This is a genomic window from Marinobacter sp. MIT932201, assembly GCF_047123295.1.
In the GTDB taxonomy this organism is placed as follows: Bacteria; Pseudomonadota; Gammaproteobacteria; order Pseudomonadales; family Oleiphilaceae; genus Marinobacter; species Marinobacter salsuginis.
Map to the genome: position 1 here is coordinate 1,727,644 of NZ_CP138917.1, position 461,373 is coordinate 2,189,016.

General features: G+C 56.7%; 400 protein-coding genes, 11 tRNA genes, 1 pseudogene and 1 riboswitch (2 of these 413 cut by a window edge). Of the genes and pseudogenes, 241 read left to right on the top strand and 171 right to left on the bottom strand.

Annotated features, from left to right (window positions below; translation table 11 throughout):
• On the bottom strand, window positions 1-155 hold the 5' end (the start) of the coding sequence (nadC, locus tag SIC15_RS07860) for a carboxylating nicotinate-nucleotide diphosphorylase (protein WP_412537395.1). Its footprint begins 685 nt before the window's first position; only the first 155 of its 840 coding nucleotides appear in the window; its start codon is at window positions 153-155; its stop codon lies beyond the left edge, outside the window.
• A gap of 223 nt (window positions 156-378) precedes the next feature.
• On the opposite strand from nadC, the gene SIC15_RS07865 reads away from it, so the two are divergent.
• From SIC15_RS07865 to SIC15_RS07880, 4 genes are all read left to right on the top strand, one after another.
• Entirely contained in the window at window positions 379-2,688 is a 2,310-nt protein-coding gene (locus SIC15_RS07865) for a DUF1631 domain-containing protein (protein ID WP_412537396.1), read from the top strand.
• Between the two features lie 126 nt (window positions 2,689-2,814).
• Complete coding sequence (gene ampD / locus SIC15_RS07870; RefSeq protein ID WP_412537597.1) at window positions 2,815-3,384, top strand: 1,6-anhydro-N-acetylmuramyl-L-alanine amidase AmpD; 570 nt, start codon at window positions 2,815-2,817, stop codon at window positions 3,382-3,384.
• Window positions 3,385-4,272 (top strand): histidine kinase, encoded by an 888-nt coding sequence (locus SIC15_RS07875; RefSeq protein WP_412537397.1) that lies wholly within the window; start codon window positions 3,385-3,387, stop codon window positions 4,270-4,272.
• A gap of 120 nt (window positions 4,273-4,392) precedes the next feature.
• Window positions 4,393-6,423 carry a methyl-accepting chemotaxis protein gene (locus SIC15_RS07880; RefSeq protein WP_412537398.1) on the top strand — a complete coding sequence of 677 codons (2,031 nt, stop codon included), beginning with the start codon at window positions 4,393-4,395 and terminating at the stop codon, window positions 6,421-6,423.
• A gap of 40 nt (window positions 6,424-6,463) precedes the next feature.
• Here the strand turns inward: SIC15_RS07880 and SIC15_RS07885 are convergent, their stop codons facing one another.
• The 5 genes from SIC15_RS07885 to SIC15_RS07905 form a co-directional block, all read right to left on the bottom strand.
• The gene (locus SIC15_RS07885; protein ID WP_209398080.1) at window positions 6,464-7,021 is read right to left on the bottom strand and encodes a cob(I)yrinic acid a,c-diamide adenosyltransferase; all 558 of its coding nucleotides are present in this window, start codon (window positions 7,019-7,021) and stop codon (window positions 6,464-6,466) included.
• Window positions 7,022-7,040: 19 nt separating this feature from the next.
• Window positions 7,041-7,928, bottom strand: a complete 888-nt coding sequence (locus SIC15_RS07890) for a ketopantoate reductase family protein (RefSeq protein ID WP_209398078.1) — start codon at window positions 7,926-7,928, stop codon at window positions 7,041-7,043.
• Between the two features lie 5 nt (window positions 7,929-7,933).
• The gene (locus SIC15_RS07895) at window positions 7,934-10,786 is read right to left on the bottom strand and encodes a valine--tRNA ligase (RefSeq protein ID WP_209398076.1); all 2,853 of its coding nucleotides are present in this window, start codon (window positions 10,784-10,786) and stop codon (window positions 7,934-7,936) included.
• Window positions 10,787-10,869: 83 nt separating this feature from the next.
• Entirely contained in the window at window positions 10,870-11,382 is a 513-nt protein-coding gene (locus SIC15_RS07900) for a DNA polymerase III subunit chi (protein ID WP_209398066.1), read from the bottom strand.
• On the bottom strand, window positions 11,372-12,862 hold the full coding sequence (locus SIC15_RS07905; RefSeq protein WP_209398064.1) for a leucyl aminopeptidase: 1,491 nt from the start codon (window positions 12,860-12,862) through the stop codon (window positions 11,372-11,374). The genes SIC15_RS07900 and SIC15_RS07905 overlap by 11 nt, the downstream gene beginning before the upstream one ends.
• A 242-nt stretch (window positions 12,863-13,104) precedes the next feature.
• On the opposite strand from SIC15_RS07905, the gene lptF reads away from it, so the two are divergent.
• Together lptF and lptG are read left to right on the top strand one after the other, a co-directional pair.
• Window positions 13,105-14,214 carry an LPS export ABC transporter permease LptF gene (lptF, locus tag SIC15_RS07910; RefSeq protein ID WP_305966247.1) on the top strand — a complete coding sequence of 370 codons (1,110 nt, stop codon included), beginning with the start codon at window positions 13,105-13,107 and terminating at the stop codon, window positions 14,212-14,214.
• On the top strand, window positions 14,201-15,262 hold the full coding sequence (gene lptG, locus SIC15_RS07915; protein ID WP_069184565.1) for an LPS export ABC transporter permease LptG: 1,062 nt from the start codon (window positions 14,201-14,203) through the stop codon (window positions 15,260-15,262). The genes lptF and lptG overlap by 14 nt, the downstream gene beginning before the upstream one ends.
• Before the next feature lie 18 nt (window positions 15,263-15,280).
• Here lptG and SIC15_RS07920 read toward each other — a convergent pair whose 3' ends face one another.
• A complete protein-coding gene (locus SIC15_RS07920) occupies window positions 15,281-15,835 on the bottom strand; it encodes an RDD family protein (RefSeq protein ID WP_069184566.1) in 555 nt (184 codons plus the stop codon).
• A gap of 141 nt (window positions 15,836-15,976) precedes the next feature.
• Between SIC15_RS07920 and alaS the strand changes: the two genes are divergently transcribed.
• From alaS to SIC15_RS07955, 7 genes are all read left to right on the top strand, one after another.
• Window positions 15,977-18,607, top strand: coding sequence for an alanine--tRNA ligase (gene alaS, locus SIC15_RS07925; RefSeq protein ID WP_412537399.1), 2,631 nt, complete (start codon window positions 15,977-15,979; stop codon window positions 18,605-18,607).
• Window positions 18,608-18,712: 105 nt separating this feature from the next.
• Window positions 18,713-19,951: an aspartate kinase gene (locus SIC15_RS07930; RefSeq protein WP_069184568.1), complete on the top strand. Its 1,239-nt coding sequence runs from the start codon at window positions 18,713-18,715 to the stop codon at window positions 19,949-19,951.
• 189 nt (window positions 19,952-20,140) lie between these two features.
• Window positions 20,141-20,338, top strand: a complete 198-nt coding sequence (gene csrA / locus SIC15_RS07935) for a carbon storage regulator CsrA (RefSeq protein ID WP_008172808.1) — start codon at window positions 20,141-20,143, stop codon at window positions 20,336-20,338.
• 126 nt (window positions 20,339-20,464) lie between these two features.
• Window positions 20,465-20,554: transfer RNA gene (locus tag SIC15_RS07940), tRNA-Ser, on the top strand.
• 63 nt (window positions 20,555-20,617) lie between these two features.
• Window positions 20,618-20,694, top strand: a tRNA-Arg gene (locus tag SIC15_RS07945).
• 25 nt (window positions 20,695-20,719) lie between these two features.
• Window positions 20,720-20,796 (top strand) — tRNA-Arg (locus SIC15_RS07950).
• Between the two features lie 335 nt (window positions 20,797-21,131).
• Entirely contained in the window at window positions 21,132-21,323 is a 192-nt protein-coding gene (locus SIC15_RS07955; protein ID WP_069184569.1) for a hypothetical protein, read from the top strand.
• A gap of 75 nt (window positions 21,324-21,398) precedes the next feature.
• On the opposite strand, the gene SIC15_RS07960 is transcribed toward SIC15_RS07955, so the two are convergent.
• The gene (locus tag SIC15_RS07960; RefSeq protein WP_412537400.1) at window positions 21,399-23,255 is read right to left on the bottom strand and encodes a methyl-accepting chemotaxis protein; all 1,857 of its coding nucleotides are present in this window, start codon (window positions 23,253-23,255) and stop codon (window positions 21,399-21,401) included.
• A gap of 517 nt (window positions 23,256-23,772) precedes the next feature.
• Between SIC15_RS07960 and SIC15_RS07965 the strand changes: the two genes are divergently transcribed.
• Both SIC15_RS07965 and ltrA (SIC15_RS07970) read left to right on the top strand, forming a co-directional pair.
• On the top strand, window positions 23,773-25,482 hold the full coding sequence (locus SIC15_RS07965) for a choice-of-anchor F family protein (protein ID WP_412537401.1): 1,710 nt from the start codon (window positions 23,773-23,775) through the stop codon (window positions 25,480-25,482).
• Between the two features lie 437 nt (window positions 25,483-25,919).
• Complete coding sequence (ltrA, locus tag SIC15_RS07970) at window positions 25,920-27,287, top strand: group II intron reverse transcriptase/maturase (protein WP_053115127.1); 1,368 nt, start codon at window positions 25,920-25,922, stop codon at window positions 27,285-27,287.
• 112 nt (window positions 27,288-27,399) lie between these two features.
• On the opposite strand, the gene SIC15_RS07975 is transcribed toward ltrA (SIC15_RS07970), so the two are convergent.
• Both SIC15_RS07975 and SIC15_RS07980 read right to left on the bottom strand, forming a co-directional pair.
• Window positions 27,400-27,810 carry a hypothetical protein gene (locus tag SIC15_RS07975; protein ID WP_412537402.1) on the bottom strand — a complete coding sequence of 137 codons (411 nt, stop codon included), beginning with the start codon at window positions 27,808-27,810 and terminating at the stop codon, window positions 27,400-27,402.
• Between the two features lie 134 nt (window positions 27,811-27,944).
• Window positions 27,945-28,481, bottom strand: a complete 537-nt coding sequence (locus SIC15_RS07980; RefSeq protein ID WP_209398052.1) for a DUF2058 domain-containing protein — start codon at window positions 28,479-28,481, stop codon at window positions 27,945-27,947.
• A 106-nt stretch (window positions 28,482-28,587) separates the two neighbouring features.
• On the opposite strand from SIC15_RS07980, the gene dbpA reads away from it, so the two are divergent.
• From dbpA to ltrA (SIC15_RS08010), 6 genes are all read left to right on the top strand, one after another.
• A complete protein-coding gene (dbpA, locus tag SIC15_RS07985; protein WP_412537403.1) occupies window positions 28,588-29,961 on the top strand; it encodes an ATP-dependent RNA helicase DbpA in 1,374 nt (457 codons plus the stop codon).
• 223 nt (window positions 29,962-30,184) lie between these two features.
• On the top strand, window positions 30,185-30,436 hold the full coding sequence (locus tag SIC15_RS07990) for an OadG family protein (protein ID WP_008172126.1): 252 nt from the start codon (window positions 30,185-30,187) through the stop codon (window positions 30,434-30,436).
• A 41-nt stretch (window positions 30,437-30,477) separates the two neighbouring features.
• Window positions 30,478-32,265: a sodium-extruding oxaloacetate decarboxylase subunit alpha gene (oadA, locus tag SIC15_RS07995; protein WP_069184573.1), complete on the top strand. Its 1,788-nt coding sequence runs from the start codon at window positions 30,478-30,480 to the stop codon at window positions 32,263-32,265.
• Between the two features lie 14 nt (window positions 32,266-32,279).
• Window positions 32,280-33,614 (top strand): sodium ion-translocating decarboxylase subunit beta, encoded by a 1,335-nt coding sequence (locus SIC15_RS08000; RefSeq protein WP_410174156.1) that lies wholly within the window; start codon window positions 32,280-32,282, stop codon window positions 33,612-33,614.
• 428 nt (window positions 33,615-34,042) lie between these two features.
• Complete coding sequence (gene ltrA / locus SIC15_RS08005; protein WP_053115127.1) at window positions 34,043-35,410, top strand: group II intron reverse transcriptase/maturase; 1,368 nt, start codon at window positions 34,043-34,045, stop codon at window positions 35,408-35,410.
• 553 nt (window positions 35,411-35,963) lie between these two features.
• Window positions 35,964-37,355: a group II intron reverse transcriptase/maturase gene (ltrA, locus tag SIC15_RS08010; RefSeq protein WP_374964994.1), complete on the top strand. Its 1,392-nt coding sequence runs from the start codon at window positions 35,964-35,966 to the stop codon at window positions 37,353-37,355.
• Window positions 37,356-37,486: 131 nt separating this feature from the next.
• On the opposite strand, the gene SIC15_RS08015 is transcribed toward ltrA (SIC15_RS08010), so the two are convergent.
• The 3 genes from SIC15_RS08015 to imuA are packed head-to-tail and all read right to left on the bottom strand — an operon-like array spanning window position 37,487 to window position 42,723.
• Complete coding sequence (locus tag SIC15_RS08015; protein WP_412537404.1) at window positions 37,487-40,606, bottom strand: error-prone DNA polymerase; 3,120 nt, start codon at window positions 40,604-40,606, stop codon at window positions 37,487-37,489.
• Window positions 40,606-42,024, bottom strand: a complete 1,419-nt coding sequence (locus SIC15_RS08020; protein WP_412537405.1) for a Y-family DNA polymerase — start codon at window positions 42,022-42,024, stop codon at window positions 40,606-40,608. Before SIC15_RS08020 ends, SIC15_RS08015 begins: the two co-directional genes overlap by 1 nt.
• Window positions 42,025-42,033: 9 nt before the next feature.
• A complete protein-coding gene (gene imuA / locus SIC15_RS08025) occupies window positions 42,034-42,723 on the bottom strand; it encodes a translesion DNA synthesis-associated protein ImuA (protein ID WP_209398046.1) in 690 nt (229 codons plus the stop codon).
• Between the two features lie 128 nt (window positions 42,724-42,851).
• On the opposite strand from imuA, the gene SIC15_RS08030 reads away from it, so the two are divergent.
• The 13 genes from SIC15_RS08030 (at window position 42,852) to SIC15_RS08090 (ending at window position 69,042) form a co-directional block, all read left to right on the top strand.
• Window positions 42,852-43,199, top strand: a complete 348-nt coding sequence (locus SIC15_RS08030) for a 4a-hydroxytetrahydrobiopterin dehydratase (RefSeq protein ID WP_209398044.1) — start codon at window positions 42,852-42,854, stop codon at window positions 43,197-43,199.
• A 56-nt stretch (window positions 43,200-43,255) separates the two neighbouring features.
• Window positions 43,256-43,531 (top strand): YrhK family protein, encoded by a 276-nt coding sequence (locus SIC15_RS08035; protein ID WP_069184579.1) that lies wholly within the window; start codon window positions 43,256-43,258, stop codon window positions 43,529-43,531.
• 95 nt (window positions 43,532-43,626) lie between these two features.
• A complete protein-coding gene (locus SIC15_RS08040) occupies window positions 43,627-43,869 on the top strand; it encodes a type II toxin-antitoxin system Phd/YefM family antitoxin (RefSeq protein WP_069184580.1) in 243 nt (80 codons plus the stop codon).
• Window positions 43,866-44,129 carry a Txe/YoeB family addiction module toxin gene (locus tag SIC15_RS08045; protein ID WP_068440496.1) on the top strand — a complete coding sequence of 88 codons (264 nt, stop codon included), beginning with the start codon at window positions 43,866-43,868 and terminating at the stop codon, window positions 44,127-44,129. Before SIC15_RS08040 ends, SIC15_RS08045 begins: the two co-directional genes overlap by 4 nt.
• Window positions 44,130-44,948: 819 nt before the next feature.
• Window positions 44,949-45,308, top strand: a complete 360-nt coding sequence (locus SIC15_RS08050) for a VOC family protein (RefSeq protein WP_412537406.1) — start codon at window positions 44,949-44,951, stop codon at window positions 45,306-45,308.
• Window positions 45,309-45,645: 337 nt separating this feature from the next.
• Window positions 45,646-46,242: a hypothetical protein gene (locus SIC15_RS08055; protein WP_136629743.1), complete on the top strand. Its 597-nt coding sequence runs from the start codon at window positions 45,646-45,648 to the stop codon at window positions 46,240-46,242.
• A gap of 1 nt (window position 46,243) precedes the next feature.
• Window positions 46,244-56,071 (top strand): DUF6603 domain-containing protein, encoded by a 9,828-nt coding sequence (locus SIC15_RS08060; protein WP_412537407.1) that lies wholly within the window; start codon window positions 46,244-46,246, stop codon window positions 56,069-56,071.
• A gap of 57 nt (window positions 56,072-56,128) precedes the next feature.
• Complete coding sequence (locus SIC15_RS08065) at window positions 56,129-58,165, top strand: hypothetical protein (protein WP_412537408.1); 2,037 nt, start codon at window positions 56,129-56,131, stop codon at window positions 58,163-58,165.
• Window positions 58,162-59,124, top strand: coding sequence for a hypothetical protein (locus SIC15_RS08070; protein WP_039881919.1), 963 nt, complete (start codon window positions 58,162-58,164; stop codon window positions 59,122-59,124). Before SIC15_RS08065 ends, SIC15_RS08070 begins: the two co-directional genes overlap by 4 nt.
• Window positions 59,125-59,133: 9 nt before the next feature.
• Entirely contained in the window at window positions 59,134-62,928 is a 3,795-nt protein-coding gene (locus tag SIC15_RS08075) for a hypothetical protein (RefSeq protein WP_412537409.1), read from the top strand.
• Window positions 62,925-66,770, top strand: a complete 3,846-nt coding sequence (locus SIC15_RS08080) for a hypothetical protein (protein WP_412537410.1) — start codon at window positions 62,925-62,927, stop codon at window positions 66,768-66,770. The genes SIC15_RS08075 and SIC15_RS08080 overlap by 4 nt, the downstream gene beginning before the upstream one ends.
• A gap of 14 nt (window positions 66,771-66,784) precedes the next feature.
• On the top strand, window positions 66,785-67,501 hold the full coding sequence (locus SIC15_RS08085) for a sulfite exporter TauE/SafE family protein (RefSeq protein WP_069184588.1): 717 nt from the start codon (window positions 66,785-66,787) through the stop codon (window positions 67,499-67,501).
• A 311-nt stretch (window positions 67,502-67,812) separates the two neighbouring features.
• On the top strand, window positions 67,813-69,042 hold the full coding sequence (locus SIC15_RS08090) for a hypothetical protein (protein ID WP_412537411.1): 1,230 nt from the start codon (window positions 67,813-67,815) through the stop codon (window positions 69,040-69,042).
• A 62-nt stretch (window positions 69,043-69,104) separates the two neighbouring features.
• Here the strand turns inward: SIC15_RS08090 and SIC15_RS08095 are convergent, their stop codons facing one another.
• Both SIC15_RS08095 and SIC15_RS08100 read right to left on the bottom strand, forming a co-directional pair.
• On the bottom strand, window positions 69,105-70,145 hold the full coding sequence (locus SIC15_RS08095) for a succinylglutamate desuccinylase (protein WP_412537412.1): 1,041 nt from the start codon (window positions 70,143-70,145) through the stop codon (window positions 69,105-69,107).
• The gene (locus SIC15_RS08100) at window positions 70,142-71,626 is read right to left on the bottom strand and encodes a hypothetical protein (protein WP_412537413.1); all 1,485 of its coding nucleotides are present in this window, start codon (window positions 71,624-71,626) and stop codon (window positions 70,142-70,144) included. The genes SIC15_RS08095 and SIC15_RS08100 overlap by 4 nt, the downstream gene beginning before the upstream one ends.
• A gap of 256 nt (window positions 71,627-71,882) precedes the next feature.
• Here SIC15_RS08100 and cysP point away from each other — a divergent pair, with 256 nt between their 5' ends.
• The 6 genes from cysP to SIC15_RS08130 all read left to right on the top strand — a co-directional run bounded on the left by cysP (window position 71,883) and on the right by SIC15_RS08130 (window position 79,132).
• Window positions 71,883-72,917 carry a thiosulfate ABC transporter substrate-binding protein CysP gene (gene cysP, locus SIC15_RS08105; protein WP_008172090.1) on the top strand — a complete coding sequence of 345 codons (1,035 nt, stop codon included), beginning with the start codon at window positions 71,883-71,885 and terminating at the stop codon, window positions 72,915-72,917.
• An 18-nt stretch (window positions 72,918-72,935) separates the two neighbouring features.
• Complete coding sequence (cysT, locus tag SIC15_RS08110; RefSeq protein WP_008172088.1) at window positions 72,936-73,808, top strand: sulfate/thiosulfate ABC transporter permease CysT; 873 nt, start codon at window positions 72,936-72,938, stop codon at window positions 73,806-73,808.
• Window positions 73,809-73,811: 3 nt separating this feature from the next.
• A complete protein-coding gene (cysW, locus tag SIC15_RS08115; RefSeq protein WP_008172086.1) occupies window positions 73,812-74,642 on the top strand; it encodes a sulfate ABC transporter permease subunit CysW in 831 nt (276 codons plus the stop codon).
• A 9-nt stretch (window positions 74,643-74,651) separates the two neighbouring features.
• Window positions 74,652-75,743 carry a sulfate/molybdate ABC transporter ATP-binding protein gene (locus SIC15_RS08120; protein ID WP_008172084.1) on the top strand — a complete coding sequence of 364 codons (1,092 nt, stop codon included), beginning with the start codon at window positions 74,652-74,654 and terminating at the stop codon, window positions 75,741-75,743.
• Window positions 75,744-75,873: 130 nt separating this feature from the next.
• Window positions 75,874-78,273, top strand: coding sequence for a Lon protease family protein (locus SIC15_RS08125; protein WP_412537414.1), 2,400 nt, complete (start codon window positions 75,874-75,876; stop codon window positions 78,271-78,273).
• Between the two features lie 19 nt (window positions 78,274-78,292).
• Entirely contained in the window at window positions 78,293-79,132 is an 840-nt protein-coding gene (locus SIC15_RS08130) for a universal stress protein (protein WP_412537415.1), read from the top strand.
• 4 nt (window positions 79,133-79,136) lie between these two features.
• Here the strand turns inward: SIC15_RS08130 and ftsH are convergent, their stop codons facing one another.
• The 3 genes from ftsH to ggt are packed head-to-tail and all read right to left on the bottom strand — an operon-like array spanning window position 79,137 to window position 83,099.
• Complete coding sequence (ftsH, locus tag SIC15_RS08135; protein WP_412537416.1) at window positions 79,137-81,050, bottom strand: ATP-dependent zinc metalloprotease FtsH; 1,914 nt, start codon at window positions 81,048-81,050, stop codon at window positions 79,137-79,139.
• Window positions 81,047-81,295, bottom strand: coding sequence for a thiamine-binding protein (locus tag SIC15_RS08140; RefSeq protein WP_069184601.1), 249 nt, complete (start codon window positions 81,293-81,295; stop codon window positions 81,047-81,049). The genes ftsH and SIC15_RS08140 overlap by 4 nt, the downstream gene beginning before the upstream one ends.
• A gap of 40 nt (window positions 81,296-81,335) precedes the next feature.
• Window positions 81,336-83,099 (bottom strand): gamma-glutamyltransferase, encoded by a 1,764-nt coding sequence (ggt, locus tag SIC15_RS08145; protein ID WP_412537417.1) that lies wholly within the window; start codon window positions 83,097-83,099, stop codon window positions 81,336-81,338.
• A 143-nt stretch (window positions 83,100-83,242) separates the two neighbouring features.
• Between ggt and purU the strand changes: the two genes are divergently transcribed.
• The 12 genes from purU to pyrF all read left to right on the top strand — a co-directional run bounded on the left by purU (window position 83,243) and on the right by pyrF (window position 97,689).
• Window positions 83,243-84,097, top strand: a complete 855-nt coding sequence (gene purU, locus SIC15_RS08150) for a formyltetrahydrofolate deformylase (protein WP_069184603.1) — start codon at window positions 83,243-83,245, stop codon at window positions 84,095-84,097.
• Between the two features lie 126 nt (window positions 84,098-84,223).
• Window positions 84,224-86,845 carry a DNA gyrase subunit A gene (gene gyrA, locus SIC15_RS08155; protein ID WP_069184604.1) on the top strand — a complete coding sequence of 874 codons (2,622 nt, stop codon included), beginning with the start codon at window positions 84,224-84,226 and terminating at the stop codon, window positions 86,843-86,845.
• Window positions 86,846-86,896: 51 nt separating this feature from the next.
• Complete coding sequence (gene serC / locus SIC15_RS08160; protein WP_412537418.1) at window positions 86,897-87,979, top strand: 3-phosphoserine/phosphohydroxythreonine transaminase; 1,083 nt, start codon at window positions 86,897-86,899, stop codon at window positions 87,977-87,979.
• Window positions 87,980-87,981: 2 nt separating this feature from the next.
• Window positions 87,982-89,079: a prephenate dehydratase gene (pheA, locus tag SIC15_RS08165; protein WP_412537419.1), complete on the top strand. Its 1,098-nt coding sequence runs from the start codon at window positions 87,982-87,984 to the stop codon at window positions 89,077-89,079.
• Window positions 89,080-89,124: 45 nt separating this feature from the next.
• Complete coding sequence (gene hisC, locus SIC15_RS08170; protein WP_222464275.1) at window positions 89,125-90,249, top strand: histidinol-phosphate transaminase; 1,125 nt, start codon at window positions 89,125-89,127, stop codon at window positions 90,247-90,249.
• 1 nt (window position 90,250) lies between these two features.
• Window positions 90,251-92,479, top strand: coding sequence for a bifunctional prephenate dehydrogenase/3-phosphoshikimate 1-carboxyvinyltransferase (locus SIC15_RS08175; RefSeq protein ID WP_412537420.1), 2,229 nt, complete (start codon window positions 90,251-90,253; stop codon window positions 92,477-92,479).
• Window positions 92,479-93,159, top strand: coding sequence for a (d)CMP kinase (gene cmk / locus SIC15_RS08180; protein WP_136629720.1), 681 nt, complete (start codon window positions 92,479-92,481; stop codon window positions 93,157-93,159). The genes SIC15_RS08175 and cmk overlap by 1 nt, the downstream gene beginning before the upstream one ends.
• A gap of 130 nt (window positions 93,160-93,289) precedes the next feature.
• Window positions 93,290-94,984: a 30S ribosomal protein S1 gene (gene rpsA, locus SIC15_RS08185; protein WP_014576794.1), complete on the top strand. Its 1,695-nt coding sequence runs from the start codon at window positions 93,290-93,292 to the stop codon at window positions 94,982-94,984.
• A gap of 134 nt (window positions 94,985-95,118) precedes the next feature.
• The gene (locus SIC15_RS08190) at window positions 95,119-95,415 is read left to right on the top strand and encodes an integration host factor subunit beta (protein WP_008172061.1); all 297 of its coding nucleotides are present in this window, start codon (window positions 95,119-95,121) and stop codon (window positions 95,413-95,415) included.
• A gap of 59 nt (window positions 95,416-95,474) precedes the next feature.
• Entirely contained in the window at window positions 95,475-95,777 is a 303-nt protein-coding gene (locus SIC15_RS08195; protein WP_064230620.1) for a LapA family protein, read from the top strand.
• A complete protein-coding gene (gene lapB, locus SIC15_RS08200; RefSeq protein WP_136629687.1) occupies window positions 95,777-96,946 on the top strand; it encodes a lipopolysaccharide assembly protein LapB in 1,170 nt (389 codons plus the stop codon). Before SIC15_RS08195 ends, lapB begins: the two co-directional genes overlap by 1 nt.
• A 32-nt stretch (window positions 96,947-96,978) precedes the next feature.
• Window positions 96,979-97,689, top strand: a complete 711-nt coding sequence (gene pyrF, locus SIC15_RS08205; protein ID WP_136629688.1) for an orotidine-5'-phosphate decarboxylase — start codon at window positions 96,979-96,981, stop codon at window positions 97,687-97,689.
• A 483-nt stretch (window positions 97,690-98,172) separates the two neighbouring features.
• Here pyrF and SIC15_RS08210 read toward each other — a convergent pair.
• A tRNA-Asn gene (locus SIC15_RS08210) sits at window positions 98,173-98,248 on the bottom strand.
• A gap of 70 nt (window positions 98,249-98,318) precedes the next feature.
• A complete protein-coding gene (locus SIC15_RS08215) occupies window positions 98,319-99,503 on the bottom strand; it encodes a pyridoxal phosphate-dependent aminotransferase (protein ID WP_412537421.1) in 1,185 nt (394 codons plus the stop codon).
• Between the two features lie 183 nt (window positions 99,504-99,686).
• Between SIC15_RS08215 and uvrB the strand changes: the two genes are divergently transcribed.
• Window positions 99,687-101,747: an excinuclease ABC subunit UvrB gene (gene uvrB, locus SIC15_RS08220; RefSeq protein WP_412537422.1), complete on the top strand. Its 2,061-nt coding sequence runs from the start codon at window positions 99,687-99,689 to the stop codon at window positions 101,745-101,747.
• Here uvrB and rimI read toward each other — a convergent pair whose 3' ends face one another.
• Window positions 101,748-102,866: a ribosomal protein S18-alanine N-acetyltransferase gene (rimI, locus tag SIC15_RS08225; protein ID WP_412537423.1), complete on the bottom strand. Its 1,119-nt coding sequence runs from the start codon at window positions 102,864-102,866 to the stop codon at window positions 101,748-101,750.
• 201 nt (window positions 102,867-103,067) lie between these two features.
• Between rimI and SIC15_RS08230 the strand changes: the two genes are divergently transcribed.
• Entirely contained in the window at window positions 103,068-104,567 is a 1,500-nt protein-coding gene (locus SIC15_RS08230; protein WP_412537424.1) for a RimK family protein, read from the top strand.
• A gap of 18 nt (window positions 104,568-104,585) precedes the next feature.
• On the opposite strand, the gene SIC15_RS08235 is transcribed toward SIC15_RS08230, so the two are convergent.
• The gene (locus tag SIC15_RS08235) at window positions 104,586-105,746 is read right to left on the bottom strand and encodes a cation diffusion facilitator family transporter (RefSeq protein WP_069184616.1); all 1,161 of its coding nucleotides are present in this window, start codon (window positions 105,744-105,746) and stop codon (window positions 104,586-104,588) included.
• 409 nt (window positions 105,747-106,155) lie between these two features.
• Here SIC15_RS08235 and SIC15_RS08240 point away from each other — a divergent pair, with 409 nt between their 5' ends.
• The gene (locus SIC15_RS08240; RefSeq protein ID WP_412537425.1) at window positions 106,156-107,175 is read left to right on the top strand and encodes a quinone-dependent dihydroorotate dehydrogenase; all 1,020 of its coding nucleotides are present in this window, start codon (window positions 106,156-106,158) and stop codon (window positions 107,173-107,175) included.
• A gap of 172 nt (window positions 107,176-107,347) precedes the next feature.
• On the opposite strand, the gene rmf is transcribed toward SIC15_RS08240, so the two are convergent.
• Window positions 107,348-107,560: a ribosome modulation factor gene (gene rmf, locus SIC15_RS08245; RefSeq protein WP_069184618.1), complete on the bottom strand. Its 213-nt coding sequence runs from the start codon at window positions 107,558-107,560 to the stop codon at window positions 107,348-107,350.
• A gap of 318 nt (window positions 107,561-107,878) precedes the next feature.
• On the opposite strand from rmf, the gene rlmKL reads away from it, so the two are divergent.
• A complete protein-coding gene (gene rlmKL, locus SIC15_RS08250; RefSeq protein WP_412537426.1) occupies window positions 107,879-110,053 on the top strand; it encodes a bifunctional 23S rRNA (guanine(2069)-N(7))-methyltransferase RlmK/23S rRNA (guanine(2445)-N(2))-methyltransferase RlmL in 2,175 nt (724 codons plus the stop codon).
• 55 nt (window positions 110,054-110,108) lie between these two features.
• Here rlmKL and SIC15_RS08255 read toward each other — a convergent pair whose 3' ends face one another.
• Complete coding sequence (locus SIC15_RS08255) at window positions 110,109-110,717, bottom strand: outer membrane beta-barrel protein (protein ID WP_153634683.1); 609 nt, start codon at window positions 110,715-110,717, stop codon at window positions 110,109-110,111.
• A 104-nt stretch (window positions 110,718-110,821) separates the two neighbouring features.
• The gene (locus SIC15_RS08260) at window positions 110,822-111,310 is read right to left on the bottom strand and encodes a hypothetical protein (protein ID WP_136629376.1); all 489 of its coding nucleotides are present in this window, start codon (window positions 111,308-111,310) and stop codon (window positions 110,822-110,824) included.
• A gap of 120 nt (window positions 111,311-111,430) precedes the next feature.
• Between SIC15_RS08260 and SIC15_RS08265 the strand changes: the two genes are divergently transcribed.
• Window positions 111,431-112,720 carry a M18 family aminopeptidase gene (locus tag SIC15_RS08265; RefSeq protein ID WP_412537427.1) on the top strand — a complete coding sequence of 430 codons (1,290 nt, stop codon included), beginning with the start codon at window positions 111,431-111,433 and terminating at the stop codon, window positions 112,718-112,720.
• Window positions 112,721-112,776: 56 nt separating this feature from the next.
• Here the strand turns inward: SIC15_RS08265 and SIC15_RS08270 are convergent.
• Window positions 112,777-112,852 (bottom strand) — tRNA-Asn (locus SIC15_RS08270).
• Between the two features lie 72 nt (window positions 112,853-112,924).
• Between SIC15_RS08270 and SIC15_RS08275 the strand changes: the two genes are divergently transcribed.
• The gene (locus tag SIC15_RS08275; RefSeq protein WP_412537428.1) at window positions 112,925-113,890 is read left to right on the top strand and encodes a YheT family hydrolase; all 966 of its coding nucleotides are present in this window, start codon (window positions 112,925-112,927) and stop codon (window positions 113,888-113,890) included.
• Window positions 113,891-113,897: 7 nt separating this feature from the next.
• Here SIC15_RS08275 and SIC15_RS08280 read toward each other — a convergent pair whose 3' ends face one another.
• Window positions 113,898-114,527 carry an arylesterase gene (locus tag SIC15_RS08280; protein WP_153634680.1) on the bottom strand — a complete coding sequence of 210 codons (630 nt, stop codon included), beginning with the start codon at window positions 114,525-114,527 and terminating at the stop codon, window positions 113,898-113,900.
• Window positions 114,528-114,589: 62 nt separating this feature from the next.
• On the opposite strand from SIC15_RS08280, the gene SIC15_RS08285 reads away from it, so the two are divergent.
• Both SIC15_RS08285 and SIC15_RS08290 read left to right on the top strand, forming a co-directional pair.
• Entirely contained in the window at window positions 114,590-115,309 is a 720-nt protein-coding gene (locus SIC15_RS08285) for an ABC transporter ATP-binding protein (RefSeq protein ID WP_069184679.1), read from the top strand.
• Window positions 115,309-117,795, top strand: coding sequence for an ABC transporter permease (locus SIC15_RS08290; protein WP_412537429.1), 2,487 nt, complete (start codon window positions 115,309-115,311; stop codon window positions 117,793-117,795). Before SIC15_RS08285 ends, SIC15_RS08290 begins: the two co-directional genes overlap by 1 nt.
• 28 nt (window positions 117,796-117,823) lie before the next feature.
• On the opposite strand, the gene SIC15_RS08295 is transcribed toward SIC15_RS08290, so the two are convergent.
• The 4 genes from SIC15_RS08295 to SIC15_RS08310 all read right to left on the bottom strand — a co-directional run bounded on the left by SIC15_RS08295 (window position 117,824) and on the right by SIC15_RS08310 (window position 121,958).
• Complete coding sequence (locus tag SIC15_RS08295; protein ID WP_069184626.1) at window positions 117,824-118,606, bottom strand: substrate-binding periplasmic protein; 783 nt, start codon at window positions 118,604-118,606, stop codon at window positions 117,824-117,826.
• 168 nt (window positions 118,607-118,774) lie between these two features.
• The gene (locus tag SIC15_RS08300) at window positions 118,775-119,962 is read right to left on the bottom strand and encodes an iron-containing alcohol dehydrogenase (RefSeq protein WP_069184627.1); all 1,188 of its coding nucleotides are present in this window, start codon (window positions 119,960-119,962) and stop codon (window positions 118,775-118,777) included.
• Window positions 119,962-120,507 carry a hypothetical protein gene (locus SIC15_RS08305; protein ID WP_412537430.1) on the bottom strand — a complete coding sequence of 182 codons (546 nt, stop codon included), beginning with the start codon at window positions 120,505-120,507 and terminating at the stop codon, window positions 119,962-119,964. The genes SIC15_RS08300 and SIC15_RS08305 overlap by 1 nt, the downstream gene beginning before the upstream one ends.
• A gap of 173 nt (window positions 120,508-120,680) precedes the next feature.
• Window positions 120,681-121,958, bottom strand: a complete 1,278-nt coding sequence (locus SIC15_RS08310; RefSeq protein ID WP_412537431.1) for a M48 family metalloprotease — start codon at window positions 121,956-121,958, stop codon at window positions 120,681-120,683.
• Window positions 121,959-122,157: 199 nt separating this feature from the next.
• Between SIC15_RS08310 and SIC15_RS08315 the strand changes: the two genes are divergently transcribed.
• From SIC15_RS08315 to SIC15_RS08350, 8 genes are all read left to right on the top strand, one after another.
• Window positions 122,158-122,898 carry a DUF599 domain-containing protein gene (locus SIC15_RS08315; RefSeq protein ID WP_136629693.1) on the top strand — a complete coding sequence of 247 codons (741 nt, stop codon included), beginning with the start codon at window positions 122,158-122,160 and terminating at the stop codon, window positions 122,896-122,898.
• A gap of 18 nt (window positions 122,899-122,916) precedes the next feature.
• Window positions 122,917-123,387: a PaaI family thioesterase gene (locus SIC15_RS08320; protein WP_412537432.1), complete on the top strand. Its 471-nt coding sequence runs from the start codon at window positions 122,917-122,919 to the stop codon at window positions 123,385-123,387.
• A complete protein-coding gene (locus SIC15_RS08325; protein ID WP_069184632.1) occupies window positions 123,384-123,818 on the top strand; it encodes a PaaI family thioesterase in 435 nt (144 codons plus the stop codon). Before SIC15_RS08320 ends, SIC15_RS08325 begins: the two co-directional genes overlap by 4 nt.
• Before the next feature lie 336 nt (window positions 123,819-124,154).
• Window positions 124,155-126,047 carry a molecular chaperone HtpG gene (gene htpG, locus SIC15_RS08330; RefSeq protein ID WP_412537433.1) on the top strand — a complete coding sequence of 631 codons (1,893 nt, stop codon included), beginning with the start codon at window positions 124,155-124,157 and terminating at the stop codon, window positions 126,045-126,047.
• Window positions 126,048-126,053: 6 nt separating this feature from the next.
• On the top strand, window positions 126,054-126,272 hold the full coding sequence (locus SIC15_RS08335; RefSeq protein ID WP_008172004.1) for a DUF2835 domain-containing protein: 219 nt from the start codon (window positions 126,054-126,056) through the stop codon (window positions 126,270-126,272).
• A 365-nt stretch (window positions 126,273-126,637) separates the two neighbouring features.
• Window positions 126,638-128,812 (top strand): catalase/peroxidase HPI, encoded by a 2,175-nt coding sequence (gene katG / locus SIC15_RS08340; protein WP_069184634.1) that lies wholly within the window; start codon window positions 126,638-126,640, stop codon window positions 128,810-128,812.
• 137 nt (window positions 128,813-128,949) lie between these two features.
• Window positions 128,950-129,921 (top strand): tRNA dihydrouridine synthase, encoded by a 972-nt coding sequence (locus SIC15_RS08345; RefSeq protein WP_136629697.1) that lies wholly within the window; start codon window positions 128,950-128,952, stop codon window positions 129,919-129,921.
• 108 nt (window positions 129,922-130,029) lie between these two features.
• The gene (locus tag SIC15_RS08350) at window positions 130,030-131,022 is read left to right on the top strand and encodes an MBL fold metallo-hydrolase (RefSeq protein WP_412537434.1); all 993 of its coding nucleotides are present in this window, start codon (window positions 130,030-130,032) and stop codon (window positions 131,020-131,022) included.
• Between the two features lie 19 nt (window positions 131,023-131,041).
• On the opposite strand, the gene SIC15_RS08355 is transcribed toward SIC15_RS08350, so the two are convergent.
• On the bottom strand, window positions 131,042-132,055 hold the full coding sequence (locus SIC15_RS08355; protein WP_412537435.1) for a class I fructose-bisphosphate aldolase: 1,014 nt from the start codon (window positions 132,053-132,055) through the stop codon (window positions 131,042-131,044).
• A 161-nt stretch (window positions 132,056-132,216) separates the two neighbouring features.
• On the opposite strand from SIC15_RS08355, the gene SIC15_RS08360 reads away from it, so the two are divergent.
• Window positions 132,217-134,310, top strand: coding sequence for a dehydrogenase (locus SIC15_RS08360; protein ID WP_412537436.1), 2,094 nt, complete (start codon window positions 132,217-132,219; stop codon window positions 134,308-134,310).
• Here SIC15_RS08360 and SIC15_RS08365 read toward each other — a convergent pair.
• The 3 genes from SIC15_RS08365 to SIC15_RS08375 all read right to left on the bottom strand — a co-directional run bounded on the left by SIC15_RS08365 (window position 134,280) and on the right by SIC15_RS08375 (window position 137,169).
• Window positions 134,280-135,845 carry a glutamate synthase-related protein gene (locus SIC15_RS08365; protein WP_412537437.1) on the bottom strand — a complete coding sequence of 522 codons (1,566 nt, stop codon included), beginning with the start codon at window positions 135,843-135,845 and terminating at the stop codon, window positions 134,280-134,282. The genes SIC15_RS08360 and SIC15_RS08365 overlap by 31 nt on opposite strands.
• A gap of 110 nt (window positions 135,846-135,955) precedes the next feature.
• Window positions 135,956-136,681: an anti-sigma factor family protein gene (locus SIC15_RS08370; protein WP_412537438.1), complete on the bottom strand. Its 726-nt coding sequence runs from the start codon at window positions 136,679-136,681 to the stop codon at window positions 135,956-135,958.
• Window positions 136,678-137,169 (bottom strand): RNA polymerase sigma factor, encoded by a 492-nt coding sequence (locus SIC15_RS08375; RefSeq protein ID WP_412537439.1) that lies wholly within the window; start codon window positions 137,167-137,169, stop codon window positions 136,678-136,680. The genes SIC15_RS08370 and SIC15_RS08375 overlap by 4 nt, the downstream gene beginning before the upstream one ends.
• Window positions 137,170-137,296: 127 nt before the next feature.
• On the opposite strand from SIC15_RS08375, the gene SIC15_RS08380 reads away from it, so the two are divergent.
• On the top strand, window positions 137,297-138,619 hold the full coding sequence (locus tag SIC15_RS08380) for a S8 family serine peptidase (protein ID WP_412537440.1): 1,323 nt from the start codon (window positions 137,297-137,299) through the stop codon (window positions 138,617-138,619).
• A 10-nt stretch (window positions 138,620-138,629) separates the two neighbouring features.
• On the opposite strand, the gene SIC15_RS08385 is transcribed toward SIC15_RS08380, so the two are convergent.
• The 6 genes from SIC15_RS08385 to SIC15_RS08410 all read right to left on the bottom strand — a co-directional run bounded on the left by SIC15_RS08385 (window position 138,630) and on the right by SIC15_RS08410 (window position 145,541).
• Window positions 138,630-139,598, bottom strand: a complete 969-nt coding sequence (locus SIC15_RS08385; protein WP_412537441.1) for a surface lipoprotein assembly modifier — start codon at window positions 139,596-139,598, stop codon at window positions 138,630-138,632.
• Between the two features lie 72 nt (window positions 139,599-139,670).
• Window positions 139,671-140,144 carry a hypothetical protein gene (locus tag SIC15_RS08390; RefSeq protein WP_412537442.1) on the bottom strand — a complete coding sequence of 158 codons (474 nt, stop codon included), beginning with the start codon at window positions 140,142-140,144 and terminating at the stop codon, window positions 139,671-139,673.
• An 89-nt stretch (window positions 140,145-140,233) separates the two neighbouring features.
• Window positions 140,234-142,420, bottom strand: coding sequence for an OsmC domain/YcaO domain-containing protein (locus SIC15_RS08395; RefSeq protein ID WP_412537443.1), 2,187 nt, complete (start codon window positions 142,418-142,420; stop codon window positions 140,234-140,236).
• A gap of 111 nt (window positions 142,421-142,531) precedes the next feature.
• Entirely contained in the window at window positions 142,532-143,734 is a 1,203-nt protein-coding gene (locus SIC15_RS08400; RefSeq protein ID WP_412537444.1) for a cation:proton antiporter, read from the bottom strand.
• Between the two features lie 74 nt (window positions 143,735-143,808).
• On the bottom strand, window positions 143,809-144,507 hold the full coding sequence (locus SIC15_RS08405; protein WP_412537445.1) for an aspartate/glutamate racemase family protein: 699 nt from the start codon (window positions 144,505-144,507) through the stop codon (window positions 143,809-143,811).
• A gap of 14 nt (window positions 144,508-144,521) precedes the next feature.
• Window positions 144,522-145,541, bottom strand: a complete 1,020-nt coding sequence (locus tag SIC15_RS08410; protein WP_412537446.1) for a sodium:calcium antiporter — start codon at window positions 145,539-145,541, stop codon at window positions 144,522-144,524.
• Window positions 145,542-145,699: 158 nt separating this feature from the next.
• Here SIC15_RS08410 and SIC15_RS08415 point away from each other — a divergent pair, with 158 nt between their 5' ends.
• Complete coding sequence (locus SIC15_RS08415) at window positions 145,700-146,611, top strand: pirin family protein (protein WP_412537447.1); 912 nt, start codon at window positions 145,700-145,702, stop codon at window positions 146,609-146,611.
• 165 nt (window positions 146,612-146,776) lie between these two features.
• Here SIC15_RS08415 and SIC15_RS08420 read toward each other — a convergent pair whose 3' ends face one another.
• The 3 genes from SIC15_RS08420 to SIC15_RS08430 all read right to left on the bottom strand — a co-directional run bounded on the left by SIC15_RS08420 (window position 146,777) and on the right by SIC15_RS08430 (window position 150,773).
• A complete protein-coding gene (locus SIC15_RS08420; protein WP_412537448.1) occupies window positions 146,777-148,876 on the bottom strand; it encodes a TonB-dependent siderophore receptor in 2,100 nt (699 codons plus the stop codon).
• 90 nt (window positions 148,877-148,966) lie between these two features.
• Complete coding sequence (locus SIC15_RS08425) at window positions 148,967-149,632, bottom strand: DNA-3-methyladenine glycosylase I (RefSeq protein ID WP_136629713.1); 666 nt, start codon at window positions 149,630-149,632, stop codon at window positions 148,967-148,969.
• Window positions 149,633-149,645: 13 nt separating this feature from the next.
• On the bottom strand, window positions 149,646-150,773 hold the full coding sequence (locus tag SIC15_RS08430; protein WP_412537449.1) for a hypothetical protein: 1,128 nt from the start codon (window positions 150,771-150,773) through the stop codon (window positions 149,646-149,648).
• 263 nt (window positions 150,774-151,036) lie between these two features.
• Between SIC15_RS08430 and SIC15_RS08435 the strand changes: the two genes are divergently transcribed.
• Window positions 151,037-151,570: an N-acetyltransferase family protein gene (locus SIC15_RS08435; RefSeq protein ID WP_412537450.1), complete on the top strand. Its 534-nt coding sequence runs from the start codon at window positions 151,037-151,039 to the stop codon at window positions 151,568-151,570.
• Between the two features lie 25 nt (window positions 151,571-151,595).
• Entirely contained in the window at window positions 151,596-152,699 is a 1,104-nt protein-coding gene (locus tag SIC15_RS08440; RefSeq protein WP_069184652.1) for a histone deacetylase, read from the top strand.
• 22 nt (window positions 152,700-152,721) lie between these two features.
• On the opposite strand, the gene SIC15_RS08445 is transcribed toward SIC15_RS08440, so the two are convergent.
• Window positions 152,722-153,633 carry a histone deacetylase gene (locus SIC15_RS08445; protein ID WP_412537451.1) on the bottom strand — a complete coding sequence of 304 codons (912 nt, stop codon included), beginning with the start codon at window positions 153,631-153,633 and terminating at the stop codon, window positions 152,722-152,724.
• 39 nt (window positions 153,634-153,672) lie between these two features.
• On the bottom strand, window positions 153,673-154,869 hold the full coding sequence (locus SIC15_RS08450; protein WP_412537452.1) for a CaiB/BaiF CoA transferase family protein: 1,197 nt from the start codon (window positions 154,867-154,869) through the stop codon (window positions 153,673-153,675).
• A 166-nt stretch (window positions 154,870-155,035) separates the two neighbouring features.
• On the opposite strand from SIC15_RS08450, the gene SIC15_RS08455 reads away from it, so the two are divergent.
• From SIC15_RS08455 to SIC15_RS08480, 6 genes are all read left to right on the top strand, one after another.
• Window positions 155,036-155,689 carry an ABC transporter ATP-binding protein gene (locus SIC15_RS08455; protein WP_174805057.1) on the top strand — a complete coding sequence of 218 codons (654 nt, stop codon included), beginning with the start codon at window positions 155,036-155,038 and terminating at the stop codon, window positions 155,687-155,689.
• 31 nt (window positions 155,690-155,720) lie between these two features.
• Window positions 155,721-158,261: an ABC transporter permease gene (locus SIC15_RS08460; RefSeq protein WP_412537453.1), complete on the top strand. Its 2,541-nt coding sequence runs from the start codon at window positions 155,721-155,723 to the stop codon at window positions 158,259-158,261.
• A 309-nt stretch (window positions 158,262-158,570) separates the two neighbouring features.
• Window positions 158,571-159,389, top strand: a complete 819-nt coding sequence (locus tag SIC15_RS08465; RefSeq protein WP_136632295.1) for a transporter substrate-binding domain-containing protein — start codon at window positions 158,571-158,573, stop codon at window positions 159,387-159,389.
• A 153-nt stretch (window positions 159,390-159,542) separates the two neighbouring features.
• The gene (locus SIC15_RS08470; RefSeq protein WP_069184657.1) at window positions 159,543-160,208 is read left to right on the top strand and encodes an amino acid ABC transporter permease; all 666 of its coding nucleotides are present in this window, start codon (window positions 159,543-159,545) and stop codon (window positions 160,206-160,208) included.
• Window positions 160,208-160,861, top strand: a complete 654-nt coding sequence (locus SIC15_RS08475) for an amino acid ABC transporter permease (RefSeq protein WP_069184658.1) — start codon at window positions 160,208-160,210, stop codon at window positions 160,859-160,861. The genes SIC15_RS08470 and SIC15_RS08475 overlap by 1 nt, the downstream gene beginning before the upstream one ends.
• Window positions 160,858-161,580 carry an amino acid ABC transporter ATP-binding protein gene (locus tag SIC15_RS08480; RefSeq protein ID WP_069184659.1) on the top strand — a complete coding sequence of 241 codons (723 nt, stop codon included), beginning with the start codon at window positions 160,858-160,860 and terminating at the stop codon, window positions 161,578-161,580. The genes SIC15_RS08475 and SIC15_RS08480 overlap by 4 nt, the downstream gene beginning before the upstream one ends.
• Before the next feature lie 68 nt (window positions 161,581-161,648).
• Here the strand turns inward: SIC15_RS08480 and SIC15_RS08485 are convergent, their stop codons facing one another.
• The 8 genes from SIC15_RS08485 to SIC15_RS08520 all read right to left on the bottom strand — a co-directional run bounded on the left by SIC15_RS08485 (window position 161,649) and on the right by SIC15_RS08520 (window position 167,503).
• Entirely contained in the window at window positions 161,649-162,041 is a 393-nt protein-coding gene (locus SIC15_RS08485) for a hypothetical protein (RefSeq protein ID WP_412537454.1), read from the bottom strand.
• Window positions 162,042-162,071: 30 nt separating this feature from the next.
• Window positions 162,072-163,391, bottom strand: a complete 1,320-nt coding sequence (locus tag SIC15_RS08490) for a serine hydrolase domain-containing protein (protein ID WP_083231858.1) — start codon at window positions 163,389-163,391, stop codon at window positions 162,072-162,074.
• Between the two features lie 23 nt (window positions 163,392-163,414).
• Window positions 163,415-164,161 (bottom strand): SDR family oxidoreductase, encoded by a 747-nt coding sequence (locus tag SIC15_RS08495; protein WP_069184661.1) that lies wholly within the window; start codon window positions 164,159-164,161, stop codon window positions 163,415-163,417.
• A 113-nt stretch (window positions 164,162-164,274) separates the two neighbouring features.
• Window positions 164,275-164,694: a DUF4399 domain-containing protein gene (locus SIC15_RS08500; RefSeq protein WP_412537598.1), complete on the bottom strand. Its 420-nt coding sequence runs from the start codon at window positions 164,692-164,694 to the stop codon at window positions 164,275-164,277.
• A gap of 75 nt (window positions 164,695-164,769) precedes the next feature.
• Window positions 164,770-165,768 carry a serine hydrolase domain-containing protein gene (locus SIC15_RS08505; RefSeq protein ID WP_069184663.1) on the bottom strand — a complete coding sequence of 333 codons (999 nt, stop codon included), beginning with the start codon at window positions 165,766-165,768 and terminating at the stop codon, window positions 164,770-164,772.
• 89 nt (window positions 165,769-165,857) lie between these two features.
• Window positions 165,858-166,346 carry a GNAT family N-acetyltransferase gene (locus SIC15_RS08510; protein ID WP_069184664.1) on the bottom strand — a complete coding sequence of 163 codons (489 nt, stop codon included), beginning with the start codon at window positions 166,344-166,346 and terminating at the stop codon, window positions 165,858-165,860.
• A 27-nt stretch (window positions 166,347-166,373) separates the two neighbouring features.
• Window positions 166,374-166,706, bottom strand: coding sequence for a YnfA family protein (locus tag SIC15_RS08515; protein WP_412537455.1), 333 nt, complete (start codon window positions 166,704-166,706; stop codon window positions 166,374-166,376).
• Between the two features lie 47 nt (window positions 166,707-166,753).
• A complete protein-coding gene (locus tag SIC15_RS08520; RefSeq protein ID WP_412537456.1) occupies window positions 166,754-167,503 on the bottom strand; it encodes an NAD(P)H-dependent oxidoreductase in 750 nt (249 codons plus the stop codon).
• An 89-nt stretch (window positions 167,504-167,592) separates the two neighbouring features.
• Between SIC15_RS08520 and SIC15_RS08525 the strand changes: the two genes are divergently transcribed.
• Window positions 167,593-168,489 (top strand): LysR family transcriptional regulator, encoded by an 897-nt coding sequence (locus tag SIC15_RS08525; RefSeq protein WP_349343319.1) that lies wholly within the window; start codon window positions 167,593-167,595, stop codon window positions 168,487-168,489.
• On the opposite strand, the gene chaB is transcribed toward SIC15_RS08525, so the two are convergent.
• The 8 genes from chaB to SIC15_RS08565 all read right to left on the bottom strand — a co-directional run bounded on the left by chaB (window position 168,486) and on the right by SIC15_RS08565 (window position 172,423).
• Entirely contained in the window at window positions 168,486-168,710 is a 225-nt protein-coding gene (gene chaB, locus SIC15_RS08530) for a putative cation transport regulator ChaB (RefSeq protein WP_136632286.1), read from the bottom strand. The genes SIC15_RS08525 and chaB overlap by 4 nt on opposite strands.
• Window positions 168,711-168,768: 58 nt before the next feature.
• The gene (locus SIC15_RS08535) at window positions 168,769-169,236 is read right to left on the bottom strand and encodes a methyltransferase family protein (protein WP_412537457.1); all 468 of its coding nucleotides are present in this window, start codon (window positions 169,234-169,236) and stop codon (window positions 168,769-168,771) included.
• A gap of 63 nt (window positions 169,237-169,299) precedes the next feature.
• On the bottom strand, window positions 169,300-169,797 hold the full coding sequence (locus tag SIC15_RS08540; RefSeq protein ID WP_412537458.1) for a nucleoside deaminase: 498 nt from the start codon (window positions 169,795-169,797) through the stop codon (window positions 169,300-169,302).
• Between the two features lie 40 nt (window positions 169,798-169,837).
• Complete coding sequence (locus SIC15_RS08545; protein ID WP_412537459.1) at window positions 169,838-170,104, bottom strand: DksA/TraR family C4-type zinc finger protein; 267 nt, start codon at window positions 170,102-170,104, stop codon at window positions 169,838-169,840.
• Window positions 170,105-170,133: 29 nt separating this feature from the next.
• Window positions 170,134-170,595 (bottom strand): GFA family protein, encoded by a 462-nt coding sequence (locus SIC15_RS08550; protein ID WP_136632283.1) that lies wholly within the window; start codon window positions 170,593-170,595, stop codon window positions 170,134-170,136.
• Window positions 170,596-170,685: 90 nt separating this feature from the next.
• Entirely contained in the window at window positions 170,686-171,165 is a 480-nt protein-coding gene (locus SIC15_RS08555) for an acyl-CoA thioesterase (protein WP_412537460.1), read from the bottom strand.
• A 63-nt stretch (window positions 171,166-171,228) separates the two neighbouring features.
• Window positions 171,229-171,516, bottom strand: a complete 288-nt coding sequence (locus SIC15_RS08560) for a DUF1330 domain-containing protein (protein ID WP_412537461.1) — start codon at window positions 171,514-171,516, stop codon at window positions 171,229-171,231.
• A 61-nt stretch (window positions 171,517-171,577) separates the two neighbouring features.
• The gene (locus SIC15_RS08565; protein WP_412537599.1) at window positions 171,578-172,423 is read right to left on the bottom strand and encodes a LysR family transcriptional regulator; all 846 of its coding nucleotides are present in this window, start codon (window positions 172,421-172,423) and stop codon (window positions 171,578-171,580) included.
• A 145-nt stretch (window positions 172,424-172,568) separates the two neighbouring features.
• On the opposite strand from SIC15_RS08565, the gene SIC15_RS08570 reads away from it, so the two are divergent.
• Together SIC15_RS08570 and SIC15_RS08575 are read left to right on the top strand one after the other, a co-directional pair.
• Window positions 172,569-173,273, top strand: a complete 705-nt coding sequence (locus SIC15_RS08570; RefSeq protein ID WP_412537462.1) for an FMN-dependent NADH-azoreductase — start codon at window positions 172,569-172,571, stop codon at window positions 173,271-173,273.
• On the top strand, window positions 173,266-173,754 hold the full coding sequence (locus SIC15_RS08575) for a nucleoside deaminase (protein ID WP_412537463.1): 489 nt from the start codon (window positions 173,266-173,268) through the stop codon (window positions 173,752-173,754). The genes SIC15_RS08570 and SIC15_RS08575 overlap by 8 nt, the downstream gene beginning before the upstream one ends.
• A 99-nt stretch (window positions 173,755-173,853) precedes the next feature.
• On the opposite strand, the gene SIC15_RS08580 is transcribed toward SIC15_RS08575, so the two are convergent.
• The 5 genes from SIC15_RS08580 to SIC15_RS08600 form a co-directional block, all read right to left on the bottom strand.
• Complete coding sequence (locus tag SIC15_RS08580) at window positions 173,854-174,552, bottom strand: NrdJb (RefSeq protein WP_069184949.1); 699 nt, start codon at window positions 174,550-174,552, stop codon at window positions 173,854-173,856.
• A gap of 27 nt (window positions 174,553-174,579) precedes the next feature.
• Window positions 174,580-176,718 (bottom strand): adenosylcobalamin-dependent ribonucleoside-diphosphate reductase, encoded by a 2,139-nt coding sequence (locus SIC15_RS08585; protein WP_069185068.1) that lies wholly within the window; start codon window positions 176,716-176,718, stop codon window positions 174,580-174,582.
• Between the two features lie 398 nt (window positions 176,719-177,116).
• Window positions 177,117-177,911 (bottom strand): ABC transporter ATP-binding protein, encoded by a 795-nt coding sequence (locus SIC15_RS08590; RefSeq protein ID WP_305966164.1) that lies wholly within the window; start codon window positions 177,909-177,911, stop codon window positions 177,117-177,119.
• 9 nt (window positions 177,912-177,920) lie between these two features.
• Complete coding sequence (locus tag SIC15_RS08595; protein ID WP_069184952.1) at window positions 177,921-178,823, bottom strand: ABC transporter permease; 903 nt, start codon at window positions 178,821-178,823, stop codon at window positions 177,921-177,923.
• Between the two features lie 65 nt (window positions 178,824-178,888).
• Complete coding sequence (locus SIC15_RS08600) at window positions 178,889-179,863, bottom strand: ABC transporter substrate-binding protein (RefSeq protein ID WP_412537464.1); 975 nt, start codon at window positions 179,861-179,863, stop codon at window positions 178,889-178,891.
• 241 nt (window positions 179,864-180,104) lie between these two features.
• Here SIC15_RS08600 and SIC15_RS08605 point away from each other — a divergent pair, with 241 nt between their 5' ends.
• The 3 genes from SIC15_RS08605 (at window position 180,105) to SIC15_RS08615 (ending at window position 184,225) form a co-directional block, all read left to right on the top strand.
• Entirely contained in the window at window positions 180,105-181,772 is a 1,668-nt protein-coding gene (locus SIC15_RS08605; protein ID WP_412537465.1) for an AMP-binding protein, read from the top strand.
• A 433-nt stretch (window positions 181,773-182,205) separates the two neighbouring features.
• Entirely contained in the window at window positions 182,206-183,573 is a 1,368-nt protein-coding gene (gene ltrA / locus SIC15_RS08610; protein WP_053115127.1) for a group II intron reverse transcriptase/maturase, read from the top strand.
• Window positions 183,574-183,739: 166 nt separating this feature from the next.
• Window positions 183,740-184,225: a thioesterase domain-containing protein gene (locus SIC15_RS08615; protein WP_412537466.1), complete on the top strand. Its 486-nt coding sequence runs from the start codon at window positions 183,740-183,742 to the stop codon at window positions 184,223-184,225.
• 11 nt (window positions 184,226-184,236) lie between these two features.
• Here SIC15_RS08615 and SIC15_RS08620 read toward each other — a convergent pair whose 3' ends face one another.
• The gene (locus tag SIC15_RS08620; protein ID WP_291907570.1) at window positions 184,237-185,925 is read right to left on the bottom strand and encodes an ABC transporter permease; all 1,689 of its coding nucleotides are present in this window, start codon (window positions 185,923-185,925) and stop codon (window positions 184,237-184,239) included.
• 153 nt (window positions 185,926-186,078) lie between these two features.
• The gene (locus SIC15_RS08625; protein ID WP_349343310.1) at window positions 186,079-187,095 is read right to left on the bottom strand and encodes a Fe(3+) ABC transporter substrate-binding protein; all 1,017 of its coding nucleotides are present in this window, start codon (window positions 187,093-187,095) and stop codon (window positions 186,079-186,081) included.
• 190 nt (window positions 187,096-187,285) lie between these two features.
• Here SIC15_RS08625 and SIC15_RS08630 point away from each other — a divergent pair, with 190 nt between their 5' ends.
• From SIC15_RS08630 to SIC15_RS08640, 3 genes are all read left to right on the top strand, one after another.
• Complete coding sequence (locus tag SIC15_RS08630) at window positions 187,286-187,564, top strand: PilZ domain-containing protein (protein WP_069184958.1); 279 nt, start codon at window positions 187,286-187,288, stop codon at window positions 187,562-187,564.
• A gap of 73 nt (window positions 187,565-187,637) precedes the next feature.
• Window positions 187,638-188,231: a hypothetical protein gene (locus tag SIC15_RS08635; RefSeq protein ID WP_222464341.1), complete on the top strand. Its 594-nt coding sequence runs from the start codon at window positions 187,638-187,640 to the stop codon at window positions 188,229-188,231.
• A 176-nt stretch (window positions 188,232-188,407) separates the two neighbouring features.
• Window positions 188,408-189,715 carry an HD-GYP domain-containing protein gene (locus tag SIC15_RS08640; protein ID WP_412537467.1) on the top strand — a complete coding sequence of 436 codons (1,308 nt, stop codon included), beginning with the start codon at window positions 188,408-188,410 and terminating at the stop codon, window positions 189,713-189,715.
• Here SIC15_RS08640 and SIC15_RS08645 read toward each other — a convergent pair.
• Window positions 189,705-190,820 carry an organic solvent ABC transporter permease gene (locus tag SIC15_RS08645; protein WP_412537468.1) on the bottom strand — a complete coding sequence of 372 codons (1,116 nt, stop codon included), beginning with the start codon at window positions 190,818-190,820 and terminating at the stop codon, window positions 189,705-189,707. The genes SIC15_RS08640 and SIC15_RS08645 overlap by 11 nt on opposite strands.
• Before the next feature lie 262 nt (window positions 190,821-191,082).
• Here SIC15_RS08645 and SIC15_RS08650 point away from each other — a divergent pair, with 262 nt between their 5' ends.
• The 3 genes from SIC15_RS08650 to queF are packed head-to-tail and all read left to right on the top strand — an operon-like array spanning window position 191,083 to window position 193,636.
• A complete protein-coding gene (locus SIC15_RS08650; protein WP_412537469.1) occupies window positions 191,083-192,033 on the top strand; it encodes an ABC transporter ATP-binding protein in 951 nt (316 codons plus the stop codon).
• Window positions 192,030-192,803: an ABC transporter permease gene (locus tag SIC15_RS08655; protein WP_412537470.1), complete on the top strand. Its 774-nt coding sequence runs from the start codon at window positions 192,030-192,032 to the stop codon at window positions 192,801-192,803. Before SIC15_RS08650 ends, SIC15_RS08655 begins: the two co-directional genes overlap by 4 nt.
• Before the next feature lie 14 nt (window positions 192,804-192,817).
• The gene (gene queF, locus SIC15_RS08660; protein ID WP_412537471.1) at window positions 192,818-193,636 is read left to right on the top strand and encodes an NADPH-dependent 7-cyano-7-deazaguanine reductase QueF; all 819 of its coding nucleotides are present in this window, start codon (window positions 192,818-192,820) and stop codon (window positions 193,634-193,636) included.
• Between the two features lie 30 nt (window positions 193,637-193,666).
• On the opposite strand, the gene SIC15_RS08665 is transcribed toward queF, so the two are convergent.
• Both SIC15_RS08665 and SIC15_RS08670 read right to left on the bottom strand, forming a co-directional pair.
• Entirely contained in the window at window positions 193,667-195,010 is a 1,344-nt protein-coding gene (locus tag SIC15_RS08665; RefSeq protein ID WP_412537600.1) for an adenylate/guanylate cyclase domain-containing protein, read from the bottom strand.
• 97 nt (window positions 195,011-195,107) lie between these two features.
• Complete coding sequence (locus SIC15_RS08670; protein ID WP_153634647.1) at window positions 195,108-195,419, bottom strand: Mpo1-like protein; 312 nt, start codon at window positions 195,417-195,419, stop codon at window positions 195,108-195,110.
• Between the two features lie 167 nt (window positions 195,420-195,586).
• Here SIC15_RS08670 and SIC15_RS08675 point away from each other — a divergent pair, with 167 nt between their 5' ends.
• The 18 genes from SIC15_RS08675 to secF all read left to right on the top strand — a co-directional run bounded on the left by SIC15_RS08675 (window position 195,587) and on the right by secF (window position 213,448).
• Window positions 195,587-196,138, top strand: coding sequence for a nitroreductase family protein (locus SIC15_RS08675; protein WP_412537472.1), 552 nt, complete (start codon window positions 195,587-195,589; stop codon window positions 196,136-196,138).
• A 240-nt stretch (window positions 196,139-196,378) separates the two neighbouring features.
• Complete coding sequence (gene flgB, locus SIC15_RS08680; RefSeq protein ID WP_412537473.1) at window positions 196,379-196,777, top strand: flagellar basal body rod protein FlgB; 399 nt, start codon at window positions 196,379-196,381, stop codon at window positions 196,775-196,777.
• 34 nt (window positions 196,778-196,811) lie between these two features.
• Window positions 196,812-197,261 (top strand): flagellar basal body rod protein FlgC, encoded by a 450-nt coding sequence (gene flgC / locus SIC15_RS08685; RefSeq protein ID WP_412537474.1) that lies wholly within the window; start codon window positions 196,812-196,814, stop codon window positions 197,259-197,261.
• A gap of 18 nt (window positions 197,262-197,279) precedes the next feature.
• The gene (locus SIC15_RS08690) at window positions 197,280-197,957 is read left to right on the top strand and encodes a flagellar hook assembly protein FlgD (RefSeq protein WP_064226898.1); all 678 of its coding nucleotides are present in this window, start codon (window positions 197,280-197,282) and stop codon (window positions 197,955-197,957) included.
• 27 nt (window positions 197,958-197,984) lie between these two features.
• Window positions 197,985-199,901: a flagellar hook protein FlgE gene (locus tag SIC15_RS08695; RefSeq protein ID WP_412537475.1), complete on the top strand. Its 1,917-nt coding sequence runs from the start codon at window positions 197,985-197,987 to the stop codon at window positions 199,899-199,901.
• 76 nt (window positions 199,902-199,977) lie between these two features.
• Window positions 199,978-200,730: a flagellar basal body rod protein FlgF gene (locus tag SIC15_RS08700; RefSeq protein WP_069184970.1), complete on the top strand. Its 753-nt coding sequence runs from the start codon at window positions 199,978-199,980 to the stop codon at window positions 200,728-200,730.
• An 83-nt stretch (window positions 200,731-200,813) separates the two neighbouring features.
• Window positions 200,814-201,602, top strand: a complete 789-nt coding sequence (gene flgG, locus SIC15_RS08705) for a flagellar basal-body rod protein FlgG (RefSeq protein ID WP_069184971.1) — start codon at window positions 200,814-200,816, stop codon at window positions 201,600-201,602.
• A 19-nt stretch (window positions 201,603-201,621) separates the two neighbouring features.
• The gene (gene flgH, locus SIC15_RS08710; protein WP_227514610.1) at window positions 201,622-202,323 is read left to right on the top strand and encodes a flagellar basal body L-ring protein FlgH; all 702 of its coding nucleotides are present in this window, start codon (window positions 201,622-201,624) and stop codon (window positions 202,321-202,323) included.
• On the top strand, window positions 202,320-203,417 hold the full coding sequence (locus SIC15_RS08715; protein ID WP_136632093.1) for a flagellar basal body P-ring protein FlgI: 1,098 nt from the start codon (window positions 202,320-202,322) through the stop codon (window positions 203,415-203,417). Before flgH ends, SIC15_RS08715 begins: the two co-directional genes overlap by 4 nt.
• 8 nt (window positions 203,418-203,425) lie before the next feature.
• Complete coding sequence (gene flgJ, locus SIC15_RS08720) at window positions 203,426-204,412, top strand: flagellar assembly peptidoglycan hydrolase FlgJ (RefSeq protein WP_412537476.1); 987 nt, start codon at window positions 203,426-203,428, stop codon at window positions 204,410-204,412.
• Between the two features lie 5 nt (window positions 204,413-204,417).
• Window positions 204,418-206,457 carry a flagellar hook-associated protein FlgK gene (gene flgK / locus SIC15_RS08725; RefSeq protein WP_412537477.1) on the top strand — a complete coding sequence of 680 codons (2,040 nt, stop codon included), beginning with the start codon at window positions 204,418-204,420 and terminating at the stop codon, window positions 206,455-206,457.
• Between the two features lie 18 nt (window positions 206,458-206,475).
• Window positions 206,476-207,699 (top strand): flagellar hook-associated protein FlgL, encoded by a 1,224-nt coding sequence (gene flgL, locus SIC15_RS08730; protein ID WP_412537478.1) that lies wholly within the window; start codon window positions 206,476-206,478, stop codon window positions 207,697-207,699.
• Between the two features lie 82 nt (window positions 207,700-207,781).
• Window positions 207,782-207,868 (top strand) — tRNA-Leu (locus tag SIC15_RS08735).
• A 33-nt stretch (window positions 207,869-207,901) separates the two neighbouring features.
• Window positions 207,902-209,005, top strand: a complete 1,104-nt coding sequence (queA, locus tag SIC15_RS08740) for a tRNA preQ1(34) S-adenosylmethionine ribosyltransferase-isomerase QueA (protein WP_412537479.1) — start codon at window positions 207,902-207,904, stop codon at window positions 209,003-209,005.
• A 14-nt stretch (window positions 209,006-209,019) separates the two neighbouring features.
• A complete protein-coding gene (tgt, locus tag SIC15_RS08745; RefSeq protein ID WP_412537601.1) occupies window positions 209,020-210,141 on the top strand; it encodes a tRNA guanosine(34) transglycosylase Tgt in 1,122 nt (373 codons plus the stop codon).
• 29 nt (window positions 210,142-210,170) lie between these two features.
• Window positions 210,171-210,533, top strand: a complete 363-nt coding sequence (yajC, locus tag SIC15_RS08750; RefSeq protein ID WP_069184978.1) for a preprotein translocase subunit YajC — start codon at window positions 210,171-210,173, stop codon at window positions 210,531-210,533.
• A gap of 94 nt (window positions 210,534-210,627) precedes the next feature.
• Window positions 210,628-212,502 carry a protein translocase subunit SecD gene (secD, locus tag SIC15_RS08755; protein ID WP_412537480.1) on the top strand — a complete coding sequence of 625 codons (1,875 nt, stop codon included), beginning with the start codon at window positions 210,628-210,630 and terminating at the stop codon, window positions 212,500-212,502.
• Complete coding sequence (gene secF, locus SIC15_RS08760; RefSeq protein WP_209397874.1) at window positions 212,495-213,448, top strand: protein translocase subunit SecF; 954 nt, start codon at window positions 212,495-212,497, stop codon at window positions 213,446-213,448. Before secD ends, secF begins: the two co-directional genes overlap by 8 nt.
• Before the next feature lie 85 nt (window positions 213,449-213,533).
• On the opposite strand, the gene SIC15_RS08765 is transcribed toward secF, so the two are convergent.
• Window positions 213,534-214,334: an inositol monophosphatase family protein gene (locus tag SIC15_RS08765; RefSeq protein ID WP_069184981.1), complete on the bottom strand. Its 801-nt coding sequence runs from the start codon at window positions 214,332-214,334 to the stop codon at window positions 213,534-213,536.
• Window positions 214,335-214,517: 183 nt separating this feature from the next.
• Between SIC15_RS08765 and trmJ the strand changes: the two genes are divergently transcribed.
• The 13 genes from trmJ to der all read left to right on the top strand — a co-directional run bounded on the left by trmJ (window position 214,518) and on the right by der (window position 227,232).
• Window positions 214,518-215,381, top strand: a complete 864-nt coding sequence (gene trmJ, locus SIC15_RS08770; protein ID WP_412537481.1) for a tRNA (cytosine(32)/uridine(32)-2'-O)-methyltransferase TrmJ — start codon at window positions 214,518-214,520, stop codon at window positions 215,379-215,381.
• The gene (gene cysE / locus SIC15_RS08775) at window positions 215,374-216,147 is read left to right on the top strand and encodes a serine O-acetyltransferase (protein WP_064228158.1); all 774 of its coding nucleotides are present in this window, start codon (window positions 215,374-215,376) and stop codon (window positions 216,145-216,147) included. The genes trmJ and cysE overlap by 8 nt, the downstream gene beginning before the upstream one ends.
• A gap of 78 nt (window positions 216,148-216,225) precedes the next feature.
• The gene (iscR, locus tag SIC15_RS08780; RefSeq protein WP_412537482.1) at window positions 216,226-216,723 is read left to right on the top strand and encodes a Fe-S cluster assembly transcriptional regulator IscR; all 498 of its coding nucleotides are present in this window, start codon (window positions 216,226-216,228) and stop codon (window positions 216,721-216,723) included.
• Between the two features lie 22 nt (window positions 216,724-216,745).
• Window positions 216,746-217,894 (top strand): IscS subfamily cysteine desulfurase, encoded by a 1,149-nt coding sequence (locus SIC15_RS08785; protein WP_412537483.1) that lies wholly within the window; start codon window positions 216,746-216,748, stop codon window positions 217,892-217,894.
• A gap of 68 nt (window positions 217,895-217,962) precedes the next feature.
• Window positions 217,963-218,391 carry a nucleoside-diphosphate kinase gene (gene ndk, locus SIC15_RS08790; RefSeq protein WP_069184985.1) on the top strand — a complete coding sequence of 143 codons (429 nt, stop codon included), beginning with the start codon at window positions 217,963-217,965 and terminating at the stop codon, window positions 218,389-218,391.
• 63 nt (window positions 218,392-218,454) lie between these two features.
• Window positions 218,455-219,567, top strand: a complete 1,113-nt coding sequence (gene rlmN / locus SIC15_RS08795) for a 23S rRNA (adenine(2503)-C(2))-methyltransferase RlmN (protein ID WP_209397866.1) — start codon at window positions 218,455-218,457, stop codon at window positions 219,565-219,567.
• A 74-nt stretch (window positions 219,568-219,641) separates the two neighbouring features.
• Window positions 219,642-220,415, top strand: a complete 774-nt coding sequence (pilW, locus tag SIC15_RS08800; RefSeq protein WP_069184987.1) for a type IV pilus biogenesis/stability protein PilW — start codon at window positions 219,642-219,644, stop codon at window positions 220,413-220,415.
• On the top strand, window positions 220,405-221,436 hold the full coding sequence (locus SIC15_RS08805; RefSeq protein ID WP_412537484.1) for a RodZ domain-containing protein: 1,032 nt from the start codon (window positions 220,405-220,407) through the stop codon (window positions 221,434-221,436). Before pilW ends, SIC15_RS08805 begins: the two co-directional genes overlap by 11 nt.
• 35 nt (window positions 221,437-221,471) lie before the next feature.
• On the top strand, window positions 221,472-222,590 hold the full coding sequence (gene ispG / locus SIC15_RS08810; RefSeq protein WP_069184989.1) for a flavodoxin-dependent (E)-4-hydroxy-3-methylbut-2-enyl-diphosphate synthase: 1,119 nt from the start codon (window positions 221,472-221,474) through the stop codon (window positions 222,588-222,590).
• A gap of 76 nt (window positions 222,591-222,666) precedes the next feature.
• Window positions 222,667-223,920: a histidine--tRNA ligase gene (hisS, locus tag SIC15_RS08815; protein WP_412537485.1), complete on the top strand. Its 1,254-nt coding sequence runs from the start codon at window positions 222,667-222,669 to the stop codon at window positions 223,918-223,920.
• Window positions 223,921-223,972: 52 nt separating this feature from the next.
• Window positions 223,973-224,629 (top strand): YfgM family protein, encoded by a 657-nt coding sequence (locus tag SIC15_RS08820; RefSeq protein ID WP_069184991.1) that lies wholly within the window; start codon window positions 223,973-223,975, stop codon window positions 224,627-224,629.
• On the top strand, window positions 224,629-225,801 hold the full coding sequence (gene bamB, locus SIC15_RS08825; RefSeq protein ID WP_412537486.1) for an outer membrane protein assembly factor BamB: 1,173 nt from the start codon (window positions 224,629-224,631) through the stop codon (window positions 225,799-225,801). The genes SIC15_RS08820 and bamB overlap by 1 nt, the downstream gene beginning before the upstream one ends.
• A gap of 9 nt (window positions 225,802-225,810) precedes the next feature.
• Window positions 225,811-227,232, top strand: a complete 1,422-nt coding sequence (gene der, locus SIC15_RS08830) for a ribosome biogenesis GTPase Der (protein ID WP_069184993.1) — start codon at window positions 225,811-225,813, stop codon at window positions 227,230-227,232.
• 21 nt (window positions 227,233-227,253) lie between these two features.
• Here the strand turns inward: der and pta are convergent, their stop codons facing one another.
• The 3 genes from pta to SIC15_RS08845 are packed head-to-tail and all read right to left on the bottom strand — an operon-like array spanning window position 227,254 to window position 233,079.
• Window positions 227,254-229,416, bottom strand: coding sequence for a phosphate acetyltransferase (gene pta, locus SIC15_RS08835; protein WP_412537487.1), 2,163 nt, complete (start codon window positions 229,414-229,416; stop codon window positions 227,254-227,256).
• Between the two features lie 27 nt (window positions 229,417-229,443).
• Window positions 229,444-230,640 carry an acetate/propionate family kinase gene (locus SIC15_RS08840; RefSeq protein WP_412537488.1) on the bottom strand — a complete coding sequence of 399 codons (1,197 nt, stop codon included), beginning with the start codon at window positions 230,638-230,640 and terminating at the stop codon, window positions 229,444-229,446.
• Window positions 230,641-230,667: 27 nt separating this feature from the next.
• A complete protein-coding gene (locus tag SIC15_RS08845) occupies window positions 230,668-233,079 on the bottom strand; it encodes an EAL domain-containing protein (RefSeq protein WP_412537489.1) in 2,412 nt (803 codons plus the stop codon).
• A gap of 287 nt (window positions 233,080-233,366) precedes the next feature.
• Here SIC15_RS08845 and SIC15_RS08850 point away from each other — a divergent pair, with 287 nt between their 5' ends.
• Window positions 233,367-233,471: a hypothetical protein gene (locus SIC15_RS08850; RefSeq protein WP_412537602.1), complete on the top strand. Its 105-nt coding sequence runs from the start codon at window positions 233,367-233,369 to the stop codon at window positions 233,469-233,471.
• A 50-nt stretch (window positions 233,472-233,521) separates the two neighbouring features.
• Here SIC15_RS08850 and SIC15_RS08855 read toward each other — a convergent pair.
• The 3 genes from SIC15_RS08855 to SIC15_RS08865 all read right to left on the bottom strand — a co-directional run bounded on the left by SIC15_RS08855 (window position 233,522) and on the right by SIC15_RS08865 (window position 235,039).
• Window positions 233,522-233,597 (bottom strand) — tRNA-Glu (locus SIC15_RS08855).
• A gap of 99 nt (window positions 233,598-233,696) precedes the next feature.
• Entirely contained in the window at window positions 233,697-234,614 is a 918-nt protein-coding gene (locus SIC15_RS08860) for a TIGR01777 family oxidoreductase (RefSeq protein WP_412537490.1), read from the bottom strand.
• 50 nt (window positions 234,615-234,664) lie between these two features.
• Window positions 234,665-235,039, bottom strand: coding sequence for a sirohydrochlorin chelatase (locus SIC15_RS08865; RefSeq protein ID WP_412537491.1), 375 nt, complete (start codon window positions 235,037-235,039; stop codon window positions 234,665-234,667).
• A 132-nt stretch (window positions 235,040-235,171) separates the two neighbouring features.
• Here SIC15_RS08865 and SIC15_RS08870 point away from each other — a divergent pair, with 132 nt between their 5' ends.
• The 6 genes from SIC15_RS08870 to SIC15_RS08895 all read left to right on the top strand — a co-directional run bounded on the left by SIC15_RS08870 (window position 235,172) and on the right by SIC15_RS08895 (window position 240,328).
• Window positions 235,172-235,774, top strand: coding sequence for a DUF924 family protein (locus tag SIC15_RS08870; RefSeq protein ID WP_412537492.1), 603 nt, complete (start codon window positions 235,172-235,174; stop codon window positions 235,772-235,774).
• 146 nt (window positions 235,775-235,920) lie between these two features.
• Window positions 235,921-236,637 carry a murein L,D-transpeptidase catalytic domain family protein gene (locus tag SIC15_RS08875; protein ID WP_083231877.1) on the top strand — a complete coding sequence of 239 codons (717 nt, stop codon included), beginning with the start codon at window positions 235,921-235,923 and terminating at the stop codon, window positions 236,635-236,637.
• Window positions 236,638-236,695: 58 nt separating this feature from the next.
• Window positions 236,696-236,771, top strand: a tRNA-Gly gene (locus tag SIC15_RS08880).
• 136 nt (window positions 236,772-236,907) lie between these two features.
• A complete protein-coding gene (locus SIC15_RS08885; RefSeq protein ID WP_412537493.1) occupies window positions 236,908-237,702 on the top strand; it encodes an MOSC domain-containing protein in 795 nt (264 codons plus the stop codon).
• A gap of 8 nt (window positions 237,703-237,710) precedes the next feature.
• On the top strand, window positions 237,711-239,663 hold the full coding sequence (locus SIC15_RS08890; protein WP_412537494.1) for an ATP-binding cassette domain-containing protein: 1,953 nt from the start codon (window positions 237,711-237,713) through the stop codon (window positions 239,661-239,663).
• Window positions 239,660-240,328, top strand: a complete 669-nt coding sequence (locus SIC15_RS08895; protein WP_412537495.1) for a DUF6901 family protein — start codon at window positions 239,660-239,662, stop codon at window positions 240,326-240,328. Before SIC15_RS08890 ends, SIC15_RS08895 begins: the two co-directional genes overlap by 4 nt.
• A gap of 59 nt (window positions 240,329-240,387) precedes the next feature.
• Here the strand turns inward: SIC15_RS08895 and SIC15_RS08900 are convergent, their stop codons facing one another.
• Together SIC15_RS08900 and SIC15_RS08905 are read right to left on the bottom strand one after the other, a co-directional pair.
• Entirely contained in the window at window positions 240,388-240,819 is a 432-nt protein-coding gene (locus tag SIC15_RS08900) for a universal stress protein (RefSeq protein ID WP_069185002.1), read from the bottom strand.
• Between the two features lie 153 nt (window positions 240,820-240,972).
• Window positions 240,973-241,791 carry a hypothetical protein gene (locus SIC15_RS08905; protein ID WP_412537496.1) on the bottom strand — a complete coding sequence of 273 codons (819 nt, stop codon included), beginning with the start codon at window positions 241,789-241,791 and terminating at the stop codon, window positions 240,973-240,975.
• Between the two features lie 435 nt (window positions 241,792-242,226).
• Between SIC15_RS08905 and fadB the strand changes: the two genes are divergently transcribed.
• The 3 genes from fadB to topA all read left to right on the top strand — a co-directional run bounded on the left by fadB (window position 242,227) and on the right by topA (window position 248,498).
• Window positions 242,227-244,374, top strand: a complete 2,148-nt coding sequence (gene fadB, locus SIC15_RS08910) for a fatty acid oxidation complex subunit alpha FadB (protein ID WP_153634638.1) — start codon at window positions 242,227-242,229, stop codon at window positions 244,372-244,374.
• 33 nt (window positions 244,375-244,407) lie between these two features.
• On the top strand, window positions 244,408-245,583 hold the full coding sequence (gene fadA / locus SIC15_RS08915; RefSeq protein WP_069185005.1) for an acetyl-CoA C-acyltransferase FadA: 1,176 nt from the start codon (window positions 244,408-244,410) through the stop codon (window positions 245,581-245,583).
• A gap of 272 nt (window positions 245,584-245,855) precedes the next feature.
• Window positions 245,856-248,498 carry a type I DNA topoisomerase gene (topA, locus tag SIC15_RS08920; RefSeq protein ID WP_412537497.1) on the top strand — a complete coding sequence of 881 codons (2,643 nt, stop codon included), beginning with the start codon at window positions 245,856-245,858 and terminating at the stop codon, window positions 248,496-248,498.
• A 55-nt stretch (window positions 248,499-248,553) separates the two neighbouring features.
• Here topA and SIC15_RS08925 read toward each other — a convergent pair whose 3' ends face one another.
• Window positions 248,554-249,426 (bottom strand): NAD(P)-dependent oxidoreductase, encoded by an 873-nt coding sequence (locus tag SIC15_RS08925; protein ID WP_412537498.1) that lies wholly within the window; start codon window positions 249,424-249,426, stop codon window positions 248,554-248,556.
• A 116-nt stretch (window positions 249,427-249,542) separates the two neighbouring features.
• Complete coding sequence (gltA, locus tag SIC15_RS08930) at window positions 249,543-250,817, bottom strand: citrate synthase (protein ID WP_064228093.1); 1,275 nt, start codon at window positions 250,815-250,817, stop codon at window positions 249,543-249,545.
• A 477-nt stretch (window positions 250,818-251,294) separates the two neighbouring features.
• Between gltA and sdhC the strand changes: the two genes are divergently transcribed.
• The 13 genes and pseudogenes from sdhC to rluB all read left to right on the top strand — a co-directional run bounded on the left by sdhC (window position 251,295) and on the right by rluB (window position 266,393).
• Window positions 251,295-251,669 carry a succinate dehydrogenase, cytochrome b556 subunit gene (gene sdhC / locus SIC15_RS08935; protein WP_064228094.1) on the top strand — a complete coding sequence of 125 codons (375 nt, stop codon included), beginning with the start codon at window positions 251,295-251,297 and terminating at the stop codon, window positions 251,667-251,669.
• Window positions 251,663-252,007, top strand: a complete 345-nt coding sequence (gene sdhD / locus SIC15_RS08940) for a succinate dehydrogenase, hydrophobic membrane anchor protein (protein ID WP_064228095.1) — start codon at window positions 251,663-251,665, stop codon at window positions 252,005-252,007. The genes sdhC and sdhD overlap by 7 nt, the downstream gene beginning before the upstream one ends.
• Window positions 252,008-252,010: 3 nt before the next feature.
• The gene (sdhA, locus tag SIC15_RS08945) at window positions 252,011-253,783 is read left to right on the top strand and encodes a succinate dehydrogenase flavoprotein subunit (protein ID WP_064228096.1); all 1,773 of its coding nucleotides are present in this window, start codon (window positions 252,011-252,013) and stop codon (window positions 253,781-253,783) included.
• A gap of 14 nt (window positions 253,784-253,797) precedes the next feature.
• Window positions 253,798-254,502, top strand: a complete 705-nt coding sequence (locus tag SIC15_RS08950; protein WP_064228097.1) for a succinate dehydrogenase iron-sulfur subunit — start codon at window positions 253,798-253,800, stop codon at window positions 254,500-254,502.
• 312 nt (window positions 254,503-254,814) lie between these two features.
• Window positions 254,815-257,652 carry a 2-oxoglutarate dehydrogenase E1 component gene (locus SIC15_RS08955; protein ID WP_064228098.1) on the top strand — a complete coding sequence of 946 codons (2,838 nt, stop codon included), beginning with the start codon at window positions 254,815-254,817 and terminating at the stop codon, window positions 257,650-257,652.
• A gap of 25 nt (window positions 257,653-257,677) precedes the next feature.
• Window positions 257,678-258,907 (top strand): 2-oxoglutarate dehydrogenase complex dihydrolipoyllysine-residue succinyltransferase, encoded by a 1,230-nt coding sequence (gene odhB / locus SIC15_RS08960; RefSeq protein ID WP_209397840.1) that lies wholly within the window; start codon window positions 257,678-257,680, stop codon window positions 258,905-258,907.
• Window positions 258,908-258,942: 35 nt separating this feature from the next.
• Window positions 258,943-260,386, top strand: a pseudogene (gene lpdA, locus SIC15_RS08965) (dihydrolipoyl dehydrogenase).
• Window positions 260,387-260,422: 36 nt separating this feature from the next.
• Complete coding sequence (gene sucC / locus SIC15_RS08970; RefSeq protein WP_064228101.1) at window positions 260,423-261,589, top strand: ADP-forming succinate--CoA ligase subunit beta; 1,167 nt, start codon at window positions 260,423-260,425, stop codon at window positions 261,587-261,589.
• Entirely contained in the window at window positions 261,589-262,461 is an 873-nt protein-coding gene (sucD, locus tag SIC15_RS08975) for a succinate--CoA ligase subunit alpha (protein ID WP_064228102.1), read from the top strand. Before sucC ends, sucD begins: the two co-directional genes overlap by 1 nt.
• Before the next feature lie 159 nt (window positions 262,462-262,620).
• Window positions 262,621-263,796, top strand: a complete 1,176-nt coding sequence (locus SIC15_RS08980; RefSeq protein WP_069185072.1) for a tryptophan--tRNA ligase — start codon at window positions 262,621-262,623, stop codon at window positions 263,794-263,796.
• Window positions 263,797-263,855: 59 nt separating this feature from the next.
• The gene (locus tag SIC15_RS08985; RefSeq protein WP_064228103.1) at window positions 263,856-264,689 is read left to right on the top strand and encodes a segregation and condensation protein A; all 834 of its coding nucleotides are present in this window, start codon (window positions 263,856-263,858) and stop codon (window positions 264,687-264,689) included.
• 42 nt (window positions 264,690-264,731) lie between these two features.
• Window positions 264,732-265,370: an SMC-Scp complex subunit ScpB gene (scpB, locus tag SIC15_RS08990; RefSeq protein ID WP_064228104.1), complete on the top strand. Its 639-nt coding sequence runs from the start codon at window positions 264,732-264,734 to the stop codon at window positions 265,368-265,370.
• A 39-nt stretch (window positions 265,371-265,409) separates the two neighbouring features.
• On the top strand, window positions 265,410-266,393 hold the full coding sequence (gene rluB, locus SIC15_RS08995; protein ID WP_222464365.1) for a 23S rRNA pseudouridine(2605) synthase RluB: 984 nt from the start codon (window positions 265,410-265,412) through the stop codon (window positions 266,391-266,393).
• Between the two features lie 3 nt (window positions 266,394-266,396).
• Here the strand turns inward: rluB and SIC15_RS09000 are convergent, their stop codons facing one another.
• Window positions 266,397-267,323 (bottom strand): GGDEF domain-containing protein, encoded by a 927-nt coding sequence (locus SIC15_RS09000; RefSeq protein WP_064228106.1) that lies wholly within the window; start codon window positions 267,321-267,323, stop codon window positions 266,397-266,399.
• A 285-nt stretch (window positions 267,324-267,608) separates the two neighbouring features.
• Between SIC15_RS09000 and SIC15_RS09005 the strand changes: the two genes are divergently transcribed.
• From SIC15_RS09005 to SIC15_RS09025, 5 genes are all read left to right on the top strand, one after another.
• Window positions 267,609-268,292: a GntR family transcriptional regulator gene (locus SIC15_RS09005; protein WP_064228107.1), complete on the top strand. Its 684-nt coding sequence runs from the start codon at window positions 267,609-267,611 to the stop codon at window positions 268,290-268,292.
• Between the two features lies 1 nt (window position 268,293).
• Entirely contained in the window at window positions 268,294-271,788 is a 3,495-nt protein-coding gene (gene smc, locus SIC15_RS09010; protein ID WP_412537499.1) for a chromosome segregation protein SMC, read from the top strand.
• A 122-nt stretch (window positions 271,789-271,910) separates the two neighbouring features.
• Window positions 271,911-272,918 (top strand): cell division protein ZipA, encoded by a 1,008-nt coding sequence (gene zipA, locus SIC15_RS09015; protein WP_412537500.1) that lies wholly within the window; start codon window positions 271,911-271,913, stop codon window positions 272,916-272,918.
• 73 nt (window positions 272,919-272,991) lie between these two features.
• Window positions 272,992-275,028 (top strand): NAD-dependent DNA ligase LigA, encoded by a 2,037-nt coding sequence (gene ligA, locus SIC15_RS09020; protein WP_412537501.1) that lies wholly within the window; start codon window positions 272,992-272,994, stop codon window positions 275,026-275,028.
• A gap of 143 nt (window positions 275,029-275,171) precedes the next feature.
• On the top strand, window positions 275,172-277,922 hold the full coding sequence (locus tag SIC15_RS09025; protein ID WP_412537502.1) for a hypothetical protein: 2,751 nt from the start codon (window positions 275,172-275,174) through the stop codon (window positions 277,920-277,922).
• Between the two features lie 11 nt (window positions 277,923-277,933).
• Here the strand turns inward: SIC15_RS09025 and SIC15_RS09030 are convergent, their stop codons facing one another.
• The 3 genes from SIC15_RS09030 to SIC15_RS09040 all read right to left on the bottom strand — a co-directional run bounded on the left by SIC15_RS09030 (window position 277,934) and on the right by SIC15_RS09040 (window position 281,148).
• Window positions 277,934-278,566 carry a CBS domain-containing protein gene (locus SIC15_RS09030; RefSeq protein WP_412537503.1) on the bottom strand — a complete coding sequence of 211 codons (633 nt, stop codon included), beginning with the start codon at window positions 278,564-278,566 and terminating at the stop codon, window positions 277,934-277,936.
• Between the two features lie 73 nt (window positions 278,567-278,639).
• On the bottom strand, window positions 278,640-280,523 hold the full coding sequence (gene mnmC / locus SIC15_RS09035; protein WP_412537504.1) for a bifunctional tRNA (5-methylaminomethyl-2-thiouridine)(34)-methyltransferase MnmD/FAD-dependent 5-carboxymethylaminomethyl-2-thiouridine(34) oxidoreductase MnmC: 1,884 nt from the start codon (window positions 280,521-280,523) through the stop codon (window positions 278,640-278,642).
• Between the two features lie 4 nt (window positions 280,524-280,527).
• Complete coding sequence (locus SIC15_RS09040) at window positions 280,528-281,148, bottom strand: peptidylprolyl isomerase (protein WP_412537505.1); 621 nt, start codon at window positions 281,146-281,148, stop codon at window positions 280,528-280,530.
• A 218-nt stretch (window positions 281,149-281,366) separates the two neighbouring features.
• Between SIC15_RS09040 and SIC15_RS09045 the strand changes: the two genes are divergently transcribed.
• Window positions 281,367-282,116: a pilus assembly protein PilB gene (locus SIC15_RS09045; protein ID WP_412537506.1), complete on the top strand. Its 750-nt coding sequence runs from the start codon at window positions 281,367-281,369 to the stop codon at window positions 282,114-282,116.
• A 30-nt stretch (window positions 282,117-282,146) separates the two neighbouring features.
• On the opposite strand, the gene SIC15_RS09050 is transcribed toward SIC15_RS09045, so the two are convergent.
• From SIC15_RS09050 to flgA, 3 genes are all read right to left on the bottom strand, one after another.
• Complete coding sequence (locus SIC15_RS09050) at window positions 282,147-282,617, bottom strand: flagella synthesis protein FlgN (protein ID WP_209397802.1); 471 nt, start codon at window positions 282,615-282,617, stop codon at window positions 282,147-282,149.
• A 7-nt stretch (window positions 282,618-282,624) separates the two neighbouring features.
• The gene (gene flgM, locus SIC15_RS09055) at window positions 282,625-282,951 is read right to left on the bottom strand and encodes a flagellar biosynthesis anti-sigma factor FlgM (RefSeq protein ID WP_069185021.1); all 327 of its coding nucleotides are present in this window, start codon (window positions 282,949-282,951) and stop codon (window positions 282,625-282,627) included.
• A 175-nt stretch (window positions 282,952-283,126) separates the two neighbouring features.
• Entirely contained in the window at window positions 283,127-283,828 is a 702-nt protein-coding gene (flgA, locus tag SIC15_RS09060) for a flagellar basal body P-ring formation chaperone FlgA (RefSeq protein ID WP_412537507.1), read from the bottom strand.
• A 188-nt stretch (window positions 283,829-284,016) separates the two neighbouring features.
• Here flgA and SIC15_RS09065 point away from each other — a divergent pair, with 188 nt between their 5' ends.
• The 6 genes from SIC15_RS09065 (at window position 284,017) to SIC15_RS09090 (ending at window position 289,022) form a co-directional block, all read left to right on the top strand.
• Window positions 284,017-284,946, top strand: a complete 930-nt coding sequence (locus tag SIC15_RS09065; RefSeq protein WP_412537508.1) for a chemotaxis protein CheV — start codon at window positions 284,017-284,019, stop codon at window positions 284,944-284,946.
• Window positions 284,947-284,983: 37 nt separating this feature from the next.
• Window positions 284,984-285,811 (top strand): CheR family methyltransferase, encoded by an 828-nt coding sequence (locus SIC15_RS09070; RefSeq protein ID WP_069185024.1) that lies wholly within the window; start codon window positions 284,984-284,986, stop codon window positions 285,809-285,811.
• Between the two features lie 3 nt (window positions 285,812-285,814).
• The gene (locus SIC15_RS09075; RefSeq protein ID WP_412537509.1) at window positions 285,815-287,011 is read left to right on the top strand and encodes an MFS transporter; all 1,197 of its coding nucleotides are present in this window, start codon (window positions 285,815-285,817) and stop codon (window positions 287,009-287,011) included.
• Window positions 287,011-287,628 carry a flavin reductase family protein gene (locus tag SIC15_RS09080; RefSeq protein ID WP_136629469.1) on the top strand — a complete coding sequence of 206 codons (618 nt, stop codon included), beginning with the start codon at window positions 287,011-287,013 and terminating at the stop codon, window positions 287,626-287,628. The genes SIC15_RS09075 and SIC15_RS09080 overlap by 1 nt, the downstream gene beginning before the upstream one ends.
• Before the next feature lie 18 nt (window positions 287,629-287,646).
• A complete protein-coding gene (locus SIC15_RS09085; RefSeq protein WP_069185027.1) occupies window positions 287,647-288,546 on the top strand; it encodes a LysR family transcriptional regulator in 900 nt (299 codons plus the stop codon).
• Between the two features lie 110 nt (window positions 288,547-288,656).
• Window positions 288,657-289,022, top strand: a complete 366-nt coding sequence (locus tag SIC15_RS09090; RefSeq protein ID WP_412537510.1) for a hypothetical protein — start codon at window positions 288,657-288,659, stop codon at window positions 289,020-289,022.
• 28 nt (window positions 289,023-289,050) lie between these two features.
• Here SIC15_RS09090 and SIC15_RS09095 read toward each other — a convergent pair whose 3' ends face one another.
• A complete protein-coding gene (locus tag SIC15_RS09095; RefSeq protein WP_412537511.1) occupies window positions 289,051-289,710 on the bottom strand; it encodes a cupin domain-containing protein in 660 nt (219 codons plus the stop codon).
• A 66-nt stretch (window positions 289,711-289,776) separates the two neighbouring features.
• Complete coding sequence (locus tag SIC15_RS09100; protein ID WP_069185030.1) at window positions 289,777-290,307, bottom strand: isochorismatase family protein; 531 nt, start codon at window positions 290,305-290,307, stop codon at window positions 289,777-289,779.
• A gap of 205 nt (window positions 290,308-290,512) precedes the next feature.
• On the opposite strand from SIC15_RS09100, the gene SIC15_RS09105 reads away from it, so the two are divergent.
• A tRNA-Ser gene (locus SIC15_RS09105) sits at window positions 290,513-290,603 on the top strand.
• A 489-nt stretch (window positions 290,604-291,092) separates the two neighbouring features.
• Here SIC15_RS09105 and SIC15_RS09110 read toward each other — a convergent pair.
• The 3 genes from SIC15_RS09110 to SIC15_RS09120 are packed head-to-tail and all read right to left on the bottom strand — an operon-like array spanning window position 291,093 to window position 292,970.
• Window positions 291,093-291,788 (bottom strand): hypothetical protein, encoded by a 696-nt coding sequence (locus SIC15_RS09110; protein WP_412537512.1) that lies wholly within the window; start codon window positions 291,786-291,788, stop codon window positions 291,093-291,095.
• A 15-nt stretch (window positions 291,789-291,803) separates the two neighbouring features.
• Complete coding sequence (locus SIC15_RS09115) at window positions 291,804-292,538, bottom strand: HupE/UreJ family protein (RefSeq protein ID WP_412537513.1); 735 nt, start codon at window positions 292,536-292,538, stop codon at window positions 291,804-291,806.
• A gap of 48 nt (window positions 292,539-292,586) precedes the next feature.
• Window positions 292,587-292,970: a hypothetical protein gene (locus tag SIC15_RS09120; RefSeq protein WP_136629954.1), complete on the bottom strand. Its 384-nt coding sequence runs from the start codon at window positions 292,968-292,970 to the stop codon at window positions 292,587-292,589.
• Window positions 292,971-293,050: 80 nt separating this feature from the next.
• On the opposite strand from SIC15_RS09120, the gene SIC15_RS09125 reads away from it, so the two are divergent.
• Window positions 293,051-293,329, top strand: a complete 279-nt coding sequence (locus SIC15_RS09125) for a metal-sensing transcriptional repressor (RefSeq protein ID WP_136629953.1) — start codon at window positions 293,051-293,053, stop codon at window positions 293,327-293,329.
• A gap of 31 nt (window positions 293,330-293,360) precedes the next feature.
• Here SIC15_RS09125 and dmeF read toward each other — a convergent pair whose 3' ends face one another.
• Complete coding sequence (gene dmeF / locus SIC15_RS09130; RefSeq protein WP_412537514.1) at window positions 293,361-294,290, bottom strand: CDF family Co(II)/Ni(II) efflux transporter DmeF; 930 nt, start codon at window positions 294,288-294,290, stop codon at window positions 293,361-293,363.
• 150 nt (window positions 294,291-294,440) lie between these two features.
• On the opposite strand from dmeF, the gene SIC15_RS09135 reads away from it, so the two are divergent.
• The gene (locus SIC15_RS09135; protein WP_412537603.1) at window positions 294,441-295,751 is read left to right on the top strand and encodes an MFS transporter; all 1,311 of its coding nucleotides are present in this window, start codon (window positions 294,441-294,443) and stop codon (window positions 295,749-295,751) included.
• Between the two features lie 77 nt (window positions 295,752-295,828).
• Here the strand turns inward: SIC15_RS09135 and SIC15_RS09140 are convergent, their stop codons facing one another.
• The 9 genes from SIC15_RS09140 to SIC15_RS09180 form a co-directional block, all read right to left on the bottom strand.
• Entirely contained in the window at window positions 295,829-296,293 is a 465-nt protein-coding gene (locus SIC15_RS09140) for a DMT family transporter (RefSeq protein WP_291910449.1), read from the bottom strand.
• An 18-nt stretch (window positions 296,294-296,311) separates the two neighbouring features.
• Window positions 296,312-296,752 (bottom strand): acyl-CoA thioesterase, encoded by a 441-nt coding sequence (locus SIC15_RS09145; RefSeq protein WP_412537515.1) that lies wholly within the window; start codon window positions 296,750-296,752, stop codon window positions 296,312-296,314.
• Window positions 296,753-296,824: 72 nt separating this feature from the next.
• Window positions 296,825-298,294: an NAD-dependent succinate-semialdehyde dehydrogenase gene (locus SIC15_RS09150; protein ID WP_412537516.1), complete on the bottom strand. Its 1,470-nt coding sequence runs from the start codon at window positions 298,292-298,294 to the stop codon at window positions 296,825-296,827.
• A 29-nt stretch (window positions 298,295-298,323) separates the two neighbouring features.
• Window positions 298,324-299,481: an iron-containing alcohol dehydrogenase gene (locus SIC15_RS09155; RefSeq protein ID WP_412537517.1), complete on the bottom strand. Its 1,158-nt coding sequence runs from the start codon at window positions 299,479-299,481 to the stop codon at window positions 298,324-298,326.
• Window positions 299,482-299,490: 9 nt separating this feature from the next.
• Entirely contained in the window at window positions 299,491-300,147 is a 657-nt protein-coding gene (locus SIC15_RS09160; protein ID WP_069185036.1) for an ATP-binding cassette domain-containing protein, read from the bottom strand.
• Window positions 300,134-300,937, bottom strand: a complete 804-nt coding sequence (locus SIC15_RS09165; protein WP_069185037.1) for an ABC transporter ATP-binding protein — start codon at window positions 300,935-300,937, stop codon at window positions 300,134-300,136. Before SIC15_RS09165 ends, SIC15_RS09160 begins: the two co-directional genes overlap by 14 nt.
• Window positions 300,934-301,884: a branched-chain amino acid ABC transporter permease gene (locus SIC15_RS09170; RefSeq protein ID WP_412537518.1), complete on the bottom strand. Its 951-nt coding sequence runs from the start codon at window positions 301,882-301,884 to the stop codon at window positions 300,934-300,936. Before SIC15_RS09170 ends, SIC15_RS09165 begins: the two co-directional genes overlap by 4 nt.
• Entirely contained in the window at window positions 301,884-302,780 is an 897-nt protein-coding gene (locus SIC15_RS09175) for a branched-chain amino acid ABC transporter permease (protein WP_412537519.1), read from the bottom strand. Before SIC15_RS09175 ends, SIC15_RS09170 begins: the two co-directional genes overlap by 1 nt.
• Window positions 302,781-302,915: 135 nt before the next feature.
• Window positions 302,916-303,587 (bottom strand): ABC transporter substrate-binding protein, encoded by a 672-nt coding sequence (locus SIC15_RS09180; protein WP_412537520.1) that lies wholly within the window; start codon window positions 303,585-303,587, stop codon window positions 302,916-302,918.
• 96 nt (window positions 303,588-303,683) lie between these two features.
• Here SIC15_RS09180 and istA (SIC15_RS09185) point away from each other — a divergent pair, with 96 nt between their 5' ends.
• Together istA (SIC15_RS09185) and istB (SIC15_RS09190) are read left to right on the top strand one after the other, a co-directional pair.
• Window positions 303,684-305,225, top strand: a complete 1,542-nt coding sequence (gene istA / locus SIC15_RS09185) for an IS21-like element ISSpu5 family transposase (protein ID WP_053114397.1) — start codon at window positions 303,684-303,686, stop codon at window positions 305,223-305,225.
• A gap of 11 nt (window positions 305,226-305,236) precedes the next feature.
• Window positions 305,237-305,992 (top strand): IS21-like element ISSpu5 family helper ATPase IstB, encoded by a 756-nt coding sequence (istB, locus tag SIC15_RS09190; protein WP_008170042.1) that lies wholly within the window; start codon window positions 305,237-305,239, stop codon window positions 305,990-305,992.
• A gap of 89 nt (window positions 305,993-306,081) precedes the next feature.
• On the opposite strand, the gene SIC15_RS09195 is transcribed toward istB (SIC15_RS09190), so the two are convergent.
• The 5 genes from SIC15_RS09195 to SIC15_RS09215 all read right to left on the bottom strand — a co-directional run bounded on the left by SIC15_RS09195 (window position 306,082) and on the right by SIC15_RS09215 (window position 312,089).
• The gene (locus tag SIC15_RS09195) at window positions 306,082-306,798 is read right to left on the bottom strand and encodes an ABC transporter substrate-binding protein (RefSeq protein WP_412537521.1); all 717 of its coding nucleotides are present in this window, start codon (window positions 306,796-306,798) and stop codon (window positions 306,082-306,084) included.
• A 234-nt stretch (window positions 306,799-307,032) separates the two neighbouring features.
• Entirely contained in the window at window positions 307,033-308,322 is a 1,290-nt protein-coding gene (locus tag SIC15_RS09200) for an ABC transporter substrate-binding protein (protein WP_412537522.1), read from the bottom strand.
• A complete protein-coding gene (locus SIC15_RS09205) occupies window positions 308,319-309,707 on the bottom strand; it encodes a sigma-54-dependent transcriptional regulator (protein ID WP_412537523.1) in 1,389 nt (462 codons plus the stop codon). Before SIC15_RS09205 ends, SIC15_RS09200 begins: the two co-directional genes overlap by 4 nt.
• Complete coding sequence (locus SIC15_RS09210) at window positions 309,707-311,314, bottom strand: ATP-binding protein (RefSeq protein ID WP_412537524.1); 1,608 nt, start codon at window positions 311,312-311,314, stop codon at window positions 309,707-309,709. Before SIC15_RS09210 ends, SIC15_RS09205 begins: the two co-directional genes overlap by 1 nt.
• 175 nt (window positions 311,315-311,489) lie before the next feature.
• Window positions 311,490-312,089 carry a DUF938 domain-containing protein gene (locus tag SIC15_RS09215; protein ID WP_412537525.1) on the bottom strand — a complete coding sequence of 200 codons (600 nt, stop codon included), beginning with the start codon at window positions 312,087-312,089 and terminating at the stop codon, window positions 311,490-311,492.
• Window positions 312,090-312,116: 27 nt separating this feature from the next.
• Between SIC15_RS09215 and SIC15_RS09220 the strand changes: the two genes are divergently transcribed.
• A complete protein-coding gene (locus tag SIC15_RS09220) occupies window positions 312,117-312,710 on the top strand; it encodes a GNAT family N-acetyltransferase (RefSeq protein ID WP_412537526.1) in 594 nt (197 codons plus the stop codon).
• Here the strand turns inward: SIC15_RS09220 and SIC15_RS09225 are convergent.
• Window positions 312,707-312,982 carry an acylphosphatase gene (locus tag SIC15_RS09225; protein ID WP_209397755.1) on the bottom strand — a complete coding sequence of 92 codons (276 nt, stop codon included), beginning with the start codon at window positions 312,980-312,982 and terminating at the stop codon, window positions 312,707-312,709. The genes SIC15_RS09220 and SIC15_RS09225 overlap by 4 nt on opposite strands.
• Window positions 312,983-313,067: 85 nt before the next feature.
• Here SIC15_RS09225 and SIC15_RS09230 point away from each other — a divergent pair, with 85 nt between their 5' ends.
• A complete protein-coding gene (locus SIC15_RS09230) occupies window positions 313,068-313,841 on the top strand; it encodes a fructosamine kinase family protein (protein WP_412537527.1) in 774 nt (257 codons plus the stop codon).
• On the opposite strand, the gene SIC15_RS09235 is transcribed toward SIC15_RS09230, so the two are convergent.
• From SIC15_RS09235 to SIC15_RS09245, 3 genes are all read right to left on the bottom strand, one after another.
• A complete protein-coding gene (locus tag SIC15_RS09235; protein WP_209397751.1) occupies window positions 313,838-314,785 on the bottom strand; it encodes an AEC family transporter in 948 nt (315 codons plus the stop codon). The genes SIC15_RS09230 and SIC15_RS09235 overlap by 4 nt on opposite strands.
• Window positions 314,786-314,936: 151 nt before the next feature.
• Window positions 314,937-317,270 (bottom strand): molybdopterin cofactor-binding domain-containing protein, encoded by a 2,334-nt coding sequence (locus SIC15_RS09240; RefSeq protein WP_412537528.1) that lies wholly within the window; start codon window positions 317,268-317,270, stop codon window positions 314,937-314,939.
• Window positions 317,267-317,728 (bottom strand): (2Fe-2S)-binding protein, encoded by a 462-nt coding sequence (locus SIC15_RS09245; RefSeq protein WP_412537529.1) that lies wholly within the window; start codon window positions 317,726-317,728, stop codon window positions 317,267-317,269. Before SIC15_RS09245 ends, SIC15_RS09240 begins: the two co-directional genes overlap by 4 nt.
• A 161-nt stretch (window positions 317,729-317,889) precedes the next feature.
• Between SIC15_RS09245 and SIC15_RS09250 the strand changes: the two genes are divergently transcribed.
• Entirely contained in the window at window positions 317,890-318,294 is a 405-nt protein-coding gene (locus SIC15_RS09250) for a DUF1330 domain-containing protein (protein ID WP_069185051.1), read from the top strand.
• A gap of 11 nt (window positions 318,295-318,305) precedes the next feature.
• Here the strand turns inward: SIC15_RS09250 and SIC15_RS09255 are convergent, their stop codons facing one another.
• Both SIC15_RS09255 and SIC15_RS09260 read right to left on the bottom strand, forming a co-directional pair.
• Window positions 318,306-318,635 carry a branched-chain amino acid transporter permease gene (locus SIC15_RS09255; protein WP_069185052.1) on the bottom strand — a complete coding sequence of 110 codons (330 nt, stop codon included), beginning with the start codon at window positions 318,633-318,635 and terminating at the stop codon, window positions 318,306-318,308.
• Entirely contained in the window at window positions 318,628-319,332 is a 705-nt protein-coding gene (locus SIC15_RS09260; protein ID WP_412537530.1) for an AzlC family ABC transporter permease, read from the bottom strand. The genes SIC15_RS09255 and SIC15_RS09260 overlap by 8 nt, the downstream gene beginning before the upstream one ends.
• Before the next feature lie 148 nt (window positions 319,333-319,480).
• On the opposite strand from SIC15_RS09260, the gene SIC15_RS09265 reads away from it, so the two are divergent.
• The 4 genes from SIC15_RS09265 (at window position 319,481) to pgsA (ending at window position 322,927) form a co-directional block, all read left to right on the top strand.
• Window positions 319,481-319,732, top strand: coding sequence for a YheU family protein (locus SIC15_RS09265; protein WP_136632071.1), 252 nt, complete (start codon window positions 319,481-319,483; stop codon window positions 319,730-319,732).
• Between the two features lie 100 nt (window positions 319,733-319,832).
• A complete protein-coding gene (uvrY, locus tag SIC15_RS09270; RefSeq protein ID WP_069185056.1) occupies window positions 319,833-320,495 on the top strand; it encodes a UvrY/SirA/GacA family response regulator transcription factor in 663 nt (220 codons plus the stop codon).
• The gene (gene uvrC / locus SIC15_RS09275; protein ID WP_412537531.1) at window positions 320,479-322,341 is read left to right on the top strand and encodes an excinuclease ABC subunit UvrC; all 1,863 of its coding nucleotides are present in this window, start codon (window positions 320,479-320,481) and stop codon (window positions 322,339-322,341) included. The genes uvrY and uvrC overlap by 17 nt, the downstream gene beginning before the upstream one ends.
• Window positions 322,342-322,348: 7 nt before the next feature.
• Complete coding sequence (gene pgsA / locus SIC15_RS09280) at window positions 322,349-322,927, top strand: CDP-diacylglycerol--glycerol-3-phosphate 3-phosphatidyltransferase (protein ID WP_069185058.1); 579 nt, start codon at window positions 322,349-322,351, stop codon at window positions 322,925-322,927.
• Here pgsA and SIC15_RS09285 read toward each other — a convergent pair.
• Genes SIC15_RS09285 through SIC15_RS09300 form a run of 4 tightly spaced genes read right to left on the bottom strand, consistent with a single transcriptional unit; the run spans window position 322,860 to window position 326,453 of the window.
• Window positions 322,860-323,513: an ABC-type transport auxiliary lipoprotein family protein gene (locus tag SIC15_RS09285; RefSeq protein ID WP_412537532.1), complete on the bottom strand. Its 654-nt coding sequence runs from the start codon at window positions 323,511-323,513 to the stop codon at window positions 322,860-322,862. The genes pgsA and SIC15_RS09285 overlap by 68 nt on opposite strands.
• Window positions 323,510-324,448: an MlaD family protein gene (locus SIC15_RS09290; RefSeq protein WP_412537533.1), complete on the bottom strand. Its 939-nt coding sequence runs from the start codon at window positions 324,446-324,448 to the stop codon at window positions 323,510-323,512. Before SIC15_RS09290 ends, SIC15_RS09285 begins: the two co-directional genes overlap by 4 nt.
• A 2-nt stretch (window positions 324,449-324,450) precedes the next feature.
• The gene (locus tag SIC15_RS09295) at window positions 324,451-325,275 is read right to left on the bottom strand and encodes an ABC transporter ATP-binding protein (RefSeq protein ID WP_412537534.1); all 825 of its coding nucleotides are present in this window, start codon (window positions 325,273-325,275) and stop codon (window positions 324,451-324,453) included.
• A gap of 11 nt (window positions 325,276-325,286) precedes the next feature.
• Window positions 325,287-326,453, bottom strand: coding sequence for an MlaE family ABC transporter permease (locus SIC15_RS09300; protein ID WP_412537535.1), 1,167 nt, complete (start codon window positions 326,451-326,453; stop codon window positions 325,287-325,289).
• Window positions 326,454-326,605: 152 nt separating this feature from the next.
• Between SIC15_RS09300 and SIC15_RS09305 the strand changes: the two genes are divergently transcribed.
• The 7 genes from SIC15_RS09305 (at window position 326,606) to SIC15_RS09335 (ending at window position 337,182) form a co-directional block, all read left to right on the top strand.
• Window positions 326,606-326,681 (top strand) — tRNA-Gly (locus SIC15_RS09305).
• A 60-nt stretch (window positions 326,682-326,741) separates the two neighbouring features.
• Window positions 326,742-326,815, top strand: a tRNA-Cys gene (locus SIC15_RS09310).
• A 166-nt stretch (window positions 326,816-326,981) separates the two neighbouring features.
• Window positions 326,982-328,697 carry an NADH-ubiquinone oxidoreductase-F iron-sulfur binding region domain-containing protein gene (locus tag SIC15_RS09315; RefSeq protein WP_412537536.1) on the top strand — a complete coding sequence of 572 codons (1,716 nt, stop codon included), beginning with the start codon at window positions 326,982-326,984 and terminating at the stop codon, window positions 328,695-328,697.
• Between the two features lie 11 nt (window positions 328,698-328,708).
• Window positions 328,709-331,579 (top strand): formate dehydrogenase subunit alpha, encoded by a 2,871-nt coding sequence (fdhF, locus tag SIC15_RS09320; RefSeq protein WP_412537537.1) that lies wholly within the window; start codon window positions 328,709-328,711, stop codon window positions 331,577-331,579.
• Window positions 331,580-331,717: 138 nt separating this feature from the next.
• The gene (locus SIC15_RS09325) at window positions 331,718-332,839 is read left to right on the top strand and encodes a metallophosphoesterase family protein (protein WP_412537538.1); all 1,122 of its coding nucleotides are present in this window, start codon (window positions 331,718-331,720) and stop codon (window positions 332,837-332,839) included.
• Entirely contained in the window at window positions 332,836-335,484 is a 2,649-nt protein-coding gene (locus SIC15_RS09330; RefSeq protein ID WP_412537539.1) for an AAA family ATPase, read from the top strand. The genes SIC15_RS09325 and SIC15_RS09330 overlap by 4 nt, the downstream gene beginning before the upstream one ends.
• Window positions 335,485-335,952: 468 nt before the next feature.
• The gene (locus tag SIC15_RS09335; RefSeq protein WP_412537540.1) at window positions 335,953-337,182 is read left to right on the top strand and encodes a DNA cytosine methyltransferase; all 1,230 of its coding nucleotides are present in this window, start codon (window positions 335,953-335,955) and stop codon (window positions 337,180-337,182) included.
• Window positions 337,183-337,185: 3 nt separating this feature from the next.
• Here the strand turns inward: SIC15_RS09335 and SIC15_RS09340 are convergent, their stop codons facing one another.
• On the bottom strand, window positions 337,186-338,037 hold the full coding sequence (locus SIC15_RS09340) for a NotI family restriction endonuclease (protein WP_412537541.1): 852 nt from the start codon (window positions 338,035-338,037) through the stop codon (window positions 337,186-337,188).
• A gap of 485 nt (window positions 338,038-338,522) precedes the next feature.
• Here SIC15_RS09340 and SIC15_RS09345 point away from each other — a divergent pair, with 485 nt between their 5' ends.
• Genes SIC15_RS09345 through SIC15_RS09355 form a run of 3 tightly spaced genes read left to right on the top strand, consistent with a single transcriptional unit; the run spans window position 338,523 to window position 341,587 of the window.
• Complete coding sequence (locus SIC15_RS09345) at window positions 338,523-338,864, top strand: HIT family protein (protein ID WP_412537542.1); 342 nt, start codon at window positions 338,523-338,525, stop codon at window positions 338,862-338,864.
• On the top strand, window positions 338,861-340,168 hold the full coding sequence (locus SIC15_RS09350) for a DUF3883 domain-containing protein (RefSeq protein WP_412537543.1): 1,308 nt from the start codon (window positions 338,861-338,863) through the stop codon (window positions 340,166-340,168). Before SIC15_RS09345 ends, SIC15_RS09350 begins: the two co-directional genes overlap by 4 nt.
• 60 nt (window positions 340,169-340,228) lie before the next feature.
• Window positions 340,229-341,587, top strand: coding sequence for an NADH:flavin oxidoreductase/NADH oxidase family protein (locus SIC15_RS09355; protein ID WP_412537544.1), 1,359 nt, complete (start codon window positions 340,229-340,231; stop codon window positions 341,585-341,587).
• Here SIC15_RS09355 and SIC15_RS09360 read toward each other — a convergent pair.
• Window positions 341,574-342,392, bottom strand: coding sequence for an SDR family NAD(P)-dependent oxidoreductase (locus SIC15_RS09360; protein ID WP_412537545.1), 819 nt, complete (start codon window positions 342,390-342,392; stop codon window positions 341,574-341,576). The genes SIC15_RS09355 and SIC15_RS09360 overlap by 14 nt on opposite strands.
• Before the next feature lie 105 nt (window positions 342,393-342,497).
• Here SIC15_RS09360 and SIC15_RS09365 point away from each other — a divergent pair, with 105 nt between their 5' ends.
• A complete protein-coding gene (locus SIC15_RS09365; RefSeq protein WP_412537546.1) occupies window positions 342,498-342,938 on the top strand; it encodes a PAS domain-containing protein in 441 nt (146 codons plus the stop codon).
• Here SIC15_RS09365 and SIC15_RS09370 read toward each other — a convergent pair.
• Window positions 342,858-343,067: a hypothetical protein gene (locus SIC15_RS09370; RefSeq protein ID WP_412537604.1), complete on the bottom strand. Its 210-nt coding sequence runs from the start codon at window positions 343,065-343,067 to the stop codon at window positions 342,858-342,860. The two genes, SIC15_RS09365 and SIC15_RS09370, sit on opposite strands and share 81 nt — an antisense overlap.
• A 196-nt stretch (window positions 343,068-343,263) precedes the next feature.
• Between SIC15_RS09370 and rhuM the strand changes: the two genes are divergently transcribed.
• From rhuM to SIC15_RS09395, 5 genes are read left to right on the top strand one after another with little or no spacing between them, the layout of a single operon-like run.
• Window positions 343,264-344,259 (top strand): virulence protein RhuM/Fic/DOC family protein, encoded by a 996-nt coding sequence (gene rhuM, locus SIC15_RS09375; RefSeq protein WP_291908768.1) that lies wholly within the window; start codon window positions 343,264-343,266, stop codon window positions 344,257-344,259.
• Window positions 344,256-345,038, top strand: a complete 783-nt coding sequence (locus SIC15_RS09380) for a hypothetical protein (protein ID WP_412537547.1) — start codon at window positions 344,256-344,258, stop codon at window positions 345,036-345,038. Before rhuM ends, SIC15_RS09380 begins: the two co-directional genes overlap by 4 nt.
• Window positions 345,031-347,970 carry a hypothetical protein gene (locus SIC15_RS09385; RefSeq protein WP_412537548.1) on the top strand — a complete coding sequence of 980 codons (2,940 nt, stop codon included), beginning with the start codon at window positions 345,031-345,033 and terminating at the stop codon, window positions 347,968-347,970. The genes SIC15_RS09380 and SIC15_RS09385 overlap by 8 nt, the downstream gene beginning before the upstream one ends.
• Window positions 347,963-349,399 (top strand): hypothetical protein, encoded by a 1,437-nt coding sequence (locus tag SIC15_RS09390; protein WP_412537549.1) that lies wholly within the window; start codon window positions 347,963-347,965, stop codon window positions 349,397-349,399. Before SIC15_RS09385 ends, SIC15_RS09390 begins: the two co-directional genes overlap by 8 nt.
• Window positions 349,392-350,018 (top strand): condensin complex protein MksE, encoded by a 627-nt coding sequence (locus SIC15_RS09395; RefSeq protein ID WP_412537550.1) that lies wholly within the window; start codon window positions 349,392-349,394, stop codon window positions 350,016-350,018. The genes SIC15_RS09390 and SIC15_RS09395 overlap by 8 nt, the downstream gene beginning before the upstream one ends.
• A gap of 10 nt (window positions 350,019-350,028) precedes the next feature.
• Here the strand turns inward: SIC15_RS09395 and SIC15_RS09400 are convergent, their stop codons facing one another.
• Window positions 350,029-351,735 carry a putative bifunctional diguanylate cyclase/phosphodiesterase gene (locus tag SIC15_RS09400; RefSeq protein WP_412537551.1) on the bottom strand — a complete coding sequence of 569 codons (1,707 nt, stop codon included), beginning with the start codon at window positions 351,733-351,735 and terminating at the stop codon, window positions 350,029-350,031.
• A 196-nt stretch (window positions 351,736-351,931) separates the two neighbouring features.
• Window positions 351,932-352,024: riboswitch (glycine riboswitch) on the top strand.
• Between the two features lie 162 nt (window positions 352,025-352,186).
• Between SIC15_RS09400 and SIC15_RS09405 the strand changes: the two genes are divergently transcribed.
• The gene (locus SIC15_RS09405) at window positions 352,187-353,407 is read left to right on the top strand and encodes a D-amino acid dehydrogenase (protein WP_064228003.1); all 1,221 of its coding nucleotides are present in this window, start codon (window positions 352,187-352,189) and stop codon (window positions 353,405-353,407) included.
• On the opposite strand, the gene SIC15_RS09410 is transcribed toward SIC15_RS09405, so the two are convergent.
• From SIC15_RS09410 to SIC15_RS09430, 5 genes are all read right to left on the bottom strand, one after another.
• Window positions 353,388-354,947 carry an FGGY-family carbohydrate kinase gene (locus SIC15_RS09410; protein ID WP_412537552.1) on the bottom strand — a complete coding sequence of 520 codons (1,560 nt, stop codon included), beginning with the start codon at window positions 354,945-354,947 and terminating at the stop codon, window positions 353,388-353,390. The two genes, SIC15_RS09405 and SIC15_RS09410, sit on opposite strands and share 20 nt — an antisense overlap.
• Complete coding sequence (locus SIC15_RS09415; RefSeq protein WP_412537553.1) at window positions 354,937-356,538, bottom strand: glycerol-3-phosphate dehydrogenase/oxidase; 1,602 nt, start codon at window positions 356,536-356,538, stop codon at window positions 354,937-354,939. Before SIC15_RS09415 ends, SIC15_RS09410 begins: the two co-directional genes overlap by 11 nt.
• Before the next feature lie 26 nt (window positions 356,539-356,564).
• Window positions 356,565-358,169: an FAD-binding oxidoreductase gene (locus tag SIC15_RS09420; RefSeq protein ID WP_412537554.1), complete on the bottom strand. Its 1,605-nt coding sequence runs from the start codon at window positions 358,167-358,169 to the stop codon at window positions 356,565-356,567.
• Between the two features lie 122 nt (window positions 358,170-358,291).
• Complete coding sequence (locus SIC15_RS09425) at window positions 358,292-358,954, bottom strand: transglutaminase-like cysteine peptidase (protein WP_064227999.1); 663 nt, start codon at window positions 358,952-358,954, stop codon at window positions 358,292-358,294.
• Window positions 358,955-358,962: 8 nt separating this feature from the next.
• Window positions 358,963-359,613, bottom strand: a complete 651-nt coding sequence (locus SIC15_RS09430) for a type II secretion system protein N (RefSeq protein WP_064227998.1) — start codon at window positions 359,611-359,613, stop codon at window positions 358,963-358,965.
• A gap of 166 nt (window positions 359,614-359,779) precedes the next feature.
• Here SIC15_RS09430 and gspE point away from each other — a divergent pair, with 166 nt between their 5' ends.
• From gspE to gorA, 11 genes are all read left to right on the top strand, one after another.
• Window positions 359,780-361,288 carry a type II secretion system ATPase GspE gene (gene gspE / locus SIC15_RS09435; protein WP_153634632.1) on the top strand — a complete coding sequence of 503 codons (1,509 nt, stop codon included), beginning with the start codon at window positions 359,780-359,782 and terminating at the stop codon, window positions 361,286-361,288.
• Window positions 361,289-361,291: 3 nt separating this feature from the next.
• Window positions 361,292-362,503, top strand: coding sequence for a type II secretion system inner membrane protein GspF (gspF, locus tag SIC15_RS09440; RefSeq protein WP_064227996.1), 1,212 nt, complete (start codon window positions 361,292-361,294; stop codon window positions 362,501-362,503).
• Window positions 362,504-362,571: 68 nt separating this feature from the next.
• The gene (gene gspG / locus SIC15_RS09445; RefSeq protein WP_412537555.1) at window positions 362,572-363,024 is read left to right on the top strand and encodes a type II secretion system major pseudopilin GspG; all 453 of its coding nucleotides are present in this window, start codon (window positions 362,572-362,574) and stop codon (window positions 363,022-363,024) included.
• A 6-nt stretch (window positions 363,025-363,030) separates the two neighbouring features.
• Entirely contained in the window at window positions 363,031-363,561 is a 531-nt protein-coding gene (gene gspH, locus SIC15_RS09450) for a type II secretion system minor pseudopilin GspH (RefSeq protein ID WP_412537556.1), read from the top strand.
• The gene (gene gspI, locus SIC15_RS09455; protein ID WP_136632055.1) at window positions 363,558-363,932 is read left to right on the top strand and encodes a type II secretion system minor pseudopilin GspI; all 375 of its coding nucleotides are present in this window, start codon (window positions 363,558-363,560) and stop codon (window positions 363,930-363,932) included. The genes gspH and gspI overlap by 4 nt, the downstream gene beginning before the upstream one ends.
• A complete protein-coding gene (gene gspJ, locus SIC15_RS09460) occupies window positions 363,932-364,708 on the top strand; it encodes a type II secretion system minor pseudopilin GspJ (protein WP_412537557.1) in 777 nt (258 codons plus the stop codon). Before gspI ends, gspJ begins: the two co-directional genes overlap by 1 nt.
• Before the next feature lie 6 nt (window positions 364,709-364,714).
• Window positions 364,715-365,719, top strand: coding sequence for a type II secretion system minor pseudopilin GspK (gspK, locus tag SIC15_RS09465; RefSeq protein ID WP_412537558.1), 1,005 nt, complete (start codon window positions 364,715-364,717; stop codon window positions 365,717-365,719).
• A 2-nt stretch (window positions 365,720-365,721) separates the two neighbouring features.
• Window positions 365,722-367,026 carry a type II secretion system protein GspL gene (gspL, locus tag SIC15_RS09470; protein WP_412537559.1) on the top strand — a complete coding sequence of 435 codons (1,305 nt, stop codon included), beginning with the start codon at window positions 365,722-365,724 and terminating at the stop codon, window positions 367,024-367,026.
• A 4-nt stretch (window positions 367,027-367,030) separates the two neighbouring features.
• On the top strand, window positions 367,031-367,561 hold the full coding sequence (gspM, locus tag SIC15_RS09475) for a type II secretion system protein GspM (RefSeq protein WP_412537560.1): 531 nt from the start codon (window positions 367,031-367,033) through the stop codon (window positions 367,559-367,561).
• Window positions 367,562-367,617: 56 nt separating this feature from the next.
• Entirely contained in the window at window positions 367,618-368,289 is a 672-nt protein-coding gene (locus SIC15_RS09480) for a GNAT family N-acetyltransferase (protein ID WP_064227988.1), read from the top strand.
• A gap of 27 nt (window positions 368,290-368,316) precedes the next feature.
• Complete coding sequence (gene gorA / locus SIC15_RS09485; protein WP_069185274.1) at window positions 368,317-369,678, top strand: glutathione-disulfide reductase; 1,362 nt, start codon at window positions 368,317-368,319, stop codon at window positions 369,676-369,678.
• A gap of 39 nt (window positions 369,679-369,717) precedes the next feature.
• Here the strand turns inward: gorA and SIC15_RS09490 are convergent, their stop codons facing one another.
• The 3 genes from SIC15_RS09490 to SIC15_RS09500 are packed head-to-tail and all read right to left on the bottom strand — an operon-like array spanning window position 369,718 to window position 374,814.
• Window positions 369,718-371,661, bottom strand: coding sequence for an ATP-binding protein (locus tag SIC15_RS09490; protein WP_412537561.1), 1,944 nt, complete (start codon window positions 371,659-371,661; stop codon window positions 369,718-369,720).
• Window positions 371,654-372,631, bottom strand: a complete 978-nt coding sequence (locus SIC15_RS09495; protein WP_412537562.1) for an ABC transporter substrate-binding protein — start codon at window positions 372,629-372,631, stop codon at window positions 371,654-371,656. Before SIC15_RS09495 ends, SIC15_RS09490 begins: the two co-directional genes overlap by 8 nt.
• 32 nt (window positions 372,632-372,663) lie before the next feature.
• Window positions 372,664-374,814: a TonB-dependent receptor plug domain-containing protein gene (locus SIC15_RS09500; protein ID WP_412537563.1), complete on the bottom strand. Its 2,151-nt coding sequence runs from the start codon at window positions 374,812-374,814 to the stop codon at window positions 372,664-372,666.
• Window positions 374,815-374,945: 131 nt separating this feature from the next.
• Between SIC15_RS09500 and SIC15_RS09505 the strand changes: the two genes are divergently transcribed.
• On the top strand, window positions 374,946-375,590 hold the full coding sequence (locus SIC15_RS09505; RefSeq protein ID WP_412537564.1) for a J domain-containing protein: 645 nt from the start codon (window positions 374,946-374,948) through the stop codon (window positions 375,588-375,590).
• Between the two features lie 14 nt (window positions 375,591-375,604).
• Here SIC15_RS09505 and SIC15_RS09510 read toward each other — a convergent pair whose 3' ends face one another.
• From SIC15_RS09510 to SIC15_RS09525, 4 genes are all read right to left on the bottom strand, one after another.
• A complete protein-coding gene (locus SIC15_RS09510; RefSeq protein ID WP_069185271.1) occupies window positions 375,605-376,600 on the bottom strand; it encodes a bile acid:sodium symporter family protein in 996 nt (331 codons plus the stop codon).
• A 3-nt stretch (window positions 376,601-376,603) separates the two neighbouring features.
• The gene (locus SIC15_RS09515; protein ID WP_222464436.1) at window positions 376,604-377,281 is read right to left on the bottom strand and encodes a FadR/GntR family transcriptional regulator; all 678 of its coding nucleotides are present in this window, start codon (window positions 377,279-377,281) and stop codon (window positions 376,604-376,606) included.
• A gap of 81 nt (window positions 377,282-377,362) precedes the next feature.
• The gene (locus SIC15_RS09520; protein ID WP_412537605.1) at window positions 377,363-378,853 is read right to left on the bottom strand and encodes a flavin-containing monooxygenase; all 1,491 of its coding nucleotides are present in this window, start codon (window positions 378,851-378,853) and stop codon (window positions 377,363-377,365) included.
• Between the two features lie 90 nt (window positions 378,854-378,943).
• On the bottom strand, window positions 378,944-379,855 hold the full coding sequence (locus SIC15_RS09525) for a LysR family transcriptional regulator (RefSeq protein WP_069185268.1): 912 nt from the start codon (window positions 379,853-379,855) through the stop codon (window positions 378,944-378,946).
• Between the two features lie 100 nt (window positions 379,856-379,955).
• On the opposite strand from SIC15_RS09525, the gene SIC15_RS09530 reads away from it, so the two are divergent.
• Window positions 379,956-381,575, top strand: coding sequence for an NADH-quinone oxidoreductase subunit L (locus tag SIC15_RS09530; RefSeq protein ID WP_412537565.1), 1,620 nt, complete (start codon window positions 379,956-379,958; stop codon window positions 381,573-381,575).
• Window positions 381,572-384,025 (top strand): YbcC family protein, encoded by a 2,454-nt coding sequence (locus SIC15_RS09535; protein WP_412537566.1) that lies wholly within the window; start codon window positions 381,572-381,574, stop codon window positions 384,023-384,025. Before SIC15_RS09530 ends, SIC15_RS09535 begins: the two co-directional genes overlap by 4 nt.
• Window positions 384,026-384,062: 37 nt before the next feature.
• Here SIC15_RS09535 and SIC15_RS09540 read toward each other — a convergent pair whose 3' ends face one another.
• Window positions 384,063-384,332 (bottom strand): YebG family protein, encoded by a 270-nt coding sequence (locus tag SIC15_RS09540; protein WP_069185266.1) that lies wholly within the window; start codon window positions 384,330-384,332, stop codon window positions 384,063-384,065.
• 209 nt (window positions 384,333-384,541) lie between these two features.
• Here SIC15_RS09540 and SIC15_RS09545 point away from each other — a divergent pair, with 209 nt between their 5' ends.
• The gene (locus tag SIC15_RS09545) at window positions 384,542-386,098 is read left to right on the top strand and encodes a diguanylate cyclase domain-containing protein (protein ID WP_412537567.1); all 1,557 of its coding nucleotides are present in this window, start codon (window positions 384,542-384,544) and stop codon (window positions 386,096-386,098) included.
• A 1-nt stretch (window position 386,099) separates the two neighbouring features.
• Here SIC15_RS09545 and SIC15_RS09550 read toward each other — a convergent pair whose 3' ends face one another.
• Complete coding sequence (locus SIC15_RS09550; RefSeq protein WP_069185264.1) at window positions 386,100-387,068, bottom strand: beta-ketoacyl-ACP synthase III; 969 nt, start codon at window positions 387,066-387,068, stop codon at window positions 386,100-386,102.
• 167 nt (window positions 387,069-387,235) lie between these two features.
• On the opposite strand from SIC15_RS09550, the gene SIC15_RS09555 reads away from it, so the two are divergent.
• The 3 genes from SIC15_RS09555 (at window position 387,236) to SIC15_RS09565 (ending at window position 388,294) form a co-directional block, all read left to right on the top strand.
• On the top strand, window positions 387,236-387,487 hold the full coding sequence (locus SIC15_RS09555; RefSeq protein WP_136632255.1) for a YdcH family protein: 252 nt from the start codon (window positions 387,236-387,238) through the stop codon (window positions 387,485-387,487).
• Between the two features lie 168 nt (window positions 387,488-387,655).
• Complete coding sequence (locus SIC15_RS09560) at window positions 387,656-387,808, top strand: hypothetical protein (protein WP_167352733.1); 153 nt, start codon at window positions 387,656-387,658, stop codon at window positions 387,806-387,808.
• Window positions 387,809-388,042: 234 nt separating this feature from the next.
• Window positions 388,043-388,294 (top strand): hypothetical protein, encoded by a 252-nt coding sequence (locus SIC15_RS09565; RefSeq protein WP_069185262.1) that lies wholly within the window; start codon window positions 388,043-388,045, stop codon window positions 388,292-388,294.
• Window positions 388,295-388,297: 3 nt separating this feature from the next.
• Here SIC15_RS09565 and SIC15_RS09570 read toward each other — a convergent pair whose 3' ends face one another.
• The 7 genes from SIC15_RS09570 to SIC15_RS09600 form a co-directional block, all read right to left on the bottom strand.
• Entirely contained in the window at window positions 388,298-389,164 is an 867-nt protein-coding gene (locus SIC15_RS09570; protein WP_412537568.1) for a peptidoglycan-binding protein, read from the bottom strand.
• Window positions 389,165-389,280: 116 nt separating this feature from the next.
• A complete protein-coding gene (locus SIC15_RS09575; protein WP_412537569.1) occupies window positions 389,281-391,146 on the bottom strand; it encodes a methyl-accepting chemotaxis protein in 1,866 nt (621 codons plus the stop codon).
• Window positions 391,147-391,404: 258 nt separating this feature from the next.
• Window positions 391,405-392,370, bottom strand: a complete 966-nt coding sequence (locus SIC15_RS09580) for an ABC transporter substrate-binding protein (RefSeq protein WP_069185260.1) — start codon at window positions 392,368-392,370, stop codon at window positions 391,405-391,407.
• Window positions 392,371-392,657: 287 nt separating this feature from the next.
• A complete protein-coding gene (locus tag SIC15_RS09585; protein ID WP_069185259.1) occupies window positions 392,658-394,496 on the bottom strand; it encodes a protein kinase domain-containing protein in 1,839 nt (612 codons plus the stop codon).
• A gap of 9 nt (window positions 394,497-394,505) precedes the next feature.
• Window positions 394,506-396,107 carry a dihydrolipoyllysine-residue acetyltransferase gene (locus SIC15_RS09590; protein WP_069185258.1) on the bottom strand — a complete coding sequence of 534 codons (1,602 nt, stop codon included), beginning with the start codon at window positions 396,105-396,107 and terminating at the stop codon, window positions 394,506-394,508.
• Between the two features lie 26 nt (window positions 396,108-396,133).
• Window positions 396,134-397,111, bottom strand: coding sequence for an alpha-ketoacid dehydrogenase subunit beta (locus SIC15_RS09595; RefSeq protein WP_069185257.1), 978 nt, complete (start codon window positions 397,109-397,111; stop codon window positions 396,134-396,136).
• A gap of 1 nt (window position 397,112) precedes the next feature.
• The gene (locus tag SIC15_RS09600; RefSeq protein ID WP_153634628.1) at window positions 397,113-398,297 is read right to left on the bottom strand and encodes a thiamine pyrophosphate-dependent dehydrogenase E1 component subunit alpha; all 1,185 of its coding nucleotides are present in this window, start codon (window positions 398,295-398,297) and stop codon (window positions 397,113-397,115) included.
• Between the two features lie 273 nt (window positions 398,298-398,570).
• Here SIC15_RS09600 and SIC15_RS09605 point away from each other — a divergent pair, with 273 nt between their 5' ends.
• The 3 genes from SIC15_RS09605 to SIC15_RS09615 all read left to right on the top strand — a co-directional run bounded on the left by SIC15_RS09605 (window position 398,571) and on the right by SIC15_RS09615 (window position 402,486).
• Complete coding sequence (locus SIC15_RS09605) at window positions 398,571-400,040, top strand: malate:quinone oxidoreductase (protein WP_069185255.1); 1,470 nt, start codon at window positions 398,571-398,573, stop codon at window positions 400,038-400,040.
• A 29-nt stretch (window positions 400,041-400,069) separates the two neighbouring features.
• The gene (locus SIC15_RS09610) at window positions 400,070-401,806 is read left to right on the top strand and encodes an isocitrate/isopropylmalate family dehydrogenase (protein WP_069185254.1); all 1,737 of its coding nucleotides are present in this window, start codon (window positions 400,070-400,072) and stop codon (window positions 401,804-401,806) included.
• A 116-nt stretch (window positions 401,807-401,922) separates the two neighbouring features.
• Window positions 401,923-402,486 (top strand): pyridoxamine 5'-phosphate oxidase family protein, encoded by a 564-nt coding sequence (locus SIC15_RS09615; RefSeq protein ID WP_069185253.1) that lies wholly within the window; start codon window positions 401,923-401,925, stop codon window positions 402,484-402,486.
• Between the two features lie 13 nt (window positions 402,487-402,499).
• Here SIC15_RS09615 and SIC15_RS09620 read toward each other — a convergent pair whose 3' ends face one another.
• Entirely contained in the window at window positions 402,500-402,964 is a 465-nt protein-coding gene (locus SIC15_RS09620; protein WP_069185252.1) for a MarR family winged helix-turn-helix transcriptional regulator, read from the bottom strand.
• A 187-nt stretch (window positions 402,965-403,151) separates the two neighbouring features.
• On the opposite strand from SIC15_RS09620, the gene SIC15_RS09625 reads away from it, so the two are divergent.
• Window positions 403,152-404,132 carry a LysR family transcriptional regulator gene (locus SIC15_RS09625; RefSeq protein WP_069185251.1) on the top strand — a complete coding sequence of 327 codons (981 nt, stop codon included), beginning with the start codon at window positions 403,152-403,154 and terminating at the stop codon, window positions 404,130-404,132.
• Between the two features lie 76 nt (window positions 404,133-404,208).
• Entirely contained in the window at window positions 404,209-404,379 is a 171-nt protein-coding gene (locus SIC15_RS09630; RefSeq protein WP_167352732.1) for a hypothetical protein, read from the top strand.
• Window positions 404,380-404,444: 65 nt separating this feature from the next.
• Here SIC15_RS09630 and SIC15_RS09635 read toward each other — a convergent pair whose 3' ends face one another.
• A complete protein-coding gene (locus tag SIC15_RS09635) occupies window positions 404,445-405,314 on the bottom strand; it encodes an AraC family transcriptional regulator (protein WP_069185250.1) in 870 nt (289 codons plus the stop codon).
• 110 nt (window positions 405,315-405,424) lie between these two features.
• Here SIC15_RS09635 and SIC15_RS09640 point away from each other — a divergent pair, with 110 nt between their 5' ends.
• The 10 genes from SIC15_RS09640 to SIC15_RS09685 all read left to right on the top strand — a co-directional run bounded on the left by SIC15_RS09640 (window position 405,425) and on the right by SIC15_RS09685 (window position 413,532).
• A complete protein-coding gene (locus SIC15_RS09640) occupies window positions 405,425-405,895 on the top strand; it encodes a YHS domain-containing (seleno)protein (protein ID WP_069185249.1) in 471 nt (156 codons plus the stop codon).
• 84 nt (window positions 405,896-405,979) lie between these two features.
• Entirely contained in the window at window positions 405,980-406,264 is a 285-nt protein-coding gene (locus tag SIC15_RS09645) for a DUF2282 domain-containing protein (RefSeq protein WP_069185248.1), read from the top strand.
• Window positions 406,265-406,269: 5 nt separating this feature from the next.
• Window positions 406,270-407,181 (top strand): DUF692 domain-containing protein, encoded by a 912-nt coding sequence (locus SIC15_RS09650; protein ID WP_069185247.1) that lies wholly within the window; start codon window positions 406,270-406,272, stop codon window positions 407,179-407,181.
• Window positions 407,168-407,917, top strand: coding sequence for a DNA-binding domain-containing protein (locus tag SIC15_RS09655; RefSeq protein ID WP_069185246.1), 750 nt, complete (start codon window positions 407,168-407,170; stop codon window positions 407,915-407,917). Before SIC15_RS09650 ends, SIC15_RS09655 begins: the two co-directional genes overlap by 14 nt.
• Before the next feature lie 12 nt (window positions 407,918-407,929).
• Entirely contained in the window at window positions 407,930-408,397 is a 468-nt protein-coding gene (locus SIC15_RS09660) for a DoxX family protein (protein WP_069185245.1), read from the top strand.
• A complete protein-coding gene (locus tag SIC15_RS09665) occupies window positions 408,384-408,722 on the top strand; it encodes a thioredoxin family protein (protein ID WP_069185244.1) in 339 nt (112 codons plus the stop codon). The genes SIC15_RS09660 and SIC15_RS09665 overlap by 14 nt, the downstream gene beginning before the upstream one ends.
• Window positions 408,723-408,854: 132 nt before the next feature.
• On the top strand, window positions 408,855-410,255 hold the full coding sequence (locus SIC15_RS09670; protein ID WP_069185301.1) for a PLP-dependent aminotransferase family protein: 1,401 nt from the start codon (window positions 408,855-408,857) through the stop codon (window positions 410,253-410,255).
• Window positions 410,256-410,369: 114 nt separating this feature from the next.
• On the top strand, window positions 410,370-411,764 hold the full coding sequence (ccoG, locus tag SIC15_RS09675; RefSeq protein WP_069185243.1) for a cytochrome c oxidase accessory protein CcoG: 1,395 nt from the start codon (window positions 410,370-410,372) through the stop codon (window positions 411,762-411,764).
• Window positions 411,765-411,828: 64 nt separating this feature from the next.
• Window positions 411,829-412,797 carry a helix-turn-helix domain-containing protein gene (locus tag SIC15_RS09680; protein ID WP_069185242.1) on the top strand — a complete coding sequence of 323 codons (969 nt, stop codon included), beginning with the start codon at window positions 411,829-411,831 and terminating at the stop codon, window positions 412,795-412,797.
• Window positions 412,798-412,929: 132 nt separating this feature from the next.
• Complete coding sequence (locus SIC15_RS09685; RefSeq protein WP_069185241.1) at window positions 412,930-413,532, top strand: RNA polymerase sigma factor; 603 nt, start codon at window positions 412,930-412,932, stop codon at window positions 413,530-413,532.
• Window positions 413,533-413,582: 50 nt separating this feature from the next.
• Here SIC15_RS09685 and SIC15_RS09690 read toward each other — a convergent pair whose 3' ends face one another.
• Both SIC15_RS09690 and SIC15_RS09695 read right to left on the bottom strand, forming a co-directional pair.
• Complete coding sequence (locus SIC15_RS09690; protein WP_069185240.1) at window positions 413,583-414,053, bottom strand: DUF1348 family protein; 471 nt, start codon at window positions 414,051-414,053, stop codon at window positions 413,583-413,585.
• A 46-nt stretch (window positions 414,054-414,099) separates the two neighbouring features.
• Entirely contained in the window at window positions 414,100-414,696 is a 597-nt protein-coding gene (locus SIC15_RS09695; RefSeq protein WP_069185300.1) for an RNA polymerase sigma factor, read from the bottom strand.
• 193 nt (window positions 414,697-414,889) lie between these two features.
• On the opposite strand from SIC15_RS09695, the gene SIC15_RS09700 reads away from it, so the two are divergent.
• Window positions 414,890-415,459 (top strand): TetR/AcrR family transcriptional regulator, encoded by a 570-nt coding sequence (locus SIC15_RS09700; protein WP_069185239.1) that lies wholly within the window; start codon window positions 414,890-414,892, stop codon window positions 415,457-415,459.
• 27 nt (window positions 415,460-415,486) lie between these two features.
• Here the strand turns inward: SIC15_RS09700 and nrtS are convergent, their stop codons facing one another.
• Genes nrtS through SIC15_RS09715 form a run of 3 tightly spaced genes read right to left on the bottom strand, consistent with a single transcriptional unit; the run spans window position 415,487 to window position 417,464 of the window.
• Window positions 415,487-415,732 carry a nitrate/nitrite transporter NrtS gene (gene nrtS, locus SIC15_RS09705; RefSeq protein WP_069185238.1) on the bottom strand — a complete coding sequence of 82 codons (246 nt, stop codon included), beginning with the start codon at window positions 415,730-415,732 and terminating at the stop codon, window positions 415,487-415,489.
• Entirely contained in the window at window positions 415,719-417,140 is a 1,422-nt protein-coding gene (locus tag SIC15_RS09710; RefSeq protein ID WP_069185237.1) for a dihydrolipoyl dehydrogenase, read from the bottom strand. Before SIC15_RS09710 ends, nrtS begins: the two co-directional genes overlap by 14 nt.
• Window positions 417,141-417,170: 30 nt before the next feature.
• Entirely contained in the window at window positions 417,171-417,464 is a 294-nt protein-coding gene (locus tag SIC15_RS09715; protein ID WP_083231897.1) for a glutaredoxin family protein, read from the bottom strand.
• Between the two features lie 255 nt (window positions 417,465-417,719).
• On the opposite strand from SIC15_RS09715, the gene SIC15_RS09720 reads away from it, so the two are divergent.
• Window positions 417,720-418,550, top strand: a complete 831-nt coding sequence (locus SIC15_RS09720) for an alpha/beta fold hydrolase (RefSeq protein ID WP_069185236.1) — start codon at window positions 417,720-417,722, stop codon at window positions 418,548-418,550.
• A 70-nt stretch (window positions 418,551-418,620) separates the two neighbouring features.
• Here the strand turns inward: SIC15_RS09720 and SIC15_RS09725 are convergent, their stop codons facing one another.
• The gene (locus tag SIC15_RS09725; RefSeq protein WP_069185235.1) at window positions 418,621-418,872 is read right to left on the bottom strand and encodes a hypothetical protein; all 252 of its coding nucleotides are present in this window, start codon (window positions 418,870-418,872) and stop codon (window positions 418,621-418,623) included.
• Window positions 418,873-419,206: 334 nt separating this feature from the next.
• Here SIC15_RS09725 and SIC15_RS09730 point away from each other — a divergent pair, with 334 nt between their 5' ends.
• The 4 genes from SIC15_RS09730 (at window position 419,207) to SIC15_RS09745 (ending at window position 422,675) form a co-directional block, all read left to right on the top strand.
• Window positions 419,207-420,190 (top strand): lipid A deacylase LpxR family protein, encoded by a 984-nt coding sequence (locus tag SIC15_RS09730; RefSeq protein WP_227514629.1) that lies wholly within the window; start codon window positions 419,207-419,209, stop codon window positions 420,188-420,190.
• A 117-nt stretch (window positions 420,191-420,307) separates the two neighbouring features.
• Window positions 420,308-420,631, top strand: a complete 324-nt coding sequence (gene trxA, locus SIC15_RS09735; RefSeq protein ID WP_069185233.1) for a thioredoxin — start codon at window positions 420,308-420,310, stop codon at window positions 420,629-420,631.
• A 135-nt stretch (window positions 420,632-420,766) separates the two neighbouring features.
• A complete protein-coding gene (locus SIC15_RS09740) occupies window positions 420,767-421,720 on the top strand; it encodes a LysR family transcriptional regulator (RefSeq protein ID WP_069185232.1) in 954 nt (317 codons plus the stop codon).
• Window positions 421,721-421,916: 196 nt separating this feature from the next.
• Entirely contained in the window at window positions 421,917-422,675 is a 759-nt protein-coding gene (locus tag SIC15_RS09745; RefSeq protein ID WP_069185231.1) for a protein kinase family protein, read from the top strand.
• 114 nt (window positions 422,676-422,789) lie between these two features.
• Here SIC15_RS09745 and SIC15_RS09750 read toward each other — a convergent pair whose 3' ends face one another.
• Complete coding sequence (locus SIC15_RS09750; RefSeq protein WP_167352731.1) at window positions 422,790-422,933, bottom strand: hypothetical protein; 144 nt, start codon at window positions 422,931-422,933, stop codon at window positions 422,790-422,792.
• Window positions 422,934-423,107: 174 nt separating this feature from the next.
• Window positions 423,108-423,983, bottom strand: a complete 876-nt coding sequence (locus tag SIC15_RS09755) for a PhzF family phenazine biosynthesis protein (RefSeq protein ID WP_069185230.1) — start codon at window positions 423,981-423,983, stop codon at window positions 423,108-423,110.
• Window positions 423,984-424,097: 114 nt separating this feature from the next.
• Here SIC15_RS09755 and SIC15_RS09760 point away from each other — a divergent pair, with 114 nt between their 5' ends.
• Window positions 424,098-424,991, top strand: coding sequence for a LysR substrate-binding domain-containing protein (locus SIC15_RS09760; protein WP_069185229.1), 894 nt, complete (start codon window positions 424,098-424,100; stop codon window positions 424,989-424,991).
• A gap of 112 nt (window positions 424,992-425,103) precedes the next feature.
• Entirely contained in the window at window positions 425,104-425,514 is a 411-nt protein-coding gene (locus SIC15_RS09765) for an ACT domain-containing protein (RefSeq protein ID WP_069185228.1), read from the top strand.
• Between the two features lie 44 nt (window positions 425,515-425,558).
• Here the strand turns inward: SIC15_RS09765 and SIC15_RS09770 are convergent, their stop codons facing one another.
• A complete protein-coding gene (locus SIC15_RS09770; protein ID WP_264754188.1) occupies window positions 425,559-425,693 on the bottom strand; it encodes a hypothetical protein in 135 nt (44 codons plus the stop codon).
• 330 nt (window positions 425,694-426,023) lie between these two features.
• Here SIC15_RS09770 and SIC15_RS09775 point away from each other — a divergent pair, with 330 nt between their 5' ends.
• The 3 genes from SIC15_RS09775 to SIC15_RS09785 all read left to right on the top strand — a co-directional run bounded on the left by SIC15_RS09775 (window position 426,024) and on the right by SIC15_RS09785 (window position 428,417).
• Window positions 426,024-426,956 (top strand): AraC family transcriptional regulator ligand-binding domain-containing protein, encoded by a 933-nt coding sequence (locus tag SIC15_RS09775; protein ID WP_412537570.1) that lies wholly within the window; start codon window positions 426,024-426,026, stop codon window positions 426,954-426,956.
• A gap of 105 nt (window positions 426,957-427,061) precedes the next feature.
• Window positions 427,062-427,904: an NAD(P)H-binding protein gene (locus SIC15_RS09780; RefSeq protein WP_069185226.1), complete on the top strand. Its 843-nt coding sequence runs from the start codon at window positions 427,062-427,064 to the stop codon at window positions 427,902-427,904.
• A 276-nt stretch (window positions 427,905-428,180) separates the two neighbouring features.
• A complete protein-coding gene (locus tag SIC15_RS09785) occupies window positions 428,181-428,417 on the top strand; it encodes a hypothetical protein (protein ID WP_141697250.1) in 237 nt (78 codons plus the stop codon).
• Between the two features lie 150 nt (window positions 428,418-428,567).
• Here SIC15_RS09785 and SIC15_RS09790 read toward each other — a convergent pair whose 3' ends face one another.
• Window positions 428,568-429,185 carry an NADPH-dependent FMN reductase gene (locus SIC15_RS09790; protein ID WP_227514627.1) on the bottom strand — a complete coding sequence of 206 codons (618 nt, stop codon included), beginning with the start codon at window positions 429,183-429,185 and terminating at the stop codon, window positions 428,568-428,570.
• A complete protein-coding gene (locus SIC15_RS09795) occupies window positions 429,178-430,050 on the bottom strand; it encodes a pirin family protein (RefSeq protein ID WP_069185223.1) in 873 nt (290 codons plus the stop codon). The genes SIC15_RS09790 and SIC15_RS09795 overlap by 8 nt, the downstream gene beginning before the upstream one ends.
• Before the next feature lie 106 nt (window positions 430,051-430,156).
• Here SIC15_RS09795 and SIC15_RS09800 point away from each other — a divergent pair, with 106 nt between their 5' ends.
• The 4 genes from SIC15_RS09800 (at window position 430,157) to SIC15_RS09815 (ending at window position 436,232) form a co-directional block, all read left to right on the top strand.
• On the top strand, window positions 430,157-431,065 hold the full coding sequence (locus tag SIC15_RS09800) for a LysR substrate-binding domain-containing protein (protein WP_069185222.1): 909 nt from the start codon (window positions 430,157-430,159) through the stop codon (window positions 431,063-431,065).
• Between the two features lie 265 nt (window positions 431,066-431,330).
• A complete protein-coding gene (locus SIC15_RS09805; protein ID WP_167352730.1) occupies window positions 431,331-433,049 on the top strand; it encodes a diguanylate cyclase in 1,719 nt (572 codons plus the stop codon).
• A gap of 694 nt (window positions 433,050-433,743) precedes the next feature.
• Window positions 433,744-435,381: a hypothetical protein gene (locus SIC15_RS09810; protein WP_069185221.1), complete on the top strand. Its 1,638-nt coding sequence runs from the start codon at window positions 433,744-433,746 to the stop codon at window positions 435,379-435,381.
• A 200-nt stretch (window positions 435,382-435,581) separates the two neighbouring features.
• Entirely contained in the window at window positions 435,582-436,232 is a 651-nt protein-coding gene (locus tag SIC15_RS09815) for a hypothetical protein (RefSeq protein WP_069185220.1), read from the top strand.
• A gap of 139 nt (window positions 436,233-436,371) precedes the next feature.
• Here the strand turns inward: SIC15_RS09815 and SIC15_RS09820 are convergent, their stop codons facing one another.
• Both SIC15_RS09820 and SIC15_RS09825 read right to left on the bottom strand, forming a co-directional pair.
• Window positions 436,372-437,406 (bottom strand): patatin-like phospholipase family protein, encoded by a 1,035-nt coding sequence (locus SIC15_RS09820; RefSeq protein ID WP_069185219.1) that lies wholly within the window; start codon window positions 437,404-437,406, stop codon window positions 436,372-436,374.
• Between the two features lie 441 nt (window positions 437,407-437,847).
• Window positions 437,848-438,030, bottom strand: coding sequence for a hypothetical protein (locus SIC15_RS09825; protein WP_069185218.1), 183 nt, complete (start codon window positions 438,028-438,030; stop codon window positions 437,848-437,850).
• A gap of 400 nt (window positions 438,031-438,430) precedes the next feature.
• Between SIC15_RS09825 and SIC15_RS09830 the strand changes: the two genes are divergently transcribed.
• The 6 genes from SIC15_RS09830 to SIC15_RS09855 all read left to right on the top strand — a co-directional run bounded on the left by SIC15_RS09830 (window position 438,431) and on the right by SIC15_RS09855 (window position 448,332).
• A complete protein-coding gene (locus SIC15_RS09830; protein WP_412537571.1) occupies window positions 438,431-439,087 on the top strand; it encodes a tyrosine-type recombinase/integrase in 657 nt (218 codons plus the stop codon).
• A gap of 43 nt (window positions 439,088-439,130) precedes the next feature.
• Window positions 439,131-441,827 (top strand): hypothetical protein, encoded by a 2,697-nt coding sequence (locus SIC15_RS09835; RefSeq protein WP_412537572.1) that lies wholly within the window; start codon window positions 439,131-439,133, stop codon window positions 441,825-441,827.
• A gap of 107 nt (window positions 441,828-441,934) precedes the next feature.
• Window positions 441,935-443,476, top strand: coding sequence for an IS21-like element ISSpu5 family transposase (gene istA / locus SIC15_RS09840; RefSeq protein WP_053114397.1), 1,542 nt, complete (start codon window positions 441,935-441,937; stop codon window positions 443,474-443,476).
• Between the two features lie 11 nt (window positions 443,477-443,487).
• Window positions 443,488-444,243, top strand: a complete 756-nt coding sequence (gene istB / locus SIC15_RS09845; RefSeq protein WP_008170042.1) for an IS21-like element ISSpu5 family helper ATPase IstB — start codon at window positions 443,488-443,490, stop codon at window positions 444,241-444,243.
• Window positions 444,244-444,313: 70 nt separating this feature from the next.
• A complete protein-coding gene (locus tag SIC15_RS09850; protein WP_412537573.1) occupies window positions 444,314-445,390 on the top strand; it encodes a hypothetical protein in 1,077 nt (358 codons plus the stop codon).
• A gap of 809 nt (window positions 445,391-446,199) precedes the next feature.
• Complete coding sequence (locus SIC15_RS09855) at window positions 446,200-448,332, top strand: TonB-dependent receptor plug domain-containing protein (RefSeq protein ID WP_083231790.1); 2,133 nt, start codon at window positions 446,200-446,202, stop codon at window positions 448,330-448,332.
• A 14-nt stretch (window positions 448,333-448,346) separates the two neighbouring features.
• Here SIC15_RS09855 and SIC15_RS09860 read toward each other — a convergent pair whose 3' ends face one another.
• The 10 genes from SIC15_RS09860 to SIC15_RS09905 form a co-directional block, all read right to left on the bottom strand.
• Window positions 448,347-449,144 (bottom strand): hypothetical protein, encoded by a 798-nt coding sequence (locus SIC15_RS09860; RefSeq protein WP_069183650.1) that lies wholly within the window; start codon window positions 449,142-449,144, stop codon window positions 448,347-448,349.
• Between the two features lie 3 nt (window positions 449,145-449,147).
• Window positions 449,148-449,972 (bottom strand): citryl-CoA lyase, encoded by an 825-nt coding sequence (locus tag SIC15_RS09865; protein ID WP_069183649.1) that lies wholly within the window; start codon window positions 449,970-449,972, stop codon window positions 449,148-449,150.
• Between the two features lie 14 nt (window positions 449,973-449,986).
• On the bottom strand, window positions 449,987-451,723 hold the full coding sequence (locus SIC15_RS09870; protein ID WP_069183648.1) for a thiamine pyrophosphate-binding protein: 1,737 nt from the start codon (window positions 451,721-451,723) through the stop codon (window positions 449,987-449,989).
• A gap of 53 nt (window positions 451,724-451,776) precedes the next feature.
• Complete coding sequence (locus tag SIC15_RS09875) at window positions 451,777-453,468, bottom strand: putative bifunctional diguanylate cyclase/phosphodiesterase (RefSeq protein ID WP_227514504.1); 1,692 nt, start codon at window positions 453,466-453,468, stop codon at window positions 451,777-451,779.
• Between the two features lie 13 nt (window positions 453,469-453,481).
• Window positions 453,482-453,934, bottom strand: a complete 453-nt coding sequence (locus SIC15_RS09880) for a response regulator (RefSeq protein WP_069183647.1) — start codon at window positions 453,932-453,934, stop codon at window positions 453,482-453,484.
• Window positions 453,935-453,992: 58 nt separating this feature from the next.
• Window positions 453,993-455,441 (bottom strand): ATP-binding protein, encoded by a 1,449-nt coding sequence (locus SIC15_RS09885; RefSeq protein WP_412537574.1) that lies wholly within the window; start codon window positions 455,439-455,441, stop codon window positions 453,993-453,995.
• Window positions 455,438-455,968, bottom strand: a complete 531-nt coding sequence (locus SIC15_RS09890) for a YfiR family protein (RefSeq protein ID WP_083231789.1) — start codon at window positions 455,966-455,968, stop codon at window positions 455,438-455,440. Before SIC15_RS09890 ends, SIC15_RS09885 begins: the two co-directional genes overlap by 4 nt.
• Window positions 455,969-456,144: 176 nt before the next feature.
• Complete coding sequence (locus SIC15_RS09895; protein ID WP_069183645.1) at window positions 456,145-456,759, bottom strand: ATP-dependent zinc protease; 615 nt, start codon at window positions 456,757-456,759, stop codon at window positions 456,145-456,147.
• Entirely contained in the window at window positions 456,756-457,331 is a 576-nt protein-coding gene (locus SIC15_RS09900; RefSeq protein WP_069183644.1) for an ACP phosphodiesterase, read from the bottom strand. The genes SIC15_RS09895 and SIC15_RS09900 overlap by 4 nt, the downstream gene beginning before the upstream one ends.
• A 23-nt stretch (window positions 457,332-457,354) precedes the next feature.
• Window positions 457,355-457,897 (bottom strand): porin family protein, encoded by a 543-nt coding sequence (locus SIC15_RS09905; protein ID WP_069183643.1) that lies wholly within the window; start codon window positions 457,895-457,897, stop codon window positions 457,355-457,357.
• Between the two features lie 251 nt (window positions 457,898-458,148).
• Between SIC15_RS09905 and SIC15_RS09910 the strand changes: the two genes are divergently transcribed.
• A complete protein-coding gene (locus tag SIC15_RS09910) occupies window positions 458,149-459,561 on the top strand; it encodes a TrkH family potassium uptake protein (protein WP_174805027.1) in 1,413 nt (470 codons plus the stop codon).
• A 3-nt stretch (window positions 459,562-459,564) separates the two neighbouring features.
• On the opposite strand, the gene glgP is transcribed toward SIC15_RS09910, so the two are convergent.
• Window positions 459,565-461,373: the 3' portion of an alpha-glucan family phosphorylase gene (gene glgP, locus SIC15_RS09915; protein ID WP_069183641.1), read on the bottom strand. Its footprint extends 726 nt past the window's final position; the window shows 1,809 of its 2,535 coding nt (coding positions 727-2,535); the start codon falls outside the window, past its right edge; its stop codon occupies window positions 459,565-459,567.

Consider the following 461,373-nt stretch of genomic DNA (forward strand, 5'->3'; position numbering starts at 1 on the left):
GCAATCGTCGCGGTTTCCCGGGTAATCACGCGGCCCTTCGCCCGTTTGTCGGCGGGTATCAGCCTGGCCGTGATGTCACCATCACCAATGTCTTCCCGCAGGCTCTGGGCAACATTCTCAATTCGGGCCTGGCGAAGGAGTTCTGGGGAGATCATAGGGCAAAATGTCCGGTGCAGAGGGTTGTGAGCGTTTCAGGCTGCCAATTCTAAAGGGCTGCCAGAGAATCGCCAAACTCTTGAGTCCAGACTGCTAAACTGTGATGCACGTCAGGTCTACACAAAAGGTGACAAAATCTGACACAACCTGACGTGGGCAGCTCGTATCATGTGAAGTGGAGAAACCAAAAGGCATTATTGCAAGACAAGGCGGAGCAGCGACATGGTGCACGATAACAAGGTTGTCAGCTTTTCAGGCCAGAAGCCGCCCGCCCGGTTTTCATTGCCTGCGCCCCTCATTCGTCTGCGTGACGCATCGGGTCAGTCCCTGAAGTCCGTTCTTGCCAGTTTTTTCGATCGTGCCGATGATGCCCTGTTCGAACTCGCCGACAGAGCCGGGACAAATCTTGACCAGACCGCCTACTTTGACGCCATGCGCGAGCTCAGGCTTCGTCGCAAGTCCATGATGGTCTCGATTCTCCAGTACGTCAGCCAGGCGTTCAATGAAATTGGAAAGTTCCAACCCCAGCAGGGCGGCCGGTCCCTGGAGCACGTGGATGAGGACTCTCTCAGCCTCGTTGATCACTCCCAGTTGGAGCAGCAGGTTGCTGTGGACAACCTGATCAACAAGCTCCGGAACCGCTACACCGAACAGATCCGTCTGCTGACAGCGCGTGTCGGGCATCTGTTGCCGGGAATTGAGCTGAAAGACGCGCAGATGCCATTGAGTCCGGAGATCATCTGTGGCGGTGTTGCCGAAGCCTGTGCCGATCTGGATATTGATATCCGGGCAAAGCTGGTGGTTTTGAAGCTGTTTGATCGCCTGCTTGCCGATACTCTCGGTGACTTCTACAAAGAAGCGAACCGCACCCTGATTAATGAAGGGGTTATGCCGGACATGAAGCGTCCCCCTACCGGCAGGGTGCCCGCTCGCTCGGGTCAGCGCCCGGCAGGCGAGAGTTCGGCACCGGCAGGCGCGGGCGGGCAGGAAGGTTTTTCTTCAGAGAACCAGGGTATGTCTCAATCGCAGGCAACATTCTCGGAGCTCAGTGCGCTGCTGCACCGGGGCGATACCGCTCCTGCCAGCGGTACTGGCTCTTACGGTGAAGGTTACATTGATACTGATAGACTGATGGCGCGCCTCACCGAGGCGCAGTCTAACAGTCGTCAATGGGGCGACGATGCCGTTGTTCCGCTGAACGAGCAGCTTCAGCCGATCCTGCGCTCAGGTGATGGCAAAAGCCTGCACGTGGGCCAGGTGGACAGCGACGTGATCAACCTGGTTTCCATGTTGTTCGACTTCATCCTTGAGGATCGTCAGCTGCATCCTGTTATGAAGGCGTTGATTGGTCGCCTGCAGATTCCGGTACTCAAGGTGGCGCTGAGCGACAAGAACTTCTTCAATCGCGGCGGTCACCCGGTCCGTAAGCTGCTTAATGAACTGGCGCTGTCAGCCATCGGCTGGACTGAAAAGAAGGCCGGCCAGAGGGACCCGCTCAGGGAAAAAATTGAATCGGTTGTGGACAGGGTATTGGATGAGTTCACCACCGACGTCAGTTTGTTCGAAGAACTGCTCAAAGACTTCAGCCACTTCATGGATCTCGACCGAAGACGTCGTGAGCTCGTGGAGCAACGCCTGCGGGATGCAGAAGAGGGTCGAGCCCGGCAGGAGCGTGCCTCTCAGGCGGCGGACGGATTGTTACAGGAACTGATGGAGCAACGGGACATTCCCGAGCCGGTTGTCGGGCTCCTGAACGAAGCATGGGCCAAATATCTGCAATGGGTGGTTCTCCGTGAAGGTGAGGAAAGCGACCGCTGGCAACACGCCCGGAATCTCACCGAGCAGCTGGTGTGGAGTGTCGACCCTCGCCCGATCAATGACTCTACCCGTGGGGAGCTTCTCCGTGCGATTCCAGCCATTGTGGATGACCTTCGCAAGGCCCTCCAGGAAATTTCCTGGGACCCGTTTGCCACCGATGCGGCCATTCGTGACCTGGAACTGGCCCACGTAGACGTTTTCCAGCGGCTGGTGACCGCGCCGTCCCGTCCCGAACCTTTGGCGGAGCCTGAAGACTTGCCCGAGCCAGAGCCCGAGCGCTCGCTGCAAGCGCCTGTGGCTCCTCCGGCGCCAGACGAGGGGTTCAAGCAGACCCCGGCGCCGACCGAGCCCGAGCAGGCATCCTCTGAGCTGGCCAACGAGGCGCCAGAGGAAAAAGCGGGGATGGCAGAGACTGCGGATCCGGCTCAGGTATCGCCGCAATGGCTGGAAAAGGCGGAAAGCTTGCGCGTGGGTTCATGGATTGAGCTAACCCGAGACGAAACCAAGGTGCGCTGCAAGCTTGCGGCCTTTATCAAAGCCACTGGCAAGTACATCTTCGTCAACCGCAGTGGTGCCAAGGTGGCCGAGTATTTGCGTCTGGAACTCGCCGCCGACATGGAAGCCGGGAAGATCAGCATGCTCGATGATGGCCTCATCTTTGATCGGGCACTGGAGTCGATCATCGACAACCTGCGCAGCAGCCGCAAGGACTGATTCGTAGCAACCGTGGCAAGTTTGTGATTCAATCAGAGAGTGTAATCCTCTGATACATCTGGAATTACTTTGCCCGATACAGACGTTTTCGCCGAACGCCATACTGATTCCGGTACCGATGCAAGATTGCTTCGTGAAACCGGACGGATTTCCTTCGCCCGCTGGCGTCCCTCGCCAAATTTCGGGCCCCGTCCGGACGGGGTGCCCATCTCCCTGTTGGTCGTCCACAACATCAGCCTGCCTCCCGGGCAGTTTGGCGGTCCGGAAATAGAGGACTTTTTCTGCAACCGGCTTGATCACTCCGCGCACCCATATTTCCAGACCATCGAGGGCGTTCAGGTGTCCGCCCATCTGTTGATTCGTCGGGATGGTGATCTGGTTCAGTTTGTCAGTCTGCTGGAGCGCGCCTGGCATGCTGGCCGTTCGTGTTTCGAAGGTCAGGACGAGTGCAATGATTTCTCCATCGGCATAGAACTGGAGGGGACTGACGACATCCCTTACACCCCTGAACAGTATCGTAGGCTGGCAGAGGTGGCGGACCTGATTATGGCAGCCTGGCCGGCCATCACTGCTGACCGTATCACCGGCCACTGCGACATTGCGCCGGGCAGGAAAACTGATCCGGGGCCGGCCTTCGACTGGCAGTACTTCCGGGCGGGGCTGCACGCAGCGAGAGGTTCGGGGAGGAACGTCTGAATGGTGTTTGTTGTGTTTCTGCTGGCTTACATGGTTCGCAGGCGTCTGGATTCCCTTGATCTGCTCTCCGGTGACGAGGTCTGGCGTCGCTGGTTCAGGCATGGCAGCCGGGTCAGGGCAGGCCGTGAGTCCGGGATAGGTATCGGGCTGGCACTGGTTTTATTGCCGGCCTTTCTGCTCGGGCTTGCGCAATATCTCCTGGTCGCCTCCGGCTGGAGAATGGCTGCTTACCCACTGGAGTTCCTGGTTCTGGTCGTTCTCATGGGAACGCCTGGCTGGCGACAGATCCTCCGGGCCTACGCAGAGGCATGGCAGCGGGGGGACATGCAGTCAGCCTGGCATCATGTGAAAGATCTTTTGCCGGCTGATGAACGGGGAGCAGCGGTGTCTCCCGAGGCCATGCACCTCTCGCTGTCGAAGGCACTTATGGTGTCGGTGTTCCAGCGCTTCTTTCTGGTGGCTTTCTGGTACGTGGTTGGTGGTATCGGCGTTGCCGTTCTCGCCCGCGGTCTGGTTGCTCTTGCCGATCAGTGGCCCCAGGCTCCGGCAAGGCCGCGCTTTTCCGGGTTGGCGAACCTCGCCGGCTGGATCCCTGCCAGGCTTCTTTCCCTGACCTTCGGAATTGCCGGAGACCTGGCCGGCTGGCTGCGGGAAACCCGCCGCACGCTGACCGGTGTGACCAAAGAAGCCGGGGAGGTGCTCATGATTTCGGCCAACGGGTCGTTAACCGGGTATGCGCTGGATCCAGCCCGCTTTTCCCGGGTTCATCCGGATGAGTGGACAGCGTTCGGAGGACGTAGCCTGAGAGCAGTAAGGGATTTGTTGAACAGAAGCATGCTGGTCTGGATATGCACGCTCGCTCTGCTGGTCATTTCCGGGGTTGTCTGAGCCGGATTTTATAAAACATTACAGTTTAACAAGAAATAATGCTTAAGTTTTTAAGACTTTAGGCGACAATATAAGAAAAGAACATGAGTTCAGTTGTTTTTTGCCAGCACGAGGGTCCCTGTGAAGCAACTCATTAATCCCGCCATTGCACTGATGAACCGGCTGCCAATGGTTTACAAGTTCAGTCTCATCAGCATTCTGTTCCTGTTACCGATCGGTGGGCTGTCCTGGCTCGCCATTTCCGAGCTGAACCGTTCCGTCCAGACCATGACTCGAGGTGTCGAGGGGCTTGAGCAGCTTCAGCAGGTTGACCGGCTGGTGGACGCCGCGATGGATTATCGCGATTATCGCTCACCCGCGATCATCAAGGACGAGAGCGCTATTATGGCGGTGTCGGAAGAGGCTGCCAGTGAGATCGATAATACGCTGGCGGCCCTGACTGCCGAGGCTCGTTCTTTCGATACATCTGGCTCCTGGGCCGAGCAGGTCAACGACCTTCGGCAGGAGTGGGAGGCTCTGCGGTCTGAAGACAACTATCAGGGTAACTTCGATCCGCAGTTCAAGTATTACCAGGAATTTGTCCAGAAGGCTCAGGCCCTGCTTTCGGCCACCATTGAAATCTCGGGCCTGGGGCAGGGGACGTCCCGGGAAAATCAGTTGATTCTGGGACTTGTCCGCGACTCACTGCCGGCAGCCCGCACCGTGATTGGCCAGGCAAAATCCTACGGTATCTATGCCCTGGTCGAGGGACAGGTAGGCTATGCGCTGAGCGAAACGCTGAACGAAATCTATGACCAGTTGACCAATCGCAGTTCACTGCTCTCACCAGCGTTGGCCCTGGCCTCTGAGGCATCGCCGGCTTTGGCTGAGCGGGCGGGTAATGCCATCCAGCGGGTTGATGAGAGCCTGATGGTGGTTCGGGATCAACTGGATGTGAACGTGATTACGCCGATGCGCCTGGAAATGCCCTGGACTGAATACAACGACCTGATGTCCGGGCAACTGGCTCACTATGATCAGGTCAAGGCGGCGGCTTTCAACGTGGTCGACGAGAATCTGCAGGCGCGGCTGAACAGTGAGGTCAATCAGCGCCGGCTGATCGTCATCGCCCTGGTTGTTGTTCTTCTGGTGGTGGTCTATCTCTATATCGGCTTCTTCATGTCTGTACGCACCGCCATTAACCGGTTCAGCGAAGCGGCTCGCAGCGTCGCTGCCGGCGATATGACCACCCACATCATGCTGCGCAATCGCGACGAACTGGGCGAGCTGACCACGGAATTCAATAACATGACCGACCGGATTGCCGAGCTTATCCGTTCCGTCAGCCGGACTACGGCGGATGTGGACCAGCAGGCAACCCGGGTCAACGATACTGCGGCGGCCAACAGCGAAGCCGTGGCACGGCAGATGGAAGAAAGCGGCCAGATCAACGAAGCCATGAACCAGATGGTCGAGGCGGTTCACGAAGTTACCGAAAGCGCTCACCGGGTGGCAGACAGCGCCAGCAACGCCGAGCAGGACACCGAGACCGGTCGTGGCGTCGTTGCCGATACCGTAGAAACCATCAACAAGCTGGCAGGCGAGATCTCCGGCGCAGTGGAAGTGATTAACCGGGTCAGCAAGGACAGCGACAACATCAGCCAGGTGCTGATAGAGATCAAGGCGATTGCCGAACAGACCAACCTGTTGGCCCTGAATGCTGCGATTGAGGCCGCGAGGGCAGGTGAACAGGGTCGTGGGTTTGCGGTAGTTGCCGATGAGGTCCGCTCACTCTCTCAGCGTACCCATAAATCCACCGAAGAGATCGAAGGCATGATTTCCCGGCTTCAGAGCGGCGTGAAAGACGCGGTGTCGGCCATGACCAACAGCCGGGATGTTACCGAGACAACGGTGCAGAAGTCTGGTGAAGTGACGGAAGCTCTGGACAGAATCGCCAAAGGCATCTCGGTGATCGTGGATATGAGCCACCAGATTGCACAGGCGGCAGAAGAGCAGTCTGCCGTTGCGAAAAACGTGAATGCCAATGTCGAGCAGATTGGCGAACTGGGCCATAAAACGGCCGCCAATGCCGAGGAGACACTGGGATCCTCGAGGGAAATGTCGCAACTAACGGCCTCACTTCAGCGTCTGGTGGAGGCCTTTAAAGTCTGACTGGCGCCAGAACTGGAGCGAGACAACTAAAAATCCGGCCCTAGAGGCCGGATTTTTTTTGTTCCCAGAGAATTTCCTCACCGCCCTCGCGTCGGGCTAATACGCGGGCAATGACGAATAACAGATCAGAGAGACGATTCAGGTAGTGCCGGGAAGCAGTGTTGATGGAATCCTCGTGGCCGAGGGCGACGACAACCCGCTCTGCACGGCGACAGACCGCACGGGAAAGATGGCATTGGGCTGCAGCGGGGCTGCCGCCTGGCAACACAAAGTTCTTCAGTGGCGGTAGACCCTCGTTGTGCCGGTCCAGGGTGCCCTCCAACCACTCAATGTGTTCGTCGCCGATCACACGGCTGCCGGGAATGGCAAATTCGCCGCCAAGGTCGAACAGATGGTGCTGGATACGGCGCAGGCTTTCCACCAGTTCGTCGTCGCTGTCCAGTGTCTCGATCAAAAGCCCGATGTGGCAGTTGAGTTCATCAGCGGTACCCATGGCCTCGACCCGCTGGGCGTTCTTGGCAATACGGTTTCCATCGGCCAGGCCCGTAGAGCCGTCATCGCCGGTGCGGGTGTAAATCTTGGAAAGGCGGTTGCCCATCAGTCTGCTCCTGTTAACGTCACGACAGTTGTTGTACCCGTTCGGTCAGCATTTGGTTCACCGGAGTTTCGATGCCGAGCTCTTTTCCCAGTTTCGCCACGTATCCGTTTATAAAGTCTATCTCGGTTCGGCGTCCCCGTTGAACATCGGCACGCATGGATGACGTGTTGCCGGCGGTATTGCGTGCTACCTGCTCGATGCGTTCCCGTAGCGCGTCCGGTGTCTGTCGAATCCTGACGGCGGCGTCCATCAGCTGTGAAAGCTCCAGACAGAGCTGGTCGATGGTGCTCTGGTACAGGGGGGCATCCAGAATCTTGCCATTGGGGCAGTCCAGGATGGCGGTGTAGGGGTTGATGCCGGCGTTAATAATGAGTTTTTGCCAGAGGCGCTGAACGATGTCCGTCTCCGGATGAATGTTCAGGCCGGAGGTTGCCAGCATGGTAACGGCTTTCCTGACCGTTGCTTTGGCGGGGCTTGTCATCGGGCCTACCCAGGTGTCACCGGTACCGGCGTGAACGAGAAGCCCTGATTCTGGTCGGTTCGCGCCCTCTGTAGTGCTTGCGGCCAGGATTGGTCGCTCCGGCCACCGCTTGGCAACGGCTTGCTGGCTGCCAAGACCGTTCTGGAAAAGCAGGATGGGGGTATCAATTGCGAACTGGTTGATGACGCCGGCAACGGCGTCCAGGGTATCGCCGGCCTTGGTTGTAACCAGAATAAGCTCTGGCTCGTCGCCAGGCTGTAGAAAGGGAATCCGTACTTGTGATTCCGGCCCTTTAAAAGGCCGGAACCGGTAATCGACACTGGCGCCGGTCGGCTCACCGGGCCTGGCAATGAAGGCAATGCCCCCCGTAGGTAGCATTGCGCCCCAGAGCCTGCCCAGCGAGCCTGCGCCGAGAATGCCGATCATGCCGGTTACATGGCCTCGATGTCAGCCCTTTGCTGGCTCAGGCGGGCCTGGCTGCTCTGGGCGTCCCGGAGTTTCTCCTGCTCTTTCTCAACCACTTCGGCTGGCGCCTTGGCAGTAAACTTCTCGTTCCCCAATTTGCCCTCGAGGCGGCCAATCTCTTTCTGCAGGCGCTCCAGCTCCTTGTCCAGGCGCCTGAGCTCTGCATCCTTGTCGATCAGGCCGGCCATGGGAACCAGAACTTCCATGTCTCCTACCAGCTGGGTAGCAGACATCGGAGCTTTGTCACCTTCGAACCAGTCCAGGCTCTCCAATTTGGCGAGGGAGCCAAGGAACTGGCGGTTGTCGTTCATGCGTCGCTGGTCTTCGGCGTCTTTGCCGCGCAGCAGTACTGGAATCTTTTTCGCCGGCGAGATGTTCATTTCGCCCCGGATGTTTCGAACGGCAACGATTACGCCTTTCAGCCATTCAATATCGGCAGTGACCGCTGCATCCTGCTTGGTTGCATCCGGCTGTGGGTAAGCCTGCAGCATGATGCTGTCGCCGGTCTTCCCGGCCAGAGGCGCAATGCGCTGCCAGATTTCCTCGGTGATAAATGGCATCATCGGGTGCGCCAGGCGTAGAACCGCTTCCAGTACGCGTACCAGGGTTCGACGGGTTCCGCGCTTGGCTTCGGCGCTGGCGCTTTCATCATTGAGCACCGGCTTTGACAGCTCCAGGTACCAGTCGCAGTACTCGTTCCAGATAAATTCGTACAGCGCGTAGGCCGCCAGATCGAACCGGTACTGGTCCAGGTAACGGATGACATCCTGTTCGCAGCTTTGCAACTCGCTGATGATCCAGCGATCGGCCAGGGACAGCTCCACGGGCTCGTCATTTACGCCGCAATCTTCGCCCTCGGTGTTCATCAGCACGTAGCGGGCTGCGTTCCAGAGCTTGTTGCAGAAGTTGCGGTAGCCTTCCAGGCGTTTCATGTCCCAGTTGATGTCGCGGCCGGTGGTGGCCATGGCCGCCAGGGTGAAACGCAGGGCGTCGGTGCCGTGGGCGGCGATGCCCTCGGGGAATTCCTTCTTCGTGCGCTTACCGATCTTCTCGGCCAGCTTCGGCTGCATCAGGTTGCCGGTGCGTTTCTCCAGCAGGTCGTCCAGGCTGATGCCATCAATCATGTCCAGCGGGTCGATCACGTTGCCCTTGGACTTGGACATCTTGTCGCCGTGCTCGTCGCGGATCAGACCGGTGACGTACACGGTGTGGAAGGGCACCTGGGGCGTACCGTCTTCGTTCTTCATGAAGTGCATGGTCATCATGATCATCCGGGCAACCCAGAAGAAGATGATGTCGAAGCCGGTTACCAGCACATCGGTCGGATGGAAGGTCTTCAGGCGCTCGGTGATTTCCGGCCAGCCCAGGGTGCCGAAAGTCCACAGGGCAGAGCTGAACCAGGTATCCAGAACGTCTTCATCCTGCTCCAGGGTGACGTCGGCATCCAGGTTGTGCTTCTGGCGAACTTCATCTTCGCTGCGGCCAACATAGATGTTGCCCTCGGCGTCGTACCAGGCCGGAATACGATGGCCCCACCAGAGCTGGCGGGAGATGCACCAGTCCTGGATGTCGCGCATCCAGGCAAAGTACATGTTCTCGTACTGCTTGGGTACGAACTGGATACGACCGTCTTCCACCGCTTCAATGGCCGGTTTGGCCAGGGTCTTGGCGTCGGCAAACCACTGGTCGGTCAGCATGGGCTCGATAATCAGGCCGGAGCGATCACCCCGGGGCACGCTGAGTACGTGGTCCTCGATGTTCTCGACCAGCCCCTCGGCTTCCATGTCGGCAACAATCTGTTTACGGGCTGCTTCCCGGGTCAGTCTGGCGTAGGCGCTGGGCATGGTGCCGTCGAGTTCGGTGTTTTCGCTGCCATCGGCATTGAACACTTCGGCCACGTCCCGGATGTTGGCGTCCTGGGTCATGACGTTGATCATCGGCAGGTTGTTGCGCTTGCCCACGGCATAGTCGTTGAAGTCGTGGGCCGGAGTAATCTTCACGCAGCCGGAGCCTTTCTCCGGATCGGCGTGATGGTCGGCAACAATTGGAATCCGACGGTTCACCAGCGGAAGCATCACGTGTTTGCCAATCAGGTGCTGGTAGCGTTCGTCGTCCGGGTGTACGGCCACGGCGGTGTCGCCGAGCATGGTTTCCGGACGAGTGGTGGCCACCACCAGGTAATCTTTGCCGTCTTTGGTCTGCACGCCGTCAGCCAGCGGGTAGCGCAGATGCCAGAAAAAGCCTTTCTCTTCCTTGTTTTCCACTTCCAGATCAGAAATGGCGGTGTGCAGTTTCGGGTCCCAGTTCACCAGGCGTTTGCCGCGGTAGACCAGGCCTTCGTCGTACAGCCGAATGAACACTTCCTGCACGGCCTTGTAGAAGCCGTCGTCCATGGTGAAGCGTTCGTTGTCCCAGTCCACGGAATTGCCGAGGCGGCGGATCTGGCGGGTGATGGTGCCGCCCGAGTGCTCTTTCCAGTCCCAGATGCGCTTGATGAACTCTTCCCGGCCCAGGTCATGGCGGGTTTTGTCTTCTTCAGCGGCCAGTTTGCGCTCAACCACCATCTGGGTGGCGATGCCGGCGTGGTCGGTGCCGACGGTCCACAGTGCGTTGCGGCCCTGCATGCGCTTGAAGCGGGTGAGGGTGTCCATGATGGTGTGCTGGAACGCATGGCCCATATGCAGGCTGCCGGTGACGTTGGGCGGCGGGATGGCGATGCTGTAGGACTGGCCTTCACCTGTGGGGCGGAAGTACCCTTTGGCTTCCCAGTTTTCGTACCACTGGCGCTCGATGTTTTCTGGCTGGTAGGTTTTTTCCATGGGGTTCTGCAGTGACCGTTGGTTGATTCACAAGGGAAAATTGAGACGCTCGATTATACATGGTCGCCCTGTTTGCGGCGAACCTAACGCTTCCTCTGATCATGCACCCGGGGTTCAATTCCCAGTGCCCGCAACTGCTTGAAATGCGAGCGGGCCTGATTCAGCACATTCGGATCGTTATGGGCGACCAGAGCCAGCCGTTTGAACCGGTCTGCATCCGCCGGCAAGGTGGCCGAAAGAATGATCACGGTATCCCAGTCTTCGGCGACCGGCGGGCATAGCAGGATGCCGACAGGGTCGGTGCAGGTGGTAGCTGAATCGGGAACAACGCTGTGGGGAATGAAGGCGTCGGGGCTGAAGTTCCAGAGCAGGTCGTCCAGTTCTTCTGCGTGTTGCATGGTATCGCAGACGACACACACGCGGTCTCCCTGCTGCCAGGCTTTGTCCACGAGCTTTGCGGCGTGGAGGTTGCGGGCTGCGGGGGTGTTCTGGGCGAGGATGTGGAACCAGTAGCGTTGGTTGCGGTCCTCCTGGCCGGAAGAGCCGGCAGCGGCGCTGCCGGTTTCCGGAGAGGGCGCCGGGTTGTTATCCGGCATGGGACATCAGGTAGTCGACCAGCAGGGGCACCGGGCGGCCGGAGGAGCCTTTGGCCTTACCGGAGTGCCAGGCAGTACCGGCGATGTCGAGGTGCGCCCAGCGGTAGTCTTTGGCGAACCGGGACAGGAAGCACGCTGCGGTAATGGTGCCGGCCGGGCGGCCGCCGATGTTAGCCATGTCGGCGAAGTTGCTGTCGAGCTGGCTCTGGTATTCGTCCCAGAGCGGCAGGCGCCAGGCACGGTCCCCGGCACGCTCACCTGCGGCAAGTAGTTCGTTGGCCAGATCATCGTTGTTAGCCAGCAGGCCGGTGGCATGGTTGCCGAGGGCAATGATGCAGGCACCGGTGAGGGTGGCGAGATCGATCACTGCGGCCGGGTCGAATTTCTTGACGTAGGTGAGGGCGTCGCAAAGTACCAGGCGGCCCTCGGCGTCGGTGTTGAGGATTTCAACGGTCATACCCGACAGGGTGGTCACAATATCGCCCGGGCGGGAAGCGCCGCCGTCCGGCATGTTCTCCGCCGCGGCAATAACCGCCACCACGTTAATCTTGGGTTGGGTTTCGGCCAGCACTTTCATAGCGCCGAAGACGCTGGCGGAGCCGCCCATGTCGTACTTCATCTCATCCATGCCCTCGCCAGGCTTGAGACTGATGCCGCCGGTGTCGAAGGTGATGCCTTTACCAACGAGGACATGGGGCTTGTCTTTGGCCTTGCCGCCACGGTATTCCATCACGATCAGGCGTGGGGGTTGGGTGCTGCCTTTGCCCACGGCCAGGATGGTGTTCATGCCCATTTTTTCCATCTGCTTCTCATCAAGCACTTCGGTCTTGATGGAGTCGTAGTCCTTGGCCAGTTTCTTAGCCTGCTGGGCCAGCCATTCCGGATGGCAGATGTTGGGCGGGGTGTTGCCGAGATCCCGGGTGAAGTTCATACCGCGCCCTGTGGCCAGGCCGAGGTTGAAGGCATCCTTGAGGGCTTTGCCGGCATTCGACGCATGTACAACGACTTTGTTGAGCTTGCGATCGGCAGGCTTTTCGCTCTTGAAGTCGCTGAAGGTGTAGAGCTGGTCTTCCAGCGTCCTGCCAATCAGGCTCAGCCGGGCGGCCTCGGAGCTCACGGCTTCTTCGCCGGTTACCGGGGTATCTGCCAGCGCTATCGCGACACTTTTGGACGGACCGTCCTTGAGCGCGGTCATCATTGCAATCAGCGCTTTACGGTAGTTGGCGGGGGTGCGATCTGCATCCTTGCCCGTGCCAACCACGAGCAGACGGCTCCAGGGCTGATCGGTCAGCGGAATTGTCACTGTGGTGGCATTTTTGCCGGTGAGGTCACCGGCCTTCTGGAGTGTCTTGATCAGCCCGCCCAGAGCCTCATCGGCCTGATTGGTCGAATCGGGCCAGGTGCCTTTCTCAGGCAAGCCAATAACAAGGCAGTCTGCTTTGGTGCTGGCGATGGCTTTACTGCTCAGGCTGAAATTCATGGCAACTCCTGTTGATTGTTCACGAGGGTCCCGCCGCCGGCGGGAATCGTTCTTGATTGTGATCTAGTCTAGCATTGGGGCTTGCCGGGAAATTATCAAGCGATTGGCGCGGCTTCCGCGCCTGTTCGTGCCTTCACGCCGGTGTAATACCGCTACTCTGTCATTCGGCACCAAGGTTACATAGAATACGCGCAGTTCCCAGCGACCTCCACGTTTCAACGGATACGGCCAGAGAGACCGATTTGAGTATCATTTTCCGTTACCTCATACGCCAGATCATGATCAGCATGCTTGCCGTTTCCGGCATTCTGCTGCTGGTGTTCATGAGTGGCCGTTTCCTTAAATATCTGGACAGTGCTGCGCAAGGCAGTATTTCCGCCGGTGTTCTGTTCGAGATCATGGCGTACCGTTTTCCGGGATTTCTCGAACTGATCCTGCCGCTGGGTCTGTTTATTGGCATTCTGCTCGCCTACGGCCGCATGTACCTCGAAAGCGAGATGACCGTGTTGTTTGCCTGCGGTGTCAGCGACAAGGCACTGTTGGGTAAAACCCTCCTGGGCAGTCTGCCGGTGATGATCATCGTTGGCGCCATGAGTCTGTACGTCTCTCCCTGGGGAATGAACCAGGTTGAGGAAATCTTCAATGAACAGCGCAAGGCCACAGAATTCGAGATGCTGGCACCCGGGCGTTTCCAGGATTTCTCTTCGGGCGGGCGAGTTACCTACACCGAAGGCCTGAGTGAGGATAAACGCCGGCTTCAGGGGGTCTTTATCGCCGAGTACGCCGAAAACGGTCAGGGGCTGACGATTATCACGGCCGACTCCGGTTCCCAGCTGGTGGACCCGGAAACCGGGAGCCGCTTCTTGATCCTGGAAGAGGGTGGCCGCTTCGAGGGTGCCGCTGGGGAGCTGGACTACACCACCATCGATTTTGAAGCCTATGGCCTGAAGATCGAGAGTGGCAAGGCTGGCACCCGGGAGCTGGAGGAAGGGGCCAGTACCTGGAGCCTGATGCAGTCAGACCGGTTGGAGGATCGGGCTTTGTTGCACTGGCGCCTTTCACTGCCCCTGATTGTCCCGGTCGTGACTTTGCTGGCGGTTCGCCTGAGCCGGGTGAACCCGCGCCAGGGTAGGTTCTTCCATCTGCTTCCGGCGATGCTGGTGTACATCACCTATCTCGGCCTGCTGATTGTTGCCCGGGACTGGCTTGCCGAGGGCAAGGTTCCCGAGTGGGTCGGCATGCTCTGGGTCCATGCCCTGTTTATCGGTTTTGGCCTTTGGCTGCACTTTGGTCCTGACTGGCTGCATCGCCGGCGATTGATGCGGGAGGGGACTGCCCATGCGACGGATTGACGGCTATGTGATGCGCACTGTTGGCGGCGCCATGTTCCTGGTTATGGTGGTGGTGCTGTCGCTTGATCTGATTTTCGCCTTCATCGCCGAGCTCGAGGACACCCGCAATGATTACCAGACGCTTGAGGCACTCTGGTATGTCTTTCTGACCCTGCCGCGTCGGATCTACGATTACCTGCCGCTGGGCGCGTTCATGGGGTGCCTGGTGGGGCTGGGTTCCATGGCCAGCTCGTCGGAGCTGACGGTTATCCGGGCGGCCGGGGTCTCGCTCAAACGTATTGTCTGGTCGGCCATGAAGCCGGCTCTGGTTGTGGTCATTCTGGGCGTATTGATTGGTGAGTACGTGGCCCCGCCGGCAGAGCGGGTGGCGCAGAGCGACAAGGCCGTGGCACTGGGTGCAGGCACCAACGTCGCTTCGGCGTCTGGGGTCTGGCACAAGGAAGGGAACGTCTACATTCACCTGAACGCGGTGCAGCCCAATGGCGTGCTTCACGGCGTTTCCCGATTCCAGTTCAACGAAGACAGGCAGTTGCTGGCGGCGAGCTTTGCGGAGCGGGCCATCTATCAGGGTGATTATTGGCTGCTGGAGAAGGTGCGCACCACCGAGTTCGAGGAAGACAGAACCACCCGCTCTGAAAAGCAGGCCCTGAGATGGGATACGGGGCTTTCACCGAGCGTTCTGAGTGTCCTGATTGTAAAACCGGAAAACCTCTCCATGACGGGCCTGTTCACCTACGCCCGCTATCTGGGGGAACAGGACCTCAATGCCTCGCGTTATTGGCTGGCATTCTGGAAGAAGGCCCTGATGCCCCTGGGTACTGCTGTGATGGTGCTGGTCGCCATTTCCTTTATTTTCGGGCCCCTGCGCTCGGTTACCATGGGTTTTCGCGTGTTCACGGGCCTCTTGGTGGGGCTGCTATTCAAGTACATGCAGGATCTGCTGGGGCCGATGAGTCTTGTTTACGGTTTTAACCCGATGCTGGCGGTGTTGGTGCCAATTGCGGTCAATGCCGTGGTAGGCGCGATCCTGATGCGCAGGGCCGGCTAGCAGACCCTGACCCCGTCGTTACTTTGCCGCGCGCTTTTTAGTTGTGGTCTCCTTGGGAACCGAGACAACGACGCTGTCCGACAGCCGATCAGTGATAGAAAGACCGTTGATTGGATAGAACAAAGCGATAATCGCCGGTATGCCCAGAAACAGAGTGGCGGCTCCGAGGTAGTAGCTGCCTAGCAGCGTCAGGAAGATCACCGCCGCCGCCGTTACATACCGCCTGAGCGCCTTGCTCCAGCTCACCGACGTGCCATCAATGTTTTCAATGCGGATACGCCACACCTGCATTCCCAGGGTCTGGCCGATGCGGGTCCAGAAATAGCCGAAGAACAGGTAGAGGACCAGAAACAGGGTAAACGTCAGCCCCGGGTCGCCCGAAAGCTGGCCTGACTCGGCCATCTGTTCGTACCGGTCCCAGCCAGTAATCCAGCCGGCCACCATGGTGTATCCCCAGGTCGCGACAAGCAGCACGGCGATGCTGATCAAACCGTCGTAAATAATGGCAAGAGAGCGTTTCAGGGCGGTGGCTGGTGGGAATAGTTCCTCGGCGTCATGGAAGCGTCGGGGCATGGAATCTCCTGTGATGTTTCACGTTTTTCCTGTTCTCGGCGTGTGCTAGAGTAGCGGATTTGCACAAGCATGTAAGTATTCGTATTCAATCGCGGACCGGGCGGCACTCCCGCCGGGTTTCTGGAAAGGTATCAAAGGGCTATGAAAACCGCAGAGTTGCGACAGGCGTTCCTCGATTATTTCAAGCAGCAAGGCCACACCATTGTTCCAAGTAGTTCGCTGGTACCTGCGGACGACCCCACATTGCTGTTTACGAATGCGGGAATGAACCAGTTCAAGGACCTGTTCCTGGGCCGTGAAGAGCGTGACTACACCCGGGCAACCTCCTCCCAGAAATGCGTCCGCGCGGGTGGCAAGCACAACGACCTGGAGAATGTGGGCTACACCGCCCGTCACCACACCTTCTTCGAAATGCTGGGCAACTTCAGCTTCGGTGACTACTTCAAGCGCGAAGCGATCAACTACGCGTGGACATTTCTGACCGGCGAGAACTGGCTGAACCTGCCCCAGGAGAAACTCTGGGTGACCGTATACGCCGAAGATGACGAAGCCTTCGATATCTGGAACAAGGAAATCGGAGTTCCGGCTGACCGCATCGTCCGGATCGGCGATAACAAGGGTGGCCGTTACGCCTCTGACAACTTCTGGCAAATGGGCGATACCGGTCCCTGCGGCCCCTGTACCGAAATCTTCTACGATCACGGCCCGGATGTCGCTGGCGGTCCCCCTGGGTCACCGGAAGAGGACGGTGATCGCTACATCGAAATCTGGAACGTGGTGTTCATGCAGTACAACCGTACTGCAGATAGCGAAATGCTGAAGCTGCCCCAGCCCTCCGTAGACACTGGCATGGGCCTGGAGCGAATCACCGCGGTTCTGCAGGGCGTGCACAGCAACTATGAGATTGATCTGTTCCAGGATCTGTTGGCGGCCGCCTCCCAGGTTCTGGGCGGTGCCGCGACCACCGAAGCGTCACTACGTGTTGTCGCCGATCATATCCGCTCCTGCGCCTTCCTGATTGCCGACGGCGTGATGCCTTCCAACGAGGGCCGCGGTTTCGTGCTGCGCCGGATCATTCGCCGCGCGGCACGCCATGGCAACAAGCTGGGAGCAACCGGGCCATTCTTCTACAAACTCACCGGTGCCCTGTGTGAATTGATGGGCGACGCCTTCCCGCAGCTGGTTAGCAGCCGCAAGCAGATTGAAAAGGTGTTGCTGCAGGAAGAAGAGCAGTTTGCCAAGACCCTGGACAAGGGCTTGCGCCTGCTTGAGCAGGACATTGCTGAGCTCAACGGCACCGAGATTCCGGGCGAGACCATCTTCACCCTCTACGACACCTACGGTTTCCCGGTTGACCTGACCAACGACATCGCTCGTGAGCGGGGCCTGACGCTGGACTATGAAGGCTATGAGAAAGCCATGGAAGGTCAGCGCGAACGCGCCCGGGCAGCCAGCAAGTTCGGTATCGACTACAACGCCGCCGGTTTGCAGCTCGAGGGCAAGACTGAATTCACCGGATATGAGCATATCGATGGCCACGAGAAAATCCGTGCAGTCATCGTCAACGGCGAGGAAAAGACCGCAGAAGCCGGTGATGAGGCCGTTGTTGTGCTCGAGCGCACGCCGTTCTACGCCGAGTCCGGTGGCCAGGTGGGCGATACTGGCCTGCTGACCTGGAGCGGTGGCCGGTTCAAGGTAACGGATACGCGCAAGGAAGGGGATAACCACCTGCACCTTGGTACGCTGATCGAAGGCGAGTTGTTCCCGGGGCTGGAAGTCGACGCCCGGATCGATCACGCCCGTCGTGAGCGCACCAAGCGCAACCACTCTGCTACCCACCTGCTGCATGCGGCCCTGCGCAAGGTGCTGGGTGAGCATGTAACCCAGAAGGGTTCATTGGTGGATCCGGATAAACTGCGTTTCGACTTCTCCCATTTCGAGGCCGTGACGCCGGAACAGCTCCGTGAGATTGAGCGTCAGGTGAACGAGCAGATTCTGGAAAACAGCCCGGTGCAAACCGAAATCACCGACATGGAAAAGGCCCAGGAGAAGGGCGCCATGGCGCTGTTCGGTGAAAAATACGGGGATGTGGTTCGGGTACTCAGCATGGGTACCGACAACTACTCCGTTGAATTGTGCGGTGGTACGCACGTTTCTCGCACTGGTGACATTGGTCTTTTCCGTATTACCTCTGAAAGCGGCATTTCATCCGGTGTGCGCCGTATCGAAGCGGTTACCGGCATGGGCGCGCTGGACTGGATCGACGGTACCGAGCGCACACTGCGCGAAGCGGCTCGCCTGGTGAAAGGTTCCCGCGATTCGGTTATTGAGAAGGTTCAGCAGACCGTGGATCGCAATCGTCAGCTTGAGAAGGAAGTGGATGCGCTGAAAGCCAAGCTGGCTTCTTCTGCAGGCACCGACCTGGCCAGCACGGCAGTGGACGTCGCTGGGCTCAAGGTCGTGGCCTCCGAACTGGAAGGCGCAGACCGCAAAGCCCTGATGGAAACGGCGGATCAGCTCAAGAACAAGCTGGGCGAAGGTGTTGTGGTGCTTGCCAGCGTGGAAGATGGCAAGGTCACCCTGGTCGCAGGTGTTACCAAGTCTGCGACGAACCGGATCAAGGCAGGGGATCTGATGAAGCACCTGGCGGCCCAGGTCGACGGCAAAGGCGGGGGACGTCCCGATATGGCTCAGGGGGGGGGTAATGATCCATCCAAGCTTGAGGATGCCCTGGCAGGTGTCGCCGGTTGGGTCGAAAAAAATATCGCTTAAGCAACTGTTTTTGTGGGCGGGCTGGGGTTTATAATCCCGCCCGTTTGTTTTAATTGGCGGAGCGTTACTCCGCTGTGAGTCCCCGTTTCGGATATTGGGAAAATAATGGCTCTGTTGGTTCAGAAATTTGGTGGCACATCGGTTGGAACAACCGAACGTATTCAAGCGGTAGCCGACAAGGTGTGCCGTTTCCGCAAGGAAGGTCATGATGTCGTTGTCGTGGTTTCCGCCATGAGTGGTGAAACCAACCGGTTGATCGCCCTGGCGAACGACATCATGGAGGAGCCGACGCCCCGTGAAATGGATGTGTTGGTCTCCACCGGTGAGCAGGTAACGATTGCGCTCTTGTCCATGGCGTTGCAGAAACGTGGCTGTGAAGCGCGCTCTTACACCGGCTCGCAGGTTCGAATCCTGACCGACAGCAGTCACACCAAGGCTCGGATCAAGCAGATCGATGAACAGCGCATGCGCGAAGATTTGGATGCTGGCCGAGTGGTGGTGGTTGCCGGATTCCAGGGCATCGACGAGAGCGGCAATATCACCACTCTGGGCCGCGGCGGGTCTGATACTACAGCGGTAGCGCTGGCGGCGGCGCTCAGGGCAGACGAATGCCAGATCTATACCGACGTTGACGGTGTCTACACGACCGATCCCAGGGTTGTCGATACCGCGCGCAGGCTTGAGCGGATCACGTTCGAGGAAATGCTCGAGATGGCCAGCCTGGGCTCGAAAGTTCTCCAGATCCGTTCGGTAGAATTTGCAGGTAAATACAACGTTCCATTAAGGGTACTTTCCAGCTTCCAGGAAGGCGAAGGCACCCTGATTACTCTTGAGGATGAAAACGCCATGGAACAACCGGTTGTTTCCGGCATCGCTTTTAACCGTGATGAAGCCAAACTGACCATTGCCGGCGTACCGGATACCCCGGGCAGCGCGCTGCGCATTCTGAAGCCGGTGAGCGACGCCAATATCGAAGTGGATATGATCGTGCAGAACGTGGGTGAGGATAACCGCACAGCCTTCACGTTCACCGTTCACCGCAATGATTTCAAGCGTGCGAAAGAAGTGCTTCAGCGTGTGGCTGACGAACTGGGCGCCCGTGAAGTGGCTGGCGACAGCAAGATCGCCAAGGTCAGCATCGTGGGTGTTGGAATGCGTTCCCACGCTGGCGTGGCAACCCAGATGTTTGAAGCGCTGTCCAATGAGGGCATCAACATCCAGATGATCTCCACATCAGAAATCAAGATTTCCGTGGTGATCGATGAGAAATACCTTGAGCTTGCGGTTCGTGCGCTTCACAGTGCATTTGAGCTGGACAAGCCCGCGGTATCAGACGAGGCCTGAAAAACGCAGATAAAAGGTCGGTCTGCGGAGCCTCTGAAAAAAAGGGCATCATATGCTGAGCCTATGACAAACGTGAACCGTATAAGGGAATGTGCGTCTACAGATCAGTAAGTGATCCCACTATAAAAGCAATAAATAGATCAAAAACCATTTATCGGAACAGGTAGCTCTGGATAGGGAGTAAGGGATATGTTGATTTTGACTCGCCGTGTGGGCGAAACCCTGATGGTCGGCGACGATATCACCGTCACCGTCCTGGGTGTAAAGGGCAATCAGGTACGCATTGGCGTTAATGCTCCGAAAGAAGTAGCGGTACACCGTGAAGAAATCTACCAGCGTATTCAGTCGGAAAAAGGCTCTGAAGAGCCGGAACCCGGCAACAGCTGAGAGACAGAAAGCCGTTCATGGGAAACCTGAACGGCTTTTTTGATGATGGGCTGAAACGAGTCCGAAAAATCTCGTGTCAACCCTATGAAAACAGAAAAATTATGGTAGTATACGCCCCGTTCTCAAGGAGAGGTGGGTGAGTGGCTGAAACCAGTTCCCTGCTAAGGAACCGTACGAGCAATCGTACCGAGGGTTCGAATCCCTCCCTCTCCGCCATTTTCCTTTCGGGAAAAGCGAGACAGGTTGAGGTAGCATTCAACCAGAGCAAGTGATCAATGTGCGGCTGTAGCTCAGCTGGATAGAGTACCTGGCTACGAACCAGGCGGTCGGAGGTTCGAATCCTCCCAGCCGCGCCATCGATCAACCTGCCACAAGTTTTAAGCGGCTGTAGCTCAGCTGGATAGAGTACCTGGCTACGAACCAGGCGGTCGGAGGTTCGAATCCTCCCAGCCGCGCCATATTAAGATCAAGACGCCTCAGTTTGTGCACCCCACAGGCTGGGGCGTTTTGCTTTGTATAGCTGGGAGGATTTGAACCGATAAAAGGTTCGACCGAAACCCACGCAGTGGGTTGAGGAACACCGGAGCAAAGGGACGGTGACCCCGGAGGGGTGAGGGCCAAAGGCCCGAATAATCCTCCCAGCCGCGCCATATAAATAAAGAACCCCGCCTTGTGCGGGGTTTTTTATTTTGTCCCCGATCAATTTCAGGTTGATCAATATTTGCTCAACCATCCTTCTCGAACCTAATCTTAAGAGTGCAGGGAAATTTGATTTCAGGAAGGAGGTCTAACCATGAACAAGACACTCAATGGTAGCTACAGGGATCATGACCAGGCCAAGAACACCTGGGACGATCTAATTGCAACCGGTATTCCCCGTGACAACATTTTCATCGACGAGGAAGCCAAGGTTGTGAAAGTCAGTGTGCCTGCGGAGACTGAAAGGGAAATTCTGGAGATATTTGAGCGGCACCAGCTTCACTGATACCGGTCAATGCAATAAGGAGGGGGGGGCAGACAACCAGGATGTGTTGTCCGCCCCTTTTTTGTTTTGGTCAGCCTACAGCCGGAATCGGGAAACCAGGTTCTGCAGGTCGCTGCCGAGCCTGGCCAGCTCGCTGCTGGAGCTCGCCGTCTGGTTCGATGAAGCCGCAGACTGATCGGTAACGTCGCGGATGCTGGTGATGTTCTGATTGATCTCCTCAGCCACCGACGTCTGCTGCTCGGAGGCTGTGGCGATCTGGCTGTTGTACTGTTTGATGTCCTCCACGGCACGGGCAATGCGCTCAATGGTCGCCCCGGTTGCCGTGGCACGCTCCAGGGTGTTCGAGGCCATGGTTGTGCTGGACTCCATGGCAGAAACCGAATCGCCGGCACTGTTTTGAAGCGAGGTTACCAGTGTCTCGATTTCCTGGGCGGATGATTGGGTCCGCTGGGCGAGTGAACGAACCTCATCAGCTACGACGGCAAAGCCTCGACCTTGCTCACCAGCCCGGGCGGCTTCAATAGCAGCGTTCAGGGCCAGTAGATTGGTCTGTTCAGCAACCGATTTGATGACATCCAGGACGGTTCCGATGTTTGCTGTTTCTTTTTGCAGTCCCTGGATAGTTTCCATGCTCTGGCTGACTTCATGCGCCAGGCTGTTCACCTGATCAACCGTTTCCCGTACCTCTCGTTCACCATCGCTGGCCTGACTGGCAGCATCGGTTGCTACTGAGAAGGCCTGCTCTGCGCTGCGGGCAATTTCGCCAACGGTCGCCGTCATTTCGTTCATGGCCGTGGCAACCTGGTCGGTTTCCTGCTTCTGGCGGTTGATGCCGTCGCTGGTCTGGCTGGTGACGGTTGAGAGCTCCTCGGCAGAGGCGGCGATGTTTGATGCACCTGATTCGATACTCCTGACCAATTCCCGGAGGCTTGTTACCATCGTCGCCAGGGCGGCCATCAGCCGACCGATCTCGTTGGTACCGCTTGCCTTGATGTCCACGGTCAGGTTGCCAGAGGCAACCTCGGAGGCAATGTTCACTGCCTGATTAACGGGGGATACGATCGCGCGAGTGATCAGGTAAGCCATCAGGATGCCCAGCACCACGGCAATGCCGGTGGCGCCAAAAATCAGCCCGGACGCCTGCAGGCGGTCAGCCTCCATTTTCTCGGTCTGGAGTGCCCGAAGGTTGTTTGCCGATTCGATGGCTCTGCGAGCCGTGCTAACCATGTCATCGGATAGTTGCTCACCCGCGTTGGTCAGATCCACTACCGTTTGAAATTCGCTTACATAAGTCTCAAGTGCCTTGTTGATCTCTTCTTTTTCCTCGGCGGTGATCGCCGCCGATTTGAGCGGGCCCTGGACTCTTTTTGCATCTTCGAGATAAGCCTTGACGCTGGCAGTGTCCTGTTCGATGAGGAATTTGCGTTCAGACCGGCGCATATCCTCGAAAATGGCCGAGGCGAAAAATAGAGAGCTGTGTGCCTTGAGTGATGAGCCGAAGATGCGGGCGCTGGTTTCAAGCCGTTCGAGCGCTTCTTCCCGCGCCCCGATATTCGCCTCAACGTCGCCCATCAGCTGCTGGTAGTTTTTCACATCAGCCTGAATCCGGCCCAGTGTGTCGATATCTTCGGGGGCCTGAAGTAAGGGTTTGATATTACTGGTCAGTTCAAGAACGCGGTCACCCTGGGCCTGGGTTCTGGTGACTGCTTGCGCCTCACCGGTCAGGAGGAAGTTCTTCTCTTCAACGCGAGCCTCGGTGAGGTTGATGTTTACCTGCCCGAGCATGGCAACAATGTTTGACCGTTGCCCATAGCTCTCCAGTGCGCGGTCGCCAACCAGACCTACAAGAATGGTCAGTACGAGCAGAATGGCAAAGCCTCCGGCCAATCTGGTCCGGATGGTCATGTTAGTGAAGAAGCTGGAGAGTGCCATGGTTTTCCTTGTTGGTTGGGGCTGTATCGAAGATTTCTTTTGCCTCATTTTCTGCGTTATGCAGCGAATACAACTGATACACCGACGGGATTTCAGGTTTCTTATTTGAAGTTATTAACGCCATTTTTCTCGAAATAATCCAGAGGTATACCGTAACAGATAGTTTCCGAAGGGGGTGTTCTGATACGTAAGTGACGTCATGGATCAGAAAAACAAATCATTATCTGGCGATTTGACGGGCGCAGATGGGTGGGTCGTGCTCGGGAGCTCTCCACTGTCTTCAGTTTGAGGGGTGTGACAAAAAGTCGCACCTCGTGAGTCGCTTCCTTGTCGCTCGGTCCAGGATCGCTTGTGGTTGTCTGGCCTGGCTGCTATTTCGGTCAGATTGTGTTGTCAGGTTGTCCTACTCTCTAGGCTTTTTTGGAATTTGCTTATTGCGTTTGGTGCTTTATTCTTGTTTGTGAAGTGAAATCTGTATAAGCCTGTTTTGGCTTTTGAGGCACCCGAGGGACCTAATATGTTTTTTATACAGACAAAAAATTCGAAGAATAAGCTCGCTAGCGCGGTATTTTGTTCCATGATTGGTCTGCCGTATGTTGCTGTTGCAGCAACGATGGAAGCAGTGAACGAAGGCAATCTCGCGGTTCCGCCGGTTGACGGTAAAACCGTGGTGTATACCGACACTGAGGGGACTGCCAGTTTTGGCTGGCTCGATCCCGTTAACGATTTTGGCAATGTAGGTTTGGGGATAAAGGTCTACAACGAGCCGTTCACCGCCCAGCAGACATATGACTTTGCTGGGTGTCTGATGGCTCAGCCTGATCGTGCTCCCGGCGATAATTGCACAGCCCCGCCCGATTCCGGAAAGCGTTTCAAACTCAAAACAACCGAAACCAATGGGCCGATCGATATCGTTGTTGATGTGTCAGCCGATGATTCTGTAAGTCTCTATCGGGTGATTGGCAAGTTTTCCAATCTTACCGACGCCTCGAATTCGGTTGGCGGTGATTTGAATGCAATCCGTTTTGAGCTCGGTTTTGGGGTGGGAAGCGAGTTTATGCGGTCATCCGTTGGTGATGGCCTCGGCTTTGGTTTCGACGGTGAAGATAAGTTAAGTATCGGGCCCGTCGGGAAATACCCTGGCGGTCTTTTCGGCGGAAGCAAAGTTGAGGGGTTGCCTTTCTTCAGCACCGAAGTTGCGCCTTTTACTGAATCGGTCAGCACCGCTGATGATGGGGATATACTCGAAACCAACGGTACCATCGCCACGCAGTACAGCTCTCTTTTCGGTGACTGGCGCACATTGAGCCAGACGCCCACGGGATGGTTTATTGATCACGATGGTAATCCGGCCAACGATTCGATCCTGCTGGCTTACAACGCCGGAACAGTCGCCGCCCCGGATTGGCAGACCAATGAGAAGCAATTCAATGCTGCAGTGACCGTTGATCATGATGATGATGCCGCAACGCCTGAATTGTCAGTCGAACTATGGGATCCGAATAGCCTGAACTTTGACCCTACGGTGGCGGATAATGTGCTGCCGCTGGTGGACACCCTGGGCGAGGGAGATCCCGGCGATACGGTTACTGATGCGATTACCCTCAGTCCGTCGGCAGCATCCGCGCTCTACGATGGTAATTTTAACGTCCTGATTGATGGCCAGGCCGTTACCATTGACGACTTTGAAACCTGGGAGAATAAACCGGTCACGGTAGTTGATACCGCAAACGGCGACGCCCTCTATGCGACCTGGTACCCCGGAGAAGGAGAGGATGGGTTGTATCAGTTGGAGTCCGACTCCTCATGGGTAACGCTTTCCGAGATGGCAACGCTGATCGCGGCTGATGCGAACCTGGCCCGCGTGGCAGGCTATGTACAAGGCCCGATTGAAGACCTCGCAAACGTCAATATCAATCCGACAATTTCAGTGGGTGCGGCTGCCAATTGGCCTACCTGCTCCGGTGATGGTGTGAACACCACATGTAGCTTTACGTTCAGGGTTACCGGCCTGAATGGTGCGGTTGAAGAGCCGACTATCCCGGATACTCCAGTCGAGCCTGCACCTGAGCCTGAGGAGCTAGGAGCTTCCTCATCCGACGGTGATGGTCCTGTTTTCGGTTGCACCGCAGGCGGACCGGGTGCTCCGATCGATCCGGTTCTGCCGGGTTTGGTTCTGATGGCGTTGGGTGGCTTGTGGGCGCGCAAGCGTCTGAGCAACGCCTGATTGATCTGGTAAATCACGTAAAAGAAAAGCGGGGCTGACAATCAGCCCTGCTTTTTTGGTGCGCCCGGCATGGGCGCACTCCTGGAGGTGCAAGTCCTCCCGTGAGCTGGCCACAGCGAACGAAGTGAAGCGCAACTGCGGAAGGGTGACCGACCGTGGGGAGGAAGCGTGGAGCGTAAACCGTGAGCCGATGAACAAGAATCGGATATGAGGCACTGCCAAGCAGGGCGAGCGGGCCAAAAGCCGCGAAGCTCTTGTGGCCAAGGCGAAGTGGTGTAAATCCGGCGGTTGTGCGGCGAAGGAGTGTGTTCTTACCCGGGGAGATCTCGCCTCATGCCTGAAAGGGCGACGTGGCAACACGGAGCGAGAAGTCAGCAGAGGCCATAGTAACCGCTAACACAGGGCGAAGGGCCGAACGAGAAGGAGCGTCAAACGCCTTGTCGATGAGCACTGTACGGCATCAGATGCCCGCGCCAGCGGGGCGGATCGCGCAACGGACAGGTGAAGCCTTGCCGAAGGCGATGAGCGATGAAGCAGGACTCCCGCGACAAGAACCGGAAGGCGCAGGGCGAAGCCTGCTTGAGCAGGCGTTCGCACGAGAGAATATGCAGCGGGCATGGAAGCGCGTGAAGGCCAACAAGGGAGCGGCAGGTGTGGACGGGTTGGACATTGCCCAAACCGCGGAACACCTGCGATGGGCGTGGCCTGAGCTTCGCCAGCACCTGCTGAGCGGCGCCTACCAACCACAGCCCGTCCGTCGGGTAGGCATCCCGAAGCCGGACGGCAGTGAGCGGGAACTGGGCATCCCCACCGTCACTGATCGTCTGATTCAACAGGCACTGTTGCAAGTGCTGCAACCTCTGATTGATCCCACCTTCAGCGAGCACAGCTACGGCTTCCGCCCGGGCCGTCGGGCCCACGACGCCGTGTTGGCTGCGCAGCGTTACGCCCAACAGGGCCGCCATATCGTGGTGGACGTCGACCTGTCGAAGTTCTTCGACCGGGTCAACCACGACATCCTGATCGACCGCCTGAAGAAACGCATAAACGACCCCGGCGTTATCCGGCTGGTTCGTGCGTACCTGAACGCGGGCATCATGGACGGTGGTGTGGTCATGGATCGGCACGAGGGCACGCCGCAAGGCGGGCCATTGTCGCCGTTGTTGGCCAACGTTCTGCTGGACGAGGTGGATAAAGTGCTGGAACGCCGGGGGCACTGCTTCGCCCGTTACGCCGATGACTGCAACGTCTACGTTCGCAGCCACAAGGCGGGAGAACGGGTCATGCAGTTACTCCGCCGCTGTTATGGAAAGTTGCGTCTGGTGATTAACGAAGCCAAGAGCGCGGTGACCAGCGTGTTCGGGCGCAAGTTCCTCGGCTATGCCCTGTGGCAAGGGAGGAACGCTGAGGTTCGACGCGCGGTATCCACCAGGGCGTTACAGGCGTTCAAGCTCCGGATCCGGCAACTGACCCGGGGATCAGGGGGTCGCAGTATTGAACAGGTGGTAGAGCAACTCCGCCGATACCTGCTCGGCTGGAAAGGGTACTTCAGGCTGGCGCAAACGCCACGCATCTGGCGATCACTGGATGAGTGGATACGTCGTCGTCTGAGAATGCTCCACCTCCGGCAGTGGCGGCGGGGTAAGACGATCTACCGGGAGCTGGTCCGGTTGGGTGCCAGTTCCTGGGTGGCTGAATCTGTGGCGGCTCTGAGTCGCCGCTGGTGGCACAACAGTCGCTCTGCCATCCACAATGTCCTGACGATTGCCTACTTCGACCGGTTGGGAGTGCCGAGACTCTCGTGAACCCTCAACGTCTCGAACCGCCCGGTGCGGACCCGCATGCCGGGTGGTGTGGGAGGGGTGGAGCCTCATGGCTCCCCCCTATCCCGATTAGTCCGGTTAAAGTGAGCTTCCTCTACTGCTTGCCAGAGCCCTTCATCTTGTACTGCTGATTCTGACCTTTATCACCAGAACCCATGCCTTGGCCGTTCTTCTGGCCCATGCCCTGGCCATTTTTCTGGCCCATTCCCTGGCCCTGGCCTTTACCCATGCCTTGCCCGGAACCCTGTCCCATGCCGTTCCTGAGTTCCACGCCACGCTCTCTGGCTCGCTCCATCATCCGCTCGTGGTGGAGCTGGCGGTACTGCGCGCGCTCGGCGTCGGTGTTCAGGTTGCGCATGGTTTCCCGGTGCTGCTGCAGCTCTTGCTGGGTCATCAGTTCCCGTCCGAAAACCTGCTCTTCCGATTGGGCGGCAACCGGCATACTGGCCAGAGACGCCAACAGCGTGGCGCCAGCAATCAAGCTCAACGATTTATTCAGTCTCATAATCAATCCCCTTTCGTTCTATGGATATAACCAAAGTATAGGCCAGGATAGGCCCGTTGGGGTTATGAGAAGTACGTATCTTTTCTGCACATCAGGTTGCACTGCATGGAGGCGAACCTCTGGCGGGTAATGGTTCACCACATCAGATCATCAGGGATCTCGTAGCCTGCGTATGGATCGTCCTCACCTGCATCGTCCTGTTTGCGATCATGAAGTACGACTACGGCGCTCTCGTCCCGTTCCATGATTTTGCGGGCCACGCCTTCGGCCACAATCTCGTAATTGTCGTTCACGAAAACGATCGCCAGGCGGCCGCGGGATAGCTGATCGACCATCGTGTCGTCTACGAAGAGCTTCTTGATCTTCTTGTCATGGACGAACTGGTAGGAGGTTTCGCCCCGGCTCCGGTCCAGTCGGTTGGTTTCTACGAGCTGCCGGATCTGGGCCTGAATGGCTTTCTTCTCGGCGGCGCGCTGGCGCTCCAGGTTGAGCTGGCGATCCCGTTCGGCTTTTTCCTCACGGGCCTGGCGTGCTCGGACCTCGGCCTCGTTTACCTCGACAGCACCCTTGGGTTGTTGTTTTCTCTTCTTGCGTTTTTCGCTGCGAATAGCCTTGGCCTTTTTCTCGTCGGCCAGGCCGGCTTTCAGCAGTTGGTCCTGCAGGGATGCCATCAGTCACTCCGTTCTTTCGTTGCAGATTCTGGTACAATTCCGCCCTAGTATACGCCCTCATTATTGCCTTCATAACCAGCTTCCGCTGATTCCGGGATTTTCTTCTATGTCTTCTTTTAATGACTTTGGCCTGTCGTCGGCCATGCGTTCGAACCTCGACCAATTGGGTTTTGCTCAACCCACGGAGATCCAGGCGAAGGCACTTGCGCCGGGGCTGGCCAGCAAAGACATCATCGCCATGGCGAAAACCGGTAGCGGAAAAACGGCGGCCTTTGGCATCAGCCTGGTTGAGAAGCTCAATCCCCGGCTGTTTGCGGTGCAGGCGCTGGTGTTGTGCCCCACCAGGGAGCTGGCGGATCAGGTGGCTAAAGCGATCCGGGAGCTGGCACGGGCCCGGGATAACATCAAGGTGCTGACTCTGTGCGGTGGTGTGGCCATTGGCCCCCAGATCGGGTCGCTTAGCCATGGCGCGCATATTGTGGTTGGAACCCCGGGACGGATCCAGGACCACTTGCGCAAGCAGACCCTCTCGTTGGCACGGCTGAAAACCGTGGTGCTAGATGAGGCAGACCGCATGCTGGATATGGGCTTTCAGGAGGCGATGGAAGATATTCTTTCCCAGACACCGTCCTCCCGCCAGACCATGATGTTTTCGGCGACCTGGCCCGCGCCCATCCGTGATCTGAGCAAGCAGTATCAGAAGAGCCCGGTAGATGTTCGCGCGGAAGAAACCGGAGAGAATCCGGACATCGAAGAGTTGTTCTACGAAGTGTCGTCGCAATCCAAATCGGATGCCATTGTGGCGCTGCTTTCCGAGCAGCAGCCTGAGTCCTGTATCGTTTTTTGCACCACCAAGCAGCAGTGCGACGAACTGGCGCAGGAGCTTGGTGAGCGAGGCTTTTCCGCACTGCCTTTGCACGGGGATCTGGAACAAAGGGATCGAGACAGCGTGCTGGTGCGCTTTGGCAATCAGAGTTGTTCCATCCTGGTAGCCACCGATGTGGCTGCCCGAGGTCTTGATATCAAGTCTCTGCCTTTGGTGATCAATGCAGAACCTGCGCGGGATCCCGAGGTTCACACTCATCGCATCGGGCGCACCGGCCGGGCAGGTGAGCAGGGCCATGCCGTCACCTTCTGCACACCGGCCCAAGGCCACAAGATCAGTCGTATCGAATCCGAGAGAGGGCGCGCCGTGGAGTGGGGAGACACCGAGGCCCTTCTGGCGACGCCCCTGAAGCCCGTTACGCCCGCAATGAAAACCCTGTGCATTGCCGGTGGCCGCAAGGACAAGATTCGTCCGGGGGATGTAATGGGCGCCCTGACTGGTGAAGCCGGTCTGCCCGGAAAGGCCGTCGGGAAGATCGATCTGTTCGACCATCAGTGTTTTGTGGCGGTTGAAAAGTCGCTGGCAGGCAAGGCGTTGTCCAGGCTTGAAAACGGCAAGGTAAAAGGCCGTAAAATCCGCGTCCGATATGCCTGAATGAGAATTGCTTCGTCTGGGTAAATGCGTGTCTTTTCGGGCCGCGACGCTCGGAAACCCCGTATAGATTTTTGCATTTAGGTTGCCCGAGGGCCCTGAAAACGGTAAATTACGCAGGATTTTGCCCCCCGAATTGTGGCGGAAGGCTGTTAGACCTTAGTCTAACTGGTCAGTCCGGGCAAAGTTCGGGAGAAACATAAATCAATACAGGTAGCTGTTCGATATGAATGACCTGATGTCACAAGCCGTCGATCTGATGATTGCCGGAATGGGGTTTGTGTTCGTGTTCCTGATTATTCTGGTATTCGCGACACTCCTCATGTCCAAGCTTATAGGACGGTTTGCGCCGCCAGAGCCGGCAACCCCGGCCAAAACGCCACGTGCCAAGCCGAAGGCGCCCGCGTCGGTTGACCCTGACACCGCCGAGGCCATAAAGAAGGCGATTGCACAATTCCGGTCGCGCCACAAGAAGTGAGCCGGTAAAAGACTAGAACCTTTAAACAGAAGGCTGACACGATGACTGACACAAAGAAACCGCTGGGGATTACGGACGTTATCCTGCGTGACGCCCACCAGTCCCTGCTTGCCACCCGTATGCGGCTGGATGACATGCTGCCTATTGCCGAGAAACTCGACAAGGTCGGTTTCTGGTCCCTGGAGTCCTGGGGCGGCGCTACCTTTGATTCCTGCATCCGCTACCTGGGCGAAGATCCTTGGGAGCGCATTCGCGAGCTGAAAAAAGCCATGCCCAACACCCAGCAGCAGATGCTTCTGCGCGGCCAGAATCTGCTGGGCTACCGTCATTACGCGGATGATGTGGTTGACCGTTTCTGTGAGCGTGCCGCCGAGAATGGCGTGGACGTGTTCCGTATCTTCGATGCGATGAACGATCCCCGTAACCTGGATCGCGCCATCAAGGCTGTTCGCAAGACCGGCAAACACGCCCAGGGCACCATTGCCTACACCACCAGCCCGGTTCACACCATCGACATGTGGGTCGAACTGGCGAAAGAAGTCGCCGACATGGGTGCGGACTCCATCGCGATCAAGGACATGGCGGGCATTCTCAAGCCGTACGTGGCCTTTGATCTGGTCAGCCGTCTGAAGAAAGAGCTGGACATCCCGATTCACATGCAGTGCCACGCCACTACCGGCATGTCCACCGCTACCGCCATCAAGGCCGCGGAAGCCGGTATCGACAACGTGGATACCGCGATTTCTTCCATGAGCATGACCTACGGTCACTCGCCCACCGAAGCCGTGGTTGCGATTCTTGAGGGTACCGATCGTGATACCGGCCTGGACCTGAACCTGCTGGAAGAAATTGCCGCTTACTTCCGTCAGGTACGGAAGAAGTACGCCAAGTTTGAAGGCAGCCTGCGTGGTACCGATTCCCGCATCCTGATTGCCCAGGTACCGGGTGGCATGCTCACCAACATGGAAAACCAGCTGCGTGAGCAAAATGCCAGCGACAAGTTCGACCAGGTACTGGACGAGATTCCCAAGGTTCGTGAAGACCTGGGCTACATCCCGCTGGTAACCCCGACTTCCCAGATCGTCGGCACCCAGGCGGTGCTGAACGTTCTGACCGGCGAGCGTTACAAGTCCATCTCCAAGGAAACCTCTGCAATTCTTAAAGGCGAATACGGTGCTGCACCTGCGCCCATGAACAAGGAACTGCAAGAGCGTGTTCTGGATGGCAAAGAGCCTGTGACCTGTCGTCCGGCAGATCTGCTTGAGCCGGAAATGGACAAGCTGACCGACGAGCTCAAGAAGCTGGCCGAAGAGAAGGGCATCAAGCTGGCGGAAAATGTCGAAGACGACGTTCTGACCTACGCGCTGTTCCCGCAGATTGGCCTGAAGTTCCTGGAAAACCGTGACAACCCGGATGCGTTCGAGCCGGTTCCAACCGCCGAAAGCGCAGCTCCGGCCAAGAAGTCCGAAGGACCCGAGACCTACACCGTTGAAGTGAACGGCAAGAAGTTTGTGGTTGCCGTTTCCGAAGGTGGTGAGATCACCCAGATTCAGGGTGAGGGCGGTGCTGCTTCCGCACCGGCTGCTTCTTCGGCTCCGGCACCTGCAGCAGGTGAAGGCGAGCCTGTGGTCGCGCCTCTGGGTGGCAATATCTTCAAGGTCCTGGTTTCACCGGGTGACACCGTGGAAGAGGGCGATGTGATGATTATCCTCGAGGCCATGAAAATGGAAACCGAGGTTCGCGCGCCGAAAGCCGGCACTATCGGCGAAGTCTTCATCAAGGTCGGTGATGCCGTCTCTCCTGATGATGAAATGCTGACAATCGCATAAAGGGCCAGCATTCCATGGAAAAATTAATGACACTCTGGACAGGTAGTGGCCTGTTCAACATCGAGATCGGCCAGGTGATCATGATCGCCATCGGCCTCTTGCTCCTCTATCTTGCTATCAACAAGAAATTTGAGCCGCTGCTTCTGGTACCCATCGGGTTTGGTGGCATTCTGGCGAATATTCCGGAGGCAGGCCTGGCCCTGACTGCGGCGGAAAATGCCATCCACTTCGCTCTGAAGAACGAAGCAACGCAGATTCTGGCCGCATTGGCCGCGCCCCTGGATGTGGCTTATCAGGCCGGGCAGGCAGTAACGCCCGAGCTTAAGGAAGCCTTCAAGCTGGCGGTGAAAGAGGCCAGCTACTCCGAAATGGCGGCGGCAAACTCCCTTGCGCAGGACTTCGGTTATGGCAATGGCATGCTGTATAACTTCTACTCTGTGGTTATCGGCAGCACCATCGGGCCTCTGCTGATCTTCATGGGTGTGGGTGCCATGACGGACTTCGGTCCGCTGCTTGCCAACCCCAAGACCCTGCTGCTGGGTGCTGCGGCTCAGTTCGGTATTTTCGGTACTGTAATCGGTGCTGCGCTGCTGGACTGGACCGGTGTTCTGGAGTTCAACATCCTGGAAGCGGCTGCCATCGGTATCATCGGTGGTGCGGATGGCCCGACGTCCATCTACGTATCCAGTGTTCTGGCTCCGCACCTGCTGGGTGCCATTGCCGTCTCTGCCTACGCTTACATGGCACTGGTACCGATGATTCAGCCGCCGATCATGAAGGCGCTGACTTCGGCCGAAGAGCGGAAGATCAAGATGAGCCAGCTGCGCCCGGTCAGCAAGCAGGAAAAGATCATTTTCCCGCTGGTGGTACTGATTGCAGTGGTTCTGTTCCTGCCGGATGCGGCACCGCTGCTGGGTATGTTCTGTTTCGGTAACCTGATGCGCGAGTGTGGCGTGGTCGAGCGTCTGAGCGACACTGCCCAGAATGCCCTGATCAACATCGTGACCATTTTCCTGGGCTTGTCTGTTGGCTCCAAGCTGATGGCGGATAAATTCCTGGATGGCCAGACTCTGGGTATCCTCGGCCTGGGTATCGTTGCCTTCGGTATTGGTACCGCCTGCGGTGTTCTGATGGCGAAGCTGATGAACAAGCTGAGCAAAGAGCAGATCAACCCGTTGATCGGTTCTGCCGGTGTATCTGCGGTGCCAATGGCAGCGCGGGTCTCCAACAAGGTTGGTCTGGAAGCCAACCCGCAGAACTTCCTGCTGATGCACGCCATGGGCCCGAACGTGGCCGGCGTTATCGGCTCTGCGGTTGCTGCCGGTGTGATGATCAAGCTTCTGGGCTGATCTTCTCACTGCAGTACCGAAAACCCCGCCTTTGTGCGGGGTTTTTTTGGTGCGCCCGGCATGGGCGCACTCCTGGAGGTGCAAGTCCTCCCGTGAGCTGGCCACAGCGAACGAAGTGAAGCGCAACTGCGGAAGGGTGACCGACCGTGGGGAGGAAGCGTGGAGCGTAAACCGTGAGCCGATGAACAAGAATCGGATATGAGGCACTGCCAAGCAGGGCGAGCGGGCCAAAAGCCGCGAAGCTCTTGTGGCCAAGGCGAAGTGGTGTAAATCCGGCGGTTGTGCGGCGAAGGAGTGTGTTCTTACCCGGGGAGATCTCGCCTCATGCCTGAAAGGGCGACGTGGCAACACGGAGCGAGAAGTCAGCAGAGGCCATAGTAACCGCTAACACAGGGCGAAGGGCCGAACGAGAAGGAGCGTCAAACGCCTTGTCGATGAGCACTGTACGGCATCAGATGCCCGCGCCAGCGGGGCGGATCGCGCAACGGACAGGTGAAGCCTTGCCGAAGGCGATGAGCGATGAAGCAGGACTCCCGCGACAAGAACCGGAAGGCGCAGGGCGAAGCCTGCTTGAGCAGGCGTTCGCACGAGAGAATATGCAGCGGGCATGGAAGCGCGTGAAGGCCAACAAGGGAGCGGCAGGTGTGGACGGGTTGGACATTGCCCAAACCGCGGAACACCTGCGATGGGCGTGGCCTGAGCTTCGCCAGCACCTGCTGAGCGGCGCCTACCAACCACAGCCCGTCCGTCGGGTAGGCATCCCGAAGCCGGACGGCAGTGAGCGGGAACTGGGCATCCCCACCGTCACTGATCGTCTGATTCAACAGGCACTGTTGCAAGTGCTGCAACCTCTGATTGATCCCACCTTCAGCGAGCACAGCTACGGCTTCCGCCCGGGCCGTCGGGCCCACGACGCCGTGTTGGCTGCGCAGCGTTACGCCCAACAGGGCCGCCATATCGTGGTGGACGTCGACCTGTCGAAGTTCTTCGACCGGGTCAACCACGACATCCTGATCGACCGCCTGAAGAAACGCATAAACGACCCCGGCGTTATCCGGCTGGTTCGTGCGTACCTGAACGCGGGCATCATGGACGGTGGTGTGGTCATGGATCGGCACGAGGGCACGCCGCAAGGCGGGCCATTGTCGCCGTTGTTGGCCAACGTTCTGCTGGACGAGGTGGATAAAGTGCTGGAACGCCGGGGGCACTGCTTCGCCCGTTACGCCGATGACTGCAACGTCTACGTTCGCAGCCACAAGGCGGGAGAACGGGTCATGCAGTTACTCCGCCGCTGTTATGGAAAGTTGCGTCTGGTGATTAACGAAGCCAAGAGCGCGGTGACCAGCGTGTTCGGGCGCAAGTTCCTCGGCTATGCCCTGTGGCAAGGGAGGAACGCTGAGGTTCGACGCGCGGTATCCACCAGGGCGTTACAGGCGTTCAAGCTCCGGATCCGGCAACTGACCCGGGGATCAGGGGGTCGCAGTATTGAACAGGTGGTAGAGCAACTCCGCCGATACCTGCTCGGCTGGAAAGGGTACTTCAGGCTGGCGCAAACGCCACGCATCTGGCGATCACTGGATGAGTGGATACGTCGTCGTCTGAGAATGCTCCACCTCCGGCAGTGGCGGCGGGGTAAGACGATCTACCGGGAGCTGGTCCGGTTGGGTGCCAGTTCCTGGGTGGCTGAATCTGTGGCGGCTCTGAGTCGCCGCTGGTGGCACAACAGTCGCTCTGCCATCCACAATGTCCTGACGATTGCCTACTTCGACCGGTTGGGAGTGCCGAGACTCTCGTGAACCCTCAACGTCTCGAACCGCCCGGTGCGGACCCGCATGCCGGGTGGTGTGGGAGGGGTGGAGCCTCATGGCTCCCCCCTATCCCGATTTGGTGCGCCAGGCATGGCGCGTAGCGCCTTGACGGCGCTGTTCCGGTACAGGTGGTGCTGGCCGGATGACTTGGGGGTGCAAGTCCCCTGTGGGCCCGGCAAGGGGAACCACTAGCCGGACGGCAAGGGTGTCCATTGCGAGGTGGAATCTGAAGGAAGCCGCAGGCAAAGCACTGGCCCGACGAACAGGAATCGTATAAGGCGGTCACACCGGGCAAGGCGGCCAATATCGTCAAAGCCCAGTACTTGCACGGAAGGTGTGGACGTAGATGCGGCGAGCATAAGTGTGAAGGTCACGCGTCTTACCCTGGGAAGTCTGGTTCTCTGCCACTGTGCTACCTGCCCCGTGAGGGGCTGGGATGGGGAGCCAGAACTCAGCCGAGGCCATAGTAGGTGCGTTACCGCGTACTGAAGGGCCGAACATGGTTGGCCGCCAGTAGGCGGTGAGTTCTCGTGATGTGCTTATGAAGACAGAAGCGACCCGGATGGGTCAGGGCATTCAGGGAGAGGCCGGACAGTATCCGGTCGAGACTGAAGTCCGTGTCGAGGCAGACGCGGGGGCTCACTCGTGGACGAACGCGGAGCCGAACACGCTGATGGAACAGGTGCTTGAGCGCCAGAACCTGATGCGTGCGTATCAGCGGGTGGTGTCCAACAAGGGAGCTGCCGGTGTCGATCAGATGCCGGTGGCAGCCCTGAAAGGCCACCTGCAACAGCACTGGCCAACGCTGCGTCAGCGGCTGTTGGCCGGAGACTACCATCCTCAACTGGTACGCCGGGTCAGCATCCCCAAGCCGCAAGGCGGCGAACGGACGTTGGGCATCCCGACGGTACAGGATCGCCTGATCCAACAAGCGCTTCACCAAACACTGAGCCCGATGCTGGAGCCGACGTTCTCGGATCACAGTTACGGGTTCCGTCCCGGTCGGAGTGCCCATCAGGCGGTTAAGGCGATGCGGCAACACATCAATGATGGCCACCGTTGGGTGGTCGATCTGGACCTGGCTCAGTTCTTTGACCGGGTCAATCACGATGTGCTGATGAGCCTATTGGCTCGTCGCATCCCCGACCGGCGGGTTCTTGCCCTGGTCCGGCGTTACCTGCAAGCCGGCATGCTCGAAGGTGGGTTGGTCAGTCCGAAGCGGGAGGGGACGCCTCAAGGCGGCCCCCTGTCACCCCTGCTCTCCAATGTGCTCCTGACCGAACTGGATCGGGAGCTGGAGCGGCGGGGACACCGGTTCTGCCGTTACGCTGACGACTGTAATATCTACGTCCGAAGCGAAAGGGCTGGCCACCGGGTCATGGCCAGTATTACCCGCTTCCTGGAAACGCGCCTTCGCCTGAAGGTGAACACGACGAAAAGCGACGTGGATCGCCCCTGGCGTCGGAACTTCCTGGGATACAGCGTAAGCTGGCACAAACGGCAGGTGCAGTTGAGGGTCGCTCCTAAGAGCTTGAAGGCCTTCATGACCAAGCTGCGTCCGCTGTTCAAGCGGTCACGGGGCCAATCACTGGCCACGACCATCCGGACGCTGAACCCGATGCTCAGAGGCTGGGCGAACTACTACCGCCTGACCGCTTCGAAGCGCCCGGTGGAGGCCCTGGACGGCTGGATAAGAAGGCGACTCCGTCTGATCCTGTGGCGACAGTGGAAGCGAGCCAGTACGCGGGCTCGCTACCTGATACGGCTGGGTCTTACCGAGCTGAGAGCATGGGCGAGTGCCACTAACGGTCGCGGTCCCTGGTGGAACAGTGGTGCACCACACATGAATGCGGCGCTGCCCAGGAAGGTATTCGACCGTCTGTCCCTGGTCAGCTTGCTGGATACGATGACCCGGTGTCAGCAACAGTGCTAAAGGTCCGTAAAGGGGTCAATACTCACCGTTGTTGACACCGGCTTCAGAGCCATCCATGAACCGCCGTGGTACGGAACCGTATGCCCGGTGGTGTGAGAGGACGGGGGAGGTAACTCCCCCTCCTACTCGATCTAATGAAAATTCCGGGAGTGAACCGGCAACGACCGAATCAAATGGCTAAGATCCGAAAGCCTCCCCGCCATCACATGCACAATATCCCCCTGCCGCTCCAACACGCCCTTAACATGCAACAACCGCGCAGTCAGTAACGGCTTGCGCTGCCGCCGTGCCGTTTCCAGCCACACCACCACGTTTACGTTGCCGGTTTCGTCTTCCAGGGTCACGAAGGTAACGCCAGAGGCGGAACCGGGGCGCTGACGGCCGGTGACCAGGCCGGCGACCTGGACAGGGATGCCGGCTTTGGTGGATTTGAGCTGTTCGGCACTGAGGCAGAATTTCAGGTGGCCCTGTTCCCGCAGTAACGCCAGAGGGTGGCGCTGAAGGGTGAGACCCTGGCTGGCATAGTCGGCCAGTACGTTCTGGCCTTCCGAGGGTTCCGGCAATTGCTGGCAGTAGTCCGGTTGATAGTCGACTGCGGCCTCTTCGGCGAACAGTTCGGTGGGCTGTTCGTGATCGAGCAGTTGCCAGTACGCCTGGTGGCGGTTGGCGGTGAATGCCGGCATGGCGTTGGCGCCGGCCAGCAGCTCCATATCGCGTTGGTTCAGGGCAGCCAGGCGGCGAAGCTCGCTGGCAGAGTGGTAGCCCTCTGCTGGCCGGTTCTGATGGATGCGCTCGGCACCATTCACGGAGAGGCCCTGGATGATTCTCAGGCCCAGGCGCAGGTGGCGTGCTTCGCCTTCCAGGGTGTGATCCCACTGGCTGGCATTCACATCGGGCGGTAGCACGGTGACATTGTGCCGCCGCGCGTCTTGCACCAGTTGTGAAGGAGAATAAAACCCCATGGGCTGGCTGTTCAGCAGGGCACAGTAAAAGGCCGCCGGATAATGCCGCTTGATCCAGGCCGAAACGTAGACCAGCAGGGCAAAGCTGGCGGCATGGGATTCAGGAAAACCATAGCCGCCAAAGCCGCAGATCTGCTGGTACAGCCGCTCGGCAAAGTCGGCATCGTGCCCGCGCTCCAGCATGCCGGTAACCAGCTTCTCCCGGAACGGGGTCAGGTCGCCGTGGGATTTCCAGGCGGCCATGGCGCGGCGTAGCTGGTCCGCTTCGCCGGCGGAGAAGCCGGCCGCGACCATGGCCAGTTTGATCACCTGTTCTTGGAAGATAGGCACACCGAGCGTACGTTCCAGCACCTTACGTACGGCATCGTTGGGGTAGTCCACCGGCTCCAGCCCGTGCTTGCGGCGCAGGTATGGGTGCACCATGTCGCCCTGGATGGGGCCCGGTCGCACGATGGCCACCTCGATCACCAGGTCGTAATAGGTTTCCGGTTTCAGGCGGGGCAGCATGTTGATCTGGGCCCGGGATTCCACCTGGAATACGCCAATACTGTCGCCGGTCTGAAGCATGGCGTAGGTGGCCCGGTCTTCCTGGGGAATGTCCTGTATCCGGAAAGGCTCGCCTTTTTCTTCACTGATCAGCTCCAGCGCCTTTCGAATGGCGGAGAGCATGCCCAAGGCCAGCACATCCACCTTCATCAGCCCCAGGCTCTCGAGATCGTCCTTGTCCCACTGGATGACGGTGCGGTCGGCCATGGCGGCGTTTTCCACCGGTACCAGTTCGGCCAGTGGCCCGGCGCTGATCACGAACCCACCCACGTGCTGGGAGAGGTGCCGGGGAAAGCCCAGCAGGGTATTGACCAGGGTAAAGAACTGGTCCGCCACCTGGGGATTGCGGGTGACTTTCTTGTCGAGAATCTGCTGGCGCCAGTTGGTGGCCTTGTCTCGCCAGTCGATACCTTCCAGCAACTGTTCCACCAGGGCCGGATCAAACCCCAGGGCTTTGCCGACATCGCGGATGGCGCTCTTGGGCCGGTAGCGGATCACGGTAGCCGCCAGGGCGGCACGCTCACGGGTATAGCGCCGGTAGATATACTGGATAACCTCTTCGCGCCGTTCGTGCTCGAAATCCACATCGATATCGGGGGGCTCGTTCCGGTCTTTGGAAATAAACCGCTCAAACAACAGCTCTACCCGGGCCGGGTTCACCTCGGTGATGCCGAGGCAATAACAGACCGCAGAGTTGGCGGCCGAGCCCCGTCCCTGGCAGAGAATTCCCCGGCTGCGGGCGAAGTCCACAATATCGTGAATGGTGAGGAAGTAATGCTCGTACTTCATCTCCGAGATCAGGCCCAGCTCCTTGCGGATCAGGCTCTGTACCTGCAGTGGAGTGCCATCCGGGTAACGCCGACGCTCGCCTTCACGGGTCAGCCGTTTCAGGTAGCCGGCCGGGGTCTCGCCTTCCGGCACCAGATCCGGCGGGTATTCATAGCGCAGGCTGCCGGGCTCGAAGGTGCACTGGCTGGCGATGGCAAGGGTTTCTTTCAGCCAGGCTTCCGGAAACAGCCGCTGCAGAACGGGCAGGGGCCGCAGGTACCGCTCACCATTCTGGAACAGGCAGTGCCCGGCGTTCTCCAGATTGGTGTGATTTCGCAGGGCCGTGAGTACATCCTGCAGCGGCTGGCGTTCCCGGCTGTGCATGTGCACCTCGCCCACGGCGGCAACGGGTGTGCGCAGCTGATCGGCCAGCCAGTGTATTCGGGCCAGCCGCTGCTCCTCGCCAGATTCCAGGGTGCGGGCGGCAGCAATCCAGAGCCGTAGGTCAAAAAGTCGGGCCAGCCACTCGCCGCAGGCCAGTGCCTGATCAGAGTTTGCCTCGGTAGTCGAGGGGGGCAGCCACAGGCACAGGCAGTCATCCAGGGTGTGGGTTTCAATGTCCCGGTAAAACAGCTGGTACTGGCCTTTCTCGGCCCGGCGACGGCCGGTAGTGATCAACTGGCAAAGCTGGCCGTAGCCTTTGCGCGTGCGGGCCAGAAGGATAAAGCGGGGTAATGTGGCGCCGGCGGGGGCATCCGACAACTCAAACCAGCTGCCGGTAATGAGTTTTACCGGGCTCTCTGCCAGCGCCGCCCAGGCCCGGGGAATGCCGGCCACAGAACAGGCATCGGTAATGGCCAGGGCGGTGTAACCCAGCTCATGTGCCCGCTCAGCCAGCTCGTGAGGATGAGAAGCTCCAGTCAGGAAGGTGAAATTGCTGAAGCAGAACAGCTCTGCATAAGATTGTGTAGCCATCAGCCAAACCACCCATGCACAAACCAGCCTTCCCGGGCGTCCCGGAACACCCAGGCCAACTGGCCGCTGGTTAGCTGGGCAATGTAGTAATCCCGGTGCACACGCTGGCCATCCCACCAGCCACCGCTAATGCGCTCGGGCCCGGAAAACCAGGCAACGGGTGCTTCCGTCAGCGGCTGCGGGCCTTTCAACAGCCAGAGCGGCCGCCTGGGCAGTTCTGCCGCTGGTATGAGCGGCGTCCCGGTTTTACGCAGAACTTCGGAAGCCGACCAGGCCCGTTCGGGACGGTGATCCGCCTGGGGGGAAAGCTGCCTGAGGGCCTGATCGCCAAGACGCGCCTGCAACCGACTGATCAGGGTATGCCAGGCTTCATTCAGATCCTGGGTTTCCCCTAGCAGATCCTGCCCGGCAGGTGCTTCCCGGGACAGAAAACGCTTCACCATAAGTACCATCGAAATAACCGGGGAACTCAGGGAATGCTGCTCCAGCCTCAGGCGAATCAGGTTGAGGAAATTATCGGCCCTGTGCTCCGGCCCGGATGTGCGGATTTGCAGCCTGGTTGGCTCTGCATGCCGATGCCTCAGAACCAGCCGCAGGCTGTCGGTATCCTGCTGGCGCCAGCACAGATCCTCTTCCAGTTCGTCAAGCATGCGCTGGAGCGGAAACAGCAGCCCCTGGGTATGTTCGATTTCCTGCACAAAATCCGCCTGTTGCCGGAACGAGTGGGGCGGTTGCCAGGGTGTGCGGGGATCAGGCCGGGTGCCCTGGATTTTCTGGATGTAAGCCAGCAGTTCCGGAGACAGGCGCCGTGCCAGCTCCCCCGGCGGTAAATCAAACACCTCTCCCAGCGTATTCAGCCCCAGGCGCTGCAGCCGGGTACAGGCTTTCTCGTCGAATTCCGCTGCCAGCAGGGGCATCTGGCTCAGGTTCCGAAGAATGTGGCCTTTGTCTGCGGTGCATTCCCCCTTGCCAGCACGGGCAATCAGCCGGGCCGCCAACGGGGTATAGCCAATACCGATCCAGGCGTTCAACTGGCGTTCATTCAGGCCCTGTTCCACGGTTTGCCAAACAGCGGGCAGGCCGCCATAGAGTTTTTGCAGGCTGCCAATCTCGGCCAGCAGGCCATCGGGCGGCACCAGCACAATATGGGCGGCGTAGCGGTACAGCCAGCGGGCCTGATCTTCCAGAATCCTGGCTTCCTGGGTTTCATCGGCACGCACCATACCCAGATCCGGCGCCAGGCTGATGGCGGTTTTCAGGCGCATGCCGCTACGAATACCCTGGCTCCTGGCGTCGGGGCAGGCCTGAATCACCTTCTGGCCAGAGCCTTCAACCACCACCAGGGCGCCCTCATCTTCACGGGTGCGGCGAATATGGTCCAGCACCAGGTGCGGGAAATGCAGATACAGCCAGAGCATGGAGCGTTATTACCTGGTTGAACCCGACCAGGGGCCCCGGACAACCCGGGTGGTTTCACGGAATGCGAGATCGGCCCGCTGGGCCATGGCCAGTGAACAGCGTTGCCCGGGCCAGCTGCCCCGGCGTTTGAGCACATTCACCTTGAGAGCCTGCTGCTCATCGGGTTCCAGTTCCAAACGCAGGGCAGCCGGAGAATTCTGCTCGGCGTAGCGCCGCTCCCGGAACAGCACGCACACATTGCTGCCAGCTTCGGCGGCCAGTTGCAGGCGCCGGACGTCCCGCGAGGCCAGCTTCCCCGGCCAGGCCATCACCAGGCCTGTTACCGGTGAACGCAGGCAGTTTTCCAGTGTCCACAGGAAATCGCTCTCATCGTCGGTATGAATCAGTACCACCTGGTCCAGATTCACACCTTCCCGGGCCAGGGCGGGGGCGTAGGGCGTATGTGGCGGGTTCAGCCAGAACACGCTTTTGCCCTCTTCGCACACCCGCCGCATGAGCGGCAAAAGCAGATGCAGCTCACCAATACCCGGTGCATCCAACAGGCATTCGCTCAGTGCACCCCGGGGCCAGCCCAGGCCGCCAAGCTGGTTATCCAGCACCTGGTAACCGGTGGGTTCCGCCGGCTGTGAAGTCTGGGTATGACGATGCCCCTGCCAGACACGGGCATCCTGCATCAGCGTGTTCAGAAGCTCGCTCATGATGAAAACTCTCGAAATACTGTTTAAATATACAGTATTCTGAAAGTGCCCGGATTTCAAGAGAAGGGTTGATAAAGCGAAGGGCACGACCCACGCTTGTAGTACAGCCATCAACCACGGAGGTTGAAATGAGTGACCTGAAAGCACACAGCTGTGAAGCCTGCAGCCCGAACGCGCCCAAGGCGACCGAAGAAGAAAAGCAGCAGCTGCACAAAGATGTGCCAGACTGGGAAATTCTGGACATTGACGGTGAGGAGCGGCTTCACAAGGTCTACAAGCTCAAGAACTTTGTTAAGGCGCTCGAATTCACCACCAAGATTGGTGAACTTGCCGAAGAGGAAGATCATCACCCTGTGATTGTTCTGGAATATGGCAAGGTCGCCGTGAGCTGGTGGAGCCACGAAATAGGTGGCCTGCACAAGAACGACTTTATCCTGGCAGCGAGAACCGATGCTGCCTTCAACGACATGCAATAATCCCAATCGCGGCGGAATGAACATTCCGCCGCTTTCTAAAAGAGATCCTCAGCAGCATGGTTGAAGACCGCACTGACAGCCCACTGACCCTGAAGTTTGGGCACGAAGAGCTGATCATTCGCCGCCGCTACGAAGTAATCAGCATCATCAACGACTTCTTCATCGCCATCTGGTTCCTGGTGGGCAGCATCCTGTTTCTGTTCCCGGAATACGAGAAGGCAGCCATCTGGCTGTTCATCATTGGTAGCTTCCAGTTCCTGATCCGCCCCACCATCCGGCTTGTTAGCCATATACACGTTAAGCGAATTCCAGCCAGTAACTGGGAAAGTTAAAAGTCCTCTTTGTCGCTGCCACAAAGGCGTTCGTCTTGACGTACGTACCCAAAGGCGTACACTTGGTGAAAAATTGAACACGCAAGAGGTGCGTCATGACCGGAATCACAGCAACTGAGGCGCGTAGCAACCTTTATCGGTTGATTGACGAGACCGCTGAGTCCCACCAACCAATCGTTATCATGGGTAAGCGGAACAAAGCCGTTCTGGTATCCGAAGAAGACTGGTCTGCTATTCAGGAAACACTTTACCTGCTCTCCGTACCCGGTATGCGGGAGTCTATTCGGGAAGGGATGGATACCCCCGTGGATGCATGCGATGAGGAGCTGGACTGGTGACATGGAAGTTGGTTTACACCAAGCAGGCTCAGAAAGATGCAAAAAAGTTGGCCTCCAGCGGCCTCAAACCAAAAGCCCAAGAACTGTTAGCTCTAATAGCGGAAGATCCTTACCGCAAGCCGCCTCCGTTTGAGAAGCTAATTGGTGATCTTGCGGGGGCCTATTCGCGCCGCATTAATATTCAGCATCGCCTGGTCTACCAAGTACTGGAGGACGAGCAAGTGGTGAAAGTCCTCAGACTCTGGAGCCACTACGAATAATGCATAACCAGCCGCTGTTGCCGGACAATTTTTCCACCGCTTCGCGGTTCCAAAATAGCCGCAAAGCTTCGCGTTACGTGTAAATATGTTGGAAATTGAGCTAGACCCGTTAGAGAAAAACGAAGAGGGCTCCTTAAAGGTCAGGAAAGCTCCGGCTTGGCGATATGGCTTCCTGATAACTACCTTTTTACTTTGGTCTGCCTCTTTGCCAATAATCATCAACAGTGCAACATCGCCTTTATTGGGAGGCCTGACTGCAACCGGAGTGTTGGCGGCAATAGGCTTGGTCATTTGGTACGTTTTCTCTAATAGAGTAAGTGGCTTTCATAGCGCAGGTCTCAGTCAGATAGTGCTGAGTCGGGGCACGAAGTATCAGTACAGTATTGAGGACGGCCTCATTCGAAAAAACTCTGATGAGGGCAGTAAAAGCTGGAAGCCCTCAGAACTAGTGGGCTCCGAGATCGGGCATGGATACGCGATAATCATCTTTAAGACGGCAGTCTGTTACCTGCCGTTTCGCGGGGCAAGTAGGCAGCAGGTTGTTGATTTTGTGCAAAAGGTGGAGCAGTTAGCGCGTAACAAATAGCTCCAGTTTGTTCCGGGCAAGGATGATGATGCGTTTGCGAACCACGACCTTGCGTGTTGATTTGTGCCATGAATACTGAACACAGTTTTCGCCAGATCGATGCCGATGGTTGTAACATTCATGATGATTCTCCCTGCTTTTGGTTGAAGACGTCAGACATCCTCAATGTGGCACATTGATGCCGTGGGAGCAGGGGGAGTCCATATCATTCGCTACGCATCAAGGAGGAAGCTGTGAAAGAAACCGGTAAGATCAATTATGTTGAGATGCCTTCCAGGGACCTGGAAGCCACAAAAAGGTTCTTTGGTGATGCCTTTGGGTGGTCGTTTATTGACTATGGCCCCGAGTACGTATCGATCGAGAATGCTGGACTGGATGGCGGTTTTTTCAAGTCAGATAAGGTAGCCACGACGGACCATGGAAGTGTGCTGGTTGTCCTTTTAAGTACCGACTTGGAAGCTACTCTTGAAAAGGTAGAGTTATCTGGGGGAAAGATCGTCAAGGATATTTTTACTTTTCCAGGTGGCCGCCGTTTTCACTTCAATGATCCAAATGGCAATGAATATGCCGTGTGGTCAGAGCCAAAAGTATAACAATCGCAGGCAGGGCGACGGATTGTCCCTTGCGGTTTCGCCTCCGTTGCAAAGCCGTGAAACAAGCCCGTTACGGGGCAGAAAACGGCGCCACTGTGTATGATTTATGTGCATATATGAATTAATTTTCTCCAATTTTTTGCACCCTCCTTGTCCCTGCCTATACTCCTCTAAGTCATAGCTTGAATTCATGACGCTGTTTGCTGTTTCCATGGGCCTTTCGGCTCAAATTTACGCAACAGGGTTTTGATGCTGCAGTCCGGCTACCACGGAGAATATGGATGTTTTTCCGGCCGGTCTCGAAACCTGCGCAAGACAATCGCTGCGAGGGATCGCTATGGCAACTTCCGCCCGATTTACTACCGTCGATTTTTCCCAATTCGATTGGCTTAACCGCATAGATGCTGACGTCCTGCTTGATGTCGGCGACCTGTCTCCAGACCTGTTGACTGTTCCCGGCAAAGACGTTCAGCGTTTGCTTTCGGAAGTGGTTCGCCTTGTTCTGGACCTGCCAAGAAACAGCACGCCCCTGGTTGTCTGGACCAAAGGCGACAGCGAGCTGCTCATCCACAGCGATCAAACCCGTATTCAATTCTCCAGCGGCGTTATCACCGTAACGGTGACAGCGGAGTGCGAGGAGCATGGAAAGCTTCGCATTCCGGTACCGATTGGCGTTGGCACCAAACAGTCGCCGAGCGGTCTTGTAATGTCCACGTTCGAAGACCTGGAGGGCCCGGAAGAGCTGATATTGGCCTGGCGGGATGCAATTCAGGCGTTCGCCTGGGAATCCGTGCTCGAGGTAGCTTCCGTGCTCTGCGCAGAGGTTGGTAACGATAAGCGTGGATTGCCGCTTGTACCCGGTGCTATTGCCGCAGCGCCGAACAAAATGCTGGTGCAACCTGTTGCCCGGTTTTCACTGATGCCGGGAGTCTGACATGGGTGCTGATCAGAATCTCGACGTATTTGGCGCTCTGGCGGAAGCCGTTGGCCTGACCCGCGATGGCGAACTACAGGGTGATTGGTTCCAGGACCCACTGGGCAATCCCAACGGCAGCAAGCGCGGTCTCAGCTCGATGATGTACCTCGATGAGCAGCGAGAGGCATTGATTGCGTTTGTCGACGACGTGCTGGGAGCGCCAGACAGGGAAGAGCAAGGGAGTGCTGTCTGGGTCCCGCTTTTCAGGGACTCCGGTGCAACCATTTTCGTAGTGGTTGATGAGGCCGACAACGGTGCCAGAGTCGGGTTTGGCATTGAATACGACAGCGGTAGTTCGTTGCCTGCAATCTCTGTGAGCGCCCATGTTCCGGTGTTCCAGTTCGAACGTGAGGGCGCGGGAGCGCTGGATATTTCCGGGGCGCAACCCGATTGGCTGGTGTTGGGCCGGGACGACGCGCACATCGAACTGGCGATCCGAGTCATCATTTCCAACGATGCTCCTGCGCCGGGGGACCTCTATATTGGCGCCGTAGCCGTGGGCGTGGACGTTCCAACCAGCCCCTCTGATGATCTGGAATTCAGTCTCGGGTTTGAGCGGCTTCAGCTTCCTGGAACCAATGCACCCAGGGATTTTGAGCTCACCGTGGATAACATTAACGAGCTGGGCTCCGACTTTCTGGAATTCATGACGGGCCTGATTCAGGCCCAGGCCGAGGCGCTCGACACCACCAATCCGGCAACCGCACCTTTTGCGGCGCTCACTGGTTTGGCGGGTTTACGGTCTGTTCCGAATATTCCGCCATTTCCGCTGGAGTCCCTGATTTCAAATGGCGTGTCTGCGGTGACCGGCTGGATTGAATCCATCCTTTCTTCCGCGCCTGCTCGCAATGCCTGGCTCGGCCAGTGGGCCGCGCTGCTGGGCGGAACCGTCAATTCTGGCCAAAGCGCCATTGAGTTCAGCGACGGATCATTGGCCGGAGCAGTTGGTTTGCGTGTGGCGTCGTCAGCTGCCGGGGGATTGATCATCACGCCCTGGCTGGAGGGTTCGCTCAGACCTCAGGCCGGCGCGGAAGTGAAGGCGCAGGCGGACCTGCTGACCCTGGCAACCCTGGATGGCAGTATCAAAGCCGTGCCGAATTTGTCGCTTCTTGCGGTGTTCGGGCAGGCAGCGGGCATGGGGTCGCCGCTGCTTGCGGGCGATCCAGCAATTGGGTCAATCAAAACCGGTATTACTCTGGCCGCGGGCAAACCGGCTTTTGCATTGACCGCTCATAACGTTACGCTCGGCGGCACCAATCATGAGTTATTGGATCTGTCGTCTCCCGATGCTGCGCTGGACGCCGCCGAGAGCCTGGTGGACGGCGCGCTGGTTTCGGCCTTGGCCACTCTCGGTCGCCCCGGCGAAATCTGTTCCCAACTGCTGGGGCTTGATCCGCCCACCGGCATCTCCGGCCCTTCAGCGATCGAACTCCTGACCGACCCACTAGGCAAAACGGCCGCCTACTGGAATTCACTCTCTGCCTCGCCGGCAGCCATGGCGGTTGTTTTAACCTCAACCCAGGAACTCATCACCGGTAACTCAACCAGTGTTTCCGGCACTGGCACGGCAGCGGATCCCTGGAGTATTGATCTGGACCCTGTAGCGCTTGAGGTTTCGATCGACGGTGACTGGGTCAATTTTGATTTGGAAGCTCGCCTCGAAAACACTGTACTGGACGACAAGCGATCAGACGTTTTTGTCAGTGCAAGGCTGTTGCGGCTGAATTTTGCGGCGCCGAACGCGGAGTTCCTGAGCCGAATAAACGCGGGTACCCGGCTTCGGGAAGCCAATGGGTCTGATCTCAGGATGGATATGGGGCAGGTTGATGTCTCGGCCCGGTCGATTGGTGCCTCGGTGGTTTGGGGGGCTTCAACGGGCTTTGCCGTGCGTGTGGATGCGCCAGACCTGTCAGTCGAAGTTGAGGCGGTCGATGCATCCGACAGTTCAACCATCGAAGTTCCGTTGCCGCTGCCAGAGTTCAGTAGCGATGGCACGGTTCGCTTCAGCCCGGATTGGGGGGCCATCGAAAACGCCGTTGCCGCGTTGCTTCGGCGCCTGGGCTCGCCGATTATCACCGCGCTTACTGACCTGATTGGCTGGAACGGCGAGGGGGCCCGCCTATCCATTGAGCAGCTTTTGAGCGACCCGGAAGCCGCTCTGAAATCCTGGATGGGTGATCTGGTACTGAATTGCAGCAATGTTCGGGTGGCGATGAGTCCGCTCTCATACCTGTTCAGTGGCTTCCGGCAGTGGGCACCGCTGGGCAATGGTAATGAACGCACGCCCTATCGAGCCGCTATAGCCGCTGCCCCCGGGGCGCCGGGCGTTGCGGTGTGGCTGGACCCTGGATGCGACATCCACCGCGGGCGGTATCAACCTCCAGCCGGCAATTTCGATTCCAGTGAGCCGACGGAGTTGGCCTCCATTGCAGAAGCGATTCGGGCGGCAGGTACCGAGCTTCCGGACCTCGCCGATCTGATGACGGGCCGGAACCGGCTGGACGAGGGCTTTCAGGCGTTAATCGATCGCTTCACGGGCACCGACGGCCTGATCGGCCGCCCAGCGTCGCTGCCAACCGGTGTGAATGGCATCGACATTGAAGGCTTGAGCTATCGCGAGCTTGTGGCATTCGGTGCCATTAACCTGTTGCCCCAGGAAGCTTTCGGAAGCGCACCGGATGCGGTGGTTTACGTGGGCTGTGAGGACCTCTGGAGTACCTGTTTCGGGAGCGACAGCCTGGATGTTCGGGGAGAGGTCAGCGGGCCCGGCGTTCCGGCGTCCGCCAACGGACACTGGTCCATCTGCCTGCCGAATCCAACAACAGCCGCGGCAGCGAGACCTGATCGTGGTGCCATAGACGAGCAATGCCAGCGCCTGATCGAGGTGTTGCAGGATCGGGCCACGCCCATAACGGTTGTTGCCTTCGGTTCCGCCGGGGCGGCTGCCATCAAGGCGGCAAGTACGATCACTTCGATTGATCGGGTGGTAACGGTAGGCGCGCCCTGGGCGCCGGTTTCCCTGAATGGCTTGTTGTCGGGGTTGAGCGGCGACGCGTTGCGGCTCCTCTTGCAGCTCCAGCGACCAGAGCCCGAGACGATTAACGAAGAGGAGATTGCCGGAGAATCCAACGCCCTCTTGCAGTTTGGCTATGTTCTTGAGCGGGCGTCCCGGGCCGCCGGTTTAACACCCGACAGCCTTGATGAGCTTTTGCGGGCGGACCAGCAAGCGATCCGGTCCGGCCTTCCGGTAGACGCGGTATTCGGCGCCCTTGACGCCGAAGCCCTGGAAGCCGGTCTTGCTGCAACCGTTGCCGGTGCCATTGCCTACCGCCACGAAACCTATGAGCCTCCGGCAACGCCACCAACCAAACTGCACGCCGGTGTGGATCTGCCAGTTATTGATGCCAATCTCGGCGGCGTCTTCCTCGGGGCGGGGGCCATCCTGGAACTGGCGACCTGCGATCGAGGCCCCGGTGGCGATGGCTTTGAGGTGCAAACAGATAGGCAGGTCATCGTGGATCTGCATTTCGGCGTTCAGGATGGTTGGCTTGTTGGTGGCCCGGGCGCCGGCCAGAACGACATTGAGGTGCGCTGGGTATCTGCCCGGTTGTACCTGCCCTTGGCCGGTAGCACGCGGGTATCTGGCGCCCGGATAGTTCTGCACGAGGCCAACTGCTTCGGGGTGCGGCGGGACCAGTGGGTGATTGAAAGCGGGGCTGGTGTAGCCTCGCCGAGCTTGCCCACGTCTGAGGTTCATTTGATTCTGGCCGAAGTTGTGGGGCGCTTGGCTGCGGCATCTCCGGATCTCAGCCAACTGCTTGCCGACATCGGGCTGGTTGCCGGAGGTGGTTATGATCCGGAAGGTTTTGATCAGCTTATTCTGGATACCAGTGCCGCAATCAACGCGGCGGTAGATGCATCTCTGGCCAGCCTTGCCGGCGCACTAAGGGCGCTTGGCGGATTTGGTGGCGCAGGCGCCGAGATATCCTGGGCACTCGATGCGGCAACCATTGCCGTCGATCTGAACTCCCGCGCCTTTGCTCTGGACGTAAACCATGTGGCGGCAGACCTTGTTCCACTGGGCCTGACGCTATTTGCTTCGGCATCCTCGGCCTCCATCTCCGGCTCCATCGGCGCAATCGAGCCGGATGTGGGTGGTCTTCGGCTTGTAGCCAGTGCAGCAACGGGTGGAGTTTCACCCGCCCTGACTATTGCCTGGCAAACTCCTGGTTCATTGTCCGCGACGTCAATCAATCTTCTGTCATCGCTAAGCACTTCCGAGCAGGCCGCCCTGGCGAAACTGGGAGCGGGGTTCATCCCGTCAACGCTTCTGGCGGGATTGGTTGATCACCTCCGCGAAACCGCTTCTGACGATGCGAGGGTCGCCATTGAGGTGATAATGGATGGCCTGGATTTGCTGGCGCCGCCTTCTGAACTGCCCTCACGTAGGGTGTTGCTGCCCTGGGCGTTGTTTATGGACCCGGTGGGTTGGCTGAAGACAGGCGCTGCACCCTGGAAGGCCGACCCGTTTGGCCAGGCGATTCAGGCGTTCGATGCGCTCGGCCAGTTGTTGATACCCGGCTTCACCGGAGGCGGATTCGATTTCAGTAATGAGGTGTCCGTAACCTACGGGGTGGCCTCAGAACGACTGAATGTAGCCGTCGCCATCGAAACAAGTCATTCATTGGGCGCGACTCCGGTCATCATCAGCCTGGGCGGCGGCCTGTCCATAGCCACCAACGGCTCGATTAGCACCCTCGTTTCCAGTTCGGCGACCTTTGATGGGAAGGGCGTTGCTATCTCCCTATCGCCAGACATTCGCATCGACCTCTTGCGGGCTGCCCCTGCAGCGCCCATGCAGATTTACCCTTCGGGACCGGGCCTGGGATCACTTCTGGCGACTGGAGCAGGTATGGCCATCCCGGTCGCGCTTAACGCATTGATTGCCGAAAGGGCCAACCCGACGCCGTCGCTGCAAAAAAATGTGGCTACGGCAGTGTTTGAGTTGGGTAGCGCATTGGATCTTCTGGAATCCAATCAGTTTGCCGACGCCAGAATTCAGACCTTTGCCGCAGACCCCGCCGGGGTACTTTTATCCCGCCTGCCCAATCTGGTTGTTACCGCAATTTCGCAGTTGGCCAATGCTCTCGACCCTGCGGGTACTGTCGTTTCGACATCGACGCCTGCGACGGGAATCTGTCGACTGTCACTGGGTAGCACGGATCCTGTGGAGATCACTCTGGATGCCAGCCCCACGGGCCCTGCCATTGAACTGGCCGCGGCTCTTTCGATAGCGGATGTCGGAACGGTCGGATTCGACCGGGTGCGACTCAGCGCGAGCGGCGTCGCCGTTGCTGTTTCCTATGTGGCAAGCGGATTCGACGTTGGCAATGGTTTGATTCTTCGCCCTGTAGCGAAAATTGAAGCCGGCGTGTCCGGCACCGGTTTCTCCCGAATGGCCGCCCTTGGTCTCGTCACTGATGGCACGGGCGACCAGTCCGTTCAGTTCCGGTGGGCGTTGAATCAGACGCCGCCGCGGGTGGTTGTTGTTGAAGAGTCACCGTCCGGTGAAACAGAAGACAACGAGCCCGCAGCTGTGGCCCTGGCGCTCCTGTCCCAGGCTGTTTCCATGGCCGCAGGTGTCACGTTGGAAGCACTTGGTACATTGGGAACGGATGCGGTTGATGCACTGCAGGATGTTCTGTTCACCGGTGGCACACCAACCCTGGATCCCACCCTGTTTGACGACATCGTCGACCCGGAAGCGTTGTTGAAGCGTCTGTTCCAGCTCGGCTTCAACCTGGCCGACCACAACCTGAAAATTACCATTGATGGCAAAGTGGATGTCGGCTTCACCCGCAACGGCGATCTTGCAGGCATCTTCGTGTCTTTGCCCCCGGGCGAGCGTATTTCGCTCGGTGGTAGCGACCCGACGGTGGATCTCGAAGTGGTTGCCAACTGGGTGACGTCGCCCGGAATCGCACCGGGTTTGTCGATCTTGCTCGTTGAAAAGGTCGGAAGCGATTTTCAACTGAATGCGGGGTTCTCCATCGCTGGTCTGGGCGTTCGCGTTGGCAAAAACGCAGGGCCTTTGCTGAACCTGGGTATTATGAGTATCGACGCCATCGGCGTTCATTTATACGGCGAGGCGGTGCCGGCAGGGTTAGGCGGCGGCGTTCAGGTTCAGCTTGATGGGCTGGCCATCGTGCCCTCGGCGGCCGGCGGCGACAATGCGGTTGCCAACAACATCATGAGCGACGCCGGAAATGATGCGTCGCCCTCGGCCCGTCCTGCCTTCAGCCCGGCGTTGGCGATTCAGAAGAACCCGGGGGGCGATCTCGGCATTTCATTAAGGGCAGGGGATCCACCGGGCCCCTGGTGGCTGGCGATCCAGAGACAATTGGGCCCGCTTTACCTGGAGCAATTTGGTTTTGATGTCACCGAAGTTGATGGTTCCGTTACCGGGATTTCGCTGCTGTTCGATGCGCGCGTCTCACTGTTCGGGCTAACGGCATCGGTTGAGGAGCTTGGCCTGCACTGGCTCGGCGGGGACGTCTTCGAGTTGACCAACTGGGCGGTCGATCTGAAGGGCCTGGGTGTTTCCGGGGACTTCAGTGGTCTGTCTATCGCCGGTGGTCTTCTGAAAACAGACCTGGACGGACAGATCGGCTACGTCGGAATGCTGATGGGTCGTTTCGGGGTGTATGGACTCTCCCTGTTCGGCGGATACAGCGACGACAAAGGGCTGCCCTCGTTCTTTGTGTTTGGTGCCATTCAAGGCCCCATTGGTGGCCCTCCCGCTTTCTTCCTGACCGGCATTGGGGGCGGTCTCGGCATCAAGCGGGGGCTACGCGTTCCGGATGATCTGTCAAAGTTTGGCGAATACCCCTTCATCAAGGCTCTGGATCCCGCGGCAAGCGTCTCCTCCGATCCATTGGAGGAGTTGCGAAAGCTTGCCGAGTACTTCCCTCCGGAGCCGGGTAACTTCTGGTTTGCCGCCGGCATCAGTTTTACCAGCTTTTCTCTGGTGGATGGTGTCGCCGTGTTGTCGGTTTCCGTCGGCAACGGGTTGGAACTCAATCTATTTGGCCTGGCTCGAATGGCTTTGCCCAGGCCCCAGGCCGCACTGGTATCCATTGAGTTGGGGCTGCTTGCCCGGTTCTCGTCCTCGGAGGGGCTGTTCCTGATTCAGGCGCAGCTTACCGACAATAGCTGGCTGCTGTACCCCGAGGTCCGCCTTACAGGGGGCTTCGCTTTTGCTACCTGGTGGCTCGGCCCCAATGCCGGCCAGTTCGTTCTGACATTGGGCGGCTATCATCCCAGCTTTCAGCGTGACGGGTATCCGATTGTCGCCAGGTTAGGCCTGCAATGGCGGGTGTCCAACGCCATTGTGATCAAGGGTGGTTCTTACTTTGCCCTCACATCGGAAGCCTTGATGGCAGGGGTTGAAGTAGAGGTCAGTGCCGACTTTGGCTTCGCCTGGGCCCGCATTGCCTTTGGTGCGAATGCCATTGTCTATTTCGATCCGTTTTACTTCATGGCGGACGCCTACGCCCGCATTTCCGCCGGTGTGAAGATAAAAACCTTCCTGGGCACCATTCGAATCAGCATCAGCCTTGGTGCACGTATTGAGGTCGAGGGGCCTGATTTCCGGGGCAAGGCGACCATCGAAGTAGGTCCTTGCGACATCAAGGTGAAGTTCGGCAGTTCCCGCGAGATTCGCGGCATATTCGTGGGTTGGGATGAGTTCGTACCCAAGTATCTGGAAGAAACCTCGCCCGGCCGGGCGCGGACGCTCTCGGGGGCAGCGGGTAAGGGGGCTTTGCCCGCTTCCACGGAGGGTGAAACCTCGGCACCCTCCAGTGACGGTAGTTATGAGCGGCCCTTCGAAGTCTTCGCGGAGTTCGAAGTATCGGTTGTCGCAACCGGCCCGGTCACCCGGTTTGACTTCAACAACCCGGCCATCGACAAGGACATTACGCCCAAATTGCCGAGTGGCGCCGCGGTAGCGATGGGGTTGAGCCCCATGAACGCCGCCGGGTTGAAGGGCGAGTTGGAAATTCGCCTTGAGCGCAGGGTTGGAAACACCTGGACGGACCGCACCTCGGACCTGCGCCCCCTGGTGGAGGGCATGAAGGACGAAAAGACTGCCGAGGAAGGCCCTACCTATGGCCTGGAAGCCTTCCCGATCGGTGTTTGGGGGCCGCCAGAAGATCCCGAGCAACCTTCCAGTCCCATTCCGAAAGGCGACGTTATTTTCGCCGGCAGCCGGTTAAAGATGGTTGCCGAGGCGGACATGAGTTCGCAAACCGGCCCGGAAATCGATTACTACCGGGTTGAAGCAGGCCGGCGACCACTGCCGTTGTCTGCCGCCGGTACGTTGCGGGCCGACAACCTGAACCGGGCCACCGCATTGGGAGTTGTTGCCGAGAGCGCGAGCATTGAGGAAGCCTTTGTTGAAGCCCGGAAGTATCTGTTTGCGGACGGCACCGGCGCGTTACCCGAGGGGCTTCTGGCCACAGGGCAGCGCAGCGCCAAAGCGCAGGCTATCTACGAGAACTCCCGCACCGCGCCACCCATGTTTGGCACACTGATGGATGGCCTGGAGGCCTCGAATGCCAGCAACGGTTCGACCGCCTTCATGTCTCTGGATGAGAGCCCCCGGGTCATCAAACCAACGAAGCCGTTCGTGACCGGATTCATGAGCAGCGGGGCAGGCGTGGCCCTGCGGGATGCGACCACAACCGTTGCGGACAAACGCATCAAGCGCCGCCCGGCACCGTCCACGGAATCTGTTCGCGGCCGACTGGGCCGCAGTTTGCCGATCAAACTGAACACAACCCATGCTCCGTCCAGCTTCAACGATCTGACGGTCGTTGTTCGCGGCTCTGTACCTCGCACCAGCGTTACCAGCGCCAGCCAGACATATCTCGGCGGCCGGGTTGGCTCGGGTGCGGGGGCCGCCTATGTGAAGGGCCTCGGGAAAGACGCTGGACCGGTTCCACAGGCGCCAGGTAGCAAACTGCGCCCCGGCGATATCGTCACCATGCGATCTCCGGATGCCGCAATTGATGGGGAGGATACCCGGCCTGAACTCAAGATCACCGGCGCGGCACGAGTGGTCATGTTATTGGGCAACGGTGCCGTGGCTGCCGATGAGCAGGTTCAGGATCGTCAGATCGCCGTTCCGAAACACACTGCGACAATTGCCGTGCAGGCCAGTGGTGGAGGCGATGGTCGCCCCACCGGTCTGAGAATTGTGGGCTGGCATGACCAGTCCAGACTGGTTCGCCTGACCGGTCGATCAGCGCTCGGGGCCGGATGCGTTCTGTCGCTGAACGGCACAGCCGGAAAAGCCTCCGTGGGATGGCATCTGGCCCAGAATGTGGTGCGTGGTGCGGCTGCCGTGTCCACGCGGTTCGCAAACACAGTTACCTGTGTTGGTGTGATTCTGAAAGCCGGTGAGGGTCGGTCTGCCAGTGATGTGGAAATAGAGCTGCACGGTGCACGGCACCTCAGCCAGCCGGTTCAGCCGGTGGTTGTTCAGGCAGGGGCGCGCTCGGTGCTGCTCTTTGAAATCAATGCCCTTGCCGGTCATTCCGGTGTTTCCGTTCGGGCCCTGCAGGGCGGCGCCCGTGAAATTGCGGGAATGGTTGGGGCGGTCGCGTCGGCTGAGGCGATGGCCGAATTGATTGCGGAAAAGGGATTGCCCGCAACGGTTTCAAGGCTGCGTGCCGTTGGCGGCAGCAACTGTGAGATCGAATGGGTGCCGGCACAGGACGAGTAACGCCGTGCAGATCCACGCAGGGACCGGCGAAAGAGGATAGCAAGAAGGAAGCAAGCGATGCCTGTTGGTGAAGGAAAATTCAAGCTCTATGCCAAGCTGAATCCGCCTCTGGAGGCCGGACTGTGGCGAATAAGGGCCAACCAGAAATTCTCAGCGCAAACGCCGGAGGCAAGTCTGGATGCCGGTGCGCTGAAGGTGGACGAGGAGAATATCCACCTCAGGATTCGGTCGCCGCGCTACATTCTGCCGCCTGATCAGATTCTGTCGACCTATCCACCGGCCAATTCTTTTGGTAGCTATGGCAGCCGCCTGCCACAGGTGGTCATCAAAAGGCGGACTCTGCCATGGGAGCGCCGCCTTGACGGTGCACCCGCCAATACACCCTGGTTGGCACTTGTGCTCATCGCCGAAGGGGAAGCCAGGCTGGAAACCGGCGTTGATGTCGCGAATTGCGTAACCGAGGGCGTTGAACTCGACGGATTAAAAGAAGTCGCCAAGGGCAACTGTCTGGCCATCAGAAAATCAATCATCGATAAGGTTTTTCCCACCAAAAACGACGTGGACCTGCTGGCTCATGCCCGGGAAGTAGACATCCACGATACCGAACTGATGATGGGTGATGATGACGGGTTTCTTGCCGTTGTCATCAGCAACCGACTGCCTGTGCCGGGTAAGGACGAAGACGGCAATGATGCCCCGGTGAAGTATCTGGCCTGCCTGGTGAATCTTGAGGGCCAATACGATGTGCTGTTGGACCGGTCCCCGGATCCGGTGCCGTCGTTCGTTACACCTTTCATGGTCAAGAGTACCGTTCACCAGAGTATGGCCAGTTACGACGACCATCAGGTGATGGGCACGGCTCTGGCTCCACGGGCCGCGGGAATCAATGCCGGTGACCTTCAGAATCTGACTCAGCCGGTGCCTCTGGCGCCGGGCGTCAAAGGCTCCCGGTCGACACAATTCAAGTCCGGCGCTGCGGCAACGGCCGGCGCGGTCCCATATTCCGGCTCCGGTACCTGGGCCATCAAAAAGTCCAAAGGCTCCACTTCGGCAGACATTGCTCTCAATATGGCCGAGCCCTTTCGGGTGATTCAAACCTTCGAGGCCCTGCCTTTGGACCCCGAATATCGGTTCCCGGTTTTACTGCACTGGAGTTTCACCACGACCGGCGACACCACCTTCCGATCATTGATGGAAAACCTGGACTCCCGTCTGCTTGGCGATGTTGGGCCAGGTCAGAAATCCGTGAGTGGCCGCCTGCCTCTGGAGGTTGCCGAAAGTGGGCATGTCGGTCTGGGCCACCAAACCCGTGAGGGTGACAAGGTACGGTCCTGGTACAGAGGACCGCTGGTGCCGCATCCCACCCGAAATTCCAGTGCTGATCGACTGAAACTGGCACATAGTTCAGATCAGCTCCGAGTGGTTATACCGGATGGCCGGGAAGATCTGTCACTGGCCACTGCCTTTGAAACGGGCCGTCTTCTCACACTGTCTCAACCGTCCATCATCGCTTCGTTGATGCGGTGGCGACAAAACGACTATCACGCTGCCCGACTGAAGTCCCTGCTCATAAAAAACAGAACTCTCTGGGAGGAGGTGCTCGGGGCAAGCATTGATCAAATCGACATCCGCCATCTGGGCCGGCTTTCAGGGCGTTTCTTTGCCGATGCTGTTGTGAGAACCCCTGAAAAGTTTCTGGGAAATCCAATGCCCCAAGTCGGACCGGGACGGCCTCTGGAATTCAATGGTCAGCCCACCACCGTGCTTGCTCGGGGGTTGGGGCTGCCGCCGGCCTTATTCGTCGGCGACCTGAACAAAGTTTTCGAGGGTTTGCGGGGTGTCCAAGTGCCCAAAGAAGACCTGCTTACACGTGAACTGGGCAAAGTCGATTTGCGGGACACCCTGGAGGCGGATCTGGACCGGCAGCGTGTCGATCTGGTGTCCAGCACGCTGTCGAATGAACTGATCAACGAACACCTGACCGGCCCTGCATTTCCGGTCACAGATCGCCTGATCAGAGAGGGCTTGAATGACAATCTGGATGTGATCCTGCGGGACCGCCCCAGAGATTTCACGGATGAGGACGAGTCATGATCAACAAAAACCAGGACATCCTCGAAAACCTCGGCCAGGAGCTGGAAAAAACCGCACGGGCTCCGCTCAGCGAATTCAGGATTGACCAAAACACCGCGATGCCCGCGGAGCTGAGGAACTGGTTAGTCAGCTTGCGGCTGCTCAACGGGGTTCCATTTGCCAATCTGGTGGCGGACTCCGAACTACTCCCGCAAGAATCGATTCGCTGGTTTTACATGGATCGGCGTTGGACGGATGCGTTGGTCCAGGGCGCGCTCAGCGTTGGCACGGTGAATAGTGACGACCGCATCCAACTGGATGCCCAATACAACGCCATCCGCGCCGAACTGGATACCGAAGAGCGCAACGTACGTCGTCGCACGCTCGCCCCACGTCTGACTGGGCAAACGGGTCCCATTACCGGATTTCTGCTTCGCTCCGCCGCCGTATCCGGGTGGCCGGGCATGCATGTTCGGGCTTTTGATGTAGACCCGGAGGAGGGCGACGAAGCCCGGTTCGAAGAGGACGATCCCCGACGAATCCGGCTGCTGCGTCTGGAAAGGTTGGCCCCCGCCGTTTTGCTCTGCCTGTTTGATGGTGTTCCCAAAGTTGTTCACCTGGAGGAACCGCGCCAGGGCGTCCAGTTTGGCTTCAAACACGAGGATAACGGTAACCAACGCTCAGCAACGCTGACTCCCCGCAGGAAGAGCGACTTCAGCTACCTCGACGTGGAGGACATAGATGTGCCGTTTCGCGTGGGGTCATCCGGTGTTGTTGATATTCGGCGGCTATCCGCGGCTCTGGCTGAGCATGATGAAACCGGCGCGGGCGATGGTCTGGATAGCGCGGAGTACGCCTTGCAGTTAATTCGATTCCCATGGCGGCAGGTGTTTGGGGAGGTTCAGGTTCCACCGATATCTGCCATGTTCCGGGCGACCGTGGCTTATGAGCCCATGGTTAACGCCACATTCAAGCTGTGAGGGGGCGCTATGTTCAAACACCTGTTGAAGAAAAAGACCCTCACGAAAGCGGTCTATGACGAACGATGGGCCTGGCTGGTTCGAGCGGATACTGACCTGGCCGCCGTCAATACCTGGGACCCGGATTTGCGGCGGAACAAACGCATCCTGGTTCCCATCGATGTTCAGGCCTATGTTGCAAAAGAATCCAACCCGGAGCCGTTGGTGTCCGTGACCGGTGGGCCTGGCGACCCTGCGCCTTTTGCTGAAGGGCAGGTGCCGGAAAATGGTGTTCACCTGCACTGGGCACTTCCCGATGCGCTCCTGAGGGGGGGCGAATCAGCTGCAGGCGGCGAGCTGGAAATGACAGAGCTTCCCAACCACTGGGTTGTGGTGCGAGCGCTTTTCCCCGTCGGGATTAAACGGCCCATGATAAGAGGCTGGGTGATCGATGCAAAAACCGCGAGCATTCGGCCTCTGGGCTCCTTTAACGGATCGAATTTCGGTACCTCGGAACAGCCTACCTATGAACCTCTGGACGGGACCGTAGGCGGATCGCCCCTCTGGACCGCGTCTTATCATGCCAGTGCCAATCGTTTCGCTTTCCATGATGCCCTGGAAGATCTGCCAGAACTTCGAAAGACCGCGAAAGACGGTTTTGAGAAAGATGCCGGTACCTACACCGTTGCGGGCTGGTATACGGACATGGACAAAGATCCGCTGGCGGTGGTTAGCAAAAAAGACTTGCTGGATGTGATGGCCGACCTTGGATGGTATCTGGATCCGGAAGCCGAGCCGCCCAGCAACGAACCGGATCTGGCCGTGTTGGAACGTCTGTTATCGAAAGGGGAGATGAAGCAGCCAGCTGAGGCAACTCCAACCAGTTTTGTGGCAAAAGGCCGCGTTGAATCTTTCACATACGCCGACATGACTCCGGAAATGGGCCTGCCGGTTGATAAAGCCTCCAAGTTGTTTATTGCCCAGAAATCTCCCACCTTCATGTCGCTTTTTCACGGCATGATTTCAGGCGTCCCCATCGGAGAGAACATGCCTGTCATTGACGAGCGACCATCCTCAGAGGCGCTGTCGGTCGCGGCCGGGTTTGATACGGATGATCTGGTTACCGCCCTCGGCGCAGATGCCATTGGCGATAGCGTTTCCCAGAGGCGTGCCGCTGAAATGCTGGCCGCTGCCTTCACCAGCGATTTGATGGACCGTATGGGCACTCAGGACGGCCTGCGGGATATTGCCGAGCGAGAGCACGACGACATGTTCAGCTCTCGTCCGGGCAAACCCTTGCCTGCAGCCAAACTCGATCATCTGCGCGTTGAGGACTCCGCGTCGGTTAACGCAACTTCGGTCGGGCGAAAAGGGCGAGCCAGGATGAGCAAGGAGAGCACCGCCGAACGGGTGTCGCCGCTGCCTCGTTGGCGTGACAAAGTTGTCTTCAGCGAGGAAATGCAAGCGCCCAAAGCTCCACCAATCGAGCTCAAATCCGATGCGATTCGGGGTGCGCTCAAAGACCGGCGCACCGTTGAACGACCCGCACCCCGTCTTTTCATGCCCCAGCCCCCGTCGCTGGCCATAAAAGGTGCCAAGCCAAGCCTGCGCCATCATTATGACGGGCTCCACGATGATAATGGCCGTTTACGGTGCCGTTACCCCAATGAGGCGGTGAAAGGCATCAAAGGCGTGGTCAAGGCGAAAGACCTGGTGCCCACGCTGGGATCGGGCGCAATCCCGCCCGAAGTGTTGACCATCGTACGTGAAGCTCTGGTTCTGAATCCCTACTGCAGCCGCTGGCTGGCCAACGCTGCCACCGACAAGGACGAGGTTCGCCCGAAGTATCAGAGCCGCATTGAAGGAGAGATGCTCCGGCTCTACTCCGCAGATGGTCGCTACGACGGCAGCGGGGCGTACACCTTGTCTGGCAGCCTTGCGGATCCGCAAGCGCCGGGAAAGGAAACCTGGCAGCAATTCTCTTTCCGGGAGACGTCCCTGAAAAAGCAAATCACGGCTGAGCTGGCTGTTGCCTCTTACCTTGAGGGGCTGAGCCCGAGCCCACTGGGGGTTACCGCCTGGCGACAGCCCTGGGTGCCGCTTTGGCTGGAATGGCGGATTGAATTGGAGGGCTCGACTTCTTTGACTGATTGGGAGCTCGATGAACTGGAGATGGTTCGAAAAACCGACGCCAATGATGTCCAGATGGTTGAGATTACCGGGCGTAGCCCGCTGCATCGGGGCCTGGGGACGGCTCTTCAGGCAGGTATCAGTCGCTGGATTGCGGCGGAGCAGGAGAGGGACGCCACCGGCGATACGCTGACGGCATCGCAGGAAAACACATTGAATACCCTGGCGGATTTCATCAAACCCCAGGATCTGGCGTCGGCCTCTTTGGATGGTGTCAGGGAACAACTCCTGGGTCTGAACTATCTGGGCGGGTTCTTCTCCACGCCTGGCGCCGATGACCGACCGGAGGTTATTGCCGATCCTTTGACCTTGTTCGGGGGAACCATCTCCTTTAAGGCGCTTCGATTGGTTGATGCATTTGGCCGTGTCCTTGATGTGCCTACCACGGACATTCAAACCACCACACCCCTGGAAATTCCAGATGATACCTCTGCCATGAAGATGCCACTGCGCATCCAGGGGGGCGGGCGCTGGCTTTTTCGGTTGGTCGACCCGGCCTATCAGGGCGCCCCGACGCTGGCTCCTGAAGCCTTTGTGAATCAATTGGAGCCAACCTTGGCGGTTAACCCTGTTGCCGGCTTTTTATTACCTGACCACATTGATGAATCTCTCGAAGTTTTCGATACGAGGGGTAATCCATTGGGCCAGATCAGTCATCATGAGCTGACCGGAGCGGTCCGCTGGGAGCCAGCTCCGGGGAGGCCCTTGCCCCCGGGCGCTGGGCCTATGGCCGATCTGCCGCCCGATGCAACGCCCGTGGGCAATCTTGTTTCCGGGGTGATCAGAACGGATGTGCAGCATCGGAAGGGGGAGCTACCGACTACCGAAAGCTCTCTGGCAGGTTTACTGAGGGCAATCGACACCACACTCTGGACAGTGGATACCTTCAGTACCTTGGGGTCATCATCTATTGCCGGCCTGGTGGGGCGTCCCATCGCTGTGGTCAAGGCGACACTGAGATTGGATGTGCCCGACGATCTTGACGATGTGCGAGTGGATTCAATTGAAACGGCGAATACCCGCAAGGCCGCGTTCGAGGCGCTCCGGGATCAGGCGTTTCCGGTACGGCTGGGCGATCTCCAGCGCAGCGACGATTCACTGCTCGGATATTTTATTGATGACAACTACGACCAGTTCCATCTCGTCGACAAGTCCATCGGTGCGCTGGCTCGGGAGAGCGGTCGTCGGCGAGGGCAGTTGGGTTTGCTGGGCAAGGTTCATGTTCCGGATGTCCAGCCACTGGACCATCCTTATCTGGTTGACGAGGATCTTTTCTACGTCCGGCCCGGTACCTGCCATACGCTGACGATGTTGATGCTGCCTGCTGGCAAGGTACACCTTACCTCCGGCGTTCTGCCGAGGAAGTCATTGGCTCTTAATGACGCCTGGATCAATGATGGCCTTAAGCGGGTTATCCCCTCTGTTCGGGTAGGTCCGGTGCTTGTTGATCCTGAAGAGATTCGGTTACCCAAGGTCAATCTTCTGGGCGAGAAGCAACAGTTCACCCGTCGGACCGGCCCCTTGACCTGGCGAGACGACCCCATCGTTGCCGCGACGCAGTCAGCACTTCTGCCAAGAACGCCTCACGAATTCCAGGAGGGCTGGATTCGGATCATTGAGGAGGATCAGTCATGAGTGATGTACCGGTTGATCCTACTCTCGCTCAGGAACGAGCGCTTGCACGGCGCCGCAAGAGGAAAGCCGAGAAGCGAAAAAACGCGGTCGCGAGGGATAGCTTCTTAACATCAATTTCGGGTTCACCCGACAAACAGGCGTTGGCGGCCTCCATGAAGGCGTTAATGGAGCGCGAGGGTATTGGTCCATTCGGCGAACCTCCGGCCCGAACGTCTGCCCGTTCTTCGGCTGGCCTGGGGCCCGCCCCCATGGCGTTTCCCGCCAACAATACCAATCGGTGGGTGCCGATCGGGCCCTCGGTGGTTCGTCAGGGGCAGGCTGAGGGTAGGCCGCGAGTGTCTGGCCGGGTTCGTGATCTGGCCGTAAGCCCTGATGGCCAACGCGCCTACGCAGGCACGGCCAAAGGTGGCGTCTGGTATACCGGCGACGGTGGCGCTACCTGGGAACCCCTGGGGGGCTGGGCCAACGAGCCCAGGCGGTTCGGTGGCAACACCAGCGCATTCGCCTGTGGGTGTTTACTGGTGAACTTCGGTGCCAACGCCGGTGCTGATTTTGTGATGGTGGGTACCGGTGAATTCGACGCGATGCAGGGTGTTGATGGCGCTGATGCAATTCGCGGGGTTGGCATTCTCGCCGCATCAGGACCCGCCGCCGGTGCGGTCAGTTCGGACCCGTGGGAAACTGCGACGGGCATTGCCGCTCTGGAGGGCGTGTCGATAACACGCATGGTACGCGTTCCCGGCTCCGCACCCGGAGCTGCCGGAGATCGTGTGATCGCAGCCACTTCAGGTGGTCGGGATCTTGGCTGGAACATCCAGGGCGGCGGACTTTATCTGGGCACTCGATCCATGGTTGGCGGTAACCTCTCGTTTACCTGGTCAGCCCTGCCGTTGCCTGCCCCCGCGCCATCGCCGCCCGCAAACGGGGCCGCCATGGCCCCGGTCAATCGTGCGCCGACCGATTTGTGTTATGTCGGAAATCGTCTGTTTGTGTGTTTTCGAAGCTCAGGCATTGCGTTCTCAGACGATCACGGCAACACCTTCAACTGGATTACGCAGAACTTTCTTCCGGCACCGACTGTCCCGGCCACGGGAAGGTTGGATGGAAGAATGAGCATGGCGGTGAATGATGACAACACCGCTTTGTATATTCTCGGTGAGGTGACCACTAATCCCGCCGGTGGGAATCCTGTGCCCCATATCTGGCAAATAGCAAATCCGGGTGATGCTGCGCCCATTGCCAACCCATTGAATAACATTCCATCCGCCGCCAATCTCTGGCCCGGGCAGCGTGACTATGATCAGGCCATCGTCGTTACGACCCGGAATACGGCTCTGGTTCCACCGCCGGTACGGACAGACCGGGTCTATATCGGCGGGTCGCTCATTCAGGTCAATAACTGGAACGCGTCCATTTGGGCTTTCGACGTGAATGGCAACAACCTCGTACCGTCTCCGGGCGTTTCCGATCAGCCAGTCGGCACGAACTCAGGAGCCACACAGCCTGGTCTGATCGGCGATGCAGTTCACCCGGACGTTCATTCTCTCAGGAAAGCCACCAATGCAGATGGATCCCGGCAAATCTGGGTGGGTTGCGATGGCGGCGTGTTCGTTTCCCTGCGCGATGGCCAAACCAATACCTTCAGCAGCCGAAACGTGGGCCTTGCGTCCATCGAATCTATCTTCAGTGCCAGTCATCCCACCTCCAGCCATTTTTCGATGCTCGGTTGTCAGGACAATGGCCGACAGGTCCGGGTGGGAAGCACCGTCTGGGAGATGAAGACGTCGATGCAGGGCGACGGTGGTGGGGTAACGTTTCACCCGGTTCAGTCCCACTACGTGATGGGGCAATTTGCCAATGCGGATTGGGCCTGTGACCCGGCGGGCCGATACCGAGCGCCGTGTAATCTGATCAACAACGATCCGGAGTCCAATGCCAGTAACTTCTATTCGGGTATCGATACTGTTCGACGTGCGGCAGGGAACCTGGGAAGGGTAGCGCTGGGGACCAACAGGGTTTGGGTGACCGACAATCTGGGTACCAGCAACCCGAACACGTGGAGAGTATTACCCATAACCGCCGCTGGCACCTTTGTGCAGTGGCGGGATGGCCGTCCGGGCAACCGAACCCCGAGCACTGCAGCCAACATGGCCTTTGGGGTACCGCCAGCAGGTTTTGGGCCGGTGGTCACGGTGAAATGGGTCGATGAGCGCACCCTGTTGGCCTTATTTAATCAGGGGGTTATCCGTTACAGCGAGGATCCCGGTAATGCGGGGCGTTGGACGTCAACCGCGTTGATCGGCCCGGGCGTTGCGGCGCCGGCTGCGCCACTGGTAACACCGCAGGCTACGTTTTTCACAGATATTGCTCCAGTTCCGGGAACCAGCGATTTCTATCTCGTGACAACCGGCCAGACCAACACCTGGACACCGGCGGTTCCAGCTACGCCAACCTCTGCAGCGGTGGCGGCCGTTTCGCCAACCGCTGCTGCAGACTCCTGTTTTTATTACGATGACGCTGCTGGCGGTTGTCGGCTGACAGGCCTGGGTCAGGCCCTGCCACCCATGCCCCCTCTCGCAACCAGTCCGATCGACCCGGCGTATTCGGTTACGGTTGACCCGGCGAATCCCAATACCGTGTACGTTGGAACTTCGACTGCGGTGTGGACGGCAACCAGAATTGCGGGTAACGCCCACGGACCGTGGCAGCTGTTCGTGAACGGTCTGCCGGAAGCGGTCGTGCAGGACCTTCACATCTGGCAAGATCCGTCCGGCGCGGGCACGTCACCCCGGTTGATGAGGGCCACCTTGCAGTCCCGGGGCGTTTGGGAGGTCAATCTCGCTGCAGCTGAGCCCGCCCGAACCTATGTGCGCGTGCACCCGAGGGATGACCGTCGCATGTTCCCGACCCCCATGCAAAATCCGCGTCGTCGTCCCGGGGCCACGGCGGAGCCGTTTTTCGCGAGCCCGGATATCGTTGTACGGCCAGAGGCACCGGTAGGGACAACGCCATCGTTCCGGGGAACCAACATCTGGAACGGAAACCTGCGCTACCAACTCTGGACGTTCCAGACCGCCTTCCGGTGGATTTACCCCAGCGTCATCCCAAATGGTGAGTGGAGTGATCAAATGGGTGATCTCGTTGAGCGCCACCGCCGCTTGAGAGGCATCGCAAACCCGGGCGCAAGACGAATAGATGCAGCCTTGTGGGCTGACGTCATGGCCAACGCACTTGACGAGAACGGCTCGCCGGGTGTTTACAGGGCACCCTGGCAAAACGCAGCCGTACCAGCGTTACCCGGTTCGGAGATTGACCTGATGGAAACAGTGGTACCCCGGCGAGTCAGGAACTCAGTCTGGCAGGTATACCGCGAGCGAAGCACCGTTGATGTGTTGCTGCACCATCGAGACACCCGGCCGGTGGCAGCAAACGGAGCGTTTGTGGTGCTGTTATGGCGTTCCGGAGCCTCTCAAAACACATTGCTGGGAACCGATTGCACAAACCTCGTGCCCTTTGTCCGCAGCCTGACCGGCGGAGCGCCGCAGCCAACACCTCCGGGATGGAACGTGGCGCTGGCGGCTGACGGCACGCCATTGAACCGTTTGTCGGTTGACCTGGCTGCTCGAATGCCAAGAGCGGTGTCTATCAACGTGGACTTTTCCGGCGTTTCGACCGGTCATCGGATACTGCTCCTGGCTGTTGTCGGCTCAACAAACGATGTCTTTTCGGCAGTACCAACGGGTCCGGTTACCTCCGTGGAAAATCTGGTGCGCAACTGGCCCCATGCTGCGGCCCGGGTTGTCAGCGTCTGGCCTCGACCCGGCAATCAACTTTTCCCTTAAGCAAGGACGCACCGATGGAACTTGATGCGATATCTCTGATCCTTCTGGCGCTGGCCATCCCGGCGTCGTTTATTGTCTCCGCTGCAGCGGGCCTCGGCGGTTCCCTGATTCTGGTGCCCGCCATGATGATGGCCATCGGTACCAAAGAGGGGATCGCCGTGGCTGCTTTGTTGTTGGCCTGCAACAACGTTGCGAAGGTGGCGGTTTACCGGAAAACCCTGCCCTGGAGGGCCTCCGGCGCCGTCATCATTGCAGTTCTGCTGGGAACCGCACTGGGCGCGACTCTGATGCTCAAACTGCCAGAGCTATGGATTCGGTATGCCGTTGCGCTGGTGATTGGTGTCACCCTCGTATGGGAGTTTTCGCCCTATCATCGCGCGAAAAAAGCCTGGGGGGTTGGGCTAGCATTCTGTTCTGGCGCTACCTCAGGTATTTCAGGTACTTCGGGGCCGCTGAAGGGCGTCGCACTTCGTAGCCTGCAGCTTGAGCGTTTTTATTTTGTGGGCGCCGCCTCTCTGGTGTCCCTCGTCGGCGACACGACCAAGGCCGTGGTGTTCAGTCAGTCGGGCTTGCTGCAAACAGAGCATCTGGTTCTGGCAGGTATTCTGGTCCCTGTTATGGCAGGTTGTACCTTGCTGGGAAGAACCATCAACAGGAAACTGGGAGAGCGCTGGTATAGCGTTCTGTTCTGGACCGTAATGGGCGGCTATATCTTGCGACTGGTGACATAAATGGCGGACCCAAAAGAGAAGAAGGGAGTGGGAAAACACCATTCTTTGACTGACCAGGCACCTGAAAAGCAACCTGCACGAGACGCAGCCGAAAAGGTGGCCTCCGGACAACCGGCAGAAAAACCTGATTTCGATCAGAAAGATCAAAACATTTCGCCGCGTCGAAAGGCGCCGGGGCCTGGAAAAATCTCTCGTCCGTCATCGGAAAGCCAGCCGGAGCCGGAAGCCGAGGGAGGACCGGGTGAGCAAACATCGGCACCGCCTGAGGCCGTCATCGATGAGGGTTCAAAAGGCCGGAAAGGCAAGAAGCCATGACAGCTATCGTCGATACCAAGCGGTTGAACAGCGGCGACACCGGGGGACAGGCAGCTACAATCCTGGAACCCGCTCTGGCATGCTCCGGTAAACGCATTATCGTCACGGGAAACTGGTTCTGTTCCCGATCCACCGATGGTGGCGACAACTGGGTGTTTGTAGACCCCTATACGGAATTGCCTCCCGCAGGTGCTGGATTCTGTTGCGATCAGCTCATTCACTACTGCTCTTCCAGACGGCTCTGGATCTGGCTTCTGCAGTTTTCCAAGACCACCCAAGGAAACCTGATTCGTGTCGCTGTCAGTTCATCCGGCGCGCCTGGTACATGGACCTGGTGGGATACAACTCCGACGGACATTGACGAACAGTGGTCGGGGACCTGGCTGGATTACCCCGATCTGGCCGAATCAGATAACCACCTCTTGCTGTCGTTCAACGTGTTCAGCACAACCACGGACCGCTGGCAAAGAGCGGTGGTGTTACGACTGTCCCTGAATCAATTGAAGGCGCGTGAAGCGATCTCGCGGGAAGCCTGGTCAACGGAAGAATTCGGATCTCTCCGTTTTTGTCGGGGCATGGGAAGTACGGCGATCTTTGCCAGCTTGAGCTACTTTCAGCCATCTATCGAGGTGTTCCGATGGCCTGACGACGAAGAGGATGTCTCGCAAGTTTCCGTCGCTGTGAGGCATTGGCGCGACGGCCCCTACGCAAAACCTGATGATGCGACAAGTCAATGGATGAATCGCATGGATGATCGCGTTCTCGGAGCGTGGGAGTCAGGCGGTGTTCTTGGTTTCGTCTGGGTGGCCTCGGCGGATGTTCAGCACCCTTTTCCCTTCGTACGCGTGGTGAGAATCCGGAAGAGTTCGAATGAGCTGATTGATGAGCCCGATCTGTGGAATTCGGACCGGGCCTGGGCTTATCCGTCCGTTTGCCCGAACAAGAGGGGTGATGTCGGTCTAGTCGCGGTTTGCGGCGCGGGTGGGCGCCACCCAACCGTGGGGCTTGGATGGCTGGATGACAGCCATCCAGAGGAGTTGCCAACGTGGCGGATGACTCTGGGCGATGCTTCCAGTCATCAGCCCCACGCTAATGCATGGGGGGATTACCTCGATATCCAGCCAGATCCTCGCCGCAAGACCTATTGGGTAGCGTCGGCCTTCACACTGCAGGGCGGCGGAGCAAGAACCGATATCGTTCCGCAGGTTGTAACATTCAGGCCCTAGAAAACAGCAGGATTGCGTTCTGAGTATGTGGAGTTCTGCCCATGCGAGCCCGGTGATGCGGTTCAGAAAATAGGCTCTCCCGTCGCCTTGACCGCATAAAACAGGCAATCGCTCTTTGCAATCACCGGGTTGGTGGTAATCATAAAGGCTTTGATGGCCTGCGCGGGGAAGATTTTCCCCTCTCTGACCTGAAAAACCTGCTCCATGTTCTCTGTCCGGTTATGGCCGATGGCGTTGAGTACACTGAGGCCTTTTTTTCCAATCCATCCCAGCGGCTCATTTGGCGATACGATCCCGAAATTTCGGTGTTCGATGTCTGGTGGTAAAGTGAGGTCAGCCCGGCCGGAGGGTTCAGGAAGATATTCTATGGTTGCTTCCGGAACCAGCTCCACCCGAATCGGATTTCTTAGTACCTCCACGTCCCACTCCGCCTTTTCGAGTGATAACACGTCTGGCCTTGAGGCATACCGCACGAGGCCCTCATACGCCAATTGATGGGCCTGATCATCTTGGGACCCACCACATTCGATGGTTACCGTTGGGACTTCCTGCTCGGAGTATTCCATCAGGGCGCCGAGGCGAAGATCTGTCATTATGAGGCGGTCTGTGAACAGAGAGGTCAACGCCTGGTGGGCCGCATCATTGGTGATGGTCACCGCGAAGGAGGGGCCCGTGCCTGAGGTGTTGTGTACGTCCAGCAGGCACTCTGGTTTCACTTTGTGCAACTCTGCCAGCATGGCCTTTGCGATCGCACCTTCTTCTCCCTCAAACGGCTCTTTGAAACACCGGTTCAGATCACGTCCTTCCGACAACTGGCGCAGTGAGAGCATGGGTGGGATCTTCGCCGGGTAGACGCCTCCCAGCAGAAACAGCATGTTGACATCGGGGGTATGCTGCTCAAGTAGCCACCTGTGAAGGGCAAACAGACCTGAAGGCTCATTGCCGTGAAGCAGCGTTGCCATGGCTCGAGTCCGGGAGCGATCACGACCGGCAACACGAATAATCGTGGGCTTTTGTAGCTGGTCCAACCACTCAAGGGCGGAGCGGCCCAGGGTCCGGGGCGAGGGATCATTCAAATAATCAAGGACGTTCGAGTTACTCACGGCGACAATGTCCATTCATGGAGCGGCGTATTTGTCTTCTGGTTGGCCATGTACAGGGAGAGCATGGTCTGGAAGGCCTCGTCGGGGCTCAGGGATTTGAACAGGGATTCGGTGATTTGGCGTTGCCACCGGGCGCCCGACATGGCGGTTTCAATGCGGCCTTCGATAATTCCCAGCAAGCGGTGAATTTCTGACTCGTCCACGGCTGTTTGTGCCAGTGCGTCCCGGGCGCGGGGTAGCAGATCCCGGGCCACGTTTAACAGGGGCGTATCCTGCAACTGAACCTGATTCTTGTGTGGCCATATGATTTCTGCGCCAACGCCATATTTCGCGGCGCGGTAGAAGTTGTGTTCCGTGTAATGGAAGGGAAGTATCGACGTCAGATGATGAATATCATCAAGGACTGCCAGCGCAGCGCCAATTATGAACAGCCCGTTCGCACACATATCAGCAGCCGTAGGGCCTGCGGGCATTGAGCGAATCTCGATGCGCAGGTGGCCGCCTTCGGTATGGTCGTAGATGGCACGGTTCCAGGGCCAGGTGGTTCCCTGGTGCAGTCGCAGTTCAGCCAGTTTCGGCACATCACCGCGATCAATCACCGCCATCGGGTCTTCCTCCGACATCAGTGGAATGATGGGCGGATAGAGCGATGCCGAGGCGGCAAAGAGTTCCCAGGCGCTGCGTGTCCAGCCATTGCCGTAGTATACCCGTGGCGGATGGCGCCAGGTTTTATGGTTGGGCGATCGGCTGTCGATGGATTGCTTGAACAGGGCAATGCGGGTTTCGTCCCACAGGTGGTGGCCGAACAGGCTGGGTGAATTGCTGGCCAGAGCGAGGACAACCGGCGTGACCAGTTGGACCGCATTGAAGTAATCGGCAAAACGGTGTGCGGGCACCCGCCAGTGAAGCTGGAAGGACGTGTTTGCTCCTTCCATATAGACGTCGTCAGCTTCCAGATTGATAACGTCGTTACCACCAATATGGATGCTGAATGGCTCTCCCCGTTGCTGGATCAGCGCTTTGGATAACGCATGATAGCGGGGCTCGTCTGTCATTGCCTTCGCACCCATATCAGACTGGCGAAGCGTGGGCAGAATGCCGATCGGCACCAGTTCTCCATCCAGTGATGCGGCGTGCTGGTTGATCCGTTGGATCGCAGAGAGCAACTCCTGCTCTGTTCTGGCGAAGGGAGAGCCCTTGAAAGCCTGGGGGCTGAGATTGTATTCGAGATTGAAGCGGTTTAGCTCAACCGTCAGTTGAGGGTTCTGAACGCGGGCGGCGATTTCGGTGTTGATAGGTTGAACGCGCAGGGCCGGGTTTACGATGTAGAACTCTACCTCGGCTCCGATGGAGCTTGCGCCTTCGCCAAAGCCGGGCCTGTTCAGAAGACGAGTAAGTGCCTTGAGATCCGTCCTGACCTTGGCGGCAAAACGTTCAAACTCTTCCGGCGCAAACTCTGTTGTCTTGATCGACAGTCCCACGGCAACGTCTTCTCTAGCGCTGACTTACCTTGATAGTAGTGGAAGATGCGCTGTACACCACCTCAGCGACGCTAAATCATCGGTAGGGTTTTCAATGGTGATTTATATAGCTCAAAGTTATTAAAGGAGTTATAAATCATCTAGGTGGAGTATTGTTGTTCCTAGGTGACTACTTTATCTTTGCGTTCTAAGAAAACGCCGACCTATTCCTCTGGCGTATATAAAGATTCCGAGTTAACTGGGAGCTCTGCCGACTATGCCGAATTCGATCTTTTCCGGTTCCAAAGCCCGTAAGGGCCTGTGGTTCAGTGCGCTGGCACTGGCGTTCTCGCTAACAGGGCCGGCTTCTGCCCAGGAGCGTGAGCTTCTGAACTCATCCTACGACATTGCCCGCGAGCTGTTTGCCGAATACAACGTTCTTTTCCAGGACTATTGGAAAGAAAAAACCGGCGAAACCGTCGATATCCAGCAGTCACACGCTGGCTCTTCCAAGCAAGCGCGCGCCATCCTGCAGGGGCTGGGTGCGGATGTGGTTACCTACAACCAGGTCACCGACGTAAACATTCTGGCCGAGCGCGGCAACCTGATTCCCGAGGACTGGGCATCACGCCTGCCAAATAACAGCTCTCCGTACTATTCCACCATGGCGTTCCTGGTGCGCGAGGGTAACCCCAAGAATATCCAGAACTGGGATGATCTGATCCGCGAAGATGTCGAACTGATCATGCCGAACCCGAAAACCTCCGGTAACGGCCGCTACACCTACCTGGCGGCGCTGGGTTTTGCCCAGGACAAGTTCGGTGACGACCAGGAGAAGATTGATGCTTTCCTCAGCGACCTGCTGGGCCAGGTTAAGGTATTCGACTCCGGCGGTCGTGGTGCCACCACCACGTTTGTGGAACGGGGCCTGGGTGATGTGCTGCTGACCTTCGAATCCGAAGTGAACAACATTCCGGCCCTGAACCCGGACAAGAATTTCCAGGTTGTGGTCCCGAGAGTGAGTTTCCTGGCCGAGTTCCCGGTGACCTGGATCGACAAGAACATCGAGAAGAAGGGCACCGAAGAACTGGCTCAGGCCTACTTGAAGCATCTGTACTCCGAAGAAGCCCAGCGCATGCTGGCTGGATTCAACTACCGGGTGCACAACGAAACCGTGAAAGCGGAAGTGGCTGACAAGTTCCCCGAACTGAAGCTGATGCCGATTCAGGACATCGCCGGCAGCTGGGAAAATGCCATGGAGACCCACTTTGCCAGTGGCGGCAAACTGGACCAGTTGCAGCGTCGCCGCTAAGGGATGCGCAGCTGATTCATGGCCACCACTGACGTTTCGGAGCGCCCGTCAAAGCGGCTGAGCGCTCCCGCCACCAAACGCGTTTTGCCGGGGTTCGGACTGAGCCTCGGCATTTCGCTTTTCTTTATCAGCCTGGTGCTGCTTCTGCCCATCAGCGGCCTGTTTATCCGTGCCGCCGGCATGGGGTGGGAGCAGTTCTGGTTTGTGATCACCGATCCGCGGGTGGTTGCGTCCTATAAAGTCACCGCGCTGGCAGCCCTGGCAGCGTCTCTATTCAACTGCGTGTTCGGCCTGCTGATGGCCTGGGTGCTGGTGCGTTACGAGTTTCCCGGCAAGCGGCTGCTGGATGCGATCATGGATCTGCCTTTCGCGCTGCCAACCGCCGTGGCCGGCATCACACTAGCAACCTTGTTTGCCGAGAACGGCTGGTATGGGCAGTATCTCGCCGATCTGGGTATTGAAGTGGCATTCACACCGCTGGGTATTGTGGTGGCGATGGCCTTCACCAGTGTACCGTTTGTGGTGCGCACGGTTCAGCCGGTACTGGAGGAAATGGCGCCGGAGGATGAAGAAGCCGCCATGAGCCTGGGTGCTTCGGACATGACGGTCTTTCGGAAAATCCTGTTCCCGACACTCTGGCCGGCTGTGGTGACCGGTGGTGCGCTTTCGTTTGCCCGCAGCCTTGGGGAATACGGCGCGGTTATCTTTATTGCCGGCAACTCACCCTACATCAGTGAAGTGATCAGTCTGATGATCTTTGTTCGCCTGGAGGAATACGATTTTCCGGCGGCCAGCGCCATTGCCGCAGTGGTTATGACGGTATCGCTGTTGCTGCTCCTGGCGATCAACGTCTGGCAGGGGCGCTATCTCAAGCGCCTGCACGGAGGTTAGGGTATGGCTGTGCGTAAACATCGCCGCGTTGGCGACAACCCTCTGGTTCGTCGCACTCTGATCGGAATCGCCGTCGGCCTGACGGTGCTTCTGCTGTTTATGCCCCTGGTGCTGATTTTTGTGCAAGCGTTTGCCGAGGGTTGGGCCGGTTACGTCAGCAATATTCTCAACGAGTACACGCTCCATGCCATTGGCCTGACGCTCGTGGTTGCGCTGCTCACGGTCCCGTTAAATATGGTGTTCGGCGTGTTCCTGGCCTGGCTGGTGACCCGCTTCCGGTTCCCTGGTCGCAAGCTGCTGACCACATTGATTGATATCCCGTTCGCCGTTTCGCCTGTGGTTGCCGGCCTGCTTTTCCTGCTGCTCTACGGCAGCAATGGCTGGGTGGGGCAGTGGCTCGGTGAATACGACATTCAACTGATGTTCTCCTGGCCCGGCATTGTGATGGTTACCGTGTTTGTGACCTGTCCGTTTGTGGCCAGAGAACTGATCCCGCTGATGCAGCAACAGGGTCGGGAAGAGGAAGAGGCCGGCGTGGTGCTGGGCGCGTCCGGCTGGCAGCTGTTCCGGCGGGTGACCTTCCCGAATATCCGCTGGGCGCTCCTTTACGGCGTGATCCTCACCAACGCCCGGGCTGTAGGCGAGTTCGGTGCCGTGTCGGTGGTCTCGGGCAACATCCGGGGCGAGACCAATACGCTGCCGTTGCAGGTAGAGCTGCTTTACCAGGATTACAACACCGTGGGCGCTTTTGCAGCTTCTTCGCTGCTAGCAGGTATTGCGCTGATCACGCTTGTCGTCAAGGCCATCGTTGAATGGCGTCAGAGTCGTAACTAAGGGTTTCCAATGAGCATCGAGATACAGGGTATCAACAAGTTTTTCGACAAGTTCCAGGCCCTGCATGACATCAATCTGACCATTCCGGATGGCCAGCTCACGGCATTGCTGGGCCCTTCCGGTTCGGGCAAGACCACGCTGCTGCGGATCATTGCCGGCCTGGAAACTCCCGAAGAGGGCCGAATCCGGTTCAGCGGCAAGGATGTGACCGATCTGCATGTGCGGGACCGGCGTGTGGGGTTTGTGTTCCAGCACTATGCGTTGTTTCGTCACATGACAGTGGCCGAGAACGTGGCCTTTGGCCTCAATGTGCTTCCGCGCAAGGAGCGTCCCGGCAAGCCCGAGATCCGCAAGCGGGTAAAAGACCTGCTGGAAATGGTGCAGCTGGAACACCTGGCCGACCGCTACCCCGCGCAGCTTTCAGGTGGGCAGAAGCAACGCATCGCCCTGGCGCGGGCCATGGCCATGCGCCCGGAGATTCTTCTGCTGGATGAGCCCTTCGGAGCGCTTGATGCCAAGGTGCGAAAAGACCTTCGCCGCTGGCTGCGCAGCCTCCATGACGAGCTGCATTTCACCAGTGTTTTCGTGACCCACGATCAGGAGGAGGCCCTGGAGCTCTCCGACCAGGTGGTGGTGATGAGCAATGGCCGGATTGAACAGGTTGATACGCCCTTGGAGCTTTATGGCCGCCCGGACAGTCGCTTTGTGTTCGAATTTCTGGGCCAGGTGAATGTGTTGTCCGGCAAGGTCCGCGACGGCGTCATGAGCCAGGGCGACGCCTGGATTCGCTTGCCCGAAGGCTGTGAAAACGACGACGCCCAGCTCTATCTGCGGCCCCACGAGGTGCGGCTGACTCAGGCTGCCAGTGATCAGGCCCACCTGCCATTTCGCATAGAGGCCATCAACCTGATTGGTGCGGAAGTGCGGATCGAACTCAAGCCCGATGGGTGGGAGTGTGAAGAGTTGTGGGAGGTTGGCATCAGCCATACTGAGTTCAACGCCCGCCAGCCCCAGCGGGGCGACCGCTGCTTTGCGGTGCCGGATGTCGGGCATCTGTTCTGTGAACATGCGGTGGAGCCCAAGACCCTCGAGTGGCGTTAGGGCCCCGATGGCTGGAGCAGGGCGCCGGCCATAATCTATAGTTTCCTGATGAGGGGGCGCCGCCCCCGGATGACTCGTCCGACATCATCGGCGTATTCCACACCCGAGTGGAAACCATCAGGAGGATGTAATGCCATTACCCGCCCCGTTAACCGGAGACCAGGTCTATCACGCTTGTCCAGAGGAAAAACTGGATTTCCTGACCACCGATGACCTGCAAGACCTGGATCAACCCTACGGTCAGGACCGGGTTCTGCGAGCACTGGAATTCGGCGCGGGTATCCGGGCTGAGGGTTTCAACCTGTTTGTCCTCGGGCCCGCCGGGGCAGGGAAGCATGAACTTGTTGAGCGCTTTCTTTCCCGGCACGCAGCCAGGCAACCGGTTCCTCCGGATTGGTGCCACGTCTATAACTTTCGCTTTTCAGACCGTCCTGGCGCCATCCAACTGCCCGCGGGGCAGGGTCAGCAGTTCAAGAAAGACATGAGTGATCTGGCAGAAGAGCTCCGCACGGCCATTCCGGCGGCTTTTGAGAGCGAGGAATACCAGGCCCGCTTGCAGGAGTTGCAGGAAGAAATGGCCAAGCGCCAGCATCAGGGGCTGTTCGAGATCCAGGAGGAGGCCAACCGCAACAACATTGCCATGATCACCACGCCGGCCGGTTTTACCTTTGCCCCCATGCGCAAAGGTGAGGTGATCGATCCCGAGGAATACAAGAAATTCTCCGATGAAGAAAAGCAACTGGTTGAATCCAAGGTTGAGGAACTGCAGAAAAAGCTGCAGCAGACCATCCAGCAGATTCCCGGGATGCGGAAAGAAGTGCGTGAGCGGGTCCATGCCCTGAATGAAGAGATGGTACAGCTGACTCTCGGCGGCCCGATCGGGGAACTGAGGGAAAAGTGGTCACATCTCCCGGGGGTTGTCGATTACCTGGACGCGGTCCGAGAAGACGTGGTGGAGCATGCCGAAGCCTTTCAGGACAGTGATAACGGGCCACCGGCAGGGCTGCTGGCGCGGTACAAGGTCAATTTGCTGGTGGATAACGCCGAAACCGTCGGCGCGCCGGTTATCTACGAGGATCTGCCCAATCATCAGCACCTGGCCGGGCAGATTGAACATCGGGCCCGTCAGGGCAACCTCTATACCGACTTCACGCTGATTCGCGGTGGTTCCATGCACCGCGCCAACGGCGGCTATCTGATCATCGATGCCCGGCGGGTGCTGACTCAGCCCATGGCCTGGGAAAGCCTGAAGCGGATTCTGTCATCCGGTGAAATCCGCATCGAGTCCCTGGAGCGGCTCTATGGATTGGTAAGTACCGTCAGTCTGCAGCCGGAGCCGATTCCCGTGTCGGTCAAAGTGGTTTTGCTTGGGGACCGGATGCTGTACTACCTGTTGTCCCATTACGATCCGGATTTCCTGGACCTCTTCAAGGTTGAGGCGGATTTTGAGGATGATCTTGATCGTAACGATGACTGCTACGAACTCTACGCCCGGATGATCGCCACCATGGCCCGGGTCCTGAAAATGCGGCCGCTGGAGCGAGGTGCCGTAGCCAGGCTGATTGAGCATGCAAGCCGGCTGGCGGCGGACCAACGCAAACTGACCGCCCACGATCGCGTGCTCCGGGACATACTCAGTGAGGCTGACCATTGGGCCAGCCAGGTGGGCGCCGATACCGTCGAGGCCAGCCATCTCCAGCAGGCTATTGATGAGCGGGAATACCGGGCCAGCCGGGTTCGGGAAAGAAGCCGGGAGCAAATCAGCCGGGGTGTGGTGATAATTGTCACTTCGGGAGAAGAAGTGGCTCAGGTGAATGGCCTATCGGTACTCAGGCTCGGGGCGTCCATGTTCGGCCAGCCCACCCGGATTACCGCTACGGCGCGGCCGGGCAAGGGGCAGGTGGTGGATATCGAGCGGGAGGCAAAGCTGGGTGGCCCCATTCACAGCAAGGCCGTGATGATACTGTCCCGATTCCTGGCAAGCCGATACGCCGCTGAAGGGGAGCTTTCCCTGTCAGCGAGTCTGGCCTTTGAGCAATCCTACGGTGGTGTTGAGGGCGATTCCGCTTCGGTGGCAGAGACCTGCGTGCTGCTTTCAGCCATTTCCCGGGTGCCACTCAGGCAGTCCTTCGCCGTAACGGGGTCAATGAATCAGCATGGCGAAGTCCAGGCCGTGGGTGGCGTGAACGAGAAGATCGAAGGCTTTTTCGATGTCTGCAAGGAAGCTGGTGAAGTAGGCGGCCAAGGCGTTCTGCTGCCGGCAAGCAATGTTGAGCACCTGATGCTCAGGGCCGATGTCAGGCAGGCGATTGCCGAGGACCGATTCCGCGTCTATCCGATCTCCCATATCAACGAAGCCATTGAGCTTTTGACCGGCCTGGAGGCCGGGGAGCCGGACAGTAATGGCGAGTTTCCAGCTAACAGCTTCAATCGCCGGGTCGCCGAGCGCCTCGAGAAATTTGCGGAGGCCAGCAAAAAGCGGGATAGCAATGGAGATGCAAACAACGGCGGAGGTAAGGACAGTGACTGACACACCTGGAGCTCGGGCTGTGAGCAGTGATGAAGCCGGCCGTGTGCTTGTACTGCTGGATGGCTCGAGAATGAGCTATGCGGCGTTGAAGGCTGCGGCAGAGATTGCAGGGTCCACCGGTGCTGAAGTGCTTGGCGTGTTTGTTGAGGAACTGAACCTGTTGCGAAGTGCGGGGTATGGGTTTGCTCGAGAGGTAGGGGCTTCGTCCGGCGTCAGCCGCCCCTTTGATCCGACCGGCGTTGAGCAGCGAATGCAAAGGCTGGCCAGCCAGGCTCGGCGCGCTTTGGCTGGCGCTGTAGCGCCATATGGCGGCAAGCACACGCTCAGCATTGCCCGTGGCCATGTAATTGATGAAGTGCTGGCTCTGGCTGGGCCCCGGGATCTTCTGGTGCTTGGCCGAGTTGGTTGGTCCTCGGCGCCGGGGGCGCGCCTGGGGTCAACGGCCAAGGGGCTGGTTCGTCGTTCGCCGGGCAGGGTTCTGCTCTGGTGCGAACATCGCGTTTTGCCGCAGGGCCGGGTAGTGGTTTTTCTGAATGATCACAGGGAGGCCAACAGCCGCGCGGTTCAGGCAGCAGCTGAGGCTATTCGGTATTCCCATCGGCCGGTAACGATGTTGCTGGGGGCGGGACCGGATATTCCGCCCGAGGAGCGGCAACGCATACTTCTGGAGCTGGGTATTCCAGAGCGGGACTTTCGTGTACGGTCGCTGCCATCAACGGACCCAGTTACCGTAGCCGGTATTTTGCGCGAGGAGAAAGCCGTTCAGCTGGTGCTTAGCCGTGATTGTTCTTTGCTTCAGGAACCTGGCGCGGAGCGGTTGCTGGTGGCACTGAATCTTCCGGTGACTGTGACTCCCTGAATCCTCAAGCAATCTTGCGAGCGTCTTCCTTGCGCAGGATTTCCTCGACGTCCTCGGCAGAGAGGGTTTCGTGCTTCAATACGGCCGTGGCGAGGGCTTCCAGCTGGTTTCGGTGCTCGGTCAGGAAGTCCAGGGTAGCCCTCTCCAGCGCCAGCAGTTGGGACTGGATTTCCTCATCGATCATCTCGGCCATCTTTTCACTGAATTCCCTGGGCATGCCCATCTCCCGGCCAAGGAACACATGCTCTTCGCCAATGCTTAAGCCAAGGGGGCCGATTTTTTCACTCATACCCCACTGGCCGACCATTTTGCGTACCAGAGCAGTGGCTTCCTTCAGGTCATTCTGGGCCCCGGTGCTGACTTCACCATAAATCAGCTTTTCCGAACAGCGGCCACCAAACATCACCTTGATGCGATCCTTGAGGTAACTCTCGTTGTAGGTGTAGTGGTCTTCACGAGGCGTTTGTTCGGTCACCCCCATGGCCATGCCGTGAGGGATGATCGTTAATTTGGTGAGTGGGTCGGCGTTGGGCATGTAATAGGCCATGATGGCGTGGCCGCACTCGTGGTAGGCAACCGCCTCCCGCTCGTTGGGCGTGAGCTTGGTGTCCCGTTCTTCGCCGAGAATGATTCTGTCCCTTGCCAGCTCAAAGCAATGGGCGTTCACCTCGTGCAGGTTTTCCCGGGCTGCCGTCAGCGCGGCTTCATTCACCAGGTTTTTCAGGTCCGCCCCGGAGAAACCGATCGTGCGCGCTGCCAGTTGTTCCAGATCGACATCGTTTGCCAGTGGCACCTTGCGCACATGAACCTTCAGGATGGCCGCGCGGGCCTCCTTGTGGGGGCGGTCGAGGGTGATCTTGCGGTCAAAACGGCCCGGGCGGAGCAGGGCGCTGTCCAGAACGTCCGGCCGGTTGGTGGCAGCCAGTACCAGAACATTTTCGTGGGCCTCGAAACCGTCCATTTCCGTGAGGATCTGGTTCAGGGTCTGCTCTCTTTCATCATGGCCACCACCCAGGCCCGCACCACGTGATCGGCCAATGGCATCCAGTTCGTCGATGAAAATCAGCGCCGGCGCGTCTTTCCGGGCTTCCTTGAACATGTCCCGAACCCGCGCGGCGCCAACACCCACGAACATCTCGATGAATTCCGAGGCGCTGATGCTGTAGAAGGGCACTTCGGCTTCGCCGGCGATGGCCCGGGCCAGCAGTGTCTTGCCGGTGCCGGGCGGGCCGACCAGAAGCACGCCCTTGGGCATGACAGCACCCAGTGCCCGGTATTTTTCGGGAGATTTCAGGAAATCGATGATCTCGGCAATTTCCCGCTTGGCGGATTCAATGCCGGCGACATCATCGAGTGTTGCCGTCGAGGTTTCCTTCCGGGCCCGTCTTGCCTTGGAACGGCTGAAATCAAACGGCCCACCACCCTGGGTCATCCGCTTCTGGGCGGCGCCCCAGAACCAGAACATCAGGGCCAGCAGAAGGATCCAGGGCAGGAAGCCGCGGATCATTTCCTGCCACCAGGGTAGGCCGGAGGGGGTGGCCCGGATTACAACTTCGTGCTCTTCCAGCAGGTTGAGCAGGGCGGGGTCTTCCATGGGCGGGCGGATGGTCTGGAACCCCGGGGTGCTGGTCCGTGCGGGGCTGTCAGAGCTGAAGTCTGCAGCACCGCTGTCGGTAAACAGACCGGTGATGGATTCTTCTTTCAGAGTGACTTCCGCCACCTGATTGTTCATCACAGCGGTCTTGAATTCGGAATAGGCCAGGTCCTGAAGCCGGGGTTGTCCGCCGTCCTGAAGCCAGAGCACCATCAGGAAGATGGCGGCACTGAGCCACAGGAACGCAAACTGGTTCGGGATTGCCGGCTGTTGGTTCTGGTCCGGCTTCTGTTGCTGGTTGTCTGGCCCACCCGGTGCTGTCATCTCGGTCTCCGGTCGCCCTCCATGATCTTTGCCACGAAGACGGATTTTCCGTAAGTCTCGAATGACCATTTCATGGTATCCGAGAGCACGCCCATTACCTCATCATAGTCGCCGAAAATCTCGGTGCTCATTCGCCCCGGGTAGACTTCCAGTCCGGTCTGCTCCAGGCGCGCGATCAGGTCTTTGATTGGCTGCTTGTACTCCTCTTTCAGGGGATAGCAGCTCAGCTGTACAGAAAGATACATAAAGCCTCCTTTCAGGTCAGTGACCCTGGTCAATTGCCCGTTAATAGCCCATGGCCGACGAAGTGCTCCTCCTCGGGTCCGCGCCACCATTGAGAACACCGTCTTCGTCAATCAGGATGCTCTGGATGGCGCCCATGGCTGATCCGCCTACCACCTTATGCCCGCGTTCCTCCAGCAGTCGAATGGTGTCCGGGCTGATGCCCTGTTCGATCCGGATTTCATCCGGCAGCCACTGGTGATGCATGCGGGGTGCGCTCACGGCGGTTTGAACGTTCATGCCATGATCAATCACATTGAGGATCACCTGCAAGGTGGTGGTAATGATCCGGGAGCCCCCGGGGCTGCCGGTAACCAGAACGTTCTTGCCATCCTTTTTCACGATGGTGGGCGACATGGAGCTCAGCATGCGCTTGCCGGGCTCAACCTTGTTGGCTTCGCCGCCGATCAGACCATAAGCGTTGGGTACACCGGGCTTGGCGCTGAAGTCGTCCATTTCGTTGTTAAGCAGGAATCCGGCGCCTTCCACCGTAATGCCGGATCCGTAACTGAAATTGATGGTGTAGGTGTTTGATACCGCGTTGCCCCATTTATCCACCACGGAAAAATGGGTAGTTTCAGGACTTTCCCAGACAGCCGGCTGGCCGGGATTGATGTCGCTGGCTGGTCGTGCCCTGTCCGGATTAATGCCTTTGCGGAGTTCGTCTGCGTAGCCTTTGCTGGTTAACCCCGCCAGCGGCACCTCCACATAATCCGTGTCGCCAAGGTATTTTGAACGGTCGGCGTAGGCCAGTTTCATGGCTTCGGCCATGTGATGAATCGCATCAGCGGAGTTGTGGCCAAACTCGGCCATCGGGAAACCTTCCAGGATATTCAGGATCTGGACAATGTGGGTGCCACCGGAGGAGGGCGGCGACATCGAGAAAATATCGTACCCGCGATAGTTGCCGTGAACCGGCGCCCGAACAACCGGGCGATAGTCTTTGAGGTCCTGGCGCGTGATGAGGCCGCCATTTCGTTCCATTTCGCTGGCAATCAGATCGGCGGTTTCGCCTTCGTAAAAGCCTTTCACGCCATTGTCGGCAATGCGCTGGAGTGTTGCCGCCAGTTCCGGCTGTTGAAAACGTTCACCGGGCTGCCAGGCGCTGCCGTCTTCCTTATAAAAGGTGTCACGGGTGGCGGGCCATCGCTCGAGTCTCTCCCGGGCCTGCTCCAGACCTTCAGTAAAACGCTGGGGCACCACGAAACCCTCTTGGGCAAGCTTGATCGCCGGTGCCAGTGCTTGCTTCAGGGTAATGGTGCCGTGGCGCTCCAGCGCCAGTGCCAGGCCGGCAACCGTTCCTGGAACCCCTGCGGCCAGGTGGGTAAAACGACTGCGGTTCTTGACCACCTCGCCGGATTCGTCCTGGAACATGGTTTCTGTGGCGGCAGCTGGCGCTTTTTCCCGATAATCAATGGCTTCCGGATCTGAGCCGTCGCCCCTGGAAATCAGCATGAAACCGCCACCGCCAATGTTGCCGGAACGGGGCTGGGTGACAGCCAGTGCGAAACCGGCGGTAACGGCTGCATCGATTGCATTCCCGCCGTTTTTCAGCGCTTCCAGAGCCACCTCGGTGGCCAGTGTATGACTGGTGGCAACCATGCCGTGGGTTGCGGTAACCGGGTGAAACCGTTCACCCTCGAGAATGGCCTGTCCAAAGGCCGGCGCGGTGGTAATGAAGAAGGCCAGGGCGGCCGCAATCGAAAGGCGGCCTGAGCGCCCCTTGGAGACGTTTTTGATTGTGCGTTGGTAGAGGCCTCTGTCCATATCTCCATTCCTCGTTTCTGGCGTTCAGATAGGCTATGATAGCCGGTCATTTTCATAGGTGCGTACCGTTAACCTGCCGTTAATGTCGGCGGTGATTCCCCGATGTACCTGCTTTCCCGGATTTCAGTTAAGGAAAGGCTTTCATGGAGCATACCTATCGTCTTGTGATTTCCTGCCCCGACCGGGTGGGAATTGTTGCCAAGGTGAGTAATTTTCTGTCGACATACAATGGCTGGATTACCGAGGCGAGTCACCATTCCGACACGCAAACCGGCTGGTTTTTCATGCGGCACGAGATCAAGGCCACCTCGATACCGTTTGGTCTTGACCAATTCCGGGCGGCGTTCGAGCCGATTGCCCGCGAATTCAACATGAACTGGCACATCGCCGATTCGGCCCAGCCGAAGAAAGTGATCCTGATGTGCAGCAAGGAATCCCACTGTGTGGCGGATCTTTTGCACCGCTGGCACAGCAAGGAGATCAACGCCGAGATAGTGGCGGTCATCTCTAACCATGACGACCTGCGCCGGATGGTGGAGTGGCACGAGATTCCGTATCACCACGTACCGGTCAGCAAGGAAAACAAGGCAGATGCCTTCGCCCATATTGATGAGCTGTTCCAGAAATACGAAGCCGATGTGGTGGTGCTGGCGCGCTACATGCAGATCCTTCCCGGCGAGCTCTGTGAGAAATACTCCGGCAAGGTGATCAACATCCATCACAGCTTCCTGCCGTCCTTCGCCGGTGCTCGCCCTTATCATCAGGCCTACAGTCGCGGTGTTAAGCTGATTGGTGCCACCTGCCACTACGTGACCCAGGACCTCGACGAGGGCCCGATCATCGAGCAGGACGTTATCCGGATCACCCACAGTGACTCCATCGAGGATATGGTCCGCCTCGGTAAGGATGTCGAGAAGAACGTGCTGGCCAGGGGCCTGCGTTCTCACATCGAGGATCGGGTGATCACCTACGAAAACAAGACAGTGGTGTTTGATTAAGGCTGCCTCACAGTTGCCCCGGAGAGGGTGCGACTGTGGTAGACTTGGCGGCTTGTTGAAGAATAACTATGGGGCCCGGAAACGGCCCTGATACGACTTCCAGATAACGCAAAGGAACCTTTCTCGATGGGTGAGTTAGCCAAAGAGATCCTGCCGGTCAATATTGAAGACGAGTTAAAACAGTCCTACCTCGATTACGCCATGAGCGTGATCGTCGGGCGGGCGCTTCCGGATGTGAGGGATGGCCTCAAGCCGGTTCACCGCCGTGTCCTGTTCGCCATGTCCGAACTGAACAACGACTGGAACAAGGCCTACAAGAAGTCCGCCCGTGTTGTGGGTGATGTTATCGGTAAATACCACCCCCACGGTGACTCTGCGGTATACGACACCATCGTTCGTATGGCCCAGCCATTCTCCCTGCGGTATCCGTTGGTGGATGGCCAGGGTAACTTCGGTTCCATCGACGGCGACAACGCGGCCGCCATGCGTTACACCGAGATCCGCATGGAGAAGATTGCCCACTCCCTGCTGGCGGATCTGGATAAGGAAACCGTCGATTTCGTTGATAACTACGACGGCACCGAGCGGATTCCCGAGGTTCTGCCTACCCGGGTTCCCAACCTGCTGGTGAACGGTTCCTCCGGTATCGCCGTTGGTATGGCCACCAATATTCCGCCGCACAATCTCACGGAAGTCGTGAATGGCTGTCTGGCGCTGATTGATAACCCGGATTTGACCATCGATGAACTGATGGAATACATCCCGGGCCCGGATTTCCCGACCCAGGGCATTATCAATGGCCGTGCCGGCATCGTTGAGGCCTACCGTACGGGCCGTGGCCGCATTTACATCCGCGCCCGTCACGAGATCGAGCACGACAACAAGACCAACCGCGATGCCATCATCATCACCGAGCTGCCGTATCAGCTGAACAAGGCCCGCCTGATCGAGAAGATCGCCGAGCTGGTGAAAGAGAAGCGTCTTGAAGGTATCTCCGAGCTGCGGGATGAGTCCAACAAGGAAGGTATCCGGGTGGTGATCGAGCTGCGTCGGGGTGAGAACCCGGATGTTGTGGTCAACAACCTGTTTGCCCAGACCCAGCTTGAGACCGTGTTCGGCATCAACATGGTTGGCCTGATCAATGGTGAGCCGAAGACCCTGAACCTGAAGCAGTTGCTGGATGCGTTCGTTCGTCACCGTCGTGAAGTGGTGACCCGCCGGACCATTTACGAACTGCGCAAGGCCCGTGAGCGCGGCCATATTCTGGAAGGCCTGACCGTTGCCCTGGCCAACATCGACGAGATTATCGAGCTGATCAAGGCCTCGCCGTCTGCCGCCGAAGCCAAGGAAAAGCTGGTTGCCAAGGGCTGGTCCCCGGGCGATGTGATGGCCATGTTGGAGCGTGCCGGCCAGGACGCCTGCCGTCCGGATGACCTGCCGGAAATCTACGGTCTGCGTGAAGGTCTGTACCATCTGTCTCCGGAACAGGCCCAGGCGATTCTGGATCTGCGCCTGCACCGTCTGACCGGCCTCGAGACCGAGAAGCTGCAGAACGAGTACAAGGAAATTCTCGAGAAGATCGCCGATCTGCTCGATATTCTGGGCGACCCCGAGCGACTGCTTCAGGTTATCCGGGAAGAGCTGGAAGCGATCGTCAGCGAATTTGGTGACGAGCGTCGTACCGAAATCACCAGCTCCCGTCGCGACCTGACCATCGCCGACCTGATTGATGAAGAAGATCTTGTGGTGACCATTTCCCACAGCGGTTACGCCAAGACCCAGGCCGTTGAAGACTATCAGGCCCAGCGCCGTGGCGGTCGCGGCAAGGCAGCCACCTCCATGAAGGACGAAGATTTCGTCGAGAAGCTGCTGGTGGCCAACTCCCACGATACGATTCTGTGTTTCTCCAACCGTGGCAAGGTTTACTGGCTGCGGGTGTTCGAGATTCCACGCGCCAGCCGGGCATCTCGCGGTCGGCCCATGGTGAATATCCTGCCGCTGGAGGAAGGTGAGCGTATCACCACATTCCTGCCGGTTCGTGATTATCCGGAAGACCAGTTCGTCCTGATGGCCACCTCTGCCGGTGTGGTCAAGAAGACGCCGCTGCCGAACTTCTCGCGTCCGCGCAGCACCGGTCTGATTGCCCTGTCCCTGGACGAAGGCGATACCCTGATCGGCGCGGCCATTACCAAAGGTGATGCCGAGGTCATGCTGTTCTCGACTGCCGGCAAGGCGGTGCGCTTTAACGAGGAAGCCGTTCGTCCCATGAGCCGGACCGCACGTGGTGTTCGCGGTATCAAGATGCCCGAAGGTCACCATGTGGTGTCGCTGATTATTCCGCAGGAAGGAGGGGTTATCCTGACCGCCTCGGAAAACGGCTACGGCAAGCGGACCGCCATTGACGAGTTCCCGACCTACAGCCGGGGCAGTCAGGGCGTTATTGCGATGCAGTGCTCCGAGCGTAACGGTAACCTGGTAACGGCCCTGCAGCTGTTCGAAGGCGACGAGATGATGCTCATCTCTGACAAGGGCACGCTGGTTCGTACCCGGACAGACGAAGTGTCGGTTCTGAGCCGGAATACCCAGGGTGTTCGCCTGATCAAGCTGAGCCAGGAAGACGAGCGCCTGGTGGGCGTTGAGCGAATCGCGGAAACCGACGACGAAGAGCTCGACAGCGAAGGCAATCCGATTGTTGCCGACGAGAGCCCGCAAGAAGGTGACGAAGGCGAGAGTGCCGGCGAAGAATAAGCCGGCACTTGCCACAGACAGATTCAGTAAGACGTGAGAGAAAGCAGCAACATGAGCAGGGCGTATAACTTTTGTGCAGGTCCGGCCACCTTGCCGGAAAGCGTGCTTCGTCAGGCGCGGGATGAAATGCTCGACTGGCGTGGTACCGGCATGTCGGTGATGGAAATGAGCCATCGCAGCGACGAGTTTGTCCAGATTGCCGAGACTGCTGAACAAGATCTGCGTGAACTGGCCGGCGTGTCCGACGACTACGCCGTTCTGTTCATGCAGGGCGGAGCGTCCAGCCAGTTTTCCACCATTCCCCTGAATCTGCTGGGCGAAAAAGGCTCCGCTGACTACGTGAACACCGGCATCTGGTCCAAAAAGGCCATTGCCGAGGCCAGTCGCTATGGCAAAGTGAACGTAGTGGCCAGTTCGGAAGACAGTGGCTTTACCACGATTCCGGACCAGACATCCTGGCAGAGCAGTGCTGACGCGGCGTACCTGCACTACACGCCCAATGAAACCATTGGCGGTCTGGAATTCGGTTTTGTTCCGGACAGCCCGGCGGTTCCGTTGGTGGCGGACATGTCTTCCACGATGCTTTCGCGGCCGGTGGATGTGTCGAAATTCGGTCTGATCTATGCCGGCGCCCAGAAGAATATCGGTCCCTCGGGTCTGGTGGTGGTAATTATTCGCAAGGATCTCCTGGGCAGGGCCCGCAAGGAGACACCGACCATGATGAACTACCAGGTGATCGCGGATAACGGTTCCATGTACAACACCCCGGCCACTTACTCATGGTACCTGGCCGGCCTGGTATTCAAGTGGCTGAAAGAGCAGGGCGGTGTGAAGGCGATGGGTGAGATCAACCTGCGCAAAGCCCGAAAGCTCTATGACTTTATCGATACCAATGAGTTTTACGCCAACCCGATTGACCCGCGCTTCCGGTCCTGGATGAACGTTCCATTCACCCTGGCTGATGACGCCCTGAATGGTGAGTTCCTCAAGGGAGCGGATGCCCGTGGCCTGTTGAACCTGGCCGGACATCGCTCGGTTGGCGGTATGCGTGCGAGCATCTATAACGCGATGCCCGAAGCCGGTGTCGATGCGCTGATTAACTACATGACCGAATTTGCGAAGGAGCGTGGCTGATCATGAGTGACGAGCAGGTTCGGCTCGGAGAGCTGCGGGACGAGATCGATCGGATTGATCAGAAGATCATGGAGCTTATCAGTGCCAGGGCCGCCTGTGCCCAGGAAGTAGCCCATGTGAAGATGACCGCCAGTCCGGGACAGGACGTCTTTTTCTACCGCCCGGAGCGGGAAGCCCAGGTACTTCGGCGCATCAAGGAGCAGAATCCGGGGCCGCTTTCCGGTGAGGAAATGGCGCGTCTGTTCCGGGAAATCATGTCCGCCTGTCTGGCGCTTGAAAAGCCCATGCACATTGCCTTCCTGGGGCCCATTGGCACCTTTACCCAGGCGGCAGCGCTCAAGCATTTCGGTCACTCGGTGGTCAGCGTGCCACTGCCGGCTATCGACGCGGTGTTCCGGGAGGTTGAATCGGGAGCAGCGCATTACGGTGTGGTACCGGTCGAAAACTCCACCGAGGGAATGATCAACCATACCCTGGATATGTTTATGTCCTCGCCGCTCAAGATCTGCGGTGAGGTTCAACTGCGGATCCACCATCATCTATTGGTGTCTCCGAAGCACGGCGACCAGGAAATCACCCGGATTTATTCCCATCAACAGTCCTTTGCCCAGTGCCGGCAGTGGCTGGATACCCATCGCTACGGTATTGAGCGGGTTACCGTTTCCAGTAATGCGGAGGCCGCCCGGCGTGCCGCCGAGGAGCCGGGAACAGCAGCCATTGCCGGAGATATGGCGGCCGAGCTCTATGGTCTGCAAAAGCTGGCAAACAGCATCGAGGATCGACCGGACAATACCACCCGATTCCTGATCATTGGGCGCGAGGAGGTGCCGGCCAGCGGTCACGACAAGTCGTCCATTCTGGTGTCCATGCGCAACAAGCCGGGGGCGCTGTATCAACTCCTTGAACCGTTCCATCGCCATGGCCTCAGCCTCACCAGGATAGAAACGCGGCCGTCGCCGAGCGGTACCTGGGCCTATGTGTTCTATATCGATTTCGAGGGACACATGGAAGACGAGCAGGTCCGTAAGGTGCTGGCGGAAGTGGACGAAGAGGCGGTTGAGCTCAAGCGTCTGGGCTCCTACCCGATTGGCGTGCTTTGAGTAGTTGCAACAGCCTTTTTGAGCAAAGAATGTCGAGGACAATGTATGGCGATTGATTACCAGAGTCTGGCGGTTCGCGGCGTGCAGGCGCTCTCACCCTACCAGCCTGGCAAGCCGATCGAAGAGCTGGCAAGGGAACTGGGTCTCAACCCGGCGGAAATCATCAAGCTTGCCAGCAATGAGAACCCGCTCGGGCCCAGCGAGAAAGCCCTTGAGGCGGCGCGGCAGGCGTTGTCGGAACTTTGTCTGTACCCCGACGGTAACGGATTCAACCTGAAACAGGCGTTGTCGAAGCGTCTCAACGTTGGAATGGATCAGATTACCCTTGGCAACGGCTCGAACGACGTTCTCGAAGTGATCACCCGCTGTTTCGCGGATGCTGATTCCGAAGTTGTTTTCTCCCAGTACGCATTCGCCGTTTATCCTCTGGTGACCCAGGCTATCGGCGCCAAGGGCGTTTCTGTGCCTGCCCGGGAATGGGGGCACGACCTGGATGCGATGGCCGAGGCGGTCACCGATCGTACTCGCCTCGTGTTTGTCGCTAACCCAAACAACCCCACGGGTACGGTTCACACAGCGGAAGCCATCGAGTCGTTCCTGAAAAAGATTCCCGAGAACGTACTTGTGGTCCTGGATGAGGCCTACTGCGAATACCTGACGGGTGATCAATACCCGGATGGCGTCGAACTGTTGGACCGCTTCCCGAATCTCATCGTTTGCCGCACGTTTTCCAAGGCCTGGGGGTTGGCCGCACTCAGGGTGGGGTACAGCATCTCTTCACCGGCCATTGCCGACATTCTCAATCGGGTGCGCCAGCCGTTTAACGTGGATACCGTTGCCCTGTCCGCAGCCACGGCTGTGCTTGAAGACGAGGAGTATCTCCAGCGTTCCCGCGATGTGAATACAGCCGGTCTGCGTCAGTTGCAGGACGCATTCGACCGGATGGGACTCAGCTACATACCGTCGGCCGGGAATTTCGTGGCCGTGGAAGTGGGAGAGCAGGCCATGGGCGTGTACCAGTCTCTGCTCGCTCACGGCGTGATTGTCCGGCCCATCGCGGGCTATGGCATGCCCCGGCATTTGCGGGTGTCTGTCGGCCTTCCGGAAGAGAACGAGCGCTTTATCGAGGCGCTGGCCCAGGCCCTGACCGCATCGGGGCTGAGCGACTGACATGGCGTCTTCCGAGCCTCTGTTCAAGCGGGTCGCGGTGATTGGTCTGGGGCTGATTGGCGGCTCACTGGCCAGCGCTATCCGGCGCAACGCGCTGGCGGACACGGTCGTTGGCGCGGACCAGCGTCATGAGGAACTGCAGCTTGGCAAAGAGCTGGGCGTGATCGATCACGCGGCCACGGCGGTGTCTGATGCCGTGCGGGGTGCCGATCTGGTTGTACTGGCTGTACCAGTCAGGGCAACCCGGGCGGTTCTTGAGCAGATTCGTCCCGCATTGGAACCGGACGCCATACTGACCGACGTAGGTAGCACGAAGTCCAGCTTCGTGAATGATGTTGAGGCCGTGTTCGGCAGTCTTACGCCCCGGGTCATTCCCGGCCATCCGATTGCTGGCTCCGAGAAAAGTGGCATTCGGGCGGCGAACCCCGAGTTGTTTGCCAACCACAAGGTGATTCTTACTCCGCCTGAAGACGTCAGTCAGCCGCATCTTGCCCGGCTCAGGGCCTTATGGGAGGGCTGCGGGGCCACGGTGCTGACCATGTCGGTGGCGTATCACGACGAGGTGCTGGCAGCCACCAGCCACCTGCCGCACCTTATCGCTTTCTCCCTGGTGGATACCCTGGCGGGAGAAGACGAAAATATGGATATCTTCCGGTACGCCGCTGGAGGCTTCAGGGACTTTACCCGGATTGCCGCCAGCGATCCGGTGATGTGGCACGATATCTTTCTGTCGAACCGCGATGCGGTTCTTCGCGTGATTGACCACTTTACCCACGACCTCGAACAACTGCGCACTGCCATTGCCAATCAGGACAGCGCCACGTTGTTGCGGGTTTTCAGTCGCGCCAAGGCGGCGCGTGAACATTTTTCGAAGATGCTCTCAGGACAGGCTTACGTGACAAACAACAGTGAAAAGCAGGTGACGTTCCGTCTTCAGCCCGGTGGCGCGATTACCGGTGATATCCGCGTTCCGGGCGACAAGTCGATGTCGCACCGTTCGATCATGCTGGGCGCCCTCGCGGATGGCGTAACCGAAGTGAAAGGATTTCTGGAAGGCGAGGACAGCCTGGCCACGCTTCAGGCGTTCCGTGACATGGGCGTGACCATCGAAGGCCCGGACGACGGTTTCGTGCGGATTCACGGCGTTGGCATGCACGGCCTCCAGGCCCCAAGGGGCCCGCTGTATCTGGGTAACTCGGGAACCGCCATGCGACTGTTTGCGGGGTTGCTGGCAGCCCAGCCCTTTGATTCCGAGCTGACCGGGGATGCGAGCCTCTCTGGCCGGCCAATGGGGCGCGTTGCCGATCCGCTCAGGGCCATGGGTGCGGTGATCGATACCGCAGAGGGTGGTCGCCCGCCGCTGAAAATCCGTGGCGGCCAGACGTTGCAGGGAATCCACTACGAAATGCCAGTAGCCAGTGCCCAGGTGAAGTCATGCCTCCTGCTGGCAGGTCTTTATGCCGAGGGCAGTACATCGGTCACCGAGCCTGCTCCCACGCGCGATCACACCGAGCGCATGCTGGCGGGCTTTGGCTACCACGTTCACCGGGACGGTGCGACGGCCAGCGTCAGTGGTGGCGGCAAGCTGACGGCAACCAACATTGATGTGCCTGCCGATATTTCTTCATCGGCGTTTTTCCTGGTAGCGGCGAGCATCGCTCCGGGCTCTGATCTGGTCCTGCGGCATGTTGGTATGAATCCGACCCGGGTCGGTGTGATCAACATCCTGAATCAGATGGGTGCCAACATCGAGATTCTGGACGAGCGCGAAATCGGTGGCGAGCCGGTTGCTGACCTGCGGGTCCGCTCAGCGGAGCTGCAGGGAATCGATATTCCGGAAGATCAGGTGCCCCTGGCCATTGACGAATTCCCGGTGCTGTTCATTGCCGCCACCTGCGCCAAAGGGCGCACGGTTCTGCGGGGCGCGGAGGAGCTTCGGGTCAAGGAAAGCGACCGCATTCAGGTAATGGCCGATGGCTTGGCTGCCCTGGGTGTGGAAACCACCGTAACCCCGGATGGCATCATCATTGATGGCGGGCAGACCATCGGTGGCGGTACCGTGAACAGCCACGGAGACCACCGTATTGCCATGTCTTTCGCAGTGGCATCGCTGCGCGCCGCGGGAGAGATCACAGTCACTGATTGTGCGAATGTGGCTACCTCTTTCCCGGGATTTGTGGAACTTGCGCAGGGAACGGGGATCAATATCTCAGCCGAGGGGGCTGAATAATGGTTGAAAGCAGTGCGCCGGTGATCACTGTTGATGGTCCTGGAGGTTCGGGTAAAGGCACGATCACCCAGATGCTGGCCCGAAAGCTTGGCTGGCACTTGCTTGACAGTGGTGCCTTGTACCGGCTGACGGCCCTGGCGGCGGTACGTCAGGGTGTGTCTCTGGATGACGAGGCTGGCCTGGTAAAGGTCGCCGCTGGACTCGATGTGTCGTTTGAGCCCACGCCTGCAGGCGAGCCGGTCAAGGTTATTCTGGCAGGGCAGGATGTGACCGCAGATATACGTACAGAGTCGGCTGGCGATAATGCCTCGAAGGTGGCCGTGATTCAGTCGGTCCGGGACGCTCTTTTGCAGCGCCAGCGCGACTTCCGGCAGACGCCGGGCCTGGTGGCCGATGGTCGCGACATGGGGACGGTGGTGTTTCCGGATGCCCCGGTAAAAATCTTCCTGACGGCAAGCGCCGAGGAGAGGGCCCAGCGGCGCTATAGCCAGTTGAAGGACGCGGGTGTCGATGTTAATATTGACGCCCTTTTAGAGGAGATACGGGTTCGTGATGAACGGGATATGAACCGTTCCGCAGCCCCTCTCAAGCCCGCGGATGATGCGCAAGTCATTGATTCTACGGGGTTGAGTATAGAAGAGGTGTTGGACAGGTGTATGGCCGCAGCTGGTCAGGCCTGACTACACCTTTTTGTCGTTGAAATGCCGGATGTAGCGCTATCTGCCAGCCACAGGCTTAGTCCGGAACTTGTTAACAGACCGTGTTGCTGGTGGCACGGAGTACACTTGCGTTGATCATATAGGACTCATAATGAGCGAGAGCTTTGCGGATCTTTTTGAAGAAAGCCTGAAAGAAATTGACATGCAGCCAGGTTCCATCGTCCAGGGAACCGTTGTAGACGTCGATAACGACTGGGTCACCGTTAACGCCGGACTGAAGTCTGAAGGCGTTATCCCCGCCTCCCAGTTCCTTAACGAAAAAGGCGAGTTGGAAATTGCTATCGGCGACGTTGTCGATGTAGCTCTCGACGCTGTGGAAGACGGCTTCGGTGAGACCCGTCTGTCCCGTGAAAAGGCCAAGCGTGCAGAAGCCTGGAAGGTACTCGAAAAGTCCTTCGAAGCTGAGGAAGTGGTTAAAGGTATTATCAATGGTAAGGTCAAGGGTGGTTTCACCGTCGATCTGGCCGGTATTCGTGCCTTCCTGCCTGGCTCGCTGGTAGACGTTCGTCCGGTTCGCGATACCGCGCACCTGGAGAACAAAGAACTCGAATTCAAGGTTATCAAACTCGACCAGAAGCGTAACAACGTGGTTGTTTCCCGCCGCGCCGTTCTGGAAGCTGAGAACAGTGCCGAGCGTGAAGCTTTGCTGGAAACCCTGACCGAGGGTATGGAAATCAAGGGTATCGTCAAGAACCTGACCGACTACGGCGCGTTCGTAGACCTGGGTGGTGTTGACGGCCTGCTGCACATTACCGATATGGCCTGGAAGCGCATCAAGCATCCGAGCGAAATCGTGAATGTTGGCGACGAAATCAGCGTCAAGGTCCTGAAGTTCGACCGTGAGCGTAACCGTGTTTCCCTCGGCCTCAAGCAGCTGGGCGAAGATCCCTGGGTTGATATCAAGGGTCGTTACCCGGAAGGTTCCAAGGTCAAGGCACGCGTTACCAACCTGACCGACTACGGCTGCTTTGCTGAGCTGGAAGAGGGTGTTGAAGGTCTGGTTCACGTTTCCGAAATGGATTGGACCAACAAGAACATCCATCCGTCCAAGGTTGTCCAGGTAGGCGACGAAGTGGACGTGATGATTCTGGACATCGACGAAGAGCGTCGTCGTATCTCCCTGGGTATCAAGCAGTGTGTATCCAACCCGTGGGAAGATTTCTCCAGCAACTTCAACAAGGGCGATCGCATCTCCGGTAAGATCAAGTCAATCACTGACTTCGGTATCTTTATCGGTCTGGATGGCGGCATCGACGGTCTGGTTCACCTGTCTGATATCAGCTGGAACGAGACTGGCGAAGAAGCGGTTCGTGAATACAAGAAGGGTGACGAAGTTGAAACCGTTATCCTGTCTGTTGATCCGGAGCGTGAGCGTATCTCCCTGGGTATCAAGCAGCTCGAGAGCGATCCGTTCGCCGAGTTCGTACAGCTGAACGACAAGGGCTCCATTGTTAAGGGCACCGTGTCTGCTGTAGATGCCAAGGCGGCTACCATCGCCCTGAACGACGAAGTTGAAGCGGTACTGAAAGCCTCTGAAATCAGCCGTGACCGTGTTGAAGATGCACGCAATGCGCTGAAGGAAGGCGAAGAAGTTGAAGCGAAGATCATCAGCATCGATCGCAAAAACCGCATCATCAACCTGTCTGTGAAGTCCAAAGACGTTGAGGACGACAAGCAGGCCCTGGAAAACGTGCGGACCAAGACTGCCGAAACTTCTTCTGGTGCGACCACCATCGGTGATCTCATCAAGGAGCAGATGCAGCAGCAAAACGCCAACAAGGACTAATCGTCCGGTTGGTATGAAAAAAACGGGCTCTAAGAGCCCGTTTTTTTTGTGTTTTTTTCTGGTTTGGCTAAACTAGGTAGTCATGGGAATCCGGTAACCGACGGCCGAATAAAAACGAAAGAGGGAAACGCCTCATGACAAAGTCCGAACTGGTCGAGCTGATTGCTTCGAAGCAGACACAGCTCTCCGTTAAAGATGTCGAACTGGCTGTAAAAACCATCATTGAGCACATGTCCCAGTCGCTTGCCGATGGTCAGAGAATAGAAATCCGGGGATTTGGCAGTTTTTCCCTTCACCACCGGGCCGCGCGTACCGGGCGCAATCCGAAAACCGGTGAGGCTGTCCAGCTGCCAGCCAAGTATGTACCGCACTTCAAACCCGGTAAGGAATTGAGAGAGCAGGTCAACGACAGCTTGAAGAAAGGCTTTTAACAGCTGCTCAGGGAACGCGTATAATTTGGGCCCTCAGGCCCCTTGGGAGTGCTATCGCTATGGCAGGATTGCAGAAGATCCTCATTATTCTGTTGGTTTTGGTCCTGGTTCTGCTGGCACTGGTATTCTCGCTCAACAATCAAATGGCAGTCTCCCTCAACTTCCTGCTGTTTGAGACCCAACCCCATGGCGTTGCCGTCTGGATTATCATGGCATTTGTTGTCGGTGCCCTCGTAGGCGTGCTGATGACCATGCTGGCCACCGTTCGAACCTCGGTGTCCCGGCGAACCCTTCAGAAACGACTTGATCGCGCCGAGCAGGCATTGGAGAAATCCAGGGCCCAGAACGACCGGACTCTTTAATGGATATCGTACTTCAGTGGCTGCTGCTCACTGTCGCAGTCGCCGTTGGCTGGCTTGTGGGCCGGCTGGGAAGCAATGACAATCGATCCGGCAAAACGATTTCCGACGAGGAATCGGTTAAGGACCGTCTCCAGTTTCTGTTCACCAACTATTCCGACCAGGCCGTTGAAAACTTCGTTCAGTCCCTTGCGGTAAACAAGGACACCGTCAGTTTGCACCTGTCCATCGGAAGCCATTTCCGTAACAAAGGTGAGACGGACCGCGCCATACTGATCCACCAGAATCTTCTGGCCAGGCCCGAGTTACCTCCGCGTTTCTCGCCACAGGTCACCCTTGAGCTCGCCCGGGATTACCTGAATGCCGGTCTGCTTGACCGTGCTGAGGCACTGCTGCATCAATTGATGGGTGACAAGGAGTATGGGCGGCATTCCTCGCAACAGCTTATTGATCTCTACCAGCAGGAGAAGGAGTGGGCTAAAGCAGCCGAGGTCGCGCGAGCGCTTACCCGGGGCGATGCCGACCCGGCCATGTTCAAGGTGCTGGCCTATTTAACCTGTGAGCTGTCCGAAGAGTCCCTGAAGCAGGACGACCGGTGGGCTGCGCAGAAGCTGGCCAGGGAAGCGCTCGATTACGATCGCTCCTGTGTTCGGGCCAACCTTATTCTGATGAAGCTTCTGGTTCGTCAGGGCAGTTACCGAGAGGCCAGCAACCAGTGCCTCAAAGTGTTCGAGCAGAACGCCGAGTTCGGGCCGGAAGCCATCGACCGCTTGATGAAGCTCGAGCACGAGCATGGTGACATCGGGCGCCTGGCGAAAAAGCTACGCAAGCTTTATGAAAGCTATCCGAGCACCAGTCTCCTTCTGGCCCTTGTCGAGTCCGTCGAGCGTGCCTCGGGGCGTCCTGCAGCCATCGATTTGCTCAGGCAGGAACTGGAAACACGCCCGAGTGTGCGCGGCCTGCTCAGACTGGTGGAAATGGCCGGCTACGAAAAGGGCATGACCACCGATGAGGGCCGGCTGGTGAGCCGCATCGGTCACCTGATACTTGCCAACCGTCCGGTTTATCGCTGTGTCAGTTGTGGTTTCTCAGGTCGTCAACTTCACTGGCTGTGCCCGAGTTGCAAGCAGTGGGAAACCGTCCGCCCGATTCAGGGTGTTGAAGCCGAATAAACCTTTACCGAATCTCCGCAGGAAAAGTGAACGTGCAAACCGCTAACGATCCGAAGATCATCGTCGCCCTCGATTTTCCGTCCCAGAATCCGGCCCTTGAGCTGGTCGACAAACTGGACCCGGCCAAATGTCGCCTGAAAGTGGGCAAAGAGCTGTTCACCCGCTCAGGCCCGCAATTGGTGGAAGGACTTCAGAAGCGTGGATTCGACGTATTCCTGGACCTGAAATTCCATGACATCCCGAACACCACCTCAGCTGCCGTCGCAGCTGCTGCTGACCTTGGTGTCTGGATGGTCAACGTACACGCCTCCGGCGGTGAAAAAATGATGACAGCCTGTCGGGAGCGCCTGGAAACCTTCGGCGCGGATCGCCCGTTGTTGATCGCTGTCACCGTCCTCACCAGCATGAACGCCGACGACCTGGCCGGTATCGGCATCACCGATTCCCCGGAAGCCCAGGTATCCCGCCTGGCAACCCTCACCAAAAACTGCGGCCTCGATGGCGTCGTCTGCTCCGCGCAAGAGGCACCGAAGCTCAAAGCCGAGCAGGGCGGCGACTTCAAGCTGATCACGCCGGGTATCCGCCCGTTGACTGCCGATAGAGGTGATCAGCAGCGCATCATGACGCCCACAGATGCCCTCAAAGCCGGATCTGACTACCTGGTAATCGGCCGTCCCATTACCCAGGCAACTGACCCGTTGGCTGCCCTGGAGGCTATTCACGCTGAGGTTACCGGCGCCTAGTTTCTCTATTTTTGCCTGGCTTGGGCTCCTAGCTTGCATGGTTTGGAGTCTGGTGGTGTGGGGCCTCCCTCCCAAAAACCGCTACGAGCACATCCATGTGCGCTTGGCTGTGGCCATCCTTGGCCACAGACATTTTTGGGAGGGAGGCCCCACACCACCTCTTCGGACTTCTCAGAAATATCCGACCTACCGCTTATCCATTTCCAAAAGGTTCGTCGTTGTTTGAGAACGCCTGAATGGTCAGAACGGTGTGGCTGTTATGGCTTTCCAAAACTGTAGAGGGCCATGGACGGCCCGAAACAAGCGCACACGGACGTGCTTGTAGCGTGTTTTGGAAAGCCATGACAGCCGCACCGCTCCCGCCAACGAGCAGGCTAGGGCAGGAGTATGCATCACCACCTAAGATGTGGTTAAAAACGTAATGCAAAAAAGAAGGCAATAAAAAACCCGCTAACTCAGAGAGTTAGCGGGTTTTCAGAATAGTGGCTCCCCGAGCTGGGCTCGAACCAGCGACAAACGGATTAACAGTCCGTTGCTCTACCAACTGAGCTATCGGGGAACGTCGTCGTGTGACGAGGCGCGTATATTAAGTTGGCTATACCGCCCCGTCAACCCCTGGCCAGAACTTTTTAGCCGAGCGCTTTCTGCAGGCGCTCAATGGCCTTTTCCAGATTGTCCATGCTGGTGGCGAAGCTCAGTCGCATGTGGCCCGGGCAGCCGAAGGCGGAGCCAGGGACCAGTGCCACGCCGGCGTCGGTCAGCAGTTTCTCGGCGAATTCAACGTCGGTGCTGACGCTGGAATCGGCATCGATGGCGCCCTGGAAGCTGGGGAACACATAGAAGGTTCCGTCGCCATTCAGGCACTCAACGCCCGGGAGCTTGTTCAGAGCGCCCACGAGCCAGTCATGACGTTCTTTGAATGCCTTGACCATCTTGCCCACGCAGGCCTGATCACCGTCCAGCGCAGCCTGCGCCGCCGCCTGGGAGATGGAGGCGGGGTTGGAAGTGCTCTGAGACTGGATCTTCTTCATGGCGCCGATGATTTTCGCCGGGCCGGCGGCGTAGCCGATGCGCCATCCCGTCATGGAGTAGGCTTTGGAAACGCCGTTCAGAACGAATGTGCGGTCGTAGAGCTCAGGCGTGGCGTTCAGGATGTTGCAGAACGGCTTGCCGGTCCAGAGGATCGGCTCGTACATGTCGTCCGTGGCGATCATGATGTTCGGGTGTTTCTTCAGCACCTCGCCGATGGCCTGCAGCTCTTCCAGGGTGTAGGCCATGCCGCTCGGGTTGGAGGGGCTGTTGATCACGAACAGGCGGGTACGCTCGGTGATGGCGTTTTCCAGCTGTTCCGGAGTGATCTTGAATCGTGTCTCGGCGCCGGTTTCGATGATGACCGGTTTGCCCTCGGCAACCAGTACCATGTCCGGGTAGGAAACCCAGTAGGGTGCCGGGATGATGGCTTCGTCACCGGGGTTCAGTGTGGCAAGTGCGAGGTTGAAAAAGCTCTGTTTGCCACCACTGCTTACCAATATCTGGTTCGCTTCGTAATCCAGGCCGTTGTCCCGTTTGAACTTCGCAATAATCGCTTTTTTCAGGGCGGGCGTACCATCCACGGCGGTGTACTTGGTCTGGCCGTTGTTGATGGCTTCAATGGCTGCCTGTTTGATGTGATCAGGTGTGTCGAAGTCCGGCTCGCCGGCACCCAGGCCGATAATGTCCTGGCCTGCTGCGCGGAGTTCCGCGGCCTTGTTGGTGACTGCGAGGGTGGGAGAGGGCTTGATAGCCTGTACTCGGCTGGAAAGTTGAAGGTCCAAACTTGCGCTCCTTAAAGCTGCGTCTGATAGGGCTGCGACCGCCGGGTGCCAGAGCTGCTGGCTGATTTCTGCCCAGCCGTCGATCGCACTGATGGTATCATGAAGCCAGTGTATCGCTAAATTTCTCTAATGGTAGGGACCATAACGCCCCTGCCTCGGTTTTACCGGAGGTTTTCGCCAGTTATGGCCAGTAATCAGGCAAACGTTTCCGCAAGGGAAGGTGTGTTCAAAGTAGATTCACCGTTCCAGCCAGCCGGCGATCAACCCAAGGCGATCGAGGGGCTGGTGGATGGCATTCACTCCGGTCTCGCACACCAGACCCTGCTGGGGGTAACCGGCTCCGGTAAAACGTTCACTATCGCCAATGTGGTTCAGGAGGTTCAACGGCCAACGATCATCATGGCCCACAACAAGACGCTGGCAGCCCAACTTTACGGTGAGTTCAAGGAATTCTTTCCGGACAACGCCGTGGAGTATTTCGTCTCGTACTACGACTACTACCAGCCCGAGGCCTACGTGCCCTCGTCGGACACGTTTATCGAAAAAGACGCGTCCATCAACGAGCACATCGAACAGATGCGTCTGTCTGCCACCAAGGCGTTGTTGGAAAGACCGGACGCCATTATCGTGGCAACGGTTTCGTCCATCTATGGTCTGGGTGATCCCCAATCCTATCTGAAGATGATGCTGCACCTGGATCGGGGCGATCAGATTGACCAGCGGTTTATTTTGCGGCGCCTGGCCGAGCTTCAGTACACCCGGAATGACGTTGAGTTCCACCGGGCCAATTACCGTGTTCGAGGCGATGTGATCGATGTGTTTCCTGCGGAATCCGAGAAAGAGGCGATCCGCATTGAGCTGTTCGATGATGAGGTGGAGAATCTCAGCTATTTCGACCCTCTGACTGGCGAGGTTCTTCGCCGTGTGCCCCGGGTCACGATTTACCCGAAATCCCACTATGTCACGCCCCGGCAGACGGTTCTGGATGCAGTTGAGCACATCAAGGTGGAGCTGGATGAGCGGCTGCAGCAACTACGGGACAACAACCGCCTGGTGGAAGCGCAACGCCTGGAAGAGCGCACCCGGTACGACATCGAAATGATGCTGGAACTAGGCTATTGCAACGGCATCGAGAACTACTCGCGCTATCTATCCGGTCGCCGGCCCGGTGAGGCACCGCCGACACTGTTTGATTACCTGCCGCCCAACGCTTTGCTGGTGGTGGACGAGTCCCACGTAACCATTCCCCAGATCGGCGCCATGTACAAAGGTGACCGTTCCCGCAAGGAAACGCTGGTCGAGTATGGATTCCGCCTGCCATCGGCGCTGGATAACCGGCCCATGAAATTTGAAGAGTGGGAGCGGATTGCACCGCAGATGATTTTCGTATCGGCTACGCCGGCGAACTACGAGGCCGAGCACGCCGGGCAGGTAGTGGAGCAGGTGGTTCGACCCACCGGCCTGCTAGATCCGGAAATCGAGGTGCGCCCGGCCTCTACCCAGGTGGACGACCTGCTTTCCGAGATTAATGCCCGGGTGAAAGTTAAGGAACGGGTTCTGGTGACAACGCTGACCAAGCGCATGGCGGAGGATCTGACCGACTTCCTGATGGAACATGATATCAAGGTTCGCTACCTGCATTCGGACATCGATACCGTAGAAAGGGTGGAAATCATCCGGGATTTGCGGCGAGGTGAATTCGATGTACTGGTGGGGATCAACCTGTTGCGGGAAGGTCTGGACATGCCCGAGGTATCTTTGGTGGCCATCCTCGATGCTGACAAGGAAGGGTTCCTGCGGTCGGAACGTTCATTGATACAGACCATTGGCCGTGCCGCGCGGAATGTTCACGGTAAAGCCATTCTCTACGGCGACCGAATCACAGGTTCCATGCAAAGAGCCATTGATGAAACCGAGCGCCGGCGCGCGAAACAGCAGGCCCACAATGACGAATTCGGCATCACGCCCCAGGGCCTGAACAAGAAGATTGCGGACATCATGGAAGGTGCAGCTGGCGGTGGTCGAGGCCGTCGCAAGGCCGAGCGCCCGGGACAGAAAGCGGCGGAAGAGGCAGAGCAATACAGGGCGAAAACCGGAAACCGGTCGCCGGAGGAAGTTCTCAAAGAAGTGTCGCGGCTGGAGGACGAAATGTACAAAGCCGCGTCCGAGCTGGATTTCGAGACGGCGGCCCGTCTTCGGGACGAGATTGCCGAGCTGAAGGAGGCGGCCCTTCGGACCGCATGATCAGGCCGGCCGCTTTGGCCCCACGATGACTGCGGCCTGCAAGGGCTGGTTCCTGCCATAGCGGGAGATCTGGCTGAACACCCTTCGGTCGACCGGCAGGTATTGTTTGTCGACCACTGTTTCGCCCGCCTCGGCGTCGATTTCCGGATCGTGCAGGTACACAAACTGGTCATCAATCGCGCACACCGTCACCCAGTGGGGAACGCGGCTGCGGTTCAACTGCCAGGTGCTGATCAGGATGACCGGAACTCGCCCTTCGTGGAGGGCTTCCTCCATGGCTTCGAGGGTCAGGGGATCATGGTGCAGCTGGATGTCAGTCTGGCCGATGTCATGAAGAAACCCCTCATGGACCAGTTCCAGAACGCGTTTCTTGTCCTCGCTTCTGACGGTGTCCTTGAACAGCGCACCTTCCATACTGATCCACGCGCTGGCTTCAAAGCCCCGGTTCCAGGCAGCCAGTGCCAGTCCATGTGGGCCGCAGCCACCATGGCCGGCCAGCATGAATATGGTGGTCGCCTCCCGCCAGAGTTTGAGCTCCTCGAGAGTTGTGAGCGGTTGCTGCTCATCCAGGGCGGCCATGGCCATGATCAGTGCGGCGGGGCCACAGGAAAAATCCGTGGTCTGTGGGTAGTAGGGGACAGCCGGAAATTCCCTTGAAGGCTCGTAGAAGAGAATCCGGCGCTCAAAGCGCAGGGCGTCGCCATGGTCCTCATAGTAATCCCGATAGGTGCCAAACTGGCGGTAGCCCAGCCGACTGTAAAGAGCGATCGCGCCCTTGTTATCTTCACGGACTTCCAGGCGCATGATGATACGGCCAGCGTCCACCGCTTCGGATTCCGCCTCACGCACCAGTTTCTCGCCCACACCCCGGCCCCGAACAGTCGGTGACACCGCGATGGAGTAGATCCGCGCCAACCGGGTAGCAGCGCTCATCAGGACCAGACAATAGCCCACCAGTTCGCCATCGGCTTCGGCGATTATCAAGCGGTCCCTCGGCATCTCCAGGAAACGGCGAAAGCTGCGCCTGGAAAGTCGGTCCTCTGTGAAACACCGGTTTTCAAGCTCAACCAGGGCGTTGAGATCCTTGCTGGTGGCTTGTCGTAGCTGGAAATCAGGCATTGAGATGCGGCCTTGAGAAGAGCTTGGAGGGCATGCTGGTGGGCTTCCCGTATTCGGCTATTATGGGTGAGAGCAAGGGTAACGCAAAGACTGTAAGGATGCGTAAAAGCACGCATTATTCGTCGATTGTGCACCGATCATCACCGGCGTATCGTTGCGTCAAATATCACAGGCAAGACCTTTCAGGGAGGAATGCCTTTAATGTCCCGTTTGCTTATCGTAGTGGACCGCGCCAAAGACTGGGCGCCTTATTATCCCAGTGAAGATGTACTGACGTTTGATCAGTATCTCCAGTTCTCGGCACCGCCGTCCAGCCGGGTAAGAGTCATTAACCTGTGCCAGAGCGCCCGGTACCTGAGCAAGGGGTATTATTGCTCATTGCTGGCGGAAGCCCGTGGTCACCACGTGGTGCCTTCGGTTATGACGCTTAATGACCTGGGTAGGAAAGGGTTGTTTTCTCTCGAGCTGGAAGAGCTTGATGAGAGCGTTATCAACTGGCTGGAGGCGTCGGGTTCGGCAATTGATCCCGCCAGTGATGAGCGCGCAGCTACTCATGAAGTCCGGATCCGGACTTACTTTGGCCAGGCTGAGCATCCGGATCTCAAACCGGTTGCCAGGGCCCTGTTCGAGCGTTTTCCGTGCCCGATTCTCGAGGTTGTCTTCAAGCGCCGCAAGCAGTGGCAGATCGAGTCCATGAAACCGGCGGCCCCGGCGGACCTCGGCGAACAGGAGCAGGACGTATTTGCCGCCGCCCTGGATCGTTTCAGCAGCATGGTGTGGCGTAAGCCCAGAACCCGTCGACGTTACCGCTACGACCTGGCGGTTCTGGTCAATCCCGATGAGGAAATGCCGCCGAGCGACAAGGTTGCCCTGAAGCGATTCGAAAAGGCCGGTCGCAAGCTGGGTATCAATGTTGAGCAGATCACCCGCAGGGATTACATGCGCCTTCCGGAATACGATGGCCTGTTCATCCGGGAAACCACCGCCATTGACCACCATACCTACCGTTTTGCCCGCAAGGCAGCGGCGGAGGGTATGGTAGTTATTGATGATCCTGTATCGATCCTGAAGTGCACCAACAAAGTGTTTCTTGCGGATCTTCTGAAAAACAACAAGGTTCCCACACCCAAGACGCTGATCCTGTCCAAAGACCAGAAGAACGCGGTTGAACAGGTCATCAGCGAACTGGGCTTTCCCGTGGTCATCAAGATTCCGGATGGCGCATTTTCCCGGGGCGTTACCAAGGCGGAGGATGAGAAGAGCTTGCGAGCCGGTCTAAAGGACCTGTTCAAGCAGTCGGCCCTGGTGCTGGCCCAGGAATATCTGTACACCGATTACGACTGGCGCATTGGTGTACTCGGTGGTCGGGCTATCTACGCGTGCAAATACATGATGGTGAAAGGCCACTGGCAGATCTACCAGCACGGTGAATCCGAGAGTGAAAGCGGTGGCTTCGAGACCATGCCCACCTACGAGGTGCCGAGAAATGTGATTCAGGCGGCCCTGAATGCCACCAAGCTGATTGGTAACGGGCTGTACGGTGTGGATATCAAACAATCCGGAAACCGGGTTGCCGTGATTGAAGTCAACGACAATCCGAGCATTGATGCCGGTGTCGAGGATCGCTTCCTCGGGGGCGAACTCTATACCCTGATCATGCAGGAGTTTCTCTCGAGGATGGAGGAGAACCGGCGGAGGTAAAGGGTTTGGCCGGCTTCTTCAGGGGCCGGCCACCCAAACCCGGACACTGCCAAACCAGGGGTAATCCCGAAGCTGATCCCTGATGTTTGCGGAGGAGAACAGGGTTTTTTCCTCGTACTCGTCGAGAAACAGTTCCAGGTGCACCTTGTTCTTCAGGTAGTGCAGCCGCAGGCGACTGTGGTGTGGAAGTTCACCAATATGCCGGGCCAGTACAGCCCGGATGTCTTCTCGGGAAGGCAGGCGCTCAGAGGTCAGCGGCTGGTCTTCGTCGTTTTCAGCGTCGATGTGGAAATTGATGTCCCGAATGTTGTCCAGGGCGTCTCGCATGCCCGAGACCACCTGCATACCGATCTGATGTCCCTCTGAAACGCTGATTTCCGGCCGGACCACCAGGTGAATATCCAGCAGGATGTCATGGCCCATGCGACGGCTACGAAGTTCGTGGACGTTGCGCACGCCGTCTGTGTCGCGGGCAATGCTCTTGAGCATCTCTGTGTCTTCGTGAGAAAGGCCGGTATCCACAAGCTCTTTTACGCTGTCCCAGGTGAACTTCCAGCCGATGTGGATAATGATTCCGGCAATCACCACTGCGGCAAACACATCGAGCCAGATCATCCCCAGCATGGCACCTGCGGTCGAAACCAGAACGACGATTGAGGAAAACGCATCGGTTCTGCTGTGCCAGGCGTTGGCGATAATCAGATCCGAGCGAATTTTCAGGCCTACATGGCGAGTGTATCGAAAGATCCACTCCTTCCCGGCCACCGACAGGGCCGCCGCTACCAGGACCGGCCACCCGGGAACGGTATCCACGTTGCCTTCGATCAGACGAAGCGTGTTTTCCCAGGCCAGGGCAGCGCCTACCGCGATCAGAATACTACCAAGCACCAGGGTGCCGAAGGTCTCGATTCGCTGGTGACCGTAGGGGTGATCTTCATCCGGTTCCTGGCGGGAAATTTTCATGACACCGAGGACAACCAGATCCGAGGCAACGTCGGTAAAGGAGTGAATGCCATCGACCAGCAGTGCCTGGGAATGAAAAAGAGCACCTGCAATGACTTTAATGACACCGAGTACGGCATCGAGAATCATTCCAATAATGGTGACCCTTGAAGCCGCCCTCATCTCGCCCGCAAGACTGTCCCGGTTCTGTTGAGCGGAGGAAATCGGCTCTTGCATTGCAGAACTCCTGATCCGAAAACAGGTGCCAGTATAACGTTATTCTTGGAGTGTTTGGCAGTGCCGGCCCGAAAGCCGAATTTCAAGTGATTTATGCACATCATTGCAGAACGGTGACCGGGTAACATTTTGTTTAGTATTTGTCGACAGGCAAGGAAAAGATTTATAACCCATTGAAAATAAAGTTAAATTTAACTGGTCAAAAAATGATCAATCTGTAGACTGGCGCAGTTATCAAGGGATGGGAACCGTTGCCCCTCGATTTTCAACAGGGTTATCCACAGATTCCGTGGAAAAGGTCATGAGACTGCCATGATACAGTCATTTAGAGCTGATTTTTCTCTATCCCGGGAAGCTGTGGAAAACTTCCTGTATACTCCGCCCACTTGGATCAGGGGAGTTTTTTCAGATGTACGGCGTTTTCCGCAACCTGCTTTTCCGTCTTCCGGCTGAGCAGGCTCACAATATTGCATTGAGTGGTCTGGATCTTGCGCAACGATTGGGCGTTTTGAACGTTTTTTCGCCAAAAATAGATTCATTGCCAGTGAATGTTATGGGGCTGGATTTTCCGAACCCTGTCGGGCTCGCCGCAGGTCTTGATAAGAACGCCGATCATCTTGATGCACTGGGAGCCCTGGGCTTCGGATTCATTGAAGTGGGAACAGTCACGCCACTGGCGCAGCCTGGAAACCCCAAACCGAGAATGTTTCGACTGCCGGAACATCAAGCCATCATTAATCGCATGGGTTTCAATAACGAAGGGTTGGACCACTTGCTGGCGCGCGTGGACAATCGCCGGTACCGCGGGGTGTTGGGAATCAATGTTGGCAAGAACAAGGATACGCCCAACGATCAATCCGAATCGGACTACCGAAAGGGGATTTCGGCTGTCTACACCCGCGCCGATTACATTACGGTGAATGTGTCCTCGCCCAATACGCCAGGGCTACGGGATCTGCAGTTTGGGGACTCCCTGAAAGGGCTTCTGGAAGCCATCAAGGACGAGCAACTGAAGTGCGAAAAAGAACATGGGCGTTATGTGCCTGTAGCCGTAAAGATTGCTCCGGACATGGACGATGACGGTATCCGTTTTGTGGCATCTGCGCTGCGAGAGACGGGGCTGGACGGCGTGATTGCCACCAATACAACGGTCAGTCGTGATGCGGTGGCGGGTCATCCTTATGCCAATGAGGCCGGGGGGCTGAGCGGAGTGCCGGTTCGGGAAGCGTCTCTGAGGGTCATAAAGGGACTTTACGCGGAGTTGGGGGAGTCGTTGCCGATTATTGGCGTGGGCGGCATTACCGACGGCGAGAGCGCAGCAGAGAAAGTCCGGGCCGGAGCCAAACTTGTACAAATTTACACAGGGTTTATTTACCGTGGGCCTCAGCTGATAAAAGAAGCCGTTGAGGCGATCAGGCAGGTACAGTGATTGTCGGTGTCCCAGAACGAAGGTGGGCCCGCTTAGCGGGCCCGAGCGGGGAATGAACCCCGTAGCGCTTCTTCGCATGGTATGGGGCGGGAGGCCCCATTTGGGTTACTCTGGGTACTGCGTCAAGTTGTGTAGAAAAAGATCAGATTAAGATTCGGAGTTAGTTCAGGCGTTAAGCCGTCGTAACGTTAGCCAGTTTGTGGATGCCGGATACGCCGGTCATGCCCTCCCATTGATCTGTGCGGCCTTCTCGCCACCCGTTCAGCCATTCCTGGCGAACTTCCGCCTGTTCAATCGGGCAGCTGTCTTTGGATTTACCGGACACGCCAGCGAGATAACCCCGCTTGTATGCACGAGCGTACATGTCTCTTTTCTGTCTTTTCATGCCGTTCCTCACTGATGGATTAACAGAACAAGCGTGTACACACCTGCAGTGGCTGCGACAACTGTTACCCGCTCCGGGATAACCCACTATTGTCAGCTCAAGCCAGAGCAGTCAGGATCCTGTTAACGGAAGGTTTGTTACCTTCCGGAACGACGCGTCAATTACAAGGTAAGTCGAACCTTGCGCGGATGTACACTAATTATTTCATCTATGTGACGCTTTTTTTATAGTTATGTGAACTAAAAAATCACCACCAATTTCGGAACAGCCAGTATTCCGGAAACTTACCAGTCGCCGCTGATACACCAGGAGTTGAACTTGTCCAAATCTGTATTTTTCGTAACCTGCCCGAAGGGGGTGGAATACCTTCTGGCGGACGAGCTCAGCACTTTTGGCCTGGACACCGTGCGCAACGCGCCGGCGGGAGTCTGGGTGGAGGGTGCCCTGGAGGCTGGTTATCGCGCTTGCCTTTGGTCACGCCTGGCCAACCGGGTGATCCTCCATGTCGAAGAAGTGAATGCCAACAGTGGCGACGAGCTGTATGACGGCGTTGTGCACATGGATTGGCAGCAGCATATTCCGGTGAATGGAAGTTTCCGGGTCACTTTTCTCGGTCAGAACGAGGCAATCCGGAATACGCAATACGGAGCACAGCGGGTAAAAGACGGCATTGTGGACCGGTTCCAGGCCAATGGAGGCCCGAGGCCTTCCGTGGATGCCAAGAATCCCGATGTCATTATCTCCGCTCGACTGAATCGGGGGCGCCTGTCACTGGGAGTCGACCTCAGCGGCCACAGCCTCCATATGCGCGGCTACCGGACAGATAAAGGCATAGCACCACTTAAAGAAAACCTGGCGGCGGCATTACTGATGCGTGCGGGCTGGCCAGAGATTGCCTCGACCGGCGGCGATTTTCTGGACCCGATGTGTGGGTCCGGCACGCTTGTAATTGAAGCCGCGATGATGGCGCTGGATATGGCGCCGGGCCGCAAACAGGAGCAGTTTGGCTTCGAGAAATGGCCTGGCCATCAGCCGGAGCTCTGGTTGTCCTTGCGCCAGGAAGCAGAACGTCGCGCCCATGAGGGTAAACAGAAACGAATCCCCAGGCTGGCGGGCTTTGACCAGGACAGTCGGGTCATTGCGACGGCCTGGAAGAATATCCAGCGGGCCGGGCTTGAGAGTATTGTCCACGTTGAAGCTCGATCGGTTGACGCCCTGGAACCGGAGGGCGGCTGGTCCAAACATGGGTTGGTGTTGACCAATCCCCCATACGGTGAGCGCTTGAGTGAGCGCAGGGAACTGGGCGCCCTGTACCAGGCGCTGGGCGCTGCAGTGAAACGCAGCGTACCCGGCTGGCGGCTTGGTGTGTTTACCGGTGCCCCGGAATACGGCAAGTCCATCGGTTTGCGAAGCTACAAGCAATACCGGCTTTTCAACGGCAAACTGCCCGCTCAGTTGCTGTTGTTCGAAATCAATGACGCCAGCGCCATGACCCCGCGGGGCCCCGATATCCCCGGTGAGATTACTCCTCGTATTGCTAACGAGGAACGTGCGGCCATGCTTCGTAACCGGCTCAAGAAAAATATGAAGACCATTGGCCAGTGGGCGAGAAAGCAGGGCATTGGTTGCTATCGTCTTTACGATGCCGACATGCCGGAGTTCGCTCTGGCAATCGATATCTATGAGGGCCGGATACACGTGCAGGAGTACGCGGCCCCGAAATCGGTGGACGAACGTTCCGCCCGTGAACGTCTGGCCGAAGCTCTTGCAGTGATTCCCGAAGCGCTCGGCGTGGACCGGGAAGACATGGTGTGCAAGCAGCGCCAGCGCCAGACGGGCACCAGCCAGTATGAAAAGCAGGCTGCCAGTGGCGAGTTTTTCAAGGTTCACGAACATGGCTGTGTGCTGAAGGTGAACCTGAAGGATTACCTGGACACCGGTCTGTTTCTGGATCATCGGCCGGTGCGGCACTGGATTCAGCAACACGCCGCAAACCAGCGGTTTCTGAATCTGTTCTGCTATACCGGGGCGGCCACGGTGCATGCCGTGGTAGGAGGCGCCAGCCGCTCTCTCAGCCTTGATATGTCAAAAACCTATGTCGGATGGGCCGAGGAGAATCTGGCCCTGAACGGTGCGGATCCCCGGAAACATCGGGTAGAGCAGGCGGATTGCCTGGCCTGGCTTGCGGACCGAAAAACGGCGGACCAACGGTTTGATCTGATCTTCATGGATCCGCCCACATTTTCGAACTCCGCCCGAATGGCGGGCGTTCTGGATATCCAGAAGGATCATCCCACGCTGGTGAGGCAGGCCATGGCGAGGCTGAGCTCTGATGGATTGCTGATCTTTTCCAATAATTTCCGGCGATTCAAGCTCGACGAGGCGCTGGAAAGCGAGTTCGAGGTTTCCGAAGTTACCCGGGATACCCTGGACAGGGATTTCCAGCGCAATGCCCGGATCCACCGGTGCTGGCACATCCGCCACAAGGCATAAAGGAAATTGAATAGAACGGTAGGTCGGATTAGCGAAGCGTAATCCGACCTGTATTCTAGAACTCGTAGCGCAGGCCGCCGGAGAACTGGAAGGTATTCACATCCGTGGCGGTGTCTTCGAAGAGCTTTCCTCCTTCGAACACCAGGAAGGTGTCGTCCATTACTTCGAAGTCGAGGCCAGCAATCCAGCTGACGCTGAAGCCGCTGTCTGGAAATTCGCCTTCGAGGTCCAGAAAGGGGTTGTTGCGGTCATTCGCCGGGTCGCTAATCTCCCCCTCGCCATGGATATAGGAAAAGCCAAACTGTCCGTAGAGGTTGGCGTAGTCGGTAATCGGATAGTGCAGGCCGATATACCAGCTGGCGTAGTAGTCAACGCTCAGTGTGAGGTCACTATTCGGGACTTCGGCGTCTTTAAAGCCACCGCCCGCCCGCAACTCGGCGTGGAACAGGTCGGTGATATGACCACCCATCACCAGTGTTCCGCCAGTGCCCCAGGCCGTCTCCTTGGTGTTTTCACCGATGGTGCGGTGGTTGTAAGTGGTTGCCAGCAGACCGATGTAGTGTTTGTCTGCTCGAGGAGTATCCTGGGCCAGAACAGCCTGGGAGGCGAGAAACAGGGCGGGGACAAGTGGGCAGATAAGGGGCGTTCGCACAACCTTGTTCATTGTTATCGGGCTTCCTGACGTGGGCGAATACGGGCTGATTCTGCCTTGTGTAACCGTTTGTTACGTCGACCCGTGTCACACTTCCCTGTGTCTGTTCTGCACCGTTAAAGGTCTTCGTCGAACAGGCCTTCTTCCCGAGCCATTAGCAGCAGGGCATATACGCCATTTTCGGGCAGTTGAGGTTCCAGGCTTTCCTCGAACAGCAACTGGCGACGACGATCTTCCAGGGTTTCGCTGTCGAGGCCGGTAATTAGCTCACTGATGGGTGCGATCTCAAACGGGGCTTCCTGTCCCACCGCCGTGAAGATCAGGTCCACCAGAATCTCGTCCGGATCCAGGCCGTCTACGAATACGGTCTGGTCTGGCAGGTCCTGGTGCAGTTCCCGGGCCAGTTCGATGAGGGGCACGCCCTGTTCTTCCAGGTAGAGCAGGTCGATATCACCTAGGTCACCGTCTTCGGGGAGCCAGTCATCGGAAGGGGTGATCACCACGGTTTTCATCCGGCCGTCTTCCAGCGACCAGGCCATAGCGGTTGGGAAAAGCGCGTCGTCGGTCTGGCAGTATTCAATGTCGAGAAATCTCGGTGCAGGCACGTTGGGCTCCCGGTGCTGGTTAATTTGTGACCCGGTTATAGGGAATGTCCGTTGACCAGTATGAGGCTTTACGGCTTCATGCCATACTGATGGCGCAATTATCTTTTAATCAGGGACATCATGGAACACGCTGAATTTAACAAAGATTTATTGAAGTTTCTGAACACCTCTCCCACACCCTGGCACGCAGTCGACACCATGAAGCAACGGCTCAGTGCGGCCGGGTTCCAGGAACTGGATGAGCGGGAAGACTGGTCACTGGCCAAAAACCAGGGCTATTTCGTTATCCGTAACGGCTCTTCGATCGTTGCCTTCCGCACCGGCAGCAAAGACGTTGCCACCTCGGGGATCCGTATGGTGGGTGCCCATACCGATAGCCCCTGCCTGAAGGTCAAGCCCACACCTGAGCTTCGCCGCAAGGGTTTTTTCCAGCTGGGGGTCGAGGTCTACGGCGGTGTTCTGCTCAACCCCTGGTTTGATCGGGACCTTTCTCTGGCCGGTCGGGTTACGGTGTTGGACGAGGACGGCAAGGTGCGGGATACGCTGGTGGATTTTCGCAAACCCATCGCGTATATCCCCAGTCTGGCCATCCACCTCGACCGCGAAGCCAACAGCAATCGGACGGTTAATCCCCAGACCGATCTGCCACCGGTTGTGATGCAGGTTCCGGAAAGTGACACGACCAGCTTTGTCGATTTGCTGTCACAACAGGTCAGAACAGAATCCGGACTGAGTGTTCGCAAGGTTCTGGGCTACGAGCTGAGCTTTTACGATGCCCGTGAGGCGTCGTTTGTCGGTTTGCGCGATGATTTCATCGCATCCGCTCGGCTGGACAACCTGCTGAGTTGTTACATCGGCCTTCAGTCTTTGCTGAAAGCTTCCGGTGATCAGGCCGCTCTGTTGGTCTGCAATGATCACGAAGAGGTTGGCAGTATGTCGGCCGAAGGCGCCCAGGGGCCGTTCCTCATGGCGGTGCTGGATCGTTGGGCCGGCTCCGGCAAGGCCCGGGCCATTGCCCGTTCGATGATGGTGTCGGCGGATAATGCCCACGGCATTCACCCCAATTACATGGATAAACACGACGAAAATCACGGTCCGATTCTCAATCAGGGGCCGGTGATCAAGGTCAACCACAACCAGCGTTACGCCACCAACAGTCGCTCGGCGGCCGTATACCGCCACATCAGTGACGAGCTGGGTTTGCCACACCAGACGTTTGTGGTTCGAAGTGACATGGGCTGTGGCAGTACCATCGGGCCGCTCACGGCGGGTAATCTGGGAGTGACCACGCTGGACATTGGTGTACCGCAGTTCGGTATGCACTCTATTCGGGAACTGATCGGAACCGAGGATGGCTTCACGCTGTTCCGCGTGCTGACCGAATTCATGCAGCGCGAACAGATTTTCTAGGGCGGGAAACGAAAAATGCCGCTGATTCATCAGAAGCAGCGGCATTTCGAAATAAGTGGCTCCCCGAGCTGGGCTCGAACCAGCGACAAACGGATTAACAGTCCGTTGCTCTACCAACTGAGCTATCGGGGAACAGCATCAAGTGGCGCGCATATTAAGCGCTTTGATTTACGGGGTCAACCCCCTGATATGAAAGGCTAAAAATTGTACGAAAGCAGGACTCTTCACTATCGTCCGCCACCGTGGCTACGCAACGGTCACGTCCAGTCGGTCTGGCCCACGCTGTTTCGCAAAGTACCCATGGTTGATCCCGAGCCGGAAGTGATTGCGACGCCGGATGACGACGAACTGCACCTGGACTGGTACCGGCAGGGCAGCGACCGTCTGGCGATTGTTTCCCACGGGTTGGAGGGGCATAGCCGGCGTCCCTACGTGCTCGGTTTAACCCGAGCCTTGCTGCGTGAGGGATGGGATGTTCTGGCGTGGAACTTCCGCTCCTGCGGCGGCGTTATGAATCGGCAACCCAGGTTCTATCATAGCGGCGCCACCGAGGATCTCGGCCTGGTGGTCAATCACGGTTTGTCGGGTAACTACAAAACCCTGTTCCTTTCCGGGTTTAGCATGGGGGGCAATCTGACGCTGCTTTATCTGGGCGAACAGGGTGAGGGAGTCGATAGCCGGATCTGCGGCGCAGTTGCCTACTCGGTTCCCTGCGACCTGGCCGGCAGCGCCGATATGCTGGCGCTGCCCAGCCGAAAGATTTACATGCAGCGCTTTCTTCGGGATCTGAAGGTGAAAATGCAGGAGAAGGCAGAAAAGTTCCCCGACCTGATCGATGTTTCCGGGTTTGACGCGATCCGCAGTTTTCATGAGTTTGATGACCGCTACACGGCACCACTGCACGGTTTCCGCAATGCCCGGGATTACTGGGCACAGTGCTCGGCACTGGGGCGCATGCGAGATGTGAGGGTGCCGGCGCTGATGGTCAATGCCGCCGATGATCCGTTCCTGTCGCCGCAATGCTTTCCGGAGTCCCGGCGGCAGCTCGGCGCCCATGTGCGCCTTGAGGCGCCCCGCTGGGGCGGTCATGTGGGGTTTGTCGAGCATGCCAGGGACGGGTTCTACTGGTCAGAGCGCCGGGCCCTGGTGTTTCTCCGGGGATTGCACTGAGTCGGGGTTACTGAAGGATCGGTTTGATGACCGGCCAGACGTTGTCCAGCAGTTTGGCCTGGGCTTCCTCGGTAGGATGAATACCGTCGTCCTGCATCAGTCCGTCCTGGTTGTAGATGCCGTCCAGGAAGAAGGGAACCAGAGCGGTGTCGTAACGGTCTGACAGCTTCGGGTAGATTTCGGCGAACATCTCTGTGTACCGCTGTCCGTAATTGGGAGGTATCTGCATGCCCACCAGTACGGCACGCGCCCCCGAACCCTGGACTTTTTCGATCATGGAGGCGAGATTGGATTCGATAACATTGGGCGGAAAGCCGCGAAGGCCGTCGTTGCCCCCCAATTCGATGATCACCACTTCGGGCTCGTTCTCCTCAAGCAGTTCGGGCAGACGACGAGCGCCGCCATCGGTGGTCTCTCCGCTGATGCTGGCATTGACCACTTCCCATTCCGTTAGTCCCTTGTCTTCCAGGCGCTCACGTAACAACTGCACCCAGGCAGTTTCGGAGGGGACGCCATAGGCGGCACTGAGGCTGTCTCCGACAATCAGAAGCGTGCTCTGGCTCGCCGCCACGGGCAGCGCCAACAGGGTAGCTACAAGAAAAAGAATTGATCTGACGTACACCAATGCCGTATGCATAGACAACCAATACACCTTTAAGTCGTTTTCAGGACCCAGGATCGGGAGATTCCGTGAACCAGATGACCAATATTAACCCGGATAGCCAGAGCCCAATGTTACGGGTAAATAACCTGACTCACCGCGTCAGTGTTGAAACCGATACGCTCACGATCTTGCAAGGGGTCACTCTTGAAATCAATCGGGGAGAGTCCGTAGCCATTGTCGGGCGCTCAGGGTCTGGAAAAACCACACTCCTGGGTCTGTTAGCCGGCCTCGATACGCCGACTGAGGGAACGGTTGAGCTGGACGGGTCGGTGATCAGCAAGCTCAGCGAAGACGAGCGGGCAAAGCTTCGGGCCCACCGGGTTGGGTTCGTGTTCCAGTCCTTCCAGCTTTTACCTGCGCTCACCGCGCTCGAGAACGTTATGTTGCCCCTGGAGCTGGCGGGTATGAGCGCTCCGGAAAAAAGAGCACGTGAATTACTGGAACGGGTGGGCCTGGGCGAACGTCTGACCCACACTCCAAGACAGCTGTCGGGCGGTGAGCAGCAGCGGGTAGCGATTGCGCGGGCGTTCGCTTCTGAGCCGCTGATTCTGTTTGCTGATGAGCCGACCGGCAACCTGGACAACCGCACCGGCCAGGCAGTCTCCGATCTGCTCATGGCGCTCAACCGGGAGCAGGGCACAACGCTGGTAATGGTTACCCACGACGAACACCTGGCGGCGCGCTGCAATCGGCAGTTCCACATTGAAGCCGGCGTTCTTACCGAACCGAGCGCGGCTCAGGAGATGGCACACTGATGGCGGCTGCAAACAAGCTCATGTCGGTCCGCCGGGATTGGCGGGAACGGGATGTTCGTGTCGTTCTTGCCGCTCTGATCATTGCCGTTGCCACGGTTGCTACCATCGCCCTGTTTGCCAGCCAGCTGCAACGCACCCTGGTTTCCTCAGCCAGTTCGTTCCTGGCGGCGGATCGGCAGCTGGAAGCGGAAAATGGTCGACCCATTCCCGATTCATGGCTGGAGGAAGCGACTGCTCAGGGGCTGGCAACCGGTCGAATGGTGGAATTCTCCACCATGGTTTTGGGCGCTGATAATTTCCAGCTGGTGTCGGTGAAAGCCGTCAGCAACGAATATCCGCTCCGGGGGGATATCGAAATACAGCGGGACCCAACGGGGCCCAGGGAGCTGGTCAGTCAGGGGCCCGGGCCAGGAGAGGTCTGGATCAACCCGCGCCTGCTCAGACTGCTGGATCTGGAAATCGGAGAGCCCCTGGAAGTCGGGAATCTGAACCTGACCGTCTCAGGTCTCCTCATTCGCGAGCCCGACGGTGGTTTCCGGCTCTCCGCGCTGGCGCCACGGGTAATGATGCATGTGGATGATGTCTCGGCCACCGGGGTGATTCAGGAGGGCAGCCGGGTTGAGTATGTTTATCTGTTTGCCGGTGATGAAGCCTCGCTGGAGTCTTACTATCAATGGCTGGAACCCCGCATGGAGCCCAGCCATGAATGGGAGGGCGTTCGCGATGGTGAAACCTTCTCCCGCTCCCTTGAGCGTGCCGAGCGATTCCTGCTGCTCGGCGGCAGCCTTGCGGTTCTGCTTGCCGCTGTGGCGGTTGCTGTTGCAAGCCGGCAATACGCCCTGTCTCAACGCGACACCGTCGCATTACTGAAGACCCTCGGTCTGAGCGGCGCTGGTATTGGCGGCTTGTATCTCAGGCGTCTGGCACTCTGGGGCGTTACCGGCATCGTCGGTGGCCTGCTGGTGGCCATGCCGCTTTACTGGTTGCTGACTCGCATGCTGAGCGAGGTACTGGATCGCCCGGTGGATTTCCAGCTCGACCCTTCCGCCCTGGTACCCGCGCTTCTGACCGCTCTTGTTTCTCTGTTTGCCTTCGCCTATCCGCCGGTGCGTCGGCTTCGCAATGTGCCGGCCATGCGCGTACTGCGAAGCCAACCCGGTGAAACAGGTCGTGAGGCCTTGCCGGATATCCTGATCGCCATTGTGGCGGTGTTCGGACTGGTCTGGATGTACGCCGGCGAACTGGCCCTCGTGGTTTCCCTGCTCGGTGGCCTTGCCCTGCTGCTTGGCGCCCTTGGCCTGGTTGGATGGCTGCTAGTGGCCACACTGCGTAAGGTCCGTGGCGGCGGTAACGCCTGGCGTCTGGCATTGGTGGGCCTCTACCGGCATCGCAGGGCCAGTCTGTCCCAGATTGCCGTGTTTGCGATGACATTGATGCTTGCCGCCACGCTGATACTGGTGCGGACTTCATTACTGTCGGACTGGCAGGCCCAGTTGCCCGATGACGCGCCCAATCACTTCCTGATCAATATTGCGCCGGACGCGGTTGAGGACGTTGATGCGTTCTGGCAAGAGCGTGGCCAGCCCCTGGATAAACTCTACCCCATGGTTCGCGGCCGTCTGACCGAGCTCAACGGACAGCCGGTCAAGGAAACGGTCAGTAAGGATGAGAATGTAAACGCCCTTAACCGTGAACTGAACCTCACCTGGATGTCGGCTCTACCGGAAGACAACGAGGTAGTGGAGGGCACCTGGTTCGGTGAGAACCAGAAAAACGGCGTCTCGGTGGAAGCCGAACTGGCTGCACAACTCGGCCTGTCATTGGGCGACAAACTGACCTTTACCATCGGTTCCGAGAAGGTAACGGAAGCTGTCACCAGTATCCGCACGGTTCAGTGGGACAGCATGAAACCCAATTTCTACATGGCCTTCCCGCCGGAGGGCGGCCTGACAGACATGCCTGCAACCTGGATAACCAGCTTTTATCTTCCCAAGGACAGCAAGGATGCATTGAACGAGTTTTCGCGCCAGTTCCCGACCGTTTCGGTACTGGAAATTGACCACGTGATCGAGCGAATCCAGGAGATTGTCCGCCAGGTAACACAGGCGATTGAAGCCATCCTGGCGCTGATTCTTGCCGCAGCGCTTGTGGTTATGGCAGCGGTGGTCAGTGCGACGCTCCAGGACCGGCAAAGGGAAGGGGCCTTGCTACGAACTCTGGGCGGCAGGCAGAAACTGTTAGTGCGCAGCACTATGCTCGAGTTCGCGTTGCTGGGAGGCTTTGCAGGTTTATTGGGCGTGGTTGCCGCCGAGGCGGCGGTCTGGGCACTGCAGTTCCGGATGTTCGAGGGCACATTCCAATGGCACTGGCATGTGGTGCTGCCTATCCCGCTGGTTAGCGCCCTAGTTCTGGCCCTGTTTGGCCGATGGCAACTCCGGCCGGTTCTTAGCGTGTCGCCCATGCTTCTTCTAAGGCGCCTGGAGTAAGGCGCCCTGGGTAGAGCGGCGGCAGCGGTTATCGGTAGTTGGCGAGAATGGCGTCAAGTTCGCCGTTCTCTCTCATCTCCGCCAGTTCGGCATTGAATTGATTGGCGAAGGAATGCCAGTCCTTACGCAACATCAGCCGGAAGCCATAATTGCTGATGCCCTTGCTGGTTATGTCGAAGTGCTGCCTGAGGCCCTCGTTCCGCAGGATCCATTTTCCGACCAGCCGATCAGCGACAGCCGCGTCGAATCGGTCGCCGTGCAGCACGAACGTGAACATGTCCTTGTCCCTGGAAACATCGAAACGGCGAACTCGGCCCTCTTCGAAGTAAGGCTCGAGCAGCGGATACCGGTACCCGAGGTGAGTAACAATGGTTTTTGAAACCAGATCGTCTGGGCTCTCGTACGAGAAGTCCGATTGAGCAGGTGCAAAAAACACCTCTTCGATGTCCACGACAGGGTCAGTAAACAGGAACTGCTCCGGATTATCTGCCCACTCCCGGGCCCTTGGCGTGCCGTCGATGTAACCCTCAAGCAGCATCTGATCAACCCGCTTTCGCGGAATCCTTTCCGCAATAACCCTGTAGCCGAGGCGTTTGGCAACCACGGACACGACATCCCACATGATTCCTGAGGGTTGGTTCTGATCAACGATCAGATAGGGGGGATAGCCGTTGGGAGAGATGTTGAAACGGAATACACGCTCTTCCCCGGACACTTCCTCGGACGCGGATACGGAAAAAGAAGGTATTGTCAGACCAACCAGCAGGATGCCGAGAATGGCAGAGGTGAGGCAGGACACTCGGTTTTGCATGCGGAGGGGGCTCTCTACGAAACGATGCTGTAGGTGAAAAATGAACCCGGCTATCATCCCTGCCAGAAGTGGCTAATTGTCCTCTTTTGCTCAGTCCTTTTCAATGATGTGATTTCTATCTTAAGAAAAATGCTAAAGCCGGGGCCGCGTGCGGCCCCCGCTTTCCGGTTATGCCCAGGCGCGTCGCAGAACCGCGCGGGCGTCCTCCAGTGTCACTTCCTTCGGGTTGAACATGATGGAGCCATCATCCAGCGCCATTTCGGCGATGTGATCCAGCTGATCCTCGGTTACCTTGCCGGTTTCCTTCAGTGTACGTGGCAATTGGCACCGCTTGTAAAGGGCATCCCGAAGTTTGCGAATGGCGGAAATACTGGCCTCTGCCCGGCGGCTTGCAGGCGTTGCTGCGAACACTTCCGGGCCTTCCAGATACAGCAACAAGTCGCCCAGAGGATCCCGGATGGTTTCCAGGTTGTACTCCAGCACATAGGGCAGGTAAAGACTCATACACAGACCGTGGGGTAGGTGACAGATAGCGCCCGTTGCGTGTCCCAATGCGTGCACCAGGCCCACCATGGAATTTGAAAAGGCAATGCCGGCCATGGTCGACGCCTGGGCCAGCTCCAATCGGCCGTCGCTGTCTTTCGGGTTGTCCATCACATTGAGCAGGGAGTGGCTGATCTTTTTGATCGCCGCGGTGGCGTAGGCGTCGCTCAATGGGTTCTTGGCCATGCAGGTAAAGGCTTCCGTGGCATGGGTCATGGCGTCCATCGCCGTTGCCGCGGTGATGTGCGGCGGCAGGGTAAGTGTCATGCGCGGATCAATGATCGCCGCGTTAGGCAGCAGGAACGATGACGTGAAGGGCAGCTTGACGCCCTTGGTTTCATCGGTGATCACGGCAACGGAGGTGACTTCCGAACCGGTACCGGCCGTTGTGGGCACGACGAAAAAGGGCTTCAGGGGATGCTTGAGCACGCCGGCACCGCTGTACTTCGCGATATCGTCACCACCCTCGGAAACCAGAATATTGACGGCCTTGCCGGTATCAATCGCCGAACCGCCGCCGACGGCGATAATGGAGTCGCACTTTTCCTGACGGTAAATGCCGGCGATATCACGCACCACGGTGGTGGAGGAGTCTGGCGGAACATCATCATAGATAGACGTGATTTCCAGCCCGCTTTCCTCACAAGCGGCGATGACGGGTTCCAGCAGACCGGCAGCCCGTACGCCCTTGTCGGTTACGATCATCGGCCGTCTCGCAGCCATGCCTGTGAGCTCATAGGGAATGTGTTCAAGTGCGGCCTTGCCGGCAATGACTTTCACCGGGCAGAAGAACTCATAATATTTAGTGGTCATCACGCTCTCGCTGTCTCGACAAAATTGGTGGCAACTTTCAGGTAAATGCGCGCAGCACTGATCAGTTTTTCCGGCAGGTGCAGATCGGCCGGGTATTCCTTCACGGCCCGCTCGGCGATCAGTTTTGGCAGAATGAATGACTCAAGCCGGTTCAGCACCCGGGTCATGCGCACCGCATAGCTGATGTCGCCATCGACCAGCATGCGATCATTGGCGAATGCCACGGAGGTTTTCTCCTGGAAAGACAGCACCAGAAACGCATGGGCAATGTGCTTGAACTGAATTGACAGGTCGACGGGGCGGGGTGACTGGTCACCGTGGTAGCGGAATCGCCCCTGGCCGGTGTGCTCCACGATCAGCTTTGAGCCGTCTGGCATCACCATCATTTCAAACAGAAAGCCATCAGGCAGGGCCCTGGCTTCATTCTGAACCTTTTCGTCCACTTCACTCACCGCCTGCAGTGCCCGCCCCATTACCTGAAACATCAGTTCCACATACAAGCGGCGCGCCTGGAAGACCATGGGCTGGATACGTTTCGCTAACATGTCCGTCATCCAATCATTGTTGATGTGATCTGATTTTTAGAGTTATTGCTCTAAAAGTCAATGGAGGCGTTGACAGAAGATGTGCGTCAGACCGGCAATCTTGATCCCGGGCAATAAAAAGGCCGGAACCCCTCGGGACTCCGGCCTTCTAAAGTCAACGATTACGGCGGCAATTATTGCGTGAGTGCCGCCAGTTTACGTTTGGCCTCTTCAGCCACGTCACCACCGGCTTCGGCGGCCTTGCTGTAATAGGCAATGGCTTCATTTCGATCATTCTGTTTTACCGCGACATCGCCGAGTCGCAGGAAGGCGATGGATGTGGGAACGGTTTCATTGGCTTTGATGAGGTTTTCCCTGGCCTTGTCCAGATTATTGAGTCTCAGGGCATTCAGGCCGTTGTAAAGGCGGTATTTAAACATTTCGGGATATAGCTCCACGGCCTTCTCAAAGTCGGCAGCGGCTTTCTCGGCTTCCTTCTGCTCCTGATAGATTCGACCGCGCAGCGCGTAGAACATGGCCTCCCGCGGAAGCAGGCGAATCGCTTCGTTTACTTTGTCCAGGGCAAGTTTCATTTCACCCTTGGAAGCAAGCTCCATGGCCTTGTCGTGGGCCTCGTACGCGGGTTGCAGCGAACGGAGCTTGGCCATCTTGCGTTCATAGACATCCTCTCCCCGATAGCCGCCGGCACCGATCTTCTGAACCAGTTCGCGGTTTTCCTGCACCCTCTTTGCCGAGGGTGGGTGGGTCCCAAACAGACCATCAATGAAGCTGGACTGACGGCCCTCAGAGAGTTTCAGAAAGAGCTCCTGAAGCTCGACAGCCGCCTGCGGGTCGTAGCCTGCCTGTTTCATGTAAAGAATGCCGTAATGATCAGATTCCAGTTCATCTCCCTGGCTGTATTGCGCCAGTGCGAGTTGGGCCCCCAATGCGGCACCACCCATGATCAGCCCGGCCCATTCGTTATCCGAAAGGGCAAAGCCGAGGCCAGCAACGCCGGCACTGATCAGCATGCCCTGTTGCATCCGCTGAACACTGTGTCTGGCCGCAGCGTGAACAATCTCGTGGCCAAGAACCGAGGCAAGCTGAGCCTCGTCCTCGAGTTCTGTCAGCAGGCCGCGATTGATGGCGATCTTGCCTCCGGGCAAGGCCCAGGCGTTGGGCACGCTGCTGTTAAGAACCACGAATTCGTAGGGCAGATCGGGACGATCGCTGACCTGCGCCAGCTTCTGGCCGACCTCGCTCACGTACAGATTCAGCTCGGGGTCGATATAAAACCGGCCGCCCTGGGTTTGCTGTGTGGGCTCGTATTGCTCCGCGCCCATGGCGAGTTCCTGGCTCTCGCCGATCAGCGAAAGCTGCTTTTCGCCGGTAACCGGATTAACCGAGCAACCACTCAGCAATACCGCCAGAGTAACGATAGCGAGGCTGGTTTTGATAGCAGACAGGTTCAAAATGAGCTCCCTTTTCGATGAATCTATGTCGGGCTTCGTTGTAAATCTTTACCCGATTCCTGAATGGCCAGTTTATAGCACATGATTGGTCGTGGGTGGATTACCGCACCGCCTCGAGCGGTGGTGGCGAACAGGTCCTTGGCGTATCATAAGCCCCTGTTCCCGCTCTGTTTCGCCATTTTCAAATCTAGGGCAGCCAATGGGTAATCTTCTCGAATTAATCGCTTTGCTCTGGTTCCTGGTTTGTTGGCTGGGTTATACCGAGTACTCCAAACGCCGCGCCGCCGACCGACCCTGTCTCTCCAACACGCTCGACCTTTATCGGGAAGACTGGATGCGCGTCATGTTGCGCCGGGAAAACCGGATTGCCGATGCGTCGGTGGTTGGCAACCTGGAGCGAAACGGCGCCTTTTTCGCCTCCAGTTGCCTGCTCATTCTTGCGGGTATCATCACTGCGCTCGGATACACCCAGGAAGTGATGGAAGTGTTCAGCACCATGCCATTCGGCACCTTGCCGACCCGGGAAATCTGGGAGCTGCGCATGGTGGTGCTGCTAGTGGTGTTTATCTATGCCTTCTTCAAATTCACCTGGTCCATGCGGATGTACAATTTTGTCTCGGTGATGGTAGGCAGTGCCCCGCCACCGGACGATACCAAAACCAGCCCGGCGGGACGGGAAGCCTTCGCCCGCAGTGCCGGCAACATCTGCAACCTTGCAGGCGACGCGTTCAACCTGGGTCTTCGATCCTACTATTACGCGCTTGCCGTGGTAGGCTGGTTTATCCATCCGATCGTTTTCATGGCGGCGTCCACCCTGGTGGTGATCGTGCTCTACCGCCGGGAATTCTGTTCTACGGCGCTGGAGGCGTTGAGAGCAGGGAAAGTGTTCGAAGAGCCGCTGCCCGGCAAGGCGGAAAACAGCGCAAAACCCAAAAGTTGATCCACAGGTTGAACCTGAATGAACGATGACATCCGACGGAAACGGGTTACCCGTTTTATCGACACACTCAACCAGGCCAAAGAGCTGGGGCTTACCGTTACCGAAGCCAAAAAGGGCAGCCTGACACTGTGCCTGCCATACAGTGACCGGATTATCGGTAACCCGGACACCGGTGTGATTCATGGCGGCGCCATTACCACCCTCGTGGATACCACCTCAGGCTGTGTGATCCTTTGCGCACTGGACGATTTTGAGCTTTGCCCAACACTCGACCTGCGTGTCGACTACATGCGCCCGGCACATCCCAGGAAGCCGGTCTACGCAAGGGCCGAAACCTACCGGGTAACCCGTAACATCATTTTTACCCGGTGCGAGGCTTACCAGGAGGGCGGTGAAACCATTGCCAACTGCGTGGCCACCTTCATGCGTATTGGCAAGGATGCCAGCCCGAAACACTACCGGGATCTGATTACCGGAGGTGAAGAATGACCGATCCTGAAATCCTCCGTTACACCCAGGAAACCGGAGACTTCAGCCGCATGCTGAACAGCATTCCCTACGCCACCTGGATCGGTCTGCAGTGTGAGCGCTTCGGTGACGACCTGATTTTCCGTCTGCCTTGCAAGGACTCCAACCTCGGAAACCCGATCCTGCCGGCCATTCATGGAGGTGTGATCGGTGGTTTCATGGAGATGTCCGCCAACATCTACCTGATCATGTCCCAGGAAAGCCTGCGTATGCCCCGCATCGTCGATTTTTCCCTGGATTACCTCCGTGCCGGTCTCAACCGCGAAACCTATGCCGAATGCCGCCTGACCCGCCAGGGCAACCGCGTTGCCAATGTGATGGTCAGCGCCTGGCAGAAATCCCGCTCGCAACCCATTGCCACTGCCAGGGCGCATTTCCTTCTCGAAGACTGATCCTGCTCGGAACCCGGGGCTTGAAATGCCCCGGTGCGCCCCCACTTTTGCTCAGAACGAACACAATAGCCTGGTGGCGCGGGTAGGAAGGGCTTTCCAAAACCGTGCGGAGCCATGGGTGAAGAGCGAAAGCTCTTCACGGGCAGGCCATGGACGGCCTGCCCAGGACCCTTGTGCGACGCAGGAGCGAAAAGCGCGAGGGGCGGAGCCGAGCGTACATGGATGTATTCACAGCGTGTTTTGGAAAGCCCTTCCTACCCGTGCCGCTCCACGAATCATGAGGTAACTCGGGCGCTGCCATTAGCCCGTTTATTTGTAGCAGGAGACAAAAACGCCATGACGGTTGAGACGCAAAAAGAGACTCTGGGTTTTCAGACCGAAGTGAAGCAGCTGCTTCACCTGATGATTCACTCGTTGTACTCCAACAAGGAAATCTTCCTTCGTGAGCTGATTTCCAACGCTTCAGATGCCGAGGACAAACTGCGTTTCGCAGCCCTGAAAGATGACGGCCTTTACGAGGGGGATCCTGAGCTGAAGATTCGCCTGGATTTCGATGAAGAGGCGAATACTGTCACTCTGACCGATAACGGTATCGGCATGACCCGTGACGACGTCATCCAGAACCTGGGCACCATTGCCCGTTCCGGCACCGCCGAATTCCTGCAGCAGTTGTCTGGTGATGAGAAGAAGGACAGCAAGCTGATCGGCCAGTTTGGTGTCGGTTTTTATTCGGCGTTTATCGTGGCCGACAAGGTGGATGTGTTTACCCGCCGCGCAGGTGCTCCGGTAGAAGAGGGCGTGCATTGGGAGTCCAAGGGCGACGGTGAGTTTTCCATTGAGCAAGTCAATCGGGAAAACCGTGGTACCCAGATTGTGCTGCACCTGAAATCGGACGCCAAGGAATTTGCCAACGGCTGGAAACTGCGCAGCCTGGTGAAGAAGTACTCCGACCATATTTCGTTTCCGGTGGTCATGAAGGCCGAGTCTGAAGAAGGCGAGAAGAAAGACGAGTACGAGACCGTCAACGATGCGACCGCGCTCTGGACCCTTCCGCGTACCGAAATCAAGGACGAGGAGTACAAGGAGTTCTACAAGCACATCGCCCACGATTTTGAAGACCCGCTGACCTGGTCCCATAACAAGGTAGAAGGCAAGCTGGACTACACCAGCCTGCTGTATATCCCGGCCCGAGCGCCTTTTGATCTTTACAACCGGGAAGCGCCCCGCGGCCTGAAGCTGTATGTGCAGCGCGTGTTCATCATGGATGACGCCGAGCAGTTCCTGCCGCTGTACCTGCGTTTTGCCAAGGGTGTGATCGATTCGAACGACCTGTCCCTGAACGTTTCGCGCGAGATCCTGCAGAACGACAGCACCGTGGAAAGCATTCGTACCGCGCTGACCAAGCGGGTCCTGGACATGCTGTCCAAGCTGGCCAAGAAGGATACGGAGCAGTACCAGAAATTCTGGGGTGAGTTCGGCACTGTATTGAAGGAAGGCCCGGCGGAAGATTTCAGCAACCGCGAGAAGATTGCCGGCCTGCTGCGCTTTGCCTCTACCCACACGGGCGAGAGCACACAGAATGTCTCTCTCGATGACTACATCAGCCGTATGAAAGAGGGGCAGAAGAAGCTCTATTACATTACCGCCGACAACTTCACCGCGGCCAAGAGCAGCCCGCACCTGGAAGTATTCCGCAAGAAGGGCATCGAGGTTCTGATCCTTACCGATCGCATCGACGAGTGGATGATGGGCTACCTCAGCGAGTACGACGGCAAACAGTTCCAGGACGTCGCTCGTGGCGATCTGGACCTGGGCGAAGTCGAGACCGAGGAAGACAAGAAGCACAAGGAAGAGGCGGCCGAAGAGCACAAGGATCTGCTTGAGCGCATCAAAAATGCTCTGAACGACCGGGTTCAGGAAGTGCGTGTAACCAACCGTCTGACCGACTCACCGGCCTGCCTGGTTGTGGGTGATTTTGACATGGGTGCGCAGATGAAGAAGATCATGGAAGCCGCCGGCCAGAAAGTACCGGAAAGCAAGCCGATCTTCGAGATTAACGTGGACCATCCACTGGTGCAGCGCCTTGAGAGCGAGAAGGGCGAAGAGCGATTCAAAGAGCTCTCTGCAGTCCTGCTGGACCAGGCCACCCTGGCAAGCGGTGAGCAGCTCCCGGACCCGGGTGCCTACGTTACCCGCCTGAACCGTCTGTTGCTTGAATTGGCCAACTGATAGCCGATGCAGCAGATTATAGTGGATATCAGCATCAGCCCTGATGAGTGGATCAAGCTCTATCAGGGCGTTGCCACCGATGTTCACACCACGGCCCGGGACGGACGCTCCGTCCGCTTCCCGGCCCGTATTCTCTCCCGTTTCTACCTCCGCGATGGAATTCGCGGCAGTTTCCGCATTGTTTTTGACGATGCCGGCAAGTTCTCTTCCATTGAGCGGCTCTAGTCAGCCAGCACTTCATTCATAAATAAAAGCTTTCACAATTTTATTTTTAATTAATTGTATTGGGCGATCGACCTCGCGCTAAGGTGGTGGTGTTCTCGTTAGGCAGGAGCAGATCCATGTCCAATGCAGTGTCACTCAGTCGTTCAATCGCCTGGCCGGACTTTCTAGACATCCTGGCGAGTTACTCAAGTGATTACGCTTGTGCCCAGTAATGGAATGAACCCGCATGGCGTGCGGGAAACCCTATAGGCACACGCTATCCGGGACATAAGAAATACTCAGAGCAGATCGTTTGTTGTGTCCTATAGTTAGAGGTGCCTGAATCAAAGCAGTGTCGTTTTGCCAACCCCAATGAGGAGAGAGAAATGACCGACAACAACAGTGCGGGTGGAAAGTGCCCCGTAATGCATGGCTCGAATACCCAGGAGAAGGCCGACGTAGCCGGCTGGTGGCCTGAGAACCTCAATCTGGACATCCTTCATCAGCACGACCGCAAAACCAATCCCCTCGGTGAAGATTTCGACTATCGGGAAGAGGTCAGGAAACTCGACCACGAAGCCCTTGAAAAAGACATGCACGAGTTGATGACCAACAGCCAGGAATGGTGGCCGGCTGATTGGGGTCATTACGGTGGTCTGATGATTCGTCTGGCGTGGCACGCGGCCGGTACCTATCGACTGGCCGATGGCCGCGGTGGTGCGGGTACCGGTAACCAGCGATTTGCTCCTCTGAACTCGTGGCCCGACAACGGCAACCTCGACAAGGCCCGCCGTCTGCTGTGGCCGCTGAAGAAAAAGTACGGCAACAAGGTGAGCTGGGCTGACCTGTTTATCCTGGCCGGTAACGTTGCCTATGAATCGTTTGGCCTGAAGACGTTTGGTTTCTCCTACGGCCGGGAGGACATCTGGCACCCGGAGAAAGACATCTACTGGGGTGCGGAAAAAGAGTGGCTGGCACCCTCGGACAGCCGTTATGAGGACGTGAACAAGCCTGACACCATGGAAAACCCTCTGGCCGCCGTGCAAATGGGACTGATCTATGTGAACCCGGAGGGCGTCAACGGTCAACCGGATCCCCAGAAGACCGCCGAGCAGGTAAGAACGACCTTTGCCCGCATGGCGATGAATGATGAAGAGACTGCAGCGTTGACCGCGGGCGGCCACACGGTTGGTAAGGCTCACGGTAATGGTGATGCCGATGCCCTTGGACCAGAGCCGGAAGGTGCAGACGTCGAAACTCAGGGCTTCGGCTGGATGAACCCGAACCTCGGCGGCAAGGCGACCAATGCCGTCACCTCCGGTATCGAAGGCGCCTGGACGACGAACCCGACCAAGTTCGACATGGGCTATTTCGATCTGTTGTTCGGTTACGAGTGGCAGCTGACCAAGAGCCCGGCTGGTGCGAACCAGTGGGAGCCGATCGATATCAAAGAAGAACACATGCCGGTCGACCCGACCGACCCATCTGTCCGTCGCAAGCCGATGATGACTGATGCGGATATGGCCATGAAGGTGGACCCGAAATACCGTGCGATCTGCGAGAAGTTCATGGCCGATCCGGATTACTTCAAGGATTGCTTCGCCCGTGCCTGGTTCAAGCTGACGCACCGCGATATGGGGCCGAAGTCCCGTTACATTGGTCCGGGTGTGCCGGATGAAGACCTGATCTGGCAGGATCCGGTGCCCCAAGGCGAGACCAACTACATCGAAGAGGTGGTGAAGGAAAAAATCGCCGCAGCGGGTCTGAGCCTGAATGAGCTGGTCTGCACCGCCTGGGACAGCGCCCGCACGTTCCGCGGATCTGATATGCGTGGTGGTGCCAACGGTGCCCGGATTCGCTTGGCTCCCCAGAAGGACTGGCAGGGCAATGAGCCCGACCGTCTGGACAAGGTGCTCAAGGTGTATGAACAGATTTCGGCCGACACCGGCGCCAGCATCGCTGACGTGATCGTGTTGGGTGGTAACCTGGGCATCGAGATGGCAGCCAAAGCTGCCGGCCATGACGTGCACGTTCCCTTCCTCAAGGGTCGTGGCGATGCGACCGACGAGATGACGGACGCAGAATCCTTCGAACCGATGGAGCCCCTGGCTGATGGCTTCCGCAACTGGCAGAAGAAGGATTACGTGGTCAAGCCTGAAGAAATGCTTCTGGACCGTGCCCAACTGATGGGTCTGACCGCGCCTGAAATGACCGTTCTTCTTGGCGGCATGCGGGTGCTCGGGACCAACTATGGCGGCACCAAGCACGGCGTATTCACAGATCGCGTTGGCCAACTGACCAATGACTTCTTCGTGAATCTGACCGACATGGCAAACCGTTGGGAGCCTACTGGCAAGAACTCGTATAACATCGTGGATCGCAAGACTGGTGATACCAAGTTCACCGCGACCCGTGTTGATCTCGTGTTCGGCTCCAACTCCATCCTGCGTGCCTACGCAGAGGTGTACGCCCAGGACGACAACGAAGAGAAGTTTGTGAACGACTTCGTCGCCGCCTGGACCAAGGTCATGAACGCCGATCGCTTCGACGTCAAGAAGTAAACCAGCCGTAACCAGCCGGGCATTCCATTGCGGAATGCCCGGCTACCAACTTCCCGCCAAATTCCCTACAATCCGCTCCGTCTGATTTTTGATCAGCCACAACCTTTACCCCTTTTGATCTAACCTCTGGAGCCTTCATGCGAATCATCCTTGCCCCGATGGAAGGGCTGGTCGACGCACCTATCCGCGAAACCCTGACCAAGGTTGGCGGGATAGATCGGTGCGTAACCGAATTCGTTCGCGTGACCCATGGCATGCTGCCTCCGAGAGTGTTCTATAAATACGCCCCCGAGCTACACAACCGGTCACTCACTCAAGTAGGTACCCCCGTTGCCGTTCAGCTATTGGGTTCAGACCCTCATCAGATGGCACGCCATGGCGTGCGGGCTGCGGAACTTGGCGCTACTCAGGTGGACATCAACTTTGGCTGCCCCGCCAAAACCGTGAATAAACACAAGGGCGGCTGCGTGTTGATGCGGGAACCGGAGCTCATGCACGAAATTGTGGCTGCTGTTCGTCAGGCGGTGCCTGGCCATGTGCCCGTTACCGCCAAGATGCGGCTGGGCTACGACGACCGTTCCATGGGCGTGGCCTGTGCCCAGGCGCTGGAATCCGCCGGTGCCGAAGAGATTGTTATCCATGCCCGCAGCAAAGTGGACGGCTACAAACCGCCGGCCTACTGGGAGGAAATCGCCCGGGCAAGGGAGGCGGTAAAAACCCACATCATTGCCAACGGCGAGATCTGGACGGTCGCGGATTACTGGCGATGCCGTGAGGTGTCCGGCTGCGATGACGTGATGATTGGCCGTGGCCTGATCGCGCGGCCAGACCTCGCCCGCCAGATCAAGGCCAGCCAGCAGGGTGAAACCGTGGCTGATATGACCTGGACGGAGGCCGTGGCGCTGGTTCGCGAGTACGCGACCGTTCTCCAGGGCTGGCTTGAGGACCGCTATGTGACCGGTCGCATCAAACAGTGGCTCAATTTTCTCCGACAGGGTTTTGCCGAGGCAGAAGCACTCTGGCCAGAGGCCCGAAAAATTCGTCAGGTGGCGCCCATGATGGCATGCCTCGAGCAGCCGGTTATCCTGACAGGCACGCGCGCAGCCTGACCCAAATCTTCCCAAGTTGGAATTTCCGCTGGTGACACTGGTATCAACGGTGTTTTCGCTCGTATCTATACTGGTACGAACAAAAAAGCGACTGGGAGGACGAGCAACATGTTTCCAGGACTATTCCGTTATGCTCTGGCGAGTGCCGGAGTGATTGCCTGTATGCTTTTGGTTGCGGCCTTGCCCGCCGCAGCTGATGACCATGTGGTGAAGGTAACCCCCTTGGGTAGCCACGATGGTGAATTCTGTGGCCGTGACCGGGCGCTGGTGTTTGAAGATCCGAACGGCACCCGGATTCTCTACGATGCCGGCCGAACCGTCGCCGGGCCAGACGATCCACGTCTGGGCAAGATCGACATTGTGCTGGTTTCCCATATGCATGGGGACCACGTGGGTGACCAACGAATCAGCAAGACAAACCAGGGCACCTGCGGGTCCCCGGACACCGGTGTTTCAACGCTGCCACAATCCAATACCGTCGATATTGCAGTGAAACACAACGCAAAGATCGTGACAGGCAGTGAAATGCCTGCCTTTTTTGCCGCCAAGCTCAGGGACGCTGGCGGTGATCCCGCCAACTCCATGCTGGTGCGTTTTGGGGGCGAACGTGAGGTTGGCGGAGTGGCGATTACCACGGTGCCTGCGGTTCACAGCAACGGCGTTTCGCCTTCCTTCCTGACCGGTCCATTGGCGGAATACCTGGCAGCTGCCGGTGTGGGTGCCAGTGTTGGACCACCAACGGGCTACGTGTTGAAGTTTTCGAATGGCCTGGTCGTTTACCTGTCAGGTGATACCGGTATTACCGCTGAGCAGCAGCTGGTTGTGAGAGATCACTATGGTGCGGGGCTTGCGGTGATGAACATAGGAGATACGTTCACCACCGGACCCAAGCAGGCCGCCTATGTGATCAACGATCTGGTGCAACCGAAGGCCGTCATTGCCTCCCATGCCAACGAGCCGGCCACCTCCGGCGGCAAGGTTCAGGACGGCACGCGCACGGCGTTGTTCCGGGATTCCGTGAACGTGCCGGTCCATGTTCCGCTTAGTGGCCGCACCATGGCGTTCAACAGCATGGCCAGCTGTATATCCGGCTGTAATTGATGATCAACGCGGCAGCCGATCAGTTCTCCATCTCCGGCTGGTAGTTGCCCGAGCGCGCCGCGCCGTTCAGGCGAGCGCGCTTGAGTATCGCCGACTGGGCTTCGGGGCCATTCTCCAGATTGCCGGCCCAGGCTTTCTGGGCCGGCTCCTGAAGCGCACGTCCATAGGAAAAGCTGAGCTCCCAGGGCTGAGGCCCCATGCTGTTCATGGCATTCAGGTTGATAGTGGCTTCTTCAGGAGTTTGCCCGCCCGACAGGAAGAAGATGCCCGGAACCGCAGCCGGTACCGCTCTGCGAAAGACAGCAAGTGTTGCTGTCGCCACTTCTTCAGGCGCGGCCTTTGGGTTCTCCTTGCCCGGTGTCACCATGCTGGGCTTCAGGATCATCTGTTCCAGCTGAACTTTATGCCGGTAAAGGGCTCGGAAAACCTCGCGAATGACCGCTTCGCTCACTTCCGCGCAGCGATCAATGCTGTGATTGCCATCAATCAGCACTTCCGGCTCGACGATAGGCACAATACCCAGGGACTGGCAGATAGCCGCGTAACGGGCGAGAACCTCGGCATTCGCCTCGATCGCCTGCCGCGAGGGCAGGGTGTCTGAGATGTGGAACACATCCCGCCACTTGGCAAACCGTGCCCCCTGGTTCTTGTAGATTTCCAGGCGGTCGTCCAGGCCATCCAGACCAAAGGTGATTTCATCACCGGGGGAATTCACGAGAGGGCCTTTACCCTTGTCGACCTTGATACCTGGCACTATGCCTTTGCTGGCCAGAAGCTTCGGCATGGGCACATTATCGAGGCTCTGCTGGCCGAGTGTCTCTTCAAACAGGATGACCCCACTGATGAATTCCCCGAGCCCGGAAGCCGAAAAAATGAGGCTCCGATATTCCCGCCGCATATCCTCGCTCGACTCCACGCCAACGGCTTTGAAGCGCTTGGCAATGGTGGGGTGGCTTTCATCCGCCGCGAGGATTCCCTTGCCTGGCTGAACCAGATCCCGGATGGTCGTGCTGAGTTCTTCCTGAGTGGTCATAGTGAGCTCCTGATTAATCCTTGAAGGTCTGATTGGTCGTTCGGCCCGCTACCTTATTGTAGACGTTGAATAGCTGTGTGGAATTTGATCTGGGCTAAGGCAGAAGCCTGCACTGTGATTTATGCTTCAACGATAACAACAGGGAAAAGGTAAGCCTGAATATGAAAACCGTTGTCAGTGTCAGCCTGGGATCTTCCGAATACGATTACGATCTGGAGACCGCCTTCCTCGGCCAGCCTTTCCGGATTATTCGAATTGGCACAGACGGCGACCTTTCCCGTGCCGAAGCGGTTCTTGAGTCGGTACACACGCAGGCCGACGCCATTGGTCTGAGTATGGTCCACGATCACTATGAGGTGGGTCGGGAGCAGCTTGAACACCCCGATACCGCTCGCCTGGAGGCCTGTGTGCCTGACAAGCCCGTGACCACCGGTGCGGGCTTGAGGGCGATCCTGCAGGAATGGGCCGTCCGCCACACCCAATCCGAACTGGGGCATTTTTTCGACAACGCCCGTGTGCTGTTTATGAATGGGCAGGCCGGTTATCGAATTGCCCGGTCCCTCTCGGAACACACCGACAACCTTTTCTTTGCCGACCCGTACACGGATTTCGGCGTGCCCAGGCTGCTGACTTCCCTGAAGCAACTGGAAACCTACACTTCGCTGACGGCTCCGATCATGTTCAGGCCGGCAGCCGTGAAAGCGGTAGAAACCATTCTCCGCACACCTTTGTATCGTCTGGGTGAAAACCTCGTAAAAGGCTCATTGCACCATGCCGTGGCCGATTCCCACGTGATCGTAGGCGCCATCGGAGACCTGGAGCATTTCACGCAGAAAGAGCTGGATGGCAAGACCATCATAACTTCGCGGGTTACTGACTCGGCGCTCGACTGGATGCGGTCCCGCCGGGTTGCCATGGTCGTTGACTACAGTCCCTGGCTGGAAGGCCGACCCCTGGGCGTGAATGTGATGGAGGCGATGGTCAGCGCCGCGCTCTCCAGAACACCGGATCAGCTGGGACCGGACGATTATCTGGATGTTATCCAGAGTCTCGGTATTGAGCCACGAATCCTGTATCCGGATGGCTACCGTCGGGTGAACCGGTTTGCGTTTGTTATTCATCCGCTTTCCCAGCAATACCTCACCAAGACGCCGCCGCTGGATTGGGTTGCCGATGTTTCCCCTCCTGTTGTGATGAACCTGGTGGAAAAGGCCATCGCCTATTCACCACCGTTTATTTATTCGAAGGTGTCCGGAATCCGGTCACCGAATGGCGATGAGGTAGAGGGCTGGCTGATTACCGTGGGTGGCACCCCCCGGGAAATCATGGCCCACGGGCCGGAATTTACCTACGCCCGGCTGTTGCAGGCCGCAAAGCTGGCCAAGAAACTCGGGGCCCAGATCATGGGCCTGGGGGCGTTCACCAAGGTAGTGGGGGATGCGGGTATTACGGTAGCCAAGCGGGCACCGCTGCCGATCACAACCGGTAACAGCTACAGCGCTTCCGGCGCGCTTTGGGCGGCCCATGATGCCATGAAGAAAATAGGGCGGGTAAGTATCGGCGCCAGCGGCAAGGCCGCCGGCAAGGCGATGGTGGTGGGTGCTACAGGTGCCATCGGCTCCGTCTGTGCACGATTGCTGGCCAAGGCAGTGGATGAGGTCTACCTGGCGGCACCGGAGCCGGCGAAACTGCTGGCGCTCAAGGAAAGCATCGAACAGGAAACGCCCGGAGCCATCGTGCATGTTGCCGGTTCGGCCGAACGCGATCTGGCGGACATGGACATGATCGTCACTGCAACCTCCGGAGCCGGCAAACGCATTCTCGACATCATGAAAGTGAAGCCGGGTTGTGTGATCACCGACGTAGCGCGCCCCCTGGATATTCCGGCAGAAGACGTGGCAAAGCGTCCGGATGTGCTGGTGATCGAATCCGGCGAGATACAGCTACCGGGCGACGTACACATGAAAGACATCGGCTTGCCCAAAGGTATTGCCTATGCCTGCCTGGCGGAAACCATTGTGCTGGCCCTTGAGGCGCGTTTCGAGAACTTTACCCTGGGCCGAAACATCGAATGGGAGAAAGTGCGGGAGATCTACAAGCTCGGCCTGAAGCATGGCATGAAACTGGCCGCCATCTCCGGGGTGAACGGTGTGTTCACCGAGGAGGACTTCGAACGGGTTCGAACCCTGGCGGCCAGTGCAGAAGAACCTCAGGAGCAAGAACCTCAGGCAGAGGGATCGAGCACACCGGCGTAGCGCACTCCGCTGAGCAGGGCCATCTCCCGATGCCAGGTGGACAGGTCATCGATATTCAGTTTGCTGAGGCTGTCATGGCCGCAGGCCCTTGCCATTACCTGCATCAGTGAAACCGAGGCCTCAAGGAAGTTCTGCAGCTGTTTGGCCGACTGGTCCACATTCAACCGCTGGCGCAGATCCTTGTTCTGGGTTGCGATGCCAGCGGGGCAATTATTGGTGTTGCAGATACGGGCAGCAACACAGCCGATGGACTGCATGGCACTGTTGGCAATCGCAATGCCGTCTGCACCCAGGGCCATCGCCTTCACGAAATCAATGGGCACCCGCAGGCCGCCGGTCACGATCAGCGTGACTCGTCCGCTGGCGCCGCGATCATCCAGATAGCGCCGGGCGCGAGCCAGGGCCGGAATGGTCGGCACACTGATGTGGTCGCGGAAGATTTCGGGCGCAGCGCCAGTTCCGCCGCCACGACCATCCAGAATGATGTAATCGGCGCCGGCATCCAGCGCGAACTTTACATCCCGCTCGATGTGATTGGCGCTGAGTTTGAAGCCCACAGGAATTCCGCCGGTGATTTCCCGAACATGGCTGGCGAAGCGCTGGAAATCCTCGACCGAGCGCAGATCCTCGAACGTGGGTGGTGAAATGGCAGATTCACCCTCGGGAATGTTGCGAACCTGTGAGATCTTGCCGGTATTCTTGTTGGCCGGCAGGTGACCACCGGTACCGGTCTTGGCGCCCTGTCCACCCTTGAAATGGAATGCCTGGACTTTCTTCAACAGCTCTTCTTTGTAGCCAAACTTGGCGCTGGCCAGTTCATAGAAGTAGCGTGAGTTTTCCTGCTGCTCCTCCGGTAACATGCCGCCTTCGCCGGAGCAGATCCCGGTGCCGGCAAGCTCGGCGCCCCGGGCCAGGGCAATTTTTGCCTCCTCGGACAGAGCGCCGAAGCTCATGTCCGAAACGAAAAGGGGCATGCTAAGGGTGAGGGGTTTGCGGGCTTCAGGTCCGATCACCAGTTCCGTTGATACTTCGGCGTCATCGGCCAACGGTTTGCTGGCCATCTGGGCCACCATTAGTTGCAGATCGTCCCAATGGGGCAGGGTGTGACGGGGCACGCCCATGGCGGTTGTTGGGCCATGGTGGCCCATGTTGCTCAGGCCCTCGCGCGCTAACTGGTGAATAAATTCAACCGTCGGCTCGTCCTTTGTCGATTTGGCTTTTGGAGCGTCACCGGACTGGCTCTCTTCGTCGCCATCGTCGTCAGAATCAGGTGCCTCCTTGCCAACCTGATCATCGCTGAACTGCTGGTGGGTGCCGTCACAGTAGGGAGCGCTTCCGGTCTGTTTGCACTGGCACAGAACCGCTTCTTCGTCTTTTTCCGCCTTGAAGACCTTGGGTTTGAATCCGGTGTCTCCATGGGAACCGTCGCAGAATGGCTGGTTATTGGAACGACCACAGACGCAAAAGGCGTATTCTTCGCCCTTTTTGAGACTGACTTTCTTGGGCTTGTTATCAGCGATCACCGGATTGCTCATTGCAAAGCTCCTTGTTTGGCGTATGCCGGTAAATGTACAAAGGTGTACGGGCATCAAACGCAAATAGGCTACTTGTAATGACCAAGTGTGGGTCAGAAATGCTGTCAGTGCTATTCCGTTCGCCAATTTCGCTCCAGCAATTCGTGTTCTTTCTCTGGGCCAATTGGTGGCGTCGCCATCATGCGGTCGAGTTGGTCGTCAAGTACGCTTCCTCCGCTGGCTGTCCGGTAGCCGTCGCTTGCAACTGCCTGACCTGTTTCCACCTGAACTCGCTGTTCCCAGTTCCCCGAATGGGTGCGACAGGCGATCTGCTCCGACCCATTGCTGTGGGTCTCTAACCGGAACTGCCGACACCATTCACCGGATTGGTTTCTGAAGGTCAGTCGAGGTGTAAGTTCGATGCTGGCATTCACAGAATAGGTTTCTCCGCTGGGGCGGCTGTCCAGTGTCGCCGCTACCTCTGACCATACCGGATTGTCCGCGGTTGGCATGGTAAGCCACTGCGCCATCGCGAACCCTGCGACCACGGCTGCTGCAATGGCTTTACCTGAATGCCCGCGCAGTCTGCGCCACCAGGGAAACGATACAACATTGCTATCCGTTGGCTTTGGCGTCTCCTGATTATCCTCAGCGAGCATCCTGGTGACTGATTCGGGCAAGGGACGGTCATCAATGTCGCCGTAGTGGCTCTTTAGTTCCGAATCAACGGCCGCAAGCTCCGCCAACCGGTCGGTAATGGATGGGTCCGTTGCGAGCCGCTCCCTGACAGCTTCCATTTCCGATGGGCTCAGTTCACTGTCCAGAAATGCTGACAGTGTTTCGTCTGTAATCTTCATGACTCGCTCCTCAAGGTTGCGGGTGACAGAGCTTCGCTCAGGGCTGCCCGGGCACGGGCCAGCCGGCTCATGACAGTGCCTTTGGGCACCTCGAGTATTTCCGCCACCATCTTGTAGGGCATTCCCTGGATAGCAACGAGAGAAATGATCTGTCGCTGGTCTTCGGGAAGGCGCGACATGGCGGCGTCCACACGGCTCCACTCGATCTTTTTCGTTGTCTGATGCTCGCCATCGGTCACTTGCCCATCGCTTAACTCCGGATTTTCGGTGGCATCCCGACGAACCTTTCGAGCTCGACACTCGTCTATCCAGACATTGCGGCATATCCGGAAGGCCCATTTCGTGAGATCGACATCACTGGGCATATCGCGGGTCAGGATTCTCTCGACGGTATTCTGCAAGAGGTCATCGGCATCGGCCATGGAGCCCGTCAGGGAGTACGCAAACCTTCTCAGGGCTGGTAGTAGATCCTTGAGTTCCTGTTGCATAGTTCTTTTTCAGAGTTGAGTGTATGGGGAAGACGATCCGGCCCGCGTTTTATTCCATGCGTCAGGGAATTTTTTCCAGTTCAGGCCGTTAGAGTAAGTGAAACAATCCAGAAAATGGACGGTAACCATGAAGCCGCTTTTTAAATTGTCGATTCTGTCAGCTGTGGTCATGTGTTGGGCGCCGTTATCTGCGACCGCGCTCACTGCGGACGGACTGATCAACAACCCGGCGAGCGGTATTACCCGACAGATGGAGCGAAACGCCGAGCGGCTGGCGGAGCGGGCAGCGACTCGTCGAGCAGAGCAACAGGCTGAGAACCTCCGGAGTGCCCTCAAGTCGCTTCCGGATAGCCTTCCTGTCTACACAGTATCAGGGCAAAAAGCGTTTAATGAAGTCGTGCAGGAGGATGGCTTCAGGGCTGTAGAGAGACAATGGCTGGTGACCGGCACGCCGGAGGACATCAATCGCCTGGACCATCCGGGGATCACCGTTCTGGAACGTACAACCTTATCCCGGCTTGGCATGATCGTGGCCAGATTCCGGGTTCGTCCGGACCTGGATTCATACGAGAGTCTTCGCAAGCTCTTGCCGGAACTGGCCGACAGCCTGGACCGAAACCACGTATACAGCCCGCGGACAGGTCCATCCGATTCTTCGGAAGTGCCTGACGTTCGATCGGGTGTAAGCCTGTGTGAGGAGCCGGTCAAAATTGGAATGATCGACACGTCCGTGGCAACGGAACACCCCGCTTTTGGTGCAGCCCGTATAGTCGAACAACGTTTTTTGTCGCTGGAAGGGAGTCGCGGTGAACTGGTTCCTGTAAAACGACATGGTACAGCGGTCGCGGGCCAGTTGGTTGGCAGGCAGGGTAGCGAAGGGGAGGCCAGGCTGCCGGGCGCGACCCTTTTTAACGCCTCGGTTTTTTACTCGCGGACAGACAATCTCTCCGGAGCCACGCTCGTGCATTTGCTGAAGGGTTTGGACTGGCTGGCGACACAGGAACCATCGGTGATCAATATCAGCCTTACCGGTGCCGATAACCGGCTACTGGAAGCGGCGGTCAGACGACTTGCCAAGCAGGGTACGTTGTTGGTTGCTGCGGTTGGCAATGAGGGGCCCGCCGCGTCACCGCTGTTCCCGGCGGCGTATTCTGAAGTGATTGGCGTTACCGCAACCTCCCGCACAGGTGAGCTCTACCGATGGGCAAGTCGCGGAGAACACGTGATGTTCGCAGCCCATGGTGTTGCGGTTAGCGTTCCTGACCCGGAGGGCGGCCTGGCGACGGAGAGTGGCACTTCACTGGCCGCTCCTGTTGTTGCAGCTGCCCTGGCCTGTGAAGCCAATGGCAGTAATCCACAGAAGGCCGTTGAGGTTTTGATAGACCAGGCTCGGGACCTGGGTGAGCCTGGTCGGGACAGTCTTTTTGGTTTCGGTTTCCTGCCGTATTGACTTGCCCGCGTCATAAATCTGCCCTGAGTGTCAGGCCGGCAATGGTTCGGCTGTAGTCGGTGGAGTCCTCGTTGCCCTGATAAATGCCATGCGACACAGAAGGCTCAAGGCTGAAAGTCCCGTTCAGGCCGATTCTCCAACTGGCCTCGAAAACATTGGCCTGCTCAGCCCGACGACTGGCGGACGTATCGATAAAATCCCCGGTGAAAGGATTGTCGAAGAGCGAGTCAGACGAGGAAACCACCGGTTGGTCGTATTCCCGTGTTTCATATCGCCAGCCAAGACGGATCCGATTATCCTCTCCTCCCAGCAAAAAGCGGTTGAGCAACGTCGCACGCACTCGCCAGAGGTCATTGTCGAAGAATTCCGCTTCGGCATCCTCCTTGTCGTAGTCTACGCCGATTACGAAATGACTCCTGGCGTTATCAAAGAAGAAAAACGAATCGAGGCTTGCGCCCCGGATGTTCGAATCGCGCGCCTCGCTCTCCTCGTAGTCCTTACGCTTTTCCTGCAGGCTCGCAAGCAGGTAAACATCGTCACCAATGAGGCTGCCGAGATAGGCGCTTGCCCTGTGGAAATCGAGAAAGGGCTCGGAGCCCAAAACCGAGTGGGAATAATGGTAGCTCGTACCAATGGTTACCGGATCAAAATCGTAACTCAGATCGGCGGAGAGTAAGTGAATGTCCTGGTCGAATTGATCAAGCTCCCGATATCGACTGCCAGAGAGGGAATATCCGAGGGTAAGGTTCAGTCGCTCGGCAGGCTTCAGCACCCCTTCCAGGCCGGCGTCAAAAACCCAGGCCTGATCACTCTGGTCCGATGAGGCGTTCAGGTCGTCCACTGAGACATTGCTGTCGTGCTCAACGCCGGCTGACAGGTGTCCGTTTAAACTAGCTTGTTCGGCGGCGTCCGCAAAACACATAGAGGCCGAGAGACCCAAGGCGGTAACGCCGTACTGTAGAGATCGCGTGAAGTTCATGAGCGTGTTTCTCCTCAGCTGAAAAAAGAGCCGGGCCAAAAGAGGCCCGGCGATTCAGATTTGGCTATCGGTTCAGAGCAGGCCGCCGCTGGCGGAACCTTTTATAGTGCTCTTTACAGAGTTCTGAACCTGGCTTCTAACGCTATCGGACACCGACGTACCGATTTGTTGCTGAGTTTCAGCGCGGATTTCAGCATTGCGAGCCTTGTTCATCTCGCCTTTTGCCTCGTCTGCCTGTTCATTGGCTTCATTCCGGGCGGCATTTGCCGTTGCAGAGGCGGTGCCTCGAACCTGTTGGCCGGCCTCAAAACCTGCGCTGACAGCTCGATTGGCGTTCTGGCGAGCTTCGTCTCTAACCGCCTTGCCATTTACGCTGCCTTGCGCGTTGGCCGATGCGCCACCTTGCGCGGAAACGCCGTTCTGGCTGCTGGCTTGGGCCGACATGTTGGCATCAGCCTGTGCGTTTGCAGCGGCAGCGCCTTCGGCTGCATAGGCGCCGGTGGAAAGAAGTGAGCAGATTGCGAGTGTCAGTACGTGTTTTTTCATGGTTACGTCCTCCTGTTTTACCCTTTTGGGTGGCTTTCATGAGGAGGACGTACCAGCAACGGATTTATTCCAGAAAAATTCAGAACTTCCTAGAAACCTGCTTTGGCAGCCCGTGCGACGTGCAGTTTCTTGTAGCTCTCGATCAACCGCTGGTGCTTTTCCAATCCTTCCAGCTGCATGTTGGTTGGTTCAAGACCATGGAAACGGACTGTGCCGTCTATTGAGCCAACAACGGCTTCCATGGTTTTCTCGCCGAACATGCGAGTGAAGTTGGTGATGTAGTCGTCCATCTCCATTTCGTCATCCAGGGTGACCTCCAACGCTGCGTACATCGCCCGGTAGAAGAGGCCTCGCTCTACGGTGTTGTCGTTGAACTGAAGGAACATGTCGACGAACTCCAGCGCTTCTTCATGCCACCGGAGGGCAAGGCAGATCAGGATCTTCAGCTCAAGGATGGTGAGCTGACCCCAGACGGTGTTTTCGTCAAACTCCACGCCAATCAGGGTGATGATGGTCATGTAGTTGTCCAACTGGCTGGCTTCCAGTCGCTCCACCAGATCGGCCAGTTGCTCCTCGTCCAGACGGTGCAGGTTGAGGATGTCTTCCCGGTAGTCCAGAGCCATGTTGGTGTTGTCCATGATCAGGTCTTCCACCGGGTATACCTCTGAATATCCGGGAACCAGAATCCGGCACACCGGCGCGCCCAGTTCCTCATAAACCGCGACATACACTTCCTTGCCCAGGTCCCGGAGGATACCGAACAGACACTCCGCTTCCTCCGCGTTGGTGCCGGAGAAATCCCACTCGACAAACTCATAGTCGGATTTCGCGCTGAAGAAGCGCCAGGACACAACGCCGGTGGAGTCGATGAAGTGCTCCACAAAGTTGTTCGGTTCGGTGACGGCCAGGCTGTTGAAGGTCGGCGGCGGCATGTCGTTGAGACCCTCGAAGCTGCGCCCCTGCAGAAGCTCAGTGAGGCTTCGCTCAAGAGCCACTTCAAAGTTCGGGTGCGCGCCAAAGGATGCAAACACGCCGCCGGTGCGCGGGTTCATGAGCGTCACGCACATCACCGGGAACTGGCCGCCCAGGGAAGCATCTTTGACCAGGGTCGGGAAGCCCTGGGCCTCCAGCGCTTCAATGCCTTCCAGGATGTCGGGGTATTTTTCAAGAACCTCCCGGGGTACGTCCGGCAGGGCGATTTCCTCTTCGATGATCTGCTTTTTGACGGCGCGCTCAAAGATTTCCGACAGGCACTGAACCTGCGCTTCGTTCAGCGTATTGCCGGCACTCATGCCGTTGCTGAGAAACAGGTTTTCGATCAGGTTGGACGGGAAATACACCGTCTCGCCGTCGGATTTTCGCACGTAGGGCAGGGAGACAATGCCCCGGTCCGCTCTGCCAGAGTTGGTGTCGATCAGATTGGAGCCACGAAGCTCGCCGTCCGGGTTGTAGATGGCCAGACAGTGGTCATCCAGGATGCCGTCGGGCAGTTCGTCGTTCGGCCCGGGCTTGAACCACTTTTCGTTCGGGTAATGGACGAACTCGCTGTTGGCGATTTCCTCACCAAAGAACTGGTCGTTGTAAAAGAAGTTGCAGCTGAGCCGCTCGATGAACTCGCCCAGGGCAGAGCAAAGGGCGCTTTCCTTGGTGGCACCCTTGCCATTGGTAAAGCACATCGGTGAGGCCGCATCGCGAATGTGCAGCGACCAGACGTGCGGCACGATGTTCCGCCAGGACGCGATCTCGATCTTCATGCCCAGCTCCTCGAGGATGCCGGTCATGTTGGCGATGGTTTGCTCCAGGGGCAGGTCCTTGCCTTCGATAAAGGTCTGGCTGCCGCCTTCCGGCTGAGTCATCAGCAGTGCCTGGGCGTCGGCGTCCAGGTTCTCGACAGTTTCAATCTCGAAGGTGGGGCCGGTCTGGACTACTTTTTTCACGGTGCAGCGATCGATCGAGCGCAGAATGCCCTGCCGGTCTTTTTCAGAGATGTCCTCTGGCAGCTCCACGGAAATCTTGAAGATCTGGTTGTAGCGGTTTTCCGGATCAACGATGTTGTTCTGGGACAGGCGGATATTTTCGGTGGGAATGTCCCGGGCGAGACAGTAAACCCGAACGAAGTACGCCGCACAGAGTGCCGACGAGGCCAGGAAGTAATCGAACGGGCTGGGCGCCGAGCCGTCGCCCTTGTAGCGAATGGGCTGGTCCGTTACGACCGTGAAATCGTCAAACTTGGCTTCAAGTCTGAGGTTCTCGAGAAAGTTGACGTTGATTTCCATTACACAGAGTCCTGGATCGGAGAATTTGGCGCGCCATGGCTTTTAATGGCGGCCATTATCCAGTTTTTGCCCGCGTTCGTCTTGGTCGGTCTTCTACGGATAGGCGCAAAATCAGGATCGCAAGACCCGCCGCACAAGCACCGGACCCAGCAATTCAAAGATGATCGTGGAGGCGACAACCACCGGCAGTATGGTATCGCGTAGTTCCGGGAAGCGCTCTGCCGCCAGGAGTGCCATGCCAATAGCCACGCCCGCTTGTGGCGTTAGCGCAAGACCAATACTGCCGGGGAGCTTTTTGCCCCGGGCGGGTGCCACCCGGGTTGAGAGGTAGCCACCCAGAACGCGACCGGCCACACGAAGCGCAATGTAGGAAACAGTCAGAACGATCGCATCTGTTGCCTGGTAAAGATTGACGCTCGCCCCGGAGAGAACGAAGAAAAACACCAGGAACGGCCATTCAATGTGCTCGATTTCCCGGAATGACCGGGTGTGGTGATGTGACAGGTTGGCAACCAGGCTCCCGGCAACCATTGAGGCGAGCAGAGCCGATACTCCCATCGACGATGAGAACCCGGCGAGAAGCAGGATCAGCGCGATGGCCTCAACCTGCGTGGGTTCGCCGGGTCTTAAACGACCTGTAAGCCAGACCGCCGGCAAGCCGATCGCGGCGCCCAGCAGAACAGCACCCCCCAGTTCCCATAGTGCATGCAGCAAGGCCAGCTCTGCTTCGCTACCGATCACCCAGCCGAGCGTTGCCATACTGAGCCCGAAGACAACGATGCCCCAGGCATCATCAATGGCAACGATACCTAGCAGCACCTTTGGCAATAGCCCTGCTTTCCGGTTTTCCTTTACAGATTCGCTGACGGCCGCGGGGTCGGTCGCCACTGATATGGCCGCCAGGCTTACCGCCACAACAAGTGGGTATCCCAATGCGAGCAAACCCGCGCCCACCAGCAGGCCCCCACCGACAATCACGAAAAGTGACACAACCAGAATAAGTGGCCCCGTTCTTCGAAGCCGGCTCACCTTTAATTCGCTGCCCAGAAGGAAAGCGACCATCACCAGAGCCAGTTGGATCAGGGGTTCAGTCAACCCTCCGAGCAAGTCGCCGTCTCGCTGGCCGAGCCACACCTGATGAATGACCGCAATAACAATGCCCACCAACATCAGGATCGAGATGCGCGGCACTCTGGTGCGACGGGCGATCGTGTCTGCAAAAATGCTGGCGGTCAGAATCACGCCAAGCAGGATAATGTTCACGGTTGCCTGCGAGGTTTGGATTGGCAGCCACTCGGGGAGTCGTTCGATCATCTGCGCCGTGGGATCCTTCTCGTTATGCTTGGACGTTCCGGGATGAAGAGCACATTACGGGATTTTTCAGTCGGTTACTTCGCCTCCGCGAGCGCCAGCTCCACAGCCTGGGCGGCATGGATGCCAGTGGTATCGTACAGAGGCACAGGGGTATCGTCCTGTCTGATCAGCAGGCCAATTTCAGTGCATCCTAGAATCACGGCTTCGGCGCCGCGTTCTGCCAGCGAGTCGACAACCTCAAGGTAGGCACGGCGGGAGTCGGCCACAATCTGTCCCAGACACAACTCCTCGTAGATTACCCGGTGAATCAGGTGCCTCTGGGGTTCATCGGGGATGACCACGTCAATACCTGCGTTTTCGAGGCGTTCCCGGTAAAACGCCTGCTCCATGGTAAACCGGGTGCCCAGCAAGCCAACGCGACTGATGCCATCCCGGGAAAGAATCTTTGCCGTGGCATCCGCGATGTGTAGCAAGGGAATGCGGAGCACCTGTTCAATCTCCGGCGCCACTTTATGCATGGTGTTGGTCCCGATCATCAGGAAATCGGCACCTGCCTTCTCAAGCGATAACGCGGCATCCGAGAGGATTCGGGCAGTGGCTCCCCAGTCTCCCTTGTGCTGAAGCGCTTCAATGTCGGCGAAATCGACGCTGTAGAGCACTATTTTCGCGGAATGCAGGCCGCCCAGCCGAGTCTTCACGCCTTCATTGAGCAGGCGGTAATAGGTCTGCGTGGATTCCCAGCTCATGCCGCCGAGAAGACCAATGGTTTTCATGATTAATCTCCGTATTATCCGCTGACCGTCACAATGATCAGTGCCATGGCATAGACCGAAAGCATCAGGGCGCTTTCAAACCCGATCTTGCCAATTCCGTAGCGTTGGCGCCGGACCATCCCCATCAGCAGTGTGGCTGTCATCAGAATGCTTACCAGCCCCCAGGTCATTTGTATCGGGGTAATGTCGTGATAGATGGAACCGCCAGGGTAGCCCACATCGGCTGACGCGATCACCAGCATGTTAAAACAGTTGGTGCCGAAAATGTTGCTCACTGCCAGCGTCAGCGCGTTTCTGCGGATAGCGGCAATCGTGGTGACCAGCTCGGGTGAGGACGTAGCCAGCGCGGTAAACAGGCCGCCAATCAGGGTATCAGACAGGCCCGTTTCGTCACTGATCACTTTGGCCCCTTCCATCAGTATCCATCCGGCGACGCCTGTAATGGCTGCCAGAATGATGAAAGTAACCCAGGCCTGGGCAAGGCCACCGCGAAGGTAATGGCCAGGCTTGTCGGGAACGGTCTGGCGGGTCAGTCGGGGAAACCACATGGGTTTACTGTCTGTTTTGCGAACCAGGTGAAGCCCGAACAGATACGCTGCCGTAATCACGGGTGTGATTGGGTGTATTCCCCAGAGGGATAACGGTGGGCTGGCAATGGCCAGTAACGGCAAAGCCAGCAAAACAATCAACAACGCAGCGAGCATCAGATTGGTTGAGGATGCGGCCGCGTGCTCCAGGTTCGCTTTGCGGTACATGATGTCGGCGATGCCCAGAAACACCAGATTCGCCGCCATACTGCCCATCACATTGCTCATGGCAAGATCCGGCCTTGAATCCATGGCCGCGCTGAGAGTGGCGGCGAAGTCGGGCAGTGATGTCACGCCCGCCAGCAAAAAGATGCCGAACAATGCCTCTCCCAGACCCGTGCGATCAGCCAGTTCATCGGCTACCCGCGCGAGTCGGCTGCCGGCTGTCACAATAACAACGGATGCGATGGCAAAAGCGATGATGCCGGTAGTCAGTGATGGAAACACTCAAGGCTCCAGCCTGTTGTGATTGGTTGGGTTGCTCAAGGTAACTATAGCGGTTGGGGAATGGCCAGAGGGATTATCGGCGCCCAGAAAGAAATTCGGGCTTCTATAATAGAGTCAGAAAAAACAGGTACCAGGTTCAGAACACACGGGAGCGATGCATGAGCAATGTTATGGAATCTGTTGAACAGATCTGTGATTCAGCCGATGCGCCGTGCAGCGCTATTGAGACGATCTTGAGCCCCAGGGTAGCCGATCTGGGAGGTTTTTCTGTCCGCCGTCTGTTGCCAACCGCAAAGCGAAAAATGGTCGGGCCCTGGATATTTTTTGATGAAATGGGACCGGCGGACTTCCCGGCGGGCCAGGGCATCAACGTGTTGCCTCATCCGCACATCGGCCTCGCCACGGTAACCTATCTGTCCGAGGGTGAGATACTGCATCGGGACTCGGTGGGGAGCTGCCAGCCCATCCGGCCCGGAGATATCAACCTAATGGTGGCGGGCAGCGGTATCGCCCATTCCGAGCGGGAGCGCCCCGAGATCACGGCCACGGACCACCGCTTGCACGGTCTCCAGCTTTGGCTGGCTTTACCGGAAACCGACGAGGAAACAGCGCCAGCGTTCCACCATTATTCCAACGATGATATCCCTTCATTGGAAATCGATGGCGTGCCGGTGCGAGTTATGATCGGCAGTGCTTATGGCGTAACGTCGCCCGTGCCCCAGTTCTGCAAAACCCTGTATCTGGAAGCCACCCTCGAAGCCGGCCAGACTCTGACATTACCCGAGGCGCCTGAGCGGGCGGTTTACATAGCGAGTGGGGCCCTCCAAGCCCATGGCTCCGAACTTCCTACCCATAGCATGACGGTCTTTTCGAGTGAGCCCGGTGTTGCCATCACCGCCACGGAGGATGCCCGTATTGCCATCATTGGCGGCGAGCCGTTGGGAAAGCGGTTTATTGAGTGGAACTTTGTCTCGTCCAGCAAAGCCCGCATTGACCAGGCAAGGGAAGACTGGCGAGCCGGTCGTTTTGAAAAAGTGGTGGGTGATGAGGAAGAGTTCATTCCTTACTAGCAGGCTATCTGGACACGTATCCTGGAGTCTCATGGCTTGGCTAAAGGGAAAAATCCCACGGCATTGCGTGAGTTGTACGAGAAGGCCAAAAAGAAGAAGAAAAAGAAGAGTTGATCGCCACAGCAAAGTTCAGGCTGCGGCGATCAGAGATGTCAGGTTGACGTATCAGAAACGATACTTGGCGTTGGCATTCACAGTGCGCCGCTCGCCGTAGCCGCAGTCTGCGCCCTCAGAGCGGCACCAAGTGATGTACTCTTCATCGGCCAGGTTCTTGGCGTCTATAGTGAAATCCCAATTTTGCCAGGTATAACCAATCATGGCGTCGTAGAGGGTAACGGAGGGAACAACGGGCCCGCCGCCTGAGCCAACGTTGTCACCCACATAGCGAACCCCGGCTCCGAACCGCCAATTGCTGGCGATGTAGAGCTGGTTCCACCAGGAGGCTTGACGCTCAGCTACATAGGGCAGGCGGTTGCCGGAGGCGTCGTCCCTTGCGTTCATATCGGTGTAGGCCAGTTGGGTCTCGAAACGCTGCCACCGCTTGTTCACCTGCAGCTCCCAGCCGTCGATCACAGCGCCGGTCTGCTCGACACCGCCGGGGGTGCTGCCGTCGCTGACCCGGTTCTCCTGAGTGATGTCGAAGTACGCAGCGGTGATGCCGAGGGACTGGTCCGGGGAAACGTACTTCACACCCGCTTCCTGCTGATCGCCAGTGGTCGGCTTAAGGGTATTCCCCGCGGCCGTGCCGTCGGTGCCCAGATTCAGGCTGAAGGCTTCTGCGTAGCTGATATAAGGAGAAATTCCGTTTTCAAACCGGTACATCAAACCTGCGCGACCGGTGGTAGCCTCTTCATCACTGACGGTGTCTGATCCGGAGACGGCCAATCGGCGATTCTCGGCCCAATCGTGGCGGAGGCCGGCGGATACAACGACGGGCCCGATCTCGATGTGGTCGGCGACATAAAGACCGATTTGTTCAATCTCGTTGTCCGGCCGGTCTGAGGGGTTGATAACACCGTCGTTCAGGTTGCCATACTGCGGATCATACACATCGAAGGTGCCTCCAAGGCCGTAGCCGTAGAAGTAGTTGTCCTGTTCCCACAGGGCATCCTGGCGGTCGGCACCGATGATCAGGCGATGGCGGGTCATGCCGAGCTCAACGTCGCCTTCCAGGCGAGCATCCATGTTGAAAATTTGGGTTTCGGCGTCTGCAGTATAAATGGTGCGTGGCACCTCGCCATTGGCATCTGGAATGCTGGGAATAGTGATCCAGTGTTCGCGATTCTCGGTGCTGGAACGGGTGTAACGTGCCTTGGCAGACACCGCCCAGTTGGAGTTCAGCTGATGATCAACAAACAGGGTAGCTTCGGTTTTCTCGCGGTCATAGCGATCCCAGCCTGGCTCCCCAACGAACCGCTCTGAACCGATAAAGCCCTGCGAGCCGGGTTCCAGGGTCCCGGCCTGCGGCAGGAACTGGGCGGATACCTGGCCTTCGTTCTCCTGACGGTTCAGCAGCAGAGTAACGCTCGTGTCATCGCTGGCCCGCCAGGTCAGGGAAGGGGCGAGTACGTAGCCATCGTCTTCCACATAATCGACCTGGGTGTCGCTGTCCCGCCCAAGTGCGATGAGTCGGTACAGCAAATCACCGCTTTCGTTGACCGGGCCGGTCACGTCCACTGCCAGTTGCTTGCGATTGAAGGTACCGTACTGGGCCCAGATTTCACCGGCCTGTTCATCTTCCGGGAGCTTGGATACCCCGTTGATGATGCCGCCGAGATCGCTCTGGCCATAGAGCATGGACGACGGGCCTTTGAGCACTTCGATGCTCTCCAGGGCGTAAACATTGGTGCGGACGGTGTTGTAGGAACCGTAGATCTGGCGCAGGCCATCGAGATAGCGGCCAGCGTCGACCCCGCGTACCTTTGCGGAATCGATTCGGGTATCAAAGCCAAAGTTGCCTGCATTTACGCCGGGTGTATAAAGCAGGGCATCCTGAATGTTCTTGGCCCCGGAATCTTCGATGAATCCGCGATCAACGATGGAGACCGAATAGGGTTGCTCTTCTACGGGAACATTGAGCTTGCCAACGGCTGGTGTCTTCTCCAGGGGCATGTAGTCGGGAGCAGTAATGGCGTCGGATACCACATCGAGGGCCTCGAGTGTGGTGGTTTCATCGGCCTGGGATTGTGCATTGGCCAGGGAACTGGCGCCGAGCAGGGAAGCGAACGCGACGAAACTGCAGCGCCGGGAGCTTGGGGCTTTCATGGGTGTTTACGCCTCTGTTATTAATGCGGAGGCGAATGATAACAATTATTATTAAAGTTACAAGAACTGGTGTCTTTTTGCTTGCCCGGTTCAGTCCACAGTAAACGACAGAATTCTTGAGATATGGCTGTATGGCAGGCCGCTCTCTTCGTGCCAGCGGTTAAAGGCCTCCTGCGCCTGCATGAGCCCCTTCTTGCTGGTAGGCGAGGCATCCAGCACTTCCTCGCGGTGCAGCGCAGCAATCACATCGCGGGAAAGAATAAAGCCGTCCCAGCCCACGCGGCGCAGAAAATACTGGGCGCTGTTGCCGCCAAGCCGGGCTCCGTTGCGTTTTAGCCAGATAAGCAGGCCTGCCTGGTCACTACGTGGCCAATTGGCCAGAAACTTGCCGAAGCTGCCGTGTTCCCGGGCGGTATCCACAATCATCCGGGCATTTTCGGGCACGGTCTGAATTTTCTGGGCGTTTCGTACTATCCGCTCATCGCTGGCCAACTGTTCAAGTACCTCGGGAGAAACCTGTTGCCAGTAAAGGGGAACGAACCCCTCGAACGCTTCCTCAAACTTCGGCCATTTGTTTTCGATCACCCGCCAGACGAAACCTGCCTTGAAGATGCACCGGGTGATTTCCGACAGGTATCGGTCGTCACCCAGAGCTTCCAGTTCGCCGGGTTGGGCCACCTTGGGCAGCCGTGCGCGAACTTCGCTCTCGCCGCCTTTTTGAAGAACGGCTTGTTCGTAGATGCGGGAAAAGGGCATATCGGTCTCTGAATCAGTCCAGTCTGTTGACGGATTTTCTCTGGCCAATGTGTGCAAGACCATTGATCAGGGTTCCGAGCAATCCGAGTGCGGGACGCACGAACAATCGGAATACCCAGCTGCCGATGTACAACACGGGCAACATCAGCAGCAGCCATCCGAGAAATTGCACCAGCTTTGTTGGGTAACCCAGTATTTCGGAAACCTCGGCCAGAAGGTCATTGATAATACTCGGGTTCGTGACCACCAGGTAACCCACGCCAACCACGGCGGGCCATTTTGCGTAGCGGGCGGTTGCCATCAACATGCGGCCGCTGTTGGCAAGTCGTGCGCCAAGCGCCGCAGTCCGGGTACCCGAGGCTGCGCTTCTTGAAGAAACCGCAACCGCCCGTCCCGCCCGCAGCACTTTCAGTGCACTGGCAAATACCAGCACATCCACCGACGCCCAGCCAACGTCAGCGGCGGACACGTCTTCACCTGTGCGGTACTGAATCTCCAGGTTACGAATGCCGCTGGCGAAAAACTGGTTGATATTCTCCAGCACCCGTTCTGTTCGAACCCAGATGATGTCGCCCTGATCGTTCAGCACGAACTGACCCAGAAAATCATGCCCCTCTTCCTGGATGAAGCGCACGGCATACCAACCGCGCTCTTCCCGGGTCAGTTTTTCCTTCACGGGACTTTTTTGCTGGCCGGGATTATCGGTGTCGGTTTTTTCGTCACTGGTAAAAAACTGCACAGCTGCCCGGTATCGAGCGGCCAAGTCGTTCATCAGCTCGATGGAGCCAATCGGGTTGCTCAAGAAATAGTGGATGGGCGGAAGGATGTTTTCGCCATAACGCCTTAGAATGTCGCGAAAATCCGGCTCCGGCCCATAAACCGGAAAGATCTCTCGGGTCATCTCCGGGTATCGTAAATAGGCCGCGCGGGCCTTCAGGAGAAGAAGCTCATCATCCGCCATATCCAGCAACGCGGCCTGCACTTCTAGAGGTTCCGATTCAATACGAGGGAACTCCGTGAGGGTATCCTCCGCCTGGATCTGGATCAGCCGTTCTTCAATCAGCATGGGGCGCGAACTGACAGTGGCTGTCAGTGCAATGACCGTTGCAAGCCCCAGTATCAGCAGAAGTTTTCTCATCATCGGTTGACCTGAATACTCACATGACCGATCTGGTTCCGGTAAGCATGCCTCATGGAAATCTCTGTGCAATTCAAATCAGGTTTTCACTGAAGCTAACCTGCAGCGGGAATGATTCCAAGGACAGTTTCACGAACTCTGCTTTTGTAGCCGGATCAACCAGCGACTAAGCTTTGAAGGTTAGCTCATATGTATACGACCGGAAATGCAGATCTTTCCCGGTTTCTCGTGGGTTGCTCTGCACTGTGGTCTGGCAGGAGAGGCGCGTGGCTGGAAAGCAGACGAAGCGTAGGTTTTTGATCAGAGAGGCGCGGGAAGACGATCTGCCCCAGATGGTTGGCTTCCTCGCCAAGTTGGCGCTGCATGTCTCGGGCGCTCCTCCCCACGATTTGAAAGAAAGTGAATACAAACGACTTCTGAGAACTCTGCATTCCTCTCTGGACGATCCCCACAGACGATTGATCGTGGCCGAAAGTAAAAGCGCGGGTCTGGTGGGCATGGGTTATGTTTATATCTGGAGAAGCCAGGGCATCTGGGAGCAGTCGGAACCGACAGAATTCAAGTCTGGTGTTATTGATGATATCTGGGTTGAACCGGAATTCCGGGGGCTTGGTATCCTGAAGGCATTGCTGCGCGACCTGGTGACGTTCGCGGAGGAACACCATGCCTCAGAGCTGATCCTCGAATACTCTGCGTCCAACAAGGAAGCCAAGGCCGCCTGGACCAAACTGGGGTTCAAACCGACCGGGGTGCGCGCGGCGGCATTCACGTCGGTGGTGAAGCAGGCGCTGGCGGAATGACAAGGACAAGAAAAGGAAACAGGCCATGATCGGCGATCGCACTGTAAATGTGTTTTACGATGAGATCATGCTCGGGCACAACCCTGAGGTGGATCTACCGTTTATGCCCAGCCGGGTGGAGAAGCGTGTGCGCTCCATTCTTCAGGGGCTGGACTTCAAGTGGAGCTATCCGGAGCACCCGGGCCGAATAAGCGCCATCAAGGAGTATCTTGACGAAAACCCGGTTGACGGCGTTCAGTTCAGGTCTGGCGCACCTGCCGCTACCTATGATCAACTGGCTCGGGTACATACAACATCCTACCTTGATCACATATTCTCATTGGACGGAAAACGGGCCTGGCTTGATAAAGACACAACGGCTGTATCGCCCGATAGCATCAAAGCGGCCACCGCTGCCGCAGGCAACGCCATTGCCGCTGTTGAAAGTGTGGTTAAAGGGGAATGTGAAAGCGCCTTCGCCCTGATTCGGCCCCCCGGCCACCATGCTGAACCGGTCCGGGCCCGGGGATTCTGCCTGCTCAACAACGTTGCCATAGCCGCGGCCCATGCCCAGGCCAAACTGGGTTGTGAAAAAATCCTGATCATTGACTGGGACGCCCACCACGGCAACGGCACCCAGGACATCTTCTGGGCCGACCCCGACGTGCTGTTTTTCGATACCCACTGCGCGGCGCCTTTTTATCCCGGCTCTGGCCACCTGGAAGAGATCGGTGATGGCCTCGGGGAAGGCTACACCATCAATGTTCCCCTGCCGGAAACCGCGGGCGACGTCGCTTTCGAGAAAGTGTTCCGGGAGATTCTGATGCCGGCGGCCGATTACTTTAAACCGGATCTGGTACTGGTCTCTGCGGGCTTTGATCCGCACCGAAACGACATGGCCCTGAACCTCACCTACGATGGCTTCAAAGTGCTCACTGGCATTGTCCAGGCTATTGCCGACAAACACTGCGATGGTCGCTTGGCGCTGGTCCTGGAAGGTGGTTACAGCCTGAGTTCGCTGTCCAGGGGTGTGCACGCCGTACTCGAAGTGCTGGCAGGAGGGGAGGTGCCGGAAGTTCATGAAATCGGCGTGCCAGAGGCCGAGGAAGCAGCCGAGTTCCATCGGTCTGCTTTCAGTGACGAAGACTGATTTTTTCAAAAGGGACAGACTTTCACCCCGCTGAAAATACTTTGTGTGCGGCTTCCGCAACAATTCCATGTCGCTGTGCCAGTTTCCACCGATCATCGTCGTAGCCGCCGCCAATGACCGTTGCCACTGGAATGCCCCGCCGTTTTAATTCAATGAGCACCTGAAAATCCCGCTCGAAAATTCCCTCCTCGGAAATACTCAGCCTGCCGAGGGGATCATCCCTGAAAACATCGACTCCTGCATCGTACAGCACGATGTCTGGACGGGATTGCACAAGCGCTTCCTGTAGCGTCTCGCTGACAACTTCCAGGTAGGGCTCATCCTCAAGGCCATCCGGCAGGGCGACATCGAGGTCACTTATTTTTTTCTCGAAAGGGTAGTTACGCTCACAGTGAATCGAGCAGGTAAAGGCATTTGGCTCATTGGCCAACAAGGCAGCGGTGCCATCACCCTGGTGTACATCCACATCGAAGATAAGCACACGATTAACGCCATCCTGCTGCAACAGCACATTGGCGGCGATCGCCAGATCGTTGAGGATGCAAAAGCCGGCAGCGTAATCGTAATGGGCATGATGAGTGCCACCGGCCAGATGACAGGCAATGCCATGCTGAAGGGCCAACTGGGCAGTCAAAACCGTGCCGGAAGGGGCCAGGAACGTGCGTCGAACGAGGCCCTTGCTCCAGGGCAGGTTCATCTGACGTTTCTCCCTTGCCGAGAGTTGATCGCCGGCGAACCGGGCAAGGTAATCCGGGCAGTGGGTCCGGGTCAGCCACGCCTGTCTACACGGGGCAGGGCGGAAGCCGTTGGCTTGAGTCAGAAGCCCCCGCTCGCGAGCGTAGTCAGCAAGAAGTCCGAACTTTTCCATAGGGAAACGGTGTTTGGCCGGAAACGGGAAGCTGTAGTCTGGATGGTGAACCACGGGTACGGGCATTGGATCGTCCGGGAGCGGTGTATTTACTGCGTCAGAACGTTATTCGGCGGGTACCGCTGCGATACCTGAATCGCACAGTGCTTGGATCTCCTTGCTGGAATACCCGCATTCTGCCAACAGTTCGGTGGTTTGCTCGCCCAGCCGTGGTGCCCCTTGCCACTGTTGCTCTGGTGTCGCCGAGAAGCGTGAAGGTGCCCGGGCCTGACGGAGCCGCCCAGCCTGTGGGTGATCATAGTTTGAGAGCAGGCCGTTCGCCTCGACCTGAGGATGGTCCAGCACTTGAGTTCGTGTTAACACCGGGGCGCAGGGCACTTGTTCGGCTTCCAGTTTCGCCAACCAGTGTTCGGCCGTATCGGTTTTTATAACCGACTGGATCAGCTCCAGCCTCGCATCAATATTCTCCTGGCGCAGCTTGGCTGTCATGAAGCGAGGATCCTCCGCCCACTCCGGGCGGTTCAGAGCACGAATGAGGGCTTGCCACTCCCGGTCGCTCTGAACCGCAATGGTGATGTAGCCCGTCGTGGTCTCGTAAATCAGGTCCTGAAGACTTGCTGCTTCCTGTTGTGGCACTTCGCTGTGAACGAAGGTCTGGCTGCCCATATCGGAGCTCCACAAAAACGCGATGATTGCGTCCAGCATGGATAACCGCACATGCTGAGCCTCGCCCGTGCGTTCCCGGGCGAACAGTGCCGCGGTGATGGCCTGGGCGGCGGTCACACCAGTGAGTTTGTCGGGAAGAATCGTTCTCACCAGTTGCGGGCGCAGCTCATCCGCGCCTGCCTGCACGGTGGCCATTCCCGAGAGGCCCTGAATCAGCGGGTCGTATACCGGTCGCTGGGAATACGGGCCGGTATCACCAAACCCACTGATCGATACCACGATGAGGTTCGGAGCCACCTTGCGCAGTTGCTCCTCACCAAGCCCCATCCTCTCTATGACTCCCGGTCGGAAGTTCTGCACAAAGACATCGGCCGTTGCCACCAGGCGAAGCAGTGCATCTCGGCCTTGCTGCTCTTTCAGATTTAATGCCAACGACTTCTTGTTACGGTTGTTGTTCAGATACAGCGCCGACACGTCCCCCTGCCGGTTGGCGGCGGAGCGAGTGAAGTCGCCGCCGGCCGGGTTTTCAACCTTGATGACCTCGGCTCCCTGATCCGCCAACATCATGGTAGCCAGCGGTCCGGAGATCATGGCGGTCAGATCGATAATGCGGATTCCGTCGAGCGGTCCGGTCATGGAAAAGAGCTCCTGTTTTGTTCTGAGGGCGCTCCCAGACGAGAGTGCACCACTCGGAAAAAGGGTTCGTACTCTAGACTTTATGCTGCATCTGAATAGTTGTTGATACGCAACAGAGAAGAAAATTCATCAAACCAGAGGAGCGCCAGTGTCCACCAGCGTCGAAATGAGTGAAATTTTTCTCGAGTACCCCACCGAATCCGGCAAGGTCGCTGTACTCAAAAATGCCTCTCTCATGGTGCCCCCCGGAGAAACACTGGCAATCACCGGACCCTCTGGCAGCGGGAAAACCTCGCTGCTTCTTCTGCTTTCTGGCTTGCAGCGCCCGACCAGTGGCGAGATCTTTGTGGGCGATCAGCGCCTCGGCGAGATGGATGCCAACACCCTGGCGGACTGGCGAAGTGAGCACCTTGGCATCATTTTCCAGTCCTTTCACCTGTTGCCGGGCCTGACGGCCCTCGGGAATGTCAGTCTGCCGCTTGAAATTGCCGGCGAGGAACGACCCCGGGAACGGGCGCTTGCCATGCTGGAGGCGGTTGGCCTCAGCCATCGTCTGCAGCATTACCCGGGGCAGCTGTCTGGGGGAGAGCAGCAACGTGTCGCGATTGCCAGGGCGCTGGTGCACCAGCCGAGCCTGCTGCTGGGGGATGAGCCAACGGGTAACCTGGACCATGAAACCGGCGAGAAAGTCCTTTCCCTGTTATTCGACCTTCACAAGGAGAGCAAATCCACGCTGGTGCTGGTAACCCACGACGAACGCGTTGCCGAGCGATGCCAGCATCGGGTTCGAATGGATGGTGGTCGTCTTTATGAATCGTGAAAGCCCTCGCCAAGTTCGTTCCACGAGCCCTATGTGGATGATCAGGTTCGCGATAACAGATCTGCGATCACGGATCTCTGCGCTGAAGGTCTTTCTGGCCTGTCTTATTCTGGGCGTCACCCTGGTAGCTGCGACAGCCAGCCTTTACCGGGTGATCGAACAGAGCCTGCTGGCGGATACCCGGGCGTTGTTGGGCGGTGATGTAGAGCTGGATACCAGCGAGCCCCTGCCGGATGAAGTGCTCGAGTGGATTCGGGCCACCGGCAACATTTCGCTGGTCCGGGAATTCGACACCATCGTGAGTGGCAGCGGCGGTGACGGATTTTTTCGGGCCGAGATACTGGTCCCGGATGCTCTGTATCCCCTCTACGGCGAACTGGAACTGGTTCCTGATGAATCCCTGCAGGCTCTGACGGCCCAGAAGCAAGGGCAGTGGGGCGCCATTATCGATCCACTGCTGGCAGAACGCCTCGGCCAGTCTGTTGGCGACCAGATCGAGATTGGCGCAGCCACCTTTCGGATCAGCGGTCTTATCAAGAAGCAACCTGATCGGAGCCTGAACGCCAACTGGCGTGGCCTGCCGATCATGATTTCTGAGCCGGCGGTTGAGGCAACCGGATTAATCCGACCGGGTAGCCGTGTGGATTACGAATACCGGGTGCAGACCGAGCAGAATCTCGACACCTGGCTTGAGCAATTCGAGCAGGCATTCCCGGACGCCCGATGGGAAATCACAACCTTCGCCGAGCGCAGCGAGCGAATCGCCGAGCGGCTGGACCAGATTGCTACAGCGCTCATCCTTATTGCTTTCACCACCTTGTTCATTGGCGGCCTCGGCGTTGCCAACAGTATTCACGCCTACCTTGATGAAAAGTTGGGCACCATCGCCACGCTGCAAACACTGGGCCTTCGCCGAAAACCGCTAGTGGGCATATACCTGCTGCAGATTGGCATTCTGGGTAGCCTGGCCGGACTTGTTGGGGGCGGCATCGGACTGGGGCTGTCCGCCCTGGCAGTTGGCGTGGCGGGGGATGCCTTCGCGCTGACGGGGCCAGACGGGGCGGGAGGCTGGTTGTCCTTGTGGATCATCCCCTTACTACTGAGCTGGTTGTTTGCCGTGCTGACCGCCTATGTGTTCGCTCTGCCGGCTCTGGCGCGTGCTCTGGCTGCTGCACCAGCGGGGCTTTTTCGAGGGCAGGTTCAGGCCGCCCCGAATGAACCCCGCAGTTGGCGGATTGCCAGTTACCTTTTGCTGGCAGTCTACATAGGCGCGACGCTCCTCTTGCTTCCGTCGCCCCATCTGGGATTCCTGTTCCTGCTGGCGGTAATCGGGCTCTGGGGGCTCCTGGAGGGTTTGATCAAGGGATTGCGCCGCGGTGCAAAGGCCCTGGAAAACGGCGGCTTCGCTGATCGCAGGTTTGCCCGGCGTCTGGCCCTGGCCAACCTTCACAGGCCGGATTCTCCCCTGCGGGCCACGCTGCTTTCTCTGGGTACCGCTCTCACGTTGGTGGTGGCTTGCACGCTGATGGTCACCACGCTCATGCGGGCCCTGGAAACAACGATACCGGAAGAGTCACCGGCGCTGATTCTGTACGAGGTGTTCCCGGACCAGATGGAACCGCTGCGAACAGGGCTGGAAGCCCTGGACAGCTCCAGCCGCGTGGAGCTGCTCCCGATGGTCCGTTCCCGGCTTGCCACCATCAACCAGCGGCCGATTGCCGAGGTGCTTGCCGACAACGCCGAAGCCAGGCGGGAAGCCATGGGGGATGAATACAAACTGAGCTATCTCTCCGGCAACCCAGAAGCTCTCGAATTGGTGGAAGGAAACTGGTGGACGTCGCCGGCCCCTGAAGGCGAGCCTGCCTACATGGCCATGGAGGATCGGGAGGCGTATCAGCTTGGCCTGGGGGTAGGCGATCAGCTCACCTTTACTGCACAGGATAAGAGCATCAATGTCGAAATCCGTGCAATCTACCGGCAAAAAGGACTCCAGACACGATTCTGGTTTGAGGGGATATTGCAGGAAGGGGCGCTGGACGACCTGATCAGTCTGTATGTAGGCGCGGTTTATCAGAGTGACGAGGCGGCCAAGGAATCCCAGCAATGGTTGGCACAGAACATCCCCAACGTGATCACGCTGCGGACGGCAGACTGGCTCGAAACGGCCGGGGACCTGCTGAACAAGGCTGCCGCGGGGCTTGCGGCGGTCGCCTCCGTAAGCCTTCTTGCCAGTTTGCTGGTGCTTTCCAGCGTGGTCAGTGTGAGTCGCAGGCGGCAGCTCTACGAGGCGAACCTGTTGCACTGTCTTGGCGCCCGACATGGGGCCATCAGGCAATCCATGTTGCTTGAAACCGGCTTGCTGACTGTTCTGGCAACGGTCTTCGCCACAGGGCTTGGTGCGTTAATTGCCTTACCCGTAGCTGACCTCGCCCTGAAGCTGCCTGCAGGTGATCTGTGGTGGGTTGGGGCGCTGGTTGCGGGTGTTGTCAGCTCTCTGGCGCTGTTGGGTGGACTCCTGCCCACGCTCAAGGCAATGCGGCTGAATCCTGCTGTTTTGCTCAGAGACAGTTAAAACGTCTTGCTGACGCAATAAATTCGTCTTTCAGGTAAATGAGGAGGAAAAGTTATTTAAATTATATACTTAAGATCGACAAAAAATGCCGTTTGTTCGTTTTTTGGCCGGCATCACGAGTTGCAGGCTCAAAAAATCCGGTTATATTGAGAAAATTAAGGAAAATTGCCTACCAAATGGCAAATTTCAAAAATTTTCACTAAAACATCTACGGTAGTATTTTTACGTATGCTTTTTGCACATAACTCGTGTTGTGTAGGCATAACAGACACACACTTATCGTCCACAAAAGAAAAAGAGAGAAAAACTATGATTCGCAAACTTGCACCGCTGGTATTCGCTTGTGCTGCAGTCACCTCCGTGAACGCCACAGCAGACCAGCTGGACACCGTGATTCAACGTGGCACTCTGAACTGTGGCGTGGTTCTGGACTTCCCACCCATGGGGTACTTTGACGAGAACAACGAGCCGGCCGGCTTCGACGTGGATTACTGTAACGACCTGGGCGAAGCGCTCGGCGTCGACGTTAACGTTCTCAACCTCACCTGGGGCGAGCGGATCCCATCTCTGGTCTCCGGTAAAACCGACGTTGTTATCGGTTCCACTTCCGATACGCTGGAACGTGCCAAAACCGTCGGCTTCACCTACCCGTACTTCGTTTTCAAATTCCAGGTTATTGCGAACGAGGACAAGAACATTGAATCCTTCGATGACCTTAAGAACCTGAAGGTTGGTGCAGCACTCGGTACTACCTACGAAACCGAGTACCTCGCCTACGCTGAGCAGCAGGGCTGGGGCAAGGACAACTACACCTCGTTCAAGTCTGAAAACGACGCCTACCTGGGTCTGTACCAGGGCAAGGTGGACGCGATCATTTCAACCAACACGAACATCGCAACCAAGCTGCGTAGCGAAGAGTTTGCGGACTTTGAAGCCGGTCCCTATGTTCCCAACTACGACGACGTGGTTGGCATTATCGCCAAGCGTGACGAGGTGGCCTGGATCAACTACCTGAACCTGTTCCTGGTTCGCCAGATTCGCGATGGCAACATGAATGAAGCTTACAACAAGCACTTCGGCACCGATGCACCTGCCGATCTGATCCAGTCCCTCCGAGACAACAAGTAAGCGCCGAAGCGACGGCCGCCAGACAGGCGGCCGTCATTGCATTGGTTCCCGGGTCGGGCGCTCGTTCAGCGGCGCGCTGACCTAAAATTCTGATCGCAGCTCTGTTTCAAGGGCAGTGGTCGAGTTTCCTACCATTCATTAAATGGCCAAGGTATGGACTACGAATTTCACTGGAACGTTGTGTTCCAGAACATGCCCCAGCTGCTGAACGGTGCCTTCGTTACTTTGCACGTATCCGTTCTAGCCATGCTTCTGGGCATCGTGATCGCAATACTGTTGGCGATCGCCAAAATGAACAACACAAAGTTCTTCAGCCAGGTTGCCACGGTGTGGGTCGAGATTGCCCGGAATACGCCGGCCCTGTTTCAGATCTACATGGCCTATTTCGGCCTTGGTGCGTTCGGGATTCACCTGAGCCCTTATGTGGCCGTGTTGAGTGCCCTGGTCTTCATCAACGCAGGCTACCTCACGGAAACTTTCCGGGGTGGCTTCCAGTCGATTCCCAGCACCCAATACAGTGCCTCCAAGTCCCTGGGTATGACCAGCATCCAGTCGTATCGCTATATCATCCTTCCGCAGATGCTGAGGCGCATCTATCACCCGATGACCAACCAGTTTGTCTGGTCGATTCTGATGAGCTCTCTGGGGATTCTGGTGGGTATGAGTGAACTCTCCGGCACAACTCAGAGACTGCAGTCACTGTCGTTCAGAACGCTGGAGTTCTTCATCGTGGCGGCGGTTATGTACTTCATCATCACCAAGCTGGTGTTGTTCGGGTCATCGCTGCTTGCCCGTCGACTGTTCAAGGGGGAAATCTGATGAATTCCTTATTCACACCCCTTTCCTGGAGCGATAGCGGGCTGATCCTGACCGGTGTCTGGAATACCGTCATCATCTCTGTTGTGGCCATCGTCGTGGGTACCCTTTTGGGTCTGGTGGTCGGCTTCATCCGCTCCGAGAGCAACAAGGTGGTCAATGTGGTGTTCGGGGGCGTTCTGGACGTGCTCCGGAGTGTGCCGCTGATCATCCAGCTGATTCTGTTCTCAACCTTCGTTGGCGCAATGGGCAACCCCCTGGCGCCGTTTGTTGCGGGCTCCATTGTGCTGTCGCTTTATACCATGGCGTTTATGGCCGAAGTGTTCCGCGGTGGCTTCGAGAGTGTCAGCCCCTCAATGCAGACAGCGGCGCGCTCACTGGGCATGACCAAGTGGCAAACCATCTACCACATCCGGTTGCCCATCGGCCTGCGCGCGGTGTTCCCGTCCTGGCTGGGTGTTTCGCTCAGCGTTATCAAGGACTCGGCGCTGGTGTCGGTGATCGGTTACATGGAATTGCTGCGCACGTCGGAACAACTTATTTCAAGAACCCAGCAACCGCTCGAGATTCTCATAGGTGTTGGTATCTTCTACTTCATTATTTCGTACCCGCTTTCCCACTACGGCCGGTACGTTGAGAGGAAAATGGCAATATGATCAGTGTACAGAATGTCCATAAATCCTTCGGTGATCTTGAAGTGCTCAAAGGCGTGAGCCTGGACGTGCAGAAAGGCGAAGTGGTGAGTGTTATCGGGGGCTCCGGTAGCGGCAAGTCGACTCTGCTGTACTGCATCAACGCCATCGAGACCATCAACAGCGGCAAGATTCTGGTTGATGATGTGGATGTGCATGCCAAGTCCACCAACAAGGACAAGCTGCGCCAGAAACTGGGCATGGTGTTTCAGCAGTGGAATTCCTTTCCCCACATGACGGTACTGGAGAATGCGGCGCTGGCCCCCAGAATCGTCAAAAAAATGAGCAAGGAAGAAGCGATCGAGATTGCCAAAAAGGAACTGGAGCACGTTGGCCTGGGTGACAAGCTGGATGTGTACCCGACCAAGATGTCCGGTGGTCAGCAGCAGCGTCTGGCCATTGCCCGTGCCCTGGCCATGAAGCCCGACTACATGCTGCTGGACGAGGTAACCTCTGCGCTCGATCCGGAGCTGGTGGGCGAGGTTCTCGATACCCTTCGCCTGTTGGCGGAAGAGGGCATGACCATGATCTGCGTAACCCATGAAATGGGCTTTGCGCGGGATGTGTCCGACCGGGTGGCCTACTTCCATCAGGGCGTGATTGCGGAGATTGGTGAAGCCAGGCAGGTGATTACCGATCCGCAAAACCCGCTCACCCAGAAGTTCCTCTCGAAGGTGCGCTAAAAAGTCGCCACAGAGGTGGTGCTGGTTGGGGGAGTTTTTGGACCCGCTTCCCCAGCCATTTTTACGTGTCAGTTCCGGTTTTTCAGAACCTCATAAATTTGCGATATCGCGTCGTCCTGCCGCTCCTTTTCCATCATATCCTCGAGTAATTCCAACACCCGTTTCTCATCGTTACTGCGGAGTCCTGGCCAGTAAACATAAGGCACCAGATCCGGATTGCGGATAAAGAACAGCGCGGTTTCTTCCGGCGCGTTCGCAATGTCGCCCCGCAGGCCCAGGGTGAAATGGCGGCCCTCATGGCCCTGCAGTGTTACCAGAAGTGAGTTGTCCCGTTCAATGAACCGGCTTTCCTCAACTGAAATAGGCTCCGCAAGGTCGGGTACTGACGTGATGTAATACTGAAAACCCAGGAATGCCACCAATACAACAAGCAGGGCGGCCAGGGCAGTGGATTTGATCATTGAGTGTCTTCCGTTCGGGGCAAGCGTGCCTCAATCCTTTTTCATCAGGTACTCCGCCACCGCTTGATAGGCTGGCAGCGAGGTTGGGTCTATCTTGCTGTTACTGGCATTGGGAAACGATGCGAAGCGTACCAGAACCATGTTGGCGGTGGGGTCAATGTAAATGGTTTGCCCGTGCACGCCTCGAGCGGCATAAGCGCCATTGGCATTGTGGAAGATCCACCACATGCCACGGTAGCTCCCGCCGGGGAGGGTTTTGTAGCCAGCCTTGGCAAAGGCCTTCTTGTCGCCGCCGGCCTCAATTGCATTCACCACAGATTCAGGAAACAGTTGCTGGTCTTTGTACTGGCCCTTGTTCAGCATCAAGAGGCCAATCCTGCCGAGATCCCTGAGCCCTGCGCTCAGGCCGCCGCCCGCGAACGGCGTACCTTTGGCGTCTATCGTCATGTAGGCGTCCTGTTCAGTGCCCAGGGGTTGCCACAAGCGATCGGAAAGGAGATCCGCCACGCTCTTACCGCTTACCCGGGAGATGATCCAGCCGAGGGCATCGGAATTGACCGTCCGGTAGCCGAACGCATCGCCGTGTTCGCCGTTCTGCTCAACGGTTTGCAGGTACTCGAAATAACCCTCCGGCCCGCTGTAATCGGAAGGCTTTGGCAAGGGGCTGGCGGCGGCAGAGTACTGCCAGATGTCTGCCTCGGGATCGGCGTAGTTTTCGCTGTAATCCAGCGCTGTGGTCATATCCATCACTTGTCGAACCGTCGCAGTGCCGAAGGCACTGTCGCGCAACTCGGGTACAATCGTGGCGACTTTGGACTGGTCATCAAGTTTGCCCTCAGCGACCAGGATTTCTGCCAGCAAGCCGGTGAGGGACTTTGTCATCGACATGGCCGCGTGTTTGCCGGCTTCGTTCAGGCAACCGTTGTAATACTCATACACAATCTTGTCATGATGCAGGATCAGTAGCCCGTCGGTGTAATTGGCAGACAGAGACTCCTGCCAGCCCATGGGAGTGTCGCTACCAATCGGCGTGAATGAAATGCTATTGATGCCATTGTCCGGGGCGTAGGGCAGAGGATCCGGGGCACCTATGCCACGACTAACTTGAGTGGTAGGGAGCAGCTCCCGTATGTGACACACCGTCCAGCGCAGTTTCGGAAAGCTGAAGTAATTGCTTTGCGGTTGCCCGATCAGTTTATCGTCTGACGGTGGAAAACCGGTCATCCATTGCAATGCTCCCGGGTCAGATGCCTCAGCGCTCATCGGAGCTGAAGCCTGGGTAGTGGCCCATGCGCCTGGAATGCTTAACGCGAAGAGCATCAGGGCGTGAACAGGATTGAAGCCGGGCATGTCCATTTACCTCGCAAAATTCGTTACATGGCCCTGGAGAAGACCGAGAACGGCAGGGCCTTCAAGACGTAACTCAGCGGCGTCCATGGCCACCAGGGCACATAGGAGCGGCGCTTTTCTGATTCGATGGCTTTAACCAGGGCCTTCACGCCGGTTTCCAGGTCCACCCTGAAGGGCGCGTTCTTGGTATCCCGGTTGATATCCGTGAGAATGTAGCCGGGCATAATGTTGCTGACGTTGATTGGCTTGCCCTTGGTATCCAGTTGCAGACCTTCTGCCAGGGACGCCACCGCAGCCTTGGTGGCGGCGTAAACGTTCAAGGGCCCGCGGAAACCACGCACCCCGCTCACTGAGGACATCAGCACCAGGTGGCCGCTGTTCTGCTCGCGGAAGATCTCCATGGCCGCCTCGCTCTGGGCAATGGCCGCGATGAAGTTGGTCTCGGCGGTGTGTCTATTGGCCGCGAAGTGTCCACGGCCGATAGGCTGGGAACTGCCAATACCCGCATTCACGACTACCCGATCAAGACTGCCCAGCTCATCCCGGAACGCGCGGAACACTTCGAATACCTGATCGTAATCGCAGACATCGAGACCGCGAACCAGCACCCGGATATTGGGGTTGGCCTGCTGCAATTCCCGTTGTAGCGCCTCCAGCTTGTCGGCCCGCCTTGCGCAGAGCGCCAGGTTGCATCCCTTGGCAGCCCATTCGCGGGCCATACCTTCCCCAAGACCAGTGCTGGCACCGGTAATCAGAATGTTCTTTCGCATCAGTTATCCCCTGGAGTCGTTCGAGTTATTTGCGCTCACAGTACCATGATCGAACGCTCAGGGGATTGACTGAAATGCAGACCTGTACTGACCAATTCTTTCAGTGTGGCCCGTTACTCCACCATGACCGTGATCCTCTCGGAGACCACTGCCGGGTTGTGCGGAACATGCATGTGGTCACCTACGAGAAGCTGTAACGTGTGCTTTCCCGGCGATAGCGTGATCTCGGTTTCGGTTTGCCCGCCGCCGAAGTGCTTGACGTAATCTGTAGCGGGAAGAGGCTGGCTCAAATCCGACGGTATATCGGTATCGATCAGCAGGTGGTGGTGTCCGGTGCCTGCTTTTTCCACACCGGCGGGTGCCACCCCCATGTTCCGCAGGCCAAAGACAACTTTGAAGGTTTGGTCAACGGTAGCGCCATCGGTTGGCTGGACAAAATACACACCGGCATTGGCCGGGGCTTCAGATTTCATGCTCTCTGCCAGCGCTGATAAAGGCGCGATCAAAAGAGCTGAAACCAGCGTAATTGCGATCCTGTTCATCTCATTTCCTCCCTGGTGTTTGCCACAGGTCAGTATAGTTGAGGAAATGAAGTTTCGGCGCTCGGATTAGTTCTCCATAGCGGGAATTATGTGGTCTTCAATCAACCGGAACTGGCGGCGCAAAAACGTCGAGCCCGGCGATGGCGGGGTAGGGTCTGATGTCATCACCACGGTCAACTGACGAGCAGGCATCACATAAAGCACCTGTCCGCCATAGCCCCGACCGTAATATCCCATTTCGCCTGCGAGAGGTTGTTGGAACCAGCCGTAGCCATAGGGATCATCAGTATAGGCGGACCTCGCCCGCTCTATCCACGATTCGCGAACCCAGTCCTCCGGAAACAGACGCCGGTCGCCAATACGCCCCTCATTGCGATAAAGCTCGCCTATTTTTACCAGGTCTCGAGGCGAGAGAAGCATATTGTTGCCACCGAAATAGATACCCTGCGGATCGCGGCCCCACGCCGGAATGGTGATGTTCAGCGGTTCGCCCAGCCATTCTCGCGCCAGGGCAAGGGTGCTACGACCGGCGCTTTCCGTGAGCGCGGCGGAGAGCAGGTGGCTGCTGCCGGTGGAGTAAAGCATGCGCCCACCCGGCGCATCCACGAAGGGCCTGGTAAGCACATGATGAACCCAGTTTTCGCTGTTCACCCACGGCCCGTAGTATTGGCCGGACGTGCGCCGAAGACCGGCCTGCAGTGACAGCAAGTGTCCCAGGGTAATACGTTCCACACCCTCGGTGGCAGAAGCCGGCACTCGATCCCCGAGTGTTTCAACAACCGGCTGATCGATCCCCTCGAACACGCCCTTTTCGATGCCGATACCCACCATTGCAGCGAGCACGGTCTTGGAGAGAGACTTGATGTTGGTTGGCGTATCCAGGCCGGTGCCCTTCAGATCCAATGCCAGGACTTCCTGACCCTCATGGACAACAATCAAGGTGTAAAGCCGCTCTAGCTTCGCAGCCTCTCTCGCAACCTGCGTTCGCCAATCCGCCGTCTCTGAATAGCTTGAGAGGGGAATCAGTAGCAGCAGAGCGAAAAGCCAGTTTAAAAAACGTTGCATGGTGTACGGGTCGCCATCGCTTTGTTTTGAGGAAGAAACTTCCAACGTGTGACTAAATCTACGTCAGCGCGTGGCGAGGGGCTCACAGCCTAGTCATAGCTGTGGCGGTTTTCGGCTCCGCTCGAGCCGGACATGGAGAATCGCCTGAACTTCACGCCTTCACGCTCAACGGTCTGCTCCCCAACAACCTTGAATCCTTGATACTTAAAAAACGGACGTGCCTCCAGGCTGGCGTCTGTTGTCAGCTTTGTGACTCCTCTGGCAGCCAGGCGCTGCGATGCTGCCTTGTAAAGCAAGGAGGCGACGCCTCTGCGGGAAAACGAAGGCGCCGTGAACAGAAACTCAATATGGCCTGCGGAGGTGAATGAGATAAAACCCGCAAGAACACCCCGGGATTCAGCGACAAGTGTTTTCACGCCTGAGAGGCGGGAACGCCATTGCTCCAGATCTGGCGATCGTGGTGCCCATGTTGCCAGTTGCTCCGGCGTGTAGCTCTGGGAAGCAATTTGATGCACGGAATCCGTGAACAGAGCGACGATGTCAGCCAGGTCCTGGTCTGCGAAAGGTCTGATATTCATGGTTTGGTCAACGCGCCTCCGCAATCGCTATACGCTTCGTGGCGCAAACATGATGATCGCCATGCCGAGCAAAGCAACGCCGGAGCCCACAAGGTCCCAGGCGGTCGGCCTGATGCCATCAACAGCCCATAGCCAGAGAATGGCCATGAAAATATATACGCCGCCGTAGGCCGCATAAACCCGCCCGGCTGCCGTTGGATGGAGAGACAGCAACCAGGCAAATGCCGCGAGGCTAAGAGCCCCTGGCACCAGTAGCCAGATGCTCTTGCCTTCACGAAGCCACAGATAGGGAAGGTAGCAGCCAACGATTTCAGCCAGGGCGGTGACCAGAAACAGGCCGACAGTTTTCAGTTCAGGCAAGGAAGTTGTCCTTTCGGCAGTTGCATGGGTACTCACGTTCCATTGTCCTAAAGCCGCCATCGCATAGGGTGAGTCTGTTGAAGCATACCGTTCTCATCCCAGTCTTCCCAGCCAGTGAAGGGGATAGGAGGCTCATTGAAGAGTCCCTGCAGCCGCTTTGCCCAAAGGGTTTTCTTCTGTTCAAGCTGCGCTCTGAACCTGGACTCGTCTTCGTAACGAATACCGCCTCCCTGAATGCCATAGCTCACCTGGGGTGGCAAAACATCAAACCCCACGTAATAAAGCGAGGAATGTATCGGCCATAGCCATTCAACCATGTTGCCAGCGCGTCCGAAGGGCATGAAAGCCTGCTCCGGAGATCCGGTGGTTACCGACAACATGGCTCTTTTGCCCCGGAAGTGCCCCCGATTGTAACGCCGACTCCCGGAATAGAGTCCACCGTATACGAGGACCCGATCAAACCAACCCTTGAGGATTGCTGGTTGCGAATGCCACCACAGGGGAAACTGGAAAATCACGAGGTCTGCCCACTCCAGGCGGCTGATTTCCCTCTGAATCGCGGGCGCCAGTGGACCTCGCTCATAGTGAGCCCGCTGTTCGGTCAAAGGAGCGAAGTAGGCTTTATCCACCCGCTCGGTATAGTGTTCGGCACGTTCGACTGGATCGAACCCTTCCTGATACAGATCGTCGAATTCCACCTTATACCCCTTAGCCTGAAAAGATTCTCTGGCCACATCAGCCAGACCTCCGTTGAACGATTTGCGTTCCGGGTGTGCGAAAACAATCAGCACGTTCATACCTGATCACTCCTTTTGCATTCATCTGCGGATACCTTAAGATGTTCTTCAGTGCACATAAATTCTCTATCTCCGTAAACTGGCCTTGCATGGATGAACAGCGAATGCGCTGGGACGATCTGCAGATCGTGTCGGCTATTGTTGATACAGGCACGCTATCCGGGGCGGGAAAGCGGCTGGGCATAAGCCATGCGACGGTCTTCCGTCGGCTCACAAATCTGGAAAATCAGCTGGGTGTAACGCTATTCGAGCGTTCGCGCTCCGGATACACGCCAAGCGCTGCGGGAGAGGATCTTTTCGAGGTTGCGAGACGGGTTCAGGAGGATATTACGGGCGTTGAGCGTCGGCTCGCAGGAAAGGATCTCAAACTGTCCGGAACCATCCGGGTCACCACAACCGACACCCTGTTTTCGGGCCTGTTGGCAACACTGTTTGAAAGGTTTCGAGGGAACTATCCCGATATCAAGCTGGAAGTCGTTATCTCGAACCAGCTGCACAGCCTGAGCAAGCGGGAGGCAGACATTGCCATTCGCCCCACGGGGAATCCCCCAGAAACCCTGGTTGGGCGCAGGGTCGGGGTTATCCGGCAGAGCGTCTATGGTCAGCGGTCACAGTGGCAAAACCGGCGAGGCCCCCTCGATCCCTTGACGGGCCACCAGTGGATCGGCCCGGACGAACACATGGGCAATCGTGCCCTGGAAACCTGGATGGCGCAAAATGGTTTGAATGAATTCTGCAGCTACCGTGTCGACTCAATGCTGGGCATGCAAGCAGCAACTCGATCCGGTTCGGCCGTGGCTGTGCTTCCAGATTATCTGGCTGGCTCCGATCCTGAGTTATGCTGCCTGACCGATCCCATTTCGGAACTGGACATTCCTCTGTGGATTCTCAGCCATCCGGACCTGAAACGCGTGAAACGAATGCGGGAGTTTACCCGGGTTATCGGCGAGGAATTGAGGCAAGCACTCGCCAATTGCAAGGCTTAAGTCTTCACCCATTTATCACCTTCCTTGTGATACTCCTGTTTTACCGCCGCCCAGGCAACCTTATGGGCCGTCTCTTCCCGGCTCGCGTCGCCACGGCGGTCTTCGGGATCACGGTATTCTTCCCATGCTGAATTGAACGCTTTGCGGTAAACCTCCTGGGCATGACCTGGCAGGCTATTGCGAACGCTGGCTGGCAATTCCGAATTGTTGTTGTAGGGCATGAGGCTTTCCTCCGAAAAGGCTTTTACTTGGCGCGATTACAGGATATCTCCAACGAATCTAAATCCACCGCCGAACCCGTCGTTCATATTCCCTGAAGTCTTCGCCGAATAAATCCCGGAGGGCACGCTCCTCCGGTTCAATCTGGAACCGGTTCATATAAACGACGAAGAAAATTACGCCAACCAAGGCCCACGCGGACGCCAGGAATACGCCCCAGGCGAGGAGCCACAGCGCGAAGCCGATGTACATGGGATTTCTTGAAAAGCGGTATACGCCTGAGCTGACCAGCTTGGAGCTTGCCTCCGGGGTGCGTGGGTCCACGGTTGTTTGCGCGCTTCGAAAGGACATTACCCCTGCCAGAGGAAAAAGAGTGCCCAGTGCAAGCAGGATGGCCGCGAGGGACAGGCGAAGCGCTTCGCTGGTATCAATGCGCGGGCTCCAGTTTGCGATGGCCCACATGAGCATCCCGATGATCAGCACCAGAGCAAGGGGTGGGATGCGTTTTTCCAGCATTTGAAGGTTCACAATAAAAAGGACTCTGTTCTCGGATTCACGAGGGTTGCAGCGATTTGCTCAAGCTAATCGTGATCAATCAGACGATCGATCATTTTTTGCCAGCCAGGCCCGAAAAGGTGCCGCTGAATCCGCAAGTTCTATCTGGGTTAATCCCAATTCCTCGGGCCTCACGGGATGGATCTGGCCGTAGAGCTGTTCTGCAATATTGCCGTCTGCAAAGCCGGCCCAATTTGCAGTTTCCTGGGAGGCGGCAAACACAATTCGTGGAATACGGGCCCAGTGAGCAGCAGCCAGACACATGGGGCAGGGTTCGCAGCTCGCGTACAGGGTAGCTTCTGGCATATGCGCGTTTCCCAGCATCTTTCCGGCCATCCGTATGGCCGCAACCTCGGCGTGGGCGGTAGGGTCGCACTCCTGCTTTGCCCGGTTGCCAGCCCGGGCAACAACACTGCCATTGTGAACCACAACAGCGCCAAAGGGTGCGCCACCATCGCCGACCGAATCCACGGCCAGCTGAATTGCTTGTTGGAGATAGGCTTTGTCACTGTCTTCGGACTGGGGGTGGCTCACGTTGGACCTTTCCTCGTTGTTGAGTATTACTCCCGCCTGGCTAGCGAAGCTGACTGTCCTTGCTACCTCTACGATTGATGCCGCCAGAGTGGGGACGCTCCTTTTCATGGGCCGACTGGCAATCAATGCACAATCGGACGCCGGGAATAGCCTTACGCCGGGCCTCCGGAATCGGAGCACCGCATTCGTCGCATTCCTCGGCGCTCTCGCCTTCGGCTAACTGGCTGCGAGCGCGCTGGATTTCATCTTCAACGCTTGCGTCGATCTGTTCCTGAACTGCACCATCACGAGACCATCCGCCTGCCATGGGGCCCTCCGAAGTCTGGCTGACTGAAACTACTCAACGTTAGCATTGTAGCTCGGGTGCTCAAAGGTGGCCGATGCCCCATTGGTTGTCGACTCGGGATTTTCTGTGTATTGGGGCAGGTCGTCTGTGATCTCAAACCACGGCGCCTTGTTTCCCACGTAAACGTGTCGCTCTGGCGTTACGCCCGGGTCTGTATCGAGGGTGCCCATAGGGAACCCAAGCACTTCGGGATGAGCATCGAATTTTGTGTAGAGGCTAGAGCCACAGTTCGAACAAAAGGCCTTGTGCTCACCGGCAGATGACTCATAAAGCTTGATTAGCTCCTCGCCTTGCAACGTGCGCCAGTCTGCTGCATTTACCTTGGCACGGGTTCGAAATGCTGACGCATGAAGCTTGCGGCACATGGTGCAGTGGCAGTTCAGAACATCCGTGAGGGGGCCGTGGATTTCGTATTTGATGCCGCCGCAGAGGCAGCTTCCGGTTTGGTGCATAGGGTCAGCTCCTGTTGCTCCCTTTGTCTTTAAAACTGGCGTCGATCCGTTCCCGAACCATACCATCCCGTGACGTTCAGAGTACCGGACTCATTTTTTATGCAGTGCCTTGTAGCGTTCCTCCAGTTCGGCACGAATGGCCCGTCGCTCCTTACCGTTGGCAAATCGCCTTATCTGATCATCGGTGCTCGGAACCAGTTGCGGCACGGGGACGGCCTTACCGCTATCATCAACCGCCACCATGGTAAAGAAGCAGCTGTTGCTGTGGCGAACCAATTTGTCACGGATGTTCTCGGTAACTACCTTTATGCCGATCTCCATGGAAGTTCGGTCGGTGTAGTTCACGCTGGCCAGAAAGGTGACCAGCTCGCCAATCCGGATGGGTTGAAGGAACATCACCTGGTCGACGGAGAGAGTAACGACATAGGTCCCCGCATAACGGCTGGCGCAGGCATAGGCAACCTCATCCAGGTACTTCAAAAGCGTACCGCCGTGAACATTGCCGGAGAAATTGGCTTTGTCCGGCGTCATCAGAACGGTCATGCTCAGGCTTGTTGAATTGTTTTCCATGGCGCTTCTCTGTTGGTTTGCTTTCCAGTATAGGCGCCAGGGTGCCAGCGGTGGCAGTAGTTATTAGTCGGCCTCGAACGTCACCAGATCTACATCTGCTGCCTGGGTGCGCAACGGCACCAATGCCTGATAGGCAGGAGAGTCGTGCCAATCGATGACGGAATCCGCATTGGGAAAGCGGATAACCACCGTATCGGTGTGCCGATATTGCCCGCTTAGCACCTTTGCCTGTGTACCCCGAAGTACCAGTTCCGCACCCCAGGGAACCAGCGTTTCCGGAACAAGGCTGCGGTATTCTTCCCATTTGTCCGGGTCTTTCACGGTGATGTTACCGATCACGTAGGCTGTCATTTGCATTCTCCGGTCTCTGATTGAGCTGGTTGGTCACGAAAGACAAACGTGACTGCAGGAATTACTGGTTCAGAAGATCTTCAATCCAAGTCAGGAATCTGGCCGCACTCCTCGTTTCGAAGCTTTGCTTACCTGGAACGTAATAGCACAAATCTGATGCGACCGATTGAGTGTCGAAGTGCTGCAGAACGTTGGCTTTCAATAGCTTGTTGGCGAGCGTTGTAGAGCAGAACACCAACCCATTACCTGCCATGGCCTGCTGGATCCCGAAAAGTTCCTGGTCAAATGATTTGAGTTGAATGTTTGCCCCCTTCAGCCCATTTTTTTCTAACCAGGCGGTCAGGGGAGGGCTCGGTAACGCTTTGTTCTTCCACTCCGTGGTGAAAAGTGTGATTGGTTCATTCTCCCAGGAAGGAGGCGTCATTCCAGAAGCACCAAACACATTGAATGACTCAAATCGAATGACATCAGAATGCTCAGCAACTGAGACATCCCCGAATCGAATGGGAATGATGTAGGATTGGCTGTCGACCGACTCGCCGGTGGAAATTTCCAAAGAAATATCCGGGTTGGCTTGTTCAAATTCGTGCTGGGACGGGATGAGCACCATCGCTGCCAAGGATGATGTCGTCGTCACCCTGACCGTATTGCCTGCCTTCACCACCTCTTCCAAAGCACTGTCGATTTTCCGAAATCCTTCGGACGTTGCTTTGGCTAAACGGATACCCGTTCCCGTCAAGGATATCCGTCTTCCCTGCCGATGAAACAGGCTCACATTCAATCGGCTTTCCAGGTTGCCAATGTGATGTGAGATGGCTGTCGGCGTCAGCGAAAGTTCTTCTGCCGCCAACTTGAAACTACCCCGGCGGGCAGCCGACTCAAAGGCTTTCAGCGCCTGTAATGACACCTGCAATGTGGATCTCCCAATCAATCACTGGTTTATGGATGTTATAGATGAGTTCAATTCATCTGCAAGTGCAATTTTTACGTTTGTGCAAGTCTAACCAGCCTCACAAACTGGCTCATGTCATCAACCAACCAAGGAAATGAACATGAGCACACTATTACACATTGATTCCAGTGTTAGAGCGGCGACTAATCCCAACCCGGATCACGATTCCATATCGAAGAATATCGCACGCCGGTTTATTGATACCTGGCAGGAAAACCGGCCTGAAGATGAATATATCTATCGTGACGTTGGCGTGAATCCACCTGCTTTCATTACCCAGGAATGGATTGGCGCGGTGTTTACCCCGGAGGAGAAACGTACCCCGGCACAGCAGGAGACACTGGCACTCTCCGATACCCTGATTGCCGAAGTGTCGGCGGCCGACGTTCTCGTGATCTCTTCACCCATGTACAACTACGGTATGCCGGCTCAGCTTAAAGCCTGGTTCGATCAGATCGTACGCATCGGCAAAACGTTTGATTTCGATCTCGAACGAGGTGACTTCCCGCTGCAGCCTCTGCTCTCAGGCAAGACATTGATCATCGTGACCTCCAGCGGAGAGTTTGGCTTTGAGAAAGGCGGAATAAGAGAAGAGTCTGGCCACCTGGTGCCGCACCTGCGGACACTGAGCAAATACCTCGGGGTAGACACCATCTACGAGATTGCCGCCGAATACCAGGAGTTTGGCGACGAAAGACACCGCGTGTCAGTAGCCAACGCCAAGGAGCGAGCCGAAAGACTTGCTTCAGAGCTGAGCCTTTCAGGCCAGGCACTATCGTCAAGAAATGAGGTCACCGATGTGTGACCGAATTGATGAAGAGCGTCTGGCAACCTGTGGCGAAAGTGCCATTGATCTGGCCATTAGCAATGTAAGAGCCGGTGGTTTGCCGTTTTCCGCTTTGATCGTCAATCAAAGTGGAAACGTTGTCGGCAAGGGGGTAAATCAGGTTGCCGAGCATCTGGATTGCACCGGACACGCCGAAATCCAGGCAATAAGAGATGCTTCAAGGAAGGAGCAAAGCGTTTCTTTGGGAGGGGCGACATTGATTGCTTCAGGAGAGCCATGCGCTCTCTGCTACATGGCCATCCGTATGGCCGGTATCAGGAACGTTCGTATCGTTGCGGACAGATATGAGGCGAGAGACAACGGGTTCGATTACCTGTGGACTTACCAGTATTTGAATCCTGCCCTCTTGGATGAGCTCGACGTAGTGACTTTAGTTAATGACAGGAAACTGCTTCCATTTAAGATGGCTAACAGGAAATTGAGTGATCAAGGGGAATAGTCTGAGACACTTTTGGATCTATTCGATAAAGTGCTCGCTAACAAAAAGGCCCGGAGTTCTCACTCCGGACCTTCTTGTCACTCAGTGCAGTCAATCACCTCAACCGCACTTGCTATCGCCGCAGGAAAGGCAGGTCGCACACCCATCCATCACGATCACCGCCTTGGTGCTGCACTTGCCGCACATGGTGGCGTTGGCAGGGTAGTCGCTGGCTTTTTCGTCGTTCGTGGCCGTGGTGTGGCTGGCTTCGAACTCGGCACGCTTTTCGGCGAGGATGCGCTTGGTGGTTTCGCTCATTTCCTCGCTTTCCAGCAGGCCAATGGCCTTCAGGTGCTTCTCGATCACGGCGCCGATTTCAGCCACCAGGGACGGCATGAATACGCCGCCTTTCTTGAAGTAGCCACCGTTGGGGTCGTACACGCTGCGCAGCTCTTCCACCAGGAAAGTTACGTCGCCACCCTTGCGGAATACCGCAGAGATTACGCGGGTGAGGGCGATAACCCACTGGAAGTGTTCCATCGACTTGGAGTTGATGAACACTTCGTACGGCTGCCGGCTTTCGTGGTCGGTGCCTTCGTTGAGCAGGATGTCGTTGATGGTGATGTACATCGCGTGCTCGGCCACCGGGGGCTTGATCTTGTAGGTGGTGCCCAGCAGGAAGTCCGGCCGTTCGATGTATTCGTTCATCTGAACGGGTTTGGTTTCCGCATGCACCGGTGCCTGGTGTTCGGCGGCTGCTTCAGGGTCGGCCTTCTTTACGCGGTAGCCGACGATTTTGTTGCTGATTTTAACTGTCATGTTCGTTGTCCTGTGTCGGTTCCCGGATCAGTACTTGCCGTAGGTGCCTTCTTTCAGCGCGTCAAACAGGTTGGCGGCGTTGTGGATTTCGCCGTCGTACTCTACCTGTTCGTTGCCCTTGAGGGTGACCTTGCTGCCATCGTCCAGGGTGAACTCGTACATTGTGTTCTCGAGGTCTTTTTCCTTAACCAGTACGCCCTGGAAGGCTTCCGGGTTGAAGCGGAAGGTGGTGCAACCCTTTAGGCCCTTGTCGTAGGCGTAGAGGTAAATGTCCTTGAAGTCCTGATAGGCGAAGTCTGTCGGAACGTTCGCGGTCTTGGAAATCGAGGAATCTACCCACTTCTGGGCGGCGGCCTGGATGTCCACGTGCTGCGATGGGGTTACATCGTCGGAAGTGGTGAAGTAGGCCGGCAGCTTCTTGTCCTCGTCTTCGGAAAACGGCATGGCGCCCGGGTTCACCAGGTGGCGGTATGCCAACAGCTCGAAGGAGAACACATCTACCTTCTCTTTGGTCTTCCGGCCTTCGCGGATGATGTTACGAGCATAGTGGTGCGAGAAACTCGGCTCGATACCGTTACTGGCGTTGTTCGCCAGTGACAGGCTGATGGTGCCGGTTGGAGCGATGGAGGTGTGGTGGGTAAAGCGGCCGCCTTTCTCGGCCAGTTCTTCCACCAGCTTCGGCTCCACGCTGGCAATCTGCTGCATGTACTTGCTGTACTTCGCGTGCAGTACGCGACCTTTCACCTTGTCGCCCAGCTTGTAGCCGTCTTTGCTCAGCTGCGGGCACTTGTTCAACATCTTGGCATCAATCTCGAACTCGTCGTCCATGATCGGCGCAACGCCTTTTTCCTCGGCCAGGGCGAGGGACTGGCGCCAGCCTTCAACGGCCATTTCACGCACGACTTCTTCGGTGAACTGCACGGATTCTTCAGAACCATACGGCATGCGTAGCATGGCGAGGGTGGAGCCCAGGCCCAGGATGCCCATACCGTGGCGGCGCTTGTAGGTGATCTCGTGGCGCTGCTCGGCCAGGGGCAGGCCGTTGATCTCTACCACGTTGTCCAGCATGCGGGTGAAGATGCCTACTACCTTGCGGTATTTTTCATAGTTGAAGCTGGCCTTGTCGGTGAACGGATAGTCCACGAACTTGGTCAGGTTCACGGAGCCCAGCAGGCAGCTGCCGTATGGGGGCAGGGGCTGCTCACCGCAGGGGTTGGTGGCGCGGATGTCTTCGCAGAACCAGTTGTTGTTCATCTGGTTGACCTTGTCGATCAGGATGAAACCCGGCTCGGCGTAATCGTAGGTGCTGGTCATGATGGTGTCCCAGATGAACTGGGCTTTCAGGGTACGGTAGATACGGCAGGCAACCTTGCCTTCGTCGTTTACCACATAGCCTTCCTGCACCGGGAAATCGCGGTAAACGAACTGGCTCGCATCGCTCAGGTCCAGGCCTTCGTCTTCGACTTCCTTCTGGGTAACCGGGAAGGAGAGGTGCCAGTCGTCACCGTTGCGCACGGCTTCGATGAAGTCTTCGGTGATCAGGAGCGACAGGTTGAACTGGCGCAGGCGGCCGTCTTCGCGCTTGGCCTGGATGAAGTCGATCACGTCCGGGTGGTGCACGTCGAACGTGGCCATCTGGGCGCCACGACGGCCACCGGCAGAGGATACGGTGAAGCACATGCGGTCGAAGATATCCATGAACGACAGCGGGCCGGAGGTGGTCGCACCGGCGCCGGCCACGTACGCCCCTTTCGGACGCAGGGTGGAGAATTCATAACCGATTCCACAGCCCGCTTTGAGGGTAAGGCCGGCTTCGTGGTTCTTTTCCAGGATGTCGTTCATGGAATCCTGAACGGTGCCGGAAACGGTGCAGTTGATGGTGGAGGTTGCCGGCTTGTGCGCCTCGGCACCGGCGTTGGAGGTGATCCGGCCGGCGGGAATGGCACCGTTCTGCAGGGCCCAGATGAAGTTCTTCATGTGCTGGGTGCGTACGGATTTGTTTTCCACCTCGGCAAGGGCTTTGGCAACACGTTCGTAGGTTGCGTTGATGTCCTTGTCTACGGGCTCGCCGGTCTTGGTCTTCAGCTGATATTTGCTGTGCCAGATGTCGATCGAGGCTTCCTGCATCGGGATTGTCGTTACCACTGCCTGTGCCTTTGCGTTCATTTCCACCCTCTGTCTTCCGGTATGTCTTCTTTTTATGGCGCCAGTCCTTGTACCAGCGGCGCCATACCCCTTGAGAATCGTCGTTTTGGCCTTGGGCCTGTTTTCTTTTTAACCACTAGATATGGGTTGAATCTGAAATGAGTATAACAGGATATAGTGTTCTGTGAATAAGAACGCAACTATTGATAGGCGATTCGGAGCAAAGAAAATCAATCGAAACCAGCTTGAATCCGGGAAATTTTTTCTAAAACAGCGGTTTGAGGCTAAAGGTTCAAAACCACTACATGTTGTGGTTTTGTGAGGATGTGGTGTCAATAGCGAATTGTGCGATTCCGGTCGTAAGTTGGTAAAAACAGGCGATCAGGGAAGGGAAACGGGGCCAGCTTGGCCCCATTTTTTCAGCCCAGCAGAAGGCTGTCGTCGTCCACTTCCAACCCACGCTGTTTCTCAAACAAGCCCAACAGATCCTTCACTTCCAGGCCTTCGCGGTCGTTGCCTTCGATATCAAACACCACCTGGCCCTGGTGCAGCATCACCGTGCGGCTGCCAACTTCCAGTGCCTGCTTCATGCTGTGGGTCACCATCAGCGCGGTGAGCTTCTGCTCCTCGATGATCTTGGTGGTGAGTTCCAGAACGAACGCAGCGGTTTTGGGGTCCAGCGCGGCCGTGTGCTCGTCGAGCAGCAGGATGCTTGAGGGCGTCAGGCTGGCCATCAACAGGCTTACAGCCTGACGCTGGCCGCCGGAAAGCAGGCCCATCTTGTCGCCAAGGCGTTTTTCCAGGCCCAGGTTCAGGGACGAAAGGCTGTCCTTGAACTTTTCCATGTACTGTCGTTTAACGGCGCTTGTGAGGCCCCGGCGCTGACCACGTTTGATGGCCAGGGCGAGGTTTTCCTCGATGGTAAGGCCTTCACAGGTGCCGGCCAGTGGGTCCTGGAATACCCGGGCAACCCGGCCGGCCCGTTTGTGGGTGGGCAGTTTGGTTACGTCCTGGTTGTCCACGATGATCTGGCCACTGTCTACCAGCACTTCGCCAGCCAGGGCGTTCAGGAAGGTGGATTTACCGGCGCCGTTACTGCCAATAACCGTAACAAACTCACCCTGGTTGACCGTCAGGCTCATGCCTCTGAGCGCGGGGTTTTCAAGGGGGGTTCCTTTGCCGAAGGTGAGTCGGAGGTCGGTTGCACTGATCATTTCGCCTCCTCAGGCCTTGCTTCGGGAAAGTTTGCCGGCAATGGATGAACGCACGCCGGGCAGAACGATGGCCAGTGTGACCAGAACCGCAGTTATCAGGTTCAGATCCTGCGCCTGAAGGCCAAGGAAATCGGCGTTCAGGGCAAAGGCGATGGCCAGCCGGTAGATGATGGCGCCTACCACGCAGGCGATCAGTGCGCGTAACACCGTAGAGGGCGTCACAACAGCTTCACCACCAATCAGGGAGGCAAGGCCAATCACAATAACGCCCACGCCCATGGTGACGTCTGCTGCGCCCTGGCTTTGGGCGAAAAGAGCGCCGGCAAGCCCAACCAGGCCATTGGAGACGGCAACACCAAGCACAATCATGGCGCCCGTGGCGATGCCCTGGGCCCGGGCCATTCTGGCGTTGGCGCCGGTGGCTCGCATGGCCAGGCCGGTTTCGGATTTCATGAAACGCCACAGCAGAATAAGCGCTACAAAGACCACAATAACGAACAGGAGCACCGGTACTTGATGGTAGGCCAGATCCAGGTCATACCAGGGCGTCAGCACCGTTTCTTCCGTTAGCAGTGCCACGTTGGGGCGGCCCATGATGCGCAGGTTTACCGAATACAGCGCAATCATGGTCAGGATCGAAGCCAGCAGGTTCAGAATGTTCAGTTTCACATTCAGCAGGGCCGTTACTGCGCCGGCGGCCATGCCGGCCATGACCGCGCAACCTGTCGCTAGCCACGGATTCCAGCCGTCAATAATAAGCACAGCGGCCACGGCAGCACCGAGCGGGAAGCTGCCATCTACGGTGAGGTCCGGGAAATCAAGCACCCGGAAAGAGAGGTAGATGCCAAAAGCGACGAGGCCATAAATCAGGCCAGTCTCGATGGCACCATAAAGCGCAATGTTACTCAGCATGGTCGGGTATCACCAATGATAAAACGGGCGGCCCCTTGTGAGGGCCGCCCGTGTTGTTCGGGGGATTACTTGGCGCTGTCGATAACCTGCTCGGCGTCACCGATCACGTCATCGGACAGGGTGATACCCATGCGCTCAGCGGCAGCCGGGTTCACGAAAAGGTCCAGCTTCTCCATTGTCTCGACACCCATGTCCCCGGGGTTTTCGCCATTCAATACCCGGGCAACCATCACGCCAGTCTGGCGGCCATGGTCGTAGTAGTCGAAGCCCAGCGCCGCAACAGCGCCGCGCTCAACCGTGGCGGTGTCAGCGGCGAATACCGGGATACCGGCGCGCTCACCCACGGAGATAACCGCTTCAGCAGCACTGATAACTGTGTTGTCAGTGGTCAGGTAGATGGCATCGGCTTTGCCAACCAGGGAGCGGGCGGCGCCCAGAACCTCGGAGGTTTTGGTAGCGGCACCTTTTACCAGTTCAAGGCCACGGGCGGCTAGGCGCTCTTCCAGCAGTTCCACCAGCGAGACGGCGTTGGCTTCGCCCGGGTTGTAGACGGTGCCAATGCGTTTGGCATCGGGCATTACGCGCTGGAGCATATCCAGGTGTTTGTCGATGGGCAGCATGTCGCTCACACCCGTGATGTTTGCTCCTGGTGCTTCGAGGCTACTCACCAGCTTGGCTCCGAGCGGGTCGGTCACGGCAGAGAAGATGACCGGCGTATTGCGGGCCGCAGCGGCAACGGTCTGGGCGGAGGGTGTGGCAATTGCCACAATCACGTCGGGGCTTGCGCCAACAAATTTGCGGGCAATCTGTGAAGCAATGGCGGAGTTGCCCTGGGCACTTTCGTGCATTACTTCCAGGTTGTCGCCCTCTTTGAATCCGCGCTCGGCAAGTTCGTCTTTAATGCCCTGGTAGACAGCGTCCAGTGCCGGGTGCTCCACAATCTGTGTGATGGCTACAACGCGGGGTTCCTGTGCCTGAACGAGTGTTGCCAGCGCCAGCAGTGTGGCACCGAACAGGGTACGCAGGGTTGTCTTGGCCATATGCCCATCTCCGGGTAGGTTAACTGGTATGTTGCAATTCTGAAGGGGCGCAAGTTTACCACAGGCAGAGGGTTTAAGGGGTAGGGGATGTTGCCGGAAGCAGGGCTATGATCCAGATAGGTGCAGTTGGAAATTATTTTGCTTGTGTCACGTTTTGACGGCTCATACTATGTTGAAATACCCTACGAAAGTCTAATAATAAGTCATCCATAATTCGAACAACGAACTGCAAGGAAGGTCCATGGACACAACAAACAAACTTCCCCTGGATATGGTTTATCACTGGGAGAAGGCCAAGGCGAATTCTGTCTATATGACACAGCCCATCGGGGGCGGTAAAACGGTAGATTACACCTGGGGCCGGGCGGTGGATGAGGCGAGACGCATGGCGTCTTACCTGAAGTCCCTGAACCTCCCCGAAAAAAGCCGCATCGGCCTGATCTCCAAAAACTGCGCCCACTGGATCATGACCGACTGGGCCATCTGGATGGCCGGCCACATTTCCGTTCCGTTGTATCCCACCCTTAACGCCGACACCGTCAATTACATTCTCAACCATGCCGAGTGTGAAGTGGTGTTTGTTGGCAAGCTGGACGACTGGGACATGATGAAACCGGGTGTGCCGGAATCAGTGCGTTGCATTTCCTTCCCGCTGAGCCCGCCCAATGATTTCGAAACCTGGGACGATATCGTCGCCAAGTATCCGCCCCTGGAAGAAAACGTTCAGCGTGATGCCAATGAACTGGCGACGATTGTTTACACCTCCGGCAGCACGGGCAAACCCAAAGGCGTCATGCTTAGCTTTTATAACATGGCCTATGCGGCAGAGGGTGGTATGGAAGTGCTTGGCGTGGGCTCCGAGGAGCGCATGCTCTCTTACCTGCCGCTGGCTCACGTATTCGAGCGTACCTTTGTTGAGTTGGCATCTTTGTATGCGGGTTTCCACCTTTATTTCGCGGAATCTCTGGATACCTTCGTTCAGGATCTGCAACGAGCCCAGCCAACCCTGTTCCTCTCGGTACCGCGCCTGTGGGTGAAGTTCCAGCACGGTGTGCTGCAGAAGTTGCCCAAGAAGAAGCTGGACCGGCTGATGAAAATTCCAGTGGTCAACAAATTGATCAAGAAGAAGATCCTCAAGGGCCTTGGCCTGGACAAGGTCAAGCTGGCAGGCAGTGGTTCGGCACCGCTGGCAAGCGACGTTCTGGACTGGTACCGCAACCTTGGCCTCGAGCTGCTGGAAGGCTATGGCATGTCTGAAAACTTTGCCTATTCCCATATGAGCAAGCCAGGTCGGTCAAGAACGGGTTACGTTGGTGAGTCTGCACCCGGGGTTGAAACCCGTATCAGCCCGGAGGGCGAGATCCAGATCAAGAGCCCGGCCACGATGATGGGTTATTACAAGGACGAGGAGAAAACCCGGGAAGCGTTCACTGAAGACGGCTTCCTGAAGACCGGCGACAAGGGTGAGATTGATGAGATGGGCCGGCTCAAGATCACCGGCCGAATCAAGGAAATCTTCAAGACCAGCAAGGGCAAGTATATTGCGCCTGCGCCCATCGAGAATCGCCTGATGTCCCACGATGCCATCGAAATGGTCTGCGTCTCTGGCGCCAACCAAACCCAGCCTCATGCCCTGGTCATGCTGGGCGAAGAGGCCCGGCCGAAAATGGCGGACGAAGCGTTTCGAAAAGAGATTGAAGAGAGCTTCAAGAAGCTGATTGCCGATGTGAACAAGACCGTGGATCCCCACGAGCAGTTAGCGTTCATCACGGTGGTGAGCGACGAATGGTCGATCGAGAACAGCTTCCTCACGCCCACGATGAAGCTCAAGCGCAATGTGGTTGAAGACGCCTACCAGGAGAAAGTCGACAAGTGGTATGCGCAGCGTCAGCCGGTTATCTGGCAGTAACGCTTTCGATTACAGGTGAAGATGTTCTGGCCCGGCTCTGCCGGGCTTTTTTTGGTGCGCCCGGCATGGGCGCACTCCTGGAGGTGCAAGTCCTCCCGTGAGCTGGCCACAGCGAACGAAGTGAAGCGCAACTGCGGAAGGGTGACCGACCGTGGGGAGGAAGCGTGGAGCGTAAACCGTGAGCCGATGAACAAGAATCGGATATGAGGCACTGCCAAGCAGGGCGAGCGGGCCAAAAGCCGCGAAGCTCTTGTGGCCAAGGCGAAGTGGTGTAAATCCGGCGGTTGTGCGGCGAAGGAGTGTGTTCTTACCCGGGGAGATCTCGCCTCATGCCTGAAAGGGCGACGTGGCAACACGGAGCGAGAAGTCAGCAGAGGCCATAGTAACCGCTAACACAGGGCGAAGGGCCGAACGAGAAGGAGCGTCAAACGCCTTGTCGATGAGCACTGTACGGCATCAGATGCCCGCGCCAGCGGGGCGGATCGCGCAACGGACAGGTGAAGCCTTGCCGAAGGCGATGAGCGATGAAGCAGGACTCCCGCGACAAGAACCGGAAGGCGCAGGGCGAAGCCTGCTTGAGCAGGCGTTCGCACGAGAGAATATGCAGCGGGCATGGAAGCGCGTGAAGGCCAACAAGGGAGCGGCAGGTGTGGACGGGTTGGACATTGCCCAAACCGCGGAACACCTGCGATGGGCGTGGCCTGAGCTTCGCCAGCACCTGCTGAGCGGCGCCTACCAACCACAGCCCGTCCGTCGGGTAGGCATCCCGAAGCCGGACGGCAGTGAGCGGGAACTGGGCATCCCCACCGTCACTGATCGTCTGATTCAACAGGCACTGTTGCAAGTGCTGCAACCTCTGATTGATCCCACCTTCAGCGAGCACAGCTACGGCTTCCGCCCGGGCCGTCGGGCCCACGACGCCGTGTTGGCTGCGCAGCGTTACGCCCAACAGGGCCGCCATATCGTGGTGGACGTCGACCTGTCGAAGTTCTTCGACCGGGTCAACCACGACATCCTGATCGACCGCCTGAAGAAACGCATAAACGACCCCGGCGTTATCCGGCTGGTTCGTGCGTACCTGAACGCGGGCATCATGGACGGTGGTGTGGTCATGGATCGGCACGAGGGCACGCCGCAAGGCGGGCCATTGTCGCCGTTGTTGGCCAACGTTCTGCTGGACGAGGTGGATAAAGTGCTGGAACGCCGGGGGCACTGCTTCGCCCGTTACGCCGATGACTGCAACGTCTACGTTCGCAGCCACAAGGCGGGAGAACGGGTCATGCAGTTACTCCGCCGCTGTTATGGAAAGTTGCGTCTGGTGATTAACGAAGCCAAGAGCGCGGTGACCAGCGTGTTCGGGCGCAAGTTCCTCGGCTATGCCCTGTGGCAAGGGAGGAACGCTGAGGTTCGACGCGCGGTATCCACCAGGGCGTTACAGGCGTTCAAGCTCCGGATCCGGCAACTGACCCGGGGATCAGGGGGTCGCAGTATTGAACAGGTGGTAGAGCAACTCCGCCGATACCTGCTCGGCTGGAAAGGGTACTTCAGGCTGGCGCAAACGCCACGCATCTGGCGATCACTGGATGAGTGGATACGTCGTCGTCTGAGAATGCTCCACCTCCGGCAGTGGCGGCGGGGTAAGACGATCTACCGGGAGCTGGTCCGGTTGGGTGCCAGTTCCTGGGTGGCTGAATCTGTGGCGGCTCTGAGTCGCCGCTGGTGGCACAACAGTCGCTCTGCCATCCACAATGTCCTGACGATTGCCTACTTCGACCGGTTGGGAGTGCCGAGACTCTCGTGAACCCTCAACGTCTCGAACCGCCCGGTGCGGACCCGCATGCCGGGTGGTGTGGGAGGGGTGGAGCCTCATGGCTCCCCCCTATCCCGATTAGCGGAAAAAACCGACGTAAGTCGCATAGGGAAAAGGAGGATGCGGGCCTAAACTGAAGGGATATCAGGAGGATGTTATGAGCCAGTTGTCCCTTTTCCAGAAACGTATCCATGACGAGATTCCTCTTTCTCGCGCCCTGGGGATTCAATTGCATTCCTGGGATGGCCATTCGTTGTTACTCAGTGCACCTCTTGAACCTAACAGCAATCATCAGGGTACCGGTTTCGGGGGCAGTGTATACTCGGCGGCGGTAACGGCGGCCTGGGGACTCACGGAACTGGCGCTCTGGGACCTCGGTCTTCGGGGAAACGTGGTGGTGCAAAGCGGGAACATTGACTATCTGGAGCCCGTGACATCCGATTTTTACGTGATCTGCCGCCTGCCCGGTGAGGAGATACCGGAGCGTTTTCGCAAGAGCCTTGCCCGGCACGGCAAAGGACGGCTGGATCTGACGGCAGAAGTCTTCTGCGGAGAGCCAGCCACAATGCCGGAAGGCGACCCTGTCGCCGTGTTCCAGGGGCGATTCGTGGTTCAGGATGTGAAGTCCCGGATCACATTCTGATCCGGGTCCGATCAGGCGATAGAGCGACTGTTGGAGATCGAGCGGCTCATCAGAATGATCGGAATGATGCCGGCCAGAACGATAATCAGGGCGGGCAGGGCGCTGTGGTAAAGCCGCTCGTCAGAGGCAAACTGGTAGACGTAGGTGGCCAGGGTCTCGAAGTTGAACGGTCTGAGAATCAGTGTGGCCGGCAATTCCTTCATGCAATCCACGAACACCACCAGGGCTGCCGTAACCAACGTGCCTCTTAGCATTGGCAGGTGAACACGTACCAGGGTGTTGCCCGGGCTGTGCCCAAGAGACCGTGATGCCATGTCCATGCTGGGCGTAATTTTCTGCAACGCACTCTCCACGCTACCGGCAGAAACCGCCAGGAACCTCACGGTATAGGCGAACACCAGGGCGAAGGCCGTGCCGCTGAGCAACAGGCCGGTGCTGATTCCGAAAACATCCCGCATCAGGCTGTCCAGCCAGTTGTCAAAGCCCGCCAGTGGCACAATCACGCCCACAGCCAGCACTGCCCCCGGCATGGCATAACCAAGGCTGGATAGCCGCATCAGTACCTGCATTTTGCGAGTGTTGTGCAGGCGGCGGCTATAGGCAAGCGTCACGCCAATCAGCAGCGTGGTGAGAGCGGCGGTGCTGGAGAGGAAGAGGCTATTGAAGGTGTTGCGGACAAAATCCGGATTCCAGCTTTCACCGAAATATTCCCAGGCGTATAGCCCGAGAGTGGCGCCGGGAATCACAAAACCGAACAGTACTGGGAGTGCGCACACGGCCAGGCAAATCATCTGGCGCGGGAACGACATGGTGAAGCGCTGGATCGGATCCCGGTTATCCCGGGCTGCGAACTGTTGCTGACGTCTTCGCGAGTAGCGCTCGAGCGTCACCAGGATGACCACGAAGATCAGCATGGTGGTGGCTATCTGCGCCGCGCCGCCAAGGTTGCCCAGGTTCAACCAGGTATCAAACAGGCCGGCGGTGAGCGTCTGAACGGCGAAAAAGTCCACGGTGCCGAAGTCGTTCAGGGTTTCCATCAGCACCAGCGAGAGACCTACGGCCACTGCAGGGCGGGCTATTGGCAGAACCACCCTGAAGAACGTGCTCAGCGCCGAGTGGCCGAGACTGCGGCTAACGGCGAACAGAGACGGGGACTGCTCCAGAAAGGCGGCCCGGGCAAGCAGGTAAACGTATGGATACAAAACCAGCCCGATCATCAGGGTGGCGCCCTCAAGGCTTCGGATTTCCGGGAACCAGTAGTCGGCGGCACTGGTCCAGCCGAACAGGTCGCGTAGTGTGCCCTGAACCGGCCCTGCGTAGTCCAGAAGGCTGGTGTACACATAGGCAATAACGTACGCCGGCACAGCGAAAGGCAGCAGCATGGCCCATTCAAAGAATTTGCGGCCGGGAAACTCGCACATGGTGACCGCCCAGGCCGAGGCCAGGCCAATTACGAGAGTCAGGGCGCCCACGCCGATCATCAGCTTGAGTGTCGTCGTCAGATAACGGGGAAGCGTGGTCTCGATCAGGTGTGGCCAGATATTCTCTTCGGGAAAAAACGCCAGGAAAATTACGGAAAGAACCGGAAGGGCGACAATGGCAGTGGTCAGCAATGCGCTGATCATCCATTTCGGCGAGCTGCGCTTTGCCAACAAGGGCTGGGATAGCCCGGCATCAACGCTGGTAGCGGCCTCGCTCATAATGTTCCTGTATCTGGGTGTGGTCTGTCCGTTTGAAGGCTGCAGATTGTAGTCACCTGGCCTGATGCCTGCAATTGCTGCCTTCACACTGGCGATGGGTAGTGGTATGCCGAACCGCGGGTGAGGGTGGCAAATCACCCTCACCACACACGATTACTCGCCGTCGTAGTCGACCCGGTCAACCAGCTTGACTGCGGCATTGCGGTTGTTGGCGATTTCCTGCAGAGACAGGTTGTCCGGGTTGATTTCACCCCACTCGGCAACCAGTCCGGAAGGCTGTACTTCCGGGTTGGCCGGGTATTCGGTGTTCGCTTCGGCATAGATGCGCTGGGCTTCCGGCGAGGACAGGAATTCCATCAGTTTGATGGCGCTCTCGCGGTTCGGCGCGCTCTTGGTCAGTGAGATGCCACTGATGTTCACGTGGGTTCCCCGGCCTTCGGCGTTCGGGAACACGAGGCGAACCTGCTCGGCAATCGGGCGCTGGTTCTCATCCTGCAGCATGTTGCCGTAGTAGTAGCTGTTGCCGATGGAGATGTCACAGACGCCTTCGGCGATGGCCTTGATCTGGTCGCGGTCGCCACCCTGGGGCTTGCGGGCCAGGTTGTCTTTCAGGCCTTTCAGCCACTTCTCGGTTTCGGCTTCACCATGGTGGGCGATCATGGAGGAGAACAGGGCAATGTTGTAGGGGTGCTTGCCGCTGCGGGTGCAGATTCGGTTGTCCCACTTGTCGTCTGCCAGTTGCTCGTAAGTGGTAATCTCGCCTTCCTCCACACGCTCCCTGGAAACGAAGATCAGGCGACCTCGGGTGGTCAGGGCAAACCATTTACCGTCCGGGTGGCGAAGATTCTCGGGAATATTCTCTTCCAGGGTGTCATTGTCCACACCCTGAACCAGATCGCGCTCAACCAGCTCGTTCAGGCGGGAAATATCAACGGTCATCACCACATCGGCCGGGCTGTTGCGGCCCTCACGCTCCAGGCGTTCTGCAAGGCCCTGTTTGGCAAATACAACGTTGCTCTTGATGCCGGTTTCCTGCTCAAAAGCATTCAGCAGTGGCTCAAGCAGGTACGCCTGGCGGTAGGAGTAAATGTTGACCTCTCCGTCTGCGGAGGCTGCCATGGGCATGGCAGTCAGGGCGATTGCTGCGGTTGCAGCCAGTTTCATTCGCATAGTCCCATCCTTCTTTCGGGTAGTCCCGGTATTGGTATGCCTGCAGTAGGGTTTACAAGCGTTTAAAAACGACAACTACTCTCATTTCTATTACCTGTATAGTCAATATCTCCGTTGGCATATTTTTCTGAAAATGGTGTTATGCTTCGGAAGACTATAAAAACTATGCAAAAAGTTGTGGAATCCTCAGATGGTTGGGAACGATCGAAGAGAGCACATACGCACCGCCATGAGTGCGAAGGTAAAGGTGGTGCATGCGGAGCAGGGAGAATTCATATTCTCGACCCGCGATATTTCCGATGGCGGCGTCTTTATCGTCGTTGACACTGAGCCTTTCACGCCATCCCTTGGCGACAAGGTCACCGTACAGGTACAGGGCTTGCCCGTTCCGGCGCCGGTGCTTGAGATGGTGGTCGTGCGTAAAACCAATGACGGTTATGGCCTTCAGTTTGATCAAAATGGTGACTGATAGGCGGATTCAGGGCGTCTGCCATGGATAATGGCAGGGCCAATTCAATCGCCGTCAGGGATGTGTCAGTCAGATGATCTTTTCAGCCTTTTCCAGAGCTTACAAGCCAGTTATTGCAAGCCTGATGCTGTTGTTCACGTCGGGCTGTGCCAGCTACTACTCCCATTTCGCGATGTTTCCGGCGGAGAATTCGTCAGGGGAGCCCAGGCATGTGCGGCTGTCCTGGCAGAGCGCTGAATATCCTGGTTGGTGGATTGCGGGCGACAAAGCAACGTCTGTAAAAGTCGAAACACAGTGCAGCGACCGTGTCTGGCGCCTCCGCGATGGCGCTGATGCCGGTGATTGTGGCACGGGCATTCGCGCTTGCGGCGAACCGGGCAAGGACCGTCTTGCTGGCACGGGCCAGCCGGCAACCGGCTCGAACCGGTGCATGTCTATCAATCCGGCGGATCAGGATGCTCGCGTCGCCAGCTTGGGCGGGCAACTTGAGTTGCTCGTTTCCTGTACTCCGGCGGTTGTCACAGAGGGGCAGGGCGACGATACCCGGAATCTGGATTACTTGCGGGCGTCTTCTGTCCCCTACACCGTCTATGTTCGCAAGGCTCCGCGGGGTTCAATGCGAGCGCGGCTGCCCGAATTCGACGAATCCGTATGTGACGCAGAGTGACACTTTTTGACGTTGTTATGTGACTCTCATCACGTTGCTACATTTTGTTTCCTGTTGAAGATTAGCGTTACGCTTTGTCGCGTTTGGGTTACCTGACGATACGATATTGTAATTGTGTCTTCAGGTGGATCGGTCAGAATGGTAGCCATCGAAAAGTTTGTTTTGTGAGGTGGCCCGTGGGTGTCCAACAGAAAAAAGTCGCAGTACATGATCTGGAAGTGGGCATGTTCGTGTCTGATCTGGACAGGCCATGGCATCAGACTCCATTCCCGATTCAGGGTTTCCACATTCGCTCCCAGGATGACATTCGCGCTCTGGTTTCCCACTGCAAGTGGGTGATGGTCGATGTGGCAGAAGCGCGGGAAGCAAAAGAGGTGAAAGGCGGCAGCAAGCCGGTTTTCGGTAAGGCTGTTAACAAGCGTGGTGGCGGGCGAGAGCAGCTTCAGTTGCCGCCGCTGAGTATTCGTGAGCCGGTAACCTACGAAACAGTTACCAGTCTCAAAAAGGAAATGAAAACATCCAAGCGCCTGCTGGATGACGTGGAAGTGGCGCTGGATCAGCTTTTCGAGACACTTCGTGCCGATGGCGTGCCGGACCTGAGGCCGGTCGCCGCGATCACCAGCAAAATGGTGAGCAGCGTTGTTCGCCAGCCTGATGCCTTATTGTGGCTCAGTCGCACACGTGCCCATGACAGTTACCTCTACCGGCATGCCCTGAACACTTCCGTCTGGGCCCTGGTATGTGGTCGGCACCTGGGGTTGAACGAGGGGCTTCTTAATCACCTTGGCCTTGGATGCCTGTTGTCACAGGTTGGTAAAACCACGCTGCCACCGGAGTTGCTCGCCCGGGAAGGCCAACTGAGCGCCGAGGAGTATCTTTCCTACCGTGGCTACGTCAATCGCGGTGTTGCCATGCTGGAGAACAGCGGGCTCTCGCGGGCAGTGCTCAGTGTGGTTCAGGGGCATCGCGAGCGCCATAACGGCTCTGGTTTCCCGGAAGGTGTCCGCGGGGATCGCATTCCACTGTTGGCCAAAGTGGCCGGCATCGCGGAGTTTTTCGAATCGTTGATTGCGCCCCGCGCTCACACCGAGCCGATGACGCCAGCCAAAGCGGTCACGCTGCTCTATGAGATGCGCAATATCGAATTCCAGGAAGACCTGGTGGAGAATTTCATCCAGGCAATCGGTATCTATCCCACCGGTAGCCTCGTGGAACTCAGCGATGGCCAGCGGGGCATCGTGGTTTCACACTCGCCGGAACGCCGGCTCTGGCCCCGTGTCATGGTTATGACCGATGCGGCTGCAAGGCCGCTGAAAACTGCAAAGATCATCGATCTGGCCCGTTACAACGAAGGTAAGGAAGCAGCAGAAACGGTGCGAATTCGTGATTGCCTGCCTCATGGCACGGAAGGCCTCGATCCGTCCTATTTCGATGTAACCGGCGCAGAGTCACGCTGGAGTCTGTCGCGCCTGATCAGCGGATAATGACTCGCAACTGTTTGCGAACCCACCGATAGGTATCCTCCGGGCGGAAGCTGAGCAGAAGCTCTGATTCCCCGCCGGAGGAGCCGGCAACAAAATACTCCACTACTCCGCTTTGCCAGTCGGCCGAATTGATCTGGACATCCTGGGGACGAGTGCTGATTGCTTCGAGCTCTGCCAGGGCGAGTCCGCCCCCGATCTTTCGAACTGCAACCTGCTTCAGGACTGTATCAGTGGCCGGATGACTGGCAACGTCTTCATCCAGGAAATAACGGTTCGCGACGGTTGTGCTGATCGCCTTGAGTTCGCGGGTGAGATAGGTCTGGGCGTCTTCCGTGTCGATGTCTTCCATGGTGCGCACGGCATTTTCGATCCGGTCCTTCTTGGCCTGCAGGTCTTCACTGTATTCAATGTCCGGATCGCGATCTTCGTCATTCTCCGGCCGCGGAGGGGCGTTGTCGATTTCCTCCTGGGTTGGCGGCTCTTCGCAGAGTTCATCGTCTTCCGGGTAGAAACAGATGGCGGCGAGCAGCTGGTTCGCTGGTGACAGGGGATCGGTGGCGGTGAATTCGGATTCGCTGACACTGAAGTCGATAGGTGCGGTCAACTCCGGAAGCGCAGCATTCAGCTGCGTAATAACCCGGTCGCGGATATCGATGCCATCCCCTTCCGCGACATTCTGGCTCCAGTTCAGGAGCATCAGAAAGCGGGAGAGGTTCATAAGCGTCGTGTTTTCCAGAACCTGTTGTTCGGTCAGTGTGTGGGTGCTCAGACCCTCATCATCCACCATTGGTGTTTGCAGCTCTGTGCGGGTGGTTTCAAAGAACTCGAGCAGCGTTACGTATTGCCGGGCCGGCACATCACTGACTAACGGCAGGTCGCCAACGCGGAAGGTGAGCGTTTCGCCGGGGTAGTAACGGAACTCACCTGCTGCGTTCGTGGTGCCCGATTGACTTGCCGTCTGGTAGGAAAGGCCATTGAAGCCGTTGAAGTTGAGCTGGCCTTTGCTGGTGTCGTCGCCAGAACCGCCGTCATCATCGAGGCAGCCAGAGAGGGCGAGGGCGCCCAGCAGGGTAAACGTTAGTCGGATGCGGTGAACGGATCTCATGGTTGGTCGTACATTCCCTTCGAGTCAGCGCGCCCGCACTCAGGGTGCGGCAGCCCCTTTTGTAAGTTGTTGTAACCGCATTATAGGGGCGGGGTTTGCCTCATATCGGGATTCCTGTCGCAGTTTCCGTTATTGGCCTGGAGACACCTGCTGGCCGATAAGGGCCTTGAAATCAGCAGCTTTGTCACAATAAATAGCATTCTAAATTCTGGCTGGCGGCCTGGGTCGCCCATTGCCGTTTTTCACCGAATCGGGATGATTTATGACCAATGCACTGGAAATCGAGAGCCTCACCAAGACCTACGGTGACGGGTTTCAGGCGCTCAAGGGGATTGATCTGCATGTCGCTGAGGGTGATTTCTTTGCTTTGCTGGGCCCCAACGGGGCTGGCAAATCCACTACCCTTGGCATTGTTTGCTCCCTGGTGAACAAGACAGCCGGCAAAGTGCGGGTGTTCGGATATGACACGGATACCCACCTCTCTGACGCCAAGCTGAACCTCGGCGTGGTACCCCAGGAGTTCAACTTCAACCAGTTCGAGAAAGTCTTCGATATCGTAACTACTCAGGCAGGCTATTATGGGATTCCGTTCAAGCAGGCCTCTGCGTCCGCCGAGAAGTACCTGAAAAAGCTCGGTCTCTGGGACAAGCGGAATACCCCGGCCCGGATGCTGTCCGGCGGCATGAAGCGCCGCCTGATGATTGCCCGGGCCCTCGTCCACGAGCCAAAGCTGCTGATTCTGGACGAGCCGACCGCCGGTGTGGATATTGAACTCCGCCGTTCCATGTGGACCTTTCTGGAAGAGATTAACCGCCAGGGCACGACGATCATCCTGACAACCCATTACCTGGAGGAAGCGGAAGCCCTTTGCCGCAACATCGCCATTATTGACCATGGCAAGATCCTCAAACACACGAGCAAGAAAGCCTTGCTTCAGCAGTTGAGCGTCGAGACTTTCGTGCTGGACACAGAAAAGTCCCTGGATTCCGCGCCAGAGCTGAACGGTATTCCGACACGCCTCGACGCCGAGGGCGCACTGGAGGTGGAAGTGGAAAAAGGTCAGGGGCTTAACCAGGTATTTGTGGAGCTTGAGCGGCTGGGCATCAAGGTTGTCAGCATGAGAACCAAAGCCAACCGGCTGGAGGAGCTGTTCATTCGCATGGTTGAGGAGAACGCCGCCGAATCCGCCAGGGCGGTGGAGGGTGCAGCATGACCCCGCATGCGATATTCACAGCCTTCAGCACCATTGTTGTCCGGGAGGTGCGCCGGTTTACCCGTATCTGGGCGCAGACCCTGTTGCCGCCTGCGGTCACCATGACCCTGTATTTCATTATCTTCGGTAACCTCATTGGCTCCAGGATCGGCGAAATGGGCGGTTTCGATTATATGTCGTTTATCGTGCCCGGGCTGATCATGATGGCAGTCATCACAAGCTCCTATGCCAACGTGGTGTCGTCGTTTTTCTCCATGAAGTTCCAGCGCAGCATTGAGGAGCTTCTGGTGTCTCCGGTTCCCAACTGGGTTATCCTTGCCGGGTATGTGACCGGAGGCATGGCGCGGGGGCTTGGTATCGGCCTGATTGTCACGTTGCTGTCACTGGTGTTCACCCGCTTGTCGATCCACAACCTGCCCATGATGGTTATTACGGTGTTCCTGACGTCCGCACTGTTCGCACTGGGCGGTTTCATCAATGCCATGCTGGCAACCAAGTTTGATGACATCTCCATCGTGCCCACATTCGTTCTCACGCCCCTGACTTATCTGGGCGGCGTGTTCTACAGTATCGATCTGCTTCCGGGGTTCTGGCATGGCGTATCCATGGCCAATCCCATCCTGTACATGGTGAACGGCTTCCGGTACGGAATTCTCGGCGTGTCAGACGTTAATCCGTTCGTTTCTCTTGGTATGATTCTGGTTTTCATCTCCGTGTTGGCATTCATCGCCCTCAGAATGCTCGAGCGTGGTAAAGGCATTCGCCACTGATTTCAGGAACCCCTATGGCACTCAATGATGCGCCGCTTGGCAAGACAAGCGATTACCCGGACAGCTACGATCCGGGCCTTTTGTTTCCCGTCGCGAGGGAGGAAAATCGCCGCCGTCTTGGGCTGGAAGACGGCCGCTGGCCATGGTTCGGCGAGGACCTGTGGCAGGCCTGGGAAATCTCCTGGCTGCGGCCAAATGGTGTGCCGGAAGTCGCCTGGGCAGAGATAGTCTTCCCAGCGGCTTCGCCTTCAATCATCGAATCCAAATCGCTGAAGCTGTACCTCAATTCGCTGAATCAGGTGGTGTACTCCTCCCGAGAGCAGGTGGCAGAGGTGATCACCCAGGATCTGTCCAGCGCTTGCGGCGGTGCGGTACAGGTTAATCTGTTGAGTGTGGACGAATCCGGAGAAGCGATTGGCCGCGCTGAAGGGTTCGAGTTGATTGATGACGAACCGGTCAGCGACGTGGTTTATGAGTATTCACCCGATTCTCTCAATGCCGGCAATGAGGTGGTGACCGAGCAGCTGTGTTCCCATCTGCTCAAGAGCAACTGCCCGGTGACGGGGCAGCCGGACTGGGCCACCCTGCTGGTAAGCTACACTGGCCCGAGAATCGACCGGGCTGGCTTGCTGCGATACGTCGTGAGCTTCCGGCAGAAACAGGATTTCCACGAGCATTGTGTGGAAACGGTGTTTACCGATCTGATGAGCCGATGCAACCCGGAGTCGTTGACTGTCGTTGCCCGATATACGCGGCGGGGCGGGTTGGATATCAACCCGTGGCGGAGCACAGAAACCGGCAAGGGTGCCGGGCCTCGGCTGATACGTCAGTAATAAGAATTGAATTGAGCGCAGGGACGCGTCTCAGGAAACATCCTCTTCCCGTCGCAGACGATCGGCGGCATCTTCAAGGGCAGTCAGGATGGCCTGGCGTTCCTTCTCGGTGATCTTGTCTGAATCCAGATACATGGCGAAGCCACTGTGCTCGTGCTCGAGGAAGCTGCGGTTTGGGCCCATATCGCGTCGGAAATCCACCACCTCATAAATTGGCACCGGCTTGCCGAACCCTTTCACCGTTATCTCGCCCTTGTCCCGGCACATGATCTTGTCCTTGATCAGCGAGAAGGTCTCGTAGGAAACCAGTATTTCACCCGGTTCTGCCAGCGATTCAAGCCGGCTGGCAAGATTCACCTCCTTGCCGATGATGGTGTAGTCCATCCGGTTTTCTGCACCGAAGTTACCTACGGTTGTGTAGCCGGTGCTGATCCCCATTCTAATTTCCAGCGGGGTCTTGATGCCCTGGCTGCGCCACTTCTGACGCATGATTTTCATGTGCTTGCGCATCTCGATGGCCATGGAGACGCAGGCAAAAGCGTCCTCCCGCTGACCCCGACTGGTTGGGTCGCCAAAGAACACCATGATGGAGTCGCCAACGAACTTGTCGATGGTGCCGCCGTACTTCAGGGCCACTTCCGACATTTCGTTAAAGTAGTGATTCAGTAGCTCGGTCAGGGCTTCAGGCTCCATTTCCTCGGACAGCTCGGTGAAGCCCTTGATATCAGAGAAGAACACCGCCAGCTTTTTCCGCTGGGTTTCCAGCCGCACATCCCGCTCGCCCGTGAAGATGGACTGCCAAACCTGAGGCGAGAGGTATTTGGAGAGCTTGTGGGAGAGTGCGATGGACTGCTCACGCTGATTCTGGATCTGGGTCTTTGCCAGCATGAGTGCGCGTGCCTGCTGGTGCGAGTAGTAGGCTGTGACACAGATATAAAGCCCGGTTGAGAGAATCGACACAATGCTGGTGAGCAGAGGCGAGTGCGGACCGTCCGCCGGCCCAAGGATAGCGACAGAACCAGCAATGGCTGCGGCCATGAAGACGGTGCCCATAAGCCACTGGCGGATGCCGCCGACAATCAGGCAACTGAACATCAACATCAGCGCGACCGCCAGGGAGGGAATGACGATCAGCCCGATGCAGCCGATAAACGCGCCACCAACAACACAATCGAAAATCAGCATCTTCTGTCGAATGCGTGGGGAATTCCTGAGGAACGTCCGACGGGTCAGGGCGTGGGCTATGTGGGGCCAGGTGAGCGCGCCGGCCACCAGCCAAAGCAGCCAATGGGCAAAGACACCTTGCAGAACACCGGTTACGATAATGGCGGCGGTTGAGGTATAGGCCAGGATCCGGCCGTTGTAATCGGGCATCGGCGGAATGGCAATGGGGTTGCCCGATGCCTCAGACGCCAGGGATCTGCCTGCTGAGCTGCTGGCATTTCGCAAGTCTGCCGGAGCGCTCATCATTTCAGAAACGGATCCTGCCAATTAGCATGTCACGGAACATGACCCAGTCGCCCATCAGGCTGTACAGTGGGTACTTGAAAGTAGCGGGGCGGTTTTTCTCAAACTTGAAATGGCCTACCCAGGCAAAGCCATAGCCAATAACCGGCAGAGCCAGAAGCCACAAGAGCTTGCCTGACGTCAGGGCCCACAGGGCCACGATAAGAACCAGCAGGCTGCCGACAAAGTGCAGACGGCGACAGGTCACGTCGCTGTGCTCTTCAAGGTAGTAAGGATAGAATTCGGAAAAGCTGTTGAAGGTTTGCTGGTTGCTCATTGTGTTGCCACTCATCGTTGTACGACCGCGTCATTTATAATTGTTGGCAGACCCGACTACGACCAAAGGTTAACAGCATTACGTACAAGCCACAATTCACAGCCGGGAATTATGGTTATACCGAATTTTTGACATCCATCAGAACAACGATCAGACAGCGAGCAGATATGACAGCAGTTACCGATTTCCTTCTCAACCGTTCGTCAGAGCCCAGGCTGGAGTCGCCTGCACCGGACCCGGCAACCCTTGACCGGGCGTTTGCCTGCGCCGCTCGCGCTCCTGACCACGCGCTGCTGAGACCCTGGCGTTACCTGGTTATAGAGGGCGAAGGTCTTGAGGCGCTGGGCGAGCTGTTTGCCTCCACCTGCGCCAACAACAGCGACGAGAAAGAGATCGAGAAGCTCAGGCGTGCACCTCTCAGGGCGCCAATGGTGATCGTGGGTATCGCATCGCCGAGAACGCATCCCAAAGTACCTGAAGTCGAGCAGTTGATGTCCGCCGCAGCCGGCATGAGTTTTATTGAGCTTGCCTTGCAGGATGCCGGTTACGGAGTGATGTGGAGAACGGGCGGCGTTGCCTACCATTCCTCGGTTCACGCCGGGCTGGGGCTGGAAGAGCATGAGCAGATCGTCGGCTTTCTCTACACCGGAACAGTCTCCGCCTCCAAGCCGGCGGTTCCCAGGCCGGCGATTGATGAATTTGTGCGTCACTGGCCCTGATTACCCTGCCTGAAGTCCCCCGGACCTCGCCGGGGGAAGCAGCTTGCCGCTTTTTCCTGTCCGCTCCTTGTGCACTTTTCCCTGACAATCGATTTGCCACTGGCCAGGGCCCGCCAATACTGACTTTCCTGACAAATTTACGCCTCATCTCAATTCTGGCATCCAGCTTGCTTTAGTCCCGTCAAAGAGCACAGCCGGCAAAAAAAGCTCGGCATACCAGTGCAGTTTTCGGGAGGCAACATGGCAATTACGTTTGATTCGGCTCTGGGCATTCATCAACACGCGGTTGAAGCGCGTGTTAAACGCGCCGAAGTCCTGGCAAACAACCTGGCAAACGCCGACACCCCGGGTTTCAAGGCGCGCGATCTGGATTTCCAGGCAATGATGCAAAAGGCCCAGGAGCAGGTCAGCGGATTCCAGATGGCCAAAACCCATGGCGCGCACATGGATACCTCGCCATCGGCCTCGGAAAGCGATTTGATGTATCGGGTTCCCCATCAGCCGTCGGTTGACGGCAATACGGTAGATGCCCAGCAGGAGCAGACCCGGTTCATGCGCAACGCCATGGATTTCCAGGCCAGTTTCCAGTTTTTGAACAGCAAGTTCAGCGGTTTGACCAAAGCCCTTAAAGGCGAATAAGCCGCAGTCACAGGATTAGCGAAGGAGAATTTTCATGTCACTGGGCAGCATTTTTGATATCGCCGGTTCCGGCATGACCGCGCAATCACTGCGGCTGAATACAACCGCGTCGAACATTGCCAATGCCGAGACCGCAAGTTCCAGCACGGGCGAAACCTATCGGGCCCGAAAGCCGGTTTTCTCGGCCATTCAGCAGTCCATGATGAACCCGGGGCAGGGCGGTTTTCCGATGGCGGCCGATGAGGGGCCGGGCGCGGGCGTAAGAGTTGAGGGTATTGTTGAGAGTGATGCAGAGTTGCAGATGCGTTACGAGCCCCATCATCCGGCGGCCAATGAAGACGGATATGTCTTCTACCCCAATGTGAATGTGGTCGAAGAGATGGCGGACATGATGTCGTCGTCCAGAAGTTTCCAGATGAATGTGGATGTCATGAACACTGCCAAGTCCATGATGCAGCGCATTCTGACTCTTGGTCAGCAGTAACAGGGTGAGGAGCACAACATGACTGCAGTTAATGCAACAGACGCGTCGGATGTTCTGAGCCAGTACCAGCTGAAACAGCAGAATGGCGGCCAGGGCACCAGCGAGCTGGGCCGGAATGAGTTTATGGAACTGATGCTGGCGCAGTTGAAAAACCAGAACCCGTTGGAGCCCCAGGACAACGGAGAGTTCATCTCCCAGCTGGCGCAATTCAGTTCGCTGGAGGAGATGCAGAATCTCTCCGGTACGGTTGAGGACGTGGTTGGGCAGTTCCGATCCACCCAGGCGCTCCAGGCGTCGGCCATGGTGGGCAAAACCGTGCTGGCACCCTCCCAGATCGGGATCTTGGGTGCGGAAGGTGAGATTACCGGAACCATTGAAGTGCCTGCTTCCACGGGCGGCCTGCGCCTGTCCATCGAAGGACAGAACGGTGAGCGGGTACGGCAGATTGATATGGGTAGCAGTCAGGCAGGTGTTGTGTCCTTCCGCTGGGATGGTCAGGACGGCAACGGCAATCCATTGCCGCCGGGCCCCTACCGGATTGTGGCAGAAGCTTCCTATCCTGATGGGCCGCAGCAGCTGGGCACCATGGTGAGTGCCAATGTGGATAGCGTGTCCCTGGGCCAGGGCGGCTCGATAACACTGAATCTTGCGGGCATGGGCTCTATTGCCCTGTCTGACGTGAAACAAATTAACTGAGACCGGTGAGACACCAAGGGGTGAACCATGGCATTTAATACAGGTTTGAGCGGCCTTCGTGCGGCATCGGTGGATCTGGACGTCACTGGCAACAACATTGCGAACGCCAGCACCGTTGGCTTCAAGGGCAGTAAGGCCCAGTTCGGCGATCTCTACGCAAGTGGCTTTCTTAGCGCGGGCACCAACCCGATCGGTGACGGTGTTCGGGTACAGGACGTAAAGCAGTCTTTCGGCCAGGGTAATATCAGCTTCACGGACAACGGTCTGGATATGGCGATTGCCGGCGATGGTTTCTTTATTCTTAATAACGGCGGTGAAATTCGTTATTCCCGTGCAGGGCAGTTCGGCATTGATAAGGACGGCTTTGTAACGAACAACCAGAATATGCGGGTGCAGGGATACACCGCCGATGAAGACGGTAACCTTTCCGGTATTCGAGGCGATCTGCAGATTGAAACCGACAACCTCGCGCCACGCCGGACCACAAACCTCGTTTCAGATCTGAACCTGGACTCGCGGGAACCCGTGCTTGAAACCCGGGTTCGGGACATCGGGCCAATCGCCGCAACGGATCTGCAGGGTGAGAGTTTTGATGTGCTTTATAACGATGGTACGCCGGACTTCAACGTAACCATCGGGGCTGCAGCAACAGCCCGAGAGGCGGCCGCCGCAATTAACGATGCGCCTGGCCTCAGCGCGTCTGCTACCACGACCGTGACGTTTGATGGTGCCAATCAACTTGATGACACTTACATCTCCAACGCGGGCCCGGGTAATTTTGCATTCAGTCTGAGCATCAATGGCTCTCCGCTTGCCCTGGATACCAGCAATATCACATCGCTCCAGGATCTCGTCGACTCTATTAATAATTCCTCTGAGACCGCCATTTCAGCATCAATGGTGGATGACGGTTCAGGCAGCAATAACGTGTTGCGGGTGATTCATAACCAGGGCGAGACGCTGAGCTTTTCCTTCGATGACGACGGCGATCTCAGTAACGGGGGTGAAACCTCCGATACGGTTCTCGGTGACGTGAATGCGACGGCGGACAGAGTTGTTTCGGGCATTGATGATGCCTCCAATGGCGATTTCGAAACGGCATTTAATAGCTCTCCAATCCGGATAACCAATGAGTTCAACCCTCTGGATCAGCGGACCTACAACCACGCCACCTCTACCACCATCTACGACAGTCTGGGCAACTCCCACGAGTTCACCCAGTTCTTCGTAAAGGAGCCTTCTCCTGGTAGTGGCGTCGGTGTAAGTGAGTGGTCGGTTTACCTGCAGATTGATGGGGAGATGGTCGCTGGCACAGACACGACACCCTATACCGCCCGTTTTGATCAGAATGGTAATCTGCAATCAATTGATGGTGACCCAGCCGGCGAGATTGTGATCACTGATTGGGTTCCTAAGGACGAGAACGGCCAGCCAAATGGGGCAGATGGTCCTCCTGCGGACCCAACCTCGGTGGTGACACCGATTCCGGAGCCGCCGACATCCTCCGCATTTGTATTGAACCTTGCTGACACTACTCAGTATGGCGCGGCGTTCGGTGTAAACGATCAGCAGCAGAACGGGTACACAACGGGCCGTCTCTCAGGTCTGGACGTATCGGATCAAGGGGTTCTCTTCGCCCGCTATACCAATGGCCAGTCACAGGCTCTCGGTCAGGTTGCTTTGGCTTCCTTTAATAACACAAACGGGCTGTCGCCTGTGGGGGATACGTCCTGGGTCGAAACCTTCGAATCGGGCCAGCCAATCATCGGCGCCCCGGATACAGGGACTCTGGGCTCTATTAAGGCCAGCTCAGTGGAAGAATCCAACGTGGATCTCTCGGCCGAACTGGTCAACCTGATCATCGCCCAGCGAAACTATCAGGCCAACGCCAAAACCATTGAAACCTCCGATGCGGTCACCCAGACCATCATCAACCTCCGTTAATATCGCGACCTAGCGAACATGGCATGACTCCTGCAGGAAGACTGGAAACAGTCAAAATTCCGGCAGGAGTTTTCCCATGGACAAAGCCCTCTACATCGGTATGTCTGGCGCCAAGCAGAATATGCTGGCCCAGCAAGCCCATGCCAATAACCTGGCGAACGTCAGTACCACCGGCTTCAAGAAAGACTTCGCCCAGGCCCGCAGTATGCCTGTCTACGGGGAACATCATCCGACCCGCGCCTATGCCATGACAGAAAGACCCGGCACCGACCTTTCCGCCGGTGCGCTGATGGAAACCGGACGCAAGCTGGATGTGGCGGTAGAAGGTGAAGGGTGGCTTGCCATCCAGAACGACCAGGGCGAGGAGGTCTTTACCCGCAGCGGCAGTCTCCAGGTGGATGTCAACGGCCTGGTGCGCCTGGCCAACGGCGAACTGGTGCTGGGCAATGGCGGGCCGGTGGCGCTTCCCCCGTTTGACAACGTCGAAATTGGCGCCGATGGCACCGTTTCAATTGTTCCTGTGGGTGGTCCACCGGACCAGCTGGTGGAAGTGGACCGGCTGAAGCTGGTCAGCCCGCCCCCGGAAGCCTTGGAGAAAGGTCTCGATGGGCACATGCGCCGCAAGCCGGATCAGGCTGTGGACGGCCCGGAACCACCGGATGCAAACCAGCGGGTCGCTTCCGGATTCCTTGAAAGCTCCAACGTGAATGCAGTGGAAGAGATGATCTCGAACCTGCAGCTGTCCCGGCAATACGAGATGCAGGTGAAGGTCATGACCACCGCCAATGAGAATTCCGAAGCAGCGGCACGGCTGTTGCAGAACCTTTAAGTAACGACTGAACACATTGGCCTCGCGGGCCTGAAGCGGCAAAAATTGGCCGCCTGACTGCCCGCCGGCAAGGAGTAAGCAGCATGCATCCAGCACTTTGGGTCAGCAAGACCGGGTTGAGCGCTCAGGACACCAACATGTCCACCATTTCCAACAACCTGGCGAACGTCAATACCACTGGCTTCAAGCGGGACAGGGCCGTGTTCCAGGACCTTTTGTACCAGATCAATCGGCAACCCGGTGGTCTGACAACCCAGAACTCTGAACTGCCCTCTGGTCTCCAGTTGGGTACGGGTGTGCGGGTTGTCGGCACCGCCAAGCAGTTCTCCCAGGGCAACCTGCAGATCACCGAGCAGCCCCTCGATATGGCCATCAACGGTCGTGGTTTCCTTCAGGTTCAGTTGCCCGATGGGCAGATTGCCTACACCCGGGATGGTCAGTTCCAGCTCAACGCCAATGGGGACGTAGTCAACCCGGATGGCTACCCGCTGGAACCAGCCATCAACGTGCCGGAGAACGCCACCAACATAACCATTGGCAAGGATGGCACCGTCACGGCAGTAACGGATGATCAAGCCGCACCGGTCAACCTGGGCCAGATTACCCTGGTGGATTTCATCAATCCCCAGGGCCTGCAGGCTATCGGTAACAACCTGTTCAAGGCGACCAATGCCAGTGGCGATCCTGCTGAAGGTGAGCCCGGGCTGGCGGGGCTCGGCAGTATCGAGCAGGGTTCCGTGGAGTCGTCCAACGTTGAGGTGGTCGAGGAGCTGGTGAACATGATTACCACCCAGCGTGCCTACGAGATGAACTCGAAAGTGGTCTCCACAACCGACCAGATGCTCCAGTTCATTACTCAAAACATTGGCTAACGCCGCCAGAGGTGACGTCATGAAACTGATGACTTCAAACCGGACAACCCGAAGCGCCAGCACATTGGTGATGGTGCTGTTTCTGGTCCTGTTGCAGGGTTGCACGGCCATGAGCCGGCCCCGGGCAGTTCCGGATGACCCAGAGTTTGCACCGGTTCGCCCTCAGGCCATGATGCAACGGGACAGTGCCTCCGGTTCCATCTACCAGGTCTCACGGAACTACAACTTCTACGGCGATACCGTGGCGTTAAACGTGGGTGATGTGCTCACGGTGATCCTTGAAGAATCCACACGGGCCAGCAAGAACGCGGAAACCAGCATCACCAAGGACAATGAAGTCACGCTGCCAGAGCCGACCATCCTTGGTAAGAGCAATTTCGGGATCAATACCTCCCTGAATCACGAGCGTGATTTCGAGGGCAGCGCTGAAGCAGACCAGAGCAACAGTCTTGCCGGCAGTATCACCGTCACCGTAACCGAAGTGCTGCCAAACGGTGTTCTGAGGATTCGTGGGGAAAAATGGCTGTCGCTGACGAATGGTGATGAATACATCCGCCTGACTGGCCTAGTTCGCCCCCAGGACATCCAACCTGACAATACAGTGGCGTCCAATCGAATTGCGGATGCCCGGTTTGCCTACGGCGGAACCGGTGATTTTGATCAGGCAAACCAGATGGGCTGGCTGGCGCGTTTCTTTAACAGTGAGTGGTGGCCTCTATGAGCTTTCGCCGTTTGATTGTCTGGGTGCTTGCTCTGGCTGTGGTTTCAGCCCCGGTATTGGCGGACCGCCTGAAGGATCTGTCGCGGATCAAGGGTGTTCGCAATAACCAGCTGGTCGGCTATGGACTGGTTGTAGGCCTGGATGGCACCGGCGATAGCGCTCCGTTCACCAACCAGACCTTCCGCAACATGATGAACCAGTTCGGCGTTACCTTGCCGGAGGGGGTCAATCCAAGTCTCGCAAACGTGGCGGCAGTGACGGTTAGCGCGAATCTGCCTCCCTTCGCCAAGGCGGGCCAGGAAATTGATATCACCGTGTCTTCCATCGGCAACGCGGACAGTCTGCGTGGCGGCACCTTGCTGATGACACCGTTGAAGGGTGCTGATGGTCAGGTTTATGCCATGGCGCAGGGCAGTCTGGTGGTTGGGGGGTTCGGTGCCCAGGGACAGGACGGTTCGCGGATCACCGTGAACGTTCCAAGCGTTGGCCGGATTCCCAATGGCGCCACTATTGAACGGGAGGTGGCTTCGCCGTTCAGCCAGGGTGACACCATTACTTTCCATCTCCTGCGCCCGGATTTCACAACAGCACGCCGCGTAGTCGAGGCTATTAATGGCCGTCTCGGACCGGATATGGCGTATGCACATGATGCCACATCGGTTTCCGTGCGCGCGCCGCGGGATCCCTCCCAGCGGGTCAGTTTCCTGTCGATCCTTGAAAACATCGAAGTGGATCCGGCCGAGGATGCGGCAAAAGTGGTGATTAACAGCCGTACCGGCACCATTGTGGTTGGCCAGAATGTTCAGGTCAGCCCGGCGGCAGTCACCCATGGCAACCTCACAGTGACCATTCAGGAAAACCCCAATGTGGAGCAGCCGAATCCCTTCGCCGGGGGCGACACCGCCATTGAGCAGGATTCCCAGATTGCCATTACCGAGGAGCCGGCGCGGATGTTCAAGTTCGGTCCCGCCGTCACGCTGAACGAGATCGTGCAAGCCGTAAACCAGGTAGGCGCTGCACCCGGCGACGTAATGGCGGTACTCGAAGCTCTGAAACAGGCCGGTGCCCTGCGCGCCGAGCTAATTGTTATCTAGGTGGCGTGATGCAGGACTACAAGGTTCAACAGGCCCAGGTTTATACCGACTTCAACGGCCTCAACGCGTTGAAGGCCCAGGCTCGCACTGACAAAGAGTCAGCCCTGCGTGAGGTGGCGCGCCAGTTCGAGAGCCTGTTCCTGTCTGAAATGCTGAAGTCCATGCGTAAGGCCGGCGATGTTTTCTCCGAGGGCAACTACCTGAACAGCAATCAGTCCGAGCTTTATCGGGATATGTTCGATAGCCAGATGAGTCTGACCATGGCTGGAGGCAAGGGCAGTGGTCTTGCCGAGGCGCTCGTTCGCCAGCTCGGCAAGCAGATCCCTGGCATGGATAACGAAGGAGGCCGGCTCGCCGGCCACAAGGCAAGTCTTGCGGATTACGATCGAAGCCTGCCTGCTCTGACCTCCCAATTGCCTGATAGCGTGCAGCAAGTGACTGCCGTGGCAGAGAAGGCAGCATCACCGGTGTCTGCCACGCCCTCGAATTTGCCAGAGCGGTTCGAGTCTCCGGAGCATTTCGTGACCAAGCTGTTACCAATGGCAGAGCGGGTTGCCCGCGACTCCGGCATTGATCCTAAGCTCATGGTGGCCCAGGCCGCCCTGGAAACCGGCTGGGGCCGGCACATGATCCGAGGGGAACAGGGCGAACCCAGTTTTAACCTCTTCGGCATCAAGGCGGATAGCCGTTGGCAGGGCGATGCGGTATCCATAACCACTACGGAATACCGGGAGGGTTTGCCCATGAAAGAGCAGGCCAGCTTCCGGGCTTACACAGATTACGAATCCAGCTTCCGGGACTATGTCTCGTTCCTGGAATCCAACCCCAGATACCGGGAGGTGTTGTCCGTCGCCGACCAGCCTGAAGTGTTTGCTGAGAAGCTCCAGGAAGCCGGCTACGCCACTGACCCCAACTACGGCAGCAAGATCCGCCAGATCATGAATCGTGATTCACTGATGACACTGTCCATGGGCAGTGAAGGGATGAAGGAGTAAACCTTATGGCAGGGCTGATAGGTATTGGTCTGACCGGCATCCTTAGTCATCAGGCTGCGCTGAACACCACGGGCAATAATATAACCAACGCCAACACACCGGGTTATAGCCGTCAGGAAGTACTGTTCGAGACTCAGGAAGGCCAGCGGACCGGCGCGGGCACGATTGGCAGCGGTGTCAACATTGCCGACATTCGGCGCCTGGCCAATGAATATCTGGTGCAACAGGTCCGGGAAGACAGCACGCTTTTTGGAGAGCAGGAGGCCCTGAATTCCGAGCTGTCCAGGCTTGATAATTTGCTGGGTGGCGAGACCACCGGGCTAAGTACTGCGTTGAACAATTTCTTTGCCAGTCTTCAGAACGCTGCAGAGGATCCCACCTCTTTACCACAGCGCCAGCTGGTTCTGAGTGAGGCACAACAGGTTGTAAACCGGTTCCAGGCGCTCAACCAGGAGTTTATCCAGCAGCGGGAGTCCATCAAGACCCAGATGCAGCAGGGTATAAAGGATGCCAACACCCTTCTGAAGAGCATTGCCGAACTGAATCTGGCGATTTCCGAATCACCCGGGATTGCCCAGGGACAAATGCCGAATGAACTGCTGGACAAGCGTGATGAGAAACTCCGCCAGCTGTCCGAACTTGTGAATATAAAGGTCAGTCCGGCGGATGGCAGCCAGGTCAACGTGTCTTTGTCCAATGGGCTGTCGCTCGTGGTTGGCAGCAATGCGGCGACTCTTGGTACCCGGGAGAACGCTGAAGATCCGACCCGCCTTGAGTTTACTCTGAGTAATGGCGGCCGGACGCTCAACATCGATGAACAGATCAGTGGTGGCAAACTTGGTGGTCTTCTGCGTTTCGATACTGAGGGATTGAAGCCGGCTTTTGATGAGTTGGGCCGGATCGCCATTGCGCTGTCTGACACTATGAATCAGCAGCATGAAATCGGCATGGATCTGGAGGGTGATCTTGGTGGCCGGTTTTTTACGGATATCAACTCTCTCGAAGCCCAGCGCAGCCGGGTTGTGGCGAATGGCAATAACGCTCTGGCAAGCTCCGGGCAGCTAGCTGTAGAGATAACCGACAGCGCCGCTTTGCCTGCCGGGCGGTGGACGTTGCAGTTCAGTGGCGATGGACGGAATTTCGAATTGATTGATCAGGCGAGCGGCAAGACGGTCAACCAGGGCCGGCTGCCGGATCCTGTCCAGTCCGAAATCAGTATGCCCGGGTTCAACATCCGTGTTGAAGGGGGCACGTTCAGCGCCGGCGACAAATTCCTCATTCAACCCAGTCTCAATGCTGCTGAGAGTATCGGCCTGGTTGTCAGTCGTGAAGAGGATCTGGCCTTTGCCAGTCCAATCCGCGCGACCGCCAGTGACGATAATATAGGTACAGCTCAAATTGATCAGGGCACTATGCTGGACGTAAGGAATCCGTTTACCAATTCCCTTTTACCTGGTTTCCAGAGTTCAGGAGAGCTGGCGAATGGTCCGCTAAGAGTCGAGTTTGCCAGAGATCCAGTGAGCAATGACTTGATTTACTCGGTTACCGACGCCAGTGCGCCGTCACAGGTTGTGGCAACTGGTACTTACGATCCCCAACAGATAAACACCCTCTTTGAGGAAGATCCTGCATTGGCGGGAGCGCAATATCAGGGGTTCCAGTTCCGTATGACCGGTGAACCCGCGGTTGGCGATACCTTCACGATTGAGTACAACTCGAACGGTGTTTCGGATAATCGCAACGCTGAGCTTCTCGCTGCCCTTGGCACGGCAAACACACTGAATGGTGGCAGCCAGAGTTTTGCCGAAGGATACGCTGGTCTGGTTGAGGATATTGGCGTCAAAACCCGCCAGAGCCAGCTCGACGTGGACGCTGGCAGGGCGCTTCTTGAGCAGTCCACCAACCAGCGGGAGTCTGTCTCGGGAGTCAACCTTGATGAGGAAGCCGGCCGCCTGATCCAGTATCAGGCCGCATACAATGCCTCGGCCCAGGTAATGTCGGTGGCCCAGGACCTTTTCAATACCCTGTTGCAGAGTTTCCGGTAACGGTTGAGGTGATGTGACATGATCAGAATTTCATCACAGCAGATTTTCTCGGGCGGTATTAACCGGCTTCAGGAACTCAATACCAGTCTGAACAACACCCAGCAGCAGATTTCGACTGGCCAGAGGGTGAACAAGCCTTCCGACGATCCGGTAGCCGCAGCGCGAATTCTGAAGCTGGATCAGGAGCTTTCCCGGGTTGAAACCTATCAGCGCAATGTTGATCTGGCCGAAAACCGGCTGAATCAGGAAGAAAGTGCATTGGAAAGCTCGATCGATGTGATTCAGCGGATCCGGGAATTGACCGTTCAGGCTGGCAATGGATCGCTGTCTGCCAACGACCGACGCTCGATTTCTTCCGAGCTCGAGGAACGCCTGGGACAGCTGGCGAATATTGCCAACACCCGGGACGCGTCTGGTGAATACATTTTCAGTGGCTTTCAGGGCTCCGTGAAGGCTTTTGAGCAGGACGCTTCGGGCAGCTGGGTGTATCAGGGCGATGAGGGACAGAGAGTCCTGGAGATCGATGATGGCGTAACTGTTCCTATCAGTGATAATGGCAAGGACATTTTCGTCAGGGTTCCCGCCGCCATAACCGGCGAGCACAGTACAGTGAATACACCGGCAGCTTCCATTTCCGGTGTCAGTCTGGTTAACGAGGCGGCTCTTGCTGCCGAGTATCCCAATTCCTTCCCGGATGACATTACGGTTGAGGTTGATGCCGGCGGCAATATTATCGCCACGGACAGTCAGGGGGATGTGTTGACGGTTGATCCGCCCACCTATCAGAGTGGCGAACCCTTCGTTGTCGCGGGTGTTGAAGTGACTTTGACAGACGTTGTTCCGGGTGCGGGTGATGTCTTCACGCTTGGAATCAACGAAAAGCAGTCGGTGTTCGGCACCATCGAAAACCTGATTGCCGGTCTTAACAGCATCGACAAGAGCAGTCCCGGGGGACAGGCCGAGTACGATGACCTGATTGCCAATTCGCTGATCAATCTGGACAACGCTCAGGAGAGCATTCTGCTGAAGCAGACAGAGTTGGGTGGTCGGATGAACGCAGTGGAATCCACCAAGACCTTCCTTGAGGATTCATCCGTTTACACCAATGAAATAAGGTCACAGCTTCAGGACCTGGATTACGCCGAAGCGATCAGTAATCTGAGCTTCCAGAGCTTCGTGCTGCAGGCAGCCCAGCAGTCATTTGCTCAGGTTTCCCAGTTGTCGCTGTTCGACCGACTGTAAATAATTGAAGCCGCGGGCAGATCTGTCCGCTGGCTTATTGCTTTCGCGATTTAGCTCAGTATAATCCCCAACACTCTCCGATGGCGGCGTGGTGAAATTGGTAGACACGACGGATTCAAAATCCGTTGGGGTAAAACCCGTGGCGGTTCGAGTCCGCCCGCCGCTACCATCTTCTTTCCTTCGGCGTCGTTAACAGTCTTCCATGAATGTCTCCGATTTTCATTTTGACCTGCCGGACGAATTGATCGCCCGCTATCCGCTCAAAGATCGAAGCGCATCAAGGTTGCTTTGTCTGGATGGTCTTTCCGGCAAGCTTGATCATCGCGTTTTCAGTGAACTTCCTGATCTGCTTCAGCCCGGTGACCTGCTGGTGTTTAACAACACCCGGGTGATTCCTGCGCGCCTTTTCGGCAAAAAAGAAACGGGTGGACAGGTCGAGGTACTTGTCGAGCGGGTGACCGGCGAACATGAAATTATCGCCCATGTCCGCGCCTCCAAGGCTTTGAAGGAAGGGCAAAAGGTTATCCTTGAAGATGGCACCTGTCTGCGTATGTCAGGCCGCGATAAAGCACTGTTTCACCTGGTGTGTGAAAGCGAGGAACCGGTACTCGACGTGTTGGAGCGCATTGGGCATATGCCACTGCCGCCCTACGTTGACCGGCCGGACGAAGCCACCGACCGGGAACGCTATCAGACCGTTTACGCCCGGGAGGCCGGCGCCGTCGCAGCGCCGACGGCAGGGCTTCACTTCGATGAGAGCCTGCTTGAGAAGTTGGCCGCCTGCGGGATCGAAAGTACCTTCGTGACGCTGCACGTTGGGGCCGGCACCTTCCAGCCGGTTCGTGTAGACAGAATCGAAGATCACACCATGCACAGCGAAGTCGTCAATGTTCCCCAGGATGCCGTCGACGCCGTAGAGCGAACCCGTGCGAGGGGAGGGCGTGTGGTGGCTGTGGGCACCACGTCGGTTCGCTCACTTGAGTCTGCAAGTCGTGGCGGACGCTTGAGGGCGTTCACTGGTGAGACTGATATCTTTATTTATCCGGGCTATCGGTTCCAGACCGTTGATGCCCTGATAACCAATTTCCATTTGCCGGAATCCACCCTGATCATGCTGGTCAGCGCCTTCGCTGGCTATGACAATGTGATGGCGGCCTACCGGGAAGCGGTGAAGGAACGCTACCGCTTTTTCAGTTACGGCGACGCCATGTTCATTGCCGGACAGGAACCCAGCCGTGGCATGTTGCTGGGGTCGGCGGTGGAATCCAATGAATCCGGTACTGATAATGCCGGGGAGGCCTTGTGACGCAAACCTGTTTCATGTCGTTCGAAAAACTGGGCGAGGATGGGCGTGCCCGTCGTGGCCGGCTGACGTTCCCCAGGGGCACGGTTGAAACGCCCGCCTTCATGCCGGTTGGAACATACGGCACTGTGAAGGGAATGTTGCCCCGCGATATCCAAGAGATCGGCGCAGAAATCATCCTGGGTAATACATTTCACCTGATGCTCCGGCCAGGCACTGAAGTGGTCAAGGCCCATGGTGATCTTCATGATTTCACCCAATGGCAGGGGCCGATCCTGACCGACTCCGGCGGCTTTCAGGTATTCAGCCTGGGCGAGATGCGAAAGATTACGGAGGAAGGGGTTACCTTCCGCTCACCGGTCGATGGCTCTCCGGTGGAGCTGTCTCCGGAAATTGCCATCCAGGTCCAGCGGGATCTTGGTTCTGACATCGTCATGATTTTTGACGAATGCACGCCTTACCCCGCCACCGAACGCCAGGCAAAAGACTCCATGGAGCTGTCACTGCGCTGGGCACAACGCAGCAAGGATGCCCATGAGGGGAATCCTGCTGCATTGTTCGGCATTGTCCAGGGTGGTATGTACGAGAGCCTGCGGGACCGCTCCCTGGAGGGTCTCACAGACATTGGCTTCGATGGCTATGCCATTGGTGGCCTTTCGGTTGGCGAGCCAAAGGAAGACATGATCCGGATTCTGGATCACTTGCCACCGAAAATGCCGGAGGACAAACCACGTTACCTGATGGGCGTGGGCCGGCCGGAGGACATCGTTGAGGCCGTTCGGCGTGGCGTCGACATGTTCGACTGCGTGATGCCGACCCGTAATGCCCGGAATGGCTACCTGTTCACTTCCACCGGGATTGTAAAAATCCGCAACGCGCGGCATCGTCACGACACTGCCCCTCTGGATGAACGCTGTGACTGTTACACCTGCAAGAATTTTTCGAGAAGTTATCTGCATCATCTCGATAAATGTGGAGAAATGCTGGGTTCGCAGCTGAATACAATCCATAACCTCCGGTTTTACCAGAACCTGATGGCTGGATTGCGTGGGGCCATTGAAGCAGGTACATTGTCGGACTTTGTAACCGACTTCTATGCCCTGCGCGGAGAGACCGTTCCGCCTCTGGGCAATGTTTGATCTATTCGCTAAACCAACGGAGATATTCAATGAAATCTATTAAAATGCTCGTTGCCGGCCTTTTGGCTCTGATGCCTGCTTTTGCCATGGCGCAGGACCCGGCTGCACAGGGAATGGGTGTTATGGGCCAGGTCATCTTTTTTGCTGGCTTCATTCTGATTTTCTATTTCCTGATCTGGCGCCCGCAGTCCAAGCGAGCGAAAGAGCATAAGGCGCTGATGTCTGGCCTGAACAAGGGCGACGAGGTTGTGACCTCCGGTGGTGTTGCCGGCAAGATTACCAAGGTAACTGACGATTTTATCGTTGTGGAAGTTGCCGATAATGTCGAGATCAAGGTCCAGAAAGTAGCCGTGGCCGCGGCTCTGCCCAAGGGCACGCTCAAGGACATCTGAGCGGGGCCATTTAGCCGGCCATCCCTGGTGGCCGGTCTGAATCTTCCTGGCTGAAACACCAAGGCCGGCCATCAGGCCGGCTACAAGGGATCCCATGCTGAACAAGTATCCGCTTTGGAAAAACCTGGTTATCCTGGTCGCGCTCGTGATCGGGTTTATCTACGCTTTGCCCAACCTCTTCCCCGACGATTACGCCATCCAGATCACAGGCGCCCGCAGCAGCACAGAGGTGAATGCCGGTGTGCTCGAGAGGGCTGTCGATGTGCTGGAAAGCCAGGGTATCGAGGTGAAAAGCAGTACTCTTCAGGATCGGGATGCTCTGATCCGTCTCACCAACTCTGAAGACCAATTGCAGGCTCGCCCACTGGTGCAGGCTACGCTTGGCAACGAATACCTGGTTGCGCTGAACATGGCGGCTTCCACGCCGGGATGGCTGAAAAGCCTGGGTGCCGGCCCCATGAAGCTGGGCCTGGATCTTCGCGGCGGCGTTCACTTCCTCCTGGAAGTCGATATGGAGACCGCGGTAAGCCAGCGACTCGAAGCCATGTCCGGCCAGATCAAGCGAGAGCTGCGTGAAGAGCGGATCCGTTATCGTGGCGGGGATGTGGAAGACAGTCGTCAGATTGTTCTCAGCTTCCGCGACGAAGAATCCCGCACCGAAGCCTTCAACATGGTGCGTGACCAGTACAACGAATTCCTTCTGGATGAGCAGACCCAGGGTGATGAGTTCCTCCTGGTGTTGACCCTGTCTGAGGCGGAAGTAACGGCGATCCAGGACTACGCCCTGGAGCAGAACCTTACCACCATCCGTAATCGGGTGAATGAGCTGGGCGTAGCCGAGCCCCTGGTTCAACAGCAGGGGGCCGACCGCATTATCGTTGAGCTCCCCGGAGTGCAGGATACCGCGCAGGCCAAGCGTGTACTTGGCGCCACCGCAAACCTCGAGTTCCGCATGGAGGCCCGTCAGGACGCGCCGAGCAGCGAGACCGAAGAGTTCGGTTTCCGCGATCAACCACAGCGCACCGCCCGCCTTGAGCAGGAAGTCATTGCCACCGGTAATAATGTGGCCAATGCCCAGCAGGCCTTTGATGAGAACGGTCAGCCCCAGGTTAACATCACCATGGATTCCGTTGGTGGTGATCTGATGAATCGCGCCACCCGCAATGCGATTGGCCGCCGGATGGCCGTGCTGTTCATCGAATACCGTACGGAAACCGAAACCAGAATGGTTGACGGTGAGCCCCAGGAAGTTGAAAACCGCGTAGTAGAGAAGGGCATTATCAGCCTGGCTACTGTGCAGTCTGCGTTGGGAAGCAGCTTCCGTATTACCGGTCTTGATTCAATCCCGGAGGCGGCAGAACTCGCGTTGCTGCTGAGGGCTGGTGCGCTGGCGGCGCCAATGTACTTTGTTCAGGAAAGGACAATCGGCCCCAGCCTTGGTCAGAAGAATATTGATGCCGGCATGATGTCGGTGGCGCTTGGCTTCGGTCTGGTGCTGCTGTACATGCTTGTCTATTACCGTGGGTTCGGTGTTGTCGCGAACATTGCGCTGACCCTGAACCTGATGCTTCTGGTGGCGTGCATGTCGATTCTGTCGGCAACGCTGACATTGCCGGGTATCGCCGGTATCGTTCTGACCGTGGGTATGGCGGTAGATGCCAACGTGCTTATCTTTGAGCGTATAAAGGAAGAGCTCAGATCCGGTGTGCCTCCCCAGACGGCGATCAATTCCGGTTATTCCCGAGCCTTCGTTTCCATTTTCGATGCCAACATCACCACCTTGCTGGTTGCTGTCATTCTGTTCGCCATGGGTTCTGGCCCGGTGAAAGGCTTTGCGGTTACCTTGTGCATCGGGATCCTCACGTCGATGTTCTCTGGCCTGATGGTCAGCCGCAGCATCGTGAACCTTATTTACGGCGGCCGCAGGGTCGAGAAGCTGTCGATCGGAGGAAAGCTCGCCAATGTCTGAAGATCAAAAGCAACCGTTTGATTTCATGGGCTTGCGGAAAATTGCTTCCGTAATCTCTATCTCGCTGATCGTTGTGTCCATTGCCCTCCTGGCCGTTCGTGGTCTGAACCTGGGGATGGACTTCACCGGCGGCACGTCCGTTGAATTTGAGTATGCAGAGGCGCCGCAGCTCGATGAAATCCGGTCCAGGCTTGATGCCGCCGGCTATGAGCAGTTCTCTGTCCAGAACTTTGGAGCCGACACCACAGTGCTGGTGCGTATGGCCGAGGCTGACAACGATCAACTGGCCCCCGAGGTAACCCGAACCCTGAAAGAGGGTGGTGTGGAGTTGGAGCTCGTCAGTTCCGAGTTTGTGGGCTCCCAGGTTGGCGAGGAGCTCAAGGAAGATAGCGGCCTTGGCCTGCTGATTGCCCTGGCGGTCGTGCTCATCTATGTGGGAATGCGCTTCCAGTTCAAGTTCGGTATTGCCTCGGTGGTGCCCCTGGCTCACGATGTGATTATCGTTCTGGGTGTCTTTGCCCTGTTCCAGTGGACCTTTGATCTCACGGTGCTGGCGGCCCTGCTTGCTGTAATCGGCTACTCGCTGAACGACACCATCGTTGTAGCTGACCGTATCCGGGAAAATTTCCGCAAGATGCGCGTTGGTGAGCCCTGGGACATTATCAACGAATCGATTCATCAGACCATCGCCCGGACAATCAATACCTCCGGCACAACTCTTGTGGTGCTGTTCGCCCTGTATTTTCTGGGTGGTGAGGCGATCAACAACTTTGCCCTGGCACTGATTATCGGTGTGGTTGTTGGTACCTATTCTTCCATCTACGTGTCTGCCAACCTCCTGATGGTTATGGGCGTGTCCCGTGACGATCTGATCGTGCCGCCTAAAGAAGGCGCCGAAAACGAGGACGAGGAAGAGCAGCCGCCGGAATGGCTGAACAGGATGTAATTCGATCTGGCTCTGTCGTTTCGGGCATAAAAAAACCGCCACATGATGTTGGCGGTTTTTTTTGTGTCCGGAAAAGCCTGGCGCTTTAGCGTGGCAGCCGGCCCCGGAACGGGTGCAGTACTTTCAGAACTTCCCGGAACAGTTTCGGGTTTGCCACTACCAGCTGGCGGGCATTGCCGGTGGACGGGTTGCCGGAGAAATCGCCGGTCAGTGCGCCGGATTCCATGGCGAGTGTAACGCCCAGATCCAGATCGGTCGCCTCGGGGCGGAAAATGATCGCCGCATCCATCAGGCCCGCTGAAACTCGGGCAATATCCAGGACCACACAGCCTGACGTGCGGAACATGCCAGAATCCCGTGCCAGTACCGCGGCCATTTCGCCCCAGAGCATCGGATCTTCGCTCTTACGGGCCTGGTCCAGCAGGTTGGTTGCAATCGCGGCATTTTCCGGCAGTTTGATTTCCGAAGCACGTACCCGGCGGCTATTCAAGGCGGCACCGTGGCCACGGCTGGCGGAATATTCCTCGCCGGTAACGGGGTTCACCAGCAGCAGGTTTTCGGTACGGTTATTCTTCTTCTGGGACAATGCCAGAGCAAACTCCGGAATGCCCCTCAGGAAATTCTCACGCCCCAGGACCGGGAAAATATGCCAGCTTTTCTCGCTGGTTCCGGCATTCGCTTCGTTCAATGGCGCGATGCTGTGGTCCTTGTAGGCCTTTTCGAGCTGCTCGGCAAAGTTATCGTAAATAGACTGCTCAACCCGCTCCAGCTGCCGACGGCGTTCTGAGTCGTCCTTGCCGGTGGGTTCCTGGCGCTCGAAATGGGCTTTCAGATAATCGGACCCCTGACGCGCGACGCGCAGGGCCATTTTAATAGCTGGTTGCATCTGAGTGTTCATTATCCGGGTGTGTGAAGGCCGGGTATCATAGCAAAAGATCACCCCGCTTGTATGTTTTTTGACTCAGCAATAGCACGGATAATCAGAGGTTGCGGGTTGTCCGGAGGGGCAGTGAAGCGGTGCTTTCTGCTATCATTGCCGCCCTGATCAACAACCTTGGGCCTGCTAGTAATGCACAAAAGCGCACTTCCACAGGAAGGGACAGAAACATTTCAGGATCAGATCCGGATTGTTCTGGTAGAAACATCTCATTCCGGCAACATCGGTGCTGTTGCCCGAGCCATGAAAAATATGGGGTTGGGCAATCTGTGGCTGGTTAACCCGGCTTCTTTTCCGGATGAGGCGTCCTACGCTCGCGCGGCGGGAGCGTCTGATGTGCTTGATAACGCTCATGTGGTGTCTTCGCTGGACGAGGCGCTTTCCGACTGCGTGCTGGTGATGGGGACAAGTGCCCGGGGAAGAAAGGTGCCCTGGCCGGTTTGTGCGCCACCTGAGGCCGCGGCGGCCGCGGCAGGCCACGCAGAAAACGGCCCGGTGGCCCTGGTATTCGGAAGAGAGAATCATGGTCTGAGCAACGACGAGCTGCAGCGTTGCCACTACCACATTCATATCCCGTCCAACCCGGATTACAGTTCCCTGAATCTGGCCATGGCTGTTCAGGTGATGTGCTATGAATTGCGAATGTATTATCTGCGCAGCCTTGAAGGCGGTGAAGGGAGCCCATACCTAAAGTCGATGATCAGACCCGGGGACGAAGGCTGGGACGTGCCGCCGGCCAAAGTTCACGATGTCGAGGGCTTTTTCGGGCACCTCGAGCAGGTGCTGATTGATGTGGATTTTCATCGACGGGAGAACCCCAGGCAACTGATGACGCGCTTGCGGCGTCTGTTCCAGCGGGCCAGACTGGATCAGATGGAAATCAACATTCTCCGGGGTATTCTTACTGCTGTTCAGAAGGCGGCAGGCACACAGAATAGCAGCAAATCAACCGAGGCCGGCACTGCGGCGACGGAACAGGATAATGGCCATGTTTGAGCGTTTGCGGGAAGACATTAACAGCGTGTTCCATCGGGATCCCGCCGCGAGGAACACCTTTGAGGTCCTGACCAACTACCCGGGCTTGCACGCACTGCTTTTTCATCGGTTCTCCCATTGGTTGTGGAGCCTCGGTCTGAAATGGCTTGCTCGCACCATCTCCACCATTGCCCGGTGGCTGACCGGCATCGAGATCCATCCGGGCGCGACCATCGGGCGCCGGTTTTTCATTGACCATGGCATGGGCGTGGTCATTGGCGAGACCACGGTTATAGGGGATGACGTTACCCTTTATCAAGGCGTTACCCTTGGCGGAACCAGCTGGAACAAAGGCAAGCGCCACCCCACGATTGGCAACAGCGTCGTTGTGGGTGCCGGCGCAAAGATTCTGGGGCCCTTTGAAGTGGGCGAGGGTGCCAAGATCGGGTCGAATTCCGTGGTTACGAAGGAAGTGCCCGCAGGCGCAACGGTGGTAGGTATTCCGGGCCGAGTCATCGTCAAGCGTAAAGGCGAGGATGATGCGCGCCGCAAGGAGATGGAAGAGCGCATGGGCTTCGACGCCTATGGTGTGACTGAGGAAATGCCAGACCCCGTTGCCCGGGCCATGCGCTCGCTGCTTGATCACATGCATGCGGTGGATGATCGTATCGAGAACATGTGCAAGGCATTGCGTAAGGTGAACAGTGAATACCAGAATGGCGAGCTGCCGCCGTTACAGGAAGAGGACTTTGATTGCGTCCGTGATGACGATGAGGTGCGCCGCTGAATACTTGACTGAAATGGTTGGTCAATTCATACTCTCAGCTGCGTTTTTGAGATTCAATCCCGTCACGGGGCTGACACTATGAAGTTGACCACCAAAGGCCGCTATGCCGTCACGGCAATGCTTGATCTGGCTCTGCATGGAGATCAGGGGCCGGTGAGTCTCGCCGATATTTCGGCCCGTCAGGAAATCTCACTGTCCTACCTGGAACAGCTTTTCTCCCGTCTCCGCCGCCAGAAACTGGTTGTCAGTATCCGCGGTCCCGGAGGAGGTTATAAACTCAGTCGTCCGGCGGCTGAGCTTTATATTGCCGAAGTTGTCGACGCCGTCAGCGAGTCGCTGGATACAACACGGTGTGGCAATAAAGGCGATTGCCAGAATGGCGAGAAATGCCTGACCCACCATCTCTGGTCTGATCTCAGCGATCAGATTCATCAGTTCCTGAGCGAGATAAGTCTCGGAGATCTGATGAGAAAACACGAAATTCGCCAGGTTGCGGACCGGCAGAACCGCCGTCAGTCTGACAACGGCTCAGAAACCATCAACACCGAACGCCTGTCTGATCAGGCGTCGGCCTGACACCAACAAGTTTCCGGATCCCATGAAAAAGCCCGTTTATATGGACTACGCGGCCACCACGCCCGTTGATCCTGTTGTCGCTGATGAAATGATGAAGTACCTCACGCTGGATGGCGTTTTCGGTAATCCTGCATCCCGGACGCACGCCTACGGTTGGCAGGCGGAAGCTGCTGTGGAAGCTGCACGCAAGCAGGTTGCCGGGCTGATTCACGCCGACCCCCGGGAAATCGTGTGGACGTCAGGCGCCACAGAATCGGATAACCTGGCGATCAAGGGCGCTGTGGCAGGCCGGCAGGGTGTTCATATCATTACCTCGAAGATTGAGCACAAGGCTGTCGTCGATACCTGCAAGTGGCTGGAGCACCAGGGGACCGAAGTTACCTGGCTGAATCCCGCAGCCGACGGGACCATCAGTTGTGAGCAGGTGTTGGATGCGTTGCAGGAAAATACCTTGCTTGTCAGCCTGATGCTGGTGAACAACGAGCTGGGAACGATCAACGATATTGCCGCTATTGGTGCCGAATTGCGTCAGCGTGGCGTTCTTTTCCATGTGGACGCCGCCCAGGCCGGCGGCAAGATGGCCATTGATGTTGGTTCCATGCCGGTAGATCTGTTAGCGCTGTCCGGGCACAAGGTGTATGGGCCGAAAGGGGTGGGCGCTCTCTACGTGAGGCGGTCCCCGGACGTGCAAATTGAAGCCCAGATCCATGGCGGTGGCCATGAACGGGGAATGCGCTCAGGAACCTTGCCGACCCACCAGATCGTGGGAATGGGAAAAGCGTTTTCACTGGCTCAATCCGGGCTTGAGGAAGAAATCGTTAAACTGGAGGCGCTCCGGAAGTCTTTTCTGGCGGGGCTTCAGTCTCTCGACGGTGTCAGTCTTAACGGCAGTGAAAGCAATCGCGTGCCCGGTATAGTGAATCTGTCCTTTGACGGCGTTGATGCCGAGTCCCTGATGCTGGGCCTTCGGGATCTGGCGGTCTCCTCCGGTTCGGCCTGCGCTTCGGCCACAGTAGAACCTTCTTATGTTTTGCGTGGTATTGGGCTGAGTGATGAGCAGGCCCATCGGGCGCTGCGTTTTTCCTTCGGCCGTTTCACCACCGAAGAGGACGTGGCCTTTGCCAGTTCGCAAATAGTTGATGTTGTTAGCCGCCTCCGCGCAGTGCGGTAGGAAGTTTGCCCCGGACTGCGTATAATCGCAGGCCAGAATTTTTACCATCCACAAACTGGAGAAAGACCATGGCAACTGAGCGCACGCTCTCGATTATCAAGCCCGACGCGGTAGCAAAAAACGTGATCGGCGAAATCTACAGCCGCTTTGAGAAAGCGGGACTGAACATTGTTGCTGCCAAGATGATGCACCTCACCCAGGAGCAGGCGGAAGGCTTCTACGCAGAGCACAAAGAGCGTCCGTTCTTTAACGATCTGGTTGCTTTCATGACCTCCGGTCCGGTGGTTGTCCAGGTTCTGGAAGGCGAGGGCGCCATCCTCAAGAACCGTGATCTGATGGGCGCGACCAACCCGAAGGAAGCCGATGCTGGCACCATCCGTGCCGATTTCGCCTCTTCCATCGACGCGAACGCCGTTCACGGCTCTGATTCCGCAGCTTCAGCAGAGCGCGAAATCGCCTATTTCTTCAATGACAACGAGATCTGCCCGCGGGGCTGATCGCGTTGATTGGAGGCGACCGGATGGTCGCCTCCGAATTGGTTATCTGATCGAGGTTATGAAATGACAGCGGCCGCTGAAAAAACCAATCTTCTGGGGATGCCGAAAGCCAAGCTCGAAGCTTTCTTCGAATCCCTGGGAGAGAAGCGTTTTCGTGCCACACAGGTGTTGCAGTGGATACATCAGCGTGGCGCTGATGACTTCGATCAGATGACCAATATGAGCAAGGCGCTGCGGGAGAAGCTGAAGCAGGTTGCCGAGATCCGTGGTCCTGAGGTGGTTTACGACGAAACGTCCAAAGACGGCACCCGCAAATGGGTGATGCGCATGGACAACGGCAACAGTGTCGAGACCGTGCTGATACCAGACGGGGAGCGAGGCACGCTTTGCGTTTCCTCACAGATTGGTTGCAGTCTGGACTGCACCTTCTGCTCCACGGGCAAGCGTGGATTCAACCGTAATCTTACCGCGGCGGAAGTTATCGGCCAGGTATGGGTCGCGCGCAAGGCCTTTATGCCTTTCGAGCCGGGTCCGGATCGACCGATAACCAACGTGGTCATGATGGGCATGGGCGAGCCCCTCCTCAATTTCGACAACGTCGTCGATGCCATGAACCTCATGATGGAAGATCTGGCCTACGGGATCTCCAAGCGTCGGGTTACTCTCAGCACATCCGGTGTTGTGCCGGCTCTGGATCGCCTGTCGGAAGTTACCGATGTTTCACTGGCCATTTCCCTGCATGCGCCGAATGATGAACTTCGTAACAAACTGGTTCCGTTGAATAAAAAGTACCCGATAGCCGAACTGCTGGCTGCCACCAAGCGCTACTTCGCCCGGTTGCCGGACAAGCGCAAGGCAACGATCGAATACACCGTGATCGAGGGGATGAACGATCAGCCAGAGCATGCCCGCGAGCTGGCAGTGCTTCTGAGGGATCTGCCGTGCAAGATCAACCTGATTCCCTTTAATCCGTTCCCGGAAAGCGATTTCCGGCGGCCAAGCATGAATGCGACCCGTCGCTTCCAGACGGTTCTGAACGAGGCCGGTTACATCACGACCATCCGAACCACCCGGGGAGACGACATTGATGCCGCGTGTGGTCAGCTGGTAGGGCGCGTCGAAGACAGGACCCGTCGGAGCCAGAGGTATATTCAGGTTCAGCAGGTAAATCCCTGAACCAGGAACGTCTTGCAGCCCAATCGAGGAAGGGGACACCCGTGATAACGACACCAGCAAACCGACGCTTTTCCATGTTAGTGGCCGTGCTGCTGACTGTGCTGGTTACAGGTTGCGTTACCACCACCGACAGTCGGTTTTCACGGGAAGCGGATAAGCAGGAAGCACTGGATAACTATGTCAAACTGGCTACAGCCTATATAGGACAGGGCAACCTCGAGCGTGCGCGTCATCACCTCGACAGGGCGTTGAAGCTCGATTCAGATGACCCTGGAGCCAGGGCCGCGATGGGTCTTGTTTACAACGCCGAGAGTGAACCCGAGCTTGCGGAGCGCAATTTCAAACAGGCTATTTCCGAGGATCCGGGCTATACCAGGGCGCGAGTCTACTACGGTGCCTTCCTGTTCGGCCAGAACCGGATGGAAGATGCGCGCGACCAGTTCCGCGCTGCATCAAGGGATACTGGTTACCAGGACCGGGGGTCGGTGTTCTTTAACCTTGGCATGACTCAGGAGCGGCTCGGAGAACTGGAGGCTGCCGCCACATCTTATCGCCGGGCGGTTGAGCTGACGCGGGGTGATGCCCGCTCCCTGCTGGCGCTTTCACGGGTGTCTGTTGAGACCGGTGACTACGACGATGCGGCCCGTTACTATTCGCGCCTGATTTCAATGATGCAGAGAAATCAGCGTCTGGTTCATTCACCGGAGAGTCTTCTTACCGGCATTCGTATTGCCCGCTATTACAGTGATGAAGACCAGGAAGCGAGCCTTGCACTTCAGCTCAGAAATAAATTTCCGGAGTCAGTCGAATACCAACAATATAAGGTGCTGATTTCTAATGGCAACTGAAGAAAATCCACAGCCAGCGATGAAGGACCCCGTAGGGCAGCAGCTACAGAAAGCAAGGGAAAAAGCCGGTTTGAGCACCGGAGATGTCGCCGCAGCGCAGCATCTGCGCCCCTCGGTGATCCAGGCGATAGAGTCGGGAGATTACAGCCAGATTGACAGTGAACTCTTTCTGAAAGGGTATGTCAGGGCTTATGCAAGACAGGTTGGGCTGGATGCGGATGCGGTAATCGCCGATCTGGATCAGGAGCTGGAGCCAATCCGGCAACAGCGCGAACAGGAGCAGGAAGCCAATCCTCTGGTTGATATTGAGCGCCGCAGACGTCGGAAACGCCAGCTGGCCAAGGCCCTGTTCTTTCTGGTCGTCGTGGGTATTGCCGGTTATCTGGCGTTTACCTTCCTGCTTCCTGAACAGGATGTTGCACCCTCGGAGGCGGTAACGGAGTCTGAGGCGTTGCCTGAGGAGGAAGAGCAGGGGGCAACTGAGCAGTTGACAGCGTCGGCTGAGCCAGAACGTTCCGAGCCTCAGGCTGTAGCAACCGTTGAAGAGCCTGAGCCTGCAGTAGTGGAATCTGAGCCTGAGGTTGCAGAGCCCCAGGAGCCGTCGACAGAACAAGTTGAACTGGATGCTGGCGAGGCTCAGGCCACGGCAGACACTGCAGTCGTTGAAGACTCCGTTCAGGAGCCGGTCGACCCGGTGACCGAGCAGATTCCGGCGGTTGTTCAGACGCCGGATCCGGTTCTTGAAAATCCAAATGGCTTTTCTGAAGTGGCGGACACTGGCCGGCTTCAGATTCGCTTCAGCGACGATTGTTGGGTTCAGGTCAGTGATGCTGCGGGTAACCGGTTGGTGAATTCGCTTCAGCGGAACGGAGACCAGATCGATGTTGCCGGACCAGCGCCGCTCAGGGTTGTCATTGGTGCAGTCGATGCGGTCGAATCCATCCGTTTCCAGGGTGAGCCCGTGGATATCGGCGGCTACCGGGTTGTCAACAACCGGTCAGAATTTACCCTGACAATCTGAAACTTGATCAAATTTTCTATATCGGTCAGCAAGACATGAAACAGGATTCCCCGATTACCAGACGCAAATCCCGCCAGATCATGGTGGGCAATGTTCCTGTGGGTGGCGACGCGCCGATTGCGGTGCAGAGCATGACCAATACCAACACCTGCGACGTGGAGGCCACGGTTGGCCAGATCACGGCATTGCAGGAAGCGGGTGCGGACATCGTGCGGGTTTCTGTGCCTTCCATGGACGCTGCAGAGGCGTTCGGAAAGATTCGGGAGCGGGTATCCCTGCCACTGGTCGCCGACATCCATTTCGATTACAAGATCGCGCTCAGGGTGGCGGAGCTGGGTGTAGACTGCCTTCGTATCAATCCGGGCAATATCGGCCGCGATGATCGCGTCAGTGCTGTTATCAGCGCGGCGCGGGACGGCAACATTCCGATTCGGATCGGTGTAAACGCGGGTTCCCTGGAAAAGTCTCTTCAGCGTAAATACGGTGAACCCACGGCAGACGCGCTGGTGGAATCCGCCATGCGCCATATCGATATCCTCGACCGTCATGATTTCCAGGACTTCAAGGTCAGCCTGAAAGCCTCCGAGGTGTTCATGACCGTGGATGCCTACCGTAAGATCGCCCAGCAGATAGAACAGCCGCTCCATCTGGGGATTACCGAAGCCGGTGGCCTGCGCTCGGGCACCGTCAAGTCCTCCATTGGGCTGGGCATGCTTCTGATGGATGGCATCGGCGACACCATACGCGTATCACTGGCGGCGGATCCGGTGCAGGAAATCAAGGTGGGGTTCGATATTCTCAAGAGCCTTCGCCTGCGCAGCCGGGGCATCAATTTTATTGCCTGTCCGAGCTGTTCCCGCCAGAACTTCGATGTCATCCAGACCATGAATGACCTGGAAGCGCGGCTGGAGGATGTGAATGACTCCCTCGATGTGGCCATCATCGGATGCATCGTCAACGGCCCGGGTGAGGCCAAAGTTGCCGACCTCGGACTGACCGGTGGCAGCCCCAAGAATCTTTTCTACATGGCGGGCAAACCGAACCAGAAGCTGGACAATGCCACGTTGACCGATGATTTGGAGCGCCTGATTCGCGAGGAAGTGGCACGTCGCAAGGAACAGGAAGAATCGATCATTGCCCGTTCGGACAACTGATCGTTTCCATTCCCGGGCACAACCATCCAGACAGATTTAAGGGTTAACATTGGCAAAGATTCAGGCAATTCGCGGGATGAACGATATCCTGCCGGAGCAAACGCCCGTATGGCAGTTTGTGGAGTCCACGGTACGCAGGGTGCTGTCCCAGTATGGCTACCAGGAAATCCGCATGCCGATCGTGGAACAGACCGACCTGTTCAAGCGGTCGATTGGTGAAGTCACCGACATTGTCGAAAAGGAAATGTATACCTTTGAAGACCGCAACGGTGACAGCCTGACCTTGCGCCCGGAGGGCACAGCCGGTTGCGTCCGGGCGGCCGAGGAACACGGCCTGCTGTTCAACCAGACCCGTCGACTCTGGTACACAGGCCCCATGTTCCGACATGAGCGTCCGCAAAAGGGTCGCTATCGTCAGTTTCACCAGATCGGCGTGGAATGTTTCGGGATGACTGGTCCTGATATCGATGCCGAATTGCTGATCCTGACCGCAAGACTCTGGGAAGAGCTCGGACTTGCCGAGCATACCCGTCTGGAGATCAATTCCATTGGAACGTCCGAATCCCGACGGGTTTACCGGACAGCCCTTGTAGAGTATCTGAGCCAGTTCAAGTCAGACCTCGATGCAGACAGTCAGCGTCGCCTGGCGTCTAATCCCTTGCGAATCCTGGACAGCAAAGATCCTTCCACCCGCAAGATCCTGGAAAACGCGCCCAGCCTAGACGACTATCTTGATGACGAATCCCGAGAGCATTTCGAGCGTCTGAAAGCTTTGTTGGATGCTGCGGGCGTGGCGTACTCAGTTAACCCGGCGTTGGTTCGGGGCCTGGATTATTACGGCAAGACCGTCTTCGAATGGATAACCGACAGTCTCGGTGCCCAGGGTACTGTGTGCGCCGGTGGCCGATACGATGGCCTGGTCGAACAGCTGGGTGGCAAACCGACAGTCGCCGTAGGCTTTGCGATGGGTCTGGAGCGCCTTATCCTGCTGCTTGAAACGCTTGGGCTGGTCCCGGATTACGTGAACAGCAACGCCGATGTGTATGTGACGGCTATGGGAGACGGGGCGTTGGCGCCAGCGCTCATATTGGCTGAAAAACTGCGTGCAGCCTTGCCGGAGCGAGTTATCGTTTCTCACTGCGGGGGCGGCAGTTTTAAAAGCCAGATGAAGAAGGCTGACCGGAGTGGCGCCAGGTACGCAGTGATTCTGGGTGAGAATGAGGTGGCCAATGGAACTGCGGGACTGAAACCCTTGCGTGCTGATGAGCCTCAGACCGAAATTGCCCAGGACGAGTTGGCCGCTGCGCTGGCCACGGCGCTGGCAAACTGAATCTGATCAAATTTACTGATACAAAAGCAAAAATTCGACAACAGGAGTCCTCATGGCAGAGTTGCGCACCGAAGAAGAACAGATCCAGGCGATCAAGGACTGGTGGAAGAAGAACGGCAGTTCCCTGCTGATCGGCATTGGTGCGGCCCTGGCCATCGTGTTTGGCTGGCAGGCCTGGCAGAACCATCAGGCCCAGCAGCGCACCGAGGCAGCGAACCAGTTCGCCAACCTGCTGAATGCCTTCAGTGACCAGGCCGATGAAACCAGCGGCGAGACCGTCGCTTTCGTGGCGCAGACCCTGAGAGAAGATTACACAGACAGTGCCTATGCGGTTTACGGCAATCTGATCCTGGCACGCCAGCAATTGATGCAGGAAGGCAATGCCGAAGCTGCTGTTGATTCCCTGAAGTGGGCGCTGGACAAGACCGGCGAGCACGAAGCACTGGCGCTTGTGGTGCGCAATCGCCTGGCTCGCGCCCAGTTTTCCGCGGGCCAGTACGAAGAGGCGCTGGCCACCATCGATGGTGCCGGTAATGCCGACGCGTTTGCTGCCATGTACTCCGAGCTGCGCGGCGACATCCTGCTGGCGCAGGGCGACAAGGAGGGCGCTCGCGAAGCCTATCTTGCTGCCCGTGAACAGAGCCAACAGGGCCGCAGTGGCATTCTGGAACTGAAACTGGCTGACCTCGGTGTCGGGGAGGATGCCTGATGCCACTCCTCCGCGACAGGATTTCGAAACGCGGACTGCTGATGGGGCTGGCGCTTCTGGCGGCACTTTCCGGCTGTAGCACGACGGATACCTTCGAACAACCTGTTCCGGTTCCTGAAATTGAGGCGACAGCCGAATTCAAGAGAGTCTGGAGCATGTCCGTGGGCGACGGTCATGATGGCGATTTTCTCTACCTGGCACCCCTGAACACCGGCGATCTGATCTACGCTGCTTCGGCGGACGGGGAGCTGTACGCCGTGGCGTCGGATTCCGGCAAGGTTGTCTGGGAATCAGAGTTTGAGGAGCGCATCTTCTCTGGTCTCGGCGGTGATGGGCAGAATCTCTACCTGACCACCGAGAACGCTGATCTGGTGGCGCTCTCCCGTGAAGATGGCACCGAAATCTGGCGCCAGCCACTGCCGACGGAAGTGTTGTCCGCGCCTCAGTCTAATGGTTCTCTGGTTGTCGCCCAGACCACTGATGGCAAGGTTCTCGGGTTCAGCGCTGCCGATGGCGAAAAGTTATGGCAGTACGACGGTACCGTTCCGGTCCTTTCGATGCGGGCCGCCGCAGCCCCGTTGGTTGGTGGTGACGTGGTCATAGCGTCTTTTGCCAGCGGTAAACTGATTGCCCTGGCCGCAGGCTCGGGTCAACCGATGTGGCAGTATGAAGTGGGCCAGCCCCAGGGGCGTACTGAGCTGGAAAGGCTGGTCGATGTGGCGGGGCAGCCCCTGGTCATTGAAACCGCCGTCATGGTGGTTGGTTACCAGGGTAAACTTGCCCTCGTTGATATTCGTACCGGGCAGGAAATCTGGAGCCGGAAAGCTTCCAGCCTCTATTCCCCGATGATTGGCGGCGGCGAGATCTATCTGGCCTCGGCCAATGGCGACATTGTTGCCCTGAGAGGCTCGGACCGCCGGGAAGTCTGGACCCAGGATCGTCTCGCCTGGCGCCAACTGACCCAGCCAATGGTTTACGAAGACTACCTGGTGGTAGGCGATTTCGAAGGCTACCTGCACGCCATTGACCGTGAGAACGGCAAGCTGGCCGGCCAGCTGGAGTTCGACGATGAGGGTATCCGCGTACCGGCACAGCGTCTTGCCAATGGTAACCTGCTGGTTTTTGGCAACAGCGGAAAGATGGCCGTATTCCAGGTTAAACCGCAGGATTGATCCCCAATTATGACCCCAGTTATTGCCCTTGTCGGACGCCCCAACGTTGGCAAATCGACATTGTTTAATCAGATGACCCGTTCCAGGGATGCCCTGGTTGCGGACTTCCCGGGGCTTACCCGTGACCGCAAATACGGTGAGGGCAGCTATGAGGGGCAGCGCTTCATCGTCATAGACACCGGTGGTCTTACCGGTGACGAGCAGGGCCTCGATCTTGAAATGGCGCGTCAGTCCATGCAGGCGGTGGAAGAGGCTGACATTGTTCTGTTCCTGGTGGACGGTCGTGCCGGTCTGACCGCGGGCGATGAACTCATTGCAGACAGTCTTCGCAGGTCCGGAAAGCAGGCTCATCTGGTTGTGAACAAGACCGATGGCCAGGATCCGGACATTGCGGCATCGGATTTCTACAGCCTGGGCTTTGAATCCACGTTCCTGATTGCCGCGTCCCACAACCGGGGTATCCGTTCGATGCTCGAAATCCTGCTGCCCTCCGAGGAGGAGCGGGAGGAAGAGGATCGGGCTGATCGTTACCCCGGCATCCGCATTGGCGTGGTCGGCAGGCCGAATGTAGGCAAGTCCACCCTGGTCAATCGGATGCTCGGTGAAGAACGTGTCGTGGTTTACGACATGCCGGGCACTACCCGGGATAGCGTTTACATTCCGTACGAGCGCCAGGGCAGTCAGTACACTCTGATTGATACCGCAGGTGTCCGCCGCCGCAAGAATGTCAGCGAAGTGGTGGAGAAATTCTCCATTATCAAGACGCTCCAGGCAATTGACGATGCCCATGTGGTTATCCTGGTCATTGACGCCCGGGAAGGCCTGGTGGATCAGGACCTCCACTTGATCGGGTTTGTTCTTGATGCCGGTCGCTCGTTGGTGATCGCCATCAACAAATGGGACGGCATGGACCCGGAAGACCGTGCCCGTGTAAAGGAGCAGGTGCAGCGTCGCCTCGACTTCCTGGATTACGCTGATAAGCACTATATTTCGGCGCTCCACGGGTCTGGCGTGGGTGTGATGTACGAGTCGGTGGAAGCCTGCTACGAGTCTGCCATGGCGAAATGGCCGACCAACCGCCTGACGGCCATTCTCCAGGATGCCATTGCCCAGCATCAGCCACCCATGGTGCACGGACGCCGAATCAAACTCCGTTACGCCCACCAGGGCGGGTCCAACCCGCCGGTCATTGTGGTTCACGGTAACCAGGTGGATTCACTGCCGGGAGCGTACAAGCGGTACCTTGAGAATACCTTCCGGAAGGTCCTGAAAGTGACCGGTTCACCAATTCGCTTTGAATTCAAATCGGGTGAAAACCCGTTTGCCGGTAAAGTGGATCGCCTGACCCCACGCCAGAAGGTGAAGAAGGACAACGACGAGAAGAAAGGCCGTCGTCCTAAGAAACAGCGCCAGAAGAGTCTCAAACGCTGATTTGGTGATCGGGCTCAGGGTTTATCCCTGGCCCGCTTCAGCGTTTTCAACCTGCTTTGCTTGAACCGCAGTCAAGGCGACGGTAAACACAATATCCTCCACCAGTGCGCCCCGGGACAGATCGTTGACCGGCTTTCGCAAACCCTGCAGCATTGGCCCGATACTGACCACATTGGCACTGCGCTGAACCGCCTTGTAGGTAGTGTTGCCGGTATTCAGATCCGGGAACACGAACACCGTGGCCTTGCCGGCTACCTTGCTGTCTGGCGCCTTGCTCCTTGCCACGCTATCGATGGCAGCAGCATCGTACTGAAGCGGCCCGTCTATCAAAAGATCCGGTCTGCGCTCACGAGCTATCCTCGTTGCTTCTCTCACCTTGTCTACGTCCTGGCCACTGCCGGATTCCCCGGTGCTGTAGCTGATCATTGCGACCAGGGGCTCGATGCCGAAGGCTTCGGCGGATTCAGCGCTCTGGATAGCGATGTCTGCCAGTTCCTCGGCATTCGGATCGGGGTTGATCGCGCAGTCCCCGTAGACCACGACCTGTTTTGGAAGCAGCATGAAAAACACCGAAGAAACCACTTTTGCGTGGTCATGGGTCTTGATGAGCTGAAGGGCGGGGCGGACTGTGTTCGCGGTTGTGTGGATGGCACCTGAAACCAGCCCATCGGCTTCGTCCAGAGCCACCATCATGGTACCGAGAACGACGTTGTCCTCGAGCATAGCTTCGGCCATGTCCGGAGTGAGGCCTTTATGCTTGCGCAACTCGACCATCGGGTCGACATAACGCTCCTGCACTTCAGCCGGATCAATGATTTCGATATCTTCGGGCAGTTCCAGATCCTGGGAAGCCGCCACGCGCCTGATCTCAGCGGCATTTCCGATCAGGGCACACCGGGCCAGCTTGCGTTGATGACAGATGATAGCGGCCTGCACGGTTCGTGGCTCGCTGCCTTCCGGCAGTACGATGCGCTTGTTTGCTGCCCTTGCGCGTTCCGACAGCTGATACCGGAAAGCGGGCGGGGACAGCCTGTTCTGTCGAGCCACTTTAAGGTGCTGCTGCAACCAATCGGTGTCTATCCGGGTGGCGACCACCTCCATCGCTTTTTCAATCCGGTTGGGGTCATCAACGGGAATGGCGGAAGACAGATTCGCCAGCATGTGAGCCGTCTCATAGGTATTGGCATCGGAGCCAAGCACCGGCAGCCCCGTTTCGAGTGCCCGGTGGCAGAGCTCGATCACACGCCGGTCAGGCATCAGACCGCCAGTGAGCATCAAACCAGCCAGTGGGACGCCGTTCAGGGCTGCGACAGCAGTGGTCACCACGATGTCTTCCCGATCACCCGGGGTGACCAGCAAAGTACCGGGCCTCAGGGTTTCGGTCATATTGCGAATGCTTCGGGCACACACGGATACCTTCTGGACCCGCCTGTCGTGCATCTGCCCCTCATGGAGAACCGGTAACCCCAGCTCTCTGGCTATGTCGGAGACGCGGGGTGCAAGCAGCTCGGGCTGCCAGGGAATCTCCGCAATCAGCCGAAAGCGGCCCTCACTGAACACTTTGCACTGTCCGCGGTAATCGATGGTAGACGGGGTATGGGGTTTGCTGTTGGACCTAGGTTCAAGGGCCGCGTGTTCTGGTTCTCCCACCTTGTTCAGGATGACGCCGATGACATCCGGGTCGCTTGGGTTGGCAAACAGGCGGGATGAAAAATCCAGTTCCTCATCCATTTGCCGGGCGTCCAGGTTTTTGGGCGTGCTCACCAGGATGACCTCGGAACCCAGATTGCGGGCGACCTCCACGTTCAGCCGGGCAATATAGGCTTCGCTGCGGTCTGGGACCAATCCCTCAATGATGACGACGTCCACGTCGCGCGCAACTTTCTGGTATTCGCCGACCACTGTCTCGAGCAGGTAATCGGATTTGCCCCTGTTGAGCAGTTGCTGCGCTTCCTTGAGCGCAATCGGATCTGGTGGATTCAGATGGCTGCTGGCCCTTACGAAAGAGACCGAGGTGTCCTGACCTGCGTTGTGCATGGATTCGGCATGGTGAACGGTCTGACAGAAAGGTTTGTAAAAGCCAACGCTCACGCCGACCCGTTCCAGGGCGCGCAGCAGGCCGAGGCAGACCGACGTGAGCCCTGAATCCATGGATGTCGGTGCGAGAAAGAGACTCTTTGCCATGATGGTAATCCTGATGATGCGTATGGGTCAGCCGGGCGTAAGAGCGCCGGCAAGCCGCGAGGCCTCCCGCGCAATAACCAGTTCCTCGTTGGTGGGGATGACCAACACGGGAAACCGGGAGTCGGCGCTTTCGATCCGACCGTCGCTGAATTCGCCTTGATGATTATTGAGGTCCGGGCTGAGTTCAAATCCCATGAGCTTGAGGTGGTGAATGGTTTCGGCCCGGATCCGGGCACTGTTTTCCCCGATGCCGCCAGTAAAGACGAGCGCGTCCAGATGGCTCAGGGAAGCCATCATGCCGCCAATGTAACGGGCCAGGCGGAAGCAGAACACATCAATGGCGATTTGAGATGGCTCATGGCCATGGTCTGCCAGCTCACAGAGCGAGCGCATGTCGTTGGTCTGGCCGGAAAGACCCAGCAGGCCGCTTTCCTGGTTCAGGACCCGGTGTACTTCGTCAGCGGCGATTCCCTTGCCGCGGAGAAAGTCGAACAGGCCCGGGTCGACATCCCCGCTTCGGGTTCCCATTACCAGGCCTTCCAGCGGCGTAAGGCCCATGCTGGTGTCCACACTGATCCCATCGCGGATGGCTGCAATACTGCACCCGTTGCCCAGGTGGGCCGAGATGACCGAGATGGTTGCCGGTGTTTTGCCCAGCCGACTAGCAGCCTCTGATGCCATAAACGCATGACTGGTGCCGTGGAATCCGTACCGGCGAATTCCCCAATCGCGATACCAGGCTTCCGGCACCGCATAGAGATATGCTCTTTTGGGCAGTGTCTGGTGAAAGGCGGTGTCGAAAACCGCTGCCTGGGGCACGTCGGGAAACCGGGCCAGGGTTGCGCGAATTCCGGACAGGTTGACCGGATTGTGCAGGGGCGCAAGGCCCGCGCAGTCCTCAATGGCAGTGATAACATCGTCATCAATAAGCGCAGCCTCACGGAAGGTCTCGCCGCCATGAACTACCCGGTGGCCAACGGCCGTGGGAGCCGACGCCATCAGTCCTTCATCCTGAAATACCGTAACCAGTGTATTGAGCGCCTGATCGTGACTGGCGCCTGGGTCCAGGGGAATGGCTTTGTCCAGGCCTTCAACATGGGCAAACGCATCGTTCTGACCGAGGCGCTCGGCGAGGGCAGAAGCCAGCTTGTTATGTTGGCAATCGAACAGGGCGAGTTTCAAGGATGAGCTGCCGCAGTTCACGACAAGTACGGTGTCTTCCATGGGAGTGGGGTTCCAACGATTTCGAATCTATACCCGGTGATTGCTCGCCAGCCAGGCATCAAAATCCGGAGCTGGCAGAGGCCGACTGTAGAAGTATCCCTGTGAGAAGTCGCAACCTTCCTTTTTCAGGAAGTGGGTCTGGGCCTCTTCTTCCACCCCTTCTGCAATCACCCGCAGGCCCAGGCTATGGGCCATGTTGATGATGGCCCGGACCAGTGAGGCATCCTCGGGCTCTTTCATGACGTCCTGGACGAAGGACTTGTCAATTTTCAGCGTATCAAACGGGTAGCTCTTGAGATAGCTGAGTGCCGAGTAGCCTGTACCAAAATCGTCCACTGACAAGCGGATCCCGACCTTGTCCAGTTGACGCAGGATTTCGGCGGTCTCAATGGAGTTGTCCAGAATCAGTCGTTCGGTGATTTCAAGCTCCAACTGTTCCGGTGCCAGGCCGCTGGCAGCAAGGGCGTGCATCACGGCCTCGGTAAAGCCAGGATCCCGGAACTGGCGCGGGGAGACGTTCACGGAAATGCCAATGTCTTTGCCAGTGGCCTGTTTCCAGCCCACGGCGGCCCGACAGGCTTCCTCAAGAACCCATTCGCCGATCGGCGTTATCAGGCCGGTTTCCTCGGCCAGCGGAATGAATCGATCGGGCATCACCATGCCCATGGCCGGGTTATTCCAGCGCAACAAGGCCTCCACCGAGCAAAGCGTACCGGAATCGGTATTCACAATCGGCTGGAAATACAGTTCGAACTCATTCAGTTCCAGAGCCCTGCGCATGCTGGACTCCATCTTCAGGCGTTCGTGAGAGACTTCGGTCATCTCCGGCGCAAAGTGGGCAAAGGAGCTCTTGCCTTTGTGCTTGGCCTGGTACATGGCTGCGTCGGCGTGTTGCAAGAGGGTGCCACTGTTATCCGAGTCGGTCGGGAAAATCGCAATCCCGATGCTGGTCGTTACGAACACTTCCTGGCCATTGAGAATGTAGGGCGGAGAAAAGGTTTTCAGAATACGCTCTGCCACCTGGGATGACGCCTCCGGGCCGGTCAGGCCGGGCAAGATCACCAGAAACTCATCGCCGCCCAGCCGGGCAACGGTGCTGGTGCCGCGGAGGCAGCTGGAAATTCGACGGGCTGCTTCAATCAACAGGTTGTCGCCGGCATCGTGGCCGAGGGTGTCGTTTATGTGTTTGAAGTTATCGAGATCGAGGAACATCACGCCCACGAGGGTGCTCTCCCGGCGCGCCTGAGCCAAAGCCAGCTTCAGTCGGTCCAGGGCTAGCATCCGGTTGGGCAGGCCGGTGAGGATGTCGTAGTTGGCCTGGCGCAGCAGCTGCTGTTCATAGCGCTTGCGAATGCTGATGTCCTCGCCCAGGATGAGGTATCCGGTCGTACTGCCGGATTCGTCCTTGATCGGAGTGACGATCAGTTGCTCCCAGAAACGTTCTCCGTTTCGACGCACGCTGTTCACTTCACCCTGCCAGACACCGACCCGCTGTACCTGTAAGCGAATTGATTGCCATAGATGACGGCTTTCACGGTTTTCGATTTCGTTGTTTCCAAGCGCCCCGGGATGTTTTCCCACAATCGACGAGGCATCGTAGCCGGTCAGCTGAGTAAATTTCTGGTTTGCAAACTCGATGCGCCACTGCCTGTCGCAGATGAGAACCGACGAGGGGCTTTGTTCGATGGCCTTGGAAAACTTCCGGATCTCCGCCGCATCTTTTTGCTGACGCTCCATATCCGCGTTGAGCCGTTCACGCATTTGATTGATCGCGTCCGTAACCCGGCCGAGCTCGTCGTTTCGGTTTGAGGGTGTGTTGGGCCTGTCCAGTGTCAGTGGCCTGGAAGTCGTTTTCAGGGAGAATTCCCGCGCGTAATTCGCCATGGTGGTCAGGTGGCGTGCCACGAAGTGCTGGAAGATCCAGATGATCAGGATGGAAACAAAAAACGTCTTGAGAAACTGGGTCAGGAGAATCACACCCACCTTCCGCTTGAGTTCATCGTAGACGCGGTCCAGATCGGCGGTCACCGTAAGCTCGCCCAGTTTGAACATTTCATCGCCCTGGTGAACCAGATTGAAGCTGTGGGAAGTGGTTTTCGCGTCCCGTGGGATCTCACCCATAACCAGCTCGGAGTCGGGTTCGATTCTCAGCCGAAGATGCACCACATCGGGCAAGCTCAGAATGCCTTCCATCTGGGTTTGCAGGAGCTTCTGGTCAAGGGCCCACAGACTGCGCGCCAGACTGGAGGCATAGCCAGACTCAACCACCTGCATGCGATTGTCGATCTGGGATAGATCTTTTCGATAATCGGAGTAGATCTGAAGCGCGGAGGCCACCAGCGTAAAGGCGGAACTGAACAGAAGAATCCAGGCCAGCAGCCTGAAAGACAGGGGCGAGCCTGTGCGAAAACGTTGAAGACGCGTCGACAGTTTTGGCATGTATTGAACTTCAGCCACCCAGACCGGTTAGGAGATCGGACACTTCCTTTGATTCCGACTATAGCAGCAGTTTCTTTCAAATGCCTTGCAAATGCAGGAAAAATCGAAGGAAATGTGTTGTGGTTCAGTATTTATGCGTACATCGAGCCTGACAAATACGTTGACCTGGATCAATACCTTGCGGGCGTGCCGGGCGTAACCTGAGTTTAATCAAGTTAATTGCCGGAAGGAGAAGCAAAGTGTATATGGACGCCGTTGTTATCGCGGGTATTGCGACTGTACTGCTGATGGTTGGCTTTTTCGTTGGTGTGGGCATCTTCGTGATGAGAGATCAGAAGGAGCACGGGCACCAGGACAGAAAAGAAGGGAAGCACGGCCATAAACCGGTCTGATCGTGTCATGGGGAAACATTTGTTTCCCTGACACATCAAGGCAGAAAAATTGGCGTCCCCTAGGGGGTTCGAACCCCTGTTGCCGCCGTGAAAGGGCGGAGTCCTAGGCCACTAGACGAAGGGGACGCAACGTTTTCAACACCTTGCCTCGTCGAGGTGGCGCGTATATTAAGTAAGCCTCAGAGCAGTGTCAACGCCTTTTGTGAAAAAAGTTCGTACTCCGTCTCATCGGGATGACCCCGGAGAGACGGATTGAGAAAGGGCCTGTTCAAGTTCTGGATACCGGAATTCAAACTTTTCCTGTGTAAGCCTCTCTGGGATCGCTCTTTGTCCGGTGAGCAGGAGGCGCGCCATTTCTCCCAGCGCAACCTTGAGTACCGGTGCGGGCGCCGGGAAAAGGGTGGGGCGATGCAGAACCTTCCCGAGAGTACGGGTGAATTCTGCGTTGGTTGCCGGGTTAGGGCTCACTACATTGAACGGACCAGACGCGTTCGGGTTTTCCATCATCCAGATGAGGGCCCCGACGACGTCATCCCGGTGTATCCAGGGCATGTACTGTGTACCGCTTCCCAGGCGCCCGCCAAGTCCAAGTTTGAAGGGCAGTATCATACGTTCCAGAAAGCCACCGCCCGGGCCTGCCACCACTCCGGTCCTTGAAAAGCAGACCCTCACGCCATCGTCGGCGAGAGGTTTGGCGGCATTTTCCCAGTCGCGGCATAAGCGGTGAGTAAATTCATCATTTGGGCTGGTGTCTTCAGTGACGGTCGCGGCTCCCTGATCCCCGTAAAAGCCCACGGCTGATCCAGAGACCAGCACCTTCGGCGCCCGCTCCCAACTGCGGATGACTTCAACCAGCGTTTCCGTTACGCCGATACGGCTGTCCCGCAGTTCCTGCTTGCGAGTCTCAGACCAACGCTTGTCTGCGATGCCTTCACCGGCAAGATTGATAACGGCATCGTATCCCGGGTGGGAACGAAGCTGCTGGAGGTCGCTGACTGCTTCAACCCGGCCGCAACTGGACTTCACCGTTTCCGGAGGTTGCCGGCTGAAAACCGTCAGCTCGTAGTCCCGTGCCAGCAATTCGCGACACAGAACATGACCTATAAACCCGGTGCCGCCGGTAATCAGAATCCTTTTCGACATTTTTGTTGCTCCTGTCGTCCAATGGCCGCATTTGTTTGCAAAAGCCCGACTCAGGCTGGCGTCTGTTCCAGTTGAAGCATAACAACATCCCGGATCGCCTGTCCCAACAGGGGATTTTCTCCGATTGGAGGCGCGAGCTGGATGGTTGCGCCATGCTCTTTCTCGAGGTCTTCAATCATCGCGGGAACGTCCTTGCGCAAGTGTCGCCCAGCAGCAAGGAACAGGGGGATGATGGTAAATTCGGTGGCTCCTTCCGTAACACCTTCTCCTACAACGGTGTCTATGGATGGTTCGGCGAGTTCCATGTAGGCAACGCGCGCGTTGTCGACAGAGGCGAGGGTTGGAGCTGCAAGCTTTTCAAAGGTCTCACACCAGCGCTTGTCACTGCTTCCATGGGCCAACAGAATAATGCGGGGGCTGTTCATTGCCGCTCCTGAAGTAGTCAATTTTACGGGGCCTGTCGTAAGTCCGGGATGCCGGCCTCGGGTGGGGCTCGGTACTATCTCCGGCCTCCGGCAATATCTCCGGCACTATTTAAAGTAACAGGGTGACGCTGAATGTTCGATTGGAAAGAGATTCTGGATTTCTGGTTTGGCGAGTTGGACGAACATGGACTGCCGGACAGTGACCATCGGAACAAGTGGTTCCGATCGGATCGACGGTTCGACCAGGAAATCCGTCGGCGTTTCCTGTCGATGGTGCTTTTCGCCTCCGAGCAGGGTCTCGACCACTGGCGAAGTGAGGCCGGCGGGATACTCGCGGAGATCATTCTGCTCGATCAGTTTTCCCGGAATATATTCCGTGGCGGTGCCATGGCCTTCGATCAGGACCGACAGGCCCGAAAGCTTTGCCGGCAAGCGATGCAGAAGGGGCAGGATATGATGCTCGCACCGGTCCACAGGGCGTTTCTGTATATGCCCCTGCAGCATTCCGAGCTCAAGGAAGATCAGGATATGTCCGTGGAATGTTATGAACAGCTTGCACGGTCGACCCAAGGTATTCTTGCCGATTTCATGGCCAGTTTTCTGCAGTCCGCCCGGGATCATCGGGCCATAATCCAGCAGTACGGCCGTTTCCCCCACCGCAACAAGGCCCTGGGCAGGACCTCAACACCAGAGGAGCAGAATTATCTGGAAGGTGGGCGACGGTTCGGTCAGTAAGATGATCGCAGTTTCCTTAAAGTTTTGTATAAAAAACGTACATTCTGACGGGGTTGGCAATTTTCCCTGATAAAATGCGCAACACTGAATTGTGACAGGCCCGCAAGACAACGTTGGGCTTTCCATTAAGTTATCGGGGATATGTAATGCATAGAACGCGGCGTTTTTCGACTGCAGGGCTGTTTTTGGCCGTGTGTGCTGCGCTACCTTTTTCATCGTTTGGCGCTTCGCTTGACGAGCAACTTCTTGATCGCCTCAGTGAAGTCGCGCCGAAAATTGACAAAGTGGTTCTCAAGACAGCGATCAATGCTTCCCGTTGCGCTGTGTCCAACGGCGTTCAAATGCCCGAGCGCCTGGCGGTTATCGATTTCTCGTTGCCCTCCAGTCAGGAGAGGCTCTGGATCTTTGACCTGGAGAAGGAAGAGTTGCTGTTGCGTGATCTTGTTGCACACGGCAAGAACTCCGGGAATTTTGAATCGACTGCTTTCTCTAATGTAGAGGGCAGCCATCAGTCCAGCATCGGCCTTTTCCAGGCCCGGGAATCCTACTTCGGAAAACACGGTTACTCGCTCAGGCTCGATGGTCTTGAGCCGGGGATCAATGATCTTGCCAGGCAGCGCGCCATCGTGATTCATGGCGCCGACTACGTGAATGATGACTGGGTCAGCAAATACGGCCGCATTGGGCGAAGCCACGGGTGCCCCGCAGTGGATAACCAGATCGTCAAACGAGTGGTAGACAACCTGAAGGGCGGGCAATTGGTGTTCAAGTACTATCCTGACCAGGAGTGGCTGCACAGTTCCGGGTTCCTGAAATGCGACAACAAGACGCTGGCTGGAAAAAACCTGAAAAAAAGTGGTTGACGCCTTCGTCGGGATCCGTAGAATACGCCTCCGTTGTCGGTTACAGCCGATCAGCATTGCGGGAATAGCTCAGTTGGTAGAGCACAACCTTGCCAAGGTTGGGGTCGCGAGTTCGAATCTCGTTTCCCGCTCCAGATTCAAAAAACCCGGTCCTGAAAAGGACCGGGTTTTTTCGTTTTCGGGCACCTCCAAACTCGGCGCCAGGGAGTGTGGTCAGGTATACTCAGCAGCCTGTTGCGTATCCTGATTCTTTGGGGGAGGCTGCCCGTCATGAAGGTCCATTCGCTGTTCGTGTACCCCGTCAAATCCCTGTCTGGCATTGAAGTGTCCTGTTTCAATACCGATGATTTCGGGCCTGTTGGGGATCGCCGGTGGATGATCGTCGATGATGATCGGCGGTTTATTACCCAGAGAGAGCATCCGGAACTCGCCCGGGTGGGAACCCGTCTGGATGATGACCGGGTGGTCATCAGTATTCCCGATGAGGGCGAGTTTGCCCTGACTGCCACAGAGGAAGAGGTTCGGGTTCTGGTCTGGCGAGACTGGGTGAAGGCCCAGACGGGTTTGTCGGAGGCAAACGACGCCCTGAGCCGCTTCTGCGGCAAGCCCGTTCGCCTGGTCTTTATGCCGGACAGTTCCTTTCGCCGTGTTGATGCGGGCCGGGTTGATGAATATCGGCGGGTGGGCTTCGCTGACGGGTTCCCGTTTCTGGTGACCAATACCGCCTCCCTGGCAGAGCTGAATAACCGGCTCGACGCACCAGTAGAGATGCGCAGGTTCCGTCCTAACATAGTGGTTGAGGGTGCTGAGGCCTGGGAGGAAGACCACTGGCAGAGCCTGAACATCGGCGCCAACCGCCTGAATGTGGTCAAACCCTGTTCGCGCTGTGTCATGACCACCGTGGATCCCTCGACGGGCCAGAAGGATGCTGCCCTGCAACCACTCAGGACGCTCTCGGGCTATCGGAGAACCCAGGAGGGAGTCATCTTTGGCCAGAACGCCATTCACGAATCACCGGGCATTATTCGGGTGGGTGATCCCGTTACTGTCAATAAATCGGAGTAGAACCAAACGTGCCACTGTTAACGCTGGACTCAGTATCCCTGGCTTATGGAATGCATCCGTTGCTGGATCAGGCCTCCCTGGTCATTGATGCCGGCGAGCGCGTATGTTTGCTGGGGCGCAACGGCGAGGGAAAATCCACGCTGCTCAAGATTGTCAGTGGGGAAGTGGTACCCGACGGTGGCGTGGTGCGTCTCGACGACGGCGCTGTTCTGGCAGTACTTCCGCAGAACCTGCCTTCGGAAGACTCCCGTACCGCCTATGAAGTGGTCGCTGGCGCCTTTCCGGAAACGGGCCAGTTGCTCGCTGAATTCCATCAACTGTCCCAGCAGGCCGATGAGGCGAGTCTCGACCGGCTGATGAAGGTTCAAGAGCGCCTGGAGGCACTGGATGGCTGGCGCCTCGATCAGAAAGTTACCACCATTCTTGGACAGTACGGCGTCGACCCGGACCAGACACTGAATACCCTGTCCGGCGGTTGGCAGCGCCGGGTTTTGCTGGCCAAGGCGCTGGTTGCCGATCCGGACATACTGTTGCTGGATGAGCCCACAAACCATCTGGATGTACCCGCCATTGCCTGGCTGGAAGAGGCTCTTGGGCAATTCCGCGGCGCCATGTTGTTCGTCAGCCATGATCGTGCGTTTATCCGTCGTATGGCGACTCGGATTGTGGAGCTCGACCGGGGCAAGCTGGTGAGCTTTGCCGCCACCTATGATCGCTACCTCGATCTGAAAGAAAAGGCGCTGGAAGAAGAAGAGCGGCAGAATGCCTTATTCGACAAGCGTCTGAAGCAGGAAGAGGCCTGGATTCGGCAGGGTATCAAGGCCCGCAGGACCCGTAATATGGGGCGTGTTCGGGCCCTGAAAGCCATGCGCGAAGAACACCGGCAGCGCCGGGTTCGGGGTGGCACTGCGAGCTTTTCGGTGGAGGACGCGGCGCGTTCCGGCAAGCTGGTGGTCGAGACCAGGAACGCGGGCTTCGCCTATCCGGGTGGCAGCCCGGTAATCCGAGATATGAACCTTACCATCCTGCGAGGGGACAAGATCGGGCTCGTTGGCGAGAATGGCACGGGCAAGACCACCCTGGTGCGACTCCTGTTGGGAGATTTGGAACCAACCGAGGGTTCCATTCGTCTGGGAACCAATCTTCAGGTTGCCTACTTTGATCAGTTGCGAGGTGAGCTGGATCTGACACGGAACGCACTGGATAACCTGTCCGAGGGTCGGGAGTTCATCGACATCAACGGTCAGAGCAAACATGTGCTCGGCTATTTGCAGGAGTTCCTGTTCACCCCGGAACGCGCCAGATCGCCGGTAAGCGTCTTTTCCGGGGGAGAGCGCGCCCGGCTGCTGCTGGCGAAGCTGTTCAGCAAGCCCGCCAATATCCTGGTGCTTGATGAGCCAACCAACGATCTTGATGTGGAAACACTGGAGTTGCTGGAGGAACAGCTGGCGGAATTTGCCGGCACCGTGATTGTGATCAGTCACGACCGTGAGTTTCTTGATAATGTGATCACCGAAACGGTTTTCCTCGATGGATCGGGCAGAGTGCGTGAGTTCGTCGGTGGCTATACCGATTGGCGTCGGCAGGGCGGTTGTTTCCCATCGGAAGCGACCGGCAATCGGCCGGACAAGCAGGATAAAACCGGTAAAAGCCCTGGCGATACCGGCAAGGCCGAATCACAGAAAGCTGAGGATGGCGAAAAAGCGGGAGGGCAGCCCCAGAAAAGCAAACCCGTTAAGCTGAGCTACAAGCTCAAACTGGAGCTCGAGCAGTTGCCAGGGCAGATCGAGGCACTCGAGCAGGAAGTCGCCGGCCTGCAGGAAAGAATTTCCCAGGCCGATTTTTATTCAGGCCCACCGGATGAAGTCTCGGCCACTCTGGAAGCACTGACGGAAAAGGAAAGCCGTCTGGAGCAGGTCATTGAGCGGTGGATGGAGCTGGAAGAACAGGCAAACCAATGAACGTACACTACGATTTCAAGTTTCAGGACGGCCGTACTGTAGAATTCAAAGTAACGGACAAACCGTCCCGGCCCTCGGACTCGCTGCCCTCATGGACAAAACTGGAGCATTGCCAGTGTAGCAACTGCCCGCTGAAAGCGTCGGAATCTCCTCACTGCCCGGCAGCAACAGAAATATTGCCTGTTGTAGAGGCCTTCCGGGATGAGGACGCCTATCAGAAGGTTGAAGTAAAGGTAACGGATGACCGCCGCAGCTATGTGAAGCAGACTGCCCTGGAGGAGGCGCTCCGTTCGCTGCTTGGATTGAAGATGGCGACCAGCGGGTGTCCGGTGCTGTCAGAGCTCAAGCCGATGGCTGTTCATCACCTGCCGCTTGCAAATACCGACGAATTCATCATGCGCAGTGTTTCCCACTACCTGTTGCAGCAGTATTTTGCGAAACGGAATCACCAGACCCCGGACTGGGAGCTGAAAGGGCTTGTGGAGAGGAATCAGCGGCTGCAACTGGTTAACCAGGCCCTGTGGCAGCGTATCCACTCGGTCTGCAGGGGAGACAGCAACCTGAAGGCGCTGCTGAACTTCTTTTCAATGGCCTCAAGCGTCAGCTTTTCGTTGGAAAGCCAGCTGCGCAAACTGGAGGCTAAGATGGGCGGGGAGGGAGCCTGATAACCGCTGTCCCATTGAGCCGGCCCGGGGTAAGACCCGGGCCTTCTATTCACGAACCGTTAGTGGATTCGAACGGCCAGAACATCGCATTCGGTTCCATGAAGGACCCCGTTGGCAGTTGAGCCCAGCAACAGCTGGAAACCCTTTCGCCCGTGACTGCCAACGATCACCAGATCCACTTCCTGCTCCTTGGCGAGCCTGTGAATTTCTGATTCCGGGCGACCGACCGTCACTACCTGATTGTTCTTTGCGACGCCGTACTGATCCCCGTAGGTTCCCAACTGCTCGCGCGCCGCTTTGTCGAGCTGATCCTGCAGTTCCGTCAGGTCCATCGGGATGTCACCACCATAGGCATACCCGACCGGCTCAACCACGTGGACCAGCATCAGCTCGGCCCCATGGGCTTCGCTCACGGCCTTTGCCTTGTCCAGCACCTGAGGCGCTTCTTCAGTAAGATCAATGGCAACAAGCATCTTTTTATAGGCAGACATCGTTTCGCTCCTTCGCACACGGGGTGTTGTTCTTAGGATAGTACCTTAAATTAGGTCGGGAAAGTGTAGCGGGAAACTGACGGGTATCAAAAACAGAAGCGGAAAACTGCTTTTCTGGCAGGCAATTACGCCTGCCAGAAACGGGGTAGGTGTTCAGGCGTTACCCTGAAGAAGTTCAATGGTTGTGGCCAGGCCCTTGAGGATGCCCTTGGAATACCGGTCGATCACAAAACCCACGTTGTTTTCGTTGTAGTTAATGTAGGATCCGCGAATGAATTGCCACTTGGACGAGAGATCGTCAATTACTGCTTTAAGTTCTTGTGTTCCTTCGCCCTTTTTTACCAAAGCCAGCAGTTCGTCCAGCTCCCGGGCCTGCTCGTCCAGCGGGGTTTCGGTCGAAGAACCCTGGAAGGTCTGGGCAACCGAGGAATTGGTCCTTACCGAGTACTTGGCCATCATCTGGGCCATCTTTACGGCAGCCGACCGGGCCGCTTCAACCCTCGGATTGGTGTCGGTCTGGGAGCTCTCCTGTGCCACCCGGTAAAGCTCGGTGGCTTTTTCGTTCATGGTCAGCGCCTGGTTGGCCATATCTGAGACGAGGCGCAGATCCGGATAACCCTGATTACGCACATCGTTGATATTGTCGCGCATCAGGTTCTTGAACTTGTCGAATTCCTGATTCAGCCCCTCCAGCTCCTCGGCCGACAGTACTCCCGAGTCGCTACCAGCAACGGAGTTCATGGAGTCATTGGCCGAGTTGATGCCCTGTACGATCTCGTTCAGGGTGTCTGTGTCCCCGGTTCCACTGAAACGGTAGTAAGCATCCAGAGCTACGTAATTGCTGACCCGGAAATTATGAAGATCGGAGAGAAATCCGTCGGCGCTGTCCTGAGCGCGGGCGCCCATAGACGTCAGTGCAAAGAAAATAAATACGGCTACGAGGGAGCGTATCCGCCGGTTGGCGTCTTTCATCGGATGGGTCTCCGTAAAGCGGTTTTATTATTGTGGACCAAAGTCGTAGATCGAAGGTAAAGTAACTGCGTCAGCCAATCAAGCAATTTTGGCGGCGTTGTCGCCCGTAAATGTAAATAACTTTGAAATTTGCGTGACGAAGTTCCTAATTTCCCTGAGCAGTGGCTTCCAGTTCACTGAAACATAACAATTCCGCTCCAATTTCTTCGGTTGCCCCCGGCATTTTGGGGACTTTTGCAACCCTCCCGAAAGAAACAAATTGACAAACGCGCCGTTTTTTTTCATCGTGTGCCCTCACGATTCAAACGACTGTATGAATTTTTGGATCGGATGATCGGGCAGTGACCGAAATCTCGCTGCACAAACAGCCGCGCCGGTAAACCAAAAGCACCGCTCGGCTGGAAGCAGTTCCAAACACAGACTGGAGATCAGTTGATGATTTACGAAGGTAAAGCCATCACGGTTAAAGAGATCGAAGGCGGGATCGCTCAGTTGAACTTCGACTTGCAGGGCGAGTCAGTGAACAAGTTCAACCGTCTTACTATTGAAGAGCTCCGCGCCGCGACTGACGCACTTAAAGCGCAGAAGAACCTGAAGGGCCTGGTAGTGACCAGCTCCAAGGACAGCTTCATTGTTGGTGCCGATATTACCGAATTCACCGAGCTGTTTGCGGGCTCGGAAGAGGATCTGGTAGCCAACAACCTCAAGGCCAACGAAGTCTTCAACGCCGTTGAAGATCTGCCGTTCCCCACCGTTACCGCGATCAACGGTATGGCCCTGGGTGGCGGTTTCGAGATGTGCCTGGCGACCGACTACCGGGTGATGGACAAGAAGGCCAAGGTTGGTCTTCCGGAAGTGAAACTGGGCATCTTCCCTGGCTTCGGCGGTACCGTGCGTCTGTCCCGTCTGGTAGGTGTCGACAACGCCGTTGAGTGGATCAGTGGCGGCACCGAGAACCGTGCAGATGCGGCACTGAAAGTCGGCGCTGTGGATGCTGTGCTCGAGTCCGACAAGCTTGTGGATGCAGCGGTTGGCATTATTAACCAGTGCAACGAAGGCAAGCTGGATTACGAAGCTCGTCGCGAAGAGAAGAAGGGCAAGATCAAGCTTAATGCCATGGAAAGCATGATGGCATTCGAGATCTCCAAGGCATTCGTGGCCGGCAAGGCTGGCAAGAATTACCCGGCGCCGGTCGAGGCCATCAAGGTCATGCAGAAGCATGCCGGTATGACCCGTGACAAGGCAATCGAGGTAGAGGCCAAAGGCTTCGCCAAGATGGCCAAGACCAACGTTGCGGCTTGCCTGGTTGGCCTGTTCCTGAACGATCAGGAGCTCAAGAAGAAGGCCAAGGCCTGGGAAAAAGAAGCCAATGACGTGAACCTGGCCGCCGTACTCGGCGCCGGTATCATGGGTGGTGGCGTTGCGTTCCAGTCCGCCTTGAAAGGCACGCCGATCATCATGAAGGACATCAACCAGGACGGTATCGCCCTGGGCCTGAAGGAAGCCAAGAAGCTTCTGACCAAGCGGGTCGAGAAGGGCAAGATGAAGCCCGATCAGATGGCTGACGTGCTTAACAGCATCACGCCGACCCTGAACTACGGTGACTTCAAGAACGTCGACCTGGTGGTTGAAGCCGTGGTTGAGAATCCGAAGGTGAAAGACGCGGTTCTTCGTGAAACCGAAGATGCGGTTCGTGAGGACACTATCCTGACCTCCAACACCTCGACGATTTCCATCGATCTGCTGGCGAAGAACCTGAAGCGTCCGGAAAACTTCTGCGGCATGCACTTCTTCAACCCGGTACACATGATGCCGCTGGTTGAGGTAATCCGTGGCGAAAAGACCAGTGATCGTGCAATCGCGACCACCGTGGCTTACGCCAAAGCCATGGGCAAGACCCCGATCGTTGTTAACGATTGCCCGGGCTTCCTGGTTAACCGCGTTCTGTTCCCGTACTTCGGCGGCTTTATCGGCCTGGTGCGTGACGGTGCTGACTTCCAGCACGTTGACAAGGTTATGGAAAAGTTCGGCTGGCCCATGGGCCCTGCCTACCTGCTGGACGTTGTCGGCATGGATACCGGCAAGCACGCTGGTGAAGTGATGGCAGACGGCTTCCCGGACCGCATGAAGCACGAAGGTACAACCGCCATTGACGTGATGTTCGATAACAACCGTTACGGACAGAAGAACGACAAGGGCTTCTACAAGTATGAACTGGACCGCAAGGGTAAGCAGAAGAAGGTTGTCGACGAAGAGACCTACAAGCTGCTCGAGCCGGTTGTTCAGGGTAAGAACGAATTCAGCGAAGAAGACATCATCGCCCGTATGATGATTCCTCTGTGTCTGGAAACCGTTCGCTGCCTGGAAGACGGCATTGTCGAAGATCCGGCAGATGCTGATATGGGCCTGATTTTCGGTATCGGCTTCCCGCCGTTCCGTGGCGGTGCCCTGCGCTATATCGACGATATGGGTGTAGACAAGTTCGTCGAACTGGCAGACAAGTTTGCAGACCTTGGTCCTCTTTATCACCCGACCGAGAAGCTGCGTGAAATGGCCAAGACTGGCAAAAAGTTCTTTGGCTAACCCTGAACGAGATTTCCGAACGGAGAAAGATCTATGAGCCTTAATCCGAGAGACGTTGTCGTCGTCGATTGCGTGCGGACTCCGATGGGTCGTGCCAAAAACGGTTGTTTCCGGAACGTGCGTGCAGAGACCCTGTCCGCCAATCTGATCGAAGCACTGTTTGAGCGCAACCCGAAGCTCGACCCGAAAGAAGTTGAAGATGTTATTTGGGGCTGTGTAAACCAGACCAAGGAGCAGGGCTTCAACGTGGCGCGTCAGATTTCCCTGCTGACCCGCATTCCCCACGAGTCTGCTGCCCAGACCGTGAACCGTCTGTGTGGTTCGGCCATGAGTGCGATCCATACTGCCGCGCAGGCCATCATGACCGGTAACGGTGATGTGTTCTTCGTGGGTGGTGTCGAGCACATGGGGCACGTACCCATGACCGAAGGCTTCGACCACAATCCGGCGGCCTCCAAGTACTCCGCAAAGGCGTCCAACATGATGGGCCTGACTGCGGAAATGCTGGCCAAGATGCACGGGATTACCCGTGAGCAGCAGGACGAGTTCGGTGCTCGCTCCCACCGTTTGGCCCATGAAGCGACCGTAGAAGGCCGTTTCAAGAACGAAATCGTGCCGATTGAAGGTCACGATGAGAATGGCTTCAAGGTGCTGATCGAGCAGGACGAGACTATTCGTCCGGAGACCACGGCTGAATCCCTGAGCCAGCTAAAGCCGGCGTTCGATCCGAAGAACGGTACTGTGACTGCCGGGACTTCCTCCCAGCTGACCGACGGTGCCGCTGCCATGGTACTGATGTCCGCAGAGCGGGCTGAGGCCCTGGGACTTAAGCCGATTGCCAAGATTCGCAGCATGGCCGTTGCCGGCTGTGATCCCGCAATCATGGGCTATGGTCCGGTACCTGCCACCAAAAAGGCGCTCAAGCGCGCAGGCCTGAAAGTTGAAGATATCGACTTCTGGGAACTGAACGAGGCCTTTGCCGGCCAGTCGCTGCCAGTCCTCAAGGACCTGAAGCTGCTGGGCGTTATGGAAGAGAAGGTGAACCTGAACGGCGGCGCGATTGCCCTTGGCCATCCGCTGGGCTGCTCTGGTGCACGTATCTCCACAACCCTGCTGAATGTGATGCAGGCCAAAGGCGGTAAACTTGGTGTTTCCACCATGTGTATCGGTCTGGGCCAGGGCATCGCGACGGTCTGGGAGCGTCTGTAACCCGTTAAGGAGGTTGCAGTACGCGGTTTCAGAAGGCCCGGCAAATGCCGGGCCTTTCTGTTTCAATCGGCGGCCTGAACCGGGTTCCCGAATGTGAAAAAAAGCAGGATTGAAACCAAAGAATGGGTTGTCTTGCTATTCTTGACCCTGTAAAACAGTGAGCCTATACAGATTGGCGGCGTATGAGTGTTTTCTAGCCGACTGATTTTACAGCGAGTTTACGGTTTGCTGATTAATTGACCGATTTATCGCCAAGGATACAGAACTCCGATATGGGTAAAAGTCTCGTAATTGTCGAGTCACCAGCGAAAGCGAAGACCATCAACAAGTACCTGGGCTCTGACTTCATCGTCAAATCGAGCGTCGGGCATATTCGTGATCTTCCCGTCAGTGGCAGCGGATCCCAAACCGATCCCAAGGAGCGTGCCAAGCAGGCTGCGCTCACCCGGAAGATGAGCCCGGAAGAAAAGGCGGTGCATAAAAAGCGCAAGGCCCGTGAGCAGCTGGTCGCCCGCATGGGCGTCGACCCGGATCAGGACTGGAGTGCGCGTTACGAGATCCTTCCCGGCAAGGAGAAGGTGGTCAGCGAGCTCAAGCGTCTCGCCAAATCAGCAGACCATATCTATCTGGCAACGGATTTGGACCGCGAAGGGGAGGCCATCGCCTGGCACCTTCAGCAGACGATCGGTGGCGAGCCCGAGAAATACCGACGTGTAGTGTTCAACGAAATCACCAAACGTGCCATCCAGGAAGCCTTCAAGGATCCCGGCAATCTTGACAATAACCGGGTGAATGCCCAACAGGCCCGACGTTTCCTGGATCGGGTTGTCGGGTACATGGTGTCGCCCCTGCTTTGGGCCAAGATTGCCCGGGGACTGTCTGCCGGTCGGGTGCAATCAGTCGCCGTACGGCTGATTGTTGAGAGGGAGCGGGAGATCCGGAAGTTTGTTCCGGAGGAGTTCTGGCAATTACACGCCGATCTCGCGTCCGCCAAGGCGGATCAGCCGGTCCGCTTTGAAGTAACCCGCCATGACGACAAGCCTTATCGCCCGGTCAATGAGCAGCAGAGCAGCGAGCACGTCAGCCGCCTCAAGGCGGGTACGTTCAAGGTTGCCAAGCGGGAAGACAAACCAACCCGTTCCCGCCCTTCGGCTCCGTTTATTACCTCCACGCTGCAGCAGGCGGCGAGTAACCGCATGGGCTTCAGTGTCAAAAAGACCATGATGCTTGCCCAGCGTCTATATGAAGCTGGCTTTATTACCTATATGCGTACTGACTCCACCAACCTGAGTCAGGATGCGATCAACAGTTGCCGCACCTATATTCAGAAGCAGTTTGGCGATAAATACCTGCCGGAAAAGCCCCGGGTTTACGGTAGTAAAGAGGGGGCCCAGGAAGCCCACGAAGCCATCCGGCCAACGGAAGTCAGTCGCCGGCCCTCGGATATCAGTGGCCTGGAGAAAGACGCGGAGAAGCTCTACGACCTGATCTGGCGCCAGTTCATTGCCTGCCAGATGTCCGATGCGGAGTTTCTCAGTACCTCGATAGTCGTTGCCAACGGCGATTATGAGCTGCGCACCCGGGGCCGGATTATCAAGTTCGACGGTTTCCTGAAAGCCGCGCCACAGGCGGCCAAGAAAGATGAAGACATCGCGCTGCCTGATATTCAGGTAGATGAAGTGCTGGACCTGAAAAAACTCGACCCGAGCCAGCACTTTACCAAGCCTGCGCCGAGGTACACCGAGGCGAGCCTGGTCAAAGAGCTCGAAAAGCAGGGTATTGGCCGTCCCTCGACCTATGCGTCGATTATTTCGACGATTCAGGATCGCGGCTATGTCAGGCTGCAGAACCGCCGCTTCTATGCCGAGAAGATGGGCGAGATTGTGACCGAGCGCCTGTCAGAATCTTTCCCGAATCTGATGGACTTCGATTTCACCGCGAAGATGGAAGATGAGCTCGACGAAATTGCCGAGGGTGATGTCGAGTGGAAGAAAGTCCTGAATGATTTTTACGGCCGTTTCAAGCAGCAACTGGAAACGGCAGAAAGTGGTGAAGACGGCGGCATGCGTGCCAACACGCCCACCGAGACTGATATTCCGTGTCCGAGCTGCGGTCGGAATATGCAGATTCGTGTGGCCAGTACGGGTGTATTCCTGGGCTGCTCCGGTTACTCATTACCACCGAAGGAGCGTTGCAAGACCACCATCAATCTCGTGTCCGGCGACGAAGTGGTCAGCGCTGACGATGACGTGGAAGGCGAGGGCGAAACCCGGCTGCTGCGCAAGAAGCGCCGCTGCCCCAAGTGTGGCACTGCCATGGACAGCTACCTGGTGGACGAAACCCGCAAGCTGCATGTCTGTGGTAACAATCCGGATTGCTCTGGCTACGAGGTAGAAAAGGGCACGTTCCGCATCAAGGGCTACGATGGGCCGACCCTCGAGTGCGACAAGTGTGGCTCTGAGATGCAGCTGAAGACGGGGCGGTTTGGAAAGTATTTCGGTTGTACCAATACCGAGTGCAAGAACACCCGTAAGCTGCTCAAAAATGGCGAGCCAGCACCGCCCAAGATGGACCCGGTACCCATGCCGGAGCTTCAGTGCCAGAAGGTGGATGACACTTACGTTCTTCGTGATGGGGCGTCCGGGTTGTTTCTGGCCGCCAGCAAGTTCCCGAAAAATCGGGAAACGCGACCACCTCTGGTGATGGAGATCAAACCACACCGGAAGGAAATTGATCCGAAGTATGATTACCTGATGGATGCGCCCGAGCGTGATCCTGAAGGCAATCCGACGGTGATTCGCTACAGCCGCAAGACCAAGGAGCAGTACGTCATGTCCGAGAAGGAAGGCAAGGCGACGGGCTGGTCCGCGTGGTATGTGAACGGAAAGTGGCAGCCGCAGGACAAGAAAAAGTAGTGCCTGTGGATTCGGGGCCGGGTGAGAGCTTTCATCCGGCCCCAGCTTCAGAGACTTACCGGAACTTCCTGAGTCTCTGGATTAAAGAGGATGTATCCCAGCGTTTGCCCCCCATGGACTGCACATCCGCGTAGAACTGATCCACCAGAGCGGTGACTGGCAGAGACGCGTTCACTTTTCGTGCCTCTTCCAGGCAAATCCCCAGGTCCTTACGCATCCAGTCAACCGCGAAGCCGTGTTCGAATTCACCCGCAATCATCGTTGCCGAGCGGTTTTCCATTTGCCAGGACTGGGCTGCCCCTTTCGAAATCACATCCACCACTTTTGCCACATCCAGCTCAGCCTGCTCGGCAAAGTGCAGCGCCTCTGAAAGGCCCTGTACAAGACCGGCAATGGCGATCTGGTTCACCATCTTGGTTTTCTGGCCACTGCCAGCTGGGCCCATTCGGTTGAGTGCGCGCGCATAGTGCTCCATAACCGGCTCGGCTTTCGCATAGTCCTGTTCAGAGCCGCCGCACATGATGGTCAGCTTGCCGTTTTCGGCTCCTTGCTGGCCGCCGGACACAGGCGCGTCCACAAATCCCATGTTGTTTTTACTGGCAGCTTCAGCAAGATACTCGGCAATGCCGGCTGAAGCCGTAGTGTGATCGACCAGAACCGCACCTTCGGAGGCATTGGCGAGGATGCCTTCATCGCCTTCGTAAACTGCTTTAAGATCGACATCCGCACCAACGCAGGTGAGTACTATATCCGCGCCCTTCACGGCCTCGGCAATGGAGGTGCAGCTGGTTCCCCCGTATTCGCTTGCCCATTGCTCGGCTTTGGCGCTGGTTCGGTTCCAGACCCTGACGTTGAGCCCGGCCTTGGCCAGGTGCCCGGCCATTGGATAGCCCATTACGCCGAGGCCGATAAACGCTGCTGTAGTCATTGCTTTCTCCTCTTATGTTTTTGTCGGGTTAACTTAGCACAGAAGGGCGGGGCGGCACGCAATAAAAAAGGCCGCTGAATCAGCGGCCTTTCCATGCGTTGCCCGAGAAATCAGGCTTATTTCGCCGGATAATCCCGGGAATCCGAGCCAGTGTAAAGCTGGCGCGGACGGCCGATGCGATAGTCGCCGCTGACCATTTCGTTCCAGTGCGAGAACCAGCCGATGGTCCGCGACAGGGCGAAGATAACGGTGAACATCGAAGTCGGGATTCCGATGGCCTTGAGGATGAGTCCGGAGTAGAAGTCGACGTTCGGGTAAAGCTTGCGCTTCACGAAGTACTCGTCTTCCAGCGCGATTTTTTCCAGACGCTGGGCGATCTTCAGCAGCGGGTCGTTTTCGAGGCCTAGCTCGGTCAGAACCTCGTGAGCGGTTTCTGCCATTACCTTGGCGCGCGGGTCGAAATTCTTGTATACCCGGTGGCCGAAGCCCATCAGACGGAATGGATCGTCTTTATCCTTGGCCTTGGCAATGAACTTCTCGATGTTGGACTCGTCGCCGATCTCGGCCAGCATGTCCAGAACCGCTTCGTTCGCGCCGCCGTGCGCGGGGCCCCAGAGGGCGGCAATGCCGGAAGCGATACAGGCATAGGGGTTGGCGCCGGTGGAGCCGGCCAGACGCACAGTGGATGTAGACGCATTCTGTTCGTGGTCTGCGTGCAGGATGAAGATCTTGTCCATGGCCTTTGCTAGGATCGGGTTCGGCTTATATTCCTCACAGGGAACGCCAAACATCATCTGCAGGAAGTTCTCGGAATACGAGAGGTCGTTACGCGGGTACATGAAGGGCTGGCCGATGCTGTACTTGTAACACCAGGCTGCAATCGTAGGCATCTTGGCGACCAGGCGGTGAGCGGTGATCTCACGCTGCTCCTGGCTGGCAACGTCCATCTCGCCGTGGTAGAAGGCGGACAGGGCGCCAACCACACCACACATGATGGCCATCGGGTGTGCATCACGACGGAAACCCTGGAAGAAGTTCCGCATCTGGTCGTGCAGCATGGTGTGGTTTTTGATGGTCTCGTGGAACTTCTGGTTCTCCTCGGCGCTTGGAAGTTCGCCGTGAAGCAGGAGATAGCAGACTTCAAGGTAGTCGGAGTGTTCCGCGAGCTGTTCGATCGGGTAGCCGCGGTGCAGGAGAACGCCATTTGCACCGTCGATGTAGGTAATGGCCGATTCGCAGGCTGCGGTGGATACGAATCCGGGGTCGTATGTAAAAACGCCTTCCTGGACTAGGCCTCGTACGTCGATAACGTCAGGGCCGACGGTGCCGGAATAAATCGGTAGCTCAATGGACTTGTCCCCCACCGAGAGCGTGGCTTTCCTGTCGGTCATGGTGCTCTCCTATTTATCAGCTTTGAAAGCTTTATCTACAGTTATGGATGCGCTAGAAGGCGCGTATTATCGCAAAACTGGCGGCAAAATATAGGGCGTTGGCTTTTTTTGTCAATGGAAGAGTCGGGAAAACCCAGAATTTGACATTCGCTGTAAATCAGGGATATCCCGAATAACAACGGATTGGGGATGGAAAAGGATTTGTCAATCATCCTTATAGCTGGCTTAACCCCCTGAAATACGCGGCTTGAGCGACGTTGCAGGTTTGTAATTGGTTAGGGTACTCCTTATAATCCCTAGCCCGGAATTGGGGATAAACCTTCTCCCGCTGCCTGTAAATAGTGGTTTGCCGGTGAGGTTACCTCCCTTCTGAGCCAATCGTGTGCCGGTTTCGTATCTGCACGCCGATCCTTACATACCAACCATCCGCACCCGGTTTTCCGGTCCCGCGGAACCAAGAGAGAGTGTGAGAGCGCTGTGAATAGCAAACGACCAGTAAATCTCGATCTCGGCAAGTTTCATTTTCCGCTGCCAGCCATTACGTCCATATTGCACCGTATCAGCGGCATCATCATTTTTGTTGGTGTTGCGTTCCTGCTTTACGGGCTTCAGCTTTCCCTGTCGGGGGAAGAGGGCTTCAGTCGTGTCAATGAACTGCTGGACAGCTTCCTTGCCAAGCTGATTATCTGGGGCATCTTGTCTGCTCTGTTGTACCACCTGGTTGCGGGTATCAAGCACCTGTTCATGGATATGGGCATTGGTGAAGAGCTCGAGAGCGGCCGCCTCGCCTCGAAGATCACGATTGTGGTTTCCGTCATTCTCATCGTTCTGGCAGGAGTCTGGGTATGGTAAACAGCGTCACGAACCTGGGTCGCAGTGGTGTCTATGACTGGCTGATCCAGAGGGTAACCGCCTACGTACTTGCTTTGTATACAATTTTCCTGCTCGGCTTTCTGTTGACCTCCGACGTCAACTACGAAACCTGGAGTGCGCTTTTCGACCAGACCTGGTTCCGTATCTTTACCCTGATGGCACTGCTTTCAATCGGTGCTCACGCTTGGGTGGGGCTCTGGACGGTGACGACCGACTATATCAAGGCCATGGGTCCCAGGTTTATCGTGCAGGCGGCTTGTGGGCTGACCATGTTCGTCTATGTGGTTTGGGGCATTCAGATTCTTTGGGGGCTTTAATCGATGGCTAATATCAAGACCATGTCCTTTGACGCAATTGTTATCGGCGGCGGCGGTTCCGGCATGCGTGCCGCGCTCCAGTTGACCGAGTCCGGCGTCAATACCGCGTGTATCACCAAGGTTTTCCCGACGCGGTCTCATACGGTCTCTGCCCAGGGTGGCATCACCTGTGCGATCGCCAGTGCTGATCCGAATGACGACTGGCGCTGGCACATGTATGACACGGTTAAAGGCTCGGACTACATTGCCGACCAGGATGCCGTCGAGTACATGTGTTCCGTTGGTCCTCAGGCGGTATTCGAGCTTGAGCACATGGGTCTTCCGTTCTCGCGCACCGAGCAGGGCCGTATCTATCAGCGTCCGTTTGGTGGTCAGTCCAAAGGCCCTGATAACCCGACTCAGGCAGCACGTACCTGTGCCGCTGCTGACCGTACCGGTCACGCCCTGCTTCACACTCTGTACCAGGCCAACATCAAGGGCGGAACCACCTTCCTTAACGAGTGGTACGCGGTAGATCTCGTCAAGAACAGTAAGGATGAGGTCGTTGGTGTGGTTGCCATTGAGGTTGAGACCGGCGAAGTCGCCTACATCAAATCCAAAGCGACCGTTCTTGCTACCGGTGGCGCGGGACGTATTTACGCCTCCACAACCAACGCGCTGATTAACACCGGCGACGGTATCGGTATGGCACTGCGTGCCGGTTTCCCGATGCAGGACATGGAAATGTGGCAGTTCCACCCGACCGGCATTTACGGAGCGGGAACGCTGGTGACCGAAGGTTGTCGGGGTGAGGGTGGCTACCTGATCAACGCCGAGGGTGAGCGTTTCATGGAGCGCTATGCGCCGAACGCGAAAGACCTGGCGGGCCGTGACGTTGTAGCCCGGGCAATGGTGATCGAGATTCTGGAAGGTCGTGGCTGCGGTCCGGATAAGGATCACGTTCTGCTGAAGCTGGATCATCTGGGTGAAGAGACCCTGAACCTGCGCCTGCCGGGCATCTGTGAGCTGTCCCGCACCTTTGCGCATGTGGATCCTGTCAAAGAGCCGATCCCGGTCGTGCCTACCTGTCACTACATGATGGGCGGCATTCCGACCAACGTTGGTGGTCAGGCGTTGACCCAAGATGAAAACGGAAAAGACAAGCCAATCCCCGGGCTGTTCGCCTGTGGCGAGGCAGCGTGTGTATCGGTACACGGCGCCAACCGTCTGGGTGGTAACTCTCTGCTGGACCTGGTGGTGTTTGGTCGCGCAGCTGGCCTGCACATTGAAGAGCAGCTTCGCGGCGGCTTCGAAGTAGACGGTGCCAGTGAGGACGATATCAAGCGTGCCATGGCGCGGCTTGACCGCCTGAACAACGCAACCGAGGGCGAGAGCGTTGCAGAGGTCCGCAAGGATCTGCAGAACTGCATGCAGTTGTACTTCGGCGTGTTCCGTGACGGCAAGAGCATGGAAGAGGGTCTCAAAAAGCTGGAAGCGATTGGTGAGCGTGTTCGCAACACCAAGCTGGCTGATACCAGCAATGCCTTCAACACCGCCCGTATCGAAGCGCTCGAGCTGGATAACCTCTACGAGGTTGCCCTGGCTACAGCGGTTTCCGCCTTCGAGCGGAAGGAAAGTCGCGGCGCTCATGCCCGGAACGACTACACCGAGCGTGATGATGAGAACTGGCTGAAGCACTCCATGTTCTTCCCGCTGGAAAAGCGCGTGGGCAAGCGTGATGTGAACTTTGCACCGAAGACGGTGGACAAGTTCGAGCCGAAGGTCCGGACTTACTAAGGGGGACTCCGAAAATGTTAGTAAGCCTTTATCGTTATAACCCGGAGACTGACAACGCGCCTTACATGCAGGACGTGGATGTTGATATTCCGGAAGGCAAGGATCTCATGGTTCTTGATGTGCTGAACCTGATCAAGGAGCGGGATCCTTCAATGGCCTACCGTCGTTCCTGCCGGGAGGGCGTGTGTGGCTCTGATGGCATGAACATGAACGGCAAAAACGGCCTGGCGTGTATTACGCCGGTCTCCCAGGTGGTGAAGGGCGACAAGCTGGTGCTGCGTCCGCTGCCGGGTCTGCCGGTTATTCGTGATCTGGTTGTAGATATGAGTCTTTTCTACAAGCAGTACGAAAAGGTCATGCCTTACCTGATTAACGACAAGCCTGCTCCCGCGATCGAGCGGCTGCAGTCTCCGGAAGACCGCCAGAAGCTGGATGGCCTGTACGAGTGTATTCTCTGTGCCTGCTGTTCCACGTCCTGTCCGTCATTCTGGTGGAACCCGGACAAGTTTATCGGTCCTGCTGGCCTGCTTCAGGCTTACCGTTTCCTGGCGGACAGCCGGGATACAGCCCAGGACGAGCGACTTGCCGGCCTTGATGACCCGTTCAGTGTATTCCGCTGCCGGGGCATCATGAACTGTGTCAGTGTCTGCCCGAAAGGTCTGAACCCCACAAGGGCTATCGGCCACATTCGGAATCTTCTGCTGCAAAGGGCGACTTAAGCAGCAGGATTTGCGACAGACGCTATACTGTTCTGATCAGGTTAGTACCCGGAAGGCCTCGCAAGTTTGCGGGGCCTTCAACCAAAGGCTTATAGTCAAAAGTCTTACCCGGGTGCACACTACGCAAGCCGTGGCGGGAACTTATAAAGTTTTCTCCCTGTTTTGCTGAGTACAAAAACCACCGGGGAATGGAAAACATCCATGTCGGGTGTGGTGGCCAAAGTCGATCCCGTAAAAACCCGTATTGACTGAGATATACCCCTGGCCGACCATATCGGGCTCCCCGCACCAGCCCAAGGTGAGCTATTCAAGATGCACGAAAGCATAATGGAGCAGTTATGGCAGACTTCCCACCTTCAGGGTGGAAATCTCGCCTATGTTGAACAGCTTTTTGAAACCTACCTGACAGACCCCAATGCCGTTCCCGAAGAGTGGCGCAGCTATTTCGACAAACTCCCCAGTGTCGATGGCTACAAAGGTCGTGACATTGTCCACTCTTCCATCCGCGAACAGTTCGAACACATCTCCCGTAACCAGCGCTTTCTAGCCAGTGGCGGCGTTCCCGCCAGTGCAACGTCGGATGCGGACAAGAAACAGATTCGCGTTCTCCAGCTGATTAACGCCTATCGCTTCCGCGGCCATCAGGAAGCGAAGCTGGACCCGCTCGGTGTTTGGCAACGTCCCAAGGTTGAAGACCTCGATCCCGAATTCCATGAATTGTCCGACTCTGACCGTGACCTCGAGTTCCAGACCGGCTCACTGAACCTCGGCTCCGAGACAATGAAGCTCGGAGATATTGTCGATGGTTTGCGCCAGACCTACTGCGAAAGCATTGGCGCTGAATACATGCACGTTGTCGATACCCGCATCAAGCGCTGGTTCCAGCAACGCATGGAGCCGGTTCGTTCACGTCCCGCATACGAGGACAACACCCGAAAGCACATCCTTGAGCGACTGACGGCTGCCGAAGGTCTCGAAAAGTACCTGGGTTCCCGTTATCCGGGTGTGAAACGCTTTGGTCTTGAGGGTGGCGAAAGTCTCATTCCCTGTCTGGACGAGCTGATCCAGCGTGCCGGTTCTTACGGCGCCAAGGAAATCGTTCTGGGTATGGCGCACCGTGGTCGCCTGAACGTCCTGGTCAACACTCTGGGCAAGAATCCGAGAGAACTCTTCGACGAGTTTGAAGGCAAGAAACTGGCCGATTCCGGTTCAGGTGACGTGAAGTACCACCAGGGCTTCTCATCCAACGTAATGACCCCGGGTGGCGAAGTGCACCTGGCGATGGCTTTCAACCCGTCGCACCTGGAAATCGTTTCGCCGGTGGTTGAAGGCTCCGTTCGGGCCCGCCAGACCCGTCGCAACGACGAGGATGGCAGCAAGGTAGTGCCAATCATCATGCACGGTGACGCGGCGTTTGCCGGCCAGGGCGTTGTGATGGAAACCTTCCAGATGTCCCAGACCCGTGGGTTTGGCGTTGGTGGCACCATTCATATTGTTATCAACAACCAGGTTGGTTTCACCACCAGCAAACAGGAAGATGCGCGGTCCACGGAGTACTGCACCGACGTGGCCAAGATGATCCAGGCGCCAATCCTGCATGTGAATGCGGACGACCCGGAAGCGGTCATGTTCGTGACCCAGATGGCCATGGACTACCGCAACGAATTCAAGAACGACGTGGTGATCGATCTGGTCTGCTATCGTCGTCGTGGTCACAACGAGGCGGATGAGCCGGCCGCAACCCAGCCGGTCATGTACGAGAAGATCCGTAAGCTGAAGACCACTCGCAACCTGTACGTTGACCAACTGGTGGAAGCCGGTGTTATCACCGAGGAAGAAGCCAAGCAGATGGAGAACGACTACCGTGACGCCCTGGATAATGGCGAGCACGTGGTCAAATCCCTGGTCAAGGAGCCCAACAAGGAACTCTACGTGGACTGGACGCCGTACCTGGGCCACGAGTGGACGGCCAAGTGCAAGTCCAGCGTTGCGCTGAAGACCATTCAGAAGCTGGGCAAGAAACTGACCTCGGTCCCTGAAGGTTTCAGTATCCAGCGCCAGGTCTCCAAGATTGTGTCCGACCGCGAGAAAATGACCGCCGGCGCCCTGCCGATCAACTGGGGCTACGGTGAAGTCATGGCCTATGCGACGTTGCTCAACGAAGGGCATCCGATCCGCATTACCGGCCAGGATGTTGGCCGCGGCACCTTCTCGCATCGCCACGCGGTTCTGCACAACCAGAAAGACGGCTCGACTCATATTGCCCTTGAGCAATTGTCGGAAGACCAGCCGAAATTCGAAATTTACGACTCGCTGCTCTCGGAAGAAGCCGTGATGGCGTTCGAGTACGGTTACGCGACCACCGCACCTGATGGCCTTGTGGTCTGGGAAGCGCAGTTTGGCGACTTCGCCAACGGTGCCCAGGTCGTGATCGATCAGTTCCTGACCAGTGGTGAGCACAAGTGGGGGCGCCTCTGTGGCCTGACCCTGCTGCTGCCTCATGGCTACGAAGGGCAGGGGCCGGAGCACAGCTCTGCACGCCTCGAGCGTTTCCTGCAGCTGAGTGCCGAGCATAATATCCAGGTCTGCGTGCCGACCACGCCGTCGCAGGTATTCCATATGCTGCGTCGCCAGGTGAAGCGCCCGCTGCGCAAGCCTCTGGTTGCCATCACGCCCAAGAGCCTGCTGCGGCACAAGGAAGCGACGTCCGATCTTGACGATCTGACCACCGGTACCTTCAAGACCGTGCTGCCTGAGAAAGAGCCGTCCGATCCGAAGAAAGTCACCCGTCTGATCCTGTGTTCCGGCAAGGTCTATTTTGATCTGCTCGAGAAGAAGAAATCGGACGAGCGTGAAGACGTCGCCATTGTCCGGATCGAACAGCTGTATCCTTTCCCCGGAGACGACCTTGACGAGCTCCTGAGCGAGTACACCAAGCTCAAGCACGTTGTCTGGTGTCAGGAAGAGCCGATGAACCAGGGTGCCTGGTATTGCAGCCAGCATCACATGCGTAATGCGCTGCACCGCCTGAATCCCAAGCTGTACCTTCAGTATGCCGGTCGTGACGCTTCGGCTGCTCCTGCCTGTGGCCATATGTCGGTCCACATTGAAGAGCAGAAGAAACTGGTTAACGACGCGTTTGAAATTTGACGAGCTACCGAACTAAGGATCTGTAATGTCAACTGAGATTAAAGCCCCCGTTTTCCCGGAGTCGGTCGCGGAAGGTACTGTCGCGACCTGGCACAAACAGCCGGGTGAAGCCTGCTCCCGTGACGAGCTGATTGTCGATATCGAGACCGACAAGGTCGTTCTTGAGGTGGTTGCGCCTGCTGACGGCGTGATCGAAGAAATCATCAAGAACGAAGGCGATACCGTTGAAAGTGGTGAGGTAGTCGGCAAGTTCAAGGAAGGTGCCAAGGGCGAGGCCAAGCCTGCCGAGGGCAAGAAAGAAGAGGCCAAGGAAGAGGCTCCGAAAGAAGAGGCCAAGAGTGAAGCCGCTTCCGGCGAAGCGATTCTGAGCCCGGCAGCGCGCAAGCTGGCCGAGGAAAACAACGTTGATCCGAACAGCATCAAGGGTACCGGCAAAGATGGCCGTGTAACCAAGGAAGACGTTCAGAACCACGTGGACAGTGCCAAGTCCTCCGGTGGTGCTTCCGCGCCCCAGCCTGCGGCGGGTATGCCGGAAGTGAACGTCAGCCAGGGCGAGCGTCCAGAGAAGCGCGTGCCGATGACCCGATTGCGTGCGAGCATCGCCAAGCGTCTGGTCAATGCGCAGCAGAGTGCAGCCATGCTGACCACCTTCAACGAGGTGAACATGGCGCCAATCATGGAACTTCGCAAGCAGTACCAGGAGAGCTTTGTAAAGCGTCATGGTATTAAGCTTGGCTTTATGTCCTTCTTCACCAAGGCGGCCACCGAAGCCCTGAAGCGGTTCCCCGCGGTAAACGCGTCCATTGATGGTAACGACATGGTTTACCACGGTTACCAGGATATCGGCGTGGCCGTATCCACGGATCGTGGTCTGGTCGTTCCGGTACTCCGCGATTCCGACGCCATGGGCCTGGCCGACATCGAGAAGAAGATCGTTGAATACGGTACCAAGGCGAAAGAGGGCAAGCTGGCCATTGAAGACATGACCGGTGGTACCTTTACGATTACCAACGGCGGCATCTTCGGCTCGCTGATTTCCACACCGATCCTGAACCCGCCACAGACTGCAATCCTGGGCATGCACAAGATTCAGGAGCGTCCGATGGCCGTGAACGGCAAGGTGGAAATTCTGCCGATGATGTACCTGGCGCTTTCTTACGACCACCGAATGATTGATGGCAAGGAAGCGGTGCAGTTCCTCGTTGCCATCAAGGAAATGCTTGAAGACCCGGCACGTATTCTGCTGGACGTCTGAGTCGACTTTAAACGTATCGGAAAACGGGATTAACTATGTCTGATAAATACGACGTCATTGTTATTGGTGCGGGCCCGGGCGGCTATGTTGCTGCCATCAAGGCTGCCCAGCTGGGTCTCAAGACCGCGTGTGTCGAATCCTGGACCGCCGAAGACGGCAAGGCGCAGGTACTTGGCGGTACCTGCCTGAACGTGGGCTGTATTCCCTCCAAGGCACTGCTGGAGATTTCCCACAAGTTCGAGGAAACCACCCACGATTACGAGATGCAAGGCATCATCGCCAAGGATGTCAAGATGGACATCGGCAAGATGATGGAGCGCAAGGCTGGTATCGTGAAGCAGCTGACCGGCGGTATCGCCGGCCTGTTCAAGTCCAACGGCGTTACCTCCATCCACGGCCACGGCAAGTTGCTGGCCAACCGCAAAGTGGAAGTAACTGACAAGGACGGCAAGTCCAAGACCTACGAAGCCGAAAACATCATTCTGGCCACTGGTTCCAAGCCGATCCAGATTCCGCCTGCGCCGTTCGATGGCGAGTACATCGTGGATTCCGAGGGAGCCCTCGAGTTCACCGAAGTGCCCAAGCGTCTGGGTGTGATCGGTGCCGGTGTTATCGGCCTGGAGCTTGGCAGCGTCTGGGCACGTCTGGGCTCCGAGGTGACGGTCCTTGAAGCGGTGGATACCTTCCTGCCGGCGGTGGATCAGCAGGTTGCCAAGGACGCACTCAAGCAGTTCCAGAAGCAGGGTCTGAACATCGTCATGGGTGCTCGCATGACCGGCGCTGAAGTCAAACGCAAGCTGGTCAACGTTACCTATGAAGATTCCAAGGGCAAGCAAGAAGCCAAGTTTGACAAGCTGATTGTTGCCGTTGGACGTCGTCCGTACACCGATAACCTGCTTTCCGAGGATTCCGGTGTGCAGATGGACGAGCGCGGTTTCATCTTCGTGGATGACAACTGCAAGACCGAGGCGCCGGGTGTCTGGGCTATCGGTGACGTGGTCCGCGGCCCAATGCTGGCCCACAAGGCGTCCGAAGAGGGCATCATGGTTGCCGAGCGCATTGCCGGGCACAAGCCCCAGGTCAACTACGACTGCATCCCCAACGTGATCTACACCTCGCCGGAAGTTGCCTGGGTTGGCAAAACCGAAGAGCAGATGAAGGCAGAGGGTGAAGAGTACAACGTAGGTACCTTCCCGTTTGCGGCCAACGGTCGTGCCATGGCTGCAAACTCGGCGTCCGGTCTGGTCAAGATCATTGCCGACGCAAAAAACTGACCGCATTGTCGGTTTCCATGTAGTTGGTCCCCAGGCCTCTGAAATCGTTGCCCAGGGCGTAATCGCCATGGAATTCGGTTCCAGCGCCGAAGATCTGGCCCTGACCTGCTTTGCACATCCGACTCTGTCCGAGTCCGTGCACGAAGCAGCTCTGGCCGTCGGTGGTGGCGCGATTCATATCGCGAACCGCCGCAAGAAGAAGTAACGCAAACCAGGAATTTTTTAATTCGGGACATTAACTATGAATTTGCATGAATATCAGGGCAAGCAGCTTTTCGCTGAATATGGCCTGCCCGTATCCAAAGGCATTGCCTGTGATACTCCCAAGGAAGCAGTAGCAGCTGCTGACGAAATCGGCGGTGATGGCTGGGTAGTGAAGGCCCAGGTGCACGCAGGCGGCCGTGGTAAGGCTGGTGGCGTTAAGCTGGTCAAAAGCAAAGACGAGATCCGTGAGTTTGCCGAAAAGTGGTTGGGCAAGAACCTGGTAACCTACCAGACTGATGAAAATGGCCAGCCGGTCAGCAAGATTCTGGTTGAATCCCTCACCGACATCGACCAGGAACTGTACCTGGGCGCGGTCGTTGACCGTGGCACCCGTCGCATCGTGTTCATGGCCTCCACCGAGGGCGGTGTTGAGATCGAGAAGGTTGCCGAAGAGACCCCCGAGAAGATCCTGAAAGCCGAAATCGACCCGCTGGTTGGCGCTCAGCCGTACCAGGGCCGTGAGTTGGCCTTCAAGCTGGGCCTGGAAGGCAAGCAGATCGGTCAGTTCACCAAGATTTTCATTGGCCTGGCCAAGCTGTTCGAAGAGTGCGACCTCGCGCTGGTAGAGATCAACCCGCTGGTTATCACCCCGGCCGGTGACCTGCATTGCCTCGACGCCAAAGTTGGTGTTGACGGTAACGCCCTGTATCGCCAGAAGAAGATCCACGAGATGCACGATCCCTCCCAGGAAGATTCCCGGGAAGCGGAAGCGGCCAAGTGGGAGCTCAACTATGTGGCCCTGGAAGGCAACATTGGCTGCATGGTCAACGGTGCTGGTCTGGCAATGGGCACCATGGATATCATCAAGCTTTCTGGTGGCCAGCCTGCCAACTTCCTGGACGTTGGTGGCGGTGCAACCAAGGAGCGTGTTTCCGAAGCATTCAAGATCATCCTGTCTGACTCCAACGTCAAGGCGGTTCTGGTCAACATCTTCGGCGGTATCGTTCGCTGCGACATGATTGCAGAAGGCATCATCGGTGCCGTTAAGGAAGTCGGCGTCAAGGTTCCTGTTGTGGTTCGCCTTGAAGGCAACAACGCGGAGAAGGGTACTCAGGTACTCGCCGATAGCGGCCTGAACATCATTGCCGCTACCAGTCTGTCGAATGCGGCAGAGCAAGTTGTTAAAGCCGCAGGGGGTAAATAATGAGCATCCTGATTAACAAAGACACCAAGGTTATCTGTCAGGGCTTTACCGGCGCACAGGGCACCTTCCACTCAGAGCAGGCAATTGCCTACGGCACCAAGATGGTTGGCGGCGTTAGCCCCGGCAAGGGTGGCACTGAGCACCTCGGCCTTCCGGTGTTCAACACCGTTCGTGACGCCGTTGAAGCAACCGGCGCAGAGGCGACCGTTATCTACGTACCGGCGCCTTTCTGTAAAGACGCTATTATCGAAGCCGCGGATGCCGGCATTCAGCTGATCGTCTGTATCACTGAAGGTATCCCGACCATCGATATGCTGTACGCCAAGGAATACGTGGATCGCAAGGGCGTTCGCATGATTGGTCCCAACTGCCCGGGTGTTATCACTCCGGACGAGTGCAAGATCGGCATCATGCCTGGCCACATCCACAAGAAGGGCAAGGTTGGTATCGTGTCCCGCTCAGGTACCCTGACTTACGAAGCGGTCAAGCAGACCACCGACTTCGGCTACGGTCAGTCCACCTGTATCGGTATCGGTGGCGACCCGATCCCGGGCTCGAACTTCATCGACATTCTGGCCCTGCTGCAGGAAGATCCTGAGACTGAAGCCATTGTGATGATTGGTGAGATCGGCGGTACCGCCGAAGAAGAAGCCGCGGCCTACATCAAGCAGAACGTCACCAAGCCGGTGGTTTCCTACATCGCTGGTGTTACTGCGCCTCCGGGCAAGCGCATGGGCCACGCTGGCGCCATCATCTCCGGTGGTAAGGGTACTGCAGACGAGAAGTTTGCCGCCCTGGAAGACGCTGGCGTTCGCACCGTCCGCAGTCTGGCCGAGATCGGCCAGGCCCTGAAGGAAGTCACTGGCTGGTAAGCTGGCCTTCTTTCAGCAAAAACCCCCGTTTCTGCCCTGCAGAGCGGGGGTTTTTTATTTATAATGCCGGGTCGCCTGAACTATGATGGCGGTTCCAATATCAAATAAGGAGTTCGTGCTTTGAGTTCTGTAGATTCCCAGCAAAGGGTTTTGTCCGGCATGCGTCCGACCGGCAAGCTTCACCTTGGCCACTACCACGGTGTGCTGAAAAACTGGGTTAAACTCCAGCATGAATTCGAATGCTTTTTCTTTGTGGCGGACTGGCACGCCCTGACCACCAACTATGACGACCCCTCCGGCATTGAGCAGAGCGTCTGGGACATGGTCATTGACTGGCTGGCGGCCGGTGTGAACCCGGGTTCGTCCACCATGTTTATTCAGTCACAGGTACCCGAGCACGCAGAATTGCACCTGTTGCTGTCGATGATTACGCCTCTCGGTTGGCTGGAACGTGTGCCGACCTTCAAGGACCAGCAGGAGAAGCTGCGGGAGAAGGATCTGGCGACCTACGGATTTCTGGGTTACCCGTTGCTTCAGAGTGCAGACATTCTGGTTTACCGGGCAGGGAAGGTACCGGTCGGTGCCGATCAGGTGTCCCATGTTGAAATCACCCGGGAGATCGCCCGTCGCTTCAACCATATATACGGTCGTGAGCCCGGATTCGAGGAGCAGGCAGAAGGCGCCATCGTGAAGATGGGCAAGAAAAACGCCAAGCTGTACCGCAATCTGAAGAAGCGCTACCAGGAAGAGGGCGACATGGACGCCCTGGAAACTGCTCGTGCGCTGTTGAAAGAACAGCAGAACATCTCCCTGGGCGATCGCGAGCGTCTGTACGGCTACATCGAGGGTGGTGGCAAGGTGATTCTGCCAGAGCCGCAGCCGCTGTTGACACCGGAGTCCAAGTTGCCGGGTCTGGATGGGCAGAAAATGTCCAAGTCCTACAACAACTATATTGGACTGCGGGAGGAGCCGGACAGCGTTGCCCAGAAGGTCCGCACCATGCAGACCGATCCCCAGCGAGTCCGGCGTACGGATCCGGGTGAACCCGAGAAATGCCCGGTGTGGGGGATGCACAAGATCTATTCGGACGCGGACACCCAGGAGTGGGTACAGACCGGTTGTCGCAGTGCCGGCATTGGCTGCCTTGATTGCAAGAAGCCGTTGATTGACGCGATTGTCGAAGAGCAGCGTCCGCTCCACGAGCGCGCGCGTGAGTATGAGGGCAACCCGGACCTGGTTCATTCCATTCTCCAGGAAGGTCGCGAACACGCCCGCGATGCTGCCAGAGATACCCTTGAGGAAGTCCGGGCGGCCATGGGGCTTCATTACCGCTGAATCCGCAGGAATCGGTCCCGCGGGCACAGAGCCGCGGGACCGATCCGGAGAGAAAGGTTATGACCGAAGAATCCACCGATCAGGCGACGCCGGAAGCTCAGGACGCCGGCCCGGAGCAATCGCCCCTGGCGCTGGTGTCCGGCAAGCCGGTGGTGGATCTTCCCAAGGACCTGTACATTCCGCCGGATGCTCTGGCGGTCTTCCTTGAAGCGTTTGAAGGCCCGCTGGACCTTCTGCTGTACCTAATACGTCGCCAGAACATGAACATACTGGACATCGACGTCAGCGAGATTACCCGGCAATACATGGATTACATCGGTGCCGTCGAGGCCATGCGCTTTGAACTGGCTGCCGAATATCTGGTGATGGCGGCCACCCTGGCGGAAATCAAATCGCGGATGCTGTTACCTCGCCAGGAAAGCGACGATGAAGAAGAGGTCGATCCTCGTGCCGAACTGATTCGTCGGCTTCAGCAGTATGAACGGTTCAAGCAGGCCGCCGAGGATATCGACGAACTGCCGCGGCTGGAGCGGGATAACTTCGCAGCCTCCGCCGCCCTGCCCAGGATGCCGTCAAGTCAGCCCCATCCCGATGTGGATCTGAGGGAGATGCTGCTGGCCCTTCAGGGTGTTTTACAGCGCGCAGACCTGTTCACCAGTCACCATGTTGAGCGTGAGAAGCTGTCCACCCGTGAACGCATGTCGGCAATCCTTTCGGTGCTTCAGGATGACCATTTTGTGACCTTTGAGAGCCTGTTCACGGTCGAAGAGGGGCGGCTGGGTGTTGTTGTAACCTTCCTGGCGACGCTTGAGCTGGTCAAGGAGCAGTTGATCGAGGTGGTTCAGGCGGAAGTTCTCGGGCCGATTCATGTTCGCGCCAGGGCGGCAAGTTAGGGCCCCTGGAAGTCGGAAGCACGGAAATACGGATCAGACACCATGAACGAAGAGCACCTGCTGAGAATCCAGGCAATTGCCGAGGCCGCCCTGCTGGCGGCGGGCAAACCGCTGTCTCTTGACCAGCTGCGGGAATTGTTCAGTGAAGAGGAGCGGCCGGCGCGACAGGTCATGGAGCACGTCATGGTGCTTCTTGAAGCGGCCTGTGAAGGGCGAGGCTTCGAGCTGAAGAAGGTCGCCAGTGGCTACCGACTCCAGGTGCGTGAGGAGTATGCGCCCTGGGTGGGTCGACTGTTCGAGGAAAAGCCCCAGCGTTATTCACGGGCCTTGCTGGAGACCCTGGCACTGATTGCTTACCGACAGCCCATCACCCGGGGTGAAATCGAAGACATCCGGGGTGTTACGGTAAGCAGCAATATCATTCGTACACTGCTTGAGCGAGAGTGGGTGCGCGTCGTTGGGCATCGGGATGTGCCGGGTCGGCCGGCCATGTACGCGACCACGAAACAATTCCTGGATTACTTTAATCTCACGGGCCTGGACCAGCTACCGCCCCTGAATGAAGTCCGCGATCTTGAAGAAATCGGCCGGGAAATTGAAAAGAACATGCAGGGTGAGATCGAGTTCGAATCCACGACTGCCGAGAACGACGACGAATCTTCGAGCCAGACACTTCACTGACGCCATTCGGGTGTCAGTCAGAAACTAAGGATTGATTACATGGCGGCAGAACGCCCCAACAAACCAGCCAGACCCGCCCGTGACCCAGCCAGTCAGGGCGGCCCTGAGCGTATTCAGAAATTGCTCGCCCGGGCAGGTGTTGGTTCGCGCCGGGAAATCGAGGGCTGGATGGAAGCCGGTCGTCTCCTGGTCAATGGACAACCGGTGGCACCAGGGCAGAAGGCGTCCGTTGAGGACCGTTTCGAGCTCGATGGCAAACGACTGGAAGTGTCCGGCGCGGCTGAAGTGATGCGACGGGTGCTGATCTATAACAAGCCCGAGGGCGAGGTCACGACCCGAAAGGACCCTGAGGGCAGACCGACGGTGTTTGATCGTTTGCCACGCCTTAAAGAGCATCGATGGATTTCCATTGGCCGGCTTGATATCAACACCACTGGCCTGGTGCTTTTTACCACAGACGGAGAGTTGGCGAACCGGCTGATGCATCCTTCCAACCAGATTGACCGGGAATACGCGGTACGTATCTTTGGGGAAGTGGACGACGCCATGATTGAGCGACTGCTTCAGGGCGTTCTGCTGGAAGATGGCATGGCCAAGTTCACCGATATCTCTCCGGCCGGTGGCAGCGGTATGAATCGCTGGTTCCACGTTACCCTGCTGGAAGGGCGCAATCGGGAGGTGCGTCGCCTGTGGGAATCGCAGGGCGTTCGTGTCAGTCGGCTGAAACGCGTGCGTTACGGGCCGATCTTTCTGCCGAGCAGGCTGACCGTGGGAAAATGGGAAGAGCTGGATCAGCGGGCGGTAGATACCCTCAGTCGAACCGTTGGTCTCGAGTCGGTCGAGATTCCCCAGAAAACGCCAAACGAAAAGGCAGCCCACGATCGCCAGAGGCGAAAAAGCCCTGGCCGGTCCGGAAAGAAAACTCCTGGCAATAAATGGGCGGTCAGCGACACCAAGCCCGCCAGGCCCGCCGGGCGTGCTCCCAGGCCAGAGAGAGCCCGAAGCAAAACGCCGCGCGGTTAAGCGTTACGAAATGGTGGCAAACACCCGGGTGCAGTTACGACCCTGGTGTTTGGCACGATAGAGCGCTTCGTCAGCCCTGGCCAGCCAGGCCTGAGGGGCTTCCTGGGGCAGAAACGTAGCAACGCCACAGCTGGTTGTGACTTTCAGCTCCTTTTCTCCGCCATCCACCCGGATGGCCGCGATCGCTTTGCGAACCCGCTCCGCCACATCTTTTGCATCCTGCTCCGAGGTATGCGGAAGCAGGATGGCAAATTCCTCGCCACCAAAGCGATACACTGAATCAGATGTGCGGATGGACTTCTCGATCTCCGCCGCCGCGATCTGAAGGATATGGTCGCCTACCACGTGACCGTGTGTGTCGTTGATCGTTTTGAAATGATCCAGGTCGCAGAGCACAAGTGAATATGGTTCGCCATGTCTTTCCGACAACAGGCTGGAGCGCTGAAGCGCGTCATCCAGGGCGCGTTTGTTGGGAATGCCGGTCAGGGAATCGGTCAGAGACGCCTGCTCAATGGCGACGTACTGGCAGGCGTTACGAATCGGGCAGATGGCCGCGCCCAGAATTATCTCGATGCCCTCTAGCTCCTGTTCGGTGAACCTCTGACGGCGTTGCAGCACAAGAGTCCCGTAATTGACGCCCTCAAGGCTCAGACGATACTCGCAGCGGTGCGGGCCGCCCATGCCGGTGGCATAGACGAAATCCTGTTTACCGATCCGGTGGCGGTAGTTGAGGGAACTGAACGGGATAATGGCGACCAGTTCTTCGGCCAGGATGGCCAGCTGTTGCTCCAGCGACAGGGTAGTCGAGAGCCGTCGTGTCAGTCTTGCGAGCACATCCGGCGTATTGGTCCAGTCCTGATGTGCCTGACGCAGCGCAGCCAGTTTCTGGGGCTGGGAAGGAGACTGATGGATCGACGGTATGTTTTTCACTACGGTTCACTCTGTCGCAGAAATTTACAGTGCTTTCGGGGTCAAAAGCAGAAACCGTGCCTACTTAAAAAATAACAATAAAAACAGATGCTAATGAACTATTTTTCACTCAATTTATGATTTTTCCGCGGTAGTTCAGGAATTGCTGTCAAAAAACCGGCAGTGATTTGCCGTGATGCGTTCCTGACCGCTCAAAATGTCAGACAAGGGGTGGGGCTATAGATTCCCTGTGGTAAACTTCTGCGTTTGAAATCGTGCCGTCTTCAGGAATGAGTGACCAACTTTATGAGGTTTCAGGCCCCGGAAAGTCTGTCTGAACAAATTGCCCAGCATCTGGGGCAAAGAATCATCACGCGAGATCTCAAACCCGGCGAACGCATTCAGGAACTGAAAGTGTCGGGTGAACTGAATGTCAGCCGTGGCTCTGTGCGGGAAGCGCTACTTATTCTGGAGCGCCGCCATCTGATCGAAATTTTCCCGAGGCGGGGCGCGGTTGTCTCCAGCCTGACGCCCGAGAGCGTCAACAGCCTCTACGATATCTACATCGATCTTCTCTGCATGCTCGGACGAAAGGTACTTGAACGTTGGTCCGGCAAAGAGCTTGGTGGTGTCATGGGTCAGGTCCGTGAACTGCAGGCGGTCATTGACGCCCTCAACGCGACCAGCGCTGACGCTGCCGAGCAGGTCATCGACGCCGGATTCGGGGTAATGCGCTACGCCTATGGGCTGGTTGAGAACCCCTTTCTTGAGGAAACTCTCGAGAACTTCCGGCCGGCCATCAGCCGAACCTATTTTGTGGCGTTGGAGCACTTCCGGGAAGAAATCGGGGAAACCGCGACCTTCTTCCGGCAGTTGGCCGAGGCTGCCGTTGATGACGACGCCGAACGATTGCAAGCGGTCATACAGGCCTTTGGTGAACACCAGCGGCAGCAGGTGTTGACGATTCTCCGGCAGGAGGCGAGCGCCTGATATGCGTCTGAAGTCCATCAAACTGGCTGGCTTCAAATCCTTCGTTGATCCAACCACTGTGCCGTTCCCATCGAACATGACTGCCGTGGTCGGCCCCAATGGGTGCGGCAAGTCCAACATCATCGATGCGGTGCGTTGGGTCATGGGGGAGAGCTCCGCCAAGTACCTGCGCGGCGAATCCATGACAGACGTTATCTTCAACGGCTCCAGCGCAAGAAAGCCGGTAGGTCAGGCCTCCATAGAACTGGTGTTCGATAACAGCGATGGCTCGGCCCCGGGTGAATTTGCGAAATTCAACGAAATCTCTGTTCGCCGCCGGGTTTCTCGCGAAGGGCAATCCGAATACTTCCTGAACGGCTCCAAGTGCCGGCGTCGGGACATTACCGATCTGTTCCTGGGGACTGGCCTTGGCCCGCGGAGCTACGCCATTATCGAGCAGGGCATGATCTCCCGCCTGATCGAGGCAAAACCGGAAGAGCTCCGGATCTACATTGAGGAAGCGGCCGGCATCTCAAAATACAAGGAACGTCGCCGGGAAACGGAGAATCGCATCCGTCGGACCCAGGAAAATCTGGAACGGCTGACCGACCTCAGGGAGGAGCTGGGCCGACAACTGCAGCACCTGGAGCGCCAGGCGGCAGCGGCGGAAAAGTACAAGGCTTACAAGCAGGAAGAGCGCCAGAAGAAAGCCGAACTGACGGTACTGCGCTGGCAATCCCTCGACAATGACCTGCAGGTCTGGCGGGGCAAGATCCGGGACACCGAGCTTGAGCTCGAAAAATACCTGACCGAACGCGTCAGCCTTGAGACCTCTCTCGAATCCCTCCGGGACAATCATCAGGAACGGACCGAACATTTCAACCGGGCCCAGGCACGCTATTACGAGGCCGGCGCGGATATCGCCCGTATCGAACAGAGTCTTGAGCACCAGCGCGAACGGAGCCGGCAGATGGCCGCGGAACTGGATCAGGCCATGGCCAACCAGCGCGAACTGGCCAGGGAACTGGAGCAAGACGAGGACAAGCTGGCGGGTATCCAGGAAGAGCTGGACATGATGGAGCCCGAACAGGAAGCGTTGGCGATACGCTCTGAAGAGTCGGGCGAGAAACTGCAGCAGGCCGAAGACGCCATGAGCGACTGGCAGCACCAATGGGAAGATTTCAGCGCCCGCTCGTCGGATGCCCGGCGCCAGGCCGAGTTGGCCCAGTCCAGGATTCGCTCGCTCGAAGACGCCATTGAGCAACTGCTCACTCGGCAACGCAAACTGCAGGATGAGCAGGAATTGCTGGAAGGCCAGATGGATCGGGCGGAACTTGAGGAGCTGCTGGAACAGCAAGAAACACTGGAGCTTAAACGGGAAGAAGCGGCTGAGCGCATTGCGGCGATCCAGGATGAGCTCTACGACGCCCGGCAGCATCAGCGTGACGCCGAGCAGGCCGTCTCGGAGGAGCGGCAACGGGTCCAGAGCCTTCGCGCCTCTCTGGAGTCCCAGCAGTCCCTTCTGGATGAGCAGATGGGGGCCGGGGATGATGTTCTGCAATCCTGGCTGTCACAGAACGCCCTCAGCGATATGCCCCGGGTTGCCAGCCAGCTCGATATTGCCGATGGCTGGGAGTTTGCGGTTGAACAGGTTATCGGGCGTTTTACCCAGGGCCTCTGTCTCCCCGACATCGACCAGCTCTCCTCGGCGATGAGAGAAGCGCCAAGGGGCCTGGCACTTGTTGAAGCCGGGGCGTCTGATAATGCTGGAACAACAGGCCTGGCGGCCAAGGTTTCCGGTGTGCCAGGAATTGCCTCGTTGCTTCATGGCATTGACGCGGTGGAAACGGTTTCCGATGCCATGGGTATGCGAGCCGGGCTCCAGAAAGGGCAGAGCCTGATGACCCCGGAAGGCGTCTGGGTTTCCCGGGATTGGGTATTGATGCCGGACTCGGACGCAGGCCAGGTCGGGGTGATTGAACGACAAAAGAAAGTTACCGAATTGGCTTCGCAACTGACAGAGGCTGAGGAAGCACTGGAGGCGGCCAGCGAGAAACTGGACGCATTGCACGAGCGCGCAGAGCGCTCCGAATCTGCCCGGGATGAGGCCCAGGCCCGTTTGAGCGAGGCAGACCGCGAGCTGAGCTCGCTGTCGTCGAGAGTCAGCGGCCTGCGAGCCCGAGCCGAGCAGATTGACGCCCGTCTGCAGAGAATCCGGGACGATATCGAGGATGTCTCTGAAAACCTGGAGGGCCAGAAAGAGAGCCTGCAGGAGGCTCGGGAAGAATGGCAGCTGGCGCTGGCGTCCAGTGAAGACAGCGATGAAGAAAAAGAGCGGCTTCTCGAGCAGCGGGACAGCCTGCGCGAGAACCTCGACCGTCTGCGCCAGGAGGCCCGGCACGACCGTGACCACGCGCATCAGTTGCAGCTTCAGCTCCAGACTCTGCACAGTCAGCGGGACGGTCTGAGGCAGACAATTGACCGGATGCAGTTGCAGAAAGAGCGTATCGATGAGCGACTGGAGATTCTGAGGGAATCCCGGGAAAGCGCCGAGGAACCCATTGAAGATCTGCAGATGCAGCTTGAAGGCCTGCTGGATCGCCGATTGGCGGAAGAGGAGAAGCTGGGCGCGGCGCGCGACGCCCTGGAAGAGATCGACCGTGAGGTCCGGGAGAAAGAGCAGGGCCGAAGCGGCACCGATCACCGCATCCAGGAAGTCCGGTCCAGGCTGGAACAGCTGAAGATGGAATCCCAGGCCCTGGAAATCCGCTCTGGCAATCATATCGAGCAGCTCAAGGAGCTGGACGTAAAACTCCAGGACATTCTTTCGCAGTTGCCTGAAGGTGCGAATGAGAAAGATTGGGCTGACGAGCTGGAGCGCATCGGCAACCGGATACAACGGCTGGGCGCCATCAACCTCGCGGCTATCGAGGAGTACCAGGTACAGAGCGAGCGCAAGACCTACCTGGATTCCCAGCACGAAGATCTGATGGAAGCCCTGGAAACACTCGACAATGCGATCCGGAAGATCGACCGGGAGACCCGTCAACGCTTCAAGGAAACCTTCGATCAGGTGAACGGTGGCCTCCAGGCGCTCTTCCCGAAGGTGTTTGGAGGTGGTAATGCCTATCTGGAGCTTACCGGCGAGGATCTTCTGGAAACCGGCGTTGCGATCATGGCCCGGCCTCCTGGCAAGAAGAACAGCACCATCCATCTGTTGTCAGGTGGTGAAAAGGCCCTCACGGCGATTGCTTTGGTGTTCTCGATTTTTCAGCTGAACCCGGCACCCTTCTGTATGCTGGATGAGGTGGATGCACCGTTGGATGATGCCAACGTGGGTCGCTATGCCAATATGGTCAAGGAGATGTCGAAGCAGGTTCAGTTCATCTACATTACCCACAACAAGATTGCGATGGAGATGGCGGATCAGTTGATGGGGGTCACCATGCATGAACCGGGATGTTCGCGGCTGGTGTCGGTAGACGTGGACGAAGCCGCAGCCCTCGCGGAGGCTTGAGGCTGTTCAGAATTCGGGCAACCATGACAAAAACGCCATCTGGCCCGGGTGTGCGTTGTATTCATTACGGGCTTTTCTTAGAGTAGCAACGTTACGGGATCTGCAAACAGGACAGCAGCACTATGTCACTTAGGGAATGGTTAATTGCCATCGGTACCCTGGTTATAATCGGCATTGTCATTGATGGCGTGCGCCGGATGCGGCGCGCCCGTAAGGAATCCATGGCGATTTCATCCGGTATGGGCGCCGACGAGCTGGAGGATTCGCCACTCGACGACGAGTACAACCCCGAGTTGCCCAATGGCGGAGCACGAACCATTTCCCGCGATACCCTCGAAGAACGGGGCTATGTGAAGCGGGAAAAGCCCAGCCGATTCGCGTCCCCAAAGCCCAAGCCGACCCGTCCTGTCACCGCCACTGCCAAATCGGAGCAGCCCGAATCGTCAGAACCGGATCCACAACCGGAAACCGAACCCGTGGCTGAGCGCTACGAAGAGTCAGTGGAGTCGGAGCCCGATTTCGGACTTTCCAGTCAGGAGCCTGAGGAAACCGAGCTCGAATCCGGCTGGGGTGCCATTGAAGATGATGAGGAAGCCGTCCCGCCAACGGTCACGACCGAAGTGGAAGAGGACACTGCCCGGCGTGAGCCCTCCCGACCGTCGGCCGGTCAACCTCTGGCGGGCGCGAATCGCCCTGAGGCCAGGGAAGTGATCGTCATCAACGTGTTGGCGAAGAGCGACGAGGACTTCAAGGGGCCGGCGTTGAAGAAGCTGTTCGAAGCGTGCGGTCTGGAGCACGGAGACATGGACATATACCACCGCCATGAAGAATCCGATACCACCAGCCCTGTGCAGTTCAGTGTTGCCAACGCCGTGGAACCCGGCACATTCAAACCCGGGGATATGCCGGCCCTCACCACGCCCGGGATCAGCTTTTTCATGAGTATGCCGGGGCCCACCAATGCGCTGCAGGCATTCGACTTCATGCTCGAAACCGCCCAGGCAGTGGTACGTAACCTTGGCGGGGAACTGAAAGACGAGCGCCGAAGCGTGATGACCCCGCAAACGATCGAGCACTGCCGCCAGAGAATCCGCGAGTTTGAGCGTAAGCAGCGTTCCCAGAAAGTGTGAAACCAGGCGGTAACAGATGGCCCGATGCCCGGTTCGATCCGGGCATTTTTTTGAGAAACGAGAGTGCCAGTCCATGAGCAAAGCCACGCCCGATATTACCCAGCTTGTAGAAGAACTCCGTTCGGTTATTGATGATCACAACTACCGGTACTACGTGCTGGACGATCCCCGTATTCCCGATGCGGAATATGACAGGTTGTTCCGTGAGCTGCAGACCCTGGAAGCCGATTATCCGGAGCTGGCCTCAGATACGTCGCCCACCCGGCGGGTTGGCAGTGCCGCGGAAACCAGTTTCGAGGAGGTGGTTCACCGGCTGCCTATGTTGTCGCTGGACAACGCCTTCAATGAGGACGAACTGCGGGAATTCGATCGGAGGGTGAGGGACCGGCTGGGCATCAGCGAGGACGTGGAGTACGTGTGCGAACCCAAGCTCGATGGGCTGGCGGTCAGTCTGCACTACGAGAATGGCGCCCTCACCACTGCCGCAACCCGGGGTGATGGCTACTCCGGAGAGGACATCACCGCCAATATCCGAACGATCCCTTCGGTGCCATTGAAGCTGCGGGGCGAAGATGTGCCGGACCTTGTAGAGATCCGTGGCGAAGTTTACATGCCCAAGGACGGTTTCGAGCAACTGAACCGTCGACTGGCCGAGCGCGGAGAGAAAACCTTCGTAAACCCCCGGAACGCGGCGGCTGGCAGTCTCAGGCAGAAAAAGTCCACGGTAACGGCGAAGCGTCCGCTGGAAATGTGCGCCTACAGTGTTGCCGTGACGGACGAGAGCCTGTTGCCCGATACCCAGTGGGATGGCCTTCAGCGCGTTCAGAGTTGGGGTTTCCGGATCAATCCCGAGATGCGCAAGGCGAAAGGCGTGGAGGAGTGCCTTGAGGCCTACAGCGAGCTAATGGCCAAGCGGGACACGCTGCCATATGAAATTGACGGCATAGTGTTCAAGGTGAACCGCCTTGACCAGCAAAATGCCCTGGGTTTTGTCTCCAGGGCGCCGCGCTGGGCGATTGCCCACAAGTTCCCGGCGCAGGAAGAGCTCACCGTTATTGAGGATGTGGAGTTCCAGGTGGGTCGAACGGGTGCCGTTACCCCGGTGGCCCGTCTCAAGCCTGTGTTTGTCGGTGGCGTGACGGTCAGCAACGCCACTCTCCACAACATGGACGAAATCCGCCGGCTGGATGTTCGCATCGGCGATACCGTGTTTATCCGTCGCGCCGGTGATGTGATACCTCAGGTGGTCAAGGTGGTTCCCGAAAAGCGTCCGTCGGGCGCCAGGGAAGTGGAATTGCCCGCCCATTGCCCGGTCTGCGATTCCGACGTTATCCAGATTGAAGGGGAAGCGGTAGCCCGATGCTCTGGCGGCCTGTTCTGTCCGGCCCAGCGCAAAGAAGCCATCCGTCACTACGCTTCCCGGAAAGCCCTGGACATTGAAGGGCTGGGTGACAAATGGATCGACATCATGGTTGATCAGGGCATGGTAAAAACCGTGGCCGACCTTTATCACCTGACCACCGATGATCTGGTCAAACTTGAGCGGATGGGGGAGAAGTCGGCCGCCAACCTGGTCGCTGCCATCGATAAAGCCAGAAAACCCGTTCTATGGCGTTTTCTATACGCGCTTGGGATTCGCGAGGTGGGGGAGGCCACCGCCAAGGGCCTGGCTTCGCACTTCGGGACTCTCGAGGCCATTGCCGCCGCCGATGAAGAAAGCCTGCAGTCAGTTCCCGATGTCGGGCCGATTGTCGCTGGTCATATTCGCAGCTTCTTCGAACAGACCCATAACCGGGAAACCCTGGATGCCCTGCGGGACGCCGGCGTGGAGTGGCAGGAAGAGCAGATCCAGAAAGGGGACAAGCCCCTGAAAGGCCAAACCTGGGTGCTGACGGGCACGCTCTCCGGAATGACTCGTGACGAAGCCAAAGAAAAGCTGGAGTCTCTGGGAGCCAAGGTGGCCGGAAGCGTCTCCAAAAAGACCGCCTGCGTGGTAGCGGGCGAGGCCGCGGGTTCCAAGCTGGCGAAGGCCGAACAGTTGGAGGTCCCTGTCCTGGATGAGGCGGGCCTGGTTGCTCTGCTGCATGAGCATGGCGTGGATGCGGGCTAACCGAATCTGAGAACTCGCGCAGATCCCCTGCGTAACAAATTGGCTACCATGGCGTTGTTCTGTAACGGTGTGTAAACCGCCCGGTGTTTCTGCTTCACCCGGCGGTCGCTACCACAATAACAACGATTGAAACGGATTTTTCCATGGGCGCCGATTTTTACTCCCGCATTCATCCCGTTCGCCAACTTGTCTTTCTGGCCCTGCTTTCGCTCGGGCTCTCTGGCTGCAAGACGGAAAAAGATCCCGATCAGCCCACCATTCTCGGCGTGCCCCCGGTGTTTGCCTATCTCGGCGTTGAGTACTCCTACAACTTCGGGGCCTACGGTGGCGAGGACATCCTTGACTATTCCTTGACCAACGCGCCGTCCTGGCTGGCGCTCGAAGACACCAGTAACAAAGCCCGGCAGGGCATCATAATGCGTGGCGTTCCTGGGCTTACAGGCGGTAGCAGGGGAGAGGCAGACCTTGGCAAAACCGAAGATATCAACCTGGTAACAACCGATGGCCGCATGGCGGGCGCCCAACCGTTTGATATCGATGTTAAATACAACGTGATGTCCCTGGATGCCGAGCCGTTCACGGAGGGCGAAAGCCCGGAGATTCCGGCAAGCAATCGCGAACAATGCGCCTTGCCGGATCTGGAGACCGGCGGTGAGCACAGTTTTACCATTAATCTCTACAACGACGACGGCTCGGTCTCCGGCACCAAAGATCTGACACTTCCGACGCGCCGCGTTTTCGTCAAGGTAATCCTCGATCAACCGTCGGTTACCCGGGTTGCGGTCGCCTTTGAGCTGCTGTCTGATTATGACGCCTCCAGCTGCGACGTCGGATTCTCGCCTCCACACCAGAATTGCGATTACAGTGCCTCCAACGCTGGTGATGCCATTCTGGGCAAGGACATCGTTGGATTGGGCAGTAACAGTCCCGCACCGCTGGACGAAACCGGTGAGAATGAACTCGACTACATCGACTATGAGCTCGATGAGCAGGGCTTCTATACCCGGGGTGTCATCACCCTTGAGCCAGGTATTACCGAGTGTTATCTGCCGCTGGAAGTGGTCGAGGACAGTTTTGCTGAGCCGGTTGAATCCCTCAGGCTGGCTCTCACCGAAGTGCGCTCCGGTCTGGCGGGCCTCGGAAGCGGTAACGGTGGCGTCGTCACCAATCTTTCGATTCAGGATAACGAGCCCGTCCTGTCCCTCGAAACGGTAAAAGGTGGGGGCAGGGATACCCTGAACGTGGGTGATGTGCGCGAGTATGTTGCCACGCTTTCCGGCGACAGAGACCGGGATATTTTTGCCAAACTCAGCCATACCGAAGACTCTACGGCGAGGCTTGATTCCGAGTTCGTTATCGAGCGGTTGGAAGGCGGCAACTGGGTTGAGAACGACGAGCTGGTTTTCCCCGAGGGAACCGACGAAGTGCCATTCCGGATCCGGGTACCCGCGGGCAGCTACGCCAATCCGGCCTTCAGTGACCGATTCATATTGCTTGGCATCAATGAGAGTTTCCAGGCTGGCCGCGAGGACTACGCCCGGGCTAAATCTGACAACCTGCTCCGTATCAGCCTCAACGAGCTGACAACGCCCCTCGCGCTGAACGGCGGTAATGGCTTTGTTGCCACGGACCTTGCCATGGGGCACGACGGAAGGCTGTTTGTCGCAGGCTTCGACACTCAGGATAACAATAGGGTACTGGTGCGGATTTTCGACCAGCGCGGTGCCCAGTTACAGCAGGTGGCCATTTCCTCTGCCGGTGACAGCCTGATTTCGCCAGATCCGGTCATTAACGTGGTACAGCGTAAGGTGACCGAGGGTGGCACCAGAGTAGACCGATTTGAATTTGTCGTCGCGTACAGCACCGATCAACCGGTCGAGGGCACCACCGCACTCGGTGGCAAGGATGTTGTAACCTCCCTGTACTGGTTTGATTCCGCATCCAACGGTGGCGAATACGTTCCAACCTGGAAGACCCGGACCGGGACGGATGCCGACGATCAGGTGCGCTGGGCCGGAATAAACCGGGACACCGGCTATGTGGTGTTGGCAGGTGAAACCGATGGTGTTTTTGATCAGCAGCAGGCAGCGGGCGGCACGGACAGCTTTTTGCAGCGTATTGATACGGAGCTGGACGGCAATACCCAGCAGCCCGCGGTGGCATGGACCCGCCAAGTGGGGTCGGCTGCCGATGACAGCGTCGCCGGCGGCAGTATCGAGTCTATCAGCCCTGGGTTATTTGGCTCCGCGGCGGGCTCTGTGGAAGGCGTTCCGGTAATAGGAGGCATTGATGCTTTCTTCTACACCGCGTCCAGTGCAACCAGCGAACTCAGTGTCAAACAGGTGGGCACTGCCGGGGATGAACCGGTATCCAATGGTCTGTTCCAGGGCAGCACGCTCTGGCTGATAGGTGCCAGTGATGGGGTGTACTCTGTGCTGGAGCAGGAGGAAGAGGACCCTGAATTGGAGCGGGAGCTGCTCTCCAGTACGGCAGGGTTCCTTCTGGGTTACTCCTCCTCAGGCCTCGTGAGTCGTGCCTTTTCCCTGAATGATGAAAACGACCAGGCTACTGAAACACTTCAGGGCTTGACCGGTTTCGATGGTGACATGGTTGTTGCGGGTTCCACGAACGGAGATTTTGCCAGTGAAGGTGTCGTGTCGGGCATGGAGCAGGGCATTGTTGCCCGGGTATCGCTGGTTCCGGAAGCGGAGACTGAGGGTGAAGACACCGGCTTCAGAAACGACTGGCGCTATCAGCTTGCGGTGGACAACTCGGAAATAGTCGCTCTGACGAATTACCGGGAGGACGAGATCGTCGCGCTCAGCAGAACGGGCAGTGACTGGTACGTGCTTCTGTTCAGCCCCGAGGGTCAGCTGTTGACGCCACTGAACTAGCTGGCCGGGCGCTAAACTGTCCCCTCGTGTCGCCCAGAGCTGGCGTATAGCTTGAGGTAGTCCGTACTGGTTACGATGCCCGCGGCTGCGCCACTGGCGTCTACCACCAGTGCGGCATTGAGCTGATGGGCCAGCATCAGCCTGGCGAGTTGGTGGGCGTCGGTTTCGGGAGAGGCCGTCAGAAAGGCGGGAAGCTCAATGTGAACCAGGCTCTGGGTCATGGCATTGGCGTCGTGATCGTGCAGCCAACCAAGGAGCCAGCGCAGATCAACAAGGCCAGCCACGTTGTTTTCCGCCATGATCACCAGGTGATGAACCTGATGCTCATCCATCACTGACAGCGCTTCGGAAATGGTTGCTGAAGCCTGCACCGAGTAAAGTGCCGGTGATGAAATACGGGATACGGGCAGGTAAGCGCGATCTTCGCGACGCTCGCCGGCTGCCGCTGCCCCATATTCCTCCAAAGCCTTGTGCCGACCGGCATTAGCCGCCTGCTGAAATTCTGCGTCTGTTGCCTCGCTCCTGCCGGGATTGATCGCCTTGGTTTCTGCCAGCTCCGTGACATCGCCCACGGGCCTTGCCCGGAATGTCTCCGGTAGCCGGGTGCCGACCGGTCGGCCGGGTTCGCTGACATAAATGGACATGGGTTCTCTCCGTGACTATGCCACTCTTTCCACGGTTAACGGCAGTCTGACCGGAAACTTCAGAAGTAGTTTATTACGAAACCGCCATATCAGTCTGGTACAGACGCCGTGTTTCCAGCCGTCTGACGAGGTTCGCCGGGAGGCAGGCAGGCTGCCCGGTCAGTTGGTCCGCCAGATACTCGGCCAGCAGCGGAGCGTAGGTCAGGCCTTTGCTGCCGAGGCCGGTGAATAGAAAGAGTCCATCCAGAGAAGCGCTTTCGCCATCGAATACCGGGCCGGCGACGGGCTGGTAATCGTGTGTGGTGCATCGAAAGGCGACCCGGCCGTCCAGATCCGCGCCACCGGGTTTTTCGCTTGTGGAAGAAAACAGGGACGGCAGCATTGAGCCGAGTTCCTGCATGTTTTCGTTATGGCTTTCGATCGTCGGCAACGGGTTGTTGTCGCGAAGATCAAAGGTGGCTCCGGTCACGGCGATCTCACCGAGCGTCGGATTCAGGTACCGGTTACCACAGATAACGGCCTTGGGGCTGATAATGGCTGGTGTCGGAAGGTGCGAAACCTGGCCCCGTATTGCTTTCAGGCGAAAGCGTCCCTCTGTCGGAATGAGTTCCGGGCTGAGATGACCCGAGCAGATGGCCACGCGGTCGGCCACGATGGGCGATCCGTCTTCCATGGATATGTGCCATTGCCCGTTGCAGGGCCGGAGCCCGCTGACGGTGGCACCGAACTCGGTCGATATCAGCGGGTGGTCAGTCAGTGCTTTGCACAGGTTTCCCGGCTCGAGCCAGCCACTGCCGGGAAACCAGAGACCGCCTGTTTGCGTCGGAACGCCGGCAAGTTCGCTGGCCTGATCCCGGTTCACCGGCCATAGAATATCCCCGGGGTATTCGTTTCGATCGAGAAATTTCGCCTGTCGGCCCTCTTCCCGGGGGCTGTGGGCCAACTGCAGCAGGCCAGTCGGATGCCAGTACTGGTTGCGCCAGTTGTTGTAAAAGCGCTGGGCAAAGGTCAGGGCCGTGAGGGCCAGTTCGGTCTGGTCGTTGAACTCAACTCCCAGTTTTACGTACAGGGCGCCCTGGGCGTTTCCGGACGCGCCATTCCCCGGCCCATGGGAATCAACGAGTGTGACGGACAGACCCCGCTCGGCGAGATTTCGTGCCAGCGTGCAACCTGCAATGCCCGCCCCGATGATGGCGATGGTCCCGGGTTGTTCGGGTTCAGCCCGGGCCGACGCCTCAAGTACTCCCTTCAGCATTTCCCGCTTGCGGCCGTACCCTGAGGTTTTCTCCATGTGGAATCCGGCCTCGAGGAAAGCCCGACGGATCCGACCGACGGAAGTGAAGGTAGCCAGCGTTGTGCCCGGCTTGCTATGGGCACGAACCAGGCGGATGGTGTTCTCCAGCCACATGTCCGGATTGCGGGCCGGAGCAAAGCCGTCCAGAAACCAGGCGTCGGCTTTAAAATCCAGGGCTTCCCAGGCGTCATTGATGTCGCCGAAAAACAGCGTCAGTCGAACCCGCCCACCGTCAAGAACCAGTCGGTGAACCCCTCGCACCAGAGGTGGGTAATGCAGAAGCAGTTCGTCAGCGAGCACCTTTAACTCGGGCCACAAAGCGAGGGCACGAGTCAGGTCTTCCCGAGTGAGTGGGAAACGTTCCACCGAGACAAAATGCAGGGTAGCAGCATGGGTTGGCGCATGGTGGCGCCAGGCCTGCCAGGCTGCCAGAAAGTTCAGGCCGGTTCCGAAACCGCTTTCGGCAATAGCAAAGCTCCCGCCCCGGGGAATCTGCGAGAAGCGCTCCGGCAACTGGTTATGCTGCAGAAAAACGTGGCGGGTTTCCTCCAGGCCGTTGTCCCGGCTGAAGTAAACATCGCCAAACCGCTTTGATTCCGGGACCCCGTCGTGCCAGACCAGTTCAGCTGGCTCGATCGCAGGGGGCTGCAATGGCCGGTTCACGGTGTCAGCCTTCGGATTCAACCACGGTGACGGTTTCGATGGTCACAGGTTCCACCGGCACGTCGGCCATGCCCTGTTTCCGGGTGGTCTGTTTGCGGGCGATGGCATCGACAACACCCATGCCCTGGGTGACCTTGCCAAAAACCGCATAGCCCGGGCCGCGGACGCCGGCATTCAGAAACCCGTTGTCCGTAAGATTGATAAAGAACTGTGACGTTGCAGAATCCGGCGCACTGGTTCGCGCCATGGCAATGGTTCCACGAAGGTTCGGCAGGGTTTTTGTGGCTTCATTGCGGATCGGGGCGCGGGTCGATTTCCGGGACAGCTCCTCGGTAAACCCGCCGCCCTGGATCATGAATCCGGGGATAACGCGGTGAAAAATGGTGCCGTCGAAGAAACCTTCCCGGGCGTACTGCAGGAAATTGGCAACCGTATCCGGGGCGACATCCGGTCGCAGCTGGAGCTCGATTACGCCCTCGCTGGTCACCATGCGAACCATTGGCAGTGGCTCGTTGGCGGGCTGCTCATTGGTCTGGGCCATTGCCCAGGAGGCCGGCACCAGCAAGGCGAGAGCCATCAGCAGTACGGGTGTCACAGTTTTCAGGGGTTTTACCAAGTTTGTCATTTGCAACCGCTCTCTTTGTTATGCGCAGGCGTTTTAGCTGCGACAATTCAGCGAATTCTGTTATCAGGTGCCAGATCTTACCAGAAGGGGATGGTAAAACGATGACTGTATCCACGCACATTGCGTTGTGATCGTCTAACATTCCGGGTATCGGAAATCATGGATCACATTAGCCGGGCCGGGTTGTACGGTTTTCACTGTTCAAAAGGAGACACTGGGTGAGAATCCGTCAGGGATTTGAAGAAAAGTCACGCCTCGGGCGGCTGCTTGTTAATCGCGGCTACCTGTCCGAGAAACAACTGGATGAGGGCCTGAAGCTCCAGCGCGAAACCGGACAGCGCCTGGGTGAGGTGTTCATCCAGGCTGGCTGGATCAGCGAAAAAGAACTTCACCGGGTCCTCAAGCACCAGTCCCGGTATCGCAACGCTGCGGCGCTCGTCACAGCGGTAACGCTGCCATTCCAGCCCCTGGTCACCTTTGCGGCGAGCAATTCGGCCGAAGCGTCCCAGGCATCGTTGGAGGCTGGTGAATTGTATGACTGCGGTAATCTCGCTCCATTGAGCGAGACTGAGCTGGCGGCCGTCTCAGGTCAGGGAGACCCGAACCTGCTCGAGCGTATCGGTATTGTACGCGATATGGTTGAGAATCCGGCGGGTGACGGCGAACAGGGCGCAGACGGATCCCCGGATGTTATCGAGGGGCTGAAACTTACCGCCAATATTTTTGTACCGGTCCTCAACTTTCTCGACTCGGACCTGACCATTTCCGGTGTCCACTACCGCGAGGGGGAACCCCGCTATCGGGTGAGGGAGGATGGCGCCTTGATGCTTGCGTTCCCCGAGCGCATCGAGGAAATCCGCATGGACAATATCCGGGTCAGCGGTAGCCAGGGTGCCTCAATGGGTAACGTGAGTATCCACGACATCCGTTTCCATCCGGACTCCCAGATGACAATCTATACCCGATGAAGTAAAAAGCGTTGCTTGCCAGGGCCCTGCTCAGGCGCTGGCAAGCACTGTGCTGCTGGAAACTGTGGTCTGCTGGCCCTGGGCACCGTACAGCTTTTGCTGACCGGTGGCGCCACGGAAGATGTCGGTAAGCCGGGACAGGCGTTTTTGCAAATGGCTGATCACCCGACCGTTGGTCTGGTTCAGCGTCTGACAGGCCCGGAGTTTCTGATCCGCTTCCTGCCAGAGCTGGAACAGCTCAGAAAAACCGGCGCTGCGGATAAAACGGGAAGGCTCGCCACTTTCCGGGCGGTATCCCATCTGGACCAATGTCCGGATTTTCTGTTTGGCGCGTTCGCGAACGGCACCCAGAAGCTCGTTTTTTTCTTTGGTCAGAGTTTCCAGCTGGCGGAGGTCGGAACTGGCAAGGCATGTCTTTTCTTTTTCGAGAATATCAGCCAGCGTCTCCAGCTGACTGACATCCTGGGAAAGAAGGGTCTTCAGATCATCGATTGCGGCCATGGTTTACTCACCCGAAAATGCTTTCATCCATCTCAAGCATTTTCTGGGCCAGTTTCTCGGCGTCAATCTTGTAGGTTCCGTTCTCCAGGGCGGAGCGGATCTGTTCGATGCGGTCGTCATCCATTTCCGGATAATCGCCCAACTTCTGTTCAAGCTGTTTGAGATTCTTGGCCTGATTGCTCAGGCTGACGTTCTCGCCCCGGGCACCCTGGGCCTGGGTTTTCGCCTGTTCGTTGGTCGCCGGCTGGGTATTCTGGGTGCCGGCGCTCTTGTCGGCCGTGGTTCTCTGGGTGTTGACCTGGCCGGGGCCAATTCCATTTAAGTCAACTGACATATCTGTACCTGCTTGCCTGTCGCGCCACGTGAATGCAGCGCTTACTCGAGTTTATGTCTTCTTAACGGCGGGGCCGCGAAAACCTTTAGTAATTTTCAGTAGTTTTTTCGTCTCTTTTTTCTACCGGGTTTCCGGCAGGGATTTGCCGCACCGGCAAGCTCATGCCGAGGCGGGCTTACATCGGGATTTCGACATGACCTGGCGCAACAACGCTGGCCTTGATCGTGCGGGAGGATCGCAGATTCTCAACCAGAACCTGTTCGCCAACCCCTGCGCTGGCAAGGGCCTTCCCGCGCGAACGCACTGAGAATCCGCCCGTTTTGGCGGTGATGATAACATGGTCGCCCCGTTCCACGGCATTTGGCGCGGAGAGCATATCCGGCGTGATCAGCGAGCCTGCGTTGACCGACCGGCGCACTTCCATGCCAATGGCCTGTTGCGCGTCGGTAATGACGCCGCGCCGGGAGGCATTGATTTCAACGGACTGCTTGGTCACGAGGCCTTCGGTTACCCGTTCTCCCCTTGTCAGCGGTCTTGCCGCCACAAGGGCCGGCCCGTGGATGGAAACGGAAGCCGTCACAAACATCCGCCAGGGCCTTGATCCTTCGCAGGCCACCTGCATGGAAGGGCTGGTGCTTTTCCAGGGATCGCCACTGAATTCGACACTCAACGGCTTCTCGCATTCCGCGAGTGCAAGTCGGTCGTCGATGGAGCCCGGTTCAAAGGATACGGTGTAGCCTTCTGCGGCCTGTTCTCTGGCGAAGCCGTCAAGAAATTCCAGTGTTGCCTGGCGAATCTGTTCAGCGGTTGTGTCAGCCAGCAGCGGGGCGCTCAAGCAAGACATTAGCAGTATCAGAGCGAATTTGGTGGTGCGCATACGTAGCAGTTTGTCCTATGCTGTCAACAACAAGGCAGAAAAGCCCGAATCCGGCTAAGGATTCGATGGCAGTGGCCGTTAAACGGGCTAATCCGCCGCTGATATGACGGGTTTCCGTCAATCACGCTATTATTCAGTGACCAGCAAGATATATGCCGTTGTAATTCCGGCAGGCCAGGAGAATCCAAATGGCAGGGGTATTGGACAGTGTTAACCAGCGAACCCAGTTGGTAGGGCAGAATCGCCTGGAGCTCCTTCTTTTCCGCTTAAGGGGGAGGCAGATCTATGGGATCAACGTCTTCAAGGTGAAAGAAGTACTGCAGTGTCCGAAACTGTCGTCACTGCCAAACAGTCGGCCTGTTGTTCGTGGCGTCGCTCACAGCCGCGGTGAGACCATCCCCATCATTGACCTGAGCATGGCCATTGGCTTGCCCGGCATTCCTCAGGAAGAGCTGGCTACCAGCTTTGTCATCATTACCGAGTACAATCGCAAGACACAGGGTTTCCTGGTCACCGGCGTCGACCGGATCATGAACATGAACTGGGAAGACATTCTGCCTCCGCCCAAGGGAGCAGGGCGCGATGTGTACCTTACCGCTGTTACCAAGATTGATGATAAGCTGGTCGAAATCATTGATGTAGAGAAGATTCTTGCAGAAGTTTCTCCGCTTGGTGAGGATGTTACCGAGGCGGTTCTGAGCAAGAGTGCGGATCGCGTCCCGGGGCATCTCCCGGTGCTGGTCGTGGACGACTCCTCAGTGGCCCGTCGGCAGATCGAGCGCTGCCTGACTGCCATCGGGATGGAAGTCATCACAAAGAACGACGGCAAGCAGGCGTTCGAATACCTGAAGGAGGTGACTTCTGACGGTACAAAGGCGCGGGATCATTTCTCTTTGATTATCTCCGATGTCGAGATGCCGGAAATGGATGGTTATACCCTGGTCACCAAGGTGAAAGGTGACCCGGCCCTTGCAGACATGTTTGTCATGCTCCACACCTCCCTCAGTGGTGTGTTCAATCAGGCGATGGTGAAGAAGGTCGGGGCCGACGACTTTATGGCAAAGTTCAGTCCGGACGAGCTGGCGGAGCGGGTAATGGAGATCATCGACCAGGGTTGATGGCGCCGCTCGAAGATTCACTCAGAACAGAGATCCAATGAAAGCGGAAATAACGCCACAGGAATATGAAGCCTTCAAATCGTTCCTGCAGGATGCCTGTGGGATTTTACTCGGCGAGAACAAACAGTACCTGGTAAAAAGCAGGCTGCGCAGGATTCTCGAAGAGAACAGTCTGAATACCCTGGGTGAACTCCTTGATCGCCTCAAGCGTCCCGGGCGGGGCGGCCTGAAGGAGGTGGTCATCGATGCGATGACCACCAATGAAACTCTGTGGTTCCGCGACAATCACCCTTTCCGGATTCTCCAGGAAAAACTGCTCCCCGAGTTCGCTGAGCGCAAAACCGCCCAACCCCTTCGTATCTGGTCGGCGGCCTGCTCAACAGGTCAGGAACCCTACTCCATCGCCATGATCGTGGAAGAATTCCGGCGTGCGAGGCCCGGGAAGCTTCGCGACGTGAAAATCACGGCCACGGATATCTCCAAAAGCGTTCTGGAAGTCGCCCGCAAGGGTGAATACGAGATGATCGCCATTGGCCGGGGCCTGTCACCGGAGCGACAAAAGCAGTTCTTCACCCCGTCCCTGAACGGCGGCTGGCAAATCAAGCCGCAAATCCGGAGTATGGTGGAGTTCAAGGAATTGAACCTGCTTGAGCGCTACATGCTCGGCAAGTTCGACATCGTGATGTGCCGGAATGTTTTGATCTATTTTTCCGCAGATCTCAAGAAGGACATCCTTACCCGGATGCACGCCACCCTGAATCCCGGCGGCTACCTCGTTCTGGGTGCCTCCGAATCGCTGAACGGTTTGCCTCACCTCTACGAGATGGTGCAGTGCCATCCCGGAATCATCTACAGGAAAAAGTAGCCCATGCCCCTTAATGTCTGGGTCCTGGTTGCTGCCCAGGCGCTCGCCATGTGCACCGCGCCTTTTATTGTGTTTATCGGCAGCATACAGGGACGATTGCTGGCTCCAGCGCCTGAATATGCAACGCTTCCCGTAGGTCTGGTGGTGGTCGGTACTGTACTGGCCATCAAACCGGCAACCTCGTTGATGGAACGCATCGGGCGCAAGCGCGTGATGCTGCTCGGTGCGGTCATGGGCATCCTCGCCGGACTTCTCGGAGCGTTGGCCTCCTGGTCCGGCCAGTTTTCACTGCTGTGTCTGGCGGCTGTGGTCGGTGGTACCGGCCTTGCGGTCGTTCACCAATACCGGTTTGCCGCCATGGAATCCGTGGCACCGGGTATGGCCGGCTCTGCCGCCGCCCGTGTGCTGCTGGGTGGTCTGGTCGCGGCCTGGCTCGGGCCCGAAGTGGCGGGGCTGGGAAGCGGCGCAGCCGAGAAGTATCCGTTTCTGATCAGTTGGGTTGGGCTCGCCGTGGTTCAGGCCGCAGCCCTGTTGATTCTTGGTGCTGGCTACCGGGCCGGCGCTGAGCGAGTACAGGAAACGCGGCCTGGCGGAGGGCGTCCCTTGCGGGAAATTCTCGGCAACCCACTGGTTTGGGCCGCCATCAGTGCGGCCGCCATTGGCTATGCGGTGATGAGTTTCATAATGACAGCAACGCCGCTGAGTATGACCGAGATGGCCGGGCATGATCTGGACGACGCCAAGCGCGTGATTCAGCTTCATATCATGGCTATGTATTTACCCTCGCTGATCAGCGGCTGGCTGACCCGAGTTGTGGGCATACCGCTGATGATGGCCGCGGGATTGCTGGCGTATTTGGGCTGCATCGGCCTGGCGGCCAGTGGCGTGAGTTTTCATCATTATCTTTCAGCCCTTCTGTTACTGGGTGTCGGTTGGAATTTTCTTTTTGTTGGCGGCACAACGCTGCTGCCCCGGGGGTACCGGGATACCGAACGTTTCCGGGTTCAGGGTCTGAACGACATGATGGTCTTTGGCTCCCAGGCCACCGCTGCGCTGTCTGCCGGCGCTATTCTGAGCTGGCTGGGGTGGGGCGGCCTGGTTATGGTTGCAGTGCCATTCCTCATAATTCACGGATTGTTGATGACTCTGTGGCTGTTGCGCGAACGAGCGCCCGAAGCCGCCGTCAAAGGGAGAGAATAATGCTGATAGATTTCGAGGGTATGGATCCGAAGGACGCCTACCACATCCTGACCCAGACGGTTATCCCCCGACCGGTGGCCTGGGTGCTGAGTGAAAATCCGGACGGCGACTTCAATCTGGCGCCGTTCTCTTTTTTCACGCCCATTACCAGCAATCCACCCCTGCTGATGATTTCGGTTGGTAAAAAGCCGGCCGAGGGTGTTTCCAAGGACACCCGGGTCAATATTGAGGCAAGAAAGCATTTTGTGGTTCACATCGCCCATCGGGATCTCGCCGCCGCCGTTACGGAATCCTCACGAACGCTGCCCCATGGCGAATCGGAGCTCAAAAATCTTGATCTGGAGCTGGTGGATTTCGAGGGTACAGGCTTGCCGCGGCTCAAGGACTGTCACGTCGCCTTTGCCTGCGAGCTTTATGACATCAAGGAAATTGGTGCAGCGCCGCAGTCGCTGGTATTCGGGAAGGTTACCCGGGTTTGGGTATCGGATGCTGCGGCCCGTTACGATGACAAGAATCGTCTGACCTTCGACGGCGCTGCGATTGATGCCATTGGCCGCCTGGGTGGGAGCGAATATGTCACCTTCGGTGAGATTCTCAAAATTCCGCGGCCCTCCTGACGCTGACAGGACAGATCCATGGAACAGCTGAATCTTCGCCACCTGTATTATTTCTGGGTGATCAGTAGGGAAGGGTCGATCGCGCGCGCCAGCGAGGTCCTGGAACTGGCTCCGCAGACGCTCAGCGGCCAGTTGGCGACGTTTGAAGCGTCGGTGGGTGGTCGCCTGTTTTCCCGGGAGAGACGCAAGCTTATTCTCACGGACCTTGGCCGGCTGATTCTCGGCTACGCCGATGATATTTTCGCACTGACTGGCGAGCTTGCTGAGACCCTCCGGCTTGATCCTTCCGAGCGTCCCTTGACCCTGCGCGCCGGCGTATCGGCTTCCATTCACAAATTGATTGCCTATTACCTGCTGCAACCGGCCATGGCAGGTGAGCGCTCCGTTCAGCTGGAATGCCAGACGGGCCGGACCGAGGACCTGGTGCTGAGCCTGAAGCGCAAGGAGCTGGACCTTGTGCTGACTGACCGCATGCCGAAACTGCAAGAAGATGGCAACCTCACAGTGCATCCCCTTTCGGGGTCCAGCATGAGTCTGTATGCCGCACCGAAGCTCGCGAAAAAGCTGAGGAAAGGGTTTCCGGAATCCCTCAATGGCCAGCCGCTGCTGGCCAACGCCACCGACGCCCCTTACTTCGAGCGGTTGATGAACTGGTTCTCCCTGAACGGGGTCCGCATGAAACTCGTTGCCCGTGTCGACGATAGCGCCCTGATCAAAGTGTTCGGCAGCCAGGGCTATGGCGTTTTTGCCGCACCAACATCAATCCGTGAGGAGGTGTGTCGTCAGTATGAGGTAGAGCAGATTGCCTCAATCGATGAGGTAATGGATGAGTTGTTTGCCATCACCCGGGGCCGAAAAACTGCCCACGAGGGTGTTCGGGCGATCGTTGAGGCGCATGCTGACAGCAGAGAAGCCTAAGTACATCGAAAATGTCGAAGTTAAAAGCTCACAAAAGCTTATTTTATCGATTCCTGTTCCTGTCCATGATGGAGTTGTGAAAGGCAGCAACCCGAAGAGGAGCAGCAGCTATGAAAACCATCCACAAATTCCGTCTGGAACCGGGCAAGGAGCCGACCACGCTCACGCTCAAAGAGGGTTACAGGGTGGTGCGCAGCGAATACATCGTGCCCCACAAGGCCGTTTACCTTTGGGTAGAGCAGCCCCTGAGCGTGATCACACCGACCCTGGATCGCCAGTTCCGTGTCGCTTTCTCGGGTGAACCCGTGCCAGACAGTTTCGAGTATGTCGACACCGCTCTGGATCCATTTGGCCCTGAGGCGTATCACGTGTTTGCGGTCCCTGCGGACGAAGAGGCACTATTCAGTCCGGTGTCAGAGGGCGCAAGCAACGACGCATTCAGCAGGCACAACTGGCAACGCACAGCGATCTCTTAGCCTCTTCAGGGCCCTCCGGGGCCCTTTTTTAATGCGCTTCGATCGGTAGATGCCCGGTTTTTACCCAGATAATCGTTTCCTCGTCCACGAACGGGTGATGCTGACTCATATGCGGGCTGCGAATCCAGGTGCCGGCGGGATAGCGCCCATGCTCGTCACAGAATTCTCCGGACAGCACAAAAATTTCCTCACCGCCGAAGTGCCGATGGGGCTGAAAGACCTCCTTGGCCGGCCACTTCACCAGGGCGACGTGCTCGTGCTCGAACTCATGAAGAGGCATTACCTCTAGCCCTCCGATACCCGGGAGCCACGGTGTATTGCGGGTGTCGATGCGCACCGTCGACCGGTCACGTTCATCGAACTGATGAAGTTTGACCAAAAGGGTGCAACCTTCCTTGCTGAATGGGGCGTGTCCGCTGCCGGGCGGATTGCGCAAATAGGTGCCGGCCGGATAATCGCCGGTCTCGTCGGAAAACACGCCTTCCAGCACCAGGATCTCCTCGCCCAAGGGGTGCTCGTGTCGCTGGAAGGAGGCTCCGGGCTCGTATCGGACGACGCTGGTGGCATGCCCACGTTCGGCCTCCTCACGGGCCAGGGGCTTTCTCAGAACACCTCCCGCGGGGCTGGGAACCCAATCCTCCTCGGTGGTGCGAACGACAACCTTCTTGGAAAAGTCCATATTGAGCATTGTGAACCTCGAAACCACCTGTGCCTGAAGCCATTGTCTACGAATGCGGCCGCACAGTGGATGCCTCTATTTGATCAGGGCCTGGATGTTCCGGAATTGCGGATGCTTGCAATGGCGCATCCACTCGAACGCCACCATTTCAAGCGTTACGATCCTGGCGCCGCTCTCGCTGAGGCGATCCAGCGCTACATCGCGATCAAATTCGTTACGGGACCCGGTCGCATCCGCCACCACCCAGACCTTGTAACCCGCATCAATCAGGCTCAGAGCGGTCTGCATCATACAGACATGGGTCTCGCAACCGCCTATGACAATGTGCTGTCGGCCCTCGGGTAGCTGATCAACAAGACCATCCGGGCAGGCATCAAAATGGTGCTTGGCCAGAGTCGTGTTACACAGTTCCCGAATGGCTTCAACGTTATGCCCAAGCTTGTCAGGCAATTGCTCGGTTCCCAACACAGGAACCTCCATAAGCCCGGCAATGGTGGCCAGAACGATGCACCGGTCCACCACTTCATCACCGTGGCTGATGGCGGGCATCAGCTTCTCCTGAACATCGATGAGCACCAGTGTCGATTGCTCGGCTTTCATCAGCATTTTTATTATCTCCCGATTGCTTTGATGATTCCTGTCGGCATTGTGTTAACGATAGCCCTGAATCTGTTCAACCGGTAAACACAAAACCGCCCAGGCAGTAATTTTTTCGACGATTTTCCGCCAGGGAGTTGCCAACCGCCCATAAAACCATTAAAGTTTGCGCCCTCAAATGAGCGACGACATCGCTGATTTGAAACAGTTTATTGGAGAGGTGGCCGAGTGGCTGAAGGCGCACGCCTGGAAAGTGTGTAAACGTTAATAGCGTTTCGAGGGTTCGAATCCCTCCCTCTCCGCCAATATAAAACCCCAGCAGAAATGCTGGGGTTTTTTATTGGCTGATTGGCAGGGTAGAAAGAACCCTCGCGGGTTCGACCGAAGCCTGCAAAGCGGGCTGAGGAACGTCGGAGCAAAGCGACGACGGCCCCGAAGGGGTGAGGGCCGCAGGCCCGAATAATCCCTCCCTATTTGCCATACCAAAGCGCTAATTTTCAGTCAGAAAATCAGCCTTTCATTCTCTCGCTGATAGGGTTTAGTACCGGTTGATCAGTTTCTTGAGCCAGAATGTGCTCATGATAGGGTGGATACCCGCGGACCGTGAATGTTTGCTAAGGTCGCAAAGCGAACATTGAGAGGTGCTCGTCGCGATCACTTTTTTGGACTTCAATGCAGTTTAAACTGGTTTGGCGTTTACTCCGAGTGGCTCGATCAGGTTCGACATGGCCGCATACGAAATCCGGGCCTTTGCAGGCACAGGCCCGGATTTCGTCACAACACTCAGTGGCTAATCACAACATCTTCTTCAACTGCCCGTAGTCTCCTCCAGTGCGAAGTACCAGAGTAATGTCATTGTCGTTCCGGTTTCTGAAGAACCAGCCATGATTGCCGGTAAAGGCTGCTTCCAGCTCGCCTTCATCTTCCGGTACGCCCCGGCCTTTCTCATAGGAAATGGACTGGCCGCCTCCATCACCGTGGGTATCAAAGTTGATCGGGCCACCCTCAGACACCCAGGAGAACCGGGCTACCGCGCCTTCCTCCATTGTAAGTTTGAATTCGGTGCCCTCTCCCGGAGTGAGAACAACGCGCACTTCATCCTGCCACTGGGGTTCGGCAATTTCGGGTTCAGGCGCCGGCTCTGGCTCCGCAGGCGCAACCTCCGCTTCCGATGCGGGCGCTGGTTCCTCAACGGCTTCAGCCATGACTGGTTCCGAGACTTCCGCAGCCGTCTGGTCAGCCGAGGAGTTCACCGCAACCATCTGGGCAGCCTCGTCAGCCGCGGCTTCTTCGGCGAGTTGTTCCTTGATTTCGCCCATTTCGGTCAATCCCAGTAGTCGGCCCGCGCCAGTCGGGTCCAGAGCGTACTCGGCGGGCATGACCACGGTAACCAGCAGGACCAGTGCCACAATGGCTGCAATAATGGTTGATCGAATCAACTTGGCAGTGCTGGGCAGTTCTTCACGGTTGGGTATATCGGTGTTGTACATAGGGAATCTCCAGAATTAAGCGACAAAGTAACCGGTGAGCTGATAGCCAAAAAGCAGGAAACCTGCACTCATCATGGCCACGTTGGCGGTGTAGGCGTGCCGGAAAAAGCCGTCGGTCTTCCGCCAGAAACTGATCGCAATCAGGATCATGGCAAGGACGATGAGCTGTCCGATTTCCACGCCCACGTTGAAGGCGAGGAGGTTCGGAATCAGGCCGTCCGGCGAGATGTCGTACTCGATGATCTTCGTGGAGAGACCGAAACCGTGGAAGAACCCGAAAATCAGCGTGGCGGCCTTGGTATTGGGCTGGAAGCCAAACCAGCGCTGATAGGCACCGATGTTGTCCAGGGCCTTGTACACGATGGACAGACCGATGATCGCATCAATGATGTAGCTATTGATGCCCACGTTGAAGTACACCCCGAGCAACATCGTTGTGGAATGCCCGAGGGCAAACAGGCTCACGTAGATGGCGATGTGCTTCATCTTGTAGAGGAAGAAAATGACACCCAGCAAGAACAGCAGGTGGTCATAGCCGGTGACCATGTGTTTGGCCCCGAGATAGGTGAAGGCGATGAGGTTTACACCGGTAATTTCCTGGATGTACCCCTTGTCGCCCTGGGCGACTGCGTGGGCGAGCACATCCGTACTCATTCCCAGCAAGCCCAGGGTCAGAAATATCCATAACAGACGACTGCCGGTGCCCGACGAGGACACGCCACGGCAACCGTCAAGCAAACTTGACAACATAAAGACTCCAATCACATTTGTTTTCTAGGGCCGCTCCAGCGGCAGGAATCAAGTGGAAAGGGAGCCTTTTGGTGGGCGTTCGAGCCGATAGCGCAAACTGCGGGGAGAACCTCCGACAAATGGAATGGTCTGCCGGAAAACGGTCGGGCTTTGGGAAACGAATGGAATCCTCAGCTGGTCCACGGTCTCGTGGGTGTGATTCCCCGCATCGTGATGCAGTGAAGGTGACTCTGGTTCTTCGTCGAAATCGTGACTGTGTCCGTGTCCACTGTGACTGCCATGGTGGCCATCCGACTGAAACTCCCAGTCGCCCGCTATCTCGGCCACACCGTGAGAGAACGACTCGCCAATCACCGACAGTGACAGGCCCGCCAATGCGAACAGCATGACCAGCGTTGGAAGCAGTTTTCTTTGGTGAATGGCCGAAATCATCGATTTAAATCGTCGAGCTTGTGGTTGGATTTCAACGAAAACAGAGGATACCATCCCCCCATGGGGGATAGGAATTAAACATGGTAAATGATCACACGCATCAATCTCATCCGAATATTATCAAACGCTTGAAGCGAGCGAACGGCCATCTTGAAAGCGTGATTGGCATGATTGACCAGGGAAAGCCCTGCCTGGAACTGGCCCAGCAGCTTCACGCGGTGGAAAAAGCCATTCAACAAGCCAAGCGCGTGTTGGTACAGGACCATATCGAGCATTGCCTGGACGATGCCATCGGGCCGCTGGAGCCGGAGCAGCAGCGCCGTGTCGATGAGTTTAAGGCCATCGCCCGTTACCTTTGAGTTCGTTCGTTTCGACTCTTCGATCTCATTGTTAATCACACCGAAGAGTCTCTACCGTCACGTGGACCAGGGACCGGCAGCGAGCCTGAATGCGCTCTTTATAGACTGTCGGTGATTTTGGCTGATGCGAGACGATTGAGACAATGGCCGCGTGAATGTTTGGGCCTATCGCCCACACATGCAAATCGCTGACCTTGGCATCGTCGACTTCGACGGCTTGCCTGACAGTTTCCTCCATGTCCTGGTGCTGCTCGTCGAGAAGGATCTTGGAAGTGTCTTTCAACAAGTGCCAGGACCACTTGGTGACCAGAAACGCACCAATAATCCCCATCATCGGGTCCATCCAGTTCCACCCGGCATATTTACCCGCCAGAAGGGCAACAATTGCAAGGACTGACGTCAGCGCATCCGCAAGCACATGCAGGTAGGCGGCCCGGCGGTTGTGGTCATGGTGATGATGGTGGTGACCATGATCGTGCCCGTGACTGTGACCATGCTCATGGCCTGCATCCCCCAGTATCCAAGCTGACACCCCGTTGACCACTAGGCCAATGATGGCCACGAAAATAGCCCTATCGAAAGAAATGGGAACAGGCTGGATAAAACGCCCCACGCTCTCGATGACCATGTAGAGCGCAAAGACAGCCAGCAGGATTGCTCCAGTAAAGCCACCCAGCGCATTGACCTTTCCTGTGCCGAAAGAGAAACGGTGGTTGCCCGCGTTTTTCCTGGCATACGCGTAGGCGAAGGCCGCAATGCCCAGAGCCACTGCGTGGGACCCCATGTGTAGGCCATCGGCCAGCAACGCCATTGAGCCATAAACGATTCCGGCCAGGATTTCCCAGACCATCATCGCCAGTGTCAGGCCCACCACAATGAGTGTACGGGTTTCGCCAGAGCGCTTCTGATCCTGACCAAAGACGTGATTATGTTGCCAATGGTCGAGTCGTTCATGGTGCATAACAGTTTTCCCGGCGAGGCTGATGGTTGGTAGACCTGTAGGCAAAATCTCAGTTTTGATCTATCCCCCCTGGGGGGATAGCATGGAATGCTACTGGAGTCAGATTTCTACCACAACCTTTCTGCTGCTTATGCTTTCACTGGTGAAGCCATGCTTGAAATTCTGAGGCACCGAACCTATCGCCATTTGTTCCTGGCACAGGTAGTTGCATTGCTGGGTACCGGGCTGGCGACGGTGGCATTAAGCCTGCTGGCGTTTGACCTGGCCGGAGATCAGGCGGGACAGGTGCTCGGCACCGCCATGGCGATAAAAATGGTCGCTTATGTCTTGATAGCCCCGCTGGCGTCGGCCCTGGCAGAGAACATACCTCGTCGCGCTCTGCTGGTCTCACTGGATGTGGTTCGGGCAGCGACGGCGCTGGCTTTGCCTTTCGTTACCGAAGTCTGGGAAGTGTACGTGTTAATTGCCGTCCTTCAGTCCGCCTCGGCGGCCTTTACACCAACCTTTCAGTCCACGATTCCAGATACTCTCCCGGATGAGGACGAGTATACCAAGGCGCTGTCGCTTTCCCGGCTGGCATACGATCTGGAAAACCTTATAAGCCCGGCACTCGCGGCGTTGATTCTGCTTGCTACCAGCTGGCAGGCGTTGTTTTCGGGCACGGTGATCGGGTTTATCGCATCAGCCTTGCTTGTAGTGTCGGTTGCTTTGCCACCGAGGACCAAATCAGAGAAACGTCGCGGCGTTTATGATCGAGCAAAGGCCGGATTCAAAATTTTCATGGCAACTCCTCGCCTCCGTGGGGTGATGGCTCTGAACCTGGTGGTCAGTCTTGCGGGAGCCATGGTGATCGTGAATACGGTTGTGCTGGTGCAGGGACGCTTCGGCCTAACTGAGCAGCACACAGCCATGGCTTTTGCCGCGTTTGGCGCTGGTTCCATGTTGGCTGCATTGGCGTTACCGGCTCTCTTGAAGCGCTGGCAGGACCGGCGAGTTATGCTCACGGGAGGCGGAATTCTTGTTTTTGGGTTGGTTCTCGCGCTGCCGGCCGGCTCTCTGGAATGGCTGTTGCCCGTTTGGGCTTGGTTAGGCGTTGGTTTTTCGACCGTTCAAACCCCTATCGGCAGGGTCCTAACGCGGTCATCGCATACTCATGACAGACCAGCTCTGTTCGCTGCCCAGTTCTCGTTATCTCATGCCGGATGGCTGTTCGCCTATCCCTTAGCCGGCTGGCTGGGATCTACTGCGGGGATGACCATTACTCTGTTGGTACTGCTGGGACTTGCTCTTGGAGGGCTAATTCTTGCGTTGAAGGTATGGCCCTCTGTTGATCCGTTAGAGTGCTCTCACAATCACGACGACCTGCCAGGCGACCATCCTCATGTTGCAAGCGCCTCCAACTCGGGAGTTCACCGTCACCACTACGTCATTGATAGCCTGCATCCCAAATGGCCGGATTGAGATTGCATGGGATGCTGCCAATGTCCGCTTTTGTTTATAGCCGTCATTGGCCGGACTAAAGAGCGGACATCAGCTCTCTACCTGACCCCGCCCGGTACTTTGTTCAGCACCAGGAAAACGCCAATTGTCATCACTCCCAGTCCAGTAAGCCTCTTAAGGCTCATGGTGAATTTTTGCACGCCCATCAAACCAAAGTGGTCGATGAGACTCATCGCGATGAGTTGTCCCAGCAAAACGAAAGCAATAGCGTTGGATATGCCAAAGCGAGGCGCTACCCAGGTGATGGTCAGGATGTAAAAGAGAACAAAAAAACCGCCGAAATAGAAGTACACCGGGACATTTGCCGGGAAAAGCTTGTCGGGAAGCCCCTCCGTGGTGACCAAATAAGAAATCGCTAAAACCAGGGCAACGAAAAAGAGGATCGTTGCGGCCAGGGCTGGGCTCTGAAGTCTCGCGCCGAGTCCTCCGTTGAGCGTTGCCATCACGGGTATTCCGATACCTGCGATCAACATGAGCAGGGCATAGACGAATGAACTGTTCATTTTTATCCTAAGGGACATTCAAGTTTCTGCCGCACTAGCCTGGGCGGGCAGGATTTCTTCAAGACAGTCCCGAATTTGTTCAGGAATAGGTACCGAGCAATTCTGGTCACGATCCACGAAAACATGCACCACCTGACCATGGGCTGCGGCTTCTTCTTCTGATTCGCGGAAAACAGCCAGCTCATAAGTGACTGAACTGTTTCCAAGCTTTGAGACCCTGAGACCGACAGAAATTGAATCTGGATAGGCAACGGGACGCCGGAATTGGCAGGATGAGCTTACGACATAGCCCACGATCTTGGACGAGTGAATATCGAGCCCACCATGCTCAATCAGGTAACGATTGATCGTTGAGTCGAAATAGGAGTAATAGGTAACGTTGTTCACATGCCCGTATACGTCATTATCCATCCACCGGGTGTATACGGGGTAGAAAACCGTGAAGTCTTGCCGGTTCATTTTATTCCTCCAAGAGTAGAACCGGGGGCGCCCCTGTTCCTGATAGCGGGACGCCCTCGCGAAGTTGAGGGGCTATTTCATACCGCCAAGACACAGGTACTTGAGCTCCATGTACTCGTCCAGACCGTAGTGGGAACCTTCCCGCCCGAGACCGCTCTCCTTCACCCCTCCAAATGGGGCTACTTCCGTCGAGATGATGCCTTCGTTGACTCCAATCATTCCTGATTCGAGTTCTTCCGCTACGCGCCACACCCGATGAATGTCACGGCTGTAGAAATAGGCTGACAAACCGAACTCGGAATCATTTGCCATCGAGATGGCCTCGTCATCGGTTTCAAACCTGAACAGGGGCGCAACGGGCCCGAACGTCTCCTCGCGGGCGATAAGCATGTCCTGGGTCGCATGAGTGAGAATTGTGGGTTGGAAGAAAGTGCCTCCCAGGGCATGGGGCTGTCCACCCAAAACTACCTTGGCCCCCTTCGATGTAGCGTCTTCAATGTGCCGTTTGACCTTGTCTAGCGCAGCGTCGTTGATCAGCGGACCCTGCTGGGTTTCGCCTTCAAGACCCGGACCAACTACCATTTTGCTGACGGCAGCCTTCAGCTTTTCGGTGAAAGCGTCATAAACGCCGGCCTGAACGTAAACCCGGTTGGCGCAAACGCAAGTCTGGCCCGTATTCCGGTACTTTGACGCCATCAACCCGGCTACGGCCGCATCAAGGTCCGCATCGTCGAAGACAATGAAGGGAGCGTTGCCGCCCAATTCGAGGCTGACTTTTTTAACCGATTCGCTGGCTTGTCGCATGAGCAACTTGCCAACCGGGGTGGATCCGGTGAACGAGACCTTACGCACAATGGGATTACCAGTCAGTTCTCCACCCACGGCAACGGCGTTCGGTTTGGAACAGGTAACAATATTGATCAGACCGGGTGGAACGCCTGCTTCTTCGGCAAGTGCGGTGATTGCCAAGGCCGAAAGAGGAGTATCTTCAGCTGGCTTTACCACCACTGGACAGCCGGCTGCGAGTGCCGGCGCGACTTTGCGAGTAATCATCGCAATCGGAAAGTTCCACGGTGTGATGGCAGCGACTACGCCCACCGGCTGTTTGATAACAACGATGCGCTTGTCTTTTGCATGCCCCGGTATGACATCGCCGTAGGCTCGTTTGGCTTCCTCGGCGAACCATTCAATAAAGCTTGCGCCGTAACCGACCTCGCCTCGGGATTCCGCCAAAGGTTTCCCTTGTTCAGCGGTCATCAGGCGAGCAAGATCCTCTTGGTTGGCCATGAGCAGATCGAACCATTTGCGCAGAATACCCGCGCGCTCTTTGGCCGGGGTGGAACGCCATGCAGGCCAGGCGGCTTCTGCCGCCTCGATGGCTGCACGGGTATCGGTATCATCCATGTCAGGTACCGTTGCCAACTGATCACCGTTGGCAGGATTGGTCACGGCAAACGTTTTCCCCGAATTGGCCATTATCCATTGGCCATTGATGTAAGCCTGTTCGCGCAGAAGTCCGCGATTCGTTAATTCAAGAGACATGAGTAACCTCAATCAATGCTATGGCCGAATCAGAAAGCGGCCTTGTAGATTGCCAGGGCATCCGTTTCAGACACTTCCCTGGGGTTGTTCACAAGCAGCCGAGTTTGCTTCATGGCATCCGACGCCAGGGTGGCCAGATCTGCCTCCCCAATCCCGACCTCACGCAGAGTTTGCTCCAGCCCCAGGTCAGCACTAAGCGCCTCGAGGCGGTCGATGAACTGATTGACCCTCTGATCGCTGGGGGTAGCAGCCAGATCCGGGAAGACATCGGTCGCCAGAACGGCATAGGCTTCGCCGCAGGTCTCGGTGTTAAAGCGCATCACGTGAGGGAGCACCAATGCGTTGGACAGTCCGTGGGGTACATGGAAAATTCCGCCGATCGGGTAGGCCAGGGCATGCACTGCCGCTACGGGCGAATTGGCAAATGCCTGGCCGGCCAGCATGGCACCCAGCAGCATGTCAGAGCGAGCCCTGACATCGGTTCCGTCTTTCACGGCTGACTCGATATTGGCTCCAAGCAAGCGTAGGGCTTCGCGAGCGAGTGCCTTGGAAACCGGATTGTTGTTTGCGGAAGCTGAGGTATAGCTTTCGATTGCATGAACCATGGCATCAATTCCGGTAGCCGCGGTCACGTGAGCAGGAAGCCCGAGGGTCAATTCCGCGTCCAAAAGAGCAATGTCGGGAAGCAGTTGAGGTGCAACAACACCTTTCTTCTCGGTTTCACCAACGGTAATGATTGAGATCGGGGTGACCTCTGAGCCTGTTCCTGCTGTCGTTGGAATCTGAATCAGGGGCAATCGTGTGCCTTTGGCCTGTCCAACACCGTAAACGTCGTCAAGCCTTTCTCCGCCGCCAATCAGAAGCGCAATCAGTTTGGCAACATCCATGGATGAACCGCCACCAAACCCAATGACCCCATCCACCGCTGCTTCTCGCGCGTCGGCTAACGCTGCTTCCACGACCGATACAGGGGGGTCGGCAACCACGCCATCGAATAGCGTGTATTCCACGCCTGCCTCGTTGAGGGATCTTGTCGCTCTATCGAGCAGTCCTGCTTTGATCAGGCCGGGATCCGTAACGAGCAGTACCTTTTTACCCATTTGTTCTTTTACGATTTCCCCGAGGCGCTTAATCGCGCCGGGTTCGCAAATAACGCTTTTGGTTGTGTTAAACGTAAATGCAGACATTTCTTCCTCCTAGGTCAGCGACGCAATCGGTTCGACGCTTCCACGCTCAATCTGAAAGGCTTTGTCGACAAGATCTGCGGAATGGGATTGGTCCGATTCTGAAAGTAACACAGTCAGGCCTTCATCTTTGAGTGTGCTCAAGACGCTGGCGAGCCGTCTTGAGAGTGCCGGTGCCACCCCCTCAAACGGCTCGTCCAGTAGCAACAAGTTGGTTCCAGTCATCATTGCTCGGGCCAGGGCAACGAGCTTTTGTTGGCCGCCAGATAACTGGAGCGCTCGGCGATCGGAGAAGGACTCCACCTCTGGCATCATTTCATAGATCCAGGCAAGTCTGGCCTCTGCGTTAACGAGTTGGCAGGCCCATGCTGGCGCCATGATATTTTCCTCGACCGTAAGATCTGGTACCAGACGACGATCCTCTGGCATGTAGCCAATGGACATGCCCGCTCGCTCAAAAGAACCCTGATTGGTCATGTCCTCGCCATTGATCACTATCTGGCCCGCTTTTGGCTTGATAAGACCCATAATCGATCGGAGAGAGGTGGTTTTTCCCGCGCCGTTGCGTCCGATCAGACCAACCATGGAGCCCTTGCTGACGGAAAAGCTAACGTCCCGGAGAATAGTGGTACCGGCAATCTCCGTCGTGACATTCTTAAGTTCTAGCATGATCAGGCTCCTTGCTGGTGTTGGACTCGTTTTCGCCAAGATCGAGGTGATGCCCCACCACCAATTCCTGCACCTTGGGGTCAGACAGAACGGTTTGGGTCGGACCGTCCGCAAGAACCCGGCCGTCGTAGAACGCGAGGACCCGGTCGGCGTAACGCAAAACAACCTCCATGTCGTGTTCCACGAACATTGTTGCAGCGTCACTTTTCCGAACCGCTGCCATTACGGTATCCATGAGCAGGAATTTGTCTTCGATGGCAACGCCTGAGGTAGGCTCATCCAACAGCATCAGCCCGGGTTCAGCGAGCATTGCCATGGCAATGTCCAACAGCTTGCGAACCCCCTGGGGCAGAGTGGATACGACCTCCTCCGCATACTGCTCAATTTCGTACTCGCGCAGTACCGCTCGGGCTTTTTCGACTTTTTCTTTGGACCTAAGGGGCTTCAGAAAACTCAACTTGCGATCGACTGAGAAACCGAACGCAATCAGCATGTTCTCCAGAACCGTTAATTCCTGGAATAGTTGAGGCACCTGAAAGGAGCGCCCTACGCCGGCCAGCGAGACGTCCCTGGGGGATTTCCCGATGATGGATTGGCCGCGCACGAGAATGTCGCCACCGGAGGGTTGAATATAGCCAGTCACCATATTAATGAAGGTAGTTTTGCCGGCGCCATTGGAACCGATGACGCCAACGACTTCGCCGGAATTCAGTTCGACATTGATGTCAGTCGCTGCAGTTACGGCACCAAAAGTTCGTTCCAGGTTTACAGTTTTCAGCAAAGCGCTCATGACGTTTTCCCCGCTCTCTTGTTCTGGAAGCGTTCGACCAGTGACCACAGACCAGAAGGCATGAAAATAATGATTGCCAACAGGGCAAAGCCAAGAATCATTTGCCAGGTGTATGGGGCAACGGCGAACGCATAGGTGCGCAAGGCCTCAAACAGAACAGCTGCAACCAGTGGTGCCGCGACATGAGCAGTACCGCCCATCAGAGCGATAAACACAAACTCCCCGGAAGTGGTCCAGTACGCCATCTCCGGATCAACGTGACCGCTTACCAAAGCGGTAATGGTGCCACCAATAGCCGCCAAAGCCGCCGCGATTATGTACTTCACATACACCACGCGGAACACAGAGCCGCCCAAGTACTCCAACCGGATTTCGTTTTCTCTGACGGCTTCTCCGGCGTAACCGGAAAGCGATTTCAGGTACCGCCATGCAACGGTTCCAAGCGTGATTACAAGGATTACCGCTACAACCAGCACCAGATCTGATGAAGCTTCTGCACCCGGCGTCCAGCCCAACAGGCTCGGATTGGCAACGTTAAAACCATCGGTGGATCCAAGGAACTGGTTGCGCACCAGCAAGCCATAAAGAATCATCGAGAACGCCATCGAAAACATGGCGAAGAAGATTTCACGGTAGCGGCAGAGTAGCAGGCCGATGATGGCGGCTATGGCAACGCTGACGGCAACCGAGGCGAGCATTATGACCAGGATGTCAGTGACGTCTGCAAATTGGGTCAGCATGCCCGCAACGTATGCACCCACGCAGTAATACAGACCTTGGCCAAAGGAGACCAGGCCGGCTCGCATGAGAAGGACCAGCCCGAGAACTACGAGGCCTTTGCCCATGGCAATGGTAAACAGGTAAGACATCCACTGTGGTAGCAGGAGGCCACCAACAATGACGGCCAACCCGAGCACAGATAAAAGCGCTAGGGATCTCGTTTTCATTAGATTTTCCTCGCGTTGGCAACAGCAAACAGGCCTTGCGGACGGAATGCCAGCACAAGCCCCATAACCGCGTAGATAACGAACAACTCGACATCAGGGTAGAGATGTACAGCTGTAGCTCGGGCCATGCCAACGATCAGAGCACCTACAAGGGCGCCAGTGATACTGCCAAGGCCGCCAATCACTACCACTGCGAATGCAAGCACAATCACTTCAATGCCCATGCCCGGCACCACGGAGAGGCCCGGCGCAGTGAGAGCACCAGCTAGAGAACCGATACCAGCGCCAATCAAAAAGGTAATTGTGAAAATTCGCGCGACGTTAATGCCAAGTGCGCTGGCTATCTCACGATCGTGAATTACGACTCGAAGGAGTTTCCCGTTGCGGGTGCGGTTCAGGCCATACCAGAGGGCGATACCGATCAAGATGCTCACGCCGATAAGCATGAAATCGTAATTGGCGAACGATAAACCGGCGAACTTGGTTCGACCGAAAAGGGTATAGGGCTGGTAAGCAAAGTAGGGCTCAACACCCCATATAAGCTTGATGGCATCTTCCATGATGAGCAGGACGCCGTAGGTGACCAGAATCATTACGACTTCATCCCTGCCGTACATGAAGCGAAGGAGACCGCGTTCTACAAGAAGTCCCACGGAAATACCGGCGACAAGAGCGGCAGCGATCAACGCGACGAAGCTGAACCAGGGAACGGAGCCGGTGGAGAAGTACCAGCCAACCATGGCGGCGCCCGAGTACGCACCAAGGGCGTAAAAGCTGCCATGAGACATATTGAGTATTCGCATGACCCCGTAAATCAGGGTGAGACCGGCAGAAATGATGAACAGCCATGAGGCATAGACTGAACCATCCACCAGTATTGCAAGAAGTTGTTTCATTGTAAGACTCCCGATGCTTCGCACAGACCTCGCCTGCCGTCCGGGCCATCTTCCGGTCGGGGAGGAGTGAAAGATCGTTGGAAAGCCTCATCGGGACCGGGTGGTCCCGATGAGCATGTTGCTAGATCAGTGGATTCAGTTGCACTCGGCACCTGGCATGCCGGCTTTGATCCACTCTACGGTCTCTGCGCCTTCCGGCGGGTTGACGCAATCTGCCGGGTAGCGGGTAATGTCGGTAAAGGTGATTTCACCGTCTACTCGCTTGAGGCGGCCATAGACCATCTCTGTTGCAGCCTGATGACCGTTACCACGGCTCATCTCAACCCGGCCGCCCGGGCCGTCAAATTCAAGACCTTCAAAGGCAGTGATCACCTCTTCAGTAGATGCACCGACTCCAGCCTTATCCTGGGCCAGCTTGAGGCCAATCAGCGCATGAGCCATGTGGTAGGCAGGGAAGGTGGGCGGCGTGCCGAAACGCTCAGTGAACTCGGTCTGGAACCAGGTATTCAGTTCGCTCTCTGGAGCAAACGGACCGAACGGTCCGCGGGCACCTATGATGGCGCCGTCCGGGAGGTGCTCGCCAAGACTGTTGAGCGCTGTTTCGCCCGCAGTGAAGATAACCTGGTTGTCCGCCAGCAGACCACGAGCGGCTGCCTGGAGTACGAACGCGTCTGTGTCACCGCCCCAGAAAGAGGTGTGAATTACGTCTGCGGAGTTTACCTGCGTATTCCAGACCAAGGTTGCCACTGATTCCAGACGAAGCCTGCCACCCATTCCACGCGAAAGCTGCCACTGATTCCACGGCAAAGCTGCCACCCTGGCAGGCTGCCTGATTTCCCCATCAAAACGTCCGGCGCGGGATAACTAACGGTACTCTGCTCCTTTTCATCCGGAGAGGGCCAGATGCCAGCGATGAGGTTATCCATGCGTAAAATCAAAGAAGTCCTTCGCCTCAAGTGGGAGCGAGGGCTGAGTAACCGGCAGGTTGCCGCAGCCTGCGGCATCAGTCGCCCCACTGTGAGCGAGTATCTGCGGCGTGCTGCTGAGGCGGAGCTTGGCTGGCCGCTGCCAGAGGATCTGAGTGAAGCCCAGCTGGAGCAACGGCTGTTCCCGCCACCACCGGATCTGCCGGCACAGGCCCGAGGCATTCCGGATTGGAAGCGAATCCACGATGAACTCCGGGGCAAGAACGTCACCCTGTTCCTGCTCTGGCAGGAGTACCGGGAAGCCAATCCGGATGGCTACCAGTACAGCTGGTTCTGCGAGCACTACCGGGCCTGGCAGGGCAAGCTGGATCTGGTGATGCGTCAGGACCACCGAGCCGGTGAAAAGCTGTTCGTGGACTATGCTGGGCACACGGTGCCCGTCATTGATCGCACCACCGGTGAGATCCATGAGGCGCAAGTCTTTGTGGCGGTGATGGGTGCGTCCAATTACACCTACGCCGAGGCCACCTGGAGCCAGACCCTGCCGGACTGGATCGGCTCTCACATCCGAGCCTTCGAGTTCCTGGGCGGCGTGCCGGAACTGGTGGTTCCGGATAACCTCCGTTCCGGCGTCAGCAAGGCCCATCGCTACGAGCCGGATCTCAATCCGACCTATCAGGATATGGCTAGCCATTATGGCGTGGCCGTTGTCCCCACACGGGTTCGCAAGCCCCGTGACAAGGCCAAGGTGGAAGGTGGCGTATTGATCGTTGAGCGCTGGATCCTGGCGGCCCTGCGCCATCGTCAGCACTTCTCCCTGGGGCAGCTCAACGCCACCATCCGTGAGCTGTTGGAGAAGCTCAATAGCCGCCCCTTCCGCAAGTTGCCCGGGTGCCGGCTTGATCACTTCAAACAGCTGGACCAGCCGGTTCTACAACCGCTACCCGCCGAGCCGTATGTCTACGCCGAGTGGAAAAAAGCCCGGGTACACATCGACTACCACGTGGCCATCGATGGGCACTACTACTCGGTGCCCTACACCCTGATCAAGAAAGAGGTGGAGGTCCGGATCACCCACAACACCATCGAATGCTTCCACCGGGGCAACCGGATCGCCAGCCACCGGCGTTCGGATCAGAAGGGTCGGCATAGCACCATCGCCGCTCACATGCCGGAGTCCCATCGCCAAGCCGGCGAGTGGACCCCAGAGCGACTGACCGCCTGGGCAGCCAAGACTGGACCGGCAACTGAAAAGCTTATCCGTACCGCGCTGGGGGCAAGAAAGCATCCGCAACAGGCCTATCGGTCCTGTCTGGGCATTCTCCGGCTGGGCCAGAGCTACGGCGAGGCACGATTAGAACGTGCCTGCCAACGCGCCCTGATGCTGGGCAGTTGCCGATACAAGAGCATCGAATCCATCCTCAAGCACCGCCTGGATGAGCAGCCCCTGGAAGAGCAACAAGAACTGGCCTTACCCGACACACACGACAACATCCGTGGCCCCGCCTACTACCACTGAAGGAACCTGACATGCTGAAACATCCCACGCTGGATAAGCTCCACGCCCTCAAACTGACCGGCATGGCCGCCGCCCTGGCGGATCAATCGGCCACCCCCGACATTACCGACCTGAGCTTCGAGGAGCGCCTTGGCCTGCTGGTCGACCGGGAAATGACGGAACGGGACAACCGACGCATGAGCAGCCGCCTGCGCCGGGCCAAGCTGCGACACGCCGCCATCCTCGAAGACATTGATTACCGGAACTCACGGGGCCTGGATAAAGGGCTTGTCCAGAGTCTGGCCAGCTGCCAGTGGGTGAAGGAACACCTGAACGTGCTCATCACCGGCCCGACTGGCGTCGGGAAAACCTGGTTGGCCTGTGCTCTGGCACACAAGGCCTGCCGGGAGGGTTACACCGCCCAGTACGTCCGCCTGACCCGGCTGCTACGAGAGCTGACCATCGCCAAGGGCGATGGCCAATACTCAAAGCTCCTGACCAGCCTGGCCAAGGTCGACGTGCTGATCCTGGATGACTGGGGGCTGATGAAGCTGAGCGCGGAGAACCGGCGGGACTTGCTGGAGGTGCTGGAAGACCGACATGGCCGGCGCTCCACCATCGCCACTAGCCAATTACCCATCGAGGAATGGCACGGCATCATCGGTGACGCCACTCTGGCAGATGCCATCCTGGACCGGCTCGTACACAACGCCTACAAGATCAATCTGCGGGGCGAATCCATGCGAAAACAGCAGGCAAAGTTGACGGGCACTGAGACTTCGGAGTAAGAAGAGAAACCCCGCGTCGCTACGCTCCGATGGGTGGCAGCCTTGCTCCGGTCCGGGTGGCAGGCTTCACGTGGAATGGGTGGCAACCTTCAGCGGTTTACGCAGTTTACCTGTAGAGCAGAAATTTCGGCACCGTACTGGCCCGCGAACAATTTGGGGAACTGTTCTGTTGTGATCTCAAGATCACCGCCACGCAGTACCTTCAGAGTCTCGGTGAAGTCGCGCCAGCTGTCGTGACCCCAGGAGTAGTTCTGGTTGATGCCTGCTACAGATTCCAGGTCGGGAATGTTTTCATGAACGTAGCGGGCCGCCGCGATGTTGTCCATGCTGGCGGTAGAGTGTGTGCGGAAAACATACTCGTAGTCAGCTTCCTCGAAGACCCGAGGAGTGCCGCAGTCGAACAATACGGTGAGCATCTTGAGTTCTTCAGCGACTGCCGGGATGGCCAGACAGTCACCGGAGGAAATATAGCCTACAACCGCATCGACGCCATCGCGCTCAACGAGGTTTCGAAATTCGGAGGTTTGTTTTGTTGCTCCACCAGCTTCGTCAACGTAGACAGGCGTGATCATTCGACCGTCAATTCCCTTGCCTTCGATAGGGGCGGGGAGTGTGCCGTCGTTGATAGCATCGATTACCAGGTCAGCAGCGTTCTTTGCGGGAATTCCGAAAGGCCCGGAAGCTGCGCCTGAAAGAAAGGTTACAAGGCCAAGTTTGTACTCTTCATTGGCGTAAACGTTGAGGCTCATGGCACCTGTCGTCATGGCACAGGCGACCGTCGCTGCGGTAAGCAGGGGACGTTTCATATCAGATCTCCAGACTGTTGTTCTTGTGTCGTTTGGTTGGACCACCAGTATGGCTTTTTCCGGTGTCCTGCCCGACGTTTTCAAGCCGGCCTGTAACTGATTGCACGCCCTATGCCAGAAATTCTATCTTCTTAACTATATGTTTTTATGGGAAATAGAAAACGACGTCAGATTTTCTGAAGTCGATGAGCGGAATTCGCTCATGGTGGGTGAGCGAAAATGAGCGGATTCCGCTCATTGTGTTATCGAGTGAACTTGCTCGTAATCAGACGGGTAATAGATTCGCCAATTACCCAGCATTACCTTTGCGGGAGGAAAGCGAGGGTCCTCCACCGTCTCACCAATCGCCATTACTTGGCGAATTTGATGGGTAACCGGATCCATCGACGATTGGAAACCTGGCGGATCCTCTGGAGTAGTCAGGCTCAATTGTTCAAAAGCTATCTCGATGCTTTCAAGGTTTTTGTAGTCACCGCCTGCCTGGCGGGCCGCTTCGGCGATTGCGAGTATTCCGGTAAATGCACCTTGTGCTCCGGAGGAGGGGTAGTAGCCGGCCTGCCGCTGAAATTCCTGAACAAACCACCGGTTAAAATCTGTTTCTGGCCAGTTGTTGTGATGCCGGGATGCAAGTAACAATCCCAGAGGCATGCGATTGCCCAGGTGAGCAAAGATTTCGTAATCGCCACCTTTTTCAAAGTTGGCGAAGCGAGAAACATCGAACAGCCTGGTGTCAGTCGCCTGCGTGACAAAAGCGACGAAATCACCTCCCCACAAGCTATTCACGACCAAATCCGGTTTTTGTCGGATCAGCTCATTGATGTAGTGACTGTAGTCTGGCTCGCTTAACCGGGGCCAGAGCGCACCGGCAATCTCGTAATCTACGCCCAGTTTATTCAAAGCTTCTCGAAAATCGGCCCATACCTGATAACCGTACTCGTAGTCCGGACCCAGGTAGGAGATTCGAAGCGGTTTTTTCTTCAAGTGGTCAGCAAAGTAGTCTCTGATAAACAGCGCTCCGGCTGTCATCGATTGGCGGGTGTCGTTCGTCACGCGGAAATAGCGATCGTGGAAAAATTCATCGGTGAGTCTGGACGAAGCGTGGTCTGTACCAACAAAAAACGCATCTGCGGAAGCGGCAATTTCGGTCACCTGAATCGCAACTGACGAATTAACAACGCCACACAGGAATGTCGCCCGCTCTTCTTCAATGAAACGTTTGGCAATCGTAACGGCGGTTGATCGTTTGGACTTGGTATCCCCGAGCAAAACCCTGAGACGAGGTAGTGCCGGCAGCTCCTGCTGTTCAATGTATTGAAGCGCAAGCCGTATACCTACCACTGAGTCCCGACCCAGGACCCCAGCTCGCCCGGACATGGGGTAAAGGCAACCAACAACAATATCCGCTGTGTCCTCGCTTGCCCCCAGAGACTCCAGCGCCTTGGCTGGCATTGCAATTGTGACAAGAACCAACTGACAGATTGCAACCAGGATGCCGATAAATCGGTTGCGGGAAATCGGGATCACAGTTCGTCTCCGGTGAGCCCCAGTTTCTGCATCCTTCTTTTCAAGGCATGTCTGGATATTCCGAGGGAATTTGCAGCTTCGCCTTTGCGGCCGTTGGATTGCGCCAATGCGTCCAGAATGCACTGGGCCTCCCGTTTTGCGATTTCACTGGTCAAGGATCCATGGCTTTCGTTGCTGGCAGAATCCTTTCCGGTCATCAGAGGGGGCATTTGAGCAGATGAGCCGATGATTTCGGGCGGCAGTCGATCAACGCTAATGCTCTCGCCAGCATGCAATATGGTGAGTCGTTCAATGGTGTTGCGGAGTTCCCGGATATTTCCCGGCCAATCATAATTACAGAGTCTGGTGAGGGTTTCGGATGTAAGCCTGATCGGCTTGCAGCCCTCTTGCGCTGCCAGCTCAGTAACGAAGTTCGATGTCAAAACGGGGATATCCTCCTTGCGCTCAGCCAGGGACGGGATCGTCAGTGGCATAACGTTCAGACGGTAGAACAGGTCCTCACGAAATGTTCCCGCTTGGGCTTCTGTCTGCAGATCTCTGTTACTGGCCGCTATGACACGCAGATCCGCGTCAATCTCTTTTTGACCGCCCACTGCGCGAAAACGGTGAGTCTCCAGGAAGGTTAATAATTTTGCCTGCAGGGTTAGCGGCAGCTCACCAATTTCATCCAGGAAAAGAGTGCCACCGTTGGCTAACTCAACCAAGCCTGTCCGGCGTTTGTCGGCACCGGTATAGGCTCCTTTTTCTGCGCCAAACAGTTCAGCTTCCAGCAGGTTTTCAGGCAGCGAAGCGCAATTTACGGATACGAACGGCGCGGCTTTGTCTTTTGTGGCGTGCAACGCTTTCGCAATGAGGGTTTTCCCGCTGCCCGATGGTCCCTGGAGAAGTATGGTGCGCGCAGAGCTCTTACCGATTCGCTCGACTTGATCGAGCAGCTTTTGCATGGCTAAGGAGTGGCCAACAAGGCCATGAACTTCAGATTCCCGCTCTCTCCGATATGCCACTTCCTCTGTAAGTTGGCGATGTTTGTGATTGCGCTGAATTAAAAGAATCAGTTCGTCCAGGTCAAACGGTTTGGTGATGTAATCCTGTGCGCCTTTTTTGACCGCCTCGACAGCAGCGCGAGTATCGCCATGGGCCGAAATCATGATCGTGACGGGCGGGGCAGGAAGTGCCTGGACCTGGTCGAGAACCTCAAAACCGGATTGGTCAGGCAATTTAAGATCGAGCAAGACCACGTCTGGTGTTTGTTTTTCAATCTCGGCGAGACCGCTTTTTCCGTCGTAAGCGGCGAAAACCGTCATTTCTTCTTCTTCGAGTGAAAACATCAGACTACTGACAAGATTTTTCTCGTCATCGATGATGAGGACGGTTGGCTTTCGCATTAAACTGTTTCCTGGTTCTCGTTGTTCAGATAAAGCGGCAGTTTCAGAGTGACTTTCAGACCTTCGCCGGAAACGCTCTGGAAACGAAGGTTTCCTTGATTGGCCTGCGCGAGCTGTCTGCAAATGGCCAGGCCTAGGCCAGTGCCGTTGGTTTTCGTTGTGAAAAACGGCTCTGTCAGGTGGCTCAGGTGGTCTGCGCTTACACCAGGGCCGTTATCGCTGACAGAAACATAAACTGCCAAGCCCTGCTGTTTGGTTCTTATGGTAACTCGGCCCCCAATACCTTCCATCGCCTGAATTGCGTTCATCACCAGATTCATCACTATCTGGCGGACCTGTGCCGAATCGGCCCACGCGTAAACAGGCTCGTGCTCGACTTGTACCAACTCGATCCCATGACGATGCGCAACGGCATCGGCAAGAATTTTAACTGTTTCAACAACGTCGATAATATTGACCTTGTTCGCCTTGGCTTCTCTGGGGCGAGCGTAATCCAGGAGCAGTTGAACAACGTCATTTACTCGGTCGATTTCATGGTCAACTGACTCCATTAATTTTTGGCGTTTGGGATCCGACTCCTTCCGTGACAGGGCCTGAATGGTTGTTTTGATGGTAGCGAGAGGGTTTCTGATCTCGTGCGCGACACCGGCGGAGAATTGCCCCAATATGGCACGTCGCTCAACGTCAACCATGCTTTTCACCAGTCGACGAAGACGAAGCCGCATACGCTCGAGAGCGAAAGCCAGATAACCTATTTCCGCCGTACCCTCCGTGTGTAGCGGAGTATCGAAATCTCCTCCAGCGACGCGGTCAGCTCCCTCAATCAGCGGCGTAACCTGCTTTTCCAATCTTCTGGAGAGGTGACGGGACAACAGGATAACGGCCAGAGCTGCTCCAGAAGCCAGAAAGATTAACCCGAATCTCGCGGATTCCAGGGGCCCTAACAACGGGTCGCCCAGCCATTGAAGGCGTATGTGCCAGCCTTCGATAAAATCGTTTGAATCGATGTCTTTAGCGGAAGAGGAGGAGTCTCCGGGTATGTTGCCTACGGCAGTTATCGGCACGTCTTGGGGGGTTACGACAAGAGGGTTCTGCAAGCCAGTGAGGCTGAGGTCCTTTACCTGATCGGTGAGGCTTGCAAGACGGACAACCAGACCTACCCAAGCTTCCGGGGTTGGATTAAGCCCCGTCGGACTGAGTCTGAGAATAAACCAGCCGGGCCGATTCTCAGTTGGCAGGGCGGGGCCGATGATTTCTCCGTTGGCAAACGGAGTGAGAGGTAGCTGATCTAATGCCACTTGATCCAGCAACGTTTGTGTCAGGTACCACAAAGGAACCTCAAATCTGGAGGGTTTTACGACTACCCCGTACAGATGAGGACTATCGAGAGCCTGGCGAAGCTGTGTCATTACCTCCGCACTTGGCTCTTCATTGGGGCTGGCAGTGGTTAACCACTCGAAAACCTCAGGTATGTCGGCAAGAGCCTCTAGCTCATAGATTCGCTCTTGAAGAAAAGTTCTCAAAAGGTTCTCGGCACCAGCAAGTCGTGCGTTTGTCCGACTTTCAGTCACCTTTTCAAGTGCTTTCACATACTGGGTGTCATACATGAACGCCAGTACGATAAGTGGCACGAGGGCAATTAACAGTGCGCTGAACAGATATCGTCTTGCCAGGCCATTCCGACGGAGCACCCTCAAGCGAGGCGGAGTCGAGGCGTCATATTTTATTATGCTTTTCATGGAGCGATCATATCGGTAGTTGAGCGGTCTTGGAATCGACTTGCTACTTCCTCCAAACCAACAACCGATTATTAGCTGGCATCCCGAAGTCCTCCTCGAGCACAAAGCCGGTTTCCTCAGCCAGCGCCTTCAGATCCTCCATATCCCGTATCCCCATATGCGGCGCCTGCGTTCTTAGCGACAGATCAAACCGCGCATTGCTCTCACTGGTGTGCCGGCCGCCATAGCTGAACGGCCCATACAGACAGAAGATTCCCCCTTGCGGCAACACCTCCGAGACACCGCGAAACATTGCCTGAACCTCCTGCCAGCCCATGATATGGGCGGTGTTGGCAGAAAAAACGCCATCGATGGCGGGCAGATCGGCCCAGCTTCCACCGAGCACGTCCAGGGCCAGGGGCGTGTTGATATTGGTGAGCTCCGAGTCATCGATCCATGCCCGAGAGAGCTGGGCATTGTTGGGATGATCAGTGGGTTGCCACACCAGGTGCGGCAAGTGGCTGGCAAAGTGCACAGCGTGCTGGCCGGTGCCTGTGCCAATCTCCAGGATGGTGCCTGGCTGTTTGAAAAGTGCCCTCAGTTTTTCCAGAATCGGCGCTTTATTGTTCTCGCAGGCTTGGGAAAACGGCTTGTCCTGTTGCATGCTCGACCTTTTGAAAAGGAGTAATAGATGACGGTATCGATAATCCGGCTCAGCGGTGATCAGATTAACCCATACATTGATGATCTCGCACGTCTGCGAATCGAAGTATTTCGCAGCTTTCCCTACCTGTACGACGGCAATATGGGCTACGAACGCAAGTATCTGGATACCTACGCCCGCTCGCCAGAGAGCCTGTTCGTTCTGGCAATGGATGGGGAGTCGGTTATTGGTGCCGCAACGGGTATCCCGATGGACCACGAAACAGAAGAGTTCAAAGGCCCGTTTATAGAGCAGGGTTATGAACCGGAAAAGATCTTTTATTTCGGTGAGTCGGTGCTGCTGCCGGACTACCGGGGGCAGGGCATCGGGGTGGCCTTTTTTGACCGCCGGGAAGGCCATGCCCGGGAGCAGGGCCGTTTCACACACTGCTGTTTCTGCGCCGTCGAGAGGCCGCTGGATCATCCGCTAAGGCCGTCGGATTACCAGCCCCTGGACCAGTTCTGGCACAACCGCGGATACCGGAAAGTACCTGAGCTGGCCACCACCTACACCTGGAAAGATGTGGACCAACCGGAAGAAACCGCCAAGCCAATGACCTTCTGGCTGAGGCGAATCGATTAACGCACGCTGAAATTGCTGAATTCTCCGGTCGGGGACTCCTGGGCAATATCGACCGCGTCCACCCGGGCATCCGGTGGCCCTTCCGCGCACCAGGCTTTCAGTTGATCCAGCCGGTCTTCAGGCCCTTCGGCGATAATCTCGACCCGTCCATCGTGCAGATTGCGGGCGAAACCCGTAAGGCCAAGGGAGGAGGCCTTCTGTTCCGTGGAAGCGCGGTAATAAACGCCCTGTACCCGGCCGGATATCAGAAGTTGCCAGCGTTTGGTGTCCATGGTTTGCCCCCGCTCGTTGTGTCGTGTCAGTCTTCATTTCAATCTACCGGTTCGGGCATCACAACTTCAAGGAGCGCGAAAGTCGATGGCCAATACCCACCTGAAACACAATGCCACTGATTATGCTGATGCCCTGATCTGTGAAGCGGAGGGGTTGGAACGCCTCGCCAGCGCACTCGATGAGGCCGGGGTTACGGGCATTGGCGTCCCCCGCGTTCACCGGGTGGATGAAAATGAACTCGAAATCACCGCCATACAGTCGTCAGGTGCCTCGGATCAGACCCGCGCGGTCCTGGGTGAAGGGCTGGCGAGAATGCACGCATTACGTCAGAAGGCCTACGGCTGGGGACGGGACAACTACATTGGGCTCTCGCTGCAACCCAATCGCTGGTGTGACAGTTGGGGTGAATTCTTTGTTCGGGAACGCCTTGGCTACCAGGTCTCCCGTATCCGTGATACGGGCCAGAGGAGCCGTTTCCAGAAGGTTCTGGATGAATACGGAGTCACGTTGATTGATTGGCTGAACGCGCACTGTGAGCACCCGAGCCTGCTCCACGGCGACCTTTGGAATGGCAACGTGCTATATGGCGCTGACGGCCCCTGGCTGATTGATCCGGCTGTTTACTGCGGTGACCGCGAGGCCGATATTGCCATGACCCAAATGTTTGGCGGCTTTGGGGATGCGTTCTACCGGGCCTACGACGCGCACTACCCACGAACGGCGGTGTATAGCACCAAGCGGGATGTCTACAACCTCTACCACTATCTGAACCACTACAACCTGTTCGGCGGCGGATACCTTGGGGGATGTCAGGCGGGGTTTGCTGTTGTCGAGTCTGTCGGGCGCGGTGAGGCCTAGATCAAACCCGCGCTGCGAAGTACAAAGACACCCAGAGTTACGGTAATACTCGCCAGCAGGGTGGTCAGCGCAATGATATTGGCCGCCAACCGGTCATTACCGCCCAACGCCTTAACCATCACGAAACTGGCGGCCGCCGTCGGGCTGGCGAAGAACAGGAACATCAGGCCCAGCTCGGAACCCCGAAAACCAGCCAGCCACGCTGCGGCTGTGCAGAGCGCTGGCAATATCACCATCTTGAACAGGCTGGACCCCAGCGCCGTCTTGCTGTCGCTGCGGATGGCGCTCAGGGAAACCGTGGCGCCAATGCACAGCAGCGCCAGGGGCAGGGTGAGCGAGGCGAAATAGTCGCCGCTGGTCATTACCCAGCGTGGCAGCGTGATATCCAGGGCGGCAAAGGGGATGGCCACAAAGACCGCCAGGATGAGGGGATTGCGGACGATGTCGTGGAAGATCTTTGTCCAGTCCGTTGTCTGACCCGGCTGGTAGGCCACCAGCACGATCACCGAGAGAATGTTGTAGGAAATAATCACCAGGCCAAGCAGGATGCCACCCGCCGATAGGCCAAAGTCGCCGTAAAGATTGGCGGCCAGTGCCAGGCCGACGATGCCGCAGTTGCCCCGAAAGGCCCCCTGTACGTAAACCCCTCGATCTTCCCGAACCACGCGCCACCGGGCCCAGAGCCACGTGATGGCAAAGCTGGCCAGTGTCGCGGCCAGGTAAAACACCAGCAGGCCGGGGTTGAACGCGGTATCCAGGTCGGCCCGAATGATGCTCAGGAACACCAGGGTTGGCAGCGTGGCTTTGAACACCAGTGCGGAGGCGGTATTCACAAACGCATTGTCGATCCAGCCAATCTTCCGAAGCCCCAGGCCGATAAACACCATGGCAAACACGGGCAGTGTGGTTTCCATGGTTTGCAGGAACAGATCGATCAGGGTCATCAAGGGTGGCCGTTGGGTCGAGGGAAGTGAAGAGATTCAGTCGGATTATAAGCGGGTAGAAAGCTAGGATGCTATGGGAATACCACGAAGGTATGGGCCGGAAAGAAAATAGCCAATAAAAAATCAGGGCCCCGGAGGGCCCTGATCGATTTCACCCTTTCAGCTGGTCGCCAACTGGCAACCGCCTGATGCGTTTACCGGTTGCTGCATAGATCGCATTGCAGAGCGCCGGCGCTACCGGGGGCAGGCCGGGTTCACCAACGCCCCCCATGGCCTCACCCGGATTGTCGACCAGATGGACCCTCAGGGTTTTAGGGGCGTCCGGCATGCGCGGTATCAGGTATTTGTCGAAGTTACCCTGCTGCGCCACGCCGTCTTCAAAGGTCACCTCGCTTTGCAGCGCGATGCCGATGCCCATCACGATGGCGCCTTCCAACTGGGAACGAATTCGCTCCGGGTTGGCCTGGGGGCCGCAATCGAAGGCGATGTCTGCCCGGTGAATGGTTAGCTCGCCCTGGTCATCGACTTCCACGTCAAACACGATCGCGGTGTAGGAGACAAAGCTGTGGTGAAACGCCAGGCCAAGCCCTCGGCCTTTACCCATGGACTTGCCCCAACCGGCTTCACTGGTCGCGCGCTCAACGACGTTGCGCATTCGGCCGATATCGATGGGGTAGAGGTCCGGGTCTTCGCCATAGTTCCAGCCATCACCCACCGTCAGGTTGTGGATCTTCCGGTCCGGCCCGAGCAGGTCCAGAACGTAATCCCGATGGTCCTTGCCGGCCGCCACAGCCATTTCATGGGCAAAACTCTGGATCGCCCAGGCATGGGGCAGGTTGTAGACCGAGCGGAACCAGCCAATGCGCACATGGGCGGGTGCAGGCGGGTTTTCCAGCCTCAGGGCAGGCACCGAGAACGGCATGGTGTTAAAGCCCATGCCCAGTTCGAACTCACCCTTGTGCTTCGGATCGGGCGCGAATAGCGAGCCGATACTGGGTGACAGAGTCCGGTGTAGCCAACCTGTGGCCTGGCCATTGTCGTCCAGCCCGGCCTCCAGATAATCGACAGACACAGCATGGAAGTAGGCGTGGTGAATATCGTCTTCCCGCGACCACTGCAGCCTCACCGGCCGGCCTTTGAAAGCCTCGGCAATACTGGCGGCTTCAATGGCAAAATCCGGTTTGGACTTACGACCAAAGCCACCGCCAAGCAGGGTAACGTGAACGGTGACATTCTCTGCATCGAGGCCCAGCCGGCCGGCGACTGTATCGCGGGTTGCCTGCGGATGCTGGACTGGCGCCCAGACTTCGGCCTTGCCGTCCTTGATTTGTACCGTTGCAACCGGAGGCTCCATGGGTGCCTGGGCCATGTGAGGCATGTAGTAGGTGGCGGAGACACGCTTGGTGGCATTTTCCAGAGCTTTATCCAGATCGCCATGCTGGCGGACCACCGTGCCGGGCTGCTGCGCCGCCTTTTCCAGAGATTCTCGATAGGCGGACGAGGTATAACTGGCGTTGTCTCCGGCAGCTTCCAGATCCCAATCGATCTTCAGTGCTTTGCGTCCTTCCATGGCGGCCCAGGTATTGGAGGCCACCACGGCAATCCCACCGAGTGGACTGAAGCCAGCGGGCTGGCCAGTACCCTCAATCTTCATTACCTTCTCTACGCCGGGCACCTTAAGGGCTTCGGTATCATCGAAGCTGGCGACGGTTGCGCCATAAACGGGTGGGCGTGCAATCACGGCATAGAGCAGGTTCTCAAACGGCACATCTGCCCCATAAAGCGCTTTACCGGTCACGATATCTTCGCCGTCGATCGCTTTCGGGTAAGCCGATTTCAGCTCGCCGTTGATCAGACCGGTTTCCTTGCCGACAAATCGAAGCTCTTCATCGCGCTTGAGTACCAGTGCATTGCGCCCGGGAACCTCGAGTTCCCTTGCTTTTGCGGCGAGTTCGCCAAAGCCGAGCTCTTTGCCGGAGGATCTGTGAATTACTTTATGTACGCCGGCCTGAACTTCACTGGTCGAAACGCCCCACTCATTGGCGGCGGCTTGCTCAAGCATTTGCCTGGCGGCTGCTGCGGCACGGCGCATTGGCTGGTACCAATGGCGCATACTGCGCGAACCGTCGGTGTTCTGGTTGCCATATTTACTGTGATCGCCTTCGGCCTGTTCGACTCTCACCTGGTCCCAGTCAGCACCAAGCTCGTCGGCACCGACCATTACCAGACTGGTCCGAATACCCTGACCCATTTCAGACCGGTTGTTCACGATGGTAACGAGGCCATCGGCATCGATATGAATAAATACGTTGGGGTCGTCGACCCAGCCGCCGGGCATTGCACCGGCGCCAAATTGAGCTTTTTCATTGCCACCCAGGGCCACGTCCCATCGGGCTGCGAGCACCAGGGCAGAGCCGCCGGCCAGGCCCATCAGGAACCGTCGACGGCTAACGTTGGCAATCATCAAGTTGTCATCGGTGCTCATGCTTCACCCTCCTTGCCGGAAGCCCGTTCAATTGCAGCAAGGATTCGGTTGTAGGTGCCACAGCGACAGAGGTTGCCTGCCATGGCGTCAACAATCTCGGCGGTTTCGGGATTCGGTGTCTGTTTCAGCAAAGCGGTCGCGTTCATGATCTGGCCTCCCTGGCAGTAACCACACTGGGCGACACCGAGGTCTAGCCAGGCCTGCTGAACCTTGCTGCCAACCGGATCGTCAGCCACGGCTTCAATGGTGGTAATCTCGCCGGTGGCGGCAGAGACCGGGGTCACGCAGGAGCGGATTGCTGTTCCGTTTAGGTGTACCGTGCAGGCGCCGCACTGGGCCATGCCGCATCCAAACTTGGTTCCTTTGAGGCCGACAACATCGCGGATCACCCAGAGTAGGGGCATGTTGTCGGGAACGTCGAGCTCATAGCGCTCACCGTTAATCGTGAGGGTAGCCATATCGTCCTCTCATTTGTGAGTTTTGCGTCTCCTTCACTGTAGCCTTACGAACAAAGAAGGCAAAAAGAGCAAACTGAATGAAAGGTAATGAAATCGCTTGCGCGTACGCCTCCGGCCTGGGCTATAGTAGGCCCCGGAAACATGAGAAGAAGAGGATAAGGATGGACGCCGTTAATCCCACTCCCGAACAGCTGCAGAAAGTCCTGGCGGATACCCCGAAAGACCAGCCTGTCGTCATGTTGAATCTGCTGCGCTTCCGCGACCGGGCCAACTACAAGGAAGAGGCACCGGAGCGGACCGGTCGGGAAGCCTACACGCTTTACATGGAAGAGGCCGCTGCCTGCGTAAGATCGGTGGGCGCAGAAGTCATCTGGTCTGGCCGCAGCGTTGGATCGCTGATAGCACCCCCGGATGAATCCTGGGATCAGGTACTGCTGGTCCGCTACCCGTCAATCGACGCCTTCATGGCCATGATCGAAAGCCCGGAATACAAAGGCGTGGTCAAGCACCGCACCGCCGCATTGCAGGATTCCCGGCTGGTCGCCAATCTCGAAAACAGGGTGTAAACCCGGCCGGGTCAGAGCCCGGCTTGCTGGATGGCCATATAGCTGATGGTGCCCGCAGCAATGGAGAGCAGGGCGTTGCGGCGCCACAGGTGAATGATGACTACCAGGGCACCGGGCAGCAGGGCATCAAAGCCCATCCATGCACCTGACCAGTCCGCCGACCGTTGCAGGAATACCGTTGCCAGCAGGGCCATCACCGCCGCAGGCAAGTAGCGCCCCAGATGTCGGACCAGCGGGTGTTCCGTATGCCGCTCGAAAAACAGGAAGGGAATCACCCGCGTGGCGAAGGTGGCGAGTGCCGCGACCGCTATGAAGGCTGCCAGATAGCCGGATTCACCCATGACTGCTCTCCTTGTGCGGAGTTTGCCCTCGACTTCTCCGGTATTCCAGTAAGAGCACGGCTGTAACGAGGGCGATCGCCCCAATCAACTGGTGCGCTGGTGGCAATAACAGCATGGCAGCACCCGCCGCCGCGGCCCCAAGCCAGATGGGGAAACCTTCGCCCAGGGCCTTGTATTGCTCCAGTGTCAGAACAATGAACAGAGCCACCAGCGCAAATTCGATGCCCGTGCTGTCAAAGGCGACGTTGTCGCCAAGCAAGGCCCCGATTGCGCACCCAGCAACCCAGTAGCACTGATTGAACCCTGTAATACGGAAATCCACCTCCTGCTCATGAGCCCGGTCGGATCCCCGTGGGCGGCTGGTGAGCAGGGAATAGGTTTCATCCGTTAAACCGAAAATCAGGTACAGCTTGCGCCAGCCCGCCCCCTTGAACTGGCCCAGCAATGAAAGCCCGTAGAACAGATGGCGGGCATTCAGAACAAACATCGCGATGAATACTTCCAGCAGGCCGGCGTTAACCGCCAGAAGACTCACAGCCAGTATCTGGCCGGCGCCGGCGTAAATCACCAGGCCCATCAGAGGTGCTGCCCACCAGGCATAGTCGAGCTGGGTGGCAAACAGCACGCCAAAGGCCATGCCCAACGGTAAGTAGCCGAACAGAATGGGTAAGGTGAGTCGAAAGACGGACTGGTTCATTAGCATCCAAACGGTCTGAAAGCGGCGATCATAGAGAATTCGTCACACTTTTTGAAGTAAGTCGCAGAAGCCGCACAGGTTTTCAACAGCTTGTTACCTTCATTCCCTGACCGTTTATCCGTAATATGGTGGCGTCACAGGAGGTAGTATGACTGACAGCCCCGAAAACCAGCCAGAGCAAGATCCCAGACAGGAAAAGTTCGTTGTTGACACCGAGTTGCTGACCGAAGACCAGCTCCAGGGCCTGGTGGAAGAATATTGCACCCGGTACCACGGCCTGAACGATACTGAAAACCCAATGGGCGAGCAGAGCAGGGTGATGTCTGCGGTGCGGCGGGGCGAGCTGGTGGTCTGGTTCGATCCGGTTGAGAATACCGCCGGTCTGGGTGTGCCGGGTTAGGCGTCAGGTCTGTCACGGTATTTATGTTTGCACCTACCCGGGGCCGGAACTAAACGTTACAATCGCGCTGTTTTCCCGAAAGCCGTGTGCGAGGTGAATTTTGATCAGGGTACTGGTTGTAGATGACCATGAGCTGGTGAGGTCCGGCATTACCCGGATGCTGGCTGACAACCCGGACATTGAAGTCATCGGGCAGGCGTCATCCGGCGAGGACGCTATCGATTTTGTTCGCCAACAGCGTCCGGATATTGTGCTCATGGATATCCGCATGCCGGGTATCGGGGGCCTCGAGGCAACCCGTCGTATCCTCCGAATTGATGATTCCATTCGTGTGATTGTGGTCACCGCCTGCGCAGACGATCCCTATCCGACACGCGTTATGCAAAGCGGCGCCACGGCTTACATCACCAAAGGCGCTGATATCAAGGAAATGGTCCGCGCCATCCGTATGGCCCATACCGGTCAGCGCTATATCAGCCCGGAAATCGCCCAGAAGATGGCCCTGAAGCAACTGGGCGGCGGTGATCGGGATGAAGACGGCGAGCTGTCTCTGTTCGACCGGCTGTCCGAACGGGAAATGCAGATTGCCATGATGGTGGTGGATTGCCAGAAGGTGCAGGATATCTCCGACAAGCTGTGCCTGAGCCCCAAGACGGTAAACAGCTACCGCTACCGGATCTTTGAGAAACTGGAAATCTCCAGTGATGTTGAATTGGCCCTGATGGCAGTGCGGCTCGGGTTGCTTGATGCCGACAAGGTCTGACCCTGAGAGCACCCAAATCGGGGAGTTTGACAGCAAGAGCTTCCTGAAACAGCTGACCGAGCGGCCCGGCGTCTACCGAATGTACGACGAGGGTGGCTCGGTTCTATACGTGGGCAAGGCCCGCAACCTTAAAAAGCGGGTTGGCAGCTACTTCCGCAAGACCGGCCTGGCGCCCAAGACCGAAGCCCTGGTTGGCAAGATTGCCTCCATTGAAGTGACCATCACCGGCAGCGAAACCGAAGCACTGCTGCTCGAACAGAACCTGATCAAATCGCTACGGCCGCCCTACAACATCCTGCTCCGTGACGATAAGTCCTATCCCTATATCTATTTGTCTTCCCACAGCGATTACCCCTCGCTGACGTTTCGACGTGGCCGCACTAAAAAGGGTGGCGGCACCTGGTTCGGGCCGTTTCCGAGCTCGGGTGCGGTTAAGGAAAGTCTTAATGTATTACAGAAGATTTTCCGCATAAGGAACTGTAGTGAAAGCTTTTTCAGGAATCGAACAAGGCCTTGCCTGCAGTACCAGATCAACCGTTGCACGGCACCTTGTGTTGAATACATCACGCCCGAGGAGTATCAGCAGGACATCCGTCACGCCACAATGTTTCTGGAGGGCAAGAACCCTGCGATTCTCCACGATCTGATGAACGCCATGGAGGCGGCATCAAAGAATCTGGAGTTTGAAAAAGCGGCGGCCTACCGGGACCAGATCAACCACCTGCGCCACGTGCAGGAGCAGCAATCAATCGAAGGCGAGGGCGGCGACGCGGATGTCATTGCCATTGCCCAGGATGCCGGGGTTGTCTGTATTGTTGTGATCATCGTGCGGGGTGGCCGGGTGTTGGGGACCAAAGACTACTTCCCCCGCTACTCCATCGAACAGACCGAGGGCGAACTGCTCAGCGCCTTTCTTGGCCAGTACTATTTCGGGGGCAACACCCGCCGGGAGATTCCTCGGGACATCCTGGTGCCGGTTGAGGTGGAAGGCCAGGAATTGCTGGCCCAGGCCCTCAGCGAGTCCGCAAACCGGGAAACCCGGATTCGCGGCAATGTGCGGGGTGAACGCCGCCGGTGGCTGGAGCTGGCGATGACGAACGCCCGCCAGACCCTGCTCACGCACCTGGCGAGCAAGGAGACCGTGTACCGGCGCTTGCTGGCATTGAGGGATCTTCTGGAGCTGGCAGAAACACCGCAAAGAATGGAGTGTTTCGACATCAGCCACAGCCACGGGGAAAATACCGTCGCATCCTGTGTGGTTTTCGATGAGAATGGCCCCCTGAAGAGCGATTACCGCCTGTACAATATCGAGGGTGTCACCGCCGGCGATGATTACGCCGCCATGCGACAGGTGCTTACCCGCCGCTACAAGCGGATGGTGGCCGGGGAGGGCAAGCGCCCGGATCTGGTCTTCATCGATGGTGGTAAAGGGCAGTTGAATATTGCCCGGGAAGTATTTGATGAGCTTGAGATTTCCGATATCCCGCTGATTGGTGTCGCCAAGGGAGTGACCCGTCGTGCAGGCATGGAGCAACTGATTGACGCCATGACTGGCGATGTGTTCCGGGTGCCGGCCGATTCACCGGCGCTGCACCTGATCCAGCACATCCGGGATGAATCCCACCGGTTTGCGATTACCGGGCACCGGGCCCGGCGAGACAAAAAGCTCCGGCAGTCTACACTGGAAGGCATTGAAGGCGTGGGACCGAAGAAGCGTCGCGACCTGATCCGGTATTTTGGCGGCATTCAGGAACTCCGCAAGGCCGGGGTTGATGAGATGGCCAAGGTGCAGGGCATCAGCAAATCACTGGCCGAAACCATATACGCAGCATTGCACGACGAGTAAGGACAGCATGAATCTACCAAACATCCTCACCCTCTCCCGCATCATCATGATTCCGGTGTTTGTGGTGATTTTTTACCTTCCGGTGGGGTGGAGCTACCTCGTGAGCGCGGCCATTTTCGGGTTGGCGGCGGCCACGGACTGGCTGGACGGCTATCTTGCCCGCAAGCTCAACCAGAGCACGCCTTTCGGCGCCTTCCTCGACCCGGTTGCAGACAAGCTCATGGTGGCCGTTGCCCTGGCTGTGCTGATCGAGGAACACTCGGCGATTCTGCTGACCATTCCGGCCACGGTGATTATCGGTCGTGAAATCGTGATTTCCGCCCTGCGGGAGTGGATGGCAGAAATCGGCAGCCGCGCAAGTGTGGCAGTCTCCTACATCGGGAAGATCAAGACCACGGCCCAGATGGCAGCCATCGTGGGCTTGCTGGCCTTCCCCCCTGGCGTGCTCTGGGCCAATGTTGCCCTGGCGCTGCTCTACATCGCCGCAATTCTCACGCTCTGGTCCATGGGGCTCTACCTCAAGGCTGCGTGGTCTGATCTGTTTCCCGAGAAGGCCTCAGCCGAGGCGGATAGTCACACGTCGTAGCCCAGTCAACCACCCTGGCGGCCAGCTGGCTGCCAGCGGTCCCGAACGCCTCAACAATCTGGTCAACCGATGTGCCCGCCGCGGGCTCAACAATCCGGACGGTACGTGTACACAGGTTGGCCCTCGAACGATTGTGAATCATCTGCAGATGTAGCTCGATAACCACCTGGGGGCCGGTGTCCGGGGTTTCCGAATTAAACGCAGAGAGTTCGGTCACCAGCGTCAGCTCAGCCTGCGCGGGATTGGTATCGGTGATGACGTTTGTGAAGGCGCCACTCTGGCGAAGGCTGGCAACCAGGGTATCCCGGACCACCACAGGCGCTGTATCCCTCCATCGGATGGCCTCGTAGGCCCGAAACTCCTGTGGGATGGGCTTTGCCAGAATCAGCGAGCCATTGAAGGGCTCGGAGGCGTAGGGAGTATCCACTCGAAGGGATGCCTGAACCGTTTGCTCGACCGTGGGAATTGGCTGTACCAACGCCAGGTCCATAACCCTGGGTGGTTCGGGGTTCGGAAACACCGTACAGCCACTGGCAAAGGCAGCGCCCAGGAGAAGCGCAACGCTTTTGATTGACCTCGATGTCACTGTGCCATCTCCTTCATGGTTTCATTGCCGAACAGCGTGCCTGTGGGATCCTGTTCCAGCCGGTGAGTGAACTGGTTCAGGCTGCGCAGGGTTGCCCTGAGCTCCCGAAGCGCGGGTGCCAACTCGCCCATGCCCTGAAGGCCAGCATCCATGGCACCTTGATTGTCACGGGTCAGCTCATCAATTCGCCCGATGGTCGTGGTGATTACCGCCAGGGCTCTGTCCATGGATTCCAGAACCCGCTGGCCATCGGTTTGCAACAGTTCGTTGGCATTATCCGATACATTGGACACCTTGATGGCGGCTTCTTCTGCGCGAATGGCGGCCGCGTCGAACTGTTCAAGCAGGGCGGTCAGTTGATCCCGGCGGTCGAGCAGGGCATCCGTGGCCTCGCGCGTGTTTCTCAGGATCGCAGAGGCGTTCTCGATATTGTCTCCGGACAGCAACTCCGTGGCGCTGGTAAGCAGTTGGTCCGCCTTGGCCAGCAGTTGTTCGCTGTTGGCCAGCAGGTTGTTGAATGCCGAGGGCTCGGCAAAAATGACCGGCGGGTTGTCCCGGTCGCCCTTTAGCACGGGCTGGTCGGGGCTCCCACCGCTGAACTGGACGCTCATGCTGCCGGTAATATTGGCGAGCACCATGCCGGCCCTGGTGTTCTCGCGGATGGGAATCGACTGATCAACCCGCACGAGAACCCGCACATGAGCGGGGTTGTTCGGATCGAGGTTCAGCTCCACGACATCGCCAATCTGCACGCCGTTATAAAGCACCGGATTACCCTCGGAGAGGCCGCCAACTGCCTGCTCGAACACGATCTCATAGTAGCCCCATTCCCGATCGGCGGAGGATTTCCCCAGCCACAGCGAAAAGATCAGTGCGGCGGCGAAGGCCAGGATGGTAAACAGGCCAATGATCAGGTGATGGGCCCTCGGCTCCATGGTTACTGCTCCTGATTCCGTTTTTCCAGATGATCCCTGAATGCGTAACTCGCTGCCCGGCCACGGGGGCCGTTAAAGTAGTCCTGAACCCATTCGTCCTCCGTGGCTGCGACCTTTTCCAGCGTATCAGCTACCAGCACCTTGCGCTGTGACAGTACCGCAACCCTGTCACAGGTTGAGTACAGGGTGTCCAGATCATGGGTGACCAGAAACACCGTCAGCCCCAGCGCATCCCGCAGCGTCACGATGAGTCTGTCGAAGGCGGCTGCGCCAATCGGATCCAGCCCCGCGGTGGGCTCATCCAGGAACAGTATCTCAGGATCAAGGGCCAGGGCCCGTGCCAGGCTTGCACGTTTCACCATACCGCCAGAAAGCTCGGACGGATACCGAACCGCAGTGTCAGGCGGTAGCCCGGTCAGCGCCAGCTTCATGCGCGCCAGCTTTTCCGCTTCGGGCCGTTTCAGGCCGGCGTGCTCGATCAGCGGAACGGCGATATTCTCCTGCAGGTTCAGGGACGTAAACAGGGCGCCACCCTGGAACAGCACACCGAAGCGTTGCTCGACGCGCGAACGCGCCCGTGCCGAAAGCTGGATAAGATCCTCGCCAAACACCCGGATGTGGCCAGAGGCTGGCGCATTCAGGCCGACGATGCTGCGCAAAAGTACCGTCTTGCCAGTGCCGGAACCGCCGACCACGCCCAGAATTTCACCCCGCAGAAGATCCAGGTCCAGATCCTCGTGCACAATGTGATCGCCAAAGCGGTTGCACAGGTCCCGCACCTCAATGACCGGCTCATTGCTTGTTTGAGGATTTGGAGACGCTGCCATACCTGCCATGATCACCAGCCCATTTCCATAAAGAATAGTGCAGCAATGGAATCCAGCAGAATCACCATGAAGATGGACTGAACCACGCTGGAGGTGGTGTGTTCGCCCACGGATTGAGCGCTGCCGGCCACCTTGAACCCTTCCAGGCAGCCAATGACAGCAATCAGGAACGCAAAGATCGGGGCCTTCACGATGCCCACAAGAAAATGCTGAAGGGGGATGTCCCGCTCAACGATAGCCATGAACTGCGTCGGAGAGATATCCAGCACCAGGGCACAGACCATGGCGCCGCCAACCATCCCCGAGATCATGCCCACGAAAGTCAGGATAGGCAGGCTAACCATCATGGCCATCACACGGGGCAGCACCAGCAGTTCGATCGGGTTAAGGCCGAGAGTGCGGATCGCATCAAGCTCCTCGTTCACCTTCATGGCACCAATGTGGGCGGTAAAGGCACTGGCGGTTCGGCCGGCGAGAAGTATCGCAGCCAACAGCACCCCGAATTCCCGCAGGAAGGAAAACGCCACCAGGTTGACGGTGTAGATGGTCGCGCCGAAATCCTCCAGCACGGTCGCTCCCAGAAACGCCACCACTGCACCCACCAGAAATGTCAGCAGTGCCACGATGGGCAGGGCATTCAGGCCGGTGTCGTGAACCGCGGCAACGAAGGGTGTCATACGCCAGCGCCAGGGCCTCGGAAGGTTCCAGGCCAGAGTGCCGAGCGTCTGGCCGATAAAGCCGACGAGGATCCATAGCAATCGGAATATGCCTTCCACTTTCTGACCGGTGCCGATTACGAAGCTCCGGATAAGGGAAGGTGCGCCGCGATCTGGCTCGGGCTGGTCTCTCATCGCCTCGCAAACGGCCGCAATCAGTGCTGATTTTTCCCTTGGCAAGTCGTCGGCAGAGGCCACCGCTTTCAGCAGGCGCTGGGGGCCAATGAGTGAGGCCAGCTGGGATGCTCCGGCCGTGTCAATTCTGTTCAGGCCCGAGAGGTCTATTGATAACGCGCCCGTATCTCTGGAGGACATGGATGAAGCCAGAGACGCCAGAGACCGGTAATGACTCAACAGCCAGTCATCCATCACTCTCAGGGTGCCGGCCTCAATGGTCACGGATCCGGGTTTGGAGGACGGTGTTTGTGGGTCGGTCTGCTCGGAAGAATCAGGACTGGGCACGTTCTGTCGAATCCCTGAGTGATTTTGCCTGCCAATTACTAGCTTACCCACAATCTCCAATAAAACAAAAACTTGATAAAAAACTGTTGACGCCCGAACGGTAATCCGTAGAATACGCAGCCGTTGACGAGGCAATGCCCCGGAAACAAAGAGCGGGAATAGCTCAGTTGGTAGAGCACAACCTTGCCAAGGTTGGGGTCGCGAGTTCGAATCTCGTTTCCCGCTCCAATTTCAAGTCTCTCAATGCCCACCTGAGAGCACAAAGATCCGATCTCTTCGATCTTTTCCGGCGCGGTGGCAGAGTGGTTATGCAGCGGACTGCAACTCCGTGTACGCCGGTTCGATTCCGACCCGCGCCTCCATTATTTCCCTAGCTTCAAAGTTCCAGACCCAAGGCCAGTACAGACCCTCGGTTGATTCCGTTATTCATCGTCTGGCGCCATCCCGTCTTCCTATGCTTCAATGATTGCAAAGCAGTCAAGCCAGCCAACAAGGCTGTACCTGGACCCCCGGCGCCTGGTCAAAAACATGGATACGGACGAAAAAGTGGTCAAACGTCGGCGCTCCGCCCTTCGGGGTCGTCAACTGGAACCGGCAGTATTGACGGAGCTGCGGGAACTGATCGGTGACGAACGCGTCGATTCGTCATTGCGAGACCGCGATCGCCTTATCGAGCACCTGCATGTATTGCAGGACGCAGACGGTTATCTCTCCATGCCTCGCCTGCGGGCCCTTGCGGCGTTCATGAATCTGCCCATGGCGGCCATCTATGAAACCGCCACGTTCTACGCCCATTTCGATGTCATTCACGACGAACAAACGCCACCACCGGCAATAACCCTGCGGGTTTGCGACTCGCTTTCCTGCCAGCTGGCCGGGGCGGAGGCGCTGCACCAGGCGCTGTCTGAAGGCGCTGATCCCGCCCAGGTGCGTGTGCGGCGTGCACCCTGCATGGGGCGCTGCGACAAGGCGCCCGTAGTCGAAGTTGGCCAGCATCACGTCTGCCATGCCAACGTCGGGAATGTGAGTGCGGCGGTAAAGCAGGGCCAGATTCACCCGGAAGACATCCAATGGCAAGGACTGGCGGATTACCGTTCAACCGGCGGTTATGGCCTGCTGGCCGATTGCCATGAAGGCCGAGTGAGTGTCGAATCGCTGGCCGAGGAACTTGAACACGCGGGCCTGCGCGGCCTGGGCGGCGCCGGATTCCCCACCTACCGCAAATGGCAGGCCGTTCGGGCGGAACCGGGGCCACGCTATGCGGTGATCAACGCCGACGAGGGCGAACCGGGCACCTTCAAAGACCGCTATTACCTGGAACGTGAACCCCACGTATTCCTCGAGGGCGCACTGGTCAGCGCCTGGGCTGTTGAGGCGGAAGCTCTCTACATCTATTTACGAGACGAATACCCCGGCCTGCACCGTGTTCTGAAAAAAGCCATTGCCGAACTGGAAACGGGCGGTATCGTCGAGCCAGGTTTTATCATCCTTCGCCGGGGCGCAGGCGCCTACATCTGCGGTGAGGAATCCGCCCTGATCGAATCCCTGGAAGGAAAGCCCGGCAAGCCACGGCATCGCCCGCCGTTTGTGGCTCAGAAGGGGCTGTTCAACCAGCCCACTCTGGTGAACAACGTCGAGACGGTTTACTGGATTCCGCGCATCCATGCCCAGGGCGCCGAGTGGTTCGCCAGTCAGGGCCGCCATGGTCGCAAGGGGCTTCGCAGCTTTTCGGTGTCCGGCCGGGTGGCGCGGCCCGGAGTGCATGTGGCGCCTGCGGGCATCACGCTCAATGAGTTGATCGAGGAATACTGCGGCGGCATGGCCGAAGGCCATCGCCTCCTGGCCTATCTGCCCGGTGGAGCGTCCGGCGGCATTCTACCGGCCAGCAAAGGGGACATTCCGCTGGACTTCGACACTCTTCAGGAACACGGCTGTTTCATCGGCTCTGCGGCAGTGATCGTTCTGTCTGATCAGGACGATTTGCAGGCCGCGGCCGCCAACCTGTTGGGCTTTTTCGCCGATGAGTCGTGCGGGCAGTGCACCCCCTGCCGTGTGGGCACCGAAAAAATGCTCACCCTGCTGGAACGCAAAACCTGGGATGAGGAAACTCTCCGGCAATTGGCGGCGGTTATGGCGGATGCGTCCATCTGTGGTCTGGGCCAGGCTGCACCCAATCCGGTACTGAGCCTGCTGCGGGATTTCCGCAGCGAACTGGCCAGCAGCAACCTGATAGCGAAAGGTTAGGGGAGGCCGCCATGAGCCATTCCAGCACAAGCTTCACCCTGACACTCGACGACGTTGAAGTTCAGGCCTACCCCGGCGAAACCCTGTGGCAGGTGGCCAAACGCGCCGGCGAGACCATCCCGCACCTGTGCTTCAAAGACGCCCCGGGTTACCGCGCCGATGGCAATTGCCGCGCCTGCATGGTGGAAGTGGAAGGTGAACGGGTCCTCGCCGCAAGCTGCATTCGCGAGGCAGCACCCGGCATGGTAGTTCGCAGTTCTGGCTCTTCCCGGGTTAAGGCAGCCCGTAAAGGCGTGCTCGAATTGCTGTTGGCGGATCAACCTGAGCGAGAGAATAGCCCCGACCGCTCAAGCCACCTGTGGGACACGGCCGATCAACTGGCCATCGATGCCACTGCCGTGCGCCAACGCATCCCGGCACGCTCGGACCGGAATGAGCCCACGGTTCATCATGTGGCGCCACGCTCTGATTCGCTGCCCCACGTCCAGGGCCATGACGCTTCCCATTCCGCCATGAACGTCAACCTGGATGCCTGCATTACGTGCGGCCTATGCGAGCGCGCTTGCCGGGAAGTGCAGGGCAATGATGTGATCGGCCTGGCCCATCGCGGCGCTGCGTCCAAGGTGGTATTTGATTTTGACGACCCCATGGGCGACAGCACCTGCGTCGCCTGCGGCGAATGCGTGCAGGCCTGCCCGACGGGGGCGCTCATGCCGGCCACCCTGATTGATGCCCAGGGCCGCGGAGATTCTGGCACCGCCGACCGCAAAGTCGATTCCGTCTGCCCCTATTGCGGCGTGGGCTGCCAACTGACCTATCACGTGAAAGACGCGCCAACACCTGCCGGATCGGATAAAGGCGAGCAGCGAGGACGCATCCTGTTCGTGGAAGGCAAAGACGGCCCCTCAAACCAGGGAAGGCTGTGCGTAAAAGGGCGTTTCGGCTTCGACTATCCATCGCACCCGGCGCGGCTCACCCGACCGCTGATTCGCCGGGAGGGCGTCCCCAAAGGACTGGATCCGGAGTTCGATCCGGCAAATCCGTTAACGCACTTTCGGGAAGCAAGCTGGGAAGAAGCCCTCGACTTGGCTGCCAACGGATTAACTGTTTTAAAAGCACAACACGGTCCCGCCGCGCTTGCCGGTTTCGGCAGCGCCAAGTGCTCCAACGAAGAAGCCTGGTTGTTCCAGAAGCTGGTGCGTACTGGCTTCGGCTCTAACCATGTGGACCATTGCACCCGGCTTTGCCACGCAAGCTCCGTGGCCGCATTGATGGAATGCCTGGGCTCCGGCGCCGTGACGGCCTCCTTCATGCAGGCGTTGCAGGCCGACGTGGTGATCCTCACCGGCTGTAACCCGGCGGTAAACCACCCGGTAGCCGCCACCTACTTCAAGCAGGCGGCACGCAACGGCACCAAACTGATCATCATCGATCCACGGGGCCAGGCGCTGGATGCCTACGCCTGGCGCAGCCTGCGTTTCTCGCCCGGTGGCGACGTGTCACTCTTCAACGCCATGCTCAATGTGATCATCAGTGAAGGTCTGTTTGACCAGGCCTACATTGACGCCCACACCGAAGGTTTCGAGGCGCTCGCGGCCAGCGTCGAAGGTATGACCCCGGAAGTGATGAGCCCGGTCTGCGGCGTGGCGCCCGATGCCATTCGTGAAGTAGCCCGCGCCTACGCGAAGGCTGATAAGGCAATGATTTTCTGGGGCATGGGTATCTCCCAGCACGTGCACGGCACCGACAACGCCCGCTGCCTGATATCCCTGGCGCTCACCTGCGGCCACACCGGCCGGCCCGGCACTGGTTTGCACCCATTGCGGGGGCAAAACAACGTGCAGGGGGCATCCGATGCGGGGCTGATCCCCATGGTATTGCCCGACTACCAGCCGGTAGGCGATCAACAGCTGCGGGCCGCCTTCGAAGAGCTCTGGAACACAGAGCTGGACCCTGAGCCGGGGCTCACCGTGGTGGAGATCATGGATGCCATCAAGGCGGGCACCATCAAGGGCATGTACATCCTGGGCGAAAACCCCGCCATGTCCGATCCGGACCTTACCCACGCCCGGGCCGCGCTCGCTGCCCTTGAACACCTGGTGGTGCAGGACCTGTTTGTCACCGAGACCGCCCAGTTTGCCGACGTTATCCTGCCGGCGGCCGCCTGGTCGGAAAAATCCGGCACCGTCACCAACACCAACCGCCAGGTGCAAATGGGCCGTGCCGCGCTGGCGCCGCCGGGGGAGGCAAAGCCCGACTGGTGGGTTATACAGGAAATCGCGCGGCGTTTCGGGCTGGGTTGGAACTACGCCGGCCCCGAGCAGGTGTTTGAAGAAATGAAGCAGGGCATGCACTCACTGGATCATATCTCCTGGTCTCGCCTGGAGCGCGAAGGGTCCGTTACCTATCCATGCCCTGCCGACGACGCCCCTGGCAACGACGTTGTCTTCTCCGATGCCTTCCCGCGAGCGGGAGGCCGCGCCAGATTCTCACCGGCCAGCCCGCTACCGCCGGACGAGCCAGTGGATGAGGCCTATCCGATCGTGCTGACGACCGGGCGATTGCTTGAGCACTGGCACACCGGCGCCATGACCCGTCGCAGCAAGGTGCTGGACGAGCGTGAGCCGGAAGCGGCGGCGTATCTCGCACCAGCAGAGCTGGCACGCATGGGTGTAGCACCGGGGAATGACATTCAAATCGCCACCCGGCGCGGCACCATCACGCTCACGGCCCGAGCCGACCAGACCATGCCCGAAGGCATGGTGTTCGTGCCCTTCGCCTTTGTGGAGGCGGCAGCGAACGTGCTCACCAACCCGGCGCTGGACCCGTTCGGCAAAATCCCGGAATTCAAGTACGCCGCGTGTCGACTGAGCCCGGCCTAGCCGTCGAAGCCAACCGGGCTCTGTTCGAATTCTGCCCAACTTCTGCCAGACCGACAGTCATCGTCGTATGGCGTCTGTAAACTGTGCGCAGTTGGTCTAGAATAACGCCAAAATTTCCAGATCTTTCAGGTAGATAAAATGCCAAAGTTTTTGCATACGGCAGACTGGCAGATGGGCCGCGCATTTACCCGTTTCGAAACGGAGGACGGTGCCGCCCTGGTCGAGGCCCGGTTCGAGGCCATTGAAACGCTTGCACGACTGGCCAACGAACACCAGTGCGATGCGGTTCTGGTAGCTGGTGACGTTTTCGATGCCCAAACCGTCTCCGACCGAACCATTCGCCGGGTGTTCAACGCCACGAAGGATTTTACTGGCCCTTGGGTCATGCTCCCCGGAAACCACGACGCTGCACTGGCAGAAAGCGTGTGGACCCGAGCCCAACGCCTGGGTGCGGTCCCGGAGAATGTGCATCTCGCGCTGCAGCCTGGCGTGATAGATCTGGAACCCCAGCGCCTCAGCATCCTCTGCGCACCTTTGACCCAGCGCCACACGTATGGCGATCTGACCGAGCCATTCAGCGGCTATGAAACGCCCGAGGGCTTTCTCAGGGTCGGCCTGGCCCACGGCAGCGTTCAGGGCCTGCTGCCGGACGAGATTGATTCAACCAATCCCATCGCGCCGAACCGTGCCGAAGCCAGCAGGCTCGACTACCTCGCCCTTGGCGACTGGCACGGTACCAAACAGATTGATGAGCGCACCTGGTATAGCGGCACGCCCGAGCCGGAGCGGTTTCGTAACAACGAAGCAGGCAATGCCCTGATCGTTGAGGTGTCCGAGCCCGGCGCAACTCCCTCAGTAACGCGACTACCAACTGGGCGGTATCAATGGCACCAGTTTCGGGAAACCCTCGCAGTACACTCCGATCTTGAACAGTTACTGGAACGTTTGAACATCTTGCCCGAATCCGCCGTATTCGACCTTCGACTTGAAGGCTCAGTGACCCTGGCCGGCGAGGAAACCCTGTTGAAGGCATTGTCGGTTGCAGAAGCACGATACCGCAGCCTTCGCTGCGAGCGAAGTGGGCTTCAGCTTGCCCCGACCGACGAAGACATTGCGGCTCTGAAAGCGGATGGCTACGTGGGTGAAGTGGTCGAGAGCCTGCGCGATCGGCAAGAAGGCGCGCAGGATGACACCGCCCGGGATGCGCTGGCTATCCTGGCCGGTTTACTGCGGGAGCGTGAACAGGAGGCGGGGCAATGAAGCTGCAGCGAATGCGCATTGAACAGCTGCGCCAGTTCCGCAAACCCTTTGTTCTGGACAACCTGCAGCCCGGCCTCAACCTGATTCACGGCCCCAATGAGTCCGGCAAAAGCACGCTGGTACGTGCCATCCGTGCCGCTTTTTTCGAGCGTTATCGGTCCACAGCGGTGGAGGACCTGCGTCCCTGGGGCGACTCCGCCGCGGCTCCCACCATCGAGCTGGATTTCGAGCACGAGGGCCGTGCCTGGCGGCTCACCAAGAGCTTTCTCCAGCGCAAGCGGTGCGATCTGGTGGTTGGCACCGAGACCTACAGTGAAGACGATGCGGAAGAGAAACTGGCGGAACTGCTGGGCTACCAGTACCCGAAACGGGGCGCCAGCAAAGCCGAACACTGGGGCATACCGGGATTGCTGTGGGTGGAGCAGGGTACCGGGCAGGACATCGAACAAGCCATAGAGCACGCCGGCGACCACCTGAAATCCGCCCTGAATTCCATGGTCGGCGAGGTGGCCAGTTCCGGAGGCGACGACCTGATCGAAACGGTTCGCAGCCAGCGGGACGTCCTGCTGACCGGAACCGGCAAGCCCCGGGGCGATTATCTGAAACTGGAAAAAGATCGCGCCCAATACGAAGTTGAGATTGAAGAACTGAAAGAGCGGGTACACAAATACCAGGAGCAGGTCGACCGGCTGGGCAAACTGACCCACGACTATGATCAGGCCGAGGCCGAACGCCCTTGGGAAGACGCCCAGCGCCATCTGGAGGAAGCCCGGGCGCGCTATCAACAGGTTGAGCGCCTGGAGCAGCAACAGAACCAGGAGAAAGCCACGCTCAGCCAGCTGCAACAAAACCACCGCCTGTTGCGGCAGAACAAGGAACACCTGGGAGGACTCAGTCGCCAGCTTGAAGGCCGAAAAGCCGAACTGGACCGGGCGGAGCGAGACCTCGCCACCGCGGAAGCCCAAACCCCCGTGGTTACAGGCCGTTTGCAAGAAGCCAGAACCGCCTATGAGCAAGCGGAAAAGCAACGCAAACTCGCAGGCTTGCTGCAAACGCGACAGCGGCTGGAGCAGGATGTCCGCCGGCTTGAACAGCAAAAACAGGTGCTGACCCAGAACCTTGCCAAAGCAAAGGAATACCACCAGCAGTTGGAGGAGGCCAGGCAGCAAGCCCGGGAAAACCGGATTGATGCAGAGTTGGTCAAAAAGTTGCGCGCAACCGCGAACCAGCTGAACGAGGAAACCATTCGCTCACGGACCATAGCCACCCGGTTAAGCTGGCAGCTGGAGGCCGACGCATCCCTAACGCTGAACAACGAAGCGCTAACCGGCCAAGGCGAACAGCAGCTTCTGGAAGAATCCACACTGGTGATTCCCGGTGTGGGCACTCTGGGCATAACACCCGGCGGCGAAGAACTGGCCAGCACCCGCAGGAAACTCAAAACCTTTGAGGAAAGCCTGGAAGAAAAGTTTAAGACCCTTGGTGTAGCCTCCGTGGAGCAGGCAGAGGAACGTCTTGCTGCCTTTGAAAGCGCCGGAAGAGCCCAGAAGCACGCCGAAGATTTGCTGAAATCCGTAGCACCCGCCGGCATTGAGCAACTTGTCTCCGAGCAGAAAGAGGCAGAGAGCGAACTGAAGAAAGCCAAAAGCCAACTGGAAGCCACCCCAAAACCGGATCCGCAAGAGGATGTGCCGGCCCTGGAAGAAGCGGAGGCGGCGTTCACCCGGGCTGGCAGTGCACTGGATAAAGCCGAATCCAATGACCGTGAACATCAGTCCAGGCTGTCTGCCCTGAAACAGGCTCGCGACAATGCAAAAACCGAATGGAAGCGGCTGGCCGATGAAGAAAAAAGCCCGGAACGTCAGCAGCAACTGCGCCAAATAACCACCGATCTCGCCAACCTCGAAAAACAGCAGGCCGAACTGGAAGCCAGCCTAGAACGCCGCGAACGGGAAATCCGCGAAGCCCGCCCGGAGTTTCTGAAACAGGACATCGAGCGCTACCAGAACGCCGTCAACCAGCTGCGCCAGACCCAGGAAAACCGGGGCCGCGAACTGCGAGATATCAAAGTCAGGCTGGAAGCCTGGGGCGCGGAAGGGCTGGAAGAACAGCTCAATGAAAAAGAGGCCGAGTACGATCAGTGCAACCGCCGCTATCAGGAATTGCACCGCCGCGCCCAGGCCCTGGATCTGCTGCTCAACCTGCTCACCGAAAAACGCCAGGCCCTCACTCGACGCCTGCAGGCACCCCTGCAAAAGCACTTCAACCACTATCTCTCTGTGCTTTTCCCGGAGGCCTCATTGGAAGTCGACGAACAGCTCCGTCCAGGCACCTTCAGCCGCGGCAGCGAGCTGGGGCAGATCACCGAACTGAGCTTTGGCGCCCGGGAACAGATGGGCCTGATCAGCCGGCTGGCTTATGCCGATCTGCTGCGAGAAGCCGGAAGGCCAACGTTGGTCATCCTGGACGACACCCTGGTGCACAGTGACAGCGACCGACTGGAAGACATGAAACGCATCCTCTTCGATGCGGCCAGCCGGCATCAGATATTGCTGTTTACCTGCCATCCGGAGAAGTGGCAGGACATGGGGGTGCCGCCGGTGGATATTCAGTCTTCAAAGGAACAAAGCAGTCAGTCCGTTTAGCAGAACTCTGAATAGTCAATATCCAATGCCACCGTTCGTTACCTCACCATTTTCTCGATAGTACCTAGGTAGCCAGGTACCCGAAGGCTACAACCACAACTGAGTTGGCGAACAGACTTGATTAGCCGGCTTGCTCATTGACGATGCGCTCCATCCAGCGGTATCCGGATAAACTGAGCACAGACTTCCCGCTTCTGGCGGATGGAACCAGCCGGCCTTTCTAGTGGCCTTTCGACCGCGAAGCGACTTTGGACATCAACCCGGCTGGGTTTAACAGCAGCAATGACTTTTGAGCTTGCGGAGGCCTAACTTGGGGCAATTCTTCTTAAGCTAAAAATTAGCGATTTGGTCTGGTCTTCGGTATTTTTCTCATGCACCATTCTCCGTAATTTAAAGCAGTTGTATGGAAGATTTGATGCTGTATACTTATACAGTTTTCATAAAAATACTGATTGCCGGGGTCTTTAAGTGAATTATCCAGAACTAAAGATGATTGATCTCTTTGCCGGGGCTGGCGGGCTTTCAGAAGGTCTTCGAGAGTCAGGCTTTAAATGTTTGTATGCTAATGAGATTGAACCTCGGTATTCGCAAACGTATGCAGCGAATCATTTAGGCACCCTTGTCGATACCAATGATATTCGTCGTGTAGATCCTGGTTTAATTCGTGAACAGCTTGGTTTATCAAAAGGTCAATTGGATTTGATCGCTGGCGGTCCTCCCTGCCAAGGATTTTCAATCAATGCTCCGAGCCGGTGCTCTCATGATGAGCGAAATCACCTCTTTAGGCACTACCTCAAGTTCGTAGAGGCATTTGAGCCTCGTGCAGTGCTTATTGAAAACGTTCCCGGGTTAGTATCATTCGATGGCGGAACGACTCTTGAGGCGATTCTTGCAGCGCTATCTGAGCTTGGTTACGCTGCTGATGTCAAAATTTTATATGCTCCGCACTATGGTGTTCCTCAGACTCGCTGGCGGACAATTGTAATTGGGTTGAGGGAAGGTGAGCCCCTTGCAGCATATCCTGAGCCATTAAGAACTGCTCCAATTCGCGTTAACTTCACTTCAAATTTCGGCGGAAAAAATATTGTAGCGCTCCCCGCTACGTTAAAGCTTCCAGGCCATGTTACCGTCAAGGAAGCGCTTGATGATCTTCCTGAGATCTATGTGGGACAACCAGTCCCAGCAGAGCAGGAGTATCGAGTGGATCCCCAGAATGATTTTCAAAAACTGATGCGGGTATGCTCAGAGCGGGTTTTCAATCATGAGCCGCCGTCTCTAGGTGCGGTAAATATCGAAAGAGCTGGCCACATTCCCCCCGGTGGCAACTGGACAGATATTCCGTTCGAACTACTCCCTAAAGGCATGCAAAGAGCTAGGAGGTCTGACCATACCAAGCGATATGGGCGGGTTCATCCGGATGGCCTTGCCTCGACGATTCTAACTAAATGCGATCCCCACTGGGGCGCGTATTTTCATTACAGCCAGAATCGCACTTTTACAGTACGCGAAGCAGCCCGGATTCAGACTTTTCCGGATCATTTTCGCTTTTTAGGTACGAAGGCTGAGCAATACGAACAAGTTGGTAACGCAGTGCCCCCTCTGCTCGCCGCTGCAATCGGTAGAAAGCTGGTTCAAGTGTTGGATCATGAAGGTATGGCCGAAGTTCAACTGGAGCAACAACTGAAACTTGAGGTTTAGTATTTACTGACTAGGCATGTTACCTCTGAATATAACTTTGTTTTTATTTTTGTTTTTAGCATTCATTGCCTTCTCGATATCTATTTCAAATTCGTGTTTAGGTGGCGCGTAACCTGCGACCAACCCCTCTCTTGAATCCTCTAGTGTGGCGAAAACCGACTGGTCATGTTTCAACTGAAAAGGAGTCTGGGAGGTATCTAGATTGAAAGACAGCCAGCAAATATCTGCGTTGCTTATATCCTCCACGGATTTAATAGTTGGGAGCCACTGAAAAAAAGGTCGATCAATAGCAACGAACATCTTTTTCCCCCAGCGGCGTAGTGTGGGAACCTTTATTTCTAATTGGGGAAGCAGTCGTTTAGGGCCTGATGATCGAAAGTCTGGTCTACGCTGTGCTGGCTCGATTAACGTCCCCGTTCGTTCGAATGCTTTCGCCTCGGGTCCCATTTCTTTGCCGCTAAAGTAAACAGCTTGGACTTCTAAAGCGCACCAATCAATGATTTCATCAAGATCATTTAGATGCACAATTACATTATCAATATTGCCTGCTGATCGGTTCGCATCTTGATCATGAGACTTTAAGAAAGGGATTTCGGCGAGAACGGCGTATTTCGCGGTGCGTCCAAACGCTATCTCGACAATTGTTTCGTAAAGGATCTGATTCTGCTTGAATCTCTCGGGACAAACTATTGGATAGCTCTGCCCATCGGTAATCGAGCAAACTCCCCCTCCTTTACGTTTTTTACAAAGACGGGTGGTAAACGGACACTCTTTGGAATCACGGTAGGACTTGGCTTGACCGGAGAGATCATTTAAAGGAAAACCATACTTTTCCGCCATTCCAAAACTGGGCATCAGCAACCTTCCTATATGTATACTTTTCAGGGCCTTGCTGAATCGTACAGTGGAACGGATCAGAAAACTAGAATGGGTCCGACGCGCTTGTCGAGCAAGGCTGTCCGGATAAAAGAATGGGCTCGATCAACTCAAAGTGTCCTTGAGTGTCAACCAAACGCCTTCGAAGCTCGAGGTCGTTTCTCAGGGTCTCATTGAACGACACAGTGCCAGAGGGACGTTCATGCGAGAATCGCGGTGTGAGCTCTCAGGTGCTTATTCAAAACCAAGGCCTGGATCATTTGTCTGCTAGAGTTCAAAGGTCGGAAAAGGAAGTGGTTGTCTCTGAATGCCTACACAGGGCTTTTTAAAGCAGAGACGATGGACTGAGAGCTTAACGTTACCTAATCCGTAGCGTGCGCGTGCTCGGAATCCTTAGTTGGAAGATTGCAATGAAACATAGCTGTCCTTTTTGCTGCCTCAATGGAACATCAGACAATGGTCCCATGACATCCAACGCGCTGGCTTATATCCGCCTGGACGCCTTTCCGGTATCCAAAGGCCATTTGTTGATTGTCCCCAATCGCCATGCCGCTGACTGGTTTGACCTTTCCGCAGCAGAACAAAAAGCCATCATGGAGCTGGTCGAACATGGCAAGCAGTGGCTTGAAGAGCGTTACCAGCCGGATGGTTACAATATCGGTATGAACTGTGGAGCGGCAGCAGGTCAGACGGTTCTGCACATGCATTGTCACCTGATTCCCAGGTATGCAGGCGACCAGCAGGATCCCCGGGGTGGGGTTCGATGGGTGATTCCTGAGAAAGCGGATTACTGGAGGGGCCAGTGAGTTTGCTGAATTATGAGAAACGCTTCTCAATGCTTCGCCTGAACAGTGGAGGCGCTAATAAAAGCCCTCACAAAGTGGCGATGTTGCAGGCAGTCATGGATCTTATTGAGTCTGGTGAAGTTGAGCATAATCGTCTCTATTTTGACGATAATCTTAAAAGTCACTTCACCAAGCGTTTTCAAGAATTCGCGTCTCCTTCCGATCGTAACAATCCCCACTTACCGTATTTCCATCTGCGAAGCGAAGGGTTTTGGCACTTCAAAGCTAAAGCCGGTCAGCAAGAGTCATATGAGCAACTGACAACGGCAACATCGCCGGGCGTCATTAACGCTCACATTGACCACGCATTTCTGGACGATGAGCTGTTCGAGCTGATGACTAACCAGGTTGCCCGCGAGCTTCTGAGATCAGCTCTTCTGGTTAATCTCGATGACACGTCGATTCGTGAGCTCCTCAAACCTGAGCGTGGCGGCTGGGACTGGCTGGAGTGCGAGTTTCTAGTCAATGAGTACGTAACGATGTTGGAGAAAGAGCTCGCGGGGGCAAAATACAACAAGTCTGCCCATCGCAGGGCGCTCCAACCCCGCCTGAACGGTCGCTCTGAGAGATCAATCGAAGACAAGCATCAAAACGTTAGTGCCGTGTTATTGGAACTAGGACTTCCATACATCCCTGGCTACAAACCTTATTTCAACTACCAGAAACAGCTCAAATCCGTGGTTCTGTCTTATCTTGCCGGCCATCAAAAGCTCGTTGAGGATTTACACGTGGTCGCTGATACAGTCGCCGATGAGCCGGAATACTATGACCGTGGCTGGAATTCGGTGTTTGATCCGGAACCTCCAGAGCGTATTCCTCATGTCGATGAGATCAGGCCCAGTTATCTTGCCAGACATGTCGATTTCCCTGAACGTGAGCGTCGCAACCGTCAGTTGGGTGAGAGGGCGGAAGGTTTCGTACTTCGCATGGAAAGGCAGCGGCTCACTGCTCAAGGCAGGCCTGACCTGGCTGCGGAGGTTGAATGGTCCAGCAAAGACCGTGGCGACGGATTAGGTTTCGACATTCGGTCTTTTGACTCGACTGGGGATCAAGAGCGTTTCCTGGAGGTTAAGGCGACGAACTCAGGGAAATATTTGCCGTTTTTTATTAGCGAGAACGAGCGTGCATTTTCCAATGACTACTCAGACTCGTTTCTCCTTTACCGAGTTTACGAATTTACCACCGCTCCGAGATTGTTCATTTTGCCGGGAGCAATCGAACAGCATGTGCATTTGATGCCGCAAAACTACCGAGCCCGGTTCTAGTTCGTTGATGGCAGGATCGTTGCGTTGTTCAAAAGTTTTTTCATTCAGAGGTAAATAATCGTGTCGTTCGATTCTGCTGACTCAATTACCCGCGAAAAATCACCGCTCGCCAAACCCCTGAAACTCCCCTGCGGAGCCGTCCTGGCCAACCGAATCGCCAAGGCCGCCATGACCGAGGGCCTGTCAGACGATCAACTCCACGCCACCCACCGCCATGAAACCCTATACCGCCGCTGGTCGGAAGGCGGAGCAGGGCTGCTGATTACCGGCAACGTGATGATTGATCACCGGGTGCTTGAGCGGCCGGGTAACGTGGCGATCGATCCCGCGCCGGCTGAAGGCGAACCGGAGGCTATGGCGCAGTTGCGTGCCTGGGCCGAAGCGGGCACCCGTAACGGAAACCATTTGTGGATGCAGATCTCCCACGCCGGTCGCCAGTCGCCGCGTTACGTGACCTCGCGCCCGATGGGGCCTTCGGCGGTGCAACTATCTTTGATGGGCAACTACGCCCGCCCAAGGGCACTGACGGAGCCGGAGATCCTCGATTTTATCCAGCGCTTTGCCAATGTGGCCCGGATCGCCAAGGAGGCTGGCTTCACGGGCGTTCAGGTACACGGGGCTCATGGGTATCTGCTGTCGTCTTTTCTGTCGCCGGTCACCAATCAGCGCACCGATCGCTGGGGTGGGTCGCTGGAAAATCGCGCCCGATTCCTGCTTGAGGTGGTGCGGGCAACTCGTGCGGCTGTGGGGCCTGAGTTCCCGGTGGCGGTAAAGCTGAATTCCGACGATTTCCGCAAGGACGGTTTTAGTCTTGATGAGTCTGTGAAAGTGGTGCGCTGGCTCAATGAGGAGGGGATTGATCTGCTGGAGGTGTCTGGCGGCACCTACGAACAGCCACGGCTGCTTGGGTTCAGCGGTGATGCCGACACGGCGAGCGAGGGGCCGGCCATGCGGGAAAGCACTCGCAAGCGGGAGGCGTACTTCCTGGATTACGCCCAGAAGATTCGCGAGGTGTGCGATTGCCCGCTGATGGTCACCGGTGGATTTCGGTCGCGGGCGTTCATGGAAGAGGTGGTCGCAAATGGCGAGACCGACGTGATTGGCCTGGGCCGACCGCTCTGTACGGACCCGGCTACGCCCAGGGATCTGCTTGAAAGGCACATCGAGAAGACGGTCTGTTATGAGGATGACATCAAACTCGCCCAGAGCGGGCTCTTCTCACCAGCCAGTCCTTTGATGTCGTTCAAGGTGATTAACGTTCTAGGCGGCCAGGCGTGGTACTACCAGCAGATTTTCCGGCTGGCCGATGACGAAGCGGCTGACTCGGACCTGGGTATCCTTAAGGCCATCGGGGCTTACGTGAAGGATGAACTGGCCCGGGCCCGGCGGATAAAGAAGGCTCGCTCTACCTCAAGATGATTCTCTGGATCGAGCGGGGAATAAACCGGGTAATAAATTCGCCGGCGTAGGTCTGGGGTGTCACGAGATATCGAGGTTTGGGTCTGGTCGCCTCGGCAGCTGTGACTATCTTTTTGGCGACATCCGATGCACTGGCTGTAAACGGCTTGAAGCTGGCACCCGGCGCGAGCGCTGCTTCCATGGCTTCGTACTTGTCCCGGTGCACCTCGCTCGCTCGCCCAAGCACCGGCTGCAAAGCGGCCAGGGCATGTTCTCTGAACCGGGTCTTAACTGGGCCCGGGAGCACGAGCGAGACACTCTCCAGGCTTTCGCTGCCCTGTTCATCAAACCAGAAGCTCTCGTGGGCCGTGTTCATTGCGGATTTGGCGGCACAGTAGGCGCCTTTCATTTTCTGGGGCGTCAGTGAGAGAACGGAGCTTACGGCAATGACCCTCAGAGGTGTTCTGTGTTGCTCGCAGAGCCGCAGGCAGACGGCGGCCAGTTTGATGGGGCCGAATACGTGGGTGCTGAACTGCTTTTGCCACATGGATTCGGGCAGGTCGCTCAGCGCGCCAAACTGCCCGTAGCCGGAGTTGTTAACAAGAATAACTTGCTCCGCCTCCGCAATTTCAGTGTCCAGCGCACCGGCCAGGCCTTCAATCTGCTCGAAGGACGTAAGATCCAGCGCCAGCTCCCGATCTGCGGATTCCACGCCGGTTGGTTGTCTTGAGAGGGCGATAACCCTGTAGCCTTTCCTGGCAAAGAGAGCGCAGGCCTCATGGCCAATGCCTGCGCTGGCGCCGGTTATCAGGGCGAGTTTGGTCATTGTAAACTCCGCATGGTCATTTTTTGCCGGGAATCCCGATCCTTTTGAGAATCGTAATGCTCTCATAACCGGCGATGAAGGCATACGCTGAACAAAAGGAAACTGATGGTGTTTAAAAGCAAACGAAAGCAGGAACTGCAGGCCGCTCTGGAAAAGCTGGAGGCTGCCGAGAATCGGGTGTCCGAACTGGAGGCCGATTGGCGGGCGATTCAGCGGTCGGTGGCAGTCGCGGTAATGAGCGGCGATGGACTGTTTGAGTCGGTCAGTGATGTCTTTCTGGAGTTGCTTGGCTACCAGGAGCAACAGCTGATTGGAAAGCATCATCGGGTGCTCTGCAAGCCTGAGGATGCGCGTGGTGAGGCGTACATCCGGTTCTGGCGTGAGCTGGTTGCAGGAAAGGTGCAACAGGGCCGATTCCTGAATCTTGGTGCAGACGGGCAGTCGGTCTGGCTGGAAGCTCGCTATTTACCGGTTCTGTCCGATAAGGGCATCGTAAAGCGCATTATCATGATCGCCAGCGGTACTACTGAAGCCTTGCCAGCTTAGCTCCTGAAACAGCTCCAGGTCAGCTTTCACAGACGAAAATCCGTCGTCTTTGTTAAGTCGCACAGTGCCGTGAAAGAGGCCAATACCGTCATCGTGACAGACAACCTCGCCATCAGACTGCTTGCCAATGACCTGGTCACCGAGTGGCTGCCAATGGAAGTCAGGGTTCTGGCAGTTTTCTTCGTATTATTGCGAATCTGCTATTGAGCTTTAAAGTAGAGCTTAACAAAGCTTCCGGGAAAGGAATTGATGGACGATTTCGTAGTTGAGGCCACTAGTCGTAAAGCAGGGGCTGATAGTCAATTTTCAAGGATGGAGAAGTAGCATGAGTGAAGGAAGCGATACCCCGATCGTTATCTATGAGAGTGCCGATCGGGCAGTAGAAGTTCGCCTGGATGCTGATCAAGAAACTGTCTGGCTTAGCCTGCAGCAGCTTGCAGATGTTTTTAGTCGCGATAAATCAGTAATTTCTCGGCATTTGAAGAACATATTCCGCGACGCGGAGCTGGACCGGGAGGCAGTTGTTGCAAAAAATGCAACAACTGCCGCGGATGGCAAAACCTATCAGGTTGAGTATTTTAATCTGGATGCGATTATTTCTGTGGGCTATCGCGTTAATTCCAGTCAGGCTACGCGTTTCCGCCAGTGGGCCACCCGTATTCTACGTGAGCACCTCACTCAGGGCTGGACCATCAATCGGCACCGTTTTGAAGAAAACGCCCAGGAATTGGAAGCGGCTTTGAGACTGGTTCGTAAGGCTGCCCAGAGTCCTGCGTTCGACACAGACAGCGGTCGTGGATTGGTCGACATCGTCAGCCGCTATGCCCAGACCTTTCTTCTTTTGCAACGTTATGACGAAGGGCTGCTAACCGATCCGCAGTCTCAGGCCGGTGGCACTTTGCCATCGCTGAAGGAGGCTCGATCAGGCCTGGATGGCTTGAAGAGCGAGTTAATGTCGAGGGGCGAAGCGACCGAGTTGTTCGCGCGTGACCGGGGTGATGGCCTAGCTTCGCTATTGGGCAACCTGGACCAGTCTGTTTTCGGCGAGCCCGCTTATCCCAGTGTGGAGGCAAAGGCGGCACATCTGTTGTATTTTGTGATCAAGAATCACCCGTTTTCCGATGGCAACAAACGCAGCGCGGCCTTTCTGTTTGTGGATTTCCTGCACCGCAATAGTCGGCTTTTTAACAACAGTGGTGAGCCGGTAATCAATGATGTCGGTCTGGCCGCCTTGACATTGTTAGTGGCCGAATCCGAACCTGCGAACAAAAACACTATGATCCGACTGATCATGAATATGCTGGCCGGGGAGAACGATTGAACGATTACCTCCAGAAAATCCTCCGTGGCCAGCCCATTAATTATGAAGCTTTCCTGAAGAAGTTGCCCGAGGCTTTTCGACGTCGCCATAGAGAATTGTTCGCGACGGAAAAGGTCAAAGGCAACCGCTGGCTTGTCTTCATCCTGGATGAAGCCGCTTTCAAGGAGCTGCAGGCTGTTGCGCAAAGGCCGGTAAGCCGGGTAGACGCCGCGCAAAAGGGCAACTCTCACCGCCATGGCACAGAGGTCAGTTTTCTTCTCGTTTACCATGAGGGGGTGTCGCACAGCAGGCCCGACACTGTCGTTGTTGGAACGGAGTCCGTGGATATGGGGTTTCAGCAAGCTCGGTCGGTGCTGGTGGTAGAGAATGAGCGTAATTTTTATCAGTATGCGCAGATGCTCGATTTCGCCGGTGAAGTACTGGGCAACTCTCTTGAGCTAGCGGAGTGTGACGTGATGTTGGGAGGTGGCAACCGAATTACCCGGGGCGCGATTCTTGACTGGCTGCAGGGCTACGAAGAAGTATTCTGTGCATTCGATTATGATGCGGGTGGTCTGCAAATGTTCTCGACAATCGCAGCCTCTCTTGGTGACAAAGCCAGGTTTGTTCAGCCCCGCGACTGGCAACCCTGGTTGGGTCGGTTTCGCAACACACCGGACAGTACCGAACGATTTACAAGAGCGATATCGCTGGCGGAAGGGCTCGGCTTTGATAGCCTGGCAGAGGCCTTTCGATCGACCGGCAAATTCATGGAACAGGAGATGATTCTGGATGAGTGACTCCCAGGGGAGCCCAGGCAATTTCAATTTTGGTATCCGTCGTCTGGTACTGGTGGATTCCGCCGGCTTCTGTTACGTAGAAATTCCGGTGGACAACCACGGTCTGATCCTGGGCCCGGGCAATCTTGGAAAATCCAGCCTTCTAAACAGTCTGCGTCTGTTTCTGCTGCCGGAAAACACCTTTAAGAACAGCCGCAAGAAATTTGCCTTCCGTAATGCCAGTGCCGGTAGCTTTTACACCAACGAGGAAAGCTACCAGCATTATTTTCCCAGCCAGTTCAGTTTCCTGATCATGGAAGCCGAGAACCCGGCCGGTGTGCATTGCCAGATTCTGTATCGGGACAGCGCGAGCCAGCTCAGCTATGGCCGCGCCTTTGTGCCGGTGGGTTACGATCAACTCCGCCCGTTGTTCTGGGACGGGGATGATGAGGACGGAATTGGCCAGGCGGTGCCGGAGCTGTCGTTCAGCCGTTTGTCCGAGGCTTTGAAAAAGCGTTCCAAAGAAACCCGGCTGGTGAATGACCCGGCCAAACTCAAACAGATGCTGTACAGCAGCGAGCTGATGAACGCCGATGCGGTGCGCTATTCCGTGCTGCCCCTGGGTGAGTCCGACGAACGCCGGGTGCAGTCGCTGCGCACATTGATCCTGTTGCTGTTTGAAATGAAGGCGGACGATCAGGCCATGTCCAATGCGGTAGCCAGCATTATCGAGGCGGATAAGAAGTTTGCCGACGATGCCTTCGATTTCAACATCGACGACTTCCTCAACCGCCATGACCAGTTGAAGCAGCAGCAAACCCAACTTAACCGGATCGAGAAAGAACGTTCACGGTTTGAAAAGCTCGAAAAGGATTATCAGGCCTACCAGACGCTGCTTCGCAGCCAGCACGATTTCGCCGCGTTTCGGGATGGTGTGAGCAATGCGTTGCAGGACATTGGTGCAAAACGCAAAGCCGCAGTGGAGGCGTTCAATGAACAGAACGAGACCCTGCGCCATGTGCTCCAGGCCCTCAAAAAACTGGAGCAGGATGCCAGCGGCCTGAAAGGCGAGATCCGTTCGGCCGACCGCCGCATCAAGCAGGCCGAGCAGAACCAGAAAGATGGCGACCTCTTGTTGTCCCAGTATGGAGAGATGACCCTTCAGGAAATCGAGGATATCCAGAAGGAAGAGCTTGAGAGCAGGAAAGGCCACCTGGCCGCATTGAAAAGCGCCGCCCAGGCGGAAATTCGGCTGGAGCAGATCCAGAAGAAGAAACAGGAGCTGGAGCGCAAGCTGGAATCCCTGCAGGAACGGGAAAGCAAGCAACATTGGCAGCTGCAGAACCAGTTGGACGAGGCCACCGCTGCACCCCTTCGGGCCGTGGACCCCCGTTTGGTCATGGCCAGTCCGGGCCGGGATCTGGATGCCGACAGCAAGGCCGCCATTGAGGCTTTCGCCCGTCTGTTCGTGCCCAATGATAAAGGCTTTGACTGGTTCGATACGGAATACCAGGCACAGCCGGCCCGGCAGACCGACTTCGCCGAGCAGCGCCGGCATGTGGAAGGCGAGCTTCATGGCCTGGAAAAGGAGCGGGCGGAGCTGGCAGACACCGCCAATCAGGAGCATGATCGGCCCCGGTTGATTGAGCGCACCGAGAAAGAGATCCGCGCCATCGAGAAGGATCTCGAAACGCTTCAGCGTTACCCGGCGGCCGCGACCACCCTTCGGGACGCCACTGAGGAGAAGCAGGCGGCCGAAGAACAATTGGCCAAACTGGAAGAACAGGCCCGGCTGGAGCAGGAAAAGCAAGATGCCGTGCAGCAGAAGGCCGGCAAGGCCAGAGCCGAGAAAGAGCGGATCGAAGAAAGGGAGAGGGAACTGGCGGGTCTCAGCCGGAGCGTTGGCACCGTGGAGCACCGGTTCCCGCACCTGAAAACCGTGGAAGCGGAAAAGCCGTTGGACATCGAACAGGTGTCCGTCGCGGCGTTTGACGACCTTCAAACCCAGCTGGACGACCTGGAAGAGCGTCGTCGTAGCATTCTCGACCACCTTCGCCAGTTCGTGTATCTCGGCATCCACGAAGATACCGAAGGCGAGTTGCAGAAAGACAGCCCGGCGTCCTCCGCTATCCGGGAAACGTTCAAGAGCCTGTCGGATCTGTTTGCCGGCATGGCCGAGCGCTGGAATGTGCTGGAGCAGCAGGTGGGCATTCACAACGAAACCGTGGCCAGCTACCGGCAGGCACTGAAATCCAACCACGAACACATTGCCCGTTTCGAAGCGCAGCTTAACCGCGAGCTCGAAGGTGTGCGCATCAACGATCTGGTGGAAATCCGGGTGGATATCCACACCGATCCGAAATTCCGCAACCTGGTGGAAGAAGCCAACAACATCGACCCGTATGGCAACCAGCTGCAGTCGGACGCGTTCTATGACCGTTTGCGGGTGTTCGTGGCGGACTTTTTCGGGGAGGGCGGCAGCAAGCGCCTGACCATGGACAAGGTGATCACCGGCATTTCCTACCGTACTCGCAAGGAGAACGCCGCGAACCTGGACAAAAAAGGCCAGTCCACCTCCACCACTGCACTGATCAATCTGGAACTGGTGTACCGGCTGCTGAAACGGGTGCTGTACCCGGGCGTGCAGCTGTCTTTCCCTATGGTGCTGGACGAGCTGGCCAGTGTGGACATCAGCCAGATGCCGTCACTGTTGGAACGGCTCCGCAAGCAAGGATTCAACCTGTTCTCGGCGGCCACCCACAGTGCCAGTGCGGAAGTGATTTATCTGATCGGCCGGCACCTGGAAGTAGGGCAGATGCGCACCGCAAAGCCTTACAGTCCGCAGCGCACCCTGGTGTTCTGGGGTGGGGCTGAAGGCTTCACCAACGGCGAGGCCATGAGCCACTGGGCCGACCAGACCCAGGCCAGCCTGATGGAGCCGGTGGATGAGTAAACGCTTCAGCACCCTGGACACCACCCGGCTGCTGTTCGAGCACCCGAAAATTCTGTTCCGGATGATTGAACGGATGGACCGGAACGAAGCCCGGTATATCTGTGAGAGCGATCTGGTGGCCGAGGTGATGGACTACACCCGCTCACTCGGCAATGCCGATCGGGATCGGGTGCGTATGGCACTGAATACCGACAATCTGTTCCGCAGTGGCCTGGTGATCGACATCATCAAGGCCGAGGGTGAGCGGCGCTTGGTGTTCCAGGATGCCCTGATCAATCTGATGCGGGCCTGTAACGCCTCGCTGTACCAGGAACTGACGGATGCTCGCCTGCGTGGCCATCTGGTGACACTGCGGGATGTGCGCAATCGGCTGGAAATCAGCAGTTTCAGCGACGCGGACCTGGACTACACCGAACTGCGTGATGACCTGAACGAGCGGGTCAGCCAACTGATTGGTCTGTTGCGCCAGAACGTCCTGCGCATGCAGACCATCAGTGCGCAGCTAGCGGACCTGTCCGGAGACGCCAGCCGGGCGCCGGAGAAATTCCTGGAGTTCCGCCAGAACCTGTTTGAGCAGATCGTTACCCTGTACGAGCGCCACATCAAGCCAACCCTGGTGTTCCTGAATCCGGATACCCGACTGCCGGATGGCAGCAATTTGTTCGAGACCCTGGAAGCCATGGTTCGGCTGCTGGAAAGCCACGGCGACCATAGCCTGGCGGACCAGCTGTTCCGTTCCTCCATCAGCCTTAACGCCCTGTACAAGCCCATTCAGGCGGTGGCCCAGGAGGTGGAGCACTTCCTGCGGAAGACTCGCCAGGGCATGGTCCAATACAACGCCATGGAGCATTTCTACGCCAAGCTGCAGGAACTCAAGGGCGAAACCGAGACCCTCAGCCTGAAGCGAAAGTGGCTGGAAGGTGGCGACTTTGCCCGCAGTACCGGCTTTCTGGTGGGTTTGCGGGCCCAGCAGCGCCCCAAACATTATGCCTTCGGTGAATCGTCCAGCTACTACCAGCTGTTGTTCAGCGAACTGGAGCTGCGTCTGAATGATCTTCGTCGCAAGGCGGAGGTGCCGGTTCTACAGCAAGTGGAGGGCAGTGGTCGTCATACCCGAATCGATGTCCAGCGTATCAACCAGCTCTATCAATGGCTGGAAACGCTGGAGCTGCGGCCAACACTCGATCTGGTACGCGAGCTACACGGCCGTCTGGACGGCTTTATTCCGGGCTATCGCTTTCCGGATTTACTGGCGGCCCTGAATCGGCTGGTCAACTCACCGCCGGAGGGTTTGCAGGTGGTCACCACCAACCGTTTCCGTGTCCTGGATCAGTCATCAGACAGCGAGCAGTTTGTCTACCGCAAGCGTCGTCTGGAAACGACTGAAAGCAACGCCCCGGTCAATCAAGAAGAGCAACAGCATGCCTGACTTATCAGACGCGATGGATACCAACGAATCCGCCGATCAATCACAAACGTCGAGCAGCTTCGAACAGATCCTGCCGGCCCACAGCGCCGCGATCTACCGGGAGTTCCAGGCCGGCCGGGTGATTGTGCGTGATGCGTGGGACAGCAACCGTTCCGAGCTGCGCGCCAACCCGCTTTACAACCTGTTGTACAACCATCTGTCTCACTTCCGGACTTTCTATGAGCACCTGGGCAGCGAACTGGTGTTCAACGAATCTGGCGCGTTTTTCTTTCTCAAGGAAAGCAGTGACGACGAGAACGAGGAACACGATGAGAATGCCTTCAGGGTGCAGGTGATCCTGCTGTTGATCGGGCGCTATTTCGCGCGCAGCGGGCGGGATCTTGAATATCTGGGGCGCCCCGATGCCGGGCTGAATGAGCAAGACCTGTCGGCGTTGGCGAGCGATGAGGAGTATCAGGAGATCCTGAGGGCAGCCCGGTTCGAAAAAGGCGTGCCGGAAGCGCTGGACTACCTCGATAAGCGCCATCTTTTATTCCGTGCTGGTGCAGGGCGGTGTTTCCTGAGTTCTGCCGGCCTGTATTTCCTGCAGGAACTGGTTCGGGAATACGAGCAGGGATAAGGTTTTCTGGTCAGAAGCTTGCCAGGAACTCTTCCATCTTTTGGGCCGGCATCGGCTTGGCATACAGAAAACCCTGGGCGAGGTCACAGCCCAGGTCTGTCACCAGCTGGGCCTGTTCATCCGTTTCAACGCCCTCCACAAGCACGCTCAACCCCAGACTGTGTCCGACCGTGATCATGGCCTCCATGATGGCCATATCGGCGTTGTTCTGCATCGCATGCTGGAGGAAGCTCCGGTCGATTTTTATGCCACAGACCGGGAGTTTTCTGAGATAGACGAGCGATGAGTATCCGGTGCCGAAATCATCGATGGAAATATGCAAGCCAGCCTCTTTCAGTTTTTCGAGTTGTCTGGTCTGGTTCTCATCACTGCCGAAAACCTCATTCTCGGTCAGCTCGACCCCTAACTGGTGCGGCTCCAGTTTATAGCGTTTGAGGGTTTCGAGAATGTGGTTGGCAAGGTGCGGATTCGTGAGCTGACGTCCCGACAGGTTGATATCAACCCGCAGGTTCTCCAGAGGCGTTCCTTTCCAGGCGTGGAGCTGTTTGCAGGCCGCTTCGATAACCCAGTCGCCAATCCGGTTAATGAGGCCGGACTTCTCTGCCACGGGAATAAAAATGGCGGGCGAAACGGCCCGTGATTGACCGTTAAAACACCGGAGAAGCGCCTCACAGGAGTCACTTTTCCGTTCGCTGAGGCTGATCTGGGGCTGAAACACCAGTTCCAGGCCATCGTTGTTCAGGGCTTCCCGGAGCAGGTTGGTGATTTCCTGGTATTGCACCAGTCGATCATTGATATCCGGGGTATAGAAACAGAGGCCGTTCTTGCCGGTTTCTTTGGCCTGGTACATGGCCGCATCTGCATTGCCCATAAGCTCCGCCACGGTGGTGCCATTGTGCGGAAAAAGGCTGACACCGAAACTGGCGGTAACCTGGTAACAGTCGCCTTCCAGGTGGACTTGATGTTCCAGGGCATCAATCAAACGACAAATCAACTCATGTAGAGCTTCGGGACCATCGAGGTCGAAGATCAGGAGAACAAATTCGTCTCCACCAAAGCGACTCAGCAGGTCGCCACCCCGTAGTTCGGTCCTCAAGGTTTCCGCCACCGCTTTGAGGAGGCTGTCACCGTGATGATGGCCCAGCGTATCGTTAATGATCTTGAAATTATCCAGATCGATGAACACGACCGCCAGTTCCTGCTGCAGGCGATCCGCCTCGTCGAGTCGGCTCGACAATTCCGCTTCCATGAAATGCCGGTTCGGTAATCCGGTCAGGTCGTCAAAACTCGCTCGCCGGTATAGCTCATCCCTGGCACGCTTCTGTTCTTCCAGGCTGATGTCGATACAGAACATCTCACAGGCGCCGCTCTCCTGTTTAATCATGACATGGCTGGAGTAAACGGGAACCAGGTGTCCTTCTTTGTGCTTGAGTTCGAGTTCGTCGGAGGGAATGCTGATGTTGTTTTCGAGCCAGTCGCGATGGGCTTCAATCACACCGTCACGCATGTGATCGGGAATGATCAGGTCTTCCAATAACTCTCCGAGTGCTTCCTGGCGGGAATAGCCGTAAAGACGGGCGCTTGCATCGTTCCAATAAATAACGCGGCGCTCTCTGTCGTATCCCTGGACAGCCACCATTGGCAGACTCTCAATCAGCTCGTAGAACCTGCTTTCACCGTCTTCTGTCGCTGATCGAAATCCTTGTCTATGTCCCATTGCGGGTCAGGATCCTCCTGGTAAGCGTTTAGCGCACCGCAAAGCGATGATGCGATAGAACTGAGCATAGTTCGGGGCCGGCGTGTTATCTAGTTGATTTGCTTCGTGACAGGGTGAATGCTTTGCAGCGGCTGGTTTCCTGGCTCCGGGTTATTTGCTATGTTTAGGCCCGTGGGTTGGGTTTTATTACCAATCAGACATGTCTGCGGGAGAGACTGAATCCCTTGCGATCAGCGCCGAAGGAGCAACTGCCCCGGAAACTCTCAGGCAAAAGGACCGCTGACATGAATACTTTCCGAAGAGCTGTCGACAATCGCGTCAGTCGGCACACCGAAGGAGCAAGCGGCTGGTTTTGTTGAACCGACCGTGAATCTCTCAGGTCCCGTGACGGAAGGGGTGCTTTCTGCTATTTCGAGCAGGGAGGAAACCCTTGGCGCTCACGGAGATTGGAATGAAGCGAATTGCAGTTATCGGCGGTGGTATTACCGGTATTACCACAGCCTACACCCTTGCCAAGCGCGGGCTTGACGTTACGGTTTACGAGAAACACCGCTATGCGGCGATGGAAACCTCCTTCGCCAACGGTGGGCAGCTGTCGGCCTCTAACGCCGAGGTCTGGAACAACTGGCAGACCGTTATGAAGGGCATCAAATGGATGTCCCGCCGGGATGCGCCACTGCTGGTCAACCCGAAGCCTTCCTGGCATAAACTGAGCTGGTTCGCCGAGTTCATTGCCGCAATTCCCCAGTACGAGAAAAACACCACGGAAACCGCCCGTCTGGCCATTGCTGCCCGCGACCACCTGTTTGCCTGGGCACAGGAAGAGGGCATCGATTTCGATCTGAAGAAGCAGGGTATCCTGCACATATACCGGGACAAGGCTGGCTTCGATCACGCGGCCAAAGTGTCTCGGCTTCTGGCCGCGGGCGGCCTTGAGCGCCGTTCGGTTACCCCGGAGGAAATGAAATCCATCGAGCCGACTCTGGCAGGTACCTACTACGGCGGCTTTTTCACCGAGAGTGACTCCACCGGTGACATTCACAAGTTCACCAACGGCCTGGCCGACGCCATCCAGCGCCTTGGCGTAAAAACCTGTTATGGCCATACCGTGACCGAGCTGAGCGCCGATGAGCGTAATGCCTGGGTGACCGCCCATGACGGCAACGAGCAAACCCGGGATACCTTCGACGGCGTGGTGATCTGTGCCGGTGTCGGCAGTCGTGGGCTCGCGAAAAAGCTGGGTGACCGGGTGAATATCTACCCGGTGAAGGGTTATTCCATTACCGTAGAGCTGGAAGACGAAGCCTCGCAGAAGGCAGCACCCACTGTCAGTCTGCTGGATGACGCCACCAAGATCGTCACCAGTCGCCTGGGCGATGGCCGTTTCCGCGTTGCCGGTACTGCCGAGTTCAGCGGCTACAATCGCGACATCAAGGACGACCGAATCCGCCCGCTGACCCGTTGGGTTGAGCAGTGCTTCCCCGGAGTCTGTACTCGCAAGGTAGTTCCCTGGGCCGGATTGCGGCCAATGCTACCGAACATGATGCCCAGGGTTGGGCCAGGGCGCCTGCCAACCGTGTTCTACAACACCGGTCACGGCCACCTCGGCTGGACCCTTTCGGCGATTACCGCGGAAATGGTGGCGGAGCGTGTTACCGGGGATAGCCGGTAATCTCCCGGATTTTCCGGTAGAGGGGTTGGAGCTGGGGGTACATCCTCAGGTACACCTCGGAATAGAGCCTCTGGTACAGGGCCCGGGTTTCTTCGTTGGGATGGAAAACGTCGCCAACCCGGGTCATGTTTGTCACTGCCGTATCGAAATCCGGATGCAGGCCCAGGCCTACCGCCGCGTCAATGGCGGCACCGAGCCCGGAGGTCTCATAGGTATGAGGCCTTTCGGCCGGCAATCCGAACACATCGGCGGTTAACTGCATGGCGGCATCACTCTGGGAGCCGCCACCTGCCACTCGAAGCTTCCGGATCTTCACACCGCTTCGCTTTTCGATTTTTTCCTTGCCTTCCCGCAGCGCATAGGCAAGGCCTTCAAGGATCGCGCGGTATATGTGCGAGCGGGTGTGAACGTCCCCGAATCCAATGATCGAGCCTTTTGCTTCCGGCCCGGGCTGACGTACACCGGGTGACCAGTAGGGCTGGAGCATTAGACCCATGGATCCCGGGGGAACGGCCTTGACCAGTTCATCGAACAGCGCTTCGGGCTCAATGCCCCTTTCCTCGGCGATTTTCCGCTCCCGAAGGCCGAATTCCCGCTTGAACCAGCTAACCATCCAGAAACCCCGATAGATCATCACTTCCGTGGAATAGTGACCGGGCAGTGCAGAAGGATAGGGCGGCATCAGCCGGATAGGTTCCACGTAGCGCTTGCTGGTGGTGTTGATGGTGGCGGTGGTGCCGTAACTCATGCAACCGATGTCTGGTGTCAGCCCGCCGGACCCGAGTATCTCGCAGGCTTTGTCGGAGGCGGCTGCAATAACGGGCAGGCTTTTTTGCAAGCCGAGGTGTCGGCAGGCTTCGTCGGTCAGATGCCCCAATGTTTCCCCGGGCGCTACCAGTTCAGGCAGAATGGAACGCTCGACCGGCATGGTCTGCCATTTGAAATCCCGTTGGCCGGCCCAGCGGTGCTTCTTGTAGTCGAAGGGCAGGTATCCAACCTGGCTTCCGGTGGAATCCCTGAATTTTCCTGTTAGCCGGTACGTGAGGTAGCCCGAGAGCAAGAGAAAGTGTCGGGTTTTTGCCCAGATCTCGGGTTCATTCTGGGCAATCCAGTTAGCCTGGGTCTTTTCCCGAAACCGGTTGATGGTGTCTTCCAGCCGGGCCAGTTTGAACAGCCATCCCCAGGGCCCTTTGACCGGGCCATCAACTCTGGCATGGCGCTGGTCGAGCCAGATGATCGCAGGGCGCAGAGGTTGGCCGTTTGCATCCAGGTTGATCACGGTGCCCCGTTGAGTGGTCACGGTGACCCCGGCAACCTGATCCGGCGTTGCCTCTGTTGAATTCCAGAGCAGCTTGCAGGCTTCCCCGAGCTGCTCCCAGAAATAATCCGGATGCTGCTCGGCCCAGCCGGGCTCCCGCGAGAAGTAGGGCTCGATTTCCTGCTTGCCTTTGCCCACAAGGTTGCCGCGGGTATCAAACAACAGCGCGCGAATGCTCTGGGTGCCATTGTCGATGGCCAGAATCAGCGGATCAGCCGGCATCGGACGGCTCCCCCGACGGCATCGAATAGGCATTGTGATAGATCGACAGGTAGCGGGCCTGTTCATCGTCCCAGCGCTGGTCATCCCAGCCAAGCAGGGGTTGGCAGTGCCTGCGGATCTCCGGCAGAAGGCTTTCGGCCGCTTTCGGAAGCACCAGGCCCAATCGGGTTCTACGCAGGAGCAGATCATCCAGGTGCCGCACATCTTCTTTCTGGCAGGCCCAGCAAAGCTCTGCCCAAAGCAATTCGGAAGCCTGGTGAGCAGTAACGGCTTCCAATGGTCCAGCTGCAAGAACCTGGTCAAGCTCAGGGCCAAAGAACCCCTGGAGCCGTTGCCAGCACTGATGGCCGATCGCGGCTGGTCTTGCCGAACCATGTTCTGGCTGGAAGACCGGCTCGGATTCTGGCCGCAGAACCGTGGCGGCGTCTTCGCCAAGTCCCCGGTTGAGCGCTTCCCGGGCGATAACCCGGAAGGTGGTGAGCTTGCCCCCGGCAATGCTGACCAGGCCCCGGTCTACCCTGAGTTCGTGTTCCCGGTTTTCCTTCGAGGGCGCTTTGCCCGTGCCGTCGGTTACCACGGGCCGCACCCCGGCCCAGGTTGAGAGAATGTCCTTGCGGGCAATGGGGCTTCCCGGAAACAGCCGTGACGCGACCTCAAGCAGATAGGCGGTCTCTGTTTCGGAGATAACCGGTTCCTGATCAAGATCGCCTTCATGATCAATATCGGTCGTGCCGAGAACGGTTGTGCCGAGCCAGGGGAAGGCGAACACCGGGCGACCATCCTCAGGATGGAAAAGGGAAACCGAACAGGACACCGGCAGGCAGGACCACGGGAGGACTAGATGGCTGCCGCGCAAGGGCCGGATGTGCATGGTGTCCCCGGTATTCTTGTCGGATTGCAGCCGGTCTGCCCACGCGCCGGTGGCATTGATCACCAGGGGCGCGGAAATCATGATGAGCGCATCGTCTTCCTCTGGCTGAATCAGTAATCCAGACACCTTTCCGTCATCGCTGCGCTTTACTTCCGTCGCACGGGTGTAGTTCAGGCACAGGGCTCCATCACGTCGGGCTTCGGCAATCAGGCGCAGCACCAGTCTGGAGTCGTCGGTAACCGCGTCGGTAAAACCACTGGCGCCGACAAGTTTCTCGCTGGTCAGGCCCGGCACCCAGAGCATGGATTCCGCCGGGGTCAGAAAGTGGCGGCTGCGATTGCGGGCAATAAAGTCGTAAACCCGGAGCAGCGTCTGAAACAGGCGCGGTCCGGGGAACTGGCCTTTGAAATGCGGCATGATGAAGCGCAGGGGGTCAATCAACCCCGGTGCCTCCGCCATCAGCCGTTCCCGCTCCCGCACAGCATCCCGGGTAAGACCGTAATGGCCGCTACCGAGGTACCGAAGGCCGCCGTGGACCATCTTGGAGGACCGGCTGGAGGTGCCCCAGGAGAAATCTTTCTGTTCCACCAGAAGGGTGCGCAGGCCGCTGCCTGCTGCTTCCCGGGCCACGCCGGCACCGGTGATGCCGCCGCCGACCACCACCACATCAAATTCGGTTGTCCCTGAACGCAGCGCATTGAGGCTTTCAGTCCGGGTCATAACGAGGCTCCCATTCGGCGTTGTGCTCACTTCACCAGGGTTTCCGGGTTCAGGATGGCATTGGGATCAAAGGTGTTGCACAGGGATCTGATGGCGAGCATTCCCAGTTCGCCTTTCTCCACCGGCAGATAGGGCGCGTGATCCTTGCCAACACCGTGCTGGTGGCTGATGGTGCCGCGGTTTTTCACGATCAGTTCAGAGGTTGTGGTCTTGAGCTTTTGCCAGCGCGCGAGTGTTTCCTCGTAGCTGTCGCCTACCCGGAACACGTACGTGGTGTAAATGCTGCAGCCCTGGCTGTAAAAATGGGACAAATGAGTGAATACGTGGGTGCCCTCCTGCTGGTCGGTCAGTCCCTCCCGTAGATTGGTTTCGATCAGCCCCAGGAGATTATCGACGTTGTCCCAATCGGTGGCCGTCTCCAGAGTGTCGACCGCGTAGCCCATCTGCCAGAGGGCTTCCCTCAGATAAGGCATGGTGAAACGCTTGGCTGCCCATTTATCGCCGAGCCGGGTGCCGGTATAGACGCCATTCTGAGCCTTACAGATGCTTCGGGCCTCTTTGAGGGCGTTCCGGGTCTGGCGCCGGGTGCCGGTGATGCCGAAGGTCATCATGCATTTGCCAGTGCCTGCGCCACGGAGTGACAGAAAGCGCTCGAGCATGCCGATCAGTTTGGGGTGGCCGGCAAGGGCGAGCTGGGTTTCGGTTTCTACCGCGTTGCTGAGCCTGAGCATGGACAGCTGCGTGCGGTTCTGCACCAGCTGGCGGCTGGCAGTCCGGGCACTGTTCCAGTCAGGGAAAAACACCACATGGAAGCTTTCGTGTTCGGGAAGCGGGGTTACCCGAACCTTCACTTCGGTGATCAGCCCGATGCGGCCTTCGGAGCCCAGAATCATTTCGCGGATATCCGGGCCGGCGCTGGAAGCCGGAATTGTGGGCAGATCAAGGGTGCCTTGCAGGGTTTCGACCCGTCCGCCAGCAAACAGTTGTTCAATTCGCCCATAGCGGAGGGATTGCTGGCCACTTGAGCGGGAGGCCACCCAGCCGCCCACGGTGGACAGCTCAAACGACTGTGGGAAATGCCCGAGTGTATAGCCGTGGGCCCGGAGTTGGGACTCGACCAGTGGGCCGGGCGTACCCGCGCCGAAGGTTGCGATCTGGCTTTCCCGGTCCAGATCCATCAGGCGATTCATCTTGCCCATATCCACGGTCAGCACGGGCTGACCCTTGTCCAGCGGGTTGATATGCCCAGCCACACTGGTGCCACCACCATAGGGGATCAGGTGAATGGTTTGCTCAGCGGCCCAGGCGAGCAAAGCCTGAACTTCGTCGCTGCTGGTAGGGAAAGCAACGCCATCAGGAAACACGCCAAATTCGCCACTGCGCATGGCCAGCCAGTCAGCCAGGCTCTGGCCCCGGGCATGCCGCACCCTTGCTTCCGGGGTTGTGTCGATCAGTGATTCCAGTTCTGCCGGCGGCTTCAGCCGGGAATCCGGCACTTTGGCGCAGACTGACTCCAGAGTGGCGTCGGCCAGAGGGCGGCCGTTTCCAATCCGCGAAACCAGAAAATCCTGGCCCTGTTCCGGCATTGCCAGGTTGAATCTTTCATCGCCCCAGCCGTTCCAGCGTCGCATGTGTTTCATTCTCCTGATTAAAAAGCAGTGTGGCGCATTCTAGCGGGTCCGGGCCTACTGCAGATGTCGCTTGGCGCCAGTCGCGCTGTCATTTGCCGCCAGCAGATTCGTTGAAATGGGGGTCAGGGCCGGAGTGATTCGGTCAGCCGGCTGTTCAGATCCTGCCACCGGGAAAGCCGTCCTGCTTCCCCGATCCGTTTGCGGGCTCCGCCGGATCGATTGAGCCAGAGGCCTTCGCCATTGAAGCTATAAACCGGTTCAAGATCAGTGCGTTGAGAGGCAGGTTTAATGTCATTTATAAGATTGTCCAGAATGAGCGGGTCCGCGTCTGGCTCCGGGTACCATGCCAACACCATGTGGGCCTGATTCAGCTCCAGTGCTTTGACATACACGATCCGGAGCTGGTCATCGGGCACCCCCATGGATTTGAGGGTCAGATATTTGGCGATGGAAAAATCTTCGCAATCGCCGCCATTCGTGGTGAGCAATTCCACTGGCGTTGCCCAGTAGTCTTCCTCGCCCCAATGGCGGATATCGCTGACGAAAGCAACCCTGTTGAAGAAGGAGTTGACCAGTCGAAGCTGCCGGTCGACGGGGGCGTTCGTGGCCAGGGCATGAAGGCGCTGCCAGTTTTCCAGGCGCTGGTGGGCCTCGGTGCCGAATTCTTCCTGTACATAGTTCATCAGGCGGGAACTGAGCTCAAAGGCACCTACAACGGAAACCGCCAGTAATAGTGCCGGCAGAAGGCTGGAACGGCGGCGTATCTGGATAGCGGCCGTTTCCATAGCGCGCCTCAGTTATTGTTCCGTAGGCGTTCCCTGAGCTGCTCAAGGCGCCGGCGGATTTCCTCCCGGCGCTGCTCATCGCTGGTGGCGGAGGCGGGCGCTCTTGAGGGCGAGGGGGTGGCAGCCTGTTGCGTTGCAGGCGTGGACGATTCCTGTTCGTCCGCTGTGAAGGACATGCCGCTGCGGTCCTCGGATTCCGGGAAATACAGGTTCTCGAGTTTCCCGGAGCGTTCAATGATCACACGGTTCGGGTGGACCGAGCGCAGCTTGGCATTGCCAGGCAATTCATCACCCACCAGGTAGGCTTCGGTGTTACTTTTGTCATCTTCGATCAGAGCGCTGCCGGGGAATTCTCCATCAGCGGCCAGAACACCGCGGAGAAACAATCGAAGGTTGGTTTCCGGCAGGTTCTCGGTATCCATTTCCGCCGGCGCGGCTTCACCCGATGCGGCCCCGAACAGGTCCAGGGACGACAGGTTTACGCTCGGTGGCTCACGGCTGGCAGCCGGATCTGTGACCAATGGCTGCGCAGTGTCGTAGTTTCCTTGTCGGCTTTCCATTTGCCAGAAGCGGTAACCCTGCCAGGCTGTCAGAGCCACCATGGCAGCCCCTGCCACAAGCGCAAGAATCAGGGGAAGCCGTTCATTGTTTAGGAGCATTGATCATCCTGAATGCAAGTTTGTGGGCCGGGAAAAAGCTCACAGGTTATCAGACTGCAACGTTTTATTGGCAGTATAGTGTATAGAGTTATTCAGCGGGTCCATATCCTGTGGTAGCCTTTCTGAATTAGTTGAATCGAAAAGGGTTTCACGAACGAGGACGACCTTGGACACAGATACTGAACTTCAGCCGCAGGATGCTCCGCTGGGCCGTCTTCCGTTTACTTTCGCCAAGCGCAACGGAGTAATCCTGACCCGTTCGGATGCCGGTGAACCGGTTATTCTGGTTCGCCCCGGTGCGTCCCATTCAGCCCTTGCGGAAGCGAACCGAATCAGTGGCGGTCGGGCCCGTTTTGCCACCATTGACCCGGATCGATTCGATCAGGCCCTGAACTCCGCCTACCAGAACGATTCCGCCGAAGCCATGCAGATGGTGGAGGGCATCGGCGACGATATGGATCTGGCCTCCCTGGCGGACTCGGTGCCTGAAACCGAAGATCTGCTGGAGCAGGAAGACGATGCTCCGATCATCCGTCTGATCAATGCCATTCTCACCGAAGCGGTGAAAACCAGCGCTTCGGACGTTCACATCGAAACCTATGAGAAGCGGCTGGTGGTTCGCTTCCGGGTGGATGGCGTGTTGCGGGAAGTCGTGGAACCCAAGCGGGCCCTGGCGCCTTTGCTGGTGTCCCGGATCAAGGTTATGGCGAAGCTGGATATCGCCGAGAAGCGGGTGCCACAGGATGGTCGTATCGCTCTCAGGGTAGCCGGAAGGGAAGTGGATATTCGTGTGTCGACCATGCCGTCTTCAAGCGGTGAACGCGTGGTTCTACGTTTGCTGGACAAACAGGCCGGTGCCATAAGGCTGGAATCCCTGGGTATGGCGGGGCGGGACCTGAAAGTCCTGCGCAAGCTGATTTACCGGCCCTATGGCATCCTGCTGGTGACCGGCCCGACCGGTTCCGGTAAGTCCACCACGCTCTATGCCTCGCTGCAGGAAATCAACGATCGCAGCCGCAACATCCTGACCGTTGAAGATCCCATTGAATATAACCTGCCAGGTATTGGTCAGACTCAGGTCAACACCAAAGTAGACATGACCTTTGCCCGGGGCCTTCGGGCCATTCTGCGCCAGGACCCCGACGTGGTGATGATTGGTGAGATCCGGGACCTGGAAACGGCCGAGATCGCGGTTCAGGCGAGTCTGACCGGACATCTGGTTCTTTCCACATTGCACACCAATACAGCCGTTGGCGCTATTACCCGGCTGATGGACATGGGGATTGAGCCCTTCCTGATTTCCTCAAGTCTGGTGGGCATTGTCGCCCAGCGGCTGGTCCGGGTTCTGTGCAAGGAATGCCGGGAGCCCTACACGCCAACCGAAGAGCACTGCGAGTTCCTGCAACAGGACCCCGCCAATCCGCCCACCATTTACCGGGCAATGGGTTGCAGCCACTGCAACCAGCTGGGTTACCGCGGGCGTATCGGTATCTATGAGGTGGTGGAGATCTCTGAGGAAATCAGCGCTCTGATTCACAAAAGAGCTGGTGAACTGGACCTTGAAAAGGTGGCGCGCCAGCATGGCCCGAGTATTCACGCAGACGGCGTGCAGAAGATATTGGATGGTGTGACAACGGTGGAAGAAGTGCTCCGCGTTACACACCGGGGTCAGTAAGCCATGCCTGCATACGAATACAAGGCGCTTGATGCCCGCGGCAAGCAGAAACATGGTGTGGTCGAGGCGGATGCCCCGAGAGCCGTTCGCCAGCAGTTGCGGGAGCGCGGCCTGACGCCACTGGCGGTTGAGCCGGCAGCGGAAAAGCAGGCCCGAAGTAATCCCCTGAGCAGCCGCGGTTCCCTGGCGGCTGCCGACCTGGCCCTGGTCACCCGCCAGCTGGCAACGCTGATTCAATCGGGTATTCCCATCGAGCAGGCGCTTTCTGCCGCGGCGCAGCAGTCCCCGAAGCCAAGAATTCGCAGCATGCTGATCGCTATCAGGGCCAAGGTCATGGAAGGTTACACCCTGGCGGACAGCCTCGGGGAGTTCCCGCGCGCGTTTCCGCGGCTTTATCGGTCCACCGTTGCCGCAGGCGAGCACGCCGGCCATCTGGACCTGGTGCTCAACCGGCTGGCGGATTACACGGAAAGCCGTCAGGAGGCACGCCAGAAGATTCAGCTGGCGGCAATCTATCCCATCATTCTGAGTATCGTCGCCATAGCCATCGTGGTGTTCCTCCTCACCTATGTAGTGCCGGATATCATTGATGTGTTTCTCAAGCAGGGGCAGGAGTTGCCAACGCTGACCATGGCGATGCTGGCAGTGTCGGAATTTCTGGCGGATTACGGTGTCTACCTGTTTATACTGCTGGTTGCGGCGCTGATGGTGTTCCGTTTTTTCCTGACCAAACCCGGGTTCCGGCTGCGGTTTCACAAGCGTCTGCTACATCTGCCCCTGTTCTCCGGGATGGTTCGCGGGGTAAACACCGCCCGGTATGCCAGCACCTTGAGTATTCTGACTACCAGTGGTGTGCCGCTGGTAGAAGCGATGCGCATTGCCGGTGAGGTGCTCTCCAACGATTTTCTCAGGCAGGAATTGAGGGACGCGGCCAGGAAAGTGAGTGAAGGCGGCTCGTTGCACCGTTCGCTGGATCAGACCGGGTATTTCCCGCCGATGATGCTGCACATGATCGCCAGCGGAGAGGCCAGTGGTGAACTGGATAGCATGCTGGAGCGGACCGCACGAATGCAGGAAAACACCCTGCAGTCCAAGATAGCCGCGATCGTAGGGCTGTTTGAGCCCATGATGCTGCTGGTAATGGGCGTAGTGGTGCTGATCATCGTGCTGGCGATCATGTTACCGATACTGAATATGAGTAATCTCGTGGGATGACACCCATGCCGGATTGTCAGTAGACGAATCCGAACTGAAAGCAATCAATGCCAACGACGAGTGAGACAATGACCATCAAGAAACTCAACACACACAACCACAGCCGCGGCTTCACCCTGATCGAAATCATGGTGGTGTTGGTGATCCTCGGCCTGCTGGTGGCCATCGTGGCGCCAAACATTATGGGCCGTAGTGATCAGGCAAAAGTCACCGTGGCGGAAACCCAGTTGAGCAACATTGCCAATGCGCTGGACCTGTATCGCCTGGATAACAGTCATTACCCGTCTACCCAGCAGGGTCTCGAAGCGCTGGTTTCCAAGCCCAGCGGCAGCCCGGAACCGAAGAACTGGAACGCGGATGGTTACCTCAAGAGCGTGCCGGAAGATCCCTGGGGATCTGAATACCAGTACGTGAGCCCGGGTACCGAAGGCCCCTATGATCTGTATTCCTACGGCTCTGACGGCCAGGAAGGCGGCGACGGCGATGCCGCCGATATCAGTGTCTGGGATACCGAAGGCTAAATTACTGTGCAGGCCAGCTCCCGACAGACCGGTTTCACCCTGATTGAGATACTGGTGGTCCTGGTGGTTGTGGGTCTTCTGGCATCCCTCGCCGTGTTTACTATGGGGGGGAGCTCTCAGCAGCGGGAACTGGAAAACGAAGTCAGGGAGCTGTATCTGCTCATGCAGACGGCGTCTGAGCAGGCCGTACTCAACAACCTGGAACTGGGCTTGAGGCTCGAGGATGACGGCTACCAGTTCGTAGCCTTCCAGGATCAGACGGGGGACTGGAAAGCCTCTGGCGAGCGCATGTTCCGGGCCCGTAGCCTTCCCGAATGGCTAACGGTTACCGAGTTTATCGAGAGCGATGCACCGAGGCTGGCGTCCTCCGAAGACAACTTGCTCCCGGACGTGGTGTTCTTTTCCAGTGGCGAGACAACACCGTTCGAGCTTGAATTCACCATCGGCAGCGGGTCTGACAACATACACGTCCTCGCCTCTGATGGTGTATCGCCCATGGAGTGGCGCAAGCCGGGCGATGAGGGGAGCAGCGGGTGAAAACGCAAAGCGGGTTCACGCTGATTGAAGTGCTCATCGCGCTGCTTGTCTTTGGTCTGATTGCAACTGCAGCAGCCGAAGTAGGGAGCCAGTACATTTCCAGCTACGAGCGGGTTCGGGATAAAACCCTTGCCAGCTGGTTGGCGGATAACCGGATCAATGAAATCCGCCTGCAGGAAACGATCCCCGGCATCTCCGAAAATTCCAAGGACACTGATTTCGGGCCCTATCGTTGGCGTGTTACCACGGCAGTTCTCGCCACTGCAGAAGCAAAGATGCGGCGAGTGGAGGTCACGGTTGCCCTGTACCGTGAGGAAGGCGCGGCTCCGGTTCCGGTCCATACCCTGTCTGCTTTTGTGGGGGCACAGTGATGATCGCGCCACCAAAGACCTCCCAACCGCTGCAACAGGGCTTCACCCTGCTGGAGGTGTTGATCGCGGTCACCATAACCGCCGTCATTGGGCTGGGCGTGTGGCAGGTTATCAATGGGGTGGTCAACTCCCGAGATCGGGTGAATGAGCTGGCTGAACAGTTCGACGGCCTGCAGCGGGCCATGCTGTTGCTTGAGCGGGATATCATGCAGGTGGTAAACCGGCCGGCCAGGGATATTTACGGCGATTTCAAGCCGGCACTGTCGAGTCGTGATGATGATTTTTCCCTGGTGTTGACCCGTCAGGGCTGGCGTAACCCTCTTGGAATCCGCCGCAGTGGTTTGCAGCGTGTTGGCTGGGAATACACCGGCAGCGAATTACGGCGTCGGTACTGGCCCATGGTGGACCAGGGGCAGGAAGATGACAGCCGCGATGTGCTGCTTCTGGAGGGCGTAAAACGCCTGGAAGTGCGGTTTCTGGATTCCAACCGAAGCTGGCAGCCGCAGTGGCCCACCGATGAAGTCATGGCCGGATTGACCCCGGGCAGCCGCCCGGATGTTCCGTTGCCACTGGGTATGGAAGTGACTCTGGAGCACGAGCGTTTTGGCACGCTGGTACGGACCTTTGCCCTGCCGGATTTTGATCCGGCGGTCGCCCAGGGTGCGCTGAACCAGGCAAACCAGGCTGCCAGTGAGGCGGAAGAAGAAAGCACCGAAGAAGAGGGAACGACAGAACAACCCGGTGAAACCACCGGCGCAACGGGGCAGGGAGGCTAGGCCAATATGGTGCAGATCCCGGCTTTTCCAAACCGTCAGCGCGGCGTTGCCCTGATTATGGTGCTGCTGGCCATGGCACTGGTGGTCATGTTGGCGTCAGGCATGACCCAGCAACAAAGCCTCCGGGTGTTCAAGGCAGGTCACTACCTGGCACAGCAGCAGGGCCAGAGTATTGCGCTGGGTGCAGAAGCCTTTGCTCGCCAGATCCTGCGCAGGGATTACGACGAGGACAAGGAAGAAAACCTGATGGTCGACAGCCTGGACGAATTCTGGGCTGCCAATGCAGCCGTGTTGCCACTGGATGATAACGGCGTGGCCGAAGTTCAGATTGACGACCTGGGTGGTCGACTGAACCTGAATGATCTGGTCGGTGCCAATGGTCAGGTGGACCCTATCGTCAGGGATCGATTTATTCAGTTGTTCGCTGCATTGGGGATTACGGCCGTTTCCGTGGACTCGCTGGTGGACTGGATAGACCCGAACGACCAGACGGTAACCGCTTATGGCGCCGAGGATGGCCAGTACCTGATGGCGGAGCAGGGATACCGCGCGGCGAACCAGCCCTTTACAACGGTGACTGAGTTACGCCTGATCGAGGGCATGACCGAAGAGATTTATCGCGCCCTGCGGCCTCACGTGACGGCACTGCCGGTAAATGGGGCGGGCATAAATGTGAATACCGCCACTGCCATGGTGATCCGCTCACTGCATGAGGAGCTGACGGACGCCCAGGCTGCGTCTATTCTTGAGAAGCGGGAAGAGGAACGGTTCGAGAATCTTCAGGACTTTATGGCATTACCGGAGTTCGCGGGCCTCGGGCTCAAATCGGTCGGCCTGGGGTTGCAGACACGGTTTTTTGAAGTTGCCTCGCGGATTACCTACGATAACCGTGTCGTGAATATGGTCAGTACCGTGTTCCGTACTCCGGAAGGGGAAGTCCAGACGGTTCACAGGGATACCGGGCAGAAGAACCGAATTACCAAAGAGCCCTTTACCATTTCAGAAGGATAATCATGTCTTATCGCCTCTACGTCCGCCCGATACCGCCGTTCGCGGACGCTGACCAGGATCCCGACGCCCAGATGTTCAATTGGGTGCTGCACGACGCCAGCGGCGATGCCCAGGCCCGGGGTGCCGGCGACAGCCGTGATGCCATCGAGCATACCCTGGGGCAGAATGCCCTGGATAACGTTCTGTTGATCGGCCTGATTCCCGGTGAGGAAGCGATTTACTGCCTGGCTGACATTCCCGCAAAGCAAAGTCGGTTCATCAATCAGGCCTTACCCTACGCCGTTGAGGAGCAGATTGCCCAGGATATAGATTCCGTGCACCTGGCGTTGGGCTCCCATACCGAGCATGGTTACCGGGTTGCAGCCATAGATCGCGAGCGAATGGGGCAATGGGTACAGTTATTCAGCGGTTGGGAGCATCTCCGCCTGGATGCCATTTTCCCGGACGCCTCGTTGCTGCCCCGCACCGAAGGCGGCTGGTCTGTCTGTCTGGACGGCGAAACGGCCATGATGGTCAGCGAACGGGGCGAGTGGTTGAGCATGCAGTCTGCCAACCTTGGTATGTTTGCCCACACCCTCGCGGCGCCATCCGCCGAAGAAGTGGTGGCGGAGATTCCGGTCACCGTGTACGGCACCGACGAAGAGTTTGAAGTCCAGCAATCTGCACTTACCGAGTTAGCTGGCTCGGGGCGTCTTGCGGTTCGTCGGGAAAGCCTGGAGCTCATGCCGCTGGAACTGCTCGCCTACGCCCATCACCATCATCTCTGCGAGCCGGTGAATCTGTGTCAGGGCGTGTTTTCGTCCAAATCGGGCAAAGCCAGTCCACTGAAACCCTGGAAACCGTTGATTGCGGTGGCGGCAGTCTGGTTCGGCGTTCAGGTGGCGTTGAACCTGGGCATGGGGTTGTACTATCAGAATCAGGCTGAAGAACTACAAAGCGAGGCCATGGCAATCTATCGCGATGCTTTCCCCAATGACCGGCGTACTCACGCAGGTAATGTCCGGCGTGTGATCGAAGGTCAGTTGCGGGTGGCCGGCTCCAGTGGACCAGAAGTGGACTTCATCACCCTGATGAAATACACCGGCCAGCAATATGCCCGCCTCCCGGGTAGTCAGGGGGTGAACTTCAATTCGGTGAACTACAGCCGCTCAAGGGGAGAGCTTATCGTGGATGTGCGAGCTGACAGCTACGATCGCCTGAGCGCCCTGCGAAACGGCCTCGCGAACCAGGGCCTGGAAGCGCAGATTGGCTCGGTTGTGAACGAAGCGAGCGGCGCCCGCGGCCGCCTGACGGTTTCAGGAGGTTAAGGCTATGCTTTCACGAATCAAGGATCAGCCGGCAGTCGGCAAACTCATTGCACAGTATGATCAATTGCCCCGCCGCGACCAGCAGGCTCTGGTCGTGCTCGCCATCGCTGTTTTTCTTGGCATTCTGTATTTCGCCGTCTGGCGCCCGGCGGCCGTATTCAATGATCAAGCGGAATCTGCGCGGAACAATGCCGGCGAGCTGTTGGCCTGGATGCAGGCAAATGAACAGACGATCCAGCGTTTGGGTAATTCTGGAGGTGCCAGCACGTCGGCCTCGGCAGACAAGCCTGCCGATGGCCGTGCCCTGATGGCCCTGGTGACCCGTTCCGCCGGTGAGGCGGGTTTGTCGCTCCAGCGGTTTGAACCCAGCGGGGAAGATGCAATCCGCGTCTGGCTCGAGAACGCACCTTTTGCAGAGGTGGCGGCGTGGCTGGAGCGGCTGAATGGCAGCCATGGTGTTGTGATCGATCAGGCAACCATGGACCGGGCAAGTGAACCGGGCCGGGTGTCCGTTCGTTTAACCCTGGCCATCTGATTCTGAAAACCAGATTCCGGGCCTTCCGTCCGGAACTGATGCAGGAGAGGGAAGCGATGAGTAACGGCAGCGACAACAAGAACAAATCCGAGCCAGCCATTGTTCGCCTGGACGAAACAGCGGTCAATGAAGCCAGATCCATTCTGTTTCACGCCTATCGAAACGAGCCGACGTTCCAGTACCTTTTTGATCATCGGCGCCCCGGTTACGATCAACGGGTTCGGGCAACCATACGGGAACTGATCGACCTGTATTTTGAGCTCGATCAGGAGGCCATTGGTGTGATGGTAGACGACACGCTCGTTGCCGTGGCGTTTATCGGGGACCCGGAGCTCAGGATGAACCTGGCTGACCAGCTCAGCTGGCGGATCCGTATGGTGCTGACCACCGGTTTTGCATCCACGCGCCGATACCTGGATTACCACCAGAAAATCCGGGACATGTTGCCACAGCCGTTGGCGCACCAGTTGCCAATGATGGGCGTAAATCCCAAATACCAGAATCGCGGCTATGGCCGGCTGTTGCTGAAAACTGTTGAAAGGCTGTGTGCAGAGAACCCAAGGGGTAGCGGCCTGGTGCTTGATACCGGCAACAATCGCTATCTGCCTTTCTACGAGTCCGAGGGTTTCCGGAGCCTTGGCAAGATACAGCTCGGCGATTTCGAGGATCACGTGCTGTTCAGGGAAGTGCATCCGGAAAGTAAAACGGCCGCGCCCGGCCAAACCTGACTTTTTTAACGTTTAACGGGAGAAGCTGTGTCTGACCAGCAGGATTTTGATCTGATCGTTATCGGAGCCGGCTCTGGCGGTGTTCGTCTGGCCCGTATGTCTGCCCAAAGGGGCGCAAAAGTGGCCGTGGTTGAATCCCGGTACCTTGGCGGAACCTGTGTGAACGTGGGCTGCGTGCCCAAGAAGCTGTTTGTGTACGGCGCTCATGTTCATGATGAGCTGGAAGACGCCGCCGGCTATGGCTGGCAGGTCCCTCTCGATGATGTCAGTTTCGACTGGCCAAAGCTGGTGGCGAACAAGAACGCCGAGATCGAGCGTCTGAACGGCATCTATGGCCGGTTGTTGGAGAATGCGGGCGTAACCATCATCGAAGGGACCGCGTCTCTGTCAGACGCCAACACAGTGGTGGTCGGCGAAACGTCTTACCGGGCCAGACACATCACTATTGCCACGGGTAGCTGGCCTGTAATTCCGGACGTGCCTGGCAAGGAATGTATTCTTACCTCCAACGAGATGTTCTACCTGCCACAGCTGCCGAAGCAGGCCGTGGTGTGGGGCGGCGGCTATATTGCCGTGGAGTTTGCCGGCATCCTGGCAGGACTGGGTGTTGAGACCACGCTGTTGTATCGCGGCGATCTGTTCCTGCGTGGGTTTGATAATGACATCCGCCGGTTCACGGAACAGGAAATGCGAAAGAAGGGCGTAAACCTGCGTTTTGGCGTGACCATTGAATCGGTTGAAGCCGAGAATGCCCATTACCGGGTACAACTGAACAATGGTGAAACCCTGGAAACCGGGCTGGTGATGGCGGCGACCGGACGCCGGGCGCTCGTCGACGGGCTTGGCCTGACCGATCTTGGTGTCCAGCTCAGCGCGTCAGGCCATGTTGTGGTGGATGATCATTTCCAGACCGCGGTGCCTTCTATTACCGCACTGGGTGATGTAATCGGTACCCCACAGCTTACGCCGGTGGCTCTGGCCCAGGGCATGGTGCTATCCCGGCGTTTGTTTGGGGATGGCAAAGGCGACATGGACTATTCCGCAATTCCGACCGCCGTGTTCTGTCAGCCCAACATCGGCACCGTGGGGCTGACCGAGGAAGAGGCCCGGGAAGCGGGGCATCGTCTCAGGATTTATCGCTCCGAGTTCCGCCCGATGAAATACACCCTCAGTGGACGGGATGAGCGAAGCCTGATGAAACTGGTGGTGGATGATGAGACCGACAGGGTACTCGGTGCCCATATGGTTGGCCCGGACGCCGGCGAAATTACGCAGGGCCTGGCAGTTGCCATCAAGGCTGGCGCTACCAAGGCTCAGTTCGATTCTACCCTGGGCATCCATCCCACCTCTGCGGAAGAGTTTGTCACCATGCGGGAACCCGTCGCCTGATCCTGCGCCGGCGCCCGCGATGACGGCGCCGGCATTCTTCTAGAGCTGAATCCAGCGGCTCAGCACTTCCCGCAACATTTCCTTGCGGACCGGTTTGGCCAGATAGTCATTCATTCCACAGTCGAGACAGCTCTTCTCGGTGCCGGGGAGTACGTCGGCCGTCAAGGCGATGATCGGCGTGCCGATCTGGCCGTTACTCTGTTCCCATTCCCGGATAAACCGGGTTGCCTCATAACCATCCATCACCGGCATCTGGCAATCCATCAGAATAATGTCGTAACCCGTGTGATTGGTAGTGACCTTCTCAAGTGCTTCCTTACCGTTATTGGCGGAATCCGTCTGGAAGCCCAGCCGCTTGAGCATGGCCGTGGCAACGCGCTGGTTCACGGGGTTGTCTTCCACTACCAGGGCATGGCTGGTGCTGTTGATGGCTTCTCTGGGCGGCGGGCCGGAGGGCTCTGATTGGTTGGTCGGATTGGCCAACTCGAAGGGCAGTTCAAAGCGGAATGAAGAGCCTTTGCCCAGATCGGTTTCGACCTGAATGTGGCCACCCATGAGTTCCACCAGCCGTTGAACAAGGGACAATCCCAGGCCGGTGCCACCGAATCCCCGGCTGTTGCCATGGTCTAACTGTTCGAAGGAGTTAAAAATGTCCTGAAGGCGTTCCACCGGAATCCCGGAACCGGAATCGCTGATTGAGCAATTCAGGATAATGCAGTTGTCTTCCAGGGCAAAGAATCCCGCCTGGATATTGATGAAACCATCTCCGGTAAACTTGATAGCGTTGTCGGCCAGTCCGGCAAGTATCTGACGCAGGCGTGCCGGGTCGCCGACCACTACCGGGTTGTCAGGCCAGTCACCGAAGAACTTCAGGTTGAGGGCCAGGCCCTGTTGTTCCGCCAAGTGCCGGTAGGTGGCGGTACAGTTGGAAATCAATTCCCTGAGATCGAATTCCTGGCTTTCAAGTTTCAGGGTGCCGCTGTCCATCTTTGAATAGTCCAGGATGTCCGCGATCACCGTGAGCAGATCCTCGGTGGATTGCCGGGCGGTGTTCAGGTACTCCCGCTGGCGATGGGTGAGCGGCTCTTCCTGGATCAGATCCACCATACCCAGAACCCCATTCAGAGGGGTGCGGAGTTCATGACTCATGGTGGCCAGAAACTCGGATTTTGCCTGGTTCGCCATTTCGGCTTTTTCCCGGGCGCTTTCAGAGGCTGTGAGTGTCTGGTCCCGCGCTGTTTTCAGGCCTGCGAGATGTTGGGCAAGTTCGTTGAGTTGCTCCTCAATTGCCACGATCTCGCGGGAGCTCTGGTGGGTGTTCAGGGCGCGTTCTTGATAGTCGCCGGCGGTCAGCTTTCCGATTCGTCCGGCAAGATCCCGGATGGGCGCGAGGATGGTCCCCAGAAAGTGGTTGATGATCAGAATAGTGAACAAAAGCAGGGCCACGCCAACGGCGATGGACGTCCAGAGAATATCCTGTCGCCTGTCGGCAAGAACATCGTGATCCATGCCGACCTGTACTGTGCCGACTCGCAGGGAGCCGGAGCCAAAGCCATAATCGGGTTCAAACCATTCCGCTGTTCTTTCCGAACCAAGCTCCAGAGGTTGCTGGAGAATGTCGGCCTCGAAAATCTGGTAGCGACTGCGCAAGTCGCTGGCATTGACCGGTTGGTGGGAGACGAACCCAATCTGCTCTCCCATCACGTCAGAAACGCGGATCCAGTCGGCGTTGCTGCGTCGCAGTGATTGGGACAGGATCTGTTCCAGTGCCAGGGTGTTGCCCGAAACCACGGCGTACTCGAGTGCGGGCGCCAGGCTGTCCGCAAGCATCTGGCCGCTGTCTGACAAATCCCGGCGGGCGTCCTCCAGGCGCGCGGACGTGAAGAACACCATGAGCACGATGAACATGACAACGGCCGGGAGCGCACCCAGGAGCAAGAGCGTACGGGAGAGGGGCCGCTGCTGTCTCTTGAGGTTACTCATCGGCCACCTCCCCATTGACGGTCAGTTGTCTGTCCACCCGTTGGGCAATGTCTTCACGGCTGGGAAGGGGGATATTCAGGGAACGAGCAACCTGAGCGTTCACTTCAACCCGGAAGCTTTCCGGGTAGGAGGGTGCCGGAAACTCTCCTGTCTCGAAATACGTGGTCAGAAACTCATCTGCCATCTCGATCATTTCCGGAAACGGCGCATAGCTGGATGCGAGTGATCCCGCCTTCACATAAGCTTGCGTTGGTCCAATGACGATCTGATTACGGCGATAAGCGGTCAGCAGAATATGTTTGATGGTTCTGGGGTTGTAGATGGCGCTGTCCGGGGCGGCTAACAGAAAATCACCGTAACCGAGAGCCCGGACGAGCGTGGGAATCAGCTTGTCGTCGTCATCGACAAGAAACAGCCGGGCCGACATGCCATAGGTCGGCAGCTTATCAATCAGTGGTTCGTAGAGTTCCACCGAATCTGCGGTTGCCAGCAGGGCTATCTTGGTAGCCTGTGGCAGGATGGCCTTTCCCGTCAGAGCCTGACGGATGAGAGGGACGTCATACAGAACGCCGGTGATCTGGCCGGGGGATCGGTCTGCGAAACCGGAAATGAAGGATTTATCAACCAGCAGCGCGAGAATGGGCGCGGAGCGATTTGCCTGGCGAGCGCGGGAGAAGGCGGAAGGTCCAGCAGTAATGATTGGTCCGGAATCAAGCGCGGCCAGCTGCTCGTCGGTGACCTCCACCAGGGAAATGGATGGCTCAAGCTCTGCTTTGAGGAGCTGCACGAGGTGCTGATCAAGCGGCGCGTTGCCCGAGCTGGCAAAGTAGACAGTTCTCGCCGTCGATTCCTGAGAGCTGACAAACGTGGAAAAAACGGCCAAAAGCAGAAGCCACAGGGTCTTGTGAACAAGACCCTGGATTCGGCTTCCGGGCCGATTAGGGTGATTCGTGCCTGACTTTCGTTCCATACCGTCCAGGGCTCACGCTTTCCTTGTTTCAATCAGAAACGAATACCAGCCTCAACAAAAAACTGGTTGTGATCTTCAATCCGGTTATCCGGGCTGATCCAATGCTTCGGATTGAGATAATGCTGGATCGTCAGTGCCAGCATATAGCTGTAATCTGTTTTGTCCACCCGTCGGGCCAAGCGGAAATCCGCACGCTCGAACCGGGTTTCCCTGACTTCATTGGTCCAGTACATGGCCGCTGACGTCGTGAAGCCCTTTGGGAGATCCTGGATCCAGGCGAAGCTGCCGGAATCGCGGGCGGAGAGACGGGCCAGAAGATCGACAGCCCGTTCCTGTTTGTTCAGCGGGAGTGCGTTGGGGTCACCCGTGTATCTGCCCTCCTGCTCAAGATAGGCGTAGGTGGCTCGCAGTTTGGTGCCGGAGAATTCCAGTGACGTTTCCAGTTCGACGCCTTCCTGTTCAAGATCAACATTGTTGGCGATGTACCATTCTTCTTCGTTGATAACGCCGCTGATCATGTCACGGAAGTCGTCATTGAAGTAGCGAACTTCCACAGAGAGCAGGGCTCTTTCCAAGTTGAACTGGCCGAAGTAGCTGATCTCCCTGGAAGTGATCCATTCCTCCTCAAGCCTATCTCCATACGTGGATGTGGTCGGATCCAACAGGCTTTCGACATCGATTCGCTGGCCGTCCAATGCCTCAAAAGGTGGCTGAACGTTGGTAGGCGTATAGCCCCAGTCAGGATTCTGTTCGAAGGCGTCCGGTGTGCGGACCGCTTTGGAAAACACAAACCGCACGGCGTGGTTGTTGTTCAGGATAAAGTTCGCGGCGGCTCTGGGCGAGAAATAATCTTCATCGGTGGTTGTAGTCTGCTCCCAGTTGCCGCCTGCGTTGAAGGTCAGCCAGCGGAAAGGCGAGTACTCGGCGTTGGCGAATACCCTGGATTGGTAGTTATTCCCTTTACCGTTAAAGAAGGTCTGAGAATTGAACGAGTCCTTGCGATAGCCCAAGCCGGAGACCAGCTTGAACTGATCGCTGAAAATTATGGTGTCCTGGAGCTCGATTTCCTGCCGGGTTTCTTCCAGGTCTTCATTCAGGTCAGCGATGAACGGTCCCTGGTCTTCTGGAAATGGCGGGAAGCCCGTCGGAAGAAGGGCATTGATTACAGGCGCAGGTGTTGAGACTGTCCAACGCTGACGCTGCCGCTGATTCTGATAACTGGCCTGGATATGATAGAAATGATCAGGCGACGTCGCTCCATCGAACCGGACATGGAGGTAGTAATCGTCCATGATGATGTCCGGGTTTGTGGTAGCTCCCAGCTTGCCCGACTTCTCGAGATCTTCTTCATTCACACCGTCCAGAACGCCTGCCCGGACGTCAATGGAGTGCTGGCGGTCAATGCGAAATACGCTGTCAAAATTGAAGTTGTTGATATCGTGGCCATCGTGGAAGGGGATTTCCTCTCCGCCATCAATTTGGTTGTCAAAACCGTTGGATTTCCGCTTTTCATAAGACAGGCGCCAGCTTTTATCGGCGTCGGCATCACCCACCGACGTAAACGTGCGCAGATGTCCGCGGGACCCGACCGAGGTGTAGGCTTCCACGCCGGCTGTATCCTGCGGCGAGCGGGTAATGATATTGATGCTGCCAAGAAAGGCATTGATGCCATAGGCGGCGGAATTCGGTCCCCGACTCACCTCAATGCGTTCAATGTTCTCCAGTGCCACCGGCATGCCCAGCCAGTCGACGTCGGCCAGGCTGATTCGATAGGCCGTTCGCCCGTCAATCTGAACCTGCAGCCGGCGCTGCTCGTACTGGGAGGTACCGTGGTAGGTTGCAACCGGATTGGTGCTTCCCCAGTGGCCAACCACCATGCCGGGAACCAGCCGGAGTGCCTCTACGAGATTCATGATGCCGAGGTCGCGAATCATGTCTCCGGTGATGATCGTGGTGGTGCCGGGTACCCGGAGTTTTGACTGGCGCAATCGTGTTGTCGTCAGGACTTCGGGGATTTCGCTTTGTTCGCCTTCGAGGGCAAGTAAGCCGGGTATGAAATCAGGGGTATCGGTCTGGCCGACTGCTGTGGTTGGTAGCAGAGCGGACAGGGCAAGGCTGAGGCCGAAGCAGGCTACGCGAGGGTGGCGCTTACCCATCCCTGCCGTTTTGGTCGATTGATACATGGTTGACGTTCTATAATCTGCCGAGAAAAACGGATAAAGCGGTTTTATTATCATTGGGTCCTATCGTAAGGGACTACAGACGTTTTGTCTCTCTTAAATGTAATGAATCTCGGCCCGGGAGTGGCAGCTGTATGAATTGTTGGGAAATCCTTGGAATTGAACCCACCGACGATCGTCGGAGAATCCAGGATGCGTATGAGCAACAGCTCAAATTTGCTTCGGAAAGCGAGGCAAAAAGCCTGGAGCAGGCGTTTCGGGAAGCGGTGGGTGATGCGCCAGCGCCGGCAACCCGGCCAGCCGACACTGCGCAGCCCGGCCAGCCGACTCATGAGGCAGAAGAGGCAAGTGAACGTCCCCTCGATGCCAATGATGGGCAGGTAGTTCGTGAGGTTGTTATTCAGATCAAGGCACTGCTCAATGACTCATCCAGAAGCAAGGATGCGGGTATCTGGCAAGCCATTCTTTGCGAGCCGCCGGCCGATCAGCCGCAATTGCGACGTGAAATCGGCCGGCAACTGGAGCCCCAGGTGCGACCAATGGCTGAAAACGGAACCTTTCCGGCCCCGGTTGCCCAGTTTCTGGGGGAGTGGTTTGGCTGGTTCAGCATGGAGGAGGCTCCCGAGGTAGCCGACGAGCGCAACTACCCGGAACCCGGCATGGCAGAAGAGCAGGGTGTCCAGCCTCCGCAGATGGTGAATTTCTGGCCGGCGGTTATTGGCTGGATAGTCGGCCTGGTGATCCTGGCCACGCTGTTTGGCGGAATGGGAGGCGGTTAATTCCGCCGTCCCGGTTAGCTGGTCTCGTTCGCGTTTGCCCGTTCAATTTTTTCCCGGTACTTCTGGGCCAGGATGGCTCCCACAATCACCTGTATCTGGTTGTAGCACATGATCGGTAACACGATCATGCCAAAACCGGGATGGCCCGAGAACAGAACTTTGGCCATCGGCAAGCCAGATGCCAGACTCTTCTTCGAGCCGCAGAACACCACCGCGGCTTCATCCTCCAGGCTGAAGCCAAATCGCCGCACCAGGAATTTCGCAAACACCATAAACAACAGCAGCAAGCCCAGGCACAGCGCGATGGCGAACAGAATGGCCTGGAGCGGCAGGTTCTCCCAGAGCCCACTTTCCACTGAATGCGAGAAGGCAGAGTAAACAATCAGCCAGATCACGCACTGGTCGTAGCGCGACATCAGCGTTTCGTTTCTGCCCAGGAACCCTCCGAGCCAGGGCCTTAGGGCGTGGCCCACGGCAAAGGGCAGCAGTAGTTGCAGGATAATGTCTTTGAGGGCCTCCGCAATGGAGAAATCCCCGCCACCGGATGTACTTACCAGCAGCAACAGCAGGAACGGCGTCAGCATCATGCCGAAGACATTGGAGGCGGCTGCGCTGCAGATGGCTGCGGGTACATTGCCCCTGGCCATTGCTGTGTAGGCGATGGAGGAAGAAACCGCCGACGGCAGCACGCCCAGGTAAAGGAATCCGAGCCCGAGATCCCTCGGCATCCAGGAAGGCGCAATGTCGCTGAGTCCGTTGATCGGCAGCACCGCCAGCGGAAAGAAGATGAACGTGAGCGAGGTGATCAGGATGTGCAGTCGCCAGTGAGTGGCACCGGCGATGATCTGTTCCCGAGAGAGTGCCGCGCCATGAAAGAAGAAGAGCAGAGCGACGGCAACGGTTCCGGCGGTTGCCAGGGCGTCCCCGGCCTGGCCGGTGGCCGGCAGGAACGTCGCCAGGACGATGGCACCGAGCAGCAGCAGGGTAAAGGTGTCGATCCGGAATTTCATAAATCAGGACTCCCTGCGCTTGAGCGCCTGGAGGCTTGGCTTAAGAAGTTCCCGGGCCAGAGTCTCGGCTTTGCTCTCATCCTGCCGTCTGACGGCGGCGAGCAGCAGTTCGTGGTCTTCCTGGGAGGGCTCCGGAAGATCCGTATCCGTCTCGGTCTGCTCTATGGTCTGGCTTACGGCGTGGGAGAAGTAATCGTACAGTTCTACCAGCGCGGAATTATGGGACGCGGCGACCAGGGCATGGTGGAAGGCTTCATCGTGGCGGATGCGGGCCTGAAGATTTTGTCCCGCCCTGGCGCGCGCATCCAGGGCCTTGGTCATCTGCTGCAGATCCCGGTCGGTTCGCCTCGCCGCGGCCAGTTTGGCGGCTTCCGTTTCCAGCATGATGCGTACTTCGAGCTGGTCCGCCAGCTGGGTGCGGGCAATCCTCCGTAGGGTTTCCCCGGCGTCGCGAGTGGCGCGCACGTAGGTACCATCGCCCTGGCGGGTTTCCAGCATGCCTACATGCACAAGTACGCGAACTGCCTCCCGCACGGTATTTCGGCTGACTCCGAGGGAATCAGACAGCTCCGATTCCACGGGCAGGCGATCTCCCACCGACCAATCGCCTTTCTCGATAGCGTTTCTGAGGCTCTCTATGGCGGTTTCCACCAGCGAGCCTTTGCGGATACGTTCCAGCATAGTGTTTATCATCCCTCAAACAGATAACCCAATCATCCTATGAATTAAGCCAGCCTTCAAGGGAATGTTGAAATCGGACACCTAGCCCGGGGGCTGCCCCGGGTAGAGAAATTGATAATCAGCGGTGTCTACGTGGCGGGTAGCGAATCGGTAGGTGAAGGTGAATCCCGGCCAGTTGACCGTATTTCGGCCGTTGGCGTCGAGATACCAGGACGTGCAGCCGGAGCTCCAGACCGTATCTTCCAGGCCTTGCTGAACCACCTGGGTGAAGCGGTCCTGACGGTCCTGGCGCACATCCATGGCGGATTGGGGGTATTTTTCCAGTGCTTCGAGACATTCCAGGACGTATCGGAACTGGGATTCCAGCATGTAAAGGATCGAGTTGTGGGCCAGATTGGTGTTGGGGCCATAGAGCATGAACATGTTGGGGAAGCCGCTTACGGTAATGCCTTTGAAGGCGGCGGCGCCATTCTTCCAGGCGTCGTTCAGGGTTTTTCCGTCACGGCCGGTTATCCGGATGGGCGAAAGAAACTCCGAGGCCCGGAAACCGGTACCACAGATAATGGCATCTGCAGGATGGTGGTGACCGTCCCGGGTGATCACGCCGGTTTCATCAATACGCTCGATGGGGTCGGTAATCAGGTTCACGTTGGGCCGGTTGATGGCCGGATACCAGTCGTTGGAAATCAGAATGCGTTTACAGCCGATCTTGTAGTCGGGAATGATCTTTTTCAGTTTGGCGGGGTCCGATACTCGCTTTCTCGCCTCACGTTTGGCCTGGTTGGCGTAATACTCCAGCAGGCCACTGAATTTAGTGAACGCCAGGGCCCGGCTCTCGTTATTCCAGTAAATCAGGTAACGATAAAAGCGGTCCCATAGAGGCAGTTTCTGGAACAGCGTCTGCTCCCAGCGCTTGAATGGCCGATCTGGTTTGGGCAGTACCCAGGCTGCGGAGCGCTGGAACAGATCCAGTTGTTCAACCTTATGTGCAATCTCCGGGACAAACTGTATGGCGCTGGCGCCGGTACCAATAACGGCCACCCGTTTACCGGTCAGGTCGTAGTCATGATCCCACTGGGCCGAGTGGAACATCTTGCCCTGGAAGCGATCCAGGCCGTCGAGTTTTGGCCAGGCAGGTTGGTTCAACTGGCCCGTGGCGGTAATGAGCACGTCCGCGGTGAGTTGCTCGCCGTTAGCCAGTGTGACCGTCCACTGGTTCGAGTGATCGTCGAAGGTGGCTTCCTGTACTTCGGCCTGGAAACGGATGTGATCGCCAAGCCGGTATTTCTCGACGCAGTGCTGCATGTAGCCGAGTATTTCCCGCTGCAACCCGAATTTTCGCGACCAGTCGTGCTTCGGTTCGAAGGAGTAGGAATAGAAGTGTGACTGTACATCGCAGGCAGCGCCGGGGTAGGTGTTATCGCGCCAGGTACCGCCAACACGGTCGGCTTTTTCCAGCAGGGTCAGGTTGGTGAAGCCTGCCAGTTTCAGTTTGATGGCCATTCCCAGGCCACCGAAACCGGTGCCGATAATGAGAATGGACGGGCGTTCACGGCGACTGGCTTGGGTCATATTCAGGTGTCCGGAATTATTATTGTGGTCTTTCGAAGTCAGTATACGCATGTAACCACCCGGTAGGGATGACATTTCTCGCCACACGGGCTAGTCAGAATGACCAATCGGCGTGCGGCTCAGGAAACTGTCCTCGGTTTGAGACAGCAGTTCCCGAAGCGCCGGCGTCTCGAACTGGCGTCGGATACTGATGGCGTAGAATTCCTCGAAAACGCCGGGCAGAGCGCCGTAATCCGCCAGAGCACCGCTTCTCATTTCGTCCCGCACGACCACCGGCGGCATGATGGCAAAGTGGCCGGTGTCCCGGGTCAGCAGTCGCATCAAGGCCATATCGTCTACTTCCGCGGCGATGCTCGGGCGTAGCCGGTGGTATTCGCACAGCTGATCAAAGGCCTGGCGTATGTTGTTGTCGGGCCCGGGAACGATCAGGCTCCTGCCGCGCAGCACGTCGACAAAATCGCCCTGAACATCCACCCCCCGGGGGCCGATGATGCTGACCGGTTGTTTTGCAATCAAACGCGACCGCCACGGATTCTGCTCGTCGCCGTGTACCGACTGGTTGGCAAGGATCAAATCCAGCCGGTGGGCTGAAAGCCGCCGGAGCAATTCATCGATGTGACTGCTTTGCAAGCTGAGTTCCAGATCCTCGCGGTTCAGGAGGGGTTGGAGAAACCCCTCCTGGAAGTTCCGGGAAAGGGTAGCGACCGCCCCGATCCTCAGGATCTCCCGATTGGGTTGGGCGCCAGAGGCAAACAACGCTGTCAGTTCCTCACCCTGCCGGAATATCTCTTCTGCGTATGAAAAGGCCATGCGGCCCGCTTCAGACAGCTTGAGGCGCCGCCCCTCACGGATAAAAAGGTCATGCCCCAGGCTCTCCTCCAGCTTCCGGATCTGTCCGGACAGCGCGGACTGGGAAATATGCAGCGAGTCGGCGGCCCGGGTCAGATGGCCGGTTCGGGCAACCTTCCAGAAATAGTAGAGATGGTGGTAGTTGAGCTTCATGGCTTTTCGTTCTCAAAAAAAGAATGAAGTGATCAGTATAAACCATTTTTTATATGTGATTGGTCAAGGCAAAGTACTGGCAAACAGGAGGTTTGCTGATATGCACCCAATCGCTGAATCGTCATCGCTATTGATCCTCGCAATCTGGCTGCTGCTTCCGGTGAGTCTTTTCGTACTGGCAGGGTTGAGTGGCTGGCTGAAAAGTCCGCTGAAGCTGAACCACTGCTGGAGAGTGGCCGGATGGCTACTGGTGGCCTCTATGGCTGCGTCCCTGATGGTGGGCGTACTGCTGTTGCTGCAGGCCAGCGTTGGCGGAAACAGTAACACCCTGGCAAACCTCGGTAGTCGATACGGTCTCTACGCGGATGGCATTGCAGTCTGGATGGCGCTCATGGTGGCCTTTATCGGTTGGGTGATACTGCGGTTCGCGAACAACTACCTCAGCCAGGATCCCGGCCGCGACCGGTTTTTCCCCTGGTTTCTGGTCACCGTTGCCTCTGTCCTGATCCTGGTATTCACCAACCACCTGTTGATTCTTGCGGGCGCCTGGATTGGTGTCAGTCTGGCCTTGCATCATTTGCTGACCCTCTACCAGGACCGCCCCCAGGCCCGTATGGCGGCAGTGCAGAAGTTTATTGTCAGTCGGGTAGGCGATGCACTGGTCATCTCCGGTGTGGTGGCTCTGTATCTTCACTACGGCACCTTTTACCTCCCGGAAATGGTTCAGGCAGAGACCGCCCGTGATGGCGGATCCACTGCCCTGACTGTGGCATCGGTTGTTCTGGCCCTGGCGGCAGTACTCAAGTGCGCCCAGATTCCTTTTCACGGTTGGCTTATCCGCGTGATGGAGGCGCCGACGCCGGTATCGGCGTTGCTTCACGCCGGTGTGATCAACCTTGGGGGGTTCCTCTGGCTGCGCCTGTTCCCCGTGTTTGACGGCTTTACGGCCGGCCACATGGTGTTGCTGGTCTTCGGTGGTATGACAGCGATCGTTGCGGTCCTGACCATGATGACGCAGTACTCCGTCAAGCATGCCCTGGCGTGGTCCACCTGCGCGCAGATGGGGTTCATGCTGTTTGAGATCGGTATGGGCGCTTACACCCTGGCTCTGCTGCATCTGCTGGCTCACTCGCTGTACAAGGCACACTCTTTCCTGGCTTCCGGCCGCACCGTGGCAGTATCTGCGGCAAATCCATTTCCGGAATCGTCGCCGGCCAGTCGGCTGTTTTGGGCCGGTTCTACCGGCCTGTTGGCTGCCGCTATCCTGGTTCTGGCTCCGTGGATCGTGGAGAGCAACCCGGTATTCGGAGCCTTGTTGGTGTTGGCGGTCTCCGCGGCTGCCATGGGTATTCCGGCCGGAGCGACCTCTGCGGTAAAGCTGAGGCTTGCAGGCCTGGCTGTGCTGCTGGTTCCCCTGTACTCGCTGCTGCACTTCCTGGTTGGCCCGGCAGTGCCTGTGCACGAGGGCTTTGTTATCCCCATTGCAGCCTGGTCGGTTGCGTCTGCAATGGTCGCGGTGTTGGCTGTCTTTTCTTTGATGATCGTATTCGGGGCCCGTTTTCCGGCAACCCGAACGCTGTGTGTCCATTTCCGTCAGGGGCTTTATCTTGAGTTGCCGTTTGACCGGCTGACGCATTACCTGGCGGCGGAAGCCCTCAAGGTGCCTGCCATGTTTCACCGTGTTCCCCACCATCCGTTCAGACTGGAGGGGAGATCATGAGTGGCGTCAGCGAGTCGGTCCCGGATCTGCGTGCAATGACGGATGACTGGCAAAAGCCTTTCCGGCAGGCCTGCGAGCTTATCGCTCCAGTCTGGCCCCTGGACCAGTGGATTGCGGTGAATCCGTTCTGGGGGCTGCGGCACCTGCCGGCTTCGCGGGCTGACCAGGTGCTCGGCGAGCGCGGCGGATTCAGCATGCTTATGCCAACAGAGTTCTATCGGGAGGCCTGGCAAGGTGGTCGGATCCGGCGGGAGGATTTGCAGGCAAGCATCGCCGAACGGGGCGATGTGCAGAACACAGCATGGTATCTGGATTGGCTTGGTCGGGCACCTTCCACAAGAGCACCCCTGAAAAGCTCCATACTCGATACCTACAGGTTGGCAAGCGGCGACGATCAGGGTGGTTTGGCCGACACGGCCTGTAATCAGGTGTCGCGTGTGTGTGGCGCCTTCTTCGATCAGCGGCAGGGGCGCTGGTCAGCTGTTGACGATAGCCCCGAGACGGGTCTTTTCCAGTTCTGGCTGGAGTCCGCCCGCAGCGACCTTTCCCTCGATTTCAGTACCGGCCTCAAAGGCGCAAGGGCCTTCTTCAAAAGCGTGCCAGACAAGATGGACCAAGCCATTCCTGACGCCCTGAATCGGATAGGCGTCTTCGGGGAAGAGCTTGAGGCCCTGTGCCACAGCCTGTTGCTGAAGGTGAACGGCTGGGCGTCCTGGTGCCGGGGTGAGGATTGGCGGGCCGGCCTTGAGGGCCGCTCATCGGATCGGTGCGCGGAGATACTGGCCATCATGCTGGTATGGGAATCCGCCGGTGTTGCCTTCGCAACAACGGCCCAGAAAGCCGAGTGGCAGAGGCAGAGAGCACGGGCGCGTCGCAACGGAGACCACGACATTCGCACGAGGCTCTGGGTCTGGCAACGTGCCTTTGAAATCGGCTATCAACGCACTCTCTGGAGCGCGCTCGCGGCTGGTCACGAGAAGCAACCAGCATCTGATCACGAAAGCGAAAGACCGGACGCCCAGGCCGTATTCTGTATTGACGTCCGCTCTGAAGTCATGCGCCGCCACCTGGAGGAGGTTTATCCCGGGGTTCAGACCCTCGGCTTTGCCGGGTTCTTCGGAATGCCAATTGACCACCAGCAGCACGGACCGTTCGCGCCGGCTCGCCGTTTGCCGGGTCTGTTGCCCGCCTCGTACCGGTTGATCGATACCAGGGGCAGCTTGCGCGAGGATTTGGCAGAGAACCGCTCCCTGGATCAGAGAGAAATTGCCCGGGAATCGGTGAGGAAGGCGAAATACACCAGCCTGTCGACCTTCACGCTGGTGGAAACCACCGGTCTGGCCTGGGCCTGGAAATTGCTGAAAGACTCGTTGAAAAAAGGCCATAGAGCGAGAGAGGAAAAAGCCGTCGAGGGCCGGTTGGTGCACAGTCTTGGTGGGGACCCGCTGTCAGATCCTCAAAAGGTTGCGCTGGTTGCAAATATGCTTCGTGGCATGTCTCTGACCCGGGGCTTTGCCCCCTTGCTGGCGCTGGTTGGCCACGGAAGCCATACCGACAACAACCCGAACCAGGCCGGGCTGGAGTGTGGCGCCTGCGGTGGGCAGAGTGGCGGCGTCAATGCGCGGCTGGCGGCGCGCCTGTTGAACGACCCACAGGTTCGGGCAGGCTTGGCAGACGAGGGCATCAGGATCCCGGACTTTACGTGGGTGGTGGCTGCCGAGCATTGCACGGCGACGGATAAAGTAACGATTGCTGATCGCCACCTGGTTCCGGATTCCCATGTACAGAGGCTGGCGGACCTTGAAGCCGGGTTTGCAGAGGCTGGCATTCGCGTGCGGAAGGAGCGGGCCACACCATTAAAGCTGAACGGTCTGGACGATGCGAACCTCGGGGAGGCCATGGAAATCCGAACCCGGGATTGGTCCGAGGTGCGCCCGGAGTGGGGCCTGGCCAATAACGCGGCCATCATATTTGCCAAACGAAACAAAACCCGGGGGTGCGACCTGTCGGGGCGGGTATTCCTGCATGACTATGACCCGGCTCAAGACGCTGATGGTTCTCTCCTTGAATCTCTACTGGCGGCACCCATGGTGGTCGCTAACTGGATCAACCTCCAGTATTTCGCGTCCGTTACCGTTCCCGAGGTTTACGGTGCCGGTAATAAGCTACTGCATTCGGTGGTTGGGGGTAACGTGGGTGTGGTCGAAGGCAACGGCGCGCATTTGAGAATCGGTCTGCCGTTACAGTCTGTGCATGACGGCACCTATTGGCGTCATGAACCGGTTCGTCTGACGGTTCTTGTTGATGCACCAGCGGATCGAATCGAATCGGTATTGCATCGCCAGCGGGATGTAGCCGCGCTGGTGGATAATCAGTGGGTCAGTCTGCATCGAATGGCTGACCAGGGAATCGTGCGCTATGACAATGGCAGATGGATAGAAGTTGGGTGAAAATAGGGCGGCAACTGACTGCCGCCCTTGAAGTTTTTTACTGATCCGCGTTCAGAAGCTCTGGCTTTTTGAGGGCCTTCTGGAACAGTTCTTTATCCTCGGCGATGGCCATGGCGCAGCGTTCGGCCAGGTCGTCACCCAGCCCCTCGACCTTGCGGCCCAGGAATACCTGAATTTCTTCAGCCAACTCGAGCACTTTGTCTCGTGCGTCGGCTTCGGCTTTTGAAGTGAACAGCATCGTCTCAGGATTTTTCAGTGCCATATCCAGGCCGTCCCTATCAGAAAAGTAGACTGCTTGTACTGCCATGGTTTTTCCTCGCAGTGGGATTGCTTATTACTGTATATAAATACAGTTTAACCGAATGGCCTGTCGGGTGCCAATCTCATTCCGGAACGCTTCGCTGCTTATTTACATTCCCTCACATCCCGAGAATGCCGGGTTACGTAAAAGCTATTTGAGCAAGTGTTTTTACAGGCTTTTGGTGAGAATTCCAGCGACTCGAGAGGATGTTCAGATTGTCCGAAGCAGGTTACCCGAAAAAACGAATATTTGTGCCAGCCGCAGTCGCTTTTATCGTAGGCGTGGTCATCAGTCTTGCCCTCGGAAGACTGTTCTATATCGAGGAATCGAAAGCCGTTGAGCTCGAGTTCAAGGCGGACATAGATCAACTCTCCGATAGCATTGAACGCGAGGTTCTGTTGAACCTGGAGATTCTCTATGCGCTGAAGTCAGCCGTGGGAATCATGCCCGAAATGACTCGGGCCCGGTTCGAGACACTCACGAGGAACGTCCTCGATCGATCCCCGGCCATCCAGGCGTTTGCCTGGGCGCCTGTGCTGGAGCAGGACCAACTCAGCGAATTCACTCGCAAGCAAAGCGAGGTTTTTGAGGACTTCACTGTTCGCGAGACAGGTACGGACGGGCTGGTTCCAGTGAAGCCGAGAGCGCAGTACGTGCCCGTTCAATTCATTGAGCCGATTTTTGATAACCGGGCGGCGCTTGGATTTGATCTTGCCAGTGAAGGCTCCCGCTTCGAGGCGCTTGACCGGGCAAAGTCGACTGGTGAAATGGTGGCGACGGCAGGAATCCGTCTGGTTCAGGAACCGGAGAATCAAAAAGGGTTTCTGGTATTTGCGCCTCTGTATAGGGTCAAGCCGGGCGCCATGGCGGCGCAAGGTGACTCTGAAGCTTATCATTTCGGCTTTATCAACGGTGTCTTCCGGGTCGGAGAGCTGGTTGGGCAAGCGGTCGGAAGTGAGCTTGGAAGCGATCTTCTGTTGGAAGTGATTGATCGAACGGGGGGCGATGAGACGCTGCTTTTCAGATCCGGGGATCCGGCGGCCGAATCATGGCAATACGATAATCGATACCGGGCAGGAGAATTTGAGATTGCGGGTCGTCAGTGGACCGTTGAAGCGGTTCCGTCTGCCCGCTTGATTCTCGAAAAACGCGGTCTGCTGCCAGTGTTTGTGGCCTCTTCCGGCATTGTCCTTGTGTGCGTTGTTGTCGGGTATTTCCTGGCAGGTGCCAGGCGAAACCTGGCGTTGACGGATGCAAAGGCCCAGTTGGAGCAGATTTCACTTACGGATGCCCTGACAGGGCTCGCTAATCGGCGACATTTCGATACCGTGCTTGAGCGAGAGGTCAGGCGGGCGGGGCGAGACGGTACCCGGTTGTCTTTGATCATGATCGATATCGATTTTTTCAAAGAATACAACGATGAATATGGTCACCCGGCAGGCGATGCTTGTCTGAAAGAGGTCGCGAGCATTCTGAGAGATATGGCAAAGAGGCCCGGGGACCTGGTCGCACGGTATGGCGGTGAGGAATTCGCAATCATCTTGCCGGACACTGCCGATCCCGGGGTGATTGCGGAGTCCTGTCGAAAAGGGGTTCTTGAACGGGCAATGCCCCACGAGCTGTCTTCAGTTGCAGAGTACGTAACCATCAGCCTTGGCCTAACCACAACGGGCGTGGCAACGGAGGTCACGCCCGAGGGGCTGGTCGATAGAGCCGATTCAGCCCTTTATGAAGCCAAGGAATCGGGGCGCAACCGGGTGTGCGTAGGCTGACTCAGTATCTCAGCAACGCTGAGCCCCAGGTGAAGCCGCCGCCGAACGCTTCCAGCAGGAGTACTTCATTGCGCTTGATGCGACCGTCTCTTACCGCTACATCAAGGGCCAGGGGAATGGATGCAGCTGAGGTGTTGCCGTGCTCATTGACGGTAACGACCACCTGGTCCATAGACATGTTCAGTTTCCTTGCCGTCGCCGAGATAATGCGGAGATTGGCCTGGTGGGGGACCAGCCAGTCGATTTCCGATTTCTGCATCTGGTTGGCGGCCAGGGTTTCGTCAACGATCTTCCCGAGCGTGTTGACCGCCACCTTGAACACTTCGTTGCCTTTCATCTCAACGAATGCGCGTCCGGCTTTTACCTGATCGTAGTTGTCCGAGATACCACAGGGTACGTGCAGCAGATCTTCATACTGACCATCCGCGTGGATGTGGGTAGACAGGATGCCGGTTTCCTCATCGGCCTCCAGGATCACAGCACCGGCGCCATCACCGAACAAAACACAGGTTCCCCGGTCGTCCCAGTCAATGATGCGGGAAAACACCTCAGCGCCGATAACCAGCGCTTTTTTGCTGCTTCCGGTCTTGATGAATTTGTCGGCGGTTGCGAGGGCGTAGACAAACCCGCTACATACGGCCTGAATGTCGAAGGCAGGGCAGCCATGGATTCCCAGGCGGGCCTGCAGGATGCAGGCGGAGCTCGGAAAGATCTTGTCTGGCGTGGAGGTGGCAAACACGATCAGGTCAATGTCTTCAGCCTTGATGCCTGCCGCGTCAATGGCATTCTTTGCAGCCTGCTCGGCAAGGTCTACCGTGGTCTGGCCTTCGATGGCGATGTGCCGCCTTTCAATGCCCGTGCGCTCGCGAATCCACTGGTCGGTGGTGTCGACCATTTTCTCGAGGTCTTTATTGGTAACAATGTTGTCAGGCAGGTAAGAACCGGTGCCGGTAATTCGTGCAAAGGTCATTCGCAAGTGTCCCGAGGCGTAACTGGATAACGTTCTGACATGCTATACCCATGCAACGTCGTGCGTAATTAGCGATTTGTCAAAGACGCCCAGAAACTGGCACGCTCGTCTATGCTGAAGGTGATCAGCTTTGATCAACACTCTGCAAACAAAAGGAGCGTATAACGATGGGCATTTCCAGCCACGAGCTTCACGTAGAATTCCCCCAGTACAAAGACCTTATCCAGGAACTCAAGAGCAATGATCTGAAGTTCAATGAAAAGCTTCAGGAGTACACGCATCTTGATCACGAAATTGAAGGGCTGGAAAAGAGGGACTCTCCCATCGGCGACGACAAATTGCACCGCATGAAGCAGAAGCGGGCACAGCTCAAGGACGACCTTTACCAGGTGCTGATTTCAAACGCCAAGGCGTCATGAAACTGCAATTAAAATGACACCATTCTGAAACGCTAAAATGCTGGGAGCCCCTGTTTATAGGGGTTTCCAAGTATTCAGAAAACTCCTTGTCAAGCCTAGAATAGGATCCTAATTAAACAAGGTCCCGGTTTTACCGACCGAATTCTGGGTTGACTAAGGAGTAATGAAATGAAAAGAGCTGCTTCTCTTTACAAAGGCTGGCGGATGAAGCGCAACTTTGTCCATTTGGTAATGACAATGGATCGCCGTTTGCTGAACGATGTGGGATTTTCCCCGGAGCTCGTTGAACAGAAATTGAGCACCCCGTTCTGGAAATTCTGATCGGTAGACGCGATCGAATGTGGCTAAGGTAACCTTCTGAGTTGGTTGAAAAATAACCGGTCCGGAAGGTTACATGTTGTCACAATAATGAAATATGCCCTTGTTCTTAAAGTATTTTTATCTCGAAAAAGTCTAAGAAAATTGATCTGAATCTGTATTCTCTATTAGCGGATCAGCTTATAGTTACGCTACCTCCAGAACCAGACCGGTTCACCCCGAAAGGAGAGCTTGACGATGATCCAGGAATTCCTTCAAAGCACCTTACCTCTAGACTCTTCCGTAAGCCTCAGACGTTCTGACACAGATCCCGACAAAGAAATGGCCAGGGCCCACAGTGAAGCCTTTGAAATCGTTTCAGATGACGGTGAAACCGTCGGCTTTGTGAAAGCCTGGGAAGATGACCCCAGCTTTCGTGGTTATGTCCATTTCGACTCTGAAGGCAACGTGATCGACTGGAAAGTCTTCAAAGACCGGTTGCAGAGCTGACGCTCATACCAGCCAACCGAAAAAGAAGTCGAACAACTTGCTGAAAAAGCCGCCCCCGGTGCTCTGAGGTTTCTCGGCAGCCGTGGGTGTTGATGCAGTGGTCTCTTCCTCGATTGGCTGGGCTTTCCTGGTATCGGTTGCTTCCTGCTCGGCGTATCCCGCGCTGGTTGGTTCCGTAGAGAGCTGGGCCAGCACCGGGTCTGGTTCTTCGTTGACTTCCGGTGTTGTTACTTCGGCGACCACAGGTTCCGGCGTGGGGTCTGGCGTTGGGGCTTGGGGTTCTGAGGGCGCCTTTTCCTCAATCGTAACTTCAGTTTGTTTTGAAGTATCCGCAGTAGCTACCTGTTTTTCCTGCGTTTTAATGTCAGGTGAGGGTGTCTGGGCAACCTGCTTGGAAGGAGTTCGAGTGGGTGTCGCCACAGGTTGAGGCGCAGGCTCCGGCTCCGGCTCTGGCTCTGGCTCTGGCTTCGGTTCAGCTCTGGCAACGGCAGGAGAATCGGGTGCCGGCTCGGGCAGGGACAAACCAAGCTTTGCCATTGATGCCTTTCGACTGCCGACCGAATTTGCCGCGATGGTTGCGCTCGAAGTTTTGGCCACGCCGAGTGCTTCCAGTGTTGCTGCATCCAGGTTGCCGTTGGTTTGCAGCCCATTCTTATCTTGATAGGCGCGTATGGCAGTTCGGAGTTGTTCATCGATCCAACCATCCGCGCGTCCGACATCATGGCCGGCCCCGTAAAGCGCATTCTCTGCGGCGAAAATAACATTCTCGGGTTCGGCGGCTTGGGCCGTGCCAAGGCAGGCAGCCGCTGTCAGTATGGCGAGGGCAGGGCTGCGTACGCCTGCCTTCCGGGATGATTGAGAGCGCGTCATGGCGGGATACCTCCGGGCGGTCCATTTCCGGTTACATTGTGTAACTTGAAGCCCCAAGGTATCAGGTAATTATGGACGCGCTCGTGAAGTGGTTAACATCTGCAACCATTGTCCGCTCAGGATTCGCTGGCGCGGAAGCGTCTCACCAGAGTGTTCAACTCATCAGCCATGGTGGCCAGCGATTGGCTTGAATGGTTTACCTGGGAGATATCCCCGGCGAGTTCTTCAATGGCACTACTGCTTATCTCCACATTTTGAGTCATCTCGGATGCCGTGGCTCTCTGCTGTTCGGTGGCGCTGGCTATCTGGGTTGTCATTTCGACGATGCTGTTTACCGCGGCCAGAATATCGGTCAGTGCTTCGCCGGACTTGCTCGCCTCCTCGCTGGCTTCTTCGGCCATCTGCTTGGCCTTGCTCATGTCTACAACTGCACCGGCTGCGCCACTTTGAAGCTGTGACACAATGCGCTCGATATCGACGGTTGATTCCTGCACCCGTTTGGCCAGCCCGCGGACCTCGTCGGCAACCACGGCAAAACCCCGTCCTGCCTCGCCGGCACGGGCCGCTTCGATAGCTGCGTTCAAGGCCAGAAGGTTGGTCTGTTCTGCAATGCTCTGAATCACCGCAAGCACATTGCCAATCTCGGCTGACTCGTTTTCCAGCTGCTGGATGCGCGTCGAACCTTTTTCTACCTGATTGGCAAGGTTAGTGACTGCTCTGATGGCAGAGCCAACGGTTTCCTGGCCGGAATCGGCAAGAGATGCTGCCTTGCGGGCGGATTCGTCAGTTTCGCTGGTGTTCGAAGCGATTTCTTCAGAGGTCGAGACCATTTCCTGCATGGCGGCAGACACCTGAGTGATCTGATCGCGCTGCTGTTCAGAGTTGGCGGTCGTGCGCTCCGTGATGCCGGAGAGGGATTCCGACTCACCTGTGAGTTGGCGCGAAGCCCTCACGATTTGTGAGATTGTCTTCTCGAGGGTTTCCAGGAAGGTGTTGACGGCACCAATGAAGTCACCGATTTCGTCCGGGCGACCCGGGGCCAGCCTGGTGGACAAGTCGCCGTTATTGTTGGCGATGTCGTCGAGATAACCGAGGATTTCGGTTTTGGCACGTTTGACGCTGACACCCATCATCCGACTCATCAGCACAGCGACGATCAGGCCAAGCACCAACGACACAAAGAACGCAATCAGCGTGAACCTTAGGGCGAGGTCGGTCTCGGCACTGGCGACGTCAGCCTCTACTTCCAGCGAGTCAAATATTGTGGACTCCAGTTCTCTGGCCATTCGGGCAATTTCTGGACCCAGCACATCCAGTTTGTCTTTCTTGACGCTGACCACGATGCTTTGCTGGTCCAGCATCTTCTCGACCGCCGCCTGGTAGTTGGCCAGTTCTTCAACGACGGTGTCCATATAGACCTGAACAAAGTCAGGACCATTTTCGGGTTCCAGCAGCTCCAGCGCATCGGCCAGGTCTTCGATTGCCCAGCCGAGGGCTTTCTGGGAGTCCTCGTCGCCGTTGGTCAGGTAACGCTGGGCGGTCAATTGCATGACCATGGCATCGTTGAGGAGCTGCTCAAGGCCGGCCCGAAGATCGCTCTCGGGTTCCCGGTTGGCAACGCCGTTAAGGGCCATTCTTAAAGCCTTGGTGGCGTTTGGACCGTGAACGTCCAGTTCGTCCTTTATGATCGACAGAACCTGGCGTTTTGCCGGAACCAGCTCGTTCTTGAAGGCGCTGATGTACTCACCGGTGCTGCTATTGATACGGTCCACCAATTTGGCGGCATCTGGGTCCTGTATATTCTCCTGGGCCCTGGCCATCACTTCATTGAATTCCCCCTCCAGCTCATCGAAATAGCTGAGTGTTTCTTCATCGCCGGTGGAGAAATAATCGAACACCCGAAGCCGCATCCGATAAACACTGATAACCGACTCTGTGCCAATCGCCGTATCCGGCGCCAGGTCTCGGGCGACCTTATTCATGCGTTGGTCCAGTTGCTGAAATTCGGAAACGCTGAAAAACGTCACTGAAGCGAACAGCGCGAGGATAAAAACCGGCGCAATCAGTAGCTTGCCGGGGACACCTAATTTCCGTTCTACAGATTCGAGGAAAGAGGAAGCCAAAATACTACCCTTTTATCGGATTGTTTTAATGGTTAACGGCAAGGCCGATCAAACCTGAAGTGTTACGTTCGGTTGGTTAGATCGGCGCATTGGTTGTGCAAGATTCTTGACGGGACCCTAGTCAACAAAATTGGCCTGACTGGCAATCATGGGCGACAGCTGCAGATTCCAGTGATCAAGGCCGCTTTCGCTGTAGACATAATGGCCACTGATGGATTTAAGTTGCGGTATCTGGTCTGGTCTCATGCCATTGAGGATCAGCGATGCCAGTCTTGCTGCGGTGAGGCCTTCCTGATGAGCGGATATGGTAAAACCGCCAATGCTCTGTTCCTGCCCAACAAAGATATCCCAGAAGGAGAAAAGCGGAAGCTGAGCGCTGTAGTAGGCCTCTTTGAGCAGTTCATAAGGAGTAGCGTAGTTGCCGTCCTTGTCCCGGATGGTGTGGTGGGTTCCCAGAACCACGGCGTCATAGCGCTCATGAGCGTTTACCACCGATTTCAGCCAGGTATCCCGGTCGTTGGTCAGAACGATATCCAGGTCCGAGCCGTAGACAGTGGCCTGGCGTTTGTCACCGAAATATTCGTTCACTGCATTGCGCATGGTGGGTGAGTCATCCATCAGCACCAGGAAGCGATCCCTCTGCCGAAGGACTTTTCTCAGATGCCGGATACTGTCGGCGAAGAAGGGGCGTTCCAGTATTCCGGTAACCAGAGGGTGCTCAAGGGTAGGGTGCTGAACCGGGCCACCATTCACTCCCAAAAATACCACCGGAATCTCGCGCTGCACCAGATGCTCCGCCATCAGTGAAAATGCATTGTCATCACCCAGGATGGCCACATCCGGCTTGATCTCGGCGATCTTGCCCTGAATCTCAGCCACCTTGTCTGGCCATTCGGGCTTGGGCAGGCGTTTGGTGTCCAGTTCAAAGACCTTTATGTCGTGGTCCTTCCCAAGAACCGAACGGACAGCCTCAATGTAATCGGCATCCCATTTGTATTCGATGTGATAGCTTTGAACGATAACGACGGTTTTGGCAAAACACAGGGGGCTGACCAGCAACAGAGCCAGGAGGAGAAATCGCATAGTTGTTCCTTATTGTTATCCGAGCAAACGTGAAAAACAGTCTTTCTTAACGATTTGTTCTTCAGGCAGTTTTTATCGTTATATCCGGTTCTGATACAGGAACCATGCCAGTTGCCAAGTCATTGTTTTTACGTGTTTTCAGGAGCCTTGAGCGGTTTCGTTCACTGATTTTGGAAATGAAGTGTCCTGTGGCTGGGACATCTCGGGAGTTTCCTGATTGAAATTGTCGGCTTTACCGGACAAAGCGTCCGAAACAGCGGACAAAACGGATGGGATCGGCCTGGCGTCTAAGCGTGCTCGGACCTGGGGTTGCGCGGGTAATACCGGTCGGGCAAACGCTCGATATGCGGGAAAAAGCGCGTGTCCTTGTAGGGCATCTTCATATATCCGGAAACTCCGAGCCCGGTGATCTGTTCGACAGCGGAAAGAATTTCATCCAATAGCCGAGTAAACTCCGCTTCCCGGTCGGGATCCAGCAGCCGGTAGTGGCTGTGAATCTTTAGATGCCGGGGCAGGGCTTCGAAGATAATCATGCCGGTGTGGTGGATGTCGTTCAGGGCCTCCAAAGCGTGGATTATGATATCAGGCAGAACCAGAAACTCCTCCGGATCGGGGCCGTCCTCGAAGTAGGAATGCACGCGGCTTTCATCCTCCACCTCCGGCGCAGCGCTGACCTCGTAATGCAGTTTCATTCCCGGTGACAGGAGAAAGGGTTGATCCGGCTCGTCACGGTCGATGTGCAGAGTGTTCCGGGCGTTAAACAGGCAGCTTTTGAAAATACCTTGTCGGTAAATGGCCTGGGCGAGGTAAACCATGTTGTTGACCGCCTGAACAAATGCTGACTTCAGTGCCGGATCGTGCAAGTTCAGCGACGTGTCGATGTAGATTCCATCGGTTTCCCAACGCACGGCCAGACCACCTTCCACCGGATAGCGCCCCAGGCGGCTGACGGCCGCCAGAAAGGCTTTCTCGGTTTCGCCCATGCCCTGCATGAAGTTCTTGTAGTAGCGGTCGAGCTGAACGTCGTTAACGTCGTTGAGGGTTTCCGGCGCTCCCTCTTCCCGGAGGAAGGATTTGCGGGAACTGTAAACCACGGTGTCGATTTCCTGGTCCGAGGCTCGAACCCAAACCGGTACCTGGGCCGCGACCGGCTTTTCGGGCAGATCGATCATCACCGTGCGAGCCATCCGCGGCATTTCCCTGAGGTAGTAATCACCGGCTTTGCGCCGCGTGTCAGGATCCGGCGACAGCATGCCATCGAGCATCCTGGCAAATTCCATGGGCAGCCCCAGAGAGGTAGCCGGGATCGCCCGGTGACCAAAACGGCAGGATTGCGCCGAAGCGAGGGCATAGAGCGTGCCGGCCGCACCCTGTTCGTCAAACCGCGGCGAAGACAGGCCGCCGTTGAGCTGTTCCTCACCAATAAAATAGACATCGCCTAGCCGCGCGTTGGTTTGCTGCAGGTTGTCGGACATCAGCTCCATCACGTTGGCGGTAATGAACTGCTGGTTAGCGTCCAGCTGGGCAAACACCGAGGAGCCCCAGTCAATTAGCGCGATGTTTTCGGTACTGGCGTCGAACACCAGATTGGAGGGCTTGATATCACCGTGAACGATCGGTCTTCCGGCAGGGCCGTTTTCCCGGCGCAGGTTGCGCAGGATGTCGGCAAGCTGGTCGGCAATGCGGATAATGAGTCGTGGCTTCAGGCGGCCATCACGCAGGGATACCTCTTCCAGATTCAACCCGGCAGCCCGTTCCATTACCAGAATCGGTTGGTTATTGGCTCGCTGGTAGGAAATCAGCCGCGGCACCCTGGGGTGACGGACCTGCTCAAGAATGTACGCTTCGTCTTCAAGCCGGTCCTGCAGATGTCTGGGCAGGTTGATGCGGGTGAATTTGAACACATGTTCCGGGCCGCCGATGGCCGTGCCCGGCAGGCGGCCGGCAAAGACAAAGCCGTAAGCGCCCTTACCAATCAATTCGATGTCCTGATAGCCGAGTTGGCGGAGCTGGGCGGCGCAAAGCGCCACCCAGTCCTTGAGCTTCTTGGCATCATCATGGCTGAGCAGATAGATCGACTGCTCTTCGGGGATGTAGAACTGCTGCAGTTGAGTCTTCTGCGCCATGATAAACCGTCAGCCCATGTGCAGCAGCATGGTTTGGGGCGATTCCAGGTAGCCTTTCCAGCGATTGCAGAAGCGGGCGATGGTGCCGCCGTCGATAATGCGATGATCGCCGGCCCAGCTCACCGTCATGATGGCCCGTTCCACCACCTGGCCGTTGGCGTCAAACCGGGGCAGTTTCTGGGTGCGTCCCAGGGCCACAATAGCCACTTCGGGTGCATTGATAATGGGTGCGGCGTAGGTGCCACCCAGTGCGCCAATGTTGGAGATGGTGATGGTGCCGCCCTTGAGGTCTTCCTGGCTGACTCGGCCGGATCGGGCCGCATCGGTCAGGCGCGCTACCTCGTCGGCAATCCCCAACAACGAGAGGCTTTCCACGCCTTTGATGTTCGGCACCGTCAGGCCCGCTTTGCCATCCACCGCCATACCGATATTGCACTGGGGCAGGTAGTGAATCTCCGTGACGTCATCGTTGAGCTGGCTGTTGAGCACCGGGAATTCCTGGATCGCCAGGGCCATGGCCTTCATGAAGAAGGGCATGAGCGTCAGTCTCGAACCCCGTGCTTCTGCCTCCGGTTTCAGTTGTTCCCGTAGCTTGAGCAGATCGGTGACATCAATATCCTCGCTGTAGATAAAGTGAGGAATGGTGGTGGCCGATTTGACCATGCTTTTCGCCATCGCAGCTTTGATGCCGCGGATAGGTTCGACTCGTACTTCCTGTTCGCCGACAGGTGCCCTGCGGGAACTCCCAGTTTTGGGAGTTTGAGTTTCCTCGGCGGGGCTTGGAGCCTGTTCCTGCCTGGGACCTTCCTCGATATGGGCCAGTACATCGGCTTTCAGGACACGACCATCCTTGCCCGATCCCTCGATATCCGAGAGGTTGAGCTCGTGCTCCCGAACCAAGCGACGGACAGCCGGGCTGGCCGGAATACGCTGTCGGCTCGCCGTAGCAACCGGTGAGGCCGTTGCGGTTGAGAGTTGCGCAGCGGGCTCCGGTTTGGCTCTGGACTCATCCGGCTCTTCCCGGTCACGGGGAATGAACGCGAACAGGGGCGCATGAACTTTGGCCATCGCCTGCTGTTGGTGATAAAGCTTGGTTACCCGCCCGGCTTTGGGAGCAGTAATTTCGACCATGGCCTTGTCGGTCATAACGTCCACGACAGGCTGGTCTTCCTCAATCTCATCACCTTCGGCGACGCGCCATTCCACCACCTCGCACTCGACAATCCCTTCGCCGATATCCGGCAGGATAAAGTCCTCGGTGGCATTATCTCCGGACTCGGTGTCGGAGGTAGATTGCTTTTCAGCCGCGGGGGCAGCAGCCTTTGGCTCCGCAGGCTCTGGAGAGCTGGCAGCCGGTGCTTGGCGACCACTTTCGCTCTCATCCACCAGTTCAAACAGCGGGGCATGAACCTTGGCGATATCGCCTTCCTTATAGTAAAGGCGTGTTACCCGGCCCTTGTAGGGCGCCGGAATTTCCACCAGGGCCTTGTCAGTCATTACCTCGGCGACCGGCTGATCTTCTTCGATCAAATCGCCTTCACTGACCAGCCATTTGACCAGTTCACATTCCACGATACCTTCGCCGATATCGGGCAGAATAAAATCACTCATAGTCGCTCTCCTGTCCTGATATCAGCTTAGAATTCAACGCTCGCCCTGATGGCCTCGTAGACCTTCAGGTGATTGGGCAGGTGCTCTTTTTCCAGCACCAGCGGGAACGGGGTGTCCATCCCGGTTACCCGAGCGATCGGAGATTCCAGATACAGGAAACAGCGCTCCTGAATCGTGGCAGCGATTTCACCGGCGAAGCCGCCGGTCAGGGGAGCTTCGTGGGTGACCACCAGCCTTCCGGTCTTGAACACGGAGTTGGCCACGGTTTCCACATCCCAGGGCAAGATGGTCCTCAGGTCGATGACCTCACAGGAAATACCATCCTTCTCGGCCCGTTCTACGGCCTGATCGATAACTTCCATCTGGGCGCCCCAGCCCAGAACCGTCACATCCGTGCCTTCCTTGGTGACTTCGGCTTCACCCAGGGGCAGGCGGTAGTCCTCGTCGGGTACTTCACCCACCGAGGCCCGGTAAAGCCGCTTGGGCTCGAAGAACAGGGTCGGGTTGGGATCGTGGATAGCGGCCAGCAATAGCCCTTTGGCCTGATGCGGGTTGCGTGGTACCACGATTTTCAGGCCCGGCGTGTGGGCAAAGTAGGCCTCCGGTGACTGGGAGTGGTACAGGCCGCCGGCAATGCCGCCGCCGTAGGGGGCGCGAATGGTTAACCCGCCCACGTTGAACAGGTTGCCCGAGCGGTAGCGGAACTTGGCGGATTCGTTCACGATCTGATCAAACGCCGGGAAGATGTAGTCGGCGAACTGGATCTCGGCTACGGGAACAGAGCCCTGTGCCGCCAGACCGTTGGCAAACCCGATGATGCCTTGCTCTACCAGGGGCGTGTTGAAGCAACGGGCCTTGCCGTACTTCTGTTGCAGGTTGCTGGTGGCACGGAAAACGCCGCCAAAGACACCCACGTCCTCACCGAAACACAGTACTCGCTCGTCTTCCGCCATGGCGGTGTCCAGGGCGTTGTTGATGGCCTGGAGCATATTCATCTTCGTCATCTTATGCTCCTCCCTTGGCGTGTTTGGCACTCTTCGGGTACTCGTCCGGATACCGGCGAATATGCGCCTTCAGTTTGTCGAACTGCTCAGCCAGCGCCGGCGGGACTTCGTCATAGACATCACTGACCAATGATTCAAGCGGTGGTGGCGGCCGTTTCTGCGCCCGTTTCATGGTTTCGAGCACTTCCCGGCGCATGTTCTCCTGCAGCTGCTTTTCGTCGTCCTCACTCCACCACTTCTTGCTTTCCAGCCACAGACGCATGCGCAGTATCGGATCTTTTTCCCGCCATACTGCCTCTTCATCCTTACTCCGGTAGCCGGACGGGTCGTCTGATGAAGAGTGGGCCGCCAGGCGATAACTCATGGCCTCGATCAATACAGGACGGTTGTGTTCTACGGCCAGCTTGCGGGCCTCTTGAGTGGCCTGATACATCGCCAGAATGTCGTTACCGTCCACCCGGATCACATCCATCTTGTAACCGTAGGCCCGGGGTGCAACGCCGTCGGCTGCAAACTGTTCGGCGGCCGGTGTGGAAATAGCGTAACCGTTGTTCCGGCACAGGAAGATCACGGGCACCCGATGAACCGCAGCCATGTTCAGGGCCGCGTGGAAATCGCCCTCGGAAGCGGCGCCTTCGCCAAAATAGGTAATGGTGCAATGACCTTCGCCGCGAAGTTTCTGACCGTAAGCATAGCCCGTGGCCTGGGGAATCTGGGTGGCCAGCGGTGAAGAGATGGTCATGTAGTTCAGCTTTTTCGAGCCATAATGGACCGGCATCTGGCGACCCTTGCCATAGTCCATCTCATTGCCGAACAGCTGGTTCATGAATTCGTCGATGGTAAAACCGCGGTAGGCGAGGGCACCTTGCTCCCGATACTGCGCCATAATCATGTCGCCATCATCCAGCGCCGCCGCGCTGCCAATTACGGCCGCTTCTTCACCGGTGCACTGCATGTAAAAGCTCAGGCGGCCCTGCCGTTGGGCGGCAAGCATGCGTTCATCAAGAATTCGGGTGGTAACCATGGCCCGATAGATACGAAGGGCCTTGTCTTTGTCGAGATCAGGAGCCTTGGCGCTCTTGTAGAGCTTGCCGTCCTGTTTCAGAAGCCTGAACGTGGGAATACGGAATTCCGCACCGTCGGTAAACACTGGGGAATACACAACTTTGGACTTTGTTGTTGTCATAATCCTCTTCCTGGGGTAGTGGCCTGAGGAACAAACACTCCTTGTGGGAGTGTAGTTAATGTCATTGTAGACAGCCTGGCAGAATCTGGTGTGATTCGTGCCAGGTGATGTTTACCTTAACGTAAACTGCTGGACAGGGGTAGACCCCCGTTGAGAGATTTTAAGTGATGAGTAACCGCTGTCTCCGCGTTTTCCGCGCCTGGCGAAGCGTGCTACCGTCAAGGTATACACTTTCAACGGATTCAGCCATTTGACTCACGCGGGCAGGTTTTAATGAACGTAATCATTATCGGCGCAGGAATAATGGGCACCACTTTCGCCACCCTGGCGAAAGAGTTGGCGCCGGAACTGGATATCACCATTCTGGAAAGACTGGACGGCCCCGGGGCCGGGAATTCCTGGGTGTTCAATAACGCAGGTACCGGGCACGAGGCGAACTGTGAGCTGAACTACACACCGGTGGACGAAGAGGTCATTTCGGTCGAAAAGGCGGTAAAGATTCACGCCCAGTTTAACGTGGCCAAGCAGTTCTGGGCCTATCTGATCCAGAAGGGCGCTATCAAGGATCCCAAATCCTTCATCAACCAGACCAAGCACTGCACCATCGTCTCGGAACCGTCGATTCAGGAACTGAAACTCCGCTTCAAGGAGATGTCGGCGCATCATTTCTTTGAGCAGATGCGCTATTCAGAAGACTTCGACGAGATCAAGAGCTGGATTCCCTACACCATGGAGGAGCGGCCGCGCCATGAGAAGATGGCGGCGACGGTTATCGAAACCGGCACGGACGTCAACTTTGGTGCGCTGACAGAGCAAATGGCCCGGCACGCCGTTGACGACCTCGGCGTAAAGATTGAATACGGCACCCACGTGAAGCGCGTACATCGCAGCCCGGCCGGTAGCTGGCTTGTGGAAACCCAGAACAGGGGAGGTGATCGACAGTACAAGGCGGATGTTCTGTTCGTCGGTGCGGGCGGTGGTGCATTCCCGATCCTGAAAAAGAGCCATCTGCCTTTTGCCCGTCGTTTCACCGGTTTTCCCGTTGGCGGGCGTTTCCTGCAGGCCGAGATCACCGCCGAACAGGCCAAGCAATACAGGGCCAAAACCTACGGTAAGGCAAAGGTGGGTGCACCGCCGATGTCCGTTCCGCACCTCGATCTGCGGGTATCAGACGGAAAGTATTACCTTCTGTTTGGCCCGTTCGCCTCGTTCAAACCGGTACTGGAAAGAGGGCGGGGGTTCCTCGACTACCTTCGCTCAATGCGCCTCCACGATATTCCGAGCCTGCTGAACGTCGCCCTGGAGCACTTCCCTCTGGTCAAATATCTGGTTTCAGAGACCTTCAAGGGCGAAAAGAGCATGTTCGAAGAGCTGGACAGCTTCGCTCCGGGCATGAGTAAGAAGTTCAACTGGAAAGCGGTTGAGGCTGGCCAGCGGGTACAGATCATCCGGGATGGGGACCTGCAGATGGGCACCGAGATCCTGGTATCCAGTGACAAGACCTACGGTACCTTACTCGGCGCATCCCCGGGTGCTTCGGTGTCGCCGGAGGTCATGCTGCGTTGCCTGGAACAGCTTTTGCCGTCTATTTTTACCAGTGAGCAAGCGGAAAAGAAGAAGAAAGAAATATTCCCCGAAGATAACCTGGAGGCGCTAGCGAAGAATCCCGACCGATACCGGGAGATCCGGGATTTGGTCAATGAGCGGTTGGGTATCAAGCCGTCGGCATCACAGCAGGACTGAACAGGCCAACAAATAACAGGGAGATTTCCATGGACAGCAGAATCAGTGTCACCTCGCCTCTTGTGATCCTCCACGGCGACGAAATGGCCCAGGTTGCGTTTGACCATATTCTGAAGAAGTTCGTGAATTCACGGCTTGATATTCAGCTTGAAGAAATCGACCTGTCTGCGGAAAACCGACTGTTGACCAATGGCCAGGTAGTCATCGATGCCATTGATGCCCTCCAACGTCATGGTGTGGGAGTCAAAAATGCCGGCATGACCGTTAACCGGCAGCAGCTCGAGGACTTGCTCCGTAAGCATCCGGATGTGGACGGCAACAACCTGCACCCGCTGGCGACCAAATCGCCAAACGGCGCTATCCGGAAGGGCATCAGTGGCAATATAACCCGGGAAGACATCAAGTTCCGTAACCTCAACATTCGCCGTCCGGAATGGGTAGGGCGCGACATTGAGGTGGATACCATGGAATTCGGTGGCATCAAGGACAGTTTTAACCAGCTATCCATGGCAACCGGTGTGGTCAAGCTGATGTTTGTCGGGAGTAGTGGAGACCCTGTAGAGCTGCATCGCCGAGAGATTCGCAAGGGCGATCCCTGGCTGTTGGCAACCAATGACCTGGAGGACGTTAAAGCCTGGGCACATCGCTTCTTCCAGCGAGCTATTGCCGAGAAACGGGATGTCTACCTGGGCCTGAAAGACACCGTGATCCCCGGCTACGACGGCGCCATGAGAGCAGCGATCGAGGACATCTACCACAGTGACTACAAGAAGCAGATCGAGGATCTGGGTCTGAAGTACTTCTACGAGCTGATTGATGCCCAGGCTGCACGAATTGTTTCCAACCCACCGAAGCGAGCGCTGTGGGGCGTTCCGGACAACACCACCGGGCGTAAATTGCTCAAGCTGGTGAACCAACTCAAGGAATTTGGTATTCCGGGCCGGGGTGCTCATGTGTCAATTTCTCGCATGAGTGCCGGGGGCGGCGACCAGTACGGCAGCTTCAACATGGCGGCAAAGGAAGATGGCATTCTCAAGGTGATCGTCGACGGTGACGAGAAGCATGCCCGCCGGGTCAGAAAAGGCGATCCGATGCTTCTCATGTCTAATGACCGCGAGGCCATCAAGGACTGGGTTCTGCAAGTGTTCCGGGATGCCTCGCGCAAGGACAAGGAGGTGTATTTTGGTCTAAAGCGCGAGTACATGGAGTACGACGAAGTCTACAGCGATGTGATTACCGAAGTGCGCCGCGAGTTGGCCAGTGAGGACACGCCGCCACCATCGTTTATGATCATGCGGCCTTCGAGCCAGCTCAAGAAGATGATCACCGATCCTCCCAGAAATGCGCTGTATCCGTCCCAGAACCTGGATGGGGACATCTTCTCGGACATCTCAGCGGCGCTCGGCGGCAGCCTGGCGACCGCCAGTTCCATCATCGAGAGCAAGGACGGCACCATGTTGTTCGAGGCGCCCCATGGCACGGCACATGATCTTTACCTGAAGTATCTTGAGAGTGACGGAAAGATCGCCCACTTCAATCCATCTGCGTTGATCTTCGCGCTGGCCAACGCCCTGGAAACTGTCGGTGAGCGAGAGGGTAACGAACCTTTGAGCCAGTACGCCGTTCAATTGAAGGCCGCGTTAACGGATACCGTCGACAGCGGAATTGTTACTGCCGATTTGAAGGGTAAAACCGTTGATCCGGATTCTGAACAGGTGGTGGATATGATTGGCTTTCTGGAGTCGGTGGAAAAGGCGCTCGGATGAAACCTCAGAAAAAGCCAAGCCCCCTTTTTAAAAAAGGAGGCGCGATGTAACACCTGGGCCAGTCGGGTTACTGATAGCAAATGGGATATCATTTTTTAGAACCTCGGGAGCCCGCCATGGCGCACAAGTTTGCCGAAATCGCGTTCACCAGAATGGTAAAGCAGGTCCAGGAAAAGATGGGCAGCCGTTCAGGGTATTCATCCATTGAGTCCGGGCCTGACCGCAACAATCTGCTGAGAGACCGCGAGCGTGGATTCATCGAGGCCCGTGACAGCTTTTACATTGCCAGTGTCAGCGAAACCGGTTGGCCCTACATTCAGCACCGGGGAGGACCGGCCGGTTTTTTGAAAGTGATAGATCAATCGACAATCGGCTTTGCCGATTACTCCGGCAATCGCCAATACATCACCACGGGCAACGTGCTTACCAATGACCGAGTCGCTCTGTTCCTGATGGACTACCCAAACAGAAGGCGGCTGAAACTGCTCGGGCGGATGGCACTGGTCGGCTCAGACCAGCCTGAGATTCTTGAGCAATTGCAGGATGGCGATTATAACGCCCAGGTAGAGAAGGGCATGATCATTCGAGTTGAAGCCTTTGACTGGAATTGTCCGCAGCATATTACCCCTCGCTATACTCAATCAGAGGTCGAAGCCCTGCTCGAGGCCATGCGTGATTGAGGCTGTAGAGGTGTCAGAGGGTCGACTGGAGTTTACTGCTGTAGCGCCGGAGCTTTCCCACGGTCTCTGACCAGTCATCTGCACCCACCATGTTGGTGAACTCATCGTGAGCTTCCTCCCACCTGGCCAGTGCCTGCACGTAAATGTCTTCGCCCTCCGTCGTCAATGAAAGCCCCAGTGAACGCTTATGCCCTGTAGGCTGGGATTGCAGAAATCCCTTGGCGATTAGTTTTTCAACCGTGCGCTGAAGGGATGTGCGCTCCATTCCGAGGAGCTCAGCCAACTCGTTAATAGAGTTTGGCGGCGACAGTTTGATGGCATTCAGAATAGAGAACTGCGTAATCCTGAGGCCGGTGTCCGAAAGATGATGGTTGTAATGACGGGTTACCAGCCTGGAAAACACGCGGGAGTAGAGAGCGGCGCAGGTTCTGGCAACGTAAAGAGGCGTTGTTTCCTGGTCTAATGAGTGCCCGGACACGATGGGTTTCCCTGTGTTTAAGTGTATATGCATGATGCTAGGTGGAAGTGCCCGTGATGTCCAGTCAATCGAACCAAATGAGTTCAGGGAATCTTGCTTGGTTTCAGTAACAGTCGGGCCTCCAGGGCGTCTGAGAAACAGGTATCACGTTCTCTCCGATGTCCTCTTTAAACACAAGCGAGGCACCATGAAAAATCAGGAACTCAACTTGTTGCATGTCTTCAGCGCCATCATGACTGAAGGCTCCATTACACGAGCGGCGGACCGCCTGGGCATGACCCAGCCTGCGGTTTCGAATGTAGTTTCCCGAATGCGCATCGCCTGGAAGGATCCTCTATTTGTTAAACGGGGAAGGCAGGTGGAGCCGACGTCCTATGCGCAAAGCCTGTGGGACCAGATCCGCAACCCGCTCCATGAACTGTCCAATGCAGTGAACTCAACCCGATTCACGCCGGGCGAATCCCGCAGGACGTTCAGGATAGCGGTCACCGATCTGATACTTGAAATGGTCTGGCAACCGCTGGTCTCCGAATTGCAGCAGTGTGCGCCCGGAATTGATCTGCACGCCGTGCCTTTTTCGCCGGCCACCGCAGCGAATCATCTGCGAGAAGCGAGTGTCGACTTTGTGATTGGCTTTTTCGAGCAGCATGATCACAGCCTGAGAAGCCTCTGGCTCTTCGAAACCGGTTATGTATTGGCCATGAGAAGCGGCCATGACCTGAGTGGTCGGCCCGTGGACCTGGATTCGTTTCTGAATGCCCAACACCTGCTGGCAACCATGTCTGGTGAGGCCCACGGTGTTGTCGACGATACATTGAACCGGCGTGGTCTGGAGCGACGCGTTGCGGTAACCGTCAACCACTTTTCTGCCGTTCCAAACCTGCTCCGAAACTCGGATCTGGTTGCAACCATTCCGGAAGTCATCACCGGTGACTGTGAATTCTGCGCGGGTATTTCGATTACCAGTCTGCCAATTGAGGTGGAGCCGACCAATCTCTATCTGGCATGGCATACCCGTCACGACCGGGACCCCGGCATTATCTGGATTCGAAGCATGATCGAGCGAGTGGCGAAGGCGTGTTGGGAAAAAGCCATGGCCGCCAGAGAGCTTGATTGCGGACCACTGACAGTGATTAATTCCGGTCTGGACAATCGGCCCATTAACTAGAACACCTGTCCATTTGTCGGGGTGCTCCGGTGGTTAGTATTTCTCTCGTAGACATCAACCACTGGAGAAACCCATCATGAAAAATGTAACTGTCAAAGCACTGCTTGTTGTTTCCATCGCCCTGATTTCCGCCTCCGCCAGCGCGTCTCTGGCGGACCGCAAGTCAGACATCGACGACTATAGCCAGTCCGTCAGTAGCCCGTACAGTGGCCAAAAGGTCATCCGCGGGCAGGTTGTTCTGAAGTAAACGCTGCACCAAAAGAAAAACGGGCAAGGATTCAGAATCCTTGCCCGTTTTTTGTTTCACAGCGATCAAGCCACGTTGGCGTTTTCCTCAGCTTCGGTGTTATTAGCCTCGGCGGCTGTCGCGTTCAACTTTTTCCATTCCCTGGGCGTCATGCCCGTATTCTTTTTGAAGGCCCTGGAGAACCCGGAAGCGTCTTCATAGCCAACTTCGAAACAAATAATCGACATGGGCTTGTCTTTCAGAATGAGCTTCTTGGCAGCAGAGATACGGGCATTCTGGACGTATTCGCCAGGTGCTAGGCTAAGCACATTCTTGAAGTGTTGTATGAAGGTTGATCGGGACATGGTCGCCACGTCAGCCAGCTTATCAACCGAAAGATCTCCATTCAGATTGCTGTCGATGCAATTCAGCACCTTGCTCAGCTGACGGTCCGCGAGCGCGGATAGCATGCCCTTGGGTGTTTCCCCCCCGGAAACGATATGCCGGAGCACATTTACGAAAATGACCTCAACGAGTCGGTTCATAACCGCGTCCCGCCCTTCCTGGGCTGCTTCGGCTTCCGCGAACAACACATCTACGAATGAGCCAAGGCCCTGAACGGAAGACAGGGGAAGTACAACGGAAGGAGGCAGCGCCTGGAGGACCGGGTTTCGGGAACCAGTCTGAAACTTGATCGAGGCGCAAATCATCTCGGCACCTTCCTTGTTTGCGCCGAACAGCTGATGGGGCTGGGAGCGCACCGAGAAAATCATGGTCGGCTCCGTGAGTGTCATTTTTTCCCGGTTCGCTTCCATGATATCGAGCACCCCCGAACGGAGTACATGGATGTATCCGGTTCCTTCCTCTTCAAAGGACGCGAGTCCACAAAGCTGGCCCCGAAAGAACACGCCGGCGTTTACGTTGAGCTGGTCGAGAATGTAAGAAAGCCTGTCCATAAGCCACTCCAGATAATTGGCATAGAAGTTTGAACGATCGTACGCATTCAGTACCGCCCGAGGCCTTAATGTTTCAAACGTAGTCATCATTCATTCAAAGGAGATACCCAATGACTCGTTTCAACAAACTTCGTGCCTTCGTTGCTGTTGCTGCCATGAGCGCGGCTTCTGGTGTTTTTGCTGCCGATATCGACATGAACGCCGACGCCAATGATGTCGCCATCAGCGGTTACGACCCGGTGGCCTACTTCTCTGATTCAGAGGCCACCAAAGGTTCGGCCGAATACACCGCCACCTACAAGAACGCGATTTACCATTTCTCCAGCGCGGAGAACCGTGATCTGTTCCGTGCCGACCCCAGTGCCTATGCGCCCCAATACGGCGGCTACTGCGCATTCGGCGTAACCATGGAGAAGAAGTTCGACGTTGATCCCGAGGCCTGGCGGATTGTCGATAACAAACTCTACCTGAACCTGAACAAAGATGTGCAGAAGCGTTGGCTCACTGATGTACCTGGCTTCATCGCCAATGCCAACGACATCTGGCCGGAGATCAAAACCGTGGAAGCAGCCAAGCTGTAAAGCGCTGCCAGTGATCTGAGCAAACTGCGGGGTCCTTGATCTTCCAGAACAAGGACCCTGAATCAAACTTTCAGGGTGATCGATATGAACCAGAAGCTTCTTTTTAGCGCGGCACTGGCCGCTGCACTGGCCGGCGTCATGTCCGCGCCACTGGCTCACGCAGGCGGCAAGGAAAAATGCTATGGCATTTCCCCAGTTGGCGGTAACGACTGTGCGAACCTTGCGGGAACGCACTCCTGTGCAGGCCAGGCAAAGGTCGCCAACGACCCGGGTGAGTACAAGATTGTTGAGAAGGGCACCTGTGAAGATCTGGGTGGTTTTGACAAGGAAACGGCTCTGGAAATCATTGCTGAGAAAAGCAAGGGTTAAGGGTCATGAGTAATCGTCAGGACTCAGGCCAAAGCCAGCAGGAACTCAAGAGCACCGCCGTTGGGGTAGGGCTGCGACCAGAGCACTACCAGGACGTTCTGGAGCAGGCACCCTCAATCGATTTTCTTGAGGTTCACTCGGAGAACTTCTTCGCAGACGCCGGCATCTCTGTCGATCTTCTACAAGAGGTCTCGGCCAGCACGCCGATCAGCCTGCACGGCACCTCGGCAGGTTTGGGGTCGGTTGAGGCTGTTCCTGACGATTATCTCAAAAAACTGAAACGCCTTGTGGATCGGGTGGATCCGGTACTCGTGTCGGACCACCTGTGTTTCACCTGGGCAAGGATCGGTGGAAGGCTTTTTCACGGTGGTGATCTTCTACCCATTCCCTATACCGAAGACAGCTTGCTGCATGCAGTGAACAACATTGATCGCATACAACAGTACCTCGGTCGTCAGATCGCTATCGAGAATGTCTGCGCCTACATCGAGTTTGACCAGAGTGATTTCGACGAAGCGAGTTTTATCGGTGAAATCGTAGCTCGCACGCAGTGTGGACTGATCCTCGATATCAACAATCTGATGGTGAACGCCCGAAATGGGCAAGTCTCAAATCTGGAGAATTTTGTTGATCGCTATGTCGGATCACTCGACCACTCTGCGATTACCGAGATTCATCTTGCGGGCTCGACGCCCGTGGGCGAAGAAGAGCTGCTGATCGACGACCACGCCTGCCCGGTATCCGTGGCTGGCTGGCAAACCTTCGAACGCGTGCTCAATGTGATCGGCCCAAAGCCCACGTTGATTGAATGGGATAACAATCTCCCATCCTGGCGCGAGCTTCTTGGGGAGGCTACCAAGGCCAGAAAGGCACAGCGCCGGGTACTGGGGAGTGAGCGCAGCCATGAATCTCTCTGATTACCAGGCTCATTTCCTCGAATTCCTGTTCGGCGGCACGAGCACGCCGGTGCAGCCCAATTCCGAGGTGTATCGATTTGGGGTTGAGGCAAAGGCAGTTCGAGCCCTCGAGCAAGGTTATCCAACCGTGAGGGCACTGCTAGGCCCTGCCGACTTTGAAGGGCTGGCCCTCGACTATTTCAGGATGATCCGGAAACAGAGCGGAGACTGGGGCGAATTCGGTTGGGGCTTTCCGAGCTGGATTATCTCCCATCGGATTTCAGATCGCGTTCCTTATCTCTCCGATGTAGCGCGACTCGACAATCATGTAGCACGCGTCGAGAGGAGCCAGTACGAAGAGGTAAACGTCGCGAGCTTTAACGCAATTGGAGAAGACCTGGCGTCTTGCTCTCTGATTCTTAACAAAGGGATCCAGTTTTTCCGCTCCATGTACCCAGTGGTCAGTATCTGGGAGGCGCACAAAAGTGAGACCCCGAAGGACACACTCAGTTTTGCTCAGGCGAAGAGAATGATCGCCAAGGGCCGAGGGCAGAATGCGCTGGTCTATCGCGCGGGTTGGAAAGGCATCGCGGAAGTCATTCCAGAGAGAGATGTGTTGTTGCTAGAGGCAATCAGAAATCAGCGGAGTATTGCCGAAGTCTTTGGCGAGGATGTTCTGAAAGACACGAACTTTACCCATTGGCTGCAAGACATGATCGCGAAAGGCGTCATTGTTGGCGCCAAAACCATTCATTAAGAGGAGATCAACATGAAAGCGTTGGCATACAGTTTCTACGGTTTGAACGATTCGGTCCAGCGATTGGTTGGCAGTCTGCTACCCATTGCGTTGCTTCTGGGGCGGCTTTATGTGGCCTGGGTCTTTTTCAAGGCTGGCCTTACGAAGATTGATGACTGGGGAACCACCCTGTTCCTGTTTGAGGAAGAATACAGTGTTCCGCTGTTGAGCCCCGAGTTCGCAGCGTTCCTGGCGACCTTTGGCGAACTGGTTTTTCCGGTGTTACTGGTCATTGGCCTGTTTTCCCTGGTGTCTTCGCTGGGTCTGTTCGTCATCAACATTGTTGCGGTCATCAGTCTTGAAGCGATCGCACCAGCAGCAGAGTTATATCACGTGGTCTGGGGCCTGATTCTCATGGGTTTGGCCATGTGTGGGCCTGGTCTGTTGTCGCTCGACAAGCTGATCAGAGCCCGTTTGAGAGGTGACTATGCCGCTAATTAATCTGAATACCTTTGAAGAACTGGGCGAACTCGCCAATAAACACGAATGGCTGCTACTGGATTTCTGGGCACCCTGGTGCGCGCCGTGCAAGGTAATGAATCCCGTGCTTGAAAAATTCAGTGAACTGAATCCAGACAACGCGGTCATCAAGGTGGATGTGGATCAGAAGCACGAGATCGCCGCCAAATTCGGCGTCAGGGCGATACCGACTCTGGTTCTGCTCAGACGTGATCAGTTCATGGGGCAGGAGACCGGGTCCAGATCACTGAACGATCTCAACAGGTGGATCGACGGGCTAAAACAGAAGGTATCCCAGTTGGCGTGAATTGTTGGCGGTTTTCAGAGTAAACTCAGTTCGCCGGGTCCGCGCCCGGCTTTTTTATTTGGAAATCGGGTAAGGTTCGCTTTCGCTCGATGTTCCGAATAAATCCCTGAGTGTGTGGAGATGGATCAGGCAATGACAGTCGATTTGCCCAAATACCAGGCGCTTGAGAATACTCTTCGAAAGAGTATCGAGGGTGGTCGATGGCGGCCCGGCGAACGAATGCCATCCATAAGAGAACTCTGCAACCGCTACGGGTTTTCCAAGATTACCGTACAGCACGCGCTTCAGCGGCTTGAGGCTCAGGGATTGATTCAGGCCCGGGAGCGAAGCGGCTTTTTTGTGTCGTTGGGGCAAAGCGAGTTCGAGCCCCCCAGGCAAGCCGCCATGCCTGCCTCACCCAAGCCTGTGTCGGTTAGCCAGGTTTTTCAGGACATCATGACCCGGAGCGCTGCCTTTGATTTGCTCCCGGATCTCCAAAGCGACGAGCCGCCACCGGGCATAATTCAGCTGAACCGGTCGATCGGCCGGGCCCTGCGTCGCCAGTCTGCGAGCTTTCAATATTATGACGAGCCGGCTGGTGATCAGGCGTTGAGGGCCCAGCTTGCGCTTCGAGCCGCTAAAAGAGGGTGGAAGGCGGAGGCCGATCAGTTCTGTATTACTGCTGGTTGTCAGCAGTCCCTGTTCCTGGCCCTGATGGTGGTTTGCCAGAGCGGTGACGTGGTTGCAGTTGAAGCCCCGGGGTTTTATGGGGTTCTCCAGTTGCTTGAACAACTGGAGCTCAAGGTGATCGAGATACCGGCCTCGCCAACGAGTGGTATGGACATGCGGGCGCTTGAAGAGAGCCTTCAAGTCTGGGATATCAAGGCGTGCGTGGTTTCACCGTCCTTTGCCACTCCTACCGGAGCTGTCATGCCTTCCGAAGACCGTCGACGGTTGCTTGAGCTTGCCGAACGACATGATCTGGCCATCATTGAAGATGATATATACGGCGAGTCAGGATGGTTTAACACTCCCGATTCCCTGAAGGCGATTGATGACCATGACCGCGTCATCTATTGCAGTTCTTTCTCGAAAATTCTCTCTCGAGACCTGCGTTTGGGATGGGTTTCGGGTGGCCGGTGGCATCGAAGTATACTGCAGCTGAAATTGACCTCTCAGTTGGCCAGTAGCCGGTTTTTGCAGCAAGGCGTGGCAAGCTTTATTGCCGAGGGCGGCTACGCATCGCACCTCCGACGGTATCGGCAATGCTTGCGCCAGCAGCGAGACCATTTGGTGGGTTTGCTCGGGGACTGGCCGGTGCCTTTGAAAGCAACCGCGCCTCAGGGTGGATTGGCTTTGTGGGTGGAGCTGCCGCCAGAAATCGACACGTTGAACCTTTACGCCAAAACCCTCAAGGAGGGTATTGTCATAACGCCCGGTAGCCTCTTCTCGGTTTCCGGAAAGTTTTCGAACTGCCTGAGAATCAGCTTTGCCCATCCGTGGAACGAAGCACGAACAGATGCGTTGCAGAGACTACCCGCACTCATGTTCTGAAGTTCCGTCATCTGTCCCTATCAAATATTAAAAAAGTGGTCCTGCCCCCGTTAAGTGCGATCCATTAACCTCGCGTCACCTTTTATTCCCTGGTGATGGCAAGGTGCGCAACAAATGAGTCGCCTTATCTCTGTAAAGCAAATCGAGTCAACTTCGAAAGTCCTCGAGGCCGACCACAAAATCCAACCCCGAAGTTTCTCCGGTTTCTATCGTCGTGTGCGAATTACCGGAGGTCTTGTTCTCTTTGCGCTGTATTTTGGTGTGGCGTGGCTCGACTGGGGTGGCAGACAGGCAGTCCTCTGGGATCTCTCAGAGAAGAAGTTCCATATCTTTTCCGCCACGTTCTGGCCGGAAGATCTGGTGTTGCTCTCCGGGATTCTCTTGATCTGTTCATTCGGCCTGTTTTTCTTGACGGTACTGGCGGGTCGAGTGTGGTGCGGCTACGCGTGCCCTCAGAGTGTCTGGACCTGGGTCTTCCTGTGGGCGGAGCGAGTGGCGGAGGGCGATCGATCAAAAAGGATCAAGCTTGATGCAGCGCCTCTCAGCGTGAAGAAGCTCGTTCGCCGCGGTTCCAAACATGGGCTCTGGCTCCTCATCAGTCTCTTAACGGCGATAACGTTTGTAGGGTATTTCACACCGATACGCGATCTTGCCCTAGATCTTTTTGTCTTGGAAGCATCAGGATGGGCCGTGTTCTGGGTTCTGTTCTTCACGGCGGCCACTTATCTGAATGCTGGTTGGCTGCGCGAGAAAGTCTGTTTCCACATGTGCCCTTACGGCAGATTCCAGTCGTCCATGGTGGATGCAGACTCCTTGGTTATTTCCTATGACGCTGAACGGGGTGAACCGAGAGGTTCTCGGAGAAAGGATGTTACGCCAGCTTCAGCGGAGCTGGGTGACTGCATTGATTGTCAGCTGTGCGTGCAGGTGTGTCCGACAGGAATTGATATTCGGGACGGGTTGCAGATGGGGTGTATTGGATGTGCCGCCTGCATCGACGCCTGCGACTCGATCATGGACAAGATGGGATACGCCCGTGGCCTGGTGCGTTACGCCAGTGAACGCGACCTGAAGGGCGGGAAAACAAATCTGTTGAGACCACGACTGGTGGGGTATTTCGCCTTCCTGGTTGTGATGATTGGGCTGTTTGCATGGGGCGTGGTGTCCAGGCCTTTGATTACGCTCGATGTTGAAAGAGACCGGGGTATGTACCGGTATACGAGTGAGGGCGAGATCGAAAACAGCTATCTGCTGAAACTCACGAACAAAGACAGCAGCCAGAAGTACCTCATCATAGAGGTTGAAGATCCCTTGCGAGCGTCAACCACAGGCCCCTTGGGCGTGGTAGTTGAGGCCGGAGAGAAGGTTGAGGTTCCTTATTCCGTGGCTCTGCCTGCATCCTCCCTCAATGCTGGCGCCAACGACATGGTTTTTCAGATCAGCACCCTGCATGGGGAGAAGGCGTTGGTTACCGAAACCAGTACGTTCCTTGCTCCGTCAGAGCATTGATGGCGTCGATCAATGCTGCCAGCTAAACTCAAAAAGTTGAGTATGACAACTAAAGGTATCTGAGATGTTACAGACGCAGGATGTAACAGGCCCCATCTCTGGGGGCAGTGCCATTCCCTATGATGAGTGGACTGAAAAACTGGGGACTGTTTATGGGCTTTGGAGGCCCAGGAAAGCCGCGTATGATGACTTTACGGCGGGAGTAGTCCATCGTTCCGTTGGTAACTTCGGAGTCGTCAACTGCGTTTGCGACCCCTGTGGTGGTGCTCGCCAGGCTAAAGAAATATCCGGCGATGACCTGGAGACAGTCATCCTGCAACTGGTTCTTTCGGGGCAAGAGAGATTCACGATTGATTCGAAAGGCTTCGAACTGACGGCCGGGGACATTATTTTATGGAATACAACGCGCCCAATGACATTCGATGTTACGGAAAAGCTGCACAAGATCTCGGTGCTGATGCCTCTGGCGCGTTTGAGGAACTGGCTGCCAGGCTCCTGGCATCTCATTGACAACAAATTTGCCAGAGACTCCACCACAGCATCATTGTTGTGCGCGTTGATCCAATCAATGGCGCCGCAATTTTTAGCCGGCAGGCTGGAAAACAGCGACGCTTTAACGGATGCGCTGATGGGCACACTGGTCAGTACTCTCGGACCGCCGACCAGTCGAGGCGAGTTTTATGAACGGCATCAACTGATTCGGATCAAGCGTTTCATTGATAAACATTTGAGTAATCCGGACTTATCCCTTCAGGGCATTGCCTCTGCGCACCAAATTTCCTTGAGGCACCTGCATTCTCTTTTCCAATCGGAAGGGCAAACTGCATTGCAGTATCTGATAAGCCAGCGCCTGCTGCGCTGTCGGCGGGATCTTTCGAATCCTGCGATGACGGGCCGAACGATCACGGAGATCGCGCTTGGCTGGGGTTTCCAGCATCCCACGCACTTCAGCCGACGTTTTAAGTCCGAGTTTGGCTTGACCCCCTACGAATTTCGGCATGCTTCGAATGAAGGTTTAGTTCTTTACGACTAGGTGAACAAGCCTGCACGGACAGTTCAAAGAAGATTCACCCAGAAGCATGCTGCCATCTCTGAATCCCCCTAATGTGGATGCATAACTGATCTATCGCGATGTGTCCCCAAGGCGGAGCTGGAGGAGTGCAGCATGAATATCCAACCAAAAAACATTCAGAAAGTACCCGCCTTTGGGCGCGAGGCTGATTTAATAGAGGGCTTGCAAACTGGGGATCCGATAGCCTTCGATGAAGCGTATCGGAAGTATCACCCGGTAATGCTGCGAGTGGCCGCCAAGTACACCTCTGCGGCCGTTGCCGAAGATATTGCCCAGGAGGCCTGGTTGGCTGCCATTGGAGCCATCGCGTCGTTCGAGGGCCGTTCGTCCCTGAAAACCTGGCTGTGCCGGATCGTGATCAATAAAGCGTTCAATACCTATCGGGAAAAGCGGCCGGAATTCCCTGCGACGCCCAGCCTTGCAATGCTGTCAGACCAATCAGCCGAGAACCAGGGTGTCAGTGCTTCCTGTCATCTCAGCGAACCGGAACTGGCTGTGCAGACGTCCAGGGCCCGGGAGCGCATTCGGATTGAAATGAAGAATATGAACCGGGATCACGCCCACGCGATTCTGTTGAAAGGCATGACCCAACTGACGGGCTCGCAGGTATCTGAGGTGTTGCAGATTTCTCACGGAAACCTCCGGGTCATACTGCATCGAGCGAGAAACGAGCTAGCGGCCGTGCTCCAGGCATAAGGGCAGCGACCGCGCTCTGAGAGTTAATAGTCCGCCAGCTATATAAAGTATCACAGCCCCAGATCACTCAACCCCGGGTGATCATCCGGTCTGCGACCCAGTGGCCAACGGAAAAGCCGATCTGACTCTTTGATGGGGCTGTCGTTGATGCATGCGAATCGACGCTGCATGAGACCGTCCGCATCGAATTCCCAGTTTTCATTGCCATAGGAGCGGAACCAGTTTCCGCTGTCATCATGCCACTCATAGGCATATCTCACGGCGATGCGGTTGTCGGTGTAGGCCCAGAGTTCTTTGATCAGACGGTAATCCAGTTCACGATTCCATTTGCGGGTGAGGAATTCTTCGACCTCCTTGCGGCCGTTGGCGAACTCGGCCCGGTTACGCCAGCGTGTGTCCTCGGTGTAGGCGAGGACAACCTTTGCCGGATCCCGGCTGTTCCAGCCATCTTCGGCAAGGCGAACTTTTTCAATGGCGCTTTCCCGGGTGAAGGGTGGTAGTGGTGGACGTTGGGAAGTCATGTTGGTTCTCCATTTCTTGGCAAACAGATTGGTGCGGCCGCCTGGATCAGAGCAGGGCGGCCAGCTCGTTTCGTGCACGGTGCAGGATGACTCGCAGATTTCCATGGGAGATCTGCAGCACATCCGAAACCTGCGAACCGGTGAGCGCGCTCATGCCCTTTAGCAGAATCGCGTTGGCGTAATCCCGGTTCATATTCTTCATTTCAACGCGAATGCGTTCCTGAACCTTTGCAGTCTGGGTAGCCAACTCCGGTTCGCTAAGATGCCCGGCGGTGCCACCAAATTGGTTGTCTGGTGAGTTATCGGATAACAGAGCGAGGCTTGGCGAAGCAGGAAATTCCCTTCGGTTTTCACGGTAGGTGTTGAAGGCTTTGTTGGTGACGATCCGGCACAGCCACGTTTTCAGCGACGAACGGCCCTCGAACGACGCGATGGCTCCAATCGCAGCCATCCAGGCCTCCTGCGCGATATCTTCAGCAACGGCCGCAGAGGTGTATTTGGCGGCCACTCGAAGCATTACCGGATGGTATCTCCGGTAAGCTTCATCAAAGGCCCTCGGATGGCCTGCTTGCAAGCCATCAATCAAGCCTGCCTCATGCTCAAAAGCCGTTTCCTTCCGGGTGACTTTAATTTGAATGTCCATCTTGCTTGTCTCCATGCCGTTTTCATTGGTGGTTCGCAAATGAAACCGACAACAACACCAGTCAAAAAATACCCTGCTTCGCTTCCCAAACTGGCATTTCCTGAAGTAGACAAGTCGGTCTATTTTTAATTCTAGACAGATCTGTCTAAATTGGTCAACATATATTCAACGAAAAAAAATCGGAGGTGAACACGTGGGACGACGGCAGGATCTGATCGACACCGCATTGCGTCTGTTTTACGAACATGGAATTCACGCCATCGGCATTAACCAAGTGCTGCAGGAAGCGGGTGTTGCAAAGCAAACGCTCTATAACCATTTTGAGAGCAAAGACAGTCTTGTGGAGGCTGCCGTTGAGCACCGGGACAAACTTTTTTTCCAATGGCTTGAGTCGCGAATGAACAGCCAGCCGGCGGGAAGAGAGGCTCTGATGGAGATGTTTGATGCGGTTCACGACTGGTTCAATGACCGAGTTCCGTCACTCCAGCGTTTCTACGGTTGTTTTTTCATCAACACCTGCGGTGAGTACAGCGACCCGGATCACCCGGTCCACAAACGCTGCGCGGCTCATAAAACAAAAGTTTTTGAGCTACTGAAGCGGCACGCTCTGGAAATCTGTACTTCAGAGACCGAAGCAGATGAACTGGCCAATGCGCTGTTTTTGCTTAAAGAGGGTGCCATCGTTAAAGCGCACGTTGAAGGCGATCTGGATGCGGCGTTGAAGGCAAAGGCAATTGCCTCAAGGATGATTTCGCCGCACTGAAAAAAACTGTGCGGCGAAATTCGGGGTTCAACGGTACCTTGAAATTGGCACATTGAGGCCAGAGGACCTTTCACAATCCCGGTCGCTGGACCATTTGCCAAGCATGAAAACGCAAAATGGAACGCAGTAGGTCAAGACTGCCGGCAGCCATTGAATGTGCTGATATCCAAAAAGCGCATCGTGCTGATTTATCAGTAACAGAATCGTACCCACCACCAGGGCAACTCTTGTCGCCTGTGTGTAATAACGCTTAAACAGTTCAAGCAGCTGCATGAGGCGCCTCCTTACGTTCGGCCTGTCTGAGCTTTTCTGCGGCATCCCGGAAGGCGGTGCGAACACCTTCTTCAATAACAGGGTGATAGAAAGGCATTCCGAGTATCTCGTTCACCGTCAGAGACTGCTGCACAGCCCAGGCCAGCAGGTGACCAATATGCTCTGCTGCTGGCCCAAACATTTCAGCGCCCATCAGCGTGCCGGTGCTCTTATCGGCGTAGACTTTCAGCATGCCCTGGTTTTTGGCCATTACGCGGCTTCTTCCCTGATTGTGGAAGCTCACCTTTCCGGAGATGAAGCTGTCGGCCAGCAGTTCGTGCGCTCGTTTGCCGACACTGGCAATTTGCGGGTCGGAAAAGACAACGCCCAGCGCGGCACGACGATGACCCGCTTCTACCGTGGGAAACGTGCCGGCGTTACGGCCTGCGATACGCCCCTCATCTGAGGCTTCATGCAACAAGGGCAGCTCATTGTTAGCATCACCTGCGATGAATATGTGCGACTCACGGGTCTGCAAGGTGTAATGATCGAAGCCAGGAACGCCGCGGGCGTCCAGTTCAATGCCGGTATTCTCGAGGCCAAGCTTGTCAGTATTCGGAATTCGACCGGTCGCTGCCAGAACATAGTCCACCACGACTGTATGAACCACACCTCCGGACGTGCGGTAGGTCACCTGCACTCCGTTTAGGGTTTCCTTTGCTCCGAGGACATCCGCGTAAAGGATCAGGTCAAATTCAGACTGGAAAGTATCCGCTGCAATCTGACGAATTTCGTCGTCGGCAATTCCGCCAATCGATTCGTTGCGCGACAGCATTGTAACGTCCACGTTTAGCCGGCTCAGAGCCTGCCCTAACTCGAGTCCAATAACGCCTGTGCCGACCACGAGCACGGATTGCGGAAGTTGCTCCAGTTCGAATACATCGTCGTTGATGAGCAGGCGTTTGCCCGCACCCTCGAGTACTTCAGGAATGAACGGTCTGGAACCCGTTGCGATAACAATCCGGTCGGCGGTAATTTCGAGCCCGGTATCAATCTGCAAACGATGGGCGTCGAGAAAGCGAGCGTAACCACGGACCTTGTGGCTATCATCAAACTCATCGACGTCTTCAACAACAAACCCCACGAAACGGTCGCGCTCTTTTTTCACGCGATCCATGACCGCCGCACCGTCAGTCTCAACGGTCGGGACATTGAGCCCGAACCCCCCCGCATGCTTTGCGCCGTGGGCGGCTTCTGCCGCGGCAATCAAAAGCTTACTGGGCATGCAGCCGACACGCGCGCAAGTGGTGCCGTAATGGCCGCCCTCAATCAGCGCGATGCTGTCGGTAAATTTGCGAGCTTCGCGGTAGGCACCCATACCAGCCGTGCCCGTGCCAATGATGGCAACATCAACCTTTCGTTTGAGCATTTTTACTTTCCTGTAGGTTATGAGGACCGTTCATGCGGTTTGATTGTGATCAGCCGACTGGGCGGCATGGCGCTGCAGGTAGCGGACGATATCCTGGGATTCGTACAGCCACCGAACCTTCCCCTTTGACTCGATTCTCAGGCAGGGAACCTGTGCCCGACCTCCGCCATTGATCAGCTCTGACCGGTATGCAGGGTTTCTGACGATGTCACGTTCCTCCACTTCAATGTCGATGGGCTTCATCGCAGAGCGGGTATATGCGCAAAAAGGGCACGAGCGATGGTGGTAAAGAGAGAACGATGTGGTTTGCGAACTGACGGACATGGACTGTCTCCTTCGTAGTGAATGTGCCTGCCATTCTCTGTTGTTCAGGCACGCTGGAGGCGGCAGGACGGTTGGAATAGTTGTCCATCTGTTTCAGGGGGACCCTGTTCGCGAAGAAGGACGTTGGGCAAGAAATATACAATTCTGCTTGCAGCTCTGATTAGAATGTATATACACTTTATGAAAACCGATTCGAGACGGAAAGCGGTTCCGCTCAATCGACGATTCATTGTTCATCAGACTGAGGAAACGAACATGAACCTTTCGCTTACTGTGTTCCAGGCTGCTTTCGGTTTCTACAGCCGATTGATGCCAGCAAAAGCGGCTTCAAAAGCTGTCGAACTTATGACCAGCCCACGAATCAAGACAGAACGCAGAAATTCATCCCGAACGCTGTTCGAACGAGTCGTGCCGCTCAGTAATGACGGTCTACTCTCGATCTACGGAGTTGGCCCAAAGAAAATCCTGCTCTTGCACGGGTGGTCCGGCTGGATCGGGCAATTCAAGGATTTGATCAGTGAGATTGATCCCCAGGAATACACCATCTACGCGGTGCATCCGGCAGGGCATGGTGAGTCGCCGGCCACCGAATCACATCCGGGGCGGTTTATCGAGGCTGTACTGGAAGCTCATCAATACGCTGGCTCGTCTTTCGACGTTGGGGTTGGCCATTCATTGGGAGCCGCTGCGCTTGTTTATGCCCAGTCCACCAGAAACTGCTTTGAACGCCTGGTACTGGTTTCTGGACCGGCAACGATTGAGGGGGTCCTGAGCCGGTTCGCCAATTTCGTAAACCTTGGGGAACGCAGTAAACGTCTGTTCGTAAACGATATGGAAAGAACGGTGGGATTGAGTGTCGACCGACTGGATCTTGTTGCATTGGCCCCCTCGATCGAAACACCCGTGTTGTTGATTCACGATGACCGGGATACCGAGGTTCCGGTTGCGGAATCCAGAGCACTGCACGCGGCGTTCCCGAGGAGCCGTTTGACCCATACAACGGGTTATGGCCATAGCCGGCTTTTGCAAAAACCTGAGGTCATTAAGGAAATTGTTGAATTTTCGAATTCACCGTTCAGGCCTTAGTCCGAAATGGTATCGGATCAGGAAAAACGCACCATCCCTGGTGCCAAGACGCAGATGAAATGTCTAACGCTTAACCGTGGGTGCCAGAACGTACTTCACCACGAATGACAATTTGACCGCTGTAGGGAGCCGGTTCTGCATTCTCGTGGTTAGCGTCCCGGTTCTGGATCTCGCCACGAATCACGATCTGGCCACTGTAGGGCGCAGGTTGGACCTGCTCGGAACGCGGCTGATCGGATTTCCGGTCTGCGAGGGTTGCATGGGCGGGCAGGGCAGCGATGGTAACGAGTGAAGCGAGGGTAATCAGTGCAAATTTACGCATTTTCAATTCTCCATAGTGTTAGTCGGTTCAGCTGACTCCGAGGCCCCAATGGCTCGGATATCAGATGAGCGAATTATGTGGATGGAGAAGGTGGAGGAATAATTCTGAAACAGTATGGAAAGCATCATTTTCAGTGATGAAGCGTGGCCGTAAGACCCTAAAAGGCACTCGTATTACTACTTATTTATAAGCGCAAGTGATGTTTTAAATATCGACGCTTGATTAGTCGTGCGGGCCCGGTATTCGAAAAATAGCAGCCAACGTTTTTACCGACACATTTTCGGAGTTGGCTATGGTTTTTCGTTTCTTGACCGTTTCTCTTCTGGCTGTGGCTATGGCTTCAACTGTGCAGGCCGAGTCTGCTGATTCTGTGCTTGCGCTCTCTACTGATAATGACCTGTTTGCGCCAACACAGACAGATCGGGATTACACAGCCGGTGTTGCGATTACCTATTCTTCCAATTCAGAGGATTTCATCCGTAACCCGGTGTCCAGTGTGAGTCAGGGGTTGGACAGTGTTTTGCTGCCTCAGCTGGGCGGGGAGGTTGGAGAACCGGGGAGTGCCGCACTTGAACTGGGTGTTTACGGCTTTACGCCCGAGGAAATCAAGGAATCGGCAATTGATCGTAGCGATCGACCATACAGCAGCCTGGTTTACTTTTCCTCAAGCCAGAGCTACCAGACGCCAGGCGCTGATTCGGGGTGGACAACATCTATGACGGTTGGCGTACTCGGGCTTGATATCCTCAAATCCGGCCAGAACGCGGTGCACAAAATAGTGGGTAGCGATCGTGCGAACGGTTGGGATCATCAGATCTCGAATGGTGGTGAACCGACTTTTCGGTACTCTGCGGCGTACCACCAATATCTGGATGCCAGCGAATCAGACCAACAGTTCAAAGTGACGTATTTTGGATCAGCCGGATACCTGACTGAGTTTGGTGCGGCACTCGTCTTCCGGGATGGTCTGATTTCCTCCCCGGATAACCGCTTTAATCCGGAGTTGATGGCTTACGGCGAACGAGCGCCCGGGGTATCAGCTCCAGGGGGACGTGAACACTATTTCTGGGGCGGCTTGTCGGTAAAAGCTCGGGCCTATAACGCTTTTCTTCAGGGGCAGTTTCGTGACTCAGACCACGAACTGGATGCCAACGATCTGAACATTCTGCTGGCAGAAGTGTGGGCGGGCTACACCCACAGCTTCCTGGCAGGCACTGAATTGAGTTATGTGCTGCGTGTACAGAGTTCCGAAATCAAATCCGGTACAGGGAACCGCACGCTGGCGTGGGGTGGGCTGGTTTTTAGCAAGCGACTGTAAGAGCCGGGGAGGGAATCATCATCAGAAGAAATACAACTTATACAGTCCCGCTATTGGTTTTCGCCAACAGAAGGCTTCAGTGTTTGAAACAGGTTTTTACAGAGAAGAGGTTTGCCGATGAGCAACATGATAGAAGTAACAGATGTGAATTTTGAGCAAGCGGTTGTTCAGAGTGATCGCCCCGTACTGGTCGACTTCTGGGCGCCCTGGTGCGGCCCCTGCAAGACCGTCGCCCCCATGCTGGAGGCAATCGCTGATGAATTTGGCGAGCAGTTGACCATCGCCAAAGTGAACGTGGACGACAGCCCCGATATAACGGCAAAGATGCGTATCCGAGGTATTCCGACTCTGGCGCTGTTTCAAGAAGGCGGCGTTGTTGCCCAAAAGACCGGAGCTGGGAGCCTGAGTGAGCTGAGAACTTTCGTAAAAGGGAATCTGTAAACCTTACCCAAAGCCTCCCGATCGGGAGGCTTCTTCGCTTCTTACTCAAGAAAACCACGCCTAAATACATACCGCAATTGCGGTCCAGGCACTTCCAAGCCAGACTTGACCGGACCCATTCCCCAGGAACATTGAATGAAAACGCAAGAACTCCAGCTGCTGTACATCTTTGATGCGATCATGACCGAGCGCTCCGTAACCCGCGCAGCAGATCGGCTTGCCATGACCCAGCCTGCGGTATCGAATGCGATTTCCCGGATGCGCCAGATCTGGAACGACCCATTGTTTGTGCGAAAGGGCCGCAATATAGAGCCAACATCCTATGCGCTCAGCCTGTGGGATCAGGTAGGCGACCATATGTACGCATTGACCAACGCAGTCAGCGCCACGCAATTTGATCCGGCCACATCAAAGCGAAAATTCCGGATTGCCGTGACGGATGTGATTGTTGAAATGATCTGGCGGCAGTTAATTGAGTTGCTGGAGGAGCAGGCGCCTGGTGTTGATATCCACGCGGTGCCCTATACGCCCGAAGGCACCTACGACGACTTGCGCGAGGCCCACGTGGATCTGGCGGTCGGTATGCTGACCCAACATGATCACAGTCTGCGCAGTACGTGGCTTTTTGAGGGCGGTTATGTTCTGGCGATGCGCGCCGACCACCCCCTGGCTGGCCGACAGATTACCATGGAGGAATTTCTCGAGGCCCGGCACCTGCTGGTGACAATGTCCGGCGATGCCCATGGCTTCGTGGATAGCTACCTCGACCAGAAGGGCCAGAACCGGCGCATTGCCGCGACGGTCAACCATTTTTCGATTGTTCCCCAGGTTCTACGGGATTCGAATCTCATCGCCGCGGTTCCCGAATTGATCAGCCAGGATTGTGGGTTCGTGGATGGCCTGTGGATGGGGCAGCTTCCTTTCGAAGTCGACCCGACCAGCCTGTACCTTATCTGGCACACGCGCCATGATCGTGACCCCGGCATTGTCTGGTTGCGGGACCACGTGGAGCGGCTGCTGCGAGAACGATGGCATGACATCATGACCAACTCGCCTTGCGGTCTTTCGCCTGCAAAAGCCATCGCCTGAGCGGTTGGCCAGAGGCAGTCATCATTTTTCGTGATGACAAAGATACAGCAACGGAATTATTCAGGATCCCGGAAACTCCCAATAATGCTCCCCAGATGACGCTAGCAGCGGCATCGGCATGAGTGCCGGTTGGGAGACGCCCAGTTCGGTCCTCTTGCCCCAATTATCTGAGTTCTTCACGAATTGGGAGGAGGGTATGAACGGTCAAGTGAACTGCCCGTCAATGGGGTCCGGCCTGGAGCCCATCAAAGTCAACGATGCCGCAAATCAGAAATGGTATAAGCCAATCATCTCCGTTGATTCGGACGCCAGCGGCAACAAACACGTCTACAAGGCGTTCAGATTTTCCCACGGCCTGTTGGGCAACTATTTCCGGTTTCTGGTCGCCCACGAACTCAGGATGCTGAAAAAAGTTGAGCATCTCGACTTCACTCCAGACCAGGTAAGTCGCCGGTCCGACGCCTCTCCGACAATCCATTACCGGTTGATTGAAGGGAAGTCGATAAAAGATGTCGCGGCAAGCAATGGCGTGCCTGCAAACTTCTTTTCAAAGCTGTTCAGCGATGTAAAAACGTTGCATCAGCATGGCGTTGTACACATGGATCTGGGCAATTCCGGAAACATCCTGGTTTCTGCCCAGGGAGCGCCGGCCATCATCGATTTCGGCTCGGCGATACCTTTGAGCTGGCTGCCATCGTCTGTTCAGAGCTGGGCCTGTCGCAAGGATATACTCGGAGTTCTGAAGCTGTGGCACCGTTTCGACAAGGAATCCATGCCGTTGTTTCTACTGCACTACTATCAGAGCAATTACCGCAAGAACATCTACACGCCCAAACGTTTCCTGAAAGCTGCGCGTCGGTGGGTAACAGGCGACACCGGCAGCGCGGACCTTTCTGGTGTCACGACTGTTATCAGCGTGTTTTTCGGACTGTTGGTGCTTGTGTCTTTCACCTGAAGAGCGGCGTTCTGCCGCTCCATTTTTCCCTTAAGCGCAGCGCAGGAAACTGGATCAATAGGCAGGCAAAAAAAGGGGCGGTCGTGATGACCGCCCCTTTTCGGTGTGCTCAGCTTAGTTGCTGATACCGAGCTCGACCGTTTCGATGGCCGGGTTGTTGCCACGATCGATATCTTCCTGGCTTACACCTTCGGCCTGTGCGAAAGCAGAGAAAGCGACGACAGAGAAAACGAGAAAGAACTTGTTGATTGCGTTCATGTGATATTCCACCTTTCAGGAGAGTTAAGTTAAACAGCATCGCCGTATTGGCTTGATGGTTATTCTCTTGGTTTCCCGTCTTCAGAAAAAATTGCTTTGCGGTATACAACACATCAAGTCAGGTGATGGGTTTAGACGAGCGCTTTCGTGCTGATAGCGCTCGTCTTCAAATCATCATAGGTCCAGGTGAACGACTTCTTTGATTGATCCCCGACCACCCGCGAACAGGTTCTCGATCCCGTTGTCGTTTCCAATGGTCAGTCTCACATTGATAACGCTCGGTGAGGGTGTGGCCATCCAGCGTCCCTGTTCGATTGTGAACTCGTGCTTTTGCATGCCCAATTGTTCACGCAGATAACAGGCGAGCGGGCCCGCCGCCATTCCCGTTGCAGACTCTTCCAGAATGCCATAGCGGGGTGCAAACATGCGGGTTCCTGCGTCCCTCCCATCGCCAACGCCATCAAGGGAAAACACGTAGAATCCGATCAGATCCAGGGATTCGCTGAGTTTCTCAATGAGGTCAAAATCTGGCTTAAGGCCTTTAATCGTTTTGCTATCTCGAATGCCGATGACGATGAAGCTATTGCCGGTGTTGACCAACATCGGCACAGCCCCTTCGATCAGATCGTCGGCGGCCAGGCCAAGGGACTGGAGGGTTGCTTGCAGATCATCCTCGCCAAGCGTTTCGAACCGGGGTGCTCTTTGCTCCATGTAGGCCGAGTCGCTCTCCATATTGACTGATCTCAGGCCATCGATTGTTTCTTTCGATGACCGATCACGAACCAACAAGCCGTTTTGTTTCAGAAAGCTGAAGGTGGCAATTGTTGCGTGGCCGCAATGAGCGATCTGCTGGGTAGGCGTGAAGAATTCCAGCTTGATGTCTGCAGATTTGGAAGGTGAAACGAAAGCGGTTTCTGACAATCCGACTGCCGCAGCGATTTTCTGCTTTTGCTCAGAGCTGAATCGTTCGGCATTCAACACGACACCTGCCGGATTTCCGCCGGCTTCGCCGTCGACAAAGGCGCTGACTATGGGGACTTCGATTTTCATGTGATGTTCCTCGGGTGATTGGTATCACCTGATTCTTTCAATGGCCGGTTCCTGGAACAAACGGATAAAACTGGTCTATGCTTAATTAAAAGTTAACTATGGGTGAGCAGACGAATGCAGAAACTCCCTCCTCTGCGGGCGCTGCAGGCGTTCCGATACGCGGCCAGGGAGCTGAGCTTCAAGTCTGCGGCCGAGGCGCTGAGTATTTCCCAGGCAGCCGTCAGTACTCATATTCGCGGCCTGGAAGATTTTCTGGGCCTGAAGCTCTTCGTTCGCATGACGCGCGAAGTGGAATTGACCCACGAGGGCAGGGTGCTCTCAGGCTATGTGGAAACGGGCTTTCAGGAGTTGGAAAGAGGAGTTGCCCTGTTCCGGCCCGATTCAGATCCAGGACGATTGACCGTCGCAACCGTTCCATCCTTCGCTAGCCGCTGGCTTGTTCCAAGGATCGAGTCATTCCAGCGGGCTCATCCGGAAATCAGGCTTAGCCTTCAACCCAATCTGCAATTGACGAGTTTTCAGGGAGATGGGGTCGATCTGGCGATTCGTTTTGGGAAAGGCGACTATCCCGGGCTCGAATCAAGGCTATTGCTGGAAGAAAAACTGATGCCTGTCTGTCATGGCATGCTCGTTGACAATAAGCCTGTAACCCGGGAATCACTGGCGCGCCTGCCCTGGCTTATCGATGAGTCAGCCGATCTGGAGAGCTCGTGGACTGACTTCCAGGAAAAACTCGGCACCCAAATACCCGATTCCTCCATCATACTGAGGGTTAACGAGGGAGCGACGCTCGTGGAAGCGGTGCTTGCGGGCAGGGGAATTGCATTGATGCGGTACAGCCTTGTGGCCGATCTCCTGAAAACCGGGCTGCTCAGGTGCCCGATGGATATCTCGGTTCCTGCGGAGTACCAATACTACTTGGTGGCACCGGAGGCGAAATTTCGAACGGATAAGGTTCGGGCGTTTGTTTCATGGATTATCGGGGAAGTCTCATCACTGAGGGAATGAAAGGCTTTGCAGTTCGATGGCTGCACCAGGAAAGCACCAGTTTGCAATGAGCGGCCCAAAACGGTGCTAGATTGTCATATGTGCGCGACATTCGGCTAGAGGAAAGGAAAAGATGATGCGAACTCAGTTTCTGCAGGATTTAATCAAACAGCTTTCGCCAACCGTTGATCCAACTCACTACGTCTACTGCACTGTAGAGAAAGCGAAGTATGGTGACCTGGAGCACCTGAAACCTATTGTCAGTATTGCCGAACTTGAGGGGCTGACCCTGGTAATCCCCCTGGAAGAGGCCAAAGCAGAGGGCCTGGATTATTACAGGGTGTTCCGGCGAATCACTCTGGAGGGACACTCCAGCCTTGAGGCTCTCGGGCTTACGTCTGTCGTGACCAGTGTCCTGGCAGAGCGGGGCATCACCACCAATGTCATCGCCGGCTTTTACCACGACCACATGTTCGTGCCGAGCGATCGCATCGACGAGGCGCTGAAAGCAGTCAAAGAACTTGCCAGCCAACCGGGTGGATAGGCATCTGTTCGCCCGTTAAGGCACTACAACCCGACAGGTGCCAATCAGGACCCAGCCAGTTTGCCCTGGTTGTCTTGCTTTTTACCCTGGGTACTCGCAGCTGCGACGCTCAGAGCCAAAGAGATGGAGAAGAATACCGCCAGGCCGCCAAACAGAGAAATTACGGGAAGAATGTTCATAGGGTAAAACCTCCAAACGATCCGTTGTCGGCTACACCTCATTTACTCAGAAGTATTGCCGAAACTAGTGTGTAAGCTCAGTATTAGTATACGAGGAAGATGTGCGCTGGTTTGTAGGCAGAAACCATTACCGGAGGTATGGAGATACCCGTATATTCACTGAAAAGGGCGAAAGGCTAGCTCCGACAAAGCATTCGAATCCCGCCCGCCTCGAGAAGTTGCACAATCACTCGAATTTGGATTACTTATGTCCTCATGGCCCAAATAACGTCACTGTATGTTTATAAAGTCTTGAGTCAGGCAACCCCGGGTGTCGAAACGGGGGACTTGATGGGCAAACTTGGCCTTTCGAAGGAGGGCCCCATCGATCCGACCCGGATGGTGTCTTCATCGGAGTATTATAATTTTTTTGCTGCTTTGGTTGATCGTGACCCCGGCGGCCTTTTATTACCGCTTAAGATCGGTGCCTCGATGCGAAGCGATGAGTACGGCGCTTTCGGTCTGGCCTGGAAATCCGCGCCGACCCTGCGCGGCTCTTTCAAACGAGCGGAGCGGTACGGGCATGTTCTGGGCAGTGCAGAGACGTATTCGCTTGAGGAAACCGCAGAGGGGTTCCTCTTCAACCTTGAGAAGGCTGGCGATGGTTGCCCTGGAATGCTGCTTTCCAATGAGGCCAGCATGGCTGCGGTTAACACCATCAGCAGAGAAGTCAGTTCATCGAACTTTGTTCCTTTGGCGATCTGTTTCAAGCATGCGCCGAGGGGCGATATCAGAGTTTACGAAGCCCATTTCGGTTGCCCGGTTCATTTCGAGACTGGACGAGATGCTGTACTGGCGAGTAAAGAAAGTATTGAAAGTCCCAATAAACTGGGCGACGAGACGATTGCCCGGTTCTTTGACCAACATCTTGAACAGCAACTGAATTCGCTCAAAAGCGACATAGACCTGCAGCAACAAGTCAGGCACGCTGTCGTGAAAGTGCTCAGTGAGGGTGTGCCCAGGCTGTCACGGATTGCATCCGAACTGAAAATGGGCGCCCGGACGTTGCAGAGGAGGTTGTCGGAGCAGGGCTACTCCTTTCAAAACGTTGTTGATATGGCGCAGAGAGATCTCGCTCAAAGGCTGCTCCGGGAGACTGATTACAGCCTTGCCGAGGTGGCCTTTTTGACCGGTTTTGCGGAGCAGAGTGGATTCACTCGAGCTTTCAAGCGTTGGGCAGGGCAGACTCCTCGATCCTATCGACTTTCCTACCGTCGGTGCTGAGTCTCAAGTTGTCGTTCTCTGCACAAACTCTGACATGCTGAGGCAATAACAAGCGACGCTGTTTCCCGAAAATAGACTTGCACTTACATCAAAGGGAGCAAGTCAATGAAATCATCCAACCAGGCACATCAAACCATTCTTGTCGTGGGCGGTACCGGCAAAACCGGGAAACGCGTCGTTGATCAGCTGAAAGATAGCGGTTATGAGGTTCGAGTGGGATCCCGCTCGGCTATCCCATCTTTTGATTGGGGCAACGAGAAAGGCTGGGATGCCTGCCTTACTGGTGTCACGTCAGCCTACATTACCTACTCGCCAGACCTCGCGATGCCGGGCGCCACGGACGCCATCCAGGCCTTCGTTGGCCTGGCAAAGCGACGCGGAGTGAAGCGACTCGTTCTGTTGTCCGGGCGCGGCGAAGCCGAGGCTCAAGCCTGCGAAGCCATTGTTCAGGAATCTGGCCTCGAGTGGACCATTGTCCGCGCAAGCTGGTTCAACCAGAACTTTTCCGAAGGCGCATTCATCGACATGGTGTTGAATGGTGCTATCACTTTGCCAGCAGGCGACCAGGTCGAGCCTTTCGTTGATGTCGATGACATTGCAGACGTCGCTGTTGCTGCGCTGACTGAAGACAACCACAACGGCCGTATCTATGAAGTGACGGGGCCACGCCTCATGACCTTCGCCGACGTAGCCAAGGACCTTTCCCGCGCGACTGGTCGCGAAATTTCATTCATAGACGTGCCGCACAAGGCCTTTATCACCGAGATGGAGAACGCTGGAGCGCCCGAGGATGTGGTCTGGATGCTGGATTATCTCTTCGCAACGGTTCTTGATGGTCGCAACGCCCATTTGACCGACGGCGTTCAACAGGCTCTTGGTAGACCACCGAAAGACTTTGCGACCTTCGCAGAGGAAGTGGCAAGCACAGGTATCTGGGAAGAACGTTAAACGGGTTTGGCCCGAAATGAATCAGGTTTGGCAAGCGCCTACAGCAGTCGTCAAACCTGACCCCTTCCCACCTTTAACTCACAGGGAACATGAAAAATGCTGGATAAGATACTGTTAACAATATCAATCGCACTTTACGCCATTGCTGTTCCTTATTTGGAAATCAACGATACCCACGTGTTCAACCCGGACTGGGTAGCCCATGCGAGATTGCACGAAGTGTGGCAACTGATTACCAATTGTTCTCTCGGTGCGATTGCTCTTTGGCTTACCTAGGTGTCTGCCGATGGAAGGGGCAAAGCAAGTGTTATTGCGCTGCTGGTCACCGGTGGTTTCCTTGCAGCCTATGCCTTACAGGGTTTATTCGGCGGATCAATGGTGCATCCGGATGGTACGGAAAAGACGGTATCAGGCATTAATGTCGGCGTGATTGGATTCGGCTGGGTATTTGTGAGTTCCGTTTTTACGCTTTTGAGAGCAGGGCGCCAAGATGTTGTTAGGAAGGCGATTTAAAGGCAACGAACCCAGCTCTGGAGAGAAAACTGGGGCTAAAAAAGTGATCGTGATGTCCGGCCCCAAGGGGCCGGATTTTTTGTGCCTCAGATACTAGCCCAGACAGACGAAATACAAAGTCAACCATCCGCTTGGTCGCTGGTGCTTTCTTCAGGCGGCCTGGGGTTCAGAGGAAAAGGCATTCAATACAGTTTCAAGCTTTTCAACCAGATCGCCATTCGTCAGCTTGCCACGATCGACATCGAAGTTATCGAAAAAGCTTGGAATGCTGAGGCTGCCAACGACCTTGCCACTGAAAAACGGTGCGGCGGTTTCGGCAAGCTTCAACACGGTATTTCCGCCACCTGGCCCCGGAGACGTAGCGAGCATCACGATTGGCTTATCACGATAGACGTTTCGGCCAATTCGGCTCATCCAATCGAAAAGGTTTTTGAACGCTACCGTGAAATTGCCATTGTGCTCGGCAAAAGAAACAAGGATCACGTCCGCTTCTTCGATTCTCGCCTGGAAGGCGTGCGCGCACTTGGGAATGCCGTACTGTTCTTCCAGGTCGATGTTGTAGATCGGCAAGTCAAAATCATTAATCTCGACATAATCGATCTCAGCATTCGCCAGCTTGGTCGCGGCGTACTTCACGAGTTGTTTATTAATGGATTTGCGACTGTTGGTCGCGGCAAACGTTAAGACTTTCATGTTAAATCCCTCGGCAGGGTTGATGATTGATGGAACAGCTGTGCGGTTGGGGAAGGGGATGCCGCCGTCATACAAGGCGACCCAACTCCCCCGCGTTGTATCGAGCAACCACCTCGTCGTTCTCTAGTTGGGTGCTCATGGCAAACGGTCCTTGTTGAACGAAGTTTTCACTGATTGTCTCGCCCGACAGCACCGCAAAATGGCTGCTTGATGAAGACTTTCCGCGTATTGCGACCGCCTCGCCCTCCGCACCAACAATCGCGCTGGACTCTCCCTGGTGAAGAGTGAGCCATTCGCCGCGCACGTGAACTTCGATGTCGCCTTCAACCGAATAGATCCAGGCATTAAAGCCCGTTTGAATGCGATGCTCGAATGCAGATGTCTGGTCTACAAAACCATCAAGGATTGTGACGGGCCACACCGACACTGCGTCCGTCTCGAGCCCATTGCTTTGACCAAGAACCAGCCGTACACGGTAACCTTGTCCTTTCAGGGTCGGCATGTCTTCTCGCTTCACATGGAGGGAGCTTGGCGCCTGGTGTTTCATGCGGACGGGCAAGTTGACGAATATCTGCAGGCCATGAATGCTGGCGCCCTTTCGTGGTGCTTCGTCGTGAATGGCACCGCTGCCTGCATTCAGCCAGTAGAGATCGCCAGGATTAATGTCGAAGTCATTCCCCAGGGAGTCGCGGTTGTTGAATTTGCCGTGCGTATCTTCAAACAAAACCGTGACTGCCGAGAGCCCAGCGTGAGGGTGGGCGCCAAAGGTCGGTTCCGTCATGGTATAGTGATCAACCATGATGAGGGGATCCATAGCCCCGTAGAACTGCCCGTGACGAAAACCTACTCCCGTGAATCCTGAGCCGACACTCAATGGAGTTCCCTTTACCTGCGCAAAAGCTGTTTGCGAGTCAGTTTGTAGAGCAACTTGGTGGGTCATTGGTCCTTCTCCGTTCCATATCTGGTCTTAATAAAAGTTAGCAGCTTGGAATTTGGATAAAAATGGCTAAAATTTGAACTATTCGTTCCATATTTAGGACGCAACTATGAGCGTTGACCTGAATGACTACTTCTATTTCGTGCATGTCGTTGAAAAAAAGGGATACACCGCGGCGGCAAAGGCCCTGGACATGCCGAAGTCGCGATTGAGCCGTCATGTTGCTCAGCTCGAGGAACGCCTTGGCGTGAGGCTGCTTCAGAGAAGTTCCCGCAACGTTGCGGTTACCGAAGAAGGGAAGAGCTTCTACCAGCACGCTCGCAAGCTCGTTGACCACTTCGAACTGGCTGAAGCAGCAATGGACAATAGAAGTGGAAACCTTTCAGGAAAGGTTGTGATCAGCTGTTCGCTGGGTGTGGCGCAGTTTGTTCTGTTCGATATCGTGACTGATTTCTCCAGGCAACACCCGAAAGTGCTTATCGAACAACGCGTCACCAACTCCATGGTCGACTTGATAAGTGAGGGAGTAGACATCGCTATTCGCGGGCACAGTGGCGAATTGCCTGATTCGAACTTGATACAGCGCTTTATCGCGAATGTGGAATGGCAGTTTTATTGCTCGCCTGGTTATCTGGAGCAACTAGAACAATTGGAAACACCCTATGATTTAGCCAGTTGTCGTTTTTTAAAAGTGGGGAGAGCCGGCGCGAAAGAGGCGATCCCGTTACAGCACAAAGAGGGTCTTCGAACCCATCAGAACACTCACATCGCACTATGCTCAGAAGATATGTCGACAATCAGGCAAGCCGCAATCGATGGCTTGGGCGTTACCGCATTGCCTGACTATGTCTGCAAAGCACCCGTTGAAACTGGCCAGCTCGTTCGGGTATTGCCAGACTGGGTATCCCAGCATGCGAGCCTCAGTCTGTTGATGCCATCGCGGGTGGGGGTGCCACCGCATACAAAAGCCTTGGCCGAGTACATTAGAGAGAGGCTGCCACTGGCTGTGGGGCCATGATAGTTGCAGTCTTCACTGCATGTCGCGCTGGCCTCCCGGATCCAAACACCTCCAACGACGATCAAACCCCTAGAGAATCATGGAGGGGTGCTCGGCCGTCTTGCAGCCGCTATAATTCCCGCGCCTTGATCGCTTGATCTGGCAGTTCAGTTCTTAAGGAGATGCGCGTTTGCTGCCGGGTAATTGGCGTTTGGTAAGTCAGTGTTTTGCCTTCATATGGCTGTTCTTGGCGGCGGCCTCAGGTTGGAACTCAGAACGTGTCCTTGTGCTGGACGAGCAAAAGGCGCAGTCGTTAGACCGCTTTGTTTCGCTATTACGGGACCCCAGGGGCGAGCTGACGTTCGAACAAGTGAGTAGCGGGATCGAATCCTTCAAGCCAGCATCTCCAGGTGGTCTCCATCAGGGCTACACCGCCGATGTTTACTGGATGCGGATTGAAGTGGAATCCCACTCAAGCAAACGGTTGGACCGAATGCTTGAGTTCACCTACGCCTATCTGGATGACATTAACCTCTATCGGGTGGATGGTAATGGCACGGTAGAGCGAATGCGTTCAGGGCGCACATTGGCGCCGGCGGATCGCGTTGTCGCTCACCGCAAGCCAATTTTTCCGCTTTCGTTTGAGCCCGGCGAGCGTGCGACGCTGTACCTGCGGGTAACCACCCACGCCAGCATGACCCTGAACGCACGGCTGGCGCCAACCTTTGAGTTTTACGAAGACAGTGACTTGGAATATGTCTGGCTTGCCGTCTACTTCGGGATGCTGTTGGCCTTAGGGACATATAATTTCCTGTTGTTTCTTGGAACCCGCCAACGCTCCTTTCTGCTGTACTCGTTGTTCGTGTTTAGCTTTGGTGTAGCGGCCTCCAGCATGAACGGCTTGGGTCCTTTGCTATTGTGGCCCGGACTTGTAGGGGAGTGGGGCAACCGCATTCTGCCGACCGGATATACCCTGGCTGCCACTTTGGCAGTTATGTTTGCCCGCAGTTTTCTGAATATGCGAAGCATTGCGCCGCGCTGGGACCGGGCGCTATCGGTTATCGCGATATGTTGGTGGTGCGCGACTTTCTTGACCTTACTGGTGTCAGTGCAGAATGCCCTCAAGATTATGTCGGCAATGGGGGTTCTCACAACTGCGTTTTTGATCACCAGTGGGATTGTGGGCATACGCTATCGCATTCCTGCGGCCCGGATTTATCTATTGGCTTGGTTGCTTCTGCTGGTTGGCGCCGCATTGCTATCGGTCCGCAACCTGGGCTGGATACCCTCCAATTTTTTCACCGTCTACGGTCTGCAGATAGGTTCCGCCATTGAGATGATTTTGCTGTCCTTCGGTCTGGCCGCTCGATTTAACGAATTCAAGCGCCAGAAGGAAGAAGCTCAGCGTCAGTTGTTGCTATCTCTAAAGCGACAGGAGCGTGAACTTGAACGCCGGGTGGCTCAGCGCACCTCAGAGCTGGAGGATGCCAAGGCCGAACTGGAGCGCCTTGTTGTGAAAGACCCACTCACAGCGCTCTACAACCGATATGGCCTGATGATTCATCTCGAGAAACTCATACAACGGGCGCAGCGGCGAGATGAGCTGCTGGCCGTAATCCTGATCGATCTGGACGGCTTCAAACCGGTGAACGACCAGTACGGCCATCAAGCGGGTGATGTATTGCTTCAAACAATCGCTCGTCGCCTTCAACAGGAGGCGCGGGACAGTGATTGCGTGGCCCGCATGGGCGGCGACGAATTTGTGGTGGTCACCGAAAACGTCAGCTCCAAATCCAGCGTGCTTGAAATTGGCCAGCGGCTACGCGAAGCCATCACAAAGCCAGTGACTCTGCCTTCCGGAGATTTGGTATCGATTGGTGCCAGCGTGGGGATCTGTACCGGCAGAGGTGGGGAGCAAACAGGCAGTGAACTTATCCGGGGAGCAGATCAGGCCATGTACCGGGTCAAGCGAGAACACAAAAACGATGTCTGCCTGATGGATTAGTTCGTTGAAGCTATAGTGGACGCCGCCGGCAAAGCCAGGATTTAGACGACCACAGAAAGTGCTAAATCTCAGAAACGGTAAATCAAAAGCTTACGTCACTCTTTCCACAAAAAGTGCTAAACGAATTTAAAGTTGACTCTAGCATAGTTAGGTGATTTCCGTTTCCACACAAAGTGCTAAATTCGTCCTCCAGTTCATCAGGGTCAAGACCCGGATTTTCTGGTAATGGGCACTAATGAAACGGGGACAGGGTGAGGTAGCATTAAGACTATAGTTTCAAGCGGGATGGACTGATCGGTACAGCACTAGTAATAGGGCGCTACAGGTTCCGACGTCTTCGGTAGAATCTATTAGGAGAACGCCTCAGAAGAAATCGGTCTAGCCCCTCGCAAAAGCCAATTTCGACGAGTAAACGCATTCGAAATGACCAGGGGCTTAATTGGTTGAATTTTGCGATGACCAATAAAGAAAAGCAGAGCTTTTCTTAGAGAGATCTCCTGCTGCTCAACAATTTCTTGCAACCTTTAAGTGGGACGACTAAAGGTATAAGAACGCAAATGATGAATTACTATGTGTAATACAATGAAAACCTAAATTCAAGGCGAAGTCGGCGTTTTACATTCCGAGAGAACCAATCCTTCGACTCAATGAGTGGTCGACCGCTGTCTAGCGCAATTCACAAGGATGTTTCGTTATGGACCCGGTTACTTCCGTTTATACTGCTTCGTTTTTGTTCATTTTCTTGTGGTCGTTCATCCGTTTTTACGGCCTCTCCCGACCCTATCGGGCGCAGTTGAAACTCTTTTGGCTACTGGCATTTGCCTATTCTTTTTACTATCTGTTGCTGTTCGTGTTGGCAGTTACATTTTTGTTGCTGGCCTCGACCGAGGTTTTGACTCTAATTGACAATAATTTTGGTACAAAATTGAAAGAAGCCTTTGAAGGCTCTCCTGAACTTGCTCCACCACTGCTTTCTGCGGCGTTTCTGTATAAGGCGCACGATATTCCCTTTTTTTTCAAGCTCGATACATTTATGGTTGACCGTCTATTAAGCGCCCACGATCTGTCAGAGGACTTTAGCCATCTGCAAGTCCTGCTGGAGACCAACGACTTTTTACCGTCGACAGTCGAGTTTGCCGCCAACTTAAAGATGATGGAAGATTTCGACGTCTTCGTGTCAAACCCACTTGAGGAGCCAACGGACCTGCATTCAGGGGACCCAATGACCTATTGGCGCAAAGTGTCAACGTTGTTGCGCTTCTGTAGAGTTTGGGCAACTGAAGACGGCGACGTAAATCGCGCTGCTCAGATTGCTGAGCTTTTCGAAGAACACATGCGTCGCACTGGCGTGGCACTGCATCTGCTACGTTTGAAGCTATCGACTGAAACCTACCAGGAAATCAAGCACCCCATCGAACAGGAAAAACAAGAAGCGCTGATTCTCACTTCCGACGAACTTAATCGTACAACCAAGCTGGTTTCGCGATACATCATTGCCGATTACAAAAAACTGGTTTCTGCGGTTTCGACAATCGCTGCTCATTTGGTGATTTATTCAGGCCCAGCTTCCGGGAAGAGGCTTGAGCAATTATCTGAGGCCGGCTTCAATGGCCTGGGTAGTTTCCGGGAAATGACCTTTCACAAAATTGTCTTTCTATTAACCGTTGTGTTTGGAATATCATTTGTCGTGTTATATGGCTTTTTCTTAATCTACAGTAATGGTGAGAACCCCCGATTGGCACTCACTTCTAAGATCGCCACTGTTTATGCCTTATCAGCTATGAGTGGTGGGATGATTGGTTCCAGCAGGCGGCTAATGTCCTCGAAGGAAACGCCTTGGGGCTGGTATTTGCTCGCAGGTATACTTGGTTGGCTCGCGTGGTTCGGCGTGACCATGCTTCTTTACTTGGACGTCAGTGATAGCGTCCCCATGGCGCAGCAGATAGGTGGTTATTTTGCCACTGATGAATGGAAAAAGCAGTTTCCTTGGTCTATTTTGCCGACTGCATTGGCCATAGGTATTGCCGCACTGAGTCACCGCAATCCGCTATCAGAAAAATTAAGTATTTTGAGTGTTCGTATTTCTGACGGTGTTATGCTGGGGCTAGTTCTAATGTTGGCCGCATGGCTAAATTTTATGTTGCATCTCGGGTGGAAAACTCCATTTTCTACAAAGTCGCTTTTCCCCAATAACGACCTAAATTGGATAACGTTACTTAGCTCTTCAGGTGTGCTTTTTGTGGTCGCGTTCGTGGTTGGTGCTAGCGTGATCAGCCTCGCCCGGAGCGTCGCCCGTTCGGGGCTTGCGACAGAACCAGACCAGGGGTCATAGCATGGCTATGCTGGGCCGCACCTCCTCCGGTTTTCGGATAGTCATGCTGACCCTACTAAAGCAGAAAGTAGTTTAGCTAGAGGGGAGCAGGTCAACTGAAAGTATGAAAGGTTCGACCTTTTTGCGCTAGCGGTTAGCCGCAGTGAAAACATTGGAATTTGTTAGACGGTATCATTTATCAGCATGAATAGGAGAATGTTATGGCAAAAAAAACAAGAACTCTCCTTTTCGTTATTGTTGTGGGGGTATTAACAGCCGTAATCTCATTCTTTAAAAGTGGCGAATTCAATCTTTTCACACTTTTACAGGCTGGTATCATAGCGTCACTACTAAATCTATTAATATTGCTTTATGAACATTATGGATGGCGCATGGTACTTCTTAAAAATGCAGCGACTTCTCCAAACTTTAGAGGTACTTGGGAGTTTGAGAAGCCTGATGTGTTTAGTATCACTAAGTTATGTAAATACGATAACCTGAAGGGAGGATATTTAACCGTTCAACAGAGTGACTCTCATATTTTAGTAAATATCCTTTGGGATGGAGATGAGCCATCCGAGCTTCGAATTAAATCTCCTACAGCAGTAAATCAAGATCGATGTTCGTTCTCTGGCCATTTTGTGGAACATCCTGCGGAATCGACTCACGGCTTCGGTGCATTTATAACGTTTTCTTCCAGATACCCGTCAAAATTCGTGCTGAGATATAGGACTGATCATGGTGTGACCGGTGAAATTAAGGCTGAGAACCGTAAGCCGTGGATCGCAAATACCATAAAGCAGGCGAAAAAGGACTCCAATCGCGTTCCAACTCTGAATGAAAAAGTGTTATTCGCAATGAGATGGAACTAAAAAGTAATTAGGGCACATTGATTAGAAAATAACTCGTCACTGGTAAGCCCTCGATTTACTAGACGCCTGACAGATTGGAAACCTGCGAAGCTTGCTTCACCTATGGCTTCCTGAAACTCGATTTTTGCTTCTTGAGATATCAAGCCGTTGATGTTGGATGATTGACTGCCAGATCGTTCTCAACATCTGACCACCATTCAAGATAGCGCTTTGCTGCCTGCTTACCGGATTTCACAAGCGACTTCTTTAGTTGTTCACTCAAATCGAAGTCTGTGGTTCCAACTCCCAAGGTGTCGATATAAACAGTTCTCTGCCAGTCATCGCTGTGAAGATGCTGACTATCCTGGACGGCGAGCACGGTCTTGATCAGTTGCATCGTGTAGTCGAGAAAGTGGTCTATTTCTTGACTCTTTGGGGTCTGGCCGTCTCGAAAAATCCCAATTTCAGTCTCGGAATCGAGCCGGAAGCCGAGCGTCTCTTTGTTATAGACGTATGGGCTGCTTCTTGGGGAAACCTGGCTTAGTTTTTTGTTCTCCTTTTCATAATAGCCAGGAATCCTTTTTAAACTCCCATTCTCGAGGTACTTTTGTCGGTCAAAGATCTTTACCGGGTAATTGTTGATCGCGCCGCCATCAACAAAAACATCTTCACGGTCGTCTCGCACTGCGCGAAAGAATAGGGGGATCGACATTGAACGTCTTACAGCATCGACCACTCGCATTCGTGGCGTATGCTCTGGCGAGTAGACTTCACCGAACTTGGTAGAGAGGTTTGATGCGTAGACGTAAAGTTCTTTGCCGGTGTGTTCGTGTAGAGCTTTGAAAGTTACATTGGCTGAGCCGGTCTTCTGTTTTAGCAATTCGCCGATCCAGTCCCGAAAATAATCTCCCTTATACCAGCCATACTCATCTTTGAGTCGTCTCATGTCCCTAAGAGCTAACCAACTATCATCTTTAAAGTCGTTAAAATCCAGCCGCTTCAAAACCTTCAACATTTCTGCGTTGCTGTAGCCAGCTGCGAACAAAACCGCGTTGATTGAACCTGCGGATGTTCCGCCTACACGACTGATGTTCTCGAGAATCGACTCACTCTCAAGAACCTGCATAGCACCAACGTAGGCAATGCCCTTTACACCACCACCTTCAAAAACCAGATTTCTGAACGGATACGACATTTTGCACTCCTCCTTTGAGCTTCGAAAACGCCGATACAACTAAGTTACTTCTCCTATATTTATTTGCTTAACATCACCGGCTAGCACTAATGGAAGCACAAAATGACCAGAGCGGCCACCCGATCGCTTAGGTTAAACAGGTGAGGCGATAGATTTATGACGTCGGACTCGGTGATAAAAAAACCTTTATTTAGTCGACCACATCCGCCTTGGCCAGGTCGCGGTTTTTTGGATCCACTTGCTCCACAAACGACGGCGATGCTTTCTAGCCTCGACTCTCCCAGTGCAGCAAGCGGTTTAACTAACGGCAGGTCTGCGCAATGGGATCTGCCGTGTGCTGCCAGCTGCGGTGATGCTTAGAGCAAATAAAAGAATTGCTGTTACGACTATAAATGTAAGCATTGCGAGTCCTGTCCCACGGTTGTCGTGGTCAAATGGCACTCATTTTTTGTCGCTGTCACAGCCTTTGGTGGTATTCGGGTTATTGAGATAGTCGTTGTACTCGCTTCGATCTCTGAGGCTGCGTTTTAGTTCAGTTTTATTTTTCACATCTAACCGCCACATCCAGAAGAAAATAGCCAAAGCAATGATCACACCGCCTATCTGATGCCATTCGATATACATAGAAATCCCTCCCATTTATTCAGACCATCACTGCTGTCTTGTTAGGATACTAGCATCACATCGAAGTTTCGCCGCTGTGCGGATCGCGCTACGCAGTCAAAATAACAGGAGCGATCGTTGCGGCAGCCTTTTTACAACTGTAAGCATCCCCGTTCTAGTTGCAGTAGTCATTAAAGCTTTCCGGTCTGGGGTAGTTCGTCAACCGGCCTCCATTTCTTGCGGTTTTCCAGGCTGTTGCCATACTGAATAGGTTGGAATAGGGCACATGTACGGCCCCCTAATTCCTCCTTGTAATTGACAGAACCACGGAGAGGAAACGTCAAAATCCATCACCAGCGCGCGGTCATTCCCCAGAGCCCGATCTAGCAAGCGCCCGTTCGGCTTCGAAGAGCGGCCCTTGGTGTCGTTCCCGATTCAGCGCGTTGAGAGCGACTGGGACCGGCTGATCGCCAAACGCCCGATCCTCCTCGAAAGACTGGACACCATGCCCAAGTACCTGCTCAAGCTGAAAGTGCTCGGCCTGCTAAAGAGCGAGTCGCATCGCATGCACCGGCTGATCCTGGACTTCATGTGGTGCACCGGCGCTCGGGTCTCCGAGGTGCTGGCGATTACCCCGGCGAGTTTCCACGACGACGGCTACGACTTCGGGGTGGTCCTCAAGGCGCTCAAGCAAGGGGCAGGGCGGCCGAGCAAACGCAGCCTGCAACGCTCGCCGACGCGGTTTATCCCAATTCCGGATAGAGACTTTCAGACCCGGATCCAGAGCTACCTGTGGATGGGGAAGTTTCGGAAGGACGAACGGATCTTTCCGATCACGCGCCAAGCGGTCAGTGCCAACATTGATCGCTTAATAGCACAGGTGGGGGGAGAGCCGCCGTTCAAGATCGGCTGCCATACTTTTCGGCACAGCTTTGCAGTGCACCTGCTCCTCCACGGGCGGCCGCTGAAGTTTGTGAGTCAACTCCTCGGGCATCGGAGCGTCGAATCCACAGAGGTGTACACGAATGTGCTAACGTTCGACGGAGCGCATTTTTTGGAAGGTGTGGATTTTCACTAAAGCCTCGGATTCGCATCCAAATTAGTTCTGAATAGGGAGCGAGATGGTCAACGTAACGGATGACGTATGTAGGCAGGTTGGAGCGCGTGTTTCGGCATATAAATCGCTCGAAATGGTATCTACAGCTGCGAGCCTGCTTACCTTACCTAACCTACAAGCTAACGCCCTTCGACTGGAAACCCTTGTCCATTTAGCGGTAGCCAATGCTTCCGGCAAACAAACTCCGAATCGGACACTGCTGATTCAACTACTTAATGAAGGTTTAGGTAACTCCCACGTAGCAACAATGGAGGATCCGGCGGAGGATGTGTTTGTATCCAACGTATCTACCAACCAAGGAGATATGCTTCTATTTAACGGAATCTGGGAAGCGAACGATTACTACACTCAGCTGATCTTCGAAGTATTAGACTTCCCTGGTCGACCGCCGTATTTAAGTGAAAGTAGAGATCAATGCCTTTCTTTGCTTAGGCTCAGTGACGCGATAGCGAAGAGGCGAGGGTTCAATCGCAATGATGTTTTTCCTTCGGACGATAAAGCCCCCCTCAAAATTCCCAACACCGGAACACTAGAAACGTTCTCGAAGTCGGTGGTTTTTAACGAAAGAGACCTTGAGTCACTGGGCATTTCCGAGGAGCATTTAGGGCCCTTTGTGCTTGAAGATACGTCAGCCCTGCGGGATTGTGACATTGCGAGCTCAGCACTAACGCAAAAACCGATTCTCAAATTAGAAGGGCTTTTCGTAGTCGCTCTTCCTACTGCAATAGGCATCTCTATCAGACATCTGATCGTTGAACGATGCGAAGCTGAGGGACAGTTATCAGCGCTGGGAGCGGTAATAGAGCGAATACAACTTCTTAATGTCTTAAACAGAGGGCTATTCGAACTTAAAAAGGATTTTAAGCCAATTAGGATTACCTCGCCTCAGCCGGATTCAATCGTAAGCAATGATGAGGTCTTACTGACCGACCATTCCGGGTACTTTCTACACGTTTTAATACTGCATGATGATCTAAGAGGAATTCTGGATAGTGGTTTCAACGAGTTTGTTGAGCATCCCAACGAGGCAGTTGAAGGTTTAACCTCGCGCGTCGAAACGGTGGCTAATTACGCCAGATCGAAGGCTAGGTTCCAGTATGGCGACACGCTATTTGTTTTTGGTGGCTTAGGGCGCGGAATTATGCTCGGCTTTGACCGTTGGCCAGATAATTGGGGCTGCCATTTCCTTCCGATTTCTGACCTAAACTTATTAACGAGAAGTAGGGGGGATCCGCTAAAAGAATTCCTTGCGTGCATGCACCAAAAGTCCTGGATTCAATATAAAGGATTGAAGTTAAACAACATAAATGGAGACCTAAATTACTTTGGTTACTGGCGAGACAACGACTTCAAGTGCAGCCCAGATGAACAGCCCATCGAAAACAATGTCATGTTCAGCCTGTTCACTGATTTTACGCTTCCGATTAGAAAGGAGCTGCGTTTAAGTTCGGACAGACACGCTTCTCAAACACCAAGTGGGGTTTATCAGATTGTTGAGCGCCTCACTCAGAGCTCTTACTACCGAGAGATGCGTGAAGCACCTGTTTACGTTTCGCTAGACGACATACGAAATGGTCGGTTGCGAGGGGTGATTGAAAAGCCTGGTATCAATTTTTGGCTCGGCGTTGATAACGACAATAGATCTATTCCCGACTCGATGGCTTACACGTGGTGGTCAGGGCTGATTGAGCTTTGCCAGAGTGGAATTGGACTAATCTCAGAAAGCTGCGCAATTCAAAACACCCAGTCTGTTGAGGTGATTCTGTCTTTCTGTGACCTCGTCCCTATCAAGGAAGTCGACCCGACGAGTGAGGAGAATCGAGGCTTTGTCACTCACGAAGAAGATGAGAACCACTGCGTTCGACTGCAATCAAATTTCTTGGCAAATTTTGTTCAAGTTGAAAATATTGGCGAACGTTTACTCCTTGGCGAAGTTTTCAGAAGCGTACTTGAACAACTTGAGTCACGCGGTATACAAACTGGTCTGAATCACGAACAGATTGTTGATTCCTTGTTCTCGGATAATGGAATTCGACTGATTCACGCATTCAGAGGATACGATGAAATCAACAGACTCATTTTTGAACTCGATAGCGAGCCCAAGCTGATACGCCGGTATTTATTCCCTTTCATCAAAATCAAAATGGCAAACAAGCTAAGTTTGCAAGACACAAAGACAGATTCCGAAAAGGCGACAAAACGGATCCTTAATGGATTAGTGGAAGGCTATTGGCAGGAAATAAGAGAGATTATCCGAAATCTGAATGCGAGGTCTTTGGTTGAAAGCTGTTTTCGTCAGCTCCACCGAATACAAGCTGATAAAGTTCAGTGGAACCAAACTGCCCGAGCGGTGCAGGCTATTTACTCAAAGTACGATGACGTAGTCAAAGTTGCCCAGCAACGGGAGTCTGAGAGAAATCTTACGTCTTTGTGTTTACGAACCATTACCGAAATTGCGGTATGCGAGGCGCCTGAGAGCGAAGGGGAGGAGGCAACACCTCGTCTTGTCGAAAATCTCGTTGATTTGGTTGCAGTCATGATTGAAATCGGTGCTGACTCGGATGCAGTGCACTCGGGGTTTTCGGCGCCAAGGCTATCGATTGAACCAAGTGGGTTTTTCGAAACTTGCGTATTCCAGACCAAGGTTGCCACTGATTCCAGACGAAGCCTGCCACCCATTCCACGCGAAAGCTGCCACTGATTCCACGGCAAAGCTGCCACCCTGGCAGGCTGCCTGATTTCCCCATCAAAACGTCCGGCGCGGGATAACTAACGGTACTCTGCTCCTTTTCATCCGGAGAGGGCCAGATGCCAGCGATGAGGTTATCCATGCGTAAAATCAAAGAAGTCCTTCGCCTCAAGTGGGAGCGAGGGCTGAGTAACCGGCAGGTTGCCGCAGCCTGCGGCATCAGTCGCCCCACTGTGAGCGAGTATCTGCGGCGTGCTGCTGAGGCGGAGCTTGGCTGGCCGCTGCCAGAGGATCTGAGTGAAGCCCAGCTGGAGCAACGGCTGTTCCCGCCACCACCGGATCTGCCGGCACAGGCCCGAGGCATTCCGGATTGGAAGCGAATCCACGATGAACTCCGGGGCAAGAACGTCACCCTGTTCCTGCTCTGGCAGGAGTACCGGGAAGCCAATCCGGATGGCTACCAGTACAGCTGGTTCTGCGAGCACTACCGGGCCTGGCAGGGCAAGCTGGATCTGGTGATGCGTCAGGACCACCGAGCCGGTGAAAAGCTGTTCGTGGACTATGCTGGGCACACGGTGCCCGTCATTGATCGCACCACCGGTGAGATCCATGAGGCGCAAGTCTTTGTGGCGGTGATGGGTGCGTCCAATTACACCTACGCCGAGGCCACCTGGAGCCAGACCCTGCCGGACTGGATCGGCTCTCACATCCGAGCCTTCGAGTTCCTGGGCGGCGTGCCGGAACTGGTGGTTCCGGATAACCTCCGTTCCGGCGTCAGCAAGGCCCATCGCTACGAGCCGGATCTCAATCCGACCTATCAGGATATGGCTAGCCATTATGGCGTGGCCGTTGTCCCCACACGGGTTCGCAAGCCCCGTGACAAGGCCAAGGTGGAAGGTGGCGTATTGATCGTTGAGCGCTGGATCCTGGCGGCCCTGCGCCATCGTCAGCACTTCTCCCTGGGGCAGCTCAACGCCACCATCCGTGAGCTGTTGGAGAAGCTCAATAGCCGCCCCTTCCGCAAGTTGCCCGGGTGCCGGCTTGATCACTTCAAACAGCTGGACCAGCCGGTTCTACAACCGCTACCCGCCGAGCCGTATGTCTACGCCGAGTGGAAAAAAGCCCGGGTACACATCGACTACCACGTGGCCATCGATGGGCACTACTACTCGGTGCCCTACACCCTGATCAAGAAAGAGGTGGAGGTCCGGATCACCCACAACACCATCGAATGCTTCCACCGGGGCAACCGGATCGCCAGCCACCGGCGTTCGGATCAGAAGGGTCGGCATAGCACCATCGCCGCTCACATGCCGGAGTCCCATCGCCAAGCCGGCGAGTGGACCCCAGAGCGACTGACCGCCTGGGCAGCCAAGACTGGACCGGCAACTGAAAAGCTTATCCGTACCGCGCTGGGGGCAAGAAAGCATCCGCAACAGGCCTATCGGTCCTGTCTGGGCATTCTCCGGCTGGGCCAGAGCTACGGCGAGGCACGATTAGAACGTGCCTGCCAACGCGCCCTGATGCTGGGCAGTTGCCGATACAAGAGCATCGAATCCATCCTCAAGCACCGCCTGGATGAGCAGCCCCTGGAAGAGCAACAAGAACTGGCCTTACCCGACACACACGACAACATCCGTGGCCCCGCCTACTACCACTGAAGGAACCTGACATGCTGAAACATCCCACGCTGGATAAGCTCCACGCCCTCAAACTGACCGGCATGGCCGCCGCCCTGGCGGATCAATCGGCCACCCCCGACATTACCGACCTGAGCTTCGAGGAGCGCCTTGGCCTGCTGGTCGACCGGGAAATGACGGAACGGGACAACCGACGCATGAGCAGCCGCCTGCGCCGGGCCAAGCTGCGACACGCCGCCATCCTCGAAGACATTGATTACCGGAACTCACGGGGCCTGGATAAAGGGCTTGTCCAGAGTCTGGCCAGCTGCCAGTGGGTGAAGGAACACCTGAACGTGCTCATCACCGGCCCGACTGGCGTCGGGAAAACCTGGTTGGCCTGTGCTCTGGCACACAAGGCCTGCCGGGAGGGTTACACCGCCCAGTACGTCCGCCTGACCCGGCTGCTACGAGAGCTGACCATCGCCAAGGGCGATGGCCAATACTCAAAGCTCCTGACCAGCCTGGCCAAGGTCGACGTGCTGATCCTGGATGACTGGGGGCTGATGAAGCTGAGCGCGGAGAACCGGCGGGACTTGCTGGAGGTGCTGGAAGACCGACATGGCCGGCGCTCCACCATCGCCACTAGCCAATTACCCATCGAGGAATGGCACGGCATCATCGGTGACGCCACTCTGGCAGATGCCATCCTGGACCGGCTCGTACACAACGCCTACAAGATCAATCTGCGGGGCGAATCCATGCGAAAACAGCAGGCAAAGTTGACGGGCACTGAGACTTCGGAGTAAGAAGAGAAACCCCGCGTCGCTACGCTCCGATGGGTGGCAGCCTTGCTCCGGTCCGGGTGGCAGGCTTCACGTGGAATGGGTGGCAACCTTCAGCGGTTTACGCAAAACTGGCACAGATGCATACCGAGATGTTGTTATCCCTTATCTTTCTGGTTATTTCCATCGCCAGTTTAACGAGGCAATTGACTCTTACGATGATTTTTATAGGGAATATACAACATCGGAGAGTGAAGAATTTGAGGAGGATGACGATTTTAATAGAGCGCTTTCGGCTGAGTTCGGGCTATTTGAAGGCCAAGTTTTCAACATCGGAAAGTGTTTGCTTCGAGCACACTTGGAACATGAACTTCCAATTTGCGTTTGGAATAAAGACGAATTGGTTCGGTACCTTGGGGATGCCGGAGCAGGAGATGCTGATACCATTGCGTGCTTCCTAGATGCCTTCTCGCTACCCCGACGCGGGGGCTGGGATGATTTCTCTGGTGGTTACAATTTCAAGGATATCGCCCCTTGGAAGTTTAAGCGTCGGCTGAGTTGTCTATGCCGTCCCATTGTCCCTGTTGGCATCGATCAGTTTCTAACTAGCGCATTCCTTCTTAGGCAGGGGATTGGATACTTTCTTGATTTGGCGCGAGACGGCCTGTTCATTCCAGAATTCTTCAAATCAGCCGAAATGCGAAGTTATGTTGGTAAGAAAACGGCAGAGCGAGGACTCTGGTTTAATGATTTTGTAGCGCAAAAATTAACTGAAGGTGGCTATGAGACAGTAAAAGAGTTAGACATGAGCTCCTTTGGGAAACCCGAACTTGGCGATGTAGATGTGATTGGAATCAAAGGCGGAAGGATCACATTGATTGAATGCAAGAACCTTCAGATGGCCAAGACAATTTCCGAGATCGCAGATATCTGTAATCGATTTAAGGGCGAGGAAAAGGACGAGCTTGCAAAACATCTGGCCCGTGTTGGGTGGATAAATGCTAACAGGGACCTGGTTTCTAGGCGCCTAGGTATGAACCGACAAATTGATGAAGTGAAACAGCTGCTGGTAACGAACACAGAGATTCCACTTAAGTATAAGGAAGGGCTTCCTATTGAGAGCCGCGAAATTGTTTCTATTGCCGAACTTCAGGAAGAATTAATGAGGTGAACTGGCTAGCCAAGATATTTGTAACCTGCATCCTGCAACGCTCCCTCGGTGACTCCTCGGGAAGCTCATCGAAGATGAGCGTTGTTGAAAGTGACACATGGCCAGCGATTTCTTTGCGCGACTTTAACGGACTTCTTTTGTCCATGAATGATATTCGTCATTAAAGTCCTCCGGCCACTGTGGGAGCTGGCTCGCTCAATACCTGCCCAATGCCACTGCATGAGTGCGAAGTGTTCCTGGAAACCACGTTTGCACTTACACGTTATTTTCTACCCACTGGTTCAGCACGCCATCCAACACAGCAATTTTGAGGTTGCCCAAGTCGAAAAAGTAGGAATGTACGAGAATTCTCTAAAACTCGTTTAAACATCAGCTTAGCCGACTGGACGACGAGTTCAGTACTTTGCGCAAAAATTTACTACTTTGTGCAAAAATGTTTAGTACTTTGTGTAAGCGTACAACAAACGGACAAAACAGCATCCAATCCCTAGTATCAAACTGCGCATAATGTATATTATGTTAAATTACGAACATGCAGCTACATCCGGTGCACCATATCAACATTGATTACCCTTCGCGCAAGCCAAGTCCCGCCCCCATCAAACCTTTGACATGCCCCGATAAAGACTTGCTTATACAGCCAATGAAGCTAAACTCCTATTCGGCTTGCTTTTTTACCACCGATTAATGGGTTAGCCGTATAACTTCGGCATGCCTACAGGACCAGTTAAGGCTGAAGCACTTCCCGGAATGCAGCCAATGATTGAATCGTTTCATCCATTAACAAGGTCAAAGTGCTGAGATTTTTTATGCAGCAACCCCTATTGGCCCTGGGCCGCACTGCGCTTCTACTTCTTCCCGCTCCGCTGCGAGTGAGCGTGGTTTGTCTTGCGATATCCAATGGTGTTGCTGCTGCTGATCAATCCCTCTGGGACATCCCCCTGGAGGAGCTTGGGCAGATCCGCGTCGTATCGATTGCATCCGGCACTGAAACCCCTCTGGATAAGGCGGCTGCTGTTACCTCAGTTATCAATGCTGATGACATTGCGGCCATAGGTGCGACGGACCTCGACGAAGTGCTTGAGACTGTGCCCGGCCTTCACGTGAATCATTCCGATCAGGGATTTTCTCCCAAATATGTCTTCCGAGGCATAACGTCGAGTAATAACGCCCAGGCACTCGTTCTTATTAATGGAATTCCCGCTACCACAATGGTTTACGGCAACCGCGGGAATGCCTGGGGAGGCATGCCGGTAAAGGCAATCGAACGGATCGAAGTGATCAGGGGTCCTGGATCTGCACTGTACGGTGCAGACGCCTACTCTGGCGTTATCAACATTATTACAAAGGGCCCGGACTCGATTGGAGGTCAGACTGTCGGTGGGCGCCTCGGCAGCTTTGATACTCGGGGTGGTTGGCTGGAGTCAGTGCACCATATTGGTGGTGAACTGGCGATGAGCCTTGTTCTGGAATACCAGACGACAGAAGGCTGGGACGACGTTATTGAGCAGGACGCACAGACGAGCTTCGATGAGCTGTTCGGAACTTCAGCGTCTCTTGCCCCAGGTCCGGTCAATACGGGGTCGGACCAGTTTGATGCCCGCTTTGAAATGGGTGACGACCGGTGGACCCTGCGCGCAGGCCTGCAGGATCGCAGTAATCTCGGTACCGGCCCTGGCCTGGCTCAGGCGCTGGATCCAGAGGGACAATATGCGTCTCGCCGGGTAAATCTGGATTACAGTTATCGTTGGTCACACCTCGCCCCTGGCCTGGATGTTGAGGCTCGGGTGTTTTATTTCAATATCACCCAAGAACCGGAGAACGACATTGTTCTTTATCCACCAGGTGCTTTTGATGGTGACTTTCCCGATGGTTTGATTGGTAGCCCTGGCTACAAGGAAAATCAGGTTCGGCTCGATTTGAGTGCGGTTTACCGTGGCTTCAAGGACCATCGGGTCCATATGGGTGGCGGTACGTTCTGGGCCGATTTGTATGAAGTGACAGAAAGTAAGAATTTCAATCCCGACTTCAGTCCCAAGGGCGGCGTGGTAGACGTCTCTGATGATCCGAATCAAGTCTGGATGCCTGAGGAAGACCGTACCAACTACTATCTGTTCGTTCAGGATGAGTGGAAGTTTGCTCAGAACTGGCAGCTGGTTAGCGGCGTTCGTTTTGATGAATACTCCGATTTCGGGAGCACGGTCAATCCTCGTGCCGCCTTGATATGGGCGACAACAGACAGTATCACAACCAAATTGTTATACGGACGAGCCTTTCGCGCGCCGTCTTTGAATGAACTGCATGCATCCAATAATCCGGTGGTTATTGGTAACGAAGAACTTGATGCCGAGACCATAGACACCTATGAAATCGGTGTATCCCATCAGGCAACCGCCCGTGTTCTGTACTCCCTGAACCTATTCTATTACGAGATTGACGATCTCATAAATGCTGAGCCGGTTGCAGGCCTCATTGCCAATCAATATCAGAACGTAGGTCAGCGAACCGGACACGGTGGTGAGTTCGAACTGAGCTACCAGGCCACTGATGAATTTTCGGTGACGGCAAATTATACTTACCAGACCGCCAAGGATGAACTCACCAGCGAGTCTGTGGGCGATGCTCCCAACCACCAGGTTTATGCCCGCGCCGATTGGTCTCTGTGGTCTGGCTGGTTCCTGAGCTCTCAGGTCAACTGGGTAGGCGAGCAGAAAAGAACTGCCGCGGATCAGAGAGAACCTGTGCCCGATTCGACGACTGTGGATATGACCCTTCGAACAAAGGGCTTATGGCGTGGGCTCGATCTCTCGGTGTCTGTGAAGAATATTTTCAATGATGATGTGCGAGACCCAAGCCCTTTTGCCCAGCCCAGTCCGGCCATACCAAACGACTTTCCGATGCCGGGCCGCCGTCTGGTCGGAGAACTGTCCTATACGTTCTGATTAAAACCTCTGCGTCAATCCTCCCAATTTCGCTTGCCCACACCATGATAGACAATGCTCTCGCAGCGAATCGGGAAGAAGCTGCCCTCTGGTCGTGCTTTCGCATCTTTGAAGCATGGGGCCATACCCGTTACGAAACCGGGTGACAGCAGGAGCTGATACTCTTCGCAACTGAAGCCCATGTCTGCCGCAAGAGCGGCATGTACGGCGGCAACATTCATTGAATATCCGTACACACTGTTCACATGCTCAAAAACCTCAAACGCCATTTTTAAATGGCGTCCATTTGAAAAGCCGTACTCTTTTGCCTTGTCCAGAGTAAAGGCAATGCGCTCGTCTGTTTTGGCGAGAGGGCGCCCGTAGCCGAATAGAATACGCCCGAGGGCTTTCTCATTATCGACAAATTCTTCGATCTTACCGCCCTCCTCGCACCATTTTCCTGCCCTGTAAAAGAAATCGAGTGCTCGAACTTCGGGACGGCGACCGTAAATCGATGCCTCGGAAATACTTAAACCTGCCATCATGCCGAGCGAAGGGGTGGTACGTACAGAACCTGCCAGCGCTGCTACGTGATTTGGCCAAATCGATGGGTCAGGGTAGCTGCTGCCCACCCAGTAGCAGTTCAGCATGTTGGCAACATTTTTACCGGGGTCCCTCCCCAGAATCGCAAACAGGTAAAGGTGCAGCCATTCCATATGGTCCAGCTCATGATGAAGATCTTTACCATGCATAACCACACGCTCGGTGAGAAAAGCCTTTCCAATGCGGGTTGTCAGGTGGCTCTCAGTTTCGTACAGCCGCTCATGATTCATTGGCTACTCCTCCTCACCGGCTTTTTTATAGGGGCCAGGATCTTCTTCCAGTTCAATTGCGGGACTGTAGAAAGGAAACTTTTTCCAGCCCATCTTTCGTTGTTCCAAGGCATGAACCGCGGCACCCGGGAGCCTCAGCATGAGGTAGAGCATACTGCCCTGGTCCTTATCCAAACCAAGATCTACCAAAGTTGCCGCCGCGACTGCACTGATGGATATGGGACAGCCAAAAAACTCTTCCAGATCACTGCGGTTTATCGCCAGCCAGGCTAACGCGCCGCTCTCGGGAGCGAACTGGACCAATAACTCCAGGGATTGAAGAAGCGTCGTCGGTATCTGGTCCCCGTTGGGATCAAAGCCAGGTGGATGCTCCATAGCCGGCCATATATCAGCCCTTTCGTCTTCCTCGGGAGATTGCAGACGGGTTATCCATTTCTCAACATCCTGCCCGCATTCCTGCCATAAACGCATACAGATCTCGAGCTCCTGGGAACCACCATAGAGTCCAGAACCAACAGCGAGTGCTGCCATGAGGGCGGAGCTATGGTTGGTTCCGGCGACCCCACCATTCATGGCCGCACGAATACTGGCCTCTTTTGGGCCGGCATTGGCAAGAACTAGCGCAAGCTTTTCAAGCAGCACCACATGGGCAGGCTCGGGTCGATCTCCCTTGAACATTAAAAGCAGATACTCGAACCAGCTTGCCCGGGCAATGATCTGCCCATAAACGTCATAGCCGTGGCAGTAACATGCCTTGGCTGCGAAAGGATTGGACTCTTCCGGCTCTTCAAGCCAGAAATTGGAGTGATAAACATAGTCTGATGGCACGCCGGCCCCCTACTCTATTCGTGAGTTTGTATTGAGCTGGTTAACACTTTTATTCGGGAGCCCAATGGTGGCACCTGGTCGCCGTCAACGATTACGTCTAACAAGCATGGGCCAGGTCGGGACAGAATCCCCTTAATATCAAGGTCAGCAAATTGTTCCATAGTCTCAATGCGGTAGGACTCGACACCCAATGCCCGGGCGATCATTGAGAAATCCACCCTTGGCAGCCGAGTGGCCAACTGCTCCCCCCCACTCAGTTTCTGTCCGTGGCTAACCATACCTAGTGAAGAATCGTTCAGCACCACCATGAGAATGTTCAGGTTTTCCTGGAGGGCTGTGGTCAACTCCTGCCCGGCCATGAGATAGCTCCCGTCACCGGTGAAACAGACCACAGGATGATCTGGATTGGCGCTGGCCATGCCCACAGAGGTGCCAATAGCCCAGCCCATAGCGGCGAACCCGAGACCTATATGAAAGTGATTAGCACCAGGGTGCATATTCATGGGGCGGTGTATATTCCAATAATGAATGCCCCATAGGAAGCTATTGCCGGCGTCCATCAAAACCCGCGTATTCTGGGGACAAATCCGGCTCATGTAGGTCATCAGAGTTTGACCCTTTATGGGTCCGGATCTATCGAAGCATTTTTCAGGGTCATCAAATCTGGTGTTGGCTGGTAAACGGTCGTTGTAGAAGACAGATCGGTTACTCTGAGACACTGAATCCACACCGAGGGCATTGGATATGGATTCGAACAGGAGCTTTGGCGAACCCAGAACCACCAATCGGGCCATGGTAGATCGGCTCAGGTCTACCGGGTTGTTGGAGATGTGAATAAGCCGCTCGGAAAGTATTGTAGTGGGGTCCCATCCGCTGGTAGAAACTTCATCCAGTGCGGTACCAATAGCGACCACTAGGTCGGCGCTATCTTCTCGCAGGGCATCAGATGCGCTTTCGTGACCGGCAAAGCCGAACACTCCCCGATAAAGCGGGTGAAAGCTGTCGATCAGCCCTTTTCCGCGTGGCGTTGTCACCATCAGCCAGTCTCGTGCCTCAGCTAAGCGCACCAGCAGTTCGCTGGCTTCAGATGCGCCCTCACCCAGAACGAGAGTAACTTTTCGGGCAGACTCCAGTTCATTTAATGCGGACTTGGTAGAATGATCGCTCGGTGCAACTTCATGATTAGTGAAGGCGTTGAGCGTCGCGTCGATTTCATTGTCTGGGATCCTGTGGCGCATCACATCCAGAGGTATTCCCAGATGAGCGGGGCCCGGCTGGTTGCCCATCGCGTGGCTCACCGCTTGAAGCAATTTGGTTTCAAGCTGCGCGGGATGGGAGATTAACGTGTTATACCGTGTGCACTTGGCAAACATCTCAACGGTATGGATACCGGTGCATGAAGTATCCTGGAAGGAACCCTGACCAAATCGGTCAAGTGCGGTTTGCGCTGTGATAACGAGCATTGGAATGCCATCTGCATAGGCCGAGGCCACACCCGTAAGCAGATTCGTGGCACCGGGACCCGCCGTTGAGCAACAAACGCCTATTTTGCCAGTCTCCCGTGCGTAGCCCTCCGCCATGAAAGCTGCGCCGGTTTCGTGCCGTGCCGTGATGGCCCGGATTCCGCCACGGCGCTCGCTTCTGGCCAAAGCGTCATAGAAGGGCTCTATACTGCCCCCCGGAACACCAAAAACATATTCAACACCGAGGTGCTCCAGATAGCGCAGTATCAGGTCACCGTTTCCGAGCATGGAGAGTCCTTAGAAGATATGACCAACGAATGGCAGACAGCCCGACAGCTTCATTAATCCAGAGGGCACGGCTTTGATATGCCATATCCTTGGGCGCAGTCGAGACCAAGCTCTACAAGCCGTTTTTTGACTTCTTCGTTTTCAACGAATTCAGCAACCGTCTTGAGGCCGGCGGCATGCCCGATTCGGTTGCAGGCGTCTACAATTCCCAGATCAATTGGATCGGTCAGAAGGTTACGAACGAATCCGCCGTCGACTTTCAGGTAATCCACTGGAAGAGCCTTGAGGTAGGAGAAGGAGCTCATACCCGCTCCAAAATCGTCCAAAGCAAATTTGAAGCCTCTTTTCTTGGCTGTATTAATGAACTGTTGAGTCACGTTCAGGTTAGCGATAGCCGAGGTTTCAGTAATTTCAAAGCACACTCGCTCGGGCTTGAGACGGTGCGTATCGGCAAGCTCGCAGATGTACAGAAAAAGCTCTGGCTCATTGAAGGAACTGCCCGACAGGTTGATAAAAAAAGTGCCGGTTTCCTCTCGGCCCAGGCCAGTCTGATCAAGGTATCGAAAGGCCAATTCAATGACTTTGCGATCAATTTTGGTCATCAGGCTAAAGCGCTCGGCCGCCGGAATGAAGGCGCCGGGCGGAATGACGTCATCCCCTTCCTTGAGGCGTACAAGGAACTCGGTTCGGTAGCCATCAGTATCGTTGGGCTGCAATGCGACCATATCCTGTTTCCAGAGACAAAAGCTGTCTGATTGGAGGGCCTGCTGAATCCGGCTGGTCCAATGCATATCATTTTGACGCTGCTGCATGTCTGCATCGTTCGACTGGTACAGCTGGACATTGTTGCGGCCTCTATCTTTGGCGGCGTAGCACGCCAGATCTGCATGGGAAAGAAGCTCGCTGGCATTGTCGTAGTGCTTTTCGATCAGCACCATTCCTATGCTCAGGGATACGGAAAAAGGTTTGTTTTGCCACACAAAGCGAAATTCGCTGGCTTCCTGGCACAACTTTTCCGCAACTCTACGCGCATAATATCCATCACAGCCGTGCAACAGTATTCCGAACTCGTCGCCTCCAAGTCGCGCCAGGGTGTCATCAGATCGAATCTGTTCGGATAGCAACGCGGCGATCTGCTTGAGCAGATGATCACCCGCGATGTGGCCACATGTATCATTAATGATTTTGAACTGGTCCAAATCGAGATACAGCAGCACATGATCCCCGTCGCCATTGTGGGTATCTTCAAGAGCTCTCATCAGACGGCGTTCAAATTCCCGACGGTTTACCAGGTCGGTCAAACTGTCGTGGTAGGCCATATATTCCAGCGTGGTTTCCGCCACGCGTTTAGCCCGTCGAATCGAACCTTCCCGCACTTCCCGATTAATAGCTGGAATCAAACGGGAAAGGTTGTCCTTCATAATGTAATCTTGTGCACCCGATTTCATGGCGGTAACGGCAACGCCTTCCCCTATGGTGCCTGAAACAATGATTACGGGCAGGTCTGCGGAATATTCCCGAACAAGCTCCAGAACCCGGAATGACGAGAACCCGGGCATGTTGTGATCGGTGATAAGTATGTCCCATTTGTTCTCGCGTAGAGCGAGGCACAGGCGCTCTTCACTGTCTACCAGCTCGCTGTAAGGATCAATGCCGCCTTTACGCAGTTCGCGCAGTAGGAGAAGTGCGTCGTCTTCAGAATCCTCGACGATCAGCATTCTGAGTCGGCTGGCGGTCTCTGTCATTGCCTTCACCTTGTCACAATGAGCGAACGGCACTAGCATTCGGTACTCTGTTTACCTGCAACCAATAACGGGCTAATAAGGTCATCTGCTCCACAAATTCACGATAGTCGATGGGTTTGGTGATGAAACTGTTGGCCCCCAGCCTATAGGCCTCCAGCAGATCCGCCGGTTCATCAGAAGATGTAACCATGATGACCGGTAACCACTGGGTTGAGGGAGACGATCGCAGATGCCTGAGCACCTCCAGCCCTCCAACCTTTGGAAGCTTCACATCCAGTAACACCACGCCCAGTGACTCCACGTTCCTTGAGGGTTGGTCGCCGTCACCGAACAGAAATTTCAAGGCGGCTTCCCCGTCCTCAAGGACAATCACCGGGCTATCAACGCTGGCACTTTTCAGGGCGCGAACTGTAAGAATCTGGTCGTCAGGATTGTCTTCAATCACAAGGATTGAACGTCCGTCCATATTTCTTTTGCCCTTCAATCAGTTGCGTTATAGTTTTGCTCTATTTACAAGTGTAGCGCTAACGCCGCGAAACAGGCAACGTGACGTCAAAACGGGCACCTTTTCCAACTTCGGATGAGGCGGAAATTTCACCGTGATGGCGCCGAACGACACGGTAAACTGTCGCTAGACCGATCCCGGTACCACCGAATTCCGAGGGTGTGTGGAGGCGGTTGAACGCGACGAACAGTTTATCGATATAACGCATGTCGAAGCCCACACCGTTGTCCCGCACTTCAATCGTAATAAAACCTCCGGTTTCCACTGCGGACACATCAACCCGGCGCTTCTCGACCTTGGCGCTGTACTTCCAGGCATTTTCGAGAAGATTCTGAAATGCAACCCGTAGCATCCGGCTGTCACCAACCACGTGAATGCCCTTCTGAATGTTCACTTCCGTTGGCACGGAGTGCTCAATGTTCATCAGTTCATCCGAAATTTCTTGCAGAAGGTTGGTCAGATCAACCGATTCGTTCTCCATCGGTTGCCTGCTGACTCTGGACAGCACAAGCAGACCATCGATCAGGCTTGCCATTCGTACACTGGCGGCTCGAATTCGCCGGAGATAATCTTTCCCGGCGTCATTGAGCTGTTCACCGCAGTCCTCCTCAAGCGCCTGTCCAAAGCCCTCGATGGCCCGCAGAGGCTGCCGGAGGTCGTGAGATACTGAGTAACTGAATGCCTCGAGCTCGCGATCTGCCATGCTCAGCTCTGATGTTCGTGCCTCCACTATTCTTTCGAGGCTATCCCGGCTTTCGAGAATGCGGCGGTTCTGCTGTTCTATGGTCCCGATCATTTCATTGAAAGTATTACCGAGCCGGCCAAGTTCATCGGTTCCCGACACGGGCGCTCGAATGGTGTAGTCCGCATCTCTCGCGATACGCTCTGCAGTTTCCGATAGCGTGAGGATCGGCCCAGACACGATGCGTTGGAGCTTCAGGGCCAGAAAGACGAGGGCAAGGAGGATGACGGTTCCAACCGCAATCGTTACCAATACAAAGGTGCGTATATGATTGCGCATAACATCGAGGTGCGAGGTCAGATACAAATGCCCAACCGTTTCGCTGTCGAGGGTGACAGGTATCAGGAGTTGGTAGGCGTCACCCACGAAGCCGGCTTCAACTCGTTGCGTTATATCGGGGCAAGGTTGCCTATCCATGCTTTCCAAAGCGGACAGAACCTCGCCGCCAGGGCTGTAAATGCAGGCTTGCCGGATGGTGCCGATTCTTTTGAGGCTGGAGATAATGCTTCCAAGTTGTTCCCGGTCGGTAAATAGCAGCGCTGCCGCAGATTGCTCGGCGAGTATGCCAGCAATTACATGGAGTTCTGATTCAAGCTGTTTACGGTAATTCTGGTTTTCAACCAGGATGAGGCTGATACAAACCAGTGAAATACCCAGCGCACTGGTGAAGAGTGTGAGGAAAAGCAGTTTCGTTTTAAGCCGCCAATAACGCCATCGTCCGATCATCGCAACACCCTCACAGCCAGTTCGAGGAGTCGTGAATTGATCGTCAGGCCTGCGTCAGTCGCAGCCTTCAGATTAATCTCGAAACGAATGACATTGCCCTGTTTGACGTAACCCACCATACCGCCCTTACGTACAAATTCTGGTAGATCACTGACCGTTAAAATGCCTTGCTGTCGGGCAGCATCAAAAAGTAGGTTCAGGTTTTTTGACTGCGATTCGCTGATATAAAGAACATCACAGCCGGATAGGTCTGAGTTGATCTCGGGGTACCTGAGCTGGAGCTCCCTTCCCTGAGACAAACGGCCGCGAATCGGGTCAAGCAGTTCCTTGAAGGGGTCGGTCCCTACTATGCAGATTTCCAATGGCTCTGCACTGTTTTCAGCATGGGACCAAGTAACAAAACGGGTAAAGTTGAAGAGAAATGCCGCTTTCACTTCATATTCGGAGCGGACGGATCCATGAGCGGGTGCCAAGCTCAAGCAGCATTGCAACAAAGCAATAAGTAAAAATTTCAGGTGATCCCTCACTTGTCATCCAGGATGCAGAAATTTGGTTCAGGGGAAACGCTAACAAGGAAGCCCAACACCAACGGAAGGTTAGCATTCAAAGGGCTGCCGTCAACTGTTACCTGCATCCATGTATCCAACAGAGTCGGGTGTCAAAGCGGTGTCCAGCCAGCGGCTTCGGGTGATCCGCGAAGAATTTACTGCTTTAACAACTTGTCTTTGTGCGCCTCTGCCAATTCTTCCAGAGTCACATATTCGCATTCGTTTTTTGCAAGAAATGGGTCTGCGGAATCAATCAGGATGTTGTCGTCACGCATGAAGCGCCGGCCCAGCAGCGCAGGATAGGAAAACTTACCCCGGTCAGTAAGTGAGAATTGGGTGGTGTGGGTTGCGCCTGCGATGCAGAAATCCATCATCACGACGTACCGTTTTTGCGACGGCGCACCTTTCCTCTTGATCAGCACTGTCCTCTCAACCGGGCGTTCAAACTCCAGAACGACGTCGTCATGGTCCAACTCACCCTCGGTCGGCTGGTCCTCGTGGTCACCTAGTGGGATCTGGAAGCTTACCCATTCCTCTCCATCGCGCTCAAAGCCCTCGATGTTTACCGCGTGCAGAGAAGAAGTCTTGGCGCCTGTATCCAGGCGTGCTTTAAGCCTCAGGTTGGTATCTTTCATAACCACCCACTCAACATAGCCAAGGGTTTCCGACGGTCTTTGCTGTTCACTGTTGGCATCCGCCTCCGCCGAAAGCACCATCGATGATGATAAAAGCCATGCTCCTACCAGCAAGGCTCTACTAACAAACCTCATTCAATACCTCCTGCAAATTCCTGTAAATCCGGGAAAAAAGACAGAAACCTGAATTCCAGTTCGTCGTGGTTTGCGCGGACCTCCGTAATAATGCCGGCGAACTCGTTTCTGAAGCGTATGCGTCCCGCAACCCGGTCCAGAGCGTGTCCAATGTTTTCAAGGTCCTTGTAGGCTCCAAACCAGTCATTCCAGACCATGCTTCGGGTAACCCGGGCCATCTTGTCCGGCATCAGATGCTCTTTTTGCTGCAACTCATTGTAAATACGGCGAATAAACGCCTCTCGCTCAATGTCACTGAATCGGTCCCAGTGCTTGAGAAGAAAATGGTCGTAGAGAATATCGAGTGCAACCCCGGCAAATCGGCGTCTCTGACGTGAGAACACCTGCTTGCTCGCAAGTACATCCGGATGCTGATCGGTAAAACTATCCACCGCCCGATGATGGCGAACGCCGTGTTTTACCGAGTCCGGGAGTGCCGAGAGATCGACACCCCGGGTAAAGTCACCGAGGATGCTTCCCACCCTTGCTTCAGGCGAGTCCGGCGCCAGAAATACATGAGCCAGATGGTTCAAACAGTCTCCCCGGTGGTCTGGTCTCAGAAGTTGAATTGAATGCCGACACCCAGACCATCGATTTCAGCATCACTGTCTTCATAGTAACGCATGTACTCGAGGTTGCCGGACAGGTTCGGCGCAAATTCCATATTCATACCGATGCCGTAAGACACATCCGTTTCATCTTCGGTGGCCGTGCCAAGGAACGAAGAGGCCTCGAGTTCAACCCGGGTGAAGCCGAGTATGGCGTAGGGGGTAATCGGCGATTCGTTGGCCAGATTGAACGTGGCGTAGCCGCCGAAGAAATTGTCCAATGAATAGTCGACGCCGCCGACGCGCTCATCATCCACTCCGAAACCGCCACGGGCTTCGATCCCCAGGTAAGGCGTCGCCATTACGCCCACCTTCGCAGAGAGAGTGCCGACATCGGCATCGGCGTTACCGCTTTCCAGATTCACGAAGGTGTAATTAAGGCCTGTATACAGTGCACCAACGCCCGACTTGTACATATCCTGGGCCGAAGCCGTGCCGGCAACCGCCAGACCGGTCGCAAAAATAACGGCAATTGAACGTACGTGTTTCATACTGGTATCTCCTTAACCGAATCATTCGGTGTACATCGCTGAAGTTGCACCAGACTCACGGATTTTTCCATTAGAAAGATCCGCATTTACGCGTTATTTACACCGATTTAATTCGCCGGTAATTTCAGTATCCGCGCGGTGTTACCTTGCGGAAGCCGGAACCCACAGGTATTCTGACGCCGTCTCCCGGTATCAGCTGGCTCGAGCATCCATTGAGAAATCTCTACCCCGTCATTTTTATTGTCAGCGTCATGTTTGTGCTTTTGAGCATTTTCATGACTTTGCCTGTCATTTTACTTGCGGGCTCCGAGACGCCGAATGCCATGGCGTTTGCGGAATCGGCCGCTATTGTCTGCGGCCTGGGCATCCTCGGGATGGCTGCCACCTATAGCAAGCCTCGGGATCTCAAACCCCGCTACATGTTTGTGCTCACGGTTTCGTCCTGGTTCATCATCGCACTGTTTTCATCCCTTCCTTTCTACCTGAGCGACCTTGGAATTTCCGCTGCGGACGCTTTCTTCGAGGGTACCTCCGGGATTACCACCACCGGGGCAACCGTTCTCAGTGGCCTGGACGACATGGATCGGGATCTGCTGATCTGGCGTTCCATTCTGCAATGGATCGGCGGCATCGGTATTATCGGCATGTTCGTTGCGGTGCTTCCGTTTCTTCGCGTCGGTGGCATGCGGCTGTTTGCCACGGAGTCCTCGGAGTGGACCGACAAGGCATTGCCGAGAATGAAAACCCTCAGCCGCGGTCTGCTGGTGGTTTACCTTGTTTTCTCGATCATCGCAGTGGTCACCTACTACTTCTCTGGCATGACGCTGTTCGATGCCTTTAATCATGGCCTGACCAGTATTGCCACCGGCGGCTTCTCCACGTCGGATATGTCCATGGGTAAGTTCAATGATCTGATTCTCATGGAAGCGACGTTGTTCATGATTATCGGCAGCCTGCCCTTCTTCCTTTTTGTGCGCGAAATGCATGGTCAACATGGCGTGCTTTTCAGGGATCAGCAGGTTCGGCTCTTCCTGGCCATCCTGTTCTTCGTGCCGCTGTTGTTGACCCTCTACCGCTGGATGGTGTCTCCGGTACCTTTTGATCCCATCCACAATTATGCGTCGACTCTATTCAACGTTACTTCGGTGGTAACAACCACGGGCTACGCGTCCGAGGATTATTCAGCCTGGGGCCCGCTGGCATTCGTGTTGTTTTTCTTCCTGATGTTCGTGGGTGGCTGTTCAGGATCCACCGCCGGCGGTATGAAGATTTTCCGGTTCCAGCTGTCCCTTATTATTCTTCGTGAACAGCTGATGCGGCTTCTGCACCCGCGAGCGGTGCTTACCCGGAACTACAACGGGCGGGCAGTGAGCGATGAGATCATCTCGTCCATGATTGCCTACACGTTTATATTCCTGTTATGTCTGCTGTTGATTACGATTGCCCTCGCCGCAATGCAACTGGACTTCGTAACCGCACTGTCAGGCGCCCTCACCTCGCTGACCAACGTTGGCCCCGGTCTTGGTGACATCATCGGTCCGGCCGGGAACTTTGGACCACTGCCCGACGCGGCGAAATGGGTCCTGTCTGTGGGAATGTTGATGGGGCGTCTGGAAATCCTGAGTGTTGTAATCGTTCTTTCGCCGGCGTTCTGGCGAAGCTGAGGCTTACTTGAGCCAGAGTATCGCCGGATTTTCCAGCGGCAGGTTCAGGCGCTCATCACGCACTCGAAGCCTCGGTGTGTAATGTCCTTGCGGCCTTGAGGGCACTATGCACTCGTAAAGATAGGTGTGTGCAGAACCGCCCAGGGGATGCTTCATTTCCATCGCCACCACCGTTCTGGGCCCCTGCTCTGATTCTTCCGCCACCAGGTCAACGGCAATCCGTTGCTCGTCGATTCCATCCAGGTAGACTTCCACTTTGCAGAACAGGCCGTCTGGGGTTTCAATGGCATTGAAACTGTTGAACCTCAATCGAGGCCAGTGCTGCGCGATTGCGTTGCATTCCGCCAACAGTTCCTTCGAGGTTTCCATCGTCCGGTTTCTGCCTTTTTCGGCCATGGGCAGGTAAAACTGCTCCACGTACTCTCGCACCATGCGATTGGCAGAATACGCGGCTGTCAGCTGGTCCATGCTGGCACGCATTCGCTTCAGCCATTGCCGGGGAATGCCCTCTTCGTCCTCATTGTAGAAGTCGGGAACGACCTCTTTTTCAAGCAGATCAAACAGTTCACTCGCGTCTGAAAGGTCGTGGTCGTGATTGTTGGAGCCACTGAGCTCCCGGAACGTAGCGCCGGGTCGAATGGCCCAGCCCACATCCCGGTTCCAGGCCTCCGCCCACCAGCCGTCGTACTGGGACAGGTTCAGGCCGCCGTTCACCAGTACTTTCATGCCACTGGTGCCGCAGGCTTCCCAGGGGTGTCTCGGGCAGTTGAGCCAGACATCCACTCCCTGAACCAACTGATTGGCCACACCCAGGTCGTAGTCTTCGATGAACACGACCTTGCCCTCTACATCCGGGCGCCTGGAAAATGCTTTCCACTGGCGGATGATGTCCTTCCCGACAAGGTCATAGGGATGAGCTTTGCCGGCAAGAACGATCTGGAGTGGGCGGTCCCGGCTTGCCAATAGCTTTAGCAGTCGATCCTGATCCTTGAGCAGAAGGTCCGGTCGTTTGTATTCGGTAAAACGCCGGGCAAACCCCAGGGTCAGGGTTTCATGGTCCAACAACAGCCCGCAGGCAGCAGCATGGTCGAAGCCAGGATTCTGCTCACAGTGCTGGCTTGAAAGCCGTCGCCGCAGGTAGCCGACCAACCGTGTCCGCTGCAGACGCCTCATCTCCCACAACGCCTCATCGGTGATGTCGGTCATCGGGCAGGATTTCTGAAGTGGTCTGCGCCATCTATCCTTGCCGCAGGCCTGTGTCCATATGGCATCGGATTCCGGTGAATCCCAACTGGGCGTGTGAATGCCATTGGTTACATAGTCGGCGGGAATGTCCTCGGCCGGCCAGCGGGGAAAAAACGGCTGAAAAATGGTCTGGGTGACTTTCTGGTGGATGCGGCTGACCCCATTGAACCGTCCGCTCATGTTCAACGCCAGCAGGGCCATGTTGAGCTTCTGGCTGCCAGACTGATCTTCTGAATGCTGGTTTTCGCTGCCTAAATCCATCAACTGGTCGATATCCAGGTCGCGCCCCTCAAGCCAGGGAGCCAGGTACAACCGGAGCAGCGATCGGGAAAAATGATCAAAGCCAGAGGCCACCGAGGTGTGCGTGGTGAACAGATTGGTTGCCCTGGTTGCGGTACGGGCGAGCTGAAAATCGGCGTTGCATTGATCCTGCCAGCTGAAGGCCCGTTCAATCAGTGCCAACGCGCAATGCCCCTCGTTCAGATGGCACAGTGCAGGCCTTCGGCCCAGCTGTTCGATCAGGCGCCAGCCGCCGATGCCAAGCACCATTTCCTGTTGCAGGCGTTT

Excerpts from the sequence above, each read along its gene's own strand:
- SIC15_RS09720 (WP_069185236.1), top strand. The coding sequence starts at position 417,720 with ATGAACCTTTCGCTTACTGTGTTCCAGGCTGCTTTCGGTTTCTACAGC.
- SIC15_RS09140 (WP_291910449.1), bottom strand. The coding sequence starts at position 296,293 with ATGAACAGTTCATTCGTCTATGCCCTGCTCATGTTGATCGCAGGTATC.
- SIC15_RS08445 (WP_412537451.1), bottom strand. The coding sequence starts at position 153,633 with ATGCCCGTACCCGTGGTTCACCATCCAGACTACAGCTTCCCGTTTCCG.
- SIC15_RS08695 (WP_412537475.1), top strand. The coding sequence starts at position 197,985 with ATGGCATTTAATACAGGTTTGAGCGGCCTTCGTGCGGCATCGGTGGAT.
- tgt (WP_412537601.1), top strand. The coding sequence starts at position 209,020 with ATGTCGTTCGAAAAACTGGGCGAGGATGGGCGTGCCCGTCGTGGCCGG.
- SIC15_RS08190 (WP_008172061.1), top strand. The coding sequence starts at position 95,119 with ATGACAAAGTCCGAACTGGTCGAGCTGATTGCTTCGAAGCAGACACAG.
- SIC15_RS09430 (WP_064227998.1), bottom strand. The coding sequence starts at position 359,613 with ATGCTCCTAAACAATGAACGGCTTCCCCTGATTCTTGCGCTTGTGGCA.
- cysP (WP_008172090.1), top strand. The coding sequence starts at position 71,883 with ATGCCGAATTCGATCTTTTCCGGTTCCAAAGCCCGTAAGGGCCTGTGG.
- SIC15_RS07900 (WP_209398066.1), bottom strand. The coding sequence starts at position 11,382 with ATGCCGGATAACAACCCGGCGCCCTCTCCGGAAACCGGCAGCGCCGCT.
- SIC15_RS08505 (WP_069184663.1), bottom strand. The coding sequence starts at position 165,768 with ATGCAACGTTTTTTAAACTGGCTTTTCGCTCTGCTGCTACTGATTCCC.
- SIC15_RS08490 (WP_083231858.1), bottom strand. The coding sequence starts at position 163,391 with ATGCCCGGCTTCAATCCTGTTCACGCCCTGATGCTCTTCGCGTTAAGC.
- SIC15_RS08120 (WP_008172084.1), top strand. The coding sequence starts at position 74,652 with ATGAGCATCGAGATACAGGGTATCAACAAGTTTTTCGACAAGTTCCAG.
- SIC15_RS09420 (WP_412537554.1), bottom strand. The coding sequence starts at position 358,169 with ATGCGACGCTGGAACGGCTGGGGCGATGAAAGATTCAACCTGGCAATG.
- SIC15_RS08140 (WP_069184601.1), bottom strand. The coding sequence starts at position 81,295 with ATGTATCTTTCTGTACAGCTGAGCTGCTATCCCCTGAAAGAGGAGTAC.
- SIC15_RS09395 (WP_412537550.1), top strand. The coding sequence starts at position 349,392 with ATGCCTGACTTATCAGACGCGATGGATACCAACGAATCCGCCGATCAA.
- hisS (WP_412537485.1), top strand. The coding sequence starts at position 222,667 with ATGAACGATATCCTGCCGGAGCAAACGCCCGTATGGCAGTTTGTGGAG.
- SIC15_RS09665 (WP_069185244.1), top strand. The coding sequence starts at position 408,384 with ATGCCGCTAATTAATCTGAATACCTTTGAAGAACTGGGCGAACTCGCC.
- ligA (WP_412537501.1), top strand. The coding sequence starts at position 272,992 with ATGAGCAAAGCCACGCCCGATATTACCCAGCTTGTAGAAGAACTCCGT.
- fadA (WP_069185005.1), top strand. The coding sequence starts at position 244,408 with ATGAGCCTTAATCCGAGAGACGTTGTCGTCGTCGATTGCGTGCGGACT.
- SIC15_RS09555 (WP_136632255.1), top strand. The coding sequence starts at position 387,236 with ATGGGCATTTCCAGCCACGAGCTTCACGTAGAATTCCCCCAGTACAAA.
- SIC15_RS09750 (WP_167352731.1), bottom strand. The coding sequence starts at position 422,933 with ATGAACGCAATCAACAAGTTCTTTCTCGTTTTCTCTGTCGTCGCTTTC.
- rpsA (WP_014576794.1), top strand. The coding sequence starts at position 93,290 with ATGAGCGAGAGCTTTGCGGATCTTTTTGAAGAAAGCCTGAAAGAAATT.
- SIC15_RS08380 (WP_412537440.1), top strand. The coding sequence starts at position 137,297 with ATGAAGCCGCTTTTTAAATTGTCGATTCTGTCAGCTGTGGTCATGTGT.
- SIC15_RS08700 (WP_069184970.1), top strand. The coding sequence starts at position 199,978 with ATGGACAAAGCCCTCTACATCGGTATGTCTGGCGCCAAGCAGAATATG.
- SIC15_RS08805 (WP_412537484.1), top strand. The coding sequence starts at position 220,405 with ATGGCAACTGAAGAAAATCCACAGCCAGCGATGAAGGACCCCGTAGGG.
- SIC15_RS08000 (WP_410174156.1), top strand. The coding sequence starts at position 32,280 with ATGGAAAAATTAATGACACTCTGGACAGGTAGTGGCCTGTTCAACATC.
- imuA (WP_209398046.1), bottom strand. The coding sequence starts at position 42,723 with ATGAGCGAGCTTCTGAACACGCTGATGCAGGATGCCCGTGTCTGGCAG.
- SIC15_RS09290 (WP_412537533.1), bottom strand. The coding sequence starts at position 324,448 with ATGGAGCCGAGGGCCCATCACCTGATCATTGGCCTGTTTACCATCCTG.
- SIC15_RS09100 (WP_069185030.1), bottom strand. The coding sequence starts at position 290,307 with ATGCTGATGAAAGCCGAGCAATCGACACTGGTGCTCATCGATGTTCAG.
- flgH (WP_227514610.1), top strand. The coding sequence starts at position 201,622 with ATGAAACTGATGACTTCAAACCGGACAACCCGAAGCGCCAGCACATTG.
- SIC15_RS08175 (WP_412537420.1), top strand. The coding sequence starts at position 90,251 with ATGGCGTCTTCCGAGCCTCTGTTCAAGCGGGTCGCGGTGATTGGTCTG.
- SIC15_RS09080 (WP_136629469.1), top strand. The coding sequence starts at position 287,011 with ATGCTGATAGATTTCGAGGGTATGGATCCGAAGGACGCCTACCACATC.
- SIC15_RS09595 (WP_069185257.1), bottom strand. The coding sequence starts at position 397,111 with ATGACGAAGATGAATATGCTCCAGGCCATCAACAACGCCCTGGACACC.
- istA (WP_053114397.1), top strand. The coding sequence starts at position 303,684 with ATGCCAGCGATGAGGTTATCCATGCGTAAAATCAAAGAAGTCCTTCGC.
- SIC15_RS08630 (WP_069184958.1), top strand. The coding sequence starts at position 187,286 with ATGGTTGGGAACGATCGAAGAGAGCACATACGCACCGCCATGAGTGCG.
- SIC15_RS08635 (WP_222464341.1), top strand. The coding sequence starts at position 187,638 with ATGATCTTTTCAGCCTTTTCCAGAGCTTACAAGCCAGTTATTGCAAGC.
- SIC15_RS09670 (WP_069185301.1), top strand. The coding sequence starts at position 408,855 with ATGACAGTCGATTTGCCCAAATACCAGGCGCTTGAGAATACTCTTCGA.
- flgK (WP_412537477.1), top strand. The coding sequence starts at position 204,418 with ATGGCAGGGCTGATAGGTATTGGTCTGACCGGCATCCTTAGTCATCAG.
- SIC15_RS09870 (WP_069183648.1), bottom strand. The coding sequence starts at position 451,723 with ATGCTCGGAAACGGTGACCTGATACTGCGCTATCTGGAGCACCTCGGT.
- csrA (WP_008172808.1), top strand. The coding sequence starts at position 20,141 with ATGTTGATTTTGACTCGCCGTGTGGGCGAAACCCTGATGGTCGGCGAC.
- sdhA (WP_064228096.1), top strand. The coding sequence starts at position 252,011 with ATGGCTAATATCAAGACCATGTCCTTTGACGCAATTGTTATCGGCGGC.
- SIC15_RS08405 (WP_412537445.1), bottom strand. The coding sequence starts at position 144,507 with ATGAAAACCATTGGTCTTCTCGGCGGCATGAGCTGGGAATCCACGCAG.
- nrtS (WP_069185238.1), bottom strand. The coding sequence starts at position 415,732 with ATGCAGCTGCTTGAACTGTTTAAGCGTTATTACACACAGGCGACAAGA.
- SIC15_RS08580 (WP_069184949.1), bottom strand. The coding sequence starts at position 174,552 with ATGACAGTTAAAATCAGCAACAAAATCGTCGGCTACCGCGTAAAGAAG.
- SIC15_RS09110 (WP_412537512.1), bottom strand. The coding sequence starts at position 291,788 with ATGTACAACACCGATATACCCAACCGTGAAGAACTGCCCAGCACTGCC.
- SIC15_RS08235 (WP_069184616.1), bottom strand. The coding sequence starts at position 105,746 with ATGCAAGAGCCGATTTCCTCCGCTCAACAGAACCGGGACAGTCTTGCG.
- SIC15_RS09225 (WP_209397755.1), bottom strand. The coding sequence starts at position 312,982 with ATGGACACCAAACGCTGGCAACTTCTGATATCCGGCCGGGTACAGGGC.
- zipA (WP_412537500.1), top strand. The coding sequence starts at position 271,911 with ATGTCACTTAGGGAATGGTTAATTGCCATCGGTACCCTGGTTATAATC.
- SIC15_RS08645 (WP_412537468.1), bottom strand. The coding sequence starts at position 190,820 with ATGAGATCCGTTCACCGCATCCGACTAACGTTTACCCTGCTGGGCGCC.
- SIC15_RS09695 (WP_069185300.1), bottom strand. The coding sequence starts at position 414,696 with ATGGACATTCAAATTAAAGTCACCCGGAAGGAAACGGCTTTTGAGCAT.
- SIC15_RS08625 (WP_349343310.1), bottom strand. The coding sequence starts at position 187,095 with ATGCGAATGAAACTGGCTGCAACCGCAGCAATCGCCCTGACTGCCATG.
- SIC15_RS09505 (WP_412537564.1), top strand. The coding sequence starts at position 374,946 with ATGAATTGTTGGGAAATCCTTGGAATTGAACCCACCGACGATCGTCGG.
- SIC15_RS08865 (WP_412537491.1), bottom strand. The coding sequence starts at position 235,039 with ATGAACAGCCCCCGCATTATTCTGTTGGCCCATGGAAGCAGTGACAAG.
- SIC15_RS09255 (WP_069185052.1), bottom strand. The coding sequence starts at position 318,635 with ATGGGTGAATCCGGCTATCTGGCAGCCTTCATAGCGGTCGCGGCACTC.
- istA (WP_053114397.1), top strand. The coding sequence starts at position 441,935 with ATGCCAGCGATGAGGTTATCCATGCGTAAAATCAAAGAAGTCCTTCGC.
- SIC15_RS09090 (WP_412537510.1), top strand. The coding sequence starts at position 288,657 with ATGAAAACCATCCACAAATTCCGTCTGGAACCGGGCAAGGAGCCGACC.
- sucC (WP_064228101.1), top strand. The coding sequence starts at position 260,423 with ATGAATTTGCATGAATATCAGGGCAAGCAGCTTTTCGCTGAATATGGC.
- SIC15_RS09745 (WP_069185231.1), top strand. The coding sequence starts at position 421,917 with ATGAACGGTCAAGTGAACTGCCCGTCAATGGGGTCCGGCCTGGAGCCC.
- SIC15_RS08365 (WP_412537437.1), bottom strand. The coding sequence starts at position 135,845 with ATGAGCAATCCGGTGATCGCTGATAACAAGCCCAAGAAAGTCAGTCTC.
- pheA (WP_412537419.1), top strand. The coding sequence starts at position 87,982 with ATGAGTGACGAGCAGGTTCGGCTCGGAGAGCTGCGGGACGAGATCGAT.
- SIC15_RS09625 (WP_069185251.1), top strand. The coding sequence starts at position 403,152 with ATGAAAAATCAGGAACTCAACTTGTTGCATGTCTTCAGCGCCATCATG.
- SIC15_RS08875 (WP_083231877.1), top strand. The coding sequence starts at position 235,921 with ATGCATAGAACGCGGCGTTTTTCGACTGCAGGGCTGTTTTTGGCCGTG.
- SIC15_RS09025 (WP_412537502.1), top strand. The coding sequence starts at position 275,172 with ATGGGCGCCGATTTTTACTCCCGCATTCATCCCGTTCGCCAACTTGTC.
- SIC15_RS08125 (WP_412537414.1), top strand. The coding sequence starts at position 75,874 with ATGCCATTACCCGCCCCGTTAACCGGAGACCAGGTCTATCACGCTTGT.
- katG (WP_069184634.1), top strand. The coding sequence starts at position 126,638 with ATGACCGACAACAACAGTGCGGGTGGAAAGTGCCCCGTAATGCATGGC.
- SIC15_RS08055 (WP_136629743.1), top strand. The coding sequence starts at position 45,646 with ATGGCAACTTCCGCCCGATTTACTACCGTCGATTTTTCCCAATTCGAT.
- SIC15_RS09560 (WP_167352733.1), top strand. The coding sequence starts at position 387,656 with ATGAAAAGAGCTGCTTCTCTTTACAAAGGCTGGCGGATGAAGCGCAAC.
- scpB (WP_064228104.1), top strand. The coding sequence starts at position 264,732 with ATGAACGAAGAGCACCTGCTGAGAATCCAGGCAATTGCCGAGGCCGCC.
- gspF (WP_064227996.1), top strand. The coding sequence starts at position 361,292 with ATGCCTGCATACGAATACAAGGCGCTTGATGCCCGCGGCAAGCAGAAA.
- gltA (WP_064228093.1), bottom strand. The coding sequence starts at position 250,817 with ATGACCGACAGGAAAGCCACGCTCTCGGTGGGGGACAAGTCCATTGAG.
- ggt (WP_412537417.1), bottom strand. The coding sequence starts at position 83,099 with ATGGACAGAGGCCTCTACCAACGCACAATCAAAAACGTCTCCAAGGGG.
- gyrA (WP_069184604.1), top strand. The coding sequence starts at position 84,224 with ATGGGTGAGTTAGCCAAAGAGATCCTGCCGGTCAATATTGAAGACGAG.
- SIC15_RS08370 (WP_412537438.1), bottom strand. The coding sequence starts at position 136,681 with ATGAAGATTACAGACGAAACACTGTCAGCATTTCTGGACAGTGAACTG.
- SIC15_RS09825 (WP_069185218.1), bottom strand. The coding sequence starts at position 438,030 with ATGTATATCGAATGGCATCAGATAGGCGGTGTGATCATTGCTTTGGCT.
- SIC15_RS08350 (WP_412537434.1), top strand. The coding sequence starts at position 130,030 with ATGTTTCCAGGACTATTCCGTTATGCTCTGGCGAGTGCCGGAGTGATT.
- SIC15_RS08525 (WP_349343319.1), top strand. The coding sequence starts at position 167,593 with ATGGATGAACAGCGAATGCGCTGGGACGATCTGCAGATCGTGTCGGCT.
- SIC15_RS08085 (WP_069184588.1), top strand. The coding sequence starts at position 66,785 with ATGGAACTTGATGCGATATCTCTGATCCTTCTGGCGCTGGCCATCCCG.
- SIC15_RS07990 (WP_008172126.1), top strand. The coding sequence starts at position 30,185 with ATGAATGACCTGATGTCACAAGCCGTCGATCTGATGATTGCCGGAATG.
- alaS (WP_412537399.1), top strand. The coding sequence starts at position 15,977 with ATGAAAACCGCAGAGTTGCGACAGGCGTTCCTCGATTATTTCAAGCAG.
- SIC15_RS09530 (WP_412537565.1), top strand. The coding sequence starts at position 379,956 with ATGCACCCAATCGCTGAATCGTCATCGCTATTGATCCTCGCAATCTGG.
- SIC15_RS08035 (WP_069184579.1), top strand. The coding sequence starts at position 43,256 with ATGGTTGAAGACCGCACTGACAGCCCACTGACCCTGAAGTTTGGGCAC.
- SIC15_RS09240 (WP_412537528.1), bottom strand. The coding sequence starts at position 317,270 with ATGAGCACCGATGACAACTTGATGATTGCCAACGTTAGCCGTCGACGG.
- SIC15_RS08420 (WP_412537448.1), bottom strand. The coding sequence starts at position 148,876 with ATGAAAGCCCCAAGCTCCCGGCGCTGCAGTTTCGTCGCGTTCGCTTCC.
- SIC15_RS09170 (WP_412537518.1), bottom strand. The coding sequence starts at position 301,884 with ATGAAAACGAGATCCCTAGCGCTTTTATCTGTGCTCGGGTTGGCCGTC.
- SIC15_RS07980 (WP_209398052.1), bottom strand. The coding sequence starts at position 28,481 with ATGGCATCCCTGCAGGACCAACTGCTGAAAGCCGGCCTGGCCGACGAG.
- topA (WP_412537497.1), top strand. The coding sequence starts at position 245,856 with ATGGGTAAAAGTCTCGTAATTGTCGAGTCACCAGCGAAAGCGAAGACC.
- SIC15_RS09880 (WP_069183647.1), bottom strand. The coding sequence starts at position 453,934 with ATGGACGGACGTTCAATCCTTGTGATTGAAGACAATCCTGACGACCAG.
- uvrC (WP_412537531.1), top strand. The coding sequence starts at position 320,479 with ATGCCGACAAGGTCTGACCCTGAGAGCACCCAAATCGGGGAGTTTGAC.
- fadB (WP_153634638.1), top strand. The coding sequence starts at position 242,227 with ATGATTTACGAAGGTAAAGCCATCACGGTTAAAGAGATCGAAGGCGGG.
- sdhD (WP_064228095.1), top strand. The coding sequence starts at position 251,663 with ATGGTAAACAGCGTCACGAACCTGGGTCGCAGTGGTGTCTATGACTGG.
- SIC15_RS08905 (WP_412537496.1), bottom strand. The coding sequence starts at position 241,791 with ATGAAAGACGCCAACCGGCGGATACGCTCCCTCGTAGCCGTATTTATT.
- SIC15_RS09570 (WP_412537568.1), bottom strand. The coding sequence starts at position 389,164 with ATGACGCGCTCTCAATCATCCCGGAAGGCAGGCGTACGCAGCCCTGCC.
- SIC15_RS08485 (WP_412537454.1), bottom strand. The coding sequence starts at position 162,041 with ATGATCAAATCCACTGCCCTGGCCGCCCTGCTTGTTGTATTGGTGGCA.
- SIC15_RS09610 (WP_069185254.1), top strand. The coding sequence starts at position 400,070 with ATGGACAGCAGAATCAGTGTCACCTCGCCTCTTGTGATCCTCCACGGC.
- SIC15_RS09400 (WP_412537551.1), bottom strand. The coding sequence starts at position 351,735 with ATGGGACATAGACAAGGATTTCGATCAGCGACAGAAGACGGTGAAAGC.
- SIC15_RS08430 (WP_412537449.1), bottom strand. The coding sequence starts at position 150,773 with ATGATGAGAAAACTTCTGCTGATACTGGGGCTTGCAACGGTCATTGCA.
- SIC15_RS09125 (WP_136629953.1), top strand. The coding sequence starts at position 293,051 with ATGGTAAATGATCACACGCATCAATCTCATCCGAATATTATCAAACGC.
- SIC15_RS09260 (WP_412537530.1), bottom strand. The coding sequence starts at position 319,332 with ATGAACCAGTCCGTCTTTCGACTCACCTTACCCATTCTGTTCGGCTAC.
- secF (WP_209397874.1), top strand. The coding sequence starts at position 212,495 with ATGTCTGAAGATCAAAAGCAACCGTTTGATTTCATGGGCTTGCGGAAA.
- flgL (WP_412537478.1), top strand. The coding sequence starts at position 206,476 with ATGATCAGAATTTCATCACAGCAGATTTTCTCGGGCGGTATTAACCGG.
- SIC15_RS09605 (WP_069185255.1), top strand. The coding sequence starts at position 398,571 with ATGAACGTAATCATTATCGGCGCAGGAATAATGGGCACCACTTTCGCC.
- SIC15_RS09040 (WP_412537505.1), bottom strand. The coding sequence starts at position 281,148 with ATGACAAACTTGGTAAAACCCCTGAAAACTGTGACACCCGTACTGCTG.
- trxA (WP_069185233.1), top strand. The coding sequence starts at position 420,308 with ATGAGCAACATGATAGAAGTAACAGATGTGAATTTTGAGCAAGCGGTT.
- SIC15_RS09540 (WP_069185266.1), bottom strand. The coding sequence starts at position 384,332 with ATGGCAGTACAAGCAGTCTACTTTTCTGATAGGGACGGCCTGGATATG.
- SIC15_RS08620 (WP_291907570.1), bottom strand. The coding sequence starts at position 185,925 with ATGAGCGAGGCCGCTACCAGCGTTGATGCCGGGCTATCCCAGCCCTTG.
- SIC15_RS09765 (WP_069185228.1), top strand. The coding sequence starts at position 425,104 with ATGATGCGAACTCAGTTTCTGCAGGATTTAATCAAACAGCTTTCGCCA.
- SIC15_RS08355 (WP_412537435.1), bottom strand. The coding sequence starts at position 132,055 with ATGACCACTCAGGAAGAACTCAGCACGACCATCCGGGATCTGGTTCAG.
- SIC15_RS08240 (WP_412537425.1), top strand. The coding sequence starts at position 106,156 with ATGTACGGCGTTTTCCGCAACCTGCTTTTCCGTCTTCCGGCTGAGCAG.
- dmeF (WP_412537514.1), bottom strand. The coding sequence starts at position 294,290 with ATGCACCATGAACGACTCGACCATTGGCAACATAATCACGTCTTTGGT.
- SIC15_RS09145 (WP_412537515.1), bottom strand. The coding sequence starts at position 296,752 with ATGAACCGGCAAGACTTCACGGTTTTCTACCCCGTATACACCCGGTGG.
- SIC15_RS07890 (WP_209398078.1), bottom strand. The coding sequence starts at position 7,928 with ATGATCGGCATTCTCGGCGCAGGCTCGCTGGGCAGGCTCTGGGGCGCA.
- flgJ (WP_412537476.1), top strand. The coding sequence starts at position 203,426 with ATGCAGGACTACAAGGTTCAACAGGCCCAGGTTTATACCGACTTCAAC.
- SIC15_RS09070 (WP_069185024.1), top strand. The coding sequence starts at position 284,984 with ATGAAAGCGGAAATAACGCCACAGGAATATGAAGCCTTCAAATCGTTC.
- gspG (WP_412537555.1), top strand. The coding sequence starts at position 362,572 with ATGACCATCAAGAAACTCAACACACACAACCACAGCCGCGGCTTCACC.
- SIC15_RS09030 (WP_412537503.1), bottom strand. The coding sequence starts at position 278,566 with ATGTCCATTTATGTCAGCGAACCCGGCCGACCGGTCGGCACCCGGCTA.
- SIC15_RS09230 (WP_412537527.1), top strand. The coding sequence starts at position 313,068 with ATGGCCAATACCCACCTGAAACACAATGCCACTGATTATGCTGATGCC.
- SIC15_RS09295 (WP_412537534.1), bottom strand. The coding sequence starts at position 325,275 with ATGGCAGCGTCTCCAAATCCTCAAACAAGCAATGAGCCGGTCATTGAG.
- chaB (WP_136632286.1), bottom strand. The coding sequence starts at position 168,710 with ATGCCCTACAACAACAATTCGGAATTGCCAGCCAGCGTTCGCAATAGC.
- SIC15_RS08555 (WP_412537460.1), bottom strand. The coding sequence starts at position 171,165 with ATGGAAAACAATTCAACAAGCCTGAGCATGACCGTTCTGATGACGCCG.
- SIC15_RS09660 (WP_069185245.1), top strand. The coding sequence starts at position 407,930 with ATGAAAGCGTTGGCATACAGTTTCTACGGTTTGAACGATTCGGTCCAG.
- SIC15_RS08765 (WP_069184981.1), bottom strand. The coding sequence starts at position 214,334 with ATGCAACCAGCTATTAAAATGGCCCTGCGCGTCGCGCGTCAGGGGTCC.
- gspJ (WP_412537557.1), top strand. The coding sequence starts at position 363,932 with ATGATCGCGCCACCAAAGACCTCCCAACCGCTGCAACAGGGCTTCACC.
- SIC15_RS08280 (WP_153634680.1), bottom strand. The coding sequence starts at position 114,527 with ATGCATACGGCATTGGTGTACGTCAGATCAATTCTTTTTCTTGTAGCT.
- SIC15_RS08450 (WP_412537452.1), bottom strand. The coding sequence starts at position 154,869 with ATGACCGGACCGCTCGACGGAATCCGCATTATCGATCTGACCGCCATG.
- SIC15_RS09795 (WP_069185223.1), bottom strand. The coding sequence starts at position 430,050 with ATGACCCACCAAGTTGCTCTACAAACTGACTCGCAAACAGCTTTTGCG.
- serC (WP_412537418.1), top strand. The coding sequence starts at position 86,897 with ATGAGCAGGGCGTATAACTTTTGTGCAGGTCCGGCCACCTTGCCGGAA.
- trmJ (WP_412537481.1), top strand. The coding sequence starts at position 214,518 with ATGCACAAAAGCGCACTTCCACAGGAAGGGACAGAAACATTTCAGGAT.
- SIC15_RS09655 (WP_069185246.1), top strand. The coding sequence starts at position 407,168 with ATGAATCTCTCTGATTACCAGGCTCATTTCCTCGAATTCCTGTTCGGC.
- SIC15_RS08090 (WP_412537411.1), top strand. The coding sequence starts at position 67,813 with ATGACAGCTATCGTCGATACCAAGCGGTTGAACAGCGGCGACACCGGG.
- SIC15_RS09590 (WP_069185258.1), bottom strand. The coding sequence starts at position 396,107 with ATGAGTGATTTTATTCTGCCCGATATCGGCGAAGGTATCGTGGAATGT.
- queF (WP_412537471.1), top strand. The coding sequence starts at position 192,818 with ATGGCACTCAATGATGCGCCGCTTGGCAAGACAAGCGATTACCCGGAC.
- SIC15_RS08015 (WP_412537404.1), bottom strand. The coding sequence starts at position 40,606 with ATGGCTACACAATCTTATGCAGAGCTGTTCTGCTTCAGCAATTTCACC.
- ltrA (WP_374964994.1), top strand. The coding sequence starts at position 35,964 with ATGAAGACAGAAGCGACCCGGATGGGTCAGGGCATTCAGGGAGAGGCC.
- fdhF (WP_412537537.1), top strand. The coding sequence starts at position 328,709 with ATGAGCCATTCCAGCACAAGCTTCACCCTGACACTCGACGACGTTGAA.
- ispG (WP_069184989.1), top strand. The coding sequence starts at position 221,472 with ATGAAACAGGATTCCCCGATTACCAGACGCAAATCCCGCCAGATCATG.
- SIC15_RS08360 (WP_412537436.1), top strand. The coding sequence starts at position 132,217 with ATGAAAACCGTTGTCAGTGTCAGCCTGGGATCTTCCGAATACGATTAC.
- SIC15_RS08870 (WP_412537492.1), top strand. The coding sequence starts at position 235,172 with ATGTTCGATTGGAAAGAGATTCTGGATTTCTGGTTTGGCGAGTTGGAC.
- SIC15_RS09265 (WP_136632071.1), top strand. The coding sequence starts at position 319,481 with ATGACTGACAGCCCCGAAAACCAGCCAGAGCAAGATCCCAGACAGGAA.
- SIC15_RS09855 (WP_083231790.1), top strand. The coding sequence starts at position 446,200 with ATGCAGCAACCCCTATTGGCCCTGGGCCGCACTGCGCTTCTACTTCTT.
- SIC15_RS09680 (WP_069185242.1), top strand. The coding sequence starts at position 411,829 with ATGTTACAGACGCAGGATGTAACAGGCCCCATCTCTGGGGGCAGTGCC.
- SIC15_RS09065 (WP_412537508.1), top strand. The coding sequence starts at position 284,017 with ATGGCAGGGGTATTGGACAGTGTTAACCAGCGAACCCAGTTGGTAGGG.
- der (WP_069184993.1), top strand. The coding sequence starts at position 225,811 with ATGACCCCAGTTATTGCCCTTGTCGGACGCCCCAACGTTGGCAAATCG.
- SIC15_RS09895 (WP_069183645.1), bottom strand. The coding sequence starts at position 456,759 with ATGAGGTTTGTTAGTAGAGCCTTGCTGGTAGGAGCATGGCTTTTATCA.
- SIC15_RS09135 (WP_412537603.1), top strand. The coding sequence starts at position 294,441 with ATGCTTGAAATTCTGAGGCACCGAACCTATCGCCATTTGTTCCTGGCA.
- rimI (WP_412537423.1), bottom strand. The coding sequence starts at position 102,866 with ATGCCTGATTTCCAGCTACGACAAGCCACCAGCAAGGATCTCAACGCC.
- rmf (WP_069184618.1), bottom strand. The coding sequence starts at position 107,560 with ATGAAAAGACAGAAAAGAGACATGTACGCTCGTGCATACAAGCGGGGT.
- rluB (WP_222464365.1), top strand. The coding sequence starts at position 265,410 with ATGGCGGCAGAACGCCCCAACAAACCAGCCAGACCCGCCCGTGACCCA.
- SIC15_RS08785 (WP_412537483.1), top strand. The coding sequence starts at position 216,746 with ATGAAAAAGCCCGTTTATATGGACTACGCGGCCACCACGCCCGTTGAT.
- smc (WP_412537499.1), top strand. The coding sequence starts at position 268,294 with ATGCGTCTGAAGTCCATCAAACTGGCTGGCTTCAAATCCTTCGTTGAT.
- SIC15_RS09715 (WP_083231897.1), bottom strand. The coding sequence starts at position 417,464 with ATGTCCGTCAGTTCGCAAACCACATCGTTCTCTCTTTACCACCATCGC.
- SIC15_RS08080 (WP_412537410.1), top strand. The coding sequence starts at position 62,925 with ATGAGTGATGTACCGGTTGATCCTACTCTCGCTCAGGAACGAGCGCTT.
- pgsA (WP_069185058.1), top strand. The coding sequence starts at position 322,349 with ATGAATCTACCAAACATCCTCACCCTCTCCCGCATCATCATGATTCCG.
- SIC15_RS08590 (WP_305966164.1), bottom strand. The coding sequence starts at position 177,911 with ATGATCAGTGCAACCGACCTCCGACTCACCTTCGGCAAAGGAACCCCC.
- SIC15_RS08320 (WP_412537432.1), top strand. The coding sequence starts at position 122,917 with ATGAACGATGACATCCGACGGAAACGGGTTACCCGTTTTATCGACACA.
- SIC15_RS09120 (WP_136629954.1), bottom strand. The coding sequence starts at position 292,970 with ATGATTTCGGCCATTCACCAAAGAAAACTGCTTCCAACGCTGGTCATG.
- SIC15_RS09910 (WP_174805027.1), top strand. The coding sequence starts at position 458,149 with ATGTTTGTGCTTTTGAGCATTTTCATGACTTTGCCTGTCATTTTACTT.
- gspK (WP_412537558.1), top strand. The coding sequence starts at position 364,715 with ATGGTGCAGATCCCGGCTTTTCCAAACCGTCAGCGCGGCGTTGCCCTG.
- SIC15_RS08285 (WP_069184679.1), top strand. The coding sequence starts at position 114,590 with ATGACCAATATTAACCCGGATAGCCAGAGCCCAATGTTACGGGTAAAT.
- SIC15_RS08455 (WP_174805057.1), top strand. The coding sequence starts at position 155,036 with ATGAGTGAAATTTTTCTCGAGTACCCCACCGAATCCGGCAAGGTCGCT.
- SIC15_RS09385 (WP_412537548.1), top strand. The coding sequence starts at position 345,031 with ATGAGTGACTCCCAGGGGAGCCCAGGCAATTTCAATTTTGGTATCCGT.
- flgA (WP_412537507.1), bottom strand. The coding sequence starts at position 283,828 with ATGCGCACCACCAAATTCGCTCTGATACTGCTAATGTCTTGCTTGAGC.
- SIC15_RS09210 (WP_412537524.1), bottom strand. The coding sequence starts at position 311,314 with ATGTATGACACCCAGTATGTGAAAGCACTTGAAAAGGTGACTGAAAGT.
- SIC15_RS08885 (WP_412537493.1), top strand. The coding sequence starts at position 236,908 with ATGAAGGTCCATTCGCTGTTCGTGTACCCCGTCAAATCCCTGTCTGGC.
- SIC15_RS09780 (WP_069185226.1), top strand. The coding sequence starts at position 427,062 with ATGAAATCATCCAACCAGGCACATCAAACCATTCTTGTCGTGGGCGGT.
- SIC15_RS07960 (WP_412537400.1), bottom strand. The coding sequence starts at position 23,255 with ATGGCACTCTCCAGCTTCTTCACTAACATGACCATCCGGACCAGATTG.
- SIC15_RS09525 (WP_069185268.1), bottom strand. The coding sequence starts at position 379,855 with ATGAAGCTCAACTACCACCATCTCTACTATTTCTGGAAGGTTGCCCGA.
- SIC15_RS09340 (WP_412537541.1), bottom strand. The coding sequence starts at position 338,037 with ATGCCCAGTTTTGGAATGGCGGAAAAGTATGGTTTTCCTTTAAATGAT.
- SIC15_RS09755 (WP_069185230.1), bottom strand. The coding sequence starts at position 423,983 with ATGAAAATCGAAGTCCCCATAGTCAGCGCCTTTGTCGACGGCGAAGCC.
- SIC15_RS08020 (WP_412537405.1), bottom strand. The coding sequence starts at position 42,024 with ATGCTCTGGCTGTATCTGCATTTCCCGCACCTGGTGCTGGACCATATT.
- SIC15_RS08950 (WP_064228097.1), top strand. The coding sequence starts at position 253,798 with ATGTTAGTAAGCCTTTATCGTTATAACCCGGAGACTGACAACGCGCCT.
- SIC15_RS09600 (WP_153634628.1), bottom strand. The coding sequence starts at position 398,297 with ATGACAACAACAAAGTCCAAAGTTGTGTATTCCCCAGTGTTTACCGAC.
- secD (WP_412537480.1), top strand. The coding sequence starts at position 210,628 with ATGCTGAACAAGTATCCGCTTTGGAAAAACCTGGTTATCCTGGTCGCG.
- SIC15_RS08385 (WP_412537441.1), bottom strand. The coding sequence starts at position 139,598 with ATGAACTTCACGCGATCTCTACAGTACGGCGTTACCGCCTTGGGTCTC.
- SIC15_RS08845 (WP_412537489.1), bottom strand. The coding sequence starts at position 233,079 with ATGCCAAAACTGTCGACGCGTCTTCAACGTTTTCGCACAGGCTCGCCC.
- SIC15_RS09175 (WP_412537519.1), bottom strand. The coding sequence starts at position 302,780 with ATGAAACAACTTCTTGCAATACTGGTGGATGGTTCAGTCTATGCCTCA.
- SIC15_RS08670 (WP_153634647.1), bottom strand. The coding sequence starts at position 195,419 with ATGAGCAACCAGCAAACCTTCAACAGCTTTTCCGAATTCTATCCTTAC.
- SIC15_RS07865 (WP_412537396.1), top strand. The coding sequence starts at position 379 with ATGGTGCACGATAACAAGGTTGTCAGCTTTTCAGGCCAGAAGCCGCCC.
- SIC15_RS08345 (WP_136629697.1), top strand. The coding sequence starts at position 128,950 with ATGCGAATCATCCTTGCCCCGATGGAAGGGCTGGTCGACGCACCTATC.
- SIC15_RS09550 (WP_069185264.1), bottom strand. The coding sequence starts at position 387,068 with ATGACCTTTGCACGAATTACCGGCACCGGTTCTTACCTGCCTGACAAC.
- SIC15_RS09495 (WP_412537562.1), bottom strand. The coding sequence starts at position 372,631 with ATGGAACGAAAGTCAGGCACGAATCACCCTAATCGGCCCGGAAGCCGA.
- pta (WP_412537487.1), bottom strand. The coding sequence starts at position 229,416 with ATGGCAAAGAGTCTCTTTCTCGCACCGACATCCATGGATTCAGGGCTC.
- SIC15_RS09860 (WP_069183650.1), bottom strand. The coding sequence starts at position 449,144 with ATGAATCATGAGCGGCTGTACGAAACTGAGAGCCACCTGACAACCCGC.
- SIC15_RS08265 (WP_412537427.1), top strand. The coding sequence starts at position 111,431 with ATGGAACACGCTGAATTTAACAAAGATTTATTGAAGTTTCTGAACACC.
- htpG (WP_412537433.1), top strand. The coding sequence starts at position 124,155 with ATGACGGTTGAGACGCAAAAAGAGACTCTGGGTTTTCAGACCGAAGTG.
- SIC15_RS07955 (WP_069184569.1), top strand. The coding sequence starts at position 21,132 with ATGAACAAGACACTCAATGGTAGCTACAGGGATCATGACCAGGCCAAG.
- SIC15_RS09330 (WP_412537539.1), top strand. The coding sequence starts at position 332,836 with ATGAAGCTGCAGCGAATGCGCATTGAACAGCTGCGCCAGTTCCGCAAA.
- SIC15_RS07895 (WP_209398076.1), bottom strand. The coding sequence starts at position 10,786 with ATGGAAAAAACCTACCAGCCAGAAAACATCGAGCGCCAGTGGTACGAA.
- SIC15_RS08305 (WP_412537430.1), bottom strand. The coding sequence starts at position 120,507 with ATGTTAGCGAAACGTATCCAGCCCATGGTCTTCCAGGCGCGCCGCTTG.
- SIC15_RS08060 (WP_412537407.1), top strand. The coding sequence starts at position 46,244 with ATGGGTGCTGATCAGAATCTCGACGTATTTGGCGCTCTGGCGGAAGCC.
- SIC15_RS09005 (WP_064228107.1), top strand. The coding sequence starts at position 267,609 with ATGAGGTTTCAGGCCCCGGAAAGTCTGTCTGAACAAATTGCCCAGCAT.
- SIC15_RS09205 (WP_412537523.1), bottom strand. The coding sequence starts at position 309,707 with ATGCGAAAGCCAACCGTCCTCATCATCGATGACGAGAAAAATCTTGTC.
- yajC (WP_069184978.1), top strand. The coding sequence starts at position 210,171 with ATGAAATCTATTAAAATGCTCGTTGCCGGCCTTTTGGCTCTGATGCCT.
- SIC15_RS07875 (WP_412537397.1), top strand. The coding sequence starts at position 3,385 with ATGGTGTTTGTTGTGTTTCTGCTGGCTTACATGGTTCGCAGGCGTCTG.
- SIC15_RS09580 (WP_069185260.1), bottom strand. The coding sequence starts at position 392,370 with ATGCGATTTCTCCTCCTGGCTCTGTTGCTGGTCAGCCCCCTGTGTTTT.
- SIC15_RS08650 (WP_412537469.1), top strand. The coding sequence starts at position 191,083 with ATGACCAATGCACTGGAAATCGAGAGCCTCACCAAGACCTACGGTGAC.
- SIC15_RS08655 (WP_412537470.1), top strand. The coding sequence starts at position 192,030 with ATGACCCCGCATGCGATATTCACAGCCTTCAGCACCATTGTTGTCCGG.
- ftsH (WP_412537416.1), bottom strand. The coding sequence starts at position 81,050 with ATGACAGCACCGGGTGGGCCAGACAACCAGCAACAGAAGCCGGACCAG.
- SIC15_RS08860 (WP_412537490.1), bottom strand. The coding sequence starts at position 234,614 with ATGTCGAAAAGGATTCTGATTACCGGCGGCACCGGGTTTATAGGTCAT.
- rlmN (WP_209397866.1), top strand. The coding sequence starts at position 218,455 with ATGACAGCGGCCGCTGAAAAAACCAATCTTCTGGGGATGCCGAAAGCC.
- SIC15_RS09820 (WP_069185219.1), bottom strand. The coding sequence starts at position 437,406 with ATGTCGTATCCGTTCAGAAATCTGGTTTTTGAAGGTGGTGGTGTAAAG.
- SIC15_RS08985 (WP_064228103.1), top strand. The coding sequence starts at position 263,856 with ATGACCGAAGAATCCACCGATCAGGCGACGCCGGAAGCTCAGGACGCC.
- SIC15_RS08425 (WP_136629713.1), bottom strand. The coding sequence starts at position 149,632 with ATGCCCTTTTCCCGCATCTACGAACAAGCCGTTCTTCAAAAAGGCGGC.
- SIC15_RS07975 (WP_412537402.1), bottom strand. The coding sequence starts at position 27,810 with ATGAGACTGAATAAATCGTTGAGCTTGATTGCTGGCGCCACGCTGTTG.
- SIC15_RS09815 (WP_069185220.1), top strand. The coding sequence starts at position 435,582 with ATGGCAAAAAAAACAAGAACTCTCCTTTTCGTTATTGTTGTGGGGGTA.
- SIC15_RS09115 (WP_412537513.1), bottom strand. The coding sequence starts at position 292,538 with ATGTTGTCAAGTTTGCTTGACGGTTGCCGTGGCGTGTCCTCGTCGGGC.
- SIC15_RS09740 (WP_069185232.1), top strand. The coding sequence starts at position 420,767 with ATGAAAACGCAAGAACTCCAGCTGCTGTACATCTTTGATGCGATCATG.
- flgG (WP_069184971.1), top strand. The coding sequence starts at position 200,814 with ATGCATCCAGCACTTTGGGTCAGCAAGACCGGGTTGAGCGCTCAGGAC.
- SIC15_RS08585 (WP_069185068.1), bottom strand. The coding sequence starts at position 176,718 with ATGAACGCAAAGGCACAGGCAGTGGTAACGACAATCCCGATGCAGGAA.
- SIC15_RS09565 (WP_069185262.1), top strand. The coding sequence starts at position 388,043 with ATGATCCAGGAATTCCTTCAAAGCACCTTACCTCTAGACTCTTCCGTA.
- SIC15_RS08605 (WP_412537465.1), top strand. The coding sequence starts at position 180,105 with ATGGACACAACAAACAAACTTCCCCTGGATATGGTTTATCACTGGGAG.
- SIC15_RS09160 (WP_069185036.1), bottom strand. The coding sequence starts at position 300,147 with ATGCTAGAACTTAAGAATGTCACGACGGAGATTGCCGGTACCACTATT.
- SIC15_RS09415 (WP_412537553.1), bottom strand. The coding sequence starts at position 356,538 with ATGACCCGGACTGAAAGCCTCAATGCGCTGCGTTCAGGGACAACCGAA.
- SIC15_RS09520 (WP_412537605.1), bottom strand. The coding sequence starts at position 378,853 with ATGACCCAAGCCAGTCGCCGTGAACGCCCGTCCATTCTCATTATCGGC.
- SIC15_RS09515 (WP_222464436.1), bottom strand. The coding sequence starts at position 377,281 with ATGCTGGAACGTATCCGCAAAGGCTCGCTGGTGGAAACCGCCATAGAG.
- SIC15_RS09250 (WP_069185051.1), top strand. The coding sequence starts at position 317,890 with ATGGACGCCGTTAATCCCACTCCCGAACAGCTGCAGAAAGTCCTGGCG.
- SIC15_RS09365 (WP_412537546.1), top strand. The coding sequence starts at position 342,498 with ATGGTGTTTAAAAGCAAACGAAAGCAGGAACTGCAGGCCGCTCTGGAA.
- SIC15_RS08195 (WP_064230620.1), top strand. The coding sequence starts at position 95,475 with ATGGCAGGATTGCAGAAGATCCTCATTATTCTGTTGGTTTTGGTCCTG.
- SIC15_RS08075 (WP_412537409.1), top strand. The coding sequence starts at position 59,134 with ATGTTCAAACACCTGTTGAAGAAAAAGACCCTCACGAAAGCGGTCTAT.
- flgC (WP_412537474.1), top strand. The coding sequence starts at position 196,812 with ATGTCACTGGGCAGCATTTTTGATATCGCCGGTTCCGGCATGACCGCG.
- SIC15_RS09410 (WP_412537552.1), bottom strand. The coding sequence starts at position 354,947 with ATGCCGGCTGATCCGCTGATTCTGGCCATCGACAATGGCACCCAGAGC.
- SIC15_RS08440 (WP_069184652.1), top strand. The coding sequence starts at position 151,596 with ATGATCGGCGATCGCACTGTAAATGTGTTTTACGATGAGATCATGCTC.
- istB (WP_008170042.1), top strand. The coding sequence starts at position 305,237 with ATGCTGAAACATCCCACGCTGGATAAGCTCCACGCCCTCAAACTGACC.
- SIC15_RS08030 (WP_209398044.1), top strand. The coding sequence starts at position 42,852 with ATGAGTGACCTGAAAGCACACAGCTGTGAAGCCTGCAGCCCGAACGCG.
- SIC15_RS08395 (WP_412537443.1), bottom strand. The coding sequence starts at position 142,420 with ATGGAAATCAACGTCAACTTTCTCGAGAACCTCAGACTTGAAGCCAAG.
- SIC15_RS08895 (WP_412537495.1), top strand. The coding sequence starts at position 239,660 with ATGAACGTACACTACGATTTCAAGTTTCAGGACGGCCGTACTGTAGAA.
- SIC15_RS08290 (WP_412537429.1), top strand. The coding sequence starts at position 115,309 with ATGGCGGCTGCAAACAAGCTCATGTCGGTCCGCCGGGATTGGCGGGAA.
- uvrB (WP_412537422.1), top strand. The coding sequence starts at position 99,687 with ATGGCCAGTAATCAGGCAAACGTTTCCGCAAGGGAAGGTGTGTTCAAA.
- SIC15_RS08415 (WP_412537447.1), top strand. The coding sequence starts at position 145,700 with ATGAGCAATGTTATGGAATCTGTTGAACAGATCTGTGATTCAGCCGAT.
- SIC15_RS09165 (WP_069185037.1), bottom strand. The coding sequence starts at position 300,937 with ATGAGCGCTTTGCTGAAAACTGTAAACCTGGAACGAACTTTTGGTGCC.
- SIC15_RS08300 (WP_069184627.1), bottom strand. The coding sequence starts at position 119,962 with ATGACCACTAAATATTATGAGTTCTTCTGCCCGGTGAAAGTCATTGCC.
- SIC15_RS09730 (WP_227514629.1), top strand. The coding sequence starts at position 419,207 with ATGGCTTCAACTGTGCAGGCCGAGTCTGCTGATTCTGTGCTTGCGCTC.
- SIC15_RS08510 (WP_069184664.1), bottom strand. The coding sequence starts at position 166,346 with ATGAATATCAGACCTTTCGCAGACCAGGACCTGGCTGACATCGTCGCT.
- SIC15_RS09835 (WP_412537572.1), top strand. The coding sequence starts at position 439,131 with ATGGTCAACGTAACGGATGACGTATGTAGGCAGGTTGGAGCGCGTGTT.
- SIC15_RS09690 (WP_069185240.1), bottom strand. The coding sequence starts at position 414,053 with ATGACTTCCCAACGTCCACCACTACCACCCTTCACCCGGGAAAGCGCC.
- sucD (WP_064228102.1), top strand. The coding sequence starts at position 261,589 with ATGAGCATCCTGATTAACAAAGACACCAAGGTTATCTGTCAGGGCTTT.
- SIC15_RS09500 (WP_412537563.1), bottom strand. The coding sequence starts at position 374,814 with ATGTATCAATCGACCAAAACGGCAGGGATGGGTAAGCGCCACCCTCGC.
- SIC15_RS08295 (WP_069184626.1), bottom strand. The coding sequence starts at position 118,606 with ATGCAAAACCGAGTGTCCTGCCTCACCTCTGCCATTCTCGGCATCCTG.
- SIC15_RS08595 (WP_069184952.1), bottom strand. The coding sequence starts at position 178,823 with ATGCTGAGTAACATTGCGCTTTATGGTGCCATCGAGACTGGCCTGATT.
- rhuM (WP_291908768.1), top strand. The coding sequence starts at position 343,264 with ATGAGTGAAGGAAGCGATACCCCGATCGTTATCTATGAGAGTGCCGAT.
- SIC15_RS09425 (WP_064227999.1), bottom strand. The coding sequence starts at position 358,954 with ATGGAAACGGCCGCTATCCAGATACGCCGCCGTTCCAGCCTTCTGCCG.
- SIC15_RS08900 (WP_069185002.1), bottom strand. The coding sequence starts at position 240,819 with ATGTCTGCCTATAAAAAGATGCTTGTTGCCATTGATCTTACTGAAGAA.
- SIC15_RS08470 (WP_069184657.1), top strand. The coding sequence starts at position 159,543 with ATGGACTACGAATTTCACTGGAACGTTGTGTTCCAGAACATGCCCCAG.
- SIC15_RS09325 (WP_412537538.1), top strand. The coding sequence starts at position 331,718 with ATGCCAAAGTTTTTGCATACGGCAGACTGGCAGATGGGCCGCGCATTT.
- SIC15_RS09075 (WP_412537509.1), top strand. The coding sequence starts at position 285,815 with ATGCCCCTTAATGTCTGGGTCCTGGTTGCTGCCCAGGCGCTCGCCATG.
- SIC15_RS08390 (WP_412537442.1), bottom strand. The coding sequence starts at position 140,144 with ATGAAAAAACACGTACTGACACTCGCAATCTGCTCACTTCTTTCCACC.
- SIC15_RS08070 (WP_039881919.1), top strand. The coding sequence starts at position 58,162 with ATGATCAACAAAAACCAGGACATCCTCGAAAACCTCGGCCAGGAGCTG.
- SIC15_RS09905 (WP_069183643.1), bottom strand. The coding sequence starts at position 457,897 with ATGAAACACGTACGTTCAATTGCCGTTATTTTTGCGACCGGTCTGGCG.
- SIC15_RS08675 (WP_412537472.1), top strand. The coding sequence starts at position 195,587 with ATGACAGCAGTTACCGATTTCCTTCTCAACCGTTCGTCAGAGCCCAGG.
- SIC15_RS08520 (WP_412537456.1), bottom strand. The coding sequence starts at position 167,503 with ATGAACGTGCTGATTGTTTTCGCACACCCGGAACGCAAATCGTTCAAC.
- SIC15_RS09775 (WP_412537570.1), top strand. The coding sequence starts at position 426,024 with ATGGGCAAACTTGGCCTTTCGAAGGAGGGCCCCATCGATCCGACCCGG.
- SIC15_RS09800 (WP_069185222.1), top strand. The coding sequence starts at position 430,157 with ATGAGCGTTGACCTGAATGACTACTTCTATTTCGTGCATGTCGTTGAA.
- bamB (WP_412537486.1), top strand. The coding sequence starts at position 224,629 with ATGCCACTCCTCCGCGACAGGATTTCGAAACGCGGACTGCTGATGGGG.
- SIC15_RS09085 (WP_069185027.1), top strand. The coding sequence starts at position 287,647 with ATGGAACAGCTGAATCTTCGCCACCTGTATTATTTCTGGGTGATCAGT.
- SIC15_RS08255 (WP_153634683.1), bottom strand. The coding sequence starts at position 110,717 with ATGAACAAGGTTGTGCGAACGCCCCTTATCTGCCCACTTGTCCCCGCC.
- iscR (WP_412537482.1), top strand. The coding sequence starts at position 216,226 with ATGAAGTTGACCACCAAAGGCCGCTATGCCGTCACGGCAATGCTTGAT.
- SIC15_RS07930 (WP_069184568.1), top strand. The coding sequence starts at position 18,713 with ATGGCTCTGTTGGTTCAGAAATTTGGTGGCACATCGGTTGGAACAACC.
- SIC15_RS09630 (WP_167352732.1), top strand. The coding sequence starts at position 404,209 with ATGAAAAATGTAACTGTCAAAGCACTGCTTGTTGTTTCCATCGCCCTG.
- SIC15_RS09345 (WP_412537542.1), top strand. The coding sequence starts at position 338,523 with ATGACATCCAACGCGCTGGCTTATATCCGCCTGGACGCCTTTCCGGTA.
- SIC15_RS09875 (WP_227514504.1), bottom strand. The coding sequence starts at position 453,468 with ATGACAGAGACCGCCAGCCGACTCAGAATGCTGATCGTCGAGGATTCT.
- SIC15_RS08475 (WP_069184658.1), top strand. The coding sequence starts at position 160,208 with ATGAATTCCTTATTCACACCCCTTTCCTGGAGCGATAGCGGGCTGATC.
- SIC15_RS09360 (WP_412537545.1), bottom strand. The coding sequence starts at position 342,392 with ATGACCAAACTCGCCCTGATAACCGGCGCCAGCGCAGGCATTGGCCAT.
- flgM (WP_069185021.1), bottom strand. The coding sequence starts at position 282,951 with ATGTCAGTTGACTTAAATGGAATTGGCCCCGGCCAGGTCAACACCCAG.
- purU (WP_069184603.1), top strand. The coding sequence starts at position 83,243 with ATGGAGCATACCTATCGTCTTGTGATTTCCTGCCCCGACCGGGTGGGA.
- SIC15_RS08600 (WP_412537464.1), bottom strand. The coding sequence starts at position 179,863 with ATGGCCAAGACAACCCTGCGTACCCTGTTCGGTGCCACACTGCTGGCG.
- SIC15_RS08325 (WP_069184632.1), top strand. The coding sequence starts at position 123,384 with ATGACCGATCCTGAAATCCTCCGTTACACCCAGGAAACCGGAGACTTC.
- SIC15_RS08550 (WP_136632283.1), bottom strand. The coding sequence starts at position 170,595 with ATGCACCAAACCGGAAGCTGCCTCTGCGGCGGCATCAAATACGAAATC.
- SIC15_RS09810 (WP_069185221.1), top strand. The coding sequence starts at position 433,744 with ATGGACCCGGTTACTTCCGTTTATACTGCTTCGTTTTTGTTCATTTTC.
- gspM (WP_412537560.1), top strand. The coding sequence starts at position 367,031 with ATGCTTTCACGAATCAAGGATCAGCCGGCAGTCGGCAAACTCATTGCA.
- SIC15_RS08375 (WP_412537439.1), bottom strand. The coding sequence starts at position 137,169 with ATGCAACAGGAACTCAAGGATCTACTACCAGCCCTGAGAAGGTTTGCG.
- SIC15_RS09095 (WP_412537511.1), bottom strand. The coding sequence starts at position 289,710 with ATGCTCAATATGGACTTTTCCAAGAAGGTTGTCGTTCGCACCACCGAG.
- SIC15_RS09885 (WP_412537574.1), bottom strand. The coding sequence starts at position 455,441 with ATGATCGGACGATGGCGTTATTGGCGGCTTAAAACGAAACTGCTTTTC.
- cysT (WP_008172088.1), top strand. The coding sequence starts at position 72,936 with ATGGCCACCACTGACGTTTCGGAGCGCCCGTCAAAGCGGCTGAGCGCT.
- dbpA (WP_412537403.1), top strand. The coding sequence starts at position 28,588 with ATGTCTTCTTTTAATGACTTTGGCCTGTCGTCGGCCATGCGTTCGAAC.
- queA (WP_412537479.1), top strand. The coding sequence starts at position 207,902 with ATGAATGTCTCCGATTTTCATTTTGACCTGCCGGACGAATTGATCGCC.
- cysE (WP_064228158.1), top strand. The coding sequence starts at position 215,374 with ATGTTTGAGCGTTTGCGGGAAGACATTAACAGCGTGTTCCATCGGGAT.
- odhB (WP_209397840.1), top strand. The coding sequence starts at position 257,678 with ATGTCAACTGAGATTAAAGCCCCCGTTTTCCCGGAGTCGGTCGCGGAA.
- pilW (WP_069184987.1), top strand. The coding sequence starts at position 219,642 with ATGTTAGTGGCCGTGCTGCTGACTGTGCTGGTTACAGGTTGCGTTACC.
- SIC15_RS08665 (WP_412537600.1), bottom strand. The coding sequence starts at position 195,010 with ATGCCCGATTACAACGGCCGGATCCTGGCCTATACCTCAACCGCCGCC.
- SIC15_RS09585 (WP_069185259.1), bottom strand. The coding sequence starts at position 394,496 with ATGGCGCAGAAGACTCAACTGCAGCAGTTCTACATCCCCGAAGAGCAG.
- SIC15_RS08065 (WP_412537408.1), top strand. The coding sequence starts at position 56,129 with ATGCCTGTTGGTGAAGGAAAATTCAAGCTCTATGCCAAGCTGAATCCG.
- SIC15_RS09480 (WP_064227988.1), top strand. The coding sequence starts at position 367,618 with ATGAGTAACGGCAGCGACAACAAGAACAAATCCGAGCCAGCCATTGTT.
- SIC15_RS09215 (WP_412537525.1), bottom strand. The coding sequence starts at position 312,089 with ATGCAACAGGACAAGCCGTTTTCCCAAGCCTGCGAGAACAATAAAGCG.
- SIC15_RS08570 (WP_412537462.1), top strand. The coding sequence starts at position 172,569 with ATGAGCACACTATTACACATTGATTCCAGTGTTAGAGCGGCGACTAAT.
- SIC15_RS09650 (WP_069185247.1), top strand. The coding sequence starts at position 406,270 with ATGAGTAATCGTCAGGACTCAGGCCAAAGCCAGCAGGAACTCAAGAGC.
- SIC15_RS08850 (WP_412537602.1), top strand. The coding sequence starts at position 233,367 with ATGGTTGGCTTTTTCGTTGGTGTGGGCATCTTCGTGATGAGAGATCAG.
- SIC15_RS07885 (WP_209398080.1), bottom strand. The coding sequence starts at position 7,021 with ATGGGCAACCGCCTTTCCAAGATTTACACCCGCACCGGCGATGACGGC.
- SIC15_RS07920 (WP_069184566.1), bottom strand. The coding sequence starts at position 15,835 with ATGCCCCGACGCTTCCATGACGCCGAGGAACTATTCCCACCAGCCACC.
- SIC15_RS08690 (WP_064226898.1), top strand. The coding sequence starts at position 197,280 with ATGACTGCAGTTAATGCAACAGACGCGTCGGATGTTCTGAGCCAGTAC.
- SIC15_RS08615 (WP_412537466.1), top strand. The coding sequence starts at position 183,740 with ATGAGCCAGTTGTCCCTTTTCCAGAAACGTATCCATGACGAGATTCCT.
- cysW (WP_008172086.1), top strand. The coding sequence starts at position 73,812 with ATGGCTGTGCGTAAACATCGCCGCGTTGGCGACAACCCTCTGGTTCGT.
- SIC15_RS08820 (WP_069184991.1), top strand. The coding sequence starts at position 223,973 with ATGGCAGAGTTGCGCACCGAAGAAGAACAGATCCAGGCGATCAAGGAC.
- SIC15_RS09725 (WP_069185235.1), bottom strand. The coding sequence starts at position 418,872 with ATGCGTAAATTTGCACTGATTACCCTCGCTTCACTCGTTACCATCGCT.
- hisC (WP_222464275.1), top strand. The coding sequence starts at position 89,125 with ATGGCGATTGATTACCAGAGTCTGGCGGTTCGCGGCGTGCAGGCGCTC.
- SIC15_RS08955 (WP_064228098.1), top strand. The coding sequence starts at position 254,815 with ATGCACGAAAGCATAATGGAGCAGTTATGGCAGACTTCCCACCTTCAG.
- lapB (WP_136629687.1), top strand. The coding sequence starts at position 95,777 with ATGGATATCGTACTTCAGTGGCTGCTGCTCACTGTCGCAGTCGCCGTT.
- SIC15_RS08465 (WP_136632295.1), top strand. The coding sequence starts at position 158,571 with ATGATTCGCAAACTTGCACCGCTGGTATTCGCTTGTGCTGCAGTCACC.
- SIC15_RS09615 (WP_069185253.1), top strand. The coding sequence starts at position 401,923 with ATGGCGCACAAGTTTGCCGAAATCGCGTTCACCAGAATGGTAAAGCAG.
- SIC15_RS08840 (WP_412537488.1), bottom strand. The coding sequence starts at position 230,640 with ATGGAAGACACCGTACTTGTCGTGAACTGCGGCAGCTCATCCTTGAAA.
- SIC15_RS09510 (WP_069185271.1), bottom strand. The coding sequence starts at position 376,600 with ATGAAATTCCGGATCGACACCTTTACCCTGCTGCTGCTCGGTGCCATC.
- SIC15_RS09710 (WP_069185237.1), bottom strand. The coding sequence starts at position 417,140 with ATGCTCAAACGAAAGGTTGATGTTGCCATCATTGGCACGGGCACGGCT.
- SIC15_RS08560 (WP_412537461.1), bottom strand. The coding sequence starts at position 171,516 with ATGACAGCCTACGTGATCGGTAACATCACCGTGAAAGACCCGGACAAA.
- ccoG (WP_069185243.1), top strand. The coding sequence starts at position 410,370 with ATGAGTCGCCTTATCTCTGTAAAGCAAATCGAGTCAACTTCGAAAGTC.
- SIC15_RS08495 (WP_069184661.1), bottom strand. The coding sequence starts at position 164,161 with ATGCGAAAGAACATTCTGATTACCGGTGCCAGCACTGGTCTTGGGGAA.
- SIC15_RS08315 (WP_136629693.1), top strand. The coding sequence starts at position 122,158 with ATGGGTAATCTTCTCGAATTAATCGCTTTGCTCTGGTTCCTGGTTTGT.
- ndk (WP_069184985.1), top strand. The coding sequence starts at position 217,963 with ATGGCAACTGAGCGCACGCTCTCGATTATCAAGCCCGACGCGGTAGCA.
- SIC15_RS09535 (WP_412537566.1), top strand. The coding sequence starts at position 381,572 with ATGAGTGGCGTCAGCGAGTCGGTCCCGGATCTGCGTGCAATGACGGAT.
- SIC15_RS08230 (WP_412537424.1), top strand. The coding sequence starts at position 103,068 with ATGTCCCGTTTGCTTATCGTAGTGGACCGCGCCAAAGACTGGGCGCCT.
- SIC15_RS08715 (WP_136632093.1), top strand. The coding sequence starts at position 202,320 with ATGAGCTTTCGCCGTTTGATTGTCTGGGTGCTTGCTCTGGCTGTGGTT.
- SIC15_RS07905 (WP_209398064.1), bottom strand. The coding sequence starts at position 12,862 with ATGAATTTCAGCCTGAGCAGTAAAGCCATCGCCAGCACCAAAGCAGAC.
- SIC15_RS09760 (WP_069185229.1), top strand. The coding sequence starts at position 424,098 with ATGCAGAAACTCCCTCCTCTGCGGGCGCTGCAGGCGTTCCGATACGCG.
- SIC15_RS09050 (WP_209397802.1), bottom strand. The coding sequence starts at position 282,617 with ATGGCCGCAATCGATGATCTGAAGACCCTTCTTTCCCAGGATGTCAGT.
- SIC15_RS09315 (WP_412537536.1), top strand. The coding sequence starts at position 326,982 with ATGGATACGGACGAAAAAGTGGTCAAACGTCGGCGCTCCGCCCTTCGG.
- flgB (WP_412537473.1), top strand. The coding sequence starts at position 196,379 with ATGGCAATTACGTTTGATTCGGCTCTGGGCATTCATCAACACGCGGTT.
- SIC15_RS09235 (WP_209397751.1), bottom strand. The coding sequence starts at position 314,785 with ATGACCCTGATCGATCTGTTCCTGCAAACCATGGAAACCACACTGCCC.
- SIC15_RS09645 (WP_069185248.1), top strand. The coding sequence starts at position 405,980 with ATGAACCAGAAGCTTCTTTTTAGCGCGGCACTGGCCGCTGCACTGGCC.
- SIC15_RS08545 (WP_412537459.1), bottom strand. The coding sequence starts at position 170,104 with ATGGCAGGCGGATGGTCTCGTGATGGTGCAGTTCAGGAACAGATCGAC.
- SIC15_RS08575 (WP_412537463.1), top strand. The coding sequence starts at position 173,266 with ATGTGTGACCGAATTGATGAAGAGCGTCTGGCAACCTGTGGCGAAAGT.
- istB (WP_008170042.1), top strand. The coding sequence starts at position 443,488 with ATGCTGAAACATCCCACGCTGGATAAGCTCCACGCCCTCAAACTGACC.
- SIC15_RS07965 (WP_412537401.1), top strand. The coding sequence starts at position 23,773 with ATGTTTTTTATACAGACAAAAAATTCGAAGAATAAGCTCGCTAGCGCG.
- SIC15_RS09220 (WP_412537526.1), top strand. The coding sequence starts at position 312,117 with ATGACGGTATCGATAATCCGGCTCAGCGGTGATCAGATTAACCCATAC.
- SIC15_RS08400 (WP_412537444.1), bottom strand. The coding sequence starts at position 143,734 with ATGATCGAACGACTCCCCGAGTGGCTGCCAATCCAAACCTCGCAGGCA.
- SIC15_RS09685 (WP_069185241.1), top strand. The coding sequence starts at position 412,930 with ATGAATATCCAACCAAAAAACATTCAGAAAGTACCCGCCTTTGGGCGC.
- SIC15_RS09490 (WP_412537561.1), bottom strand. The coding sequence starts at position 371,661 with ATGAGTAACCTCAAGAGACAGCAGCGGCCCCTCTCCCGTACGCTCTTG.
- oadA (WP_069184573.1), top strand. The coding sequence starts at position 30,478 with ATGACTGACACAAAGAAACCGCTGGGGATTACGGACGTTATCCTGCGT.
- SIC15_RS08335 (WP_008172004.1), top strand. The coding sequence starts at position 126,054 with ATGCAGCAGATTATAGTGGATATCAGCATCAGCCCTGATGAGTGGATC.
- SIC15_RS09640 (WP_069185249.1), top strand. The coding sequence starts at position 405,425 with ATGACTCGTTTCAACAAACTTCGTGCCTTCGTTGCTGTTGCTGCCATG.
- SIC15_RS09390 (WP_412537549.1), top strand. The coding sequence starts at position 347,963 with ATGAGTAAACGCTTCAGCACCCTGGACACCACCCGGCTGCTGTTCGAG.
- SIC15_RS09150 (WP_412537516.1), bottom strand. The coding sequence starts at position 298,294 with ATGTCTCTTGAATTAACGAATCGCGGACTTCTGCGCGAACAGGCTTAC.
- cmk (WP_136629720.1), top strand. The coding sequence starts at position 92,479 with ATGGTTGAAAGCAGTGCGCCGGTGATCACTGTTGATGGTCCTGGAGGT.
- SIC15_RS09575 (WP_412537569.1), bottom strand. The coding sequence starts at position 391,146 with ATGAATAAGGTCGCCCGAGACCTGGCGCCGGATACGGCGATTGGCACA.
- SIC15_RS09635 (WP_069185250.1), bottom strand. The coding sequence starts at position 405,314 with ATGGACAGGCTTTCTTACATTCTCGACCAGCTCAACGTAAACGCCGGC.
- SIC15_RS09155 (WP_412537517.1), bottom strand. The coding sequence starts at position 299,481 with ATGTCTGCATTTACGTTTAACACAACCAAAAGCGTTATTTGCGAACCC.
- SIC15_RS08480 (WP_069184659.1), top strand. The coding sequence starts at position 160,858 with ATGATCAGTGTACAGAATGTCCATAAATCCTTCGGTGATCTTGAAGTG.
- SIC15_RS09405 (WP_064228003.1), top strand. The coding sequence starts at position 352,187 with ATGAAGCGAATTGCAGTTATCGGCGGTGGTATTACCGGTATTACCACA.
- gspL (WP_412537559.1), top strand. The coding sequence starts at position 365,722 with ATGTCTTATCGCCTCTACGTCCGCCCGATACCGCCGTTCGCGGACGCT.
- SIC15_RS08460 (WP_412537453.1), top strand. The coding sequence starts at position 155,721 with ATGTGGATGATCAGGTTCGCGATAACAGATCTGCGATCACGGATCTCT.
- SIC15_RS08980 (WP_069185072.1), top strand. The coding sequence starts at position 262,621 with ATGCGTCCGACCGGCAAGCTTCACCTTGGCCACTACCACGGTGTGCTG.
- SIC15_RS09770 (WP_264754188.1), bottom strand. The coding sequence starts at position 425,693 with ATGAACATTCTTCCCGTAATTTCTCTGTTTGGCGGCCTGGCGGTATTC.
- SIC15_RS08925 (WP_412537498.1), bottom strand. The coding sequence starts at position 249,426 with ATGACTACAGCAGCGTTTATCGGCCTCGGCGTAATGGGCTATCCAATG.
- SIC15_RS09245 (WP_412537529.1), bottom strand. The coding sequence starts at position 317,728 with ATGGCTACCCTCACGATTAACGGTGAGCGCTATGAGCTCGACGTTCCC.
- SIC15_RS09195 (WP_412537521.1), bottom strand. The coding sequence starts at position 306,798 with ATGAAACGTCCCCTGCTTACCGCAGCGACGGTCGCCTGTGCCATGACG.
- SIC15_RS08040 (WP_069184580.1), top strand. The coding sequence starts at position 43,627 with ATGACCGGAATCACAGCAACTGAGGCGCGTAGCAACCTTTATCGGTTG.
- lptG (WP_069184565.1), top strand. The coding sequence starts at position 14,201 with ATGCGACGGATTGACGGCTATGTGATGCGCACTGTTGGCGGCGCCATG.